Genomic DNA, 459837 nt, shown 5'->3' on the forward strand with positions numbered 1-459837 from the left:
TGATTTTCGTAACGCGATCCCAGGGGACTTCTGCCGCATCAACCGCCCCGGTGGCCAATGCCGACGCCATGTCCGTATCAGACATCTTGATCGACTCGGCGCCCACGCCTGAAAAATCCATCGACTGCCAATCATCGCTGGAAACCGCGAGCCTGGTGCCCTTGAAGTCCGTAGGCGAACGCCGGGGAAGCTGGCTGGCAATAACCCGCGTTCCCCCGTACCAGACCCCGCCCAACGCCTGCAATCCCTGCTCTTTAAGTTGCTCGGCCAGTTGCGGCTGCAACTGCGAGCTCATGAAAAATGAAAAGGGCCTTGTCTCGGAGAATGTAAATGGCAGGCCGTATATTGCGAAGGCAGGGACAAATTCACTCAGGGCAGAAACGGGGACGATGGCTAAATCGGTCTCCCCTTGCATGACACTTTTGATCACGCTATCGGCAGACGCCACATTGAGGTGTCTAACGGTTGCAACGTCTTCCAGGCCCTCCTGGATAGCGCCCGCTGCCTGGTCAAATGTCTGGTTATGGGCAATGGCGATGGCGATCAGAACGGGCCGATCCTGAGCAGGTACGACCTGCGAGGCAACGCACAACAGCAGAGCCAAAAGCAACCTGTGCCAACCTGACCAGGAAGCTGCGCCCTTGCACTCGCAAACCTCCCATTCGCCCATCTCATCACCTCAGGCTCGGCAACGCTTATCGGCTTGCGCAGATGAGGGCGACTGGCTCTCTTATGCACTTTTATGAATAAAGCACCGCGCAAGCGTTATGGCAAAGTCCTGTGATGAACGGAGCTATCCTTAATGGAGCTATCCCTAATGGAGCTATCCCGCCAGCGTCAAGCCATTGGCCGGCAATGGCAACGCAGTCTTGTACCTGACCTGTTTGAGCGCAAAGCTTGAACGGATGTTCGCCACGCCCGGGACCTTGGTCAGAAAGTCCATCATGAAACGCTCCAGCGACTGGATGGTCGGCACCAGTACGCGGATCAGGTAATCCGGATCGCCGGCCATGAGGTAGCACTCCATCACTTCCGGTCGGTCGGAAATCGCTTCTTCGAAGTGCTGCAGGGCTTCTTCGACTTGTTTCTCGAGGCTGACGTGGATGAACACATTGACGTGCAGCCCGAGCAAATCGGCGTCGAGCAGCGTGACTTGCTCGCGAATCAGCCCCAGTTCTTCCATCGCCTTGACCCGGTTGAAGCAAGGCGTCGGCGACAGGTTGACCGAGCGTGCGAGGTCGGCGTTGGTGATGCGGGCGTTCTCCTGGAGGCTGTTGAGAATCCCGATATCGGTACGATCCAGTTTGCGCATGAGAATAAACCACCTGTTTTTTATGTTTATGCAGATTTTTTATCCTCAAATGACTTAAAGCGCAACGAAACACAGAGAAATATTCTTCTTGGCGAGGCCTATGATTGTTGTAGGACAAGATTTCTTTTACCCAAAGAAAGATCGTCAGCTAGCGCGCCCACTACAAGAAATTCACAAGATCGAGCGTAGAAGCCATGAACCAACCGTACGAACCGCTGCGCCTGCACGTTCCCGAACCTTCGGGTCGCCCGGGGTGCAAAACCGACTTCTCCTACTTGCGTCTGACCGACGCAGGCCTGGTGCGCAAACCCCCAATCGACGTTGAACCCGCCGACACGGCCGACCTGGCCCGCGGCCTGATTCGCGTGCTCGACGACCAGGGCAATGCCCTCGGTCCGTGGGCCGAAGGCGTGCCGGTCGAGATCCTGCGCAAAGGCATGCGCGCCATGCTCAAAACGCGGATCTTCGATAACCGCATGGTGGTCGCCCAGCGTCAGAAGAAAATGTCGTTCTACATGCAGAGCCTTGGCGAAGAAGCCATCGGCAGCGCTCAGGCCCTGGCCTTGAACATCGACGACATGTGCTTCCCGACCTACCGCCAGCAAAGCATCCTGATGGCTCGCGAAGTACCGCTGGTGGACCTGATCTGCCAGTTGCTGTCCAACGAGCGCGACCCGCTCAAGGGCCGTCAGTTGCCGATCATGTACTCGGTTAAAGACGCAGGCTTCTTCACCATTTCCGGCAACCTGGCCACCCAATTCGTACAAGGCGTGGGCTGGGGCATGGCTTCGGCGATCAAGGGTGACACCAAGATCGCCTCGGCCTGGATTGGCGACGGCGCCACCGCTGAATCAGACTTCCACACCGCCCTCACCTTCGCCCACGTTTACCGCGCGCCGGTGATCCTCAACGTGGTCAACAACCAGTGGGCAATCTCCACGTTCCAGGCGATTGCCGGTGGTGAAGCCACTACCTTCGCCGGTCGTGGCGTCGGTTGCGGCATCGCCTCCCTGCGGGTCGATGGCAACGATTTCATCGCGGTCTACGCCGCCTCTGCGTGGGCCGCCGAACGCGCCCGCCGCAACCTTGGCCCGACCATGATCGAATGGGTCACCTACCGCGCCGGCCCGCACTCGACGTCCGATGATCCGTCCAAATACCGTCCTGCCGACGACTGGAGCTACTTCCCGTTGGGCGACCCGATTGCGCGCCTCAAGCAGCACCTGGTGAAAATCGGTCAGTGGTCTGAAGAAGAACACACCGCCGTCAGCGCCGAACTCGAAGCCGAAGTCATTGCTGCGCAGAAAGAAGCCGAGCAGTACGGCACCCTCGCCGGTGGCCAGATTCCGAGCGCCGCGACGATGTTCGAAGACGTCTACAAAGAGATGCCGGAGCACTTGAAGCGCCAGCGTCAAGAGTTGGGGATCTGACATGAACGATCACAACAACAATATCCAGTTGGACACCGCCATGACCACAACCACCATGACCATGATCCAGGCCCTGCGCTCGGCCATGGATGTGATGCTTGAGCGCGACAACAACGTCGTGGTCTTCGGCCAGGACGTAGGTTACTTCGGCGGTGTATTCCGCTGCACCGAAGGCTTGCAGAGCAAGTACGGCACCTCGCGGGTGTTCGACGCGCCGATCTCCGAAAGCGGCATCGTCGGCGTCGCCGTGGGCATGGGCGCCTACGGTTTGCGGCCGGTGGCCGAGATTCAGTTCGCCGATTACGTCTACCCGGCGTCGGACCAGATCATTTCCGAAGCGGCGCGTCTGCGCTATCGCTCGGCCGGTGAGTTCACCGCGCCGATGACCCTGCGCATGCCATGCGGCGGCGGCATCTACGGCGGCCAGACCCACAGCCAGAGCATTGAGGCAATGTTCACCCAGGTCTGCGGCCTGCGCACCGTCATGCCATCCAACCCCTACGACGCCAAAGGCCTGCTGATCGCCTCCATCGAAAACGATGACCCGGTGATCTTCCTTGAGCCCAAACGCCTCTACAACGGCCCGTTCGACGGCCACCACGACCGCCCGGTAACCCCTTGGTCGAAACACCCGGCCGCGCAAGTGCCGGACGGTTACTACACCGTGCCGCTGGACGTGGCGGCCATCGCCCGTCCGGGCAAGGATGTCACCATCCTCACCTACGGCACCACGGTCTATGTGTCGCAAGTCGCGGCCGAAGAAACCGGTGTCGATGCTGAAGTAATCGACCTGCGCAGCCTGTGGCCGCTGGATCTGGAAACCATCGTCAAGTCGGTGAAGAAAACCGGACGTTGCGTGATCGTTCACGAAGCGACCCGCACCTGCGGTTTCGGCGCCGAACTGGTCGCCCTGGTGCAAGAGCACTGCTTCCACTACCTGGAAGCGCCTATCGAGCGCGTCACTGGCTGGGATACCCCGTATCCGCATGCTCAGGAATGGGCGTACTTCCCTGGTCCGTCCCGTGTGGGCGCGGCTTTGCATCGGGTTATGGAGGTCTGAATGGGCACGCACGTTATCAAGATGCCGGACATTGGCGAAGGCATTGCAGAAGTTGAATTGTCGGTGTGGCACGTCAAGGTCGGCGACATGGTCGTCGAAGATCAGGTGTTGGCCGATGTGATGACCGACAAGGCGATGGTCGACATTCCTTCGCCGGTTCACGGCAAGGTGATTGCGCTGGGCGGTGTACCGGGCGAAGTCATGGCGGTTGGCAGCATACTGATCAGCATTGAAGTCGAAGGCGCGGGCAACGTTAAAGAGTCGGCTCAGCCTGCGGCAGTGAAAGAAACACCTGCGCCGATCGAAGCACCCAAGGTTGAAGCAGTGGTTGAAAACAAACCGGTTGCGGCCCCGCGCCCAGCCGTGTGCCAAGGCCCGATGGTTGCTCGCGAGGCCGATGAGCGTCCGCTGGCCTCCCCGGCCGTGCGCAAACGTGCACTCGACGCCGGCATTCAGTTGCGTCTGGTTCAGGGCACTGGCCCTGCCGGGCGGATTCTGCATGAAGACCTCGACGCGTATCTCGCCCACGGTCCATCCGTTCAGTCGACCGCTGGCGCTGCTTACACCGCACGCCATGACGAACAGCAGATCCCGGTGATCGGCATGCGGCGCAAGATTGCCCAGCGCATGCAGGAAGCCACCCAGCGCGCTGCACACTTCAGTTATGTCGAAGAAATCGACGTGACCGCCGTGGAAGAACTGCGCGCACATCTGAATGAAAAACACGGCGCCAGCCGCGGCAAGCTGACCCTGCTGCCATTCCTGGTACGGGCCATAGTCGTTGCCCTGCGCGACTTCCCGCAGATCAACGCCCGTTACGACGACGAAGCCCAGGTCATCACCCGCCTCGGCGCGGTGCATGTTGGCGTCGCCACCCAAAGTGCCATCGGCTTGATGGTGCCGGTTGTGCGTCACGCCGAAGCTCGCAGCTTGTGGGACAGCGCCGCAGAAATCTCCCGCCTGGCGACTGCCGCGCGCAATGGCAAGGCCAGCCGCGATGAATTGTCCGGCTCAAGCATTACCCTGACCAGCCTCGGCGCTCTTGGCGGCATCGTCAGCACCCCGGTGTTGAACCTGCCGGAAGTGGCGATCATCGGCGTCAACAAAATCGTCGAACGGCCAATGGTGATCAAAGGCCAGATCGTGATTCGCAAGATGATGAACCTCTCCAGTTCCTTCGACCATCGCGTGGTCGATGGCATGGACGCGGCGCAATTCATCCAGGCCATGCGTGGCTTGCTCGAACAACCCGCCACGCTGTTTGTGGAATAAGCATTTGTGGAGCAAGGCATGCAACAGACTCTAAACACCACGCTGCTGATCATCGGCGGCGGCCCTGGCGGTTATGTGGCGGCAATTCGCGCTGGCCAGCTGGGCATCAACACTATTCTGGTCGAAGGCCAGGCACTGGGCGGCACCTGCCTGAACATCGGCTGCATTCCGTCGAAAGCGCTGATTCATGTAGCCGAGCAGTTCCACCAGACCCAGCATCACAGCCAGCACTCGGCCCTCGGGATCAACGTCTCGGCGCCAACCCTGGACATCGGTAAAAGCGTCGAGTGGAAGGATGGCATCGTCGATCGCCTGACCACCGGCGTCGCGGCGTTGCTGAAGAAGAACAAGGTCCAGGTCATACAGGGCTGGGCCAAGGTCATTGACGGCAAGACCGTCGAAGTTGGCGATACCCGCATCCAGTGCGAGCACCTGTTGCTGGCCACCGGCTCGAAAAGCGTCAACCTGCCGATGCTGCCAATCGGCGGGCCAATCATCTCCTCCACCGAAGCCCTGGCGCCGAAAAGCGTGCCAAAACGGCTGATCGTGGTCGGTGGCGGCTACATCGGGCTGGAACTGGGCATTGCCTATCGCAAGCTCGGCGCTGAGGTCAGTGTGGTCGAGGCACAGGATCGGATTCTGCCGGCCTACGATCAGGAACTGACTCAACCGGTTGCTGACGCGCTGAAACAGCTGGGCGTGAAGCTGCATCTCAAGCACAGCGTCGAAGGCTTCGATGCGCAAGCCAACACCCTGCAAGTGCGCGACGCAAACGGCGAGATCCTTAATCTGGAAACCGATCAGGTGCTGGTCGCCGTGGGCCGTCGCGCCAACACCCAAGGCTGGAACCTCGAAGCCCTGGGCCTGGACATGAACGGTTCGGCGATCAAGATCGACAACCGTTGCCAGACCAGCATGCGCAATGTCTGGGCCATCGGCGACCTGAGCGGCGAACCCATGCTCGCCCACCGCGCCATGGCACAGGGGGAAATGGTCGCCGAGTTGATCTCGGGCAAACACCGCGAGTTCAACCCCACCGCCATTGCTGCCGTGTGCTTTACCGACCCGGAACTGGTAGTGGTAGGCAAGACCCCGGATGAAGCAAAGACCGCAGGTTGGGACTGTATCGTTGCCAACTTCCCGTTTGCCGCCAATGGCCGGGCGATGACCCTGGAGTCGAAAAGCGGCTTCGTACGGGTTGTGGCACGCCGCGACAATCATCTGATCGTCGGCTGGCAAGCGGTCGGGGTCGGTGTTTCGGAGTTGTCCACGGCGTTCGGCCAATCCCTGGAAATGGGCGCACGGCTGGAAGACATCGCCGGCACCATCCACGCCCACCCGACACTGGGTGAAGCGGTGCAGGAAGCGGCGCTGCGCGCTTTGGGCCACGCGCTACACCTGTAACCGCCCCACCATGATCGTTCCCACGCGGAGCATGGGAACGATCAGTAACCGCATTCCGGGCTGCGATTTAGGCCCGGAATGAAGTATTGTTGTCCCCATCCAAAAAAACGTCAGAAGCCTTGAACCGTTCCGACGGTTGTTAAGTGATAGAGGGTGTCATGGGTAACGAAAGCATTAATTGGGACAAGCTGGGTTTTGACTACATCAAGACAGACAAGCGTTTTCTGTCGTACTGGCGTAACGGTGCGTGGGACAAAGGCACCCTGACTGAAGACAACGTGCTGCACATCAGCGAAGGCTCCACTGCCCTTCACTATGGCCAGCAATGCTTCGAAGGCATGAAGGCCTATCGTTGCAAGGACGGCTCGATCAACCTGTTCCGTCCGGACCAGAATGCCCTGCGCATGCAGCGCAGCTGTGCTCGCCTGCTGATGCCGCAGGTCGAAACCGAAGATTTCATCGAAGCCTGTAAGGCCGTAGTTCGTGCCAACGAGCGCTTCATTCCGCCGTACGGCACTGGCGGCGCGCTATACCTGCGTCCGTTCGTGATCGGCGTGGGTGACAACATCGGCGTGCGCACCGCTCCCGAGTTCATCTTCTCGATTTTCTGCATCCCGGTCGGCGCCTACTTCAAGGGCGGCCTGACCCCGCACAACTTCCTGATCTCCAGCTACGACCGCGCCGCACCACAAGGCACCGGCGCAGCCAAGGTCGGCGGCAACTACGCCGCCAGCCTGATGCCCGGTTCCCTGGCCAAGAAGGCGCATTTCGCCGATTGCATCTACCTGGACCCAATGACCCACACGAAAATCGAAGAAGTCGGCTCGGCCAACTTCTTTGGTATCACCCACGACAACAAATTCGTCACGCCCAAATCCCCTTCAGTGTTGCCGGGCATCACCCGCCTGTCGCTGATCGAACTGGCAAAAAGTCGTCTGGGCATGGAAGTCGTTGAAGGCGACGTGTTCATCGACAAAATCAGCGACTTCAAGGAAGCCGGCGCCTGCGGTACTGCCGCCGTGATCACGCCGATTGGCGGCATCGACTACAACGACAGACTGCACGTGTTCTACAGCCAGACGGAAGTCGGCCCGGTCACCCAGAAGCTCTACAAAGAGCTGACCGGTGTGCAGACTGGCGACATCGAAGCGCCAGAGGGTTGGATCGTCAAGGTCTGATCCAGCGCTTGCGGCACTAAAAAGCCCATCCATCGCTTGCGCGGTGGGTGGGCTTTTTGCGGGCGCTCAAGACCTCAATTATCCTGCGATCAACCGACCTACCGCATGGCGTCCTCTTCGATTTTGGCAAACAACCACTCCAGAAACACCTGAGTCTGCGCCGTCATGTCCGGCGAGACACCGTAGTAATAACGCGGCAACGGCATACGCAAGTCAGGCAGCGGACAGATCAGTCGACCGCTCGACAGGTCACTGCCCAGCAAGGAGGCCGGACACAAGGCAATGCCTTGTCCCTCTACAGCGGCCTGAAGCACCGGATGCATGTGATCGAATTGCAGCGCCGACTGAGTCGCTGACTGCGCTTCGCCAAAACGCAGGGCCCAGTTGTGCCAATCCTCGCGGCGTGTCTTGGCGGTCAGCAAGGTATGTCGGCTCAGGGCGTTCAAGTCGTCGAGCGGTAGACGCTTGATCAGCGAAGGCGCCGCGACCAGCAGCAATTCATCTTCGAACAGTACCTGTGCGTGAATGTCGGGGGCCCAGCCGTCGCGGCCACGTCGAATAACAATGTCGAACCCGTCTCGTGCGTGATCGGGCGCCAGTGTGGAAGTGACCACCTCAGGTTTGATGTCCGGGTGCAGCGCCATGAAATCCGCCAGCCTGGGAGTCAGCCAGCGCTGGGCAAAGGTCGGACGGACATTGATTTTCACTGTGCGCAGCGAGGCCTGTTGCTTGAGTGCCGCTGCGGCGTTGGCAATCTGTGACAGTCCAGCGCTGACCTGCTCGAAGAAGCTCTGACCTGCCGGGGTCAGGACCGATTGCCGGATACGCCGCTCGAACAGCAGCACGCCAAGGTGCTCCTCAAGCCGTTTGATGTGACGACTGACAGCACTGTGGCTGACATGCAGCTCCTCGGCCGCGAGGCTGAAGCTCTGATGACGAGCGGCGGCCGCGAAAGCGCGAACAGCATTCAAGGGAGGGAGTTGATTGATCATGCGTCTAATTTAGTCACATATGCCGTGCAATTAAAGCGTTTGTCACGCTCACCTCGTCACGCCAATCTGCGGGCACGCAGCCAGCGCCACCTGATGGAGTGAGAGATGAATAGCTACGGGTTATTTTTACTGTTCGCCGCCTTGACCATTCTGAGTCCTGGGCCTGGCGTGGTCATGACGCTTTCCAACGCGCTGCGCCATGGCTGGCGCGGCGCGCTGCCGGGTATTTTGGGTATCGCCCTGGGGGCCTTTGTCGTTGCCGGTATCAGCGCAACCAGCGTTGGCCTGATACTCGCGACCTCCGCAAGCGCGTTCACCGCGCTGAAATATGCAGGCGCGGCGTACCTCTTGTACCTGGGTTACAAAAGCTGGCGCACCGATCGTTTCATCCCCGAGCGTGAAGTGAGCTCGTCCAGCCCTGGGTATCGCTTCATCGAAGCGGCGTCGATCCAGCTGTTGAACCCCAAAGCCGTGTTCTTCTTTCTTGCGGTGTTTCCACAGTTCATCGACACCTCGGCGCACTACTACAGCCAGTTTTTTACCCTGGTCAGTTCCTACAGCGTGCTGGTGATCGTGATCCATGGCAGCTATGCCCTGCTCGCCAATGCGGCCAAAGGCTGGCTGTCGAGTCAAAAAGGATCCTGGCTGGCCGCGAAGGTGTCAGGCGTCACCTTCGCAGGCTTTGGCGTGCTGATGGCCTCGGCCAGTCGATAGTGAACACCTGGCGCTATGCCTTAAGAAACGACCACTGGGAACGAATCAAGGGCATGCGGCCAAGGCGCCAAGGCCATAATAACGCCACCATCGGGCTCATTTTGTTGCGCTATGCTTTATAGCCAGTTCCCCACTCCCTGATTTTTTTGACATCTCGGTTTGGATTCCCGACGTCACTTGCCGAAATGGAGAAAGGTATGAAGCTCTACTACTCCTCTGGTGCCTGCTCACTTTCGCCACACATCGTCCTCTGCGAACTGGGCCTGGCCCACGAAACGGAGAAGGTTGATCTCAAGTCCCACACCACCGCCAGTGGCGTGGATTTCTATACGATCAACCCCAAGGGCTACGTCCCGGTGTTGCAGCTGGACAACGGTGAACTGCTCACTGAAGGGACGGCCATCGTCCAGTACCTGGCCGACCAGAAGCCGACCGCCGGCCTTCTGCCACCCACCGGGTCCATGGCTCGCATCCGCGTGCAGGAATGGCTGAATTTCATCGCAACCGAGCTGCACAAAAGCTTTGCACCGCTGTTCAACCCCACCAGCCCGGATGAACTCAAAGACAGCGCTCGTGCCTCTATTGCCCGTCGCCTGGGTCTGATCGACAAGGCCCTGACTGGCCAGGACTATCTCGCTGGCGACCAGTTCAGCGTGGCCGACGCTTACCTGTTCACCATCGTCAATTGGGCTGGCTACATGGCCATCGACCTGACACCCTGGCCAGCCATCTCGGCCTTCCAGAAGCGAGTTGGCGCTCGCCCCGCCGTGCAACAGGCACTGAAAGTAGAAGGCTTGATCTGATCATTGTTCGCAAGCTACGGCCGAGGAACCTGGAACAGGGCTTTCAGGTCGATCGCCTCGGCCATTGCCTGATTGCCCAGATCCCCTGGGTGCAGGTGGTCTCCAGAGTCGAATGCCGGCAACAGCCGCGCAGGATGCTGCGGATCACGGACGATGTTATCGAAGTCGATCACTGCATCAAACGCTCCACTGCTACGGATCCACCGGTTGAGCTCTTGACGCAGTTGTTCTTTCTTCGCGCTGTGGTAATGCGCGATGATGCTTCCCTCCAGAGCGCCTTCGAAAGGCAACAACGTCGCCCCGACGATGCGAATCTTGTGTTGTCGGGCTTGCCCGATCAGCTGCTGGTAGCCGGTGACCAGCGTTTCGATTGATGGCAGCGGCGCATTCGGGGCGAAGGTGCTGCCCGGCCAGCTGATGTCATTGATCCCCAGCATCAGCACCACGCTGGATACGCCGGGTTGGCTCAACACATCACGTTCAAAGCGCTTCGACGCACTGACGCCCATGCCATCGTCAAGCAAACGAGCGCCGGAGATCCCGGCGTTGAGCACGGCGACAGGCTGGGCGCTCAAGCGTTGCGCGAGAAAGTCAGTCCAGCGCCGATTGCCGTTCAGCGCCGAGCCACGACCGTCGGTGATCGAATCCCCCAGCACCACCACGCCACGGGTTTCAGGCGCTGCGTCGACCAGTACTTCGCTGAGGAACAGCCGCGCTTCGACCTCACTGTTGCCCTTTAGCTGTATGGCCTGGGTCTGGTTACCCGGGCTGATAACGGCTGTTTGCTTGCCGTCCCAATGGAAGGTGGTCAGCGGCGTGCGTTGCGGCAGGTACAGCGAGACCAGCAATTCCGCGAGGGCCGGGACATGGAGGTCAATCGGGTCGCTGGTGCGTTTTTCGCCGGGGGCGATGCGCAATTGCGTCTGGCCATTGAAGGTCAGCGGTTTCCCAGCATTGCTCTCCTCGACCCGCTTCAGCCGTGCAGCGCCGATCACCAGAGGCTGCTGACCGTACTCGTTGGAAATCACCACGCGCACCCGGTCCCCCGCGCTGCTGATCCGCAACTGCTGATGCACGGTGCTGTCGGTGAGGGTTTCGGGAATGCGTGTGGGCAGTGGCAGTTCATGGCCCCAGATCGGTTGAGGGCTGGCGGTCCAGGTGCTGACCCAATGCTCCTGGGCGTTGACCGGAGCCATGGCGAACAAGGCGCTCAAAGACAGAATCAATGGCAATGCACTGTGAAGGCTTTTCATGCTGAATCTCCCTGAGGAAGCGTTTCGAGGAGGCCAGCGTGTTCCATTCAAAAAAGACGTGGTAGAAGGTTAATTCGAATACAGCCCATTCCAGAATTGAATGTAATGAATGATCTGAAAGCCATGCAGTGCTTTGTCCGTGCACTAGAGCTCGGCAGTTTGTCCGCTGCAGCTCGTGAGCTTGCGACTACTCAACCCAGCGTCAGCAAGCTGATCGCCGCACTGGAAAAACAATTGGGTGCCCGCCTGCTGACCCGTGGCAGCAGTGGATTGACGCCGACCGAGCCGGGCAAGCGTTTCTACGAACGCACGAAACGAATTCTTGAGGAATACGACGAAGCACTCGCCGACGTTAGAGGTCTGACCGAACGCCCCCAAGGATTACTGCGTATCAACGCGCCGGTCAGCCTCGGCGTGTTGCGCCTGAATGCCTTGCTGCTGGAGTTTATGGCGCAGTACCCGGAGATCGAGGTCGAGCTGATCCTCAATGACCGCTTTGTCGACTTGACCGAGGAAAACGTCGACCTGGCACTGCGTCTGGGAGGCGTACTACCGCCGAATGTCATTGCCCGCCGTGTCGCAACATCGCCACGGATTCTGGTGGCTGCGCCTGCGTACCTGAGCAAGCATCCGCCATTGAAGCACCCGACAGATCTGGCCCCACACAACTTCCTGCGCTTCGCCTGGCTGACCACCGGCGATCAACTGGAACTGAGCGGCCCCGAGGGTGAACGCGTAACCGTCATTGCTCAAGGACGCTATCGAGCCAACAGCTCATTGGCGATCCGTGACGGCCTGCTGCTCGGTGCAGGGCTGTGCATCACGCCGGCCTGGCTGGTCAGCGACTTGCTGGAAAACGGCCAACTGGTACGGGTGCTGCCACAGTGGAACGGCCCGGCCAACGAAGCGTTCCTGCTCTACCCGGAACGCCGCTACCGACCGTTGCGCGCACGGTTGCTCACGGAGTTTCTCAGCGCGCGAATCGGCCAGTTACCGGGGTTCGAGGCGTAACAGCGTCAGTCGTCGCGCGTCAGCACTTCCAGTAATTCAATCTCGAAAATCAGATTGGAATTGGGCGTGATGGCGCCCATCGAACGCTCGCCATACGCCAGATGCGCCGGCACCAGCAACTTGCGCTTACCGCCAACCTTCATCCCCATCAAGCCCTGATCCCACCCCTTGATCACTCGACCAGTGCCAATCACGCACTGAAAAGGTTTGCCGCGATCCCAGGAAGAATCGAACTGTGTGCCGTCCTCCAGAAAGCCGCGGTATTGGGTGGTAATCAAGGCGCCTTTGACGGCCGCTTTGCCGTCACCCAATTCAAGGTCGATGACCTGCAATTCTTCGTTCATTACTGCTCTCTCGTTAGCGATGACCCTAAACACGGACCGCGTTTTCTCAGATTTTACGTTGCAGGGCAATCCTGTTGGAGTGATAACCTTGACGCATCAATAGATGCTAAATATGCACTTATCATATCGATCGACCTGCTCCAGTATTGCGCCCTAATAAGATCCATGCGCCACGTTGCGCATGTCATAAAAAGCGCGGGAGACAAAACATGCAAGCTACTACCCATCCGCCAGCGACATCCGCTCGCAGCAAGGCCAGTGCAATTTTCCGGGTCACCTCGGGCAACTTCCTGGAACAGTTCGACTTCTTCCTCTTCGGTTTTTACGCCACCTATATCGCGGCGGCGTTCTTCCCTGCCAGCAGCGAATTCGCCTCTCTGATGATGACCTTCGCGGTGTTTGGCGCAGGTTTTTTGATGCGCCCGTTGGGCGCAGTGATTCTCGGTGCCTACATCGATGATGTCGGCCGCCGCAAAGGTTTGATCGTCACCCTGTCGATCATGGCCAGCGGCACGATTCTGATTGTGCTGGTGCCCGGCTACGAGACCATCGGCCTGTTTGCCCCGGCGCTGGTGTTGATCGGCCGGCTGCTTCAAGGGTTTTCCGCAGGTGCTGAGTTGGGTGGCGTGTCGGTGTACCTGGCGGAAATCGCCACACCGGGCCGCAAGGGCTTTTTCACCAGTTGGCAATCGGCCAGCCAGCAAGTGGCGATCGTCATTGCCGCCGCGCTGGGCTATGGGCTGAACCAATGGATGCCGGCGACGATAATTGCCGACTGGGGCTGGCGCATTCCGTTTTTCGTCGGTTGCATGATTGTGCCGTTCATCTTTTTACTGCGGCGCAATCTCGAAGAAACCGCAGAGTTCACTGCTCGCCGCCACCGCCCTAGCATGCGCCAGGTGTTCGGCACACTGCTGCAGAACTGGCAGATCGTAATCGCCGGGATGCTGATGGTGGCGCTGACCACCACCGCGTTTTACCTGATCACCGTGTACGCACCGACCTTCGGCAAAACCGTGCTGCACCTGAGCACCGCCGATGCGTTGCTGGTGACCTTGCTGGTCGGTGTGTCGAACTTCTGCTGGCTGCCACTGGGTGGCGCGCTGTCTGACCGCATCGGCCGACGTCCGGTGTTGCTCGCCATGACCTTGCTGACCCTGGCCACAGCCTATCCGGCGTTGTCGTACCTGGTGCAGGCACCGAGCTTCATCAACATGTTGCTGGTGCTGTTGTGGCTGTCGTTCATCTACGGTTTGTACAACGGCGCAATGGTTGCAGCACTGACCGAAATCATGCCGGTGGAAGTCCGCGTGGCCGGATTTTCCCTGGCCTACAGCCTGGCAACTGCGGTATTCGGCGGCTTTACCCCGGCAATTTCGACCTTCTTGATCCAGTATTCCGGCGACAAGGCCGCCCCCGGTTACTGGATGAGCTTCGCCGCCCTGTGTGCGTTGTGCGCAACGCTTTACCTGTACCGGCGCTCGACCGGTCGTTTGCAAGCCGCCGTGCAATAAGCCAACCCCTGACAGAGATGTGTCGATGAAAAAATTACTGAACCTCGCGGCGCTGACATTGCTCGGTGCTATGGGCCTGAGCACCGTTGTGCAAGCCGAAGAGCTGCGTGTGATGACCTCCGGTGGTTTTACCGCCGCCTACAAAGTACTTGGCCCGAAGTTCGCCGCCGCCACCAGCAACACCCTCGACACCGCGCTCGGTCCGTCCATGGGCAAGTCGCCTGAGGCAATCCCCAATCGCCTGGCCCGTGGTGAGCACGCAGATGTGGTGATCATGGTTGGCTACGCCCTGGATGAGTTGATCAAACAAGGCAAGGTCTTGCCCGAGTCGCGGGTTGAACTGGCCGATTCGAGGATTGGCCTGGTGGTGCGCGAGGGTGCGGCGAAGCCGGACATCAGCTCGGTCGAGGCGCTGAAGGCGACATTGTTGAACGCCAAGTCCGTAGCCTACTCCGACAGCGCCAGCGGTGTGTACATACAGGACCAGATGTTCAAGCGCCTGGGCATCGAACCGCAGCTCAAAGCCAAATCAACCATGGTGCCCAAAGTCCCGGTGGGCTCCGTGGTTGCCACTGGCGACTACCAACTGGGATTCCAACAGGTCAGTGAATTACTTCCGGTGCCCGGCGTGACATTCGTCGGCAAGATCCCGGAATCCGTGCAGTCGGTGACACGCTTCGCCGCTGGCATTCCGGTCGACGCGCAACACCCGGCGCAAGCCAAGGCGTTGCTCGACTACCTCGCCTCCCCGGCCGCCCAGCCAGATGTCACGGCAACCGGACTGGACTCGGTCAGCCACTAAGCCTGGCGCCGACCTCAGCCGATCTGCGCTGAGGCCGGTGCTGGCGGTTGGCTGACCTTCATTTCGACGATCAATCGCTCCAGCTCCAACGCCGCAGGCGTCAAGGTCCGTCCCCTGCGTTTGAGCAGGCCAACGCTGCGCATCACTTGCGGGTCGGTCAGCGTTACATGAGTCAGAATCGGATGGTCACTGCCGGGCATCGCCATCAACGGCACCGCGGCAATACCCAACCCGGCTTCGACCAGGCCGATCATCGTGGTGACATGACGGGTTTCGCAGATGCTCTGACGCGCCGGTACTATCCCGCTCAGCGCCTGATCCAGCAGAAAACGATTGCCCGAGGTCTTGTCGAGGGAAATGTAATCCTGCTGGTACAGCTCGCTCCAGCTCACGCTTGCGCGACTGGCCAAGGGATGATCGCGTCGACAGGCGACCACATAGCGCTCCTGCACCAGTGGTTCGAACTCGACCTCGGCCTCCAGTGTGCCCATGAAACTCAAGCCGAAATCCGCCTCGCCATTGACTACCGCACTCAGCACGTCATGGGCGCTCGAGTCGAGCACCTTGACCTTGATTCGTGGAAACCGCTGATGGTATTGGGCGACCACCCGTGGCATGAAGTAGTAGGCCGCCGAAGGCACGCAGGCCACGGTGACGTAACCCAAACGGGTCGACGCGACATCGCTGAGCCCCAGCAGTGCCACATCCAGGTCATCCAGCAAACGGTCGACACTGGGCGCAAACGCTCGCCCTGCCTGCGTCAGGCTAACGCGGCGGGTGGTGCGCTCAAACAGCTTGACGCCCAGTGCGTCTTCGAGCTTTTCAATCCGTCGACTCAGCGCCGGTTGGGAGATGCGCACCGTGTCGGCGGCCTTGCGAAAGCTGCCCTGCTCGACCACGGCGCGAAAAGCCTGCAAGTCATTCAGGTCGAAATTGATGGCCATGGCGCCCACTCAGCGACAAACGAATTGATCAGCTTATCCTATGAATGTAACAAATTGATGCAAATTGTAACGAACTAATCGGTCATCTTCACTGAGAGTTAAATTCTTTTCAGATAAGTTGTAATGGGCAAGCCGGATTACACAGCCACCGAATAAGTTGCCCCCCCTTCCTATTGGGCGACTCATCAATTCGCCGCCGCCACTGTAGGCGCAAGGAACCGGTTTTGGGGGCGGTACGTGCAGAGATTTATGCCAAACGATTGAAGCGATAAAACTTGGTTCAGGGGCAGAAATACCAGCGGACTGGCCGAGATTGGGAGGCTAGCCAGCTGCAAAGGACCTACTTCATTCAATATTGACCGGCAGAAATCGGCTGGCAAGCGCCCTTTTAGAGTGGCTTCGGGCCGGCGCAAGCCCCCTGTTGTGGCAGACTGGAGTTGCCTCGAATGCGATGTTTGAGCGTGCATAGACAAGCTTGCAGACTCACGTTTTAGACAGGAAGCCGCCATCCACGTTAAGCGTCACACCCGTGGTGTAGCTGGACGCATCGCTGGCCAGGTACAACACAGTACCGGCCAATTCGCTCGGAGCGGCCACACGTTTGAGTGGGATCCGGGACAGGGCCTGGGTCAGGATCGTGTCGTTTTTCACCAGTGCCGAAGCGAACCTTGTGTCGGTCAGGCCTGGCAACAGAGCGTTGCAGCGGATGCCAAATTGCGCGCATTCCTTGGCGAAAACCTTGGTCATGTTTATCACTGCAGCCTTGGTCACTGAGTAGATGCCCTGGAATGGGCCCGGCGATATACCGCTGATCGAAGCCACGTTGATGATGCTGCCGCCACCGTTTTCGCGCATCAGCTTGCCGGCTTCCACCGAGATGAAGAAGTACCCGCGAATGTTCACATCCACGGTTTTCTGGAAGGCGCTGAGGTCGGTGTCCAGCACGTTACAGAACTGCGGGTTGGTGGGCGCCTTGCTGGGCCAGCAGTTTGGCGATGGCTTCACCGATGCCACGGCTGGCGCCGGAAACGAAAGCGATCTTGCCTTCGAGGTCGAACAACTGAGTCTTGGACATGGTTTACTCTTGTTTTGGGCCGGCCGTTGCGGGCGATCAGAGGCTGGATTTCTGGATGACTTGCAGGCTCATTTGTTCCAGCAGTTTGTTCATGTGAATGAACTGTGCGAAGCGTTTGTCCTGGGTCTGGCGACGGAAGAAGCGGTAGTAGATCTGCTGCACGATACCCGCCAGTCGGAACAGCCCATAGGTGTAGTAGAAGTCGAAGTTGTCGATCTGCAGCCCCGCGCGTTCGGCGTAGTAATCGACGAACTGGCGGCGGGTCAACATGCCGGGCGCATGGCTGGGCTGGCGGCGCATCAGTTGTACCGGCGCAGGGTCGCCCGCTTCGATCCAGTAGGCCAGGGTGTTGCCCAGATCCATCAATGGGTCGCCGAGGGTAGTCAGCTCCCAATCCAGCACGCCGATGATTTGCATCGGGTTGTTCAGGTCCAGAATCACGTTATCGAAGCGATAGTCGTTGTGCACGATGCTGGACGTCGGGTGGTCGGCCGGCATCTTGTCGTTGAGCCAGGCTTTGACTAATTCCCACTGCGGAGCGTCCGGGGTCAGCGCTTTCTCATAGCGGTCGCTCCAACCTTTGATCTGCCGCGCCACATAACCTTCAGGTCTGCCCAGATCGGCCAGGCCGCAAGCGGCGTAGTCTACTTTGTGCAGTTCGACGAACTTGTCGATGAAGCTTTTGCACAGGGCTTCGGTCTTCGTTGCGTTGAAGTTCAATTCACTGGGCAGTTCAGAACGAAGGATGATGCCGTTGACCCGCTCCATCACGTAGAACTCGGCGCCGATCACCGACTCGTCGGTGCAGTGCACGTAGGCTTTCGGGCAATACGGGAAGCCGTCTTTGAGCTGATTGAGAATGCGGTATTCACGGCCCATGTCGTGGGCCGATTTGGCCTTGTGACCAAACGGCGGACGGCGCAGGACGAATTCCTGTTGCGGGTATTTGATCAGGTAGGTCAGGTTCGATGCGCCACCCGGAAACTGGCTGATCTGCGGCAAACCGCTCAAGCCCGGAATGTGGGCCTTGAGGTATGGATCAATCAGGTTGGCATCGAGTTCTTCGCCAGAGCGGATCTTGGTGGATTGGTCAGTAAGCGCCATGTCTATCTCCTCTGCTTATTATGAGGGGCAGATACTATTGACGAACTTAATGCGGAAAATGCCTGCTCACAAGGCAGAGACGGCCTTATAAGTGAGCGTAATGCGGGTATATCTTTTAAAAATATGTCCTTTCTTCACGCCCACGTCCAAACCGGCAGAGGCTTGCCGGTTTGGTGAAACGCCAGGCTTTTAGCCGATTAGAGTGGCGCCTGTCGTCAGGACAATTTTTCCAAAGTGCGTGCCGGAATCGATCAGCTCGTGAGCGCCGCGAGCGTCAGTGAGCGCAAAGGTCCTGTAGATAACCGGCTTGATCTTGCCGCTCTCGATGTGCGGCCAGACCTGCTGTTCGAGTTCACTCATGATGGTCGCCTTTTCCGCGGATGTGCGCGAACGCAAGGTTGAGCCCATATGCGTTAGACGTTTCATCATCATCGGTATGACGTTGAGGTCCTTCGCCGGGCCCTTGATCACACCCACCTGAAGAATCCGGCCGTCCATTGCGGCGACGTCATAGTTTTTCTGCACATAGTCGCCGGCAATGATGTCGAGGATCACATCGACGCCTTTGCCATCGGTGGACTGCTTCGTTTCGGTGACGAAATCGGCCTCGAGGTAATTAACTGCGATGTCCGCACCTAGCGCCAGGCTGGCCTCCTGATGCGCCTGCGATCCGACTGTCGTGATGATTTTCGAAGCGCCAAATGCCTTCGCCAGCATGATCGCGGTGGTACCGATACCTGACGCGCCGCCATGGACCAACACCGACTCACCAGCAACCAGCTTGCCGCGCTGAAAAACGTTCAGCCATACCGTCATAAACGTTTCTGGCATGGCTCCCGCTTCCAACAACGACAGGCCTTTGGGGATATGCATTGTGTTGCAGGCATCCGCGACTGCAAATTCTGCGTAACCACCGCCGGGAATCAGCGCACACACCAGTTCACCGATCTGGAAGTTGGACACGTTGGAGCCAACGGCGACGACCTGACCTGACACTTCCAGGCCTGGAATGTCAGTCACTCCAGCGGGTGGATCGTACAGCCCTTTGCGCTGGAACACGTCTGGGCCGTTCACGGCAGCCGCGTGGATGCGGATCAGCACCTGATCGACGGTTGGCGTCGGTACCGAACGCGTAGTCGGCACCAGGACCTCAGGACCGCCGGGCTGTTGAATTTCAATGGCCGTCATGTGGGACGGTACGCGATAAGTTGGAACAGACATAGCTATCACTCCTTCAAAAGATGATGCTCGATTGATCCGTGCGGATCATTGAGCGTGGGCCCCGAGTCAGCGCAGTATAGGTATCGACTCTGATGCTGGCGTGCAGCATTATTCATGTCGTGAGATGCAAATCTGCATCACCAGGAGGGCACGATGAATTGGGATGATGCGAGAGTGTTTCTAGCGGTGGAGCGTGAAAAAACGCTCCGTGGAGCAGGCAGAGCACTTAATCTCGATCAGGCGACGGTCGGCAGGCGGATTGCGGCACTGGAGCACGCTCTACGTGCAACGCTCTTTCTCCGCACATCTGAGGGTTACGCGTTGACCACCGCTGGCGAGGTCGCGCTGAGATCAGCGGAGAAAATGGAGCACTTCGCACACGAACTCGTCAGGCAAACTCAAGGTACGGATACACGGCTTGCGGGGGACGTACGGGTCACCAGTACCGACTTGATCGCGCTCGAGTTCCTGCTTCCGGCCATCGAACGATTGCATGCCTTGCATCCCGAAGTGCGCGTCCTGCTGGACACTTCGACACGCATGCTAAACCTGGCAAAGCGCGAAGCGGATATCGCGGTCCGGTCAGTCCGACCGGATAATCCCGATCTTGTCGCGCGACGCATTGCTCGGTGGCCCATGGCGCTCTTTGCATCGAGTGCTTATCTTGAGCGAAACGGCAAGCCCGTCGCTGGCTCCGCATTCGCGGGCCACGATCTTGTCCTTTGGGCCGCTAATCGATCACCAACGCTCGCTGGCGAACCGATACACGCGGGGCGCATCGTATCAACCTTCAATTCCAGCCTCATGCTGCGCACTGCGGTAAAGGCCGGCATCGGCATCGGCGAGCTTCCGATACATCTGGCTGAACACGACGGCCTCGTGCAGATATGGCCGGAACCCGCACGTGGGGCGGTCTATGAAGTCTGGCTCGTCACGCATCAGGACCTTCGGCATACCGCGCGCATCGCCGCAATGATTGATGGCATCGTCACCGCGTTCGAAGATCACGCAACTCACACAAAATAGTTAGGCTCACCGGCGCCAGGCCTGCTGCTCATCATCGGGGCGCTTTGCCCGGCCACACGAGGCGGAGCCCATGCGAGGTTGCATGGCCTGCCGCTACCGTTAGGCTTCGTCCATCACCGAATTGACCAGTTTGCCGATACCTTCGATTGAGACCTCAACCACGTCACCGGGCTTGAGGTAGACCTTGGGGTCATGCCGAAGCCGACGCCAGCCGGAGTGCCGCTCACTATTACGTCGCCGGCCTCCAGGGTGAGCGCTTCGCTGAGGGTGGAGATGATGGTCGCTACATCAAAGATCATGTCCTTGGTATTGACCCACTGAACGAGTGTTCCATTAACGCGGGGTTCCAGCCGCAAGCCCTTGCCGCCGGAGGGCGGACACGTAACGACGCGACAACTACCTTGAAAAACGCCGCTGGGCGCGTACATGACGGTGAGCGCACCGCCGTCATGTACTCGCTGATCGTCAGCCCAAGTTCAATGGATATATCCCCACGCCGATCTGCGCCATGTGCTACCGAACATTGCCGACTATCCACGAACTTCGAAGTTTTGCTCTCCCCGAAATGTTGAAACACTCCGCCAAATGGCAATCCGAAATGGCGCTATTAGTACAGTGGGGAAAGTTTCGACATAAAGTCCATCTCCAGCTCACCTTCATAAGTTTCAGCACCAACCTTCAATGCCTCCGCCACACGCGCTTGCGCCACGTCGTGAGCGACACTCAAATCTGACTCATGGGCTTCAACCAGCAGTCCCTCTGCCAAGGAGCCAAATGCTCCAATATCCACGGCCGCCTTGGTATGAGCAATGGCATGCGCAGGGAATGAGGCGATTCGGTGAGCGAGTTCCTCGACAAAAGGTGTCAACTCCTGCGCCGGTAACGCTCGATTGATAAAGCCATAACGTTCAGCCTGCTCCGCCGAAAAATCGTTGCAACCCAAAAGCACCTCCAAGGCGCGTCCCCTCCCGACGAGCCGTGGCAATCTTTGCGTACTGCCACCGCCCGGAACAAGCCCAACGGCGACCTCTGGCTGGGAGAAAACCGCTTTGCCTTGGGCAGCAAAGCACATGTCCATAGCCAGTGCGATCTCACTCCCTCCTCCCCGAGCCCGTCCTTCGATTTTTGCAATGGTTACCTTAGGCATGTTCTTGAACCGTTCGCCAATCATCTGTGTAAGGCGAAAGCTGCGGGTATGGGAAACAGTTTTGGGAGCGGCTCCAACCCTCCCCAATCCAGAGTGAGCTATAAAGAAATCAGGAAGTTCGCTCTGTAGGACCACGACTCGGACACTCTCATCGACCTCGAGTTCTTTGCCAAGTTTGTCGAACTCCAACGACAGCACTTCATCAAGAAGATTTATCGGTGGGTGATTGATGCTGACGAATGCAACTCCAGAATCAAACCTGAACCGGAAGCATTTGTAATCAGAATATCGCATGATACTGGCTCCATTTTGGTGATCGCTTCGGTAAACCATTTCGGCATGGTTTATGTTCTCGTTCTCGTGACATTACGCAGATATGCCAACTCGCCAGATTCGAAATCAATGCCAAAAAACCGTGCGATGCGGAAATCGTCTGCGCACTCGCCAGCGTAAAAAAAGTTGACCGTTTCCAGTACAGACGGCACCCCACCAAACATGAGGGCGTTAAAAGCACTGGGTTCAATTACTCATCCACAATAGGGTTTACCAAGCTACCCAGACCTTCCGAAGTTACGACACAGGTGTCACCTGGCTTCATCCAAAGCGGCGGCGTACGTGCCATACCGATACCGGAGGGGGTACCTGAAACAATCAGGTCGCCTGGGGCTAGTGTCATCACTTCGCTGACAGTTTCGATGAGCGTCGCCACATCAAAAACCATGTCGTTGGTATTACCTTCCTGAACGACCTGGCCGTTCAGCAGTGTTTGCAGTTTCAGCCCCTTCACACCGGCAGGCAGTTCATCTGCCGTCACGATGTAAGGACCAAATGAGCCCGTACCGTCGAAGTTCTTGCCCATTGTCCACTGGGGCGTACGCATCTGATAATCGCGTAAGGTCGCGTCGTTGAACAAAGAGTATCCAAAGACATGTGTTAACGCCGAGGTCTTCGCAATTGCCCGTCCACCCTTACCGATAACGATGACGATCTCCCCCTCGTAGTCGAGTTTTTGGGACACTTTGGGCCGGACGATTGGTTGGCGGTGTCCGATGAGGCTCGATGAGAAACGCGAGAAAATGGTTGGGTAATCTGGTTGTGCCAATCCCGCCTCGCTCGTGTGGTCAAGATAGTTCAATCCGATACACACGATTTTTTCGGGTGAACTGAGCGGGGGAAGTTGGTCGCAGGTTGCGAAGTCCACGGGTTCCCCTTGCAAAAGTCGTGCGCCAAGCGAAGCGACTGCCTCCTCGCCCGCAAGTAGAGCGTTACCAAGGTCGCCAAATTCCGGAATGTCAGCGAGAAAGAATCCATAGAACTCTTCTCCTTTTGCCGCTGCAGCTAGCCCGACACGACCATCTTTGGCAAAGCGCATAAATTTCATGATCGGCCCTTCAATTTAAAGTGAGATCGGTTAACGAGGGAGCGGCGCACTCAGATATCTCGGGTGCATTGCTCCAGACTAAAGACGAAAGACTCATAGGGTTTACCCGTAACATGCCGCAGCCCCATTTCGCATGTACGGTTTGCCGACACGTAGGCGTCTGCTGTCGTCGCATCCACATAGGCATGCTCTTCTCGCGTAGCTGACGCTACCAACTCTGGATGCAAGAGGCCTCGGTCGCCCGCGGTGCCACAGCAAGTCGCGCCAATCGGGACGACGACTTCCTGCGCCATGTGCTGAGCCACCTGCTTGAGTTGGCCCGACAGATTGAGGTGCAACATCGCGCAGGTAGGATGCAAGATAATGCACTTCAATGGCGTGCTTACCTTGAGGTTGGGTAGGAGGCTGGCACACCAGGTTACTGAATCGATAATGCTCAGGCGCGAATAGCGCTCGCGCAGTTCAGGGGTAAGATGCTCAGCTATCCCGCTCACCAGGCCGTGAGTACAAGATGCCGCGTCGACCACAACTGGCAAGCGAGCTTCATCGGTCCACCGCAAAAGTGCCTGCGCAATCGCATTGGCCATGAAGTCATGCGCAGCAACGAAACCCTTTGAACTGAACGGCGTCGCACAGCAGAGTCCACCGATGTCCGGCGGAATCCACAGCTTTTTCCCGCCACGATGCGAGACCCGAACGAGGGCCTCCTGAATCGATATCGCGTCGCGAGCGGTGTCGGGGTCACGGCCAAACATTCGATTGACGCACGCGGTGAAGTAGACCGCATCAGCGCCTTCGCGGACGGTCTCTGGCATACGGCTTGCGGCCGGCTTCGGCATCGGTCCCGGCACGGTAGGGAGGATATCGGCGCTAACAAATATTCGCGCCGTGTCTGCAATCGCTTTCACTGGCCACCAACCAAAAGTATTGCCCAGAATTTTCACACCAGTGAGTGCGACGGTGCTAACGCGCTCGACAGCGCTCCATTTTTTGGCAACGGACAGGGCCACGTTCTCGGAGGTCTCGCTCTGTGAACGCCGGCGAAACTCGCGCATCAATTCGCCCGTGTTGATTCCAATGGGACAAGGCACCGAACAAGACCCGTCACCGGCGCAGGTTTGAATGGCGTCGTATTGATATTGTTCCTGGAGCCGTCGCAAGATCGGAGAATCCTCCCTCTGTCGGGCCATTTCCCGGCGCACAACGATACGCTGTCGCGGTGTCATGGAAACGTTTCGGCTCGGGCACACTGGCTCGCAAAAACCGCATTCGATGCACTGATTGGCATTGGAAACGCCTTCTATCGGCGGGAGCGACTTGAAGGATTTCAGATGAATATCCTGGTCCCGGGAGAGGATGACGTTGGGTGCGAGAGTGCCATGCGGGTCAGCTAGGCTCTTGACTCGCCACATGATGTTTGTCGCCCGCTCCCCCCATTCGTGGGTGATAAACGGTGCCATATTTAACCCGGTTCCATGCTCTGCTTTCAGGGAACCGTCGTATTTGCGCACCACGAGGTCGACAAGTTCCTCCATAAACTTTGCATAGGTAGCTCTGCCCTCTTCCTCATCAAATCGCGCGATCAGGGTGAAGTGAAGATTGCCATGGGCCGCGTGCCCTGCAACTCCAGGCATAAACCCGTGTTTGCGCAATAGGTCTTGCAGGTCATGGGCTGCGCTAGCCAGTAGTAGCGGGGGGAAACACACGTCTTCGGTGATAAGCAAGGAACCCAGTGGTCGCTGCTTGCCAATCAGGCCCAGCAGCCCCTCCCTTACATGCCAAGCGAGCTCGATTGCCTCCGCGTGACTGGTAAAGGTTAAATCTCCCAGCAGCGTGACTTGGTCAGTCAGGTGCATGACGAGAGCTTGCTTTTCGGTCAGGCTGTCCTCGTCGCTGGCCCCGATCTCGATCAGCAGGGCAGCTGCCTCCAAGTCGAGCGATTTCCAGTATTCAGGCGTGCCGGGGAACGCTGCAGCCGCAGCCCGTAAGGCCGGTGCGATCATCAATTCGACTGCGCTGGCCCCGAGCGCAACCAGTTCCGGCACGAGCGCAATTGCGTCATTAATGGAAGGAACGGCAATCCATGCGACGCTGGTGACCGCCGGAAGCTCAACAGTACTAAATGTCACATCCGAGATGAATCCAAGCGTCCCTTCCGAGCCCACCAGGAGGCGACGGAATATCTCCAGGGGAGAGCGACCATCCAGGAATGCGTCAAGGCGGTAGCCATGGGTATTTCTGATGGAGTATTTCCGACGAATTCGTCCGACAAGTTCGTCGTCCGCAAGGATCTCCGCTTGTAGCGCCATCAGCCCATTCGCCAGCTCGGGCTCGCTTGCCAGGAAGCGTTGCTCCGCATCTGGGTCCGACGTGTCGATTTTCGTTCCGGATACCAGCACGAACGTTAGCGCGCTAACGGTTTGATAGGCATTTTGAGCAATGGTGCAGCGCATGCCGCCTGAATTGTTTGAAACCACGCCACCAAGCGTACACGCTGCGGAACTTGCCGGGTCCGGCCCAATCTTGCGACCGTACGGTGCAAGATGCGCGTTTGCATGCGATAGGATGGTTCCGACACCAGCCTTTACGCTGAGCCCCCCCTCTCCGATGCCCTTGATGCCGCCGAAAAACTTCCGCACGTCGATGAGGATTTCATCTGACAATGCTTGCCCGTTCAGACTGGTTCCCGCAGCGCGAAAAGTGGCGTGTCGACCTGTTTCTGAACAGAATCGAAGGACTTTCGCTACATCGTCCTCATCGTGCGCGACGACCACGACTTGCGGCACTAGCCGATATGGGCTGGCATCTGAGGCATAGCGGACCAGATCAACCAGTCGATGCAGTACGCGGTCGGGTCCAAGTAGCTGCTCCAGAGCTTGCCTCAACGGCGCGGGCGTTCCATCACACAGCTCGTCCGGAACAGCATCCGGCGAGCCCGAACCCGGCGGCCTGCCAATTTTCGCAGGGTCTACGGAAAGAAGCTTTTTCATTTTTGAGCTCATGAATGATGATGTGGGAACTAAATGATGGGGAGGTCAGATGGCCTCTCCGTCAAACCCGCAGCTATTCAACTCGAATTTGTAGCAAGTTTTAGCCTAGCCATAATTGTTACGTCATGTTACGAGGGCCTACCTCCTTCGACGAAGGGTATAGGCCACCTTCTGAGCACACAAAACACATACCAATGAGTGTTGATCGGCAAACGTTCTACCGTTGAGACACCGAGGCCGGGACGCCTACCTTGATTGCCAGTTCCTTGGCATGGGTCACATTGACCCACCAGCCGAAGGTTGCAGCGGTGAAGAACATTAGGACGCTGTAAATGGCTGCCGGAATGGCCATGGTCGGGTTGTTCAGCAACGTAGGGCTGAGCGCCAGGGCGATAGCCAGAGCGCCATTGTGAATACCAATTTCCATGCCTATGGCCACTGCCTGGCGCTGCGGCAACTGGAACAGGCGTGGCACCCAGTAGCCGATGCCGAGGCTGAGCAAATTGAACAGCAATGCGGCCATACCTACTACAGGGGCGTAGTCCAATACCGTCTGCCAATCTTTGACTAAGGCGAGCACTACGGTGACTACAAGGAACAGCGCGGAAATGATCTTCATCGGGCGCTCCATGAGTACGGCAAAGCGTACCGCCAGTTTGCGTACCAGCATGCCCACCGCTACCGGCACCAAGACGACGGCGAATACCTGCACGACTTTTGTAAATTGCAATGGAATGGCCTGACCATCTGCCATGAAATACATCAGTGACCAATTGACGAGCAATGGCATGGTCAGAATCGCGACCACCGAGTTCACTGCCGTCAGGGTGACATTCAGTGCCACATCACCGTGCGCCAAGTGGCTGTAGAGGTTGGCAGAGGTACCGCCTGGGGAGGCAGCCAGAAGCATCAGGCCCACGGCCAGTACCGGTGCCAGAGCAAAACACTCAGCAATGAGGAAGCAGAAAAACGGAAGCAGGATTAACTGGCAGACCAAACCGATCAGGACAGGCTTGGGAAACTTCACGACTCGGACAAAATCCGCCGGGGTGAGCGACAACCCCAGTCCAAGCATGATGAAGCCTAGGGCAATGGGGAGGAATGTAGTCAGCAAGGGCGATGCCATCATTATTGTTGTACTCGCAGCAAGGCAAGCCCGGCGGTTAACCGGGATGCAAAGGGCCTGGTGGGCTGGCCGGACAAACCGAAGCTTGTACCTTGGCCGGTACGTTACTGGTTGTAACCTTTGCGTTGATTGGGCTGCCAAGGAGTCTAGTGATGGGCGGAGACGGACGAAATTCTCCTTGCCAGCCAGACCGATTGCCTTGCCGGCCAAATAAAGACCTTATGAAGCATCAATATCATTGGAGGGCCGGTACTTCGGCGTTCCTGGATACCGCAAAGGTCCCGCCTATGTACCCTTGTGGCGCTAGCGCGCGGTGCTGAACGACCGCCGGGGGGCGAGACAGGTCAACCCCTTCAGGCGCTGTTGCCCCCGCGTCACAAGCTGTTGTCTCGAGTGTTGGTGCTGGTGTAAAACTGCTGCGCCTGAATCGAGTAGGAGCCTGCAGATGAGTCAGCGTACTACTTCCTCCAGTTGGGCTAGCGCCATTGTCCGATCCCTGGAAATCGGCGGTGTCGACTGCCGCAGTCTGTTCGAACGTCTTGGGATGGATTATTCCGCTCTGAGCGACTCCGAAGCACGCTTCCCACAGGATTGCATGACGGGCCTATGGCATCTGGCGGTAGAAACTTCTGGAAATCCGGTCATTGCCCTGAACATGGCCCAGGTGGTGCGACCATCCTCCTTCCATGTGGTCGGCTATGCATTGATGTCCAGCCGCAACTTGCATGAGGGCATTTCTAGTCTGGTCCGCTATCAGCGCATCATTGGCGAGAGTGCAGATCTCAGCTTTCACCCTACGTCGGACGGCTATGAGTTGACTCTGGCAATTCATGGCGATCGCTTGCCTTCTGCCAGGGAAAGCGCGGAGGGGTCGCTGGCCTATATTCTGGCCTTTTGCCGCTGGCTAGCGTGTCGCCCATTGACTCCTCGCCTTGTCAGCTTTAGCGGACCTGCGCCGGCTAATCTGAAGCCATATTGCGAGGTGTTTCAAGCACCACTGAAGTTCAATGCCGAGCACTATGCATTGTTGTTCGACCGCACCGATCTGGATGCCCCGCTGCATTCTGCTAACGAGGCCTTGGCGCAATTGCACGAACGCTTCGCTGGCGAGTATCTGGCGCGCTTTTCGGACGGTCAGATCACCCACCAGGTGCGTCAGTTGCTCTGTCGTTTGCTACCCCAAGGTGAGCCCAAACGTGAAGTGGTGGCCCAGACAATATTAATGTCTGAGCGTACCTTGCAGCGCCGCCTGCTAGCGGAGGGAACCGGTTTTCATCAACTGCTCGATGGTACTCGCCGAGAGCTGGCCAGCCAGTACCTGGTCCAGCCCAATCTAACCCTGCAGGAAATTTCCTATCTGCTGGGCTTCGCCGCTCCAAGCAATTTCTTCCGCGCCTTCCGCCGCTGGTTCAATACCACACCTAATGAGTACCGGGCAGGTCTGTAGAGAGTTGAGCGATACGCTCGTTAAGCGCCTGAGCAGCGGACAGCGACTCCCCCTGATGGAATGCCGGAGCGAGGTGCCGGACGCTTGGGGCGAAGCCTTTTGCTTACTTTTCGGCGTCTGGAAAAGTGAGGCGCCGTAAGGGCAAAACCCTAAGTGGCCGTTACCGCAGCAACGGATATGTACACCTGCGAGAGCCAGGCCGGCTGTCAGGCCGCCATCGCGAGCAATCGAGCGTCGACCGGCTGCTCCCACAATGGATTGGTGTACATCTGTGAGAGACAGGCCGGCTGTCAGGCCGCCTTCGCGAGCAAGCTCGGCTCCTACAAAAACGGCAGAAAGGTAGAGCGGCATACACCGCCCCACCACTCAACAGGCCGAGCGTTGCAACAGATACACCTGCAACAGATTGGTTGGCTGTCAGGCCTATATCGCGGGCAAGCCTTGCTCCTACGGTTGAGAGATAGGTCCCAGCAACAACCCCTGCTCCCGATCGCACAACTGCACCACGTAATCCCACAACACCCGTAGCCGCACCGATTTGTGCAATTCGCGCCGGGTGCTGATCCAGTAGCTGCGCTGGATACTTTCGGCCGGCAGCAGCGGCACCAGCTCCGGGTCGTTGCTGGCCATGTAGCACGGCAACACGGCAATCCCCAGGCCGGCGCGTGCAGCCTGTTGCTGGGCGATCACGCTGGTGCTGTGGAAGACCACCTGCGGGCTGCGGCAGAAGCTGTTGAGGAACATCAGTTCCTGGCTGAACAACAGATCATCGACGTAGCCGATCCAGGCGTGCTGCGCCAGGTCTTCGCGGCTACGCAGCGGCGGCGAACGGTCCAGGTAGGCGCGACTGGCATACAGTGCCAGGCGGTAGTCGGTCAGTTTGCGGGTGACCAGCATGTCGGCGGCCGGACGCTCCAGGTGGATGCTGATCTCCGCTTCGCGGTTGAGGATGCTGACGAAGCGTGGCACGGCCACCAGTTCCACTTCCAATCCCGGATAGCGTTCGAACAAACCATTCATGCGGCTGGCAAGGAACATGATGCCCAGGCCTTCGGTTACTCCCACGCGGATCTTGCCCAGCGGCGCACTGGACTGGGTGATTTCTTCCTGGGCCAGCAAGGCGACGTTTTCCATGGCTTCAGCATGCTTGAGCAACGCTTCACCGGCCGGCGTCAGTTGGTAGCCCTGGGCGTGCTGGACGAACAGCGCGGTGCCGAGGCTTTTCTCGATGGCCTCGATATGCCGGGCCACGGTGGCGTGGGTGGTTTTCAGCCGCCGCGCCGCCGTCAGCAAACGGCCGCTACGCTGTAACTCGAGAAAAAACCGCAGGTCATTCCAATCGAACATGAGTCTTCCTTGAATGTGCCAGAGAATGCAGCTGTCTGAAAACGCACAGCTACTGAGCAAAAACTAACATTCTTTCAACGAAAGCTAACAACTAGGATGACTGGCAAAGAACAACAACAGCAGAGGTCATGGATGCAGCCTGACGTTGATGAATACGACTACGTGGTAGTGGGCGCCGGGCCGGCCGGCTGTTTACTGGCCAATCGACTTTCCGCCAACCCGGAACACCGTGTGCTGCTGCTCGAAGCCGGCGGCCGCGACAACTACCCATGGATTCATATCCCCGTGGGTTATCTGTTCTGCATCGGCAACCCGCGCACCGACTGGTGCTACAAGACACAAGCGCAACCTGGCCTGCAAGGTCGCAGCCTGAGTTACCCACGCGGCAAGGTACTGGGCGGCTCTTCGTCGATCAACGGCATGATCTACATGCGCGGCCAGGCCAGTGACTACGACGGTTGGGCCGCCGACGGCAATCCGGGCTGGGCCTGGAAAGATGTACTGCCACTGTTCAAACAGAGCGAAAACCATTTTGCCGGCGACTCGGAATTCCACAGTGCTGCCGGGCAATGGCGGGTCGAGCGTCAGCGGCTGTCGTGGCCGATCCTCGATGCCTTCCGCGAGGCCGCCGAACAACGTGGCATTGCCAGCATCGATGACTTCAACCGTGGCGACAACGAAGGCTGCGGTTACTTCCAGGTCAACCAGAAGGCCGGGGTACGCTGGAACGCCGCCAAGGCCTTTCTCAAACCGATCCGCAACCGACCTAACCTGACCGTGCTGACGGATGTCGAAGTAGACCGCGTGCTCCTGAAAAACGCCCGCGCTTCGGCTGTCAGCGCCCACTGGCAGGGGCAGCAGAAAACCTGGAAAGCACGGCGGGAAATCGTCCTCTGCGCCGGCTCCGTCGGCTCGCCGAGCATCCTGCAACGTTCCGGGATTGGCCCGGGCAGCGTGTTGCAACGCTTGGGTATTGGCGTCGCCCATGAACTGGCTGGCGTGGGCGGCAACCTGCAGGATCACTTACAGCTGCGGTTGATCTACAAGCTGCAAAACGCCCGTACCCTGAACCAGATCGCCGGCAGCGTGTGGGGCAAGATGGGTATGGGCCTGCGTTACCTGTATGACCGCAGCGGCCCGCTGTCCATGGCCCCGAGCCAACTCGGTGCTTTCGCCCGTTCGGGGCCGGAACAGACGTCGGCCAACCTTCAATACCATGTGCAGCCGCTGTCGCTGGAGCGTTTCGGCGAGCCGTTACATACGTTCCCGGCGTTCACCGCATCAGTCTGTGACCTGCGTCCGCAGAGCCGTGGCCGAGTAGAAATCCGCTCCGCCGATCCGCAGCAGGCGCCGCTCATTGAACCCAACTACCTGAGCCATCCTGAAGACCTGCGAGTGGCCGCCGACGCCATTCGCCTGACCCGACGCATCGTCGCGGCGCCGGCCTTGCAACCATTCAACCCCACCGAATACCTGCCCGGCGACGCCTTGCAGACTGACGAGCAACTGTACGAAGCGGCGGCGCGGATCGGCACGACGATTTTCCATCCGGTCGGCACCTGCCGCATGGGCAACGACTCAGACGCCGTGGTCGACGCACAGTTGCGGGTCCACGGCATTCCCGGGCTGCGCATCGCCGACGCCTCGATCATGCCGCGTATCACCTCGGGCAATACCTGTTCACCGACCCTGATGATCGCCGAGAAAGCCGCCCAGCTGATACTCGCCCCCAACTCAAGGAGCCTCACCCCGGAAACAGAACTGGTCACCGAACCGCACTTGTAACCTGTAGGAGCCGAGCTTGCTCGCGATGGACGTTAACGATAACGCGTGTTTTCTGAGTAAACGCGTCGCCCTTGAGACCATCGTCAGAGCGCCGCCCGGACCAATCGAGCGTCGACCGGCGGCTCCTGCAAGGACCGCGCTGCACCGACATCGCGCCAAACATGGCGGCGACAGTGGAACAACAAAAACAATCACTGTGAGGGAAAACGATATGTCAGAACATGCTCAGACCCTGGACGCGACGCTTAGCGCGAGCACCAGCAAAGACACCCAGAAAGTCATCTTCGCCTCGTCCCTGGGGACGGTGTTCGAGTGGTATGACTTTTTCCTCTATGGCGCCCTTGCGGCGGTGATCAGCAAGCAGTTTTTCGCCGGGGTCAACGACACCACCGCGTTTATCTTTGCCTTGATGGCGTTCGCCGCCGGATTTATCGTGCGGCCGTTCGGCGCGCTGGTGTTCGGCCGTCTGGGCGACATGATCGGACGCAAATACACCTTCCTCGCAACCATCATCCTTATGGGCCTGGCGACCTTTTGCGTCGGCCTGCTGCCGACCTATTCGAGCATCGGCATCGCCGCACCAATCATCCTGGTGATGCTGCGCATGCTTCAGGGCCTGGCCTTGGGCGGTGAATACGGTGGCGCCGCTACCTATGTCGCGGAGCACGCTCCGCTCGGTAAACGCGGTTTCCATACCAGCTGGATTCAATCCACCGCCACCCTCGGTTTGCTGCTGTCGCTGCTGGTGGTACTCGGTTGCCGTTACTTCACCGGCGATCAATTTGAAGTCTGGGGCTGGCGTCTGCCGTTCCTGCTGTCAATCGTGCTGCTGGGGATTTCCACCTGGATTCGCCTGAGCCTGCACGAGTCTCCGGCCTTCGTGAAAATGAAGGAGGAAGGCAAGGTCTGCAAGGCGCCGATCCGCGAGTCCTTCGGCAAATGGGAAAATCTCAAAGTGGTGCTGATCGCGCTGTTCAGCATCAACGCAGGGCAAGCGGTGACCTTCTATGCCGCGCAGTTTTATGTGTTGTTCTTCCTCACTCAGTTCCTGAAAATGGACCCGGCCCTGGCCAACGGTCTGCTGATCGTCAGCGTGGTGATTGGAGCACCGTTCTTCATCTTCTTTGGCTGGCTGTCGGACAAGGTCGGACGTAAACCGATCCTGATGCTCGGCCTGTTGCTGGCGACGCTGCTGTACTTTCCAATCTTCAAAACCCTGGCCCACTATGCCAATCCGGCAATCGACCAGGCCAGCCAACAGGCACCGATCACCGTGCTGGCCGACCCGGCCACCTGCACCTTCCAGTTCGACCCGGTGGGCAAGGCGCGTTTCGACAGCCCGTGCGACAAGGTCAAGACCTTCCTGGTCAAACAGGGCTTGCCGTATAGCAGCGCAGCAGCGCCTGCCGGCAGCGAAGTGCAAGTGAGCATCGGTGAGGTGCGCATCGACGGTTACAACGAAGCAGCGCTGCGTGGCGCAGTGACGTTGGCTGGCTACCCGCAACAGGCGGACACCCAGCACATCAACAAACCGATGATCGTCGCATTGATCGTCGCGCTGATCCTGATCTCTGCCATGTGCTACGGCCCGCTGGCGGCGCTGATGGTCGAGCTGTTCCCGACGCGCATCCGCTACACCTCCATGTCCCTGCCCTACCACATCGGCAACGGCTGGTTCGGTGGTTTCCTGCCAACCGTGTCCTTTGCGTTGGTGGTGTACACCGGCGATATCTTCTACGGGCTGTGGTACCCCGTAGTGATCACTGGCGTGAGTCTGATCGTGGGCATGATTTGTCTGCGCGAGACCAAAAACGTGAACATCGATAAGAACTGAGGGTTGAAGGTCCGCCCGCTCGCCATGTTGCTGGTGGTGGGCGGATCCTGTTGGCCCCCGTGGCGCGAGGTGCCGGCTCTTGGCCCGGACAAAGTCCGGATTGATCCAGCTCCCGGATCCCTCTATTGGGCGGCTTGGCGGGCGGATCTGCTCACAGGCGAGATTTATGTAGTGTTAAAAAATATTCACTACAAATCTATTGACGGCTCCATTGCCTGCTTGCATTATCCATCTCGTCTCCCCGATCGGGAGAGTTGGCTTGAGTATTCTGAATACGCTCGACAGACCGCCGAGCTGTTCCCCTGATGTGTACTGCCCACAAGGCAGATTGATGAAGCGAACTGGCTGGACCGTCCGGTACAAGGACGAGAAGCGCTGGCGAAACGTCCTCATGATGCTTGTGGCTGAGCGCTTTATTGTCAGCATCGGCATCCTGGTTTGCACTGTTTCTCCTCGTTGAGCCCCAGCTGCGTAGTCGCTTTTCATCAATGCTACATACATCAAACTCAGGGCCCGTTCTGCACCTGACGGACGCCCGTGTCGTCCCGATTGTGCTTCAGGAAACGATTGGCTGATTCGGCTACATGTTTCAGCTAACCAACTAAACAGTGGTCAAGGGGCTTGCACATGAATTTGAACAATCAACCAACTATTGATGAACTGGCTCGACTGTTCGCATCGCACAAGGACAGCCACGACAGCCACGTATTGTGGATATGCAAGTCGGGCGAAGTCCGTATCGATTGCCTCGCGCCCCACTCGCACGAAAGTGAATTCGAGCAGGCTCATCACAGCATGCGTGCCAGGCTCAGAATGTATCGCCGAGGCCAAGGGTATGTCGGAAAGAAAGCGGCAGCTGACAAAGACTTCATGGGCCGCGTCCTTCAAACCCTGAGCCATGAATGGAAGCAGATGCAAAATCAGTCCGGGATTTGTCGGGTAGACAAATACTGCTGAGTTCGGCTGCGGTGTCGCTGGTAACTTGAACCTCAGGCTTGCCAGCGACACCAATGCTTCAAGACTTTTCCCATCCAGCAACAATCTGTGCACTGATGCTGACGCCACCACAGACAACGATCACCACATCATGGGCATCGGCAATCGCCGGATGATCCAGATACGCGACGGCAAGAGAAACGCCGCAAGCGGGCTCCACCAACTGACGCATATCATCGGCATACCGAACGACGCCCATGATTGCCTCGGCATCCGACAACACCACACTCTCGTGCGGAAAGTTCCGGATATGCTCGACCGGCCACAGCGCAACTTGCGAAGCACCCAGTGAACTGGCAACGGTCTTGATCTCGGGAAGCTTGACGGGATGTCCGGCCTTGAGGGCTGCCGCGAACGAAGCGGCGCCAAGGGTTTCACAGGCGATGATCCGGCAGTCCATCCTTGCATGACGCTCCAGCCCCGTGAGCACACCAGCCAGCAAGCCACCGCCCCCGACCGAGGTCACAATCGTGTCGACCTGAGGGCAATCCTCCAGAATTTCATCCACCATCGTGCTGTGCCCCTCCCACAACGTCGGATGGTCGAAAGCAGGTACGTACTCGGTATCCGCATCTTGCGCGAGTTCAAGCGCCCGCTGATTGGCTTCGTCCCACACCTTGCCGTGCACAATCACCTCTGCACCCGTTTTGGCAATGCGTGCGCGGGTGATTTCAGGGGTGGTTTGCGGCACGACGATGCGCGCCTTCAGACCCAGCGCGGTCGCCGCCACCGCCGTAGCCAATCCAGCATTGCCTCCGGAAGGACAGACGACTGTCTTCTTGCCCTGCCCGGCTGCGAACGTGCAGAGCAGGCCCATGCCGCGCAACTTGAACGACCCGCTCGGCTGCAGGTTCTCCAGCTTGAGCCAGATACGCCGCTCTGGCGTCGATAGCCCGGGATGCAAGACCAACGGTGTTCTTATATGAAGCATCACAGCCCCCCTTATAAAAACCGGATAAACAGAAATTCAGGCGCCGGCCGCCAGGACAAGGATCTGAACGCCTGAATGGTTGAGCAATCATCCTGTTGGAGGTGGTTCATTTGTTGATCCCCAGTATTCGCAGCCAATCGGTGGGGAAGCGAACATTCAACGGCAGTTGATCGATTCTCCAGCGCGCCGGTAGTGGTTGATCAAATCTGGCCACGACCTGCAATCCCATTTCGCTTGCGGCAAACGGTCCACGCAGAACTGTTGGCGTGCGACCGGCGCTGTCGACAGCCTGCACAACGTGAGCAGCCAGCCATTCGCCATCCGGCATGCGCACTCGCAGTGATTGACCTACGGCAGCGTAGTTGATGTTCATAGGCTCCAGATAAATCCACAACAACGGATCCTCCTGCTGCTCCAAACGCATCAGCAGAGTGCCCGGGCCGACGTTTTCGCCCGGCGTAACAAGCACCTCGGCTATTCGACCGCCCTGCGACGCCGTCACTGACAACGCTGCCAAACGCGTCTTCAGCCATTGCTGCTCAGCGTTTTGCTGGATGATCTCTCGATCGACTCCTTGAGGTGACTGACGAGCTATCTGCTCACGACGCTCGAAAGCCAGCAAATCCGATCGAAATCCATCAAGTTCGCTTTGCGCGGCCAGCACTTCCCCTCGGGTGGCAGCACCTTGTTGCACGAGCCCCTCCAACTGCCGGACTCGTTGTTCTGCACGACCTGCCCTGGCGCTGAGCAATTCACGCTCTCTTACGCCCAAATCGGAATCGCTGAGGCGCGGGATCTCAGCGGGCATCGCTGCAAGTTGCAATAAACGGGCGTGCCATTCCGGGTTATCGAGGGTGACCAATAGTTGGCCAGCACGCACCTGCTCACCAGTCGTGACGAAGAGTTGCTCGACCCGACCGGCATCTCGTGCACGCACTTCCTGAATAGGCAGGCGTAACTGTGCCGGCGCATCAATCAGCAGCACGCCGTACAGCAACTTTGCGACCAGCCAGAGTAACGGGCTGGCGACCAGGAACAGGATCAGGTACCAGCGCAGGCGAAATGCCATGCGTTTGCCCGGGGCGTAGAGCACATTCAGACCCTGCTCCTGTGTGGGATTGTGCTCTTTGTGACTGTCGAAACGAATCTTCATGAGCGGCTCACCGTTTTGGGAAGTCTCGCCAGGCTTGCCAATCAATGCCGGCAATACCCTGAGGTTGCAATTGCTCGCGCCACACAGCGACCTGGCGTTGCAATTGTTCAGCGGATACTCCCGCCCAGCTTTCGGTGGAAGGCAACTGCGGCTCTGCGCTCTGGGCCAGGCGAAATTGCAGATCGGGCCAACGCTTTGCGATCTGCCCGGCCAGTTGCGCACTGCGCTGCGGGTTACGGATGTAAATCATCAGGCTGACCTGACGCACGCCGATTGCCGGAAGTGCACAAGGCACGCAAGGATGTCCGGCCGTGGCCGCAACGAACCAGCGATGGTGGCTGGATATTTCCACCGGCCAACGGCTGACTGCTGACACCGCCCGCAACGTGTCGAGCCAGTCTTGCAAACGTTGATCGGGTACCGGCCAACCGAGTTGTTCAACTTCAAGATCCAGATGAAGACTGGAAAACGACAACCCCTGAAGTTTGATGAGCAAATCGGTCAGTTGCCCGCGCTGCTGCGGTTCGATCCAGCCGGGGTCGCCGAGCAACAGGCTCACTTGCAGACCGCTGCGCGCGGCGTCTTGAAGCAATTGCTCAAGCGCCTGGCGGGTCGCGGACAGGTTGCTCACCTGGACGGCGTTGAGTCCGAGGTAGATTTTCTCCATACCGGCCTTTCGCAATGCTTGCAGTTCCGCCGGACGACGCCTGGGGTCCAACAAGGCTTCGCTGTTCCAGACATAACTGGCCTGGAGCCATTTTGCCGGCTCGAGCGGTACATTGCTGCGCGGTGCCGCTGGAGTTGAGGCGGAAATTATCGAAGAGGCTTGCGGCTTGATCAAAGGTGACCATTCCTGACGCTCGCCACCCAGCAGTGCAGCAAATTGCGGAGCATCTTCAGTGAACAGATTCAAGTCGGCCTGGCGCAACCAGGCGGCATGCCACGCCGCGATCAAGTCAAAACCCGATTGAAAATAAGCCCGCTCGGTGGCCAGCTGGGCTAGCAGGTTGCTGTCCCCGCCAAGGTTGCCTCGAGCCTTTTCCTCATCGCGTGCCAACGCCGCATGACGCCATTGTTGGCTACGCTGTTTGATCGTCGCTTGCGCCGTGTTTTGCGCGCGCAATGCCCTGCTCAGCTCCAGCCCCAAAGAACGTTGTTCGGCTGCTACACGGTCGGCTGCCGCTTCGTAGTGTGCTTCGGCGACTTGCTGTCGAGCACGAGTATTGCCGACCAGGTCGAAAGGCACAGAGAACACGAGGCTGGCCACCAGGCCGCTACCCGCTTTATCTGTACCGCTGCGGTATTCCCGGGTGCCGGTCAGGATGACGTCGGAGTCAATGGCTGAATACCAGGGATTATCGCGCTCTCTGTCGGCCTGATCGCGCAGGTTTTGCTTTTCTGTCACCCGTGGATGCTGATTCAACAGAGTCTGCCATTGAACCAGTGGTTGCGGTTGTTGCGCCAGAGGCTCGGCAACCGCCTGAGCCCCTATGGGTAACTCACTCATATTGATGCTGGCCAGATCTTCGCGGACGTCGGCTTCTATTTGGGTGAGCGCCTCGCAACGCGTTGAAAGCCCCTTCCACTCATCCAGCTGCAACTGAGCTTCGGAAGTGCGCAACCAGCCTTTTTGCAAACGCAGGCGAATCACCTGATCGGCCTTGCGGGCAACAGGCAGGAGCGCACCGCAAAAAGAGACTTCCTGTTGCGCGCGCCACCAATCAGCGTACGCACTGCGTAGTGCCAGGCGCTGGCTTGCCCTCTGTAAAGCCAGGCGCAACTGCTGTCGTTGGCGCTCGTACTGATTGGTTTGCAGAAGATCCAGTTGGCGCTTGAGGCTGCCCAACAGAGGATGACGTATACCAAGATCAAAATTGTGACCGTAATAATCATTGCGAATGTCTTGGGTGACCAACTCTCGGAAGCGCCCGGCACCGGCGCCAGCGAACACTTGCCATCCAGCCCGGTCTTCATGAAGCTTCGCTTCTGCCTCGAGGGCTCGAAGGTCGGCCTGACCTGCACGAAACAGAGGATCGGAGGATTGCTTGTCGAACAACTCTTGAAGTGTCAGCGGCTGAGCCAGCAATGTAGTGGATGACAGCGATAGAGTTAGAGCCAGAAGCACCGATCGCATGTCAAAACCTCGTGGCCTTTTTCAGGACCCACCATGGCGCCATGCTGCTTTCCTCATGGCCACGACGGAAAACCTCGTTGAGCATGGCTACAGCACTCCAGCAACGCATGATCAACATGAACAGCGGGAAAATCGGCACCAGAAAAACCAGGCGCAGGTCCTGTCGTGGTCGATCGGAAACCATCAGCAACATAGCCCCGAACATCATCACAGTGATCATCAGATAAAGCAGATAGATCATCAAAAACAGTATCAACAAGGTCGACCCTGGCAGGATGAATAACGCCAGCAAGGTGTAGCCAAAAATGATGAAGGGCAGCACCAACTGAAAAAAGAATCCGCTGACGAGGATCATCAAGAAATTCGACCAGCCCAGCAGGCTCGGGTTGATGCTGTGGCTATGCTTGCGTACGTAGAGGAAAAACAGGTCACCGTCCCAGCGCAACCGCTGCATGAGAAACTGCTTGAAGGTCACCGGAGCATCGGTATGGCCGATGGCTTGCGGTTCGAATGGAATCCGTAAATTGTGGCGCCCGAAGTAACTTTTTATGCGCAGAGTCAAATCAAGGTCTTCTGCCGTGTGGGTATTCCAGCCACCAATTTTCACCAGAAAACTACGGCGGAACGCGCCAAAGGCGCCGGAGACGTTATTCACCAGATTCCACTCGGCCAGTCCGATCTTCGACATATGGATCGATAGCAGGTACTCCAGCGCCTGTATCGCAGTGGTCACGGAACTCCAGACATTACGGACCCGCAAGCTACCGGCCACTGCCGGCACCGTCGGATCCACAAAATGACGCACGATGGCGCTGACCATGTTGTTGTCAAAAGACGTGTCACCATCCAGGGCCATCACGATCTCACCGCTGGCATGCGCCAGACCGGCATTCAACGACGACACTCGGCCACCACGTTGCCATTTGGCAATCGGACGCAGATGTCGGCGTGGATACAAACCCGGATCGACCAGAAAGCCTCGAACGGCATTCAGCGTCGTCTGATTCAGCGTAGCGCCGTCCACCACCGGAATCATCTCGATGTGTCCGGGGTAGATCTGTTCGCACAGGCTTAGCAACGTCTTTTGCACATCCATTCCTTCGCTGTAGCAGGTGATGATGCAAGACACTTTGGGTCGATAAAGACTGATTTGCGGGATGCTGGTTCGCCTGCGCACGAACCAGCGCAAGACGCCCAGCAACACCATGACATTGAGCGGCAGCTCAAAAAGCAGGAATAACGGAAAGAGCATGTAAAACAATCGACTCAAGCCATCCTGGCTCGCCAGCGAGTTGAGCACGTTATAGAGTTGTTCGAGCAATGGGCTCATGACAGCCTCAAGTCAGTTCGCTGGCTAAACGGGCCAGCAACAATTCGCCGTCCTCCTGGTCAAGCAAATCCTGCGGCGCGGTGAAGCTGACGACACGAAGAGAGATGTCACTGACCTCAGGTGCCGAGAACAGTTCGGCGACCTGCCCCAGACGCCGTACAACGCTGAGCAGCCCCTCGGGACCTGTATGCGGGAGCATGAGCCAAAGGAACTCCTCTGTGCTTCGTGAACAACGGTCCGTTTCCCTGACCGTTTCCTGCAAGCGATCGACCAGACTGTCGACGAAGGCATGCCCGCGGTGCTCGCCAAGGCGAAGCATGGTCTCGGTCAAGTTGACGAAGCGCAGACCAATCAGTGAAAAAGGCGGCAGTTGATAGCGGCGTACGATCTGGATCTGCCAAGTGAGCAGGTCGAAAAAATCCTTGCCTCCCAGCAAGTTGAGTCGGCCGAAGTGATCGACCCCGCCCGGCTCGGTGTTAAAACCCTGGCGGCAGCGCAAACGTCCTGATTCAGCCAGTCGGAAGTCTCTGATTTCGCGCACCCGCAGCTTGTCAGTCGCATGCGCCAGGCCACAGTCCAGGCATCGAGCCTGAACATCGGCGTCGACGAAAAATGCCTGACACGACCGGCAGCGGTAGTTCTCCAGTGGTCGGTCATAGTCGCTGCCGATATGCCGCAACCGGTTCAGGCAGTTGGGGCAAAGCAACATTCCATCTTTAAGAAAACTCTCCTGGGCGCCAACATGACCACAGGTAAAGCAGTGCAGCGAAGGCTGGCGTGAAATGTCCAGGGCCTGGCATTCCGGGCACACATCAACGTAGTTCAAACGGCCCGAACCGCAATCTGAACACAGTCGGATTCGATCGACCAGTACGCCCTCTTCCAACCAGCCCTGCTGGGCCATCAATTTAAGCCAGACAAAGGTATTGACCTGCTCATCCTCGGCCAAAACCTCCAGCAATGGATAGCGGTAATGCTGGGGGACCTCTGGATCGCGCAGGGCATGCACTTCTACGCTGGATCGTAGCCACAACCATGAAAGCACCCTGCTCTCAAATCTGTCAGGCGGGGCTCCACGATTAAAAAGGCTGAACCGTGCTTTCCACAATCGCCAGAGCGGCGTTATCTCCTTGAGCTCAACAGGAGGTGCGCCATCGCCCAGCGCTTCACACCAACCGTCCAGATCGCGACAACAGTAAATCAGCTTGAACCGGTAAGAAGGTTCCGTGCGCAGCTTGCGAAGCATTTGCCCGGCAGGTGTACCTGGCAAGTCAAGCAACAACACATCAAACGCGGGAACAGCCAGCAGGCTGCTCAGATCGGTAAAGCGATCCAGTTCCGGGTGGCCAACGTTCGCAACAATGTTGCCCAGCACAGCAATCCGCGGATTTGAAGTCGGCATGACGTATTTCTCTGAGAGTCAGACAGATAGCTGGGGCCAGCAGAACTTCAGAACAGAGCAGATCGTCAAAAATCCGGCTGATTTTTTAAAGCTATTAATCGACACTGTCCTGGACAACAAATTGACGAACACCGCGTATACGACCTTTGTCAGCATTGCGTATACGTCCGTAATGCTTGCCGCTGACACCTCTATCCCTAACAGTTTTTTTGAGTATGGTCGCTACTTGGCCCGTTGCCCACTTCATTGGCGCCCGATCCACCGCCATTACCGGCGCCCCTGCCCCTTTTGACCACAAATGCGCCTTTCACCGCTGACGAAGCAATCAACGGCAACCTTTATCTGTATATCCATACAGATAAAGGTTGCCCAAATGCGCGGTACTGCGCATTCTGTGCACCTTCCAGACCCGTACGAAATGATGGTGGTTATGCGGTTGTTCCTGTGTGAAAAGCCATCCCAGGCCAAAGATATCGCCGCGGTGCTCGGTGCCAACCGCCGTGGCGACGGCTGCTGGCTGGGGCCGAATGTCACAGTGACCTGGTGCATCGGCCACCTGCTGGAAACCGCACCGCCGGATGCCTACGACCCCCGCTACAAGCGCTGGGTGCTGGCCGATCTGCCAATCGTCCCCGAGAAGTGGAAGATGCTGGTAAAGCCCAAGACTGCCAGCCAGTTCAAAGCGGTCAAACGCTTGCTCGGTGAGGCCCATGAGTTGGTCATCGCCACCGATGCCGACCGTGAGGGCGAGATGATTGCCCGCGAGTTGGTCGAGCACTGTCGCTATCGTGGACCGATTCAACGGCTTTGGCTGTCGGCCCTGGACGACGCGTCGATCCGCAAGGCATTGGCAGTGCTCAAGCCCGGAGCCGAGACCTTCAGCCTCTACCATTCGGCGCTGGGACGCTCGCGTGCCGACTGGTTGATCGGTATGAACATGAGCCGGCTGTTCACCCTGCTTGGTCGCCAGTCCGGCTATCAGGGTGTCCTTCCTGTGGGCCGCGTACAAACGCCGACGCTTCGGCTGGTGGTCGATCGCGACCGCAGCATTGCCGACTTCGTACCGGTCCCGTATTGGGCCATCGAGGTGCAGCTGTTACAGGACGACACCTCTTTCACCGCCCATTGGCGCGCAGCGCAAGACGTTTGCGACGAGCACGATCGTTGCTTGAACCAGGCGCTGGCCCAGGAAGCTGCAACAGCCATGCGCAATGCCACCAGCGCCCGGGTGATAAAGCTGCGTACCGAGCGCGTGCGCGAAGCAGCGCCACTGCCCTTCGACCTGGGCACGCTGCAGGAAGTGTGTTCAAAGAAGCTGGGGCTGGGTGCTCAAGAGACCCTGGATATCGCTCAGGCGCTGTACGAAACCCATAAAGTCATCACCTACCCACGCAGCGATTGCGGTTACCTGCCGCTTAGTCAGCACAGCGAAGCACCGACCATTCTGGCGGCCCTGGGGCGGGCCGATCCAGGGCTTGGCGAGCTGTTCAAGTACATCGAACCGCAGCGCCGCTCGCGCGCCTGGAACGACGCGAAGGTCAGTGCCCACCACGGTATTATTCCGACTGGCGCAGCCAAGGACCTCGACCGCCTGGTGGGCAAACAACGCGCCGTCTACACCTTGATTCGAGCGCGTTATCTGGCGCAGTTTCTGCCCAATCACGAATACGATAGGACCCAGGCCGATTTCGACTGCGCCGGGCAGGCCTTGCGTGCCGTGGGCAAGCTGATTGTCGAACCTGGCTGGAAGCGTGCACTTCCCGAAGCCCTCGCGCCCGCCAAAGGGCGCGAAGCGCCGGCCCCGCAAACACTGCCGGCGCTGGTCGAAGGCCGCGATTGCGCAGTTGCCAACGTGACGTTGAAAGACCTCTGGACCCAACCGCCCAAACCCTTTACCGAGGGCGATCTGATCAAGGCGATGAAAAACGTCGCCAAACTGGTGGAGGATCCCCTGCTCAAGCAGAAACTCAAGGACACCACCGGAATCGGCACCGAGGCAACGCGCGCCGGAATCATCCAGGGATTACTGGATCGCGGCTATCTGATCAAACACGGCAAGGCATTGGCTGCCACCCCGGCGGCCTTTAGCCTGATCGATGCGGTTCCCCGAGCCATCGCCGATCCCGGCACCACGGCCATTTGGGAACAAGCGCTGGATATGGTGCAGAGCGGCGAAATGAGCCTTGAAGAGTTCGTTGCCAAGCAGGCCGCCTGGATGAGTAAACAGGTAGGCCGTTGCGTCGGCCTGCACCTGACCATCAGCGGACCGGCGAGCCCGGCCGGTCGTGGCGGCGTTCCCTGGAAAAACAAGCGCAAGCCCACCAAACGCAAAGCCTCGACCCCGGTCAAGCGCGCCGCAAAACCAGGCCGCGGTCCTTAGGGGCTTGTTTGAAATCAATCCTGGCAAATGGCGGGTGCGAAAGCCGGAACCTCAGCGAGTGAACGGTAGATTTGCAGGCCAAGCCGCTCTCCAATGGAGACCATTGCGTCGGCGCCATCAGATGGGCCACCGATTCGCAAAACTGCGTCGCAGCGCTCAAGAAGGCGTTGCGCGTGTGCATGAAACAGCGCGTCGTATACCGCGTCACCGACTTTTGTCGAACCTGACAGGCGCACCATAGGTAGCGCGACCCATTCACCGAGTACGGGGAAATGGCCCACCTCAAGCAAAGCAGAGGCGCAGCTTTCCATGGCTGCCACGTTCCGGGCGAGCAGCGCCGGGTCGTCTGCGGTACCCGAACGGTAAGGACCGGCCACTAGGATCATGAGGCTGCGCGGCGTCATCAGCCGCAGCTCCAGATACTGCAACAGCATAATGGTCTTGCCATCGACAATCTCGCCGCTGCCGACCATCGCGATGGCCTGTTCGAAGCCGAGTTCCATCACCTCGATGTCTTCACCCTCTTCGATCAGGCCACCTCCCTCGCTGATGCGATCACCTGGCTCATATTCCCCGATAAAGAAATGGATGCACTCGGTGACCGAGCCTGGGCTCATGAACGCCTCATAAATCTTCTCGACCGACTCGACGCGGTAGCCGGTTTCCTCCTCGGCTTCTTTACGAACACGCTGCTCGGGACTGGCATTGTCCAGCAGGCCGGCTGCGGACTCGATGAGAAAGCCGCTATGGCCGTTGACGAACGCGGGCATGCGGAACTGGCGTGTGAGCAACACCGTGCGACGCACACGATTGTAGAGAAGGATGGTCGCCCCGTTGCCGCGGTCGTAGACCTCGCGCGTCTGCGCCTGCCATGTACCATCGCGTCGACGCAGGTCAAAGCTGAATTTCTTTAACAGATACCAATTATCAGACAGGGTTTCCTGCGCGGTGATGCGTACGGGTCCGGATTCCATTGCATATCCTTTTTCAGGCTTGTGTTATTGAGCTTCTCGTGCAAAATCGCGCACAGTCAAGAAAATTCGTGCAAAAGAGTCCTCCATGCTGACCAGCAAACGCAAGCAATATCTGATGGACTTACTGCGCCGCGATGGCCAGCTCGTCGCCAAGGCTCTTTGCAAGGAGTTGGCGGTTTCCGAGGACACCATCCGGCGCGACCTGCGCGAGATGGCCAGGGACGGCCTCCTGCTCCGGGTGCATGGCGGAGCTCTGCCGGCATCGCCGGCGATGGGCGATGTTGCGGCGCGCGAGCAGATTGCACCGATGGAAAAAATGGCGATCGGGCGCGCCGCCGCTCAGTTGGTGCAAACAGGCCAGGTGGTCTTCATCGATGGCGGCACCACGTCCACACAGCTGGTGCGCCATCTTGCGCCCTCCTTGAAGGCGACGGTCATCACACACAGCCCGTCGATCGCCATAGAACTGGCCGCCCATCCCGGCATTGAAGTCATCATGCTGGGCGGGCGTCTGTTCAGGCATTCGCTGGTTGGTGTGGGCACGGCCACCCTTGAGGCGATAAGCAGGGTGCGCGCGGATCTGTATTTCATGGGTGTGTGTAGCGTGCACCCGAGCGCAGGTCTGTCGACCGGTGACTTCGAGGAAGCCGGCGTAAAACGAGCACTGTGCCACGCTGCGGCCGAGACGATAGTCCTGGCCTCTTCGGAAAAACTGGCAACCGCTTCTCCCTACAAAATTGTCGAGTTGGCAGAAATCAGCGCAATCGTAGCGCTGGGCTCCACCCCTCGCGCCGTGCTCTCGCCATACAAAAAACTGGGCATCACGCTCTACACTGCATGAACGACGCCGGCGATTAATAGCGCCTCACGAACAAAATGGTTGGCATGCCCGACTTGCCGAGGAGGCCCATGTGTACCGCTGTCGCGCCAATCCATAAAACGCCGGAATAAGATGAGGGCACTGTTCATTGATCTTCAGCTGCCGCATCCTGCGTCCTGGTTGAAACGTTCGCCCCCGGGGGGATCTCACCGCAGTGTTGCTTTCCCGCCCGGGCGCCTGAAAAAATACCCGCTGCGCGTGACTGCGTTCGGTGCTCACCATTTTGATGCAACCGAGCCGCTCTGGCTCGTTGGTATCGCTCACAGGGAACCTAGAATGGGCCAAAGACAAGTAATTAACGCATCGATAAGCCCCAAGGGCAGCCTGGAAACGCTGTCCCAACGTGAAGTGCAGCAACTCAGCGAAGCCGGTTCAGGCAGCCTCTACACGCTGTTCCGCCAGTGCGCCTTGGCCATCCTCAACACTGGCGCCCAAATTGACAACGCCAAGACCATTCTTGAGGCCTACCAGGACTTCGAGGTTCGCATCCACCAGCAGGATCGTGGCGTTCGCCTGGAACTGCTCAATGCGCCAGCAGACGCCTTCGTCGACGGCGAGATGATCGCCAGCACCCGTGAGATGCTGTTCAGCGCCCTGCGCGACATCGTCTATACCCAGAACGAGCTGGACAGTCCACACATCGACCTGAGCAGCTCCCAGGGGATCACCGATTACGTCTTCCACCTGCTGCGCAACGCGCGCACCCTGCGCCCCGGGGTGGAACCGAAAATAGTGGTGTGTTGGGGCGGCCATTCGATCAACACCGAGGAGTACAAGTACACCAAGAAGGTCGGGCACGAACTCGGCTTGCGCCGCCTGGATGTCTGCACCGGTTGCGGGCCTGGCGTGATGAAAGGGCCGATGAAGGGTGCCACTATCGCCCACGCCAAGCAGCGGATGATCGGCGGCCGTTACCTGGGCCTGACGGAACCTGGAATCATCGCTGCCGAAGCGCCTAACCCGATCGTCAACGAACTGGTGATCCTCCCGGACATAGAGAAGCGCCTTGAGGCCTTTGTACGCGTCGGCCACGGCATCATCATTTTCCCCGGTGGCGCCGGCACGGCCGAGGAGTTCCTCTACCTGCTCGGCATCCTGATGCACCCGGACAACCAGGATCTGCCGTTCCCCGTCATCCTGACCGGACCAAAGAGTGCGGCGCCCTACCTGCAGCAGTTGCACGCTTTCGTCGGCGCTACGCTGGGGGAAGCCGCACAGCGCCACTACCAGGTCATCATCGACGATCCGGCTGAAGTGGCAAGGCAAATGACCGAAGGGCTCAAGGCGGTCAAGCTGTTCCGCCGAGAGCGCAATGACGCCTTCCATTTCAACTGGCTGCTAAAGATCGAGGAAGGCTTTCAGCGCCCGTTCGATCCCACCCACGCCAACATGGCCAGCCTGCAGCTCAACTGCGACCTGCCTCCTCACGAGCTGGCGGTTAATCTGCGGCGTGCCTTTTCCGGTATCGTTGCCGGCAACGTGAAAGACAAGGGCATCCGCCTGATCGAAAAGCATGGCCCCTACGAGATCCATGGGGATGCGGCCGTCACGCAGCCTCTGCACCACTTGCTCAAAGCATTCGTCGAGCAGCACCGCATGAAGCTGCCAGGCGGCGCGGCCTATGTCCCCTGCTATCGGGTAGTCACCTGATAACAAGGTCGTGACCTGTTCCATCGCGCTGCCCCAGGCGTTGAGAACAGGTCGCTTTGCTATGGCCGCATTGTGCCAATGCCGCAATCAGGGGCTTATCCGTTTCTGCGGTAACGGCCAATTGGCGGTGTTGCACGGTCCCTGTAGGAGCGAGGCTTGCCCGCGATGGCGGCGGTGCGTTCACTGTTGATTTTTACCGGGTACATATCCGTTCCTGCCGTAACGGCTGCTGGCGGTTTCGCTCTTGCAGCGGTCTTGCACCGGCCCTGTAGGAGCGAGGCTTGCCCGCGATGGCGGCGGCAGATTCACCATTGATTTTGACTGGGTACATATCCGTTCCTGCGGTAACGGCTGCTGGCGGTTTCGCTCTTACAGCGGTCTTGCACCGGCCCTGTAGGAGCGAGGCTTGCCCGCGATGGCGGCGGCAGATTCACCACTGATTTTGACCGGGTACATATCCGTTCCTGCGGTAATGGCTGCTGGCGGTTTCGCTCTTGCAGCGGTCTTGCACCGGCCCTGTAGGAGCGAGGCTTGCCCGCGATGGCGGCGGTGCGTTCACTGTTGATTTTTACCGGGTACATATCCGTTCCTGCGGTAACGGCTGCTGGCGGTTTCGCTCTTACAGCGCTCTTGCACCGGCCCTGTAGGAGCGAGGCTTGCCCGCGATGGCGGCGGTGCGTTTACTGTTGATTTTTACCGGGTACATATCCGTTCCTGCGGTAACGGCTGCTGGCGGTTTCGCTCTTACAGCGGTCTTGCACCGACCCTGTAGGAGCGAGGCTTGCCCGCGATGGCGGCGGTGCGTTCACTGTTGATTTTGACTGGGTACATATCCGTTCCTGCGGTAACGGCTGCTGGCGGTTTCGCTCTTACAGCGCCTCACTTTTCCAGACGCCGAAAAGTAAGCAAAAGGCTTCGCCCCAAGCGTACGGCACCTCGCCTAGGCTCGGTGTTCCCTCGCTCCGGCCTCCCGAAGGGGCGGGCAGATCAAAGGCACGCCGAGGCGGCCTACCGGCCGGCCTGTTTGTTTGCTCGGGGGTACGCTGATCTAGTGTGGGAAGGGGCCAGGCGACGTTCGCTTGCTCGCGAAGGCGGCCTGACAGCCGACCAGTTTCTTGTGGATGTACACGATGTAGATGGGCTCTGCAGAATGCTTTGGCTTTGGCTTTGGCTTTGATCTTGATCTTGATCTACCCGCCCCTTCGGCAGGCCGAGCGTAGGTGTCCATCAGGGGGTAGGCGCGTAGCGCCGTTCGGCGAAGCCGAACACATCGAGAGGAGGTCGAAGCGAAGCCGACCGGAGGCGATGCCCCCTGATGGGCACCGTAGCGAGGGAACGCCGAGCCCCAGCGAGGTGCCGTACGCCGGGGCGAAGCCTTTTGCTTACTTTTCGGCGTCTGGAAAAGTGAGGCGCTGTAAGAGCGAAACCGCCAGCAGCCGTTACCGCAGGAACGGATATGTACACCAGCAAGAGACAGGCCGGCTGTCAGGCCGCCATCGCGGGCAAGCCTCGCTCCTACAGAGACCGTACAAGACCGCTGTAAGAGCGAAACCGCCAGCAGCCATTACCGCAGGAACGGATATGTACACCAGCAAGAGACAGGCCGGCTGTCAGGCCGCCATCGCGGGCAAGCCTCGCTCCCTACAGAATGCGGGAAACCTGACATGAACTTAAACGCATTTTACCGCGTCGCCAGCTTTCCACACGCGCGACCTAACCTTGAATCAGGTTGGAAATCTTCACGTCCGGATCAACGTCAGCCTCATAGTCCACCCCGTCGATCTCGAATCCGAAGAGACGCAAGAACTCCGCCTTGTAGCCGGCAAAGTCGGTGAGCTCGTATAGATTATCGTTGGTGACCTGATCCCAGAGCTGCTTGACGCGATCCTGGACTTCAGGAGCCAGCTCCTTGTAATCGGCGCGCAGACGGCCCTCTGGATCCATGCAAGGAGACTGGCCGTAAAGGCTGTCTTTGTAGAGCCCGTGGACCTGCTCGATGCAACCCTCGTGGGTGCCCTGCTCCTTCATGACCTTGAACAACAGGGACAGGTACAGCGGCATGATCGGGATGGCGGAGCTGGCCTGAGTGACGACCGCTTTCAACACTGAAACCCGCGCATCGCCTCCCAGGTCAGCCAACCGCTCGCGAATACCGAGAACCTTCTGATCCAGGTCTTTCTTGGCCGCGCCAATGGAACCATTCCAGTAGATGTCATGGGTCAGTTTTTCGCCCAGATAGGTGAACGCAGTCGTTTTGGCACCCTCGGACAGGACACCCGCCTCGTGCAAGGCGTCCATCCACATCTGCCAGTCTTCCCCGCCCATCACGGCCACTGTGCCGTCGATCTCGCTTTGTGTGGCCGGCTGCAGGGTGGTGTCTTTGACAACCTCCTTGTCGGTATCAAGGCCTCGCAGGCTGACCGGCTTGTCGAGAGGTTTGAGTGTCGAGCTGAAAACCTCGCCGGTTTTAGGGTGGGTCCGTCTCGGCGCAGCGAGGCTATAGACAACCAGGTCGACCTTGCCGAGATCCCGCTTGATGATTTCGATGGTCTTTTGTTTGATCTCGTCAGAGAAAGCGTCACCGTTGATGCTCTTCGCGTAGAGACCATCCGACTCGGCAAACTTGTGAAAGGCAGCGGTGTTGTACCAGCCGGGCGTGCCGAGTTTGCCGTCGACACTCTCACGTTCGAAAAACACACCCAGCGTATTGGCGCCGCAACCAAAAGCCGCAGTAATCCGTGCAGCAAGCCCGTATCCGGTCGATGCACCGATCACCAGTACGTTCTTTGGCCCTGCGCTGATCGGTCCTTTGTCGGTGACATAGTCGATCTGCTGCTTGACGTTGGCTTCGCAGCCAACTGGGTGGGTCGTCACGCAAATAAAGCCACGAACGCGCGGTTTGATAATCATAAAAGATCCCCCTCTTCCAATATGCCGAGAACCGACATTGACTGTAGTTCTGTCAGCCGTCCAAGTCATAGACGCCCGCAAACCTGAAGCGTCACCGAGCCGCCCTGAATTTCACACCGCCCCCGTGATATCCGCCAGCAATTCAATAGATCTGCCCCCCTCCCCCCGGATTAAAGGTCGAACCACACAAAAAAGGGTGGTAGCCAGCGACAGATGCTGGAGTACCACCCGGGATCAGGGCGAATAGCGAGGTGACAACCCGAACGATCGTCTACGTCGCAGCGCAAAAAACTCCCTTTTATTGAGTAGCACTGACGGTAATCTTTCCAATCATTTGTGGATGCAGAGCACAAAAATACTCAAACGCCCCAGGCGTATTGAACACATAGGAAAAGCTGTCATTGGTGTCGAGCGCGCCCGAGCGAAACACCTTATTGGTTTCCACGACCGTGTGCGGTACTTGATCGTCGTTGACCCATGTCACTTTTGTGCCAACGGCTATCGTCAGATCCTTGGGTCCATACATGAACTCTTTGATGTCGATTTTTACATCTTGTGCCCAAACGGGTATCGAGACCAACAGACAGCCCAGGGTCAGCACCTGCAAGAGCTTTTTCATGTGAGCGCCTCCCTTAAGTGAGTGTTGAGTCGATCAGCGCCAGTGGGTGATCACCTTGTGTCGCCTTGACGTCGGTAATCCCCAGGAAGTTGCGCAGTTGATCGGCGGCCACCGTCATCGGACCCGGTGCAGGCGCGGCTCCAGGAGCCGGTTGCGGGTAGGCGGTGCCGCGCGCGGTGTGAAAGGTGATATTGCCCTCGACCTTTTGGATGACCTGATGGATGTGGCCGTTCAAGATCGTCACCGAGCCATAGTTGCGAAGCATGGCGATGGCCTGATCGCCGTCCTCCGTACCCCAGCCCCACGGCTGATAGATCGTCCACAAGGGAATATGAGTGAAGACGACGACAGGCGTGCTCGTAGACACTGCGCGCAAATCATCGGCCAGCCACGTGAGTTGGTCGGCACCGAGGGTGGCCTCGTGGCCCGCCTGCCAGTTGAAGACATTCACCAGCGCAATGAAATGCACGCCATGATCGTCGAAGCTGTACCAGCCATTGCCTTTCGTGCCTTTGCCGTAACGCTCCAGATAGAGTTTTCCGCCGCCTTCATCGAGGGTGTCGTGCTCGCCCGGCACATAGTGCACGGTTGATGGCAGACCTTTGAGGAGCTGCGCGGCGGTATCGAACTCTTCCGGTTTGGAGAGGTGGGTGATGTCACCTGTGTGGAGAATGAGTGACGGTTTTTTAGGCAGCGCTATGACCTTATCGATGGCCACCTGCAATGTCTTGCGCGTATCAGGGTTGGCCTCCTTGTTGAAGCCGATGTGCGAGTCGCTGATTTGCACGAAGTGGAAATTGCTGGCCAGTGCTGTCGGGTCCGATAACTTACCGGTGTCATCCAGCGCAAAAGCCCGTGGAATACCGCCGCTCAGCGCCCATATGACGCCGGCTCCGGCCCATGCCGAGCACAGGAGCAGGTTTCTGCGGTCAGGGTCCAGCGGGCCGTCGGTGCGCTTATCGTGTGTTGTTGAGTGAATGTCCATGGGAACTCCCTCGGTAGCGGATTACATTGATGAGCTGACACGATGTAAAACCGACCGGGGTGGAGTTTTATTCCAGGCAAAAATACGTTTTATTTCGGGAATAAAACAGGACGTATCCCCGTTATAGGGGTTGGAAGGGGCTGGAGCCACTATGAAGCGATTTGAGGAGCTGTTTGCCCCGCATATGGATGCGGCTTATAACCTCGCGCGCTGGCTCACCGGCAATGAGAGCGCGGCCCAGGATGTCGTGCAGGAAAGTGCATTCAGGGCATTTAAATTTATGCATCGCTACGCAGACGGAAATGCCAAAGCCTGGTTCCTGACGATCGTGCGCAACGAGAGTTATAACTGGCTCAAGGCATCGGCCGGCAATCGATGGGTCGCCATAGGCGATGAGATATCAGCAGACGATCTCGCGTTGGGCCACACCCAGACCCCGGAGCTGTTTGCCATGTATGCCGAGGATGCCGCGCTGGTTCAGCAAGCGCTGCGAGCCCTGGCCCCGGCTTTTCGTGAGGTGATCGTCCTGAAGGAGTTGGAAGGCATGCCCTACAAGGACATAGCAAAGGTGGTCGACATACCTTTAGGAACCGTCATGTCGAGACTGGCCCGGGCGCGCGCGATGCTCAAGCTGGAACTATTGAAGTTGCAAAACCATGAATGACCTGAACTGCACCCACTGCCACGAATTGATTCATGGCTACCTGGACAATGAACTGGATACTGCAACGGCAGCGAATGTTGCCGAACACCTATCGAGTTGCGCCGATTGCCAGCGCCTGCATGACCAAACGAAATTACTGATCGCCAGCGTGAAGGCACAGGCGCCGTATTACGTTGCGCCTGACTCCCTGACTCACAGTGTATTCGCCAACATTCAATCACAGACCTCTTCGGCCAGGAGCGTTTGGGAAGTATTGCGAAACGCATCGCGGAGGTGGCTCGCACCTGTTTTTTCAGCCATAGCGCTGGCCATGGCACTGGTGCTGTATGTGGCAACCCCTTCAAGCGAGCAACCCTGGATGGATGAGGCGGTGTCCAGCCATGTTCGGTCGCTGATGGCCGAGCACCTGAATGATGTGGCCTCCTCCGACAGACACACTGTCAAGCCATGGTTTACCGGCAAGCTCGACTTCTCACCGCCGGTGTATGACTACTCGGCACAAGGCTACCCGCTGCTCGGCGGGCGACTGGACTACCTGCAACACCAGACCACCGCGGCCCTGTCCTATGGCCACGCAAAACACATCATCAACGTGTTCATCCTGCCAACCACCGAAACGGATAAACCCCGACAGAGTCTGTCCATCCGCGGCTATAACATCGTCGCCTGGCAACAGAATCACATGCGCTTTATCGTCGTATCCGACCTCGAAAAAAGTGAGCTCGAAGCCTTTAGCCAGCTGGTTGAAAAAGGGGCTTGAGGGTCAATGCCAGTCAGTTAAGACATTACGCGAACCGTAGCAGCTGGCGAAGCCTGCGTCCGGCTGCGCAGCAGTCGTAAAACAGTCACTGCGGTATTCCAGACAAATCGTGGAAGCAGGATTTGCGACGGCTTCGCCGCCGGACGCAGCCTTCGGCAGCTGCTACGGGGGACAGTGCTGAACCTGAAATTCCTTAACTGACCGGCATTGGGCTTGAGGGTGGTCTGTCATCTCTTCTCATAACGAGAAATGGGCGACCCGTGAGGTCGCCCATCTTCATTACGAGGCCAGAACCTGCGCCTGCAAACGTCGCCCGATGACGTCCAGCAAATCACAGCCGTCGCGCAACGGGATAGCCAACACCCGTGCGAAGTCATGCAGGATGACGGTGTCGCTGCCGACCTCCTCGCGCATGGCGAGGTTCTCCAGCAATTGGGTCACGGCGCTGATGCGGTAAGCGGCGGTATCGTGCAGCACGTCGAGGGGGGCTTCGGTGTCGATCAGCAGCGAGTGGAAATCGTTGTCGATGCCGGTGACAGGCATGTATCTGTCCATGGGGAAAACTCCATTTGATGAAAGAACGTGACCACTTAGTGGCCGGATACCGGAGTGACCGCAGACGCCGTCGAATCGGACGTGTCGAGGTTATCCAGCGCTCTGTTCACCAATAACTCGCCCAGAACGATCAGTTGCTGAATCGCCAGTGCCTTGTTGCGGCGTGAGCCTTCGAGCTCGAAGGCCAGGTCAGTGGTCATCGCACTGAGGGAGGCTAACGTTTCGGAAGCGTGGACCAATAGGGTCTCCGTGTCGACGTGGGGAGCTATGACGAAGATAGTGCTCGGACTCGTGTTGAGCTTCGTTTTATCGAGGGGCGACGCCGGATGGAAATCGAGAGCGCGCTCGGCGGCTTCGCGGAGTTTGGCGGAATCGAGGGAAGCGTCAGCTGAAAGGCTTGGGTTTTCGGGGGGATCGGGGGTGATCTTTTTCATGAGTGCAACTCCTTGATTGGTGGAGTCACCAGACATCGCTGCTAAACGAAAAGGGTGGCGACTGTACGCGGGTTAGCAGACCAGGAATCAAGGAACCCGGCGCACCCGAAGGTGCCCCCCGCACAGCCGCCATAACACAGAACAGCGGACACAAAAAAGTGCCAACTGATCGAATAGCGGCACCTGCGTGCCTTGATATTAACCGAGCTGCTAAACCCGGTCGCTGATTTTGCAGCGACGGATGGAATTTACTTCCGCAGTTCATGACATACAAGTCGGCCTGAGACGGTACGGATTGCAGGAAATATCCGAAGCTTGTGTGCAGAGACGACAGGACGGACTGCGATTTACCCCGCCCTCAATAAAAGCAATCGCCCCCAAAGCCAAGCCCCGTTGATGCCAATGTACTCGTAAGCCAGATACTCAGGGCCAGGCCTGTCTGCAGCCTGATCACACTCAGATTGTGCTGAGGGATTAAACGCAAGTAGCTACGAGCCCACCTATCGGGGCTTGAGGTCTTATCAAGATCTCGAGGTTTTCATCACCCCCATTTCTTTCCGAGCTCCTCCAGACCAGCCTTTTTCAGATCCTGCGGGCTCATCGTGAGGCGGAACTTGCAGTTGGCATTGAAGTTGAGAAAAAAGGGTTCCGCAAAAGCGGGAATGTCGGATGAATTTTGCACGTCGATCACAAGGATCCCGCCACGCATTCCGTCGTTCTCAGTAAAGTACACCGCCTCCGGTTTGATGCTGTCCAGGATACGCTCAATAATCTCGCCCACCTTTGCGGATCTGACGAGGGAATTGAAGGGTTCATGAGGGAACTCGACCGTCAGTAGCATCTTCATAATTCAATCCTCCTTCCAGCTTGCTGCCCTGTAGCCAGAACTTTGCCTCTGGCTCCCATGCCGCCCAAGCCTTCAACAGCCCTGGCGGTCCGTATCCTTAAGCGTAGCGAAGCGTGAGCTAACGCTTATGCAGGGTTACGAGCGGTCATGGGGTCCACCAGAGTGGCATTGCCTCGAATGCACTCATAACGCGGGGAACTCCAAGTGGAAAGCGGTATCAGTTTGTGAAGGTCGAACCAGCCACCCATGCCATTGTTACTTCAGGGGCTTGATCGACACGATGGTGGCCGCCATGCCCTCAGCACGAAATTCAAACGCTACTTTGTCCCCTGCCTGGGCAGAAAGAGACAGTACAACAACAGTGCTTGCAACGGCGATCAGGGCCAGTTTCATACGACTTTTCCTTGAGGGTTGGTGGGTACAACGCAGAGGTGCCGGCGGCGCATCAAGCGGTAGGCTGCCGGAATGACAAACAGGGACAACAAGGGGGCGGTGACCATGCCGCCGACCATGGGCGCTGCGATGCGACTCATCACTTCGCTACCGGTGCCGCTGCCCAAGAGAATCGGCAACAGACCAGCGATGATCACCGCCACGGTCATGGCCTTGGGCCGAACCCGCTGCACTGCACCTTCACGAATCGCGGCGACCAGCCCGCGCTCGGTGCTGTCACCGGTGTCTTCGCGCTCGGCCCAGGCGTTCTTCAGGTAGAGCAGCATGATCACGCCGAATTCGGCCGATACGCCGGCCAGCGCGATAAAGCCGACCCCGGTGGCCACCGACAAGTTGTACCCCAACAGATACAGAAACCATGCGCCACCGGTGAGAGCGAATGGCAGCGTGGCCATGATCAGCAAGGCCTCATCGAAACGGGCGAAGGTCAGGTAGAGCAGCACGAAGATGATCAGCAACGTGGCCGGTACCACCAGTTTGAGCCGGGCGTTGGCCCGTTCGAGAAATTCGAACTGCCCCGAGTAGCTCAAACTCATGCCTGGCTGCAACTTGACCTGCTCACTGACGACCCGGCGCAGGTCGGCGACCACCGAGGCAATATCCCGGCCACGCACGTCGATATACACCCACCCGGAAGGCCGGGCGTTCTCGCTCTTGAGCATCGGCGGACCGTCACTGACCTTGACCTTCGCCACCATGCCGAGGGTGATCTGACTCCCTGGTGGGGTGTAGATCGGTAATTGCTCCAGGGCGCCGAGCGAATCACGCCACTCACGCGGATATCGCACATTGATTGGGAAGCGGGCGAGCCCTTCAATGGTCTCCCCGATGTTTTCACCGCCGATAGCACCGGCGACGATCGACTGCACATCGGTGATATTCAACCCATAGCGAGCAGCGGCCTTGCGGTCGATATCGACGTCGATATAGCGGCCACCGGTCAGGCGCTCGGCCAGGGCCGAACTGACCCCAGGCACGTCCTTGGCTACACGCTCGACGGCCTGAGTGGCGGCATCGATCTCTGTCAGGTTGCTACCGGCAATTTTCACCCCGATCGGGCTCTTGATGCCAGTGGCAAGCATGTCGATGCGATTGCGGATCGGCGGGATCCAGATATTGGTCAGTCCTGGTACACGGACCACCCGATCCAGTTCCTCCACCAACTTCTCCTGGGTCAGGCCGGGTCGCCATTGCTCGTGCGGTTTGAACTGAATGGTGGTTTCGAACATCTCCAGTGGTGCCGGGTCAGTAGCAGTTTCAGCGCGGCCGGCTTTACCAAAGACATGTTCGACCTCTGGCACGGTCTTGATCAGCCGGTCGGTCTGTTGCAGAAGTTGCGCGGCCTTCTGCGCCGATAAACCTGGCAAAGCTGATGGCATATAGAGCAGGTCCCCTTCATCCAGTGGGGGAAGAAATTCACCACCCAACTGTGACATCGGCCATACCGCGCTGAGAAACACCAGCAGTGCGACCAGCATGGTGATTTTTGGCCGACGCAGCACCGCGTCCAAGGCTGGCTGGTAGAGCCTGATCAACCAACGGTTCAGCGGATTCTGTTCCTCATTGGGAATCCGCCCACGAATCCAGTAACCCATCAATACCGGCACCAGGGTCACCGACAGTCCGGCCGCCGCCGCCATGGCATAGGTCTTGGTGAACGCCAGCGGGCCGAACAGCCGGCCCTCTTGCGCCTCCAGAGTGAACACCGGGATGAACGACAGGGTGATGATCAACAGGCAGAAGAACAGTGCCGGACCTACCTCGGCTGCGGCTTCGGTCATCACGTGCCAGTGATGTTCACCCTTGAGCTCCTCCCCTGGATGGGCTGCGTGCCAGGCCTCGATCTTCTTGTGAGCGTTCTCGATCATCACCACCGCGGCGTCGACCATGGCACCGATGGCAATGGCAATCCCGCCCAAGGACATGATGTTGGCGTTGATTCCCTGGTAGCGCATGACGATGAAGGCCATCAGCACCCCGACCGGTAGCGAGATAATGGCCACCAGGGAGGAGCGCAGATGCCAAAGAAATATCCCGCAGACCAGGGCGACGACGATGAACTCTTCGAGCAGCTTGTGGCTGAGGTTTTCCACGGCACGGTCGATCAGCTTGCTGCGATCGTAGGTGGTGACGATTTCCACTCCGGCCGGCAGGCTTTTCTTCAACTCGTCGAGCTTGGTTTTGACTGCTGCGATGGTCTCACGGGCGTTTTTGCCGCTGCGCAGAATCACCACGCCGCCGACGCTTTCACCCTCACCGTCGAGTTCGCTGATGCCACGACGCATCTCCGGCCCCAGTTGGATCGTGGCCACATCTCCCAGGGTGACCGGCACGCCACCCGCACCGAGCCTGAGTGGAATCGCGCGAAAGTCATTCAGGGTCTTCAGGTAACCGGAAGCGCGCACCATGAACTCGGTCTCTGCCATCTCCAGCACCGCACCACCGGTTTCCTGATTGGCCTTGCCAATCGCCTCGGTCACCTGCGCCTGAGTGATACCCAGGCTGGCGAGTTTGAGTGGGTCGAGCTGCACCTGGTACTGCTTGACCATCCCGCCCACGGTGGCCACTTCCGCCACATTGGGCAGAGTCTTGAGTTCAAACTTGAGAAACCAGTCCTGAAGAGCACGCAATTGCGCCAGATCATGCCCACCGGTGCGATCCACCAGGGCGTACTGATAGATCCAGCCCACCCCGGTGGCATCCGGCCCCAAGGCCGGTTTGGCGCCCGCGGGCAGGCGGCTTTGTATCTGGCTCAGGTATTCCAACACCCGCGAGCGAGCCCAATACATATCGGTACCGTTTTCGAACAGCACGTACACGAAACTGTCGCCGAAGAAAGAATAACCGCGCACGGTCTTGGCGCCAGGCACCGACAGCATGGTGGTCGCCAACGGATAGGTCACCTGGTTCTCGACGATTTGCGGCGCTTGACCTGGATACGGCGTGCGGATGATCACCTGCACATCAGAGAGGTCTGGCAGCGCGTCGATGGGCGTGCTCTGCACCGACCAGACGCCCCAGCCGGTGACGAACAGTGTGGCCAGCAATACCAGGAATCGGTTGGCCACTGACCAGCGAATCAGGGACGCGATCATGGCTGGTCCCCTAGTTTTTCCAGACGCTCAACGCGCAAACCATCATCGGTTTGACTGACGGAGATACGAACCTTGTCGCCCGCCTTGAGTCCCTGCATGAGCGCAGGGGCCGCCAATGGGAAAGTCATGGTCATGCCAGGCATGCCCAATGTTTTGAAGGGACCGTGGGCAAGCGTCACATCTTTGCTATTGATCTGCAGGACTTGTCCCTGCGACTCATGAAGGGCGGAGGCGGTGCCTGGAAGTGCTGGCATTTCCAGCGCGCTTGCGACGATGCCCTTGAGGCTGGCCTCGGAGTCGAGCAGGAACTGACCTGAGCTGACCACCTGTTGACCTTCTTGCAAGCCTTTCAATACCGCCGTCTTACCGTCGTTTTCCTGCCCGAGTTGCACCTCCACCGGACGGTAGCGACCCGCGTCTTCGGTGAGCATTACCAGCGTGCGCCGGCCAGTGCGGATGACCGCTTCGCTCGGCACCCATAACACACTTTGCCCGGTCTTCTGGTTCAGGCGCACCTGCGCCGATAATCCGGGTCTGAGACGCCCATCAGGGTTGGGCAGTTCGACGCGTACGCGAACGGTGCGGCTGTCCATATTCGTTTCGGGCAGAATCGCACTGACGGTGCCGTTGAGTACTGTCCCCGGGAAGGCTGGAAGGCGTGCTTCTACCGTCTGGCCGACGACGATCGATCCAGTCTCCGACTCTGGAACGGCCACCGCTAGCCAGACACTGCTCAAGCCATTGACGCGAGCCAGCGTCTCGCCGGCCGACACGGTCATGCCCGTACGGACATCCAACTCTTGCAGCACACCACTGATGGGGTTGGTGAGGGTCAGGTTCGGCTGAATCTTGCCACTGCGTTCTACCTGGGTAATCAGCGCTGCCGGCATCCCCGTCAGGCGCAGCCGTTGGCGGGCCGCTGCCATCAAGTCGGCATCGCCATTACGTTTAAGTGCGAGGAATTCCTCCTGGGCTGCGGCCCATTCCGGTACCAGGATATCCGCCAATGGTGCATTGGCTTTGAGCACATCGCCGGGAGCACGGGCATAAACCCGCTCGACAAAACCGGCAGTGCGCGCCTGGATCACGGCGACATCCCGCTCGTTGAACGTCAGCACGCCGACAACATCCAGGCTGGAAGCGAGGGCTCCACGAGTGACTGTGGCCAGACGCAGGCCGAGGTTCTGGGTCAGACTGGGGTCAATGCTAATAGCCGCGCTGTTTGTTGCCGCGTCGGCGTATTGCGGCACCAGCTGCATATCCATGAAGGGCGACTTGCCCGGTTTGTCGAACTTCTGCTGCGGGTACATCGGGTCGTACCAATACAGCACCTTGCGTTCGCCTTGCATTGTGGAACCTTGTTCGGCTGCTGCCCCGGGCATTGTGCTCATGCGCTGCTGAGCAAACCAGTAACCGCCGGCAACACCCAGGGCCATCGACAAGCCAGTCAACAAAGCCCCTTTCCAGATTCGAGCGCTCATTGGCTGGTTTCCTCGTAATTGAAATACAAACGTGCGTTGGTCAGGGCTCGCTGTTCTTCGACATCGATCTGTTTGAGGCGGGCCTCTATGAGTTCACGTCGGGCAGCAATGACCGGCGCCAGATCACCTTTACCGGCGCGGTAGCTGGCCATGGTCAGCCCTACCTTTTCCTTGGCCAAAGGCACCAGACTTTCCTGACTGCGGCGCACGGCACGATTCAGGCGTTCGTATTCGGCCAGATCCTCCTCCAGTTGTTGGGTATGCTCACGCACCATGGCTTCACGCTCAGCCTCCAATTGATTCAATTCAGCGTGTTTGGCGGCGATTTTGGGATTTTGTCGGGAGCCGGGAAACAGTGGCAGGTCGAACGAGAACTGCACGCTGACCATGTCCCCGAACTGACGGTCACGGTGTTGGTAATCGAGTTCCCAACTCCAGTCGGATTGTTTTTCCGCCTCGGCTTCACGGACTTTGGCTTGCGCCTCGCGGGTCATCGGTTCGAAGGCCGCCAGTGCGGGGTGATGTTGCAGCTTATGGGAGTAGCCTGTGGTCTCGACGGGCCATTGCGGCAAACTGCCGGTTGGCGGGTCGTTGGCCGCCGGGCCAATCCAGCGTTTGAGTGCAGCTCGAGCTTGCGCACGCATACGGATCAGGTCGTCCTGTTGATCCGCTAACTGCGCAGCCTCCTGTTTCGGCGTGACCGCATCCGCAGGCTGAGCCCGACCACCGGCAATCTGTGCCCGAACGGTATCGGTCAACAGACGATTTTCTTTGTAAAAGTCCTGGAACAGCGCCTCTTTACGCTCGACGGAATAGCTGCTGATCCAGGCCAATGCCGTGGCCTGTCGGACATTCAGACGCTCGACTCGACCTTCGGCCGCAGCTCGGTCAACGGCCGCATCGGCCACTTCAATACGTGCTTTGCGTTTGTCGCGGTTGGGCACTTCCTGCATGACCCCAACCATCTGCATGGTCATGGAGTCCTGGTCAATGCTCCAGCGGTCGGGGCCGCCAATGGGATAGTTCTGCACGCCGAGCTTTAACTTCGGGTCAGGCAGTTCGCCAGCTGGAATGGCAGCACTGCTGGCAGCTTGCAGTTTGGCGGCTTGGGCCGTCAGCGACGGCGCATTGTTTTCGGCCAGCCGCAATGCTTCATCGAGTGTCAGTGGGGCTGCGAGGCTCGGCAATGCCAGTACGCTTGCCGCCAGGCCGGCCACGAGGGACCAACCTGTGCAATAGCACTTGGAGTTCATGTTCACGATTCCTGTGATGATCCACTGCGCGCGTCATGAGAGATGCGCACAGATATGCCATCCCGCTAAAGCGGAATGAGGCTCAGTGAGGTACAGGAATCAAGCGCGGGGCGGTCGCCATACCCCTGAAGGGGTTTGCACTGGCAGGAAATCGCTGGAGAAGGAAAGTACGACAGGGCTGGTTAATGTGACCGGGGGCTTGATGATCGAGACTTGCAACATGCCGCCAGTCTTGCACTCCTGGCCTGGCTTGCAGGGCTTGCCGTGATCGGTGGGGCTTTTCATGTCGTGACAGCAGTCCATCCCCATATCGTCCATCATCGCCATGCCCATCGTCTTCATTGGGCAAGGTTCTGTCGGTGCCTGAACGCCCGCCATCCCGCTGAGGGGAAGCGCCAGGCTAATCAGGAATATGAGGCAAAACCGCAGGTAGCGTTTCATGGGCTGGAGTGTAGTCGTTGAGAATGGCTCTTACAATTGGACACGTGTCATCAGCAGCCTGCCGCAAGCCCCTGACCCGGGCGATAACACCGAACCTGAATTAAGCCAGCATTATCAGTACGAAGTAGAAGTTCATAGCGATGGAGGCTTGTTTTGTGTGGAGCAGGACGCTGGACTGGTTTCGGCGGAACCTGGCTTAGGGTTCAAAGCGCCACGCAAAACGCGAACATGCGGCGGTCAATGAGTAGCGGCACCCAGCAGGAACATCTCTACCGCTCGATTGACCCATTCCCTGATCTGCTCGATCTCCAGAGGCTGCGAGGCGGGTTGATAAAGCCGTACTTGTACCTCAGCCGTCAGCAGCGCCAGGAACTGCGCTGCTTTTTACCTCAGGGGCAGACTGGCGTAGCTCACCACGGGCCATGGCGTCGCGCATCCAGCTCGACAATACCGCATTACAATCGCTTGGCCCGGCCTCGTAGAACAGCATGCCGATGATGGAGCGCCCTGCCTCGGCCATGACCATCCGGTAAACCGCCAGTGCGCTGCTCTCGTTGGTCAACACCCATAACATGCGCTCGCCAAAGCGCGTCAGCGCCTGCTTGAGCGTGACGTTATCCCGGTCATGGGCGGACAGTTGCGCCACCGCCTCTGATGAATGCACTGTGGCGACTGATCGAACGACTTCTACAAACAACTCTTCTATCACACCCTGGTTACGCCCCCCCCGTTGGGCCCTCTCGCGGAGTACGGATTGTGCGGAGTAGTCAGTGCCGGGGATTTATTTCAAGAACCTCCCTCAGTCAACCTTATTCGAGGTTCTTTAGCTCAGGTGTGAACGGGTGAAAAGAGTGCAGACATGTCAATCACCAAATAACAAAGACAGCGTGGAGGGGTCAGGACGGCAGCACGAGGCCGTTGCCCGGTTCACCACCAGCGATGTCGGGCTTTGGCCAGATGACGTCCAGGCGAGTGCGGCTGATCAGCCATTGACCATCGACCCGGCGGTACTCGTCGGCATAGATGCCCATGAGTATCAGTGGGTTTACCTCGACGGCTCGTTCGGTCGCCAAGAACTGCATGTGACAGCGTCCCTCGGCGTGGTTTTCGTCCAGTAGTTCAACCCACTGGTTGGAAACCAGGTGAACGAACGGGTAGGCGCCGCGCTGTTCGACGTCGTACTCGGCGAAGGCTATGGACAGGCCGGCGTGGATCTCTTCACGACCTCTCCAGCAGCCTCGATCCACTTGGAGAATGCCATCTTCGGTGAACAGCTTGGTGAGCGAGTCGATCCGGCCACTGTCCAGATGGTGGCAGTAGAGGACTCGTAGATTTCTGATGGCTTCCAGCGAAATCAGTTGGTTCAGTTCGGTGTTCATGGGCGCCTCTGGGAGATAACTCAAGGTGTAGCGCCAGCCTCATGATTGAGTAGGCGCTGCCGCGTCGTTTGCACATCTTTACTGGCGGGTGATCCGTAATCGGCTAAACGCGCATCACCACAGCACCGGTCGTGCGTCGTTCTTCAAGATCCTGGTGCGCTTGCACGACCTGTTCGAACGCATAGACGTGGCTCGGATCGACTTTGAGGATGCCCGATTGAATGGCCCCCAGCAGGTCGGCGGCAGCCATTTTGAAATCCTCCACTGACGAGGTGTAGTGCGGCAGGATCGCCCACGTCAGGTACAGTGCTTTTGGCATCAGCAAGAAAGGGTCGAACGGTTCCGGGAAACCAGACGCCTTGCCAAACTGCACCAGCGTACCGCGTGGTTTGAGTACGGCCAGTGAGCCGAGAAAGGTGTCCTTGCCCACGGAATCGAATACCGCGTTCACACCTACGCCGCCAGTCAGCTCGAGAACACGGGCAACGAAGTCTTCCTTGGTGTAGTTGATGACCTCATCGCAACCCGCATCGCGCGCGACTTGAGCCTTGCTGTCAGTGGACACCGTGCCGAACACGCGCAGCCCCAATGACTTGGCCCACTGCACGAAGATCTGCCCAACGCCGCCAGCGGCCGCGTGGTAAAGAATGGCATCGCCCGGCTTGAGTGCCACGACTTCTTTCACCAGATAACGCGCGGTCAGGCCCTTGAGAAAACTGGCTGCAGCCTGCTCGTCGGTGACGCCTTCGGGGATGAGCATCACCCGATCGGCCAGGTGCAGCTTTTTGCTGGCATAGGCGCCGAAGTTGACATGGCTATCGCCATAAATCACTCGGTCTCCGACCTTGACCGAGGTGACATTGCGGCCAACGGCTTCGACGATCCCAGCGGCCTCGTCACCGACAATCATAGGGAACTGCGGTACAGGCAGCGTGCCACGACGGAAGTAGACGTCAACGAAATTCACGCCGATTACGGTGTTGCGCACCAGTACTTGATCGTCGCCCGGATCGGCAATCTCGATCTCTTCAAACTTCAGGGCTTCTGGAGCACCGTATCCGTGGATAACGGCGGCTTTGGCGGTAACTGGCATGATCATGTTCCTCAGTAGGGTTACGAGCTAACCCGATTTAAAGAGGTACAGTTTCAGCTGTTTTTGGAGGGACGATAAGCCGGTGAAAATCGATATCACCTTTCGCGATTTGCGAGAAATAAAACCAGTTTTGATGGTGAGAAAAAGTACCGAGTAAATGGAAATGGAATCCACGGACTGGAATGAGCCGGGCTACGCAAACCCTGCCAATTCCCGCGCGAGAAAGTCGAGGAACGCGGTGACCCGACGACTCGCCACACCTTCAGCGGTAACGGCATACAGGTTAGCCTCATCGGGAAGAAACCCCTCCAGGGCAGTCGACAGCACACCGGCTTGCAGGTCTTTGCGGATAGTCCATAACGGACTAATGACAATGCCGTAGCCTTTGATGGCCCACTGTCGGAGCACTCCGCCATTGTTGGCCATCCGATTCCCCGACACCTTCACCCTGAGCCGTTTACCGCCCTCGGTAAATGACCAGGTTGAAAATGAGCGGTCTGGCCACGAGATCACCAAGCAGTTGTGATGCGCCAAATCCTGAGGGCAAGTCGGTTTGCCATGAGCGGCCCAATAGGCCGGAGCCGCAGAAATCACTCGACGTCCTGAAACCAGTAGTCGAGCCCTGAGCGAAGAATCGGACAATGGGCCGTGACGTAGCGCAAAGTCCAGATGGTTCTGAACCAGATCAAGCACGCCTTCGGCCAATAGCAGGTCGAAACGAATGCCGGGATGCAACTCCAAAAACCTGTCGATCAAGGGAGCAACCACTTCGCTGCCAAAATCCTGAGTGGTCGTGAAGCGGATGAGTCCTGTCAACGGCCCCTCTTTGACGCCCTCAAGTGTGGAGTCCCACACGGCCAATATCTTTCTTGCCTCAGACAGGAATTGTCGGCCCTCGTGAGTGAAGCTCAGTCGCCGAGTGGACCTCGTGATCAGCCGCACCCCTGCGCTCTGCTCCAACTGCTGCAAGGCAACACTGACTGTCGAGGTTGCCAGCGAATATTGGCGTGCTGCACCACTCAGACTGCCGGCTTCATCGATACTGACAAAGATTCGCAGCGCGTCGATCGTGTCCATATTTCGCGAATCCAGAATAATGGGTGGCCGGAGCGGTTCGCTCTGTTTCGTCGGTGTCGAAAAGTATTTCATCACACGTGGCATCGCGAACGCGACCACTCTCGGCTATGCACGCCGTGGATGAACCTTCATTCAGGGATAAAAACGATGAATCAGAAAGACTCATCGCGGCTCGCCAACTTGCGGGCGCCGCCGCAAGACTCTATCACCACCGTGCAAGCCGGTAATTGAGCCAATGTGCAGAGCAATTGGCCGCGGCTGGTTTTCTTGCGCAATACCTGGTGGCCTTTAGCGTCCTGGCCATGCAGGTGGAAACTGTGTTTGCCGATGTCGATACCGAGAAACGTCACCGCGTTCATGGGAGATCCTCCGTCCGAAAACGAGAAAAGCCCTGCAAGCGTAAACCTGCAGGGCTTCTCAGTCAGGCTGATCATCTCATTTAACCCGGACGGTGCCGGGTTTTATGTGGGCATGGGGACTCAACACTCCCGTTAGGAAAGTGGACGCTCGAAGATCAAGAGCGAACCACTGAACCGGAGACCGGTAGATTTTCCAGCAGCTTGAGTCCCGTGGTCTTCACGAACGTCTCATAGTCCATCGGCTTCTCAATGCGGGTTTCCGCGTTCGGTAGCACATAGGCCCAGGCCCGCTTGGACGAAACGTCGTAGACCAGCTTGAACAGGCGGGTAGGTACCCAGACCTTGTTGTCACCAACAGTGGTATGGCCAGCGTCAAAGAGCGGGCCGGTAAAGACATAGACATCGCCATCGGCTCGCATCGCGAACTTTCTGACATCAGACTCGACCTTGCTCCAGATCTTCCGGTTATTGGTTGGGTCTTGCGGCACCATGTTCGAAAGCGCAAAGGTCTGGGCCATTGCATGCGGATTCGGTGCATCTGCCGCCGGGGACTGATGGCCACGATCCACTGCCGGATGTTGGCCGCGGTAATCGCTCAACTCTGCCCGCCCGCTCTTGGGAATGCGTGGGTCCGGATAGAACTGATTGGTGCGTTCCTCACCCTTGGCATCCTGTAGCTGGGCTGAATTGAGGCGCTCCACCACAACCAGCGGAGTCTTGCTGGTTTGCGAGTACAGCACCGCAAAGTCGTCGGAACACAGCGCCAAGGGCTTCATCGTTGCAGGCACGCTAGCCATGTTGATCGGCCTGGCTGCCGGGAACAGGTCTGCACACCCATCAAACGATGCCTGTTTCTGTTTACTTGAATAGAGGTCAATCGCCGCGTTCTGGCTGATTGAGCCAGAGCGGTACCCTTGCTCCTCATGCTGGCTGGACGGTTTGATGAAGTCCAGCAGGTTGCGAGCTTCAGCCGCACCCGTCGAGAACAAAACAAGGGCCGACAGCCCCACTGCAATTTTGCGTAGGTTCATGCTTAAAATCTTTGAATTGGATTGAGGGGGGATACTTACGGTAAAGCCCCGTATCACGGAGCTTTAGTTGGAGCGGTTTCTGGTTATGCTGCGGCGAGCATGTTTTCAATATCCTTGATCACACCACCGATGCGGGTTCGGTCAGCCCCGAACACGAAGCGCTGTACGTTGATCCCGACCATTCTAAAAATCCGCGCCAGGGTTTCAACTTTAATGATGCTGATGATGGCATGAGCGGGTTTCTACCGTCTGCGAATGGATAATGGCAGAAGAACAACCTATTGCCGTATCCGGAGTTTGTTGACCGCTACACTGAATCAAGGTTCCCCCGCCTCCGCCTCCAGACGCGACCAAACCTGGCCAGCCACTCCATCATCGCAAGCAGCGGGTCAGCTAACTGCGTTATTACATCCCATCTGACCACCTGTTTGCATTCGCGCTGACTAGCCAATTGCATTAGTGCTGACCATCGATTGCGTCCGACTTGACCAATGCATGTCGAAGAGGCGATTGGCAGAAAACGGCCCAATGCCGAACCAAACACAAATACGCCACTTGAACGAATCACGTCAGCCAACGACGAACGGCATGAGATCACGAGATTCATAACCTGCGAAGTGAGATTACTGGAAGGCCGCGCGGGTCAGGATCCAGGCTTATCTATATCGATTCATCAACTTTACGAGGATTTGTCACGTCGATACACATCCAATAGCGCCTCAAGGGGGTGCCTCAAGGTTCGATCAGCCAGACGCTTGCTCTGACTGCGACACGAGTAACCGGTAGCCAGCGGTTCGCCTTCCCCCAGAACAGCCAGCTGTTGCGCCCATGATTGATCAAAGATCATCCGTGAAGTCTGCTGGTTGCGTGATTCATGGCCGTAAGTACCGGACATCCCGCAACATCCGCTGGCCTCGGTGATCAACGTCAGGCCGGCGCGCTGAAAAACCTGCTCCCATTGTTGACTACTGGCGGGCACATTGGTCTTCTCGGTGCAATGCGCCAACAATCGATAAGGCTTACCCCGGATTGCGGGCTTGTCTCTCGAACTGAGCGCGTCGAGTAACCACTCCTGTGGTAACGCTACATCCGGGCATTGCCCCATGCCTGGGACTTTCAGGTACTCCTGACGGTAAACCAGCGTCATTGCAGGATCCAGACCCACCAGTTGCACACCACACTCGCTGAGGGCCCGCAGCGTTGAGGCGTTACGCAACGCAGCCTTGTTGAAGGCCCCGAGAAAGCCCTGAACATGCAAGGGTTTGCCATTGGCGCTGAAAGGCGCGAGGAACACCTGGTAGCCAAGGGTGGATGCCAGCTCGATAAAGCTGGCCAGCAAAGGTGTTTCAAAATAGCGAGTGAAAGCATCCTGCACTAACACCACGCTAAGACGGCGCTGATCGGCGCTTAAGGCGGCCAAACGCCCCGGTGTTGCCAGTCGCACATTAAAGCGTGTGAGCATCTGGTGAAAACCGAAACGACTGATCAAGGGACTGTCGACCATGCCGATGGAGTGAGCCAACCAGCTGCGGACCAACGAAGCCTGCATCAGAGCGTTATAGAGCCCGGGAACCCGCGCAAAATAAGGAATGGTGAACTCGAGCGAACCGATCAGGTAATCACGCAGCGGCCGAAGATAGCGCCCGTGATATAGCTCGAGAAACCGCGAGCGGAACTCCGGCACATTGACCTTGACGGGGCATTGCCCCGCACAGGACTTGCACGCCAGACAACCGGCCATGGCCTCGTAGACTTCGTGGGAAAAATCCGAGGTTCCCCGGCGCTGCGCGCGACTGTTGCGCCAGCGCTGTGGCAACCGGGTAAAGAAGTTGGGCCGACGCAGCTGGGGCGATAGCAAGTCCACCCCAGCGGCGCCCTGCAGGCGCAACCACTCGCGGATCAACGATGCGCGCCCCTTGGGCGAATGCTCGCGCTGACGGGTCGCCTTCCATGACGGACACATGGCGTCGTCCGGGTCGTAGTTGTAACAGGCACCGTTGCCATTGCAATGCACCGCGGTGCCGTAGCTCTGCCACACGCGCTCATCAATCTGCCGATCCAGCTCACCGCGTAACGTGACTTCGTCGATGCGCAGCAACGACTCTGTGCTATCCAGCGGCGTAGCAATCTTGCCGGGGTTAAGCTGATTGTGAGGATCGAACGCCGATTTCAAGGCCTGTAACGAGGGATACAACTCGCCGAAAAACGCCGGCGCATACTCGGATCGAACACCCTTGCCATGCTCGCCCCAGAGCAAGCCGCCGTAACGTTGAGTCAGTTTCGCTACACCATCGGATATCGGTCGTACCAGCGCAGCCTGGACCGGATCCTTCATGTCCAGAGCCGGGCGTACATGCAGGACCCCTGCGTCGACATGACCGAACATCCCGTATTGCAACCCATAACCGTCCAGCAGCGCACGGAACTCAGCGATATAGTCGGCCAAGTGTTCCGGCGGCACCGCCGTATCTTCCACGAACGGTTGTGGTCGCACTTCACCTTGCACATTGCCAAGCAAACCCACCGCGCGCTTGCGCATGGTGTATACCCGCGTGACGGCTTCACGTCCCGCCGCCAGCGTATGCCCCAAGCGTTCGACACTCTTGTCGGCGCGCATATGCTCGACGAAGCCCGCAACACGATTCTCCACATCCTCAACGCTGTCACCGCTGAACTCCACCAGGTTGATTCCCAGGGTCGGGCGCCCGGGACTCTCGGGAAAGTACTCAGCTACGTTGTGCCAGACGATGTCCTTCATCGCCAGCATCAACACCCTGGAGTCGACCGTTTCGATGGACAAAGGCTTGAGTGCGAGCAAGGCACGAGCATCGCGCAGCGCCTGCATGAAACTGGCGTAACGCACATTGACCAGCACCGAGTACTTCGGGACAGGCAGCACATTGAGCCGCGCCTCGACCACAAATCCTAACGAGCCTTCGGCGCCGCACAGGACACTGTTGAGGTTGAAGCGGCCGTCAGGCTCGCGCAAATGAGCCAGGTCATAGCCCGTCAAACACCGATTGAGTTTGGGGAACACTGCCTTAATCAGTTCGGCCTTTTGCACACTGATGTCCCGAGCCACGCGGTAAACCTCTCCCACGCGATCCTGGCGTGAACAGTGGCGCTGCAAGTCCTCTTGCGTCATCGGATGCGTGCGCAAGCGCTCACCCCCTAGAAGAATGCTGTCCAGCTCCAGCACATGATCGCGGGTCTTGCCGTAGGTACAACTGCCCTGACCGCTGGCGTCGGTGTTGATCATCCCGCCAATGGTGGCGCGATTGGAGGTGGAAAGCTCCGGGGCAAAAAACAGCCCATACGGTTTGAGAGCAGCGTTGAGCTGATCCTTGACCACCCCGGCCTGGACGCGAACCCAGCGTCCCTGAACATCGATCTCCAGGATCGTGTTCATGTGCCGCGAAAGGTCAACCACGATGCCGTCAGTCAGCGATTGGCCATTGGTGCCCGTGCCACCGCCACGGGCGGTGAGTTTGATCTGCCGATTACGCGGCTCGGCGATCAGCCGGGCAACACGGACCACGTCATCGGCATCTTTGGGAAACACCACGGCTTGGGGCAATCGCTGATAAATCGAGTTGTCCGTGGCCAGTACCATGCGACTGGCATAGTCCGCACTGATTTCGCCCTTGAAACCGTAGCCCTTGAGTGCTGTGAGAAAGTCCCGATAGTCGTTCTGGGCCTGAGCTGGTTGCAGCGGGGCGATCATGGCGGGTCACTCTCCCAGGTAAGCTTTCTGGACTTGTTCGTTGTGCAGCAACTCTTGTGCCTGGCCTTCCAGAGCAATACGCCCGCCGTCGATCACATAGGCACGCTGGCAGGTCTGCAAGGCCAGCCTGGCGTTCTGCTCTACCAACAACAGGGTCACGCCGCCCTTGACCACCTCGCGGATGGTCTCGAAGATTTTCTGCACGATGATCGGGGCCAGCCCCATGGACGGCTCATCGAGCAGCAGCAGCTTGGGCTTGCCCATCAGCGCGCGCGAGATGGCCAGCATTTGCTGCTCACCGCCGGACATGGTCCCGGCCAACTGGAACGCCCGCTCCTTGAGTCGCGGAAAAATGCCGAACATGCGTTCGATGTCGGCATGGATCGCCGTTTTACCGTCGTTGCGCGAGAACGCCCCCATCTCAAGGTTTTCATAGACCGTCAACTTGGGAAAAATACCCCGCCCTTCCGGCACCAGCGCCAGGCCTTCGCGAATCAGGTCGTAGCTTTTGATCTTCCCGTGAGCCTTGCCATCGAAAGTGATCTGACCGCCCACCGGGGTGAGCAGTCCCGCCAGGGTCTTCAGGGTGGTGGTCTTGCCTGCGCCGTTGGCACCGATCAAGGCAACCATCTCCCCTTCATTTACATGAAAATCCAGGCCCTTGATCGCCTGAATGGCACCATAGGAAACCTTCAGGTCGCTCACTTCAAGAATACGTTTCATGCTCAAGCCACCGTCTCCGTACCCAAATAGGCCTCGATCACTCGAGGGTCTTTCTGCACTTGCGCCGGCAAGCCATCGGCAATTTTTTTGCCAAACTCCAGGACTGTAACGTGGTCACACAAACCCATGACCAGCTTCACATCGTGCTCGATCAACAGCACGGTTTTGCCGTCCGCCTTCATCTTGCACATCAGCTGTCGCAGCCCTTCGGTCTCCGAAGCGTTCATACCGGCAGCCGGCTCGTCGAGTGCCACCAACAAAGGTTCGGTCGCCAATGCACGGGCGATTTCCAAACGGCGCTGATCGCCGTAGGACAGGTTCTTCGCCAGCTCACCGGCAAACCGGCCTATGCCCACATAGTTCAACCAGTAGCGGGCCGCCTCGTGTATCTCGCGTTCTTCCTGAACACAGCGAGAGGTGCGCAAAATCGCACCAAACACGCCACTGCGGGTACGTACATGACGGCCGATCATGACGTTCTCCAACGCCGTCATATTGTGGAACAAGCGAATGTTCTGGAAGGTTCGCGAGATCCCCGCCTCCACCACTTTGTGGGGCTTGCTGATACGCAAAGGCTTGCCGTTGAACTCCACCTTGCCCTCTTCAGCTCGATACAAGCCGGTGAGCACGTTGAACAAGGTGGTCTTGCCAGCACCGTTGGGCCCGAGCAGGCCACGGATTTCGCCGCGTCTGATACTCAAGTCAATGTTGTGCAGGGCCTGCAGGCCGCCGAAGAATTTGCTGACCGAACGCAACTCCAGCAATACGTCGCTCATACCTTGTTCGCCTCTTTTAACTTGAAATCCTGCGGGGCTGTTGTCAGGTGCGTCGCCGTGCTGTCCAGCGCGGTGTCCATCGCCTGCGGCTCAGGGTCGGCATCATGCAGCTCGGCACGACGACGCTGTGAAGGCCACAGCCCCTCGGGACGGAAGCGCATCACCAGAATCAGCGCCAGGCCGAACACCAACATGCGCAGGGTCGAGGCATCGAGAATGTTGCGCAACACGTCACGGCTGATGAAGGTAACGTTGTCCAGGACGAACGGCTGAACCCAGTTGACCAGGTCGCGGAAGACCTCGGGCATGATCGACAGGATCAAAGCCCCCAGCACCACCCCTCGAATCGAGCCCATTCCGCCCAAAACCACCATGGCCAACACCATGATCGATTCCATCAACGTGAAGGATTCGGGACTGACAAACCCCTGGTAGGCGGAAAACAACGCGCCGGAAACGCCGCCGAACGTGGCGCCCATGGCAAATGCGAGCAACTTGAGGTTACGCTTGTTCAGTCCCATGGCCTCGGCGGCCACTTCGTCTTCGCGCAGTGCCATCCAGGCTCGGCCAATCCGCGAAACTTCGAGACGCTTGGACAAAATGATGGACAGGATCACTACCGCCAGGAAGAACAGGTAATAGCTGATCACCGGCGAGACTTGCAGGCCAAAGACGCTCCATTTGGTTTGCAGCGACAGCAGCGTTTGTGGCGTTTCACCTACTGCGTGGGACCAGGTAGCGCCGTCGATATGCAGCGGCGCGATCCCACTGATGCCCTGGGGGCCGTTGGTGATATTCACCGGTTGATCCAGGTTGTTCATGAAGATGCGGATGATCTCGCCGAACCCCAGGGTCACGATCGCCAGGTAGTCTCCGCGCAGCTTGAGCACCGGCGCGCCGATCAACACCCCGCAGATGGCCGCGAGCACCGCGGCCAACGGAATGATGATCCAGATCGGCCAGTTGAGCACGCCCTCGGTCAAGCCCACCAGGTTCAGGTGCGGCGAGGACAGCAACGCGTACAAATAGGCGCCTATGGCATAGAAACCGATGTAGCCCATATCCAGCAGGCCGGCATACCCGATCACGATATTGAGCCCAAGTGCCAGCAGCACATAGAGCATGGCAAAACCCAGGATGCGTACCCAGGTGGGTCCCAGGAACGGCACCGCATCCACCAGAAAGGGCAAGGCGATGAAAGCCAGAATCAGCAAGGCATATTGTGCGTAGTTGTTTTTCATGTTGGCAGCCTCCTAGGCGCGGTCGGCCTGACGCTCGCCCATTAACCCGTTGGGACGGAACAGCAGCACCAGGATGAGCACCATGAAGGCGAAGATGTCTTGATAGTTGGCACCGAGAAAACCGCCAGTCATTTGCCCGGTGTAGCCCGCCGCAAGGGATTCGATCAGTCCCAGCAGGATGCCACCGGCCATGGCGCCGAACAGGTTTCCGATACCTCCCAGCACCGCAGCGGAAAAAGCCTTGAGCCCCAGCAACAAGCCCATGTAGGCATCTGCCTGACCATAGTTGACCGCACGCATGACACCGGCGACAGCTCCCAGGGACGCACCGATCACGAATGTCGCGGAAATAACCCGGTTGATGTTGATCCCCATCAGCCCGGCGACTTCCTGATTCTGGGCCGTGGCGCGCATCGCCTTGCCCAGCCTGGTCTTGTCCACCAACAACCAGAGCGCAAGCATGATCACCACCGAGATAATCATGATGCTCATTTGCACGTTGGTGATGGTGGCGCCGAACACTTCGATGGGCCGGGTTTCGACTACCTCGGGAAAGGTCTTGTAGCCGCGCCCCCAGATCATCATTGCCAGGTTCTGCAGGAAAATCGAAATACCGATGGCCAGGATCAGCGGCGTCAAACGGGGTGCCTTGCGCAGCGGGCGATAGGCAAACTTTTCCATACCCTGGGCCATGAGCATGCACACCAGCGCCGCGATCATGATGGCGAACAACAGCGTCAGCACTCCCGGTGCGAAGCCGAAACCCGCGAGCATGGTCAACACCGAGATGGTCACCATGGCACCCACCATCACGACCTCGCCATGGGCGAAGTTGATCAGGCCGATAATGCCGTAGACCATGGTGTAGCCCAGGGCGACCAAGGCGTAGATACTGCCCAGCACCAGACCGTTGAGGATCTGCTGCAACAAAATATTGAGATTGGCTTCCACTTGCTGAATCCTCAAAGCTGCGTCGTATCCACCAGCGCGCGCCGGGAACAGCGACGCGGTGACATTCATGGCAGATCAGAAAGAGCTTCTTTTTGTAGTCGCGGGCCTTGGCGGCCCGCTTATTGTTTTGGCTGACGCAGTGGCTTAGTCGCGTGCAACAGAAAGGGTTTTCCACTGACCGCCGGTAAACTGGAAGATGGTCGCAGCGGCGTTCTTCAGGTTGCCGTAATCGTCGAAGGCGATGGTGCCGGTCACACCGTCATAGCTGGAACTCTTGAGTACCGGCAGGTACACCGCCGGTTCGACGGACTGGGCCTTGACCATGGCGCTGATCGCCGCCCAGGTAGCGTCGTAAGCGGCCGGCGAAGACTGCACGACGCCCATACCGAACTTGTCCTTGAGTTTTTGCTCGAACGCCGCGCCCTTGGGCATTTCCTGCAACGGCATGCCGTAGTTCCAGGCGTAGGTGCCTTCGGCGGCGCTGCCGGCCATTTTCTTGAACTCGTCGTTAGGCAGATTGCCGATGTTCATGAATTTGGCTTTCAGGCCCAGGTTCTTCATCTGCTTGGCCATGGGCGCCGCTTGATAGTCCAGCGCCGCGAAGAACACCGCATCGGCCTGCTGGGCTTTGGCGGTGGTGAGGATGGCGTTGAAATCCGTAGCTTTGTCATTGGTGTATTCACGCACCACCACATTACCGCCGGCAGCCTTGACGGCCTTGTTCACTTCATCGGCCAGACCCTGACCATAGGCCGTGCGATCGTCGAAGATCGCAATGCGCTTGGCACCTAGCTGATTGACCAGGTAGTTGCCGGCGTAGCGGCCCAGAGTGGCGTCGTCGTTGACCACGCGGAAAACCGACTTGATGCCCTGACGGGTCAAAGCCGGGTTGGTGGCTGACGGCGAGATTTGCGGGATACCGGCATCACCATAGATTTTCGAAGCCGGAATACTGGTGCCGGAGTTGTAGTGACCGATGACCACTGCCACTTTCGCGTCTACCAGACGCTGAGCGACAGCCGTGCCGGTACGGGGGTCGGCCACATCATCTTCCGACACCAGCTTGAACTCCACCACCTTGTCGCCAATCTTCAGCTTTTGCTGATTGGCCTCTTCTATGGCGATGCTGACGCCATGCTCGACATCAAGACCCTGGTGACCGGACGGACCTGTCAACGGACCGGCGAAGCCGATCTTGACCTGCTCAGTATCGGCAGCCGCGGCGGACCCAACACTCAGGATGGCAGCCATAGCTACGGTGAGCGCTGTAAAGCCCAGGTTATGTTTACGCATATTCCCCTCCCAGAAATCATCGGACAAACGAATTAAGCACGTTGGCGTGCAAGTCTTCTTTTCCACATCCGGGCCCTTTCACGGCAACCAGACCTTATTCGGGACATCTCACTGCAAGTGCGTAGGCCATTCGCCGGCGCACTTGTAAGATAACAGTCAGCAGGCAACTGTCAATAGGTGTATGCTTGGGTCGAGTGAAAATGGCGATGACGGCGCAAACAGCGTTGAACAACCCACTGATGCGATGCCGACTCGGCCCGAATTCCTGACCATTCGCACCATCACAGGTCAGTTATTTGATAACCTATAAGAAGTCAGTCTTTGCCTGAATCAAGGCGTATTCAAAACGGCCACGGCCGTGTTTGACTGAACCCCGTGACCTGTTCAACCATCCACGCTTGGGTGAACACCCCCCGTTTTCAGGAGCAACACATATGAACGCGACCCTCGGTACGCGAAGGGCCAATCTGGCGGAGACAGTGATCAAGGAACTGTCCAACCGCATTGATGTAGGCACCTATGGACCGGGCCAGAAGCTGCCGTCCGAACAGGAGCTGTGCAAGGAATTCAACGTCAGCCGCCCGGTAATCCGCGAAGCAGTAGCCTCCCTCCGCTTGGGCGGACGCCTGCTCGCCCGCCAGGGCGTCGGAGTGTTCGTGGTCGAGCAGGATGTGAAGCGCATCGGCTATGCCTTGAGCAGCGCTGTCGATGATGTGCGCGCAGCCGCCCACGTGCTGGAACTGCGCCTGGGCGTCGAAACCGAATCGGTGGCTCGCGCAGCCGAACGCCGCAGTCCGACCAGCATGGCGCAGATCACCGAAGCATTTGACCGATTCAACGCGCTGGACGGAAGCGACCTGGAAGAGGAAGCCAAGGCCGACTTCGAGTTTCACCTGGCGATTGCCCGAGCCACCAACAACCCGCACTTCTCGCAACTGCTCGAAGCCCTGGGGCCGGACATCATTTTCGATTTGCACCTCAAGCACGGCCAATCCACCGGCAAGAGCCGCCTGGCCCACATCAAGAAAATCGGCCGCGAACACGGCGCGATTCTCTCGGCCATTACCATGGGTGATGTCAGCGGCGCGCGCTCGGCACTGCGCAAGCACCTCGAAGAAAGCCTGTCTCGCTACCAGCGATTGGTCGACAGCGGAGAGTAATCTCCGCTTCCTTCCTGCATTAGCCCAGGCCCAGGCAGACGTATTTGATCTCCAGATAGTCCTCGATCCCGTAACGCGACCCTTCGCGCCCCAGACCCGAGGACTTCACACCACCGAACGGAGCGACCTCGGTCGCCAGCACGCCGACATTGACGCCGACCATGCCGTACTCCAGTGCCTCGGACACACGCCAGACCCGCCCCAGATCGCGAGCATAGAGATAGCACGCCAGGCCAAATTCGGTGGCATTGGCCAGGGCGATTACCTCCTCCTCGGTGCTGAAGCGGAAAAGCGGCGCCACCGGGCCAAAAATCTCTTCCTGTGCCACACGCATGTCCGCCGTCACATCCGCCAACAAGGTCGGTTCGAAGAAGGAGCCACCCAAGGCATGGCGCTTGCCGCCCGCCACCACACGCGCTCCGGACTCCCGAGCCTGGGCCACCATGGCCTCAACACCCGCAACAGCCTTGCCATCGATCATCGGGCCGACGGTCGTTTCCGCTTGCGTCCCCTCGCCCACCACCAGCCCGGCGACCTTGGCCGCGAACTTCTCCACAAAGCGATCGTAGACACCCTCCTGGATGTAAAAGCGGTTGGCACACACGCAGGTCTGTCCCGAGTTACGGAACTTGGCGATCAATGCACCTTCGACGGCTGCGTCCAGGTCGGCATCATCGAACACAATGAACGGTGCATTGCCACCCAATTCCAGAGTGACTTTCTTGACCGTGGCTGCGCATTGCTCCAGCAGCTGAATACCTACGGGAGTGGACCCGGTGAAGGACAGCTTGCGCACCACCGCACTGGACGTCAGCTCGCCGCCGATGGCGGCTGAATCGCCGGTCACCACGCTCAGCACACCACGGGGAATCCCCGCCCGCTCGGCCAGCACGCACAACGCCAGGGCACTGTAAGGCGTTTGCGACGCGGGCTTGAGCACCAGCGTGCAACCAGCCGCCAAGGCCGGCGCGGCCTTACGCGTGATCATGGCCGCCGGGAAGTTCCAAGGCGTAATGGCTGCGCATACACCAATCGGCTCCTTGGTCACCAGCAATCGGCGATCGGCATTGGGCGAAGGAATGATGTCTCCGTAAATGCGCTTTCCCTCTTCGGCGTACCACTCCACGTAGGCCGCGGCAAACGCGACTTCGCCGCGCGATTCTGCCAAGGGCTTGCCTTGTTCGGCGGTCATGATCTGCGCCAGGTCCTCCTGGTGCAGCATGATTTCGCGAAACCAGGCCTGCAGGCGTGCCGCCCGCTCTTTCGCCGTCAGTGCACGCCAGGCAGGCAGGGCCGCCTCGGCGGCAGCGATGGCGCGGCGGGTTTCATTCACGCCCATGCGCGGAATACTGCCCAAGCGCTCACCCGTCGCAGGATTGGTGACATCGATTGTCTGGCCGCTATCGGCCGCAATCCAGCTTCCATCGATATAGCAACGTTCACGCAACAGTTGAGGGTCGGCAAGTTTCATGCTGATGGACTCACATAAATCAGGGGCGAAAAAAGACGGGGGGACGGCTGTCCACCCCGCCCGAGGGAAATCAGAGAGAAGCGAGGGCCTTTTCGCGGATCTGGCTCAAGGTCATGCGCGGCGTCAGGGCTTCGGGGTCCACCTGCACCTCGATCAGTGCAGGTTTGCCCGAGGCCACGCAGCGCTCGAAGGCTGCGGCGAACTCTTCGGTCGCCACCACCGTCTCGCCATGAAACCCATAGGAACGGGCCAGAGCGGCGAAATCCGGGTTGTGCAGCTCAGTACCACTGACGCGACCCGGGTAACTGCGCTCCTGGTGCATGCGGATGGTGCCGTACATACCGTTGTTGACCACAATCACGATCAGCCGGGCATCGTAGTTCGCCGCTGTCGCCAACTCCTGCCCGTTCATCAGGAAGCAGCCGTCACCCGCGAAGGCCACCACCATACGATCCGGCGCAGTGATTTTCGCTGCCACCGCAGCCGGCACCCCATAGCCCATAGAACCGTTGGTAGGCCCCAGCAGAGTGCGGAAGGTGCGGTGTTGATAGCCACGATGCAGCCATCCGGTGTAGTTGCCGGCACCACAGGTAAGCACGCTGTCATGAGGCAGACGCTTGTTCAGCCAGGCGATAACCTCGCTCATCTGCACGGGCCCCGGCGACGGCGGACAGTCGAAATTGGCACGATAACCGCGATTGAGCCTGGCCACCCAATCACTGAAAGCCTGGGGTTTGACTGCCGAGAGGCCGGCGGCTTGGGCGGCGAAGATTTTCATCCCGGCATTGATCGCCAGCACCGGCTGATAAACCCGCCCCAGCTCCTCGATACCGGCATGTATATGCACCAGCTTCTGCTTCGGAACCGGAATATCCACCAAGGAGTAGCCGCCGGTGCTCATCTCGCCCAGACGCGCTCCCACCACCAGCAACAGGTCGGCGTTCTTTACCGCCTCCACCAGTTCTGGCCCAGCGGCCAGGCCCAGATCACCGGCGTAGTTAGGCAAGGTGTTGTTGAACAGATCCTGGCAACGGAACGACGCCGCCACCGGCAGATTCTGCGTCTCGATAAAGCTGCGGATATCCTCCACAGCTTCAGCACTCCACCCCCCGCCACCCAGCACCACCAGTGGACGCTGAGCTTCGCCGATCAGGCTTTGCAGTTGCGTCAGCGCTGCGGGCGATGCCGCAGGTTCGATAGACTGGGCAGGCCCGGCATCCGCCACGTCAACCAGATCGGTTAGCATATCTTCGGGCAAGGCCACCACCACCGGCCCCGGCCGGCCGTTGGTGGCGCGATGGAATGCCTGGCTGAGCAGCTCCGGCAGGCGGGCCGCGTCATCCACTTCCACGACCCACTTGGCCATTTGACCGAACATGCGCCGGTAGTCGATTTCCTGGAACGCCTCGCGTTCGACCTGATCGCGAGCCACCTGACCGATAAAAAGGATCATCGGCGTCGAGTCCTGGAACGCGGTGTGCACGCCAACCGAAGCGTTGGTCGCTCCAGGCCCACGAGTCACGAAGCAGATACCCGGCTTGCCGGTCAGCTTGCCATAGGCTTCGGCCATATAGGCCGCGCCACCTTCCTGGCGACACACGATCAGCTCGATATCGTCCTTGGCGTCATGCAACGCATCGAGCACTGCCAGATAACTTTCACCCGGGACACAAAAAGCACGCTCGACACCATTGATCCGCAAGGCATCGACCAACACTTGCCCACCACTGCGCAGCGCCGTGGATGTTTTGTTCATGATCTTATTCTCCATCAGGCTGATCGGTCAGATGACCGAGTCTTCCAAAAAGGGCCGGTTTTCCACGACGCGTTCGTAGGACAAGGCGCTCAGGTCAAGGCTGCGGTAGGCACCGTAGGTGATCAGCTCACTGAGGCCACGCCCGATGGCGGGCGCCTGTTGCAAGCCGTGACCGCTGAAGCCGTTGCAGAATAGAAAGTTGCGCACCTCGCTGTGGGGGCCGACGATGGCGTTGTGGTCCAGCACGCAGAAGTCGTAATGCCCGGCCCAGGAGTTGACGACCTTGATCGCCTCGAACGTCGGCACCCGCTCGGCGAGAATCGGCCACACTTCTTCGTCGAACTCGTCGTGCAGCACGTCGAAGTCGTTGACGTCCACTTCCGGGTCGACTTTCGGATAGGTACCCCCCAGATAAAGATGCCCTTCGGGGCGAAAGAACACGCCCGTCGGGTCGATGGTCAGCGGCACCACACCGGTCAGCGGTGTATGGCAGTCGAAGACGAACAGCGAACGGCGGCGAGCCTCCACCGGAATTTGCAGACCGGCCATACGCGCAACCTTGGGCCCACGGGTGCCCGCCGTGTTGACCAGCGTCTGGCAACCGATGCGCTCACCACTGGCCAGACGCACGCCAGTAATCAGATCGCCCGTACGCAACACTTCGACCACTTCGTTCTCGATGTACTCGATCCCCAGGGAGCGCGCCTTCTTGCGAAAGCCGTTGAGCATGCCGTAGCTGTCGAACCAGCCTTCGCCGGTTTGACCGAAACTGGCGCCGGCCAGACTGTCCGGGTTGATCCAGGGAAAGCGCTCAATCAATTGCTGCGGATCAAGCATGAGCACATCGGCGCCATGCTCCACCTGCGTACCGTGCAAGCGCTCCAGCACTTCGTAGCCGCGCTGGTCCGCCAGGAACAGGTAGCCGTTCTCCCGGAATGCCAGGTCCGGCTTGTCGCCATTGACCTCCATGGTCTCGGGGAAGGCCCGCACAAACTCGGCACCGAATTTGGAAATCTGAATGTTGATCGGGTTGGAAAACTGCTGCCGAATCGAGCTGCTGGACAACGCCGTCGCCGATTGGGCGTAGGTCCAGTCACGCTCGATCACCAATACAGAACCGGTGAAATCCGGGTTAGTAGCGAGAAAATACGCGGTGGCGCTGCCGTTGACGGCGCCGCCCACGATAACCACATCGTAGTGTTGCTGGGTTGCTGTCGAAGCCATGGCTCGGACCTCTGAAAAGGTGGTAAGTAAGCGTTATTTCGGATCTTCAAAATGACCGGCACCGGCGAAGTTACCGCCGTGATAGCGAGCAGCCGGTTCATAGGCGTCCAATGGCGGATGGTTGGCCAGGACCTTCTCGCGGAAGTCGTCGGCGCTGTCCTTCGCCACATAACCCAGGGACGACGCCATACGGTTGTCCCACAGACACTCACGGTTGGCGGACATGCCGTACACGATCATGTGGCCGACTCGCGGCGCATTCAGCGAACGCTCGACCAGTTGGGCGAAGTCGCCAAAGGACAACCAGGTCGCCAGCATGCGGCGGTCCAGTGGCTCCTCGAAGGAGGAACCGATACGCAGGTTCACCGACTCCACGCCAAACTTGTCCCAGTAATAGCGCCCCAGATCCTCGGCAAAGCACTTGCTGACTCCATACAGGCTGTCCGGACGATGGGGAACGCTGGCATCAATGGTTTCGGTGCGGTCGTAGAAACCGATGGCGTGATTGGAGCTGGTGTAGATCACCCGCTTCACGCCATGCTGACGCGCGGCCTCATAAATGTTGTAGGTACCGACGATGTTGCCGTTGAGGATCGACTCGAAGGTGTTCTCCAGCGGCACGCCACCGGCATGAATGATGGCGTCCACGCCTTCGGCCAGCGGCAGGACATCGCAGAAGTTAGCCAGATCGCAACGCACCAGTTCTTCGTGAGCTGCGGCCTCACCCATATCGGCAATATCGGTCAGGCGCAGGACATCGGCGTACTCGCCCAGATGAGCACGCAAGACGCGCCCCAGGCGGCCGGCGGCGCCGGTAATCAACAGTCGTTTGAAGGGCTTGCTCATGATGAAAGTCTCAAATGAGTAAAGGGAGCGGCGCTTACTTCAGCGCCGCCAGTGCCTCGCGCAACTGCACAATGGCCTGCTCAAGTTGTTCACGTGATGTAGCGAAAGACAGACGGATATAGGGCTCCAAACCAAAGGCCGAGCCCGGCACGGTCGCCACCTTGCCCACCCGTAGCAGGTAGCTGGCCAGGTCGGTATCTGTTTCGATCACTTGCCCCTGCGGTGTACGCTTGCCGATAAAGGCGGCACATTTGGGGAACGCGTAGAACGCCCCTTCCGGCATCTGCAGCTCAAGACCTTCGATCGCGGACAGCCCTTTGACTACCAGCGCACCCCGCGCCTGGTACTCACGGTTGGCATCACGCACAAAATCCTGAGGCCCGTCCAACGCAGCGGCCGCCGCCAGTTGCGAGATCGCCGACGGACAGGTCGTGGTCTGCGACTGGGTCTTGTTCATGGCCACGATCAGTTCCTTGGGACCTGCCGCGTAACCCAGGCGGTAGCCGGTCATGGCATAGGCCTTGGATACCCCATTGATCAGCAGCGTGCGCTCACGCAGGCCGGGACAGGCGATAACAAAGGGCACGAAAGGCTTGTCGCCGAGAATAATGTGCTCATAAATTTCGTCGGAAATGACCAGCACCCGCGGGTGCTTTTCCAGTACCGCGCCCAGGGCCGCGAATTCTTCCCGGGTGTAGATCGCGCCGCACGGATTGTTCGGCGAGTTAAGCATCAGCCAGCGGGTTTTAGGGGTAATGGCCGCTTCGAGGCGCGCCGCATCCAGCTTGAAACCGTACTCGGAACCGCAAGGAATAACTTTGGGCACGCCGCCGTTGAGCAACACCATATCGGTGTAAGACACCCAATACGGCGCTGGCGTAATCACTTCGTCGCCGGGTTCCAGTGTCGCGAGAAAGGCATTGAACAGTAGCTGCTTGGCGCCATTGGCCACGCAGATCTCGTCCAGGCCATAAATCAGGTCGTTTTCCCGGGCGAACTTGCCTACGATGGCCTGGCGCAGCTCGTCAAAGCCATTCGGCGCGGTGTAATGGTTGTGCCCGCTGAGCATGGCCTGGTGAGCGGCTTCAATCACGTGGGCCGGGGTATTGAAATCCGGTTCTCCGAGACTGAGGTTGATCACCGGCTCGCCTTGGGCAAGCATTTTCTTGGCAAGGACCGACACCGCCATACTGGGCGAACTTTTGACTGTCCTGACCCGTGAACTCTGAAATTCCATGCCTCAGTTCCCCTGCCCTGGCTCGTAGCCATAATCTTCGCGCGCCTGCTCGGCGCTGATGTAACCGAACCGCAAATCGCGCGCGACCTCTTCACGAGGACGCTGGCGCGGATCGCCGTACCCCCCGCCACCCGGCAAGCTCAGCAGCAATCGGCGTTCAGACGGCACAAATTGCTGGCCTTTGCCTCGCAGCAGAGTGCCATCGTCCAACCCGACATAACCTTTGGCGCCCTCCTTGCCCCCCTCAAGACCGCGGGCCGGATACTGGATACGGTCGAACATGGCGCTGAACCGGAAGGCATAACCCTCGGCTGCCGAGACTTCGATTTCCTGACCAAGCCCACCTCGCAGCAAACCTGCACCGCCCGATCCGTTACGCAGCTCCTTGCGCCAGACAATCACCGGCCCCGCATGCTCAGTCGCCTCCACCGGCATGGTATGCACACCACTGGGGAACGCCGTGGCACTCAGCCCATCTTTCGCGGCCCGAGCGCCCATGCCTCCGCTGTTGAACATCAGCATTTCGGCGTTGCGGCCATCCGGGTTGCTTTCCAGAGGGCGCACGCTCAAGTGCAGGTTCCACAGGGCGCTGGCACCCTCGGCAGGTACCTGGCCTGGCAGGCATTTATGCAGCGCACCCAGCACCAGGTCGGGCACGAAATGCCCTAGAACGTGACGCACCGACACCGGAGCCGGGTGCTTGGCATTGAGAATGCAGCCCTCAGGAGCGACCACATCGAACGGTGCCAGGGAGGCGCTGTTGTTGGGAATTTCCGGAGCCACGATGCACTTGAGGCCGTAGCAGGCGTAGGCCTTGGCATAACCCAAAGGCACGTTGATACCGAACTGGCTCATACCGGAGGTTCCGGTGAAGTCCGTAAGGATGCCGTCCGGCCCCACCGTCAGCGTCACCGCCAGGGTCACCGGCACATCGTAGCCATCCAGCGTCATGCTGTTCTGGTAGGTGCCATGGGGTAACGACTTGAAGCATTCCAGAGTGGCGCGGCGGCTGTGCTCAAGGATAAAGCCGCCGATATGCTCGAGGTTATCGAGTTTGAACTCCTCAAGCATGCTCAACAGCCGCTTGTGACCGGTCTCGTTGCAGGCCGACAAGGCGTAGAAGTCACCAACGACACGGTCGTTCTCACGCACGTTGTTACGCAGGATATTGATGAAATCGCGATTGACCTGGCCGCGCTCGAACAACTTCAGCACCGGAATGAACAGGCCTTCTTCATAGACTTCACGGGCATCGGGACCAAAGCCACGGCCACCGATATCGACCACGTGGGCGGTGCTGGCGAAGTAGCCAATCAACTGACCTTTGTAGAACGACGGCGTGACAATGGTGATGTCGTGCAGGTGCCCGGTGCCCTTCCAGGGATCGTTGGTCACGTACACATCACCCTCGAAGATGTTCTCCGGGCCGATGTCGTTAATGAAATGCACCACTGCCTCAGCCATGGTGTTGACGTGACCGGGGGTGCCCGTCACTGCCTGGGCCAGCATGTTGCCGGCGCGGTCGAACACACCGGCGGACAAGTCGCCAGCCTCACGCACGCTGGTAGAGAATGCCGTGCGGATCAGGGTCAGTGCCTGCTCCTCGACCACGGAGATCAGGCGATTCCACATCACCTGCATCTGAATATCGATCAATGTTTCGCTCATGGGAAATCGCCTTCTTATGCAAGTGACGCTTAGCGTCGAACGACCAGCAGACAGCCGTCAGGCTGGACCGTGGCGGTGAACGAGGACGACACAAAAGTCGAGGTTTCGCGTTCTGCGATGATGGCCGGACCGTCGATCCGCGCACCCGGCTGCAACTCTTCGCGCTGGTAAATACCCGCATCGACAAAGCCGCCGCCAAGCACATCGAACACCTCGCGCCGGGACACTTCATGGGCACGATGAGAGGCTTTGATCTGCTCCACCGGCAAGACATCCATCAGTGGCGAGCTGGCCTTGACCGACCAGCTGACTATTTCCACGTCTGGCCCCTCGATCGGGCGACCGAAAAACATGGTGTAGGCCGCTTCGAAAAGGACTTTGAACTGTGCCGTGTCCTCTTTGCTGAATGCCTTGAATGGCAGGCTCACCGGAATCTCCCAGCCCTGACCGACGTAACGCATGAAGGCAGTGCATTCCAATTCGGGCTCACCCTCGGGCATGCCCTGGCGCAAGAAACCGATGGACTCGGCTTTCATGTCGTCGATCAGCCCATTGACCTGGGCCGCATCGAACTCCGACAGCCGCACAAAGGCGCTGCGAACCGCTTCATAGCCGAACGGCGCGCGCAGGAAGCCGATGGCCGACCCCACACCGGCACCCGCCGGTACCAGGAATCGCGACACCCCCATTTTTTCGCAGAGCCGCGCCGCATGCAGCGGGCCACCGCCACCAAACGTGATCATGGTGTAGTCGGCAATGTCCTTGCCGCTTTCCACTGCATGCACACGCCCGGCGTTTGCCATGTTTTCATCGACCACTTCACAGATGCCGTAAGCGGCAGTGAAGGCATCCATATTCAGCGGAGCACCAATAACCCGATCGACAGCCGATGCGGCATTCTTGGTCGACAGGCGCAACGCACCGCCGGCAAAATTATCCGCATCCAGCCGACCCAGCAGCAGGTTGGCATCGGTAATGGTCGGCTCCAGGCCACCTCGCCCATAACACGCAGGCCCTGGCTCGGATGCCGCGCTGTGCGGGCCAACGCGAATCTGGCGCATGCTGTCGATGCTGGCAATCGAACCGCCGCCGGCACCGATTTCAACCATCTCCACCACCGGAATTGAAATGGGCATGCCACTGCCCTTTTTGAAGCGGTACGTGCGCGCCACTTCGAAGGTCTTGGCGGTTTTCGGGACCTGGTTTTCGATCAGGCAGATCTTTGCAGTGGTGCCGCCCATATCGAAGGAAACAACCGAGTTCAGCGAGTATTTGCGGGCAATATCGGCGGCAAAGATCGCGCCACCTGCCGGTCCCGACTCCACCAGTCGCACTGGAAACTCGGCGGCGCTCTGCACGGAAATGATGCCGCCACCGGAGTGGATCATGAACACAGGGCAATCGGCACCCGCCTGCTTGAGCGTGACCACCAGGCGATCAAGATAGGATTTGATCAGCGGCTTGACATAGGCATTGGCACAGACCGTGTTGAAGCGCTCGAACTCACGCATCTGCGGCGAAACTTCGCTGGAAATCGAGATCAACACCTTAGGCAAGCGGACCTGCAGGGCATCGCGCAACAACCGCTCATGGGCGTCGTTGACATAGCTGTGAATCAAGCCAATCGCCACGCTCTCGTAATCACCTTCTGCGATTCGCTCAACCAGGCAATCAATGTCTTCCCGGGTCGGCGCAATCAGCACCTGCCCATGCACGTCAAGGCGTTCGCGCAAGGTGTAGCGATGCTCACGTTCAATCAACGGCGGCGGCAAGGCGATATTGATGTCGTATTGCTCGAAGCGGTTTTCGGTACGCATTTCCAGCGTGTCGCGAAAACCCTCGGTGGTGATGAACGCGGTCTTGGCGCCCCGCCGCTCGATCAGCGCGTTGGTCGCCAGCGTCGTACCGTGGATCAGCTGATCGATATCGGAAAGCTTCAGGCCCGCCGCTTCAATGACGGCGTGAACACCGCTCAGGATCGCCCGCTCCGGGAGCTCATAGTCAGTCAGAATTTTGGTTGAATGCAGCACACCACCGACATCCAACGCGATATCGGTAAAGGTTCCACCTATGTCCACGCCGACCCGGCATGAAGTAGCAGTCATCGTCGTATCCCCTGAAGTTCTTGAGCTCATGGCAAGAGGCAATCAAGCCGCTTAAATGTAAGTTATATGTTGTCTTACAGGCAGTCAAGGACTAACGCCCTGGTTTACGCCATCTCCGACAAAGATCGAAAAGACCAGCGCCGTTCCAATCCCGGCCAGATCAGTCGAGCGTCTTGACCATCCGCGAACCGCCTACGGCCTGCGCCGTGGGAAATACCTCAAGGCGCGTCACATCCACCTGTTCAGGCAGGCGCAGGGCCGCCAACAGCAGCTGAGCAATGTCTTGTGGCATGATCGATTCATACCCCTCATACAGCTCACTACCCGCCGCCTGCATACCCATGGCCGTGCGATACAGCTGAGTCTGTACCCGCCCCGGTGCAATCTCGGTCACCCGTACGCCACTGCCCAGCAAATCGCAACGCAAGGCGTCACAGAACAGACTGATACCCGCCTTGGACGCACCATAGACAGCCGCCCCTGGATGAGGCGCACGGCCAGCGCTGGAGCCGAGAAAGAACAGATGCCCATGGCCACGTTCGATCATGCCTGGCAACACTTGACGAGTCAGGTTCAGGGGCGCCTTGAGGTTGATATCGAGCATATTGTCGATTTCTGCCGGATCAATTTCCTGGAACGCCGCCCGCGTGGACAAGATACCGGCGTTGTTCACCAGCACATCCACGGGGTACTGCTTCAGGATTTCAACGAAAGCATCGGCTTGACGCACGTCCGCCTGCAACGCCACAACCCCCTCCTCGACCCGCAGTTCATCAAGCGCTTCGCGACTGCGCCCCACTGCAATCACTTGCATACCCGCATCACGCAACGCCAGGACAATCGCCTTGCCGATGCCGCTGGTGGCACCGGTGACCAACGCACAGCGATAGGCCGCCGGCAACGCTGCTGAGTCAGGCATAGATGTAGCCTCCGCTGACGATCACGTTTTCGCCTGTGGCATAGCTGTTGCGACTGCTGCCCATCATCACAATCCACTCGGCGATTTCAGCGGGCTCAGCAGCGCGCCCCAGCGGGTTCGCCGCCGCCAACTCGCCCAAAAAGCCCAGTTGCCGGGCACGCTCGGTCGCGAAACCGGCGGGCGCCACCGAGTTGACCAGGATCTGATCCTTGGCGCAGGCCTGGGCAAAAGACTTGGTCAGGCTGACCACCGCGGCCTTGGTCGCTGCGTAATGGGCATTTTGCGGGTGCGCCTTGAAGGCATCCACAGAGGTCACGTTGACGATGCGACCGGTCACCGCCGGTGCCGCGACATAAGCCTGCATATGGCGAACCGCTGCAACCATCATGTGATAGGTGCCCTTGATATTGACTGCGTTCTCCAGATCCCATTCGTCATCGCTGATCTCGAAAATATCCTGGCGTGGATAAATCGCAGCGCTGTTGACCAGGCAATCCACACGACCGAGCGCATTAACGATCTGCTGGAAAGCGCCGTGAGCGCTTTCCTTGCGGGATATATCACCCGCCGCCGTGGCGACTTCGCAACCCTCTGCACGCAGAATACTTGCGGCCTCGGCCATCAGTTGCTCATTGCGGTCTATCAGACCGATTTTCTGCGCTCCGCGCCTGCGCATCAACTTGGCTGTTTCCAGCCCCAAACCCGATGCCCCACCTACGATTACGACCGTCTGACCATCCATAAGCACCTCCGCGATTTAGTCTTTACGTAAGATGCCTGTTGTCTTACATTTGGTCAAACCAAAATTGTGCGAAAACGGCCCGGCCATCGCCTCGCCACACGCACACAGGACACCAGCATGCCTGCGGCCACTTTCCCCTCCAGCCCTCATTCCGCCATACGTGATCGCCTGCTCGACGCCGCGACCCAGCTGTTTGCCACCCGCGGCTACCAGGCCATTGGCCTGCGTGATCTGGCCGGCCACCTGGGCTTGCATGCTGGCTCGCTGTATCACCACATCGAAAACAAGCAGTGCCTGTTGTTCGAGCTGATCGAATCCACCCTGGCCGATCTATTGTTCGACACAAAACGCCGCATGAAAGGCGCAAAAAATCCCGATGATCGCGTGCGCCGCTTCGTGCAGGCCTTCGTCAGCTTCAGCCTGGCGCAAACACATCGCTTGCAACTGGTGACTCGAGAGTTCGTCAACCTGTCCCAAGAACAACAGCAGCAGATCAATGCCCTGAAAAATAATTATGCCTCGATTCTGAGTAGCATCATTGCCGCCGAATGTGCAAACCAAAGCCGGCAAGAAAGTCAGATCAGCCTGGCAACCCATGCCGTCATCGGCATGCTGTACGGGCACGTGCAATGGCACGGAGTCGAGGTCACCGAACAGCGCCTGACACAAGCGTTGATCACCTTCGTCATGGGCATTATCGAAAGCGCCAAGAACAATTCAAACATGGCCTGAATAGCATGCACCCACAACGACTGGCACTGCACAACGAGCTGCACGCGCGCCCTTCCCTGTATTTCGACGAACCCGCTGACGTCTTTCATATGGCGTTTATCGCTGACGAAGCGCTATGCGACACCTTGCTGAGTCGATGCTGCCCCGACCCCGTCGACCCACAAGCGGTCCAGGGCATCACCGAACTGGACGGCCACGCCTTGAAGTGGGAGCGGCACGCGGAGTTCCTGACCCTGACGCTGGTAATGACCTCCTCCAACCAGGAGCCTTGCTGGAGTCCGCCACCCAAGACATTGATGGACAGGGTCGAACCCTATTTGAAGCACATGATCAATGCCGTGCAGATTATGGTACGTACCGACGCATCCTTTACCGGCGATCTAGCGACTTACGGATTCAAAGACCCTTGTGGCTCTTGCATAGGTGGGGGCGATGCGGTGGCCTGGAGCGATTTTCGTCTGAGCGAGGACGGCACCAACCACTTTCTATTCGTTAACAAGCGCCTGAATGCCTATCGCCAGGGACGGATGATCCGTCGCCTGCTGGAGATCGAAACCTACCGAATGATGGCTTCGCTTTCACTGCCCACCGCGAAAGCGTTGAGCGCTCAACTCAATGCCTTCGACAAGACACTGGTCAATCTCTCGGAGCGCAACGCCGGGTCCGATACTGAAAATGCGAAAGTGTTGCTGACTGACATTGCCAACCTTTCGGCGCAAGTGGTCAGCATCACCGCGAAAACCCGACACCGCTTCAGCGCGACCCAAGCCTACGCTCAGCTGGTGTTCGAACGCCTGGGCGAACTACGGGAAAGTCACGTGGGTGATTGTCAGCGGCTCGGTATTTTTATTGAAAGGCGCTTCAAACCCACAGTCAGGTATTGCTCCGTGACCGAACAGCGCCTGGAGCAGCTAGCCAAAAGCGTCGCTAACCTTGGGGATCTTCTGCAGGCACGCGTTCAGGTCGAGATGGAGGAACAGAACTCGGAAATTCTGAATAGCCTGAACACTCGCGCAGACACCCAAATCAAAATCCAGCGCGCAGTAGAAGGCTTGTCGATTATCGCCATCACTTACTACCTGCTGAACCTGCTCAAGCTGCTCTATTCGGGATTGAACCTGCTGGGAGCGGACGTTTCCGCAAAAGACGCCATGCTGGCCATGACTCCGCTCGCCATCAGCATGCTTGCGCTGGTTTTGATCAGGATCAAAAAAGCCAAAGAGCATTGATACGACAGGGTCCACAGGATCTGAACGCTAGTGGCCTGTACGGTTAGTTCGTCAGTTCAAATTCGGATGCCAGAAGCCCCTGGCCAAGGCGCTGTGACGAGTCATAGCCCGCTATGGCGAGGAACAGCAACGCAGGATAGGGGCTTGTGGCGCCGAAGTTGACTAACAGAACCAACCACACAGGCCACTAGATGCTGGCCTTCAACTCACTCAGCAATGCCCATCGTCCACAGTCTTGTCCGCAGTGATGAGCGGCTCGATGCCCCAGTCACCATGCAGATACCAATCGTCGCCGATCATCTCGGCGGGATGCATCGTCCGATCGGCAAGCACCCTCCCCACAAGGGGGTCACCCATCCGGGGTAAAAATAACCATTAAGTGGGTGTTTTCACCCTAAACCTCATGGTCTTTTTCACCTCACACTCTGACAGCCCCAATAAATAAGGACCTCCGGGCCTGGCCCGGGTTTTGCTCAAGTCTGAGCACCCCCACAGAAACCTTTGATCCCTCCTCGATTACCCGGAGTCGTCATGAGAAAAGTCATCCAGCCACTGGCATGGTTTGTCGTGCTGACCTCAATCGTGGCTTTGGCCAGCGGTGTCTCTCTAAGTCTCGTTTGACTTGCTAGCCATCTCCCTCCCCAGCCATCAGGACGATTTTTTATGGTTGATCGTCTGCGCCTGGAACAGTTCGAGTGAGTGACATGCCCATCTGTCTGTATTGCCAACACGCAAACCCCTCGCATGAATCCCAATGCCACCAATGCGGCATGCCCCTGCTTACGCATTTCGACGCTGGTCTGCCCGACGAACGTGCAACGGACGGCAATGCACACGGCATTGTTACGCCTCGTCCCTCTGATCGACCTTGACGCGGATCAACATCAACGGATTCCTTGAGGTGATAAAGCATCAATTTGCCATCATCCACAAAGCAAAAGTCATGCTTGTGCAAGTGCAATGGCACAATATGCCAATGATCGAACATTCCTGTTTGTCCTGATCCGAAGCAAACCGTGACGATTCGAAACGTTGTAAACAACGAGGTCTGCCGTGTGGTAGTCGGCATCGCTCGTTAATTTCATTGGCTCGGCGCAATGCAGGCTTAAAAATCGAAGAACACCGTTTCACCCTCCCCCTGAATGCGTATATCGAAACGATAAGCCACCTTGCCGTCCACCTCGCAACGCTGCGCTATCAGCGTTTCCCGACGCTGCGGTTGCTCGATCAGATTCAGCACCGGGCACGTCGCGTTGGCGTGTGGCTCATCGGCGAAATACAGCCGGGTCTGCAGGTGAATATTGATCCCGCGAGCAAACAGCGACACATTGATGTGCGGCGCCATCGGCACACCGGCGGCGTTCTTCACCACCCCGGGTTTGATGGTGTTCAGCGTCCACTCACCGGCATCGAAGGTGGTGGCGGTCCGGCCGAAGCTGTTGAAGGCTTTTTCCGAGTCGAAGACCGGGTCATAAACCCCTTCATGGTTGGCCTGCCAGAACTCCAGGAACGAGTCGCGCACCAGGTGGCCATTGCCGTCATAGACATGACCGATCAGCAGAATCTGTTCACCTGGCGCGCCGGGCCTGGCCATCTGGTTCCAGATTTCCTCAGGCCGGGTCGGGTTGCCGGCAGCTTCCAGAGCCAGGCCGATATGCACGTAAGGGCCGGCCGTTTGCGAAGGGGTTTCGGGTAGCAGTTCGATAGGCATGAGCGTCACTCCTCAGCAGTTTTCGAAGTGGGTCTTGCGCTGGCCGCGCAACACGATGTCGAAGCGATAAGCCAGGCAATCCATTGGATTGGCGCTGCCCATATCGAGCCGGGCGATCAGGCTCTGTACCGCCTCTGGGTTGGCGATCGACTTGACGATCGGGCACATCGGGATCAACGGATCGCCTTCGAAATACAGCTGAGTGATCAGCCGCGTGGCAATCGATGGCCCGCTGATGGAAAAGTGAATATGCGCCGGTCGCCAGTCATTCGGGCCATTGCGCCATGGATACGGGCCGGGCTTCACGGTGCGGAAACTGTAATAGCCATCGCGGTCGGTCAGGGCCCGGCCGACACCGCCGAAATTCGGGTCCAGAGGCGCCAGATAGCGATCATTCTTGTGCCGGTAGCGACCGCCGGCGTTGGCCTGCCACATCTCCACCAGGGTATGCGGGATTGGCTTGCCATATTGATCACAGACCCGGCCGGAAACGATGATCCGCTCCCCCACCGGCAAACCACCGTTGTTGAAGTTGAGCAGCAGATCGTTATCGAACCGACCCATTTTCAGGTGGGAGAAATCCGGGCCGCTGGTTTCGCTGGTCGACTGGGGAATGCTCACCAAGGCTTGGCGTGGAGAACGGGCGACAGAGGTTTTGTAATCAGGGGTCAGGGCTTTGGGGTGCCAGTTTCGGTCACGGATGACGAAGCGACTGCTGTCTGCATCAGACATGTCGATCTCCTGTTGTTTGATTGATGGAGGGGGTGCCTCGCAGTTTCAAACAACAGACCCACCGTGAATATTGAAAAACAGCCACTTAAACATAACCATACGGTTATGGATAAAACCCTTCGCGATACGCCTGCCCTACCTCGCGCAGCACCTCGACACACCACTGGGCCGCCAGTGATAACGGCAGACTGGCATTACTGGAAATCCCCACTGAACCACCCGGTTCGCGCTGCCCCGGATTGATCTCGACCAGTTCGCCGCTTGCCAGATCCAGGCGCACTGCATCCAGCGGCGCGATCCAGATCGCCTCGCTGGACAACACATAACGGCGGCTCAGGGTCACGGACAAGGTTTCCAGACGCTGCCGCGACTGGCTGATGCCACATTGCACGAACAGGCTGTCGGCAAACTTGCGAATCGTCGTCCCTGCCAGTGGCAGCACCAGCGGGAAATCTTCCAGGGCGCCACGCTCCAGTGGCCCGGCCAGCAAGGGATGATCGGGGCGCACCACCAGGGTCATGGATTCGCTGTACAGATGCTCGAAAGTCAGCCCCTGAATCTCCGGACTGTCGGTCATACGACCGACCACCAGGTCGACATCACCCACTCGCAACTGCGACAACAAATACGCGCTCGGCCCGGTCACCACACTGACCACCAGCGCCGAATGGCGCTCGTGCAAACGCCGCACAACCTCAGGCACCAGCAAGCTTTCCACCGTCGACAACACCCCAAGTCGCACCCTGCCCGCCGCATATTCGCCACCGCGCAAGGTATTCACCCCATCACGCAGCGCCTGCACCGAAGGTCCGGCATAACGCAAAAAGGCGACCCCGGCCTCGGTCAGGCTCACGCCACTTTTACTGCGCATAAACAGGCTTGTCGCCAGCAGTTCCTCCAGCTCCTTGAGCGTCTTCGACATCGCCGGCTGACTCACTGCCAACACATCCGCCGCCCGCGCCAGGCTGCCCTGACGAGCCATTTCAAGAAAGCATACGAGGTGACGGAATTTGACGCGGGTGTCGATGTTCACTACAGAGCCCTGTGAAGTTGCCTCGACTGCGTCGAAACGTTTGCAGGCGATATTACAGTGCCCTCAATTGCCTGACGACCGGACTGCAAGTCGCCAGTCTTACCGTGCCCCAATCAACGAGCGAAAAGAGTACGTTGCGTTGACCAGCTGAGCGTGTACCGTCATTTTTATGGCGCCATTTGGTTGTTTTTAATGACAATTCTCGAAGTAACGCTTGGACAATTCAAAAAATTGGCGGTATCATTTTGATATCAACCCTGCTGTCGACTTGCTTAGCCGACACGACAAGCAGCGGATAAGCTTCGAAACCTTGGTTGCACCTGCCTGTACGTTGCGCTACTTGCGGCAATCATTGCGTACCGGACCCGGATCAAAATGCACGGACCAGCAGCTTGATTTGCCGTGCACCCGGTTGAACACAGAAGTATTCAGACAAGACACTCGACTGAGTGATTGGAGACGACAGGGCTGGTTCGAGTTGCATGGGACTTGCGCCCCACCAGCGAGGCGCCGCGTTGACAGCGCCCTCGGCCCTGAGCCGCGAAGTTCACCGATAACTGCCGTAAAGCCTTGATAGCCAAGGAAGAATTCGCCGAAAGATGACAAGGACGTTATTCATTACTCGAAACAAACACTTGATGATTGCACGCCGCGAGTCCCGGCTTTACGGGACCCCGAGGCTCTGCCGTGGATGGTTCAAGAAGTCACACGAGCCAGACACCGAGTGCCGGCGAGCGCCGAGGATGGTTGTCGCATCCGATATGGCAACAGGCACATGAACGGGTCTGCCCGTCCAGCAGCAAGGATGATTCAGGTCATGTCAGGCGCCGGGTTCATCCCTGAACGTCCGTGGTTTTTCGAGGTTTCCGGCCAGATGACAGCTCCTTTGCAGCGGCCGTTGCACACCCGGTTCACGGTAAGAAGGCGGTAGAGGATCGATTGTTGCATAGGGCTCTCGGCCCGGTTGGTTTAAGGCATTTTTCGGGTACGGAGAGGTCAGTTTGAGTCATGTCAGCTTAGGCATCCGGCATTTGCAGGATGAGCAAGTGTTATTGCGTCAAGGAGGCCTGTACTGGGTCTCCGTCGACCTGAACAGCGATGCCCAGACGCTTGCGCTTCAGTTCCTGAGCGCCTTGCCGCAAGCCCAGCCAACCACACTGGTGTGCGGCGGATGCGATCCCCGGGCCCTGCTGGAAAACCTCGACGGCGAGTCTGGCCCGGAGCGTCTGCGGCTCTTCGAAGTAGCCGACGATGATCTCGGGATGGCCCTGAAATCCTTGGCGTCCGAGTTGCATCGCGGCGTCAGGACCCCAGGCAGTCAAATCCTCCTGCTATTACCGGCCCTGGCCTGGCGGCGCTTTGACGCCCGGCATCTGCAGCAATGGTGTGAAGAAGTACGCCAGTGGTTGCGCCAGCGTCGCTGTACCCTGGTGGTCCTGTGCCACGGCCAGGAACCGGCGCTGCATGCCGAACTGGTGGGCCTCAACGAAGAGTTGTCGGGGTTGGCGCAGTTGTATCGGCGTGATGGCAGCATCCGCTATCAGCAGCACTTCTGGCACAACGAGCTGGGCGTGTGCACCGCCCGAGAGTTCGAACTGGAGCAGGCCGACGGCGTTCTTGGCCTGAGCCAGGCGCAACGTGGCAGCCCGCAAGCCATCCGCACCGATGACCAGCGCGTCTACCTGACCCAGCGCAGCGTACTCGAAGGCGCACCGCCGCTGTCCCAGCAATGGCGACTGTTCGAGGGGCGCGACGAGCTGCTGCTGCACGCCCTCAAGGCGCGAGCCGCTAGCGTGATCGTGGCCATCGAAGGCAACGACCAGGTCGAAGACCTTGCCCGTCAGTTGCACAAATTGCGCAATCAGTGCGGAACGGCACTGAAAATCATCGTTCGCGAAATGGAGCCCTGCCTGCGCTACCGCGACGAGCGTCTACTGCTGGCCTGCGGCGCCAATCTGATCGTGCCGCTGAAGGCCTCGCTGGCGCACTTTCTAAGCCTGACCGATAGCGTGCAGGGGCAACTCTGGCATTACCGCAGCGACATTGATTTCCAGACTCTGTACGACCGCATGCGCCCCCCTCATGTTCGCGGGCTGCTGACGCCGAGCACGTTCATCGCAACCCTGGACCAGGTGTACCGCGGCGCCTCGGGCGAGATCAGCCACCAGTTGCTGAAACTGCAGTCACGTGGCGGACTCGAGATCGAGCAATACCTGAGTCAGATCAGCCTGCGCCGCTATGGCGACATCGCTTGTGTGCTGGACGGCACCTTCTATCTGTTTCTGTTCGCCTGCCGCGCCGATGGCCTGGAGCCGGCCCTGGGCAATATATGCCGCCTGCCATGGGCCGATATTTTCAGCGCCTGCGAGTCGCTGCCGTCGGTGGATCACTTGCCGCGCAAGGCCTTTATCGAGGCGACCGAATTGCCCGAGACCTTCCGGCTGGCGGATGAGCGGGTCATCGACAATCTGTCGCAGTCCGTCGGGTTGACCGGCTTTACGCCACACCGCATCACCCTTTCGCTCACGGAACCTTGCGCATGATGTATTCCGAGTTGCTGCAGGTGATTGCCGCCAGCAGCCTGCTGACGCTGGCGCTGGCGATGCTGCTGAGCCGTTTCAGTCAGCGTATCAGGCACGGGCTTGAGCGTTACTTGCGCCCGCGTTACCTGAAATCCCGTGGCGTACGTCGGCGTACGCCCCCGCAACCTACCCAGAGTAAGCCCCATGAGCCGTCCTGAAATCCCCGTCATCGCGCAACCTGCGTGGATCTGGCCGGGTCTGGGCCTGTGGAACCTGTACTTTCTGATCAAGTTGCTGTTGTTCTGGGGCGGTTACCTCAATCTGCAGATCCTGCCTAATCTGGTGTTCGCTGCCGTCTTGCTGGTGCCGTTGCGCAATCGCTATGCGAGCCTTCTGCGTTGGCTGATCGCCGTGCCGCTGGGGGTGGCGCTGTTCTATCAGGACTCCTGGCTGCCGCCGTTCAGCCGCCTGCTGGACCAACCCGGCGTACTGAACTTCACCGGTGCATACCTACTGGAGCTGGCCGGTCGCTTCATCGACTGGAACCTTTGCGGGCTGCTGCTGATCGTGGTGGTGGCCTACCTGTTCGTCAGCCAGTGGCTGCGCCTGACCACCCTGACCCTGGGCTGGCTGGCGTTGCTGGGCAGCGCCAACCTGCTGGCGTTGCAAGCGCCCGCGCAACAGGCTGCGAACCCCGGCACGGCTTCTGCCAGCGCCGTGGTCAGCAACGCCGAGCCCGACAGCGCGACGCTGGACGACTACCTGCAGAAGTTCTATGAAACCGAGGCCGGCCGGCGCGTCGAGTTCAAACCCTCGACCTCGGCAGCCCAGCCGTTCGATCTGCTGTTGATCAACATCTGCTCCATGGCCTGGGACGACCTGGACGCCGTGGGCCTGCGGGACAACCCGCTGTTGCAGCAGATGGATGTGGTGTTCGACAACTTCAACTCGGCCACCGCCTACAGCGGCCCGGCGGCGATACGCCTATTGCGCGCCAGCTGTGGCCAGCAACCGCACAACAAGCTCTACGGCGTGGCGCCGGAGCAATGCCTGCTGATGGACGATCTGCGCAAGCTCGGGTTTGCCAGCGAAGTGATGCTCAACCACACCGGTCAGTTCGAAGGTTTCCTCGATGAAGTCCGCAGCCAGGGGGCTCTGCCCAATCCGGCGGTGAACGCCTCAAACCTGTCGCGGGCGCTGGTGGGCTTCGACGGCTCGCCGATCTGGCGCGACCGGGAAGTCCTGGACAAGTGGTGGCAGCACCGCGAGAACAACCAGGATTCACGCGTGGCGCTGTTCTACAACACCACCACGCTGCACGACGGCAACCGAGCGCTGACCGCCGACGGCGGCACCAAGAGCGCCGAGTACAAGCCTCGCGCCCAGGCCCTGATCGACGACCTGACGGCCTTTATCAAGGAACTCGAGCGCAGCGGTCGGCGCGTGGCCGTGGTGATAGTGCCCGAGCACGGCGCGGCGCTGCATGGCGACCGCATGCAGATCTCCGGCATGCGCGAGATTCCGAGCGCCTCGATCACTCACGTGCCAGTGGGCATCAAGCTGATCGGCATGGGTTCCGCGGCGAATTCAGCGCCGCTGCATGTCAGCGCACCCAGCAGTTACCTGGCCTTGTCCGAAATCATCGCCCGCTTGTATGCCGCCGCTCCCCAGGCCGAGGGCCGGGGGCTGGACTGGCAGGCGCTGTTGAGCGATCTGCCGCAGACCCCTGCGGTGTCCGAGAACTCCGGCACCGTGGTGCTCGACTACGCCGGCAAGCCCTATGTCCGGATCAAGGAGAAAGGTGCATGGCTACCTTACCCTCAGCGCTTCAAATGAGTGCCTTGGCGCATGCCCGTAACGGGCGCGCCGATGACATCGCCCGACTGAAGCTTGAGCTGAAGCTGCCGGACCTCGAGTACGTGGACATTTCCGCCGAACTGGAACTGCGCCGCGCCTTGCAGCGCTGGCCGCTATTGGCCGAGCTCGAAGAGGCACTGCCGCTGGAAACACAACTGAAGGCCCCACAGGAGGTGAGGACGTGAGATCGCTGAGTCTGCGCGGGTTGCGTGGAGGCGTCGGCAGCAGTTCCCTGCTGGCGGGGATAGGCTACGCCCTGCACAGCCTGGGCGAGCGGGTGCTGATGGTCGACATGTGCCCGGAAAACCTGCTGCGCCTGTACTTCAACCTGGCGACCGTGGAAAGTTGCGGCTGGGCCCGCGGCATGCTCGATGGCGAGAATTGGTACAACCAGGCCTGGAGCCTGGCGCCAAATTTGAGTTTGCTGCCCTATGGCCGCCTCGACCGTGAAGAACAACTTGAAATGGAACGCCGCCTGGCGAAGGACCACACCCTGTGGGCCAGACGTCAGGCCAGCCTGGCCGAGCACTACGACTGGGTACTGTTCGATGTGCCGCAGCGCCTGGTCGGGCACGGCAACACCGGCCCCTGTCATTTCCCTATCCAGGTCGCCGAAGCAGACGCGGCCTGCCATGTGCTGCTGCAACAGCAAGAGACGGTGAGCGGTCCGCTGCTGGTCAATCGTTTCGATCCCGGTAGCCAGTTGCAGCGCGATCTGATGCTGATCTGGCGCAAGAACCACGCCGATCGGTTGCTGTCCCTGACCGTGCACAACGATGAGGCGATGCGCGAGTCGCTCGCGTTCAAGACCCCGGTCGGGCTGTATGCGCCGGGCAGTCTGGCGGCCCAGGACGTACTGAGCCTGGCGACCTGGTGCCTGGCCCGTCGCCTGGAGGTGGCATGATTGCCCGCTGGTTTCCCTACACCTACCTGCGTCGCGAGTACGATACCCCCCCTCTGACCGGGCTTTGGCTGGCCTCGCTCAATGCTCTGGCCTGGCTGTTCCTGCGCCTGGAGGCGCCGGGCTGGCAGCAGTTGCGCGAGCAGCGCCAGCGCTGGTATCCGCAGTTGGCGAACAAGCCGCCGAGCCTGGGTGATCCGCTGCGTTTGCTGGTGCAAAGCATCTGGTTGCTGCTGGTGCAGCCGCTGCGGCCACGCCGCCCGCTGAGCTGGCGGCGCTGGACGCGCCCCGCGCGACTGCGGCAACGCCTGCTCGGCGTGCGCTTGGGCCACTTGCTTGAAGCCTTGCCGCGCCATGTCCAGCAAAGCCGGCGAGTGCGGCAGAGCCGGATCTGGTGGAAAGGCCTTGAGCCTCGCCGTCAGCGCTGGCTGAACATCGGTGTGGGCGTGGTAGCGGTGGTGCTGATGCTGCTGTGCATCACCGAACCCTTCGGCTACATCGCCCAACTGGTGTTCGTGATTCTGCTCTGGGCGCTGGCCATGCTGGTGCGGCGCATCCCGGGGCGCGTCCCGACGCTGTTGATGATCGTCCTGTCGACCATCGTGTCCTGCCGCTACCTGTGGTGGCGCTATACCTCGACCCTGAACTGGAACAACCCGCTGGACCTGACCGTCGGCCTGTTGCTGCTGGCGGCCGAAACCTATGCCTGGGTGGTGTTGATCCTGGGCTATATCCAGACCTGCTGGCCGCTGGGGCGCCAGCCGGCGCAGATGCCTCGCGATACCCGGCTGTGGCCCACCGTCGATCTGCTGATACCGACCTACAACGAGGACCTCTCGGTGGTCCGCGGTACGGTCTACGCCGCCCTGGGCATCGACTGGCCGCAGGACAAGTTACGCATCTACATTCTCGATGACGGCAAGCGCGAGAACTTCCGCCAGTTCGCTGCCGAAGTCGGCGTCGGCTACATCACTCGCACCGATAACCGGCATGCCAAGGCCGGCAACCTCAACCATGCGTTGGGCCGTATCGATGGCGAGCTGGTGGCGATTTTCGACTGCGACCACATCCCTGTGCGCTCCTTCTTGCAGCTCACTGTGGGCTGGTTCCTGCGCGATCCGAAGCTGGCCCTGGTGCAGACCCCGCACCACTTCCTGTCTCCCGACCCGTTTGAGCGCAACCTGAACATGTTCCGTCGCCGGCCCAACGAGGGCGAACTGTTCTACGGCCTGGTGCAGGACGGCAACGATATGTGGAACGCGGCGTTCTTCTGCGGTTCCTGTGCGGTATTGCGCCGCGCCGCGCTGGAGGACATCGGCGGCTTCGCGGTCGAAACCGTGACAGAGGACGCCCATACCGCGCTGCGCCTGCACCGGCGCGGCTGGAACTCGTCCTACGTGCGCATTCCCCAGGCTGCCGGGCTGGCGACCGAAAGCCTGTCGGCGCATATCGGCCAGCGGATTCGCTGGGCCCGCGGCATGGCGCAGATTTTCCGCACCGACAACCCCTTGCTGGGCAAGGGCCTGACGATCTTCCAGCGAATCTGTTATGCCAACGCGATGCTGCACTTCCTGGCCGGGCTGCCGCGGTTGTTGTTTCTCACCGCGCCGCTGGCCTTCCTGTTTCTGCACGCCTACATCATCTACGCCCCGGCGTTGATGATCCTGTTGTACGTGCTGCCGCACATGATCCATGCCAGCCTGACCAACTCGCGGATGCAGGGCAATTATCGCCAGACGTTCTGGGGTGAGGTCTACGAAACGGTACTGGCCTGGTACATCGCCCGACCCACCACCGTGGCGCTGTTCAACCCCAGGAAAGGCAAGTTCAACGTCACCGCCAAAGGCGGCCTGATGGAGCACAACCAGTTCGACTGGAAGATCGCCCAGCCCTATCTGGTGCTCTCGGCCCTGAACCTGGCGGGCCTGGGATTCGCCTTCTGGCGCTTGCTCACTGGCCCGGCGACCGAGATCGGCACGGTGCTGGTGAGCACTCTCTGGGTGATCTACAACCTGCTGATCACCGGTGCGGCGGTGGCGATTGCCGCTGAAGTGCGACAGGTGCGCCAGACCCACAGGGTGCAGTCCAAGCTGCCAGCGGCCGTGCGTCTGGATAACGGTCGCTTCTACTCCGGCATGCTGGTGGACTACTCCGACGGCGGCGCCGGGTTCCAGGTGGATGTGCCGCTGTCGCTGCCGGTGGGCAGTCGCGTTTCTCTGCTGATGCAGCGTGGGCAGCGCGAGTTCCTGTTTCCCGGCGAGGTCTGCCGTAGCCACAAGAACTTCGTGGGCATCAGCTTCACCAGGCTCACGGAGCAACAAAAGATCGATTTCGTGCAGTGCACCTTCGCCCGGGCCGACGCCTGGATTAACTGGGGCGAAGACTTCGCCCAGGACCGGCCGCTGCACAGCTTCCTGGACATTCTCAAGCTGGGCGCCAAGGGTTACTACCGGCTCTACGAATACCTGCCGGCCTGGACCCAAGTGGTGATCGGTCCGTTCCTTCGCCTGCTGGCCTGGCTGGGCAGTTACCTGCCGCGTATGCCCCTGGCGTCTTCCCCCTCCTCTTCTTCTATAACGGTGAACGCATCATGAGCCGCTATTTCAGCAAATCTCTATTTGCCAGCCTGGCGCTCCTGGCCGTTGCCTGCGCACAGGCCGCCCCGGCGCCTGTCACTCCCCCTCTGGCGCAGGAGCAGAAAGCCCCGAGCTGGGCCACCGCGCGCACCTTCGAACAGCTGGGGCGTTCGGCCGACAGCCTGTTGCTGGGGATCCACAACAGCGATCAAATCGAGTTCACCCTGCGGCGCGACCGTATCGCCAGCGATGCCAGGCTTAAGCTGGAATACACCCCGTCTCCGGCGCTGCTGCCGACGCTCTCGCATATGCGGGTCTACCTCAATGACACCCTGATGAGCGTGGTGCCCATCGAGAAAGAACAACTGGGGCGCAAGACCACGCAGCAGATCGCCCTGGATCCCCGGCTGGTCACCGATTTCAACCGCGTGCGTCTGGAATTCATCGGCCATTACACCGACATGTGCGAAGACCCGGCCAACAGCGCCTTGTGGGTCAACGTCAGCCGCGCCAGCCAGGTTTCCCTGCAGGAACAGGCACTGGCGACCAGGAACGATCTGGCGTACTTCCCGAGGCCATTCTTCGACGCACTGGGCGATGGCAAGCCGGTCATCAACCTGCTGTTTGCCGCCTCCCCGACCATAGGCGAACAGCGCGCCGCCGGCATCCTGGCCTCTTACTTCGGCAGCCTGGCGGGTTGGCGCGGCGCTCAGTTCCCGGTGCTGTTCGATCAGCTGCCGGCGAGCCAGGACCAGGACAACCTCAACCCTTCGGTGGTGTTCGCCACCAACGATCATCGGCCACAGTTCCTCGCAGACCTGGAGAAGTTCCCGCTGGTGCAAGCGCCGGTGGTGCAGCTGATCGACAACCCCAACGACCGCTACAGCAAAGTGCTGCTGGTGATGGGGCGCAATGACGCCGACCTGGCGGTGGCCGCCCGAGCCCTGGCCCTGGGCGGCGACCTGTTCCGCAGCTCGCGGGTGACGGTGGAAAACGTCCAGCAGTTGCAGCCGCGCAAACCCTACGACGCCCCCAACTGGATGCGTACCGATCGCCCGGTGCGCTTCGCCGAACTGCTCAAGTACCCTGAGCAGTTGCAGGTCAGCGGCCTTCTGCCGCGGCCGATCATCCTCGACATCAACCTGCCGCCCGACCTGTTCGTCTGGCGTAACCAGGGCATCCCGCTACAGACCAAGTACCGCTACACGCCGCCGTCGACCAACGACGAGTCGCGCCTGAACATCAGCCTCAACAACCAGTTCATCACCAGCCTGCCGCTGCTGCGTAACACCAACAGCCGTCTGGAAGAACTGCGCCTGGCGGTGCTGTCCAACGAGTCGGCGAACACCAGCGACCACCTCTTGGTACCGGCGCTGAAAATCGGCGATCGCAACAGCATCCGCTTCGATTTCAGTTTCGCCAGCACCTTCGGTAGCTCCCAGCGCGACCGTTGCCAGACCTCCCTGCCGGTGGACACCCGGGCTCTGATCGACGATGAGTCGACCATCGACCTGTCGGGCTATCACCATTACATCGCCATGCCGGACCTGCGCGCTTTCGCCCGCAGCGGCTTCCCGTTCAGCCGCATGGCCGACCTGTCGGAGACCCTGGTGGTGGTGCCGGCCAATCCGACCGCCACCCAGCTCAGCACCTTGTTCGAGGCGGTTGCCAAGATCTCCTCGCAAACCGGCTTCCCGGCGCTGGCGCTGAACCTGAGCGACAACTGGGATGACGCCAGGAAAGCCGACGTCGACCTGCTGGTGCTGGGCGCCCTGCCCGCGGACCTGCGCAATCAGCCGGACCTCAACCTGTGGCTCGACCACACCCTCGACTCCCTGATACAGGCATCGAATGCCGCCGCCGGTCAGGCTTCGGCCCGGGCCGGGCAGATCAACGATGAGCGCAACCTGGGAGCCAACCGGGTCGAAGTGTCGGCCAAGGCCCCGATGGCGGCGATCGTCGGTATGCAGTCGCCCTTCCATAGCCAGCGCAGCATTGTCGCGCTGCTGGCCACCAATACCCCCGACTACCAGATGCTGCGCGAAACCCTGAGCGATAACGGGAAAATCGACGCCGTGTCCGGTTCCGTGGCCATGATCCGGAGCAGCGGCGTGAACAGCCAGCTGGTCGGCGAGCAGTACTTTGTCGGCTACTTGCCATGGTGGCTGATGCTCTGGTTCCAGCTCTCGGAACATCCGGTACTGCTGGCTGGCATGGCGGTCTTGAGTGTACTGCTGGCCGCCTTCCTGCTGTGGCGCGCCTTGCGCTGGGCCGCGCGTCGTCGACTGGCGAACGAGGAGTAAGGGATGAAAGCCGCCATCGCATGGGCGTTGGCCCTGAGCCTGCCGGGTCTGGCGGCTGCCGCCGAGTGCACCTGGCCGGCCTGGGAGAGCTACAAGAAGGCGATGGTGAGCCCCGATGGACGGGTGATCGATCACTCGATGCAGCAGATCACCACCTCGGAAGGCCAGAGCTACGGAATGTTCTTTGCCCTGCTGGGCAACGACCGTGACAGCTTCGCCAAGCTGCTGAAATGGACCCGGGACAACCTCGCCGGCGGCGACCTGAACCGCCAACTGCCCGCCTGGCAGTGGGGCCTGAGCAAGGAGGGTCGCTGGCAGGTGCTGGATCCGAACAACGCCAGCGATGCCGACTTGTGGATGGCCTACAGCCTGCTGGAGGCCGGCCGCCTCTGGAAGCGGCCGGATTATGAAACCCTTGGCCGCAACATGCTCTGGCGCAGCGCCGCGCAAACCCTGCGCCCGCTGCCCGGGCTGGGCCTGATGCTGTTGCCGGGGGATGCCGGCTTCGAATCCGCCGACGGCTGGCGGCTCAACCCCAGCTACCTGCCGCCACAACTGCTGGCGCGTTTTGCCCTGGTCGCACCCGTGTGGCACGACGTGGCGAACAGTACCCGGCGCCTGCTGCTGGAAAGCTCGCCCAAGGGCCAGCCCGCCGACTGGGTGGTCTGGAAAACCGGGCAAGGCTGGGCAGCGGACGCCAAGGGCGCGCTCGGCAGCTATGACGCGATCCGCGTCTACCTCTGGCTGGGCATGCTCGATCCTCAAGTCCCGGGCAGGGCCGAGTTGCTCGCGCAGGTGCAACCCATGGTGGCGCTGACGGCGCGGCTCGGCCATCCGCCGGAGCGTGTGGATGTCGCCCAGGGCACTGCAGAGGGCGTCGGCCCGGTTGGCTTCTCGGCGGCGCTGTTGCCGCTGCTGGCCAGCACAGCCGAAGGCGGTGCGGCGTTGGCGGCCCAACGCGAACGCCTACGCCAGAACCCGCCCCCGGCGGACGCCTATTACAACCAATCACTGCTGATGTTCGGCCAAGGCTGGGACCAACAGCGTTATCGTTTCGACAAGGACGGCCGGCTGCTGCCGGCGTGGACTTCATCATGCAAGTAGTGCTCATGCGCAAAGTCGTGTCGCAATGGACGTTGGTGTTGAGCTGCTTGTCGGGCACCGCGCTGGCTCAGCCGGTTACACCCCAGGAACAGCAACAGTGGCTGCTCGAACAGGTACGCCTGGGCGAAGCGATGTATCGCGAGGACCTGGTGCGCGACTCGCTGGCGCGCCTGGAGTCGATTGCTCCGCAACATCCGCAGGTCTTGGTCGGCGGGATTCGCCAGGCCCTGCTGCAACATAACCAGCCGCTGGTCGAGCAACGCCTGGAGCAATTGCGCCGCCAGGCCCCGGGTTCGCCGGCGCTGCGCCAGGCCCAGGCCCTGATCAAGCTGCAGAGCAAGGACGGTCAGCATCTGTTGCAACAAGCCCGGCTGCTGACAGCTGCCGGACGGGCCGAAGAAGCGGTGGCACAATACCAGGAGTTGTTCGGCAGCGAGCCGCCGGACTTCTCCAGCGCACTGGAATACTGGGGCGTGCGCAGTGGCATCAGCGGCCAGCGCCCCGCGGTGATCCAGCAATTGCAGAGCCTCGACAGCCAGTACCCGGGTAACGCGGGGCTGCGCCAGATGCTCGCCGGCCTGCTGTTCGCCGAACAGCGCGATGCCGAAGCCCTGGCGATTCTGCACCAGCTGGCTGGCGATCCCCAGACCAGCAACCTCGCCTCCGAGCGCGAATACAACTACCTGAGCAAGCTGCCGGTCAGCGGCGAAACCGCTCGCGCCTGGGAAGACTTCCAGCGGTATTACCCCTATTCGACCTTCAAGAACCAGGCAAACAAGCAGCTGCAGCACCAGCGCCAGTTGCTCGGCGATCCGGCCTGGCAGGCCGGCGTCAAAGGCAAGGAGCTGCTGGAGGCCAACGACAATGTCGGCGCCGAAAAGCTCCTGCGCCGCGCTTCACGCAGCTACCCGGACGATGCCAGCCTGATCGGCTTCCTGGGCACCGCATTGATGCACCAGAACAAGCATGACCAGGCCTATGCGGCGTTCACCGAGGCCTTGGGCAAGGAACAGGACACTTCCTGGATCAGCAAGTGGAAAGACCTGCAACTGGCCAACCGCAACTGGATGTTGCTGCAACAGGGCGACGAAGCCCTGGAGCGCAAGGACCTGGCAGCGGCCCGCAAGGCCTATCAACAGGCGCGCCAGGTCAAACCCGACGAAGCCGACTGGCTGGTGGGCCTGGCCAATATCGCCCTGGCCGAAGGCGAAGACATTCAGGCCGAGGCCCTGCTGTTGCAGGCGCGCAAGCTGCAGCCCGACAACGGCAAGGCGGTGCGCGCCCTGGTGCGTCTGTACCAGGCGCAAGCGCCGGAAAAAGCCCAGGCCTACCTCGACACCTTGCCGGCGGCCACCCAGCGCGAATTTGCGGCCTTGCGCCGGAGCCTGGAGCTCGACCGTCTTAACCTCCAGGCCGATGCCGCGACCCGGCGCGCCGACTGGCCGACGGTTTCGCGGGTGCTGCTCAAGGCCCGGCCACTGGCGCCGGACGATCCCTGGCTGACCTATCGCCTGGCCAATGCCCAGCACGCACAGGGGCAAAACAGCGCGGCCGAAGACAGCTTCCGCCAGTTGATCCAGCGCCAGGGCAGCAATGCCCCGGCCCGTTACGCCCACGGCTTGTACCTGGCCTCGATCGGGCGCGACAGCGAGACTCTCGCCACCCTGGCCGCCATTCCCGCGGCGCAGTGGGACGACAATATGCGCGACCTGTCCAGCCGGGTCGAACGCCGCCAACTGTTGGCCCGGGCCCGGGCCCTGCGTGATGCCGGTCACGAGCCGCAGGCGATCGCCCTGCTGCTGCGCGCGCCGAGCACCGACGATCTGGCGACCCTGGCGGACTGGGCCTACCAGCGCGGCGATCAGCTGCAAGCCGAGACCTACTATCGGCAAGTCCTGCAGCGCGAGCCGAGCAACGCCGAGGCGCAGCTGGGCCTGATCGAAACCCTGATTGCCCGCGGCCAGCCTGCGCCGGCGCAGCGCGCCCTGGAAGAACTGGCGGTGCCAGCGAATGCGCCGGCGGCCTACCAGCGACGCCTGGCCAATGCCTGGACCGGGGTGAACCAGCCGGACAAGGCGCGCGCGCTGTACGCCCGCCTGCTCGAGACGCCACAGAGCGATCCGCTGCTGTATCGAGACGCGGCGCGGCTGATGTCCCGCCAGCAGCCCCAGCAGGCGCTGGACAACTATGCCCGCAGCATGGCCGCCGCCGGCTTGATCGATCCCGTACAGGCCACCCCCCGCGACGATCGCGCCATGACCCTGGCCAGCCGGGCGAAGGACGCCGACGAGTGGCTGCCGCGCAGCCTGCGCAGTGACGTGGACACCCTGTACCAGGCGCAGAACCCGACGGTGCACCTCTACCATGACTTCGCCTGGCGTACGGACAACTCGTCGTCGGGGATTTCCGACCTGACCACACAGACCACCATCCTGCGCCTGGATGCGCCGATTGCCGAAGGCCAGGGTTTTCTACAGGCAGAACAGGTCGAGCTGGATGTCGGCAGTTTCGCCACCGAGGCGAACGGCCTGCACCGCCAGCAGTTCGGTACCTGCGCACTGGTCACCAGCGGTTGCCCGGATACCTCCGAAAGCACCAGCGGCACAGGCCTGGCGATGGGCTGGAAAAATGAGCGCTGGGCGCTGGATCTGGGGCACTCGCCAGAAGGCTTCAAGGTGCCGAACTGGCTCGGCGGGGTCACCTACAGCAGTGACTGGCGGTCCCTCGGCTGGTCCCTTACGGCCTCGCGACGGCCGCTGAGCAACTCTCTGGTGTCCTATGCCGGCGCGGTTGACCCGATCACCGGAATTACCTGGGGGGGCGTCACCGCCAATGGCGTCACCCTGGGACTCAGTCATGACGAAGGGGGTGTCGACGGCGTCTGGGCCAGCCTCGGCGCCCACTGGTTGCGGGGCAAGAACGTCGCCGACAACCAGCGCCGGTCGGCCATGGCCGGCTATTACTACCGCCTGATCGACCGCGCCGACGAGCGTCTTCGCACCGGTCTGACCCTCATGTACTGGGGCTATGACAAGGATCTGAGCGAGTACAGCCTGGGCCAGGGCGGTTACTACAGCCCGCAGCAGTACTATTCCATCGGCGTACCGCTCAACTATGCCTGGCGAAATGCCGACTGGTCAGTGCTGCTGGAAAGCTCGGTGGGCTGGTCCTATGCCAAGACCCGCGATAGCGATCTTTACCCCGTTCACGGGGCGGACAAGTTGCGCGAGTTGATCAAGCAAGCCGGCGATGTATTCGCCGAGGATGCCAGCCAGGTCAACGCCGGCAGCAGTAGCAGCGGGGTCAACGTCCGCCTGCAAGGCCTGTTCGAACGCAGGCTATCGGATAACCTGGTCCTGGGCTCCGGCATCACCTGGCAGCACAGCGAGGGCTACGCGCCGAGTCGGGCCTTGCTCTACCTGCGTTACACCTTCGACCCGTGGCAAGGCAACCTGCCGTTGCCGGTCGAACCCATAGCGCCTTACGCCGACAGGCGCTGAGGGTCAGGCCGATGGGTGGCGAGCCGATAACGGAAGGTCCGAGGCCGTTGCAGATTTTCGAGCCCCTGGTTCCTGGGTTCGAAAACGCCGCAGCGGCCCTTGCGGACATCGCTATGAGATTATCCAGCCCCAATAGTGCTCGTGCAGCCAAGCCCCTATGCAGGGGACAATCGCTGCATGATCGATGCGCTCAAGCAATTGGGCAGTGACCGGGCGCGGGCGGTCGCTGTGCTCGATTTACCCGTCTCACCCGAGCGATTGAAAGAAATGCATAAGCTGGGCGTGCGCGGGCTGCGCATCAATTTGGAGGTCTATGGCAAGGCCAGGCCTGAAGAAGTCGCAGTGCATCTCAAAGATGCTTGCCAGGCTGATTGCACCATTGGACGTAGAGTTCGTCTCCCTGCGCCAATTCAGGGTTGCCCGGATTGATTGCAACCCGCAGACAACCGTTTGGTGCTGACTCGCCCCGTACAGCGAAAATATTCTGTCCCATTGCTACTCACTCCTTCCGGATTCGGAAGACTCTACTGAGTGCGATGTATTGCGCTTGGCCACCAGCCTTCCTGCAATCAGAACCAGGATCGCGCCCGTCAACCCGGCTGCGTAATACCGCGCGGAAGATGACGAGGGTAAGCCGATATCGGTGATGGCCATGGTGCCGGCAATCCATCCCACTAATGCGGCGCCAAGCTTGATGACTATCGGGAATCGATCCATGAAATGCAGGACAAGCTTGCTGCCCCAGATGATGATTGGAATGCTGATCACGATCCCAAAGATGACAAGCTCAAGCTTCCCACCCGAAGCTCCCGCCACCGCCACCACGTTATCCAGACTCATGACGGCATCCGCCACAATGATTGTCTTTATGGCGCCGAGCAGCTGCGCACTGGCCGTAAATTTGCTGTGAGCATCTTGCTCTTCGGGAACCAGGAGCTTGATACCAATCCATACCAGCAGTGCTGCTCCAACCAGTTTGAGATAAGGCAGCTCAAGCAGTTGCAGTGCAAAGAAGATCATCGCTATGCGCAGCAAAATCGCACCCAAGGCACCGCCAATGATGGCCCGATTGCGCTGCGCTTCAGGTAGCTTTCGACAAGCCAAAGCGATGACAACCGCATTGTCGCCACCCAAAAGGATGTCGATTGCGATGATCTGAGCGATGGCAAGCCATATGCCTGGCGAGTTAAGAAGCTCTAACAAAATGGCGGCTCCCGAGATAATGTTAGCTGATGGTCAGGTGGTTTTGAAGATCATGCAGACTGGACTGGCGGTCTTGATCGACTGCCCATTGGGAGTGAGTACACCCGACTGCTGATCCACATCGAACGCAACGATGTTGTCGCTCTCCTCGTTAGCCACAAAGAGGCGTTTGCCATCGGGTGTGATGTTCATGAAGCCAGGTGTGCGGCCTTGTGTCGACGTATGTCCTACTGCTTTGAAGGAACCGCTTTGCTCAAGGCTGAAGGTGGCGACCCTGTCGTGCCCCGGTTGGACGCGTACAAATGCCTACCGGAGGGGGCCATCACAATAGCTGCTGCGCGGCTGTTACCAGTGAACTGCGCAGCGGCAAACGTGCAGCCGCGATCATGAGTTTGATCCAATCGGCACGGCTCAACGGGCATGATCCGTATGCTTATTTGAAGGACGTCCTCACACGCCTGCCAACGCAGCGTGCGAGTGCGATTGCCGAACTGCTGCCACATAGATGGCAACTGGCTTAATTTTGTAAGGAATGATTAATTCCTCTGTTTATCACGATATAGCAGCTATAAAACCTGTAATAAGCTATCCGTGATTGTTCCCGAAAAAGTTGTCTCTACCGGCCCGATGAGAAAGACAGGTCCTACGCCATCCCATTGAACCGTTACGGTTCCGCCATCACATTCAACCTCAACGGAATTGTCTAACAAGCCACGACGAATTCCGCTAACAGCGGCGCCACAAGAGCAGGAACCTGAACCGAGCGGAATACCACCCCAGCGCTCCCAAATGCGCAACCGAATGTGCTTTCGGTTAATGATCTGGACGAAATGCACGTTCGTCCTGAGGGGAAATAGTGGGTTGGTTTCAATTGTCGGTCCGATTGTCGCTATATCAACGACTGTTAGATCATCCACAAAATAGGTGCAGTGCGGATTTCCCATGCTGCACGCTGTTGGGCCACCAGCAAGTGGCAAAACAGCAGTATCCAGTTCCAGAGCCAGGGGAATATCCGACCAGCCGAAAAGCGGCTCCCCCATGTTGACAGAAATTGCGCCGGTTGAGGTTCGTTCGCAAGTTAGTAGACCACGGTTGGTTCGGAGCGCTACCGAAGTAATATTTGATTCGCGCATCAGCATATCCGCGGCACCCCGCGTTGCGCTGCCACAAGCATCCAGCGTGGAGCCATCGGCATTCCAAAACATCAAGCGCGCAACTGCATCATCGCAATCGAGCACCACCGCGAGTTGATTGAATCCGACTCCTCGGTTCCGATCACCCATTCGCCGAGCCATGGTACTTGTCATCGGATTGGCGGAGTTTCGCGAGTCTACAATAACGAAGTCATCGCCATTTGCGTGCATTTTATGAAAACTCAGCGACATAAATAGATCCTGGCGACGAGGCATGTGGTGAATTGACGTTTAAAGGCGATCTAGCCCCATTCGCATAACATTTGCAAGCCGTGTGAAAGCTCGAGAGGCCGATGTGTTTGGCAGACACTTACCTTAAGCGGCGGTGTCAATAAGGTGTGTTGGCCGGACGCATACCGAAGGAGTTCGCCGAACAGTACCTGTCGCCCCCCAACAGACACGCCAGGAGTGCTTCAGATGTAAGGAATAGTTTTGGCCATGCCCGATCCCCTTGCAACGTATGGGTGTTCCTCTACCTACAGAGCCAGCACGCCAACGAAGTTGATGTCGATCAAGAACCATCGATTACCAGTATGCACCCACTGAATCGTAACGCTGGTGCTCATGGCATCTCCTGGTGGGCCTCACTTCAAGGCTTGGAGGTGCCTACAAAACCAGGGGCGATTCAAACGTCTATGCAGAGCTCATTTCCATCTCCGGGCTCAAAGTCCCCAGCCATGCAACAAGGCACACTATGACCACAGCCATTGAAAATTCAAAGGTCATGCTACGCCGCAAAGCGTTGACCGCGACTGAATACTCTCCATTTCGAACTGATCGTTCTAATAGCGGACTTAGATGAAAACGGTTGAGAATGGCCAGTACGATCATTCCGGAAAATAGTAGAATTTTCAAAAACAGCAATATGCCATAAGTGGTCAGCATCACCTCATCGAGGGCTGGACCTACGATAAAAAGGTAATTCACTACACCGGTGATGCTTAGGATCACTACGATCACCGCGCCAGCCGATTCAAATCCTGTCAGTACCCGAGCAAGAATTCGTGCCTCTTGCTCGCCCTTCAGTGATTTCAAACGCAGCAGCAGAGCGAACGCCGCGAGAGCCCCCAACCAGCCACCTGCGGCTAAAAGATGGAAGATATCGCTAATGAAATGCCAATAGCGACGGCTACCTTCATCCATGGCACCGTGTCCTGTCCATGCTAGGGTGGCCAGTGCAATGGCTCCACATGCGGTGACCATCCAGAGACTGAGTGTCGGAAAGCGCTTATTCAATGTGACGGCGATAATTGCCCATAGCAGAGCAGCTATTCGGACCATCCAGGTCAAACCGACATCAGTCCCCATAAGGACCATTTGAAAGATATGGTGATGAAGCTCCATAAACCCTGAAACGCCGCTCATTGCTTTTGCCAGCAGCAACATAGCAGCAAGGGATAGAAGTACGCCGATAATGGATGTACCAAAAAGGAGCGACTCGAAGTTCAAGACCGTGCCAGATACTCGCTCTTTTCCCCTGAGGCTGTACACACCAAAAATTGCCAATCCGAACAGCAGCATCAGGTCCAAATAAAGAGCAAAGCGAATCACGATGTTAATTGAGTCGCTCATGAATCATTTCACTTTGAAAGAGAAGTTGCCGGTGATGGGATGAGTGTCCGAAGAGACAGCACGCCATTCAACCTTGTAGGTACCAGTGGTCAGCGGAGAAGCAGGCGTGATAACCATCATTTTTGGATCGGCGCCGCCGGAAACACCGGCTTTAACACCCATTGGAGAGTTCGGCATGCCTGGCATATCGGTCATGATCAGTTTTGCACCAGAGAACTGAGTCGTGAGATTCTCAGAAAAGTGCAGTTCAATTTTTGAAGGTGCCGCAGAGTCCGAACCTTCAGCAGGCGTGGAAGAAAGGAGTTTGGGATGTGCTTGAGCGACTGCACTAATCAGCAAACCAGCGGTAAGCGCAACGGCTACGGTGGTAGTTTTAAAGAATGACATGCAAGACTCCTCACAGCATGAGCTGTTGATTCGAGGTTTGGTTGGGGGGAGATCTGGTTTTTACTTTCCGATTCTTGTTATAACCACAGACGAATACCCGGCGTATTCCGCGTCCTGGTACATACTGAACATGGGGGCGTTGGCCAAGACTCCAGCGTCACAGTGCAGATACACGATGCCACATGAACGCGGACCGTTCGATTACATTTCAGTCAGCTTGGGACTGGCTCTATGCCCAGAATAAGGGGCCTCACGGGGCATAACGCGCTGCCCCATCCGCCCCGACTTCAAGACTTTCTGGACACTTCAAAGCGCTCAGTCCATCTGAGAGCAAGGTCGCAAACCATGGTTATCAATTCGGTGCTTGATCACTCATGAGGAGCGAATTGCGACTCCGAGTCTGGTGCGTCGAGCATGTACCCCATGCCCCGCGAGGTATGGATCAGCTTGACCTCAAAGTCGTCGTCGATCTTCGCTCTCAGCCTCCTCACCGCGACCTCGATAACATTGGTATCGCTGTCGAAGTTCATGTCCCAGACCTGGGAGGCGATAAGTGACTTTGGCAGCACCTCGCCCCGGCGGCGCAGCAACAGCTCGAGCAACGCAAATTCCTTCGCCGTGAGGTCTATGCGTTTGCCTCCACGAATGGCCCTGCGCTTGAGCAGGTCCACCTCCAGATCGGCCAGTTTCATATGGGTTTGCGAAGGCGCACTGTTACCCCGACGCAGTAGCGTTCGAACGCGGGCCAACAATTCAGAAAACGCGAAGGGTTTGATCAGGTAATCATCGGCTCCAAGCTCAAGCCCCTTTACTCGATCTTCAACGCGGTCTCGCGCAGTCAGGAAGAGGACGGGAACATCGTTCCCGGATGCACGCACCTTCTGAAGTACTTCCCAGCCATCCAGGCCGGGCATCATGACATCGAGAATCAGCAGGTCATACGCCTCGCTCAAGGCGTGCTGAAGCGCCTGCGTACCATCGGTAAAGCGATCGACATTGAACCCCGACTCTGTGAGGCCCTGCTGCAAATAGATACCTGTTTTTGGTTCGTCTTCAGCAACCAGAAGTCTCATGAGGGTGGATCTCAAAGTGATGACGGACTGAGTTTGCAATGAATGGGTCCAGCCAAGCAGAAACTGACAGAAAAGTAATCCTGGCCTCAGATAGATGTCAGCAAGCGCTACTCAAATATGGCCATGTGCGCACTCATTATGGGTATGGGCATCATGTCTTGAACCTGCGCTGCGCTTACGCATCTGTTCAAGAAGGAAGTCGCAACCTGACACAACGGTAATGCTCACTTAAGGCTTCTGACAGGGAACGGGTTTTAAAGTTGTATCGAGCCTGAAGCTCAGCCCCAAGAATCATCATCCTGATGTGGATTCAAAGGGGAAAACAAAACTCATCCGAGGATACCCAAATGAAATCCGTCAAAACCCTGCTTGTCATCGCTGCCTTGACCGTCTCTTCTCTCGCTATGGCCGAAGGTGGTGGTGACCGGACATTCGCACGGATGGACGCGGCCAGGAAGGATTCAATGGAATCGTACCGAGTAGCCCAAACCCAAGGCACTCAACCTCCCGTCGCAGAAAGTAAAACCAAAGCACTCGAGCACACTGATTGCTGAATAGCTGAGCGCACTCTCAAGCTGACAGAAATGTAATCACTGTGGTGGTTCAAATGTGGCAATTTCTGAGCTCGCTTGCCGTATCAATTCGTCTTTAGTGACGGCGGGCGAAGCTCATCCGGGACCAATACGAACTCCTGAGAGAGTGCCTTCAACCTGTATGGGCAACTCACTGGTTGTTTCGCACAGCTCCCCTTTTGATTGATTGGACATATACGGCATGCATTCCAAAACCTCTAGGCGGACCTTCGTCAAAGGCCTGGCCGCTGGTGGCATTCTTGGCGGCCTTGGTCTGTGGCGCACCCCTGTATGGGCAGTGACCAGTGCTGGTCTGCCGAGCGTACTGACTGGCAACGAGTTTGATCTGTTTATTGGTGAAACCCCGGTAAACATCACCGGTTCGCCGCGCACAGCCATGACCATCAATGGCACTCTGCCGGGGCCTCTGCTGCGCTGGCGCGAAGGAGAAACGGTCACACTGCGTGTGAAAAACCGTCTGGACCAGGACACCTCGATCCATTGGCACGGGATCATCCTGCCGGCCAATATGGACGGTGTACCTGGTTTGAGTTTCCATGGCATCGCACCCGATGGCATGTACGAGTACAAGTTCAAAGTTCACCAGAACGGTACGTACTGGTACCACAGCCACTCTGGTTTACAGGAACAGGTAGGCGTCTACGGTCCAATCGTGATCGACTCAAAAGAGCCTGAACCTTTTCAATACAACCGCGATTACGTGGTGATGCTGACCGACTGGACCGATGAAGATCCTGGTCGCGTCATGGCCAAGTTGAAGAAACAATCGGACTACTACAACCACCACAAACGTACTGTTGGCGACTTCATCGACGATGTCAGCAAGCAAGGCTGGTCCGCAGCCGTGGCCGATCGGAAGATGTGGGCCGAAATGAAAATGAACCCCACCGATCTCGCAGACGTCAGTGGCGATACCTACACCTACCTCATGAATGGCCAGGCCCCCAATGGCAACTGGACCGGCATTTTCAAACCGGGTGAGAAGCTGCGCCTGCGCTTTATCAACGGCTCGGCCATGAGCTACTTCGACGTTCGTATCCCTGGTTTGAAAATGACTGTTGTGGCCGCCGATGGCCAGCACGTCAACCCGGTCAGCGTCGACGAATTCCGAATCGCCGTAGCAGAAACCTATGACGTGATCGTGGAGCCTGTCAGCGAAGAGGCTTACACCATCTTCGCCCAATCCATGGATCGAACCGGTTATGCACGCGGAACCCTGGCGGTACGCGAAGGGTTGAAGGCGCCGGTACCGGCGATTGATCCCCGCCCTCTTTTGACCATGGATGACATGGGGATGGGCGGTATGGCCGGGATGGACCATGGCAGCATGGCGGGCATGGGCGGCGGCGATATGAAGCAAGGTGACATGTCCGGCATGGCCGGGATGGATCACAGCAAGATGACTGGCATGGATCAAGGCGATATGACCGGCATGGACCAAGGCGACATGTCCAACATGGCCGGCATGGATCACAGCAAGATGGCTGGGATGGACCATGGCGATATGTCGGGAATGGCTGGCATGAGTGGTATGGGGGGAGAAATGCAGACTCACCCCGCTTCCGAAACCAACAACCCCTTGGTTGACATGCAGGCCATGAGCCCAACGCCAAAGCTAAACGATCCCGGCATTGGCTTACGAAACAATGGTCGTCGCGTGCTCACCTACTCTGACCTGAAAAGTACTTTCCAGGATCCTGATGGCCGCGAACCCAATCGCACCATCGAGCTGCACCTGACCGGTCACATGGAGAAGTTCTCGTGGTCGTTCAACGGCATCAAGTTCTCTGACGCCGAACCGTTGCGCCTCAAATATGGCGAGCGCCTGCGCATCACGCTGGTGAACGACACCATGATGACCCACCCCATCCACCTCCACGGCATGTGGAGCGACCTTGAAGATGAGAACGGCAAATTCATGGTGCGCAAACACACGATTGACATGCCGCCCGGAACCAAACGCAGCTATAGAGTCACCGCCGATGCTCTGGGTCGCTGGGCCTATCACTGTCACCTGCTGTTCCATATGGAAATGGGCATGTTCCGTGAAGTACGGGTTGATGAGTAAATGAGACGGGTTATGAGCACTTACCTAAATCGTCAATCGCTGATGGGCGAGTCCAAACCTGAACACGGGGCAGTGGACCACAACACGATGAGCCATGAGTCGATGGATCATGACCCAAAAACCAAACAGGCAGATTGAGATCATGACCAGTATGCTTTTACGCCCAGCCTTGATTGCACTGGCAGTCTCCGTCAGTCCTGCTTTCTCTGCCTTGGCCAACGCCGCTGAAGAGATGGATCACGGTTCGATGGGAACCATGGACCATAGCAAGATGGGGGCCATGGATCACGGCAAGATGAACATGGACCAAGGCCAATTGGACGGCATGGAGAGCATGGACCACAGCAACATGAGTATGGATTCAGGAGCGACCACCACCAGTCGTACCCCCATTCCCGTACTGACCGACGCTGATCGTGCCGCCGCCTTTCCATCCGTGGCTGGTCATGGCGTGCACGACAAAAAACTCAACGCCTTCATCCTGCTTGATAAGTTCGAGTACCAGGATGCTGACAACGGCAGCGCACTGAGCTGGGATGCAAAGGGATGGATTGGTGGAGACATTGATCGCCTGTGGTTGCGCTCGGAAGGTGAACGTACCAACGGCGTAACCGAGAGCGCCGAACTCCAGGCGCTTTGGGGGCATTCGATCGGTCCGTGGTGGGATGTCGTCACCGGTGTACGCCAAGACTTCAAACCCGGCTCACCACAGACTTGGGGGGCTCTTGGTATTCAGGGGATGGCCCTCTACAACTTCGAAACCGAAGCGACTGCTTACATCGGCGAGAACGGCCAGAGCGCCGCTCGGTTCGAGGGTGACTACGACATTCTGCTCACCAATCGCCTGATCTTGCAGCCCACCGCCGAGATGAACCTTTACGGGAAAAACGATCCTCAGCGCGGCATTGGCTCGGGCTTGGCAAATACCGAAGTGGGCTTGCGTTTGCGCTATGAAATTGTCCGCGAATTTGCGCCCTATATCGGGGTGACCTGGAATCGCTCCTACGGCAAAACCGCCGACCTGGCCGAAGACGAAGGACAAAAGACCAACGAGGCTCGATTTGTGGCTGGTATTCGGATGTGGTTCTGAGTCATTTGCCTGAGCAACACCATCAAGCACTTTGAGTGATCGGGGAGACTTCTCCCCCGCTCAAGGTAGAAACATCAAGCACACCCATGCAGCGGGTGTCGAAACTTCAAAGGTTCACGCCGCTGCCAAGGCAAGGATATTACCCATGCACAATAACTTTCGTCTGCGAGCATTACGCATCGCGACATTCGCGGCACTGTTCATTGGTTCAACTGCTCACGCGGCACAGGCCCTGACAATCGATGTTCATCGAGATGCAAACTGCGGGTGCTGCAAGAAGTGGATTCAGCACCTTGAGGCCAACGGCTTCACCGTCATTGACCATGTAGAAACCAACATGAGTGCGGTTAAACAGGACTTCGGTGTCGTTCCACGACTCTCGTCGTGCCACACCGCGGTGATCAACGGGAAGTTCGTTGAGGGCCACGTACCCGCTGAGCAAATAATTGCGATGAGCGAACGCGATGACCTGGTCGGGATCGCTGCGCCCGGTATGCCGGCAGGCTCGCCAGGGATGGAAGTCGATGGAAAGCACGACGCTTATCAGATTGTCGGCCTGACTAAAGCAGGCACCGATCAGATCATCGCGCAATATCCTGGAACCTGATCTGGATTCAGGTACTGGGGGGCTGCAACCGGTTCGATGCGGTCGATCTCATCCGTCAGCAAAACCAGGGGCGATTTATCCGCCCCTGTTCGATTGGAATTCGAGATCCAATACTGCTGGCTACACGCAGGAGTAGCCAAGCGTATAGATGTCCAGTAGCAGAGTGAGCGTAGCCAGTCATCCAGCACTCCTCCGCCCACAGGTCGCCTCTGGCCGTCCCCGGTTGGATCTCCCGCTCCCTCTGGATTCAGGGGGCAATAATGATGCTCAGCAGAGTTCAACGGTCTTATCGAGTTCATCTGCTGCTGACGCTTTACCTCTCATACGGGAAATCATATATTCGATAACCCGCAGCGCAATGCCTGTCTCTACCTGGTGCCGGCGAGGCATTGGCCTGGAGCTTTGAGAATCCGGCCACCAACACCAAACCCGACGCATTCCGTCACACCCATCACGAAATTCATGAGCGCATCAAATGGGTGACCGTCCTGAACGGGCAGCCGCTTGCTGCGAAAGCAAAATCGCCTGATTGCGCCCTCGACTATGAGATCGCTCGATGAAAATCCTGTTTCTCTGCACCGCTAATAGCTGCCACGCCATTCAGCATCCAGCCCATATCGAACACATCGGCCAGTTCGACGCCCAGTCGAACTCCCACTGACAACAGATACAGAGCACAACAACATGACTATCAAAGTTGGCATCAATGGTTTTGGCCGGATCGGTCGCCTCGCTCTGCGAGCAGCCTGGAGCTGGCCAGAGTTTGAGTTCGTGCAGATCAACGATCCAGCAGGTGACGCGGCGACTCACGCGCACCTGCTGAACTTCGACTCGGTGCATGGCCGCTGGAATTACCAGGCCGACTCCGAGGGCGACAGCATTGTCATCGATGGCAAACGAATCAAGGTAACTGCCAACAAGGCGATTGCCGACACCGATTGGTCTGGCTGCGACCTGGTGATTGAAGCCAGCGGCAAGATGAAGACCGTCGCTGTGCTTCAGGCTTACCTCGAGCAAGGTGTGAAGCGCGTGGTGGTCAGCGCCCCAGTGAAGGAAAAAGGTGCGTTGAACATCGTCATGGGCGTCAATCATCAGCTGTTCAATGCCGCCGAACATCGCATCGTCACGGCGGCCTCATGCACCACCAACTGCCTGGCTCCAGTGGTCAAAGTGATCCACGAGAAACTGGGCATTCGCCACGGTTCGATCACCACCATCCACGACCTGACCAACACCCAAAGCATCCTCGACCAACCCCACAAGGATCTGCGTCGGGCACGTGCTTCGGGCATGAGCCTGATCCCGACCAGCACCGGCTCGGCAACCGCCATCGCCGAGATTTTCCCGGAGCTGCGCGGACGTCTGAATGGTCACGCGGTACGTGTGCCGCTGGCCAACGCTTCGCTGACCGACTGTGTCTTCGAAGTCGAGCGCGCCACGACCATCGAGGAAGTGAACCAGTTCCTCAAGGATGCTTCGGAAAACGAGCTGAAGGACATCCTCGGTTTCGAGGAACGCCCGCTGGTGTCCATCGACTACCGCACCGACCCTCGTTCGTCGATCATTGATGCACTGTCGACCATGGTCATCAATGGCACCCAGGTCAAACTCTACGCTTGGTACGACAATGAATGGGGCTATGCCAACCGCACCGTCGAACTGGCCAGAATGGTCGGGCTGGCAGTCTAAGGAGCGGTCATGAAAGCGTTGTCAGCCCTCGCTCCAGAAGTGCGGCAGTACCTGCTCGTCACCGGTAATTACTGGGCCTTCACCCTCACCGACGGTGCCTTGCGCATGTTGGTGGTGCTGCACTTTCACGCGTTGGGCTACAGCCCGCTGCAAATCGCGGCGTTGTTTCTTTTCTACGAATTCTTTGGTGTGATCACCAACCTTGTGGGCGGCTATCTCGGCGCCCGGCTGGGTCTGAACCGGACCATGAACATCGGGCTGGGCATCCAGGTCGCGGCGCTGTTGATGCTGACGGTGCCCTTAGCCTTGTTGACCATCCCCTGGGTGATGGGCGCTCAGGCGTTGTCCGGGATCGCCAAAGACCTGAACAAGATGAGTGCCAAAAGCTCCATCAAACTTCTGGTGCCCGATGGGCAACAGGGCAAGCTTTACCAATGGATAGCCATCCTCACCGGCTCGAAGAATGCACTCAAGGGCGTCGGTTTCTTTCTCGGTGGGGCATTGCTCGCCCTGATGGGTTTCAAGGGTGCGTTGTTGGCCATGGCGAGCGTCCTGGCGCTGATCTGGATCAGCAGCCTGATTCTGCTGAAGAAGGACCTGGGCAAAGCCAAGGCCAAGCCCAGGTTTCGTGAAGTCCTTTCCAAGAGCCGGGCGATCAACATTCTCTCAGCAGCGCGGATGTTTCTATTCGGTGCTCGTGATGTCTGGTTCGTGGTGGCCTTGCCGGTTTACCTGAGCAGCGTCTTTGGTTGGGATTTCTGGAAGGTCGGCGGATTCCTCGCGGCCTGGGTGATTGGCTACGGCATCGTGCAATCGTTCGCCCCGCGCATCACTGGCAAGAAACGTGGACATGTCCCTGATGGCCGCGCCGCATTCCTTTGGGCGCTGGCTCTGGCGGGGCTTCCTGTGGCAATCGCCCTCGGGTTGAACACCGGGCTGTCGCAACAGGTGGTGCTGTTAGGGGGATTGATGGTCTTTGGTGCGCTGTTCGCGGTGAACTCCTCACTTCACAGCTACCTGATCGTGTCCTATGCCAAGGAAGACGGCGTGTCGCTGGATGTGGGTTTTTATTACATGTCGAACGCCATGGGACGGCTGATAGGCACTGTGCTCTCCGGCTGGGTTTATCAGGCGCATGGACTGGGTGCGTGCTTATGGATATCGAGCGCATTCGTGCTGCTCGCAGCCTTAATTTCCATAGGCCTGCCCAGGCATTCTGCGTCGCTACTTAACGACGTCGGGAAGAAAGGCCCATGCGCATGACCGCATCGGAAAAACCTTCCCCGCAAATGAGATCTCAAACTGCAGATGGCTTTCATGGAAAGACGTGGTCGACCGCGAGCTGACCGAACGTGAAGATGAGCGTGGAACGGGTGTCCGGATGTTGGTGGGCTGAGTGTCCGGATGGCGTGGAATCCGCACCTAAACGGTGACAAATAATGCCTCGACCATTACAATTTGATTATCATCGACCGTTTTAGGGTACTGGCAACTCCATGGAAAACAAGACCGCACGACTGACTGTGCTCATTGATCCCGTCAAGAAAAAAGCCCTTGAGGAGCTCTGTGCATCTCAGGATCTGACCCCTTCACAGGTCGTCCGTCAGCTTATTCGAGACTACCTGGAGACACATGGCGTGTCCTACTCGACCAAGAGCAAAATTGTGGCTAATGGTAAGTGATTCACTTGCCAATGGGCTGGCACGATGGGAGCCAGATCATCGCTCTGCCTGTAACGCCCACTCAGCTGTCACCTGGCAACTTGTCAAACTCGAAACGGCCCAATGCACCATTGAAGTCAGCATGATAATGCTCTGAGCCAAGCGCTTGGAGTATCCCTGCCCTGTCCAGCTTGCCAAGGACTTTCTCGTTGGCTTCGCACAGTTTTACGACAATGCTGCGCTTACGTAAGTGCTCAATGACTTCGAGCAGCGTTTGTAAGCCCGTTATATCCATGAATGGCACTCGCTTTAGACGAATAATCAATGTCCCTGGATCCGTGTGCGTTTGAGCCAGAACGCGCTCAAAGGTTTCTGCTGCGCCAAAGAAAAGCGGTCCCTCAATGGTATAAACCAAAACACCAGGCGGAAGATGAACATGGCCATTGATCCGTAACTCAACCTCAAGCTCTTTTTCGACCATTTGCTGCACCTTGACTGAAGACGCCATCCGACGCATGAATTGCAGCATGGCGAGAATGACACCGATGTTCACGGCGATCGTCAAGTCACTGAAAACGGTCAGACTGAAGGTTATGAGAAGTATAGCGACGTCGGCTTTTGGGGCACGCTCGACCATACGTTTGAAGTGCTTCAACTCACTCATGTTGTAAGCAACGATAAATAAGATCGCAGCCAAGGTACACAGCGGAATATCCGAGGCCAGAGGCGCCAGGAAAGAGATCAATAAAACCAATGTGAGAGCGTGGGTAAAACCCGCAATTGGACTGGTCCCGCCATTGCGGATGTTGGTAGCTGTTCGAGCGATCGCGCCTGTCGCAGCAAAGCCACCAAACAAGGGAGTGACCAGGTTAGCGATGCCTTGGCCGATTAACTCCTGATTGGAGTCATGCTTGGTACCCGCCATACCGTCGGCGACAACAGCAGACAGTAATGACTCGATGGCCCCCAGCATCGCGATCGCGAACGCCGGGCCGATCAACTCAATCACCTGCGTTATGGTTATATCAGGCAGGCCAATCGCAGGCAGTCCTTGGGGAATTCCCCCAAAAGCACTGCCAATCGTTGCAACACCTGCAAACTGAAAATAAGACTGTATTACCGTCACAACAACCATGGCGACCAAGGGACCCGGTACACGTCTTATGCCAGGTATTTTGGGAGCTGTAATTACCAGCACCAGACTCAAAAGCGCTAACAGTGTCGTGGCCACATGAAGGTTGGGCAGCACCTGGAGCAGATGCCAGAACCGATCATGGAAATGCTCACCGCCGATTTTCGGCAAGCCGAAAAAGTCTTTCCATTGCCCCACCCAAATGATCACACCAATGCCGGCAGTGAATCCGACAATCACAGGGTCGGGAATGAACTTGATGATGACCCCAAGCTTGGTGATACCAAGCAATAACAAAATCACCCCGGCCATCATCGTTGCTACCTGCAGGCCGTCAACGCCGTACTTAGCGGTCACGCCAGCCAGAATGACGATAAATGCCCCTGTCGGGCCAGCGATCTGAAGACGGCTCCCTCCGAAGAGAGAAACCAGGATGCCACCGATAATGGCCGTGTAAATCCCTTGCTCAGGCTTGACGCCTGAGGCGATGGCAAACGCCATGGCCAAGGGCAGCGCCACGACGCCGACGATGACCCCAGAGACGATATTTCGAAGCCAGTGCTCAGGCCTTAACAGGCCTGCTTTCCAAGCTTCTCGTATCGCAATCATGACTAGCCTCTCTCTGTTGGCATGTGCATAATATTCACATGCAGTGATAATAGTAAAGCCATTGAGCTACCCTTGGCACAGCACCCGAGCGCACTGAAAATCCAGTGCTGAAAGGTCCAAAATCATGCTCGTGGACACAATGAGTCCACGCTCGGAGATCCGCATGAAACGCGAAGACGTCAAAACCAAACACGGGGAAGGCATGCACTTCGACACGCATGTGATAGCCAACCCGGCCAACACGAACGAGTGGATCATCCTTTTCAAGAAAGAGGCGGGAAGAAGTTACTTTCTGGTCAATGACAACGAAGAAATCGAGTCATTCGGGCACCTGGATGACCTGATCCATGAGCTTCGGGACATTGGCATCAAGTCCGCCGAAGTTCACTTCTGATTGTTCCTCTCCTGGAGTTTGATCATGTCAGTAAAGGTTGAGCGTCTGTCTAACCAAAGCGAAGAGCTTTGGTCTGTTTGCTTCGGTGACCGGAGTGTTGAGTTTTGCAATGAGCAGGGGGCCAGGGATTATGCGGCCACACTCAAAGAAAGAATCGAAGCGCCACATGTCTTCCCGCGAAATCTCGAGAAATCCGCTCCGGTACGGTAAGCTCTGGTGGCCACGCCTCGGCGCAGGCTGTGGTTACTCATTTCTGAGACATACAACAGTCCCGCGGCTTCGGCACATGCCGCCAGGATGGTATTGACGCTACGTAACGAGTCGGGTGGGCAGCGACCTCTTGATAGGCTCTTCAAGGCCGCCAAGAAGAGGGTATAGATGACTCACATATTGGCCTGTATCGATAGCTCAAATACTTCTCCGGCCGTCTGCGACTACGCCGCGTGGGCCAGCCTCAACTTCGTCCTTCCGTTGACCCTCCTGAATGTTGTAGATCGTCCCCCTTGCGTGGAGACTCGACCCGGTAGCCTGGCGCACGTGTTAGAGGCTATGACGCTGGACGAACAGCGTCACGAAAGAGCCCTGAAACAAGGCTACCTGATGCTTCAAAACGCTCGGGAACGAGCGATCGCTGATGGCGTGATGAAACCAGAACTCCGTCAAAGAAGCGGAGAACTGTTGGGTCGATTCCGGAACATCCAAGAACCTGGGGCGACTCGATGCGGCGGGAGCCATTCTGGAGATGACCGGGTGCGATGTCCGGACCGCTATCCGCGGCGGAAAAGTGGAACTCGCCTTACAGGCTTATCAAGCCGAGCACGACAGGCTCGGCACTTCCCCGCCGTCGTCAGCGCACCACCTCCAGCGCGTCTTCAGACTCAGTGCCTTATGAAACCCCACACAAGACGCCTTCGTGGCTGAGCCAGGCCAACTTCCCGTTAACCTGGCGCAGGCGATACGCTAGGTTGGATCAAACCCTGACGTTGCGTCCCGGCAGCGATGTTCGTTGGCTGGTTTCCCAATCTTTGGCGAGACCGACGGCTGCATCGGACGCAGGCAGCATCTTGCGCCCGCGAACCAGATCAGATGCCCGCTCGGCAAGCATAATGGTCGGCGCATTGAGGTTGCCATTGGGCTCCGTTGGAAACACCGATGAGTCGATCACACGCAATCCCGCGATACCCCGCACACGGAGTTCGGAATCGACCACCGCCATGTCGTCCTCGCCCATGCGACACGAACCGCAAGGGTGGTAGGTGCTCTCCAGATTCTCGCGCACGAAGGCGTCGATCTCTTCATCACTGTTCACCTGCGGCCCAGGCGCGATCTCAACATCGCGGAAACGGTCCATCGCAGGCTGACCGATGATCTCCCGAGTCAGGCGTATGCAGCGGCGGAAACCTTCCCGGTCCTGCTCGCTTTGCAGGTAGTTGAATTGAATCTGCGGATGCTCGTAAGGGTCAGCGGAACGGACTCGCACATAGCCGCGGCTTTTGGGTTTGTTCGGCCCGGTGAGCACCATGAAGCCATGGCCCTTGATCGGTTTATTGCCGTCGTAACGCATTGCCGCGGGCAGAAAGTGAAACTGGATGTCCGGCCAGCGCAGGCCCTTCTCGGAGCGGATGAAACCACCGGCCTCGAAATGATTGGTGGCGCCAAGCCCGTCCTTGAACAACAGCCAGCGCAGGCCGATCAACAGCTTGCTCAGGGGATCCATTTTGCTATTGAGCGTCACCGGTTCCTTGCACCCGAACTGGATGTAGACCTCTGCGTGATCCTGCAGATTCTCCCCTACCCCCGGCAGGTCATGCCGGACCTCGACCCCGGCTTTGCGCAGAACTTCAGCCGGACCGATACCGGAACGTTGCAGCAGGTGCGGCGAACCGATGGGACCTGCCGACACGAGGATTTCCCGATTGCAATAGACCTGGTGGGTCTGGCCTTGGTGGTCATAGCTGATCCCGACGGCTTTTTTGCCTTCAAGGATGATCTGCCGCGTCATCGCGTGAGTGACCACGGTCAGGTTCGGGCGCCCCATGGCCGGCCGCAGATAAGCGTTGGCCGTGGAACAGCGCACACCATTTTTCACTGTCATGTGCATGGCACCGAAACCTTCCTGCATGAAGCCGTTGCAGTCGTCGGTCTTGATGTAGCCCGCTTCGGCACCGGCTTCAACCCAGGCGCCGTACAGCGGGTTTTTCATGTTATTGCCGTTGGTGGTGTGCAACGGCCCGGTTTGCCCACGGTAGCTGTCGCCACCTGCCTCGTAGCTTTCTGCCCGCTTGAAGTAAGGCAGGCAATTGCGGTAACCCCAGCCCTGAGCTCCAAGCGATGCCCATTCGTCAAAGTCATAAGCGTGGCCACGGATGTAGACCAGGCCATTGATCGACGATGAACCGCCCAGAACCTTGCCTCTTGGACAGTGGATGCGACGTCCATTGAGGTAAGGCTCCGGCTCGGTCTCGTAGCGCCAATTGTACTTCTTGGTGTTCATCGGGATCGAAAACGCGCTTGGCATCTGGATCACCACACTGCGGTCACTGCCGCCGAACTCCAGCACCAGCACTGAGGTGTCGGGGTCTTCGCTCAGACGGTTCGCCAGTACACAACCTGCCGAGCCTGCACCGATGATGATGTAATCGTATTTTTGGATAGTCATGGTTATCTCCCGACTGTCGATCCGTTGAAAACCGGCAATGCCTGCTTGGTCAGCTTGTCGCCAGTGGTGTATTGCGGAGATGTTTTTTCGATGTGCTGGATGACGGCTTCTTCACGCGCAAGGTCAATCGAGCGGCTGAGCCAGTAGTACGCCAACCCCGACACGATCAACCCGACGAGCCAGGCGATATCGATGCTGCCGAGTGCTTTTGCGAGTGGGCCGACATAGACCTCACGCTGTTCAACGCCGTCGAAGATGTAAAAGAACGGGATCATGGATATGAAGCCGATCGCGTACGCGGCGATGCCGCGCAGGCCCCAACTGCCGTAGATGTTGCCGTGCGGCATGAAGAAGTGCGGAATGGCGTAGCGGCCCTTGCGGACGAAGAAATAGTCGGTGAGGTTGACCGAGGTCCACGGCACCAGGAAGTACAGCATCACCACCAGGTAGATACCCAGCACCGACAGTCCTTTACCCGAACTCTGGATGCTCAGGGCCACGCCCAGTTGCAGCAGGATCACGAAACCGATGGCCAGAACACGCGCCTTGCGTGTCGGCTCGATGTGCTTGATCGAATCGACACAGGTCAGTGTGGTCAGCTTCGCGCTGTAAATGTTCATCGCGATGACCGGCAGGAAGGCCAGGATCGTGACGACCACCACTGCGGTACCGATGAGCGGCGACACCGTGTTGCCCACTTGCCCGAGGGCTACCAGCACGTCAGTGGAATGCAGGTGATCGGCCAGCCAGCCACCCACGGATATCATCCACGCGCCGGACAACGAGGCCCCGAGAAACACCACCGCAATCAGTTTCCCGCTCGAGGTGTTCTTGGGCAGGTAGCGTGAATAGTCGGAAACATAAGGCGCGTAAGCGATGTTGTAACTCGCCGCCGCCGCGAACTGGGCGATGAAACCGGTCCAGTTGAAGCCCAACGGTGGCGAAGCAATTTCACCGGCTGCAAGCACCGGTATCGGCGCATCGGGAACCCAGCCCATCAGCACTGCCAGCGTCACCAGACCGTAAAGTGGAATCGACAGATACAACGCCCATTTGAAACTGCGGTGCATCCAGTCATGGCCGAGGATGGCCAATATGGCGGCCGGCACCGTCACGGCCACCGCCACCACTGCGGGGTTGAAGCCGAATAGCGTGTGCAGGCCTTGCATCATCAACACGAGATTGACGATGTTGAAACCGGCAAACACAAACAGCGTCGCCAGCAGCACGAGAATAACGCCACGATAGCCGAACTGCGCACGCGACTGGATCATCTGTGGCAGCCCCAGGTGCGGCCCCTGCGAGCCATGAAAGGCCATGAACAGCGTGCCGAACATGATGCCCAGCGTACCGGCCAGCGTGGTCCATAAGGCGGTCAGTCCGACACTGGGACCGACGAAGCCGATGGTCATGGTAAAGAACGTGAAGTTGCCGAGGAACCAGAACGGACCCTGACTCGACAGTTTGTCGGTGCGCTCGTTCTCGGGGATGAAGTCAATCGAATGCCCCTCGACGACGGACTTGTCGTCAAGGCTGGACACGCTCGGGGCGGACTTGGCGTTAGTGTTCATGACGTACTCTTATTGTTGGAAGATCATGACGAGATAACCGCATTCTTTCGGGTGAACGAAGCCCGGGCGCGTCCTTGCCGTTCCCGATTTCTGAAGGCGCCACTGGCGCCGGGTAAAGATGAGCGTCAGCCGAGACTCAGGGCAGCGTGATCCAGACCGCCTTGGTCTCCAGCAAGTAATCGAGCTGTTCCGGCCCCAGATCCTTGCCGAATCCAGATTGCTTGTAACCACCGAACGGCATAGACGGGTCGATGGTGCTGTGGGCATTGACGTAGACCGAACCCGCCCGCAACCGTGGAATCAGACTGTGCACACGTCCAAGGTCATTGGAATAGAGTGCGGCCGCCAACCCGTAAGGTGAGTCATTGGCCAGCGCCAACGCCTCCTCTTCATCGTCGAAAGGCGCGGTCACCAGAACCGGACCAAAAATCTCCTCCTGGACGATGCGCATATCATTGCGGCAATGGGCAAAAATCGTCGGCTCGACGAAAAACCCCGGGCCGTCGACAGGCTGACCGCCGTAGACCAGTTCGGCGCCCTCGCGCTTGCCGGTTTCGATGTAATCGGTCACTCGCTCCTTCTGCAACGCTGATACCAACGGGCTGATGAAGCAGTCTGGATCCAGACCCGGTGCAGTCTTCAACGTCCGTGTGTAGGCGATCAGCTCGCGCAGGAATTCGTCGTAGATGCTGCGATGAATATAAGCGCGTGTGCCGGCATCGCATACCTGCCCCGAGTTGAAGAACACCCCGTTGGCGATGGCTTGGGCGGTGGCCTTAAGGTCCGCATCGGCCAGCACGATTACCGGTGATTTTCCTCCGAGTTCGAGGGTGAGTCGCTTCATTTCGTCCAGCGCAGCGCGTCCGACGGTGCGGCCTACTGGCGTCGAGCCGGTAAAGGTGAGCTTGTCGATGCCTGGGTGCGTGGCCATGGCCGCACCGACCACGCTACCGCGTCCGGTCACGATGTTGATCACCCCATCTGGTATCCCGGCTTCCTGAACCAGTTCGGCGAAACGCAAGGCCGACAGCGAGGTCAGCTCGGCGGGTTTGACCACCACGGTGCAACCGGTTGCCAGGGCGGCACCGAGCTTCCAGGCCATGGTTTGCAGCGGGAAGTTCCAGGGCACGATGGCACCGACGACACCCACTGGTTCCTTACGCGTATAAGCCAGATAGTTGCCGGGTAACGACGGCTCGACGGTACGCCCATGGAGCTTCGTCGCCCAGCCGGCGAAATAACGCAGGGTATCGACCGTACCCTGAATATCGACATCCCGTGCCTGGACAGCGGACTTACCCATGTCGATCGATTCGATTTCGGCCAGTTCAGCGGCGTTGTTTTCAATCAGGTCAGCCAAGCGGTGCATCATCCGCTCGCGTTCCGCCGGCTTGGCCTGACGCCAGGCGCCACCATCAAACTGTGCACGGGCGGCTTGCACGGCGCGATCCAGATCCTGCGTGGTACCCATCGGAATACGGGTGATCAGCCCCTCGGTCGACGGCTCGATGACATCGCTAGTCTGCCCGTCGCTGGCCTCGACCCAGGCGCCACCGATGAACATCTTCTGAGCCTTGCCGAGGAAGGTTTGGGTGGCTTCGGATACTCCGAATTTTTGCAGGTAGTGCTTGACGATCGTGTCCATTTTTATTCTCTCTGCCCGGCGGCCAGGTCACGCCGGGTCACTGTGGTTCGATGATCGATCCGGACAATCAGGCCGGGGTGGTTTCGCTCATTAAGTGCCGCGCTTGAGCCCGCTCGTGGAAGATGAAGCCGATGCTGTTGAGCAACAGTTGCGCAGCCAGAATCGAGGTAATGCCGGAAGGGTCATAGACCGGTGCCACCTCGACCAGATCCATACCAACGATGTTGCCTTTACTGCGCTTGGCCAAGGCCTGGATGATTTCCAGCACTTCGTAATACAGGAAGCCGCCATGGCTGGGCGTGCCTGTACCGGGGGCGATGGACGGGTCGAAACCATCGATGTCGATGGTGATGTAGTAGTTGATGTTTTGCGGGATCAACTCCAGCACGCCCTCAGTGCCAAGGCGGCGGACATCGCGTACCGAGAGAATCTTCGAGCCGGCGGCATGGGCCGCTTCATAGTCATCGCGATTGGAAGAAGACACGTTACGGATGCCCATCTGGGTCATGCCGACGATGTGGTTCATTTCCGAAGCACGACGCAGCGGGTTGCCATGTCCATAGCGCACGCCATGGCGCTCGTCGACGAAGTCCAGGTGCGCATCGAAATGGATGATGTGGATCGGACCGCGGCCCTCGAACGCCTTGATCACCGGAGCGTGAACTGAATGATCGCCACCGAGCACAACGGGCATGACACCGGCATCAAGAATTTTGCGGACGGCATACTCGGTGTTCTCGTTGCTCGTAACCATGTCGGTATGCACGATATCGGCGTCCCCCACATCCACCATGCGCACGTCCGATGCGGTCAGGTACATGACGTCATCTTCGTGGTCATAGGCACCGGCGTGGCCGAAGGAGAACAGCGTCGATGCCTCGCGAATCCCGCGTGGTCCGAAGCGTGCGCCGGAACGCCACTGAGTCCCCATATCGTTAGGGACGCCAAGGACCGCCACGTCGGCATCGAGCGCATCCCAATCGGTGCACACCGCGGATTTTGCAAAGGTGCAGTGCCCCACGAACGGTAAGTTCAGGCGACCGGATTCATAACCATTCTTCGACATTTCAGGTATCTCCAATTCTTGTTATTGGCTAAGCGGGCTTGCTGGACGACCGCCGTTGGAATGACTATGAGCGCAGGTTTTCGTGGTAAAAATGCTAAACATCAGATACTCATATCGGTATTTCCGATGCATCCACAGATGGGAGGTCCAAGGTGATTCAGCTGCACGATGTCGATCTGAAGCTGCTCAGGGTGTTTGCCGCGATTGTCAGGTGCGGGGGTTTTTCTGCCGCGCAGGCGGCGTTGAACGCCGGCCAGTCGACCATCAGCGAACAGATGACCCATCTGGAAACCCGACTTGGGGTCAAACTCTGCCAACGCGGTCGCAGCGGCTTTCGCCTGACCGAGCAAGGCGTGGCAATCCATGAGGCCACTCAGCGCCTGCTCTCGGCGGTGGAAAATTTCTGCATGGACGCCGACGTGCTCAAGCAGCACATCAGTGGCAAGCTCAACCTGGGGATCATCGACACGACCATTACCGACCCCGGTTCACCGATACCGCGAACCACCCAGCGCTTCGTGTCCAGGGGGCATGATGTGCATCTGAACGTGTATGTGGGCACCCCCGCAGAACTGGAGGAACGCGTACTGGACGGCCGACTGCACCTGGCCATCGGGCACTTCCCGATCCACGTTCCAGGCCTGCTGCACTCACCGCTGTATCAGGAAGCATTGGGGCTGTATTGCGGGCGGCGTCACCCGCTCTATGGCAGCAAGGCCGAGGGTAGCGAACTGCTCGAAGAAATTGGCGCCAGCCGAATTGTCGCCAGGGGCTACATGCAGCAATACGACCTGGAGCATCTGGGCGTCAACAAGGCTGCGGCTACCGTGGATAACATCGAAGCCCTGGCCATTTTGCTGATCTCAGGAGCCTACCTGGGCTTTCTGCCCATGCACTTTGCCGCCCAGTGGATCAAGACCGGCGAAATGCACCAACTGGCACCCACCAGCTTGCAGCTAATGTCACCCTTCGATGTGATCACCCGGCGTGGCATTGCCCCGCCGCCGATACTTCAGGCCTTCCTCGAGGATCTGGCAGCCTGTTCGAGCAAGGCACGCAGCACCTGATACGAGCGTCACGCTCGCCACAAACGAACGGAGCCCGGCATACTCATTGACGCAGCGATCCCGTTCGCAACCCTTGCAGGCCACCTATGCGTATCCACGTCACATTCATCGACCGCGTCGGCATCACCCAGGAAGTGCTCGCGCTGCTGGGTCGACGCAGTTTCAATCTGGATGCCGTCGAGATGGCGCCCCCAAACGTCTACATCGATGCCCCGACCCTTGAAGCCGATGTCCTGGAGGAGCTGCGCGAAGCCTTTCTCGGTGTGCAAGGCGTGCAATCGGTGACGATGGTCGACATCCTCCCGGGACAACGCCGACGCCTGCAACTGGATGCCTTGCTGGCGGCCAGCACCGACCCGGTCCTGGCGGTGGATGGTCGCGGCCATGTGCTGCTGGCCAACCCGGCGCTGATCGCACTGTGTGGCCGTGAACCGGCGGGTGAGCAGCTGACCGCGCTATTCGATGACCCTAGTTTGCAACTCACATTGATCGAGCACGGTTACCGCCTGTCCATGCGTGAGGTCACGCTCGGCGGCCATACCCTGCTGCTCGATGCCCTGCCGATCACCGACGCTGGCGCCCTGCTGACCCTGTATCAACCGAACCGTATCGGCGAACGACTGTCGGCCTTGCACCACGACCACGCCGAAGGTTTCGATGCACTGCTCGGTGAGTCCCCGGCGATTCGCACCCTCAAGGCCCGTGCACAACGGGTGGCGGCGCTCGACGCACCGCTGCTGATTCAGGGTGAAACCGGGACTGGTAAAGAACTGGTGGCCCGCGCCTGCCACGCGATCAGCGCAAGACATAACTCGCCATTTCTGGCCCTGAACTGCGCAGCGCTGCCCGAGAGCCTCGCCGAAAGCGAGCTGTTCGGTTACGCCTCTGGTGCCTTCACCGGTGCCCAGCGTGGCGGCAAACTCGGCCTCCTTGAACTGGCCGACCAGGGCACGGTGTTCCTCGACGAAGTCGGTGAAATGTCGCCCTACCTTCAGGCCAAACTGCTGCGTTTTTTAAGCGATGGCTGCTTCCGCCGGGTCGGTGGCGATCGTGAGGTCAAGGTCAATGTACGGGTCCTCAGCGCGACCCATCGCGATCTGGAAAAGATGGTCAGCGAAGGCAGTTTTCGCGAAGACCTGTTCTACCGCCTGAATGTGCTCAATCTGCAAGTGCCACCATTGCGTGAACGCGGCCATGACATCCTGTTGATGGCTAAACACTTCATGCAACAAGCCTGCGCACAGATTCAGCGCCCGGTCTGCCGCCTGGCGCCCGGCACCTATCCGGCGCTGCTCGGCAATCGCTGGCCGGGCAATGTGCGGCAACTGCAGAACGTGATCTTTCGCGCCGCCGCCATTTGCGAGAGCCCGTTGGTGGACATCGAAGACCTGGATATCGCCAGGACGGCCGTGGCGCGGCAGAACGATGGCGAGGTTGGAAGTCTGGAGGATGCCGTCGAAGGTTTTGAAAAGAACCTGCTGGAACAGCTCTACAGCAGTTATCCCTCCAGCCGTTTACTGGCCGCACGCTTGCAATCTTCGCACAGCGCCATCGCCATCCGTCTGCGCAAATACGGTATTGCGGGCAAGGCCTGAACCCACCGTTGTCTGAAAATCGATACAGCGTATCGAATACAAGACATAACGCCGCAACTCCCGCGTTTCCCCCGCCAGGCCTCCCCTTCGTCCACTCACCCCCCGCCACCTGTATTGATTTCAATACGAAAGGGCCCTTCGCAGAACACCAAAAACACATTAAGCAATTGATTTATAAAGAATAAATAATATTGGCACCACACTTGCTCTCAACCCTCAGGCAACGCTCGCTGCCCGTCACGAGCCTGCAAACATCGTCATCCGCCACAGCAGCGGGTACGCCTGACCTTTGAGGAGTTGATATGAGCGAATTGCGTTTTACCGTCGATCACGAATGGCTACGTCTTGAGAGTAATGGCCTGGTCACCGTTGGCATCACCCCTTATGCCCAGGCGGCGCTGGGTGACGTGGTCTTCGTTCAGGTGCCCGAGTTGCGTACCTACCGCGCCGGCGATGAAGTGGCAGTTCTGGAATCGGTGAAAGCGGCCAGCAACATCAGCATGCCGCTGGACGGTGAAGTAGTCGACGTGAATTCGACGCTGGAAGACTCCCCTGAGCGGGTCAACGAAGACCCACTGGGTACGGGTTGGTTCTTCCGCTTGCGCCCCAGCGACACCGGTGCAATGGACAACCTGCTCGACCAGAACGCTTACGACCTGCTGATCAAAGACCACGCCGACGCTTGAGGAACATGTATGACTACCCTCCTCGACACCCACAACGAATTCATCGCGCGCCACATCGGCCCGCGTTCGGGCGATGAGCAAGCCATGCTCAACAGCCTGGGCTTCGACTCCCTGGAAGCCCTGAGCGCCAGCGTCATCCCCGACAGCATCAAGGGCACCAGCGTGCTCGACCTGGGCGCCGGCCTCAGCGAAGCCGACGCCCTGGCCTCGATCAAGGCCATCGCCGCCAAAAACCAGCTGTTCAAGACCTACATCGGCCAGGGCTACTACAACTGCCATACGCCATCGCCGATCCTGCGCAACCTGCTGGAAAACCCGGCCTGGTACACCGCCTACACCCCGTATCAACCAGAGATTTCCCAGGGTCGCCTGGAAGCGCTGCTGAACTTCCAGACGCTGATCAGCGACCTCAGCGGCCTGCCGATCGCCAACGCCTCGCTGCTCGATGAAGCCACCGCCGCTGCCGAAGCCATGACCTTCTGCAAACGCTTGAGCAAGAACAAAGGCAGCCACGCCTTCTTCGCCTCCCGCCACTGCCACCCGCAGACCCTCGACGTCTTGCGCACCCGCGCCGAGCCGTTGGGCATCGAGGTGGTGGTCGGCGACGAACGCGAGCTGACCGACGTCAGTGCGTTCTTTGGCGCCCTGCTGCAATACCCGGCCAGCAACGGCGACCTGTTCGACTACCGCGAACTGACCGAACGCTTCCACGCGGCCAACGCCCTGGTCGCGGTGGCCGCTGACCTGCTGGCCCTGACCGTACTGACGCCGCCAGGCGAATTCGGCGCCGACGTGGCCATCGGCAGCGCCCAACGCTTCGGCGTGCCGCTGGGCTTCGGCGGCCCGCACGCGGCGTACTTTTCTACCCGCGATGCGTTCAAACGCGACATGCCCGGCCGTCTGGTCGGCGTGTCCGTAGACCGTTTCGGCAAGCCAGCCCTGCGCCTGGCCATGCAGACCCGCGAGCAACACATCCGCCGCGAGAAAGCCACCAGCAACATCTGCACCGCCCAGGTGCTGCTGGCCAACATCGCCAGCATGTACGCCGTGTACCATGGCCCTAAAGGCCTGACACAGATCGCCCAGCGCATCCATCAGCTGACCGCGATCCTTGCCCAAGGCTTGAGCGATCTGGGACTGAGCGTCGAGCAGGAACACTTCTTCGACACCCTGACCCTGGCCACCGGCGCCAACACCGCCGCCCTGCACGACCAGGCCCGCGCCCAGCGCATCAACCTGCGGGTGGTGGATGGCGAGCGTCTGGGTCTGTCGCTGGACGAAACCACCAGCCAGGCTGACGTTGAAACCCTGTGGAGCGTGCTGGCCGACGGCAAGGCCCTGCCGGACTTCGCCGCCCTCGCCGCCTCGGTCGAAAGCCGCATCCCGGCTGCACTGGTGCGCCAATCGCCGATCCTCAGCCACCCGGTGTTCAACCGTTATCACTCGGAAACCGAGCTGATGCGCTACCTGCGCAAACTCGCCGACAAGGACCTGGCCCTGGATCGCACCATGATCCCGCTGGGTTCCTGCACCATGAAACTCAACGCCGCCAGCGAAATGATCCCGGTGACCTGGGCCGAATTCGGTGCCCTGCACCCGTTCGCCCCGGCCGAGCAAAGCGCCGGCTATCAGCAGCTGACCGATGAACTGGAAGCGATGCTCTGCGCCGCCACCGGTTACGACGCCATCTCCCTGCAACCCAACGCCGGTTCCCAGGGTGAATACGCCGGTCTGCTGGCGATCCGCGCCTATCACCAGAGCCGTGGTGAAGACCGTCGCGACATCTGCCTGATCCCCTCGTCCGCCCACGGCACCAACCCGGCCACCGCCAACATGGCCGGTATGCGCGTGGTGGTCACCGCGTGCGACGCCCGCGGCAACGTCGACATCGAAGACCTGCGCGCCAAGGCCATCGAGCACCGCGAACACCTCGCCGCGCTGATGATCACCTACCCCTCGACCCACGGCGTGTTCGAAGAAGGCATCCGCGAAATCTGCGGGATCATCCATGACCACGGCGGCCAGGTGTACATCGACGGCGCCAACATGAACGCCATGGTTGGCCTCTGCGCACCGGGCAAGTTCGGCGGCGACGTGTCCCACCTGAACCTGCACAAGACTTTCTGCATCCCCCACGGCGGTGGCGGCCCGGGCGTCGGCCCGATTGGCGTGAAATCCCACCTGACGCCGTTCCTGCCGGGTCACGCGGCCATGGAGCGCAAGGAAGGCGCGGTCTGCGCGGCACCGTTCGGCAGCGCGAGTATTCTGCCGATCACCTGGATGTACATTCGGATGATGGGTGGCGCGGGCCTCAAGCGTGCCTCGCAGCTGGCGATCCTCAACGCCAACTACATTTCCCGGCGCCTCGAAGAGCACTACCCGGTGCTGTACACCGGCAGCAACGGCCTGGTGGCCCACGAATGCATCCTCGACCTGCGCCCATTGAAAGACAGCAGCGGCATCAGCGTCGATGACGTCGCCAAACGCCTGATCGACTTCGGCTTCCACGCCCCGACCATGTCCTTCCCGGTGGCCGGCACGCTGATGATCGAGCCGACCGAAAGCGAATCCAAGGAAGAACTGGACCGCTTCTGCGACGCCATGATCCGCATCCGCGAAGAAATCCGCGCGGTGGAAAACGGCACCCTGGACCAGGACGACAACCCGCTGAAAAACGCCCCGCACACCGCGGCGGAAATCGTCGGTGAGTGGACGCATCCGTACAGCCGTGAACAGGCGGTGTACCCGGTTGCATCGTTGATCGAAGGCAAGTACTGGCCACCGGTCGGTCGGGTCGACAACGTGTTCGGCGATCGCAACCTGATCTGCGCTTGCCCGTCGATTGCAGATTATCAAGACGCCTGACCGTCAGCCCCCAACACTCATCAAGAACAACAGAGGATTTCACTATGTTCAGCAAGCAGGACCAGATCAAAGGCTACGACGACGAACTGCTGGCAGCGATGAATGCCGAAGATGCACGGCAAGAGCACCACATCGAGTTGATCGCCTCGGAAAACTACACCAGCCAACGGGTGATGGAGGCGCAAGGCAGCGGCCTGACCAACAAGTACGCCGAAGGCTATCCAGGCAAGCGCTATTACGGCGGCTGCGAACACGTCGACGTGGTCGAGCAACTGGCCATTGATCGAGCCAAACAGTTGTTCGGCGCCGATTACGCCAACGTCCAGCCGCACTCCGGTAGCCAGGCCAACGCAGCGGTCTATCTGGCCCTGCTGCAGGCCGGTGACACCGTGCTGGGCATGAGCCTGGCCCACGGCGGCCACCTGACCCACGGCGCCAAAGTCAGCTTTTCCGGAAAACTGTATAACGCGGTGCAGTACGGCATCGACACCACGACCGGGCTGATCGACTACGACGAAGTCGAACGCCTGGCCGTCGAGCACAAACCGAAGATGATCATTGCCGGCTTCTCCGCCTACTCGAAAACCCTGGATTTCCCACGCTTCCGTCAGATCGCGGACAAAGTCGGCGCTTATCTGTTCGTCGACATGGCTCACGTCGCCGGTCTGGTCGCTGCCGGTCTGTACCCGAACCCGCTGCCGTACGCTGACGTGGTCACCACCACCACTCACAAAACCCTGCGCGGTCCACGTGGCGGACTGATCCTGGCCAAGGCCAATCCGGAACTGGAGAAAAAGCTCAACGCCGCGGTGTTCCCCGGAGGGCAAGGCGGCCCGCTGATGCATGTGATCGCCGCCAAGGCCGTGTGCTTTAAAGAAGCGCTGGAACCAGGCTTCAAGGCCTATCAGGCACAAGTGATCCGCAACGCCCAGGCGATGGCTGAAGTCTTTATCCAGCGTGGCTACGATGTAGTGTCCGGCGGCACCGACAACCACTTGTTCCTGGTCAGCCTGATTCGTCAGGGCCTGACCGGCAAAGACGCCGACGCCGCCCTCGGTCGTGCCGGCATCACCGTCAACAAGAATGCCGTACCGAACGACCCACAATCGCCGTTCGTGACATCAGGCCTGCGCATTGGCACGCCAGCGATCACCAGCCGTGGTTTCAAGGAAGCTCAGAGCATTGAGCTGGCTGGCTGGATTTGCGACATCCTCGATCATCTCGGCGATGCCGATGTCGAGGCCCATATCGCCAGACAGGCCGCCGCCATGTGCAGTGATTTCCCTGTTTACCGCGACTGATTCGCCTCGCGCTACAAGGTGATCAGGAGCGAGCTTGCTCGCTCTTGCGGATCGTACTTTTCAGTTTGGAGTTTGTTGCATGACCACCGAAACCCTCGCGAAAACATCCTTGCACGCACTGCACCTTGAACTTGGCGCCCGCATGGTGCCGTTCGCAGGCTACCAAATGCCGGTGCAGTACCCCTTGGGCGTTATGAAAGAACATCAGCACACCCGCGAACAGGCTGGCCTGTTCGATGTTTCACACATGGGCCAGATCCGACTTCACGGTGCCGGTGCGGCCAAGGCCCTGGAGGCGCTGGTGCCAGTGGATATCATCGATCTACCAGTAGGCATGCAACGGTATGCGCTGTTCACCAATGAAGATGGTGGCATCCTCGATGACCTGATGGTGGCCAATGCCGGGGATCATTTGTTTCTGGTGGTCAACGCCGCCTGCAAGGACCAGGATCTGGCTCATTTGACCCAGCACCTGGGAGGGCACTGCGAGGTTGAATCGCTATTCGACAGCCGCGCCTTGCTCGCTCTCCAGGGGCCGCGTGCGGCCGAGGTCTTGGGTCGTCTGGCACCCGAGGTGAAGGCCATGACGTTCATGCAGTTCGCTCGCGTGCGCTTGCTCGGGGTCGATTGTTATGTCAGCCGTTCCGGCTACACCGGCGAGGATGGTTACGAAATTTCTGTTCCTGTGGAGCAGGCGATGGTCCTGGCCCGCTCGCTGTTGGCCGAGCCAGAGGTCAAGGCCATCGGCCTGGGAGCCCGCGACTCGTTGCGCCTGGAAGCCGGTCTTTGCCTGTACGGGCACGATATGGAACAGCGTACTACGCCGATTGAAGCCAGCCTGGCCTGGGCCATTTCCAAGTCTCGCCGGGCAGACGGTGTACGTGCCGGTGGCTTCCCGGGCGCCGAGCAAATCCTGGCTCAGCAGCGTGATGGAGTCGTCAGCAAGCGCGTCGGCCTGCTACCCAAGGAGCGTACGCCGGTGCGTGAAGGCACGCAGATCGTCAATGCGAATCAGCAAGTGATCGGTCGGGTCACCAGCGGCGGCTTCGGTCCCAGTCTGGGCGGGCCTCTCGCCATGGGGTATGTGGAGAATGCATACAGCCAGCAGGAGACTGAGGTGTACGCCCTGGTGCGAGGCAAGGTCGTGCCTATGCAAGTGGTCAGAACACCATTCATTGAGCAGCGTTACTACCGTGGTTGAACAGGTGCGCGCTCCATAGCAGAGCGCGACCTTTTGGAGCAGGGATATGACACAAATCCAGATAAGCGACAGGCGCCCCCAACCACTACAGTCCGGCGTAAAACTGCGCGGTGCCGATAAAGTGGCACGCATTCCGGTAAAAATTCTCCCCACTGAAGAGGTCCCGCGCAAACCCGATTGGATACGCGTACCGCTATCGACGTCACCCGAAGTGGCGCGGATCAAGGCGTTGCTGCGCAAGCACAAGCTGCACAGTGTCTGCGAGGAAGCTTCCTGTCCAAACCTGGGTGAGTGTTTTTCCGGCGGCACCGCGACCTTCATGATCATGGGCGATATCTGCACCCGTCGTTGCCCTTTTTGCGACGTCGGTCACGGTCGACCCAAGCCATTGGACGCAGAGGAGCCCGGCAATCTGGCGACCGCCATTGCCGATCTGCGTCTGAACTATGTGGTGATCACTTCGGTAGACCGCGATGACCTGCGCGACGGCGGTGCCCAGCACTTTGCTGACTGTCTACGTGAGATTCGCAAGTTGTCGCCGGACGTCATGCTGGAAACGCTGGTCCCGGATTATCGCGGGCGCATGGATGTGGCTCTGGCGATCACCGGGCAGGAGCCACCCGACGTGTTCAACCATAACCTGGAAACGGTGCCGCGCCTGTACAAGGCTGCGCGCCCGGGCTCGGATTTCCAGTGGTCGCTGGCGTTGCTGCAGAACTTCAAAGAGCGCGTACCCAAAGTGCCGACCAAGTCCGGCCTGATGCTCGGGTTGGGCGAAACGGACGACGAGGTGATTGAGGTGATGCAGCGTATGCGTGAACATCAAGTCGACATGCTGACACTTGGTCAGTACCTGCAACCCTCTCGCAGCCACTTGCCGGTGCAGCGCTTCGTGCATCCGGACACCTTCGCCTGGTTCGCCGAAATGGGGTTGGGAATGGGATTCAGGAATGTCGCCTCCGGGCCATTAGTGAGATCGTCCTACCATGCCGATCAGCAAGTACACGACAGCCGCAGTCGCTAACCTTGAGTGGGCTCGAATCTGAATGTCTTCAGCGGGCGCTGGCCAGTCATTGGGTTGTCGATTTGCTCATTTGCTTACTTCGGCAACTCAGATACAAGCATCTGTGATTGTGGATGTTAGGTATTTTTGGCCCGTTCTTATAATGCCCCACTCCCGCTCAGCGTCTAGACGATGCCAGCACATTCGGGTGGTTGCCAGGGAGCAGGCAAAAACAAGAATAATGTAGCCAGTATCGATAGGTAGACCATGAATAACTCTGTGAACGCGACCCCGGCTGTCCCAGGTGTCCAGCTCCCCCGATCCAGAATGAACGATTGTCATTTTACTTGCTCAGTCCAAAATTCAACTGTTTGCAGACATGGCGCACGTTGCGCGCATTGATGTGGGCAACTGAAAGTAAACCTGAATAAAATTTATTCCTGGCCGAAGATTTTTTCGGGACAACGAGATAAACGAACACAAAAAACAACACAAACCAAGTCGGGGTAAACCGCCATAATTAGACCTGTTCGGACTTTCAATATCTGCATTCTGCTTAGCTGGATAATAAAAGCGACGCCCAAGTAACTAACCACTATTTGGCGTTATAACACCTTCTATAGCTATTAATCAGAGCCTGAAAAATGAACCTCTATGAAATAATCGGGTATGACCGTAACGGCACTGTCCGTGAGCTGGATACGGCGCTTAACAAAGCAACGCTCAATACCAGGGATGTCACTTTTTCGGCGCTTGGCTTCAATGCGCCAGGCTGGATCGCTGCCTCTTCGATGTCGATACTTTACTCAATATCAGGCCACCATGCGCCGCTGGCCATTTTGATTGCGTACTTCTTTCCGATGTTGGTGATGGCGTTCTGCATGATCTCGCTCACTCGACAGGCGCCGTCAGCAGGTGGAATTTTCACATTCACTACGCGATTTCTGCATCCCAGTATAGGGACGGTGCTCGGCTGGGCGTATGCGGTTGCATGCACTGCGGTGATGGCCATGTGCGCAATCATCGGTACTGAATACATACAGGCGCTGATCCCGGCAGTGGCTGGACTGCTGAGCGCTAAAGTGATCGGGACGAGCCTGATCCTGATCTTCCTGGTCATTTCCTGCAATGGAGTCAATGCCACAGCCAAAGTCGCCAGCGTCTTTCTGATTTTCGAAATCAGCGTTGTCGCTGGACTCGGGTTGCTGGGGCTGATCAATCCTCAGGTCAAAGACTTGTCGATCACCTCCATGTATTCATTGCAGGGCGCTGGTGGTTGGTCCGCGATTGGACCGGGTGTGCTGTTCGGCGTCTGGATGCTCGCCAACTTCGACTCAGCGATCAACTATATAGAAGAGTCGCGAATTCCGGTTCGGACGGTTCAACGCTCAATGCTGCTCGTGCTGACTTCAGCCTTTCTCATTTACAGCCTCGCGGCTATCGGCTGGCAGTTCGCGGTGCCGGTAGAGAAATTGGCGGCAATCATTGAAGACGGTAATGGTGGACCTATCGCTGCTGTCGCTAACGTCTACTTGCCACCCGCCATGGCCTGGATCGCATTGTTCGTGGTGATCACATCAGCCTGCGCCGGACTGCAAATTTCCTCTAGCGCGGCGGCTCGTACGCTCTACCGGATGAGTGAAGAAGGGCATCTGCCAGTAGCGTTGCGCTCAGTCAACAAAACGAAGTCCCCCTGGCTGGCCAGCGTCCTCGTTTCGGCCGTCGCCATCGCGCTGCTCTGGTGGAAACCGCTGGATAAGATCTCGTGGTACTACGACGTAGTGACCATCACGCTGGTCATGTCTTACATGGCCGCTATCGCAGCGTTCATTGCGATGAGCTGGCGCCGTCACAGTTTCTGGATGTGGTCGGCACTGTCGATCCCGGCGTCTCTGGCAATCCTTGTGCTGGGATACATCGGCTATACCGCTGGGGCAAATCCGGTTTCTCCGGAAGACATGTACACCGCCTGGTACTTGGGAGTGCTGACAATAGTGTCCGGGGTAATGATCTTGGTATGGCGCTCGTATACCTCCAAGCGAACTGTGCTTTCTAAAGTATCCGTTCAATCATGATGCCGAGGGTAAGGCAGAACTTCACGATGAAGGCCTGCTTTAGCCGAATCTATTGCCGAGCCTGAATATCACTCTAATTAAAACTATAGGTGAACGTATGAAGCGCGTTGTCGTTATCACTGGGGCTGGAAAGGGTATTGGGCTGGCGACCGCCAAGCGCTTTGCTGCCAATGGCGATCATTTGGTACTGAACTACTTCGACTGCAGCGATGAACTGGAAGCGGTGATAGGTCTCGCCGAAGAAAACGGTGGCGATGGCATCACAGTTCAAGCGGATGTCAGTGATCCTGAAGCGGCAGCCGGAATCATCCGGGAGGCAGAGCGTCGCTATGGGCGGGTCGACATCCTTGTCAATAATGCCGGACGGCTGGTTTCTGCCACCGTTGCACAGACGACCTGGGCTCAGTGGGAGCAGATGATCAGCACCAATCTCGGGGGGACGTGGGCCTGTATGCAGGCCGTATTGCCGGGCATGCTGGCTCGCGGTCAAGGGAGGATCATCAATATCAGCTCCGAGTTGGGGCTGATTGGATTTGCGACCTACGCGGCGTACTGCGCCTCCAAGGGTGGGGTGATCGCGCTGACAAAAGCGGTTGCAAAGGAGGTTGCCTCGTCAGGTGTCCTGGTGAACACGGTGGCACCGGGCCCGATCGAGACGGACATGCTGATCAAGGACACCATCGAATACAACGATGAGACGCGCGAGACGATTCCATTGAAGCGCTTCGGCAAGCCGGATGAGATTGCGTCCATGGTCGAAGCCCTGGCCGGCCCCGCGGGAGATTACATGGTTGGCCAGGTAATCAGCCCTAATGGCGGAACCGCAATCTGATTGGCTGGTTGAACTTGAATTTCAGTGAGCCCGGATTTCTCCATATTAAATAAGTGGCTCGAGCGTAATTATAATAAGAGGAATACAAAATGAGCGCTGTAATGATTACCGGTGGTCTGGGTTATGTGGGTCGATACCTAACCAAGAAGCTCAGTGAGCAAGGTGTTCACGTGGTGAGTTACAATCGTGACTACTCAGAGGCCAAGTCCGAATTCATGACTGCCGTACAGGGTGAGTTGTTCGATATTCCGAAAATTGTCAGGACCCTCCAGGAGTTTGGGGTTGATCGCGTCATTCATACAGCGGCCATGTCGCACCCTGACTTGTCCATAGAGCTCCCGATTACCACGGTGGCGGCCAATATCGATGGCACCATTCATTTACTTGAAGCCATGCGCATGGCAGGCGTTAAAAAGCTCGTCAATTTCTCTTCCGAGGCGGTCTATGGGCATGTCGAGGGCGTGGTTAATGAACAAGCGCCGGTCAACCCAACCACGCCTTACGGTGTAACCAAGCTGGCCACTGAACACTTTGGTCGGGTCTATAACGAACTCTATGGCATGGAAGTCATCTCGCTGAGAATTGCGGAAGTCTATGGCCCTGAAAATAAAATGCCACAAATTCTCAGGGATATACTTAAAGCCGTTCATCGTGGTGAAAAGTTCACACTGCCTTCCGGTGGCGACCATCGATTCCATTATATTCATGTGCAAGACGTTGTCCGTGCGGTGCTGATAGCGACGGAAGCTAAAGACATCAAAGGCAGTGTGTTTAATATTGCGGGCGATCGTCCCTGGAGGCTGCATGAGGCCGTCGATATCATCAGGAAGCTGATGCCTGCTGCCCAGATCGAAATCGGTGGTGGTTACTGGCATCTGGATCGACAGGGAGAGTGGGATCTTAGTGCTGCGGAGCGGGAATTGGGGTATCGAGCGCAGTGGAGCCTTGAACAAGGCATAGCACATTATTCTGACTGGCTAATTGATCACGAATATTGATATCAGTTCTCGGCAGCTGTTACAGACGTATTTTTGGTAATTATTGCAGTCAGGAGCAAGCATGATTAACAACCCTATTATTTGGCCAAATGGCGCACGCTGTGCCGTAGCCTTTACCTTTGATATGGATGCAGACAGCATTCTGCATGTGGCACACCCCAAAGACTCAGCGACACGGGTTGCCAGTATTTCAATGCTGCAATACGGTCCTGATGTGGCGGTGCCAAGGATTCTGGAGACGTATCGACGTTTCCAGATCAAACAGACATTTTTTATCCCGGCCTGGTGCATCGAGCACTATCCCAAAGCCATTGAGGCGATTGTCGAAGGTGGTCACGAGATTGCCCATCATGGCTACATACATGAGCATCCAAACGAGCTGAGTCGAGACGAGGAAGCTTACTGGCTCGATCGCGGCTGCGACACTATCAAGCGCTTTACCGGCCAGGCACCGCGCGGATGGCGGGCACCGCTCTACAACATGTCAGAGCACTCTGCTGACTTGTTGATCGAGCGCGGCTTCAGTTATGACGCATCATTGATGGGAGATGATATTCCTTATTTATTACGGACCTCTGCTGGCGAACTGGTGGAGCTGCCTTCAAGCTGGGCCCTGGATGACTGGCCTCAGTATATGCACAGTATCGACCTTGATTTTCAGATGCCGATTCAATCGCCTCAAAGAGCAGTTGAGGTGTTCAAGGCCGAGTTTGATGCCGCGTGGGAATACGGAGGTCTGTTCATACCGGTTTGGCACCCGTTCCTTTCTGGTCGTCTGGCGCGGTGGCATGAGGTCACCAAACTGATCGACTATATGATGTCTAAAGGCGATGTCTGGTTCGCTCGTATGGACGAGATCGCGGCGCATGTTCAGAACAGCGTGGCGAGTGGCGCCTACACGCCACGGATTGATAACCTGCCTTACTATCAAGGGCCAGTGAAAGCCAATAAATAGTCTGCTCTGGTGGAAGGCTGATTGAGAGCGGCCATCTGTGGATGGCCGCTTTTTTACTGCTTGTAGTCATCAAACGGTATTGAGTATGGACCGCGACCCAAGTATGAGTTTTACGATTTTGAAGGAATGATGGATGAACTCTTTCCTCCTGGCAGGGACCCCTCCCGCTGAAGCGCAAGTTCTGCCAGCAATCTGAACTCTTGCAGCAGACCGCGGACATAAGCAATCTGGTTGATTGCCCAACGCTCCTCCTCGGCCATCATCTGCTCCAGCGTAAAACCTTCGGGCAATGAGGTTTGACTCATCTCTCGGTAAGGAATAATGGGGTCTTCGCCCTCGTCCACTTGACGGTATGCGGGGGCGATATAGTGGTTTTCCTGCTCCAGGATAAAAGCGATGACCTGGGATCCATTCTCTCCGAGCATCAACAGCTCGAACAACATACGGGCATTGGGCAGGTCATCCTCGGCACTGCCCTGTAGTACGCCATAGTGACCGACTCCATTTTCCTCGGGAACGACACGCACACCTTTCATGTGCACTTGCCGGATATGCGAAGCCAGGGGTTTCAGCGCCGCTAACGGTTGTTCGGCGGCATTGATCATATTGCCGAAATCGAACAGCGCGTGCAGCCGTGGATGATTGATGCGCTCAAGCAGTGTGACAATCTCGCTACTTTTCAGCTCTTCATGCTGTTCAAAGTCAATGTAGAGGTCATACCGTTCGGCTTGTCTGGCGAGGTAGTGCAAGTCCGATTCGATGGTGTTTAAAACCTCGGAAAGCCGTCCTCCATAGCGCGAATAGACGCGGATGTTCTGCACCCCCATAACACGCGCCACCTCAACCACCCGATCCACGTCCGCCTTTTGGGTACTACTGATTTCCAGGTGGATGTCCAACCCCAGCGCCTCGGCCCTTTGGCTGACAATGCGCAGTTGATCGTCGCTCATCTGCTGAAGACTGCGCTCTTCGCCATCCAGCAGATGAATGCTGATGCCGTCGAGTGCATGACGATAGGCGAAATCCAGCAGGTCAATCGGCCGGTATGTTCCATAGGTCAGCTTCATCAGCTGGGGGTAAGCATGGGCGAACAAGCGCATGCCATCGAGTCGTTCAAGCAGCTTGGTCGCCAGCGCCGGGGTTAGCTGAGGTACCGGCAGGCCCGCTGCTTTGTGGCGCAATAATGCATCGAAACGCAACTGGATCAACGGCATGCTACCCCTTGGGTCTGACCCGTAACGCTGGGCTCATGTGGCGCCAACTGCCAGTCATACTGTCGCCATTGATGCTGGTCGGATACCTGTTTGAGCGCTGGCGCGGGGTTGACGACGCACGCGTGCTGGACCGCGTGCAATAGCGGCAAATCATTCACCGAGTCACTGTAGCCATAGCTGCCCTGCAAACTGTTGCCATGGTTCTGCAGCCACGCCTGCAAGCGCTCTACCTTGCCTTCCCGAAAACTGAGCACCCCTTTAGTCGCACCGGTAAAGTTGCCAGCTACCTGTTCAAGCTCGATGGCGATCACCTCGCTCACGTCCAGCATGGCCGCGATACGGCGGACGATAAAGTCAGCCGTAGCCGAGATGATTAATAGCGTGTTTCCCTGTTGGCGATGCCACTCAATTTGCCGACGCGCGGCTGGAAATATGCGCGTGGAAATCATGCTGGAGACAAAGTCATCAGCCCATCGTTCCACTTCGCTGACGGCCACTCCGGACAACGGTTGGAGCGTAAAGTCCATGTACTGAGCCATGGATAGTTCGCCCAGATGATAGGCTTGCATCATCGCCTGCTCGGTGACCAGCATGTCGGCTGCTGCCACACCGCGCTGCACCAGATAGCGCAGCCAGAGACTGGAACTATCGCAATCGATAATGGTGTCGTCCATGTCAAAAATAGCCAAAATCGTCATGCGACCTCCTGCAGTTCTTCACGATTGAACAGCAGGTCGAGCCGCGCGCCTGCCGGCAGCAAGGATTGCGAACTGCGATTGAGCATATCGACCATCAACGAGCAGCCTTGCGCATCGACGTGGTAACGAATGACATTACCAAGCAGTTGATGGTGACGTACCGTGGCGCGGCACGGCGCGCCCAGATGTGGGCCATAGCTGCGGCCGGCTTGCGCCACATGGATCGCTTCCGGCCGGATTGCCAGTTGCCCTTGTATGTGCAGGCCAAGCAGTTGTTCCGCCTGGCTGGCATCCAGCAGGTTGTAGCTGCCCATGAAGCGCGCTACAAAACCATTGGCTGGACGGGTGTAGATGGTCTCCGCGCTCCCTTCCTGCACGATGCGACCGCCATCCATGACAATGATGCGGTCGGACAGCATCAGCGCTTCTTCCTGATCGTGGGTCACGAAAATGGTCGTCAGTTTCAGCTGCGACTGGATCCGTCTGATCTCTTCCTGCAAGTTCTTGCGGATGCGCGCATCCAGTGCCGACAGTGGTTCATCCAGCAACAGGATGCGCGGCCGCACCACCAATGCCCGCGCCAGGGCGACACGCTGACGCTGGCCGCCGGAGAGCTGACTCACGAATTTATTCTCGTGCCCCTGCAATTCAACCAGACGTACCGCGTCGGTCACTCGTTGGAAGGTTTCATCGACACAGACGCCCTGCATTTTCAGGCCGAAGGCAATATTGCCCATCACCGTCAGATTCGGAAACAACGCATAACTCTGGAATACCATGCCTATGCCGCGTTTTTGCGGAGCAACATGGGTAATGTTATTTCCCGCCACATGAATCTGGCCGCTATCGACTTCAGTTAAACCGGCGACGCAGCGCAATAAGGTCGACTTGCCGCAGCCACTGGGGCCGAGCAGGGTCACCAGTTCGCCTTCCTTGATATTGAAATTGATGTCGTCAAACACGCGGGTCTTGCCCGAGCCTTTGCCGAAGTATTTCGACAAGTTGGATACTTCAAGATAATTCATCGCACAGTCCTATCGACTCAAGCGGGTGGCAATCCAGGTCACGCCCAGCGTAAATATGAAATAGCTCATCACCACGGCACTCATAAAATGGCCGCTGGTGGAGCGCACGGAATAGAGATAGACGTTCAAGGTTTCGTAACGGCTGCCAACCAGTATGTTGGCAAATACAAACTCGCCCAGCAGGAAGGAGAACGAGAGAAACAACGATGCCATCAGGCCCTTGCGGATATTGGGCAAGATCACCCGCAAAAAAGCCGCGGAAGTGCTTGCCCCTAGCAGATGCGCCGCATCCATCAGGTCACGCACGTTCAGCCCTTGCAGACCGTTGGCGAGTGCCCGGTACATGAACGGCAGGACAATCGTGAAATAGCACCCTATCAGTACCCACGGCGTACCGATCAGCGGTAACGGGCCGTCGGCATAAATCTGCAACAAGCCCACTGACGAGACCACAGGCGGCACCGCGAACTGGATCAAAATCAGGATGTTCATCCAACGATCCAAGTGCGGAAAATAATAGAACACAACAAATGCGGCAGGCACGATGACCACTGTGCTGAAAACCAATGTGCCCAGTGCAATCAACAGGGAGTGGCTAAATGCGGTCAAGAAGCGCGGCTCTTGCCACAACTTTAGATACCAGTCGAACGTCAGCCCCTCGGGTAATATCGTTGCACTCCAGTGCTGGGAAAATGAATAAACCAGGGTCGCCAGAACAGGGATACTGAGTAGAGCCATCAAGCCAAACAGCACCAACTGGTGATAACGGTTAGTGTGCATGGTAGCTTCTCTTCATTAAGAACTGGTTGACCATCGCCACGAACACCAGCATCGCCACCAGAAGCACGGACAGTGCTGCCGCCAGATTCGGTTCCAGAGAAATGTCCCCAGCTACCAGGCTGGAAATGCGGATGGTGACCAGGTTGTAGTTAGAGGTCATCAGTGCGTATGCACTGGCATACGCCCCCATGGCATTAGCCAACAACAATATGAAAGTGCCGAATATCGCTGGCAGCAGCACCGGTAACGCAACCAGGCGCCAGTAACTGGCACGGCTGGCACCCAGCAAGGAGGCGGCCTCTTGCCAATCGTCTTGCAGCGCATCAAAGGCTGGGTAGAGCAACAGTACCGCTAGTGGTATCTGGAAATAGCTGTAAATCAGCGTCAGCCCAGTCTGCGTGTATAGATTAAAGTCAGCCAGCCAACCCCATCGCCGCAAGAGCAATGTCACGGCGCCATTGGTTCCCATCACGATAATGAAGGCGAATGCCAATGACACGCCACTCAGATTGCTGGCCATATTGGTGAATGCCACCGTCATGTCGCGGACAACGCAATCCACCCGTTTCAACGAAGCGGCGGCCACCAGCGCGATGGCTAATCCAATCAGGCTGGAGCAGACGCAAACCCAAAGGCTGTTGCCAAAGGCCTGCCGGTAAAACGGCGAATGCAGGATCTCGCTGAAGTTGGCCAGCGACCATGCGCCATCAACCTGCACGCTGTTGATCAGCAGCCATGCTGTCGGTGCCAGTGAAAACAGCACCAATACACATAACAAGGGCAGCAGAACCAACGCCGCCCGCCAGTGGCGAAAGCGCGGGTAATGCGGGGTGTCGATAGTCGCTGGGATTGCCAGCGGATTCGATGCAGATGTCATACAGCTAGCAATTCCGTATTACATGGTTTTTGATAAGTGAGCGCGAGATACGGCCGCAGCAAAACCTTAGTGCGACCATTGCCCTGCTCTCTGTTCTAATGCTCGCCTCTAAAAACCATAGCGAACGACCCAAGTCGCGCAGCAGGTTTTTAGAAGCGAACTAACGCGGGTGGAATTACTTGTTATAAATCATGACTTGTTCTTGCCACTGTCGTGGTATGGCCTTGGTGGTCGTCTCCCAAGCTGCAAAATCCTGGATCGGTTTGGCGTTACGATATTGCTCAGCCGACAGCATCTTGTCTGTTACGTCCTGTGGCAGGACGACGTTGCTGCGAATCGGGCGCGCATAACCACGCGCCAGGTTAATCTGGCCGGCATCGCTGAAGATGTATTCACGCGCCAGTTTGGCGGCGTTCGGATGCTGTGCGTATTTGTTGATGAGGGTTGAATAGCCGGCACTCACGCTACCGTCCACGGGAATGGATACCGTGAACTGCGATGGATCGATCTTGTCGCGGTAGCTTAATGATGTGAAGTCCCATAACAGCGCAACTTCCACCTCACCTTTTTCCATGTTGGCGATATTCGCATCGGTCATGGAAAGCCGCCCTTGTTTAGCCAGCTCGGCAAATAACTTATACGCAGGTTGCAGATTCTTTTCGTTGCCGCCATTGGCAATCGCCGCTGCCAGCAGAGCGCTATTGGCTTGCGCCGAGACGCCCACTTCGCCTACGGTGACCTTATAGTTGCCTTTGAGCAAATCGCCCCAGGTCTTGGGCGGATCCTTGACCAGCTTGTTGTTGCTGATGAAGGAAATGGTCCCGCTGTAGGCCACCATCCAATGACCGTCTGCGTCCTTGGCCCAAGCCGGAATATCGTCCCAGGTGGTCGGCTTGTAGGCCTGGGTAACGCCCTTTCTGACTGCAATCGGGCCGAAAGATTGGCCAACGTCGCCGATATCGCCTGACGCGTTTGATTTTTCAGCTTCGAATTTTGCGACTTCCTGTCCCGAACTCATGTCGGTGTCCTGATGTACCAGGCCGTATTTTTGCGTGATCTGGGCCCACGTATCTTTCCAGTTCGCCCAGTTATCCGGCATGCCCAAGCTATTGACCGCGCCTTCTTTTTTGGCGGCGGCGACTAAAACATCCAGGTCCGGCTGCGCGTACGCACTAGAAACTGCAATCGACAAGGCACTTGCAAGCAAACTCGTAATCAGCATTTTTTTCATGGGGTAGCCGTGTGGTATAGACCAGATTGAGGCGGAAACTGGATGCTACCCATAAAAAATGACCGAAATGTGACAGTTGGGACGCGTTAAGCACCTGATCGAGATGGAACAGGTGCTGCCCTGGAACAACCTGCTGGCGTTGATCGAGGCGCACTGAGGGCAGTCGTTGCAGCACATTCACGTGTCGGGCTCGACCAGGAACAAGGAAGGTAAACGCGATCCCAAGATGCACCTGAGCGCAAACGCGGACGAAGGTCGAGCACCCGCTTCGGGTGATCAAACGTCAGAGGGGTAGTGGGCGAGGTGTGCCCGAAGAGAGTCAGTTGAATGTCATAAAGGTAATGAAATCATGAACTGGGATAATATCAGCGCTCTAAAATCATCCAGACCAACACCGTGACAGAAAAAATCACTACCCAAGCTGCCACCATCTATCACGCATTGGCAACGCAAATCATCAATGGCACGCTGGCGTCCGGTAGCAAGCTTCCTTCCGAGCGAGAGCTGAGCGACCTGTTTTCCACAACCCGCATCACGCTCAGAGAAGCCCTGCAAAGAATGGAGGCGGAAGGATCGATCTATCGGGAAAGCAGGCGCGGCTGGTTTGTTACCCCACCTCGACTGGTGTACAACCCCTTCACAAATTCGCTGTTCCACCAGATGGTCGAAAGTCAGGGGCGCAAGGCGCTCACACAGGTCATTTCGACCAGTACGGAATTGGCGAGCCCGGAGTTATGCCTGAAGTTGGCGCTGCCACCGTCAAGCATGCTGCACTGCATACGTCGCCTACGTTATGTCGATGGGCGCGTCGTCATGTTTGTAGAACATTATCTGAAACCAGAATTTGTCCCGGATATATTGAAGCTTGATCTGACTCAGTCGCTGACATCCATTTACCGAAAGCATTATGACATCCAATGCGGCCGCGCCACTTTTGATATCTATCCCACTGCGGCGCAGGCTAGCGTGGCGAATTATCTCAACCTGCCAGAAGGTAGCCCGCTGTTAATGATCATTCGCGTCAACTATGACCAACATGGACAGATTCTTGATTGCGATCGCGAGTTTTGGCGTCATGACGCAGTCCGAATTTCTATGGATAGCCAAACACTGCATTCTGACAAGATAGCTTAACCATCTTCATGGTTGAGCGGATGATACACGGCCTCTGCTGACTTCTCGCTCCGGCTAGCGCCGTCGCCCTTTCAGGCACAAGGCGAGATCTCCCCAGGTAAGAACGCAATCCTTCACCACACAACCGCCGGATTTACGCCGCCTGACCCTTGACCACAAGAGCTTCGCGATTTTGTGCCCGCTCGCCCTGGTCGGCTTCGCCTTGTATCCGGTTCTTGTACATCGGCTCATGGCTTCGATTCACGCTTCCTCCCCACACTCGGTCGCCCTCATGCAGTTGCGCTTCACTTCGTTCGCTGTGGTCAGCTTACGGCGGGACTTTCACCCACAAGATTGCGCCCATGCTGGGCGCACACAAAAACGCCACTCTATTGAGTGGCGTTTTTGTAAATCCTGGAGTGGGAAACGAGACTCGCATCTGGCGTCCGACCTATTGAAATATAAAGGTTTTTTAATATCCCCTCAGTGGGAATGGACTCATTTTTGGACTTGTTCGGAGGGCATGTCAAGAACGAGAAGAACATAAGTCCGAGTCGCGCTACCGAGTGCTTTCTACAGCCACGTGGAGAAGCAGCTATCAGGCCGTGGGTATCATTTTCCACAGGATTGCCGCGATGGTCGGAGGTGCGTCGATCAGATGTGTTCTCTCGCTTATCGTGGCGACTCAAAAACGACATCGCCCGATCGAACACCACTCCAAATATCGAACGCGGCAAAAGCGGCCTCGCCGTCGATGGACTCTTGATGACCATGGTATCGGAGCTCCCCGCACCTAACTGACAGTCAATAACTGAAATCATGCCCCAACTCTTTCTGCATCCATTCCAGGAATCGTCTGACCCGAGGAAAGTTTGAGTGGGCCCTTGGGAAAACCAAATGGTGTGCAGTAATCGAAGCGCTCAGCTCCGGTGCTACCTCTACCAAAGCACCGCGTGCGAGATAATCCTGTGCCAGCAACGTGCTTTCCAAAGCAAAGCCAAGCCCGTGGCTGGCAGCCTCGAGCGTCATGTAAGACCGGTCGAAACTCAGAGAATACGGCTTTTCAGGACGTGACAAGCCATGTTGTGCAAACAACTGTGGCCATTTGATCAGCGTGGCTTCCGACAGGATCAGATTGCTGTCCAGCAAATCCGCAACAACTCGGATGGGGCGCTTTTCCAATAGCTTCGGGGAAGCCATCACCGCAATCTTTTCATTGCGCATCGTCCGCACTTCGTAGCTGGGCCAATTGGGCATCCCATGGCGGATGTCGACATCGATCTTGTCTCGACTGAAGTGCAGTGATTCGTAGGAACACGAGAGGTTGAGCTGAATATCGGGATGGCTCTGGCGAAACTGCTCCAGACGCGGCATCAGCCATAACAGGCCAAAACTGGGCGACGAGTGCAATCGCAGACAATCAAGGCTGACATCACTGGCGGCGCGCTCGGTCGCCACGGCGAGACTGTGCAGGATGCCGGAAACCTCAGTGAGGTATTGCTCGCCGATCGGGGTCAGCGTCACGCCTCTGGCCGTTCTGAAAAATAACTGTCGACCGATCATCGCCTCCAGTTTGGCCAACTGGTGGCTGACCGCCGAGGGTGTCAGGTCGAGCAGCTCAGCCGCGCGCGCTACATTGCCAAAGCGGGCGGTCTGTTCAAAGGCCTGAATGGCTTTCAGGGGTGGCAGTATCGCAGGTGCATCGCCGGGTGAACGCATGATTATTGTTATTCCGCTGCAAGTGGCATAGGCCGGGCGTTCACCTATTCAACCATCCGATCATTTCATTGGCGAGTGCTGAATTTTTTTCAGCATCCAGTGAAGTTCACGTTATTGCTCAAGGCGGGCCTGGGGAACAAGCTGAGTCATCGATTCGATTCGGATCGACCCAATAACAACAATCAGAGGTACCCTCCCATGCTTCTTCAAGGCAAGGTCGCGATCATCACCGGTGCAGCTTCAGCACGTGGCATTGGCCGGGCAACAGCGATCACTTTCGCGCAACAAGGCGCCCACGTCGTGATACTGGATCTGGATGAATCCGCCGCACGTGATGCCGCAACTTCCCTGGGCGAAGGCCATCTCGGGCTCGCAGCCAACGTCGCTGACGAATCGCAAGTTCAACAGGCAGTCGCCAAAATCATCGAGCATTTCGGCCGCATCGATATTCTCGTCAACAACGCCGGCATCACCCAACCACTCAAGACCCTGGACATCCGCCCTGCCGATTACGACAAGGTGCTGGACGTCAGCCTGCGCGGCACCCTGCTCATGTCACAGGCAGTGATTCCAACCATGCGTCAACAGTCCTCCGGCAGCATCGTGTGCATGTCGTCCGTTTCCGCTCAACGGGGCGGTGGCATTTTCGGTGGCCCTCATTACAGTGCCGCCAAAGCGGGCGTGCTGGGTCTGGCCAAAGCCATGGCGCGCGAACTCGGGCCGGACAAGGTACGCGTCAACTCGATTGCTCCCGGGTTGATTCACACCGACATCACCGGCGGCCTCATGCAGGACGAGCGCCGGCACGCGATCATCGACGGCATCCCCCTGGGACGTTTGGGTGAAGCTCAGGATGTCGCCAACGCGGCGCTGTTTCTGGCCAGCGACCTGTCCTCCTACCTGACCGGCATCACTCTGGATGTGAACGGCGGAATGCTGATTCACTGAGCACACCTGGCGGGCCTCGCGGCCCGTGCGGTTCTGGATCGACGATGCAGCCGGGCCTTATGGCTTGGCGATCAATAAAAACAAGAGATCAGACCTCATGACAACCCTGTCGCTCGAAGCGGTTTCGACCGTGCGCTCCAACGCCTACCGTAAAACCGCGTGGCGCTTGATGCCTTTTCTGATGCTGTGCTACCTGTGCGCTTACCTTGATCGGGTCAACGTCGGCTTTGCGAAGTTGCAGATGATGAACGATCTGTCGCTCAGCGAAACGGTCTACGGACTGGGCGCGGGCATGTTCTTCATTGGGTATTTCCTGTGCGAAGTGCCGAGCAACATCATTCTGCATCGGGTGGGTGCGCGCATCTGGATTGCGCGGATCATGATCACCTGGGGCATCGTGTCTGCCCTGTTCGCCTTCGTCGAAACCGCCTGGCAATTCTATGCACTGCGCTTTCTGCTCGGCATTGCCGAAGCTGGTCTGGCGCCTGGACTGTTGCTGTATTTGACCTACTGGTTTCCGTCCTACCGTCGCGCCCGTATGACCGTGCTGTGGTTTATCGCCATTCCGCTCTCCGGGATGGTGGGCGGGCCCCTCTCCGGCTGGATCATGAACCATTTCGCCGGTATGCATGGCTGGGCTGGATGGCAGTGGATGTTTGCCCTGGAAGCCGTTCCCACTGTCGTGGTCGGATTGCTGGTGCTGAGCTACCTCAAAGACGGCGTGCATCAAGCCACCTGGCTCGACGACGAAGAGAAAGCACTCATCAGCCGGGAGCTGGCCGAGGATGAGGGCAAGAAGGTTACCCACGCCTCCCCTGGTGCATTCATCCGTGATCGGCGTCTCTGGTTGCTCGCCGCCATCTACTTCTGCGTGGTGATGGGGCAATACGCAATCACCTTCTGGCTGCCGACCCTGGTGCGTAACGCAGGGGTTTCCGATCCGCTGAAAATCGGCCTGCTGACCAGCCTGCCCTACCTCTGCGCGATTGTGGCCATGCTGTATGCCGGACGCAGTGGTGACAAACATCGCGAGCGCCGTTGGCATCTCATTGTACCGATGATCGTAGGTGCTATCGGGCTGAGCCTGGCGGCTCTAATGGGGGGAAATGTGACGCTCTCCATTCTCAGCCTTTGCCTGGCCGCTTCCGGAATTCTGTCCGCCACGTCGCTGTTCTGGATGCTACCCACCACGTTGCTGGGTGGCGTATCCGCTGCCGCGGGCATCGCGGCCGTCAACAGCTTTGCCAACCTCGCGGGCTTCTGTTCGCCCTATCTGATTGGCTGGATCACCACACTGACCGGCTCCAGCGCCATTGGCATGTATCTGATCACCGGCGTACTGGTCGGCGGCGCCTTGTTGGTGCTGCGCGTTCCCGCCGCCCTGGTCAATCGTTGAGTTAACGGAGTTTTCACCATGACGACTAATCCTTCATACGTTTCATCCAAAACCCTGGTGGAGCGCGCCCACAATATTCGCCGCCACGCGCTGCGAATGGGTCAAGTCCAGGGACAAGGCTATGTCGGCCAAGCCCTGGGGGCCGCTGACCTGCTGGCAGTGTCCTACTTCCACGCGCTGAGCTATCGGCCCGAAGACCCCGAATGGGAAGAGCGCGATCGCTTCTACCTCTCGATCGGCCACTACGCGATTGCCCTGTATGCGGCCTTGATCGAAGCGCAAATCATCCCGCTCGACGAGCTTGAAACCTACGGATCGGACGACAGCCGCCTACCCATGTCGGGCATGGCCACCTACACCCCGGGAATGGAAATCACCGGAGGCTCACTCGGCCAGGGCTTGGGCATCGCGGTAGGTGCCTGCCTGGGCCTGAAGCGGAAAGGATCGCCCTCCTTCGTCTACAACCTGCTATCGGACGGCGAACTGAATGAAGGTTCGACCTGGGAAGCGGTGATGTCGGCGTCTCACTGGAAGCTCGACAACCTGATCGCGATTGTCGACGTCAACAACCAGCAAGCCGATGGTTACTCAAGTGAAATCCTGTCGTTCGAGCCGATCGTGGATCGCTGGCAGGCATTCGGTTGGTTCACCCAGCGCGTCGATGGCAATGACCTTGATGCATTGGTCAGCGCATTCGACGCCGCCCGCAGCCACCCTGGAACCCAACCACGCGTCATCATCTGCGATACCCGCATGGGCAAGGGCGTGCCGTTTCTGGAAACCCGCGAAAAGACACATTTCATCCGCGTGGAAGAACACGAATGGGATCTGGCGCTGAACAACCTTGAAGAAGGAAAAAACCAATGAGTAACGCAGCCAACACTCCGACCTCGACGGGCGAACCGGCAAAAAAACGCCTCACCACCTCGGCGATGATCGCCTCGATCGCCTCCGAAGGCCAAGCCACCAAGTCGGCACCTTTCGGGTATGCGTTAGCCGCGCTGGCGGATCAGCGTCCGGATATCGTCGGCATGTCCGCCGACTTGTCCAAGTACACCGACCTGCACATCTTCGCCAAGGCGCATCCAGATCGCTTCTATCAAATGGGCATGGCTGAGCAACTGCTGATGAGTGCGGCGGCGGGGATGGCTCGGGAGGGCTTCGTTCCCTTCGCCACAACCTACGCGGTTTTCGCCTCCCGTCGCGCCTACGACTTCATCTGCATGGCGATTGCCGAGGAAAACCTCAACGTCAAAATCGTCTGTGGATTGCCTGGCCTCACGACCGGCTACGGCCCAAGCCACCAAGCCACAGACGACTTGGCGATCTTCCGTGCCATGCCCAACCTGATGATCGTCGATCCGTGCGATGCACTGGAAATCGAACAGGCAGTGCCCGCCATTGCAGCGCATCAAGGGCCCGTCTACATGCGTTTGTTACGCGGGAATGTGCCGCTGGTGCTGGATGAATACGGCTACAAATTCGAGATCGGCAAGGCCAAGACCCTTCGCACCGGCAACGATGTTTTGATCATATCCACGGGCTTGATGACGATGCGCGCACTGGAAGCTGCCAAGCAGCTGCAGGCCGACGGAATTGATGTCGCCGTGTTGCACGTGCCGACAATCAAACCACTGGATGAACAGACCATTCTTGCCGAAGCGAGAAAAACCGGTCGATTGGTAGTGACCGCAGAGAACCACTCCATTATCGGTGGGCTAGGTGAAGCCGTTGCCGGGGTATTACTGCGCAATGGGGTGACACCAACCTTCAGGCAAATCGCCTTGCCCGATGCGTTTCTGGATGCGGGTGCATTACCGACGCTGCATGATCGCTACGGCATTTCGACTCAGGCTGTCAGCGCCCAAATCAAAGCCTGGCTTTGACCGCAGACACCGGCAGCACCCACAACATAAGACTCAATCGAACAGTTTGAAAACCTGAATCTGCCCCCAGATAGCGGCCTATGGAGACAGCGGTCGCTATTCATATACGTGCAAGTCCCCTGCCCCGCGAGCATCGACACCGCAGCATCGGTTCCGAGGCCAAGCCTTTAACGGCTGGTAGCGCCATGCAGAAAAAACTGCATAACCTGCGTCGCCATACCCACCCGGGCAACCCGCCCACGCCGTTCTGCATCGACAAATCCGTAAATGATCGAGGCAAACATCTCCGTCAGCACCTGGGCACTGATGTCGATGCGAAACACCCCTTCGTGCTGACCGCGCAGGAAGAAATTGTCCAGCGCGTCCGAATAAGGCTTCCAGCGACTGCCGCCTGCGCATTCATCCAGCGAATCAGGCCGCCACTGGAAGGCCAGGAAAGTCAGTAGTTCACGATGGGTCAAATGATTTTCGATAAGGCGCTGGAGGGCCTCAAGAGGCGGTGCCTCCTGCAGGTTCGCGTTATCCATGACCTGATTGATCACAATAGAGCCGTAATTGAACAGCATCTCAATGAGATTGTTACGCGTGCCACAGAAGCGATTCAACGTGGCCTTGCTCACGCCTGCGGCTTCGGCGATGTCTTTGAACGTCCCTGCCGGGTGATCGACCATGGCAATCGCCAGGGCCTTCAACAGTTTCTCGTTCGCTGCGGATAAATCCATTAGGTGTTTCTTCGATTATCAGAATGACGTGCGGGCCATTGTCCAGAAATAGCCCAGCTTCTCAAGCACAACGACGAATCCGCTCACAAAAGAACCAAATGAGTCAATATTGACTCATTTGACAAAACAAACAATCATTTGCATCTTTAGCAGCTAACGGGCCTGGCCCAGGTGAAAGATGAGTACGTCGCGCAGATGGCAAGTGGTTCCGGTACTCCCTTTATTGGCCGCATTGAGCCTGGCAGGTTGTGAACAGCCGCCGCAGGGTTGGGGCGGACCCGGGGGGCCGCGTGAAGTCGAAGCCATGACAGTTAGCAGCGAACCACTGACCCTGATCGCACAATTGCCGGGACGTGTAGAGCCGGTGCGCGTTGCTGAAGTGCGCGCACGGGTAGCGGGCATCGTGCTGGCTCGGCATTTCGAGGAAGGCGCGGATGTAAAAGCCGGTGATCTGCTGTTTCAGATCGACCCGGCGCCGTTCAAGGCAGCGCTTTCGCGGGCTCAGGGCGAGCTGGCCAAGACCGATGCAGCGCTGTTCCAAGCCCAGACGACCGTCAAGCGTTACGAACCGCTGGTCAAGATCGAGGCCGTAAGCCAGCAGGACTTCGATACCGCCAAAGCGGCCCTGCAAAGCGCCCTGGCAGCCAAGCGCTCGGCCCAGGCCGATATCGAAACAGCCAGGCTGAATCTGAGCTACTCCACAGTCAAAGCCCCGATCGCCGGGCGCATCGGCCGAGCCCTGGTCACCGAGGGTGCATTGGTCGGTCAAGGCGACGCGACCATGATGGCGCGCATCCAGCAGCTGGACCCGATCTACGTCGACTTCACCCAACCCGTGGCCGATGCCTTGCGCATGCGCGCCGCCATCGAACAGGGACGCCTTACCGGCAACGCTGAAACCCCGCTGACCCTGAGTGTCGAAGGCTCAGAGCACCAGAGCCAGGGCGAACTGTTGTTCTCCGATGTCGCCGTGGACCGCACCACCGGCCAGATCTCCCTGCGCGGGCGCTTCGCCAACCCGGGAACGGTGCTGCTGCCAGGCATGTACGTGCGCGTCAGTGCGCCACAAGGCCTGGACAAGGCCGCCATCCTGATACCGCAACGCGCCGTGCAGCGCTCCGCGGATGGTCAGGCACGGGTGCTGGTCATCGGCCAAGACCAGACAGTCGAAGCCAAACCGGTGAGCACCGGCGCCATGCAGGGCTCCCGCTGGCAGATCACAGAGGGATTGGCCGTGGGCGACCAGATCATCACCGGCGCAATGACCGGCATCAATCCTGGCGACAAAGTCATTGCCAAATCGCTGACCACCCAACAGGCCAAGATCCAGTAAGGGCCCGGCACTCGAGGAAACGACATGTCTCAGTTTTTTATCCGACGCCCGAATTTTGCCTGGGTCGTCGCGTTGTTCATCATGCTCGCCGGTCTGCTGGTCATCCCTTTGCTTCCGGTGGCCCAGTACCCGGTCGTCGCGCCACCGCAGATCACCATTACCGCCAACTACCCGGGCGCCTCGGCGAAAGTCCTGGTGGATTCGGTCACCAGCGTCATCGAGGAAGAACTCAATGGCGCCAAGGGCCTGCTCTACTACGAGTCCACCAGCAACTCCAACGGTACCGGCGAGATCGTCGTGACCTTCGAGCCCGGAACCAGCCCACCTCTGGCGCAGGTCGACGTCCAGAACCGAATCAAGAAAGCCGAGGCGCGCCTGCCCAAGGCCGTGCTTGATCTGGGCCTGCAAGTCGAGCAGGCCAGTTCCGGCTTCCTGATGATTTACACTCTGAGCTACAAGGGCGACAGTGCAGGCAAAGATACCGTCGCCCTGGCTGACTATGCCGCGCGCAACGTCAACAATGAAATCAGTCGAGTCAAGGGTGTCGGCCGACTGCAGTTTTTCGCCGCGGAAGCCGCCATGCGGGTCTGGATCGATCCGCAGAAACTGATCGGTTATGGGCTGTCCATCGACGATGTGAATGCAGCGATCCGCACGCAGAACGTGCAGGTACCGGCTGGCAGTTTCGGCAGCACTCCCGGCTCATCGCAGCAGGAACTGACCGCGACCCTGGCAGTCAAGGGTACGCTGGACAATCCGGAGGAGTTCGGCCATATCGTCCTGCGCGCCAAACAGGACGGCTCGACTGTGCGCCTGGCCGATGTGGCACGCATCGCCGTGGGCAGTCAAAGCTACAACTTCGAGTCGCGCCTCAACGGCAAGCCTGCCGTTGCCGCCGCGGTGCAACTCGCCCCCGGCGCCAATGCCATTGCAACCGTGGCGGCAGTCAAACAACGCCTGAACGAACTGTCAGTCAACCTGCCCAGCGATGCCGAGTTCTCCGTTCCCTACGACACCTCGCGCTTCGTCGACGTGGCCATCGAAAAAGTGATCTACACCCTGATCGAAGCCATGGTCCTGGTGTTTCTGGTGATGTTCCTGTTTCTGCAGAACATCCGCTACACGTTGATCCCGGGCATCGTGGTGCCGGTCTGTCTGCTGGGCACGCTGACCTTCATGTACTTGCTGGGTTTCTCGGTGAACATGATGACCATGTTCGGCATGGTGCTGGCCATCGGCATCCTGGTGGACGACGCCATAGTGGTCGTAGAGAACGTCGAGCGGATCATGGCCGAGGAAGGACTCAGCCCCGCTGCGGCGACAGTCAAGGCGATGGGCCAGGTGTCGGGCGCAATCATCGGTATCACCCTGGTCCTGTCGGCGGTGTTCATGCCGCTGGCCTTCATGTCCGGCTCGGTGGGCGTGATCTACCAGCAGTTTTCATTGTCGCTGGCGGTGTCCATTCTGTTTTCAGGCTTCCTGGCCCTCACCTTCACCCCTGCGCTGTGCGCCACTTTGCTCAAACCCGTTCCGACTGGTCATCACGAAAAGCGCGGTTTCTTCGGCGCGTTCAACCGTGGCTTCAATCGCCTCACGCAGCGCTATGAGCGGCTCAACACCACGCTGGTCAAACGCACCGGGCGCTACATGTTGATCTATGCGGGCATCGTCGCCCTGCTGGGCTTTTTCTACCTGCGCCTGCCGGAATCCTTCGTTCCGGTGGAGGATCAGGGCTACCTGATCATTGATGTCCAGCTCCCTCCTGGCGCCACTCGAAACCGCACCGACCTGACGGCCCGAGAACTGGAACGCTACACGATGTCCCGGGACACCACAGCCTCGATGACCATGTTGCTGGGTTTCAGCTTTTCCGGTCAGGGCGAAAACGCCGGCATCGCCTTCCCGACGTTGAAGGATTGGTCGGAACGCGGAAAGGGGCAGTCAGCAGCGGATGAGGCGGCAGCCTTCAACCAACGGTTTGCCAGCCTGAATGACGGCACCGTCATGGCCGTGAGCCCGCCGCCGATCGAGGGTATGGGCACTTCCGGCGGATTCGCCCTGCGCCTGCAGGATCGCGCCGGACTCGGCCGAGAAGCCCTGCTGGCAGCGCGTGACCAGTTGCTGGGCAAGGCCAACGGCAATCCGAAGATTCTCTACACGATTATGGAAGGCCTGGCAGAAGCACCGCAGTTGCGCCTGGATATCGATCGGGAGAAGGCCCGAGCGCTAGGAGTGAGTTTCGATTCGATCAACAACGCTCTGTCAACGGCATTCGGCTCCACGGTGATCAATGACTTCGCCAATGCCGGCCGCCTGCAGCGCGTTGTGGTGCAAGCCAAACAGGCCGCCCGCATGACACCCGAAAGCGTGCTCAAGCTGCATGTCCCCAACGACAGCAACGCCTTGGTGCCGCTGAGCTCGTTTGTTTCTACCCGTTGGGAGGAAGGCGCGGTACAGATCGCCCGCTACAACGGCTACCCGGCCATCAAAATCGCCGGAGATGCGGCGCACGGCGTCAGCACCGGCGAAGCCATGGTCGAGCTGGAACGCCTGGCCGCCGAACTTCCACCGGGTATAGGTTACGAATGGACCGGCCTGTCCTATCAGGAGAAGGTCGCCAGCGGCCAGGCCTTGACGGTCTTCGCCTTGGCCTTTCTGGTGGTGTTTCTGTTACTGGTCGCGCTCTATGAGAGTTGGGCCATCCCGTTGACGGTGATGCTGATCGTACCGGTAGGCGCTCTGGGCGCCGTGCTGGCCGTCACTGCCGCCGGCATGCCCAATGACGTCTACTTCAAGGTCGGCCTGATCACCATCATCGGCCTGGCGGCGAAAAACGCGATCTTGATTGTCGAGTTTGCCAAAGAACTGTGGGAGCAAGGCATGCCCGTACGCGAGGCGGCGATTCAGGCCGCGCGCCTGCGCTTTCGCCCCATCGTGATGACCTCCATGGCCTTTATCCTCGGCGTCGTGCCGCTGACCCTGGCCACCGGAGCCGGCGCTGCCAGTCAGCGGGCCATTGGCACCGGGGTGATTGGCGGCATGCTCAGCGCCACCTTGCTGGGGGTGATTTTCGTGCCGGTGTTTTTCGTCTGGGTGCTGTCCTGGCTGCAACGCAAACCCCAACCATCAGTCTCTGGCGAAACCCGGACCACGGAGTAACCCCATGCAGTCGAATAACTTCCGCTGGTCCACCGTAGCGACACTGAGCGTCGTACTGGGGGGCTGCTCGCTGGCCCCTGATTACCAACGGCCCGAATCACCGGTTGCGGTGCAATGGAGCGACGCCGCGGCGCAAACGCCCGGCACCGCCGCCGTCGATGCCGACACCCTGAACTGGCAAGCCTTTATCGTCGACCCACAGCTGCGCCGGGCCGTGACGGCCGCCCTGGATAACAATCGCAGCCTGCGCCAGGCGCTGCTGGACATCGACGCGGCGCGCGCCCAGTACCGGATCCAGCGCGCCGACCGAGTACCGTCGCTCAACGCGATCGCCAGCGGCAATCGCCAGCGCCTGCCCGGTGACCTTTCAACCACAGGCAACCCGCAGGTCAACAGCACTTATCAGGTCGGCCTTGGGCTGAGCGAGTTCGAGCTCGATCTGTTCGGTCGAGTGCGCAACCTGTCCGACGCGGCGCTGGAACAGTACCTCGCGACCGCAGAAGCAACACGTGGCACACAGATCGCCCTGGTGGCCGAAGTCACCCAGGCCTACTTGACCCGTGACGGCGCACAACGGCGCCTGGCACTTACCCGACAGACCCTGGAGACGCGCATGGCCTCGCTGGAACTGGTGACCCAGCGACGCAAGGCCGGCACCGCCACTGCACTGGATTATCAAGAGGCCCTGGGGCTGACCGAACAGGCCCGGGCCGAACTGGAGAGCACCGATCGAGAGCTGCGCCAGGCCGGGCATGCCCTGCAACTGTTGATCGGGACCCAGGATGCAGCGAGTTACCTTCCCGCCAGACCGCAGGATGAGCTGTTGGTGGTGCAGGACATTGAACCCGGCACCTCGTCGACGCTGATCGAACGGCGCCCGGATATCCTCGCCAGCGAACACCAACTCAGGGCGCGCAATGCCGATATCGGTGCCGCCAGGGCAGCCTTCTTCCCGCGCCTGTCACTGACTGGCTCGGTCGGCAGTTCCAGCAAGGAGTTGTCCGGCCTGTTCGACGGCGGCTCGAACGCCTGGACCTTTGCCCCGAGCCTGTCGCTGCCGATTTTCGTCGGTGGGCGTAACCGCGCCAGTCTGGACCTGGCCAAGGTGCGCAAGGATTCGGCAGTGGCCAACTACGAAGGCACTATCCAGAACGCTTTCCGCGAGGTCGCCGACAGCCTCGCCGCCACCGACACGCTGCGCCGCGAGGAAGTCGCCCGCCGGGCCTTGGCCGACTCCAGCCAGGAAGCGCTGAAACTGGCCAGGGCCCGTTACGAAGGTGGCCTGGACACCCACCTGCGTTACCTGGATGCCCAGCGCAGCGCCTTCAGCGATCAGTCCACGCTGATTCAGGTCAGCACCGAACGGCAGATCGCACTGACTAACCTGTTCAAAAGCCTGGGCGGTGGATGGCGCGTCGATGCAGCCGAAAATCGCAATAACTGAGCCCAGCCGCTTATCGTCGACCACCCCAGGAGGGTCAATGCACACTGAAAGTGATTATCTGAAGATCGGTCCCAGCGAGCTCGACGCAACTTCTCTAGCGGCGTTGGTCCAGGGGCAGCCCCTGCCCCTCTGGTTCAGCGGTGTCGACTTCAATGGACAGGAGCTGTCTCGGGTCAACCTGCAAGGTGCACGCTTCGAACGCTGCTTCTTCCCGGGCAGCAATCTGACCGCTGCGAAACTTGATAATACCGAGTGGTTGAATTGCCGAGCAGCACACGCGATATTTCGTTCGGCAACCTTGGTCGATGCAAAATTCGTTAGCTCCGATCTGAACAATACCCAGTGGCAGCGCAGCAAGCTGGCTCACGCATCCTTTGACGGCTGCAAGCTGACAGGCGCCAATTTCATTGATACCTCTACCCTGGGTTTGAGTTTTTCCGATTCAGTGCTGCGCAGCGCCTGCCTGTCTGGCCTTTCATTCTACAAATCGCAGTTGCGTGGCCTCGACTTTGCCGACGCCGACCTGAGTGACTGCGACTTTCGTCATGCCGTCTTTCTTGAGGGGGGAAGCTTGTCGTTGGCTCGGGTCAATAATGCTCGCTTTGACCAGGCTGATTTGCGGGAGGCGAGTCTGGATGGACTGCGCCTTGTCGATGCGAAGATGTTCAAGGGCGCGATTATCTCGAAAAGCCAGGCGGCGATGCTGCTATCAGGGTTAGGCCTGACAGTGTTGTAGCGCGGCTCTGTCGTTTACATTACTCATGGGAATTGAGCCGCTGGCAACCCACAGTCAAGCGGCGATCGAATTGTTCGAGCGTCAGGGTTTCCAAAACACCAAAGAACGGATCGCCAACCAGACTGGGGTCTTGGTGTCCGAGGTCTTCAAGTACTTCGGCAACAAGCAGGAAATCATGCTGGACATCCTGCGCGATGCCGACAAACTTGCACTCCAAGACCTTCGAAACCCTATCCAGTCAATGGACAATTCTAGTTATTAGTTAGCCGTTGAAATTCCGCAACATTCTCGGCTGTGATAAGGCGATAGGGAATAAACAAACTCTGTTCAACTGTTTTTTTATCAATCATTTTTATGGCGGCCTCCAGAGCACCTTCTGATTGACCTCTAGCATCCTGGAATACGGATACCGTCATAAGGCCTCGTTGAATCGCGGCCAACCCGTCGGGAGTACCGTCAACCCCTCCAACAAAAACTTCCTTTATGCCTGATTGACGTAGTGCCATAGCCGCCCCAATCGCCATTTCATCGTTATTTGATAAAATCGCGTCAATTTTTTTACCGGCCACCAACCAATTATTTGTAATATCCATACCCTTTTCACGGAGCCAGGAACCACTCTGCTCCTCGACTAAATTAATATTCGGATACTTGGCCAGGACCTCCTTAAAACCAGCCGTACGACTGTGAGTCGCATTGTTGGCCAAGTCCCCCAACAAAATGGCCACTCGACCTTTGCCATCCAGCTTCTGAGCCAAGAATTGCGCTTGCATTCTCCCAGACTCCTTGTCATCAGAGGTCACTGTTACTACGCCGTCAGGCAGCTGAGGCTTATCGGGTCTCCGGTTAAGGTAAACCAACGGAATTCCTGCTTTGACGGCCGATTCAGTAATGGCGTCCGTGGCACCGGTATCCACCGGATTGACTATGACGGCATCGACTTTCTGGCTAATGAAGCTCTGAACCTGGTTTAATTGTTTGACTACGTCATTCCGTGCATCTTCAAACTGTAGATCCACCCCTTCCTTTTTGGCCCGACTGCTTAAATAATTTCGCAAGGCCGTTAGATAAGTATCATCAAATGTCGGCATACTGACACCGATTCTGAGCTCAGCCAGCACAGAAGTACTCATCAGCAGCAACATCGCAGAAGCCAGCACGCGAGACTTGATATGCATATTTACAACTCCTATTTTTATTGTTGGTGTTTGTACGTTATCAAAACAATTAGAGCGCAATAAAAAAGAGGCTATCGGGGGTATTTATCAGATCGCAGTGTCGCGCAAACCCGGGCCATCACGGCGCCGCATCAGTTCCTTGAGGCGTTTGCGCAGTAGCGCCGATTGATACCAGTGGGCCGATACCAGGCTTTTTTCCGCCGCTCGGGCGGCTTCGGGACCGGTCAATCGGTAGTCACGGGATAAAGGCTGGATGACATGTACAAAAGCCAGACCGGGTTCGGACATGTTCTTATTCTCCGCAAGCTTGATGGTTTCAGGCGCTTGCATGGATGTGGAATCACATCGCTGGAGAAAATATAGGGGACCGGGAAATTGCACTCAATCCCTTGCACCGATTCCCTATCAAGCTTTCATCCGGCCCCTATAGAGCTTGATAGTTTTCTATCAAGGCACTCCTGGGGCTCGCCATGAACAGGCGCACACGTCCCACCATCACGACCGTCGCCGAGCAGGCCGGCCTGAGTGTCGCGACCGTCGACCGGGTGTTCAACACCCGTGCCCCGGTCAATCCGCAAACCGCCGAGCGAGTGTTCCAGGCAACCAAGGCAGTTGCGAGAGCGTGCTCCGGCGGCCTTCCTTCAGGCTCAGCCTGCGGAACTCGACCCACTGATTGAACACCGCTTCGAAGGTATGCTCTGCCGCGCTACGAACAGCACGGCGTTGCTGTTTACGGTGCTCATAGGGATTGATGCCTTGGGCAACCAAGGCACGTGCCTCATCACGACGGATACGCGCTTCTTTGAGGCTGATTTGGGGCTTGCAGGTGTCTTGTAGCCGCTGCCGAAGGCTGCGCCAAGGTCCGAAGGACCTTCTTGCGAGAGCTCCGAAGGATCTTTCGCAGCCAAAAGCACGACCGCTTCGCGCTCGAGCGCAGCCTGTCGGCAGCGGCTACAGGATTTGCGCAGTCATCTGGTTTTCATGACTGACTAGTATTAGGCCAAAGCCTCTTTTCTCAATGCCAGACACAAATCATGCGCACACAAAAACGCCACTCTATTGAGTGGCGTTTTTGTAAATCCTGGAGTGGGAAACGAGACTCGCATCTGGCGTCCGGCCCATTGAAATCCAAGGGGTTTCTGTTATTCCTGAAGCAGGAAAAGACTCAATTCTGGACTTGTTTTTTGGGTGTATCAAGAACAAAAAAGGAGTGATCCCAAGCCACGCTATTGGATTCTACCCATAGCCACCCGGACGCCCGATTATCAACCTGGCGGTGTCAATTGCACAGAATCAACAGGAGATGAGTCCTCACCAAAAATACATTTCACGTCCACCGCAAGGGTCTTACGTCATTTAAAACACGATAACGACACGGGCTCCTGGACAAATATCCAAACAAAACTCAATAGAAACCCTAGGCGTCGGCAAAGCATTCGGTCCGGCTGACAAGCAAACTTCCGGTAATGAGTAGCGCCACATTGTCGCCTGCGGACCTCCCTGCTACCGGAGCGCCCTTGGCCAGGCCCTCGAAACGCCCCATGGCAGGTCTCGCTGGCATTTTCCTCGCGGCCATGATGGCGGGGTTGAACAGCCGCGTCGGCGCATTAGCGCTGGCAGATGTGCGCGGTGCACTCGGTTTTGGCCTCGACGACGCCTCCTGGCTGACCACGGTGTACAGCGCCGGGGAATTGATTGCCATGCCATTTTCGGCGTGGTTTGCCATTACGCTCTCGGTCCGTCGCTTCGAACTGTGGATGCTCGGTACTTGCACGCTGCTGGCGGTGATCCTGCCCTTCATCGTGGAATATGGGTTGGCCCTTGTAGGAAAAGCGGCTGGTACCGTCAGGCATCAGCCCTTTGCCCTGAGTCGCACGAATTTTCTGGCAGAGATTGGTCTTCCCGGACATGCAGGATTTGCACTTGCCGCATTCCGGGGTGTAGAGCGGGATCACGTGATCGCCCACCGCTACGGAGGTAACGTCCTCGCCAATGGCCTCGACGACACCGCCGCCCTCGTGACCGAGGATAGCCGGAAAGATACCATCCGGATCGGCGCCGGACAGGGTAAAGGCGTCGGTATGGCAGACACCGGTTGCGATAATGCGGACCAGCACCTCACCGGCTTGCGGAGGCGCCAAATTGACTTCAACGATTTGCAGAGGCTGGTTGGCCGCGAAGGCTACGGCGGCTCGCGATTTGATTATTATCTTTATTCCTGGGTGCCAAGGGGCACTTCGCAATTGGGCGAAGAAAGAACATGAATGGGATTGTGCTGACGGGGATCACGCAAAGTGATGCTGCAACGATGGTAAGAGACAGGGCATCCATGCCCCTATAGCGAGCTAGAGCGTTGCGTCGATTTTTTTCGCAGCAGCTTCACTTACCCAGGTGTGCCAGATTTCCGGGTGCTCTTTGAAGAAAATTTTGGCCAGCTTGGGAGAATCAATGTGCTCCTTGGTCATCCGAGCCAAGTTCTGATTTAACAGGTCGATCGGCAGATTGACCTTCTCCAGCACCGTAACCAGTTCTGGCGCCTGCTGATGGAAGACGCTGGACAGACCCACTTTGATGCTGATCTTTTTGTCGATGCCTGGCTTCTCTTCCAGCTTGACCAGATCAACTTGCCCCATCAGCGGCGTCGGCGACCAGTAGTAGAACAGAATAGGCTCGCCACGCTTGTAGCTCGACAGGACTGCGGCATCCAGGGCCGGGCCGGTACCTGGGCGGAAGTTGGTGTAGCTCGCTTCGAGGCCGTAACTTTTAAGCATTTCACTGTTTTCCAGTTCGCAGGTCCAGCCGGCCGGGCAGTTGTAAAAACGGCCCTTGTTCGGCTCTTCCTGATCCTTGAAGAGTCCAGCGTATTGGGTCAAATCGGCGATTTTTTTCAGGTCGGGTGCCTTGGGCTTGAGGTTGCGTTTAACATCACCCTCGACCACATAACGCGGCACATACCAGCCTTCGGCTGCACCGATAATCGGTGCGCCGACACCCACTACCTTTCCGGTATTGGCTGCCTTGTTCCAGACCTCACTTCGACCGACCCACTCTTCAGCTAACACTTGAATGTCGTTGCTGCTCAAGGCGTTCTCCATGGTGATGGAATTGCCCGGCAACGTATCGATATCACAGCCGTAGCCATCCTTGAGCACTATCTGCAACACGTCGGTGAGCAACATGCCGCTTTCCCAATTGAGCCCGGCGAATTTCACCGGTTTACCCGACTCGCACCAACTGGCGGCCTGGCTCGCAGCACTACCAGCCAACAGACCAACGGAAAGCAAAGGGACTACCAGACTTTTTTTGATTTTCACAATCGCACGCTCCAACACAGTGAACAGGGTTATGGCAGTGCAAGTGTTCGCCACGTCAGTGGCAAACATCTGTCATCAACGTGAAACTCAAGCTCCTTGATGTATCGTCGGGAACCAATCTTCGCGCAGTCTCTGACCGGTCTGCATCGCATGCCCTGGATACGGTGGAGAGGTCCGTCCTGGACGCTCGATGTAACGTATATCGTCGCCCAGCCAGCGAAGCGACAACACACGTCGACGCTGCGCTGACGCATTGCCTCTGGCGCCATGTACCGTCCGAAAATCGAACAGCACCGCATCGCCAGGTTGCATCTCCCACTCCAGTACGTGCATGCCCTCTTCCGTGTCGGGATTGGGCGCGTCCCGGAATCCGTCTGCGTCCCTGTAAAAATCGCTTTGATCGGCCCAGTGGACGGGTTTTATCCCTTTCTCCCACCGATGTGAGCCTGCAAGAAGTCGCAGCGTCGACTCGCGTACCGGGTCCACAGGTATCCAGAAACTGACGTTCTGGTTGCCTTCGACGAAGTAGTAGGGGATGTCTTGATGCCAAGGCGTGGCTTTCTGCGCACCCGGCTCCTTAACCAACACATGATCATGGAAGAACTGCGCCGAACGCGAACGCATGACCGCCGCAGCGACGGAGGCGGCAGGTGACTGCTCCACCATTGCACGAAACTCTGGAACACGCTGCCAGTTGCAATAGTCATCGAAAAAGCCGCCCGGCTTGTCATCCTTCTCGACGTATTTACTGGCATAAACGCCCGGCTCGGCGAGGTTACGTTCAATACCGGCGGCGATGGTCTCGATCCAGCCACTGAAAATGCCGCGCAGGCAGACCGCTCCATCGCGCTGAAAGGCCTCGATGTCTTTTTCATTAATGGTGTATGAGCTGTGTGTCATGACCTGAAACTCCCAGAAGCAAAAAATAAAGGTGGGCGCGGGACAAATATTTCATGACACTCAACAATGATAAAATAATATGTATTGATTTATCACCCAAGAAAATCTTATGAAGTTCAGCCTGCGACAACTCCGTTACGCACTCGCTGCAGCCAAACACAGCAATCTCACGCTGGCTGCCGAAGAGTTGCACGTTTCCCAGCCATCGATATCCACGGCCATTACCGAATTGGAGACCCTTTTCGGCCAACCACTCTTTGTTCGCCAGCGCGGGCTTGGCGTGTCCCTGACGCCCTTCGGCCGCACGGTGATGGCTCAGGCAAAACGCGTCTTGGCCGAGGCTCGGACCTTTTCGGATATCGGGAGCAATAGCAGCGAGTTTGCCGGGGAACTGGTACTGGGGTGCTACGAGGACCTGGCTCCATATTGCCTGCCGCAGATTCTGAGACGCCTCCAACAAGACTATCCTCAGGTCACTGTCGATATGCGCGAAGGCGGGTTCGAATATCTGGGCAAGCGTCTCGCTGAGGGCACTTTGGAGCTGGCGTTGACGTACGATCTGGGGTTGCCGGCAAATATGGAATGCATAGAGCTATGCCAGCTGACCGCCCATGCCCTACTGTCTGCTGATCACCCGCTGGCAAACGAGACCCGTGTCAGTCTGGCAGCGCTAAGCGAATGCAATCTGGTGGTGACTGATCAAATTCATAGCTGGCAGCACGTGCTGGACCTGTTCAACTTCTATGGACTCGCGCCCGACAGAGTCCAGCGCACACACAGCTTCGAGTTTCAACGCAGCCTTGTTGCAAACGGATTCGGTGTGGCGCTGACCTATACCAGACCCTTCGGCGACCATAGCTACGATGGTCAGCCTCTGGTCTGTCGCCCCATACGGGAAGAGCTGCCCGCTCAGCGCATCGTCTTAGCCTATGATCAGCGCTACCCTTTAACGCCACCTGCTGAAGCGTTCAAAATGCAAGCCGTGACCTGGTTCAAGGAACGACTGCCGTTTGCGTCAAATTGAATATTCCGCAGGGGCCATCCGCATCCAGCACTGCTCGTCCGGATGAAAACCGGACGAGCCATTGGTTCAATGCCTCGTCTTGCGCTCCAGTAAACGCACGCCGAGTGACAGCGGATAACACAGCGCAAAGTAGATCGCGCCCACGAGGATGTAGATCTCCAGCGGCATGAAGTACACGCTACTCAAGTCCTGAGCCCGCAGCATTAAATCCGGCGCCGCGATCAGCGAGGCAACCGAGGTATCTTTCAACAGCGAGATCGCCACATTGCCAATCGGCGCCAGCACAATACGAATGGCTTGGGGCAACACAACCCAGCGCAACACCTTGAGATGAGGCATACCAATCGCTTTCGCCGCCTCCACCTGCCCCTTGGGCACCGCCTCCAGACCCGAACGGTAAATCTCCGACAGGTAGGCGGCAGCATTCAGCCCCAACCCGATCATCGCTGCCTGGAACGAGCTGAACTGAACGCCGATTTCGGTCAGGCTGAAGTAGACGATGAACAACTGCACCAGCGCCGGAGTACCGCGAAACACTTCGATGTAGATCAGCGCCGCGCGCCGCAATGCCCGATTGCTCGAGAGTCGCGCCAGCGCCACCAGCAGACCGACGATCAAGCCAATGACCAGCGCACCGAATGCCAATTGAAGAGTGGCCCAGGCCGCTGCAAGAAGTTCGACATGGGTTGCTTCCCACAGGTCGCCATAGCCCATATCAATTCTCCTTGACGACTTTGAGCCGCCGTTCGGTCCGCGCTGCCCAGTGGGAAAGTACCAGGCTTAACACCAGGTAGATGATCGCCAACAGGAAGTAGATCAGGTTGGTCTGGTAGGTTTCGCTGACCAGCATCCGCGCCTTGAAGGTCAGCTCCGGCACCGCCGCCGCTGACGCCAGAGACGTGTCCTTGAGCAGACCAATGGCGAAATTGGCCATCCCTGGAATGGCGACCTTGAACGCTTGGGGCAGCACGATGATGCGCATCGCCAGGGAGCGGGTCATGCCGATGGAAAACGCCGCTTCGCTTTGCCCACGATCGATGGTGCGGATGCTCGAACGGAACACTTCCGAAAGAATCGCCGCACCGTTGAGACCAAAACCAATGATCGCCGCACCAATCGCCGGCAACGTGATTCCGATGTAGGTGAGCCCGAAGTACAGAATGAACAGCTGGGTCAGGATCGGTACGTTGCGAAACACCTCCAGGTACACGCTGGCGATCAAGCTCAGCACCCGGCTGCGCGAGAGCCGCATCAGCGCCAGGCAAAACCCCAACAGCGCAGCCACAACGAACGCAGCGGCAGTCAGACCGACGGTGGTCAGCGCCCCGATGCCCAGCACATTCAAAAAGTACGGCAGCATCTCGATGGCTTTGTTCAGTGCGGTGGAATCGAACATCAATCAGTGCTCCTGCACGGCGCGGATGAAGGAGCGGGTACGTTCGATCTGGCTCTCACGGAAAATCTGCCGGGGCGGGCCTTGCTCGACAATGTTGCCGTCGGCCATAAAGATCACCTGATCGGAGACGCTTTCGGCGAAATGCATTTCATGGGTCACGATAATCATCGTCATGCCCTCCTCCGCCAGCTTGCGCATGACGGTCAGCACTTCGCCCACCAGTTCCGGATCCAGCGCCGAAGTGGCCTCGTCGAACAACATCAGCTTGGGTCGCATCGCCAGCGCCCGGGCGATGGCGATGCGCTGCTGTTGCCCACCCGAGAGCTGTTCCGGGTACACGTCACGCTTGGCGAACATGCCCACCTTGTTCAGCAGATCCTCGGCAAGTTCCACCGCTTCGGCGCGACTGCGTTGTTGCACCTTGAGCGGGCCGAGGATGATGTTTTCCAGTACCGAGAGGTGAGGAAACAGGTTGAAACGCTGGAACACCATGCCGATCTCGGTGCGCATCCGCGCCAGCTCCTTATCGCTCATGGGCACTTTTCGTGTGCCCACCAAACGCTGGCCGATCAGTTCGTTATCGATGTAAATGTCACCTTTGGTCGGCTCTTCGAGGTAGTTGACGCAGCGCAGCAAGGTGGTCTTGCCCGACCCGCTGGGCCCGATGAGCGAGATCTTCTGGCCCTGCTGTACGTTGAGGTCGATGCCTTTGAGAACGTCCAGGCTACCGAAGGACTTGTAGAGCCCCTCGATCCGCACCAGTGGAGTTGATTCAGCCATGAGCAATGTCCGTAAGTGGATGACGCAAACTATGATCGCGACGTCGACTCAGGCGAAGGCCTGACTGAAATCTCGCGGCGTATGCTCGAACGGCCCGATGAGGTTGCCCTTCTCGTCCCGATCCACGCCGATGCGCGGGTCCTTGGCTGGAGGCACGAGGTAGTCGGGGTTCTTGATCCCGTACTTGGCGAGGATCGGTTTGATCTGATCGGTACTCTTGAGCCAGCGCAGGCCCTGGTTCACGCCATCGAACAAGTCCTGGTTCTGCGGATGAACGCCCCAGATCGCCTCGAACTTGGCGGTCAGGCTGGGGAATTTTTCATCGTAGGACATGGGGATTTGTTTGAGCTTGAGGCTGGGGTCCTGAAGGATCATGTAGTCGATGGTCGGGGCATCCAGCACGGCAAAATCCAGCCGTCCGGCGCGCACGTCTCGAAGGCAGGAGTCGGTATTGTCGTAGAGTTTGACCTCCTTCACGCCCTCGATTTTCTTCATGTCCGGGATGGTGAAATAGCCGGTAATGGCGCCGATGGTGCGACCCTTCACATCGTTCACGGTGATCGAGGTTTCGAACGGCTCGCTGTCGCGCATGATCACGTAGGCACCGGTGTAGAACACCGGGTCGGTCAACAGCAGGATCTTCGAACGCATCGGGTTCCAGGCGAAGTTGCCGCCGAACCAGTCGGCGCGTCCCGACCTCACCGCTTCCACCACCGCTGGAAAACCCATGGTCAGGACATCGAGCTTGAGTTCGAGGCGGTCGGCGATGAGCTTGATAAGTTCCAGATCGGTGCCCACGGGTGTACCTTCGCGCAGCGCCCCCAGAGGCATGTCGCCCAGGCAGGCCGCGGTCAGATAGCCGGGGCGCACGGTTTTGATCGGTTGCCCGGCAGCGAATGCGAGCGGCATCGGGCCTATCACGCTACCCAACAGGGCCGCCAATGAACCATAGCCAGCGGCTTTGAGGAGCCCGCGTCGGGAGAAACCTTGAGTATCAAACTTGAAATCGGACATAGATCACCTATTGGCAAATTATTGTTTTGGACCATTACAAGCCATACAACTCAACCGCCGTCCGTGGCTCGATCTCCCTGGGTTTCATGATCGTGTCGGCAAGCCCGCCAGAATGTCGATGGCATTGACGTGGGGCTTGCCAGCTTGCTGCCGGCGACGCTTGAGCAGCAGGTAAGCCGCGGATACCACGCCAAGACTGACCAGGCTGGCGAGGAACTGCGTACGCAAGGATTCTTGAAAAGCCATGGCTACCAAAACCCCCGCAATCACTGCCACCACAGCATAGGACAACCACGGAAACAGCCACATCTTGAGGGTCAGTCGCGCGGGCGCCGTGGCTTCTACCTGGCGTCGAACCTTGATCTGCGCCAGCGCCACTGCCAGATAAACGAACAACATCACCGCACCGGAAGCGTTGACCAGAAACAGGAACACACCCTCTGGAGAAATGATCGCGGCCATGATTGCGATGTAGCCGATCACACTGCTCAGCAGCACCGCCGCTCTTGGTACTTTGCGACCGGTGAGGGTCGACAGTTTCGCCGGTGCATCACCGCGCTGACTGAGGCCGAAGAGAATCCGCGAAGACACGTACAACCCGGAGTTCAGCGCCGAGAGCACGGCTACCAGCACCACCGCTTGCATGATCATCGCGGCGCCGGGAATGCGCATGACCTCCAGCGCCGCCACGAACGGCGAATGGCCGGCGACGATCTGCCCCCAGGGCACCACGCAGACAATCAGGAAGATCGAACCGACATAAAAGGTGATGACCCGGAAGATTACCGAACGGGTCATGTTCGCCACGTTCTTCGATGGATCGTCCGACTCAGCGGCGGCAATGGTCGCGATCTCGGCGCCGCCTACCGCAAAAATAACTGTGGGTACACCGGCCAGAATCGCACTCACGCCGTAAGGCATGAAGCCGCGGTCATTCACCAGATTGCCCAGCAGCGCGCTGGTGCTTGGGGCGAAACCGAAGAGGTAAGCGCCAACCACAAAGATGAAGACGATGATCGCGAAGACTTTCAATGAAGCGAACCAGTACTCGAATTCACCATAGGACTTCACCGACAGACAGTTGATGGCGGTCATGATCGCCAACAGACTCAGACCGATCATCCACGCCGGCAGCGGTATCCATTGCTGGAGGATATTGGCACCGACCACCGCTTCAACCGCCACCACGATCACCCAGAAGTACCAGTACAACCAGCCACTGGTGAACCCGACCCAATTGCCCAGGCCGATTCGGGCGTATTCGGTAAAGGAGCCGACACCGGGCAAGGCCACGGCCATTTCACCGAGCATGCGCATGACCAGCATCACCACGATGCCGGCAGCGAGATAACTGAGAAATGCCGCCGGGCCAATGGCCTGAATCGTTGCGCTACTGCCGACAAACAGGCCTGCGCCGATGATCCCGCCGAGCGAAATCATCGTGATATGGCGTTGGCGCAGAGCCCCGCTCAGCCGCTGTTCGCCTGATTTTTTAACGGATTGCCGGGCGTTGTTCATTGGATGACCTCCGCGTTGTTGGGTGAGGTCGATCGACCGGATAAATTCATCGAAGACTTTGCGCGAGGGGGACAACACACCGGATACTCTGTGCCGCCCGCTGACGGGCTGCAGAGTAGGTGGTGCCGGAGCGCGAAGGGCGAACCCGGCTGGAACGTTTTGATAGTCATGTGCGTACCCATTGGGCTGAGCATGGCAGCCATTTTCTTATTGTGTTGCATGACAAGCATTACAACTCACACACTAATCACGGTTTTTTAGCTTGTCAATGGGCTTTGTATCAGATAAAAAGCAATACAAATTTGCTTATTGTCTTGCTACAAGCATGACAAGCAGGGATAAAGCACCATGAGTCAATTCGAACAACTGCTGGACGAGCTGAAAGCCAATGCGGCTTTGCAGCGCGACAAAGCCGAAACCCTTTACGCCCAATTGGCCGACTCACTGGCTGAGGCGATCGGCAACGGCAAGCTCAAGCCGGGCGAGCGTTTGCCGCCCCATCGCGAGTTCGCCAGCGCACTGGGGGTGAACATCACCACAGTGACCAAGGCCATGGCCGTGTTGCAGCAGAAAGGATTGGTCGAAAGCCGTCCGGGTCGCGGTACGCAAGTCGCCCTGCCTCGGCATCCAGCCGCGCAGTTCCAGTCGGCGCCGAGCAATGACCCGGGCACTGTCGACCTGAGCGTCAATCGTCCGGCAACCGATGGTTTTAATCGGGTGCTGGCGCAGTTGCTGCCGCGTCTTTCCAGCGACCCGCGCTTTGGTGACATGAAGGACTATCACCCGTCCGAAGGTCCGCTTTGGGCTCGTGAAGCCGCAGCGCAGTGGTTGCGCCACACCGGCGTACAGGCCGAAGCCTCGCAGATGCTGATCGTCGAAGGCGCCCAGCATGGCATCGCCAATACCCTGCGCAGCCTGACCAATAGCGGCGATACCGTGCTGGCCGACAGTGTGACCTATCAGGGCATCAACGCTTTGTGTCGCTCGCTGGGTCTGATCCTGATCGGGGTCGACGCCGATGCCCGCGGCATTTCACCCGAAGCCTTGCGCCTGGCCTGCGCCGAACATCAGCCACGACTGTTGTTTCTGGTGCCCTCGATCCATAACCCGACCGCCATCACTCTGGACGCCGAGCGCCGCGAAGAACTGGCAGCAGTGATTCGGAAAACCAACCTGCTGGTCATTGAAGACGATGTGTATCGGCCGCTACTGGATCAATCGCCCCCGGCCTTCGCGGCGTTGATGCCGGAGCGGACGATTTACATTTCGGCACTGTCCAAATGCATCGCCCCGGGGTTGCGCATGGGCTTCGTCATGGCTCCTCAGCCGCTGGTGCAAGACATCGCCGCCATGCAGCGCATCGACTGCTGGAGTACTTCGCCGCTGACAGCGCTGATTGCCACCCGGCTGATCGAGGACGGTCATGCCGACCACCTGGTCTCGGAACAACGCGAAGAACTGCGCATCCGCCAGGCGCTGCTCGCCACTCACCTTGAAGGTCTGGAATTCCAGCACAGCGCCACCGGCACCCATGCCTGGCTGGTCCTGCCGGAACCCTGGACCGGTTCGCGCTTCGCACGCCTGTGCCAGGACCACGGCGTGGTGCTGCTCGCTGGTGGGGCCTTCACCTTGCGCCCGGAGCTCTCGCCACAAGCAGTGCGGATCAACATTTCAGCTGCCCTGTCACGCGAGCAGCTGATCAAAGCCTTGAGCGTCATCAGCCAACTGGCACGCCAGGGTCATCTCCATATGCACAACCGGATCTGAGGACATGACACAGCCAGTTCATTGTGAAATTGCCGTTATCGGCGCAGGCGTTATCGGGGTTGCCACCGCACTCTGGCTGCGCCGCCAGGGTTATCAGGTGCTGTTGCTCGAGCGCGACGCAATTGCCTGCGGCGCGTCTTACGGCAATGCCGGTACCCTCGCGCCTTACGGCGTGATGCCTATTGCCCAGCCATCGCTGCTGAAGGCGATTCCGTCCCTGCTGTTTTCACCGGACTCGCCCTTCGTCATTAACTGGGCACGCCTGCCCCGGCTGATGCCCTGGCTGTTACGGTTTCTCAATGAATGTCGCGCTTCGCGTTGCGAAGCCAATACCCTGGCCCTGACAAAAATACTCCAGCACACCTACAGCGGTTATGCGCCGTTGCTGGCCGACTGCCCGCAGGCTGATCAGCATTTACGTCACAACGGTTGCATTTATGCCTACGGCACCGAGCAAAGTTTCGCCGGCGCGCAGTCAGCCATCGAGCTGCGCCGTTCTCTGGGTATTGCGCAGCAGGTATTGAGCGCGGCCGATGTCGAACAACTGGAGCCAGCCCTTGCTGGCAAATCGGTGGCCGGCATTCTGTTTCCCGAGTCGTCCCATATGGATGATCCGCAAGCCTTCATTGAAGCGCTGGCGGCGCCGCTGATCGCCGAGGGGGCGCTGCATCAGGCGACGATCACTGACGTGCAACGGCAGAGTAACGCCCTGCATCTGCTCAGTGCCGAAGGCCAGACCTACCGCGCCGACCGGGTGGTGCTGTGCGGCGGCGCCTGGTCCGCGGCGCTGGCACGCCAGGTCGGGGATCGCATCCCGCTAGATACCGAGCGCGGCTATCACATCGAATTCGACCTGCAAGACACCCTGCTCAACCGCCCCTGCTGCCCAGTGGAAAGTGCGTTCTACATGACGCCCATGGCCGGCCGCCTGAGGGTGGCGGGCACAGTGGAGCTCGGCTCGATCAATGACCCGGCCAATCCCAAGCGTTTCGATTACCTGGAGCGACACGTGCGCCGAGTTATGGGTCTGACCGAACCGGTGGCCCGCAAGTGGCTCGGGTTCCGCCCGTCCCTGCCCGACTCGTTGCCAGTGATCGGCCCATCGCCGAACGAACCACGACTGATCTATGCCTTCGGCCATCAACACCTGGGCCTGACCCTCGCCGGGGCGACCGGCCAGTTGGTCGCGGACTGCATCGCCGGCAAGGCACCTGGCTGGCTGGACAGTTTTTCCGTGCAACGCTTCTAAACCGCGCCATTCCACAGGAGAGCAATTGATGCCAACCATCGAACGCAAACACACCAATCAGCGCATGAGCCAAATTGTCATTCACGGCAACACCGTGTTCCTCGCCGGTCAGGTCGGCGAAACCCACCACAACGTCGCCGACCAGACCCGCGATGCCTTGGCACAGGTTGATGCCTTGCTCAAAGAGGCTGGCTCGACGCGGGAGCATTTGCTGCAAACCACCATCTGGCTGGCCGACATGGCGGACTTCGACGCAATGAACGCAGTATGGGACGCCTGGGTACCGAAGGGGCATGCCCCGGCTCGTGCCTGTGGCGAGGCGAAACTGGCTGACCCACGGTTGTTGGTGGAAGTCATCGTCTGCGCGTCGAGGAAGTGAACTCTCAGGACGTTCTCATACGTTTCAAATGTCAAGTACAGCCGATAGATGCCTTTAGTGACGGGCAGCAACCGGCCCAGGTTGTCAAAAGCTCGAAACCTGGTAGCACTCTGTGGTTGCGAATCACTTCTTGCTAGTGGGCTGCGCAGCTATCAAGGAGTCAGTAATTTCCTCTTGTGCTCTCCCTCGGCCAATCAGCCAGCGTTGAAATGCCCGACATTGCGCTTTCTGCAGAGTGTTAGGGTGCCAACTCAGGTAATACGGAGAGGGAAGAGGCATGGCTCGCTGCCAGGGAATGATCAAGCGCCCTTCATCGATGTCACGGGCAATCATCGAAAACTGCGCCAGCACTATTCCTTGGTGATCGATGGCGGCTTGAATAGCCATGCTGGACGAAGAAAAGCTACGACGTATGGCAATCGTCTGCTCGACGGCAGCGCCTCCCAGCTCAAACCATTCGGCCCATGAGGGGGGTGAGTCAAATTTCGGCCGCGAATCGATACGGATAAGTGGGTATTGGAGCAGGTCACCGGCATGCTCCACATTGCCTGGATGGCCTAAAAGCGTCGGTGAGCATGCCGGTACCACACAATCGCGGAACAGTACGACGCTATGCCCGGCATATTGGCCGGGTTCGCCATAGCCGATACGAAAATCTGCGTTTTCCTCCTCCGAAGTATCCGCCAGCGTGCCATCCAGATAGATGTCGAGATCACCATCCTCATGCTGCCATTCGTAGGTGAGAGGCGCCAGCCACTTGGTCATGAGAGAAGGCAGGCCACTGACATACAAATTGTTGGGGTTTTTCGAACGCTCTACTTCGGAAACAGCGGCTCTCAATTCTTCAAATGCTATAGAACACCGCGCATGAAAACGCTGGCCAATGGCGTTCAGCCGCAAGCGCTGTCCCTCCTTGACCGTCAAGCTCATGCCCAGCGCTTCATCAAGCAACTTCATCTGCTGACTCACCGCGCCCACGGAGATGTTCAAACGCTTTGCGGCTTGGGATATACCGCCGCAGTGACCGACGGTTTCAAATATTTGAAGTGCTCGTAAGGGAGGTAAGCGACTCATGGCGATGCGAAAGTCTCGAAAGCATTTTATGTTTAGAAATTCTATTAAAACTGACAGAAATTACCATATTTTCTTCATATCAAAACCGCTTTAGCCTTCTCCCACGCTCAATCGAGCGATGGCCTGGCCGGTCCAGCCCCCCCTCAATCATTTCGTTTCTCGGGAGTTCGCAATGAAAGCTCATCCTCAACAGATCACTCAGGTAGTCCTCGGCGATAGGGAGCCCTCCATCGAAGAGTTTGTCGCGGTAGCCCGTTATTCGGCCAAAGTGTCGTTTTCCGAGACCTACAAGAACCGCGTGAAAAAGTCCCGTGGCCTGGTGGAGCGTTTCCTCGATGAAAATCGCCTGGTCTATGGGGTGACCACCGGGTTCGGCGATAACGTTCGGCATGTGATTTCTCCGCAGAATGCCAAGGAGCTCCAGGTCAATATCGTGCGCTCCCATGCCGTCGCCGTGGGCGAGCCGCTCAAGCGTGAGCAGGTTCGTGCGATCCAGTTGATGGTTCTGATCAGCCTTGGCAAAGGTTTTTCGGGGGTGCGCCTGGAGTTGCTGGAGCTGATTGCCGCTCTGCTCAACAACGAAGTCGTGCCGTTTGCGCCTGGCGAGGGTTCGGTGGGCTATCTGGCCGTCGAGGGGCACCTGGCCTTGGTCCTGCTGGGCGAAGGCAAAGCCAGGGTCAATGGCGGCGAATGGGTGGATGGCGCCACCGCGCTTGAACAGGTCGGCCTGCAACCGACAGACCTGCAGTGCAAAGAAGGATTAGCCCTGCTCAATGGCACCACGTCAGTTACCGCCATCGCTATTCTGGCGCTCTACAATGCCATGCAGACAGCATCTCTTGCCGATGTCGCCGCAGCACTTTCACTTGAAGCGTTGAAGGGCACGATTCGCGCATTCGACCCTCGCTATCATTCGGTCAAAGCACACAAAGAACAGGCGCAAACCGCCAGGGATATAAAGGCGATGCTGCATGATAGCCAACTGGTCGCCGAAAACATCGATTACCGGCTTCAGGATGCCTACAGCCTGCGTGCCATTCCCCAGGTGCATGGCGCTTCGAAAAAATTCATTGATCACGCACGCGAAAATATCGAGAACGAAATTCACTCCTCGGGCGACAACCCGGTCATCTACCCTCTTGACGACGGCGACGGCATTGCCATTTCAGGCGCCAACTTCGACGGCACCTACATCGGCATGTCAGCGGATACGTTGTGCGTGGCGCTGGCCAACCTGGCGAAGATTTCCGAGCGCCGTATCGACCGGATGGTCAATTCACACTTCAGTGAAATGCCGGCGTTCCTGGTGCGCAACCCGGGCCTTAACAGCGGGTACATGATCCTTCAATACACGGCGGCTGGCCTGTACGCGGAAATGAAGACGCTGTCGTTCCCCTCCTCTGTCGACAGTTTCTCGACCTGCGGCAACCAGGAGGATCTGGTCAGCCTCGCCTACAACGCCGTCATCAAGGCTTACAAGGTTTCCGAAAAACTGGAGTCGGTGCTGGCGATTGAACTGCTGGTGGGTTGCCAGGCCTTGGACTTCCATGATGTGCACAAGGCCTCCAGCGTCACCAAGGCAGTTTATGATCTGGTGCGTAGCCGAGTACCGGTCGCCGACAATGATCGTGCATTCTATTCGGACATGATGAGTGTCACCGAACAGGTACGTAGCGGTGAAGTACTTGCCACGGTGCTGAAAAACCTGAAGTAAATTTGTTGTACTCCAAGGCTGTCCATTGGTTGTCAAGGGTATGCGTTTCTCTGCATTTCGACGACTGATGGATTGCCTTGGGGCCGAGCCTGGATCTGTATCAGCGTTTTCGGAAGCGATGTGGGGCACCTCCTCAACATGGTCATCAATCAGCAAATCCGGGAAGTCGATAACCTCACCTGCTTTGCCCCCATCTGATAAACATAGCTACGGTGTCCGTGCCAATCCTGGACATGATGACCGCCTCGAACCGCTCACTGGCCATAAACCAAAGTACTCGCGATTGCTGAATGTGAGCGGCCCGGAAATCCAGTCTGAAAGAGCTGATTCGGCCCTGGCTTGAAGCCGTTTCCAAAGCGCACCAACTTGTTACCGAACGCCCCAACGTAGCGCAAAACCATATTCAAGTTACAACCACCACGCCTTCGCAAAAACCCTCTGAAAAAATTCGATACCCGGCAAACCTTTGCCCCAAGGGCTTTTCAGCCAGATCCAACACTTTATTGAACGACTATCCAATAAGTTGGCCGCTTGATTGCATAGTCTTGTATGTACAAGTAAAGACGTATGAGTATGAGTCACGAAGACTCGACCATCGTCCATTGATTCGCTTGTGGCGCAACGATGCGCACAGGCTGGCTTACCCACTGCCTGGGTTAGTTTGGATTGATCGCTGAGGAGTTTTTTTCGTGACCGAGAATAAGCCTACTAAATACCGTGACGTCGAAATCCGCGCTGCTCGCGGCAACAAGTTGACCGCCAAGAGCTGGTTGACCGAAGCGCCGCTGCGGATGCTGATGAACAACCTCGACCCGGAAGTGGCCGAGAACCCCAAGGAGCTGGTGGTTTACGGTGGTATCGGTCGTGCGGCACGTAACTGGGAGTGCTACGACAAGATCGTCGAAAGCCTGACCAATCTGAATGACGACGAAACCCTGCTGGTGCAATCCGGCAAGCCGGTCGGCGTATTCAAGACCCACAGCAACGCCCCGCGCGTACTGATCGCCAACTCCAACCTGGTGCCGCACTGGGCGAACTGGGAACACTTCAACGAACTGGACGCCAAAGGCCTGGCCATGTACGGCCAGATGACTGCCGGCAGCTGGATCTACATCGGCAGCCAGGGCATCGTTCAGGGCACCTACGAAACTTTCGTCGAAGCCGGTCGCCAACACTACAACGACAACCTCACCGGTCGTTGGGTCCTGACCGCAGGTCTGGGCGGCATGGGCGGCGCTCAACCGCTGGCCGCTACCCTGGCCGGCGCGTGCTCGCTGAACATCGAATGCCAACAAGTGAGCATCGATTTCCGTTTGAACAGCCGTTATGTCGACGAGCAAGCCACCGACCTCGACGACGCGCTGGCCCGCATCGCCAAATACACCAGGGAAGGCAAGGCGATTTCCATCGCCCTGCTGGGTAACGCGGCTGAAATTCTGCCGGAACTGGTCAAGCGCGGCGTGCGCCCGGACATGGTCACCGACCAGACCAGCGCCCACGACCCGCTCAATGGCTACCTGCCGGCTGGCTGGACCTGGGACGAATACCGCGCTCGCGCCAAGACCGAGCCGGCTGCCGTGGTCAAAGCCGCCAAGCAATCGATGGCCGTGCACGTCAAAGCGATGCTCGACTTCCAGAAAATGGGCATTCCGACCTTCGACTACGGCAACAACATCCGTCAGATGGCGCAAGAAGAAGGCGTCGAGAACGCCTTCGACTTCCCGGGCTTCGTACCGGCTTACATCCGTCCGCTGTTCTGCCGCGGTATCGGCCCGTTCCGTTGGGCGGCACTGTCGGGCAATGCTGAAGACATCTACAAAACCGACGCCAAGGTCAAAGAGCTGATCCCGGACGACGCCCACCTGCACAACTGGCTGGACATGGCGCGCGAGCGCATCAGCTTCCAGGGTCTGCCGGCACGTATCTGCTGGGTGGGCCTGGGTCTGCGCGCCAAGCTCGGTCTGGCGTTCAACGAAATGGTTCGCAGCGGCGAGCTGTCGGCACCGATCGTGATCGGCCGCGACCACCTGGACTCCGGTTCGGTGGCCAGCCCGAACCGCGAAACCGAATCGATGCAGGATGGCTCCGACGCCGTGTCCGACTGGCCACTGCTCAACGCCCTGCTCAACACCGCGAGCGGCGCGACCTGGGTGTCCCTGCACCACGGCGGCGGCGTCGGCATGGGCTTCTCCCAGCACTCGGGCATGGTGATTGTCTGCGACGGTACGGACGAAGCGGCCGAGCGTATCGCTCGCGTGCTGCACAACGACCCGGCCACCGGGGTCATGCGTCACGCCGATGCCGGTTACCAGATCGCGATCGACTGCGCCAACGAGCAGGGCCTGAACCTGCCGATGATCACCGGTTGATCTGTCGGTCAGGGGCACATGGAGATGGGGAAGCTGTCCAGGCTGAAACCATTATGGGTGCGAATTAACCGGCTTAACTGACGGTGGCTTTTATGGTTTTGTCTTGTGTGCACAAAAATAGTTGTGCGCACAGACATTGGAGATTCGGCCTGAGCCGGATCAGTTCGCAACACTCCATTGATTAGGCAGGAAGTATCAAGATGTCGAAGAAATCAAGCTGGTTGGGTTCTGTAGCGCTCAGTGCAATGGTTCTGGCCTGTGCTCCGGCACTGCAGGCCAAAGAGTGGACCTCGGTGAATATTGCAACAGAGGGCGCCTATGAGCCCTGGAACCTGACGCTGCCGGGTGGAAAAATCGGCGGCTTCGAACCGGAGCTGATGGATGTCATCTGTCCGCGCATGAAGCTCAAGTGCAACATCGTCGTACAAAACTGGGACGGCATGATCGCCAGCCTCAACGCCGGTAAATTCGACGTGCTGATGGACGCCATTGTCATCAACGACGAACGCCAGAAGGTCATGGCCTTCTCGACGCCTTACGCCCAGACACCGGCCAGTTTCGTCGCGCTCAAAGCCGATCTGTTGCCGGGCAAAACCGGCGCCGACGCCGCCATCACGCTGGGTACTGATGCCAAGGAAGTACGTGCCGGCGTTGAAGAGCAGCGCAAGGCGCTCAAGGGCAAGACCATTGGCATCGCCTCTGGCACCATTTACACGTCATTCATTGATCAGAACTTCAAGGATGTGGCGACCATTCGTGAGTACGGCAGCTCGGCCGAAGCCATTCTCGATCTGCTGGCCGGCCGTATCGACGTAGCGTTCGATGACGTGACCTTCTTCAATTCGGTCATGGACAAGCCTGAGAACAAACCACTGGTCTTTACCGGTCCGGTCATCAAAGGCCCGATCTGGGGTGCAGGCGAAGCGCTGGGCTTCCGTCAGAAAGACCCGGAACTCAAAGCCCAGTTCGACGCAGCCCTCAAGGAAGCCATGGCTGACGGCACAATCAAGAAACTGAGCGAGAAGTGGTTCAAGGCAGACCTCACCCCTCAGCATTGATTCTGAATGGCCCGACACCGTGAAGGTTGCCGGGCTGCTTAAACCTTCTCATAAGTAGGACCCTCTATGAACCTCTTGCAGCTACTCAGTTTCGGTGACTCAGGCTGGGGAATGGCGCTGCTCAAGGCAGCGGGCATGACCGTGATATTGACCCTGGCAGCCCTGCTGGTGGGTGCGGTATTTGGCAGCCTGGTCGCTGCTGCCAAGCTATCCCGTCGACGCAGCTTGCGCTGGCTGGGGGATCTGTATTCGATACTGTTCAGGGGGATCCCTGAGTTGCTGGTGATCTACCTGTTCTACTTCGGCGGTGCCAGTGTGGTTACGGCGGTTGGCCACTGGTTCGGTGGTGAAGGCTATATCGACGTACCGCCTTTTCTGGTCGGCGCGTTGGCGGTCGGGCTGATTTCCGGCTCCTATCAGGCTGAAGTCTACCGTGGCGCTTTTCTTGCGGTATCGCGCGGCGAACTGGAAGCAGGACTGGCCATCGGTATGACCCGCGCGATGCGCTTCAAACGTATTCTGGTCCCCCAGGTGCTGCGATTTGCGCTGCCCGGGCTGGGAAATGTCTGGCAAATGAGTCTGAAAGACTCCGCGCTGATTTCAGTCATCGGCTTGGTGGAATTGATGCGTGCCAGCCAGGTCGCGGCCGGTTCCACTCGTCAATATTTCACGTTCTACATCATCGGGGGCATCGTGTACCTCATTCTCACTGGCCTGTCTGGTCGGCTTTTCCACATGGCTGAGGCTCGCGTGCGTCGCACGCGGCAACGCAGCCCAGTCTAGTTCGAGTCGGGAGCGCCACTTATGATCGATTTTCCGTTTCTCGCTGACACCATGCTCAAGCTTTTGGCAGCGTTACCCACAACGCTGACGCTATTTTTCAGCTCATTGGTGATCGGCCTTACCCTGTCCGTAGGCATTGTCAGCCTGCGGGTCAGCCGCTGGTGGTTTTTCAGCTATCCGGCGCGGTTCTACATCATGTTGTTTCGCGGTACGCCGCTGCTGATTCAAATGTTCCTGATTTACTACGGATTGGGCCAGTTCCCGGCCATTCGCGACAGCTTCGCCTGGGTACTGCTCAAATCGCCCTATGGCTGCGCGGTGGTTTCACTGGCCTTGTGTACCGCCGGTTACACCGCCGAAATCATTCGCGGCGGGCTGCTTAGCGTGCCACAGGGGCAGATCGAGGCGGGCAAGGCCGTGGGCATGTCGCCCTGGGAACTGCTACGCCGGATCATTGCGCCGGTTACCCTGCGCCAGGCCCTGCCGGCCTACTCCACCGAAGCCATTTTGCTGGTCAAGTCCACGGCGCTGGCCAGCCTGGTGACTGTCTGGGACGTCACTGGCGTCGCGCAACAGATCATCCAGCGCACCTATCGCACGATGGAAGTGTTCATTTGCGCGGCCTTGATCTACCTGGTGCTGAATTTCCTGGTCGTCCGTGCTGTCGCCTGGCTCGAGCATCGCCTCTCGCCGCACTTGCGTGAGCGGCCAGTTGACACCATCAAAAAAGCCAGCCCTCCGCTGACTACCCATTCCTGATTTGATACGGAGCATGCCATGAGCACTCAGCCCGCTTCAGCCTTGTCGGTAACCAATATCCAGAAGTCCTTCGGCAGCGCACATGTCCTCAAGGGCATTTCCCTGGAAGCCCACAAGGGCGACGTGATCTCGATCCTCGGTGCCAGTGGATCCGGTAAAAGTACCTTCCTGCGTTGCATCAACCTTCTGGAAACGCCCGATCAAGGCATCATCAGCGTCAATGGTGAAGTGATCGAAATGAAGCAGCATGCCGACGGCCGCCAGACCCCGAGCAACAGCCGCCAGGTCGAGCGCATGCGCAGTTGCCTGGGTATGGTGTTCCAAAGCTTCAACCTCTGGTCGCACATGACGGTGCTGCAAAACATCATTGAGGGCCCGATGCGGGTGCTCAAACGCTCCCGTGCCGAATGTATCGAGGAAGCTGAGGCCCTGTTGCACAAGGTCGGCCTGTACGATCGCCGCGACTATTACCCCGCGCATCTGTCCGGCGGACAGCAGCAGCGGGTAGCGATAGCGCGCGCGCTGGCGATGAATCCACAAGTCATGTTGTTCGACGAACCGACCTCGGCACTTGACCCTGAACTCGTTGGAGAGGTGTTGCGGGTGATGCGCTCTCTGGCCGAGGAAGGCCGCACCATGCTTGTAGTCACGCACGAGATGGGCTTTGCCCGGCACGTGTCAAACCGGGTGGTGTTCATGCACGGTGGCCTGATCGATGCCCAGGGCACGCCAGCAGAACTATTCGAAGGTTTGCCCACCGAACGCTTTCGGCAATTCGTCTCAAGCCATCATGAGAGAAGTACCGAATAAGCATCACCCAGGGTGCGCGCCTTGGCGCGCACCCTGCCAGTCCGCTTCAGACTGGGTGAGAAGCGAAAGAGCACAGCCGGCAAAAGCAACTCACTTACTCATACGTTCCAATGAAGCGATCACGTTGGATTTCGCGGATACATCCGCGCCTACGGGCCCGCCTCAACTTTCGAAAGCTGCAACAACCCAATCAGCCTCTGCACATCCACCCGCCCCCGCTTGGCCGCTGGCACAAACGCACAATAAGCATGCCCCAACTTCAACGACGCAGTAGAAAGCGCAATCAAACGCCCCGCCTCCAAATCCCGCTTCGCAATTACCTTCTGCCCCAAAGCAATCCCCATCCCCAGCTTCGCAAGGGTCACCGACAGGCTCGACAACCCCGAGCGGCGGCCATGTGCGGGGTCCGGTGAGTCCCCTACTTCGCTGGTGAACCAATCACTCCACGTAGGATGCGACGCATAGTTGGGCCCCCATTGGGTATGGATAAACAAACTTTCGTGAATCTGTGTGAGATCGAAGTCCTTGTTACCGTGCCGATACCAAAGCTCCGGCGCGCAAACCGGCAGCACTTCGTCATGGAACAAGGGGATGGCCTCAAACGAGGGGTAGTGATAATCCCCATAGCTGACGCGAAGATCCACGTCATGCCGGGCGAGGTCGACCGGGTCATCTTCCACGCGAACATCCACCGACAGTTGTGGGTAGATCTCCAGCAGCTCTGACAACTTCGGGGCCAGCCAGCATTCGGCCAGGGAAAACGGCACGCTGACAATAAGCCGTGTGCGCATTTCACCTTCGAGTATGCGCACGGTCATCGCGGCAATGTCACCCAGCGCCCGAGAGGTTTGCGGATAGATCGCCAGGCCGGCGTCGGTGAGGGCCAGGCGGTTGCCGTTGCGTACGAAGAGTTTCTTGCCGAAGTAGTCTTCCAAATGGCGAATCTGCTGGCTGACGGCCGCCGATGACACGCCCAGTTCTGCCCCCGCCAGCACAAAGCTGCCCAGCCGTGCTGCGACTTCGAAGGTCCGAACGGCATTGAGGGGTGGTAACCGTTGCATGAGCGCGTCTCCCATAAGTTTTACTAGGGGGATCCTAACAATTTATGCCGTTGTTACGAAGATTTTCATGGGGTACGTTGGAGCCATCTACAACGAGAGGGGCATCATGAACAACGTCATAGATCTTGAGCGCTATCCACTCGACCGTGAAGGCAGCGAAGAGTGGAACCGCCTGGTTGAGAAGTCCCGCAACGAGCTGAACCTGAACGGCATGTTCAATCTGGAAGGCTTTATCGCAGAGGACAAAGTGCGCCTGGCGACCAAGCAAATTCAGCCGACCATGAACAGCGAATCCCATACCCACAGCCGCACGCACAATATTTACTTCAAACCGCAGATCGAGGGCTTGGCGGCGGATCATCCGGCATTACGCAACGTCGAGACGGTCAGCCATACCCTGTGCGCAGACCAACTCAAGGGCAGCCTTGTCAGTGACGTCTACGAGTACCCGCCCCTGGTGGCCTTTCTGGCCGCCGTCATGGAGAAGCCGCACTTGCACGTGATGGCCGACCCCTTGGCGCGCGTCAACGTGATGAGCTATCGCCAGGGCGAGACCTTGAATTGGCACTTCGATCGCTCCGAATTCACCACCACACTGATGCTGCAGGCCCCCGAAGAAGGTGGCGAATTCCAGTACCGCAGCGACTTGCGCACCAGTGATGATCCCAACTACGCCGGCGTGGCCGAACTGCTTGAGGGGCGTGATCCCCAGGTGCAGACACTCAAGCTGCGCGCCGGCACGCTCAATGTGTTTCGCGGTAAAAACACGGCGCACCGCGTCACCCCGGTCAAGGGTAACCGCGAACGGATGGTGGCAGTTTTCTCGTACTACGAAAAACCCGGTGTGCTGTTCAGCGCTGAGGAACAACTGGGCTTTTACGGCCGAACTGCCTGACTCGTACGCAACACTCTAATAAAAAGGCCCTAGCCTCGCCTTATGGCGGTCATTGCTTGCCCCTGCCGATCCTTTTCGAACTCTTTGGGGAAACACATGCATTCCATCACTCGCTTTACCCGAAAGCTGCTCGCCTGTACCGCCCTGGGCAGCAGCCTGCTGTTTACTGGCATGGCCGCTGCGAAGGACTGGACAACGGTTCGTGTGGCCACCGAAGGGGCTTACGAACCCTGGAACACCACACTACCCAACGGCGAGATTGCCGGTTTCGAACCTGAACTGCTGAAGGACCTATGCGCGAGGATCCAGCTTGAGTGCAAGCTTCAAGCCCAGGACTGGGACGGGATGATCGCGGGGCTTAACGCCAACAAATTCGACATGCTGATGGATGCCATCGTGATTACCCCGGAGCGTGAGGCCATCGTCGCTTTCTCACAGCCGTATGCGGCCACGCAGGGTGTGTTTGTCAGCTCAACACCAGCGGCGACTTCAAGCGCCCCGAGCGATGAAGTGGTCAAGCTCAGCGGTGATCAGAACAACGACCAGGCCACCATCGATCAACTGCGCTCGCTGGTCAAAGGTAAGGTCATTGGTATTCAGTCCGGCACGGCTTACACGGACTTTGTGGAGAAAAACTTTAAAAGTGTCGCGACCATCCGGGTCTACAAAAAGTCCGGCGAGCACATGATGGACCTGAACGCAGGCCGCATTGATTTTGCTTTCGATGACGTGACGTTTTTCTCCTCCGTGCTGCAAAACCCGGAAAACCAGGCGGTGCACATGGTCGGCCCCAAGATAGGTGGGCCCATCTGGGGCCCGGGCGAGGCCCTGGCGTTCAGGAAGGGTGATACTGACTTGAAGGAAGAATTCAACCATGCCCTGAGCGCAGCCCTGGCGGATGGGACTGTCAAACAGCTTTCGCAGAAGTGGTTCAAGGCTGACATAGCGCCTTAGGGAAGGCTGTTCGCCACGGCCTGACGAGCCGTGGCGCGCTAATGGTCACCGCGACCTCAGGGCGTCAAGATGATAGTCAGGCGCCTGGCATTTCGCTCCAGCCGCCGAAGGGTACGCGGATCGATCCCCCTGGCAATCAGAGCCCTGGCAGCATCACGCAACGCGCGCGTCCCGTAAACCAATTTCAGGATAGGTACCGAGGGAAATACGGGGTAGCTTAGGCGCAGCGACCGAAGATTGCCTTCGGCCGCCGCGCCAGCAGTGGGCAAAGCCCGCTGTGGATCAGTAGGTTTCCAGCTTAAACGGCGCGTCCGCAGTGGCGGCGTTGCCGGTGCTGAGCAGACTTGCCGCATTTGGCCGCTTCAGGACCGTGTCACGGGTCTGTATTTCCACCTCGATACTGTCATCGTCAATCGCCGAGTTATCGGCGTTGAGCGGCAGCTTGAAGGTGGCCTTGGCTTCCAGGTGCGTCTGGCAGTTCATGCAACCTTCGACGTGCCAACGGCTGAGGATCGGCCGGGTACCCAGGTACTCGCGCTTGCCGTCGACCTTGGCGTAGGCCGAGATCAGGAACGAACCACGGATTTTCGCTCGGTTGATACGGCTGACCCGCAGGGTCTTGCCGGTTGGCTGCGGTGCCTCGGCCTTGAACAACAACTGCTTGGCGGGTTGGGCATAGGCATCCAGGGAACCGGCGCCATAGATGTAGCCCAGTTGCTTCTCGATGTTGATGCAGTCACGGGTGGTGAAGGGGTTGCCGTCGGCCTTGACGAAGGGGTCCAGGGTGGTGTCCAGGCTCAGTATGGCGTTCGGGTCCAGGCCCGCGCCGCCCGCAGGGGGCTGCACGCCGTCGGGTTTATAGTAAGTGGCTCCGGGATCCCTGGAGTCGATGCTGAATTCATCGGTGGCCCCTTGCCGGCGCTGCCAAGTCCAGAAAACATAGTCGATAAAGCAGTGGTGGAAGAAGAAAACCGGGTCCAGGCCGGCGGTTTCATTCTCGCCCATATCGCCATTGGCCCCGGGAATCGCCGAACTGTCGCCCTGGCCCGGGTAGTCGAAACCGCCGACCGCCAGGTGCATGAAGTTGTGGGGCTCCTCCAGCGGCACATGGTGAGGGCCCTCCGGGACGGCGTCGTTCTTCGCGCCGGCGGAGGTGGTATTGGAGAACAGCGTGTAGCTCGGAGAGTCGAGGCAGGCTTCGAAGCGACTGAACACCTCGCCGCGCCACTTGCCACCGATCTTGATCTTGCCGCTCAGCCAGGTGCTGACGTTCTCATTGAGGTAGGTGATGTTCTTCGCCGGGTCCTTGAACTGCGCGTTGTGTGCCGCCGTGGCTACGCGGTCCGGTTCGGTGCCCAACAACCCGGACAGCGGATAGCGCACGGTCTCGTAGCCTTCGGGCTTGCTGTAGATGATCGGTGTGCCCGTGACCTCATCGGCGATGGCTTGCGGGAACACGAAAGAGCGCAGCGGGTTTTCGATCTTCTGACCGTCGATCACGAAGGATTCCTGGGTCAGGGCTGAAGGCAGGCCATTTTCTCGTGACTCGTCGCTACATTCATCCCAGAACGGCAGGGTGACGTTTTCACATTTGGGAATGCTGCGCAGCGCCTCTTCCAGGCGCCAGAGATAGGCGCGGTGCCAGCTCGGAAAGAGCACCGTGCCGTGCTGGCAGTAGCCGCCCCACCAGTTGGGGTCGGTCTTGCCTTCACCACGGAACGGCTCGCCATGCAGGCCACCGATGGAGAAGAAGGAGTTGGGGTGGCTGGCGGGAAGATCCTTGATGCCTTTCCAGGCACGGATCAGTGCTTCAAGTTCATCTTTCTTGCCGTGGTCATAGTCGTACTGAACATCACTGAGAGAACGGCGTACACGAGGGGCGGATGACATGGTGACCTCCTTGTTGCCAGAAGTCCCGAAAGGCTCGGGGGGGTACTGCGCCATCGTCAGCATATATGGGATCTAGCAACGTGCCAGTACGAACGCCAATACAGCACAGACCAGCGGCTCATATTGGTCGAAAACAGATGAGCGGCACCTGACGATTTCAGCCTTCGGGTCGGAAACCTCCGGTTACCCGTATAGGTTTTCGGCCTGAAACGGTCCTGCCGCGACCGCGAAAAACACCGCCCGAAATCCCCTCCTCGCTAATCACTACCTCCCCCCCATAGATACCGCCAGCGTCGATCAGTACCACTCAGCACATGCCAACGAAAACGCCTTGCAGGTGGGCTGGCGTCAACTACGCTCCCCAGAAGCTGCCCTTGGGCATTGGTTTCAGGCAGCAGGACCTCCGGTTTTTCCGTCCGGGCATCGCAACGCTGATTAGCAGGACGCTATACACCTGACGACGCAAGCGCGTTCGCCGCGGTGTTCTCCAGGAGGGAGCCATGCCCGCACCAGGACAGTACTTGATTGCAATCCCGGTCTACGATGGCGTGGACTTGCTCGACGTCAGTGCCCCGTACGAGCTGTTCAACTGGATGGCCCGGATCGAACCGCAGCACAACCCCGCAGCACCACCCCGGGCAGTTCGGCTGATATCCCTTGATGGGCCGTCCATCACCACCCGGGACGGCCTGACGCTCGGCGGCGATTTACCGATTTTCGATCAACACTCTGAATACATCAGCCTGCTGTGGATTCCCGGCGGCGAACCTGACGACTTACAACGCCTGATGGGCGATCCCCTGCGTATGAACTGGCTGTTGCGACAAGGCGAGGCCGCGAAATTTTCCGCCTCCGTCTGCGAGGGTGCATTGCTGGCTGCCGCGGCCGGCTTGCTGGACGGTTACAATGCGACGACTCATTGGGCCTTCATCGCCTGCCTGAAACTCTTCAGCCGCGTCAATGTGGTGGAAGGCTATCCGCGCTTCATCGTCGACAAACAACGCATCACCGGTGGCGGCATTTCGTCAGGGCTGGATGAGGCATTGGAAATTATCGCCATGATCTCCAGCGATATCGTTGCCCAAAAGGTGCAGTTGACCATCCAGTACAATCCCGACCCTCCTTTCACCAGCGGTGATCCTTCCGTCGCCCAGCCTCCGGTCTACACCCCTGGCGCCGGCAGCACCTGCGACTTTTCCGGCATGGCCGCGACCATCGCCAATGTGCTCAAGCGCAAAGGTTCTTCCTAGGAGTCGCGCAGCCACCGGAAGGTCGATGCCGGTTCCCATGTAAGTCAGTTGATCAAAGGACACACAGCCGTCGAGGCTGTCGCTCACATTCGCGCAATGGCGCAGGGAGAACAACATGACTTCGCTTCGTATAGTCCTGGCCGGGTTGATGGCCTGTACAACCTCCTCGGCAGCGCTCGCCGAACTCGCGGCCCAGCCTTTCCTCGCACCGCCCAGACTCCTTGAAAAGGGACCACCGGGCACACTGAAGGCGACCGAACTGGCCCTTCCGGAAACAGGTTGCAACCCGGCGGGCGACATCACCCGCGACGGTCAAACCGTCGAACTCAACCTGCAAGTGCAGAAACGCGAAAATTATATCTACAACCCGGGCAATCCCGACGGCGCCAAGGACAAGGTCAAGCTGCGTTCCTATGGCGGTTGCCTGTCGGGGCCGCTCATTGATGTGCAGCCAGGCAACACCCTGCGGGTGCACCTGGACAACCAGCTGGATAAAAACGATCCCAGTTGTCCGGGGGGAAGCGATCCGGCGAATGGTGGGGCGGGTTGCTTCAATACAATCAATCTGCATTACCACGGGATGCACGTCTCACCGTCGGGCAACAGCGACAACGTGCTGTTGAACATCGCCCCGCAAACCAAATTCGAATACGAAATCAACATCCCCACCGACCATCCTTCGGGCACCTTCTGGTACCACGCGCACCGGCATGGTTCCACGGCTCTGCAGGTCGCCAGCGGCGCCGCAGGCGCACTGATTGTGCGCGGCAGCCGCCCCTACGCCGGTGGCAAGCCAGGAGACATCGACACCATTCTCAAGGACGCTGCCGGGAAGCCCATTACCGAACAAGTCTTTCTGTTCCAGCAAATCCCGTATGCCTGTTTCGACGACAAGGGCGCCATCATTACGCAAAAGGATGGCACCTGGACGTGTCCCAGCGGCAAAACAGGTGTTGTAGAAAACTTCGATGCGCAACTCTCCTCGGCCACTGTCTGGGACGAGAGCGGTCGGTTCACCAGCATCAATGGCGTGGTGCAACCGACCCTCCAAGGCATTGCCGCGGGAGAAATCCAACGCTGGCGCTTCATTCACGGGGGTATCCACGACACCGTGAACCTGCAAATCGTGCCCATGAACACAACCAGCCCCAAAGCCAGTCTCGCGCTCAAAGGCGTGCTCAGCGGTACACCGAAGGAACAGGCTGCACTGATCGCCGACCTGTGCCCGGTGACCGTGCCCGATTCCAGCAAACCGGTCGAGCTTGTCCCTCAATTCGAGATCGCCGCCGACGGACTCACGCGCACCACTATTCGCCCCATCGGAGTGAACAAAAAGAGCGTCAGCGGTGGCATCGGCAGCAACTTCCTGCAACCCGGTTATCGCAGTGATGTGTTGCTGATGTTCCCCCGCGACGGCACCTACTGTGTGCTGAACCAGGCGGCCACGCCCGCAGAACGCGCCAATGCCGGCCCCAATGGAGGCCCGGGCGGCCAGGGCCCGAACGAAACCCAATTGTTGGCGACGGTGATCGTCTCGGGCGGCAAGGTCGTGACCGACGATCCACAACGCTATATCCAGCAGGCGCTCTACGACGCCAACAAAACGGACCCATCGCTGCCCGCCGCCGCCCTCGAAGGATTGCGCAGCGGCAATCTGAACCCTTGGCGCGGGATGGACAACCTCAAGGATGCGGTGGTCAACAACGACATCCAGAAGGTTGACTTCTTCATCGGCAACCCGCCATTCCCGCCCTCACCTCCTGCCACCCCGCCGACAAAACCGGGAGATCCGTGGACAGGCGCGTTCGGCTTTTACATCAACTACAAGTCCTATGACCCGGACCGCATCGACTTCACTCGCCAGGTCAACACCACCGACGACTGGGTGCTGAGCTCGCAGGGCGAACCCCACATCTTTCACATTCACGTCAACCCGTTCCAAGTGATGGACGTGCTCTACGCCAAGCCCGGCGAGAAACCCAAAAGTATCTTCGGCCCCAATGGCGAGTGCCTGGTTCCGGCCGACGAACTGGGCCTGCAAAACCAATACTGCGGGATGTGGCACGAATTCAAGGACACGATCTTTGTGCAGAACGATTACCAGGTACTGGTGCGCACGCACTACGACCGTTACATCGGCGAGTTCGTCATCCACTGCCACATCCTCGACCACGAAGACGGCGGCATGATGACCAATATCCAGATCGTTCCAGACCTCAATGCCGCTGGCGGCGGCATTGGTATGGCAGGTATGAAGCACGCATCGAATCAACACTCAGATTCCAAGCAACACTGATAAGGAGATGTCAGTAATGAACAATCCCTTTGCAGGAAAATGGACTTATAGGAGCTTTCTCAACAACCCTGCGTTGACAGACGGTGACCCGGAAAAACTGGCGAACCTGTTGTTCGCGGAAGGCGTGTGGACAGTGGAGGACACCTTCAACGGGACATTCATCGGCGAACTCGGTTTCGGGTCGAACGCCGTCATGGACTTGAAGGGGGTCATCACCCCCGCCCACAACGGTGTTCCAGACCACGTACACATTGAGGGCAGCGGACGGCCCGGGACCTCGACACAAGACTACTTCTACGATTATGACGGATCGCTGACGGAGCGCTGGCCGAACGGCGTGAATCAGGTTCCGGCCATCACCGGATCGGTCATCCGCATGAAGCCTCACAACGGCGCGCCAGCTGGACTGGTCGCCTCGTTCATCGCCATCAAGGCAACCTAGGCGCTGCTGGTCGGGATACTACCGAGTCGCCAGGGCCTTTCGAGCAAGGTGCATGCGTTGAGCACGAGCATGCTGGCGACCAGGATCCGGTCCACTGGAACTTTTGTTTGTTATTGACGACAAGGAGTCGGGCATGACAATGACCTCCACCACAGCGCCTATCACCAACCCTGCCTGGTATGGGCAGATCCGCGATATGTTCACTTCCGAAGACCGGGAGCACATGGCCAGGCAAGGCCTCGACCTGGCCAGCTACGACGCAGTGATGAACCTCGCCGGCAACATCTACCAACAAGTGGCGGCGGGCAACATGCCGCTGCGACCCTGGTCCCCTGACTGGGTGGGTAAACGTTCTCACGCGAAGTGGTGTCGTGAGTTGAGAGCGACATCATGCGGCTAAGCCCAGTTCTACGCAGTTTTACTTACGACCCCTGGCCGTTGCTTTTAGCCACGGCCGGACTCGGCCTGGCCCTTTGCGCTTACAACGAGGTGAACACAGAAGGTCCCGCGTTTTGCGTGGCCGCGAATGGGCTATCGATCATCACGAGTTGGCCCGCGGCGCTGCAAGCGGAGCTCGCACTCAACCCGCTCCATCGAATTCTGGCGGGTTGGGCCTTGATGCTTTTGGCCATGATGCCACCCCTTCTGGCGATGCCACTCATGCATGTCTGGCGCTCTAGCCTGCCAAGCAGGCGAATACGAGCGTCAGTCGGGTTCCTGCTCGGTTACTGTGCGCTATGGATGGCTGTTGGCCCCATTCTGACAGCCCTAGCGTTGTTGCTACAGATTGCTGTCATAAAAAACGCCCTGGCCGTGGCACTGCTGATCGCGATGCTATGGAGCGCAAGCCCGTGGCACCGTGCAGCACTCAATCGGGGCCATCTACTGCGCCGAATAGGTATGTTCGGCTGGGTTGCCGACAGGGATTGTCTGATATTCGGCATGACGCATGGCGTCTTTTGTATCGTTTCGTGCTGGGCCTGGATGTTCGTGCCGCTTGTTAGCGGGGCATGGCACATTCCGATGATGCTGTTCGCAGGCGCCACCATGCTGGCTGAACGACTCACGCCTCCTGGGCCGCCGCGTTGGTGCTGGCACCCGTTTTTTTTACCGGTTCACCTTTACACCCTCCTCACTAAGCGCAATGCGGAGGGTCCCCATGGTTAGGCGTGCTTGTCTGGCAATCGGAGTGAGCTCGGTGACTTCTGTCCTAAACCAGGCCATGCGCTTCGCGTATCTGGACGAAGCCATTTTCGCGGCCCGTTCAATGGGTGAATGGGCGCTACGCAAGGGTTTCGGCGCCGACAACATAAGAGTCGTCGACGACGGTCCCACCGGCGGCATCGAGAATCCAGTCACACGCGAACGGGTGCAGGTGGCGGTCGATGAGTTGTTTCCGGTGGGCGCCGAGGTCGTTGACCAATTGATCCTGGCATTTTGCGGTCATGGACTCACCGATACGAATATCGGCTCAACCTCATGGCTGTTCAGCGATGGACTTGCCCCTACAAACTCCGTCTCGTATGGATTGAGGAGATTTGTACAGCTTTCAATGACGCAGGCACCACGAAAAAACCGATCTGCCAAGCACCGGATTGATGTACTGGAAAATGTACCCATTGGGGCCAATGCCAGTCAGTTAAGACATTACGCGAACCGTAGCAGCTGGCGAAGCCTGCGTCCGGCTGCGCAGCAGTCGTAAAACAGTCACTGCGGTATTCCAGACAAATCGTGGAAGCAGGATTTGCGACGGCTTCGCCGCCGGACGCAGGCTTCGCCAGCTGCTACGGGGGACAGTGCTGAACCTGAAACTCTTTAACTGACTGGCATTACCCATTGGGGCTGGATTTGAGTGTTTTCAGAGGATGTAGCGGGAAAATCAAAGAAAGACTTTTCTTTGGACAAAAAAATGGACCTCTTTTCAGAGATCCATTTTTTAATGCTTGGAGCGGGAAACGAGACTCGCATCTAGCGTCCTACCCATTGAAATCTAAAGATTATTTAACATTCCCTCAGCAGGAATAGACTCATTTTTGGACTTGTTCAGATGACCTGTCAAGAACAGGAAGAACATAATTCCAAGCCGTGCTAACAAGTGCTCTCTACAGCTAGTCGGCGTAGCAGCCATCAGACTGCCGTTATCACTCCCCCTCTTCGATGACCACATTCGGCTGACTGTCAGCACTGTCGAGACGTTGAAAGCAATCAGGCATTTTGCAAAAAATAGTTGTCGATCCGTCAACAAGGCGCAGATGAAGGCAGCAAGGGACTGCTCTCAGTGCCTCGGATCGAGAACCGGCTTCGGTTCCACCTCCATGATCCCACCATGTTCAGTTTCGATCAGGTAGTTAAATCCATTCGATTCCGATACTGGCAACTTCGTTCCATGGCAAGGAAAAGACGGAAAACACTGGGAGTGTGATGTTGATTTACGCTATGTCGCGCAAATCGGACCGGCCAAGGATCTTTTAGTACATCTGACCCAGCTCTCCTACCGTGGCAATGATGCTCAAGGTGGCCCCGATATTGATCCGATCTATGCGGTTATCGAGTATCTATTGCATCTGAGCGGGACTAACCCGTCAGCCTTTGAGCAGGTGCCGAATACGTACAGGCTTTCCAGCGATTTGAAAGCGCCGAGCGGCTGATTCGATTTTTAACTCGGCGCGAGTGACTCTACTGTGATGGCGTAGATGATCGTGCCAGGACTCGTCAAAAAACAGCTCTATCCACAGTTGCGGATTTTCGGTGTCCTGCATCAATTGCCAGGAAAAAGAACCATTGCGCTGCCGCATTCTGCGCACTTCTTCCATGGCCTCTTTGAAGGCATCGGCATCCGCCGTGTCAATCTCATACTCGACCGTGATCATGACTGGCCCACGTTCACCATCAGCGTCGACACTCAGCAACGGTTGAGGCCAATGCAGCGAAGGGGCCAGGTCTTCTGCGCTCAGCGCGGGCAGTTTGACCCACCAGCCCACCGCGACTCCCGCTACCATGATGACGGCGGCAAAACTCAGCGATATCGAGATCGACAGCCAGCTGGCGATCAGCCCCCACACCACACCGCCGATGGCCATGCTGCCAAAGAACGTCAGTATGTAGACCGCCAACGCCCTGGCCCTTACCCACGCCGGTACCGATGTTTGCGCAGACACCTGAAGGCTGGACAATACCGCGATCCAGGCAGCACCACTGATGAGCATCACCGGGATAAGCAGATAGAAATCCCGAACCCATGCCAAAGCCAGCAAGACTGCCGCATAGATAAGGCTGGCCGATGCCACCAGCTGATTGACCGCAATATGACGACGAATTACGGGCAGAAACATTGCGCCCGCGACCGCCCCGATCCCGACGCAACCGAGCAAGATCCCGAATTGCTCAGCGCTGCCCTTCAACTCACCTCGCACAATCAGTGGAAGCAACGACATGCCGGCGCTAGCGCCCAGAAAAAAAGCCAGGGCACGCACCATGACTCGCTGTAGTTCGCGTGAACTACGGGCATAGCGCCAACCCACACGGATAGCGCCAAACAGCCGTTCTGCCGGCAATACGGACGGTTGTGGCGTACGACGCCACAAAGCGAGTACCGCGATAACGCCAAAGAAAGACAAGGCGTTGACCGCAAATGTCGCCCATGGCCCTACCAGGCTGATGATGATGCCAGCGATGGCCGGTCCGAGTGCTCGGGCAACGTTGACCCCCACGCTGCTAAGCGATATCGCGGCGGGAAGATCACTGGCTGGAACCAACTCAGGTGTCAACGCTGACCACGCTGGCATGGTCAGCGCTGTTCCAACCCCCATGGCCAGCGTAAACAGGAGTAAAAGCGTAGCGCTCATCAGGTTCGCAAAGGTGATCAAGGCGAGCGCAAGTGCAATGGCGGCCATCCCTGCCTGGACAGCCAACAGGTAACGTCGTTTGTCGATGATGTCGGCCAGCGCGCCAGCGGGTAGCGCTAGAAGGAACATAGGAGCGGCACCCGCTACTTGTACCAGAGACACCATAAAAGGACTGGCCGACAAAGAAGTCATCAGCCAGCCAGCACCGACTTCATGCATCCACGTCCCTATGCTGGACGCAATGCTGGCGAGCCACAGACTGCGAAACAATCCATGACGAAGCGGTTGCCAGGCCGAAGTTGTCGGTGTCTGCTCATTAGTCATTGTGCTCACTGTTCTCTCCCTACAGTTTGCTCAGGAGTGGCCAGCGATGCGACAGACTCGTACCCACTGCCAATCTTCCAGACCCGCCGAAAAGAATCGTCGAGAAGATGATCAGCAGCAGCCAGGCGAACTGGCCCTCGGCCAGGCTCCACTCGGGATGAACCCAGAGAACCGATACAACCAGCAAAAAGAGAACAGGCAGTGTCGCAAGGCGCGTCAGAAGTCCCACGGCGATGAATATCGGACAAAACACTTCCGCGAAAATTGCCAGAGACAAGGTCAACCGAGCCCCCATGCCAAACGGGTCTTCGATCAACGTCAGTTCGTGCTCAAAATTGAAAAGCTTGGGCAATCCGTGCACCAGCAACAGCATCAGTACACCGGTGATGCGTAGCCAAAACAGCGCCGCATCCGGTGCAGTCGTCGTATTCATATCAGATGTGGACATGTTCCATTGCTCCCCACCGCTCGCCTGAGTACGCCTCTTCCCCTATCAAGGAAGAGGCGCAATACAGATCAGTGACCTTCCGATGCGTTAAACATGGTTTTGGCATAAATCAAACCAAGACCATAAGCGCCGCCGTGAGCGATAGAGGTTTTCACCGTCTCGTTATAGGTGTCGCTGCGAGCCCAGTCACGTTGCAGTTCCAGGAGGTACTGGAGTGAGGTCATCGGACACGCACCGGCTTGAATCATGCGCTCGATAGCGCGCTCGTGAGCCTCATCCGAAACGTCACCGCACGCATCGCAAATGATGTAGACCTCGAAGCCTTGTTCAAGCGCCGAGATCGCAGGGCCGACAATGCAGACCGAAGTCCAGAGACCGGCAAGAACGATTCGGTCGCGACCAATCTTGTTCACGGCAACGGCTATGCGCTCGTCTTCCCAGGTATTCATGCTGGTCCGGTCAATCAGTTCCTGACCGGCGAAGACCGAGGTAATTTCTTCAAACATCGGGCCCGAAAAGCTTTTTTCGGCGACGGTGGTAAGAATGGAAGGAACGCCAAACTCCTTCGCTGCCTTCGAGATCAGTGCAGCGTTATTGCGGAGTGAAACAGCGTCGATGGATTTGGTCGCAAATGACATCTGCGACTGAAAGTCGATCAGGATCAGAGCGTGGTTGCTCGGATTAATCAGACCTTTACCTGGTGCTGCTTTTGCGGTTGCCATAACACTTCTCCGGATTCGTTTGAGAGGGGCTATTTTCGGCGTCGGTGGAGCAGAGCGATTGTATGGATGTGCGAATCTGGAAAAGTTTGTGCTGAGAACATTCTTTCGCCAAGCATCTGGAGGCTGCTGTATTTACAGCCCGTCCTCGGTCCGATCCAGCCGTTCACGCAAGAATTCGATCAGCGCCTGCACCGGTCGCGAGCCCTGGCGATGCTGCGGATAGACCGCCGATAACGTCAACGGCTCGGGGCGGAAGCTGTCCAGCACCGGCACCAGCCGCCCGTCCTTCAAGGCCGAGCCGACAATGAAGGTCGGCAAATAAGTAATGCCCATGCCGGCGATGGCCGCATCCTTGAGCAACTCACCGTTGTTGACCCGCATCCTTCCGGTGACGTTCACGGTCAATGGTTTGCCCTGTCCTTCGAACCGCCATTGCACCTGGCGACCGTGGCCGTAAGGCAGGCAGTCATGGCTGTGCAAGTCTTCGGGGTGAATCGGCGTACCGCGCTCGGCCAGGTAGGCCGGGCTGGCGCAGTACACCCGCTGGATGGCGGCGAGGCGTCGGGCGATCAGCGTCGAGTCTTCCAGCACGCCGATGCGCAATGCCAGGTCGTAGCCTTCACTGAGCAAATCCACCGGACGATCACTCAAGTCCACTTCCACCGTGACGTCGCGATAGCGCTGCAAAAACACCGGCAGCAGGCACCCCAAGTGCGCCACCGCGAACGACAGCGGCGCGCTCAAGCGAATTGTGCCGCGTGGCTCGGCGGTCTGCCCGGCGATGCCCTGCTCCACGTGTTCAACTTCGCTCAGTAGACGTAGCGCCGATTCGTAATAGCTCTGCCCCAGCGGCGTGACGTCCAGCCGCCGGGTCGAGCGGTTGAGCAGGCGCACGCCGAGGCGCTCCTCCAGTTGCATCAGCCGGCGGCTGACGAACTGCTTGGACAGGCCCAACTGATCGGCCGCCGCCGTGAAGCTGCCAGAGTCCATGACCTGGCAAAAAATACGCATGTCTTCGAACGGGTTCATTGTCACTCTCTGGTTGACAGTTAAACGCTTTATAGCCGCTTTTTCACTTTCAGGCACCTCATTAATCTGTGCTCACGGTGTTGCTGAGGCCTGAACCCCAGCGCCACAGCAGCCCGATCCCAAGGCATAAAAAACTCAAACGATCGAAAAAGGAATTGACCATGAGCCTCAAGAAAACCCTCACCGCTTCCCTCCTCGCCCTGTCCATCGGCAACGCTTTCGCCGCCGGCAGCCCCGGTGTCGAACACAACACCCAGGCCTTCCTCGATGCCCTCGCCGCCGGCGGTGGCAAACCGCTGGAACAACTGAGCCCGAAAGACGCCCGCGCGGTGCTGACCGGCGCCCAGGCCTCGGTGAAAGTCGATCTGTCCGGTGTTGAAGTCAGCGACAAGGCGATCAAGGTCGACGGCCAGACGATCAACCTGAAAGTGCTGCGCCCGGCCAAGGTCAAGGGCGAGTTGCCGGTGTTCATGTTCTTCCACGGTGGCGGTTGGGTGCTGGGCGACTTCCCGACCCACCAACGCTTGATTCGCGATCTGGTGGTGGGCTCCGGGGCAGTTGCCGTGTACGTCGATTACACCCCGTCGCCGGAAGCGCACTACCCGACCGCGATCAACCAGGCCTACGCCGCCACCAAATGGGTGGCCGAGCACGGCAAGGACATCGGTGTCGATGGCAAGCGTCTGGCGGTGGCCGGCAACAGTGTCGGCGGCAACATGGCGGCGGTGGTGGCGTTGATGGCCAAGGAACAGAACACCCCGGCCCTGCGCTTCCAGTTGCTGATGTGGCCGGTGACCAACGCCGGGTTCGATAACGGCTCGTACCAGCAGTTTGCCGAAGGCCACTTCCTGACCAAAGGCATGATGCAGTGGTTCTGGGACAACTACACCACCAACCCGGCCGAGCGCGCGCAGATCCATGCCTCGCCATTGAATGCCAGCGCCGAACAGCTCAAGGGCCTGCCTGCCGCGCTGGTGCAGACCGCCGAATTCGACGTGCTGCGTGACGAAGGCGAAGGCTACGCCCGCCACCTCGATGCAGCCGGCGTACCGGTGACCTCGGTGCGCTACAACGGGATGATTCATGACTTCGGCCTGCTCAATCCGCTGAGTCAGATACCTGAAGTGAAGGCAGCAGTGCGACAAGCGGCGGCTGAGCTCAAGACCCATCTGAACTAAGTCAGGGCCCTTCCCCCACAGCGATGTGGGGCGAAGGGCTTTTTTTCCACCATCCGGTGCGAGCCATTCACTCTTTTCCGGCGGAGCTATTCCATGACTTTCATGTTTGCCCACCTGCTGTCCTGGAGCGCCCTGCTTCTGGTGCTCGACACACTGCTCTGGCACCTCGCCCCGTTCAAGCACCGCGCCCCGCGGGTCGGCGTGCGTCTGGTGTTGTTTCTGGCGTTCAGTGCGCTGGTCATCAACGCCGGCGTCAGCCCGTTGCAGGCGCCGTTGTTCGCCGATGACCATGTTGCGCAACTGGGCGCCACGGCACTGGGGATTCTCTGGTGGCTGTACGCCGCGCGGGTGCTGACCGAAGTGATCGGTCTGGCCCTGATGCGCCGCATCGGTCACAGCGGTCGGTTGTTGCAGGACGTGATCGGTGCGCTGGTGTTCCTGGCCGCTATAGTCGCTGCCGCCGGGTGTGTGCTGGAGCTGCCGGTCAAAGGTTTGCTCGCGACCTCCGGGGTGGTTGCCATCGTGGTCGGTCTGGCGTTGCAGAGTACGTTGAGCGACGTCTTCTCCGGCATCGTGCTCAACACCACCAAGCCCTATCAGGTGGACGATTTCGTGATGATCGACGGCGTCGAAGGCAAGGTGCTCGATATCGACTGGCGCGCCACCCATCTGCTGACCAGCGCTGGCACCCTGGCCGTGGTGCCAAACTCGGTGGCGGCCAAGGCCAAGATCGTCAACCTCAGCCGCCCGACCAACCTGCACGGCGTGTCGATCAGCATCATGGTGCCGAACCACGTCCGTCCGCGCCGGGTGCTCGATGCCCTCGAGCGTACTCTGCAAGGCAGCAGCAGTCTGTTGCTCGATCCGGCGCCGAAAGCGCTGCTCAAAGAGGCCGGTGAAGAAATGTCCGAATACGTGGCCAGTGGTTTCATCGCCGAACTGGGCAAGAAAGGCGACGTGCGCAATCAACTGTTCGACCTCGCCCATCGGCACCTTGAAGCGGCGGGCATCTCGCGGCATCCGGACGGTGTGATCGAACCCTCGAGCCGCGCCCGCGCGTTGCTCGATGAAGTGAAGATTTTTCGCTCGCTTAGCCATGAGGAGCGTGACCGCCTCGCTGAATCGATGGTGCCGCAGCAGTACAGCGCCGGCCAGGTGGTGCTGGATCTGGACGAAGTGCCGGACAGCCTGTTTGTGATTGCCACCGGTGTCGTCAGCGCCAGCGTGTCCGACGGCAATGGCCTGGCCGAGGCAGGCCGCATGGGGCCGAGCGAAGTCATGGGCGAACAGAGCATCCTTGCCGATACACCGTCCCAGGCGACGTTCACCGCGCTGACATCCTCCATCATCTACCGTCTCGACAAGAACCTGACCCGCCAGTGCATGGAGCAGCGCAGCGAAGTGGGCCAGGCGTTGAACAAATTGCAGGCGGTACGGCAACAGAACAGTCGGCTGGCGTTGATGGCCAAGCCTGTGCCGATCAGGAAAGGTGGGTTTCTGGGGTGGTTGCAAAAACGTTGAACACAAAAATGCCCGCACATCGGCGGGCATTTTTTTCAGCGGATTACTTGGCAGTGAACTTGGTATAGCTATTGATCAAATTGCGATAGTTCGGCAGGCGCTGAGACAGCAGGTTCGCCAGACCTTCCATGTCATTGCGCCAGTCAACTTGCAGCTCGCAAGCCACCGCGAACCAGTTCAACAGATGCGCACCGGCGGCCGACATCCGCGCCCACGCTGCTTGTTGCACAGTGGTGTTGAAGGTGCCGGAAGCATCGGTAACCACGAACACTTCAAAACCTTCAGCAATCGCCGACAGGGTCGGGAACGCCACGCACACGTCAGTCACCACACCGGCGATGATCAGTTGCTTGCGACCGGTAGCCTTGATGGCTTTGACGAAGTCTTCGTTGTCCCAGGCGTTGATCTGGCCAGGGCGGGCAATGAACGGCGCGTCAGGGAATTGCTCTTTGAGTTCCGGCACGATCGGGCCGTTTGGGCCGCTGTCGAAACTGGTGGTAAGGATGGTCGGCAGGTTGAAGAACTTGGCGATGTCGCCCAGCGCCAGGACGTTGTTCTTGAACTCGTTCGGGCTGAAATCCTGCACCAGCGAGATCAGACCGGTCTGGTGGTCGACCAACAGCACTACGGCATCGTCTTTGTTCAAACGCGAGTAAGGAACGTTGCTCATGTGAAACTCCTCGATGGATGGTTGTTGCGCGGGAGCGCCGGTCACGAAGACCGGTGCTTTGTTTCTGAATCAGAAGGCGAAGCAGGAACAGCCGAACGCGCCCCAGAAACCGGCGAAATCGCTGACCGGCGCATTCGAATAGCGCGCCTTTTCATGGCTGTGCGTATGCACCGCGCACGGGCCGCTGCAATGGTGGACCTGAGCCTGCATCGGCGAATTCGGGCGCCAGTGGCCGGGGACTTTCATCACCGGCGACCAGTCCGGCAGCACCGGCACGCTGGCCGGCCCGAGTTTTTCGAAGTCGCCGGCGGCGTACACAACCTTGCCGCCGACCACTGTCAGTACCGACTCGATCCACTTGATCGCTTCTTCCTCGACGCTGAAAAAGTCTGCGGTCAGGGCCACGACGTCCGCCAGTTGGCCGACCTTGATCATGCCTTTCTTGCCCTGCTCGGACGAAAACCAGGCGCTGCCGTGGGTGAACAGTTCCAGCGCAGTGGTGCGCGGCAAGCCCTCCTCGTACAACGCCAGACCACCGACGGTGCGGCCGCTGACCATCCAGTACAGCGAGGTCCACGGGTTGTAGCTGGAAACCCGTGTGGCGTCGGTGCCCGCGCCGACCGGCACGCCCTCGGCGAGCATGCGTTTGATCGGCGGGGTGTGCTCGGCGGCTTTGCTGCCGTAACGGTCGACGAAGTATTCACCCTGGAACGCCATGCGGTCCTGAATCGCGATGCCGCCACCCAGCGCCTTCACCCGCTCGATATTTTGTGGAGTGATGGTTTCGGCGTGGTCGAAGAACCACGGCAAACCATTGAACGGAATGTCGCGATTGACCTTCTCGAACACATCGAGCATGCGGCTGATGGATTCGTTGTAGGTGGCGTGCAGGCGGAACGGCCAGCGTTGCTCGACCAAGTGGCGAACCACCGGCTCCAGTTCCTGTTCCATGGTCTGCGGCAAGTCCGGACGCGGTTCGAGGAAGTCCTCGAAATCCGCCGCCGAAAACACCAGCATTTCACCGGCACCGTTGTGGCGCAGGTAATCATCGCCCTGATGCAGGGTGACGCTGCTGGTCCAGTTCTTGAAGTCGGTCAGCTCTTCCTTGGGCTTCTGGGTAAACAGGTTATAAGCGATGCGAATCGTCAGTTGCTGGTCCTTGGCCAACTGCTCGATCACTGCGTAATCGTCCGGGTAATTCTGGAAACCACCACCCGCATCGATGGCGCTGGTCAGGCCCAGACGATTGAGTTCACGCATGAACTGACGGGTCGAGTTGACCTGATATTCCAGCGGCAACTTCGGCCCTTTGGCCAAGGTCGAGTAAAGAATCATCGCGTTCGGACGGGCCACCAACATGCCGGTCGGATCGCCGTTGGCGTCGCGCACAATCTCGCCACCCGGAGGGTTCGGCGTGTTGCGCGTGTAACCGACAACCTTGAGCGCTGCGCGGTTGAGCAAGGCGCGGTCGTACAAGTGCAAAACGAACACCGGCGTATCCGGCGCAGCCTGGTTGAGTTCTTCAATCGTCGGCATGCGCTTTTCGGCGAACTGGAATTCGTTCCAGCCACCGACCACCCGCACCCATTGCGGCGTCGGCGTGCGATCGGCCTGGTCCTTGAGCATGCGCAGGGCATCGGCCAGGGACGGCACGCCTTCCCAGCGCAGTTCGAGGTTGTAGTTCAAACCACCCCGGATCAGGTGCAAGTGCGAGTCGTTGAGCCCAGGGATGACGCAGCGGCCCTTGAGGTCAATGACCTGAGTGCCCGAACCGCGCAGGGCCATGGCCTCGGCATCGGTACCCACCGTGACGAAGCGGCCATTGGTGATCGCGACCGCACTGGCGAGGGGTTTTTCACGGTCAACGGTATGAAACTGGCCATTGAATAGAATCAGATCGGCGTTCATTGGTTTTCCTCAGGCAGAGTGGAATGAGGTTGTCCGGCTTTCAGCCACGGCGCGAACAGACGCGTCGCCCTGGGCATGAACAGGTACACCACCGAAACCACAATGGTCACGGTGATCAGAAAAGTGGCAACCACGTAATTGGACAGAAAGGCGTTGAGCTTGAGCAGCGGGCCCCAGATCAGCGGCACCAGCAAGGTATGCGGCAGGATCACCAGCAGCGTCACCACGGCCTGCTTCCAGCGCGGCGGTGGCGAATCGGCATCGGCCTGTGGCGCGAACCAGAATTCCTTGACCGGGTTGACCTCGGTCTGGTCCCCATCCGCCAGCATCGGCTCGGCTTCGTTGACCAGCTCCAGCCGTTGCGGCGAATCGAGCCAGCGCTGCATCGCCTCGGTAGAGCAAAAACGCAGCACGCAGGTAAACATGTCCAGGCCGGCGCTCTTGCCGCGAATCACATCCACCCCCAAATGCCCCTCGCTCTGCCCGGCAATACCGACAATCCGCCGCAGCCAGGCTTCATAGGGCACTTCAAAACCGGCCTTGACCCGGTGTTTGACGACCAGGGTCACGACTTCTTCGAAGCCGCGCACCGGGTGGGTGGTTGCAGGGTCGAATCGATTGGATTCAGGCATAACGAAAGGCTCCGGCGAAACGGAAATTGTGCGCAAGCACAAGTGAAAACCAGCGGCGTCGATGCGCCAGGACTTGATTCGATAATGCCGGTGTGAGGGAGGGGAAAATTGAACGTATGTGCTCTCTTTGCGAGCGGACTTGAGCCCGACACTTTCCTGTGGCGAGCGGGGTTGCTCGCGCCGGCCGGTCCGCGCTCGGGCGCGGCTGTCGTAGAACCGGCTGATGTGTTCTACCTGATGAATCCCGGTGGTTGGTTTTGGGGCCGCTACGCGACCCGGCGGGAGCAAGCTCCCTCGCCACAAAAGCGGTTTCTGGCAGGAGTTTTTCCCGCTATGAAGCTGGAATATTCAGAGGCTCGGACATGAACTGAGTAATCCGCGACCGCAACCATCGCTCCGCCGGATCATTGTCGTGCACCCCGCTCCAGGCCATCGACAACTGTGCCTCATCGATGGGAAACGGCGGATCTTCGGCCCTCAAGGCACAGCCTTCGACCAGCGCGCAGGCGGCGTAGTCGGGAACCGTAGCGATCATTTCAGTCCCGGCGAGCAACGCCCGCAACCCACTGAATTGCGGCACCCCCAATACCACCCGTCGGGTGCGACCCACCTTGGCCAGATCAAGATCAATGTTGCCGCTCAAATCCCCCGAAAACGACACCATCGCATGGGGCCGCTCACAGTACTCATCCAGCGTCAGTGCTCCAGGCCGGTTGTCTGCGCGCAGCACTTTGCACGGGATATCCCGCAGTTTCTTGCGTTTGGCATTGGCCGGCAGTTCGGTGGTGTAACTGACCCCGACTGAAATTTCCCCGGACGCCAGCAACGCCGGCATCAGCAAATAATTGGCGCGGCGCACCACCACAATGATCCCCGGCGCCTCCTCCCGCAGATGGCTCAACAGCGACGGAAACAAGCCAAACTCGGCGTCATCCGACAGACCAATGCGAAACACATCACAACTGGTAGCCGGATCAAACTCCTTGGCCCGGCTGACCGCCCCGCAGATGGTGTCCATCGCCGGTTGCAGCTCCTTGAGAATCGCCAGCGCCCGTGCCGTCGGCTCCATGCCGCGACCGTTGCGCAGCAACAGCGGATCGTCGAACAGATCACGCAACCGCCCCAACGCGGCGCTCACGGCTGGCTGCCCCATAAAGAGTTTTTCGGCGACCCGGGTCAGATTCTTTTCGAACATCAGAGCCTCGAAAATCACCAACAGGTTCATATCGACGCGGCGCAGATCGTTACGGTTCATAGGTACGGTTCCATGGTGTTTTTCCAGCCTGGCAAAGTCTTTTGGACTTTACTCAATCATAGGTTTGCGCGCGCTGTTAACCGGAGGAATTAACAACGTTTAACTCGCAAGCCAAAGCCCTGCGACCAACAATCAAGCCTTCTACGCATACCTGTTATTCCAAAAGGGATGGTGCTGACCCACCGTGCAGTGCGCCAGCGCATTCCCACCGACCCGGACATTTGCCATGGCCCACGTTCAGCACAACGCCGCCCACGCATCAGCCACGCAAACGCGAAAATCCACCACTGGCGGCCTCAGCCCCTGGCGGGAAAGCCTGGTCAAGCAATTGATCCTCGAGCGCCTCAGCGAAACCCTGGAAGTCACCGAGCTGGCCCGGGCCTGCGCGATGTCGCGCAGTCATTTCTCCCGTACCTTCAAGTGCAGCACGGGCCTGTCACCCCAGGACTGGATTCGTTGCCAGCGCATCGCCCGGGCCAAGCAACTGATCCAGAACACCGACCTGACCCTGACGCAAATCAGTCTGGAATGCGGCTTCTGCGATCAGGCGCACTTCTGCCACATTTTCACCCGCTGCGAAGGCATCACGCCTTTCGCCTGGCGCTGTCAGGTGGTGCGATCTGCGCCTCCCACCGCAGCAATCTGCGCCCCCTCATATACCGCTCAAATTCACCTCCCATGAAGAAGCCAAGCGGTATGACCACTCGGCTTTCAGGGATGACGACCGAGAATCACCCCAGCAGTGGAATGCCACTCAAGCAAGGAGCGAAAACCGGCGCGGGCCGAACGCCCGCGCCGTGGCCAATCAGGCCTTGAGGAACGCCAGCAGGTCGGCGTTGAGCTGATCCTTGTGGGTATCGGTCAGCCCATGGGGCGCGCCAGGATAGACGAGCAGTTTCGAGTCCTTGATCAATTTGGCCGAGGCGATGCCGGCGGCTTCGATTGGCACGATCTGGTCAGCGTCGCCATGTACCACCAGGGTCGGCACGTCGAACTTTTTCAGGTCTTCGGTAAAGTCGGTTTCGGAGAACGCCTTGATGCAGTCATAGGTGCTCTTGTGACCGGCGGTCATGCCCTGCATCCAGAACCAGTCGATCATCCCCTGAGAAGGCTTGACGCCAGGCTGGTTGAAGCCAAAGAACGGCCCGCTGGCGATGTCTTTGTACAGCTGCGAACGGTCCGCCAGGGACGCCTGACGCATACCGTCGAACACTTGCATTGGCAGGCCGCCAGGATTGGCTTCGGTCTTGAGCATCTGCGGCGGTACCGCGGAGATCAGCCCGGCCTTGGCCACGCGACCGGTGCCGTGTCGACCGATGTAGCGCGCCACTTCGCCGCCGCCGGTGGAGAAACCGAACAGCACCGCATTTTGTAGATCCAGCAGCTCGATCAACTGCGCGAGGTCGTCGGCGTAGGTGTCCATTTCATTGCCAGACCAGGGCTGGCTGGAGCGGCCGTGGCCACGGCGGTCATGGGCAATGACCCGGTAGCCCTTGGACGCCAGGAAGATCATCTGTGATTCCCAGCTGTCGGCATTCAACGGCCAGCCGTGGCTGAAAACGATGGGCTGACCGGTGCCCCAGTCCTTGTAGTAAATCTCTGTACCGTCGTGGGTAGTGAATGTACTCATGGCGATTGCTCCTTAACTAAGGGGTCGGGGTGTTTGGGTGAATCAAACCGATAGATGGCCCATTCGTTCGGCCAGGCGCGCTACCCGCTCGCCCAGGTGCGCGGCGGTGCAGCGATCTTCGGGAGGTGGCGCATGGTCCGGGGATTGTTCGACATTCGACTGGGCCATGGCCCCCAGCGAACTGCCCAGGCGATTCAATTGCCCATCGAACGCGCCGGCGCTGGAGCGTGCTGGCAGCAGGTCGAGGCCAACCCAGATCATCGAGTGCTGGGCGGCGAAGACCGCCATCTGCAGCAAGGTGTTGAGTTTGTCGCCGCACAGGTAACCGGAATTGGTGAACCCGGCGGCGAGTTTGTCGCGCCAGGGCCGGGCCAGGAAGAACGACGCGGTGACCTCCATGAACTGTTTAAAAGGTGCCGAGGCGCTGCCCATGTAGGTCGGGGCACCGAAGATGATCGCGTCGGCCTGGTGCAAGCGCTCCCAGTGGTCGTCTACTTCCTCGACCGGTATCAGCCGGCAGGTGCTACCCAGGTGCCGTTCCACACCCTGGGCCACGGCTTCGGCCATGACCCGCGTGTGACCATAGCCACTGTGATAGACCACTACCACGTTACTCATTGCAACATCCTCCTGAAGTGTTGATTCCTGTTGCTGCACGAAGCACGAAGAGCAGTGCCTGCGGTTGATGGATTGAAGTATTGGATTTATGGGCGTAGACCGGGCGCAGGACGAGTTAAATGTTGTTAATTTTCAACGATGCGCCAAAAGACCCGACTCCCCCCTTCACCACCGCCCCGCCCAGTAAATACGGCGCTTGCGAACGGTGCCGGAAACGCTGCAGCCGATATGCATACCGGACAGTCGCTCGGCCGCCGCGTTGCGCTAACGAAAAAAACTGAGGAAAATCCTCGGATACCACGTGACAGGCAGATGCAAGCAGGAGTCCCCCGTTGATCCTTTCCCCCAACCAGGCTGTGCATTTCGGCCCCTACCGGATCTACCCCGGACAGCGTCTGGTAATGGAGGCCGACCAGCCCCTGCGCCTGGGTCGACGTGCCATGGACATTCTGTTGATCCTGCTGGAGCACGCCGGGAATGTGGTCAGCAAGCAGCAATTGATCGCACGGGTCTGGCCCAAAAGCGTCGTCGAAGACATCAATTTGCGAGTGCACATCGCGGCGCTGCGCAAAGCCCTCGGCGACGGTCAAGCCGGCCAGCGCTACATCGTCACCGTGGCCCAACGTGGTTACAGCTTTGTCGCGCCATACTCGGTGGAACACTTCGACCAACGTCCCGTGAGCGGCGGGCACGAGCAAAGCGGCCATAACCTGCCCATTCGTCGGACTCGCATGATTGGTCGCCAGGCCTTGGTCGACAGTCTGGTAATGCACTTGCCACACCAACGCTTCATCACCCTCGTCGGCCCAGGCGGTATCGGCAAGACCACGGTGGCACTGCGCGTCGCCGAACAACTGATCGGTCGCTACCGGGACGGTATTCGCCTGCTGGACCTGGCCCCGGTCAGCGACCCGTTGATGATCGCCCCCCACCTGGCGACGCTGCTGGACCTGTCGTTGCATGACGCGGATCCGATGACCGGTCTCGCGACCTTCCTGCGCGAGCGGCAGATGCTGCTGGTGATCGACAACTGCGAGCATCTGATCGACGCCATTGCGTTGCTCAGCGAAAGCATCCTGCGTGGCGCGCCCGATGTGAACATTCTGGCCACCAGTCGCGAGAGCCTGCGGGTCGAAGGCGAATTCGTTCAGCGCCTGGAGTCTCTGGACTGCCCACCGCCCATCACCGCACTGGACCGCATCCAGGCCTTGAGCTTTTCGGCTGTGCAATTGTTCGTCGAACGGGCGATGGCCAGTCATGACAGTTTCGAACTGACCGATAACGAGCTGCCTCTGGCGATCGAGATTTGCCGCCGCCTGGACGGCATTCCTTTAGCGATCGAACTGGCTGCGGCGCAAGTGGGCAACCTTGGCCTGAGTGGATTGCTGACGCAACTGCAAGGCAGTTTTCGTCTGCTCACACAGGGCTGTCAGACGACGCTGGGACGGCATCAGACCCTGCGCGCAACACTCGACTGGAGCTTCGAGCTGCTGAGTACCTGCGAACAAACCTGCCTGCGCCGACTGGGTGTGTTCCGGGGCGGTTTCACGCTGGAGTCGGCGGCCGCGGTGATTGTCGGCGAACACATCGAGCCCAGCGAGGTGTTTGGCTCGATCACGCAACTGGTGGCCAAGTCACTGCTGAACGTTGAGGTCGGCGACGAGCAGGTGTTCTACCGCCTGCTCGACACCACCCGCAGCTATGCCCTGGAAAAACTCGACCAGGCCAATGATTTGCCAGACACCCTGGAGCGCCACGCCGAATGCTGCCTGGCCTTGATGCATCAGGCCCAGAACGACTGGGAGCACATCCAGACCGATGTATGGATCGAGCGTTACGCCCGCAGTCTGGAAGACATCCGCTCGGCCCTCGACTGGGGCTTGAACGCTCATGGGCCGCAGGCTGTGGCGATCCGACTGGCTTCGGTTTCGACGCCACTCTGGCAGGAACTGTCGCTGCTCAAGGAACACGGCGTGTACGTGCGCAAGGCCTTGGCGCTGCTCGAATTGACGCACGAGCCCTGCCCTCGTCTGAAAATGGCCCTCAAGCTCGCCCTCGGCAGCTCCTGCTACCACACCCAGGGCGGCACCGCCGAAACCGTCGAAGCCTTTGTGAGCGCCAGAACCCTGGCCGAACGCTGCAACGACGTGGCCGGTCAGCTCAGAGCCGTGTCCGGGCACATGGCGGTCAATCTCAGTTGCGGCAACTACCAAACGGCCCTGGAACAGAGCCTGCAATTCGATCGGCTGGGTTTGCAAGGCGACGCCGTTGTGTCCCTGAGTACTCACCGTTTGCGGGTGCTGGCGCTGCACTTTGTCGGGGATCAGCAACTGGCACGGGAGAATGCTGAACAGGTCATTCAGCGCATGGCCCAGAGCGGGCACCTCAATCGCTTCACCCACGGCTTTGGCGTCCAGTACGACCAGAGCGTCGCCGCCCTGACCATTCTGGCGCGGATCCTCTGGTTGCAGGGCCATCCCGAAAAGGCCTGGCGCACCGCCCGTCAGGCGCTGGACATTGCGATCCAGATCAACCACTGCACGTCCATCTGCTACACCCTGGCACTGTCCGGTTGCCTGATCGCCCACTACAACGGCGACACTCAAACTGCCCGCGAACTCTTGCGCCTGCTGTTCGAGCAAGCACAAAAACATTCAGTGCTGCTGTTCTACAACTGGGCCCGGAACTATGCGCAGGTGATCGATGGCGATGATGCACATTCGAACCCGCAACCCGGCGCCGGGCTGATCAAGGAAATCATGGTCACCCTGGATATTGGTTTCGTCGATGACGCCTTGCTGGCACGGGCCGAAAACGGTGCGGCGGGCTGGAGCACGGCGGAAATCCTTCGGGCCAGAGCGGATGCTCTACTTGCAGAAAACTGCCAGAGCGCAGCCGAGACCGTTCTGCTCAAGGCGCTGGCGGTGGCAAAAGCTCAGGGTGCTCTGGCCTGGGAACTGCGCACTGCCACGTCACTGGCCCAGCTTTGGCAGCGTCAAGGTCGCTTCCAACAAGCCCATGACCTGCTGGCGCCGATCTACAACCGGTTCACCGAAGGCTTTGCCACGCCAGACCTAACCAAAGTACGTCATCTGCTCGACGAGCTGCAACGACACCGGCCCGCCTGAAACCCAGCGTGCCCGGCTGACGTAGCGGGTGTAACGCATTTCGAAGGCCCGCAAGTCACCACTGTGTTCGAGCTTCTCCAGCGCGTAAGTGCGGGTGGTGTTGAGAAAGCGGTAACGCGCCACGCCACTGCCCTGCTCCACCGACAGCAGTGATTTCGCCGCCAGTCGCTCCACCACTTCCACTACGCTGGTGGGCCGCAGCACGGCACAACTGATCACGCTAATGGCCGCGTCCAGGGTGAAAGCCATTTTGAACACCGCCAAACGCTGCAACACGGTTTGCTCCAGCAGGCTCAGCCGCTCATAGCTCCAGTCCAGCGCGGCCTTGAGCGTCTGATGCCGTGGCACGGCTGTGCGCCGACCTTGAGTCAGCAGCTGAAAACAGTTGTCCAGTTGTGCTTGCAGTCCCACCAGCGCCAGCGCATCGATCTGCGCCGCCGCCAGTTCGATGGCCAGGGGCAAACCGTCCAGGCGCCGACAGATTTCACGCACGGCCTTGAGGTCCTGTTCGCGCAGAGCAAACCCTTGTTGACGGGCGCGGGCACAGCTGACAAACAGCTGCACCGCCGAATAGCCCATAGCCTCGGTAACACAATACAGCGCTGACATCGGCGGCACCGCCAGGGCTGGCAAACGCTGGACCGTTTCTCCCGCCACCTGCAGCGGTTCGCGGCTGGTGACCAGGATCGATAACCGTGGTGCCGAAACCAATAGGCCCTCCACCAGCGAACGGCAACGTTCGAGCAGGTGCTCGCAATTGTCGAGCACCAGCAATGCATGCCGTGGCGCCAGTGCATCCACGCCAACATCCAGTTCCAGGGTCTGGCTCAGATAATCGACGAGTTGCACGGGGTCATCGATTGCCGCCAGATCAACGATCCAGACGCCATCGCGATAGTGCTGCAACAGCAGTTCGGCCACGCGCAAGGCCACCGTGGTCTTGCCGATGCCGGCCGGGCCGACCAGGGTGATGAAACGGCGAGCCGGCAACTGCCGGACCAGACTGCCAACGATCGAATCTCGGCCGGTCACTGGCGTGATCCGTGTCGGCAGGTTGTGCCGGGGCTGCTGAACGGTCTCGATCGAAACCTGCATCCCGTCCGACTCGCGCTGCACTGGGGCGATGAAGCTATAACCGCGCTGGGGAATATTAACGATGTAGCACCGCCCGTTCTGGCCGTCGCCGAGGGCCCGACGCAGTGCAGCGATGTGCACGCGCAGGTTGATTTCCTCGACCACCGAAGTTGGCCAGACATGGGCGATCAGTTCGTCCTTGCTGACCACGTTGCCGGCGCGCTCGACCAGCACCTGGAGGATATCCAGTGCCCGCCCACCCATGCGCAGCGCCCGATCACCTTCCAGAATCAGCCGTTGACGCGGGTGGAACGCATAGGGGCCGAACCGCAGCGCCGCATCGCTGTTTAAATCTCTGAGGCTGTTCATACATGTTCACGTGCTCAAAACCTGACCCGACTCAAGGCACGGAATCATCCGTTGCACATGTTCGCCCAGGCTCCCGCACCTCCGCTGCCAAGAGTTCACGAGTATCTTGGCAGGCATGAGTGACGGTACAACGGCGATGGAGGGAGCGTCACGGCCATTGCGGTGCGCAGGACGGACAAGAACGCTTTAACTGAACTGTTCGCGGTACTGGGCGGGGGTCAAACCCAGTTTTTCACTGAACAGAAAGCGCATGTGCCGCACGCTGCCGAAGCCGCTCTTGTAGGCGACGGTCTTGAGCGGCAGGTCACTGGTTTCCAGCAGGTTCCTGGCGCAGTCGATACGCGCGCTTTGCAGAAACTCCATGGGCGTAATGTTCACTTCCCGGGCAAACACCCGAGCGAAATGCCGCGCACTCATGTTCACCAGGCTGGCCATGCGTTCGACGCTGAAAGCTTCATCAAGGTGTTCGAGCACATGGTTCTGCACCCGGGTCACCGGCGTTTCCTGGGGTGCCACCGCAGCCATCAACGGGCTGAACTGCGCCTGTCCGCCCTGGCGTTTCATCACCACCAGCAGCACCTTGGCCACGTCCTGGGCGATTTTCTTGCCGTGATCCTGAGCGACCACCGCCAGTGCCAGGTCGATACCGGCGGTGACCCCGCCAGAGCTGATCAGGTTGCGATCCTCGACGTAAATCTGATCGGTCTTCACCGTCGCCTTGGGGAAGGCTCGAATCAACCGCTCCGTGTAATGCCAGTGAGTCGTCACCCGATAACCGTCCAGCAAACCGGCATGCCCCAATATGAACGCCCCCGTGCAGATCGAGCCATAACCGGCCGACCGACTGACGGCGCCCCGTAGCCAGTCGAGCAACGGTGGATGTTTTTCGTTGTAGGCCCCCGGACCGCCCGGCACCAGCAGCAAGTCATAGCTGTCGCAGGCCTGGTCTATATGCACATCGGCCTGAACGCTGACGCCGTTGGATGCGCGCAACGCGCCATGCTCGGTGCCGATCGTCGACAGCTGATAACGGTCGCCCGGCTCCAGATAACGGTTGGCGATAGAAAACACCTCCATGGGCCCGGCCATATCAAGCAGGAGAAAGTCTGGAAACAGCACCATTGCCACGGTTTTCATGGGTTGGAAATCACTGATATCAAAGAAATAGGAAACGTAGCGTCAGCACTGAACATTATGGCCATTTGTAACAATAAGAATACATGAACCCGCCCACATAACTGTCAACCTGATCGAGACAGTATTTCAATTTTCATCTACTTATTGCACTCGCCGGTAAACATTAACCTTCTCCTCACTCGGACGAACTCTCGTCCCAAACAGGAGATTTCATCATGCTGACCCTTCGCAAAGCCTCTGATCGCGGCGCGGCCAATCACGGTTGGTTGAAGTCGTTCCATACCTTTTCCTTTGCCAACTACCGCAATCCGCGGGAGCAGGGTTTTTCCGACCTGCTGGTGATCAACGATGACCGCGTGGCGGCAGGTAAAGGCTTCGGCCAACACCCGCACCGGGACATGGAGATTTTCTCCTATGTGCTCGAAGGTGCCCTGGAACACAAGGACACTTTAGGCACAGGTTCGGTGATCCGCCCCGGCGACGTGCAATTGATGAGCGCCGGCAGCGGCGTGGCCCACAGTGAATACAATCACTCGGCGACCCGGCCGGTACACTTCCTGCAAATCTGGATCGTACCGGACGTCAGCGGCGCCAAACCGCGTTATCAACAAGAGCACTTCAGCACTCAGAAGAAACGCGGTCGCCTGCAACTGATCATCTCCCCCGATGGGGCCAATGGTTCGCTACGGGTGCGTCAGGATGCCCGAGTCTATGCCGGCCTGATCGACGGCAAGGAAACCGCCACCCTCACGCTTGCCGCCAATCGCTACGCTTATGTGCATGTGGCTCGGGGCAATGTCGAACTCAACGGCGTGCAATTGCAGGAAGGCGATGGTGTGCGTGTTCGGGATGAACAGGCGCTGACCTTGAGCAACGGCGTGGATGCCGAAGTGCTGGTGTTCGATCTGCGTCCTCAAGAGCTGCCGGAAATGCCATGACCGTAACTTGCCCGGGGGCGCTGTGCCCCCCGGGCTTCACTCATTGGAATGTGAAAACACTTCGACAGGGACAGCCAAAGAAAGACTTTTCTCTGGACGAAAAAAAATGGACCTCTTTTCAGAGATCCATTTTTTAATGCTTGGAGCAGGAAACGAGACTCACATCTGGCGTCCGACCCATTGAAATCCAAGGGGTTTCTTTTATTCCCGAAGCAAGAAAAGACTCAATTCCGGACTTGTTTTTGGGGGTGTTTCAAGAGCGAAAAAAGGGGTAATTCTAAGCAAGGCTATTGGATTTTACCCATAGCCAATGGACGAACGATCATCAAGCTGGCGGTGTCATTTTCACAGGATCAACAGGGCATGAGTCCCCTCCGAAAAGACGTCCCAACGTCCCCCGCTCGCCAGTCAACTCACAACCGTCAAATATCGGCCACCGCAGGCAACTCTTCGGGCTGGTAGACCATGAGCAGGTACTCTCCAGCCCTCTCCCGCTCGGGATCGATGGCTGCTCGGATACAACCCACATAAGGAGGTTTCAGCCTTCCTCGTTCAAACCAACCTACGTCGCCATAACCGACACACGCGCAGACGGCTACCAAGACTACACGACCAGCGGGAGCCAGGGCGTCATCGCCAACTTCGGTTATCGCCTCAACCTAACCTGGAAACGCGTTTCTACCTACGCTTCCGCCAGACTGACAATGATCTCGCCGGGGGGTGACCAAACGCTGCTCGAGCACGACCCACACGCAGCCAACCCCACTTACGTGGCACGGAATGAGAGCCGTGAGAAACAGATACGACGCCGATCTTTACGCCCTGTTCGGCGCGACCCTGCGCTACAACGCACACAAGCGCGACTGGCAGACCGGGCTACGACAACAAAGGCCAGGACGCGGTTCGGTAAACGCAGGGGACGGCCTGGCGATGGATGGGGTATCGTGGAGTCTGCGCTGAGGCCTGCTGGCGATCGGTCAATTGATCCCCCCTACCTTGCCAGCACTGCTGTCCCAGCCACCTCCCAAGGCTTTATAGATCGCGACGATTCCACGGTACTGATCTGTTTCACCCAAGGCCTGGGCATCTTCGGCGTTGAGCCGCTCGCGCTGCGCATCCAGCAACACCAGATAATCCACCGTCCCTTCCTTGTACTGGATGGCCGCAAGGTCGGCGGCGGCGCGGCTCGACTCACTCTGCTTGATCAACGACAACAGCCGTTGCTGACGCTTGCCATAGTCGCTGAAGGCGTTTTCAGATTCTTCCAGCGCCAGCAGCACTTGCTGCTCGTAGGTGGCCAGGGCGCCTTCGGCATTGGCGTCGGCACCACGGATTCGCGCCCGCACGCTGCCCAGGTCAAATGCCGCCCAGGTAATGCTCGGACCCAAGCTCCAGGCCCGGGCGGCGCTGGAGCCAATCTGTGAACCACGGCCGGCGGTGAAGCCGAGGAAGCCGCTCAGGCTCACCCGCGGGAACAAGTCGGCAGTGGCCACGCCGATTTCAGCCGTGGCAGACGCCAGCCTGCGCTCGGCGGCGAGCACATCGGGGCGCCGGCGCAGCAGTTCGGCGGGATCACCGATCGGCAGCGCCTTGGCGATGGCCGGCAACTCGGCGGGACTCAACGACACGCTCAAGGCATTCGGGCGCTCGCCCAGCAGCGTGGCGATGCGGTTTTTCTGCCGCACCTGCTCCGCTTGCAGTTGCGGCACCGTAGCCTCGACCGCCGCCAGACGCGCATCGGCACGCACCACATCGAGTTCATTGCCCACACCGGCGTCCCGCAGGCTGACCGTCACGGCACGGGAATCCCGCTGGTTCTTCAGGTTGGCCAGGGCGATTTTTTCCCGCAGTTGCGAGCCCCGTAGTTGGCCATAAGCGTCCACCAGTTCGGCAATCATGGTCACGCGCAGCTGATACAAGTCCGCTGCGGCGGCGTCTTCCTGGGCATCGCTGGATTCCAGTTGACGCTGGATCCGCCCAAACAGGTCGACTTCCCAGACCATGTCCAGGCCCAGGTCGTAGCGTTCCTGATTGACGCGGCTTTCGGTCTGGCCGGGCACTTGCCCCTTGCCCTGCTGGCTGCTGACGCGGCTGGTGACAACCGGCAAATTGTCGTTGCTGACGTCATCCCGAATCGCCCGGGCCGCTTTCCAGCGGGCAAAGGCGACGCGCAGATCGCGGTTGCCTTCCAGGGACTTGCTCACCAACTGGTTGAGCGTGGGGTCATCGAACTGCTGCCACCAGACCGTTTCGAACCGCGATTGATCGTAGTGCCCGCCCTGGATCGACACGACAGTGGCCGGCGCGGTGTCAGGGGTTTTGTAGTCGGGGCCCACCGTACACGCGGCGAGCGCGACGACCAGAAGGCTGGGTAAAAAAAGCTTCAAGGTGTTCATTAATGAGCCTCCGGATTCACTGCGTTTGCCTGGTGAGCCTTGGTAACTTTTCGCGCGTTTTTGCGCTCGATGGCGCGACGAATCAGCACGAAGAACACTGGCGTCAGCAGCAACCCGAAGAAGGTCACGCCGAGCATCCCGGAGAACACCGCCACCCCCATCGCCCGGCGCATTTCCGAACCGGCACCTGTAGAGGTCACCAGCGGAATCACCCCCATGATGAAGGCGAAGGACGTCATCAGGATCGGCCGCAGCCGCATGCGGCAGGCGTCCAGCACTGCATCCAGCGGGGACATGCCCTGCTCCTGTTTGTCCTTGGCGAACTCGACGATCAGGATCGCGTTCTTGCAAGCCAGGCCGACCAGCACGATCAGGCCGATCTGGGTGAAGATGTTGTTATCGCCCTTGGAAATGATCACCCCGGCAATCGCCGACAGCAGGGTCATTGGCACAATCAGGATCACCGCCAATGGCAGGCTCCAGCTCTCGTACAGCGCCGCCAGGACCAGGAACGCCAACAGCACGCAGAGTGGGAACACCAGCAACGCGGTGTTGCCGGACAGGATCTGCTGGTAGGTCAGGTCGGTCCATTCGTAGGTCATGCCGTTGGGCAGCTCTTCTTTGAGCAGCTTTTCAATCGCCGCCTGGGCCTGACCGGAGCTGTAGCCCGGCGCGGCGCCGCCGTTGATTTCCGCGGTGATGAAGCCGTTGTAGTGCATGACCCGATCAGGCCCCGACGTCGGGCTGACCTTGACGAACGTGGCCAGCGGGATCATTTCTCCTTTGTTGTTACGCACTTTCAACTGACCGATCTGCTCCGGTTCCTGGCGGAACTGCTGTTCGGCCTGCACGTTGACCTGATAGGTCCGCCCGAAACGGTTGAAGTCGTTGGCATACAGTGAGCCCAGGTACACCTGTAATGTGTCGAAGATGTCGTTGATGGCCACGCCATGGATCTTGGCTTTTTCCCGATCAATCGCAGCGTCGACCTGCGGCACGTTGACGGTGTAGCTGGTGAACAAATTGGCGAGCTCCGGAACACTGCGGCTCTTGCCGATGATGTTCATGGTCTCTTTGTACAGCTCTTCGTAACCCAGGTTGCCTCGGTCTTCAATCTGCAAACGGAAACCGCCGATGGTACCCAACCCTTGAACCGGAGGCGGCGGGAACACCGCGATGTAGGCGTCCTGGATGCCACCGAACTTGGCGTTCAGCGAAGCGGAAATCGCGCCGGCGGACAGGCTCGGGGCTTTGCGCTCGTCGAAGGGCCGCAAGCCGATGAAGGCGATGCCGGCGTTCGGGCTATTGGTGAAGCCATTGATCGACAGGCCCGGGAACGCCACGGCGCTGTCGAAGCCCGGCTCGTTCATGGCGATGGTGCTCATGCGCCGGATCACCGACTCGGTGCGATCCAGGCTGGCCGCATCCGGCAGTTGCGCAAAGGTCACAAGGTACTTCTTGTCCTGGGTCGGTACGAAACCGGTTGGCGTGGTGCTGAACCCCATGTAGGTCATCGCGATCAGGCCGGCATAGACCAGCAACGCCACGCTGCTGCCCCGAATGATCTTGGCCACGGCAATCACATAACCATGGCTGGCCTTATCGAAGAAGCGGTTGAAGGGCTTGAACAGCCAGCCACCGAGCAGGCGATCCAGCACTTTGGAGAAGCGGTCCTTCGGCGCGCCGTGGGCCTTGAGCAACACTGCGGCCAACGCCGGCGACAAGGTCAGGGAATTGAACGCCGAAATCACGGTAGAGATAGCGATCGTCAACGCAAACTGCTTGTAGAACTGCCCGGTCAAGCCCGAGATAAAGGCAGCGGGTACGAACACCGCACACAGCACCAGCGCCGTGGCGATGATCGGACCGGTCACCTCGCCCATGGCTTTGTTGGTCGCCTCGACCGGTTCCAGCCCCGACTCGATGTTCCGTTCGACGTTCTCCACCACCACGATCGCATCGTCGACCACGATCCCGATCGCCAGGACCAGGCCGAACAGCGACAGCGCATTTAATGAGAAGCCGAAAAGATGCATCACGGCAAACGTACCGATCAGCGACACCGGCACCGCGACCAGCGGAATGATCGAGGCACGCCAGGTTTGCAGGAACAGGATGACCACCAGCACAACAAGGATCAGTGCTTCGAACAGCGTGTGAACCACCGCCTCGATCGAACTGCGCACGAAGATCGTCGGGTCATAGACGATCTCGTAGTCCATGCCTTCCGGGAAGCTCTTCTTCAGCTCCGCCATCTTCGCCCGCACCTGGTTGGAGATGTCGATCGCATTCGAGCCCGGACGCTGGAAGATCGGCATCGCCACCGCTTCCTCGTTGTTGAGCAAGGCACGCAAGGCGTACTGGTTGGAACCCAGCTCGACCCGGGCGATGTCTTTCAGGCGAGTGATCTCGCCGTCCGGACCGCTGCGGATAATGACGTTCTCGAACTCTTCTTCGCTGACCAACCGCCCTTGGGAGTTGATCGACATCTGAAAGCTCGTGGCATTCGGCGCAGGCGGCGAACCCAGTTGCCCGGCAGCGACCTGGCGGTTCTGCTCGCGCACCGCGTTGACCACATCGGTTGCGGTCAGATTGCGTGAAGCGGTCTTGTTCGGATCGAGCCAGATACGTAGCGAGTAATCACCGATACCGAACATCTTCACATCGCCGATACCGTCCAGGCGCGACAGCTCATCCTTGACGTTGAGGATCGCGTAGTTCGACAGGTAGAGCATGTCGTAACGCTTGTCCGGCGACACCAGATGCACCAGCAAGGTCAGCTCGGGAGAGGCCTTGTCGACGGTGATGCCGATACGCGTCACTTCCTCGGGCAGCTTGGGTTCAGTGCGAGTCACACGGTTCTGCACCTGGACCTGGGCGTTGTCCAGATCAGTGCCCAGGGCGAACGTCACGGTGAGGGTGAGCCGGCCATCCGCCGTGGATTGTGAGGACATGTACAACATGTTCTCGACGCCGGTGATCGCCTGCTCCAGTGGCGCAGCTACAGTTTCTCCGATAACTTTCGGGTTGGCGCCGGGGTAGTTGGCGTGAACCACCACGGTCGGTGGCACCACTTCCGGGTATTCGCTGATCGGCAACTGGAACAGCGAGATCGCGCCGGCAATCAGGATCAGCAGCGACAGCACCGCCGCGAAGATCGGTCGCGTGATAAAGAACTGAGAAAACTTCATGTCGGTGCTCCTTATCCGCGAGGTGCGGCGGCTGATTCCGCTTTCACCAGGGCCGGTGCCTGGGCGGAAACCGGCTGGTTGGAAGCTTCAATCGCCTGACGCTGGCGAGCCAGTGTGGCGACTGTTTCCGGGCTGGCCATCGGGGCATCCTGCGGATCGATCACCGCGCCGGGCCGCACACGCTGCAAGCCGTTGATGACGATGCGATCCTCTTTTTGCAGACCACTGCGCACGATGCGCAAGCCTTCAAGTTTCGGTCCCAGATCGACGCTGCGATAAACCGCTTTGTTGTCCTGATCGACCACCAGCACGAATTTTTTGCCCAGGTCCGTGCCCACCGCTTCGTCTTTGATCAGCAGGCCGGGATAGGCGGCGCTGCCCACCAGTTTCAGGCGCGCATACAGACCGGGGGTGTACTGGCCGTCAGCGTTATCGAACACCGCGCGACCGCGAATGGTGCCGGTTTTCGGGTTGACCTGGTTGTCGACAAAGTTCATCTGCCCGAGGTGACTGTTGCCCTCCTCGTTCGACAAACCCATGTACACCGGCGTGGCTTGACCGCGCTGCCCGTGGCGGGAAAGCAGGCTGTATTTGAGGAACATGCGTTCGTCCGCGTCGAAGTAGGCGTAGACCTTGTCGGTGGAGACCACGCTGGTCAGCGGTGTGGTGTCGGCGGTCACGATGTTGCCGGCGGTGATTTCTGCCCGGCTGACCCGACCGCTGATCGGTGCAGTGACCCGGGTGAAACTAAGATTCAAACGTGCAAGATCGAGCTGCGCCTGAATCGCATCGACACCGGCCCGGGCTTCCTGGGCGGTGGTGGTACGGGTGTCGGCCAGCTCGGCAGAGATCGCGTTGCTGCTCAACAAGCGCTGGCCGCGCTGCGCTTCGTTGCTGGTGCGGACCAGGGTGGCGCGTGCCTGTTGCAGTTGCGCCTCGATGCGATGCACTTCGTGTTCGAACGGCCGTGGATCAATCTGGAACAGCAAATCGCCCTTCTTCACCAGCGCGCCGTCAGTAAAGGCTACGCGATCAATCTGCCCGGTTACCCGTGGACGAACCTCGACGGTTTCCGGTGCTTCCAGGCGAGCGGTGACTTCGTCCCATTCGGTGATGGGCTGCTCTAGCACCTTGGCCACAGTAACGTGCGGCGCACCCGGCGCCTGAGCGGCAGAGGGTGCGCGTTCACACGCGGCGAGCGCCAGCAGCGCCAACGCAGCAAGGGGATAACGCAAAGGTTTAAGTGACTGTTCCATGGGTAGTGTCCGCCAGACGGTTTGGGAATTTCCGGATTCTCGGCGTCGCGCGAGGTCGCGACGAATTGAACGGAGTGAAGTTGGCCATCACCAATAATGATGACCATCATGTTTAATGGCAAAAAAATGGATCGATCCCGCTTAAACCTTGGTATTGGTGAGCACGGTACAAACGGAATCCAGCGCCGGCCCCAACGCCTGCGCAGCATTCAACGCTCGCTCGGTGGGCACCATCCGGCGACCGATGCGCTCGAACAAAGGGTCGTTGAACAACTTGCGCAAACGCACCAGCGCCGCGCTGACCGCAGGCTGGCCCAGGGATAATTGCTTGGCGGCGCGGGTGAGATTGCGTTCCTGGATGAGCGCCTCGAACACCACCAACAGGTTCAGATCGATACTGCGCAGATCATTACGATTCATGAGTCCGGTCCACGTAGAGATTTTCAACTTGAGCCACAGGCTCGGGATCCGCCAGACTTGCGTCGATTCGGGCAAAGCCATTGCAGCGACCTTATATGACGACCATAATAAATACCAGCCTCTCAGCGAAGCTTTTCCCAAGTGCAACCGACCGGGCTACAGGAGCAGTCTCATGAAAGTCACAAAAGACCAGGCCGCCGCGAACAAAGAGGCGATCCTCACGGCTGCGTCCCGGCTGTATCGAGAAAAGGGCATCGATGGCATCGGCATTGGTGAACTGTCGCGCTCGGTGGGCCTGACCCATGGCGGCTTTTACGGACAGTTCCCCGGCGGCAAGGAACAACTGGCCTCAGAGGCCGTCAGTCGGACGTTCGAATCCAATATCCACGACTGGCAAAACGCCAAATCCATTCCCGAACTGATCAAGGGTTACCTGACGCAAGCGCATCGTGATAACTGGACCGAGGGCTGCCCCATCCCCGCGCTGGCCGCCGACGTGGGCCGCACGGGGGGAGCCGTCAGCAGCTCCTTCACCCAAGGCGTCGAGCGTTTGATCGGAACGCTGATGGCACTGGTCGAGGGTGAAACCCATGACGCGAAGCACCAGGAATCGCTGCGCATCCTGTCATCAATCGCAGGGGCTATGCTGATTGCCAGGGCGTTGAACAAGCCTGAGTTATCCGAGCAGTTTCTGCAGTCGGTGATCAGTGCTTGGCCTACTGCTCCCGCACCAAAAGAGCGGGCTGCATAGCGCCATTCAAATTTTTCATATGGGGACAAGCTAAATCCATCCTCAGCCCTGATCGAAGATTCTCGCGAAACACCTCTGAAACGTGGGCGTCTGATCGACTAGCGGCAGATCAAGTTAGATGGCTCGGCAACTACTTGGGTGAGCTGGATTGCAGTATCACCTGCTGGACTGCACTGCCGAACAATCCAATGACGACGCTGAATCCATTGGCATAAACGGCAATGGGAAACTGGTAGAGATACAAGCCCCTAAAGCTCTGACTATTTACTACGCTCAGATCAACTCGCCATTTCGGGAGAAACGTTGTGCGTATTCCGTTGGGCATCAGACAGAGCTTGGCCAAGCTGACGGCCCAAGGCCCAGTTCGTCAGATACAGCTCTCAAGCTATGTGTTCCTGGGCAAAATGGCATAATATGCCAACGATCGAAAATACCTGTTTGCCCTGAGCTGGAGCCAATTATGGCGACGCGAAACGTTGTGCTCACCCCTCACCAGGAACAGGTTATCCATGACCTGGTTCAGTCCGGCCGCTATCAGAATGCCAGCGAAGTGATGCGAGAAGGTTTGCGTTTATTGGAACAGCGTGTCGCCGAAGACACCGCCAAAATTGAGGCCCTGCGTCAGGCGACCTCGATCGGCATCATGGACCTTGAGCACGGGCGCTTCACGCAGTTGAACGAAGGGGATCTGGAGCACTACCTCGAGGGCTTGAGCCTGGAGGCCACCTTCCCCGCGAGAGAGAAACACTGAGCATGCCGCCGTATCGGATTTCCAACGCGGCGCGCGCCGACATTGTCGACATCCTCAGGCTCTCCCAGGCGCAGTTCGGCGATCAAGCACGCCAGCGCTATCAGGCGCTGATCCTCGCGGCGCTGCAAGCTAATGCCGGCACGCCTTATCGCATTGGCAGCCTCGACCGCGATGAGCTTGCACCGGGCCTTCGCAGCTATCACCTTATCTACTCACGCCAGCAAGCGAGACAGCCCCATGGAACGGTCAAAAGCCCCCGTCATATCGTGTTCTATCGTGTGGCAAACGACGATGTGATCGAGGTCGTCAGACTCCTTCATGACGCCATGGAAGTGCAGTTGCACTTGCCTAATGACTGATCACCGACCTGGCCTAAAGGCTTAACTGGCCATGAACAGCGAAGGTAAGGCGCCCCCTCTACATCTCAACCTGAGCGCCCTAGCTGTCAGCCGACTCGGCGGCCAATTGAAGCAGGAGGTTCTAGGTCAGACCGGACTATCGAGACCCACCACCAGAAACACAATGTTCAACTTTGCGTACCACTTTCAATGCTGAACAACCGTTGCTTAGGCGTTTACCGTGGCCAGGCGCCCAGCATTACGCTCCAGCTGCCGATGGACACGCGGATCGATGCCCCTGGCGACCAGTGCCCTCGCAACATCACGCAGAGCACGAGCATCCTGCAAACCAATTTCAGGATAGGTGTCGCGAGAAATACGGGGGGCTTATCCGCCCAGGAAAAGCGGAAGTGCCAGCCCTTGGCACCTTTCGTATTGAATAAAAAGAGTGAGACCGCCGTAGTCAGGGAGGATGTAGTCCTTCGCACTGGATTTGGCGTGTCAGACCCCGGTATCGGTGAGCCACTGCGGGAAGAACCAAAGAAAGACTTTTCTTTGGACGAAAAAAAATGGACCTCTTTTCAGAGATCCATTTTTTAATGCTTGGAGCGGGAAACGAGACTCGAACTCGCGACCCCGACCTTGGCAAGGTCGTGCTCTACCAACTGAGCTATTCCCGCGTCTTGGTGTGGCGCATTCTATACGATCCAGATGCCCCGTCAACCCCTTGATTCAAAAAAGTTTTATTTCTTTTCCGAAGTGGTCTTGAGGTGCGGCCAGGCGGCGCGCAAGTATTGCAGCATGGACCACAATGTCAGTCCCGCAGCAATCAGCAGCAGCGCATAGCCCACCAGGACCCAGAAGCTGAAATCCGAGGGGTTGGCCAGCAAGATAACCAGCGCCAGCATCTGCGCGGCGGTTTTCCATTTGCCCATGTTCGATACGGCAACATGCGCGCGAGCCCCGATTTCCGCCATCCACTCTCGCAAGGCAGAGACTACGATTTCACGACCGATGATCACCGCTGCCGGTAACGTGAGCCACAAGTTGGCATGTTCTTGCACCAGCAGCACCAAAGCCACTGCCACCATCAGTTTGTCAGCCACCGGATCGAGAAATGCCCCGAACGGCGTGCTTTGCTCCAGACGACGAGCCAGATACCCATCCAGCCAGTCCGTTGCCGCGGCGAACGCGAAGACTGAACTGGCCGCCATGTAGCTCCACTGGTAAGGCAAATAAAACAGCAAAATGAAAATCGGAATGAGCAGGACGCGTAAGACGGTGATCAGATTAGGGATATTCATCGGCACAACTGGCTACGAGGTGAGTTGGCATTCTACTCGCTGTGCAGGTTTGCATAAATCAACTCAGCGAGCTTTTTACTGATCCCCGGTGCTTTGGCGATCTCTTCGATGCTTGCACGAGACAGCTCCTGCAATCCACCAAAATGTTTCAGAAGCTCGCGCCGACGTTTCGGCCCAACGCCTGCGACCCCCTCAAGCGTTGACGTACGACGAGTTTTGCCCCGCCGCGCGCGGTGCCCGGTAATAGCAAAACGGTGAGCCTCATCACGTATCTGCTGAATCAAATGCAGTGCTGGAGAGTCGCCACGCAAGGTGAACTCATGAGCGGCGTCATTGAGGTAAAGCGTTTCGAAACCGGCCTTGCGCGTCGCCCCTTTGGCGACACCCAGCAAAATCAGATCAGGCACGGCCAGCTCATTGAGTACGTCTCGAGCCATGGACAACTGGCCTTTACCGCCGTCCACCAGAAGAATATCCGGCAGCTTGCCCTCGCCGTCCTTTAGCTTGCTGAAACGCCGAGTCAGCGCCTGATGCATCGCCGCGTAGTCATCACCCGGCGTCACGCCTTCGATGTTATAGCGACGATAGTCGGATTTGAGCGGGCCTTCAGGGCCAAAGACTACGCAGGAGGCCACCGTAGCCTCACCACTGGAGTGACTGATGTCATAGCACTCCAGACGCTGCGGTGGCTCGTCCAGACTCAGTACTTCAGCCAGCGCCTCGAACCGCGCAGCAACATGTTGGCGGTTGGCCAAACGGGCGCTCAATGCCTGTTCGGCGTTAGTCACGGCCAGTTGCTGCCAGCGTGCCCGCGTACCACGAACCCGATGACTGATGGTCAGCTCGCGACCGCGCAGCTCTTCGATGGCCGCAATCAAGGCCGGGAAGTCTTCATGGACGACGTTGACAATCAACTCGCTCGGCAAGTCCCGTTCAGGGCTGCTGATGTAGTACTGGCCGAGGAAAGCGGCCATGACCTCGGACACCTCCTCTTCAATACCGACTTGCGGAAAGAAGTTCTTGCTGCCGAGAACCCGCCCGCCACGCACGCTGATCAGGTGAACGCACGCGCCTCCCGGATTGACGAACGCGGCAACCACGTCCACATCACCGGTCCCGCCTTCCATGCTCTGCTGATCCTGGACCCGTCGCAGCAGGGAAATCTGGTCACGCAGTTCAGCGGCGCGCTCAAAGTCGAGCGTGCTCGCCGCCGCCTCCATACCGCCAGACAATTCGTCAGTCAGGGCATTGCTGCGGCCTTCGAGGAACATGACCGAATGGCGTACGTCTTCGGCATAAACTTCAGGTTCGACCAGACCGACACACGGCGCCTTGCACCGCTTGATCTGGTATTGCAGGCACGGTCGTGTACGGTTTTTGTAAAAACTGTCTTCACACTGACGAACCAGAAACGCTTTCTGCAGCAGGCTCAGGCTCTCACGGATAGCGCCTGCGCTCGGGTACGGGCCGAAGTATTTGCCTTTCTGCTTTTTGGCACCACGATGGATGCTCAAACGCGGGAAATCACCATCCGAAAGAAAAACGTATGGATAGGACTTATCGTCTCGCAACAAAATGTTGTAGGGCGGCCGCCACTCTTTGATCAGCGTCTGTTCAAGCAGCAGTGCTTCGGTTTCATTAGAGGTGATCGTTGTTTCGATCTGAGCGATGCGCCCTACCAGAGCGGCAGTTTTAGGCGCCAGGCCGGTCTTGCGAAAATAACTCGCCAGGCGTTTTTTCAGGTTTTTGGCTTTACCGACATAGAGCAGGCGCGCATCGCTGTCGAACATGCGATACACACCGGGGTGCCCACTACAGGTAGATAGAAAGGCACTTGGATCAAACAGGTCTGTCATTGTCAGAGGCTGGCATCAACCATGCCGTGGCGGACCGCCAACAGCGTCAATTCGACATCGCTGCTGATCGAGAGCTTCTCGAAAATGCGGTAACGGTAGGTATTCACGGTTTTCGGAGACAGGCACAACTTGTCGGAAATGATCTGAACTTTCTGACAGCCAACGATCATTAACGCGATCTGGATTTCCCGCTCTGAAAGTGCATCGAACGGTGTATCACTGGTTGGCTGGAAAGACTTGATCGCCAGTTGCTGCGCAATTTGCGGACTGATGTAGCGTTGCCCGGCGAACACCTGGCGAATCGCCTGAACCATTTCCGCCAGGGCAGCCCCCTTGGTCAGATAACCTGCAGCCCCCGCCTGCAACAGTCGTGTGGGGAACGGATCCTCTTCACACACCGTGACGGCGACGACTTTGATATCCGGATGACTGCGCAGCATCTTGCGCGTGGCTTCAAGACCACCGATCCCGGGCATCTTGACATCCATCAGTACCACATCAGGCTTCAACTCCCGCGCCTTGAGCAGGGATTCCTCCCCTGACTCGGCCTGGCCGACTACTTGCAGCCCATCGATGTCAGCCAGCATCCGTGTAATGCCTGTACGAACGAGATCATGGTCATCGACCACTAGCACCCTAATCAAGCAGACACCTCGCGATATGGTCTTATTGGTTGCCGGACACCTTAGCAAAAAACCGGCGGACAGACCTAGCTGCAAGCGTCATATAAAGAGTATCAATACGCTATGAGCGCCTGCCGAGCGACAGGCGCATACAACTTACCTTGGTTGATCAGGACTCATATGACCCTGGTTTACTTTTCGCACTGCTGGCAACGGAATACTCTGCCAACGTCGTCGTCAATCTGCGAATCGCGTCCTGATCTTCCTTGAAGAGCACCCGATAGCTACCCAGTACCTTCTCTTCCATCATGCTGAGATTCTCGATCAGCGTCGGGGTCGGATTTCCCGTCAACACGTACAGGATATCCACGCCCTTCTCGGCCACTCGAGACAAATAATCTGCCTTGGGCGCGCGTCCGCCATTTTCGTATTTGCCTTGCGCGTTAGCTTCAACGCCTCCGATTTCGCCAAAAACTTTCTGCGACAACCCAAGCCGTTCTCTTTCCTGTCTCAACCGCGAACCGATTCCACTCATTTGGATGTATGATCCCATTTTGTACACCCCTAGGGGTGCCACACTCATTGCTTATCGAACACATTTGAACGGTTTTGAACTATGCCCGGTATCCGCACCGCCGCACAAGCCAAGGCTTGGCTGGAACATCAAGGTAAATCCGTTCAACAATTTGCTCGCGAGCATGGAGTTGATCCGGCCACCACTTATCAAGTGCTCGCCGGGCGCAAGAAAGGACGGCGTGGAGAGGCCCACAAGGTGGCGGTACTGCTGGGCATGAAAGACGGTGTCATCCTGACGGACACCGGGCAGCAGAGTCAGGAGCAGACCTGAAAGATCAGTATGCACTTAATTGGCGACGGCATTCGATTTACTCAATGATGCCGTCTAGAGCGTTACAACAGCTCATCCCACACAAACTGGATACCCCACGACATCAAGCTGCTATGGCGCGGCGGAGCACATTCGCTCCATCCGTAGAAAGCAATCGTCCTCACCCACAACGACCAGCCCCATCCGCTGATAAAGTGCCTGCGCAGGATTCTCCTTGAAGACCGTAAGGCGCAGCGAAGACCGCCGCTCTTCGCGCGCCATCGAGAACACCCGCTCGAGCGCCCAGCTTCCAGCACCCTTGCAGCGCTCGGCCTCGATCACATGCAACTCACGAATGTACAACGCCTTCGCGTCGCGACTCAGGCTGAGAAAACCCAGCACCGACTCGCCTCGGCAAATCAGCCAGTTCTCTCTCCCGGCCCACGCCACATCAAACGCTTCGTCCTGCCACCGTAGATCGTGCCGAATGTAATAGCGAAGCATCGTTTCGCAGGTCAGTTTCCGAGCAAAACGCAGGTCTGCTGATGAGGCAGAACGTAATTCAAAGTCCACATTTACCCCTTAGACATCCGATGCAGCCACAACCTGACCCATCCATCCATTGGCGTCTCGGCGAGCAACCACCAGCACATCGCCGGTACCTGATGCTGCGACAATCAGTTCGCCGTTCGGCGCCCAGATGGCGCTACGCCCTGCCGAACCCCAGCCACCAGTCGCACCGCCATGGTTGGCCATCAACACAGTCATCGAGTGCCTGGCAGCGTAGCCTTGCAACAGGGCTGTATCAGGGGCATAACCGTTTTCCGTGATCAATACGCTGGCTGCGTAGAGGTCTGCATCTGAATCCGCAGCCTGCTGCGCATGACTGGCGTGGGAAAAGTCTGCACAGACCGCCAGAGAGACCTTATCGTTACCGACCGTCAACATCGACCCACCCGAACCCGGGGCAAACGCCACCTCCTCTCCCGGGTGCAGATGCTGTTTGCTGTAAACCCCAAGTGAGCCATCGGCGGCCAGGACCAAGGCGCCGATCAACACTTCAGAGCCGGCTGACAGCCGAATCGGCATACCGACGACCGTGGTCACACCAAGCTCCCGGGCAAAGTCGCGCAGCGGTTGCAGAACCGCGTCGTCCGGCAGCACCGCCAGTTCAGCGGCCAGGCCGCGTTCGTAGCCGGTCAGCGACAACTCGGGAAACACCAACAGCTGCACGCCGTGTTCGGCTGCGATTTCGATGAAGCGCATATGGCGGGCGATGTTGGCTTGAAGATCACCGGCAATGGAGATCGATTGGGCGGCGGCGATGGTCAATGTCGTCATGTTCCGTCCTTGCTGACAGTTTTTTGGAAAGAGCAATGAGTGTGTCACAAAGCATCACGCCACTTAAGCCATAGAAACCACCCCACTCCCCTAATAGAATTTTCTGATTGAACCCCTGCACCCGCCTCTAGTAAGCTCGGTGCATTCATCGGAGACACATCATGTTGCATACCCTCTCACAGCTTCGTCATACCGCCAGCGCCCTGCGCTCGGTTGCGGCTGCCCGGGTGAGCAACGGCTGTGCACCGGTCAGCTTTTATTTTGGGTATTGGTTTAGCCACTGGCGCGCCTGATACCCACACGGCGCCCACTACCACGGGTCGCCACTTGAGAGTTCTCAACCCCCGGTCGGCTTCCCGACCGGGGGTTTTGTTTTTTCAGGCCCCACACATTTTTAGCGTCACCAAAAACGCATAGAGGAATCACGACATGAACTACGCCACCTATTACCGCTACGACACCTTCACCGCCTGGCGATTTACCAGCCTCCGCTCGGGACAGCCTGCCGCCTCCGATCGGTCACCCACAGGTGGCAAGCACACACACGTAGCCAATCCGGCCAATTGTCGAACACCCCTATAGGGCCGAGCGTGCGGGAACGAACCCGCCGCCAGCCCAGGAAGCCCGAATATGAACTCGTCCGTCTCTGCTCTGCCGCTGTCCACCTTGACCTCTGCCAATGAAGCGCTGACTCTGCGCCTGCCCAATTCATTGGAGCTCAAGCATCAATTGCCGCTCAACACGCCCCTGATCCAGCAAGTCGCCAATCATCGTCAAGCGGTACGCGCGATCCTCAACGGTGAAGACTCCCGTCTGTTGGTCATCGTCGGCCCCTGCTCTATCCATGACCCGCAGTCGGCACTCGAATACGCCAGTAATCTCGCCAGCCTGGCTGCCGACGTCAGCGATGAAATGCTGCTGGTAATGCGCGCCTATGTCGAAAAACCCCGCACCACGGTCGGTTGGAAAGGCCTGGCCTACGACCCACACCTGGATGGCAGCGATGACATGGCAGGCGGCCTGAGCTTGTCTCGCGAGTTGATGCGCGAAATGCTGCGCCTGGGATTGCCGATCGCGACCGAATTGCTGCAGCCGATGGCCGCTGGCTACTTCGATGACTTGCTGAGTTGGGTCGCCATCGGTGCGCGCACCACCGAGTCGCAGATCCACCGTGAAATGGCCAGTGGCCTGAGCATGCCGGTCGGCTTCAAGAACGGTACCGATGGAGGCGTCGCCATTGCCTGCGATGCCATGCGTTCGGCGGCTCATCCCCATCGTCACTTTGGTGTCGACAGCCAGGGGCACCCGGCGATCATTCAGACACCGGGAAACCCGGACACTCACCTGGTGCTGCGCGGCGGCCATCGCGGACCGAACTACGATCCTCAGAGCATCAGCCATGTGCACGCAGATCTGAAAAAACTGGCCATCCCGACGCGGATCATGGTCGATTGCAGCCACGCCAACAGCGCTAAAGACCCCTTGCGTCAGCCGGCGGTTTTCGCTGATGTGCTTGAGCAACGCTTGCAAGGTGACCATTCCCTGATCGGCATGATGCTTGAAAGCCACCTGTTCGAAGGCTGCCAGCCATTGAGCCAGTCTTTGCGTTATGGGGTTTCAGTGACCGACGGTTGCCTTGGCTGGGATGCAACGGAGCAACTGTTACGCCAGGCAGCCCGGCGGTTGCGCTCATCCGAAAGGACCCGCCAAGCGAGCATTTGAAACAAAGACCGCTGCTGCCTGTTACGACCCAGGCCCGGGGCCTGAAATCCCATCAGACCCCGTCGCTCTTCGCCTTGCCCGATGTTCCTCGATCATGAGCGCTGACTACCAACGAAGCGTGAATGTCAGATCCTGACGTCCGAATCACCCCCACAACTTTTACTCTATGATCTTCAGCGCTCAACGGACATGCCCTACACATTCGGTCCAGCCGCCTGCACTAGAGTGAGGAGACAAATCAGTAACACCTCACTCACTGAAGATAAGGAATCAACATGCAACGGAATGCGACGACTCAATACCCAATCCTCCTGGTCCACGGACTTTTCGGCTTTGAGAGCATTGCCAACATCGACATTTTTCATGGCATCAAGCAAGCCCTGAGACACGCCGGAGCCCGGGTATTTATCCCCTATCTGTCCGCCACCCATAGCAACGAGCTTCGCGGCGAACAACTACTGGCGCAGATCGATCGGGTGCTGGCTGGAACAGGCGCCGCCAAAGTCAATCTTATCGGTCATAGCCAAGGCGCGTTGGCCGCCCGTTATGCCGCCGCGATACAGCCGAAAAAGGTGGCGTCGGTCACCTCCGTCAGCGGGCCGAATCATGGTTCAGAAATCGCCGATTACCTACGCAAGGCATTGATCCCTGATCGTTTGCCGGAGCATGTGGCGGGCGCGGTGGCCCATCTTTTTGCCGAGTTTGTGTCACTGCTCGGCGGCAACCCACCGCTTGCGCAAAACGCTGTGGCAGCGCTCAATGCGCTGACCACCGAGAGCGTCGGCGCGTTCAACGACAAGTACCCGCAAGGCCTGCCCAACACCTGGGGCGGCACAGGCAAGGAATTGGTCAATGGTGTGCGCTATTTCTCCTGGAGCGGCATCCTCAAAGGCAGCCTGGTCGACGAAGGGCCCAACCTGCTCGATCCGCTGCACAGCATATGCCGGGCTTTTTCCGGGTACTTCACCACTGAGGCTGAGGAAAACGACGGTCTGGTCGGCCGCTACAGCTCGCACCTGGGCACGGTAATCCGCTCAGATTACCCACTGGACCATATGGACACCATCCATCAGACGGCCGGCCTGGTGCGCAAAGGTGTCGATCCGGTTGACCTCTATGTCGAACACGCCGAACGCCTGAGAAACCTTGGCTTATAATGCCCTGATGCTCACGTCCAGCCGCCCGGCTCAGAGATGGCGCACTGACAGCACGTCCGGTCACCGAACTTTGGCGAGAAATAGCCCGCGGAATCCGGTAGGCTCAGCACTTTATTGCAAGTTGAATGGAGTATTTCCCCATGGCCAAAGCCACTGCCCGCCACATCCTGGTTGCCACCGAAGCCAAGTGCAACGAACTGAAAGCTCAAATCGAAGGCGGCGCTGACTTCGCTGAAATCGCCAAAGCCAACTCCACCTGCCCGTCCAGCCGTGATGGCGGCAACCTGGGTTCCTTCGGTCCAGGCCAGATGGTCAAGGAATTCGACACCGTGGTCTTCAGCGCACCGGTCAACACTGTGCAAGGCCCGGTGAAAACCCAGTTCGGTTTTCACCTGCTGGAAGTGACCAGCCGTCAGGACTGATCAATCCGCGATTTTGTTTAAACAACGGCCCGCCTTTTGGTGGGCCGTTGCGTTTGAGTTACGTGATTGTGGTTGGCGAGCGATACGCCGGTAGCGTACAAATTGTACTCATCGTTCACCCGGCTCTTAAGGCTGACAATGCGACTGGTTTTCCCCTCATTGATGTTCACCGCGCTGGCCCTGCTGCTGGGCGCCACGGCTGCGAATGCCGCACCGCAACATGCGTTGACGGTCTATGGCGAGCCAGCCAGATACCCCGCCGGCTTCAGTCACTTTGCCTATGCCAACCCACAAGCCCCCAAGGGCGGCAGCATGCGTCGCTCGGCGATCGAGATCGGCCGCTTCGATCATGTGCTGCCCTATATCGACAAGGGCATCGGCGTGTCGCAACTCGATGGTTTGATCTACTCGCCGCTGGCCCAGCGCTCGCTGGACGAACCCTACACGGTGTACGGTCTGGTAGCGCAAAAGATGGAACGGGCCGACGACGGTTTGTCGCTGCGCTTTTATCTGAACCCCAAAGCCCGCTTCGCCGACGGCACACCGATTACCGCCGACGATGTGCGCTACACCTACGACTTGCTGATGACCCAGGGCAGCCTGCGCTATCGCACCCAGTTCGCCGACGTCAAAGGCGTCGAAGTGGAGTCACCAAGCACGGTCCGTTTCGACTTCAAAAGCAATGAGAACCACACCCTGCCCCTGGACGTGGCGACCTTGCCGGTGCTTCCCGAGCATTGGTGGAAGACTCGCGACTTCGCCAATGGCGGTGGCTATGAGGCACCGTTGGGCAGCGGCCCGTATCGCGTCAGCAAGATCGATTCCGGGCGCAGCATCACCTTTGCCCGCAACGCCGACTGGTGGGGTAAAGACTTACCCGTCAGCCGCGGACTCTATAACTTCGATCATTTCAGCATCGAGTACTTCGGCGACACCGACGTCGCTCGCCAGGTACTGCGTGGCGGCGCTTACGATTACAACCGAGAGTTCTCTGCCACCGCCTTCTCCATCGGTTACGACAGCCCTGCCCTGAGCGACGGGCGCCTGCAAAAAGCACATCTGGCCAAAGACGCACCACAGTCGGCCCAAGGCTTTGTGTTCAACCTGCAAAACCCGATGTTCCAGGACCGCCGGGTGCGGCAGGCGCTGGCCATGCTTTGGGACTTCGAGTGGAGCAACCGGCAACTGATGCGCGATCTTTATGTCCGCCAGCAGAGCTTCTTTTCCAACACCTCACTGGCTGCTCGAGCACTGCCCGATGCCGGCGAACTGGCGATTCTCGAACCGCTGCGCGGGCAGATTCCCGATGAGGTTTTCACCCAGGTATTCGAAGCGCCGAAGACCGACGGCAGCGGCGTGATCCGCGATAAACAACTGCAGGCGCTGGCTTTGCTCGAGCAGGCTGGCTGGAAGCCGGACGGCGACCAACTGGTCAATGCTGCGGGGGAATCTCTGAGCTTCACCTTCCTTAACGGCCAGGGCGGCTTCGAGCGTCTGCTGTTGCCCTATAAGCGCACCCTGGCGCAAATCGGCATCACCATGAACATTCGGCGCATCGACTCCTCGCAATACGTCAACCGTTTGATGGCCCGCGACTACGACATGATCGTCACCGGCTATCCGGTCACCACCTCGCCGGGCATGGAACTGTATAACTACTTCGGCTCGGCCTCGGCCAATGACGCCGGCTCCAATAACTACATGGTCCTGAAGGATCCGGCGGTCGACACGCTGATTACCGGACTGGTCAAAGCCACTACTCAGCCAGAGATGCTGCGTTATGCCCATGCACTGGACCGCGTCCTGCAGTGGAACTACTACTGGATTCCCAACTACTACCCACCGGGCTCCGCCACCGTGTGGTGGAACCGCTTCGGCATTCCGGCCGTGCAAGCCAGCAATGACGAAGCCATCGAGAGCTGGTGGGAGATGAGTCCTGTACCGCTGACCAACGAGCAGATGGCCGCCGAGCGCATCAGCCGTGGCAAACCCGGAGGACCGCATTGATGCTTGCTTACGTACTGCGGCGCCTGCTGCTGGTCATCCCGACACTGGTGATGATTCTGCTGGTCAACTTCGTCATCGTCCAGGCGGCGCCCGGCGGCCCGGTGGAACAGGCCATCGCCAAACTGCAAGGCATCGGCGGCGGTGGCATCGGCGCGTCCAGCGATACTACGGCCCGCGGCTCGCGAGCCAGCCGCGGCCTCGACCCGCAGCTGATCAAGGACATCGAAAAACAATACGGCTTCGACAAACCGGCACCGGAACGCCTGTGGCTGATGCTCAAGAGCTATGCCCGGCTGGACTTCGGCAAGAGCTTCTTTCGCGGCTCCACGGTCACCGATCTGATTCTGGACAAGATGCCGGTGACCATTTCCCTCGGGCTCTGGGCGACGCTTATCACCTATCTGGTGTCGATCCCGCTGGGGATTCGCAAAGCGGTCCATCACGGCAGCCACTTCGATATCTGGAGCAGCACCGCGATCATTCTCGGCTATGCCATGCCGGCGTTTCTGTTCGCGATGTTTCTGATCGTAGTGTTCGCCGGCGGCACCTCGTTGAACTGGTTCCCCGTGCGCGGCCTGGTTTCGGAGAACTTTGAACAGCTATCGACCATCGGCAAAATCGCTGACTACTTCTGGCACCTGGTGCTGCCCGTCACGGCTCTGGTGATCGGCGGCTTCGCCACGCTGACCATCCTCACCAAAAACTCGTTCCTCAATGAAATCACCCGTCAGTACGTGGTCACCGCCCGCGCCAAAGGGCTGAGCGAACGCCGGGTGCTCTACGGCCATGTGTTCCGCAATGCGATGCTGCTGGTGGTCTCGGGGATTCCTCAGGCGTTCATCAGTGTGTTTTTCGCCGGTTCCTTGTTGATCGAAGTGATCTTCTCCCTCGACGGCCTTGGCCGCATGAGTTACGAAGCAGCCGTCTCGCGGGATTATCCGGTGGTGTTCGGCTCGCTATTCATCTTCACCCTGTTCGGCCTGCTGATAAAACTCGTCGGTGACCTCTGTTACACCCTGGTGGACCCGCGTATCGACTTTGCCGCGAGGAATGCCTGATGATCTCGCCATTGAGCCGTCGACGCTTCGAACGTTTCAAGAAAAACCGCCGTGGCTGGTGGTCGCTGTGGCTGTTTATCGGCCTGTTCATCCTGACACTGGGCGGTGAACTGATCGCCAATGACAAACCGCTGATGCTCAGTTACCAGGGCTCGCTGTATTTCCCGGTATTCAAGCGCTACACCGAGCAGGAGTTTGGTGGTCAGCTGCCGTTCCAGGCCGATTACCGCAGCGATTACGTGCAACAACTGATTCGCAAGGATGGCGGCTGGCTGCTGTTCCCGCCGATCCCGTTCAGTGACGACACGCCCAACTACGACCTCAACCAGCCAGCTCCCAGCCCGCCGACGAAAGTGAACTGGCTCGGTACCGATGATCAGGCCCGCGATGTGTTGGCCCGGGTGATTTTTGGTGCTCGGGTGTCGATTCTGTTTGCGTTGGCGCTGACCTTTATCAGCGCACTGATCGGCATCGCCGCCGGCGCCTTGCAGGGCTACTACGGTGGCTGGGTCGACCTGATCGGCCAGCGACTGCTGGAAGTCTGGTCGGGGCTGCCGGTACTGTATTTGCTGATCATCCTGTCGGGCTTTGTCGAGCCGAATTTCTGGTGGTTGCTGGGGATCATGGCGCTGTTTTCCTGGTTGGCGCTGGTAGATGTGGTGCGTGCCGAGTTCCTTCGCGGGCGTAACCTGGAGTACGTCAAAGCCGCCCGCGCGCTCGGTTTGAGCGACCGCAAGGTCATCGTGCGGCATATCCTGCCCAACGCCATGAACGCCACGTTGAGCTACTTGCCATTCATCCTCACCGGGGCGATTTCCACCCTCACCGCACTGGACTTCCTGGGCTTCGGCATGCCCGCCGGCAGCGCCTCGCTGGGTGAACTGATCGGTCAGGGCAAACAAAACCTGCAAGCACCGTGGCTCGGCCTGACGGCGTTTTTCACCCTGGCCCTGATTCTTTCTTTACTGGTGTTTATCGGCGAGGCGTTGCGTGATGCCTTTGATCCGCGATCTTGATCCTCGATCTTGATCCGCGATAATGAAACGGACCGTTGATATGAATGACAACCTGATCGAAATCCGCGACCTCAGCGTCGCCTTCAGCGGCCAGACCGTGGTGCGCGATCTGTGCCTGGATATCCGCCCCGGAGAATGCCTGGCGCTGGTGGGTGAATCAGGCTCAGGCAAATCGGTGACCGCTCACTCGATCCTGCAACTGCTACCCGAAAGCGACGCGCAAACATCAGGCAGCATTCGCTATCGCGGCCAGGAACTGTTGGGTGCAGATTCCAGCACACTGCGACAGCTTCGCGGCAATCGCATTGCGATGATTTTTCAGGAGCCGATGACCTCCCTCAACCCGCTGCACAGCATCGAAAAGCAGATCGGCGAAACCCTGCTGGTGCACAAAGGCCTGGGGGGCAACGCCGCACAACGACGCATCATCGAATTGCTGGAACTGGTGGGCATTCACAAACCCCTGGAGCGGCTCAAGGCCTACCCGCATCAGCTCTCCGGCGGCCAGCGGCAACGGGTGATGATCGCCATGGCCCTGGCCTGCGAACCGGAACTGCTGATCGCCGATGAACCGACCACCGCGCTGGATGTGACGGTGCAGCGCAAAATACTGCTGCTGCTGAAGTCCCTGCAAAAACGTCTCGGCATGTCATTGCTGTTGATCAGCCACGACCTCAATCTGGTGCGCAGCATTGCTCAACGGGTCTGCGTGATGCGCGCTGGAGAAATCGTCGAACAGGCGGACTCCGAGACGCTGTTCACCCAGCCCAAACACCCCTATAGCTGCCTCTTGCTCAATGCCGAGCCGGAAGGCGAAGCCCTGCCTCGGGACGAGCGTGAAGCAGTGTTGCAGGTCGATGATCTCAGCGTGGTATTCCCGTTGGGCGGCGGGCTGTTTCAGCGCAAGACCTGGCTGCGCGCGGTCGATGGCATCAGCCTTAGCCTGCAGCGCGGCAAGACCCTGGGCATCGTCGGTGAGTCCGGCTCCGGCAAGTCCACTCTCGGCCAGGCGATCCTCAGGCTGCTCGACTCCAAAGGCAGCATCCGCTTTCAGGGGCAAGCGCTCGATGGCCTGACACAAAAACAACTGCGGCCCTGGCGCAAACAGATGCAAGTGGTGTTTCAGGATCCGTTCGGCAGCCTCAGCCCACGGATGTCAGTCGCCCAGATCATCAGCGAAGGTCTGGAAGTTCACAGCCAGTCGACCCCGGCCGAATGCGAAGCCCAGGTCATTCGGGTGCTCGAAGAAGTCGGCCTCGATCCGCAAAGCCGCCATCGCTACCCCCACGAGTTTTCCGGTGGCCAGCGCCAACGCATCGCCATCGCCCGTGCGCTGGTGCTCAAACCGGCATTGATTCTGCTGGACGAACCGACCTCGGCGCTGGACCGCACGGTGCAGAAACAAGTGGTCGCCCTGCTCCGTCAGCTTCAGGAAAAACATGGCCTGACCTACCTGTTCATCAGCCACGACTTGGCGGTGATACGCGCCCTGGCCCACGACATGATCGTGATCAAGGACGGCAAAGTGGTGGAAAGCGGTGCCAGTCATGACGTATTCGATGCGCCGCAGCATCCCTATACCAAAGAACTCCTGGCCGCCGCGCTCCCGCATCTGCCGCCGACCCTGTAACCTTGAGCGCATCGCAGCCTAATTTCTTATCTGGACGTCCCATGACCCCTAACGCAGAGTTCTATAACCCCTCCACCGACTATGCCGACAAGCTGATCACGCGCATCGGGCAAACACCCAGCTGGATCGCAAAACGCATCGGCGTCACCGACAAGCGCATTCGCTACATCCTTGATGGTTCGCGAACCGTCAAAGGCGAAACCAGCCCGATCCATATGACCTATACCGAGCAGTTCGCCCTCGAATGTCTTGCGGCCGAGGCCAGTGCCAAAAAGAAATAGCGTTTAAGCGCTGACTTCCATTGAGACCGCCCATGAACGACACCGACAGCCTCAAGGATTACCAGCGCGTTCGCCTGTTGGCGATCCGCTCGTTGTTCGAGATCATCGAACAGTCCAGCGAAGGCACGGTGATCGTTGACCGCGATGCCAACATCGTCTGGATGAACGAACGCTACGCCCGACGTTTTGGCCTTGAGTCCGCCGAGGTGGCCATCGGCAGGCCCTGCGAAAGCGTAATCCCCGGCAGCCTGTTGCGCGAAGTGGTGCGTACTGGCCGGCCGATCCTGCTGGACATGCAAGACACTCCAAAAGAACCGCTGGTGGTGATGCGCCTGCCCATCCATGACGATGCCGGCACCGTCATCGGTGCCATCGGTTTTGCCTTGTTCGATGAACTGCGCAGCCTGTCGCCAATGCTCAAACGCTACATGAGCATGCAGCAGGAGCTGGCCTCGACCCGTTCGCTGCTGCGGGCGCGGCAGTCCAAATACAACTTTGCGCACTTTATCGGCACCAGCGCCGCCAGCCTGGAAGTCAAACGTCGCGCCCGGCGCAGTGCAAGCGCCGATTCGCCGGTGTTGCTTCTGGGTGAAACCGGAACCGGCAAGGAGCTGCTGGCCCAGGCCATTCACGGCGCGTCCCCGCGGGCGCACAAAGCCTTTGTCAGCATCAACAGCGCAGCGATCCCGGAAGCGCTGCTGGAAGCCGAGTTTTTCGGCACCGCACCCGGCGCCTTCACCGGCGCGGATCGCAGGGGACGCACCGGCAAATTGCAGATCGCCCAGGGCGGCACCTTGTTTCTCGACGAGATCGGCGACATGCCGCTGCCGCTGCAAAGCAAGTTACTGCGGGTGTTGCAGGAAAAAGAGTTCGAACCGGTTGGGTCCAACGAAATGATCCAGAGCGATGTGCGGGTGATTGCCGCGACCTCGACCGACCTTCAGGCCGCGATCAAACGCGGCGAGTTTCGCGCCGATTTGTATTACCGCCTCAACGTCTTGCCAATTCAGGTACCGCCGTTGCGTGAACGGCTCGACGATTTGCCAGCGCTGAGCGAAGCGATCCTGGAAGAACTGCGCAGCCAGCATGAGCTCGACAGTGAAGCCTTGGCGCTGCTCGGCCAGCATGCCTGGCCGGGCAATATCCGCGAATTGCGCAATGTACTGGAACACGCGGCGTTGCTCAGCGATGACCTGATGCTCAATGCGGCGGATATCCGGGCGGCGATCGGCACCTTCAGTCCAGTGGAGCGTGTTGCTTCTCTTGCGCTGGAACCCGTCCCCCATGAAACCTTCAGCGCGGCGCGGGAACGGTTTGACCGGCAGTTGATTGAAACCACCCTCGCGCAATGCGCTGGGAAAGTGATTGAAGCAGCAGCGCGCCTGGGGCTGGGGCGCTCTACGCTGTACAAGAAGATGGTGGCGTTGGGAATTGCCGAGTCTCAATAAAGAGACACAAATCTCCAAAAAGAGACCTCCGATCATTCCCACGCCCTGCGTGGGAATGCAGCCCCGGACGCTCTGCGTCCCGAGCCAATTCGAAGCGTGACGCAGAGCGTCACCTGATGCATTCCCACGCAGAGCGTGGGAACGATCGGGTTATTCGTCTCTAATTAGAGACACCTACTCCTCCCTCTGGAAAACCACGGGTAAAAAAACCAGTTATTTCAACCAGTTAGATCGATGGCACGAAACTGGCTATACCTACAGCCACAAAAGCTTCGCCCTACAAAAATAACAATCCAGGAGACACACCATGAGTGTGATCATTGCCTTGGCAGCCCTCGCGTTGCTAATGCTCGCGGCGTACCGTGGCTACAGCGTTATCCTCTTTGCTCCAATTGCCGCCCTCGGCGCGGTACTCCTGACTGATCCTTCCGCCGTCGCCCCCGCGTTTACCGGGGTGTTCATGGAGAAAATGGTCGGTTTCATCAAACTGTATTTCCCGGTGTTCCTGCTCGGCGCGGTGTTCGGCAAGCTGATCGAGCTGTCCGGTTTCTCGCGATCAATCGTCGCCGCCGCCATTCGCTTGCTCGGTACTCGTCAGGCGATGCTGGTCATTGTGCTGGTCTGTGCCCTGCTGACCTACGGCGGCGTGTCGCTGTTCGTGGTGGTGTTCGCGGTCTATCCGTTTGCCGCCGAGATGTTCCGACAGAGCAATATCCCGAAACGGCTGATCCCGGCGACCATCGCCCTCGGCGCGTTTTCTTTCACCATGGATGCCCTGCCCGGCACCCCGCAAATCCAGAACATCATCCCCAGCACCTTCTTCAACACCACCGCCTGGGCCGCCCCCTGGCTCGGCGTGATCGGAGCGATCTTCGTTTTCTGCGCCGGCATGCTGTTTCTGCAACGCCAGCGCAACAAGGCCCAACACACTGGCGAAGGCTACGGCACAGAGCTGCTCAATGAGCCGCAAACCGCTGAAGACCTCAAGCTGCCCAACCCATGGATCGCCCTCTCGCCGCTGTTGCTGGTGGGCCTGATGAACCTGCTGTTCACTCGCTGGATTCCGCTGTGGTATGGCAAGACCCACAGCCTCAGCCTGCCGGGCATGTCCGCACCAGTGCAAACCGACATCGCCAAGCTCACGGCGATCTGGGCAGTCCAGGCCGCACTGCTGGTGGGCATCATCATGGTGCTGATCTTCGGCTTCCAGGCGATCCGCGGAAAACTCGCCGAAGGCAGCCGAAGTGCAGTCAGCGGCGCGCTGCTGGCCGCGATGAATACCGCATCGGAATACGGCTTCGGCGCCGTGATCGCCTCGCTGCCAGGCTTCCTGGTGCTGGCGGACTGGCTCAAGAGCATTCCCAATCCGCTGGTCAATGAAGCCATCACGGTCACACTGCTGGCGGGCATCACCGGCTCGGCATCGGGCGGTATGAGCATTGCCCTGGCGGCGATGTCCGAAAGTTTCATCAGCGCCGCCCATGCGGCCAATATTCCGCTGGAAGTTCTGCACCGGGTCGCGGCCATGGCCAGCGGCGGAATGGACACCCTGCCGCACAACGGCGCGGTGATTACTTTGCTGGCGGTCACCGGACTGACCCACCGTGAGGCCTATAAAGATATTTTCTGCATTACGATTATCAAGACCCTGGCAGTTTTCATGGTAATCGGAACCTTCTACGCCACTGGCATTGTGTGAGGCATCTATGACGAATCTTACGGGCAAGACCGCGCTAGTCACCGGTTCCACCAGCGGCATTGGCTTAGGGCTGGCCCTGAGCCTGGCCAAGGCCGGTGCCGACCTGATCCTCAACGGCTTCGGCGACGCCAGTGCGGTGATTGCCGAGGTCAGGCAGTTCGGGGGCAAGGTCGGCCATCATCCGGCCGACGTTAGCGACCCGGCACAGATCGCCGAGATGATCGCCTATGCCGAGCGCGAATTCGGCGGCGTCGACATCCTGGTGAACAACGCCGGCATCCAGCATGTGGCCGCCGTAGAGGACTTCCCGGTGGAACGCTGGGACTCGATCATCGCCATCAACCTTTCATCCGTATTCCACAGCACCCGCCTGAGCCTGCCGGGTATGCGCGCCAAAGGCTGGGGGCGGATCGTCAATATCGCCTCGGTGCACGGCCAGGTTGGCTCGGTGGGCAAGGCCGCTTATGTCGCCGCCAAGCACGGGGTGATCGGTCTGACCAAGGTGGTCGGCCTGGAAACCGCCACCAGCAACGTTACCTGCAACGCCATTTGCCCGGGCTGGGTGCTGACCCCGCTGGTGCAGAAGCAGATCGATGATCGCGCAGCCAGAGGTGTCGATCCGCAGCAGGCGCAACATGATCTGCTGGCCGAGAAGCAGCCCTCATTGGAGTTCGTCACGCCACCGCAGCTGGGTGAGCTGGTGCTATTTTTATGCAGTGACGCCGGCAGCCAGGTGCGTGGCGCAGCGTGGAATGTCGATGGCGGGTGGTTGGCGCAGTAAGACCTTAATTTGATTCAACTATATGATCGTTCCCACGCTCCGCGTGGGAACGATCTGTTAGGCACATTCTAAAAAACAAGAGGCGATCTATGTCCGAAATCTTGTGGCAACCCAGCGCCGAGCGAATCAGCAAGACCCGGATGGAGACCTTTCGGCGCTTCATCAATCACCGACACGATCTTGAAATCGCCGACTACCCGGCCTTGCACCAATGGAGCATCGATCGGCGCGAAGACTTCTGGCAGGCCATCGTCGATTTCTTCGACATCGAATTTCACGCAGCGCCTACCGCAGTGCTGGTCGAAGGCCCACAGATGCCCAGCGCCCATTGGTTCCCCGGCGCCACGCTGAACTTCGCCGAGCATCTGCTGCGTCGCCGTGACAAGTACCCGGCGGTGATCGCCATCCGCGAGAATGGTCAGCGCGAACAGCTCACCTACGCCGACCTGGCCAGCCATGTCGCCGGTCTGCAAAAGAGCCTGCAAGCGGCCGGCGTCGGCCTTGGCGACCGGGTTGCCGCCTGCATGCCCAACACCTGGCAAACCCTGGTCGGCATGCTCGCCACCACCAGCCTGGGGGCGATCTGGTCCTGCTCTTCGCCGGACTTCGGCACCCAGGGAGTGATCGATCGCTTTGGTCAGATCGAACCCAAGGTGCTGATCACCTGCGCCGGCTATCGCTATGCGGGCAAAGAGATCGACCAGACGGCGAAGGTCAACGAGATTCTCGAACGCCTGCCGTCGCTGCAGCAATTGATCATCGTGCCTTACGCGCGAGGTCAGGCGCGCGTCGAGGACTTCCGGACCACGGCCAATGTGGCGATCTGGAGTGACTTCTATCAGGCGGGCGGCGAGCCCGAATTCGTTGCCGTACCCTTTGAACATCCGCTGTACATCCTCTACTCCAGCGGCACCACCGGTGTACCGAAATGCATCATCCACAGCACCGGCGGCGTACTGCTGCAACACGTCAAGGAGCACGGGCTGCACGTTGACCTGGGTCACGACGACAGGCTGTTCTACTACACCACCTGCGGCTGGATGATGTGGAACTGGCTGGTCTCGGCACTGGCCGTTGGCGCCAGCGTGGTGCTGTACGACGGCTCACCGTTTCATCCGGGACCGGAACATCTGATCGACCTGATCGACAGTGAACAGATCAGCGTATTCGGCACCAGCCCCAAGTACCTTGCGGCCCTGGAAAGCGCCGGCGTTCAACCGCGTCGCAGCCACGATCTGAGCAGTCTCAAAAGCCTGCTGTCCACCGGCTCGCCGCTGTCACCGCACAGTTACGACTATGTCTACCGCGAGATCAAAAGCGAACTGTGTCTGTCGTCGATGTCTGGCGGCACCGATATCGTTTCGTGTTTTGTGGCCGGCAATCCGCTGCAACCGGTACGCCGTGGAGAGATGCAGGGCAAGAGCCTGGGCATGGCCATCGAAGTATGGAACGACGCCGGCCAGCCGATTGTCGGAGAGAAAGGTGAACTGGTCTGCACCCGCCACTTCCCGGCCATGCCAATCGGCTTTTGGAACGACCCGCAGCAGGAAAAACTGCGCGCCTCGTATTTCAGCCAGTTCCCGGGAGTGTGGGCGCAGGGCGACTATGCCGAACAGTTGCCCCACGGTAGTGTAATGATCCACGGCCGTTCCGACGCGGTGCTCAACCCCGGCGGCGTGCGCATCGGCACCGCGGAAATCTACCGGCAAGTGGAGAAAATCGAGCAGGTCGTGGAAAGCGTCGCCATTGGCCAGAGCTGGCAGGACGATGTGCGAGTGGTGCTGTTTGTACGACTGCGTGAAGGCGTTGAACTCAATGAAGCGCTTGAGCAAGCCATTCGCGAGGTCATCCGCGCCAACACCACGCCGCGGCACGTGCCGGCGAAAATCCTCGCCGTCACCGATATTCCGCGCACCATCAGCGGCAAGATTGTTGAACTGGCAGTGAAGAATGTGGTGCACGGGTTGGCGGTGAAAAACACCGATGCTCTGGCCAATCCAGAGGCATTGGAGCAGTTTCGGGATCGGGTGGAGTTGAAGGTGTAGAATCCGGGCTTCCCGTCGCCTGAAAAATGGCTTTCGCGGGCTTGCCCGCGAAATATCCGATTGAATAGAAGTCACCCATTAATGCGACTTTTTGAGGTATTAAACGTCTATTGCGTGGAAGCAGCAAAAAGATCAGGCCCCCATTCAGGACCCCTCAGATGAATGAATCGTCCACCGACAGTGAAGCCCAGGCACTGATTGCGCGGCTGGACTGGGCGCACAGCCCCCTGGGCTTTCCCTCCAACTGGCCGCAAAGCCTGCGCACGGCCGTGGATATCGTGATTCATTCGCCCATGCCAATGTTGCTGCTGTGGGGGCCGCAGCTCACGCAAATCTACAACGACGGCTTCGCCCTATTGGCCGGCCACAAGCATCCGCAGGCTTTCGGACAGCCGACGCACTTGATATGGCCGGAACTCGAAGACTTCACAGCCCCCATTTACAACGCCGTCCTGCAAGGCCAGGTGCGAACCTACAGCGAACAGCGCTTTAACCTGCAACACCTTGGTCGCAAGTCCGAGCTCTGGCTCGACCTGACCTACAGCCCAATCCGCGACGAACAAGGACTGGTCGCCGGGATTCTGGTCACCGCCATCCAGACCAATGAACGTCGCCGGGTCGCGCTGGAACTGAAAATGCGCTCCGAAGCCAGCATCAAGGCCCAGCACGAGTCCGAAGAACGGCTGCAGCTGGCACTGGCTGCCGCAGGTGCCGTGGGCACTTGGGACTGGAATATCCGTGAAGACCGCTTCATTGCCGACGCCCACTTTGCCCAGTTGCACAGCGTCAATCCGGTGCTGGCCGATCAACTGCCCATTAGCGAATACCTGGCCGGTGTGCACCCGGAAGATCGCGCCATGCTCGCCCGCAGCATCAAACATTGCATCACCCACGGTACCGAATATTCCGAGGAATACCGCCTGCTGCAACCCGACGGCCAGCTGCGCTGGGTGTTTGCCCGGGGACGCTGCTACAAGGATCACCATGGCCGGCCGACCCGCTTCCTCGGTGCCGCGCTGGACCTGACGGATCGCAAACAGATCGAGCAAGCGCTACGCCAAAGCCAGACCGAGCTGCAATTAATCATCAACGCCATGCCGGTGCTGATCGGCTATGTCGATCGCGAAGAGCGCTTTCGGCTGAACAACGCCGCGTACCTGGACTGGTACGGCATGACCCCACAAGAGCTGTATGGCAAAACCATTCGCGAAGTGATCGGCGACGAGCTCTACGCCGACCGCGCCGAGCAGATCGCTGCTGCCCTGGCCGGTAAACCTTGCAGCTTCGAGGCCGAGTCCTTTCACCGTGACGGTCGCCCGCGCCATGCGTTGATGAAGTATCTGCCACGCTACGCTGCCGACGGCGCGATCAATGGCTTCTACATTTTTGTGATCGATGAAACCGAGCGCAAACGGACCGAAGCAGCCCTGCGTAACCTCAACGAAACACTGGAGGAGCGTGTCGCCGCCCGGACCCGGGAACTGGCCGAAACCAACCAGCGACTGCAAAACGAAATGATCGAACGCGAGCGCGCCGAAGACGCGTTGCGTCATGCGCAGAAAATGGAAGCCGTCGGCCAGCTCACCGGCGGCATTGCCCATGACTTCAACAACATGCTTACCGGGATCATCAGTAGCCTTGATCTGATGCAGCGCTATATCGCTGATGGGCGCAGCGCCGAGATTGGCCGTTTCACCGACGCCGCCGTGTCCTCCGCCAACCGCGCAGCGGCCCTGACCCATCGGCTGCTGGCGTTCTCCCGACGGCAATCGCTGGACCGCAAACCCATCGACCCCAATCAGTTGGTGCACTCGCTGGAAGACCTGCTCAGCCGGACCAAAGGCGATCACATCGAACTCAAGCTACAGATGGCGGCCGAAGTCTGGCCGGTCAGCACCGACGTCAGCCAACTGGAAAATGCCCTGCTCAACCTGGTGATCAACGCCCGCGATGCCATGCCCAATGGCGGCGAACTGCTGATCGAAACCTCCAACAGCTACCTGGACGGGACTGACATCAGCACCCTGGAACCGGTCAAGGCCGGCGACTACGTGATGATTGGCGTCAGCGACAACGGCAGCGGCATGAGCCCTTCGGTGCTGGCCAAAGCGTTCGAGCCGTTTTTCACCACCAAACCCATCGGTCAGGGCACCGGCCTGGGCTTGTCGATGATCTATGGTTTTGCCCAGCAATCCGGTGGCCATGTCAGCCTTACCAGCCTCCCGGGCCAAGGCACCAGCGTGCGCCTGTATCTGCCCCGGCTTTACCTTGCGCCAGTGGAGCAGATCCAGGCAATCGCCCCCCAGGAAACGCCACCAGCCATTGCTGGTGAAACAGTGGTATTGGTGGAGGACGACCCGGCGGTGCGTATGTTGGTACTCAATGTGCTCGATGAACTGGGGTATAGCACCCATGAAGCTCAAGACGCCAAAGCTGCACTGCCACTGCTGGAGTCCGACCTGCGGGTCGACCTGCTGGTGACCGACGTCGGCCTGCCGGGCATGAATGGCCGACAACTGGCAGAAATCGCCCGCCAGTATCGACCCGAACTGAAGGTGCTGTTCATGACCGGTTACGCCGAAAAAGCCCTCGAACGCCAAGGGTTTCTTGAGAACGGCATGGACATGGTCGCCAAACCGTTTTCCATCGACCTGCTGGCCAACAAGATTCGCACGATGATCAGCCAGAAAACCTGAGTTTCGGGCATAATCGCGCGCCCCGCTGACAGCACCGCTTCAAGGTAATGCCCCATGAAAGCTCAAGCCCGCCATATTCTGGTGAAAACGGCCGAAGAGGCCGAACAACTCAAGCAACGCATCGCCAAAGGCGAAGCGTTCGACGTGTTGGCCAAGAAGTACTCCACCTGCCCCTCCGGTAAACGCGGCGGCGACCTGGGTGAAGTGCGGCCAGGACAGATGGTCGGGGCCATTGATCAAGTGATCTTCAAAAAACCGCTGCGCACCGTGCATGGGCCGATCAAGAGCAAATTTGGCTATCACCTGGTGCAGGTGTTTTATCGGGATTGATCAGGTGTCTTCAAGGGCCTCATCGCGAGCAAGCCCGCTCCCACATTAGACCTGCGTCGACCATGGATCTGGCAGTTGAATGCGATCCAGTGTGGGAGCGGGCTTGCTCGCGATCCGAATGCGCAGCAGGCGGCCATTCCCAGCCTAATCTCTAGGGATCAACGCCCCCGGTACTTGAATCACCCGGCTCGCCAACCGATGCCCAGCCTCTGCCGCCTGCACCGGGCTACCACCGCCGAGCCGGCTGGCCAGATACGCTGCACTGAACGAGTCCCCCGCCGCCGTAGTGTCCACCACCCGCTCGACCACCTGCGCCGGCACTTCAAAATACTCGCCTTCACAACGGATCAAACACGCCTCGGCGCCGCGCTTGAGCACCACTTCCGGGATGCCGATCTGCTCATAGGCGGCAAACACGGCTGCACTATCGGAAAACCGGAACAGCGCCTGCTCGTCATCGAGCGTCAGCAACGCCAGATCGACATACGGCAATACCCTGCGATACGCCGTCTGCGCATCCTCGACCGATGCCCACAAGCGCGGCCGGTAATTGTTGTCGAAGACTATTCGCGCATCCTGTTGCCGGGCTTCAATCAGGGTCTCCAGTAACTTCTCTCGTCCTTGCACGCCGAGCACCGCCAAGGTGATACCGCTGAAATACAGCACGTCGTAGTCCGGCAATGCCGCCAGAATCGGCGTGGCCGCAGGCGTGGTGAAGCAGTCACGCACCGCCGCTTCGTTACGCCAATAGAGAAAGCGCCGCTCGCCCTGGGCATCGGTCTGGATGCAATACAAACCGGGCAAGCGCCCCGGCAGGCGCTGGACCATGCTCAGGCCAATACCTTCGCTAGCCCAGTTTTGGCACATCGCCTCGCTGAAGCTGTCATCCCCCAGGGCCGTGACGTAATCCACCGTCGCCGCATCGCCCAATTCGCGAGACAGATAGACCGCAGTATTCAGCGTGTCACCACCAAAGCTTTGCTGCAGACTGCCGTCAGCGCGCTGCTGTAACTCGATCATGCATTCGCCGATCAGTGCAATGCGCGGAGGGTTGGGGCCGAGATTGCTGATGGTATTCATGTTTGGAGAGCTCCGATGATTCTGCGGCGTCTGGCAGGCCGCCTTCGCGAGCAAGCTCGCTCCTGCAGGGGTAGGTGATCTCCTGTAGGAGCGAGCTTGCTCGCGATGGCTGCGACTCGGTGTTGAACCTTAGAAACAGGTTTCCATGCTTTCGATGACATTCAACTGCTCATCCACCAAACAGCCGGTGCGCCACTTGTCGAAGGTCAGGCACGGGTGCGAGGTGCCGAAGGAAATGATGTCGCCCACGCGCAATTCGCAACCGGGAGCCACAGTCATAAACGCATGCTGATCCATCACCGCGGTCACCTTGCAGGCACTGACGTCGTCGCCCCTGGCGGGTACCACACCCGCCCGATATCGCAATAGCGGTACCGGCAAACCGGCGTCGTACGCCACATCGCGTTTGCCCAGAGCGATCACCGCAAAACCCGGCTCCGGCAATGATTGCACGTGGGCCCAGACTTCCAGCGCCGGGCGCAAGCCTTCGTGCAAGTCGCTTCGACGGTCCAGCACGCAGCATTGCGCTTCTTTGTAGATGCCATGGTCGTGGGCCACATAACTGCCGGGGCGCAACACGCTGAGGAAACGTCCGCTGGCGTTCTGCGCCTCAAAGGATTCGGCGATCAAGTCATACCACGCAGAACCGGAAGCGGTGATGATCGGCTTGGCAATATCGAAGGCGCCACTGTCTTGCAGGTCAACCGCCAGGCGGACCAAAGAGGCCGCAAACTCACGAATCCCGCTCACGGCCTGATCGCCGTGGATCACCCCTTCGTAACCTTCGATGCCGGTCAGGGCCAGCGCCGGTTGCGCCTTGATGGCCTTCGCCAGATCGAGCACTTCCTGCTCGCTGCGGCAACCGCAACGGCCGCCAACCACGCCGTATTCAATCATCACGTTCAGACGCACACCGCGCTCGGCGAAATACGCCCCGAGGTCGGCGACGTTGTCCGGGTGATCGACCATGCAGTGAAATTCGAACTGCGGATCGGCCAGCAACTCGGCGATCAACGCCATGTTGGGTGCGCCGACCAATTGATTGGCCATCAGCACCCGACGCACGCCATGGGCGTAGGCCGCACGGGTCTGCACGGCGGTGGCCAGGGTGATGCCCCAGGCGCCCTGCGCCAACTGACGACGGAACAGCGCCGGGGTCATGCTGGTTTTGCCGTGGGGTGCCAGCTCTGCGCCGCTGTTGCTGACAAAGTCCTGCATCCAGCGAATGTTGTGCTCAAGCGCATCACGGTGCAGCACCAGAGCCGGCAGGCTGACGTCGCGCACCAGGTTGACACCGGGCTGGGCGGCGCCCTTCTCCACGGCAGCGATATTCAAGGTAGAAGGCATGATCTAACTCCTCACAATCGCGGCCGCGAGCAACCGCTGCTATTCGTTGATGCGACGGGCCAGGTTGTTCGCGCTGTCGATCAGCACCCGGCGGTAGTCGTTGTAATTGTTCTTGGCATCGGCCCGCGGGGCGACGATGCACAGGGTTGCAATGCAAATGCCGCGCTCGTCCTTCACCGGTGCGGCGAAGCAATGGGTAAAGGTGTCGGCCACACTGTCGAAGGAAAAGAACCCATCGATGCCGGCCTGACGAATTTCCTTGAGGAAGTTTTCCAGCGGCAAGCGCTCACCGTCGGGCAGGATGAAGTCGTCGTGATCGATCAGGTCGACAATCTCTTGATCGCTCAAATGGCTGAGCAGCAAACGCCCGGAGGCGGTCCAGGGGATCGGCGCGTTCTCGCCGATGTCCGAGGAAATCCGAAAATGCCGCTCACCTTCTTTCATCAGCGCGACCGTGTATTTGCGCCCGTTGAGCAGGCACATTTGTGCGGTCTCACGGGTCTGGCTGACGATTTCCTGCAAGGCGTGGTCAGCCTCGCGGGTCAGGTCGAAATGACGTAAGTGCGCCTGACCGAGGAAGTACAGCTGGCGGCCCAGATAGACATGACCGTCCTTGCCCACCGGCTCGAGAATCCGTCGTTCGAGCAGGGATGCAACCAGTTCATAGACGGTGGACTTCGGGCTGCCGATGCCGCTGGCGATATCGTTGGGGCGCAGTGGCTGGCCGATTTCCTTGAGGAAATCGAGGATATCGAACGCCCGGTCCAACCCGCGAGCCCGGCGCTTGATGGTGTCTTCGGTCATGTCAGTGGATTCCCATTCAAATTCACCGGGGAGTTTACCGCTAATGATCGTTCCCACGCTCCCGCGTGGGAACGCCGCCATGGACGCTCTGCGTCCGCTTTGGATGTGACGCGGAGCGTCACGGGATGCATTCCCACGCAGAGCGTGGGAACGATCATCAGTGTTCAGGCCTTCTTCTTGTACGCAACGCAATCAATCTCAACCTTGCAATCGACCATCATGTTCGCCTGCACGCAGGCCCGCGCCGGGGCGTGTTCGCTGGCGAAGTACTCGGAAAACACCTTGTTGAAACTCCAGAAATCCCGTGGATCTTCCAGCCATACGCCGGTACGCACCACGTCTTCCAGGCCATAACCGGCCTCTTTGAGGATGGCGATCAAGTTGCGCATGGTCTGGTGAGTCTGCTCGATGATCCCGCCAATGATGATCTCGCCATCCACCGCCGGGACCTGGCCAGACACATACAACCAGCCATCGGCTTCGACTGCGCGGGCGAAAGGACGTGGCTGGCCGCCACCGGCGGTGCTACCGGTGCCGTAACGAGTGATGCTCATGGATGTTTCTCCTGCTAAAAAACCAAGTTGAATATAAAAACTAGAATCGAGTGTTCTTGAGGAATTCCGCCAGTCGCGGCGATTGCGGGTGCTCGAACAACTCTTTGGGTGGCCCCTGCTCTTCGATGCGACCCTGATTCATGAAAACGATCTTGTCCGAGACTTCAAAGGCAAAGCGCATTTCGTGGGTGACCAGCAACATGGTCATGCCGTCCTCGGCCAGGCCCTTGATCACACTCAGCACTTCACCCACCAACTCCGGGTCCAGGGCCGAGGTCACTTCGTCGAACAGCATCAGGCTCGGGTTCATGGCAATCGCCCGGGCAATCGCCACGCGCTGTTGCTGACCTCCGGACAATTGGCCCGGATAGTGGTCGCGCCGATCCAGCAAGCCAACGCGCTCCAGCCACTTTTCAGCCAGCGCGACCGCTTGATCCTTCGGCAGCTTTTTGACCTTCAGCAGCCCAAGCGTGACGTTCTGCAATGCGCTCAGGTGCGGGAACAGATTGAATTGCTGGAACGCCATGCCGGTCATGGCCCGATGCTGGGCAATGACCCTTTCCGGATGCCGTACACGCTTGCCATTGACCTCGTCGTAACCGATGGACTCGCCATCGAGCATGATCTGCCCGCCCTGAAACTCTTCGAGCATGTTCACGCAACGCAGCAGCGTGGTCTTGCCCGAGCCGCTGGAGCCGATCAGCGTAACCACGTTGCCGCGCTGCATTTCCAGGTCAACACCCTTGAGTACCTCGAGCTGGCCATATTGTTTGTGCAGCCCGCGAATGCTCAGCAGGGCCTGGGCTTCTTTTGGGCTCGACAGGGTTTGAATCGAAACTTGAGCTTGAGTCATGGCAAAGCCACCCGCTTTTCAATATGCCGGCCGAGTAATTCGATGGCGTAGTTGATGATGAAAAAGAGAAAACCGGCGAACAGGTAAAACTCCAGGGTCATGAAGGTCCGGGCGATTATCTGCTGGGTACTGAGCAGCATCTCGGCCACACCAATCACCGACAGCAAGGTCGAAGCCTTGACGATCTCGGTCGATGAATTGACCCAGGTCGGCAGGATCTGCCGCAGTGCCTGAGGCAACAGCACGTAGCCAAGAGACTGGTAAAACGTCAGGCCAATAGCCTTGCTCGCCTCCATCTGACCGCGCGGCAACGCTTGCAATGAGCCGCGCACAATTTCGGCGACATGGGAACCGCAGAACAGCGTCAGGCCCAGAACACCGGCCTGAAACGCACCGATCTGCCAACCCAGCGCCGGCGCCATATAGAAGCAAGCCAGCACCAGGACAAACACCGGTGTGCCGCGGATCAGGTCGACGTAAAAGCGAAATGGCGCACGCATCCAGAACTTGCCGTAGGTCAGCACCAGCCCGGCGACGATGCCGACCAAGGTGCCGAGCAGAATCGCCAGCACTGAACACTCAACGCTGGTCAAAAATCCCGACCACAAGGTATCGCGAGCGACCCACAACTCGTGCAACCAACTTGGAGATTCGTACATGAGCCCTCCTAACGACGAATCGCCAGACGCTGCTCCAGGTAACGCAGCAGCATGGCAATGAGGTAACAGGCAGCGACATAGAGCGCAGTGGTCACCAGCCAGGTTTCGATGACCCGGTAGCTCTCGACATTGATCTTGCGCGCGTAATAGGTCAGCTCCGGCACGGCAATCGCTGCCGCCAGCGAGGTGTCCTTGAACAGCGAAATGAAGTTGTTCGACAGCGCCGGCAGTACATTGCGCAGCATCACCGGCACCGTGACGTAGGCCCGTACTTGCCACTCACCCAAACCGATCGCCAACCCGGCTTCGCGCTGGCCCTTGGGAATACTCAGCAATCCGGCGCGGAACACTTCGGTCAGATACGCCCCGGCGTACAGCGACAGGGTGATGATGAACGAGGGGACCTTGTCCAGCCGAATACCCAGACCTGGCAAGGCAAAGTAGATAAACAGAATCAACACAAGAATCGGCGTGTTGCGGATGACCGTCACATACACCGACGCCATGGCCCGTAGCGAGCGATGCCTGGATAACAAAGCAAACGCCATCATCAGGCCGATCACACAACCGATGGCGATCGACACCAGCGCCAGCTCCAGGCCCAGTCCGAGCCCCGCCAGCAAGGTGTCGAAATCACGCCATACGGCGGCAAAGTTCAACTGATAGTTCATGGTCAGCAGTACCTTGAGCGGGGCGCGACCAGCGCCACCCCGCTGCGCATTAAAACAATTGGAAACGTAGCGAGCGAAGGAAAGACAAGGCGAGAACAGGCGAGAAACGGCTGGGGTCGCACCCGACTTGACTAGTCAATGAGCATTTCGAGTCTGTTTTCAACGCAGTATTTTGCGCGAAGCCCGCAGTAGTTTTCATTTGAATTCGACGGGGAAACCGATTTCCGGGGTAGGCAGATCGACACCGAACCACTGCTTGAAGGACGCCGCGTACGTCGGGAACTCAACGCCGGTCATGGCTTCATGCAAAGTCGTGTTGACGAAGTTCAGCCAGTCCTGATCGCCGCGTTTGACTGCGCAGGCATAGGTCTGAGGGCTCCAGGCGTAAGCCGGGCTGCGATAGCGGCCGGGGTTCTGCACCATCAGGTATTTGACCGACGACTGATCGGTGGCTGCCGTGTCGGCGCGGCCAGAGTTCACTGCCTGATACATCAAATCGACGCTGTCGTACTGATCGACCTTGGCCTTGGGCAGCGCCTGATGCACCAGCTCTTCGGCGTACACGTTTTGCAGCACCGCAACGGTTACGCCGTCGCCAGCCGCTTTCAGGTCCTGGATCTCTTTGTACTTGCTGTTGGCCGGCAGCAACAGACCGACGCCTTCGCGGTAGTACGGCAAGGTGAATGCCACTTGCTGCGCACGGCTGGCGGTTACGGTGATGAATTGGCAACTCATGTCGACCTTGTCGGTCAGCAGGTTCGGAATCCGCGCATCGGAGGACTGCACCACGAACTCGACCTTGCTCGGGTCATTGAACAAACCCTTGGCGACCATCCGCGCGATATCGATATCAAAACCCTGCAACTTGCCGTCCGCACCCTGGAAATGCCACGGCGCGTTAGTGCTGCCCGTGCCCACAATCAAATGCCCGCGCTTCAACACGCTATCGAGCTTGCTATCCGCCGCTTGCGCGACACCCACAGCAGACGTCACAGCAGCGAAGAGAAAAACACACGCTTTAAACAAGGAAGGTCGGTGATGCATGACAAGCACTCCAGGGTGATGTGTATTCCGTTATACCGGAACTTAGTATGTAACAACGGAATAGACAGCAGAAAGTGTGCCATAGCCTGTGCCAGAAATCCTGGAGGGATTGAAAAGTGTTTTGAATCAACGGGATGAGGGAACGTGCCCGGAACGTGTCACGAAAGGCACACAGAATGAACGCTACCGTTGGCTACAGCTCGCGGGTAGTGGGGCCACAAATGAGGGCGAGGCAGGTCAAAAGCGGGCAGTGGTCCGAAGACGTCAGCGCACGACAACCCTCTTCGAGTTGCGCTATCGTCCCTGAAGCAAGCGGATTCTCGACCACCACCGCAAAGCCTGGGCCAGCAATGCTCAAGACCATTGAAGCGCAAGTCCTCAAACAATCTACACCCGCGGCCCTCAAGGCTGAATTCGCCCAGGATGATTTCGAACGGTTGCACGGCTTTTGCGTGTTGATTTACATGGCGAGCATTTCCATCTGGCTGCTCTTCGACCTGATCGTCAGCGTGCGCGGCGGTCAGGGGTTCAGTGTCTACTCGATGATGTTCCTCATCGCTCTGGTGGTCATCTCTATCACCCTGGGCTTCACCCGTAACGCCCGACACTTCCAGTGGATCAACCTGGTCTTTGTGCTGGTGATAACCCTCGGCGTTCGCCTGGTGATCGAGGGCCTGCCCATGGACCTGCACCCCGGCTGGCTGATCCTGGCGGCATCGAGCATTCTCTACAGTGCTTCGGTGCTGCCATTGAATCGATGGTCGTTCTTCGGCGCCACCCTGCTCACCTGGGTCGTCCTCAACCCGTTCTTCATGACCAACACCTCGGTATTCGAACTCAAGGGCACCATGGTGTTCTTCTATGGGGTGTTTCTCACCGCGCTGACGCTTTATACCTTCCTCAAACTGCGTCAGGCCAAGCTGCACAACTACATCATGTCGAAGCTTCTGCTCGACCAGGCTTACGTCGATGCCCTGACCGACATCCCCAATCGTCGCTCGTTCATGGCCGCCGCCAACAATCAACTGGAACATGGACCGCGCCAGCGCGATCACTACCTGGCCATGATTGATGTCGACAACTTCAAGAAGGTCAATGACCTGTACGGCCACGACATCGGTGACGAAGTGCTCAAGCGCGTCGCCGCCGCCATCAAGACCGTGATGGCCGACTTCGAGTACGCCCGTCTGGGGGGTGAAGAGTTTGGAGTCTACCTGTCCGGTGTACGTCGCGAAGACGTCGAAACACTGGCGGCGAACCTTTGCCGCGTGGTGCGCGATGAACCGACCGGCCACCCGGTGACCATCAGCATGGGCCTTGCGCGGGTCGAAGAGCACGACACCTTGAATCTGGCACTGATCAAGGCCGATCGGGCGCTGTATGAGTCAAAGCATACGGGCAAGGATCGGTATACGTTTTATCAGTGAATGCCGCCTGTACTTTGGGTCCCTCAGCCACCGGGACTGCCTTTGACCCGCTCGATATAACGCGCCACCGCCGGGGCCTTTTCGAAGCGGCGATGGATCAGCGACAACCAGGAGCCAGCCTCGCTGCCTTTGATTGGCCGGTACACCACGTTCGGCAAGCTGATGTGCCCGACTACCGACTCGGGCACCACTGCCACGCCCTGCCCCAACGACACCAGCGCAATCACCGCCACCAGCCCGCCCGGTTGCGGCCCCAATTGCGGCGCGTAACCGCCTTGCGCCGCGACCTGCAAGGTCCCGCTGATTTGCTCGGGGAGGATAAACGTCTGGTTCTGCAAATGCTCAGGCGTGATGTCCTGCAAACGGCACAACCAGGACTCGGCCGTCAGCGCCAGAACAAAGCCCTCGGCATTCAGGTGAATCGCTTCCAGCTCCTGGGGCAAGGTCATGGGCGAGCGGATGTAGCCTATGTCGAAACGCCCGTCAGCGACTAACCCCGGCAACGCCGCCATCGGACTTTCCCGCACACTCAGGCTGACATCCGGGTATTCACGGCTAAAGCCCAGTACCTGTTTTTGCAGCAAGCCTGAGTACACCGCCGACGCCACATAACCCAATTCGATATGACCGATTTCACCGCGCCCGGCCCGCTGGGCACTGTGCTGGGCCAACTCGAACTGACGCACCGTCGCCTCGGCCTCGATCACCAGGACAGCGCCGGCTTCGGTGAGACTGACCTCGCGCTGCTGACGCAGGAACAATCGAGTCCCCAGCGCGCTTTCCATGTCCTGAATCTGTCGAGTCAAGGTCGGCGGCGCGATGCCCAATTGCTCTGCGGCACGGGTGAAATTGCGCTGCCGGGCAACGGCTAGAAAGTAGCGAAAATGGCGTATATCCATAACTTGATTAGCTCAAAGGTAATGAAAAGCTCATCTTCAGCTAATAGAGCACCGTAGAACGCGGGATAAGCTGGCCAAACCTCCACAGTAGAGAGCTCAAGCCATGCGCGTCAAACCTCTTGCGTTGGTGCTGACCACCTGTTTCAGCCTGAAAACAGCGCTCGCCGCCGAGCAGTCGCAAAGCATTGCCCGAAAAGCAATCCTGAATAATGACAAGATCGCGGTACCAGGGCTGGTGACGCCATGAGCCGAGTCAGCCCGCGCCTTACGCTGTTGACCGCTTCCGGGGTCTGCTCGCTGATCGTGCTCGACACCAATATCGTCGCTGTCACCTTGCCGAGTATCGCCCGGGATCTGGGCGCGAATTTTGTCGACATCGAATGGGTGGTCAGTGCTTACATGCTGGCCTTCGCCGCGTTGCTGTTGCCCGCCGGAAGTATCGCCGATCGCTTTGGGCGCAAGAAAACCCTGCTCTGTGGCTTGGGAATTTTCATCCTCGCCTCCATCGGTTGCGGCGCGGCGCCCACTGCGCTGTTCCTCGACATCGCCCGCGCAGTCAAAGGCGTCGGTGCGGCACTGCTGCTGACCTCAGCCCTGGCCTCCATTGGCCACACCTTTCACGACGAGGTGGAACGGGCCAACGCCTGGGCGTTCTGGGGAATGTGTATGGGGGTCGCGATGACTGCAGCGCCGACCATCGGCGGCTTGATCACCGGGCTCATCGGCTGGCGCTGGATTTTTTACCTCAACCTGCCGGTGGGTTTGCTGTTGATAACCATGGTCTGGCGCGCCGTGCCGGAGTCTCGAGATACCGGGGCTGCACGCCTCGATCCCTGGGGCAGTCTGGCTTTCAGCGCCAGCCTGCTGTGTCTGATCTGGGGGTTGATTGAAGCCAACCGGGTCGGCTGGAGCAACCCGATGACCTATGCCCGATTGCTCGGTGGCGCACTGTTGCTCGGCATGTTCGTGGTAATCGAACGGCTGCAACAACGGCCCATGGTTGATCTGCAACTGTTCAGGCATCCGCGTTTTATCGGTGCGCTGCTGGGGATGTTCGCCTATGCCGGTTGCGCGCAAGTGATGATGACCCTACTGCCGTTTTACCTGCAGAACGGTTTGGGCTTCTCGGCGATCGCTTCCGGGCTGGGCATGTTGCCGTTCGCGTTGACGATGCTGATTTGCCCGCGCATTGGCGCACGCCTGGCGACCCGCTTCGCCCCTGCCACGCTGATGGCTGCCGGCTTGACCCTGGTAGGTAGCGGCAACCTGCTCAGCGCCTGGGCAGTCAACCACGGTGGCTACCTGAGCTTTGCCCTGGCGATTGCCGTGACCGGTGCCGGTGCCGGCCTGCTCAACGGTGATACGCAGAAAAACATCATGGCCTGTGTGCCTCGGGATCGCGCCGGCATGGCTTCGGGCATGAGCACCACCATGCGCTTCAGCGCGATCATGCTGGCCATCGGGGTATTCGGTGCACTGCTGACCAGCCATACCCAACAGTTGCTGCAAGGCAGCCTGACGATTGAAGCGTCGCAGTGGCTCGGGCAAGCGCAGAGCATCGCCTCACGAGTGGTGGCCGGCGACATGCCTGCGGCATTGAGCCAACTGCCGGAGTCGGCACGTCCGGCCGTCGAGCCACTGGCCCGCCAGGCCTTTGTCGGCGGCTTCAGCGTGGTGCTGTGGGTCGCGGGTTTGCTGGCGCTGCTGGCGGCGCTGATGGTCGGCACGCTGATGCGTAATCCGATTCCAAAGCCTCGGTCTTTTTCCCTGGGTGTTGAGTAAACCGAAGCGGGGGTGGCGATGGAGCTTGCTCCCTTGCCACAGGTTACTGAGGGCCCTTGAGCGATGCCAACACCCGCTCGGCATTTTCATCACAGGGCATGCCGTCTGGCCGCACCCTGATGGTATCGATGACGCCCAACAGCTTGGCCTTGCTCTGGGCCAGGTGCCGTTGCATCTCTTCAATCTGCTCGACCTTGCTTTCCAGACTGGCGAGCAACTCATCACGATTCCAATCACCCTGCACGCCGCCCGGCAATAACTGCTTGAGCTCCTGCAAGGTGAAGCCTGCCTGTTGCGCGCACTGGATGATTTTCAGCGTCTGCAACACCTGAGGTGGATATTCGCGATAACCATTGGTTCGACGGTGGACCTGACGGATCAGTCCCTGAGCCTCATAAAACCTGATGCGCGAAGCGGCGAACCCGCTCAGTAGCGCCAACTCACCGATTTTCATAAAGGCCTCATTTGCACGCTTGACATTAAAGTTAACTTTAAGCTTAGCCTCTACTCTCCACCGATGAGGAGTCAAGCATGTCACCCTTCCAAGCGTTGAATTTGCCCAACGGTCAGACGATCGGCAATCGCATCGCCAAAGCCGCGATGGAGGAGAACCTCGCCGATACCGAGCAGGCGCCCTCCCCAGCCTTGATACGGCTGTATCAGGCGTGGGCCGACGGTGAGCCTGGCCTGCTACTCACCGGCAATGTGATGATCGACCGTCGCGCGATGACCGGCCCCGGCGGCGTGGCGCTGGAAGATGATCGTCACCTGGAAAAATTCCGCCAATGGGCCGCTATCGGCCGGGCCAGGGGCGCGCACTTCTGGGTACAGCTCAACCACCCCGGTCGACAGACCATGGCCAATCTCGGTCAAGAAGCCTGGGCACCATCCGCTGTCGCCCTGGAGCTGGGCCAGTTCTCGAAAATGTTCGCCCGGCCCAAGCCGATGACCGAAGACGATATTGAAGAAGTGATCCAGCGTTTCGCCACCAGCGCCTGGCTTGCGGAGCAAGCCGGTTTTACCGGCGTCCAGATTCACGCCGCGCATGGCTACCTGATCAGCCAGTTTCTCTCGCCGCTGAGCAATCAGCGGACCGACCGCTGGGGCGGCTCGCTGGAGAACCGCGCACGTCTGCTGGTGGCGGTAATCAACGCCGTTCGCCAACGGGTTTCGCCGGGGTTTTGTGTGGCGGTCAAGCTGAACTCCGCCGACTTCCAGCGAGGTGGCTTCGATGCTGACGATGCCCGCCAGGTCATCGAGTTGCTCAACCCGCTTGCGGTGGATTTGCTCGAATTGTCCGGCGGCAGTTATGAGGCGCCTGCCATGCAAGGCGAAGCCCGAGACGGTCGCACACTCGCTCGCGAGGCGTACTTCATGGAGATGGCCAGTGAATTGGCGACGCAGGCAAAAATGCCGGTGATGGTCACCGGCGGCATCCGCCGTTTACCGATCGTTCAGCAGGTCCTGGACAGCGGCATCGCCATGGCCGGGATTGCCACTGCCCTGGCGCTGGAACCGCAATTGCCAAAACAATGGCGCAACGGCCAGCACAGTCATCCCCAATTGCCACCCGTGCTCTGGAAACGCAAACCCATGGCTTCCCTCGCGACTATGGCGATGGTGCGTTTTCAGATGCACCGCCTGAGCCGCGGCCGCGCACCAAAACCGAAGGTTTCAGCGCTGTTCGCGTTGATTCTGGATCAGTTGTATATCTCCAGACGCACCCGCCAATACCGTAAGGCTATGGGCAAGTAATGGTTTTGCTGCGATCTTTTACGGCACACGCCATTAGCGTCCAGAGAAACGCAACCGCGAGAGCATCCGCAAATCGCCCTCCAGATAATAAGGATCACTCCAGCTATCATCGACCGCCAAAGGCTGGACCTGTTTGAGCGCCAGTTGTTTGGCAAAGTACCGAAAACGGTAATGCTCGTAGAAACGCAGCAGTTCCAGCCCATAGCGATCGGCCAGGTCGGTATCGCCGCGCATGATCAGGAAGTTTTCGTCATTGCCGTCACTGGCGGCGACGCTGAGGTTGTGGCTGCCGCTGATGATCACCGGGGCATCGCTGGTGAAGTCGCTGATGATCGCTTTAGTGTGCACCAGCAGGTTGCCCTTCTGGCCTTTCAAACCCTCCTTGAGCCAACCTTCAAGACCGGTGTTCAGCAGCGCCGTGGCGGCAAACTCTGCGGTGCGGTCGGCATGGAAACCGGTGATCCGGCTGGCAGTGTTCTGCAGACCGAAGCGCAACACGTCATCGTGCGGTTGACCGAGCAAGGCATTGAGGATCTCGTCCGGCAGCGCGAATGCGGTGACGAACAATACGTCCTTCTTTGCGGCGTTGATGATGTCGACGAACTCATGCAGATCGCCCTCGCCAGAGCGCGGCGAAAACCCGGCGAACAATGGCTGTGCCGGATCCATAGGGTTGTTTTGCGTCAGCCATTGGCGGGTGGCGCCGACATCCGCCGGTGCCGCCCATATCTGCTCGAACACTTGCAGGTAGCTGGCTGCCACACGAGCGTCGTCCAGTACATGCACCACGTTAGCCTGACGATAAACACCATTGGAGGTAAAGTTGGTGCTGCCGCAGAGCACCGCTTCAGGCTTGTATTCTCCAGCCGGGTCGAGCTGGCTGAGCACAATGAATTTGTCATGGAAGATATTGTGAGTGACGCGACCACGTTTATTCGCCGAAGGGATTTTTTCCAGGCTCGCTTCGTTCATCGTGGTGTCGTTATCACCCGGCTGCGCATGATACAGCACTCGAACCTTCACCCCACGGCTGAACGCGGCGTTGACCGCATCGATGATCGACTGCAACTGGTATTCGTAGATGGCGATGTCCATCGCCCATTGACCGTCCACGGCGCGTTCGATAAAGCCAAGGAGCTCTTCCAGCAACCCGTTTTCCAGCCATTGGCGCGGCGCGTCGGGCCAGGCTTCGATGGGCAGGTTCTTGTTGGCACTGAGCAGCGCGTCGAGATCGGCGAATTTGCGTGAAAACGCCTGACTGGCCGCCACGGCGCGGTTGAAGATAACCCTCTGACCCAACGGCTGGCCGTTGTCGGCGGTGACCGTCACTTCCAGTGACTCACCCAGTTGCGGCGCATCGACGCTGCCGTAGGCCAGATGAACGCGGTAGTGGATGGTTGCACCTGGATTGACGGCGTAATCGGCCCAGCGAAATTTTTGCAGAGGCGCGATATCACTTGGTGTGGCCTGGTACTCAGGGAGCGTGTGGGCCTTGCCGGGGAAGGTCAGGCTATTGAACAGAAACAGCCAGGGTTTGTTGTCCTGCTGTTTCTCGATGGCAAAGCCCAGTAATCCTTTGCGCCTGGATTCGGCGAGGTCCATCGCCAGTAACACCCCGTTGGTGCCGGCATAGGCTTTGACGCGGAAATCATCCTGACTGTTGGTGGCAAGTACACGCATGGTTCACTCCTGTGATTGGTTTGCCCCACAGCATAGCGGACCTCGCGCGCGCGCCCACACGCTGGGTGCACGTCAACGCAACCTGCCCCTTTAGCCGGACGTTCGTTGGCTTCTTTTTACGGAGACTGAGAACCCACCAATTGTTAGCTCACTACTTAATAATCGGTTAATCCTGCAGTCCAAAAGTAGACAGGACCGCGTTAGCGCAGAAATTTCTGACGCTCTGCGCGGCGTGTTCGACATCGCATTAACGTCGGACTGGCGATTCAGAGCATTCAGGAGAACTCTCATGAACAGTCGTACGTTGTTGGTTGCAGGCGCCCTCGCCCTTTTTGCGTCTGCCGGTGCGGTACAGGCCGACACAACCGACACTGCCGTCCAAGCCGTGCCTTATCACTACGGAATGTCATTGGATATTGCCAAGGTGGTTTCCATGACTGAGCCGTCAACACTGGAGTGTAAAGTAGTGACCGCGGACATGAAGTTCATCGATACGGCGGGCAAACTGGAGGAAATCACCTACCTCAAGCTGTCGGATGCCTGTCAATATCAGAGCTAAGTGGTGCCACTCCGTACAGCGCTGGTTTGTCCTGAGCTGAGAGATGGCCATTGAGCGATGTTCCTGGCAGCGGTCAGGCGGTATTCTTGCGCTCATCCCTTACTGCCGCAAGGTCCGCCATGCAGTTCACCTTTCGCACTCTCGCTACTTTCACCGCTGTGCTGAGTTTCGTCTTGGCGTTTGTGTGGGGCTTTTGGCCGGATGAGCTGCTGTCGATATGGAGTGTCGAGTACTCCAGCGCGACCGGTCTGGTGTCCAGGCGTACCGCGGTGTTGTTTCTGGCATTGGGCGTGATGCTTTATCGGGCTCGACGGGCGCCACCTTCGAGTACGCGCAGAGCATTGAGTACAGGTTTTGTGGTGGGATGTTTCGGCTTGGCAACGCTGGGGCTTGGCGAATGGCTCAACGGTCATGCCGGGCCCGGGATCTTGCTGCCGGTGGTGGTCGAACTCGCGCTTGGTCTGGGGTTCATCCAGACCAAGCGCTTGTCGGTCGAGCGCGAAGAAACTATCGGTTAATGCGTTTTCACTCTTGAATCAACGACAGGTTGGTGAGCGGGGTTGTGCTCAAGGTCATAGCGCAGCTCAGCGAGCAAATCGCTGATCTCGCGGCATCCATTAAGGCGCTCCGCTTTTATGCCTGTGACTACCAATTCCACGCGGTCGGTTTCGTGGTCGCCGTAGACCTTCACCGTCATCGACAAATCCGGGGACAAGGTGCATTGGCAACGTTTGGGTAGAAAACTGCTTTCAATGATATTTCGTAGTTCCAAGGCAGAAAGAAACATAACGACCTTCTCCTTTATGTGGGACTGCCAATCAGCGTTAGTCAGTACTTTGCGTACTCGCAAGCCACCTCATTTGAATGGCTTCCTGCATCGCTCCACCGACCCTGAAGAGCAATGCCACCCCCTAGACTAGGCCGCTTTTCCGATCCCGGTAAGCTCTTTTTTCATCTGTAATTGAAACGCCTCCATTTGGCCTCCGGGCACTTGCAGTTTGGTCTAGCCGAGGAGTTTTTAGTCTGAAGAAGCATATCGCTTGCTCTTCGTCGAAATGCTCCTCATACCGACCCGCCAATCAGTGCTGCGCGCTCGGCAACATGCCGCAGGCTGTCGAAGTTGATGTTGGCCCCCGAGTCGATCGCCACCAGGGTCTGGCCGCGTACGCCGGTTTGCGCCACGTACTTCTTGATTCCCGCCACGGCCAAGGCTCCGGAAGGTTCGGTGATTGAACGGGTGTCGTCGTAGATGTCCTTGATCGCCCCGCAGAGCTCATCATTGCTGACAGTGAGCACCTCATCCACATGCAGTCGACAGATCTCATAGCCATAGGCACCGATCTGTGCGACCGCTACACCATCGGCAAAGGTCCCGACTTGCGGTAGCACGACCCGCTCCCCGGCTTGCAGGGCGGCCTGCAAGCAATTGGAGTGTTCCGACTCGATGCCAATGATCTTGATCTGCGGCCGCAGGTATTTGACGTAGGCCGCGATGCCGGCGATCAGACCGCCACCGCCCACCGGAACAAAGATGGCATCCAGCGGCCCGGGGTGTTGGCGCAAAATCTCCATGGCCACCGTTCCTTGGCCGGCGATCACGTCGGGGTCGTCAAAGGGTGAGACGAAGGTGCAACCCATTTCCTCAGCCAGGTGCAATGCATGGGCCAAGGCGAACGGAAAGCTTTCTCCGTGCAACAGCGCTTGAGCGCCGCGCGTGCGAACGCCGAGAACTTTCAGTTCAGGCGTGGAACACGGCATCACGATGGTCGCCTTGATCCCCAGCTCCCGAGCCGCCAGCGCCACACCCTGTGCGTGATTGCCTGCCGAGGCGGTGATGACTCCCAAAGCCTTTTGCCTATCGCTTAGCTGCACCAGCTTGTTGTAGGCGCCGCGAATCTTGAAGGAAAAGGTCGGCTGCAAATCTTCGCGTTTGAGCAGGATCTGGTTGCCCAGCGATTCGGACAGCGCCGGGGCCGGTTGCAAAGGCGTACGCACCGCCAGGTCGTAGACCGGCGCGGCGAGGATCTTTTTCACGTAGTGCTCTAGCAACGACTGCTCGGCGGGGCTGCTCTGGCGGGTGCTCATGGACGTCTCCTGGCTTTATTCGAGGCCCCGGAGACAGATAGAGAAAACCCGCCTCTAGGGCGGGTTGGGTGCAGCCGTCAGCTAACCCGCCAAATAAGGAATGGCGGTAATAATGCTTGGCTGGGAACGCAATACGGTTGAAGTCATGGCTCGAAAGTAGCCGGGCGTTAATGGCAAGTCAATGGCCAATTCGGTTGAGCGTATAGATGGATCCTGTCATCTTCGAATCCTGTTCATCTACCCAAGGAAGGAAAACATGAAGTCTGTCGCACTGCCTTTGATTGCCCTTATCGCCTTCGCCGGCTACACCGTATCGGTCATGCTGCAGGCCGAACAGTCACTGATCGACTTTGGCATCAGCCTGATGTCCCGCCCGGATACCGCGCAAGTGGTGATCGACCTCTATCTGCTGGCCATACTGGCTTGTGTCTGGATGTACAAGGATGCGCGAAGTCGCGGTCAGTCGGCGCTTTCGGTGCTTCCTTATCTGCTGATCACCGCAGTCTTTGTTTCCGTCGGGCCATTGCTGTACCTGGTGGTGCAGGGGCTTCGGCGATTCACCAGCTCTGCCCGCGGCGCTTGAGTTCAAGGCGCCGGCCGAACGCTTCAAGCACTAATGAATACAGATCGTCCTGCAAGTAGGCGTCTTCAATGCCGGCGTCCATGTTCGGGTTGTCGTTGACCTCGATCACCAGCACTTTTCGGCAATCTTCAGCACCAGTGCAGGGCCCAGGCGTTACGCCTGCACAAGCGCATCTTCCAGCATCGCGACACTCGGCTCAACGATTGCTGTCGTTCGAGTCTCTGGGGGGCGTGTTGGGCTGGATCGACGGTTTTACCGAGCCCGGCGCAGGGTCCTTGCGTGGATAACCGTTGCCGATTCCGCCATTTTCCAGGGTCGGCGAGCGTGGCACCGGCACAGTGTTCGGTCCACGAAAGGCTGGGGCGCTCGGCTGCGTGCCTTGCATGCTGTTGGGATTGGCTCGGCGGATCGGGTTGTTGTAAGGATTGTCGTTGCTACTGCCTGGCAGGTTCTGGGCAAGGAGTATCGCCTGGGGCGAGGCGTTGTGAGACGCGGATGCTTCAGGCCGAGCCTGGGCCAGGCTGCTCAGCAAGCCACTCAATGCCAGCGCAGTGAAGCCAAGCACTAGCCTGTTCATCGGGCACCTCTATCTATGTGTACAGAGACATTACCTTCAATAACACGCTACGCGCTGGATTCGGATTTGTTAACAAAATAGTCCTGCGGGATATACAACACGCGTTATCCGGAGCGCTGATCTGCCGAACGGCCCGCGCCAGTAACCGACGGGGCTTTTGCCGCGCCCCACAGGCCACCTGAACACGAGACACTTCAGATCAATACGAAAATCGCCAACAACCCGCCGAAAATCGCCCACTTTTCCAGGTAGTAACGCGTGCGGTTGCGCTTTTTCAGTTCCTTGCCGCGCAGGCGGATTTTGTACAGCCTGTTAAAGGCACGGTTCAAACCACCGGTCTTGTCCCCGGCATCGTTCGGCGAGCCGGCGGCTGACATCACGGTGTAGCTGAACCAGCGGTTAAAGGCAGCAGCCCAGCGGTACTTCATCGGACGCTCCACATCACAGAACAAAATAATACGGTTCTGTTGCGTGGTGTTCTCGGCGTAGTGAATGTACGTCTCATCGAACATCACCGCTTCACCGTCGCGCCAGTGATAGCGTTCACCGTCTACCTCGATGTAGCAGCCCGGATCGTTCGGTGTTTCCAGGCCCAGGTGGTAGCGGTAGGAACCCGCATACGGGTCGCGGTGGCGTACCAGCCTGGAGCCAGGTGGTAACTCGGCAAACATGGCGGCTTTGACCGAGCCGATGCCTTGCAGCAGCTCAGTGGTGCGTGGGCAAAGCTTCATTGCCGAAGGATGGCTGTCGCCGTACCACTTCAGGTAGAAGCGCTTCCAGCCCGTTTTGAAGAAGGAGTTGAAACCCACGTCGTTGTATTGGTCCGAACGCTTGATCTCCCCCGCTCTGAGCAGGTTCTGGCCTTCGGTGCGGATTTCTTCCCAGTGCGCTTGCAAAGGGCTCAAGTCAGGAAAGTCGGCAGGATCGAGGTAGGGACGATTGGGTTTCTTCGAGAACAGGTAGAGAAAACAATTCACCGGCGCCAGAAACGTCGAGTGATCACTCAACTGACGGCTCAATGTGTGGCGTACACGACCACGCAGATGCACATACGCAATGGATACAACGTAAATAGCGGCAATGATGAGTTTCACGGAAGTGGTCACATGTCAGAAAAAAACATACTGCGTCCCGCACAAGCCGGATGGGCCAAAGGACAAATGCGCAGCGTCTGATAATCGAAACAGCGGGTCCTGGCGGCGTATCCCTGAGCTCAATGCCGGTGATTTGCATCTGGCCGCACGATGGCATTTTAGCCTCTGTTTGTAACCTTAGGCTAACCGCAATTGTGAAAATATGCCTGCCGCTGAGCCAAAAAGCCATTATCTTGATTCAGCGCAATCCGCTCATCGATGCCATCAATCTGACATGACGTTCGGCGGCGTCATCCGCAAGCGCGCCGACACCAGCATTTTCATCTCGGCGACAAACCTTTCACGCCCCCATCACATTCAGCGCCATAAACTTCACTCATCCATTTCAAGCATTCCCTTGGCCCGCCCGCATGCGGGCTTTTTTTCGTCCGATGACCCGTCCTGCTTAGCCTGGATCCGTTTTGGCACCTTGGCTGGGTTGATCCATGGGTTGATCCATAAGATCACCATCACCCCAATTCAAATTCTGCTTGAAGGGCGCTGACAGCAGGGTCGGCATTTTGTAGGTCAGTGCATGCTGAAATTATTGTTTGTCATATTCTTTTTTTATCCACCAACCCAATTGAAACACCATCAGCACGCACGCTATTACACTCCTTGCCGTACTTTGGATACGTAACGCAGATAACATCTCCGGCAATTTTCCAATAACCGTTTTGCGGATCCTGAGCTGAAATCTTTATGATCGCCGTACCCTCCTGATGGAGAGTTTCCGAAAACGGATAGCCTGTACTCGTAACGCCAGAATGTTCGCAACCTATCAAAACTCCACCCATCTCACTTCCCTTTAACTGTTTCGCATTGGGAGGTGCAGCAGCATGGGCTTCATTTGCAGCTTTCGGATGCATTGACCATGTTTAATTTCGGGCTAAAACCGAGGTTTGTTCGTCACATTCACCCCATTGATCAAGACCCCTGCTCCTTGAGGAGAGATTTCAACCCGGCTCATACCCAGACGTTGTCCACCACTGCACAAACCGCTCACAACGAATATTTCCCCACTCTTGAATTACTTGTTTTCTGCTTTCTTCAACCCCAGTCCTACATTTGAAATAGCGATTAGCTTACAAAAAAAATCCACAATATCGCGCCATTAAAAAACAAATATTGATCGACGCCTTTAACGCTAACTTCCCAGGCTTTATCCGGGGACGAGTCAATACAACTTTTGAGTGTCTTAGCGGAATCCACGATGTAGGATTCATGGGCAGCACCCGCGACAGTTTTCAACTAATCGAACGGAATCGAGCCATGCCTGACAATTACCCCCTCCCAAGCGTCCTTGAAAAAATGTACGAAAACCAGCTCGCACTCGAGGCCGCGCTCATGGAGCTCGCCCTATGGGTAGAGCAGCGCGGGTCGACAGTGGTAGGCGAAAATATTCGAGGCTCACTTGAAACCATTGGCGCAAATGTGGGCTACATCAGACAGGGACTGGCCAGGATGAACGCCGAGTGAGCGCCGAAAATCAGACTCGCGCTGGTAGCTGGCGACAAACAGGTTTCTCTACTAGGGTTTCCGCGACATGGAACCGTGCCGTTTCATTAGCTGTCACTTGGTCAGGAGGAGATATATGAGCTCAATTCGCACTGCCGAGCAGACCTATCGCACTTGGTCTAGCCCAATCTTGCTGGAGCTGAAGGAGAGAGAACATCAGCTGGATCCTTCCGCCCGCCAAGCACTTCAAAATGTGTTGCTGGAGAGAAGGCTTCTGGACACCGGGAACTCTTCTGGCAGAGACCGGCGTAACGCCGGACCGGTTAATGACGGCAAACCTTGACAGCCGCCACTAATGGCTGCACAGCAGAACGGAATTTACCCGTTCTGCTGGAGTAGTTTTCAAACGCTAGTCCTGCTCTCCGCCATCATGGTCACGATCATGATCGCGGTGACGATCATATTCCTCATTATCGCCGTGACGATAATATCCTCGGTCTTCCCCCTGATCATCGCCGCGACCCCGATCATAGCCACGGTCATGTTCACGACCATAATCACGACCTCGGTCATGCTCTCGACCGTACCCTCCTCCATCCTCCCAGTACGGCCAGCATCCTCCCAACAGGAGGGAACCTGATATGGCCAAGATCATTATCGCTGTTCGTTTCATTTGAACGTCCTAAAAAGCAAGGGTCAGAGCTATGGAGAAAAGTTATCGCTGCCCATCAGTTTTAATCAAACGAGCAATCAACAAGAGATACGACCACGAAGTAGATCAATGATTCACCGGCGAGGCACACCCATGACGGCAGAAAATCAAATCACCAGGGTCATGCTCCACTCAATTACCGAAAACAGGGATAAAGCATGAACGACTCATTACAGACGAAGCATTTGTCCAGGCGCACACGGTGTGGGTCGCCTGCGAACAGAAAAAAATCAGCATACTCAGCCCTCTGTAATGCGGCAGTCTGGAAGCTGACAATTTTCAGCTGCATCCGGCCCGAAGCGCCGGGTCGCCAAGAGAGTCGATAACAACAATTCACACACTAGCCTAAGCTTCGAAGGATGAAGCGCTTCAGGTTCTTGAATGCAATTGATTCCAATAGAGAACTATTACTATCTAATCGTTCTGAGGGCATAAGACTATGTGTGAGTCATGTGAGCCAACCCAAATACCGGGCACTACTGATCGTCGTCGATTTCTTCGGCTCGTAGGGGCCGGGGCAGGTGCTCTACTCCTTGCTGGCGCCCTGCCGGGCAAGGTTGCACTGGCGGCCGAACAAACCATTCCAAAGCCACAAAACGCAATCAACCCAACGATGGCGCTGCAGAGGCTTATGGATGGGAATCAACGATATATGACTGGAACTTCCAAGACGCATGACTTCCAGGCAGAACGCGAGGCCTTGGTCGCCGGCCAGAACCCATTCGCTGCGGTACTGAGTTGCGCAGACTCTCGTATTGCTCCTGAATACGCATTTGATACTGCCCGGGGGGACCTTTTCGCTGTGCGCGTCGCGGGTAACTTCGTCACGAACGAAGGTTTGGCCAGCCTTGAATACGCTGTCGTATCACTCGGCGCGCCATTCATTATGGTGTTGGGGCATGAGGGCTGTGGAGCCATTGATGCGGGTGTAAAGGCAATAAAGGATAAAGTTAAATTCCCTGGTCACATCCAGGGGCTGGCCGATTCACTTAGACCCTCTATTGAAAAGGTACTCAACGAGCCGGGCGCGCTTCTCGACAACGCCATCGTGCAAAATGTCAAAGACTCGGTCAATAAGCTCAAGACTACTTCGCCACTGCTCAGTGTTGCACTCAAGCAGGGCAAGTTGAAAATCGTAGGGGCCGTCTACCGCCTTGCTACCGGCAAAGTAGAGCTTATCGCCTGACGTGAGTAGATGCGTCTCACCAAGAGACGCATCATCCAATGCTCGCGATACCCACGAACCGCAGCTCCTTGACGCGCTATTGAACGACACCGCCTTCAGCGTGACGCCGGACCAGGCCGCAGCCGCGATGAGGCTGGCTAGGAAATATTTATTATCCGTAGCAAACGGCGAACATCATCAACGGACCGCAACTTGATGGTCCATTCCCCATCAACTTTGTCATTGACCTCGCCAAACTCTGCGCAAAGTGTTTTTACGGAACAGTGCCCAGCCTTGAAAGCTGGCAGCCGGAAATAAAATAGAAGCCAATTATGATAGGCCACAAAGCTGAAGGGGCAGTCGCCATCAGCGACCGAAAAAATTCCAATGGACCTCGTTGAGTCGCTCTGCGGCTTGGGGGCGCAGTCATGCCCTTTCATTGCGCAAATCGCGCCAACCAGCATGCAAAACGCTTCCCGCGCTTGCGGGCTTTCGATAGACGAATAGCACTCAACGTACTTCGCGGCATCCCGAGCGTCAGTGATCATCTTGTTTCCCCTAGGTTTGTGCCCTCTCTTCCAATCTAGCACCATCCATACCCGCCGGAGGCCATCGCAGTGCCCAGAGGCATCAGACGCTGCGCCAGGAAGAGCAGCAGGTGGCCGCCTGAAGCCTGACACCTGGATACTTGAATCAGGCTATTCGATGCTTGATGCAAATCCTGTCCCACACAACTCACTACGCCTCTGAACACTGGAGTAATTTTCTGAGTTGCGCGGGGACTTCGATAACTTTTCTTGTACCCGGCGAGATACAAACTTGAGTAAGGTTCGCAGTAAACGCCAGCACATCTGGCGCAATACGCCCCTCAACTGAAAATGAGAAAGAGTGCAACCCGACATTCGAAACACTTACCGTCATAGTCAGCTCGTCATCCCAAGTAACCGGATGCAAAAACTCTAAAGACAATGCCCTCGCAGGAGGTAGCAAATTAAACCCTAAAAGAGTTTTTAATCCCGGCCCCTCAAGCCAGACACCCAGTGCGTCGTGAACGGCTTCCACAACAAAATATGAAAACCTTGGAGTAAACACTACTCCCTCAGGGTCACAATCCCCGAACAATACCTTTCTTTTAACAAGCACCGGATTCGGCATAGATCAATCCTTGATAATGAGGGGCTGCCCCTAATGCCAGTCAGTTAAGACATTACGCGAACCGTAGCAGCTGCCGAAGGCTGCGTCCGGCGGCGAAGCCGTCGCAAATCCTGCTTCCACGATTTGTCTGGAATACCGCAGTGACTGTTTTACGACTGCTGCGCAGCCGGACGCAGCCTTCGGCAGCTGCTACGGGGGACAGTGCTGAACCTGAAATTCCTTAACTGACTGGCATTGGGGGCTGCCCCTGCGCATTGAGTATGTTTCAGCTATTGGTCCACGCAGCCCCCCGTATGTGGCTGCCTGGCCGACTCGGGGGCTCTTGTCAGCCGCAAACGTAAAATTCTAGCGCCGGGCTTCCGTCAACAGAACCTGCATCGTCAATCAATCGCCACAAAACCTTCAGCGACCTTTGTCGCCCGCCACGAATGGCTCGAAAGCCGGCGTCGACCGGCTGACAAAGGCCTTGTCGGCACGAATCACAAAAAACGCTGCAATTTTATGCTGCAAAGCATAGTCCCACCCCTGTTGCGGGCCGAGAGCCAGCAACATAGTCGATAGCCCATTGGCGATCATGACTGAGGGAGCGATTACCGTGACCGCTGTCAGGTCATGCTCAATGGGCCTGCCAGTGCGCGCATCGAAGGTGTGCGAATAGCGTCGGCCGTTTTCCTCGAAATAATTGCGATAGTCGCCCGAAGTGGAAATGCCATAGCCATCGAACGACAGCACCTGTTGCGCCTCCTGTCGGTCGTCCCGCGGAACCTCCAGCGCCACTCGCCAAGGCGTTCCATCGGGCTTGCGCCCGACTACCTTGATCTCGCTGGTGACGTCGGCCAGGAAGCTGTTGATACCCAGTTCCTGCAGACGCTCGGCAATGCGATCGACCGCATAGCCCGGCGCAATGCTGTTGAAATCGAGCTCGACCGCCGCGTCCTTGCACAGCTGCTCGCCTTCGATACGCAGGTGCTGATAACCCACCTTTTGCCGAGCACTCGCCAATGCCTGCGCCTGGGGGACCTTTTCCTCACGCGCCTGCGGACCGAAACCCCAGAGATTGACCAAGGGTTCAACGGTCAGGTCGTAGGCGCCGTCGCTTTGCTGCGAAAGCTGCTCGCCATAGCGGACCAGCTTCAATAACGGCGGCGGCATGGGCTGACAGCTGTTAGCTGGCAGCTCGTTGAAGCGCTCGGTATCCGAATCACCACGATAGGTCGAAAAAGTGCGATCGATCTCGGCCAGAATTGCCTCGACCTGCACCCGAACCTGCTCGGGCGAGTTTTCCCCCGAGGCTCGACGCCGCACGTATTGAACCGTGTAAGTGCTGCCCATGGTCGGGCCGCTGATTCGCTCCAGCGAGTCACCAATGTCGCAACCCGTTTGACCGACAAGCGCAATGATCAGACTCCATTTCCTGACATGATGACTCAATGGGCTACACATCAATATTCCTGAATTAACCTGTAGGAAAGCACTCGATTGAGCTGAGCATTCTTCACGCTTTGTATTGATGCTGGGTCGAGCTTATCAGGGGGTGGCTATGAGGCAATCACAACCGCATTGCTGCGAGACGTTGAAACAGGTTCGCGATTTCTCCCACCATCTACAGCAAACGAAACATCCCGGCACGATAGCGAGGCGACAGACGGTGTGTTGATTTCCGACCAAGCCAGCTCGGCGATTTGCTTAGCCGCCCCCAGGCAGCGACAATTGGCGCCCAATTTTTTTCGAGGTTTGCAACATGCGTAAAGCACTTTCCGTCTTGGCCCTGAGCGTCCTGTTTGCCCAAGGCGCTATGGCCGCAGGCGGCACCCAGGCTGCGGTCGGCGGTGGTTTGGGCGGCGCCCTGGGTAACGTTCTTGGTCAGAAGCTGGGTGGCAGCACAGGCGCAGCCGTCGGTGCAGGCCTGGGCGGCGCGGCAGGTGGTGCCGTTGCAGCCAAAAAAGGCAAGAAAACCAAGGCAGCTATTGGTGGCGGCCTGGGTGCAGCAGGTGGCTCACTCATCGGCAACAAGCTGGGTGGTAGCACCGGCGCCACCATTGGCGCAGGGCTTGGTGGTGCTGCTGGCGGCGCTATTGGCGGTCAGAGAAACTGATTCTATCGCTAACAAAAAACCCGGCTTTATAGCCGGGTTTTATGATTCAGGTGATCCCACACCTCTTGCCCGTCGCGCGCCCGGTGGCCCGGATCTGTGGTCACACCGTGCAAGGTTTATCTCCTCGGCAAAGGTTACACCTCTTCCACCTCAAAGCGGCCGTCATCAAGCTGGCCGACAGCAATCAGGCCACGTTCAAGAAACTGAATGAAGATGGTGGACGTCGCTTTCTGAAGCCGCTTACCCTATTGAGATGTATGCGGAAAACGACCGGATAGTCGGCGTAGTCGTCAGGGCGCTACAGAAGCTGTAGCCAGCCGGCGCGGCGGGGATTTTAAGAAATTGAGACGTATATCAGGTTTTGCGATCACAGCCTTGTTGGCTCTAGGTGGGATTGCGACGTTGTTCCTTGCTAAATATTGCATTGAATATTTTAAAGGCCCAATAGCCGAAACATGGGTTGAACTCGCACTCGGTCTTGCAGGTTATCTATTTTTCTTTTCAGTTAAACCCCTTGAGAGATGGATAACAAAAAGGCTGAACAGATCGAGCCGAAAAAGACAGGACAACAAGTATTTGTAGGAGGCGATCGTGGGATTCAACTGGCCCGGGGGCGCCGCCGAACCATCCCCTTTAGCGCCCTTGTCATACTCTCGTCACACCGGGCTGGCACATTGAAGTCAGCCACAGGGATGTGGCAGCTCACTACCTGGAGCTCGCCACGTACGGACTTTTTCATTCCAGCGACATGCCCCATTACGTCCGTTTCACTGCGGCTCACCTGGATTGAGCCTGCGCACTTCAAGAATCCCTTTTTAAGCCCCCCGCGCGCGGGCTTTTTGTTGGTGGCTTAACTGCCAGCTCGCCCCGAAGGCGGCCCTCATGGAACTCACTCTGTAGCTAGTGGCCTGTGTGGCTAGTTCTGTTAGTCAACTTCGGCGCCAGCAGCCCATATCCTGCGTTGCTGTTCCTCGCCATAGCGGGCTATGACTCGTCACAGCGCCTTGGCTCTGGGCCGCCGGCATCCGAATTTGAGCTAACGAACTAGCCACACAGGCCACTAGACCTGCGCTTCGTCGCCCCGTCGTTGATTAGGCTGAAGTTGCAGAGCACACTCTGGCGAGCTGAAGGATCAGCGCCCCCTTCGACAGAGAGCCCGCCATGTGCGGGTTTTTTGTTGTCTGCCCTCCCCAAACTCGCCAACACCTCCGGCCTCGGCCCTGAGGATATTTGGTGCACCCCGCATAACTCGACTTTAATTGAATTGATGCACCCAGGAGTCTCTTCACAACGCTCACCATCGGGAGCCCTAACATGAACAAACCTCTATTCGCGCTGGTCGCCGTGCTATCAGCGGTAGGTGGTTGCGCCACTAATTCACAGGTCTATCGTGACCAGCCGCTGGTCGCAAAGGTCGAGACGGGCATGAGCAAAGATCAAGTCCAGAATATCGGCGGGAAGCCATTATCAGTAACGAACCGCACAGTGGAGCCCGGCACCTGCTTTGACTACATGCTCACTCATGCCGGCCATCAGCAGTCTTTCAATGTCAGCTTTGATAGATCAGGCAAAGTGGACCATAAGAGCTTTATGACCTGCGCTGAATGGAGTCGCGTACAGAAGAAAGCCAGAGAACCAGCCAGCGGTATGGGCGGTATGGGAGGCGGAGGTTATTAGCGTATGACACGCCCTCACCTTCCCCGTTTTCCGGTTCACTGACTACAGTCGCTCGGATCGCCGGCGTGACAAGGTAGCAGATAGCCACCAAGATCAATTTGGGCGAACGGCTTTTGCCATTGAAAAAGTCGTGATGACGGTCGATCACTGCTCCGGCCAGCGGCAAATTTCAGGCAAAAAAAATCCCAAGCAGCTGATGGACACTTGGGACTCAAAATGCATAAACCGTGGTGGTGAACGCAGGGGCATATTATCTCAATTCGGGCAGTTGTAACAGGATATTTGCACCCGTCCGTCCGATTAAAATCACCTAACCCCTTCAATAACCACACTTTTTTTCAGGCTGAGCCTCAGTGCGGCGTATCGAGATGACGCTGCTCGATAGCTGGTAGAGAGCAATGAACTGTCGGGATTCAATCGTGTCTACAAAACCGGTGATGACTCAGTAACGACCTGGCTGGTGCTGGTCAAGACAACCGGCCAGCCTTTAAAGCACTCAGTAGGAATCAAACATGTCTAAAAAGCTTGCTGCTATTTTGTTGTCCGCATTTGTTGGCGTGGTTGCTGGCAATGTAGTTGCTGCTGATGCTCAATGGGGAAAAGATCACCCACGTAGGGCCGAGGTAAATGGTCGTCTGGCCAACCAGAACAAGCGAATCCATAACGAAGTCAAAGAGGGCGAAATGACCAAGGGACAGGCAGCCAGACTTCATAAGGAAGATCGTCAGATTCGTCAGGAAGAACGGAGCATGGCTAGCCAAAATCGCGGTCATATCACCAAGCAGGAGCAAAGGACCCTTAACCAACAAGAAAATGCTGTAAGCCACCGGATTGGTGGCTAAGCCTTACCTGTGATTTTCGGTTAATGCCCGGCTTAGTGTGCCTTTTTGAAAATGACTTACCCGCTAGCCCGCGAGGTCTTCACCTCACGGGCTGGTTGTATTGATCAGTGTTTGCCATCAATGGCGCATTAATTTTCATTCCAGCGAGAATTCGCCGAACGATTTCGATCAATGAAGCGTAAACACCTGCCTGATGTCCAGTGGCAGCAGCCCCGGCACTATCCAGTTCGCCGGCAAGTTCTTCTCAAAACGCGGCGTTGCGTGAAGTTGACAGCATCCCTGCGCATTACCCAAATACTACTGACAGAAATTGACGGTCGTGTTTGTTACGCTTTGGGTTCATGTGGGGAAGGCGATTCCTCAGACATTTATCAACGCCATAAGAGAAGGACTCTCTAATGACACGTGCCATTACTATTATCACCGAGAACTTTTCAGATTGGGAAACCGCCCTGATCAACTCCGCTGGTCGTGCTTATTACGGCTTCGATACACGCTTCGCCACCCCCAAAGGTACCCCAGTCACCTCTTCCGGAGGCATGATCGTCACCCCGCATTTGGCGCTCGAAGCCATCCAGCTCGATGAACTCGACCTGCTAATCATATGTGGAGGCACCATCTGGCAGACCGAACAGGCCCCTAATATCGCTTCCCTGGTTACCGCTGCCCATGAAAGAAACATCATCGTCGCTGGCATTTGCGACGGTACCCGTGTGTTAGCGCAATCGGGCGTTCTCGATACCCTCCGTCACACTTCCAATACGGCAGAGAACCTGTCGGAACTGAATTATGGTGGAGCGGCTTACTATCAGGATGTCCCTTATGCAGTAGCTGATAAGCGCGTCGTTACAGCTCCAGGTACCGCTCCGGTCAGCTTCATGGCCGAAATCTTGTGCACCTTGGGTATAGGCGACGAAAACCTCAAAGCCTACCTGGCAATGCACGCTGCTGAGCACCGCAAGTCCGCCTAGACCGCCATCTCCTGCGTCCGACATGGAACCTGCACCGGCACCTCTAGACACCGAAGCTGATGCACAATCCGGGAAGCCCGTGGTCGCGAAACTGGCTGACAGCGACCAGGCCACGTTCAAGAAACTGGTTGATGACGGCGGTCGGCGCTGCTTGAAGCCGCTCAATCCCGTCTACCCTATTGAGATGTGTGCGGAAAATTGCCGGATCGTCGGCGTTGTCGTCAGGGCGCTGCAGAAACTCTAGCCATCTGGCGCGACGGGATTTGCAGGAGGTCACCATGTCACTCAACAAACCCAACCAAGAGTTGCACCGCGACTTGAAAGCCGCCGCGTTCGCTCTCGAAGAAGCCGCCCTGGAAATGTTCAGGTTGGCAAAACAACGGGGGGATACAGAGCTTCTGGAGGCAATGGAGACGATCGAAAAGCTGCATGAGCGAGCTAATCGGCTGACTGCTTACGCTGATGAGGTGAAGGCGGGAGCTATCAGCCGCGCCAAGCCTGAGTAGGTGGCGCAGCGGGGATTTGTAGGTATATAAGGGCTTCCATTCCGACTTACACAATCAAAGATCAAGGATCGGCAGATGTTTACAGTGCTTGGTAGCGACTGATGAGTGGACGGAGAACAGTGATCGTCACTTGGGCAACCTGCCTGGAAGCGCCGAAGGCTCTTTAGTGCTGATTGATCACGGCAGGCTATTCAGGCATCCTTCATGGGATCCAAGCAAGCTGACTACAAGCCCGCTGGAGTTGCGTAACTGTAGGCGGCTCGATATTCCGATGCACGGCACACATACTTCATGTGTTTCACTCCGTGTGACGGCGTAGGATTGTTTGAAGGGGCACACGCGCCAAAGCGCTGGTCAGGAGATGCTGAAAATGAAGTTAAGCTGCGTCAAAGTTTTCTTGATGGCCGCAACATTGCTTTTGAGTGCATGCTCAGGAACGACACCACGCTCTTGCTTTTCAGATGCTTGCAAGCTCGGAGGCAGTAACACCCAGCTAAATATCGGTGGTGGCGCCTCGCTGGGTAATAGCTACAACGAATACGGATCTACGCTCTTGCACGATTAAAGGGACGCTACAAAACCTGAGCATCTTGAAGGTTGAGCCCTATCAAGCGACTCCTGAGGCAATTACGGGGCGCATTGCGCAACTGTCTCTCACCGCATCCCGGCCCAGCGCCGGGCTTTTCGGATCTGACCTGTCATGCCTTCGTCACATCCACCAAGCACAATGCGGTCAGCCAAAAGGATTTGGCCCATCTACAAAGAGCCGGGCCCGATGCCGGGCTTTTTCGTTCTGGCGCCTCGCCGCCGGAAACTCAGTCCAATACGTTATGCAGGACCTCGTAAATTAGTCCGGTCGCGATGGTCACCAAAATCAGGTCCGTACCGACTTGCTGCCATTCGTAACCATCGTAATGCGGCAGCCTGCCCTGTATCCGGCCGTCCAGTTTCCTGGCGATTCCCGGTGGCAGCGGCTTTCCTCGAGCAAGCTTCTTTTGAATGCCTGGCGGTAGCGCTGGACCAGGCGACCAATAGTCACGACTGTCACCGATAATCACTCGAACGCCGTCCACGTCGACCTGTGGGCCGCTGTATCCGCCCCCTTGTTCGTAGTTCTGGAATTTGTTGCCTTTGTTCCCGTGATCGCCGTGCGGGTTCCCCTTCCCATTGCCTGGATCTGCGTACAGAGCAGTTGAGCCACACAAAAGCGCGATACTTGTTAAAAAAGCCACAACTGAACGAGTAGTCATATCCATGATCCTCTGCGTGAACCCATGCCATAGCGCCTTTTGTCGGAGGCCTGAGAACTATAGACAACGCTATGCATCCTAATTCATGCAAACCCATCCTGATCGATGGAAGCAATCATGCTTTAAAGAAGACGAATCTCGTAGCTGTTATGACATGCGTGATGATGCATTGCAGCACTAGACTGGGCTTTCGGCTCTGAGCAAGGCGACAGACTGGTTAACGACCAGTGACAACCGTTCGTCCAGGCCGAGGAGCTGTAGCCCATTCCTCGTCTACACCTTTAAACATGGGATCTCTGGTCGCATTTCAATGCACCCCCAAATATATCCGGGGTGCCATGTTCCCATTCCTTTCTATTGGGCGTTACGCCTCGAGCTCGATGGCATACGAAGCGCCATACGGAACGGCAGTATTTCAAGCTTCGAGCTTCATTTCTCAAGGAATAGGAAAATGACTTTTAACTCAAAAAACTGGCATGCATGGCTAAACACGATGCCACCGAAACCGGACGACTTTCATGTTGTAGGAGATGTTGAGGTTGCCAATCCAGGGGTCGAGGCCTACCTCACCATGCGATCCACTCAAGGTACCGTCCCGCAAGCACTCATGCTGGATCTGCACTTGGTCCAGCGGCCAGGGAACTGGATTCAGCAAACTAGCTGCGCACAAGGCAGATTCTCCAGAGTAATGGCTCCAAACTCGACTCCCTACACAACGGTTGAAATTTTCTACAATAGTGAGCGAATAGCCTTTATCGACAAGATTCCAACCATCTCCTGACTGATTCGCACGGGATCAGTTAGGACGTAATGCCCGTGGTACACAAGCTGAACACGGGACTCTGGGAGATCAGAATCGATCTCGGAGATACCATCACACGCGCTCTGTTCACCGTAGTGGGCTCAGACATGATTCTGCTCCACGGTTTCATCAAGAAAAGCAAAAAAACACCAGCGTCTGACATGGCTACTGCCAAGCTGCGGATTCCACGCGCACTTGGACAGCGATTCCACGCTGACTTGGACACTCATTCCACGGCCACTTGGACAGTGATTCCACGAGCACTTGGCCAGCGTAGAGATTCGCCTCGTCCCTGGGCACGAAGTGGCTCGCGCATAACCCCAGTCCTTTGCCTGCAAGCCCAAAGACTGGGATTGCGCCAATTTCGGCGCGGACAGGACTCAGGATGCAGCATCATGTGGTTGGTTGCGCATCTTTGTGCCTGAGAATCAGGCGCGTCCGATCATGCCAAGGCCCGCCGAAGACGATCACTTCAGATGGCCGCCCGTACAGGTGATGCAGCAGGAAAGGACCCGGGCCGAACACCTCCGACTCTTCACCGGGCAGCGCTGGATCGGTGCCAAGGTAGATCCCTGCATGGTTGGGGTGAGCCGTTCGGCCGACCGCCATAACGATCATGTCGCCGCGCTGTGGCCGGTCGACGCGGTAGAAGCCGGCGGCTTCATAACCGGCCTTGTGTAAGCGGGTGTTTTCGGCACTCTCCCACCAGCCATCAGTGCGCTGGAAGGCTTCAAATTCAAGGCCCCATTCACGCTTGTACCAGTCTGCGCAAACCTGCCAGCAGTCCCACGCACCCTGCACAAACGGACGCTTCAACAGCGGCATGTTGCCGGTCGGGGTGATGCTGCGCAGGTCCGCCTCGGGCCAGCTCAAGATATGCCAGGGCAAGGCTGTGGCCTCGCACATGGCCAGGTCGTGCGATGACGGTCGGCTAGTGGCGTCCGGATGCGAATGAACGATGCCGATCACCTCGCCTAGATCCTCCGCCGCGGCATAGTCCTCAGGCTCAAGCTGGAACTCTTTGTTCGGCTTGGTTGCGATGTTCCGACAAGGAAAGTACTGCTGCTTTCGGCCGATCGCCAGCAAAAGGCCGCAGCACTCCTTCGGGTACTCGGTGGCCGCATGCGTCTTTATTGCGCTCAGGATGTGCTTGCGCATGAGTCAGCTCCGGGCAATCAGGGAAACGGCCGGGAAACCGCCGTGGTTGAGTTCGTTGTTCCGACCAAAACGCAACTTGCAGGACTTCAGGCCGCCCTTGCACTGATCCTTGCCCGGATCGTGCGTAGGATTATCGTCGTCATCGAACATCGCCGCGCGGGTGTCCCTCGGCGCTTCAGTTCGGGCGGGCGGCGCAGGCAGAGCAGTGATTGTCGGAACGCTCATCAGCGCCTCCCTTGAATTTCGAATATCAGCGGCGCACCGGCGGGGTTCGTGTTTCGCAGCAGAAGGGGCTGGCCGAACTCTGCGATCATCTCCAGAGCCATCACGGCCATTTCGTCGTAGAAGGCCATGGTGGCTCCAGATGTGAAAAGCCCAGCGCGATGGCTGGGCTCCGGTTATTTTCTGCTTTCCATCATCTTGTCGGCGAGAGCGTTGGCCCTTTCAACTAACAGGTTCTGCCTGTCATCGTGATTAGACCCTCCTACAACCGGTGCCGTCAGATTGCTTTCCGCAATCAACGCAGCACAAAAATACTGATCCCAAACGACTCTTTCCCCAGCCGTCCGTTTGTTCATTTGGTCGGCGTTCATATGCGGCTCCTTTTAGTGAGGTAGCCCTGCTATTTTACGCCCGAACCGCAAACAACCCGCGTCGTAACAGATAATCAGCAAACTGCGTTGCGTTTGGCCGATATGGCGCTGCGGGTAACGAAGCTGGTCATCTCCGGCGCAAAGCGGCTCGACCCAGTGACGGTGTCCGCCGAGGACCTGAGCTCTCGATCAATCCCGCAGCCGGACAATTCGGAGTACGTGACTCGCCAAGGCAAGATCCCCCTCGAACGTTACGGCGAGTCATGGTCGGCCTACTGGGGAGGCATGGGGTCTCGCACTGTCGCCGAGTTTTTCTGCGGCTGCGATGAGCAGTATCTGGCTGGTTGCCTGGTGCGAGGCACCGAGCTGCACGCAACGCAGTTCAGCGGTCAGGCACTGCAAAAGATGGTTCGCAAGATCGTCATTGAACGCCGGCGTGGCCGGAGCCTCGATTACGACAACCTGGACAAGGACGAAGCCCGGGAACTGCAGATGTTTTGAGCAATGTCGGGAGTCTCGCAGGCTGCCCAGACAGCTTGATGTCCTCGATCTTCGGTGAAGAGTGGTGGTACGCCGCTGACCGGGCCCTAACCCACGTTATCAGTATCTGTACCGGATCATCGCCGCGGTGCAGCAGGCACTGCGCCAAATCGAAGTGAAAAACGCCTCAATAAGCGGAGATGGTTAGGGCTCTGACGCCCAGATAACGTTCGAGCTATTTATAACAGGACACCGGTCAGGGTTGATCTCACGCTCGCGATGAAGCCAGAGCTTAGTTTGCTCAACATCAAATTTTCGCTCGCTTCTCTCCTTCATTACGATGCCAGATACGCCAAAATGCCCGCACTCTGGGCAGATTAGTTCAACGCCATCCATTCCGGATTCAATCCTTCGCGCATCTTCCGAGCAGTTCAAGCACAACATGAGCCACTCCTAAGCGCCTGTCAGTTCCCACGGCCAAGTAATCTGGATGCCAACTCAATACCGCACTGTCGAGCATCACCAAATGTACTCCAGGCGCCTGACTCTAAGCCAACCCTCACGTAGCTTGCGCATTCATTGAGCCAGATGATAATGACCCTCGGCGTCGAACTGTTTGCCTCCCCCAAATGAAGTCGATCGTTGCTTTCCCCCCATTCGGATGAACGTAATTCACGGGATACGGCCTTTCGGATGCTAAGCCCATTTCGGTCTCCGGCCGGGTGCAAGTGATCAACTAATAGCCCACTTCCAACAGTCACGCCAATCAGCGAAGTATCCCCATACCCACAGCCCCCCCGAAGCAGCAGCGCGCGGCATCGAGATAGATCATGTTCAGAGTTAAACAAGAAACCGAGGTGGATTATGGCGAGTGAGCAGAAACAGGCCGTTGCCCTCGAAGCGGACAAGGTGTCGGAGGCGAGAATGGCTGAGCTTTTAGGGACGACAAGCCAGAACACTACAGTCACCGTAGAGCTGAAGGTGGCGCCGGAAGCCGCCTAACCCACCCTCACCTATTTTTAAACAGCCTTAAATGGCATCTTGTAAGTAAAGAATCCTTTCAGGTCATCGCGCAGGCGTTCTGAAATGAGAGGGTCATCAAATATACCGGGGTCAAAGTAGATGAGCCACGTACCATCAGGCCTTAGCTCCGAGTCGGCAAAGTAGGCTCCTACTTCATTCTCTGTAAGTCCAGTGGCTTCAGCAATTTCCTTGATCGTAGGCTTGCTTTTCATCCGCGGCCTCCTTGGTTCGGCGGCATGCCGAATCCTCAACAAATAGCCCAAAAACTCGAATCTTGCCAGCGTATAGCTGCCGAGAGGCCTATAACAGGAACGCGACCACCGTCGTAGGCTCTGCCAATGAGGTATCCCCATGCCCACAGAAAACCAAATCACCTAGCCGCTGAGCGTCGAACGCTCGATGGCAACGAAATCACTTATCGAGGTGTCTGGTATTAGTTGACCACTGCACAGTACGCCGGGCGTCGGAAAAAGGGGGTTGGAAAGATCCAGGAATTTGCTTACGTGTTCCCTCCGTCCAGGAATAGCGAGCACGTGAAATAGACCTCAGACCTGCATAAACGACAGGAGCCGGCGCTGGAGGTGTTGAAAATCCGTCAACGGCCGCCGTACAACTGCCCTCACACATATGCGACAATGCGCCCCAAATTCCAACATGAACCCCGCATTTATTGCTCAGCAACCTGGCCACCGCGTCCAAATGTTGCTGTTGACGTATGCCTGCTGGCTCAAATCAAGCTATGACTGAACCGGACTGGGAAGACTCCAGATGGGTACAAATCGGTTTCAGCAGACATAAGCCAGCTCTAAACCACTGATAGGTAAGGTAATTGATCTCCACAGCTAACATCACGATGCAGTTCGGCGCCAAGCCGTTATTCGAGAACGTTTCGGTCAAATTTGGCGCCGGTAACCGTTACGGCCTGATCGGCGCCAACGGTTGCGGCAAATCGACCTTCATGAAAATCCTCGGTGGCGACCTGGAGTCTTCCGGTGGCCAGGTGATGCTGGAGCCGAACGTACGTCTGGGTAAGCTGCGCCAGGACCAGTTCGCCTACGAAGAATTTACCGTGATCGACACCGTGATCATGGGTCACGAAGAGTTGTGGAAGGTCAAGGCCGAGCGCGATCGCATCTACTCGCTGCCGGAAATGACCGAAGAAGACGGCATGGCCGTGGCCGAGCTGGAAACCGAGTTCGCCGAGATGGACGGCTACACCGCTGAATCCCGTGCCGGTGAGCTGCTGTTGGGCCTGGGCATTGGCATCGAGCAGCACAATGGCCCGATGAGCGAAGTATCGCCGGGCTGGAAACTGCGGGTGTTGCTGGCTCAGGCTCTGTTCTCCGACCCTGAAGTGCTGTTGCTCGACGAACCGACCAACCACCTGGACATCAACACCATCCGCTGGCTGGAAAACGTTCTGACCCAGCGTAACAGCCTCATGATCATCATTTCCCACGATAGACACTTCCTTAACAGTGTCTGCACCCACATGGCTGACCTGGATTACGGCGAGCTGCGCCTGTTCCCGGGCAACTATGACGAGTACATGACCGTGGCCACCCAGTCCCGCGAGCAACTGCTCTCGGACAACGCCAAGAAGAAGGCGCAGATCTCGGAACTGCAATCGTTCGTCAGCCGCTTCTCGGCCAACGCCTCGAAAGCCAAGCAGGCCACTTCCCGCGCCAAGCAGATCGACAAGATCCAGCTGGCCGAAGTCAAGCCGTCGAGCCGGGTCAGCCCGTTCATTCGTTTCGAGCAGACCAAGAAGCTCCATCGCCAGGCGGTCATCGTCGAGCGTATGGCCAAAGGCTTTGATGGCAAGACACTGTTCAAGGACTTCAGCTTCACCGTTGAGGCCGGCGAGCGCGTGGCGATCATCGGCCCGAACGGGATCGGTAAAACCACCCTGCTGCGTACCCTGGTCAACGACCTGAGCCCGGATGCCGGTAGCGTGAAATGGACCGACGCCGCGGAAATCGGCTACTACGCACAGGACCACGCTTCGGACTTCGAAGACGAATCCAGCCTGTTCGACTGGATGGGTCGCTGGACTCAAGGCGGCGAGCAGCTGGTACGTGGCACCCTGGGCCGCATGCTGTTTTCCAACGACGAGATCCTCAAGTCGGTCAAGGTAATTTCCGGTGGTGAGCAAGGCCGCATGCTGTTCGGCAAGCTGATCCTGCAGAAGCCGAACGTACTGGTGATGGACGAACCGACCAACCACCTGGACATGGAATCCATCGAAGCGCTGAACCTGGCGCTGGAAAACTACCCGGGCACGCTGATCTTCGTCAGCCACGACCGTGAGTTCGTGTCGTCCCTGGCGACCCGCATCATCGAGCTGAGCCCGAGCGGTGTGATCGACTTCAGCGGCACCTACGACGACTACCTGCGCAGCCAGGGCGTGGTGTTCTGATTTAGTTTGCCGCTTTAAGCAAAAGCCCCGTCCTTGTGACGGGGCTTTTGTGTTTCAGGGCATGGAGATTTCAACCCGGCAGCAAATCATCAATATGCCGATAATCCGCTTGCAACTGCGTCGCCAGCTCCCTGGCCCGCCCAAGCCGAATAGGACCTCTCTCGATGTCCACCAACAATCCTGAACAATTGAGCATCGGCAGCGCCGGCCAGTTCTTCAAGCGGCCGTCAGTCAACAACAACAGCCGCTGCTGCTCCGCCGCAAAGCGCTTTTGCCGGAGTGCCAGCCACTCGCTCGCTTGCTCCAGAGCCGCCAGCAACGGCGTGCCACCACCCGCCCCCAACGCCTCAAGCCAGCCTCGCAGACCGCGCGAAGCTTTCAGGCCTTGCACCTGCCATTTCGGCGAGTGGCCACTGGCAGTCAGCAACGCCAGGCGCGCCCGGTGCCGGTAAGCGTCATCGAACAGCTGCGCCAACAATCCTTTGGCGTCGCTCAGGGCCTGATGACGGCGAGTCGAGGCCGAGGCGTCGACGATCACCAGCCACAGCTCATGGGGCGAACGGCTGCGCAGACGGTAAAGCAAATCCTCACGCTGGTTCGGACGGCCATTGAGCAAGGTGCCGGGCCAATTGATTGAACCGTTGCGCGCCGCACGACTCTTGCCCTGCCTGCCATTGTCCAGCCGTCCCGCACGGGGCCTGGCATCCGCCCCCGCATCAGATCGAGGGCGAATGCCTAGGGCTTTTTTGGCCAGCTCGGGACTTCTCGTCGAGCGCCGACCGGCAACGCAGGTGCAGGCATTTCGCCCCATTGGCCCTGGCCTTCGGTCGGGTTGGGATTCTGTGCAGATTGAGACTGTGGGGCGTTGGCCTGGCTTGGCGCAGGCGGCGAATGCTCGCGGCGACGATGGCGCAAGGCAAACTCGGCCACCGCGTCGATATCTTCTTCGGTAATCGCCTGCACGCCTCGCCAAGCGGCATGGGCGCGAGCCGCGCGCAGCCAGACCAGATCGGCACGCAGCCCATCGACACCGGCGGCAAAGCAGCGTTCGGTAATGTGTGCCAAGGCCTGATCATCGAGGGGAATGCTGGCCAAGGCCGAGCGCGCCTGCTGGCAGCGTTCGCGCAGCGCATGCTGCTGGGTTTCCCACTGCGCACAAAACGCCTGCGGGTCGCTGTCGAAGTCCAGCCGACGACGGATGATCTGGCCGCGCTCAGTCGGCGGCGTCTGCCCGCTCAAGGCGACGTTCAAGCCAAAACGGTCGAGCAACTGCGGGCGCAATTCGCCTTCTTCCGGGTTCATGGTGCCAATCAGCACGAACCGCGCCGAATGCCGATGGGAAATCCCGTCACGCTCAATCAGGTTGATGCCGCTGGCGGCCACGTCCAGCAGCAAGTCCACCAGATGGTCGGGCAACAGATTCACTTCATCGACATACAACACCCCGCCGTCGGCCTTGGCCAGCACGCCGGGAGAAAACTGCGCCCGACCTTCGCCAAGGGCGGCGTCCAGATCCAGCGTACCCACCAAGCGCTCTTCAGTGGCACCCAACGGCAAGGTGACAAATTGCCCGCTGGCCAACAGGTCCGCCAGACCACGGGCCAGGGTCGACTTGGCCATGCCACGCGGGCCTTCGATCAGTACGCCGCCAATCTTCGGATCGATAGCCGTCAAGCACAGCGCCAGCTTCAAGGCATCAGCACCGACCACGGCGCAGAGTGGAAAATGTGGGGTGTCACTCATGTTGGGGTCTCAATTGGGTCGGGTCATGTGTCGTCTGTGTGATCGTTCCCACGCTCTGCGTGGGAATGCAGCCCGTGACGCTCTGCGTCACATCAAGCGCCGAACGCGGAGCGTCCGTTGAGGCATTCCCACGCAGAGCGTGGGAACAATCGGTGCTCACTCCAGGTCAGGTGTCTTCTTCTATATCCAGCAGCAAGTTCTCCAGCGCCTCACGATACTCACCCGGGTCGCTCCACATTCCACGCTGCTGGGCTTCGAGCATGCGTTCGGTCATGTCGCGCAGGGCATGCGGGTTGTGCTGCCGGACAAAATCACGGGTCGCGGGATCGAGCAAATAGGCATCGGCCAGCAAGGCGTACTGATGATCGTCGATCAACTGCGTGGTGGCGTCGAACGCGAACAGATTATCCACGGTCGCCGCCAGTTCGAAAGCCCCTTTATAGCCGTGACGCTTGACCCCTTCGATCCACTTCGGGTTCGCCGCCCGGGAACGGATCACCCGGTTCAGCTCTTCCTTCAAGGTGCGGATCTTCGGCAGATCGGGCTGGCTATGGTCGCCATGGTAGCTTGCGACCGGCTCACCGCCGAGGCTTTCCACGGCGGCGAGCATGCCGCCCTGAAATTGGTAATAGTCATTGGAATCGAGCAAGTCATGCTCGCGGTTGTCCTGGTTTTGCAGCACTGCCTGCACCTGACTCAAACGTTGAGCGAATTGCTCGCGCGCCGCGGTGCCTTCATCGGAACCGCCATAGGCGTAGCCGCCCCAATTCAGATAGACCTCAGCCAGGTCTTCGCGGCTTTGCCACAAGCGACCGTCGATGGCGCCCTGTACGCCCGCGCCATAGGCGCCGGGTTTGGCGCCGAATATTCGCCAGCCGGCCTGACGCGTTGCGGCGTCCTCATCCAGCCCGGATTGCAACAGCGCTTCACGCTCACTGCGGACCTTGGCCGCCAGCGGATTCATGTCATCCGGCTCCTCCAGCGTGGCAACGGCCTGCACCGCCGCATCGAACAAACGGATCAGGTTGGCGAAGGCGTCACGGAAGAACCCGGAAACCCGCAAGGTGACATCAACCCGCGGCCGGTCCAGCAGGCTCAGAGGCAGGATTTCGAAATCGTCGACCCGCTGACTGCCAGTGGCCCACACCGGACGCACACCCATCAACGCCATGGCCTGGGCGATATCGTCACCGCCGGTACGCATGGTCGCCGTGCCCCAGACCGAAAGCCCAAGCTGACGCAGGTGGTCGCCGTGATCCTGCAAATGTCGCTCAAGAATCAGGTTCGCCGACTGAAAGCCGATACGCCAGGCAGTGGTGGTCGGCAGGTTACGTACGTCCACCGAGAAAAAGTTACGCCCGGTGGGCAATACATCCAGCCGCCCGCGGCTCGGCGCACCGCTGGGGCCCGCCGGAACGAAACGTCCGCTCAGGGCATCCAGCAGACCGCGCATTTCTGCCGGGCCACAGGCGTCCAGACGCGGCGCAACGACTTCGCGCAGGCTATCGATGATTGCCTTCACCTCGGCCCAGCCCGGTTCGTTCAACCTGTCGACATCAGCGCTTAGCACCCGCTCGATCAACTGCGCGGCAAACAGCTCGAGGCGCTCACGGCTATCTCCGGTGGTGCGCCAAAGCTCATTGCTCAGCGTTTGCAGTTCAACCGGTCGCGGTCCGGTCCAGGGATCAGCCAACACACAGTCCAGCGGATCGAAACCCAGTTCGAAGGCCTTGGCCAAGGCTCGCAGCAAACTCGACTGCGCACCGCGTCCATCGCCACGGGGAATACGCAGTAACGCCAACAGGGTATCGATGCGCAAGCGGCCGGTTGGCGACTCGCCGAACACATGTAAGCCATCGCGGATCTGCGACTCCTTCAAGTCGCACAAATAGGTGTCCAGACGCGGCAGCCAGATCGCCGCGTCAGCGTCGCTGTCGAGCTTTTCGTCCAGTTGCAGTTCGCGGTCGATCCGGGTTTCGCGCACCAGTTTCAGAATGTCGCGCTGCAACTCCCGGGCTCGGCGCGGATCAAGCAACTGCGCTTCGTAATACTCGTCGGCCAGCAACTCGAGATCGCGCAGCGGGCCGTAGGTTTCAGCGCGGGTCAACGGCGGCATCAGGTGATCGATGATTACCGCCTGGGTGCGACGCTTGGCCTGGGCGCCCTCACCCGGGTCATTGACGATAAACGGATAGATGTTCGGCAATGGCCCCAGCAGCGCATCCGGCCAGCAGTTTTCCGAAAGACCGACGCCCTTGCCCGGCAACCACTCGAGGTTGCCGTGCTTGCCGACGTGGATTACCCCATGGGTGCCGTAGGTTTGTCGCAACCAGAAATAGAACGCCAGATAGCCATGAGGCGGCACCAGGTCCGGGTCGTGATAGACCGCGCTCGGGTCGACCTGATAGCCCCGCGCCGGTTGAATGCCAACGAAAGTCAGGCCAAAACGCAGACCTGCGATCATCATCCGCCCGCCGCGGAACATCGGATCGCTTTCAGGCGCGCCCCAGCGCTCAAGCACCGCGTTGCGATTGGCTTCGGGCAAGGCGTTGAACATCGAAAAATAGTCGTCCAGTGCCAGGCTTTGCTGGCATGGCCGCTGGTCGATGCTCTCCAGATCATTGCTGACCCCGCCAAGCAATTGCTGAATTAGCGCTGTGCCATTTTCAGGTAGATGCGCCGGCAGCGGATAGCCCTCATCGCGTAGTGCCCGCAGGATATTCAGCGCTGCGGCCGGGGTGTCGAGGCCCACTCCATTGCCGATCCGACCGTCGCGAGTCGGGTAGTTGGCAAGAATCAGCGCGATACGCTTTTCGCCATTCGGTACCCGCGCCAGATCAATCCAGCGCCGCGCCAGTTCGGCGACGAAGTCCATACGCGCAGGCGCAGGTCGGTAGCAGACCACATCGGACTGACTGCGCTCGCTGCGCCAGGCCAGGTCCTTGAAGCTGATGGGCCGACTGATGATGCGCCCGTCCAGCTCCGGCAAAGCGATATGCATGGCCAGGTCTCGCGGCCCGAGGCCCTGCTCGCTGGCGCGCCAGCCGGGCTCGTTGTCCTGGGCGCAGATCGCCTGGATCACCGGGATATTACGCCGGAAAGGCCGCAAATGCGGTGCTTCAGGACTGGACTGGGCAAAACCGGTGGTGTTCAGAATCACCCCAGCCTCGACCTCGTCCAGCCAATCCTCGACCATCGCCAGGCAGCCAGGCTCTTTCAAACTGGCCAGCGCAATCGGCAACGGGTTAAGCCCCGCCGCCTGCAAGCGCTGGCAGAAAACATCGATAAAAGCGGTGTTCGCCGCCTGCAGGTGCGAGCGATAGAACAACACCGCCGCCACGGGTTGATCAGCGTACCAGTCGGCTTGCCAATCGCTGAGCGTGGCGCTGCTTTTGCGCGGATGGTAAATCGCCGTACGCGGCAGGATTTGTGGTTCGGCCCATGGGTAATCGCGATCCAGCCAGCGACTGGCCAGGCAGCGATACAGGTCCAGCGCGTTGCCCAAACCACCTTGACGCAGGAAGTGCCAAAGCCGATCGCGGTCTTCGGCGACCACCGTGCTCAGGTCGCTCAGTTCCGGGTCGGGACGATCGTCGCCGGGCACCAGAATCAGTTGCACGCCCTTCTCGGCCAGCTGCACCAGACGCTCGATGCCGTAACGCCAATAACCGATCCCGCCGTGCAGCGAGATCAGAATGACTTTGGCGTGACGCAAGACTTCGTCGACGTACAGGTCGACCGAGGCGTGGTTCTGTACTTGCATCGGGTTGGCCAGACGCAGGCTCGGGTAGTCGTCCGGTAATTGCTGCGCGGCTTCGGCGAGCAGCGCCAGGCTGGAATCGCCGCTGCACAGGATCACCAGCTCGGCGGGGGTTTGTCCAAGGTCGGCAATGTTGTCATCCGACACGAAACCGCCGGGCTGGGTCCTGAGCAGGTGCATGGCTCAGGCGCCGAGTGCGGCGCGCAATTGCGCTTCGATCAGCGCGGCATCCAGTTCCTGGCCAATTAGTACCAGGCGTGTTGCACGCGGCTCATCGGCGCGCCAGGCACGGTCGAAATGTCTGTCGAAGCGCGTGCCCACGCCCTGGATCAGCAAGCGCATCGGCTTGTTCGCAACCGCCGCGAAACCTTTGACCCGCAGAATGCCGTGCTGAACCACCAGCTGGGTCAGGGCATCCAGCAGCAGGCTTTCGTCGGCCTGGGGCAGTTCGATGGAAATGGAATCGAAGGCGTCGTGGTCATGGTCATCATGCCCTTCACTATCGGCATCACCGTCATGGTGATGGTCGTGGTGGCTGTGACGGCTGTCGATGTGCTCTTCGGAACCGGCGCCCAGACCAATCAAAACCTCCAGAGGCAAGCGGCCGCTGCTGGCTTCGATGATTTTTACTGCTGGCGGCAGTTCTTCGGCGACTTCCAGGCGCACTTTGGCCAGGTCTTCAGGGCTGATCAGGTCGGCTTTGTTGAGGATCACCAGGTCGGCGCTGGCCAGCTGGTCGGCGAACAGTTCGTGCAGCGGTGATTCGTGGTCCAGGTTCGGGTCAAGCTTGCGCTGGGCGTCGACTTGATCCGGGAACGCAGCGAAGGTGCCGGCGGCCACGGCCGGGCTGTCGACCACCGTGATCACTGCATCGACAGTGCAGGCACTGCGGATTTCCGGCCACTGGAAGGCTTGCACCAGCGGTTTGGGCAGCGCCAGGCCAGAGGTTTCGATGAGGATGTGATCCAGGTCGGCGCGACGGGCAACCAGCTCGCGCATCACCGGGAAGAACTCTTCCTGGACGGTGCAGCACAGGCAACCGTTGGCCAGTTCATAGACCCGGCCGCTGGCCTCTTCTTCAGTGCAACCGATGGAACATTGCTTGAGAATTTCGCCGTCGATGCCCAGCTCGCCAAATTCGTTGACGATCACCGCGATGCGGCGGCCCTGGGCGTTATCAAGCATATGCCGCAGCAAGGTGGTTTTGCCCGAGCCGAGGAAGCCGGTGACGATGGTGACGGGAAGTTTGGCCAGTGTTTTCATCGGATGCCCTTTGGCAAGGTGGCGGGCATACGGGACGACAACCACACCGATGGGCGCGGAAGATTTCGCCACCGGATCACCCCGCCCGGTTGTAGTGAGAATCTGGTACGAGGCAGGTCTCCTGGCTGACGGCCTGCCGGTCTTTCGACTGGCGATTTCTACGCCTTCCCGCTCGCTCTATGGATAGAGGGTGCAGTGGCATGGCAGAAACGGAACCGTTCACAGTTGCGGGGGCAGCCGCGGCATTGACCGCGTTCCCTTCTTAGCTTCGGCGAGAGTGCCGAAGAACCTCGAAAGCGCAAGGCTACGCATCGCTTGGGGGCGGGTCAATGTCCGGACAGAGATCTATGTTGACTGTGACGACGCCATCGCGAGCAAGCTCGCTCCTACATTCAATCGCGGTCCCCTTGTAGGAGCGAGCTTGCTCGCGATGGAAGCGCCTCAGTCCAACAAGTGAGAAACCTTGCCAATTGACTCTCATCCCCCGCCCATGCTCTCCTACGCAACTTGTTACGGGTGCCCTTCACAGGGTGAAACGGGAAACCGGTGAGTCATGTGCTTTACTCAAAGCCTTGATCAGTCCGGTGCTGCCCCCGCAACGGTAAGCGAGTGAAGAGTCAGATCCACTGTGCCAGCAGTTCGGCATGGGAAGGCGACTCTTGCAGGTGAAGGCGCTGGCCCAAACCCCTCGTGAGCCCGGAGACCGGCCCGCAATACTGAAATAACAAACCCGCGGTGGGCGGGCGCTGTTTGAACCGCTGCGAGCCTGTCTCGCAGGGGGTTTCATGCGCTCGATTCACCCGCTGACACATCAGAGGGAAGCGCCATGTCGATCATCAGCAGCACCCGCCACGCAGGCACCGCCAGCACCACGTCCACCCTGAGCCAACGTCTGATTGCCGCCATCGGCGCATCGATTCTGGGCGCGTGCCTGGTGTATTTCGCCGGTTTCTCGCATATCGAAGCGGTGCACAACGCCGCCCACGACACCCGTCACAGCTCCGCTTTTCCGTGCCATTGAGACCTGCTGACATGATCAAGCGTATTGCGCAAACCGCAGGTTTCACAGGGCTGCTCGCGGCCTTGTTGCTGACCTTGCTGCAAAGCTTCTGGGTCGCGCCGCTGATTCTCCAGGCGGAAACCTATGAAAAGGCCCCGGCCGCCGAAGTTCACGAACACGCTGAAGGCGCCATGGCCGGTCATACCCATGATGCCGAAGCCTGGGAGCCGGAGGACGGCTGGCAGCGCGTACTCTCGACCACCGGTGGCAATCTGGTGGTGGCCGTCGGTTTCGCCCTGATGCTTGCGGGTCTCTATACCCTGCGCGCTCCGGGTCGCACGTCCGAAGGTTTGCTCTGGGGCCTGGCCGGTTACGCGACCTTCTGCCTGGCACCGACCATGGGCCTGCCGCCGGAGCTGCCCGGCACTGCCGCCGCTGACCTGCTGCAACGGCAGACCTGGTGGGCCGGGACCGCGGCGTCCACCGCTGTCGGCATTGCGCTGATCGTGTTTGGCAAACACTGGCTATTGAAGATTCTCGGCGTGGCAATTCTGGCGGTACCGCACATCATTGGCGCGCCGCAACCGCAGGTGCATTCCAGCCTGGCGCCGGAAGCGCTCGAAGCACAATTCAAAATCGCTTCGCAATTGACCAACGCCGCGTTCTGGCTGGCCCTGGGCCTGATCAGCGCCTGGTTGTTCCGTCGCAAAAGCGAAGGCCAATACCGCGCATGACTGACATCAGCACAGCGCCGACCCTGGTGGTCGGCCTGGGCTGCCAGCGTGGCTGCCCCGCCGCCACGCTACAGGCGTTGCTCGATCAGGCGTTGCAGGCTCACCACATCGATCTGCAAGCGATCCAGGCCCTGGCCAGTATCGACCTGAAACGAGAGGAGCCTGGCCTGCTTGAGCTGGCTGCGCAATTGGCATTGCCGCTGACATTCTTCAGCAGTGCACAGCTCGCTGCCTATGAGCCACAATTGAGTCATCGCTCAGAGATCGCCTTTGAACGCACCGGTTGCTATGGCGTGGCCGAAAGCGCTGCGCTGGCACTGGCCGAGCATCTGACGCAAAGCCCGGCCAAACTGCTGATCTCGCGACAGAAATACGCCCAGGCCACCTTTGCATTGGCATCTGCGCCGTAAAATCCCCGATAATCCCCGCCCTTGATCATGAGCAATCTTCATCTGAAGCATTGCCGACACGACTTTGCACAGGAAACAGCCATGACCGTCTACTTTATCGGCGCAGGTCCCGGCGACCCGGAACTGATCACCGTCAAAGGCCAGCGGCTGATCCGCAGTTGCCCGGTCATCATCTATGCCGGCTCGCTGGTGCCCGCTGCCGTGCTGGAAGGCCACCAGGCCGAACAGGTGATCAACAGTGCAGAATTGCACCTGGAGCAGATCATTGAATTGATCAAGACCGCCCATGGCAAAGGTCAGGACGTGGCCCGGGTGCATTCCGGCGATCCGAGCCTGTACGGCGCAATTGGCGAGCAGATTCGCTATTTGCGCGAGTTGAATATTCCCTTTGAAATCATCCCTGGCGTGACGGCAACCGCAGCCTGCGCGGCCCTGCTGGGCGCGGAGCTGACGCTACCGGATGTGTCCCAGAGCGTGATTCTGACCCGCTATGCCGACAAAACGGCGATGCCGGCCGGGGAAGAACTCGGCAGCCTGGCACAGCATGGAGCGACCATGGCGATTCATCTGGGGGTCAATCATCTGGAGAAAATCATCGCCGAACTGGTCCCGCACTATGGCCTGGACTGCCCGATTGCAGTGATTCATCGCGCCACCTGGCCGGATCAGGATTGGGTGGTGGGCACATTGGCTGATATTACTGAAAAGGTTCAGGCAAAGGGATTTCGTCGTACCGCGCTCATCCTGGTGGGTCGGGTGCTGGCCAGCGACAATTTCAGTGAATCGTCGCTGTATCGTGCCGGGCATGCGCATTTGTACAGACCCTGAACATGATCGTCCCCACGCTCGCGCGTGGGAACACCTCAACGGACGCTCTGCGTCAGCTCCTGGGACGCGGAGCGTCCCGGGCTGCATTCCCACGCGGAGCATGGGAACGATCAATACGAGGGCTATTTAATGACCACCTCAAATCCCAGGCATAAAAAAACGGCGCTCACGGGGCGCCGTTTTTTCTGTTTGCAGCGAACACCTTAGTAGTAGGCGTTTTCTTTCTGCGTATGGTCGGTGACGTCGCGTACACCTTTAAGCTCCGGAATACGCTCAAGCAGTGTGCGCTCGATGCCTTCCTTCAAGGTGACATCAGCCTGGCCGCAGCCCTGGCAACCACCGCCGAATTTCAGCACGGCGATACCGTCTTCAACCACATCGATCAGGCTGACCTGACCGCCGTGGCTGGCCAGCCCCGGGTTGATTTCGGTTTGCAGGTAATAGTTGATGCGCTCGTTCACCGGGCTGTCAGCGTTGACCATCGGAACTTTGGCGTTTGGCGCCTTGATGGTCAGTTGGCCGCCCATACGATCGGTGGCGTAATCAACCACGGCATCGTCCAGGAAGGCTTCGCTGAAGGAATCGATATAAGCGGTGAAGCTTTTGAGCCCCAGCGCGGTATCTTCCGGTTTTTCTTCGCCCGGCTTGCAATAGGCAATACAGGTTTCGGCGTATTGGGTGCCAGGCTGGGTAATAAAGACTCGGATGCCGATTCCCGGGGTGTTCTGCTTGGAAAGCAGATCAGCCAGATAATCGTGGGCAGCATCGGTAATGGTAATAGCGGTCATGGAAACTCCTCGCAGGCTTGGACGCAGTTTACGCCAATCATCGCTCCGGACAAAGTCCTAGTATTTTTGTCGGGAAAGAACCGGCCATCCTCACCATCGACTACAGGTTCTCGTAGCGGTTCATGTCCAGCACGCCCGCTTCCACCGGCTCGGTTGCGCGAATGTACTCGGTCAGGTCATGGAAGTACTGCCAGAACTGTGGATGGCTGCGACGAATTCCCCAGCGATCAACGATTTTCTCGAAGTGATCAGCATCCTTGGCGCTCTCCATTCGCGCAACAAACTCGGGAACCTGCTCGGCCGGGATGTTGAAGATGAAGTTCGGATAGCTGCTGAGTACGCCTGGATAAATCGTCAACGTATCCAATCCGGGTTGATAACGCAGCGCCTCGCCGAGCAGGAACGCCACGTTACTGTGGGCGCGGTTGCGCAGCAGGCTGTAGACCTCACGCTTGCCGCTTTTGGTCTCGATGCGCAGCATCGTGGCCTCTGGCAACTGATCGATGACCCGAAGCCCCGCAGCCGGGCGCGAGACCAGGCGACTCAAGGCCTGTTCGGCGTCTTGCAGGGCCGGATCGATATTCGGCCGTGAGCAATACGCGCCGTCACAGCGATTGATCGGGTCAGGCCTGGCGTTCAAGTCACCGTAGCGCGCCAGCAGTTGGTTGGCGAAATCGCGCTTCGGGTCCTTTTCATCCAGCTTCAGTGCGGTGCGTTTGTCGTTGTCGATGCTTTCATAGTCCAGCCACATCTTGAACTTGCCGCTGCTCTGGTACCAATCGTCGAGATAATCGTTCCGGGAATCAGCCGGCATCAGGCGCAGGAAGTTCTGCTCGGCGCCGTTGCGGATCAGGTCGAAATACAGACGGGTCTGGGCCTGGTGGGAAACGTTTCCGAATACATCGAAATTGACCGCCAACTGATAATACGTGCGTTCCAGCAACGGATAGTCGAACAGCCACATCGTTTGCGGTACGTCACCGATCAAGCCTTTGTTCACCGAGGCGCTGTCGAAGTGGCGGAAAATGCTCAGCAAGGCGTTGTCGTTGCCGGCCCACAGGCTCGACCAGCTTGGTGCTGGCGCATCGGCGTAGGTGTCCCGGCGCAAGGCTTCATATTCGTTGCGCTTGTCGCGATAGTTGTGCCACAGGGTCAAGACACTGCCGACATCATCATTTTGTCCCGGCATCGCCAGCAACGGCGTTGCCTTAGTGCGGTAGTTGCGGTTGGTGATGTACAGGTCATGTTCCGGCGCCTGGAACAACGCCCAGAAGTTGTCGCGAATCACGTCAGTAGCAATCTGCCCTCGGCAGACCGGACCACGGATAAAGGTCCGCACAAAGTATTCGGCATTATCGAGCATGAACTGATAACGCGCCTGCGCCGGAATCGCCTCGAACGTTTCGAACGGATTGGCCCGCCGCTCCGGCCCGTAACCGGGCAACGCATTGACGTGCCAGTTACCGCTGTAGAACAGGGTTTTGACCCGCGCCATTTTTGCCGGGCCCAGGCCAAAAGTGATGTGGGTCTTGTGCACGATCACACCCTGCACCGGCCACAAGCGGTAATAGATCTGAGTACCGGGGTCGTCATTTGGACGACGGGTGGCGATCAGGTCGATCGGCTTCCCCGGCGGCGTACGCGAACGCACCCATTGGAAGAAATGCCCCGGCTCACCGCCCTTGAAATAGATGTGTGCCAGGAACAAATGCTCAAACAGCCATCGAGCGACCAGGCTTTCCCGAGCGCCCGGGGCATTGAGCAGGCTTTCCCACTGAACAATCTGCAACGCCTCCTGGGCACTGGGCGCCAGGCCTTGATCATCGATCGGCGCCCCTGACGCCAACCAGCGTTGCAGGGTCTGGTACTGCTGATCGGTCAGGCCCGTCACCGCCAGCGGCATGCCCTCTTTGGGATGTGCACCGGCATAGCTGTCAAACTCGCCCGGCATTGGGCACATGTTCTCGCGCTCGAGGCCCAAAACGATCTCCTCGGGCAACTTCGCGTTGGGCCGAAGTGGCGTTTTGTGGCCCAGTTCAAGCATTCGCGCCATCAGCGCCGCCTGGCTGCCCTGAGCATCGAGCACTGAATAGAAATCCTCACGCTGCCAGGCCGCCTTGCCAAAGGCGTCGTAGAACAGCCGCGTCGGCCTTGAGGCTTGACTGCGCTGGCCGTTATAGACCGGCATTTTCGTAGCGCCCCGTGCCGCACCCTCCCCACTGCCCAGATTGAGCTGACAGGCGGAGTCATAGCAGGCATGGCAGGCCACGCACTTATCGGTAAAGATCGGTTGAATATCACGGGTATAGGAAATCGCTGGCGCCGGACCTTGCGCTGTGGCGGCGAAACTTAACAGCAGCAAAATACTGCCGATGACAACGCGATAAGACATGTCCCTGGTTCCGGCGATAGAAAAACGTCGCGATTCTACCGGTCTAACCCGGCCACCAACATGAGCGATATTCATGCAAAAGCCTGTCATGCTCTAAAAGCACACAGGTTTGCTATCATCGCCCTTCTTTGTATTGGCCTTTCCAGGTAGTCCTATGTCCGATCGCAGCGCTCGCCTTCAAGCTCTCCATCAAGCCCTCAAAGAGCGCATCCTGATTCTCGATGGCGGCATGGGCACGATGATCCAGAGCTACAAGCTCGAGGAACAGGACTACCGTGGCAAACGCTTCGCTGACTGGCCGAGCGACGTCAAAGGCAACAACGACCTGTTGATTCTTAGCCGCCCGGACGTGATCGGGGCGATCGAGAAGGCGTATCTGGATGCTGGCGCCGACATTCTCGAAACCAACACCTTTAACGCCACCCAAGTGTCCCAGGCCGATTACGGCATGGAAGCACTGGTCTACGAGCTAAACGTAGAAGGTGCGCGCCTGGCGCGCAAGGTGGCCGACGCCAAGACACTGGAAACCCCGGACAAGCCGCGCTTCGTCGCTGGCGTGCTCGGCCCGACCAGCCGCACCTGCTCGCTGTCACCGGATGTTAACAATCCGGGCTACCGCAACGTGACCTTCGATGAGCTGGTGGAAAACTACACCGAAGCCACCAAAGGCCTGATCGAAGGCGGTGCCGACCTGATCCTGATCGAAACCATCTTCGATACCTTGAACGCCAAGGCAGCGATCTTCGCCGTGCAAGGTGTGTATGAAGAATTGGGCGTCGAACTGCCAATCATGATTTCCGGCACCATCACCGACGCCTCCGGCCGTACCCTGTCCGGTCAGACTACCGAAGCCTTCTGGAACTCCATCAGCCACGCCAAGCCGATCTCTGTCGGTCTGAACTGCGCCCTTGGCGCCCGTGAACTGCGGCCGTACCTGGAAGAACTGTCGGACAAGGCCAACACCTACGTTTCAGCGCACCCGAACGCCGGCCTGCCGAACGAATTCGGTGAATACGACGAACTGCCGGCAGACACTGCCAAAGTCATCGAAGAGTTCGCCCAAAGTGGCTTCCTGAACATCGTCGGCGGCTGCTGCGGCACCACCCCCGGGCACATCGAGGCGATCGCCAAAGCGGTGGCCAACTACGCACCGCGGCCGATTCCGGAGATCGCGAAGGCCTGCCGCCTGTCGGGCCTGGAACCGTTCACCATCAATCGCGAGTCGCTGTTCGTCAACGTCGGCGAGCGGACCAACATCACCGGTTCCGCCAGGTTCGCCCGCCTGATCCGTGAAGACAACTACACCGAAGCCCTGGAAGTCGCCCTGCAGCAGGTCGAAGCCGGCGCGCAAGTGATCGACATCAACATGGACGAAGGGATGCTCGATTCGAAGAAGGCCATGGTGACCTTCCTCAATCTGATCGCCGGTGAGCCGGACATCTCCCGCGTGCCGATCATGATCGACTCCTCCAAGTGGGAAGTCATCGAAGCTGGCCTCAAGTGCATCCAGGGCAAAGGCATCGTCAACTCCATCAGCATGAAGGAAGGTGTCGAACAGTTCATTCATCACGCCAAACTGTGCAAGCGCTACGGCGCTGCAGTGGTGGTGATGGCTTTCGACGAAGCCGGTCAGGCCGACACCGAAGCGCGCAAAAAGGAAATCTGCAAACGTTCCTATGACATCCTGGTCAACGAAGTGGGCTTCCCGCCGGAAGACATCATCTTCGACCCGAACATCTTTGCCATCGCCACCGGCATCGAAGAACACAACAACTACGCGGTCGACTTCATCAACGCCTGCGCCTATATCCGCGACCACCTGCCCCATGCGCTGACCAGCGGTGGCGTGTCCAACGTGTCGTTCTCGTTCCGTGGCAACAACCCGGTGCGCGAGGCGATCCACTCGGTGTTCCTGCTACATGCGATCCGCAACGGCCTGAGCATGGGCATCGTCAACGCCGGCCAATTGGAGATCTACGACCAGATCCCGGCCGAGTTGCGCGATGCCGTCGAGGACGTGGTGCTCAACCGCACGCCGGAAGGCACCGACGCCTTGCTGGCCATCGCCGACAAGTACAAGGGCGACGGCAGCGTCAAGGAAGCCGAAACGGGCGAGTGGCGCAGCTGGGACGTCAACAAGCGTCTGGAGCATGCGCTGGTCAAAGGCATTACTACGCACATTGTCGAAGACACCGAAGAATCCCGGCTGTCGTTCGCGCGCCCGATCGAAGTGATCGAGGGCCCGCTGATGTCCGGCATGAACATCGTCGGTGATCTGTTCGGCTCCGGCAAAATGTTCCTGCCACAGGTGGTGAAATCCGCCCGTGTCATGAAGCAGGCCGTGGCCCACTTGATCCCGTTCATCGAGCTGGAAAAAGGCGACAAACCGGAAGCCAAGGGCAAGATCCTCATGGCCACGGTCAAGGGTGACGTGCACGACATCGGTAAGAACATCGTCGGTGTGGTGTTGGGCTGTAACGGCTACGACATCGTCGACCTCGGCGTGATGGTGCCGGCAGAGAAAATCCTCCAGGTGGCCAAAGAACAGAAGTGCGACATCATCGGTCTCTCCGGCCTGATCACCCCGTCGCTGGACGAAATGGTCCACGTCGCCCGCGAAATGCAGCGCCAGGATTTCTATCTGCCGCTGATGATCGGCGGTGCGACCACCTCCAAAGCCCACACCGCGGTGAAGATCGAGCCCAAGTACAGCAACGACGCGGTGGTCTACGTCACCGACGCCTCACGCGCCGTGGGCGTGGCGACCCAGTTGCTATCCAAAGAATTGAAACCCGGCTTCGTCGAAAAGACCCGCCTGGAATACATCGAAGTCCGCGAGCGCACCGCCAACCGCAGCGCCCGTACCGAACGCTTGAGCTACCCGGTGGCGATCGCCAAGAAGCCGCAGTTCGACTGGAGCAGCTACCAGCCGGTCAAGCCGACCTTCACCGGCGCCAAGGTACTGGACAACATCGACCTCAAGGTTCTGGCCGAATACATCGACTGGACGCCGTTCTTCATTTCCTGGGACCTGGCCGGCAAGTACCCGCGCATCCTCACCGATGAAGTCGTGGGCGAAGCAGCCACCTCGTTATTTGCCGATGCTCAGGAAATGCTCGCCAAGCTGATCGACGAAAAACTCATTAGCGCCCGTGCAGTGTTCGGCTTCTGGCCGGCCAATCAAGTGCAGGACGATGACCTGGAAGTCTACGGCGACGACGGCCAACCATTGGCCAAGCTGCATCATCTGCGCCAGCAGACCATCAAGACCGACGGTAAGCCGAACTTCTCGCTGGCCGACTTCGTCGCACCGAAAGACAGCGGCATCACCGACTATGTCGGCGGTTTTATCACCACCGCCGGGATCGGTGCCGAAGAAGTGGCCAAGGCCTATCAGGACAAGGGCGACGACTACAACTCGATCATGGTCAAGGCCCTGGCTGACCGTCTGGCGGAGGCCTGCGCCGAGTGGTTGCACCAGCAGGTGCGCAAAGACTACTGGGGTTATGCCAAGGACGAACAGCTCGATAACGAAGCGCTGATCAAAGAGCAATACAGCGGTATCCGCCCTGCCCCCGGCTACCCGGCCTGCCCGGACCACACCGAAAAAGGCACGTTGTTCAAGCTGCTGGACCCTGCTGCGACAGAACTCAAAGCCGGCCGCAGCGGCGTATTCCTCACCGAGCACTACGCAATGTTCCCGGCAGCGGCCGTCAGTGGCTGGTACTTCGCCCACCCGCAAGCGCAGTACTTTGCCGTGGGCAAGATCGACAAGGACCAGGTGCAAAGCTACAGCGCGCGCAAGGGTCAGGACTTGAGTGTGAGTGAGCGTTGGTTGGCGCCTAACCTGGGTTACGACAACTGACCACACCCTGTGGCGAGGGAGCAAGCTCTCTCGCCACACCATCCCTGGACGTCTATGCTCTCTTCACGCAACCCGTGTCGAGGGATTTATGGACGATCCAGCCAAGAACAAGCCACCGACCTTCTGGCAGATGCTGCAAAGTGTGATGGCCGCTGCGTTCGGCGTGCAAAGCGGGAAGAATCGCGCCCGGGATTTCACTCGCGGCAAACCCAGTCACTTCGTGATACTGGGTATCCTGTTCACGGCGGTCTTCGCGCTGACGCTGTTCGGTATCGTGAAACTGGTCTTGCATTTGGCGGGTGTTTGAAGCGCTGGTCAGCGCATCAATAGTTGCAGGCTGAACGGATAGCGGTATGAGGACGGTTTGCCTTGTGCCGAGAGTGCGCGAAAGTCGACTTTGTAATCCCCGGTTTGCTTGAGTCCCAATAAACGCTGCGCCTGCTGCCGGTCGATCAGCTGCAGCAAAGGCACTTGTCGGGTCCGACCACCGTGGCGGGCGATATCGATCCCCTGGGCGTGGTCATGCAACAGCACCATGGCCCAGCCACCGAGGGTGAAATGCCCGGCGACCAGTGCACTCAGACGACCATCGACACGCGCCTGCAACACCTCTGGCGAACTGTTGACCGCGCTGAACAACACATCTTTCCCAGGCAGGCCTCCCACCTCCTCCAACGCCTTCATCGCCCCCATGGCCATTTGGTCGTTCGCCGACCATATCAATGCAGTCTGCGGATAGCGCTTGAGCAGTTGCCTGGCCTGTTCATAGGCTCGCTCACGACTCCACTCGCCATACACCAACTGACGCAATCGCACTTCAGGATGCTCAGCCAGGGCCCGCCGCAGGCCCTGCTCACGCAACTGTGCAGCCGGGGTGATTTTTATCCCGGAGAACGCCAACAGATCGATGGTCTGGCCTGACGCCACAGGGCCGTGCTGACGGATCAACTCCTTGAGCATCAGGTAACCGGCGTCATCATCATTGTTCACCATGCTGCCAATCCAGTCGGGATACTTGCTGCCGTGCTCACCCAACAGCTTGAGCTGGTCGGGCGTCAGGCCACTATTGACGATAAACAGCTTCACGCCGCTACTCTGGGACAGGCGCAGGATTTCCGGAGCGACATATTGCTCGTTGACGAACACCAGATAATCCGGACGATTGGGCCCTTGAAGGGCTTCACGAGCCTGCTTGAGATTGGTCTCGGGCACTCGCTCGGCATAGAGAATTTGCAGGTCCATGCCAAGATCCTTGGCCGCAGCCTGCATGAATTGCGAATAGCTGACCCAGAACGTTTCCGTGCTGATTCCCGGATTCAGGAACAACACTGACTCCGCCTGCGCAGCAGGCCCGAAAACCGTGCCAAACGCCAGCAACGCACCACAGAGGAACTTCAACATGGTCATCCGAGCCCCGGGAATTAGCCGCGCATTATAGCTGGCAAAATGCTGGCAAACTGCGCTTCATTGCCGTTTTTGTCCGACAATCGTCGGTTCAGGGCCCGGACAGGTCGCTTATTGATGGCTGACCCAGAACACTGCGGTCGATACCACCAGGATGATCAGAAAAAAAATCGCCCACGCGTCGACACTGCTGTCGCTTTTCCTTGCTTTGGTTGGGTTGCTCATTGCATCGCCTCTTGTCGGTTTTATCGGTGATTGCATAAAGACTCGAGCACAGTTAAGTCCAGTATTGCCCGCACCACAAATGGGGGTAAGACAATACTCAATCTCATTAGTCGTTTTGGTTCTTTGCATATACTCAAACATCACTTTTGCGCATAACTGCAAACTGGTATCGTGCCTCGGCTCCGTTGGGAGTGCGCGGCCGTGCGCGCAGATTTGCAGCCTGAGAACAGGACACCTATGTACGTATATGACGAGTACGATCAGCGGATCATCGAGGACCGCGTCAAGCAGTTCCGTGATCAGACCCGACGCTATCTGGCAGGCGAGCTGAGCGAAGAAGAATTCCGCCCCCTGCGCCTGCAAAATGGTCTTTATATCCAACGCTTTGCCCCGATGCTGCGGGTTGCCGTGCCCTATGGCCAACTGACTTCGCGCCAGGCGCGAATGATGGCCAGGATCGCTCGCGACTATGACAAGGGCTATGCCCACATCAGCACCCGGCAGAACGTGCAGTTCAACTGGCCGGCGCTGGAAGACATCCCGGATATCCTGGCTGAATTGGCAACCGTGCAGATGCACGCCATTCAAACCAGCGGTAACTGCCTGCGCAACGTCACCACCGACCAGTTCGCCGGTGTCGCTGCCGATGAATTGATCGATCCGCGCCCATGGTGCGAGATCGTTCGCCAGTGGACGACGTTCCACCCTGAATTCGCCTACCTGCCGCGCAAGTTCAAGATTGCCATCAACGGTTCGACCTCGGACCGCGCGGCCATTGAAGTCCACGATATCGGCCTTGAGCCGGTGCACAACGCCGCTGGCGAGCTGGGCTTCCGGGTGTTGGTGGGTGGCGGTCTGGGCCGGACGCCGGTGGTCGGCGCCTTCATCAATGAGTTCCTGCCGTGGCAAGACCTGTTGAGCTACCTCGACGCCATTTTGCGTGTTTACAACCGCTACGGCCGTCGTGACAACAAGTACAAGGCCCGGATCAAGATTCTGGTCAAGGCACTGACACCTGAAGTGTTCGCCGAAAAAGTCGACGCGGAAATGGCCCACCTTCGCGGCGGCCAAACCACGTTGACCGACGCCGAAGTGCATCGTGTCGCCAAGCACTTCGTCGACCCGGACTACAAAGCCCTGGTCGACCAGACCGAAGAGCTGGCCGAACTCGACAAACAGCATCCAGGTTTCGCCCGCTGGCGTACCCGCAACACCCTGGCGCACAAAAAGCCGGGTTATGTTGCCGTGACCCTGTCGCTGAAACCGACCGGCGTTGCCCCTGGCGATGTGACGGACAAGCAGCTGGACGCGATTGCAGATCTGGCCGACCGCTACAGCTTCGGTCAACTGCGCACCTCCCACGAGCAGAACATCATTCTCGCCGACGTCGAACAGAGCCAGTTGTTCGCCATGTGGGGCGAGTTGCGCGAGCACGGTTTCGCCACGCCGAACATCGGCCTGTTGACCGACATCATCTGCTGCCCGGGCGGTGACTTCTGCTCCCTGGCCAACGCCAAGTCGATCCCTATCGCCGAATCGATCCAGCGTCGTTTCGACGATCTGGACTACCTGTTCGATATCGGTGAGCTGGACCTGAACATTTCCGGCTGCATGAACGCCTGCGGTCACCACCACGTCGGCCATATCGGCATTCTCGGGGTGGACAAGAAAGGCGAAGAGTTCTACCAGGTCTCCCTCGGTGGCAGCGCCAGCCGCGATGCCAGCCTGGGCAAGATCCTCGGCCCATCCTTCGCCCAGGATGCAATGCCTGACGTGATCGAGAAGTTGATCGACGTGTACGTCGAACAACGTACTCCAGACGAGCGCTTCATCGACACTTACCAACGTATCGGCATTGACCTCTTCAAGGAGCGCGTCTATGCAACGAATAATTAAGAACAACGAGGTCGTCGACGAAACCTGGCACTTGCTGCCCAAGGACGCGACCCTCGACGGCATTTCCAACTGCGACGACCTGATCGTCCCGCTGGCCCTGTGGCGTGACCACGCTCACGCCCTCAAGGCCCGTGACGGCGGTCTGGGTGTCTGGCTGGACGCGGATGAAGAAGCCGAGGAAATCGGCGACGACATCGCAGACTTCCAGGTAATTGCCCTGAACTTTCCGGCCTTCACCGACGGCCGCAACTACTCCAACGCTCGCCTGCTGCGTGATCGTTTTGGCTACAAGGGTGAACTGCGGGCCATCGGCGACGTGCTGCGTGACCAGCTGTTCTACCTGCACCGTTGCGGCTTCGATGCCTACGCCTTGCGCGCAGACAAAGACCCGTACGAAGCCCTGGAAAGCCTCAAGGACTTCTCGGTGACCTATCAGGCCGCCACCGACGAACCGCTGCCGCTGTTCCGTCGACGCTAAACGACAGGCAAAAACAAAAAGCCCTGAAACCGGACATCCAGGTTTCAGGGCTTTTTTGTGTCTGCCAGATTAGTCCAATCCTACAGGGGAAGCAGCAAAGCGATTTACCAGAACCGCTGCTGCGTCAAACGACTCCACCAGCTCAACAACACACGATCGATCGAACCGCTCGCCGCCAGCCCCACGCGCTCTTGCAGGCTTTTGCGTTCGGCGTAGTGCAGGTGGTACAGCTCGGCGCCCTTGGCGCGTTCGGAGAGGTATTCGTCGCTGGTCTTCAGTTCGTCAACCAGTTGTTTGTCCAGTGCTGCAACACCCAGCCAGACTTCGCCAGTCGCCACTTCGTCGATGGCCAGTTGCGGGCGGTAGCGCGAGACGAAGTTCTTGAACAGTTGATGGGTGATGTCCAGTTCCTCCTGGAATTTCTCCCGGCCCTTCTCGGTGTTTTCGCCAAACACAGTCAGGGTGCGCTTGTACTCACCGGCGGTCAGTACCTCAAAGTCGATATCGTGCTTTTTCAGCAGGCGATTGACGTTGGGCAGCTGGGCCACCACACCGATCGAACCGAGGATGGCGAACGGCGCGCTGATGATCTTCTCGCCGATGCAGGCCATCATGTAGCCGCCGCTGGCTGCGACCTTGTCGATGCAGATGGTCAGCGGCACGCCAGCCTGACGGATTCGCGCCAGTTGCGAAGAAGCCAGACCGTAGCTGTGGACCATGCCGCCACCACTCTCAAGGCGCAGCACCACTTCATCCTTGGGCGTGGCGAGGGCCAACAGCGCGGTGATTTCGTGGCGCAAGCTTTCAGTGGCGGAGGCTCTGATGTCGCCGTCGAAATCTAGCACGAATACCCGTGGCTTGGCCTCCGGTTGTTTCTTCTGCTTTTTCTCGAGCTTGCCTTGGGATTTGCGCAAGGCCTTGAGTTGATCCTTGCTCAGCAAGGCCTGCTCGAGGCGCTCACGCAGCTCTTTATAAAAATCGTTGAGTTTGTTGACATGCAACTGGCCCCCAGCCTTGCGCCGGCCTTTGCTGCGCAGGGCCGCGAAACTGGCCAGGACCACCAGAATAGCGATGACCAAGGTGACGGTTTTAGCCAAAAAACTTGCGTACTCGGCAAGAAACTCCACAGGGACTCCTTAATACTGTGCGCCGCTGAACAATCGGGCGCGGGATACCTCAAGCATACCCATGCGCCCGCCTTACGGCCAGCCGTGAAACCTGCTGTAACGGGCCTCCAACGGACATTTCAAACAAGCGTATGTTTTTTCATTGACAGCCCACCGGCATCCTCATAACCTCGCAAAACTTACAACGCACCGGGACGACGCGGACGTGGGCAGCATCTACTTGATTCGACATGGCCAGGCCTCATTCGGTGCAGACGACTATGACGTGCTGTCACCGACCGGTATACGCCAGGCGCAAGTGCTCGGCAGCCACCTGGCTGAACTTGGCCTGAACTTCGATCGCTGTTTGTCGGGCGACTTGCGCCGGCAACAGCACACCGCCAGCTCGGCGCTTGAACAGTTCAGGGCCGTCGGCATGCCGGTTCCGCCCCTTGAAATCGACTCGGCCTTCAACGAGTTCGATGCCGACGCCATCATCCGCGCCCTGCTTCCAGGCCTGCTGCCGGATGAACCCGAAGCGCTGGATATCCTGCGCAATGCCACGCAAAACCGTGCAGAGTTCCAGCGGATCTTCGCCTTGATCATCGAACGCTGGCTCAGCGGCGCCTATGACACTCCGGGGCTGGAAAGCTGGCTGGGTTTTGTCGGGCGTGTCCAGGCAGGTTTGCAGCGCATCCTCGAACAAGCGGACAACACTCAGAAGATCGCCGTGTTTACTTCCGGCGGTACTATCACCGCCCTGCTCCACCTGATTACCCGAATGCCTGCCGCGCAGGCCTTTGAACTGAATTGGCAAATCGTCAACACCTCGCTCAACCTGATCAAGTTTCGTGATCGCGAGGTGACCCTGGCTTCCTTCAACAGTCATGCACATTTGCAACTGCTGAAGGCCCCGGAACTCATCACCTTCCGCTGAGTACCGGCTAACTGTGACCCTTGTTGTAATCACCCATAAAAGGATCGAACCATGACCTCCGTAGCTGACGCCGTACAAGCAATGAAAGCCAAGTTCAACCCAGCCGCCGCTGCGGGCCTGGACCTGGTATTCGGTTTTCGCATCGATGACACCAAAAACTTCTCGCTGGTCGTAAAAGACAGCACCTGCGAGCTGAAAGAAGGCGAAAACCCTGACGCCCAGGTTACTCTGGTGATGGACGGCGAAACCCTGGAAGGCATCGTCGACGGTTCGACCGACGGCATGCAGGCCTTCATGGGCGGCAAACTGCGCGCCGAAGGCGACATGATGCTGGCGATGAAGCTGAGCGAACTGTTCCCGTCCTGAGCACACGGCTCCCGGCCATCGGGAGCACATCCGGCTGCAAACGAATCCCGCCTTTATGGCGGGATTCGTGTATCCAAGGCCCGGACTTTTGCCTCATGAGTCGCTCAACTGCTCCACCAGAAAATCGGTAAGAGTCCGAATCTTTTTCGGCACATGTCGGGCACTCAGGTACACCGCATTGATCGTGATCGGCGGCGCACTCCAGTCCTCCAGCACCGTCACCAGCCTGCCTGCGGCCAACGCCTCGTCAACGATGAAGTTCGGCAACAAGGCAATCCCCATCCCCGCCTCTGCTGCCTGGGCCAGCAGATCGCCGTTGTTGGCGCTCATCGGTCCGTTCATTTGCACACGCTGAGATTCCTGGCCTCTACTTAACGCCAGGCTCACGCCGCTTTGCAGGTAGCAGTAACCCAGACATTGGTGTGCACTCAATTGCTGCGGCGTTTGCGGCGTACCCGATCGCGCCAGATAAGCTGGTGAGGCCACCAGCACCCGCGGGGCCGGAGCCAAAGGTCGAGTCAATAAAGACGAGTCCGGCAGGCTGGCAATCCGGATCGTGACATCAAAACCACCGCGCACCGGATCGACCTGCTGATCGCTGAGCACCAGTTGCAGTTCGACTTTCGGGTGCAACTCATGAAACACCGGGATCAGCGGCCCCAACCGCCGCAGACCGAACGACATCGGCGCATTGATCCGCAACACCCCACGCAACTCACCGATGCCGTCACGGGCGCCCTGGCTCAGGTTTGCTTTTGCAACAGTAATGCCACCAACGCGCTCCACCCGGTCTGATGACAAGCCCCCAAGCCGCGCCCGGTCTCGCCATGAAAGTACTCATGGAACAACAGCAGATCGCGACTGGCCGGATCGGCCTGCAATTGCGGATACCCGGACATCGACGGCCGGCAGCCGTTTTCGTCCAGTAGAAACAGCTTCGTCAGACGCTGACTCAAGCGGTCGGCGACCTCAGCCAGTGACGCAAAATAGCCCGACCCACTGGGGTATTCGACCGAAAAACTGTTGTCGTAGTAACGATGAAACTCACGCAATGAATCGATCAGCATGTAATTGATCGGCATCCACAGCGGCCCGCGCCAATTGGAGTTCCCGCCGTACAGCCGCGAGCCGGATTCCGCCGGTTCATAGCGGGCGCACAACGTATTACTGTTCATTTGCATGGCAAAAGGTTGGTCGGCGAAGGCTTTGGAGAGCGAGCGAATACCGAACTCGGAGAGAAATTCGGTTTCCTCGAGCATGCGTTTGAGCAAATCTTTGGTGCGCTCGCCACGCAGCAGCGCCAGCAGGAAGCGATTGCCTTCACCCGGCTCGGTCCAGCGTGAAACCAGATTGGCAAGGTCCGGGCGATGCCGTATGAATGCGAACAGACGCTCGCGCAAACCCGGCAATCCCTCGTGCTCATGCTGTTCCAGTACCTGCACCGCAAACAGCGGCATCAACCCGACAATGGAACGCAACCGCAGCGGTTCGCTCTGGCCGTCTGGACGGTGCAGAACGTCGTAGAAAAACCGGTCCTGTTCATCCCACAGCCCTTCAGAGGTGCTATCAACGCGGTTGATCGCCCCGGCGATGTACAGGAAGTGCTCGAAGAACTTCACTGCGATGTCGACATACACCGCGTTGCGCCTGGCCAGTTCAAGGGCGATGCGCATCAGGTCCAGGGAGTAGGCAGCAACCCACCCCGTACCGTCAGCCTGATCGAGCTGGTAGCCCGGTGGCAGCGCGGCTGAGCGGTCGAACAGCGCAATGTTGTCGAGCCCCAGAAAACCGCCCTGAAACAAGTTACGGCCCTCGGCATCCTTGCGGTTTACCCACCAGGAAAAATTCAACAGCAGTTTGTGGAAAATCCGCTCGAGGAAGTCCATGTCAGCGGTGCCGGTCAGGGCCTTATCGCGCTGATAAACCCGCCAGCAAGCCCAGGCATGGACCGGTGGATTGGCGTCGTCGAAGCGCCATTCGTAAGCCGGCAATTGGCCGTTGGGGTGCATGAAGCGGTCTTTGACCAATAGCAGCAACTGCTGCTTGGCGAAACCCGGATCAATCAACGCAAAGGCCACCGCCTGAAAGCCCAGGTCCCATGAGGCATACCACGGGTATTCCCAGGTATCCGGCATGGAGACGATGTCGAAATTGGAGAGATGCCGCCAATGGGTGTTGCGGATGTGGACACGCTGCGGGGGTGGCGACGGTTGGGTGGGATCACCGTCCAGCCATTGATTGACGTCGAAATAATACAGTTGCTTGGACCACAACAACCCGGCCAGTGCCTGGCGCTGAACATTGCGCGCGTCTGCATCGTCGAGGTCAGCTTGCAGCGCAGCGTAATAGTCGTCGGCCTCGGCACGCCGCTGCTCGAACAAGGTTCTGGCATTGACCCGCTCGGCGCCCGCCGGAGCCAGGCGCAGGAAGACATTTTTGCTTTCCCGTCCCGCGAGTTCCAGCGTGAAATGCGCCGCCATCCGTGTACCTGCATCGCGTCGTATGGCGCTGCCGGCGCCGTTGGCTATGTAGTCGTTGATTCCGTCCTTGAACGGTCCGGTTGCCATCAGGCCATTGAGTTTCGGAAAGTTGGTTTCGTTGTCGCAGAACAACCACTCGCAGCCTGGCTGCCCCCAGGCAGTGGCCTGCATGTCGGCTCGATGTGCGAGCCGCGCGATGACGTGCTCGCCGCTCAGGGCAAGACCTGGCTTGTGCCCATCAGCATCCCAGCTCCAGGTATTGCGCGCCCAGAGCTGCGGCAACACGCGCAAGCGCGCCGGTTGATCGGAACGGTTCTCTACTGTGACCCGCATGAAAATGTCATCCGGCGTGTGCTTGGCATACTCAACCGTTATATCGAAATAACGATCGTCCTCGAAGACCCCGGTGTCGAGGACTTCGTACTCGGTATCCGCAAGGCCGCGACGGGCGTTTTCGGTGACCAGATCATCATAGGGAAACGCCGCCTGAGGGTATTTGTAGAGCATGCGCATATAGGCATGACTCGGCACCCCGTCGAGGTAAAAATAGAGTTCTTTGACATCTTCGCCGTGGTTGCCCTCGGCATTGTTCAGACCGAACAACCGCTCCTTGATAATCGGGTCGCGTTCGTTCCATAACGCCAGCCCCAGGCACCAGTGCTGCGCCTTGTCCGAGAACCCCGCCAACCCGTCCTCGCCCCAGCGGTAGGCACGACTGCGGGCATGATCATGGGGGAAGTAGCGCCAGGCATCGCCATCGGCACTGTAGTCCTCGCGTACCGTGCCCCACTGCCGTTCACTCAAGTACGGCCCCCACTCACGCCAGCGATCGGCATCAACACCCGCCAGGCGTTGACCCTCAACCGTCTCGAGAATATTCGCTGCCGTCATGGGGACTTCCATGGGTTCGGGGTGATTTGCAGTGTAGTGCGTGCTGATCCTGTAGGAGCCGAGCTCGCTCGCGATAGCATCACCGCGGTGAAACAGACAGACCGCGCTGCCTGCGTAGCGAGCAATCGAGCGTCGACCGGCTGCTCCTACAGCACATACCGCGCTGTTGGTGTGCGGCAACGGCGGCTGTTGCTCTACACTGCAAAGCCTTTTGAATACCGGGATGCCCATGGACATCGATCTAGCCCGCACTTTCCTGGAGATCGTGCGCCACGGAAGTCTTGCCTCGGCAGCCGAGAAGCTGCATGTCACTCAGACCGCCATTACCGCACGCGTGCAAAAGCTCGAGAGTCAGCTCTCCTGCACTTTGTTCGTACGCAATCGCGCCGGTGCCCGGTTGACCCCGGATGGCGAAGCCTTTGTGGTCTATGCCAATCAATTGGTGCAGACCTGGGAAGCGGCCCGTCGCGATCTGCCGTTGCCTGACGGTTACCGTAACGTGCTGCATATCGGGGGTGAGGTCAGCCTGTGCAACCCGTTGATGCTCAGTTGGGCTCGCAAGTTGCGCGAAAAGATTCCAAGCCATGCGTTGCGCACGGAAATTCGCGATGGCGAAAACCTGTTGCGCCAGCTTGAGCTGGGAGTGCTGGACGCAGCCCTGGTCTATCAACCCGAATATTGGCCACGCCTGCAAGTCGAGCAGTTACTGGAAGAAAAGCTCATTCAGGTTCGGTTGGCGGCCAATCCGCAGCCGTATGTCTATATCGATTGGGGCAAAGACTTTCGGCGGCAACACGACGCTGCGCTGCCGGACAATGCAAAAGCCGCCATCAGCTTCAACCTCGGGCCATTGGCGTTGCAGTACATCCTCGAAAATGGCGGTTGCGGCTATTTCCGGACCCGAGTGGTGCAAAGCTATCTCGACAGCGGCGTACTGGAGCGGGTGCCCAAGGCACCGGAATTCAGTTACCCGACTTACCTGGTCTACTCACGGGATCGTGACTCGGCAACCTTGCAGCTGGCGTTCGAGCTGCTCAGAGAAGTGGTCAAGGCTGACGGTGACTGGTCTCAACGCTGGGATCCGCTGATTTGATAAGGATTAAGGCGAAATCTACGCCGATATCCAGGTTAACACCGGCCTTGCAGGAGCCGAGCTTGCTCGCGATGACATCACCACGGTGAAACAGACAGACCGCGCTGCCTGCATCGCGAGCAAGCTCGGCTCCTACAGCCCCCGCCTCGATCAACTTCGTCTTCCAGCCACTCGGCCAGCATCCGGTAACCATCGTGGGTGTCTGCGGGGCTGTAGGTGCGTTTGCATTGAATCATTGCGTTGCCTCGCTTGAACACCCATTCCGAATATCCATTCGCTGGATAATTCGGCTGGGGCTAATCTTCTTTCAATAACACTTAAAACAGGAGACCGCGGTGGGCCAGACCACTCAAGCATTGCGCATGCGTTATCGCGCCAGCATTCATCCACTCTACAACCCGTGGCTGCACGGTGGTTTTGTGCTGGTTTTTGGTCTGCTGTGCATCGGTTTTTTCTGGCACACCCTGGACCGGGTGCAGCCGCTGGAATGGTTGGCGGTACCCCTGACCTTGCTGTTTTTCAACGTTTGCATCTACACCGTGCATCGGCATCTGGGGCATCACAAAAAGTCATTTGCGCGAATGTTTTATGCGCGGCATACCGGTGACCACCACAGTTTTTTCGTGCCAGGCTACATGACCTATGACAGTGCCCGCGACTGGCGGGTGATTCTGTTCCCGGCCTGGCTGATCGTGTTGCACAGCCTGGTGATTACCCTGCCCGCCTGGTGGTTGCTCAAGCAGCTCAATGCCAACGTCGCCGGGCTGTTTGCCGGCTGCATGATTCTTGGTTATCTGGCCTATGAAGTGTTCCACGCCTGCGAGCATCTGCCGCACAGCAACCCACTCGCGCGCCTGCCGTGGATTCGCCAGATGCGCCGTCTGCATGAGCTGCATCACCGTCCCGAGCTGATGCAGGAATGCAATTTCAATATCGTTTTCCCACTGACGGACTATCTTTTCGGCACCCTGTATTGGGAGCCCGAACGCTCCCAATCAATCCCCCCGCCTCTGGCCCACTAACAACGGGATCGCCCATGCTGGCAATGTGTGAGATGACACAGTGGACTATCCCGGCCCAGACAGGAGTTATCATTTGATGAATCATTCCCCCCGTCGAGTCAAAATTCGCCACATTGTTCTGTTGCTGGTGATTGCCATCGCAGCATTCCTGCTGCTGGTACCGACCAAGGTGCAGCCGGTCAGTTGGACACCGTCAACTGCGTCATCACCGAGTAGCGGTGGGTAGAGAAACGGGCAAACGCAAAATAAGCCAGATATGAAAAGCCCGACTCAGGGGCCGGGCTTGTGCTAATGCCAGTCAGTCAGGTAACGCGCTCAAGCGTCGGACACCTCAGTTGTCAGTTTTTTCACGCACCTGCTCCGCATCATTCGCCGCTTCATCGTCCTCATCCAGCGAACGCAGTGCTTCGTTGTCCGGCAGTTCATCAGTACCCGGCGCGTTCTCTGGATGAACCGTCATACGTCCTGGACTCAAGGGTTGAGGGGACCTCTGCATCGGGTCATAACCGCCCTGCTCTTCACTGGGAAATCTTGGATGACTCATGGTCACCTCCCATGGAGCCTGAAAAATCAGTCCCTGATAGTTCGAGGCGTTAGCATTTATGGCCGTTCCATTTACTTGTTCATCGGTCATCGAGCCAATCTGGCGGGGTGCACAGGAGTCTGCGCAGCCTCGCTCAGGATTTCACAGATTCAGGATTGATTCTTCAACTGGTTGGATATCTGTTTTTTGATGTCCACACGCTTCTCTTTGAGCTTCTTCAGTTGATCATCAGCGAGCGCCGCAGCCTCAGCCTTCTGCACGTCGGCATCGATGCGTGTGTATTTCTCAAGCAACGAGTGGAGATGGGGATCGTTGGCGCTCTTTTCTTTAATGACGTCCTTCGTGCAGCCCAAATCCTGATAAAGGTCATGGTTCACCGGCATGGAACACCTCCGTTTGTTGATCGGTGGCAACCGCGTTTTATCGCAATTACCAGATATCAGCATGGCCTCGCCTATGCCCTTCTGTCGACCGTCAATCAGACCAGTGGTGCCCGTTCGTCAGTCCGCCGCACTTTGATGATCGGCTTGACCGAGAGATACCCAGCGGCTTCAAACCTCGATCAGATGCTTGAGCGGGTGATACTCAGACTTCAGCGTCGCAGCGACATCCAGAATCGCCTTCTCGATGCCCGCGAGATCAGCTTGCGAAATCAGTCGAGCAATACCGGATTGTTCAGGGTTTGCGCGAAGTAGATCAACTTGATCTGGATGGTCATCCCCTGATGATCGTTCCCACGCTCCGCGTGGGAATGCCGCCATGGACGCTCCGCGTCCGCCTTCGGCTGTGACGCAGAGCGTCACGGGATGCGTTACCACGCAGAGCGTGGGAACGATCATCCGTGCTCAACGGAAATCCCGGCTACGCACGCTGATCCCCGTCAGCAGCGAGCTCAAATCGCTCAACCGCCCGGCAATCAGATGCCGCACTTCACCCTCGGTCTCCAGCGTGCCGTCAACCTTCAGCAATTGCGAACCCACCAATACCTGCCGCTGACGTTCAGCCAGGTCGCGCCAGACCACCACGTTGACGTTGCCGAACTCGTCTTCCAGGGTGACGAACGTCACGCCGCTGGCGGTCCCGGGTCTTTGCCGGCCGGTGACCAGCCCGGCGACGCTGACATTACGCCCATGCTCGACCTCGAGTAATTCCCGCGAGCTGCGGCAGCGCCGGGCTTTGAGTTCGTCACGTAGCAAGGCCAGCGGATGCGGGCCCAGGGTCGTGCCGACGCTGGCGTAGTCGGCTTGCAGGTCCTCACCCACCGTCGGTTTGGGTAAGGACACCCCGGGTTCCTCCTGACTCGGCAAACCGGCGAACAATCCAAGCTGTTTCTGCACGCCGGCAACGATCCAGCGCGCCCGATGCCGATCCCCGGCCAGCCCGCGCAAGGCACCCGCGTCGGCCAGTTGCTCCCGGGCCCGGGAGTCGAGCTGCGCCCGTTCACCCAGATCGGCGATATCGACAAATTCTCCGGCCAAGCGTGCCGCTTCAATGCGCCGGGCATCGTCCTCGCGAAAACCACGGATCATCCGCAACCCCATGCGAATCGCCGGCTGCTCACCGTGGACAGGTTCCAGACTGCAGTCCCAATCGCTGGCGCGCACGTCCACCGCACGGATCTGCAAATGATGCCTGCGAGCGTCCTGAAGAATCTGGTCCGGGCTGTAGAAACCCATCGGCCAGCTGTTGATCAGCGCACAGGCAAAGGCCGCCGGTTCGTGGCATTTCAACCAGCAACTGGCATAGGTCAGCAAGGCAAAACTGGCGGCATGAGACTCGGGAAAACCATAACTGCCGAAGCCCTTGATCTGCTCGAAAATCTGCGAGGCGAACTCGGCGGTGTAGCCATTTTTCAGCATGCCTTCCTTGAGCCGTACCTGATGCGGTTCCAGACCGCCGTGACGTTTCCAGGCAGCCATGGAGCGGCGTAGCTGGTCGGCTTCACCCGGGCTGTAATCGGCGGCAACAATCGCGATCTGCATGACCTGTTCTTGAAACAGCGGCACCCCCAGAGTGCGCTCCAGGACTGTCTTCAATTTTTCGGACGGATAGGTTGCAGGCTCCTCTTTGTTACGCCGCCGCAAGTACGGATGCACCATCCCGCCCTGAATCGGGCCGGGCCGCACGATAGCCACCTCGATCACCAGGTCGTAAAACTCCTTCGGCTTGAGCCTTGGCAGCATTGACATCTGCGCCCGGGACTCGATCTGGAATACCCCGATGGTGTCGGCACGACCGATCATTTCGTAGGTTTTCGGGTCCTCTTTCGGCACCTGCGCCAGACTCAAATCCAGACCGCGATGACGGCGCAGCAGGTCGAAACAGCGGCGGATGGCACTGAGCATGCCGAGGGCGAGAATATCGACCTTGAGCAGGCCGACCATGTCCAGATCATCCTTGTCCCACTGGATGATCGTACGCTCGGCCATGGCCGCGTTTTCTACCGGCACCAGAGTGTCCAGCGGTTGCTCGGAAATCACGAAACCACCCGGATGCTGGGACAGATGCCGGGGAAATCCGATCAGTTGCCCTGTCAGGCTCAGCACCCGGCGCAGCACCGGGCTGTCCGGGTCGAAACCGCCTTCACGCAGGCGCTCCACGGAAGGCGGTTCATCACTCCAATGGCCGCAGCAATCGGCCAGCGCATTGACCTGATCCGGTGGCAAACCGAGGGCCTTGGCCACATCCCGCACCGCGCCGGCACCATGGTAGGTGCTGACCACGGCCGTGAGCGCCGCGCGGGTCCGGCCATAGCGCTGAAACACATACTGCAAAACCTCTTCACGCCGTTCATGCTCGAAATCCACATCGATGTCCGGCGGCTCGTTGCGCTCTTTGGAGAGGAAACGCTCGAACAGCATGTTCATCAGGCTGGGATTGATTTCAGTGATGCCCAAGGCATAACACACCGCCGAGTTGGCCGCCGAACCGCGTCCCTGGCAGAGAATGTTGCGATCACGAGCAAAGCGAACGATGTCGTGGACGGTGAGGAAGTAACTCTCGTAACCCATCTCGCTGATCAGCTTCAGTTCTTTTTCGATCAGCGCCAGCACCTTGTCTTCCACACCTTCAGGCCAGCGCCAGCGCATACCCCGTTCGGTCAGTTCGCGCAGCCAGGATTTCGACGTCTTCCCTTCAGGCACCAGTTCACGCGGGTACTGATAGCGCAATTGGCCGAGCTCGAAGGTACAGCGTCGGGCAATGCGCGTTGACTCTTCAAGCAGTTGCGGCGGATAGAGTGCCTGCAATGCATCAAGGCTGCGCAAGTGCCGTTCGCCGTTGGGGTGCAAGCGTTGCCCGGCCTCGGCGACGCGCACGTGATGACGGATCGCGGTCATGGTGTCCTGCAAGGCGCGGCGCCCGCGCGCGTGCATATGCACATCGCCGCTGGCCACCGCCGGAATTTCCAGGGCAGCGGCCAGATCCAGCAAACCCGCAAGCCGTCGGGCATCGTTCTGACCGCAGTGCAACTCGACGGCCAGCCACAATCGATCGCCGAAGAGCTTGCGCAGCCAGCGCCCTTCCCCGCCAACCTCGAGGGTATCGGGCATCCACAACGCCAGCAGTCCCGGCAACGGTTCGTTGAAGTCCTCGCGCAGCACTTGGTACTGCCCCTTTGCCACACGACGCCGGGCTCGGGTGATGAGTCGGCAAAGCGTTTGGTAGCCCTCCAGGTTCTCCACCAGGAGCACCAGTTTCGGGCCATTTTCGATGCGCATTTCGCTGCCGATGATCAGCGGCAACTCCACCTCTTTAGCGGCTTGCCAGGCGCGGACGATGCCGGCCAGGGTGCACTCGTCGGTGATCGCCAAAGCCTGATAACCCTGACGCCTGGCCCGTTCGAACAGCTCGCGGGCACTGGAGGCTCCGCGCTGGAAACTGAAGTTCGACAGGCAGTGCAGTTCGGCATACTCGACACTCATGCAAACCAGCCTTGCAGCCACAAAGGCCCGCTCTCACCCACCGTGCGCCAGGCCCAGGCCTGCTGGCCGGAGCGGGTTTCGATCAGGTAGTAGTCGCGACGCACATCGCCGCCATCCCACCAGCCGGACTCGATACGCTCCGGCCCCATGAGAATCCGCGCCGCGCCTTCGTGCACCTGCAGCGGTTCTGTGAGCAGCCAGCCCGGACGTTGCACGCCAAGGCTCGGCGGGCACGTCTGGCTATCGGCATTCGGCTGCCAACTGTGCTCCGGCCGGTGATCGGCCTGCCAGCGCAGACCCTGCACCGCGTCATCGCCCAGCCGCGCACGCAGGCGTTCGCGCAATTGCTCCCAGGGCAAGGATTGCTGCGGGCGCTCCTCGAACAGTTCCCGATGTTGCGGGACGAACCTGGGCAAGTCATGGGCCACCAGGCGAAAGCCCCGAACCGCAGACTCCACTTGCACCTGTTCCAGTCGACCGCGAGCCAGTTCGAAGAGCATCGCCGGGTCGCGCTCGGCGCTGAGCAAGCCGACCTTGACCTGCGTGTCCGGCAACCCGGCATGTTCCAGATGCAGATCAAAACGCTGCACGCCGCTGTCCCGCCCACAGAGAAAAGCCGACAGATCGCCGGTGAGCCGACGCAACGGGAACAGCAGCGCCTGATGGGACAGGACATCGAAATTCAGCTCGATGCGCACGTCAAAGCGGTCCGGCGGCTGGTAAAACGCCAGGACCAGCGGCCGATCTCCCATTAACGTGTCGAGGTGCTTGAGCACCTGGGCTTCAAAGCGTCGCGCCAGGGTATGGCGTGGCAGCGCCTGAACCTGACTCAAGGTCCGCAAGCCCATGCGCGACAAGGCAGTGGCGACGTCCTGCTCCAGCCCGACGCGATCAATGGGCATCTGCCCCAGGATCCGGCGCAAGGTTTCATTGTCCGGCACTGCCAGGCCGTCGTAAGCGTTAGCCAACACCCGCGCGGCCGCCGGATTGGGGGCTGCGACGATGCGATGGCGAAAGCCCAGTTCCGTGAGTTCCGCCCGCAGCCGCGCCTCGAACTGTGGCCAGGGTCCGAACAGGCCCAGACTCGATTCGATTTCAAACAACAAGGACCGGGGATAAAACACGCTGACCTGGGAGCTGAAGCGGTAGGCCCAGGCCGCGAGAAATTGCTGCCACTGCTCGATATCAGCAACGTCGTATTCGGCGCTGGCAAAGGCTTTGGTCAAGGCATGAGCGGCGGTCAGCGATTGCCCGGGTCGCAGGCCGAGCGCCCGAGCGGAGGCGTTCACCGCTTGCACCACCCGGCGTTGCGCAGTGCCCGTCAGCAGCGCCAGCGGTTCATCGGGATCGGGCCGCTGACGCAGCACAGCATCCAGAGCAAGCTGCGGGAAAAGAATACAGACCCAGCGCATACCAACCTCAATGCCCTGTCGCAAAGGAGATCGGCGCCGAGCGGGCCAGACCACCACGGCACTTGAGTACCCGCAGTTGCGCGGGCCGGGTATCGATGGCGATACGCAAGGCGGCTGGTGAAGGATTGATGGCTTCATTGATCGAGCGATAGGCGAACGCCAGGGTCTGACCGGTTTCGGCCGCCACCTGCAAGCGGCGCAAGGCACGGTCATCAGCCTTCTGCGGCCAACACAGGACCGCGCCGCAACTGCCCGAGCGCAGGCATTGTTCCGCCGCCCACAGGGCATCGCGCTCACTGGCCTGAATCACCGACAGCTGACGCAGGTCCACGCCAGCGTTCTGCCAGGCCTGCGGATATGGCACATGGGGCGGCGCCACGAGGACAATTCGTTCGCCCACGGCGGATAACCGCGCCAGGGTCGGCCACACCAGTTGCAACTCACCGACACCCTGCCCGGCAATCAGGATTTCCGTCAGGGCCGCTTCTGGCCAGCCACCCGTGGGCAACGCCGCATCCAGCGCCCAATGGCCTGTCGGTTGAGGGCTGGCCGGTGGCGCGGCGGGCCGGCCTTTCCAGACCTGGCCAGCATTGAACAGAGTATCCAGAGCAATGACGGCACCCATCATCCTCGCCTCACCAACCCACAGAACACCCCTTCGATGGCCAGGTCCTGATCGGCGTGCACAACGATGGGCGCATAGGCCGGGTTGCGCGGCAGCAAACGCACGCCCCCTGCGACCCGTTCAAAGCGTTTGATCGTGACTTCACCATCGAGCCGCGCCACCACGATCTGACCGTTTTCAGCCTCGGCACTGCGCCGTACGCCCACCAGATCGCCGTCGAGAATGCCGTCTTCGATCATCGAATCACCCTGCACCCGCAGCAGGTAATCCGGAATCCGCGAAAACATCGCCGGGTCCAGCATCAGCCGACTGTGCACCTGGGCATCGACACCGATCGGTGCACCGGCGGCCACCCGCCCCAGCACCGGAATATCCAGCAGTTCGGGCCTGGGTGGCTGATTCAACAAACGAATACCTCGCGCCTGATTGGCGTTGACCTCAATGAAACCGGCTTCGGTGAGGGCCACCACATGCTTGCGCGCCACACTGCGCGAGGCAAAACCAAAAGCCTCGGCGATCTCGGCGAGGCTCGGTGGCTGACCTTGTTGCGCGATGCGGTCGCGGATAAAGGTCAGGATGGCAGTACGGCGGGGAGTTAAAGTCGTCATGGAGTACATTTGTACTCCTGTCGGATTTCTCTGACAAGAGCCGACAGTCGTCAACAACGTCGGCGCAAGTGAGATCGCAGCCTATCAGCAGCTCCAGGAACGCGTACCCCCACACAAACAGGCCGGCCGGCAGGCCGCCTCGCTTTGGCTTTTGATCTTGATCTTGATCTACCCGCCCCTTCGGTAGGCCGAGTGGAGGTGTTCATCAGGGGGTAGGCGCGCAGCGCCGTTCGACGAAGTCGAACACATCGAGAGGAGGTCGAAGCGAAGCCGACCGGAGGCGATGCCCCCTGATGAATGCCGGAGCGAAGGAACACCGAGCCTAAGCGAGGTGCCGGACGCTTGGGGCGAAGCCTTTTGCTTACTTTTCGGCGTCTGGAAAAGTGAGGCGCCGTAAGGGCGAAACCCTAAGTGGCCGTTACCGCAGGAATGGATATGTACACCTGCGAGAGCCAGGCCGGCTGTCAGGCCGCCATCGCGAGCAATCGAGCGTCGACCGGCTGCTCCCACAATGGATTGGTGTACATCTGTGAGAGCCAGGCCGGCTGTCAGGCCGCCATATCGCGGGCAAGCCATGCTCCCACAGTTTTGATTCGCATACGTCTGCGAGAGATAGGTCGACTGTCAGGTCGCCATCGCGAGCAAGCTCGGCTCCTACAAAAACGGCAGAAAGGTAGAGCGGCATACACCGCCCCACCACTCAACAGGCCGAGCGTTAGCTCGCCTGCCGCTTTTGATCTTGATCCACCCGCCCCTTCGGGAGGCTGAGTGGAGGTGTTCATCAGGGGGTTGGCGCGCAGCGCCGTTCGACGCAGTCGAACACATCGAGAGGAGGTCGAAGCGAAGCCGACCGGAGGCGATGCCCCCTGATGAATGCCGGAGCGAAGGAACACCGAGCCTAGGCGAGGTGCCGTACGCTCGGGGCAAGCCCTTTTGGGTCCTTTTGGGGCGTTTGCCAAAAGGGCCTCGCCGTAAGGGCGAAACCCTAAGCGGCCGTTACCGCAGGAATGGATATGTACACCTGCGAGAGCCAGGCCGGCTGTCAGGCCGCCTTCGCGAGCAAGCTCGGCTCCTACCTCCTACCTCCTACCTCCTACATGCCCGCCAAATACGCCCACTGCGTCACTCAGCCGATCCGCAGCGCCCGCAAATCGAGCCGGCCATCCTTGAGCGGCGGGCACCAGTAATAGCCACCGGTAATCGGCCGACTCATCCGATAGAGGCCATCGACGATGCCGTCTTCCAGACCGCTCATGCGCCGCAGTTGTACTTCGAAGGCGTCAAGGGAATACCCGAATGCCAGGAACATCAAGCCGGCTCGATCGCCTTCCACCCAAGGCATGGAGCGGCGCACGACAAAGGCTTCAGGGGCGAAGCTTTCCTGAGCAGTACGTTTGACGTGGGCGGATTCTGGCGCGTCCTCGAGCTCTTCGTTGTCACTCTTGCGCCGACCAATGATGTGATCCTGCTCCCGGGCAGGCAGCGCGGCGAAGCCCTCCAGATCGTGTTGCCACTGCTGAATCGCAGCGAAACTGCCGCCGTGCAGGCCATCTGTGCCCTCGCCCACCAGCGCTGCCGCCACGGCCGCTTCGTCGTGGGGGTTTTCGGTGCCGTCTTCATAACCGGTCAAATCGTGCCCGGTCTTGTAGCGGAAGGCTTCAGTCATCTGTACCAAACGCAACGCCGGAGCCAACGCGGCTTCAACGGCGCGGCTGCGATGCAGCAACTCGCCGCGGTCCTCGCCGTGCAGCCAGCACCAGAGTGCGTGCTGGGTCGAAGGGTTATCAACGCCAACGCCCGCCAACGCAGGGAACGCCCGCAAGCCATCGATCCGACCGCCCAGCGCCAGTACCAGCGATTCACCGAAACCGACCACCGCCGTTTTACCATCCACCAGCTGCCTCAACTGCTCGATCGCAGTCGGCAATGCATCGACGGATTCGAGAGCGAAAAACATATGGCGTGCCTGAGACGGTACTGGGGTGGCAAGGATGCCCGGCTGGTAGTAACTCATGAGAACTCCTTTAGAAAGCACAAAGTTTAACCGCCGCGCAGCGGCATATGCTTGCGGTTTCAATGAGAAACAATTGAGCAAGTCGAACAAATCTGCACGGATAGGGCATGACAACCCTTGTCACGATCAGGTAAAACGATTCAGCTATGCTGATCCTGGCGCGCGGCCTGAAGAACTTGACCCTTTGGCCGCGCTCCGTGATAACACACCTTATCTGCATCACCCAATCCATACGGGGTAGCGCCATGACCACAGATAACATTCTCGACAACCTGTTCCCCAGCGCCGCGGACATCCCGGAAAAGTACCGCATCAACGGCCAGATCGAACAACGCGAATACCTCGTCGATGGCGTATTAAAGATTTGGTCCGGCCCACTCGCGCTGGTGCGCAGTCCGGTCTATCTGGCCAGTGAAAACGCGGATGAACAAGTCATCCTCGGCAGCACGCCTCTGCTGGATGCCGACACCGCATTGACTGCGCTGGATGCCGCCGTCCGCGCCTACGACAGAGGTCAGGGCAACTGGCCGACGATGCGCGTCGCCGAACGTATTCAGCATGTCGAAGCCTTTCTCGGCCGCATGCGCGAACAGCGTGAAGCAGTGGTCAAGCTGCTGATGTGGGAGATCGGCAAAAACCTCAAGGACTCGGAGAAAGAGTTCGATCGCACCTGCGACTACATCGTCGACACCATCAATGCCCTCAAGGAACTGGACCGCCGCTCAAGCCGTTTCGAGCTCGAACAGGACACCCTCGGCCAGATCCGCCGCGTACCGATGGGCGTGGCGTTATGCATGGGCCCCTATAACTACCCGCTGAACGAGACCTTCACCACGCTGATTCCTGCCTTGATCATGGGCAACACCGTCGTGTTCAAGCCGGCCAAGCTGGGTGTGCTGTTGATTCGTCCATTGCTGGAGGCCTTTCGCGACAGCTTCCCGGCCGGTGTGATCAATGTGATCTACGGCAGCGGCCGGGAAACCGTCAGCGCTCTGATGGCCAGCGGCAAGGTCGATATCTTTGCTTTCATCGGCACCAACAAAGCCGCCAGTGACCTGAAAAAGCTGCATCCAAAACCACACCGCTTGCGCGCGGCGCTGGGGCTTGATGCCAAGAACCCCGGCATCGTGTTGCCCGAGGTCGACCTGGACAACGCCGTCAACGAAGCCGTTACCGGCTCACTGTCGTTCAACGGCCAACGTTGCACCGCACTGAAAATCCTCTTCGTCCACGAACAGGTGGTCGACAGCTTCATCGAGAAATTCAACCGCAAACTGCAGTCCCTCAAACCGGGCATGCCCTGGGAAAGCGGCGTAGCACTGACCCCACTTCCGGAGTCGGGCAAGGTCGACTACCTGCACTCGTTGGTGGAGGATGCCGTCAACAAGGGCGCGAAGGTGGTGAATGCCCACGGCGGTGAATCGCGCGGGTCATTCTTCTATCCCGCAGTGCTCTACCCGGTCACCGCCCAGATGCGTGTGTATCAGGAGGAGCAATTCGGCCCGGTGGTGCCCATCGTTCCCTACCGTGATCTGGAAACCGTGATCGATTACGTGCTGGAATCAGACTTCGGCCAACAGCTGAGTATTTTCGGTAAAAACTCCACCGAAGTCGGACGCCTGGTCGATACCTTCGCCAATCAGGTCGGACGGATCAACATCAACGCCCAGTGCCAACGCGGCCCGGACACCTATCCGTTCAATGGCCGGAAAAACTCGGCCGAAGGCACCCTGTCGGTTCACGACGCGCTCAGGGTGTTTTCGATCCGCACCCTGGTCGCGAGCAAATTCCAGGAGAGCAACAAAGAGCTCATCAGCGACATTATCCGTAATCGTGAGTCGAGCTTTCTGACCACCGATTACATATTCTGATGACAGAGCCCAGGAACTGACACTCGAGGAAAACAGCCAGGCCCGATGAATGACTTGCGATCGTCTCGACTGCCACCGTTGCTGCGCCGTTTCTTGCGTCCGCTGCTGGACCCCTATCGGCGCTATCGGCATGCCAAACTGATCCACGCCGTGCGGGTGTCACTGGGGCTGCTGGCCACCATCCTGCTCACCACCGGGATCAAGCTGCCCCATGGCGAATGGGCCTCGGTGACCATGTTGGTGGTCATCGGCGGGCTGCAACATCACGGTAATATCGGCAAGAAAGCCGCCGAACGGGCTATCGGCACCTTGATCGGCGCCGGCGTTGGCTTGTTGCTGGTGGCTCAGCAGGCCTGGCTGGGGATGCCATGGCTGACCTACCTGGGCATGTCGGTGGTTTGCGGATTCTTTTCGTACCATGCGATCGGCAAGGGTGGGTATACGGCGTTGTTGTCGGCGATCACCGTGTTCATCGTCGCCGGTCATGGCGACAACCCGGTGACCGACGGTCTCTGGCGGGCGGTCGACATCCTCATCGGTATCGCCCTGGCTCTCGCCTTTTCCTTCGCACTGCCGCTGTACGCGGTCTATTCCTGGCGCTACAACCTGGCGAGCGCGCTGCGCGATTGTGCGACGATCTACGGCCGCATCGTCAGTGGCCAATCGGTCACCGACGACGAACATCTCAAACTGATGAACCGCCTGAACGGCGCGATGGTGCAACTGCGTTCGTTGATGCCGTCGGTGTCCAAGGAAGTGCGGATCTCCATGACCGAACTGGACGCTCTTCAGCGCAACCTGCGGATGTGTGTCAGCACCCTCGAAATCCTCGCCAACACACGACCGGCCCCCAGCGACGAACAGGCCATGGCCTTGATGCAATCAGCCCTGAAAACCGAGCACCGACAGATCCGCGTGCAATTGATCGGCATGGCCCGCGCCCTCAAGTCCGGTGCCTCGCAGCGGCTAGACCGTTCTATTGCGGGTTCGCCGGACAACTCCACATTCAGCGTTCCGGTCTACACGGCGCTGGACGGCTATCGCCTATTGACCCGGCAATTGGCCGCCAATCTCGACAATATGCGTCAACGCCTGGCGAAGACCGCCGTGCATTGGAAAATCTGAAAACCAGTCACTGCACCGCCGCCCGCCGAAAGCCAAGGCTCCAGCCCTGCTGCATGCCTGCCGCAGCGAGCAGAATCGCGATCACGCCCAGCCATTGCATCAGCTCAAGGCGATGACCGAAGGCGAACCAATCGACGAAAATCGCCGCAATCGGGTAGATAAACGACAGCGCACCGGTCAATGCTGTCGGCAGCTTTTGAATCGCGCCGTACAGCAATACATACATCACGCCGGTGTGCACCACACCCAATGTCAGCAGACTGGCCCAGGCGCCAGACTCCTGCGGCAACGCGGCGATATTCGCCCACGGCGCCAACAACAGAACACCGGTGCAGACCTGAATCAGGGCGATCAAATGCGGTGGAGTACCGGTCAGACGCTTGATAATCAGTGCAGCGAAGGCATAGAGCAGCGCGGCGCCCAGTGCCAGTCCGATTCCGAGCAGGTAGTCGCCACCTGCTGAGCCCTGCTCACCATGAGCGCTGACGATCGCCAACATCCCGAGAAACGACACACCAAGCCAGAACAATTTCTGTGCGGTGATCTTTTCTCCGAGAAACAACGCCGCCAGCCCCACCAACATAAAGGGTTGAACGTTGTAGACCGCGGTACCGATGGCAATCGATGCCCGGGAATAAGAGGCAAACAACAACACCCAGTTACCGACAATCGCCACACCGCTGAGCACCGCCAGGATGAATGTGGTGCGAGTCAAAATACCGGGACGCAGAAAGCCCAGCACCGCGCAGATCACCAGCAAGGTCGCAGCGCCAAACACACAGCGCCAGAACACCACATCCAGCACCGGCTGCCCGGAAACCAGCACGAACCATCCAATGGTTCCCGAAATCAGCATGGCAGCGGTCATTTCAAACGACCCACGACGTATCGACTTGTCCATCATCAGCCTCCTCGGTAAGAGCCTGAATTATGACAATCCACAGTGAGGCAGCTCCAGAGCCAATAGCAGGCTAAAATCCATTTCTACCTTTCTTATCAAGGCAGATTGAACCCTTTGCCTAACGAGGTTTGTATGACTGATGACATTGACCAGGTGTTGATCGCCGCGCTGATGGCTGACTCGCGACGTTCACTTAAAGCATTGGCGCAAATCAGCGGCCTGTCGTCACCGAGCGTCGCCGAACGGCTGCGGCGTCTTGAAGAGCGCGGCGTACTCAAGGGCTACACAGTCGAAATAGACCCGAAATGTTTCGGCTACCAGCTCCAGGCCATCGTCCGCATCCGCCCGCTTCCGGGCCAGCTGCAGGAAGTCGAACGGCAGATCCTGGCCATCCCCGAATTCACCGAGTGCGACAAGGTCACTGGCGATGACTGCTTCATCGCTCGTCTGCATGTGCGCTCGATGGAGCAACTGGACACCCTGCTCGACCGGCTCAACACCCACGCCGAAACCAACACCGCGATCGTCAAGAAAACTCCGGTCAAGCGCCGCTTGCCACCGATGGCCTGAGTGCGGTTTTGCTCCGAACAACGTAGATTGCTCATTTTTCCGGCGAAGGATTGGCGGCATGAAAACTCAGGCAGTGTTATTGGCGGCGCTAATGCTCGCCGGGTGCGGCACCATCAACACGGTTGTGCGCCCTGATGAGGTGGCTGCGCAGAATCTCAAGCAGCAGAAGAGTTACTGCGGCGCGATCCCGCGAATCTACAGCGGAGTCACCTATGATTTCTGCTCACTGCATGCGCCGCTGGGTGAGGGAATCGATGAGCAGCAATACGATAACGCCACGCCCATTGTGCTGATCGACCTGGTCATATCCGGAGCGCTCGATACCTTGCTGTTGCCTTACACCATCTACCGTCAGCAGGCCGACGGCAGCATTGTCATTTCCAAATAGGGTCAACCCTATCCGCACCCAACAAAAAGCCCGCCGAAGCGGGCTTTTTGCTCAAGGCTTGCGATCAATCATCGCGGCTCATGATGCCGAACAGCTGCAACAAGCTGATGAACAGGTTGTAGATCGATACATACAGGCTGATCGTCGCCATGATGTAGTTACGCTCGCCGCCATGGATGATGGCGCTGGTCTGGAACAGGATGCAGACCGAGGAGAACAACACGAAGCCCGCGCTGATCGCCAGTTGCAGACCGCTGATCTTGAAGAACATACCCGCCAGCGTCGCACCCAGCAGGACAAAGAAACCGGCAGTGATGAAGCCGCCGAGAAAGCTCATGTCCTTGCGGGTGATCAGTACGTAGGCGGAGAGACCACCAAACACCAATGCCGTCATCGCAAAGGCCGAGCTGACCACTTCAGCGCCGCCTTGCATGCCCAGGTAGCGATTGAGGATCGGGCCCAGCAGGAAACCCATGAAACCGGTCAGGGCGAAAGCCGAAACCAGTCCCCAGGCCGAGTCACGGAGTTTGTTGGTGAGAAAGAAAAGGCCGTAGAAGCCGATCAGCACGACAAAGACGTTCGGGTAGCCGACGCGCATCTGCTGCGCCACGAACGCCATCACGCCGCTAAACGCGAGGGTGAGTGCGAGTAAGCCGTAAGTGTTGCGCAGGACGCGGCTAACCTCTAGCTGCTCAGCCTGCACGCTGTTATTAACTGCGTATTCCTGTTCGCGCATGGCGACACTCCTGTAGGTTTGAAACGTTCAGTCGCAAAGATCATAACAGACGCTCTGTAACAAGCTACGCAGAGAGTTTGACAGTGTGTTTCATTCAGGTATTATGGCGCCCGCAACGCAATACGGAGGTGTGGCCGAGTGGTTTAAGGCAACGGTCTTGAAAACCGTCGACTGTAACAGGTCCATGAGTTCGAATCCCATCGCCTCCGCCATATTTGTACGACAAAGCCCTGATTATTCAGGGCTTTGTCGTTTCTGGGGTTTGAGATTTCTGCGTCGACCTTTCCGGATCGTTTCCGCATCTTTTTGGTCATTTCCGCAACCCTCTCATTTCGCAACACAACCCATCCCGCTCGAAACAAACGAGTCAAAAAGTTTGTAGCGTGTTTTTATTGCACAGATAGCCAGCTCGCGCTTTGCATTAATCTCCGCTCAACATAGGTTCAACTTAATCGACCGGCAACGAAGCCAACATTTCCGCGCGGCACACCTCAAGAATTTCGTCCGCCAGGGCGGAATCATCCGGGCAGGCACGCGACAGGATAATCGCGCCGACGGCCCGCGACAGCAGGTCGATCATCTTCTTTCGCCCCTCACCCGCCTCGGCATCAGGCCCTGTAGGGTATTTCTCGCCCAGAGTTTGCAGGGTGTGTTCAATGCCCTCGGCAAACGTTGCTTTCACCTCATCCGACTGGCGCGCCGCGTCGCCGCCCAACGCGGCCATGGTGCAACCGTCGCCACGCCCGTCGCGATGCTCTCTGTTCACATAGACGTTGATGAAGCCCGCAACATCCAGCGCTTGGGCGCCTGTCAGCGATTTGGCCAGACTGCACGCCGAAGCTTCGGCCATCAGATCGGCCTTAGACCCGAAGTGCTTGTAGAAGCCGCCATGGGTGAAACCGGCAGCCGCCATGAGGTCCGCCACACCGACGCCGTCAAAACCGCGCTCACGGAACAGCTCTGAGGCTGTTTCAACAATGTGCTCTCGATTGGCCTGCGCCTGGGCCTTGGTCACTCTCACGTGCAATACCTCGTGTTCAGCGGGAAATCCTGCGTCCAATGATACATAGATGTTACCCATAATCAAAACCGTTGACAGTTTAGATTTCGATCATCATCCTAATTGCAGGCACCACCGATCACCATCAACGGGCACGGAAGATTCATCAGATGACCAAGCAGACTCTGTTCACCCCTTACATGCTAGGCAGCCTCACGCTGTCGAACCGCGTCGTTCTCGCGCCGCTGACACGCAACCGCGCCGGCCAAGGTTTCGTCCCCAGCGAATTGGCGGCGACCTACTACAGCCAACGCGCCAGCGCCGGTCTGCTGATCAGCGAAGCCACGCAGATTTCCCGACAGGGCCAGGGTTATCAGAACACTCCCGGGATCTATACCCAGGCGCAGATCGACGGCTGGCGTGCAGTCACCGATGCTGTGCATGCCAAGGGCGGAAAAATCTTCCTGCAACTGTGGCATGTCGGCCGCGTCTCCCACGTTGATCTGCAAGAAAACGGCGCAGCACCGGTGGCACCTTCCGCACTGCGCGCCGCCACCAAAGTGTTCGTCAACAACCGCTTTGAAGACGTCTCCGAGCCGCGGGCACTGGACATCAGCGAACTGCCGGGGATCGTTGCCGACTTCCGCCAGGCGGCGGCTAACGCTATCGCCGCCGGGTTCGATGGCGTCGAAATTCACGGTGCCAACGGCTATTTGCTCGATCAATTCCTCAAGGACAACGCCAATCTGCGCACCGATGTTTACGGCGGATCGATTGAAAATCGTGCACGTCTGTTGCTCGAAGTGACGGCAGCGGTGATAGATGAAATCGGTGCGGACCGCACCGGCGTGCGTCTGTCGCCGGTGTCACCAGCCAATGGCGTATCCAGCAGCGATCCGCAGGCGCAATTCGACTACGTCGCCGAGCAACTCGACGCCCTCGGCGTGGTTTATCTGCATGTCGTCGAAGGCGCGACCGGTGGCCCGCGTGACGTGGCGCCCTTCGATTTCGCTGCCCTGCGCCAGCGCTTCAAAAACACCTACATCGCCAATAACGGCTATGACCTGGACCTGGCGACTTCGAAGCTCGCTGAAGACCAGGCCGACTTGATCGCCTTCGGTCGCCCGTTCATTGGCAACCCGGATCTGGTGGAACGCCTGAAACGTGGCGCGCCGTTGTCCGCGTTCAATCCCGCCACCCTCTATGGCGGCGGTGCGGCAGGCTACATCGACTACCCGACACTGGCTGAATCGAGCGTCAGCGCAAGCTGAGCGCGTTCTGTTTCTCACATTCTGAAAGAGAGATAACCCATGAGCACTCGCCCTACTGTTCTGATCACTGGCGCCTCCACCGGCATTGGCGCGGTCTACGCCGAGCGCTTCGCGCAACGCGGTCACGATCTGGTCCTGGTCGCCCGCGATCAGGCGCGCCTCGACGCACTGGCTGTGCGCTTGCGCAACGAACACGACGTCGCCGTCGATGTGATCCCGGCGGACCTGACCCAACCCGGCGATTTAACCACCGTTGAAAACCGCCTGCGCGACGACGCCCGCATCGGCATCCTCGTCAATAACGCCGGCGCCGCGTTGTCCGGCAACTTCGTCGATCAAAGTACCGACAATGTGGCGCAACTGGTCGCCCTCAACACCACCGCGCTGGTGCGCCTCGCCAGCGCCATCGCTCCACGCCTGGCCAAGGCCGGCAACGGTGCGATTATCAACATCGGTTCGGTGGTGGGCCTGGCGCCGGAGTTCGGCATGACGGTCTACGGTGCGACCAAGGCCTTTGTCCTGTTCCTGTCCCAGGGCCTGAGCCTGGAACTGTCGCCTCAGGGCGTCTACGTGCAAGCGGTGCTGCCCGCCGCCACCCGCACGGAAATCTGGGATCGCTCCGGCGTCGACATCAACACCTTGAGCGAAATCATGGAGGTAGGCGATCTGGTGGATGCCGCCCTCGTCGGTTTCGATCGTCGTGAACCGGTGACCATCCCGCCGTTGCACGAGGCGCAGCGCTGGCATGACCTGCAGGGCGCACGTCAGGGCCTGCTGGGGCAAATCCGTCAGTCTGCGGTTGCCCAGCGCTACCAGACCCCACAGTGATCTTTAGGTAGCGAGCACTCGCGGCAGATTCGATGCAGGCCCAAGTCACTGCATCGAATCCGACCCGCTGTCCGGAGCAGCAATGAATTCAATTCAGACAAATCCCCTTTCCGCTTCGCCAACTTTGTTCATCAATGCGGCGAACCAGTCGATCACGGTCAACGGCACTCCCTTCGCCTATCGCGACATCGGCCCGCGCGTCGGCGTGCCCCTCGTACTGTTCAACCACTGGGGCGCGGTGTTGGACAACTTTGACCCAGCGATCATCGATGGTCTGGCGCAAACCCGTCGCGTCATTACCACCGACTATCGCGGCATCGGCGGCTCGGGTGGAACCGCGCCACTGACCGTCGGCGAGATGGCTGACGACGCCATCCAGCTGATCCAGGCGCTGGGGCTGGAAACCGTTGATGTGCTGGGTTTCTCCCTCGGCGGCTTCGTCGCTCAGGACCTCGCCCTGAAGGCGCCTGATCGGGTGCGGCGGCTGATTCTGACCGGCACCGGACCGGCCGGTGGCGAGGGTATCGACAAGGTCGGCGCAGTGTCGTGGCCATTGATCCTCAAAGGTTTGCTGACCCTGCGCGATCCCAAGTTCTACCTGTTCTTCACCTCGACAGCCAATGGCCGTCGATCCGCCTCGCAGTATTTGCAGCGCCTGCGAGCACGCAAACACAATCGCGATAAGGGCCCGACGCCCCGCGCTTTCCTGCGGCAGTTGAAAGCCATCACCGCGTGGGGCCAACAGGCGCTGCAAGACCTCGAACGATTGCGCATGCCGACGCTGATCGTCAACGGCGACACCGACATCATGGTGCCCAGCGTCAACTCGCTTGAGCTGGCCAAGCGAATCCCCAGCGCAGAACTGGTGATGTATGAGGATGCCGGTCACGGCGGCATTTTCCAGCACCACGCTGATTTTGTGGCCAAAGCTCAGGCGTTCCTCGATGCCTGACCACGCGCCGACTACCCTCCTGATAACCGACAAGAGCCGCACCCCGATGAAAGCCTTTCTGATTGACCGCTATGGCAAGCAACCCGGACGCCTCGGCGAAGTGCCCGCGCCCGCAGTGGGTGCTCACGATGTGTTGATCGAGGTCCATGCCAGCAGCGTCAACGTGCTGGACTCGAAGATCAGCAGCGGCGAATTCAAGCTGATCCTGCCCTACGCGTTTCCGCTGGTATTGGGCAATGACCTGGCGGGCGTGGTGAGAGAAGTCGGTTCGAAGGTGACACGCTTCCAACCGGGTGACGAGGTGTACGCCCGCCCGCCGGAAACGCGGATCGGCACCTTCGCTGAGTTGATCGCGGTGGACGAAAACGCGATCGCCCTGAAACCGGCCACTACCAGCATGGCGCAAGCCGCGTCCCTGCCCTTGGTAGCACTCACCGCCTGGCAGGTTCTGGTGAAAACCGCTCGTCTGCAAAAGGGCCAGAAGGTGCTGATTCACGCCGGCTCCGGTGGCGTCGGCACGGTGGCCATCCAGCTCGCCAAACACCTCGGTGCCTTTGTCGCGACCACCACCAGCACCGCAAATGTCGAATGGGTCAAGGCGCTGGGGGCTGACGTGGTCATCGACTACAAAAAGCAGTACTTCGAGAGTGTCCTGCACAGCTACGACGTGGTGTTGAATAGCCTCGGCGCCGATGTTCTGAAGAAATCACTCAAAGTGCTCAAGCCCGGTGGCCAACTGATTTCCATCTCTGGGCCACCCACCGCACAATTCGCAAAGGAGCAAGGTTTGTCCTGGCCGTTGCAGCAGGTCATGTGCCTTTTGAGCCTGGGTATTCGGCACAAGGCACGCAAGCAGGACGTCAGCTACACGTTTGTGTTCATGCGTGCCAACGGCGCGCAGTTGCAGCACATCACCGCGCTGGTCGAGGCCGGCATTATCAAACCGGTGCTTGACCGTGTCTTCACCTTTGATTCAACGGCAGAGGCACTGAAATACGTCGAACAGGGACGCGCCAAGGGCAAAGTCGTTATTTCGATCAAATGACTACGCTGCCTTTCGATGAGTCGATTGACGAGCCTGAGCAACGTTCAGCGAACACGCATTCTTCATCCGCGCTGCCCGAAGTGAATGCATCAGCGTTTCAGAAACAGGAAGCGCAGCAAACAGACGCGCTGCCTGTTACGCCACCAGTGATCCTCTGGCGTCGTTTGATGCTTGAGCAGTAGAGACTGGTTGCATAAAAGTAGCCCAAGCGTGGATAGCTTCGAATATCGCTAACGCCACTTAGTTGTTTGTGATGGGAAGGAGTGGAGTGAATGATTCTAGCCGGAAGGGGAAAGTCGGAAACTGCTGCTTTCGGCCAGAAGCGGTCGGTGATCCAAATAAATAAATCTGCCCCCGTTTTCTTAACCGCATGAGATGAGCGTTGCACCTTTGATTTAGAGATGTATCGAATCGGCGTTGGCAATAAATCAGGACACTTTTGAGAGGCAAGCCCTGCAGTCCGGTGTGACTACTTAAAGCCCCGTTGACGAGCAAGAATGGTGAGTGTGCAGCGATTTTCGCCCAAGGGGCCGCCATGCTGATGGTTCTCCGTTCGCACCCTGGCCGTGGGCTAGGAGGCTATTTAGGGCGCTCATGGAATGCAGCAAAAACATCCGCCATAAAATCCATGAAAACGATGGCTCGCTGGGGCAGCAGCCGATTCGCTAAGTATACGACTTGGATCGGGACGGGTGGCGCCACGTATTCGTTAAGCAGCAATTGAAGATTGCCACTTCTCAGCCCTTCCTCATAAAGCCATTGAGGCCCCTGCGCGATTCCCAATCCTGCATTGACGTACTCACGTATCGCCTCAGGCGAGTTGACACGCAGTCGTCCGGAGATCGGGACATCAGTATCCTTAAACCGCCAGTTGGTTCCAGTGGATAGGAGGGTATAAATGAGGCAGTCGTGTTCCTTCAGGTCATCAGGCGAAGAGGGAGAGCCACGTTTCTCTAGGTACGCACGGCTGGCAACGCACACACGCTCGAACCACGCTAGTGGCCGGGCTCGCATTGTACTGTCCTCCAGGTGCCCAATACGAATCGCGAGTTCTGCCCCCTCGTCGACTAAATTGACGTAGCGATCATTGATTTGAAGATCGAGCGACAGTTCGGGATAGCGCCCTAGAAAGCTCGCGACGTGCGGTACGATGAAGGTGTGAGCCAATGCGGTCGGGCAAGCGACGCGCAGTAACCCAGACGGCGCTACGTTCCCTCTCAGTGAGGACTCTGACTGTTCCACTGAGTCCAGAATACGCCGCGCATCTGCGTAGTACCGTTCACCCTCGGGCGTGAGCATCAGCTTTCGTGTGGATCGGTGAAGCAGCCTGGTTTGCAAATGGTCTTCAAGAGCAGCGACGTAACGACTGACGTTCGGTTGCCCTAGTCCTAGATCACGTCCCGCAGCAGAAAAACTACCTGTCTCGACAGCGCGTACAAAACAGCTCATCAGTAACAACCGGTCCATCACGCCCCTTTTCATGCAGATTTTGCATGAGATCTATTCTATTTGCCCATCTTATCAGCGCGCTGGCATGAATACATAGTTGCTCTCAGAAGGTCAGTCGTCCGGCTGGCCGCCCCAAAAGAGAGGAAATTTACATGTCCCGTTTACAAGGCAAGCGTACCCTCATCACTGGCGGTACAAGCGGCATCGGTCTGGAGACCGCCAAGCAATTTCTCGCCGAAGGCGCACGCGTGATCGTCACAGGTGTTAATCCTGAGTCCATGGCAAATGCTCAAGCTATTTTAGGTAGCGAAGTCCTGGTGCTGCGAGCCGACTCAGCTAGTGTCGCAGCCCAGAAGGAGCTGGCGCAGGCTGTTCAGTCTCATTACGGGCAGCTCGACGTTGCCTTCCTCAATGCTGGCGTATCCGTCTGGATGCCAATCGAAGACTGGAACGAGGAGATGTTTGATCGCTCCTTCGACATCAATGTCAAAGGCCCTTACTTCCTCCTGCAAGCACTGCTGCCGGCCTTCTCTAATCCTGCATCGGTGGTTCTTAACACCTCGGTAAGTGCGCACCTGGGCGACGCGCGTTCATCCGTTTATGCGGCAACGAAGGCGGCGTTTCTGAACATGTCGAAAACGCTCTCTAGCGAGCTTCTCCCGCGTGGTGTTCGTGTAAACGCGATCAGCCCTGGCCCGATCGATACTCCGCTGTACGACAAGCTGGGTATCCCCGATGCCTATCGCGAGCAGGTCAACAAAGATATCGCCGCGACTATACCCTTTGGCCGTTTCGGTACGCCTGAAGAAGTAGCTAAGGCGGTTCTGTATCTGGCGTCGGACGAGTCTCGTTGGACGGTCGGAACGGAAATTATTGTTGATGGTGGGCGCTCGCTTTAATGGGCTAGTCACAACTTCGCTTCTATACAGCCCGCTTCCCGCTCGGAAGCGGGTGTTGTCGAAATAACAGTGGGTATTCAAATGTCGCAATCACGGCTCACGCTTGTTAGCCACGGGCTTTGTCCGTTTGTTCAGCGAGTAGCAATTTTACTCCTCGAAAAAGAGGCTCCATTTCAACGGGTTGATGTGGATTTGAAGGACAGGCCCAACTGGTTTCTGGTCATGTCGCCAACGGGCAAAGTCCCGCTTCTAATGGTGCAAAAAGGCGATGAGGAAGCGACCGTACTTTTCGAGAGCGTGGCTATCTGTGAATACATCGAACAGGTGTATCCGGAGCCCGCTTTGCACCCGAAAGATGCAATTTCCCGTGCTCAACACCGTGCTTGGATCGAATTCGCCACTGGTATGCTTACTGATGCATGGGGATATTTGAACGCAACGGATCAGCAGACAGCGCTTGGTAAGTCTTCAGCGCTGAGGGGAAAGCTGGAGAGACTTGGCGGTGAAAAGATGGAGGGGCCGTACTTCGCTGGCGAGACGTTCAGTATGGTGGATATTGCTGTAGCCCCAGTTTTTCGCTACTTCGACATACTGGGATTCGAACCAAGTCATTCATTGTTTGATGGACTTGGTCGCATTGCCGAGTGGCGTCATGCACTGGCCAATCGCGCTAGCGTTCAGGCTGCTGTCGCCGAGGATTATGCAGACCGGTTACGCAAACATCTGCTGGAGGTGAAGGCCATTTTAGTCAGATGAGTCATAAATATCAGTCCAGTGTCTCGTATAGCGGGACTTAGCCTGGTGCGACCGTGGAGCTGGGTCTCCTTTGCGAATTTGCAGGAGGCCCGCTTTCCTATTCTTCAGGAAAGTGCCTATACAACGGCTAGCGATACTGAGCTTTCGTTGGCGCTCCATGTCCGCTTTTGGCCGTTTTCTGCCCGTCACGACTGACCAGGGCTGACTCCAAATCCCCACTTCAGATGAAGGCCGCTTTCCACCGAGCGCAGTCTCTCGGTTGCAGCTATGAAATTTAGGGCGATCATGAGCCCCCCAGAAAGCCAAAATACCGGCCAAATTCGTTTCCGCAAATAAACTTCCACCCCTTGATTTCAGAGGCCTCCAGAGCATAAATGAATACTGCTTAGCGGAAACGAATACAACCTAAAATATTGAAATATAAGGATTAATCTTCGGACTTGAAAACCGTCGACTGTAACAGGTCCATGAGTTCGAATCCCATCGCCTCCGCCATATTTGTACGTCAAAGCCCTGATTATTCAGGGCTTTTTCGTTTCTGGGGTTTGGCCAAAACCCCTCCACCCCCGAAGCGTTACAAAACTATCCCGCTTTTCCCGCCTTCCGGCATCCTGCCACCCCACGATCACCATCCAAAAAATCCTGCTGCTACGCTGAAACTGCTCACCGGCTGCACCGCTCAACAGCACCCAGCGCCGACCCATGTAGCACCCGCAACGATTCTCTATCGTTACCCAATGCCGGAAAACGCCATGCTGTTAGCCCACACATTTGTTAGTCACGACATGAAAGACCCGGACAGTGCAAAATTCAGAGACACATTCTTCATTACGGCAGATGCAAGGGGGTGAGAGCCGCGACAAGACCAAGGACTCTTGGTGCGTTGAAGTTAATAGCAAAAATAGTTACGGGAGTTACATTGGCTACACATGGGCACTGGTACCTGCTGGTGGAAAATCAGTAATCATCGGAGGTAACTCTCTTGGGCAAATGGCAACGCAGATCTGTGCGTCTGCGGTATACCCTCCGGCTTGACCCGGGCGCATCCTGTCCATGCGCCAATTGCGCTGGAGTATTAACGCAAAAAAACCTACCCCCCCTGAAATATGGGCTGTAGGTTTTTTTTGACAAGTCGGTTAATTAAGCGCTTGGCACTGATTGACATTGAATGGCGAACGGCTTACCCCATTTTTGCCTCGTATCGCACGTCATTCACGCACGGGTATAAAAGCAAAAAAACGCGTTGATGACCGAGGGATTTCGAATCCCTTCCGCCTACCTCCTGCGACAGACTCACGTGACATCGCAAAGCCTTTACCGTCAGGCGCGAGTGAGTTGTCGCATAACTCAGGAGTAAGGCGACAAGCGTGGCTACTTTGGGCCTTGCGCAGCGGTTCTCAGCGGCACGCCGGTTGGCCGTAAACCCAGTAATGGTGCTGGCTGCGCCATCAAAACTGGCAATATGCCACCATCCATTTCACTGCCGTTTGTCGGGACAATTGATCAAAAAATGAACGGACTCGGACTTTTTCGTTCAGAATACGCAGCAGGTGACACAGGCTCTGATCCTCACCTAGCCCCAGAAGCGGAAGTTAAACCTCATATGCACTAAGTGCGAATGGGGATTTTTATTACCTGAAAATGGAGATAATCGAATGATTAGAAGTTCATTCGCGAAGCTCACTTTTATCTCGACAGCGTAATACCGCAAGACTAATTAATAGAAATTGCTGGATCTTAATTGCAGTCAGTAACTGTAAGTTCCAGTTAAGTCCAACTGAGAGTCATGTATTGATTCACTACTAGAACAAAGAGGCAACCGGTAACCATGGAGCTTAATATGCTTTCTTCGTCGACCGTGGAATTTTTGCGTTTGGGCGTTGTATATGTCCACCTTATTGCCTGCTGTGTGGCAATCGGGCTTGTTTTGACCAGCGATATTGCAATGGTCAAGCAACTCCTGAAGGGGGATGCGTCAGGTCACCATGATGACGCGCACATGGAAAGTCTTCAAAAAACCGTAGTGCTTGCCCTTGTAGCTCTTTGGATTACGGGCATTGGTATTGTCGGGATAGATTATGCCGGCAAGGGGATGGAGTATTTCCTCAATCCAAAGTTGCAAGCCAAGATCGGCATAGTTGTACTGCTGACCATTAATGGCGTCGTGTTGCATAGCGCGGTATTGCCTGCTCTGAAAAAAGCCGGTTCGTTACTGAAACTCTCCTTCAGCCTGCGCATGCTGGCGCTGTTCTCGGGGGCGTTCTCTGGCGTGTCGTGGTTCTATGCCGCAATGCTCGGTGTTGGCCGTCCGTTGGCCTGGAAATACTCGCTGGTGGAGTTGCTGGCAGCCTATCCGGTCCTCATCGTCGGTGGATTCGGGATGATGGTGATGCTCACCATCTGGGCCAAAAACAAGAGCACGGCAGAATCTACGGAGCAAGGCACCTGGACAGTAGGAAACGCCGCCCTGGCTGGATGGTGAAGCCAGGTTGAACAAGGACGTTCAGCTTTAGCCAATAAATCCCGCTGTTAGCTGTTAACCCAATCTCACTTGAGGATACCCAAATGAAATCCATGAAAGCTCTCTTCGTCGTCGCCGCTCTGACCGTTTCCTCTCTGGCTATGGCCACAGGTGGCGGTGGTGACCGGACCATCGCACGCATGGAGAAAGCCCGGAAAGTCTCGATGGAAGCCTACCAGGTTGCACAGAAACAGAAGGCTGAAGCCGCTGTAGCTCAAAGCAAAGCCAAGGCGGCCGATCACTCCAACTCCTGATCTGTCTGGCGCGTCCCCGATCTGACAGAGGTGCTGCTAGAAGTTTGAGGTCGTCATGTTTGCTTTTGGAACGAGGCTGGCGATTACCAGAGGTCAGATTTGGCTTACAGTAGTGTTCTGCGCTTGATCGTGTCCGTGTCCAGGATGGATCCAGGGATTTACCATAAACGCCGTTATCAGCAGTCTCGTTCGCTTACCTTGACTCGGCTTCGCAGTCGGACAGCATCGGCTGCGGGATCGAATCAATGGGACATAAAACCCTTAATAAATCCCTTAGCTGTTCGCTTGGTGAATATCTGCCGGCTACAACCGGCCGAAAGCAGACTTTAAGTCTGGCGCGCGGGTATGATCCGGATTAACCAGGCCCCCATTGGATCCACGCTTATGCCAGCCTCCCAAATTCGCCCCTCACCCGCACCATTGCTCAAGCAAGGCGAGACGGTGGTCTTGTTCGACGGCGTATGTAAGCTGTGCAATGGCTGGGTGAGGTTCTTGATCCGCCATGACCGCCACCGACGCATTCGGTTGGCGACAGTACAGTCGCCCGAGGGGCAGGCACTGCTTGCTTGGGCAGGTTTGCCCATGGATCAATTCGACACCATGGCCGTGATCCGCGACCAACACTACTGGGTGCGCTCGGATGCATTTTTCGAAGTCATCGCGCAACTGCCCGCGAGTTGGCTGCCAGTGAGACTTCTACGCATCTTCCCACGCAAGCTTCGGGATTGGGCATACGATCGCATTGCGCTGAATCGCTATAGGCTCTTCGGAAAATACGATACCTGCCTTTTGCCTGATCCTGATCATGAACAACGTTTTTTGAAGGCGCCAATGTGAACGCCTTGGTACGCATTAACGGGATCGCCCGAGGCGGCCTCGCGTTCATGTTTGGCTACCATGGTCTGGTTCCCAAGTTGCTATGGTCGAGTCCAGGTGAGCGGACACTGATCCAGTCTCATGGGATCAACCAGGTGGAGCTAGTGGCCTGAGCGCTGCTATTTCGGACCGGTTTGAGTCCCGGTTTCGCAGGTTGGCGGAGCAGCGCCCGTATTGCAGGCGGATTGATCCCGTGGCTTCGCACTAGCGACGATAGTAGCGGTGATCGTCCTCGTAGCGGTGCCGCATGGCCCAATCATGGTGGCGCTCCCAATCACGATGGCGTTCGGCTTCTCGGCGGGCTTGCTCTCTACGCCAGTCGTCTCGGCGCCAATCGTCTCGGCGCCAATCGTCTCTACGATCGTGCCAACGGCCGTCATGCCAGTATCGGTCGTCATGGGCAAGCAACGGCCCTGGCTGCTTGCCGGCCATACTGGCCAAGGTCGGCCAAGGGTTGCCGGCAGCCTGGACCGGAGCCTGAACGGCTGCGGCTTCAGTTGCAAAAACAGGGGTTGAGGTCTTCATCTGTGTTGCTGATGCCGAGCCCACTGCCGCGAATGCGAACAGGCCAAAGAGCACCATCCGTGGGTCATGGAATTTCATGAGCGAAGACAACCTCTGATTGACAATTGGACGTGTGGCCATCTGGCTGCGGGAAATCTGCGGGTTCGCGCTTACCGAGCTGATGTGCTTATCCACATAGACCGATAAATAGGGAAAAGTTCTAGGGAGCCGCTACTTAAATAGCCAACGGCCTCAGCGTTCGGCCCCTTTGAGGCTTGCTATCTCGATGTCCGCTTGGATCCAGGCAGTGTGAAAACGCATGCACCGTGTTGAAGTCCGCGTTGCTACATAAAATCTGCCAGTGTTTGGTTGGTCAGCAGACCTGAAATTTGCGTAGGGACGCGATTTTCGTACCGGTTCTGACCATCAAACCTGCTCTAAAACGTTTTCACACAGCCTGGATCGTCAGGGTACTCATGGCGAACCCTCCGATGCGGATCTATTCCCGCCCTGCTACAGCGATGTCACCGGCTATACATTTGCCCCCTCTGCTCCCCACCGTAGTAACGCCCGTGATCACGTCCGTGCCCATCATGGTCATGCCAGTACGGCCAGCACCCGCCGAGCAACAGCGCTGCTGACATCACCAAAATCAAAGTAGCTGTACGTTTCATTTGATCATCTCCTCGCAGGTGAAGCCTGACACTATGATCGTTCGATCCCCTCCCATTAAGGAGGTTCAAAACACCCGATCACCTGGCCCCACCAGGCGTCCTTAACCTCAGGCAGCACTGGCAGCAGGAGGGCCAAGGGAGGTCAGTGCAATTTGACAGGCAAGATAACCAATGGAATGCCATTTAGATGCAGCCTGCACTGCAACCAGTAGCAGGATCTGCACGCCAATGCCGACCAACCCCACGCCGCGCGATCCAGCGCTTCGGGCATGGTGGTCGCGTAGTTATGCTTTCTCTCCTGACGAGCAGACGCCGGCTTTGTAATAACCATGAAATATCAAAGGTTATTATTTGGCGCTTTCTAACAGAGGCAAATTGCTATTGTCCGCTGTAGAACATGCAGCCAGAGGCTCTTGAATGGAAATGACACCTGCTGAAAACACCAAATCCAGGGGATGGGTGTGGGGGTATAAAAAGATCAGGAGCTTTGGATGCTCTCGAAGGACGGCCTTCTACAGGGCAAGCCTCTATGCCCTTCGAGGTGACTCGGGAGTTTTCTCCGGCAAGCGGGGTTTGCAAAGATTTCGACTAAGACGTTAGGTAATAACCAGCCCGCCCCTGAATGGTTATTGGCAAACCTTGGGGGTAGCGTCCGCCCAGCACGTATCGCCTCGCCATCCATGGACTGGTAAAGAGAAATACGGCTGTGCGAACAACTGAAACGATACACCAACCGATTTAGAGCTGCCAACTTTTACATTCACGACTGCCAGTGAGCGGCGGGCGAGGAGCACTCATGCCTCACGCACTCGACGACCGGCTTCTACTGAACCGGCTCCAGTAACAGGTCCATAAATTCGAAGCCCCTTGCCTTCGCCATATTTGTACGTGAAAGCCCCGATTATTCGGGGCTTTTCGTTTATGGAGTTTGCCCCTTAGAGAGCCTGAGCGCGAATCATCTCGCCATTTGCGCAACTACCCAAAAATGTCGACAGCAATCGGCAGTCAATCCGCCGCCCTCCTCCCGCGCTCTGCCGAACGAGCACAATTGATCTTTTCAAACTGAACAAAGCGCTTTACCTTCCTTGAGTTGGCTATAACTAGAAGATCGCCAAGGAGGTGTTCGCAATGCAGTTTTTCCGGTCTCTATTCGCCCTGCGCCATAAATATCGAAATTTTGCCTTGGTCGATCACAAAGGAGTGTGTGTGGCCTTCAAGCAATGCCGCCTGCCACCGCAGAACGGTCGCTGGGTGGAAGTCGAAGAATTTCGCCTGAACTGGCTTCAACACCCGCTTCCTTCCAGTGCGCGCATCCCCCCGAAGCCCGTCGCGCACAAACTCACGGAAAACTAGTCCGCCCCTACAGCTCGTCGCCTCAAATCACACTCTGCGCAGCCGTCGATTACTGTCTATGCAAGCGATATCAGCAAAAGGCAACACCGTGAACAGCGACCAGGCCCCGACTGAAAAGCTCAGGATCCTTTTTGTTCACTTAGTACCGGGAGTGGGGTCAGGCGCGGCATTGATATTCAGGAGGTCATCATGTGGCTCAACGAATCCGAGCAGGACCTACGGCGCGATCTTCAGGGCATTGCGTCTGATTTCAGATGGTCAATCGTTGATCTGACGCAAATTGCCAAACGATTGAGCGACGCAGGAAATGAAGCCGATGCTCAGGCAGTGCTGAGGATGTGCCGGGTGTTCCAGGCGGGTGAAGAGCGGTTGATTGCGTACGCCGATGAGGTGAAGGCCCGGGCAATCCATCGGACTAAAGCCGAGTAGATCGCTCGGCAGTCAGGCCTTCAGTTTGAGGTGAGCGCAAGAGCAAATCCCTCATGCGGCGTCACCCTTGCTGCGCTCAATCAACAATGAACAATCTGGCGCCCGGGCCACTGCAGGATTGATGCGCCTGTGCGTTGTCGCCGACCTGATAGCTCATTCCCGCGGTCAATACGAACTTTCGCCCGTCTTCGAGGGTGGTTTCCAGCTCACCCTCCATACAAAACAAAACATGCCCTTTGTGACACCAATGGTCTGCAAGGTAGCCAGGGCTGTACTCCACCATGCGCACCCGAATCCGATTCGACTCGTCGCCGAAAACCCGGGTTCGCCAATAGGCCATCCCTGTCTCTCCCGGATGCTCTGTCCTTTCGATCTCAGCCCAGTTGGTGACGCCAAAAGCGAACGCATCCATCTTCATACTTCTTTTCCTTAAGTGTTTTTGGCCAATAGCTGCGGCCATCAGCCTACCACTTATGCCTTCGAGGTCACCATTGCACACAAGCGAATGAACGACTGAGCCGGCAATACCGGCTCAGCCTCTCGTGTCATTAGTTTTTTTGAGCGTGCTCAATGTCCTTTAAAGCCCTATTGGTCAGGTCTATGCACTTTTGTTTGTCGCCAGCTTTCTGCGCTTTTTCCGCGGCTATTCGCGCATCTCGAATTTGATCCAGTTGAGGCTGGCCCATCACGGGGGTCGCCTTTTCGTTTCTGATTTTTTTCAGATTAATGGTGCATAGATCGTCCGCCGCAAAGAGCGGCGTAGCGACCAATGCGGCAACCATAAACAGAATGGATCGTTTCATAGGACTCTCTCTTCTATTAAGTGGCGGGAGTATCACTATAGATCGTGGCAGACAGTCATGCCTGGCTACGCTTGACAATCTCAGCACTGCTGGCCGCGAACATCGCCCTGGGAATGCTTGATGCTGCAGTCGAAGAGGTTAATGGTCTGCCCGTCGGGGTTACCTGCGTGACGGGCGCTCTTTCGCGCTTTGGAAACATCCGCGCCAGGCAGGCTGAAACGGATTTCGCCGACCCGGCGATAAAGCTTTATCATTGCGCAAGGTTTGCTGACAGAGTCCGTCATGAAGTTCGCCATTGCCCTTTTCTCCGCTGCCCATGCGCCCTCCTCGCGCCGCGCTCTGCTGTTCGCTCAGGCGGCACTGGCCGGTGGCCATGAGATTGTGCGGCTGTTTTTCTATCAGGACGGTGTTCACAGCGCGTCAGGCAATATCGTCACCCCGCAAGATGAGCAAGATTTGCCGTTGCAATGGCGCTCGTTCGTCAGTGAGCATCAGCTCGACGGCGTGGTGTGTATTGCTGCCGCCTTGCGCCGCGGCGTGCTGAATGAAGAAGAAGCCCTGCGTTATCAGCGTCCGGCCGTCAATTTGAGCGCGCCTTGGGAGTTGTCCGGGCTGGGTCAATTGCATGACGCCGTGCAATCGGCCGACCGATTGATTTGTTTCGGAGGGCCATGAAATGCCTAAATCGTTGCTGATTATCAGTCGGCAGGCGCCTTGGTCAGGCCCCAGCGCTCGCGAAGCATTGGACATCGTGCTGGCCGGCGGCGCTTTTGATTTGCCGATTGGCCTGCTGTTTCTGGATGACGGTGTATTCCAGCTTGCACCTACCCAGGATGCCAGGGCCGTTCAGCAAAAAGACCTCAGCGCCAATCTGCAGGCGCTGTCGCTGTTTGGTGTTGAAGATGTTTTTGCTTGCGCCAACAGCGTAATGGAGCGTGGGTTTGCGCCACTCGGCCGGAACATGGACGCAGTGCAATTGCTGAACCCGGAGCAAATCTCCTCGATTATTGATCGTTACGACCAGGTTATAACTCTCTGATGTCGACTTTGCATGTGTTGTCCCACTCGCCGTTTACCGATAACCGGCTGACCAGTTGCCTGCGTCTGCTCGGCGCGCAAGACGCGATTCTGCTCTGCGGCGACGCGGTGTATGCCCTGCAACCCGATAGCGTACCGCTCAGCGCACTGGAGGCTCGAATCGATACGCTGCGCTTGTTCGTTCTGTCGGAAGATATCCAGGCCCGTGGGCTGGATATCCCTGGCTGGGTCAAACGCGTCGATTACCCAGGGTTTGTCGAGCTGTCGATTCACTATGACAAGGTCAACACCTGGCTATGAAGTCGCTCACTGTCGGTATTCATAGCATTGGCCTCGATAAAGACGGGTACCTGGTAGACCTGAACGATTGGTCCGCAGAGGTGGCAAGTGCACTGGCCGCCGCCGAAGACCTCGAGCTTAGCCCGGAACACTGGGAGATCCTCGAGTTACTGCGCGGGTTTTATCAGGAGTTCCAGCTGTCTCCGGCGACCCGCCCGCTGATCAAATACACAGCGCTGAAGCTGGGTCCGGACAAGGGCAACAGCCTGCACCTGAACCGACTGTTCAAAGGCACTCCCGCCAAACTTGCCGCCAAGCTGGCGGGCCTGCCCAAACCGACGAATTGCTTATGACTGATTTTGCGCCGCTGACGACCGAAACACCGACCGAACACCCTTTCGCGCCATTCGTGCGAATCCTGGGCAAGGGCAAGCGCGGTGCCCGCAGCCTGACCCGCGAAGAGGCACGCGAAGCCATGGGCATGTTGCTCGACGAGAAAGTCGAGGACACGCAACTGGGCGCATTCCTGATGCTGCTGCGGCACAAGGAAGAAAGCCCTGAGGAACTGGCCGGTTTTACCGAAGCGGTTCGTGAACGATTGACAGCGCCGGCCTTGAAGGTTGATCTGGATTGGCCGACCTATGCCGGCAAGAAACGTCATCTGCCGTGGTATCTGCTGGCAGCCAAATGCCTGGCTCAGAACGGTGTGCGTATTCTGCTGCACGGCGGCGGCGCCCATACCGCAGGTCGCCTGTACAGCGAGCAGCTTCTCGATCAATTACAGATCCCGCTGTGCCGCAATTGGCAGCAAGTCGGTACGGCGCTCGATCAAAGCAACCTGGCGTTTATCCCGCTCGGTGACTGGGCGCCCCAGTTGCAACGGATGATCGATCTGCGCAATACCCTGGGCCTGCGCTCACCCATCCACTCTCTGGCACGCATCCTCAATCCACTGGGCGCTCGCTGTGGCCTGCAAAGTATTTTCCATCCCGGCTACCAGGGCGTGCACCGCGACGCCAGCGGCTTGCTGGGCGACAACACCATCGTCATCAAAGGCGATGGCGGTGAGATCGAAATCAACCCGGACACCATCAGCCATCTGTATGGCACCACAGGTGGCGAAAGCTGGGATGAGGAATGGCCTGCGCTGTCGGCCCAGCGTCATGTCAAACCCGCGACCCTGGACCCCGAGCAACTGAGCGCGCTCTGGCGCGGCGACGTGCAGGACAGCTACCCGCAACTGGCGCTGATCTCGACCATGGCGCTGGCCCTGCGCGGCCTCGGCACGCCGCGGGAGCAGGCGTTCAATTTGGCTCAGCAGTACTGGGACGCTCGGGACAAATCGATTTAACCGATCATTAACGCCCAACCTTTGCGCTTTTTGTTCGAAGCCATCGGCATAGACTCAACTCCAACGTTTAACGACCGAGGAGTTCGAGATGGGTTTGCTTATTGAAGGGCACTGGCGTGACCAGTGGTACGAGAGCAGCAAAGACGGCGCATTCCAGCGCGAACAAGCGCAACGCCGTAACTGGCTGACCGCTGATGGCAGACCTGGCCCTAGCGGTGAAGGTGGTTTTCCCGCCGAGGCCGGTCGCTATCACCTCTATGTGTCTCTCGCTTGCCCCTGGGCCCAGCGCACGCTGATCCTGCGCAAGCTCAAAGGCCTTGAAAGCCTCGTCGACGTCTCTGTCGTCAGCTGGTTGATGCTGGAAAACGGCTGGACCTTCGATAAAGCGTTCGGCTCCAGCGGCGACCGCCTCGATAACCTGTCCTACATGCATCAACGCTACACCGCAGACGCCGTCGACTACACCGGCCGTGTCACGGTGCCTGTGCTCTGGGACAAGCAGCACAAGCGCATCGTCAGCAATGAATCAGCGGAAATTATCCGCATGTTCAATAGTGCATTCGATGGCTTGACCGGAAATGACCTGGACTTCTACCCGCAACCTCTACGGGCAGAGATTGATGAGCTGAACGCGCGGATCTATCCGGCGGTAAACAACGGCGTTTATCGGGCTGGCTTCGCCACCTCGCAGCCGGCGTATGAAGAAGCCTTCGATGAGCTGTTCGCCGAACTCGACTGGCTGGAAAAGAGACTGGGCGAGAAGCGCTATCTGGTCGGCGAACACCTGACCGAAGCCGATATCCGACTGTTCACCACGCTGATTCGCTTCGACGCAGTGTATTACAGCCACTTCAAATGCAACCTGCGGCGAATTGCCGATTACCCGAATCTTTCGAACTGGTTACGTGAGTTGTATCAGTGGCCGGGGATTGCCGAGACCGTGGACTTCACGCACATCAAGGGGCATTACTTCGCGAGCCACCGCACCATCAATCCGACCGGGATCGTGCCGAAAGGGCCTGCGCTGGACTTCAATGCCAGTCATGATCGGGGACGGTTGAGCGGGAAAGGGATTTGGCGCAAGGCCGAGGTCTGAGAAGGGATTTGTGTGCAATTGATGGCCTCTTCGCGGGCAAGCCTCGCTCCTACGGGATTGGTGTCGATCACATTATTGTGGCCTGACACAAATCCCGTAGGAGCGAGGCTTGCCCGCGAAGCTTTTTCAAACCTGCGACTGCGCCCCTTCAAACCACTTCAGTTTCTCGCGAAGCTGTACCACTTCCCCAACAATCACCAGCGTCGGCGCATGCACTTCATGCTCGGCAACCAGCTGTGGAAGATTGGCCAGCGTGCCGGTAAAGACCCGTTGATTCGAGGTGGTGCCCTGCTGGATCAAGGCTGCCGGAGTATCCGCCGAACGACCGTGTTTGATCAGTTGCTCACAGATGATCGGCAAGCCAATCAAGCCCATGTAGAACACCAGAGTCTGCGCTGGAGCTACCAAATCGCTCCACGGCAAATCCGTGGTGCCATCCTTCAGATGCCCGGTCACGAAACGCACCGATTGCGCATAATCACGATGTGTCAGTGGAATCCCGGCATACGCCGCACAACCACTCGCCGCGGTGATACCTGGCACAACCTGAAATGGAATGCCATGGGCCGCCAGCTCTTCGATCTCTTCGCCGCCACGACCAAAGATAAACGGATCGCCGCCTTTCAAGCGCAATACCCGCTTGCCCTGCTTGGCCAGATCAACCAGATGCTGATTGATCTGCTCCTGCGGTAACGCGTGATCAGCCCGACGCTTGCCGACGTAGACCCGCTCGGCATCACGACGACACAGCTCAAGAATCGCCGGAGCTACCAAACGGTCATACAACACCACGTCCGCTTGCTGCATCAGCCGCAGGGCACGGAAAGTCAGCAGATCCGGATCGCCCGGCCCGGCTCCAACCAGATAGACCTCGCCCGGCGCGACAGGCGCGGCGCCATTGATTTTAGCCAGCAACAAGCGCTCGGCTTCCGCGCCCTGCCCAGCCATTTGGCGGTCGGCAATCGGTCCCTGGAAAACATCTTCCCAGAATGCTCGCCGCTGCTGCACATCAGGGAACAGACTTTTGACCTGGTTGCGAAAGCGCGCCGCCAAACCGGCCAACTGGCCATAAGTCGAGGGAATCCAGGTCTCCAGCCTGGCCCGAATCAACCTTGCCAGAACAGGTGCATCGCCGCCGCTGGAGACAGCAATAATCAGTGGCGAACGGTCGACGATCGCCGGAAAAATCACGCTGCACAATGCCGGAGCATCGACCACGTTGACTGGCACGCACCGCTGATGCGCATCGTTGGAAACCTGCGCGTTGAGCGATTCATCGTCAGTGGCCGCGATAATCAGCACGCAACCATCGAGATCGGCCGCGGCATAACCGCGCAAGACCAATTCACCGCCACTGCTCTGTACCAGTTCGCGCAGCTGGGTTTCTATTTCAGGTGCAACCACCCGCAGTAGCGCACCGGCATCGGCCAGCAGGCGGGATTTGCGCAAGGCAATCTCCCCCCCACCGACGACCAACACACGACTGCCGCGCAGGTTGTGGAACAGCGGCAGAAATTCCATTTAGCCGATGACCTCAATGCCGCCCATGTACGGTTTGAGCACGGCCGGTACACGGATCGAACCGTCGGCCTGCTGATAGTTCTCCAGCACTGCCACCAGGGTACGACCGACCGCCAGACCGGAACCGTTCAGGGTGTGAACCAGCTCAGGCTTGCCGGTTTCCGGGTTACGGAAACGCGCTTGCATGCGACGGGCCTGGAAATCGCCGCAGTTGGAGCACGACGAAATTTCACGGTATTTGTCCTGGCTCGGAATCCACACTTCCAGGTCGTAGGTCTTGACCGCGCTGAAGCCCATGTCGCCGGTACACAGCGCCAGCGTACGGTACGGCAGTTCCAGCAGTTGCAGGACTTTCTCGGCGTTGGCGGTCAGGCCTTCCAGCGCTTGCATCGAAGTCGATGGCTCGACGATCTGGACCATTTCGACCTTGTCGAACTGGTGCTGACGAATCATCCCGCGCGTGTCACGACCCGACGCACCGGCTTCGCTACGGAAGCACGGGGTGTGAGCCACGAATTTGATCGGCAGCAGTTTCGGGTCAATGATTTCGCCCGAAACGATGTTGGTCAGCGACACTTCAGCGGTCGGAATCAGGTACAGATCGGCTTCGCCTTCGCGACTGATCTTGAACAGGTCTTCCTCGAACTTCGGCAGTTGACCGGTGCCCTGCAAGGCCGGCGCCTGAACCAGATACGGCGTGTAAGCCTCTTCGTAGCCATGCTCGCTGGTGTGCAGGTTGATCATGAACTGCGCGAGGGCGCGGTGCAGACGAGCGATCGGCCCGCGCAGCAAGGCGAAACGGGCGCCGGACAGCTTGGCGGCGGTTTCAAAATCCAGCCAGCCGAACTTCTCGCCCAGCGCAACGTGATCCTTGACCTCGAAGTCGAAGGTGGTCGGCGTGCCCCAGCGGCGAACTTCGACGTTGCCGTCTTCGTCATCACCAATCGGCACCGACTCGTGTGGCAGGTTCGGGATACCCAGCACAATCGAGTCCAGCTCGGTCTGGATCGCGTCCAGCTCGAACTTGCCGACACCAAGCTCGTTCGCCATGCGCTCGACGTCAGCCATCAACGGCGCGATGTCTTCGCCGCGTTGCTTGGCCTGACCGATGGATTTGGAGCGCGCGTTACGTTCAGCCTGCAGCGCTTCGGTGCGGGTCTGGACGGTCTTGCGCTGTTCTTCCAGCGCTTCGATGCGCGCAACGTCCAGGGCATAGCCACGGGATGCCAAGCGGTCCGCTACGTCCTGAAGGTTGCTACGTAACAGTTTGGAATCGAGCATGTCGGTCTCTCGTTTATCAAAGTTTGGTCAAGGACAGGCCAGCCCAGGTCGCGAGCAGCCCGCCGAATACGCTGATGGCCGCATAGCCCAAGGCCAGCGGTACCTGTCCGCTTTCCAGCAGACGCACCGTATCCAGTGAAAAGGATGAAAAAGTCGTCAGGCCGCCAAGAAAACCCACCATCAATCCGGCCCGCACCTCAATCGGCACCTCCGGACGCAGCATGAACAGGCCATACAAAAAGCCGATCAACAGGCAGCCCACGATATTAACGGCCAGCGTCGCGGTATAGAAGTGCCGAGGCCAATTAGCGTTGATCCAGTTGCCGGCAGCAAAGCGCAACAGCGTCCCGGCGATGCCCCCCACGGAGACCGCGACAATCAATGGAATCAAGGCTTTCTCCGCTGTTTTGGGCTGAGCCTGTCCAGTTCTGCGAGGTGATTGAGCTTCTCGCCGATTTTCAGTTCAAGGCCACGGGGCACTGGCTGATAGAAGTGCTGTGGTTCGAGATCGTCCGGAAAGTAGTCCTCGCCGGCAGCATAAGCATCGGGTTCATCGTGGGCGTAACGGTATTCGTCGCCATAACCCAGCTGTTTCATCAGCTTGGTCGGCGCATTGCGCAAATGCAGCGGTACTTCCAGGGAACCATGTTCGGCGGCACTGCGCATGGCGGCCTTGAAGCCCATATACACCGCATTGCTTTTCGGTGCGCAGGCCAGATAGGTGATGGCCTGAGCCACCGCCAACTCGCCCTCGGGACTGCCCAGACGCTCCTGAACATCCCAGGCCGCGAGGCACAGGCTCAGGGCCCGCGGATCGGCATTACCGATGTCTTCACTGGCCATGCGCACCACACGCCGCGCCAGATACAGCGGATCACAACCACCGTCGAGCATGCGTGCGAACCAATACAGCGCGCCGTCCGGATTGGAACCGCGCACCGATTTGTGCAGCGCAGATATCTGATCGTAAAAGGCTTCGCCACCCTTGTCGAAACGCCGACGGGTATCGCCCAGCAGGCTTTGCAGCAGTTCGACACCGATTTCAGTGCCGTCCTCGGCCAGATCGGAAGCGTTCTCCAACAGGTTGAGCAAACGCCGGCCGTCGCCATCGGCTGCCGCCAGCAGCATCTTGAAACCTTCATCACCGAGGCTCAGTTGCCGCTTGCCGAGGCCGCGCTCTTCGGTCAGCGCGCGTTGCACCAGTTTGTGCAGTGCCACCTCATCAAGGCTTTTGAGGACGTAGACGCGAGCACGGGACAACAGTGCGTTGTTCAACTCGAAGGACGGGTTTTCTGTCGTTGCGCCGATAAAGATCAACGTGCCGTCTTCGACATAGGGTAGAAACGCGTCCTGCTGCGACTTGTTGAAACGGTGCACTTCGTCGACGAACAGAATGGTTCGCTTGCCGTATTGCCCAGCCTGTTGCTTGGCAACTTCTACCGCCTGACGAATCTCTTTGACCCCGGCCAGCACAGCCGAGACCGTTTCGAAATGCGCATCCGAGACTTTCGCCAGCAAGCGCGCCAACGTGGTTTTACCCACCCCTGGCGGCCCCCAGAAAATCATTGAATGCAAGGCTCCCTGCTCCAGGGCTTCGCGCAAAGGCTTGCCGCGAGCGAGCAGGTGCTCCTGACCGACGTACTCGTCCAGGTTGGTCGAGCGCAAGCGCGCGGCCAGGGGTTGAGCAATCGGATCACTTCGAAACAGGTCCATGGCAGCGTTTGAAACCTCTTGGCTCTTTATTCCTGAATCACATCGGCACCCTTGGGGATGTCGAACTTGAACCTGGAAGCCGGGATTGGCTCGTTGGCCTTGACGCCAGTGAACAGGATATTGGTACGCTGGCCGACGCTGTCGATCAACTGCATGTCATTGACCATACCGTTGCGAAACGACAGACGCAGGCTGTCGAACAGGGTGTCTTTGGTCTTGGGCTTCAGGGTGAAGTCGATCACACCGCCAGCTTCCTTGGCACTGATGTCGAAACTCTCGCTGATCTTGGACACGTCACCGGACAGCAGCAAGGCCGGAGTCTGGGTCAGGCGTTGATCAAGCTTCTTGATGGTGACCTGCTCCAGGTCCGGATCCCACAGCGAAACCTTCTTGCCATCGGAGACCATCAACTGCTCTTGTGGCGCATCGGTATGCCAGAAGAACAGGCCCGGGCGCTGCAGCGACATTTCACCGGCCGTTTCCTGCAACTGAGTGCCGCTGCCGTCGAGGGTCAACTGTGAGAAACGCGCCGTCAGAGTCTGCGATTTTTCGAGCAGTTGGGTCAGACGCGCCACAGCTTTGTCATCGGCATGGGCCGAGAGCGTGGTTAAAGCCAGTACCGGCAGCAACAGCATGCGGATAAGACGCATGGGAGTCCTCTTTGATATTCGTTTGAATGGTATGCCGCGTGATCTCACGCGGCACCGGTCAGTCGCGCATTGGGCCTGGGGCGAGTACTTCACGCGAACCGTTGGTATTCATGGACGTCACGACCCCGGCCATCTCCATGGCTTCGATCATGCGCGCAGCGCGGTTGTAGCCGATCTTGAGTTTGCGTTGAACCGCCGAGATAGAGGCGCGGCGGCTTTCCAGCACAAACTGCACTGCTTCGTCGTAAAGCGCATCGGTTTCGCTGTCATCGTCGCCACCGCCGCTGCCGCCGTCAAAGCCGCTACCGGCCTCTTCGACACCGGCGAGGATGTCGTCGTTGTACTCCGGTGCACCGCGCAGTTTCCAGGCTTCAACCACCCGGTGAACTTCATCATCGGAAACGAACGCGCCGTGCACCCGAATCGGCAGGCTGGTGCCCGGCGGCATGTAGAGCATGTCACCGTGACCCAGCAATTGCTCGGCGCCACCCTGATCGATGATGGTTCGCGAGTCGATCTTGCTCGATACCTGGAACGCCATACGGGTCGGAATGTTGGCCTTGATCAGACCGGTGATCACGTCCACCGATGGACGCTGGGTCGCCAGAATCAAGTGAATACCGGCGGCACGGGCTTTCTGGGCGATCCGCGCGATCAGCTCTTCAACCTTCTTGCCGACGATCATCATCATGTCGGCGAATTCGTCGACCACCACCACGATGGTCGGCAACTTGGTCAGCAGCGGCGCTTCGTCGTGAATGCTTTCGCGGTTGTACAGCGGATCCGTCAGCGGTGTACCCGCCTCCTGCGCCTCTCTCACCTTCTGGTTGAAGCCGGACAGGTTACGCACGCCCATCTTCGCCATCAGCTTGTAGCGACGCTCCATCTCGGCCACGCTCCAACGCAGTGCGTTGGCGGCGTCCTTCATGTCGGTAACCACCGGGCACAGCAAGTGCGGAATGCCTTCGTAGATCGACAATTCAAGCATTTTCGGGTCGATCATGATCAGTTTGGCGTCTTCCGGGCCCGACTTGAACAGAATCGACAGAATCATCGCGTTCACGCCCACCGACTTACCGGAACCGGTGGTACCGGCCACCAGCAAGTGAGGCATTTTTGCCAGGTCAGTGATAACCGGCTTGCCACCGATGTCATGGCCCAGGGCCAGGGTGACCGGGGATTTGGCGTCATCGTATTCCGGGGTCGACAACACTTCGGAGAAGCGCACGATCTGCCGGTCTTCGTTAGGAATCTCGATGCCGACGGTGGTCTTGCCGGGAATCACTTCCACGACCCGCACACTGGTCACTGCCAGCGAACGCGCCAGGTCTTTGGCCAGGTTGGAAATACGGCTGACCTTTACCCCGGCCGCCGGTTGAATCTCATAACGGGTAATCACCGGGCCTGGGTGAATCGAATCCACCGAGACCTCGACACCGAATTCCTTGAGTTTGATTTCCAGCAGATGGCCAACGGCGGCCAGCGACTCAGGCGAATAGTTGAGCTGTTTCTTTTCTGCCGGATCGAGAATCGAGATCGGCGGCAAGGTGCCTTCCACCGCACTGTCGACGAACAGCGGCGCCTGTTTCTCTTTCTCAACGCGCTTGCTCGGTTCCGGCGCCTTGGGCGGTGCCGGGGCAATGACCGGCGGAACCTGTTTCTCGCGATCGGACATGTGCTTGCTCAGGGCTTGCTCACGCTCGATCAAGCGTTCTTTGACTTTGGCCTGTTCACGTTTGTCGGTCACCGTCGGGGCCACCACTTCGTTGACCCGGGTATCGACTTCACGCAATTGCGCAACCAGCTGCTTGCGTTCATTGCGCGCCGCCCACCAGCGATTGGCCGCCCCCTGGAACAGCTCGAACAGATCGAGGGTGATCTTGCCGGTCACATCCATGACCTTGAACCACGAGAGGTCGGTGAACACCGTCAGGCCGAACAGAAACAACGCAATGAACATCAGGGTGCTGCCCTGGATGTTGAGCGCGTTCTTCGCCAGGTCACCGAGGCTTTCGCCCAATGCACCGCCTGCGCCCGCCGGCAAGCCGGTCGGCGCATGGAAGTGGATGTGTGCCAGGGCCGCGCCCGACAACACCAGAAACACCAGGCCGATCAGGCGCCAGGAAAACAACCAGCCGCTCCACAGCCAAGGCTCGTGGCGCTGACGGAAAATCTGATAAGCCTTGATCGCCAATAGCAACGGAAAGATATAAGCGAAATAGCCCAGCACCATGAACAGAATATCGGCGCTGTAGGAGCCCGCAGGCCCGCCGAAGTTCTGCACATTTTCAATTTTGCTGTTGTGACTCCAGCCCGGATCATCCTTGCCATATGTCAACAATGCCATCATCAGGAACAGGCATAAGGCTCCAATGGCAATCAGCGCACCTTCCTTTAACCGGTAGTGCAGTTGCTGACGCCAGAGCGGAACTACTGTTTTAGGTGTAGCGGTGGATTTCTTCAAAACGCGTCTTTTCCTGCGCCTGTAGCGCGACCAACTGTTGATTGACTATAAAAACTGCTCAATCCGAGCAGGTAACAAAGTTAACGAGCGTAACTGGAGCTACTTTTAACACTCTGGCCTTCGATTCTGAAACTGTAGAAGTTGCCGAAGGCTGCGATCTTTATAGTGCTTGCTCCTGCCAGCACAGGTTGGTGATCAGTGAACATTCTGTTACAGACCCGCATTGTACGGGTTTGTCCGCCCGATGCCACGCCAGAGCGGCTTCGGTGTAGCATAGCCAACAGCACTTTACGCGCGGTTCAATTTGAGCATGCATTCTCTTTTGTGACAAAGGCTTATGAGGTGTTTTTATGAGCGAAGCGAAGCATTCACGCCTGATTATCCTGGGCTCGGGCCCGGCAGGTTACAGCGCCGCCGTATATGCCGCTCGCGCCAACCTCAAGCCGATGGTTATTACCGGCCTGCAGGCCGGCGGTCAACTGACCACCACCATCGAAGTCGACAACTGGCCCGGCGACGTGGAAGGCCTGACCGGACCCGTGCTGATGGAGCGCATGCACAAACATGCCGAGCGCTTCGACACCGAGATCGTCTACGACCACATCCATACTGCAGAGTTGCAGCAGCGTCCGTTTATCCTCACCGGCGATAGCGGCACTTATACCTGCGACGCGCTGATCATTGCTACCGGCGCCTCTGCGCAATACCTGGGCCTGCCATCCGAAGAAACCTTTGCCGGTAAAGGTGTCTCTGCCTGCGCAACCTGCGACGGTTTCTTCTACCGCAATCAAGTGGTCGCGGTGGTCGGTGGCGGCAACACCGCCGTGGAAGAAGCACTTTATCTGTCCAACATTGCCAAGGAAGTCCACCTGATTCACCGTCGCGACAAACTGCGCTCGGAGAAAATCCTTCAGGACAAACTCTTCGAAAAGGCCGCCAACGGTAATATCCATCTGCACTGGAACCAGAACCTCGACGAGGTGCTGGGCGATGCCAGCGGCGTAACCGGCGCCCGTCTGCGGGACAGCAATACGGGTGAGACCAGGGATCTGGCGTTGACCGGCGTATTCATCGCTATCGGCCACAAGCCCAATACCGACCTGTTCCAGGGCCAACTGGAAATGCGCAACGGCTACCTGCTGATCAAGGGCGGCAGCGAAGGCGATGCCACCGCAACCGGCATTGAAGGCGTGTTCGCGGCCGGCGACGTCGCCGATCATGTCTACCGCCAGGCCGTCACCTCAGCCGGCGCCGGCTGCATGGCGGCACTGGACGCCGAGAAGTACCTCGACGACAACTGATCATCCAGCGCCTCACGGCGGGCCATACGACCCGCCATCGCCCTCCCCTTCTGCAAGTCGGAATGCCATGCTGACCTGGTTACAACGCAACACCCTGACCTTTCCGCCGCTGGAAAAAGCCATGCGCGACCCCAACGGTTTGCTCGCAGCCGGTGGCGATCTGTCCGCCGATCGCTTGATCCAGGCCTACCGCCATGGCTGCTTCCCATGGTTCTCGGAAGGCCAGCCGATTCTCTGGTGGTCGCCCGATCCGCGTACAGTGCTGTTTCCAGAGGAGCTGCACGTCTCGCGCAGCCTGAACAAGCTGCTGCGTCAGCAGCGCTATGAGGTGACCTTCGATCGCGATTTCAGCTCGGTGATCCGGGCATGCGCCGCACCTCGCGACTACGCCGACGGAACCTGGATCACCGACGCCATGCAGGCTGCCTACTTGCATTTGCATCAGCGAGGTTATGCACACTCGGTCGAAGTCTGGGATCAAGGCGTTCTGGTCGGAGGGCTCTACGGACTGGCGATGGGGCAACTGTTTTTCGGCGAATCCATGTTTAGCCGCGCCGACAACGCCTCAAAATTCGGCTTCGCTACACTGGTCAAACACCTCCAGCAATGGGGTTTCGTGCTGATTGACTGCCAGATGCCAACCGACCATCTGCACAGCCTGGGCGCTCGCGCCATACCTCGCAGCAGTTTTTCCGGCTATTTGCAGCAGCATCTCGACCAACCCAATACTGCCACCTGGGTTTGCTAGGCGACTTCTCCCAGGCTGGCTTACACTTAATTCAAAAGCTTATACCGAGGGTTGATCATGACCGAGTTGGCGCGCCTGAAGTTTTATGCCACTCAGCCCCACTCTTGCAGCTATCTGCCCGAAGAGCAGGCCACCACGCTGTTCCTCGACCCTAGTCAGCCAATGGATGTGCACGTCTACGCAGATCTGTCCGAAATGGGTTTTCGTCGCAGTGGCGACCACCTTTACCGGCCGCATTGCCAAAATTGCAATGCCTGTGTTCCGGCACGAATTCCCGTGATGCAGTTTCTGCCTAATCGTCAGCAGAAACGCATCTTCAAGCGCAATGCCGATCTTCAGGTCCGGCCTGCGAAACCCGACTTCAGCGAAGAGTATTTCAATCTTTACCAGCGCTATATCGAGCAGCGTCACGCTGATGGCGATATGTATCCGCCCAGTCGCGATCAGTTTTCAACCTTTCTGGTCCGCGACCTGCCGTTCTCCAGATTCTATGAGTTCCGTCTTGAGGGACGCCTGCTGGCGGTAGCCGTCACGGATCTGCTGCCCAACGGCTTATCGGCGGTCTACACCTTCTATGAACCCGAGGAAGAACGCCGCAGCCTGGGCCGCTATGCGATTCTCTGGCAGATCGGCGAGGCCCGGCGCCTGGGGCTGGACGCCGTCTACCTCGGGTACTGGATCAAGAACTGCAAAAAGATGAACTACAAGACCCAATATCGCCCCATCGAGCTGCTCATTAACCAGAGATGGGTCACCCTGAACTAGAAGCCCTTGGCTTAAACCCCACTTTTCGGGCACAATGCACGCCGCTTTTGCCTGGCGCAGTTGCACCGGGCCATTCATTGGACACCGAGGGCTTTACTGCATGTCGAAAGAAGACAGCTTCGAAATGGAAGGCACTGTCGTCGACACCCTGCCCAACACCATGTTTCGTGTGGAGTTGGAAAATGGGCACGTCGTAACCGCGCATATTTCCGGCAAGATGCGCAAGAACTACATTCGTATTCTTACCGGTGACAAAGTGCGCGTCGAGCTGACGCCCTATGACTTGAGCAAAGGGCGCATCACTTACCGCGCTCGTTAAGCAAGTCAATACAAAACGCCCGGCTTATGCCGGGCGTTTTTGTTTGTGGATCGTTCCCACGCTCTGCGTGGGAATGCAGCCCGGGACGCTCTGCGTCCCAAGAGCCGAACGCGGAGCGTCCGTTGAGGCATTCCCACGCGGAGCGTGGGAACGATCCCCAGACAGCAAAAAGGCGCCTTTCGGCGCCTTTCGCTTTACAGCAACAACTATCAGGCCATTTCTGCAGTGGTCTCGAACTCGAAGGTCAACTCGCCGTCCTTGAGGTCGATGTGTACCACGCCACCATGCTCGGCCAGTTCGCCAAAGAGAATTTCCTCAGCGAGCGGACGCTTGATCTTGTCCTGAATCAAGCGAGCCATTGGTCGCGCGCCCATCAGCACATCGTAACCACCCGCCGCCAGCCAACCGCGTGCAGCATCGGTCACTTCGAGCAGTACACGCTTGTCTTCCAGTTGCGCCTGAAGCTCGGTAAGGAACTTGTCCACCACGCTTTTGATGACCTCATGACTGAGGCGACCAAACTGGATAATGGTGTCCAGACGGTTACGGAATTCCGGTGTAAAGCTCTTCTTGATCGCTTCCATGGCATCGGAAGAGTGATCTTGATAAGTGAAGCCGATTGACGCACGCGCTGCGGTTTCGGCACCGGCGTTGGTCGTCATGATGACGATCACGTTACGGAAATCTGCCTTGCGCCCGTTGTTATCCGTCAGCGTACCGTGATCCATGACCTGCAACAGCAGGTTGAAGACTTCCGGATGCGCCTTCTCGATCTCATCGAGCAACAGCACGCAGTGAGGCTGCTTGGTGATCGCTTCGGTCAGCAAACCGCCCTGATCGAAGCCCACGTAGCCTGGAGGTGCACCGATCAAGCGGGAAACGGTGTGGCGCTCCATGTACTCGGACATATCGAAGCGAACCAGTTCAATCCCCAACGCCTTGGCCAGCTGCCGCGCGGCCTCGGTTTTACCGACACCCGTAGGACCTGCGAACAGGAACGAACCCACAGGTTTGTCGGGCGACTTCAAGCCGGCACGGGACAGCTTGATCGCAGTCGACAAGGAGTCGATCGCCGCATCCTGCCCGAATACTGTCAGTTTCAAGTCACGCTCAAGGTTACGCAGCAGCTCTTTGTCCGAACTGGTGACGTGCTTGGGCGGAATCCGCGCGATCTTCGCCACGATGTCCTCGACCTGAGCCACCTCGATGCGTTTCACACGCTTCTCGATCGGCTGCAGGCGCTGGTAGGCACCCGCCTCGTCGATAACGTCGATAGCCTTGTCCGGCATGTGTCGGTCATTGATATAACGCGATGCCAGCTCAGCTGCGGCACGCAACGCCTCATCACTGTATTCGATACCGTGATGCAGCTCGAAGCGCCCCTTGAGTCCCCTGAGAATGCCAATGGTGTCTTCTACCGAAGGTTCAGACACATCGACCTTCTGGAAGCGACGAGCCAGGGCACGATCCTTCTCGAAGATGCCACGGAATTCCTGGAAGGTGGTCGAGCCGATGCACCGGATATCACCCGAAGACAGCAACGGCTTGAGCAGGTTCGAGGCATCCATGACACCACCGGACGCTGCACCGGCGCCAATGATGGTGTGGATTTCGTCGATAAACAGAATCGCCTGCGGACGTTTCTTCAGCTCGTTGAGCAACGCCTTGAAGCGCTTCTCGAAATCGCCGCGGTATTTGGTCCCGGCCAACAGCGCTCCCAGATCGAGGGAATAGACGACACTGTGAGCCAACAGATCAGGCACCTGATTGTCGACAATGCGCTTGGCCAGACCTTCGGCGATCGCGGTTTTACCCACGCCCGCCTCACCCACCAACAGCGGATTGTTTTTACGCCGACGCGCCAGAATCTGCGCAACGCGCTCGACCTCCAGCTCCCGGCCTACCAACGGGTCTATTCGACCCTGGCGCGCGAGCTCGTTGAGGTTGCTGGCATAAGCATCCAGAGGATTGCCTGAAGAAGAAGACTCACCGCCCTCGTCGTCCTGCATATCTTGCTCACCTTCAGAGTGTTCGCCATGCCCTGGCACTTTCGAGATGCCATGAGCGATGTAGTTGACGACATCGATGCGCGCAACGCTCTGCTGCTTCAGCAGAAACACCGCCTGACTCTCTTGCTCACTGAAGATTGCGACCAGCACGTTGGCACCAGTCACCTCGCGTTTACCCGAGCTCTGTACGTGAAAGACAGCACGTTGCAGTACACGCTGGAAGCCCAGGGTTGGCTGGGTTTCGCGATCCTCGTCATGAAGAGGGATCAATGGCGTGGTGGAGTCGATAAACTCCTGCAGGTCATGCTTGAGTTTGTCGAGGTTTGCGCCGCAGGCACGTAGAACGGTAGCGGCTGCCTCATTATCCAAAAGAGCCAACAAAAGGTGCTCGACCGTCATGAACTCATGACGTTTTGAGCGGGCCTCCTTGAAGGCGAGATTGAGGGTGACTTCGAGCTCGCGGTTTAACATAGCTTCACCTCATACCCAAGTGGTCGGCGTTAACCGTCCTTCTCGATTTCACAGAGTAGCGGATGCTGGCTTTCCCTGGCGTACTGGTTGACCTGCATGGCCTTGGTCTCGGCGATGTCGCGGGTAAACACTCCACATACTGCCCGTCCTTCTGTATGAACGGCCAGCATTACCTTGGTCGCCAACTCTCGATTCAGGTTAAAAAACACCTCGAGCACTTCGACGACGAAATCCATCGGTGTGTAGTCATCGTTAAACAAAACCACCTTGTACATCGGCGGCGCCTGCAACGCGGGCTTAGCCTCCTGTACAGCCAAGCCAGCGGAATCGTCGTCGTGTAAATCCGGGCGATCCTGATTGAATGTTAGTCGAATCTGGCTGATTGCATGCATGGAAAGAAAGGTTCGTTAGTTGAACAAATACTGTGGTGGGGGCGCCCAGGCAGGATTTCAACTCTGACCGCCCGGTCACCTTGACTATCGGCAAAACGGTGTTACAACCAATAGGGCCCACAGTGGGTAATAAACGTCCGCACAGTCAACCCGATTTCCGGGTTTGAGTGCTGATGAACTGGATGATACTCCAGTGATGGAGTCTGTTGCAGAGGGATATGAGCATGGCAAGCGGCAAGGTCAAGTGGTTCAACAATGCCAAAGGGTATGGATTCATCAACGAGGACGGCAAGGACGAAGATCTGTTTGCCCATTACTCGGCCATTAAAATGGATGGCTACAAAACCCTGAAAGCAGGACAAGCCGTTTGTTTCGATATCATCCAGGGGCCAAAAGGCTTGCATGCGATTGAAATCAGGTCAGCCACTGCACAGGCAGCCCAGACGAACCCTCCAACCCACCACGAAACCATATCAAGCTGACAACACCAAACATCCAGTCATAAAAAAACCGGCCGACTCATTCACTTGAGTCGGCCGGTTCTGCTTGGCGCGGATCAGCTTACATGTGAGAGATCAGAGCATCGCCGAACGCAGAAGACGACAGCAGCTTGGCGCCCTCCATCAGACGTTCGAAGTCATAGGTCACTGTCTTGGCCGAGATTGCGCCGTTGGTGCCTTTGATGATCAGGTCAGCCGCTTCGGTCCAGCCCATGTGGCGTAGCATCATTTCAGCAGACAGGATCAGCGAACCCGGGTTCACCTGGTCTTTGCCTGCGTACTTTGGAGCCGTACCGTGGGTGGCTTCGAACATCGCGACGGTGTCGGACAGGTTGGCGCCTGGTGCGATACCGATACCACCCACTTCGGCCGCCAGGGCGTCGGACAGGTAGTCACCGTTCAGGTTCAGGGTCGCGATCACATCGTATTCAGCCGGGCGCAGCAGAATTTGCTGCAGCATGGCATCGGCGATGGCATCTTTGACGATGACATTCTTGCCGGTTCTAGGGTTCTTGAACTGCATCCAGGGACCGCCATCGAGCAAGGTAGCGCCGAATTCTTCAGCAGCCACTTCGTAGGCCCACTCTTTGAAGGCACCTTCGGTGAACTTCATGATGTTGCCTTTGTGCACGATAGTCAGCGAGTCGCGGTCATTGTCGACTACATACTGCAGGGCCTTGCGCGCCAGACGCTTGGTGCCTTCCAGGGAAACCGGCTTGACGCCGATACCGCAGTTCTGGTCGAAACGGATTTTAGTGACACCCATTTCGTCTTTCAGGAATTTGATGACCTTGATCGCTTCTGGCGAGCCGGCCTTCCACTCGATACCGGCATAAATGTCTTCCGAGTTTTCACGGAAGATCGTCATGTCGACGTCGCCAGGCTTCTTGACCGGGCTAGGCACGCCTTCGAACCAACGCACTGGACGCAGGCAAACATAAAGGTCCAGCTGCTGACGCAGGGCGACGTTCAGGGAACGGATGCCGCCACCGACCGGAGTGGTCAGCGGGCCTTTGATGGAAACGACGTAGTCTTTGACAGCATCCAGAGTTTCCTGAGGCAACCAGGTGTCCTGGTCGTAGACCTGGGTAGCCTTCTCGCCGGCGTAGACTTCCATCCAGGAGATTTTACGATCGCCACCGTAAGCTTTCTTAACAGCAGCATCGACAACCTTGATCATGACCGGGCTGATGTCGACGCCAATACCATCACCTTCGATGAAAGGGATGATCGGGTTATTAGGAACATTGAGAGAATGGTCTGCATTGACGGTGATTTTGTCGCCGACTGCTGGAACCTGAATCTTCTTGTATCCCATGCTGAACTCCGTTACGTGGATTGAACATCTGGCTGCTCTGGAGCGTACCCCAGTTGAATCTGGACGGGAACCTTATGTTCCATACATCCAGGGCCAAACCTATACTCTTTGCGGCCTACAAGCCTGAAAGCAAAGGTAAAAACGACAAAATCGAGGACCAGGGCGATCAGTGTACGGCGACCCTGCGAGCCGATCCTTTAGACCAATGGACGTCACCTCGAATACGCGACCTATCGTCGCAACACCAAAGACCTATGTATAATGCGCCGGTGACCACAGAGTCACACCGGCTGACCTGTCTGGAATGAGACTTTCAAGCCCGAAAAGACTGGGTTGTTACCGCGACCCGGTCGCCTGACGCTCGACTGATGCACCCAACATCACCGCGAAGAAACCTCGACTTTCGGCTCATGGACGACTTTGAACGAAAGCGCTCACCCCCGCGCAACTCGAGATTCCGAGCACGCCTAGCAAAGAAGAGAGTTAATCCGAATATGCCCACCCGCTCGAAGATCATCTACACCTTCACCGACGAAGCCCCAGCCCTCGCCACCTATTCACTGCTGCCTATCGTAGAGGCCTTCACCGCCTCCGCTGATATCGCCGTGGAAACCCGCGATATCTCTCTTGCAGGGCGCATCCTGGCCAGCTTCCCCGAGCAATTGGGCGACAAAGCCGTAGCCGACCACCTCGCCGAACTGGGCGCCCTGGCCGTCACGCCTGAAGCCAACATCATCAAACTGCCGAACATCAGCGCCTCGGTTCCGCAACTGCAGGCCGCGATCAAAGAATTGCAAGCCCAGGGCTTTGAACTGCCGGACTATCCGGAAACCGTGACCAGCGATGCCGACAAGAGCGCCAGAGCGGCTTACGACAAGGTCAAGGGTAGCGCCGTAAATCCGGTTCTGCGCGAAGGCAACTCTGACCGCCGCGCCCCGCTGTCGGTCAAGAACTACGCCCGCAAGCACCCGCACAAAATGGGCGCCTGGAGCTCGGACTCCAAGTCCCACGTCGCTCACATGAGCGCTGGCGATTTCTACGGCAGCGAAAAAGCCGCCCTGATCGACGCCAAAGACAGCGTTAAAATCGAACTGATCGCTCGGGATGGCAGTACCACCGTCCTGAAAGAAAAAACCACCGTACAAGCCGGTGAGATCCTCGATTGCGCCGTGCTGAGCAAAAACGCCCTGCGCAGCTTCATCGCCGCTGAAATCGAAGACGCCAGGCAAAAAGGCGTGCTGCTGTCGGTTCACCTGAAAGCGACCATGATGAAGGTCTCCGACCCGATCATGTTCGGCCAGATCGTTGCCGAGTTCTATAAAGACGCCCTGAGCAAGCACGCTGACGTGCTGGCACAGATCGGCTTCAACCTGAACAACGGCATCGGCGACCTGTACGCCCGCATCAAGGCCCTGCCGGCCGAGCAGCAAGCACAGATCGAAGCCGACATTCAGGCGGTCTACGCCGTTCGTCCGTCGCTGGCCATGGTCAACTCCGACAAAGGCATCACCAACCTGCACGTGCCGAGCGACGTGATCGTCGACGCCTCGATGCCAGCCATGATCCGTGACTCCGGCAAGATGTGGGGCACCGATGGCCAACTGCACGACACCAAGGCCGTGATCCCGGATCGTTGCTACGCCACCATCTACCAGGCGGTGATCGAAGACTGCAAGCAACACGGCGCCTTCGACCCAACCACCATGGGCAGCGTGCCAAACGTTGGCCTGATGGCGAAAAAAGCCGAAGAGTACGGTTCCCACGACAAGACCTTCCAGATCAAGGCTGACGGTGTTGTTCGCGTTTCCGACAGCGCTGGCCGCACTCTGCTGGAACAGTCGGTTGAAGCCGGCGACATCTTCCGCATGTGCCAGACCAAAGACGCGCCGATCCAGGACTGGGTCAAACTGGCCGTCAACCGTGCTCGCGCCAGCAGCACTCCAGCGATCTTCTGGCTGGACCCAATGCGCGCCCACGACGGCGTGGTGATCGAGAAAGTTCAGGCCTACCTGAAGGATCACGACACATCCGGCCTGGACATCCGCATCATGTCGCCAGTCGACGCCATGGCGTTCACGCTGACGCGCATCCGCGCCGGTCAGGACACCATCTCGGTGACCGGTAACGTACTGCGCGACTACCTGACCGACCTGTTCCCGATCATGGAGCTGGGCACCAGCGCCAAGATGCTGTCGATCGTTCCGCTGATGAACGGCGGCGGTCTGTTCGAAACCGGCGCTGGCGGTTCAGCACCGAAGCACGTTCAGCAGTTGCTGGAAGAAAACTTCCTGCGCTGGGATTCGCTGGGTGAGTTCCTGGCTCTGGCCGCCTCCCTTGAGCATTTGGGTGTGACTTACAACAACCCGAAAGCCCTGGTACTGGCCAAGACTCTGGATCAGGCCACCGGTCAGTTCCTGGACAACAACAAGTCGCCTGCACGCAAAGTCGGCAACATCGACAACCGCGGCAGCCACTTCTACCTGGCGCTGTACTGGGCCCAGGCCCTGGCCGCCCAGACTGAAGATGCCGCCCTCCAGGCGCAATTTGGCCAACTGGCGAAAACCCTGACCGAAAACGAGGCGGCCATCGTTGCCGAGCTCAACGCCGTTCAGGGCAAACCAGTGGAAATCGGTGGCTACTACTACGCCACGCCAGCACTGATCAGCAAGGCCATGCGCCCTAGCGAAATCTTCAACGCGGCAATCGCTGCGCTGGCTTCCGACAGCCTGGCTGCCTGATAGCGCTGCACTGTAATACCAGAGCCCCGGCCCCGCGCCGGGGTTTCTGTTTATGGCTTGCGCTCTTTGCTCTTTGTAGGAGCCGAGCTTGCTCGCGATGCAGGCGACGCGATGTGTCTGTTGCACCGAGGTGATGCCATCGCGAGCAAGCTCGGCTCCTACAGGGACCGCGCTCGTTTTATGATGACCTTCTCCCCCAACCCCAAGGCAGAATATTTTTATGGATTGGCAGCCCCACATTACCGTCGCGACCATCGTCGAAGACAATGGCCGCTTCCTGATGGTCGAGGAACTCGCAGGCGGACGAGCGGTGCTCAATCAGCCCGCCGGGCACCTGGATCCCGACGAAACACTGATCGACGCCGCGATTCGTGAAACCCTCGAAGAAACCGGCTGGGACATCGAACTGACCGGCGTTATCGGCATCTACCTCTATACTGCTCCAAGCAACGGCGTGACCTACCAACGCGTGTGCTTCGCTGGCAAACCGCTACAGCATCATCCCGATTATCAGCTGGATGACGGCATTATCGGCCCGCGCTGGCTAACCCGCACCGAGCTGCTGGAACGACGCCCGGACTGGCGCAGCGAGCTAATCCTCCAGTGCATCGACGATTATTTGAGCGGCAAGCTGCACAGTCTCGAGCTGATCCGCCCTTCTCTTTAGCCTTGCAGGCTCCGGCCTGTTAGAATCGCGTCCTTTTTCAAGACACCCTTTGAATCCCTATGCGTGATCCAGCCCCTTCTGACACACAAAAGAAGCGCGTTATCGTCGGCATGTCCGGCGGCGTGGACTCTTCCGTTTCCGCCCTACTGCTGATCGAGCAGGGTTATCAGGTGGAAGGCCTGTTCATGAAGAACTGGGAGGAGGACGACGGAACGGACTATTGCACCGCCATGGACGACCTGGCCGACGCTCAAGCCGTTTGCGACAAGATTGGCATCAAGCTGCACACCGCCAACTTCGCCGCTGAGTACTGGGACAACGTGTTCGAGCATTTCCTGGCCGAATACAAAGCCGGGCGCACACCGAACCCGGACATCCTCTGCAACCGCGAAATCAAGTTCAAGGCGTTCCTCGACTACGCCCTGATGCTCGGTGCCGACCTGATCGCCACCGGCCACTACGTGCGCCGCCGCGACATCGATGGCCGTACCGAACTGCTCAAAGGCCTGGACCCCAACAAGGATCAGAGCTACTTCCTGCACGCCGTCGGCGGCGAGCAGATCGCCAAGACCCTGTTCCCGGTCGGCGAGCTGGAAAAACCTGCGGTTCGAGCGATTGCCGAGAAACACCAGCTGGCTACGGCGAAGAAAAAGGACTCCACCGGGATCTGCTTTATCGGCGAACGCCGTTTCAGCGACTTCCTCAAGCAATACCTGCCGGCACAGCCTGGCGAGATCAAAACCACCGAAGGTGAAGTGATCGGTCGCCACCACGGCCTGATGTACCACACCATCGGCCAGCGCCAGGGTCTGGGCATCGGCGGCCTGAAAGACGCCGGCGAAGAGCCGTGGTACGTGCTGATCAAGGACCTGGAGCACAACGAGCTGATCGTTGGCCAGGGCAATGATCACCCATGGCTGTTCTCCCGCGCGCTGCTCGCCTCGGACATCTACTGGGTCAACCCGGTCGACCTGAGCACGCCGCGCAAGCTCACTGCGAAAGTCCGCTATCGCCAGAGCGACCAGCCCTGCACCCTGGAAAAAACCGCCAATGGCTATCGCGCTATTTTCGACGACCCGCAGCGCGCAGTAACCCCCGGCCAGTCCGTGGTGTTCTACGACGGCGAAATCTGCCTTGGCGGCGGCGTCATTGAAGTGGCCGAACCCTGGAGCAGCAAGGATTCGCGCGCATGAGCCCGACTCAGGAGCAACTGACAGCCCTGGGCGGTGTTTTTCTCGCCGCAGTCCTGGTCGACAAGATCGCCAAGACCGGCCAGGTCACGGAAGCCGGTCTGAGCTGCATGCTTGGCAGCCTGCTGATCCGTGATCCGAAGGACACCCTGGAAGTCTACGGTGGCGACGACATCAATCTGCGCGAAGGTTATCGCGCACTGATCGGCGCCCTGGAGCGCGACCCGAACACCTTGCAACGCGAACCCTTGCGCTATGCGCTGTCGATGCTCGGCCTCGAGCGACAACTGGCCAAGCGTGACGACATGCTCGAAGTGATCGGCAAACGCTTGCCGCAGATTCAGTCCCAGGTCGAGCATTTCGGCCCGGCCCACGAAAACGTGATCGCCGCTTGTGGAGCGCTGTATCAGGACACCTTGAGCACCCTGCGCCAACGGATTCAGGTGCACGGCGACATGCGCAACCTGCAGCAACCGAGCAACTCGTCGAAGATCCGCGCCCTGTTGCTGGCCGGCATCCGCTCGGCGCGCTTGTGGCGCCAGCTGGGTGGTCATCGCTGGCAGCTGGTATTCAGCCGCCGCAAACTGCTCAAAGAGCTTTATCCGCTGATGCGCAGCAGCTGAACCGCGCCCGCAATATTGTTTTGTAGTCTGTAACGCGTAAACGCTGGTCAGTTGGCAACGGACCAGCGGTTTTTTTCATGTATGATACGCGCCCCATTTCGTTGCCCGACTGTCCGAGAACACCCCATGCAGCTCTCTTCGCTCACTGCGGTTTCCCCTGTTGACGGCCGCTACGCCGGCAAAACCCAGGCCCTGCGCCCAATTTTCAGCGAATACGGTCTGATCCGTGCTCGCGTCCTGGTTGAAGTGCGCTGGCTCCAGCGCCTGGCCGCTCACGCTAGCATCTGCGAAGTCCCGGCGTTTTCCGCCGAAGCCAACGCGGCTCTGAATGAACTGGCGGAAAACTTCTCGCTGGAACACGCCGAGCGCGTCAAAGAGATCGAGCGCACCACCAACCACGATGTTAAAGCCATTGAGTACCTGCTCAAGGAACAGGCCGCCAAACTGCCTGAACTGGCCAACGTCAGTGAATTCATCCACTTTGCCTGCACCAGCGAGGACATCAACAACCTGTCCCACGCCCTGATGCTGCGCGAAGGCCGTGATGAGGTGATGCTGCCGCTGATGCGCCAGACTGCTGAAGCCATTCGCGAGCTGGCGATCCGCTTCGCCGACGTGCCGATGCTCTCGCGCACCCACGGTCAACCGGCTTCGCCGACCACCCTGGGCAAAGAACTGGCCAACGTGGTTTACCGCCTGGAACGCCAGATCGCCCAAGTCGCCGCCGTTCCGCTGCTGGGCAAGATCAACGGCGCTGTCGGCAACTACAACGCACACCTCTCGGCCTACCCTGAGATCGACTGGGAAGCCAACGCTCGCGCGTTTATCGAAGATGAACTGGGCCTGGGCTTCAACCCGTATACCACGCAGATCGAACCGCACGACTACATCGCCGAGCTGTTCGACGCGATCGCCCGCTTCAACACCATCCTGATCGACTTCGATCGCGATATCTGGGGTTACATCTCCCTGGGCTACTTCAAGCAGCGCACCATTGCCGGCGAAATCGGCTCCTCGACCATGCCGCACAAGGTCAACCCGATCGACTTCGAAAACTCCGAAGGCAACCTGGGTATCGCCAATGCACTGTTCCAGCACCTGGCGAGCAAGCTGCCAATCTCCCGCTGGCAGCGTGACCTGACCGACTCCACCGTGCTGCGCAACCTCGGCGTCGGCTTCGCTCACAGCGTTATCGCTTACGAAGCCAGCCTCAAAGGCATCAGCAAACTGGAGCTCAACGCCCAGAAAATCGCTGCTGACCTGGATGCGTGCTGGGAAGTCCTGGCCGAACCGATCCAGACCGTGATGCGTCGCTACAACATCGAAAACCCGTACGAAAAGCTGAAAGAGCTGACTCGCGGCAAGGGCATCAGCCCTGAAGCGCTGCAGACTTTCATCGATGCACTGGACATGCCTGCCGAGGCCAAGGCCGAGCTGAAAAAGCTCACTCCGGCCAATTACATCGGCAACGCCGTGGCTCAAGCCAAGCGCATCTGACCGCTCGTAATACATTTAGACGCCCGGCAGCGCCGGGCGTTTTTATTCCCGTCTGAAAAGTACTTTTTTTCAATAGGTTACACATGAATCCTGATATTCCTCTTCAACTTCTGGGCGGCATCACTGCACGGGAATTCCTGCGCGACTACTGGCAGAAAAAGCCGCTGCTGATTCGCCAGGCGATCCCTGATTTCGAAAGCCCGATCGACGCCGACGAACTGGCCGGCCTGGCACTGGAAGAGGAAGTCGAATCGCGACTGGTCATCGAGCACGGCGAGCGCCCATGGGAATTGCGTCGCGGCCCGTTCGCCGAAGACGAATTCAGCAAACTGCCCGAGCGCGAGTGGACCTTGCTGGTGCAAGCCGTCGACCAGTTCGTGCCGGAAGTCAGCGAGCTGCTGGAGCACTTCCGCTTCCTGCCGAGCTGGCGCATCGACGACGTGATGATCAGCTTCGCTGCGCCTGGCGGCAGCGTAGGCCCGCACTTCGACAACTACGACGTGTTCCTGCTGCAAGGCCATGGCAAGCGCAACTGGAAGATCGGCCAGATGTGCGATTCCGAGAGCCCTCTGCTCGAGCACGCCGACCTGCGCATCCTTGCCGACTTCCAGGGGACCGACGAGTGGACCCTGGAACCGGGCGACATGCTCTACCTGCCGCCGCGCCTGGCCCACTGCGGCGTGGCTGTCGACGACTGCATGACCTACTCGGTGGGCTTCCGCGCCCCGAGCGCCGCTGAAGTGCTGACCCACTTCACTGACTTCCTCAGCCAGTTCCTGCCTGACGAAGAGCGTTACACCGACGCCGACGCACAACCAGCGATCGACCCGCACCAGATCCAGCATGACGCCCTCGACCGCTTGAAAAGCCTGCTGGCCGAACACATGAGCGACGAGCGCCTGCTGCTGACCTGGTTCGGCCAGTTCATGACCGAACCACGCTACCCGGAACTGGTGGTCGGCCCGGAACTGGAAGAAGACGACCTGCTCAGCAGTCTCGAGCAAGGCGCCGTGCTGATCCGCAACCCAAGCGCGCGCCTGGCCTGGTCGGAAGTCGACGACGACCTGCTGCTGTTCGCCAGCGGCCAGAGCCGTTATCTGCCGGGCAAGTTGCGCGAGCTGCTGAAAATGATTTGCGCCGCCGATGCGCTACACGTCGACAACCTTGGCCATTGGCTGAGCGATGAAGACGGTCGGGGCCTGCTGTGTGAACTGGTCAAGCAAGGAAGCCTGGGGTTTGCCGATGAATAAGATTCACGTACGTGTCGCAGACTGGCAAAAGGACAACGCCGAGATCCGGCGCATTCGTGAAGCGGTGTTCATCGCCGAGCAATCCGTTCCAGCCGAACTGGAATGGGATGCCGACGACGCAAGCGCCGTGCATTTCCTCGCCTTCGAAGGTGATTTTCCGATTGGTACTGCGCGCCTGTTGCCTGATGGGCACGTCGGCCGCGTATCAGTCCTCAAGGACTGGCGCGGCCTGAAGGTCGGCGATGCGCTGATGCAGGCGGTGATCGGTGAAGCCGAGAAGCGCGGGCTCAAGCAGCAGATGCTCAGTGCACAGGTTCAGGCGACAGCGTTCTATGAGCGCCTGGGCTTCAGCATTGTCAGTGAGGAGTTCCTGGAAGCAGGGATTCCGCACGTCGACATGGTGCGAGGCCACCACTGATCGTTCCCAGGCTCCGCGTGGGAATGCAGCCGGTGACGCTCCGCGTCACCACCGCGAAAGGACGCGGAGCGTCCTGAGAGGCATTCCCACGCAGAGCGTGGGAACGATCATCCCACGCGGAGCATGGGAACGATCAGCAAAACGCCCTGCTATCTTCAGATACCGGGGCGTTTTGCCGTCCAGGATTCAACTTGCCCCTTCGCAGGCCGACAAACTGGCAAACTCGAGCCTTTGATCGCGGAGATAACGGACATGTCCCTACGCACCCTGTTCACCACACTGCTGCTGACCTGCAGTTTTTCGGTCATCGCCGCTACCGAGGTGGTGCAACTCAACAATCGCACCAGCGCCGACCTGCTGCCGGTCGCGCAGAATTTTATCGGCGGGGACGGCAAGGTCAGCGCCTACGGCAACCAGCTGATCGTCAACGCCGAACCCGACAAGATCAACGAATTCAAGGCCCTGATCGCACAGCTCGACACCGCGCCCAAACGCCTGCTGATCACTGTCGACACCAATGAAAACAACCAGCAAGACAACACCGATCAGCGGACGCGGATCATCACCTACAGCACCGACAGCCGCGAAGGCGGCATTCAGCAAGTCCAGACCAGCGAAGGTACACCGGCCCTGATCCAGATCGGCCAGATCGTGCCGCTGACCAGCACCCAGACCGATGCCTACGCCAGCCTGCCAAACCAGACCAACACCTCCAGCCCGCCGCAAAACCCGAGCAACAGCTCCAGCCCACCGCAAAACCCGAGCAACAACTACGCCCACCTGCAAAGCCAGACCCAGTACCGCAACGTCACCCAGGGTTTCTACGTCACAGCCAGCGTCACCGGCGACATCGTTCACCTCAATATCAGAACCAATCGTGACCGAATGAGCCAGGAACGTCCCGATGTAGTGAACGTGCAAAGTACCAACACCACGGTCAGCGGCCGTCTTGGCGAATGGATCACCCTGGCCGGGGTCAATCGCCAGACCCAGGCCGATAAACAGGGGCTGGCCCGCAGCTATTCGACTCAGGGCCGGGATGACATGACCTTGCGGGTAAAAGTCGATACCTTGGACTAACACACCAAAAACTGACTGATTAGTCGTATTAGACCAAAGATGTAGTGCTTAAAAAAAAGCACTACAAAACGTTTGACGAGCCAAAAAAGCAAAGGCATGATGGCCTCGCTCCCGCTAATCAGGGGCCCTGGCAAGGGCCTTCGAATCGCCGCTCTAACCTACCTACCTGAGCCGATTCGTGTCTGTACCGCCCACAAGGTGTGTTTGACGAGGTTGCGACTGGAACGAAGTTGTCCCGAGGGACGGAAGCGTAATTAGGTAGACCGGCAACACACTGATGATCGTATAAAGGCCCACGACGCCCGAATGCGCCCACCAGCTCGCCCTTACCTGCTCAGCGTCCATCCTCGAGCCCATCGTTCATCCCGTCGCCCTCCCCGCCAGACCCGACTTGACCACCTAAGCTTCTGGTCAGCGAGCAGCCATCTACGCAATCTTTCAAACCTGCGTACCTGGTGGAGCTGGAATTTTCCACCCAAGAACCACTTTCCACACAAGACGCGACGAGGTTTATCTCCATGGCACTGACACGCGAACAGCAAATTGCAGCCCTCGAAAAAGACTGGGCTGAAAACCCACGCTGGAAAGGCGTGACTCGCGCTTACTCCGCTGCTGACGTCGTCCGTCTGCGTGGCTCGGTTCAACCTGAGCACACCTTTGCAAAAATGGGCGCCGAGAAGCTCTGGAACCTGGTCACCCAGGGTGCCAAGCCGTCCTTCCGTCCCGAGAAAGATTTCGTCAACTGCATGGGCGCCCTGACCGGCGGCCAGGCCGTACAGCAAGTTAAAGCCGGTATCCAGGCGATCTACCTGTCGGGTTGGCAAGTCGCTGCAGACAACAACTCTGCAGAATCGATGTACCCGGACCAGTCGCTGTACCCGGTCGACTCCGTACCGACTGTGGTCAAGCGCATCAACAACTCGTTCCGTCGCGCCGACCAGATCCAGTGGAAAGCCGGCAAGAACCCGGGTGACGACGGCTACATCGACTACTTCGCACCGATCGTCGCCGATGCTGAAGCCGGTTTCGGTGGTGTGCTGAACGCCTACGAGCTGATGAAAAGCATGATCGAAGCAGGCGCTGCCGGCGTTCACTTCGAAGACCAACTGGCGTCCGTGAAAAAATGCGGCCACATGGGCGGCAAGGTACTGGTTCCTACCCAGGAAGCCGTACAGAAGCTGACCGCCGCCCGCCTGGCGGCTGACGTTGCCGGTACACCGACCATCATCCTGGCCCGTACCGACGCCAACGCCGCTGACCTGCTGACCTCGGACTGCGACCCGTACGACCAACCGTTCGTCACTGGCGAACGCACTCAGGAAGGCTTCTACAAAGTGCGCGCCGGCCTCGACCAGGCTATCGCTCGCGGCCTTGCCTATGCGCCATACGCCGACCTGATCTGGTGCGAAACCGCCAAGCCGGACCTGGACGAAGCTCGTCGTTTCGCTGAAGCGATCAAAAAGGAATACCCGGACCAGCTGCTGTCATACAACTGCTCGCCTTCCTTCAACTGGAAGAAAAACCTGGACGACGCGACCATCGCCAAGTTCCAGCGCGAACTGTCCGCCATGGGTTACAAGCACCAGTTCATCACCCTGGCCGGCATTCACAACATGTGGCACAGCATGTTCAACCTGGCGCACGACTACGCCCGCAACGACATGACCGCTTACGTGAAACTGCAAGAACAAGAATTCGCTGACGCCGCCAAGGGTTACACCTTCGTGGCTCACCAACAGGAAGTCGGCACCGGCTACTTCGACGACATGACCACCGTGATTCAAGGCGGCACGTCTTCGGTTACCGCGCTGACCGGCTCCACCGAAGAAGAACAGTTCCACTGATCGACTTCGCTTCTTGAGCAAACGGCCATTTCAGACCGTACAGAAAACTAACTGGAATGCCGCATATCTAACGCCCCGACCGGTTCGGGGCGTTTTTTTTGGGGATTTCCCAGACAGCGTTTGATCCCCCGTGGCAGCTGGCGAAGCCTGCGTTCGGCTCGGTCCGCGTTCGGGCGGAGCAGTCGTAAAACCAGGTAGCGCGGTTTTGCAGGCTCACCGTGCTTACCAAATTGCGACCGCTTCGCCCGAACGCGGACCGAGCCGAACGCAGGCCCGCGAGCTCGCCGGCTGCTACGGATCGCGTCTTGACTCAAAGCTTGCGCCCGCAGCCGATAAAAAAAATTGATCCCAAGCAGTATCAGATCTCGAAAAAAAGGTTAAAACGGCTGAGCTCGCAACTTGCAGTAGAGGGTATGTATGCGCAACTTCCCGCTTACCACCCCAAGTAGCAGTTTAAAAACCGCGTTAAACAATATTGATTATCATTTAAACTGTACATTGTTCGTTACATCACCCACAAAAGATAATTGACAAAACAGCGCCTAATGCCCGCAACGTCTGGGCTGCGAGGGTCCGGAGGCATGCCATGTCCTCATTTCACTAAATAATTTCGCCATAGAAAATTTACTTGCCCGGTGTTTAGCCATAAAATCACCGGGATTGATTGCGCTGCGACATATCGTCACTGCTTTATTTCTATTCAAGCTCAGAGACCTTTGCTCTCTGCCAAGGATTACCAGCATGCCCGAAGCGACAGGACTCATGGCCCACAACTGGGGCTTTGCCATTTTCCTTCTGGGTGTTGGCGGCCTTTGTGCCTTCATGCTCGGTGTTTCCAGCCTGCTGGGCTCCAAAGCCTGGGGCCGCAGTAAAAACGAACCGTTCGAGTCCGGCATGCTGCCTACCGGTAGCGCCCGCTTGCGGCTCTCAGCCAAATTCTATCTGGTCGCGATGCTCTTCGTGATCTTCGATATCGAAGCCCTTTTTCTCTTTGCCTGGTCTGTGTCCGTCCGCGAAAGCGGCTGGACCGGATTTGTCGAAGCTCTCGTTTTCATAGCAATTCTGTTGGCAGGTCTTGTCTACCTTTGGCGAGTGGGGGCACTTGATTGGGCTCCGGAAGGTCGTCGTAAGCGGCAAGCGAAGCTAAAACAATGAGGCTTTGGCGATGCAATACAATCTCACCAGGATCGACCCGGATGCTCCTAACGAGCAGTACCCGATCGGCGAACGGGATACCGTTTCCGATCCGTTAGAAGATCAAGTCCACAAAAATATCTTCATGGGCAAGCTCGAAGACGTGCTGAACAGTACGGTCAACTGGGGGCGTAAAAACTCCCTGTGGCCATACAACTTCGGTCTGTCGTGCTGCTACGTGGAAATGACTACCGCCTTCACGGCGCCCCATGACATCGCACGCTTTGGCGCCGAAGTTATCCGGGCATCACCGCGCCAGGCGGATTTCATGGTTATTGCCGGTACCTGCTTCATCAAGATGGCGCCGATCATTCAGCGTCTCTACGAGCAAATGCTGGAACCCAAGTGGGTTATCTCCATGGGTTCGTGCGCCAACTCCGGTGGCATGTACGACATCTATTCCGTCGTTCAAGGGGTGGACAAGTTCCTGCCCGTGGACGTCTATGTGCCCGGCTGCCCGCCCCGCCCTGAAGCTTTTCTGCAAGGCTTGATGCTCTTGCAGGAGTCGATTGGCCAGGAGCGTCGCCCACTTTCCTGGGTCGTTGGTGATCAAGGCGTTTACCGCGCCGAAATGCCGTCGCAAAAGGAACAGCGCCGTGAACAGCGTATTCAGGTAACCAACCTGCGCAGCCCCGACGAAGTCTGATCCAGCTCAGCTCTTACAAAGAAACGAGAACCTGGTTTCATTCTTTACGTTGACCGAAAGCGATAAAAAGCCATGACTACAGGCAGTGCTCTGTACATCCCGCCTTATAAGGCAGACGACCAAGATGTGGTCGTCGAACTGAACAACCGTTTTGGCCCGGAGGCGTTCTCCGTCCAGGCCACCCGCACCGGCATGCCGGTGCTTTGGGTTACCCGCGCCAAACTCATCGAAGTCCTGACTTTCCTGCGTAACCTGCCCAAGCCGTACGTCATGCTGTATGACCTGCACGGCGTGGACGAGCGTCTGCGCACCAAGCGTCAGGGTTTGCCGAACGGCGTCGAATTCACCGTGTTCTATCACCTGCTGTCGATCGAACGTAATAGTGACGTAATGATCAAGGTCGCCTTGTCCGAGAGCGACCTCAGCTTGCCGACCGTCACCTCGATCTGGCCGAACGCCAACTGGTACGAGCGTGAAGTGTGGGACATGTACGGCATCGACTTTGCCGGCCATCCTCATTTGACCCGGATCATGATGCCGCCGACCTGGGAAGGTCACCCGCTGCGCAAGGATTTCCCGGCCCGCGCCACCGAGTTCGACCCGTTCAGCCTGACCCTGGCCAAGCAACAGCTGGAAGAAGAAGCCGCGCGCTTCAAACCGGAAGACTGGGGCATGAAGCGTTCCGGCGCCAACGAGGACTACATGTTCCTCAACCTTGGCCCGAACCACCCTTCGGCTCACGGTGCGTTCCGTATCATCCTGCAACTTGACGGTGAAGAAATCGTCGACTGTGTTCCGGACGTCGGTTACCACCACCGTGGCGCCGAGAAAATGGCCGAGCGTCAGTCCTGGCACAGCTTCATCCCGTACACCGACCGGATCGACTACCTCGGCGGCGTGATGAACAACCTGCCGTACGTGCTCTCGGTCGAGAAACTGGCCGGCATCAAGGTGCCGGAGAAGGTCGACGTCATCCGCATCATGATGGCCGAGTTCTTCCGGATCACCAGCCACCTGTTGTTCCTGGGTACTTATATCCAGGACGTCGGCGCCATGACCCCGGTGTTCTTCACCTTCACCGACCGGCAAAAAGCCTACACCGTGATCGAAGCCATCACCGGCTTCCGTCTGCACCCGGCCTGGTACCGCATCGGCGGCGTCGCGCACGATCTGCCACGCGGCTGGGACAAGCTGGTCAAGGACTTCGTCGAATGGCTGCCAAAGCGCCTCGACGAGTACGAGAAAGCCGCGCTGCAGAACAGCATCCTGCGTGGCCGGACCATCGGCGTCGCGGCCTACAACACCAAAGAAGCCCTGGAATGGGGCGTCACCGGTTCTGGCTTGCGTTCCACCGGCTGTGATTTCGACCTGCGTAAAGCCCGCCCGTATTCGGGCTACGAGAACTTCGAATTCGAAGTTCCGCTGGCGGCCAATGGCGATGCCTACGACCGCTGCATGGTTCGCGTCGAAGAAATGCGCCAGAGCGTCAAGATCATCGACCAGTGCCTGCGCAACATGCCGGAAGGCCCGTACAAAGCGGATCACCCGCTGACCACGCCGCCGCCTAAAGAGCGCACGCTGCAGCACATCGAAACCCTGATCACGCACTTCCTGCAAGTTTCGTGGGGCCCGGTCATGCCGGCCAACGAATCCTTCCAGATGATTGAAGCGACCAAGGGTATCAACAGTTATTACCTGACGAGCGATGGCGGCACCATGAGCTACCGCACCCGGATTCGTACCCCAAGCTTCCCGCACTTGCAGCAGATCCCTTCGGTGATCAAAGGCAGCATGGTCGCGGACTTGATCGCGTACCTGGGTAGTATCGATTTCGTTATGGCCGACGTGGACCGCTAAGCATGAACAGCACGCTTATCCAGACAGACCGTTTCGCCCTGAGCGAAACCGAGCGCTCGGCCATCGAGCACGAGCTGCATCACTACGAAGACCCGCGCGCGGCGTCGATCGAAGCCCTGAAGATTGTCCAGAAGGAACGTGGCTGGGTGCCCGATGGCGCGCTCTACGCCATCGGCGAGATCCTCGGCATTCCGGCCAGTGACGTTGAGGGCGTGGCGACGTTCTACAGCCAGATCTTCCGTCAGCCAGTGGGCCGTCACATCATTCGCGTCTGCGACAGCATGGTCTGCTTTATCGGCGGTCACGAGTCGGTGGTCAGCGAGATCCAGAGCAATCTCGGCATCGGCCTGGGTCAAACCACCGCCGACGGTCGTTTCACACTGCTACCGGTCTGCTGCCTCGGCAACTGCGACAAGGCACCTGCGCTGATGATCGACGACGACACTTTCGGTAATGTACAGCCTGCTGGCGTTGCCAAACTGTTGGAGGGCTACGTATGACCCTGACTTCCTTCGGCCCTGCCAACCGCATCAAGCGCAGTGCACAAACCCATCCGCTGACCTGGCGCCTGCGTGACGACGGCGAAGCCGTCTGGCTCGACGAGTACCAGGCCAAGAATGGCTACGCCGCTGCGCGCAAGGCATTCGCCGATATGTCTCAAGACGATATCGTCCAGACCGTCAAAGACTCCGGCCTCAAGGGTCGCGGTGGCGCAGGCTTCCCCACGGGTGTGAAGTGGGGCCTGATGCCCAAGGACGAATCCATCAACATCCGCTACTTGCTGTGCAACGCGGATGAAATGGAACCCAACACCTGGAAAGACCGCATGCTGATGGAGCAACTGCCCCATCTGCTGATCGAAGGCATGCTGATCAGTGCTCGCGCGCTGAAAACCTACCGTGGCTACATCTTCCTGCGTGGCGAATACACCACCGCCGCCAAGCACCTGAACCGTGCTGTGGAAGAAGCAAAAGCCGCGGGCCTGCTGGGCAAGAATATTCTGGGCAGCGGCTTCGATTTCGAACTGTTCGTCCACACCGGCGCCGGGCGTTACATCTGCGGTGAAGAAACCGCACTGATCAACTCCCTCGAAGGCCGCCGCGCCAACCCGCGCTCCAAGCCGCCCTTCCCTGCCGCCGTTGGCGTGTGGGGCAAGCCGACTTGCGTGAACAACGTCGAAACCCTGTGCAACGTGCCGGCGATCATCGCCGACGGTGTTGACTGGTACAAATCGCTGGCCCGTGAAGGCAGCGAAGACCACGGCACCAAGCTGATGGGCTTCTCCGGCAAAGTGAAGAACCCCGGCCTGTGGGAACTGCCGTTCGGCGTGACCGCTCGCGAGCTGTTCGAAGACTACGCCGGCGGCATGCGCGACGGCTTCAAGCTCAAGTGCTGGCAGCCAGGTGGCGCCGGTACCGGCTTCCTCTTGCCTGAGCACCTGGACGCACAAATGTACGCCGGTGGCATCGCCAAAGTCGGCACCCGTATGGGTACCGGCCTGGCAATGGCCGTGGACGACAGCGTCAACATGGTCTCCCTGCTGCGCAACATGGAAGAGTTCTTCTCCCGCGAATCCTGCGGCTTCTGCACCCCGTGCCGTGACGGTCTGCCGTGGAGCGTCAAGCTGCTGCGTGCGATCGAGAACGGTGAAGGGCAAGCCGGCGATATCGAGACCCTGCTGGGTCTGGTCGGTTTCCTCGGCCCAGGCAAGACTTTCTGTGCTCACGCACCGGGCGCCGTGGAGCCATTGGGCAGCGCAATCAAATATTTCCGTCCAGAGTTCGAGGCCGGCATTGCACCCACCAGTGCTGTCGTCCCGCCTCTGGCTCGCCCGATCCCGATTCCGGTCGGCGCGTAAACGTATCGAACGAGGGTGGTCCGTGCCGCCCTCCTATCGTCTGAAGACGCTTCAGGCCTGTTGAAAACACAGTTTTCAACAGGCCTGTTCCAGCGCCAGGCGAGTACACAGATTCCATTAGCCACGCCCGCTGACACCGGGCCAACGAAGAACTTTGAACCATGGCCACTATCCACGTAGACGGCAAATCGCTCGAAGTCGATGGGGCAGACAACCTGTTACAGGCGTGTCTGTCGCTAGGCCTCGACATCCCGTATTTCTGCTGGCACCCCGCCCTTGGCAGCGTTGGCGCTTGTCGCCAGTGCGCCGTCAAGCAGTACACCGACGAGAACGACAAGCGTGGTCGTATCGTCATGTCGTGCATGACACCTGCCACCGACGGCAGCTGGATTTCCATCGATGACGAAGAAGCCAAAGTGTTTCGCGCCAGCGTCGTCGAATGGCTGATGACCAACCACCCGCACGACTGCCCGGTCTGCGAGGAAGGCGGTCACTGCCACCTGCAAGACATGACGGTGATGACCGGCCACAACGAGCGCCGTTACCGCTTCACCAAACGTACCCACCAGAACCAGCAACTGGGCCCGTTCATCTCTCACGAAATGAACCGCTGCATCGCCTGCTATCGCTGCGTACGTTTCTATAAAGACTACGCCGGCGGCACCGACCTCGGTGTATTCGGCGCCCACGACAACGTGTACTTCGGTCGCGTTGAAGACGGCACCCTGGAAAGCGAGTTCTCCGGCAACCTCACCGAGGTCTGCCCGACTGGCGTGTTCACCGACAAGACTCACTCCGAGCGCTACAACCGCAAGTGGGACATGCAGTTCTCGCCGAGCATCTGCCATGGCTGCTCCAGCGGTTGCAACATCAGCCCGGGTGAACGTTACGGCGAACTGCGTCGTATCGAAAACCGTTTCAACGGTTCGGTGAACCAGTACTTCCTCTGCGACCGTGGCCGTTTCGGTTATGGCTACGTCAACCGCGAAGATCGTCCGCGCCAGCCACTGCTGGCTGACGGTCAGGTCAAACTCGGTCTCGACGCTGCACTGGATAAAGCTGCCGATCTGCTGCGCGGTCGCAATATCGTCGGTATCGGCTCGCCACGCGCCAGCCTCGAAAGCAACTTCGCCCTGCGCGAACTGGTCGGTGCCGAGCACTTCTACTCGGGTATCGAAGCGTCCGAGCTGGAGCGTATTCGCCTGGTTGCCCAGGTGCTCAAAGACAGCCCGCTGCCGATCCCGAACATGCGCGAGGTCGAAGACCACGACGCGATCTTCGTCCTCGGCGAAGACCTGACCCAGACCGCTGCCCGCATGGCCCTGGCACTGCGTCAATCGGTCAAAGGCAAAGCCGAAGACATGGCCGACGCCATGCGCGTTCAGCCTTGGCTGGATGCTGCGGTGAAGAACATCGGTCAGCACGAACTGAACCCGCTGTTCATCGCCAGCCTGGCTGAAACCAAGCTTGATGACGTGGCTGAAGAGTGCGTTCACGCCGCTCCAGACGACCTGGCTCGTATCGGTTTCGCCGTGGCTCACGCCCTCGACGCCAGCGCTCCTGCCGTTGAAGGCCTGGACAGCGACGCGGCTGAACTGGCGCAGCGCATCGCCAACGCCCTGTTGGCAGCCAAGCGTCCGCTGATCATTGCGGGTACTTCTCTGGGCTCCAAAGCGCTGATCGAAGCCGCGGCGAACATCGCCAAAGCTCTCAAGCTGCGCGAAAAAGCCGGCTCCATCAGCCTGATCGTGCCAGAGGCCAACAGCCTCGGCCTGGCCATGCTCGGTGGTGGATCGGCAGACGCTGCGCTGCAAGCGGTGATCGACGGCAAAGCCGACGCCATCGTCGTACTGGAAAATGATCTGTACACCCGCGTCGACGCAGCCAAAGTCGATGCCGCACTGAACGCTGCAAAAGTCGTGATTGTCACCGACCATCAGAAGACTGCCACCAGCGATCGTGCACATCTGGTTCTGCCAGCCGCCAGCTTCGCTGAAGGCGACGGTACGCTGGTCAGCCAGGAAGGCCGCGCCCAGCGCTTCTTCCAGGTCTTCGACCCGACTTACCTGGATGCGAGCATCCTGGTTCACGAAGGCTGGCGCTGGCTGCATGCCCTGCGCAGCACCTTGCTGAACAAGCCGGTGGACTGGACCCAACTGGACCACGTCACCGCAGCCTGCGCCGAAAGCAACCCGCAACTCGCTGGCATTGTCAGCGCCGCACCGTCGGCCTCGTTCCGCATCAAAGGTCTGAAACTGGCTCGCGAGCCGCTACGTTACAGTGGCCGGACCGCCATGCGCGCCGACATCAGCGTGCACGAACCGCGCACTTCCCAGGACAACGACACTGCGTTCTCGTTCTCCATGGAAGGTTACTCGGGCTCCGCCGAACCACGTCAGCAAGTACCATTTGCCTGGTCTCCGGGCTGGAACTCGCCGCAAGCCTGGAACAAGTTCCAGGACGAAGTCGGTGGTCACCTGCGTGCCGGCGACCCAGGTACTCGCCTGATCGAAACCCAAGGTGATGGCCTGAGCTGGTTCGCCAGCATTCCGGGCGCGTTCTCCCCTGCTCGCGGAACCTGGCAAGCGGTGCCGTTCTATCACCTGTTCGGCAGTGAAGAGAACTCTTCGAAAGCCGCTCCGGTTCAGGAACGCATCCCGGCCGCCTACGTCTGTGTGGCCAAATCCGAAGCGGATCGTCTGGGCGTCAACGACGGTGCCCTGCTCAGCTTGAATGTTGCCGGCCAGACCCTGCGTCTGCCGCTGCGTATCAATGAAGAGCTGGGTGCTGGCCTGGTTGCTTTGCCTGCCGGTCTGGCGGGTATTCCACCGGCCATCGCCGGCCTTACCGTTGACGGTCTGCAGGAGGCAGCTCAATGACCTGGTTCACACCTGAAGTGATCGACGTGATCATCGCGGTGCTCAAGGCCATCGTGATTCTGCTCGCCGTGGTGGTTTGCGGCGCGCTGCTGAGCTGGGTCGAGCGTCGTTTGCTCGCCCTCTGGCAGGACCGTTACGGTCCGAACCGGGTTGGCCCGTTCGGCGCCTTCCAGATCGCCGCCGACATGATCAAGATGTTCTTCAAGGAAGACTGGACGCCACCGTTCGCCGACAAAGTGATCTTCACTTTGGCGCCGGTGGTGGCCATGAGCGCCTTGCTGATTGCCTTCGCAATCATCCCGATCACCCCGACCTGGGGTGTCGCGGACCTGAACATCGGCGTGCTGTTCTTCTTCGCCATGGCCGGTCTGTCGGTCTACGCGGTGCTGTTCGCCGGCTGGTCGAGCAACAACAAGTTCGCCCTGTTGGGCAGCTTGCGCGCCTCGGCACAAACCGTGTCCTATGAAGTGTTCATGGGTCTGTCGTTGATGGGCATCGTGGCGCAGGCTGGTTCGTTCAACATGCGCGACATCGTCGATTACCAGGCCCAGCACCTGTGGTTCATCATTCCGCAGATCCTCGGTTTCCTCACCTTCTTCATCGCTGGCGTGGCCGTGACTCACCGTCACCCCTTCGACCAGCCGGAAGCGGAGCAGGAACTGGCCGACGGTTACCACATTGAATACGCTGGCATGAAATGGGGCATGTTCTTCGTCGGTGAGTACATCGGCATCGTGTTGATCTCGGCGCTGCTGGTGACTTTGTTCTTCGGTGGCTGGCACGGACCTTTCGACATTTTGCCGCAGATCCCGTTCATCTGGTTTGCTCTGAAGACCGCGTTTTTCATCATGATCTTCATCCTGCTGCGCGCATCGATTCCGCGCCCACGGTATGACCAAGTGATGGATTTCGGCTGGAAATTCTGCCTGCCGCTGACCCTGATCAATCTGCTGGTGACCGCTGCGATCGTGTTGTTGAACACGCCCGCCGTCGCGGCTCAGTGAGGATAGAGAATCATGTTCAAGTATACTTTTGACATCGTGCATGGATTCTTCACCCAGCTTCGCAGCCTGGTGATGATTTTCGGCCACGCCTTCCGCAAGCGCGACACGCTGCAGTACCCGGAAGAGGCGGTGTACCTGCCGCCGCGCTTCCGTGGGCGCATCGTCCTGACCCGCGACCCCGACGGCGAAGAGCGCTGTGTAGCCTGCAACCTGTGCGCCGTAGCGTGTCCGGTGGGTTGCATCTCGCTGCAGAAAGCTGAAACCGAGGACGGTCGCTGGTACCCGGACTTCTTCCGCATCAACTTCTCGCGTTGCATTTTCTGCGGCCTCTGCGAGGAAGCCTGCCCGACCACTGCGATCCAGCTGACACCGGATTTCGAGATGGCCGAGTTCAAACGTCAGGACCTGGTTTACGAGAAAGAAGATCTGCTGATCTCCGGTCCCGGTAAGAACCCTGATTACAACTTCTATCGTGTTGCAGGTATGGCCATTGCCGGTAAGCCAAAAGGCTCCGCGCAAAATGAAGCCGAACCGATCAACGTGAAGAGCTTGCTGCCTTAAGGAAGAAAGATGGAATTCGCTTTCTATTTCGCATCAGGTGTTGCCGTTGTGTCCACGCTTCGCGTGATCACCAACACCAACCCTGTGCACGCCCTGCTCTACCTGATTATTTCGCTGCTCGCGGTGGCGATGACCTTTTTCAGTCTCGGTGCTCCATTCGCCGGTGTACTGGAAGTGATCGCCTACGCCGGCGCCATCCTGGTGCTGTTCGTGTTCGTGGTGATGATGCTGAACCTGGGCCCGGCCTCGGTTCAGCAAGAGCGCGTCTGGCTCAAACCCGGTATCTGGGGTGGTCCGGTCGTACTCGCTGCACTGCTGCTGGCTGAACTGCTGTATGTACTGTTCAGCCATTCCGCCGGCACCGGCATCGGTCAAACCACCGTAGACTCCAAGGCCGTGGGCATCAGCCTGTTCGGTCCTTATCTACTAGTGGTCGAACTCGCCTCGATGCTGCTGCTCGCTGCAGCCGTCACGGCGTTCCACCTGGGCCGCAACGAGGCGAAGGAGTAAGACCATGCCTGCTATCACTCTTGGTTCTATCCCGTTGGAGCATGGCCTGGCTGTCGCCGGCGTCCTGTTCTGCCTCGGTCTGGTCGGCCTGATGGTCCGCCGCAACATTCTCTTTGTGCTGATGAGCCTGGAGATCATGATGAACGCCTCTGGTCTGGCCTTCATCGTTGCAGGTGCAAGATGGGCGCAGCCGGATGGACAGATCATGTTCATCCTGGTGCTCAGCCTGGCAGCCGCCGAGGCCAGTATTGGCCTGGCGATTCTGTTGCAGCTGTATCGCCGCTTCCACACTCTCGATATCGACGCTGCCAGCGAGATGCGCGGATGAACCTTCTCTATCTGACTTTCCTGTTCCCTCTGATCGGTTTTGTGCTGCTGGCGTTCTCTCGGGGACGCCTCTCGGAAAACCTCTCGGCATTGATCGGCGTCGGCTCCGTTGGCCTCTCGGCCATTGTCGCCACCTATGTGATCTGGCAATTCAACGTCGCACCGCCTGAAGGCGGCCACTACACCCAGGTGTTGTGGCAGTGGATAGCGGTGGAAGGCTTTACGCCGAACTTCGCCCTGTACCTGGATGGTCTGTCCGTGACCATGCTCGGTGTGGTGGTGGGCGTGGGCTTTCTGATCCACCTGTTCGCTTCCTGGTACATGCGCGGTGAAGCCGGTTACTCGCGCTTCTTCGCCTACACCAACCTGTTTATCGCCAGCATGCTGTTCCTGGTCCTGGGCGATAACCTGCTGTTCCTGTACTTCGGTTGGGAAGGCGTGGGCCTGTGCAGCTACCTGTTGATCGGTTTCTACTACAGCAACCGCAACAACGGTAACGCCGCACTCAAGGCCTTTATCGTCACCCGTGTCGGCGACGTGTTCTTGGCCATCGGCCTGTTCATCCTGTTCCAGCAACTGGGCACGCTGAACATTCAAGAGCTGATGGTTCGTGCTCCGGAACACTTCAAGGTCGGCGACTTCTGGATCGTTCTGGCGACCCTGATGTTGCTCGGTGGTGCCGTCGGTAAATCCGCGCAACTGCCGCTGCAAACCTGGCTGGCAGACGCGATGGCCGGCCCTACCCCGGTCTCGGCACTGATCCACGCCGCGACCATGGTGACCGCCGGTGTCTACCTGATCGCTCGTACCCACGGTCTGTTTGCTTTGGCGCCGGATATCCTGCATCTAGTAGGGATCGTCGGTGGCGTGACTCTGGTACTGGCCGGCTTCGCCGCGCTGGTGCAGACCGACATCAAACGCGTCCTCGCCTACTCGACCATGAGCCAGATCGGCTATATGTTCCTGGCCCTGGGTGTCGGTGCCTGGGAAGGCGCGATCTTCCACCTGATGACCCACGCCTTCTTCAAGGCGCTGCTGTTCCTCGCATCCGGTTCGGTGATCGTTGCCTGCCACCACGAGCAGAACATCTTCAAGATGGGCGGCCTGTGGAAGAAACTGCCTTTGGCCTACGTCAGCTTCATCGTCGGCGGTGCCGCGCTGGCGGCCCTGCCACTGGTGACCGCAGGTTTCTACTCCAAGGACGAAATCCTCTGGGAAGCCTTCGCCAGCGGTAACCACGGCCTGCTGTACGCCGGTCTGGTGGGTGCCTTCATGACCTCGCTGTACACCTTCCGCCTGATCTTCATCACGTTCCACGGTGAAGTGAAGACCGAAGCCCACGCCGGTCACGGTATTGCCCACTGGCTGCCACTGTCGGTGCTGATCATCCTGTCGACCTTCATCGGCGCCATGATCGTTCCACCGCTGCACGGTGTACTGCCGGAAAGCGTCGGCCACGCCGGCGGCGAAGCCAAGCACAGCCTGGAAATCGCCTCAGGTGCTATCGCCCTGTCCGGTATCCTGCTGGCAGCACTGCTGTTCCTCGGCAAGCGTCGCTTCGTCACCGCCATCGCCAACAGCGGCATCGGTCGTCTGCTCTCGGCCTGGTGGTTCGCCGCGTGGGGCTTCGACTGGATCTACGACAAGCTGTTCGTCAAGCCGTACCTGATGATCAACCATGTACTGCGCAAAGACCCGCTCGACCAGACCATTGGTTTGATCCCGCGTATGGCCAAGGGTGGACATCACTCCCTGAGCCGTACCGAGACTGGCCAGCTGCGTTGGTATGCAGCTTCCATGGCCGCAGGTGCCGTGCTGGTAATCGGTGCCATTGTGTTGGTAGCGGTCTGATATGAACCTTGCGAAATTGCGAAAGGAATTGAGCCCGTCATGATTCTGCTTTGGCTAATCCTGATCCCCTTTATCGGCGGCCTGCTGTGCTGGATGGGTGAGCGCTTCGGCGCTACCCTGCCACGCTGGATTGCGTTGCTGACCATGTCCCTGGAACTCGCTCTTGGCCTCTGGCTGTGGGCCCATGGTGACTATTCATTTGCACCGGCGCCTGGCGCCGATCCGACCTGGGTGATTGAGTTCAAGCACGTCTGGATCGAGCGCTTCGGCATCAACGTGCACCTGGCCCTCGACGGCCTGTCGCTGTTGATGATCCTGCTGACCGGTCTGCTGGGTGTCCTCTCGGTACTCTGCTCCTGGAAAGAGATCCAGCGTCACGTGGGCTTCTTCCACCTGAACCTGATGTGGATCCTGGGCGGTGTCGTCGGTGTGTTCCTCGCCCTCGACCTGTTCATGTTCTTCTTCTTCTGGGAAATGATGCTGGTGCCGATGTACTTCCTCATCGCGCTCTGGGGTCACAGTTCATCGGATGGCAAGAAAACCCGGATCTACGCGGCGACCAAGTTCTTCATCTTCACCCAGGCCAGCGGCCTGATCATGTTGGTGGCGATCCTGGGTCTGGTGCTGGTCAACTTCAACAGCACCGGGGTGATCACGTTCGATTACTCCCAGCTGCTGAAAACCAAGATGTCGCAGACCACCGAATACATCCTGATGCTCGGCTTCTTCATCGCCTTCGCGGTGAAGCTGCCCGTGGTGCCGTTCCACTCCTGGCTACCGGATGCGCACGCCCAGGCGCCGACCGCCGGTTCCGTCGACCTGGCCGGTATCTTGTTGAAGACCGCTGCTTATGGGATGTTGCGTTTCGCCCTGCCGCTGTTCCCGAATGCTTCGGCCGAGTTCGCGCCGATCGCCATGACCCTGGGTCTGGTCGGGATCTTCTACGGTGCGTTCCTGGCGTTCGCCCAAACCGACATCAAGCGTCTGATCGCCTTCTCCAGCGTTGCGCACATGGGCTTCGTGCTGATCGGGATCTACTCCGGCAGCCAGCTGGCGCTGCAAGGCGCGGTGATGCAGATGCTGGCGCACGGTGTTTCGGCAGCCGCACTCTTTATCATCAGCGGCCAGTTGTACGAGCGCATGCACACTCGCGACATGCGCGAGATGGGTGGCCTGTGGTCACGCATTGCGTATCTGCCGGCGGTCAGCCTGTTCTTTGCAGCCGCTTCGCTGGGTTTGCCGGGTACCGGTAACTTCGTCGGCGAATTCCTGATCCTGCTGGGCAACTTTGCCAGAGCGCCATGGATCACCGCGATTGCCACTTCCGGCCTGGTGTTCGGTTCGGTCTATTCGCTGATCATGATCCACCGTGCCTACTTCGGCCCGTCCAGGTCGGACGAAATACTGCACGGCATGGATGCTCGCGAACTGATCATGGTGGTTGGACTTGCAGGGCTGCTGGTCTACATCGGCATTTACCCGCAACCGTTCCTCGATACCTCTGCCGCGACGATGCATGGCGTGCAGCAATGGTTCGGCACCGCCTCCACTCAACTCGCTTCGGCCCGGTAAGAGCGCTATGGACCTGACGACTCAACACTTTATCGCGCTTGCGCCGCTGCTGATTACCAGCGCCACGATTATCGTGGTGATGATGGCGATCGCCTGGCGTCGCAACCACTCACAGACCTTCCTGCTTTCAGTAGCCGGTCTCAACCTGGCCCTGCTGTCGATCCTCCCGGCCCTGAAAGTCGCGCCTCTGGCCGTGACCCCGCTGCTGCAGATCGATAGCTTCGCCTGCCTCTACATGGCGTTGATCCTGGTCGCTACCCTGGCCTGTGTGACCCTCGCCCACGCCTACCTCGGCGATGGCAGTACGGGTTACCCGGGCAACCGCGAAGAGCTGTACCTGCTGATCCTGATGGCTGCGGCCGGCGGTTTGGTTCTGGTCAGCGCGCAGCACCTGGCCGGCTTGTTCGTCGGCCTGGAACTGCTCTCGGTTCCAGTCTACGGCCTGGTGGCGTATGCCTTCTTCAACAAGCGCTCCCTGGAAGCCGGCATCAAGTACATGGTGCTGTCGGCCGCCGGTTCCGCGTTCCTGTTGTTCGGCATGGCGCTGCTTTACGCAGAGGCCGGTACCCTGAGCTTCAGCGGCATCGGTCACGCACTGGCCGCTACCGGTCTGCCAAGCCCGATCGCGCAACTGGGCCTGGCCATGATGCTGATCGGCCTGGCGTTCAAGTTGTCGCTGGTGCCCTTCCACCTCTGGACCCCCGACGTGTACGAAGGCGCTCCTGCTCCGGTCGCAGCCTTCCTCGCCACCGCGAGCAAGGTTGCGGTATTCGCGGTGATGCTGCGTCTGTTCCAGATCTCGCCGGTGGCCAGCAGTGGCATACTGAGCAACGTTCTGACCATCATTGCGATCGCCTCGATCCTGTTTGGTAACCTGCTGGCACTGACCCAGAGCAACCTCAAGCGTCTGCTGGGTTACTCCTCCATCGCGCACTTCGGTTACCTGCTGATCGCCCTGGTGGCGAGCAAAGGTCTGGCAGTGGAAGCCATCGGCGTTTACCTGGTCACCTACGTGATCACCAGCCTCGGCGCATTCGGCGTAATCACCCTGATGTCCTCGCCGTACAAAGGCCGCGACGCAGATGCCCTGTACGAATACCGCGGCCTGTTCTGGCGCCGTCCGTACCTGACCGCCGTGCTGACCGTAATGATGCTGTCGCTGGCCGGCATTCCGCTGACCGCAGGCTTCATCGGCAAGTTCTACATCATCGCCACCGGTGTCGAATCCCACCAGTGGTGGCTGGTCGGCTCTCTGGTACTGGGTAGTGCCATCGGCGTCTTCTACTACCTGCGTGTGATGGTCACTCTGTATCTGATCGAACCGAACCTGCGTCGCGTTGACGCCCAGCTGCACTGGGAACAACGTGCCGGTGGCGTCATGCTGCTGGCCATCGCTGTTCTGGCGTTCTTCCTCGGCCTGTACCCACAGCCGTTGCTGACGCTGGTTCAGCAGACAGGCCTGGCCGGTTGATCGCTTAAGCGACAGGCAGCAGAAAACAGAAACGGCACCTTCGGGTGCCGTTTTTGCGTTTGGGGGGCTGCTCTCCCCTTTCCCGGAAAGTGCCTGCAAAGAGACCGGTAGCGGCTGAAATGATCGTTCCCACGCTCTGCCTGGGAACGCCTCAATGGACGCTCTGCGTCCGCTGTTGGGACGCGGAGCGTCCCGGGCTGCATTCCCACGCGGAGCGTGGGAACGATCAATCAAACGATCAAACAATCAACCCGACCTTTGCATAAACAAAAACCCGCACAAGGCGGGTTTTTGTTTGCAGCAAACGCCGGCCTTAGTCAGCCAGGCGCCACGTCGTGCCGCCCTTGCCGTCCTCCAGCACCACGCCCATGGCGGTGAGCTGGTCGCGGATGCGGTCCGACTCGGCCCAGTCCTTGTTGGCACGGGCTGTCAGGCGCGCCTGAATCAGCGCATCGACTTCTGCTGCATCGACCCGACCTTCGGCACCTGCTTGCAGGAAGTCGTCGGCTTGCAGTTGCAACACACCGAGCACGCTGGCCAGTTCTTTCAAGCGTGCCGCCAGACCGGCCGCTGCGTTCAGATCGCTCTCACGCAGACGATTGATCTCACGGACCATCTCGAACAGCACCGCGCAGGCTTCCGGCGTGCCGAAGTCGTCGTTCATCACTTGGGTAAAACGCTCGACGAAGGCTTCGCCACCGGCGGCCGGAACCGTCGGCAGGCCTTTCAACGCGTGGTAGAAACGCTCCAGAGCGCCTTTGGCGTCCTTGAGGTTGTCTTCCGAGTAGTTGATCGCGCTGCGGTAGTGGCTCGACACCAACAGGTAACGCACGACTTCCGGGTGGTACTTGTCGAGGACGTCGCGAATGGTGAAGAAGTTGTTCAAGGACTTGGACATCTTCTCGCCATTGATGCGAATCATCCCGCAATGCATCCACGCGTTGGCGTAGGTCTTGCCAGTGGCCGCTTCGCTCTGGGCGATTTCGTTTTCATGGTGCGGGAACTCGAGGTCGCTGCCACCGCCATGAATGTCGAAGGTCTCGCCCAGGCAGCAGGTCGACATCACCGAGCACTCGATGTGCCAGCCCGGACGCCCGGCGCCCCACGGCGATTCCCAGCTCGGCTCGCCCGGCTTGGCGGCTTTCCACAGGACGAAGTCCAGCGGGTCCTGTTTCGACTCGTCGACTTCGATGCGGGCGCCGATGCGCAGGTCTTCGATCTTCTTGCGCGACAGCTTGCCGTAACCCATGAACTTGCCGACGCGGTAGTACACGTCGCCGTTGCCCGGCGCGTAGGCATAGCCCTTGTCGATCAAGGTCTGGATCATCGCCTGCATGCCGGGGATGTAATCGGTAGCCCGTGGCTCCATGTCCGGCTTGAGGATGTTCAAGCGCGACTCGTCTTCATGCATCGCCGCGATCATGCGCTCGGTCAACACGTCGTACGGCTCGCCGTTTTCACGGGCGCGATTGATGATCTTGTCTTCGATGTCGGTGATGTTACGCACGTAGGTCAGGTCATAACCGCTGAACCGCAACCAGCGGGTCACCAGGTCAAACGCAACCATGCTGCGCCCGTGGCCCAGGTGGCAGTAGTCGTACACGGTCATCCCGCAGACGTACATGCGCACCTTGTTGCCATCCAGCGGCTTGAAGACTTCTTTGCTCTTGGTGAGCGTGTTGTAGATCGTAAGCACGATTGTTCCTTGGCTCTAAATCACTGGCCCCACGAATCACGCAGGGTCACGGTGCGGTTGAATACCGGGTGACCGGGTTTCGAGTCCTTGATATCCGCGACGAAGTAACCTTCGCGCTCGAACTGGAAACGGTCTTCCGGCTGTGCATTGCCCAACGAAGGCTCAGCACGACAACCGGTAAGCACCTGCAGCGAATCAGGGTTGATGTTGTCCAGGAAACCGGCGCTGTCTTCGGCCTTCTCAGGGTTCGGCGAACGGAACAGGCGATCGTACAGACGAACTTCACACTCGACGCTGGCCGCTGCCGGCACCCAGTGAATCACGCCTTTGACCTTGCGGCCTTCAGGGTTCTTGCCCAGGGTGTCCGGATCGTACGAGCAACGCAGTTCGACGATGTTGCCATCGGCGTCCTTGATCGCTTCTTCGGCACGGATCACGTAGCTGCCGCGCAGACGCACTTCGCCATTCGGTTCCAGGCGTTTGTAGCCTTTTGGCGGCTCTTCCATGAAGTCTTCACGGTCGATGTAGATCTCACGGGCGAACGGCAGAGCCCGTACGCCCATGTCTTCTTTCGGGTGGCACGGCAGTTCGAGGTTCTCGACCTGGCCTTCCGGGTAGTTGCTGATCACGACTTTCAGCGGACGCAGCACGCACATGGCACGCGGGGCGCTGTGGTCGAGGTCGTCGCGGATGCTGAATTCCAGCATGCCGAAGTCGACCACGCCTTCGGAACGGTTGGTGCCGACCATGTCGCAGAAGTTGCGGATCGATTTCGGGGTGTAGCCACGGCGCCGGAAACCCGACAGTGTGGACATGCGCGGGTCGTCCCAGCCGTTAACGTGTTTCTCGTCGACCAACTGCTTGAGCTTGCGCTTGCTGGTGATGGTGTAGTTCAGGTTCAACCGCGAGAACTCGTACTGACGCGGGTGCGCCGGAACTGGCAGGTTGTCGAGGAACCAGTCGTACAGCGGGCGGTGGCCTTCGAACTCCAGGGTGCAGATCGAGTGGGTGATGCCTTCGATGGCGTCCGACTGACCGTGGGTGAAGTCGTAGTTCGGGTAGATGCACCACTTGTCACCGGTCTGGTGGTGGTGCTCGTGACGGATGCGATACAGGATCGGGTCGCGCAGATTCATGTTCGGCGAGGCCATGTCGATCTTCGCTCGCAGTACGCGCGCGCCATCCTTGAATTCGCCAGCCTTCATGCGGGCGAACAGGTCGAGGTTCTCTTCGACGCTGCGCTCACGGAACGGACTGTTCTTGCCCGGCTCGGTCAGGCTGCCACGGTATTCCCTGGCTTGCTCCGGGGTCAGGTCGCAAACGTAGGCCTTGCCAGCCTTGATCAGCTCCACCGCCCAATCGTGCAACTGGTCGAAATACTGCGAGGCATAGCGCACTTCACCGGACCATTGGAAGCCCAGCCATTTGATGTCGCTTTCAATGGCGTCGATGTATTCCTGGTCTTCCTTGGCCGGGTTGGTGTCGTCAAAACGCAGGTGCGTGACGCCACCGAACTCTTCGGCCAGGCCGAAGTTCACACAGATCGACTTGGCGTGACCGATGTGCAGGTAGCCGTTGGGCTCTGGCGGGAAGCGGGTCACGATCTGCGTGTGCTTACCCGAGTCCAGGTCCGCCTGGATGATCGGGCGCAGGAAGTTGACTGGAACGGCAGGTCCGGTCTTGGAATTCGAGGTAGGGTCGACAGTGGGCTTGCTCATAGGATCCTTGACGTACAAGTGCGTGGCCAGGTAGCGGGCCTGATAAATCAAAGCGCCTATCATAGCCGATGCTGTCAAGCACCTGACAGAGCAGGCCCTAAAACTGCTGCTTTTAATGTGCCTGAAGTGAAAAACAGCCTCGAAATTCGCCGCCGTCACGCTAAACTGCGCACCTTGGTGAGTTTTTGCCAAACAGGTGTGGGCTCGCACGCGTCATGCTGCGCCCCGAAAGCCACGAATTCCTTGAAAGAGTAACGAATATGAGCAAAGTCAAACTGAGCACCAACTTCGGCGACATCGTCCTGGAGCTGAACGCCGAGAAAGCCCCGATCACCGTTGCCAACTTCCTCGAATACGTTAAAGCCGGCCATTACGAAAACACCGTTTTCCACCGTGTCATCGGCAACTTCATGATCCAGGGCGGCGGTTTCGAGCCAGGCATGAAAGAAAAGAAAGACAAGCGTCCTAGCATCCAGAACGAAGCCGACAACGGTCTTTCCAACGACAAGTACACTGTCGCCATGGCGCGTACCATGGAGCCGCATTCGGCCTCCGCGCAGTTCTTCATCAACGTTGCCGACAACAGCTTCCTCAACCACAGCGGCAAGAACGTTCAGGGCTGGGGTTATGCCGTGTTCGGTAAAGTGACCGCCGGCACCGACGTCGTCGACAAGATCAAAGGTGTTTCGACCACCATGAAGGCCGGCCACCAGGACGTTCCAGCAGACGACGTGATCATCGAGAAAGCCGAGATCATTGAGTGATATTGCTGATTTCAGATTTACATCTGGAAGAGGAGCGCCCGGACATTACCCGGGCGTTTCTGGATTTGCTCGCCACCCGCGCCCGCTCGGCGACCGCGCTGTACATTCTGGGCGACTTTTTCGAGGTGTGGATTGGCGACGACGCCATGACCTCCTTCCAACGCTCCATTTGCCAGGCTCTTCGCGAACTCAGCGAGAGCGGCACACAGATTTTTCTGATGCACGGCAATCGCGACTTCCTGCTCGGCAAGGCCTTCTGCAAAGCAGCCGGCTGCACCCTGCTCAAGGACCCGAGTGTCGTGCAGCTCGCAGGTGAGCCAGTGCTGTTGATGCACGGCGACAGCCTCTGCACCCGCGATGAAAGCTACATGAAATTGCGCCGTTACCTGCGCAATCCCGTCACCTTGTTCGTGCTGCGCCATCTGCCGCTGCGCACCCGGCACAAACTGGCGCGCAAGCTGCGCAGCGAAAGCCGCGCGCAAAACCGGATGAAAGCCAACGACATCGTCGACGTCACCCCCGAGGAAATCCCGCGGATCATGCAGCAGTACGGCGTGAAAACCCTGGTCCACGGCCACACCCACCGCCCTGCCATCCACAAACTGCAGATTGGCGAGCAGGCGGCCAGGCGCATTGTGCTGGGCGATTGGGATCGTCAGGGCTGGGCGTTGCAGGTCGATGAGCAAGGGTTTCAGCTGGCAGCGTTTGATTTTGTGCCACCCTCGGTAGCCGCACTACCCCATCTGTAGGAGCCTGGCTAATCACCATCTGATCCAGCTGCGTGTAAGCCTTGACCCCTGCCCCGCCCAGATGCGTCAACGCCTCGCGGGTCGCCGGCTCAAAGGTATTGATGCTTTCAGTCAGGTAGGCGTGATGCTGATCGGCCCGGCGAATCCAGATCCAGGTGGTCAGTGACGCCGCGAAGCTGCCGCCCAGGGTCCGAAGGAACGTCGCCAGACCCGAGCCGTCGGCGATCTGGCTCGGTGGCAGGTCCGATAGCAGGATGGTCAGGGTCGGCATGAAGAACAGCGCCACGCCGATCCCCATGAACAGCTGCACCAGGGCGATATGCTGGAAGTCCACTTCATTGGTGAACCCGGCGCGCATGAAACAGCTTATGCCGATGGCCAGGAACGCGCCGCCCGCCAGCACCCGCATGTCGAATTTCGGTGCGTATTTACCGACGAAGGGCGACAGCAACACCGGCAAGATACCCAACGGTGCTACGGCAAAACCGGCCCAGGTCGCGGTGTAGCCCAGCCGCGTCTGCAACCATTGAGGCAGAATCAGGTTGATCCCGAAGAACCCGGCGTAACCCAATACCAGCACAATGGTGCCATAGCGGAAGTTGCGGTGGGCGAACAGCCGCAGGTTGACCACCGGATGTTCATCGGTCATTTCCCAGATCACGAAGAATGCCAGGGCGATCACCGAAATCACCGTGCCGACAATGATGAAGCTGGATTCGAACCAGTCAGCATCGTTGCCTTTATCGAGGACGATCTGCAAAGCCCCGACACCGATGATCAACGCGATCAGACCGACGTAGTCCATCGGCTGGCGACTGGTGACCACCGGGCGTTTTTTCATCTGTTGGGTAACCACGAACGCGGCAAACAGGCCTATGGGCACGTTGATGAAGAAGATCCACGGCCAGCTGTAACTGTCGGTGATCCAGCCGCCGAGGATGGGACCGGCAATCGGTGCGACCACCGTGACCATCGCCAGCAGTGCCAGTGCCATCCCCCGCTTCGCCGGCGGATAGACCGCAATCAGAAGGGTCTGGGTCATTGGATACAACGGCCCCGCCACCACCCCTTGCAGGACCCGAAAGCCCACCAGTTCAGGCATGGAGGTAGAGATTCCACACAGAAACGATGCCAGGACGAACAGCAGCGTTGCCCAGATAAACAGCTTCACTTCACCGAAGCGCCGACTGAGCCAACCGGTCAACGGCAGCGCGATGGCGTTACTCACGGCAAACGAAGTGATAACCCAGGTGCCCTGCTCCGAACTCACGCCGAGGTTGCCGGAAATCGTCGGCAAGGCCACGTTGGCGATGGTGGTGTCGAGCACCTGCATGAATGTCGCCAGCGACAGACCGATGGTACTGAACAGCAGGCTGGGTGGAGTGAAAGAAGCGTTATTGCTCATCGCGAATCCTTTGAAACGAAGCTGACGCTGCGACCACAGGGCTTTGGGCCGCAGCTGACGGACTGGCGAATCAGCGTTGGGCCGTTTTGCTCACGGCCGCGCTGTTGTCGTGGATTAACTGCGTAATCATCGCATCGGCTTCAGCCAACTGACGGTCATAGACGCTGGTGCTGAAAGAAGCCTTTTGCGGCGGTTGTTGCGCCAGCACCGGACCGCTCTGGTCGTGCAGATTGACCTCAACCTGAGTCGACAGACCGACCCGCAGCGGGTGCCTGGCGAGTTCTTCGGCGTTGATATGAATGCGCACCGGTACCCGTTGGACGATCTTGATCCAGTTGCCGGTGGCGTTCTGTGCCGGCAATAAGGCAAAGGCACTGCCGGTGCCCGCACCGAGGCTGTCGATGGTGCCTCTGTATTTCACGTCGCTGCCGTAGACATCCGTCTCAATGTCCACCGGCTGACCAATGCGCATGTCCCGCAGCTGGGTTTCCTTGAAGTTGGCGTCGATCCACAACTGATCCAGCGGGATCACCGCCATCAACGCCGTGCCTGGTTGAACCCGCTGACCGAGTTGCACGGTGCGTTTGGCGACATAGCCGGTGACGGGTGCGATCAAGGTGCTGCGGGCATCGCTCAGGTAGGCCTGACGCAATTGCGCAGCGGCGGCCTGCACGTCCGGGTGGGACGAAACCACGGTGTCGTCCACCAACGCGCTGGTGGTATTGAGTTGCTGTTGCGCATTGGCCAAGGCGTTTTGCGCCGAGGTCAGGTCATCGCGAGCGTGGGACAGCTCCTCTTGGGAAATCGCCCCGCCGGCCGCCAGATTTTTTCGGCGATTGAAGTTGTCCTGGGCTTTTTGCACCGCGGCTTTCTGCGCGCCAACTTGCGCTTTCATGCCATCGACGTTGCTGTACAGGCCGCGGACCTGACGCACAGTGCGGGCCAGGTTGGCCTGAGCGCTCTGCAAACCGACTTCGGCGTCATTCGGGTCGAAGTTGACCAGCACCTGGCCTTCATGCACCAGGTCGCCGTCATCGGCGCCGATGCTCACGACCGTGCCGGTGACCAACGGGGTGATTTCCACCACGTTGCCATTCACGTAGGCGTCGTCAGTGCTTTCACTCCAGCGACCGTAGAACTGGTGCCAGCTCCAGACGCCCAGCCCGCTGAGGACGACGATGACGGCCAACATCAGCAGCATGACTTTGCGCTTGCGCGAATTGCCGTCGTCCTGGGCGTTTTGAGCAGTGTTGATTGTTTCTTCAGTGGCCATGACAAGTACCTTGAATTATTCAGTCCGCGTGGCTGGGGTTGGGTTGGCCGCGGCCATGGTGTCGGCCTGAAACCCGCCGCCCAGAGCCTGCATCAGTTGAATCGAGAGATCGATTTGCTCGGCATTCAGGTTTGCCAGTTGACGCTGGGCCTGCAGCAGTTGCTGCTCGATGCTGAGCACGTCCAGGTAGTTACCGATACCGGAACCGAAGCGCTGGACCACGGTGTTGTAAGAATCCTGAGCGATGTCGGTGGCGTGTTGCTGCGCACCGATCTGCCGGCCGATGTCACGCAACTGGGAAATCGTGTCGCTGACATCCCCCAACGCTTTCACCAGAGTCTTGTTGTACTGCGCGACGGCGAGGTCGTAGTCGGCGTCGCGAGCATCGAGGTTGGCGCGCAAGCGGCCGCCATCGAAGATCGGCAACGACACGGTTGGCACAATATTGAAGAAGCGGCTCGCCGAGCCAAACATCGCGTCACCCAACAACGATTCGGCGCCGGCGGCCGCGCTCAAGTTGAGATTCGGGTAGAACTTTGTTTTACCTGCGTCGATGTTTTTGCTCGCCGCCTCGACCCGCCAACGCGCGGCGATCAGGTCCGGGCGACGACCGAGCAACTCGGCCGGCAGTGTCGATGGCAACGCCACGGCGCTGGCCTGAAGGATTTTCGGCCGGGCAATGTCGTTGCCACGATCCGGGCCTTTACCGAGCAGCACGGCCAGGGCGATTTTCGCGCTCTGAAGGGTCTTTTCGGCGTCGATCAACGTGGCTTCGGAGCCGGCTTCCAGGCTTTCGGTTTGTTGATACTGGTATTGGCTGTCGATACCGGAACTCAGCCGACGCTTGCTCAGATCAAGCATTTGCCGAGTGCGCTTGAGGTCATCGTTGGCCAGGTCATAGACGATGTGGGCCTGGCCCAGGTTGCTGTAGGCGCGAGCAACGTCGGCCGACAAGGTCAGTTGCGCGGCTTGCTGATCGACTTCGGCAGCACGGGCCTGGCCCAGCGCCGCTTCCCAGGTGGCACGCTGGCCGCCCCAGAGGTCGAAGGTGTAATTGAAACTGGCGCCAATACTGCGCACTGTGGAGTAAGTGCCACCCACTCTGGTCGGGTCCTTGTCACGAGCCAACCGCGAGCGGCTGACACTGGCACTGGCATCGAGGGTCGGCATCCGCGCGGCATCGGCAGCATAAGCGGCGGCGCTGGCCTGGTGGGCACGGGCGTCGGCGATCTGCATGTCCGGGCTGTCGTGCAGGGCTTCACGGATCAGACCATCGAGCTGTGGGTCGCCGAGGCTTTTCCACCAGTCGCTCTTTGGCCACGCTGCCGGCGACAGGGTTACACCGCTGAGGGATTGCCCAGCCTTCAAGGTTTTCGCATCGAGGCTCACGCCTTGGGTGTTCAGGCCACTGTAGCTGGCGCACCCGGCCAGGCTCATGGCCAACAGCACCAGGCTGAGGCCGGTACGCAAGGTTTTACTGCTCATTTGTCACCTACCCGCAGCAAGGTGATCGAGTCACCGGCCGCCAGCAAAATTTTCTTCAGGATCTGTTCCAGGGTTTTCAATTCATCTGGAGTGATGGCGCCTGCCAGTTCGTTCATCGCCTCGGCACCGATGTGTGGCAAACGGTCGGCCAGCTGCTGGCCTTCCTCGGTCAGCACCAGTTGCACCTGACGGCGGTCGCCTTCGGAGCGCTGGCGGACAAGAAACCCCTTCTGTTCCAGACGATCGAGCATGCGGGTCATCGAACCGCTGTCCAGGGACAGATGCCGGCACAACTCGGCCGGTGTATCGACGCCGAACTGGGCCATGATGATCAGCACCTTGAACTGCGCGGCGGTGATGCCGTGGGGTTCCATGTGCGTGTCGATGATCCGGTCCTTGAGCAGCGCAGCGCGCCCCAGCAGCAGACCGAGATGGCAATTTTTAAAATCGTCCGGCGTGAAATGTTTCATCTGACCACCAATTAGCTGCCTAGGCAGAGAGTCTGTTTCGAGATATTACTGCCTAGGCAGCGAATGTCAACGAAATAGTTAGGAGGCTTTGTAATCAGGTGATAAATGGCGGGTTTTAGGGCGAAGGGGTTATGAGCGATTGATGCTTAGAAGGGAGAGTGCTGAGTCACTGAAACCACGACTTGCGCGGTCATTGTGGCGAGGGGGCTTGCCCTAATGCCGGTAAGTTAAAGAATTATTGGTTCAACGCATTTCCCCGTATTAGAAATCCCGCTTGTAGAAGATATCCAGTGAACTGGCGATGCCGCTGGCGGCCTCCAGATAGACCTTCTTGCTCAGCTTGTAACGCAGCGCGATGGTATTGGCGGGCTCAAACACCCCAACCCCGTAGCGTAAACTGAGCTGCTCGGAGATGTTGCCGCTGGCGACCACGCTGGTGGTGTTGCCGCTGCCCTGAGTGTCGAGCTGGAAGTCCTGAATTCCCAGGTCCTTGGCCAGACCACCGGTAATACTCGAACTGCTCATCAGCCCCAGACCCAACGCCGCCTGGGCCAGCATGTTGTTGTCTTCTCCGGTGGTGCTCAGCGGACGCCCCAGAACCAGATAGGACAACGCCTGCTCCTGGCTCATGGCCGGCTCGGAGAAGATCTGCGTGGTTGGCTGCTCGGCGTTGCCGCTCAGGCGAATGCCGGCGATCACGTCGTCGGTCTGACGAATCGCTTCGATGTCCAGATACGGTTGATCGATGGGACCTGCGAACAACAACCGTGCACGACGAACGGTCAGGCGCTGGCCGTAGGCGCGATAACGGCCATCGTTGAGCCAGAGCTCGCCTCGGGTATCCAGGTTGTCGCCGATATGCACCTGACCTTGTAGATTGGCGGTCAAGCCAAAGCCACTGAAGCTGAGCTTGTCCTTACCCACCTCGACGTCGATGTCCATCGCCATGACCATCGGCGGCTTGCCCTCTTCGGTCTGATGGCCAACGATCACTGTGTCACCCGAGACTTTGACCGTCGACGGCGGCAACTCACGGATGGTGATTTCGCCTTTAGGCACCTGCACCTTGCCGGCAATCGCCAGCTTGTCGTTCTTCATCGAAATTTTCAGGTCCGGTGCCACTTCCAGCACCGCATAGGGCTCGACCGTGACCGGCAGCTGCGAGCCTTTGAGGCTCAAATCAACCACCAGCGCTTCGCCCCAGGCTACATTTCCATTCAATGTGCCCTGCCCGGTTTTGCCGCTTTTCCAGCCACCGTTCAGTTGCACGCTTTCACCGACGATCAGCGCCTGAATCTGCAGCGCCTCGAAACTGGTGGGCAATTCAGGCCCTGAGATTTCGCCATCGCTAAGGGTCAGGCTGCCATTGACCTGGGGCGCGAATAAACCGCCGGACAAACTGCCATTGCCGTTCAAATGCCCGGACAGCTTCTTGACCATCGGCACAAACGGCCGCGCCACCGATAGATCCAGACCGTTGAGCCGGAAAGAGCCGGTCAGCGGCTTGTTCTTCGGAAACGGGTTGACCTGCGCCTGCACCATCAGTTCGCCGAGCCTGGCACCGACGAAGTCGAGCTGGGTATCGATGCGTTTGGGGCCCAGGGTGCTATTGAGCTTGAGTGTCTGGTAAGGGAAATCCAGCCACTGGCCTTTTTCGCGCATACGCAGCGTACCGCCGCTCGCGTCGACCATGATCTGACCTTTCGGGCCGCTGGCCGGCAGATCGAGTTGCAGGTCGGCATTGAGCTTTCCCTGCCAGGCGAAATCCTTCGGCAACCATTGCGCCAGGCTTTCAATCGGGAACTGCTTGAGGTGGTAGCGCAACTTGGGCTCAGGCATCAGCCGCTGGTCTTCACCGCACAGGCTGGCTTGCCCGGACATCCAGCAATGAGCGGCAAAGGTCACTTTGCCGTCGGCCAGGCGTTCGAGTTTCGCCGGGTTCTGCAACTTCCAGTCCTGGCCGCCAGCCTGTATGTCACCACTGGCCAAACGTCCGCGCCAGTTGCCTTTATCCAGATTGCCGTCCAGCCCCAGCGCCAGCTTGAGCATCGGCCCCTGGAGGTCCAGTTGCAATTTCTGGTTTTTGACATCGCCCTGGCCGCTGGCCGTCAGCGTGCCCAATTGCGTATTTGCGGTCTGGATACCGCTGCCTTTGAGGTCGATACGCGCGCGTTGGGCGCTGTCGAGGCTGGCGTCCAGGTTCAGGCTTTGCAGGCGATTGTCGGCCATCACCAATTGCAGACCGTGCAGGCTCAGCTTGCCTTGCGGCGCTTTCAAGGTGCCGGTGAGATCAAGACGCCCATTGAGCTGACCGCGCAATTGCGGCCAGAGTTGGCCAAGGCGCGGCATCTGGATATCGAGCTGCCCGGCCAGTTGGTTGTGCAGGCTGCCCTTGCCGTTAATGCGGTTGTCACCCAGGCGAATATCCAGCGCACTCAGGCTCCATTGCTCACCGCCACCATCGGCCTTGGCCTGAAACACGGCAGGTTGACCGCGCAGTTTGCCCTTGAGGTCCAGGTCAGCATTCAGGCTCAGTTGCCGGTTTTTCATTTCGCCTTTGCTGCGCAACGGTCCAGCGAGATTGCCCGGCAACTCCGCCAGCCAATACGCCGGGTTGATCGCCGACAGGTCCAGCGCCGTGTCCCAGGCGATGCCATCGGCAAACTGCAGATTCAAATGCCCTTCGGCCTTACCCTGCCCGGCTGCAAGCTTGAACTGCGGCAAGAAGATTTTTGTCAGGTCGCCACTGAACGGGCTGCTCAGGCTGAACGCCCCCGCCGGGCCATCGAGCGCGGCCTTGAAATTGCCCAGATAGTTGCCATCGCGATAGGACACTTCAGCGTTGAAGGTGCGCAGCGCCACTGCCGGTTCGTCGATCAGCGGATAGAGCCGATGCCAAGGGAAGTTCAGCCAGTCGATCCTGGCTTCAACGCTGAAGCCCTCGCTCCAGTCCAGTTGCCCGGTAAGCTTGAGACTTTGCTCGGCGCTGGCACTGAGGTCCAGCGCGGCAATTTGCGCGCCCTTGGCGTCGACCTTACCTTGCAGCAGCAGGTCGACCGGCCCCTGCTCGGCAGGCAAGGTGGCTTTGCCCAACAGTTGATAACCGTCTTTCAGATCGCCTTTGCCGGTCAATTCGAGTTGATTGAGTTGCAGCGTGTCCGGCAAGTCGGCGCTGGCCTTGAAGCCATTCGCAGTGATGCGCACTTGAGCGGGCAGATTCTCCACCAGCGGTTGCAGCTCACCGGTCAATTGGCCTTGCAGGTAGCCGCTGCTGTCGGCTTTGAGGTTAAGGGTCTTGAGCAAATCGCCGTCGACTTTCAACGCCAGCGCCCACGGTGCGGTGCCCGGCGCCGGCAAGGTCAACGTGCCTTCAGCCGTCAGCGGCCAGTTACCGCTTGGTTGCAACAGGCCCGACAGGTCCAGGCTCAGGCCATCGCGTTGCAGGTGCAAGGCGTCGATCTGCAAGCCCTTGACCGTCCACCGGGCCGCCAGTTGCAAGCCCTTGAGTTGTTCGCTGCCGTTGAACAGCAGGCGGCCGATCTGCACTTCACCCAACTCGATAGCCAGTGGCAGTTTCAGTTCGGGCAGGCTGACGGGGCCGCTGCTCTCATTTGTACTCGATGGAAATTGCAGGCTGACCTGCTCGACGCGCAGTTGCTCGATGCACAAGGTCACGCGCGCAAGACACAACGGCGACCAGGCAAAAACCGGCTTGATCAGTTCGACCCGGCCGCTGTCCTGCTGCCAGAGCAGGTGGTCGGCGCTCCATTGGCCGCCCAGACGGCCCTGGAAATTGTCTACCGTCAAACCCGGTACCCGCCCAAGGGCCCACTGGCTGCCAGCCTGGGTTCCAAGCAACGTAGCCAGCGCCAGCAAAACGACCATCACCAGCGTAAGTATCGCCAGCAGCGCTATTTTCAAACCACGATTCAAAGCTCAGGCCCCATGGAAAAGTGCAACCGAATGCCGCCTTGGTCATCCATCGCATGGGCGAGGTCCAGACGCAGCGGTCCGACCGGCGAGACCCAGCGTACGCCGATGCCGACGCCGGTCTTGAGGTTCGGCAGTTCGAGTGTGTTGAACGAGTTGCCCTGGTCGATGAAGGTCGCGACCCGCCATTTCTCGGCGATGGAGTATTGATACTCGACGCTACCAGCGACCATGTAGCGACCACCGATGCGATCACCATTGGAGTTTTCCGGAGACAGGCTCTGATAGTCGTACCCGCGCACGCTTTGATCACCACCGGCGAAGAAACGCAGTGATGGCGGAACCGATTTATAGCCATTGGTGGCGCTGCCGCCGAACTGCACGCGCCCCAGGAAGCGGTGCTTGTCCCAGACGGTGGTCAGGCCTTTGAGCAGTGCAGTGCCATAGAGCAAGTTGGTGTCCGACGCCAACCCTTCCTTGGCCACCTTGGCGTCGAATTGCAGACGATAGCCATTGTGCGGGTCGACGCGGTTGTCGCTGCGCAAGTAGGAATAGCTGACACCCGGCATCAGCAAGTTGCTCAACCCCGAATCGTCGCCGAGGCGAAACTCTTCCCGTTGCCATTTCAGCGAGATCACTCGTTGCCAGCCGCCGGGCAGTTTGCTGTGCCACTCGGGACCGACCGTGAGCAGCTTGCTCAGGCTATCGGTATGGGCGATTTCTTCATATTGATAGCCCCCGGCAAAGCGCAGTTTATCGGTGAGCGGCGGGTCCAGCGGCACGTCATACCACACGCCGACGTTCTGCCGCGGTGCGGACACTTCGGTCTCCCAGCCGTAACTGTCACCCTGGGGGTTGACCCAATGCCGGGTCCAGTTAGCCTTGGCGCGCGGACCGACATCGGTGGAGAAACCCAGGCCCAGGCCCATGGTCCGTGGCTTGCGGGTTTCCAGCCGCACCGCCACCGGGATCACATCGTTGGCAGCGGCGGCGGGCGCGGCATCGACCCGTATGCCTTCAAAATAGCCGCTCGACTGCAACGACTGATTGAGTTCGGCGATCAGTTCGGAATCGTAGGGGGCGCCGGCCTTGAACGGCACCATGCGTTGCAGCAAATCTTCATCGAACGGTGTGTCACCGGCGAAGCTGACCTTGCCCAAGGCATAGCGCGGGCCGCTGTCATAGATCAGTTCGATGTCGGCGACACCGGCCTGGGGATCGACTGATAATTTCTGGCTGGTAAAGCGTCCGCTGAAAAAGCCATAGCGCGATGCCTGATTCTGGATCAGCCGCTTGGCCTCTTCATAATGGCCGTGATTGAGCACGGCGCCGGATTTCAGCTGATCGCTTTTCGGTACGCGGAAGGCTTTGAGGGAAGCTGCGGGGCCATCGATACGCAGGGTGACATTGCGCAGGTGCACAGGCTCACCGGGGTCAATGTTCAACACCAACCGTGGCGACTTGCCGCCGCTGACTTCGCTATTGATCTGCGGCTGATAGAAACCCAAGGCCTGGGCGGCCTTTCTCGCTTGCTCTTCGGCGCCACGACTGAAGCGCAACAAGGCTTCTTCGTCGCGATCGCCAAGGCCACCGATATAGCCCTCTACGTTGGCCTTCAGTTCATCGTTTGACGGTTTGATCCGCACATCCAATTCACTTTGTGCCAACGCCACACAGCTTGTGACCAGCATGAGCAAGCCGCTGGTGAATCTTCCTGGATACTTCATAGGGCACGGATGCTATCACGAGCTTGGGAGCGTGATAGAGCCCGGCAGTGACTGCAAAGCTCTACATTAAGCAGTTGCTGTTTGTAACACCTGCGGATTGGGGTGAAAAAACACATGCTCGCGGACAGGTCCTATAGCAACCTCACCAATCTCCTCGTAACCCTGACGCTTATAGAACTCCAGATAACGAGAGTCTCCGGTATCGAGCACCACGCCCTCAGAGTGCTCGTCTTCTGCGCACCAGTTATGCACCGCTGCCAGAAGTTGTTCGCCGAAGTGCTTGCCCTGGAATTGCGGGTGAATTCCCAGCAGCGGCAGGACGTGAACCGCATCGGACGGCAGGCAGGCCGCCACCGCCGCGTGATATTCCAGATAACGGCGCGTGCAACGAAACCCGGCGCTCAGCACCATACGCAGGCGCCAGGCCCAACTTTCGGTGATGCCCAGGCGGCGTTGCGGTGGTGCGATCAGGGCAATGCCGATCAGTCGGTCGTTGACCAGCAGGCCGATGGCTGGCAAATCCTGAAAGAAATGCTGTTTGACCAGTTCACGCACCGTTGCCCGGACCCGTTGCTCATAACCGGGTCGCTCTGCCTCGAACAGAAAGCCAAAGGTCGGCTCATGCCGGTAGGCCTGATACAGCAAGGAACGCGCTTCGCGGGAATAGCCGCTGTCGAGCATATGGATGTCGGCGATGGCTGTTGAGGTTTCAGGCATAACGAATGATCTCCCCTGGACGCGACTCAAAAGGCCCTCTCCCACAAGGTATAGACCAGACTTGGAGATTGTGGTCAACCCGCCGCGCAGGCGCGACACCTCCCCGCAACCGGTTAGCGCCCCATCTTGCGAACCGCCACGCTGGCCGCCGTCGGACTTGTCGGCTAGCATCGCAGTTTTGCCAGGACTGTCGACCATGAAGATCGTCTCGTTCAACATCAACGGCCTGCGCGCCCGGCCCCATCAGCTGGCCGCGCTGATCGAGAAGCACCAGCCGGACGTGATCGGCCTGCAGGAAACCAAGGTCCATGACGACCAGTTCCCCCTGGCCGAAGTTCAGGCCCTGGGTTACCACGTGCATTACCACGGGCAAAAGGGCCATTACGGCGTCGCCCTGCTCTCGCGCCTGGCACCGATCGCACTGCATAAAGGCTTTGCCAGTGATGAAGAAGACGCTCAGCGACGCTTTATCTGGGGCACTTTCGCCGATGCCAACGGCGTACCGGTGACCATCATGAACGGCTATTTCCCACAGGGTGAAAACCGTGACCACCCGACCAAATTCCCGGCCAAGCAACGTTTTTACAACGATTTGCAGCAGCTGCTGGAAACGCAGTTCAGCAGCGACCAGCCGCTGATCGTGATGGGTGACGTGAACATTTCCCCGGAAGACTGCGACATTGGTATCGGTGCGGACAACGCCAAGCGCTGGCTGAAAACCGGCAAGTGCAGCTTCCTGCCGGAAGAGCGCGTGTGGATGGCCCGCCTGAAAAACTGGGGCCTGGTGGACAGTTTTCGTCACCTGAACCCGGATGTCTCGGATCGCTTCAGCTGGTTCGACTACCGCAGTCGCGGCTTCGAAGACGAGCCCAAACGCGGTCTGCGCATCGACCTGATCATGGCCTCTCAAGGTCTGTTGCCGCGAATCAAGGCTGCCGGTGTCGACTACGATTTGCGCGCCATGGAAAAACCTTCCGATCATGCGCCGATCTGGCTCGAATTGAGCTGATCGCGCTTGATCGTTCCCACGCGCCGCGTGGGAACGATCTCACAGCTGCTGGCAAGCTGTCATATTGCAGCAACCTTACTGACTTATTCTCCCGGCACTTCCTTTGACCTTAGAAGGTGCCGGCCTGATGCTGCGCGCGCTGTTTGTGACGATGCTTTGCGGCTTGCTGTCTTTTCCGGTCTTCGCCAGCGAGCTAGCGACCCCGGACCATGGCCCTGCCCTGCGTATTCAGGGCTCCAACACTATCGGTGCCGCGCTGGGTCCGGCGCTGGTCAGGGGGCTGATGGAAGCGCAAGGCTTGCGCGAGGTTCACAACGTCATCCAGGGTAAAGACAACGAGCAGCGCATCGTCGGCAAAACCGAGCAAGGACGCCGGGTCGTGGTGGATATCGCCGCCCACGGTTCCAGCACCGGCTTTAGTGCACTTAAAACGGCGAACGCCGACCTGGCTGCTTCATCGCGGCCGATCAAGGACAGTGAGCTGGTCGACCTGAAAGCCCTTGGCGACTTGAAAAGCCCCGGTGCCGAGCAAGTGATCGCCATTGATGGGCTGGCGATTATCCTTCACCCGCACAACCCCTTGAACCAATTAAACACCGAGCAACTGGCACGGATTTTCAGTGGCGAGGTGAAAGACTGGGAAGAACTTGGCGGTACTGGCGGGCCGATCCACCTGTATGCACGGGATGATCATTCGGGCACCTACGACACCTTCAAGGAGCTGGTGTTGAGTCATCATGGCAAAACCCTGGACAGCGCGGCTCAACGCTTCGAATCCAGCGAACAGCTTTCCGACGCGGTCAGCCAGGATCCTCAAGGCATTGGCTTTATCGGCCTGCCGTATGTGCGGCAGGCCAAAGCCGTGGCGATTGTCGACGGCGACTCGCAGCCGATGTTGCCCCGCGCCAGCCTGATCGCCACCGAAGACTATCCGCTGTCGCGGCGCCTGTTCTTTTACCTGCCGCCCAACGGGCAAAACCCGTGGGCCAACGCGTTGGTGGCATTCGCCCAAAGCAGCAAAGGCCAGTCAATTGTTGCGGCCAATGGTTTTATCGCTCAGACAGTACAAGCGATGACGGTAGCGCCCAGCCCACAGATGCCTGAAGGCTATCAAGCCATCGCCCGCCTGGCACAACGGCTGACGGTGAATTTTCGCTTCGCCGAAGGCAGCGCCACCCTGGACAACAAGGCCCGGCAGGATCTGTCGCGGGTGCTCGACTATTTAAGGCTCCACGACAAACTCAATAAACACGTCACGCTGGTGGGTTTTGGCGATGCCAAGAGCGATACCGCGCGGGCGGCTTTGTTGTCGAAGCTACGGGCCATGGCGGTGCGACGCGAACTGGTCAAAAACGGTGTGGTGTTTCGCGAAATCCGCGGCTTTGGCGCCGAAATGCCAGTGGCGGCCAATAGCGCGGATGAAGGCCGGATCAAAAACCGGCGGGTGGAGGTTTGGGTGTATTGAGTTCTGGAAGTGCTGCATTGACTGGGCTGATGCTATCGCGAGCAAGCCCGCTCCCACATTAGATCAGCGTCGAGCACAGATTGTGCACACGCCGAAAATCCAATGTGGGAGCGGGCTTGCTCGCGATGAAAGCGACGCGGTCTTAATGCCCGCTACGCATCATCTCTTGGGGCACATATTTACCGATCTCGAACTTTCCGATCGCCGCGCGGTGAACCTCGTCCGGGCCGTCGGCCAGGCGCAGGGTACGCTGCATGGCATACATATAGGCCAGCGGAAAATCATTGGAAACCCCGGCCCCGCCATGGATCTGGATTGCCCGGTCGATGACCTTCAAGGCCACATTGGGGGCGACAACCTTGATCTGGGCGATTTCGCTTTTCGCCACCTTGTTGCCGACAGTGTCCATCATGTACGCCGCTTTGAGTGTCAGCAGCCGCGCCATGTCGATTTCCATCCGCGAGTCGGCGATCTTGTCGATATTGCCGCCCAGACGAGCCAGGGGTTTACCAAACGCGGTGCGATTCACCGAACGTTTACACATCAACTCCAATGCCCGTTCAGCCATGCCGATGGAGCGCATGCAGTGGTGAATCCGTCCCGGGCCAAGGCGACCTTGGGCGATTTCAAAACCGCGGCCCTCACCCAGCAGCACGTTCTCGTAGGGAACGCGGACGTTTTCGAACAGCACTTCTGCGTGGCCGTGAGGCGCATCGTCGTAACCGAACACCGGTAGTGGGCGGACAATCTTTACACCCGGGGCATCCGCCGGCACCAGAATCATCGAGTGCTGTTGATGACGCGGTGCATCCGGATTGCTCAGGCCCATGAAAATCAGGATCTTGCAGCGCGGATCGCAAGCACCCGAGGTCCACCATTTCTTGCCATTGATCACCCACTCGTCACCATCGCGCACTGCACGGGCGGCCATGTTAGTGGCGTCGGAGGAAGCGACATCCGGCTCGGTCATGGCGAAGGCCGAACGGATTTCGCCGCGCAAGAGTGGCTCCAGCCAGCGTTGTTTCTGATCTTCGTTGGCGTAGCGCACCAGGACTTCCATGTTGCCGGTATCCGGTGCCGAGCAATTGAACGGCTCCGGCCCCAGCAAGGAGCGGCCCATGATTTCCGCCAGCGGCGCGTATTCCAGATTGGTCAAGCCGGCGCCCAGTTCGGATTCGGGCAGGAACAGGTTCCACAAACCTTCAGCCTTGGCCTTGAGTTTGAGTTCTTCCATGATCGCGGTCGGCTGCCAGCGATCACCTTCGGCGACCTGGCGTTCAAACACCGCTTCAGCCGGATAAACGTAAGCGTCCATGAACGCGGCCACGCGCTCACGCAGTTCCTGAACCTTCGGGGAATAAGCGAAATCCATGAGCAGCTACCTTCTTCTAGGAGGTTGTTGAGGTCATGCAATCGATGCTAGAACAGCTACGAAAATTTACCTAACCTATTCTCGGCGTGTATTAACATTCATCACCGATATATGATCGGTTGATCGAAACCTAAAAGTAAGAGTGCCGCGCCATGAATCTGAGCAAGGTCGACCTGAATCTCTTCATCGTCTTCGACGCGATCTACACCGAAGCCAATCTGACCCGCGCCGGGCAAATCGTCGGCATCACTCAGCCAGCCGTCTCGAATGCTCTGGCCCGCCTGCGCGAGACCTTCAACGACCCGTTATTCGTGCGCACCGCCCAGGGCATGGTGCCCACGCCCATGGCGCAGAACATCATCGGTCCGGTGCGCAATGCACTGTCGCTGTTGCGCGTGTCGGTGCAGGAAAGCCGGATTTTCAACCCGGCGCAGGCGGTCAAGACCTACCGCATCAGCATGACCGACCTCACGGAAGCGGTGATCCTGCCGCCGCTGTTCCAGCGCCTTCGGCGTCTGGCGCCGACGGTGATCATTGAGAGCTTTTTGTCCAAACGCCGGGAAACCACCAAGGAGCTGGCCGCCGGTCGCCTTGACTTCGCCGTCGATGCGCCCCTCAACACCGACCCCCAAGTGCGCCACGTCAAGCTGATGGAAGACCGCTACGTCTGCGCCATGCGCAAGGGGCATCCTCTGGCGGGCAAAGAGAAACTCACCCTCGATGACTACCTGTCGTTGACCCATATCCATATTTCCAGCCGCCGCAGCGGGCTGGGGTATGTCGACCTGGCGCTGGGCAAAATGGGCATCCAGCGCAAAATCGCCCTGCGCTCGCAGCATTACCTGATGGCTTCGCAAGTACTGCAGCAGACCGACATGGTCATGACCGTACCGGAGCGTTTTGCCCGTCGACATGACCTGTATTCGGTCAACCTTCCGGTCAACGACGTACCACCGGTTGAAACCCACCTCTACTGGCACGAAAGCACCGACCAGGACCCGGCCAACCGCTGGATGCGCGAACAAATGATCGAGCTGTGCCAGCAGGTAACAGCGCATGAGAAGAAACTCGATAAAGCCTGAAAATCACGCAAACCGTGTAGGAGCGAGCGGTGCGGCGATCCGACTTGCCCGCGAAGAACGATGACGCGGTCATTCTGTTGCACCGTGTTGCTTTCATCGCGGGCAAGTCGGATCGCCGCACCGCTCGCTCCTACAAGAGACAGGTGCTTGACGTATACGTCAAGCAGCCATTAGCTTAGTGCCAGGACCTTTCTTGAGCGCTTCCATGAGCAGCCAGACTTACAGCATTTCCGACCTCGCCCGCGAGCTCGACATCACCACCCGCGCCATTCGCTTCTATGAGGAGCAAGGTCTGCTCGCCCCCGAGCGGCGTGGCCAGGAACGTATCTACTCGCCCCGCGACAAAGTCAGCCTGAAGTTGATTCTGCGGGGCAAACGCATTGGCTTTTCGCTGGCCGAATGCCGCGAGCTGATCGAACTCTACGACCCCACCAGCGGCAACCAGAAACAGTTGCACAGCATGCTGGCGAAAATCGCCGAACGTCGCGAGCAGCTTGAACAGCAAATGCTCGATATCGAACAGATGAAGCTGGAACTGGACACGGCTGAAGAGCGCTGTACCCAGGCGCTGGAACAAACCATCGAGAATCAGAAAGCCATTCAATGATCGTTCCCACGCTCTGCGTGGGAATGCATCCCGTGACGCTCTGCGTCACATCCAACAGCGGACGCGGAGCGTCCAGGGCGGCGTTACCACGCGGAGCGTGGGAACGATCACATTACAAAAACCAGGTGACCTCCTTATGTCTATCCCAACCCATGTGCGCCTCATCGAAGTTGGCCCTCGCGACGGTCTGCAAAACGAAGCCCAACCCATCAGCGTGGCGGACAAAGTGCAACTGGTCGACGCGCTGACCGCCGCCGGTCTTGGCTATATAGAAGTCGGCAGTTTCGTTTCGCCCAAATGGGTGCCGCAGATGGCCGGTTCCGCCGAGGTCTTCGCACAGATCCAGCGCAAGCCGGGCGTGACCTACGGTGCGCTGGCACCGAACCTGCGCGGTTTCGAAGACGCGCTGGCGGCCGGGGTCAAGGAAGTCGCGGTGTTTGCCGCCGCGTCCGAAGCGTTTTCCCAACGCAATATCAATTGCTCGATCAGCGAAAGCCTGGAGCGTTTTGTACCGATCATGGACGCCGCCAAACAGCACGGCGTCAGTGTGCGCGGTTACGTCTCCTGCGTCTTGGGTTGCCCATATGAAGGTCATGTGGCGCCCGAACAAGTCGCCTACGTGGCCCGCGAGCTTTACGCCATGGGCTGCTATGAGGTTTCTCTGGGTGACACCATCGGCACCGGTACCGCCGGCGCTACGCGCACAATGTTCGACGTCGTTGGTGCACAGGTGCCGCGGGAAAAACTGGCCGGACATTTCCACGACACCTACGGCCAGGCGCTGGCCAATATCTACGCCAGCCTTTTGGAAGGCATCGCGGTGTTCGACAGCTCCATCGCCGGTCTGGGTGGCTGCCCATACGCAAAAGGCGCCAGCGGTAACGTCGCCACCGAAGACGTGCTGTACCTGCTCAACGGGCTGGGGATCACAACCGGGATCGACATGGATCGCCTGATCCTCGCCGGCCAGCAGATTTGCGCGGTATTGGGACGCCCTACGGGTTCTCGCGTGGCCAAAGCCCGGAGCGCAGTGTGAGGGGGACGGGTGTGTCTGGGTGTTACCGACAGCTCTAGCCCGTATCAAAAACGAGTAACACGGAAACAGATGACCGGGTTCTGGCAGATTGGATTTTCTTACAAAACTACCAAACCATTGATTTTAAAGGACTTTATAAAGTTGGCATGGCTTCTGCTATCTCTATGGCATAACAAGAATAAAAAAATTGCAGCAACCCCAATAAAAACAAGACGTAACGACTCTGGCATAACAAAAACAACACGGCAGAGACGCAGCTAACAGATTTTTTTGGAGAAGGTGTGCTTTTCAGGGTGCTTTTTGAAGTAACCCGCAACCGGGCAGAGAACAATAAAACTACCTTCAGGTAGCTCCCGAACTGGTTGGATCGCTCAGCGAAAAAGCAGATCAGCGCTCAAAAAAATACGTTTGCTCTTGATCCCGGATGGGGATCGACAATAACAGCGGTAAAGGGCCACGGTTGCCAAAAACAACAACAGACCGCCCCTCAATAATAAAAAAAGAGCACGTAACAACAAATTAAAGGGGAGCTTCGGCTCCCCTTTGTGCTTTCTGGCTTCTGACGAAATCCCCCAGTGACCTGCAGGAGCGAGGCTTGCCCGCGATGGGAACACCGCGATCCAACGGCCTCCCCATCATCGTTCATCGCGGGCAAGCCTTGCTCCTACCGTTACTCGGCCTTGCCTCGCAGCTCCTCGATGCTGATCTCCCTCATCCGAAACTTCTGAATCTTGCCGGTCACGGTCATCGGAAACTCTTCGACGAACTTGAAGTAACGCGGCGTCTTGAAGTGCGCGATGCGTTCCTTGCACCAGGTTTGCAGTTCCTGTTCGCTGGCGCTGTGGCCGGGATGGAGCTTGATCCAGGCCACGATTTCTTCGCCATACCTGGCATCCGGGATGCCGATGATCTGCACATCAGCCACCGCCGGGTGAGTGAAGAAGAACTCTTCCAGCTCACGGGGGTAAACGTTTTCGCCGCCGCGAATGATCATGTCTTTGTTGCGCCCGGCGATGCACACGTAGCCTTGCTCGTTCATGCTTCCCAGATCACCGGTGTGCATCCAGCCGGCCTGATCGATGGCCTCGGCAGTGCCTTGCGGATTGTTCCAGTAACCGAGCATCACACTGTAACCACGGGTGCACAGCTCACCCACCTGACCGCGCGCAACCGTGTTGCCAGCCTCATCGATGATCTTGCTTTCCAGCTGCGGCTGGGTTCGACCGACCGTGGTGACACGTAACTCAAGATCGTCCGCAGGACCTGTCTGCAATGACACCGGACTGGTTTCAGTCATGCCATAGGCGATCTGCACTTCACTCATGTGCATTTCGCTGATGACCCGGCGCATCACCTCGATAGGACAGGTCGCTCCAGCCATGATCCCGGTGCGCAGGCTCGACAGATCGAACTCGGCGCGCCGTGGTTGATCGAGCATGGCGATGAACATGGTGGGCACGCCGTACAACCCCGTGGCCTGCTCTTCAGCGACGGTGGTCAAGGTCAGTAACGGATCGAAGGCATCACCGGGGTAGATCATGGTACTGCCATGGGTCACACACCCCAGGTTGCCCATCACCATGCCGAAGCAGTGATACAGCGGCACCGGAATCACCAGACGATCCGCGGCAGTCAGCCCGAGGCTTTCGCCGACCATATAGCCGTTGTTGAGAATGTTGTAGTGACTGAGGGTCGCGCCTTTGGGAAATCCGGTGGTGCCCGAGGTGTACTGGATGTTCACCGCCTGATCGAAATGCAGACTGTTTTGCCGGGCATGCAATCGTTCGGTCTGCACCCCGGCGCCCAACGCAGACAACTGTGACCACGGCAGGAAACCCGATGGCGGCTGCGCATCAAGGCTGATGACGCCGCGCAAGCCCGGCAAGCGTTCGCTCTGCAGCTGGCCGATGGAGTGTTCTGCCATTTCCGGGACCAGGCTCTGCAGCATGGCGTGGTAATCAGAGGTCTTGAAGGACCCGGCACAGATCAGCCATTGGCAGCCGGATTGCTTGAGCACATATTCCAGCTCGGAACTGCGGTAGGCCGGGTTGATATTGACCAGAATCACACCGATCTTCGCGCTGGCGAATTGACTGATACACCACTGGGCGCAGTTCGGTGCCCAGATTCCGAGGCGCTCGCCAGCCTGCATACCCAGCGCCAGGAACGCTCTGGCATGCAGATCGACAACCTCGGCCAATTGTTTCCAGCTGTAGCGCAGTTGCTGATGGCGAACCACCAACGCTTCTCCTTCTGGATACCGCGCTACAGTGTTATCGAACGCCTGACCAATGGTCTGCGCCAGTAAGGCTTTGTCCTGCGAGCCACGGGTGTAGCTCTGACTTGGGTAAGAACCTGGTTGATCCATAACGACCCCTATTGTCTTTATTGGCGGGTGTGTATGTGGGAGTCGGGCCTGCCCCAGTGCCATGTAGGAGCGAGCTTGCTCGCGATGGACGTTAACGATAACGCGTGTTTTCTGAATAAACGCGTCGCCCTTGAGTCCATCGCGAGCAAGCTCGCTCCTACACATCCCCTTACTGACCGCCTCGCTCCTACAGAAAGCCTCTCTACTCTCGCTCAAGTTGACGTTAACGTAAAGGGTGATTGACAGCCGCCCATCGCAGGCTTACGTTAACGTAAAGGTGAGAGCTGATCAGGCGCCCTCCACTCCTGACAAAAAGACCAAAGGTGACCCATGAACTACCCGACCCTGAACTTCGCCCTGGGCGAAACCATCGACATGCTGCGCGATCAGGTTCAGTCCTTCGTCGCCAAAGAGATCGCGCCTCGCGCCGCACAAATCGACATCGACAACCTGTTCCCCGCTGACCTGTGGCGCAAGTTCGGTGACATGGGGTTGCTCGGGATCACCGTGCCGGAAGAGTACGGCGGCGCCGGCCTGGGCTACCTGGCCCACGTGGTAGCCATGGAAGAAATCAGCCGCGGCTCGGCCTCGGTCGCCCTCTCCTACGGCGCGCACTCCAACCTGTGCGTCAATCAGATCAACCGTAACGGCAACCATGAACAGAAAACCAAATACCTGCCGAAACTGATCAGCGGCGAACACGTCGGCGCCTTGGCCATGAGTGAGCCGAATGCCGGCTCGGACGTGGTTTCGATGAAATTGCGCGCCGACAAACGCGGCGACCATTTTGTCCTCAACGGCAGCAAGACCTGGATCACCAACGGCCCGGATGCCAACACCTATGTGATCTACGCCAAGACCGCCCTGGAAAAAGGCCCCCACGGCATCAGCGCCTTCATCGTCGAGCGTGACTGGAAAGGCTTCAGCCGCAGCAACAAGTTCGACAAACTCGGCATGCGCGGTTCGAACACCTGCGAGCTGTTCTTCGACGACGTCGAAGTCCCGGAAGAGAACCTGCTGGGCGCCCTCAACGGCGGCGTCAAAGTCCTGATGAGTGGCCTCGATTACGAGCGCGTGGTGCTCTCCGGTGGCCCGACCGGGATCATGCAAGCCTGTATGGACCTGGTGGTGCCCTACATCCATGACCGCAAACAGTTCGGCCAGAGCATCGGTGAGTTCCAGCTGATCCAGGGCAAAGTCGCCGACATGTATACCCAACTCAACGCCAGCCGAGCCTATCTCTATGCCGTGGCCCAAGCCTGTGAGCGTGGCGAAACCGCCCGCAAGGACGCCGCCGGGGTGATCCTCTACAGCGCCGAATGCGCGACCCGAATGGCCCTCGACGCGATCCAGATCCTCGGTGGTAACGGCTACATCAACGAATTCCCGGCAGGCCGTCTGCTGCGCGACGCCAAGCTGTATGAAATCGGTGCCGGCACCAGTGAGATCCGTCGCATGCTGATCGGTCGTGAACTGTTCAACGAAACCCGCTAACGGAGCGAGCGCCCCATGGCAATTTTGCATACCCAGCTCAACCCGCGGTCGGCGGAGTTCGCGACCAATAGCGCGGCCATGCTCGAACAGGTCGACGCGCTGCACACCCTGCTCGCCCAGGTCCAGCAAGGCGGCGGCCTCAAGGCGCAGGAGCGCCACACCTCGCGGGGCAAACTGCTGCCGCGCGAGCGAATCAATCGCCTGCTCGATCCGGGTTCAGCGTTTCTGGAAATCAGCCAATTGGCGGCCTATGGGGTGTACGGCGAAGATGTGCCGGCCGCCGGAGTGATTGCCGGGATCGGCCGGGTCGAAGGCGTCGAATGCATGATCGTCGCCAACGACGCCACGGTAAAAGGTGGTTCCTACTACCCGTTGACCGTAAAAAAACACCTGCGCGCGCAAACCATCGCCCAGCAGAACCGCCTGCCGTGCATCTATCTGGTGGACTCCGGCGGCGCCAACCTGCCGCGTCAGGATGAAGTGTTCCCGGACCGCGAGCACTTCGGCCGAATCTTCTTCAACCAGGCCAACATGAGCGCCATGGGCATTCCGCAGATCGCCGTCGTCATGGGCTCCTGCACCGCCGGTGGCGCCTACGTGCCGGCCATGGCCGACGAAGCGATCATGGTCCGCCAGCAGGCCACCATCTTCCTCGCTGGCCCACCGCTGGTGAAAGCGGCCACCGGTGAAGTGGTCAGCGCCGAAGACCTCGGTGGTGCCGATGTGCACTGCAAGATTTCCGGTGTCGCCGACCATTACGCCGACAGCGATGAACACGCGCTGGCACTCGCTCGACGCAGCGTGGCCAACCTCAACTGGCGCAAGCTCGGTGAGCTACAACAGCGCGCACCGATTGCCCCGCTGTTCGCCAGCGATGAGCTGTACGGCGTAGTGCCGGCCGACGCCAAGCAACCGTTCGATGTGCGTGAAGTCATCGCCCGGCTGGTAGACGGCTCGGTGTTCGATGAATTCAAAGCGCTGTTCGGTACCACGCTGGTCTGCGGTTTTGCCCATCTGCACGGCTATCCGATTGCGATTCTCGCCAACAACGGCATCCTCTTCGCCGAAGCCGCGCAGAAAGGTGCGCACTTCATCGAACTGGCCTGTCAGCGCGGCATTCCCCTGCTGTTTCTGCAGAACATCACCGGCTTCATGGTCGGTCAGAAATACGAGGCCGGTGGCATCGCCAAGCACGGCGCAAAACTGGTGACCGCTGTGGCCTGCGCCAAGGTGCCGAAGTTCACCGTGATCATCGGCGGCAGCTTCGGTGCCGGTAACTACGGCATGTGTGGCCGCGCCTACGATCCACGCTTTTTGTGGATGTGGCCCAATGCACGAATTGGCGTGATGGGGGCAGAACAGGCCGCCGGCGTACTGGTGCAGGTCAAGCGTGAACAGGCGGAACGCGGCGGTCATCCCTTCTCCGACGCTCAGGAAGCCGAGATCAAGCAACCGATCCTCGACCAGTACGAACGGCAAGGCCATCCCTACTACTCCAGTGCACGGTTGTGGGACGACGGCGTCATCGACCCGGCGCAGACCCGCGATGTCTTGGCCCTGGCCTTGTCGGCCTCGTTGAATGCCCCTATCGAACCGAGCCGCTTCGGTGTGTTCCGCATGTGACTTGGAGCGAAAAAACATGAACGACTTCAACACCCTCGAACTGCTGACCGACTCCCGTGGTTTCGCCACGTTGTGGCTCAGCCGCGAACAAAAGAACAACGCCTTCAACGCCGAGATGATCCGCGAACTGATCATCGCCCTGGATCAGGTCCAGAGTGACACGAGCCTGCGTTTTCTGCTGGTGCGCGGGCGCGGCAAGCATTTCAGCGCCGGCGCCGATCTGGCCTGGATGCAGCAGTCGGCCGAACTCGACTATCACACCAACCTCGACGACGCCCGCGAGCTCGCAGAGCTGATGTACAACCTGGCCAAGCTGAAGATCCCGACCCTGGCGGTAGTGCAAGGCGCGGCCTTTGGCGGTGCGCTCGGCTTGATCAGTTGCTGCGACATGGCTATCGGTACTGACGATGCGCAGTTCTGTCTCTCGGAAGTGCGCATCGGCCTGGCGCCGGCGGTGATCAGTCCGTTCGTGGTCCAGGCCATCGGCGAGCGCGCGGCGCGGCGCTATGCCCTGACCGCCGAACGTTTCGGTGGGCAACGGGCACGGGAAATAGGCTTGCTTGCCGAAAGCTATCCGGCCGCCGAGCTTGAGCAACAGGTCGAGCTCTGGGTCAACAACCTGCTGCTCAATAGCCCCTGCGCCATGCGCGCCAGCAAAGACTTGCTGCGCGAAGTCGGCCACGGTGCTCTGACCCCGGCACTGCGTCGCTACACCGAAAACGCCATTGCGCGGATCCGCGTCAGCCCCGAAGGTCAGGAAGGCCTGCGCGCCTTCCTGCAAAAACGTCCGCCAAGCTGGCAGCCCGACACGACCACCAAGGAGCCGCGTTGATGAGCGCCCCTCTTCTTACCACCCTGCTGGTGGCCAACCGCGGCGAAATCGCCTGCCGCGTGATGCGCACCGCCAAGGCCCTGGGCCTGACCACCGTTGCGGTGCACAGCGCCACCGACCGCGATGCACGGCACAGTCGCGAAGCCGATATCCGCGTCGACCTGGGCGGCAGCAAAGCCGCTGACAGCTACCTGCAGATCGACAAACTGATCGCCGCTGCCAACGCCAGCGGCGCCCAGGCCATTCACCCCGGTTACGGTTTCCTCTCGGAAAACGCCGGGTTCGCCCGCGCCATCGAAGCCGCGGGTTTGATCTTCCTCGGCCCGCCCGCGTCGGCCATCGACGCCATGGGCAGCAAGTCCGCCGCCAAGGCCCTGATGGAAGCCGCTGGCGTGCCGTTGGTACCCGGTTACCACGGCGAAGCCCAGGATCTGGAAACCTTCCGTGACGCCTGCGAGCGCATCGGCTATCCAGTGCTGCTCAAGGCCACGGCCGGTGGCGGCGGTAAAGGCATGAAAGTGGTCGAGGATGTCAGCCAGCTGGCCGAAGCCCTGGCCTCGGCTCAGCGTGAAGCGCAATCCTCGTTCGGCAATTCGCAGATGCTGGTGGAGAAATACCTGCTCAAGCCTCGCCATGTGGAAATCCAGGTGTTCGCCGATCAGCATGGCAACTGCCTGTACCTCAACGAACGCGACTGCTCGATCCAGCGCCGCCACCAGAAAGTCGTCGAGGAAGCGCCGGCGCCGGGTCTGAGTCCCGAACTGCGCCAGGCCATGGGTGAGTCTGCCGTGCGCGCGGCTCAGGCGATTGGTTATGTCGGCGCGGGCACCGTGGAGTTTTTGCTGGATTCGCGCGGCGAGTTCTTCTTCATGGAGATGAACACGCGCTTGCAGGTCGAGCATCCGGTCACCGAAGCCATTACTGGCCTCGACCTGGTGGCCTGGCAGATTCGCGTCGCTCAAGGCGAAGCGCTGCCAATGACTCAGGAACAGGTCCCGTTACGGGGCCACGCCATCGAAGTGCGGTTGTATGCCGAAGATCCGGGCAATGATTTTTTGCCGGCCACTGGCCGTCTTGATCTGTATCGCGAATCGGCAGCAGGCCCGGGACGTCGCGTCGACAGCGGCGTGGAAGAAGGTGACATTGTTTCGCCGTTTTACGACCCGATGCTCGGCAAGCTGATCGCCTGGGGCGAGAACCGTGAGCAGGCGCGTTTAAGGTTACTGAGCATGCTCGATGAGTTCGCCATCGGCGGGCTGAAAACCAACATCAGCTTCCTGCGACGTATCGTTGGCCACCCGGCCTTCGCGGCGGCGGAACTCGATACCGGGTTTATTCCGCGCTATCAGGAACAACTGCTGCCCGCACCGAACGAGCTGAACGATGAGTTCTGGCAAGCCGCGGCTCAAGCCTTTGCTCAAAGCCTGCCGGACACCGTGCGTGAAGATGACCGCAGTTCGCCGTGGGCGATTGCCAGCGGTTTGCGTTTCGGGTTGCCGGCACAAACCACCTTGCATTTGACTTGTGAGGGGCAGGACAAAGCGGTCACCCTGGACATTGCCGGCACTCGCTCTGCCGAGCTTTCGGGCGAGCAGTTACTGATCGAGCGCGACGGCCTGCGTCGCCAACATCGGGCAATACGCCACAGCGATACGCTCTATCTGCACTGGGAAGGCGATCTGCGCAGCATCAAGCCTTACGATCCGATTGTCGAGGTCGAGGCCAGCCACAGCCATCACGCAGGCCTCACGGCACCGATGAACGGCAGTATCGTGCGAGTGCTGGTGGAGGCCGGCCAAACCGTCGAAGCCGGCGCGCAATTGGTGGTACTGGAAGCCATGAAGATGGAACACAGCATTCGCGCACCCCATGCCGGAGTGATCAAAGCGCTGTATTGCCTGGAAGGCGAGATGGTCAGCGAAGGCAGTGCGTTGGTGGAATTGGAGGAGTAAGCGCGGTGAAGCGATCGGTCCGACGCGTTGCGCAGGACCGATCAGGCTAGAACTTCATCGTGGCTTGCATCACCACCCCGATGATTCGGCATTCATCGGTGTAGAGGGTTTTCGGATAAGTCGGGTTGAGCGGGACGAGATAACGTTGTCCGCTCTCCTCGATCAACTTGCGAAAGGTCGCTTCAGCGCTGCCCGGCCAGCGAGCAATAACCAGTTTGCCTGGCACCGCTTCAACAGCCGGATCGACCAGAATCAGCATATCTTGCGCAATACTGATGCCGCTCGGGGCGGTCATCGCGTCCCCGACCACTACCAGCCAGAACGCCGCGCCCCGAGCATGATAATCGGACAGCTCGTAGCGCCCGCTGGAATAGCCCGCAGGCTCAGTCTCGCGCGCTTCGCACGCACCTTGCCAATCACTGACCGGATAGCGGAAATACGGGTTGTACTTATCTGCCAGTGAAAGTTCGTAGCCCTCGTGCCCGCCCTCCTCATTATTCGAGACTGAGGGTTCCTTGATTACCAGCGCCACTTCCAGAAACCCCAACCCCAGCTCCTGAAGAACACGGTTCATGTCTTCAATCTTGGGTTGGCGACGTTTGCTCAGCCAGTGGCCGACGCCGCCCTGGGACATTCCGAGGCGCTCTGCGAGTTTCTCTTGAGTGATCTTCAGATCACTCATTTTGGCCTTGACCAATTCGATCCATTTATCCATGGCCGGAACAATACTTTGTGTACTCGGGCTCTCAATACACATATTGTAGTATTTAAATTATCGTCACAAATACACTATGTACTAGTCTTGGATCTACTGACTTGACCCATCATTAGAGCACCCGCAATCATGATCAAACCCAGCAATGACTCGTCGGAAATGGAAACAGACGTCGCCCTCACCTCGTTCAAGGGCAACGCCGCAGCGCAGCGCGCCCTGGACTATTACTTGAAACCAGCTGTTTCAGAATCCGAAGTCGAGGAAAAACTCTTTGATGTCAAACGCGGTATCAGCAGCGAAGAAGCCATGGTCCACGCCTCGGGCCTGTTGCGTTGCGCAGCGGCAACCGCTTATGAATCCGCGGAAAACCTCTGTGGCACACACCGCGATCTGGCGTTCTCTGTGGTGCATATGATTGATTTGGCCAAAGCCATGGTGGACAGATCGCTGGATGGAAACCTCGCCGATTGAATAGCGTAGCCGGCACGGTCAACGAAATGACGACGTGATGGATTCAATGCGCAGGCGTATTGGAGCGGACAGGAAAAAGATTTCCAATAAGGAGAGGGAAAACATTTGACTTGCAAATGATAATGATTATTATTGCATGCAGCTGGTCGCGAGATCAGTCGATAGCCCAAGAGACCTTAGGTCGGACTCCTGGAATATCTCCTCATCAGGCTAATCACGGTTTTTGACCCGGCTTTTTGCCGGGTCTTTTTTTGCCAGTTTTTCTGGCTTGGCTTCAGGTTAATGAAGTCTGGGTACTGCGCTGTTCGAAGGCGGCGATGATATCAAAAGAATATCGCTTTGCAAGAGAGCCTTCCCCCGGCAACGCCGGGAAAATCCGCCAAAAATTAACACTTGAGAACCCACCACACAGTCACTAAGCTGCTGCTGCGTCAAGGACGACGCCCCCCCTTCTTTTTCCCGAAATTGCCCCCTGTTTCCTCCCCCCTTGCGTGTAAAGTAGCCGTCATAAAAATCATACCCAGGTATCCAGACTATGGCCGCGGTTCAAGGCTCATTTCAAATTACTGCCAACTTCGACAGCGGCAATATCCAGGTGCTGGACACCAGCAATCCGCTGCAAGTGCTGCTGGCTATCAAGCCAGACACTCGCAGCCCGCACTTCCAATGGTTCCACTTCAAAGCCAGCGGCCTGCATGTGGGTCAGGAGCATTGGTTCCGTCTGAGCAACGCGAGCAAATCGTCCTATAACAAAGCATGGGACGGTTACCAGGCCGTCGCCTCCTACGATCACGTCAACTGGTTTCGTGTGCCGACGATTTTCGAGGGCGACACCTTGCGCTTCAGCCTCGAAGCCAGCGCAACGCATGCCTGGTTCGCGTATTTCGAGCCCTATAGCCGTGGGCGCCACGACTGGTTGATCGAGCAGGCGCTGACCAAGGCCGGCACCGAACTGCTTGCTACCGGCAAAAGCGTCGAAGGCCGCGACATTCAACTGTTGCGCAAAGGCTCCGGCGCCGAAGGTCAACGCAAGGTCTGGATCATCGCCCAACAACACCCCGGCGAGCATATGGCCGAGTGGTTCATGGAAGGCGTGATCGAGCGCCTGCAGTTGCGTGAAGATCGCGCGATGAAAAAACTCCTGGCCAGCGCCGACCTCTATCTGGTGCCCAACATGAACCCGGATGGCGCTTTCCATGGCCATCTGCGGACCAACGCCATGGGCCAGGATCTCAATCGAGCCTGGCAGAGTGCAAGCCAGGAAATCAGCCCTGAAGTGTTCTTCGTTCAGCAGCAAATGGAAAAGTACGGTGTCGACCTGTTCCTCGATATCCACGGCGACGAAGAAATCCCCTATGTCTTTACCGCCGGCTGCGAAGGCAATCCTGGCTACACGCCACGGATCGAGAATCTCGAAAACCATTTCCGCAGCCACCTGAAACACCTGACCCGCGATTTTCAGACCACCCACGGTTACGCCCGTGACAAACCGGGCAAAGCCAATATGACTCTGGCCTGCAACAGCGTCGGCGAGAAATTCGATTGCCTGTCGTTGACCCTGGAAATGCCGTTCAAGGACAACAATGATGCGCCGAATGCGCTGACCGGTTGGTCGGGCAAGCGTTCAATGGACTTGGGTAAGGATGTATTGAGTACGATTGCGGATATGGTCGAAATATTGCGCTAAGCCTGCTTTTGGACTGCATGCCATCAACAGAGGGCTCGCAGTCCACTCACTCCACCGCCACCCGCCGACAATCCTCAGGCCCCAACAACCGCCCATCTTCAGCGCGCAACTCCAGGCGCCGCACCGGTTGCCCATTCTCTCGGTCGACCATTAGCGAATGCGGCTCCCCCGCCTCATAGAAAAACGCCTCGCCCCACTGCCGCAAACCGATGATCAGGTTGAACAGGCCTTTGCCCTTCTCCGTCAGCACGTACTCCTGATAAGCACTGCCGTCGGATGCCGGTACCACTTCGAAAATCCCGTGGGCCACGAGCGTACGCAAGCGCGCCGAGAGGATGTTCCTGGCCATGCCGAGGCTGCGCTGGAACTCTCCGAAGCGGCGAATGCCATCGAAGGCATCACGAATGATCAGTAACGACCACCAGTCGCCAATGGCGTCCAGTGAGCGGGCGACCGGGCACTCGGCGCCCGCAAGACTTGTGCGTTGGACCATGGTTGAACTCGCAGATCGAAGAACAGGAAAGTGGTTGCAATATAAAACCAGCCTCACTACCGTACAACTGGTTTTATTACGAAACTACTTTCCAGGAGTCAGGCATGGAGCTTGAATCACCGATCCGTCACCCTTCTACGCAGCCACGCCTGAACAGTGGCGTGGTGTTGCTGTTCGCCGTTGCCTGCGGGCTAGCGGTCGGCAATGTCTATTACGCGCAGCCTTTGCTTGATGCCATGGCTCAGGCCTTCGCCATGGACCCGGCAACCATTGGCATCGTCGTGACCCTGACCCAGGTCGGTTACGGGTTGGGCTTGCTGCTGTTGGTACCCCTGGGAGACTTGCTCAACCGCAGGCGTTTGATTGTCGGTCAGACGCTACTGTCGACACTCGCACTGGTAATGATCGCCCTCGCACCGAACAGTCTCTGGCTGCTGATCGGCATGGCGCTGACCGGCCTGTTGGCGGTGGTGACTCAAGTGCTGGTGGCCTATGCGGCGACCCTGGCGCTGCCGACTGAACGTGGCCGGGTGGTGGGCGTAGTCACCAGCGGCATCGTTATCGGCATCCTGCTGGCGCGCACGGTAGCGGGGAGCATGGCCGACCTTGCTGGTTGGCGTTCGGTCTATCTGCTTTCAGCGGGACTGACATTACTGATGGCCCTGTTGCTGTTTCGTGTGCTTCCGGGGAGCGAACAAGCGAAGCCAGCCAGTTCCTATGTTCAGTTGATTGGCTCGGTATTTACCCTGTTCAAGGAAGAGAAAATCCTGCGTGATCGAGCGGTCATCGCGATGCTGATTTTCGCTGCGGGCACGGTGCTGTGGACCCCCATGGTCCTGCCCCTGAGCGCACCACCGCTGTCGCTGTCACACACCGAGATCGGCTTGTTCGGCCTCGCCGGTGCCTTTGGCGCGCTCGGCGCAGCACGCGCCGGACATCTGGCAGACCGCGGTCTGGCCCAATGGACCAGCGGCCTGGCACTTTCGCTGATGCTGGTCTCCTGGCTGGCCATCGCCTTCACTCAGTCATCATTGTGGGCACTGTTGCTCGGTGTGATTACGTTCGACCTGGGCTTGCAAGCGGTACACGTCACCAGCCAGAGCATGATCTACAGCGTGCGCCCCGAGGCCCAAAGCCGGTTGGCCGCGGGCTACATGCTGTTCTATTCGATCGGTAGCGCGTTGGGTTCGATCAGCTCAACAGCAATCTATGCCTGGTCAGGCTGGATCGGTGTTTGCCTGCTGGGTGCAGGGATCAACGCCGTGGCCTTGGGGTATTGGCTGTTGACCCTGAAAGGCGGCGTGTTCCAACAATGCGCCGCAGAGACCTGATGCGAGGAACAGCACACCTGCGTAGCAGCTGGCGTAGCCTGCTCGCGTCAGGGTTCAGCTGTGATCCTTGCCGAATAACATGCTCTGCAATACCCCATCACGACGCACCCAACCATGGAACAGCGCCGCCGCCAGATGCAGCAGCACGGTCAAGAACAGCAGGTACGCCAGATAACCGTGGGCTTTGCGCAGGAAGGCAAAGGTCTGCGCATTGGCCGGCACTATCGACGGCAGTTGCAGCGAACTGCTAAGCATCACCGGATCACCGGCCGCCGAGATCATCGTCCAGCCTAACAGCGGCAGTATCAGCATCAAGGCGTACAGCAACACATGGGACGCCTTGGCCGCCAGCGCCTGCCATCCTGGCAGGTCAGCCGGCAGCGGTGGTTGCCGGGTCGAGAAGCGCACGGCCAGACGCACGATGACCAGCAGCAGAATCGCCACACCCAAAGGTTTGTGGATATGGATCAGCCATTCGTGACGCTCGGACACCGAGGCCACCATGCCCGCGCCGATAAACAGCATGGCGATGACCATCAGCGCCATCAGCCAGTGCAGCAGCCGCGCCAGGGGAGCGAAATGATTCGGTTGGGCGCTCATGGGTGCGACTCCTGTGTAGCGGCGGGCAATTGGCTGACTTCACTGGTGCGACGCAGATAGGACTTGGCGTACGCCGCAGAGCGGGCGGCCAGCAATGGGTCGTCGGAACCTTCGATGCCACTCGGCAAAATCAGCGGGTCGTAGTTGATGTCGCGGCACTCGCCGTTGCTTTGCGGCTGGGTGCTCTCAAGCACCAGCGTGCCGGCATTCAGTACTTTTCTATCGTTAGGCCAGGCTTTGCTGGCGTCATTGGCGGGATCACCGGGATTGGCCAGGGTGATGTTCAGCTGCCAACGCAACGGTCCGGCGGCCAGTCGCTGGACCAGATCTTTCTCTAGAAAATCACCGCCTTCAGGTGCGCTGGCTCCGGCCGCATCCTGACTCAGCGGTACCACGCCCCAACGCACGGCCTGACGCTGACCGGCAGCATTCACCAGATAAAACGCGTTGATACTGTTGTAGGTTTCGGTGGCATAGCTGGCCGACGGTTTAGCGGTCTTGACCCACTGCAGGAACGGCGCGGTTTCCGGATGCGCGGCAAAGAACGCCGCAGGGCCCGCAGGATTCGGCTTGCCGGTGGCCGGGTCCGGAGAACTGGCCTGTTGCAGTTGATAGAAGGCTTCGGGCGTGCCCACCGGGAACACCGGCATGCTGTTCATACCCGTGCGCCACTGTTGACCATTGGCCTGAGTGAAACGCAGCGCCAGGCTACGGATCGGTACGCTACTGTCCGGCGCATAAGGATTGCCGCCGGGCAACGCAAACCGCCCCACCACTGGCGTACGCGCCTCGCTGAACACCTGTGCGCTGGAAAACTCACGGACCTGGCCGCTGCTCTCGAAGTAACCGGCCACGCACACGCCTTTGGCGTGATTGCGCCGGAACCCCGGATGCGCCCCATTGTTTTTCTCCAGCACATCGACCAGCGCGTTGGGCGTCAGGCGCTGTGGGTCGAAGGTACCGTGAACATAGGCAAACGCCCCGGCAATCGCCGCGACCACCACGGCAATACCCGCCAGGCGTACGGTCAGGCTCATGGCACTCAGCCCAGGCCTGATTGGCCGCGCAGGCGGCGGTGAGCGATCAACCATGAAAAACTCCAGGGCCGTGGGCCGCAGGTGAGAAGGATCAATCAGACGAAGCCCGGAAAGGTTTATTCCATCGCTCGGTATTTATTTTTACAGGCGTGGAATACCCTTCAATGCCGGGCGTCTTCCTAGTCCCAAGCGTAGTGACTAGCCAGCATTTCATGAACGATCTCGACGAACAGTTACGCGAACTCATCCCAAGGCTTCGGCGGTTTGCCGTGTCATTGACCCGTAACCCGAGCAGCGCTGACGATCTGCTGCAATCGTGCCTTGAGCGGGCGCTGTCGAGTTGGGCCGATAAACGTCCCGAGGGCGATCTGCGTGCCTGGCTGTTCTCGATTCTCTATCGGCAGTTTCTCGACGCCCATCGGCGCTCGCGGCGCTATGCGCGAATGCTGGAATTCTTCACCGGCCGCGATGATGCGCAGCCCTCGGTTGAACGCACGGTGATCGCCCAGTCGACCCTCCAGGCGTTCGATCAACTGACCGCCGAGCAGCGCGCGCTGCTGCTATGGGTCTCGGTGGAAGGCTTGAGTTACAAGGAAGTCGCCGAGATTCTCGACGTTCCCACCGGCACCGTGATGTCTCGCCTGTCCCGCGCCCGCCAGGCCTTGCGCCAGTTCAGCGACGGCGAAATCACCAGCCCTTCTCTGCGGATACTCAAATGATCAGCATGCCCCCAAGCGTCAGCGACCTGCACGCCTACGTCGACCATCAGCTCAGCGATGCCGATCGGCGCCTGGTCGAGACTTATCTGGCGGCTCAGCCTGAAGTCGCGGCGCAAGTCGAAGCCTGGCAGCAGGATGCACAACAATTGCGCGCGGCATTGAGCGGCGCCTTGCAGCAACCGGCCAACCCGGGTCTCGACCCGACCGTTATTCGCCAGCGCCTCAAGCGTCAGTCGCGACGCAATCTGACCAGCGCCGCCGTGCTGTTGATCGCCGTCAGTGTGGGTGGGTTGAGCGGCTGGCAAGCACGGGAAATGACCATGGTCGGCGCACCACCGCCGATGACCGACGCCATGCAGGCGTACCGGATGTTCGCCCAGCAAGGCATCCTTCCAGCCGATTTTAAAGTGCAGAGCAACGGCGACATGCAATCCTGGCTAGACCGCTATTTCACCCAGGCCAACCGTATGCCCGATCTGCAGAACGCCGGATTCAAAGCGGTCAGCGGACGCTTGTTAAGCACCGAACAAGGGCCAGCGGCGATGGTGCTATATGAGGATCAGAATGGGCGGAAGGTCAGCTTCTACATTCGCCCACCGGGACCGAAAAACAACCTGCTGCCGCGAGGCAGTCGACGGGACGGCGAGTTGCAGGCCGAGTATTGGTCAGGTGCCGGATACAACTACGCGATGGTCAGCCCGGCGGATTCATCGGTCGCGCAGATGTTGCAGCAGACGATAAGGTTTTAAAGCCGCGATCTTTTGGGGCACCCAATGCTTCATTGACGGACACCAGCCTCCATCACTCCACCTGTCCAAATACCTGCGAAGGCCGGCGCAGCAGCGGGTCGAACGGGTTGATCCGCGGGCCGATCGCGGCGGCTTCGCGCTTGAGCATTTCCACCACTGTAGGCAGGCGGTCCGGCCCCAGTCGATCACTGATGGTCGCCACGCTCAAGGCCGCCACTGCCCGGCCTTCACGGTCGAGAATCGGCACCGCGACTCCGGCCATGCCCTGCAGTACGCCGGTGTTGCGCCCGGCATACCCGAGGCTGCGGACATTCTCGACTTCCGAGCGTAAAAACACCTCGTCATACAGATGGAAGTCCTTGAGGCGCGGCAGGTTGTAGCGGATCACCGTTTCGCGCTCGTCTTCGGGCAGGAAGGCGAGGATCGCCAGGCTGCCCTGACCTACGCCCAGCGCCACCCTTCCGCCGATATCCCCGGTAAAGGTCCGGATCGGAAATGGCCCTTCGCTGCGGTCCAGACAGATCGCGTCGAACCCGCTGCGCGCCAGCAAAAATAGCGAGTCGCCCAACGACGCCGACAGCCGCAACAGCGCCGGGCGCACCAGTTCACGCAGATTGCCGGTGTTCCCGGCGCGGGCCGCCAGGGCGAAGAACTCCAGGCTCAGGCGATAGCGTTTGCTGCGCGCGTCCTGCTCGACCATGCCCTCCTCCATCAGGCTGCGCAGTAAACGGTGGGTGGTCGGCTGCGACAGGCCGATACGCTGGGCCAATTGCGTGACCCGCTCACCACCCTGCTCAGTGTCACCCAGGCTGCGGAGCACGGCGAACAGTCTTGAGACCGCACCTACACCGACTTCATTTTTATTTTCGTTCCGTTCAGTGGAATTCATAACGATTTTTCTCGACGATAAATTTACTCACTGAATTAAATTGAAAATAGTCGTTCTTTCAGTGAAATAGGCCATTGAGCCCATCCTAGTCTTCGTCCTAATCTGCGTCCATACAGGGGCGATTCGAACAACAGCGGCAGCCGACTCAAATCGAGCGCCAACGCACCTGGTGGGCTGTGTGGCTAGTTCTGTTAGCCGTACAGGCCACTGACCTCTTTTCGTATCTGCCCATTACAAAAAGCGCGCCTCGGTGCGCATAACAATCACAGGTGGAACGCAGTTATGGCCTTTGTGCAACTTGAAGGACTATGCAAACGCTATGGCGAGATCGATGCGGTCGTCGCCACACATCTCTCGGTGGAAAAAGGCGAATTCGTCTCGCTGCTCGGTCCCTCCGGTTGCGGCAAGACCACTACCCTGCAAATGATCGCCGGCTTCGTCGAAGTCACCCGCGGGCGGATCCTGCTCGACGGTCGCGACATCACCCACGCCAAACCCAGCAGCCGCGGCCTGGGCGTAGTGTTCCAGAGTTACGCGCTGTTCCCGCACATGAGCGTGCAGGACAACGTCGCCTTCGGCCTGCGCATGCGCAAGGTGCCGAGCGCCGAGGTGCAAAAACGTGTGGCCACCGTGCTGCAACTGGTGCGCCTGACCCAGCATGCCGAACGCTACCCACGGGAGCTGTCCGGTGGCCAGCGTCAGCGCGTCGCCTTGGCCCGGGCGCTGGTGATCGAGCCGCCGGTATTGCTGCTCGACGAACCGCTGTCCAACCTCGACGCCAACCTGCGCGAGGAGATGCAGTTCGAGATCCGTCGTATTCAGCGCGAAGTCGGCATCACTACGCTGATGGTCACCCACGATCAGGCCGAAGCGCTATCCATCAGCGACCGCGTGGTGGTGATGCAGGCCGGGCGCATCACGCAGATCGACGAGCCCTACAAACTCTACGAACACCCGCGCACCGAGTTCATTTCCGGTTTTGTCGGCAAGGCCAATCTGCTGCCGGGCGAACGTGACAGCGCCGGTATCGCCCAGGTTCGAGGCAGTCGTGGCCAGGGCGAACTGACCTTGAGCCTGCGCCCGGAAAAAATCGATGTGTTGTCAGCAGGTGAAGGTCGTCTGCAAGGCAAACTCCTCAGCCGGTTCTTCCTCGGCAGCCAGTGGCTGTACCGCGTTGACACCGCCCTCGGCGAGATCACGGTAGTACGGCGCAACGACGGCTCGGCGCCCTTGGCCGAGGGCACTGCGGTCGGCCTGGACTGGTCGCCGGGACTGTTGCGGGTGCTCAGCGTCGACGAGGTGCCGGCATGATCCTGCTCGCGGCCATGAAACAAGGGCGCCATGGCTATCTGCTGTCCGCGCCGGCCCTGGCCTTGTTCCTCGGTTTGCTGATCCTGCCGCTGGGTCTGAACCTGGTGCTGTCGTTCAACGTCTTCGACTACGGCAGCGGGATAAAAAACGACGCCTACACCCTCAAGCACTACAGCAGCCTGCTCAGTGACTCGTACTTCTACGAGATCTTCTTGCGGACCTTCTGGATCAGCGGCCTGACCACCCTGCTCTGCGTGCTGATCGGTGTACCCGAGGCCTACATCCTCAGCCGGATGGGCACGCCCTGGCGCTCGATTTTCCTGATTCTGATCCTCACTCCGCTGCTGATTTCGGTGGTGGTCCGGGCCTTCGGCTGGAGCTTGCTGCTGGGCGCCGACGGGCTGGTCAACCAGACCCTGCAAGCCCTCGGCGCCGCGCCGATGAAACTGCTCTACACGCCGTTCGCCGTGGTGATCGCACTGGTGCATGTGATGTTGCCGTTCATGATCATTCCGGTCTGGACCTCGCTGCAGAAACTTGACCCCGCCGCCGAGCAGGCCGCTCTTTCGCTGGGTGCCAGCCACGCCAAGGTCATGCGTCTGGTGGTATTGCCGCAGATCATGCCCGGCGTGCTGTCCGGCACCTTGATTGTCTTCGGCTTATCGGCCAGTTCCTTCGCCATCCCCGGTCTACTCGGCGGCCGGCGCCTGAAAATGGTCGCCACGCTGATCTATGACCAGTACCTCTCGGAACTCAACTGGCCCATGGGCGCGGCGATTGCCATGACGCTGCTGCTGATCAATCTGGCGATCATGCTCTCGTGGAACCGGATGATCGAAGGCCGCTACAAGAAGTCATTGGGATAATTCGACATGTCTAGAAACGGTCCTTTCGCCCTGTTGTTCCATGCCCTGGTAGTGCTGTTCATGCTCGCGCCGCTGGCGGTGGTCTGCCTCGTCGCCTTCACCCCGGAAAACACCCTGAGCCTGCCGACCACGGACTTTTCCCTGCGCTGGTTTCGCGCGGTGTTCGAGCGCGCGGATTTTGTCGACGCGTTCTACAACAGCCTGATTCTGGCGTTTTCGGCGGCGAGCCTGGCCACGCTGATCGCGGTGCCCGCCGCCCTGGCCATGACCCGTCATCAGTTTCCGGGACGGGACTTTCTCAACGGTTTGTTCCTCTCGCCGATCATCATTCCGCACCTGGTGCTGGGGGTGGCGCTGCTGCGGTTGTTCGCCTTGATGGGGGTCAATGGCAGTTTCAGCTGGCTGATCTTCGCCCACGTGCTGGTGATCACCCCCTATGTACTGCGTCTGGTGCTGGCGGCGGCCATCGGCCTGGACCGCAGCGCCGAACAGGCCGCCGAGTCCCTCGGTGCCGGGCGTTTCACGCTGTTTCGCCAGATCACCCTGCCGATGATCCTGCCCGGCGTCGCTGGCGGTTGGCTGCTGGCGTTCATCAACAGTTTCGACGAGGTCACGCTGTCGATCTTCGTCACCTCGCCGGCCACCCAGACCTTGCCGGTGCGGATGTACGTGTACGCCACCGAATCCATCGATCCGATGATGGCGGCGGTGTCGGCACTGGTGATTACGCTGACCGCGCTGACCATGATTCTGCTCGACCGGGTCTACGGCCTGGATCGGGTTCTGGTGGGTAAACAATGAGGCTGCCATGGCTCTGCTGAAACGACTGGCCGAAGGCGACCGCCCGGCCCTGAACTTTACCCTCGATGGCCAACCGGCCAGCGGCTTGCTCGGCGACACCTTGCTGACCGCCGTCCTGACGAGCGGCGAACACCTGCGCGGCAGCGACTTCAGCGCCGAACCCCGCGCCGGGTTCTGCCTGATGGGCGCCTGTCAGGATTGCTGGGTTCGCTTGGGCGACGGCCGCCGGGTGCGCGCCTGCTCGACGCTGCTCGAAGCCGGGCAAAGCGTCAGCCGTGAACCGGGGCGCAGGTCATGAAGACGCCTGCTGTGGTCATCGTCGGTGCCGGTCCGGCGGGCATTCGTGCCGCGCAAACCCTGGTCGCCCATGGCCTGCGTCCTTGTCTGCTGGATGAGGCAACACGCGGCGGCGGGCAGATCTATCGGCGTCAACCGGAAAACTTCAAACGCTCGGCGGCCATGCTCTATGGCTTTGAAGCGCGCAAGGCGATCGCCCTGCATGACACCCTCGACGGGCTGCGCGAACAGCTCGACTATCGCCCCGACACACTGGTCTGGAATGCCGAAGCCGGCGCCCTCGATACTCTGCGTCAGGGCCGCGCCGGACACATCGAATATTCCCGGGTGATCGTCGCCACCGGCGCCACCGACCGCATTCTGCCGGTGCCCGGCTGGACGCTGCCCGGGGTCTACAGCCTTGGTGCAGCGCAGATCGCGCTGAAGTTCCAGGGCTGCGCCATTGGTGAGCGTGTAGTGTTCGCTGGCAGCGGACCCTTGCTGTACCTGGTCGCCTACCAGTACGCCAAGGCTGGCGCCAAAGTGCTCGCGGTACTCGACAGTTCGCCCTTCAGCGCTCAGGTTCGGGCCCTGCCCGGCTTGCTCGGGCAACCGACGACCCTGGCCAAAGGCATCTATTACCGATCCTGGCTGACCGCTCACGGCATTGCGGTTCATCAAGGTGCAACCCTCGAACGAATCGACGGCGAGCGAGGGGTGCACTCCCTGACCTGGCGCAACGCCCAGGGTGAACAGCGTCTGGACTGTGACGCCGTGGCATTTGCCCATGGCCTGCGCAGCGAAACCCAGCTCGCCGATCTGCTGGGTTGCGAGTTCAGCTGGAACCCGTTGAACCGCGCCTGGCTACCGCAGCGCGACGCCAGCGGACGCAGCAGCATCGCCGAGGTCTACCTGGCCGGCGACGGTGCCGCAATCATGGGCGCCGAGGCAGCGGAAATGGCCGGCGAACGGGCCGCCCTGGCGGTACTGGAAGACATTGGTTACCCCATCGATCCGGAGCGCTCTGCCGACCTGGAAAAATCCCTGAAACGCATCGGCCGGTTCCGCGAAGGTCTGGAGCAGGCCTTCGAGTTTCCCGAACACTGGGCCAAGGGAGCCACGGATGAGCTGATGGTCTGCCGCTGCGAGGAGGTGCGCGCCGGTGAGTTGCGCAGCGTGGTCCGCGAAGGTCATTGGGAAATCAATCGGGTCAAGGCCCATTGCCGGGTTGGCATGGGCCGCTGTCAGGGCCGGATGTGCGGCGCGGCGGCGGCGGAAATCATCGCCCGGGAAAGCGGTCGCGAGTTGCACGCCATCGGCCGCTTGCGCGCGCAGGCGCCGATCAAGCCGCTGCCTTTCGGTCTGGAGGCAGAGCAATGAACGAAGTCGATGCGGTGATTATTGGCGGCGGTATCGTCGGCACCTCGGCAGCCCTGGCGCTTTGTCGCTCCGGGCGTAGCGTGGTGCTGCTGGAACGGGATTTCTGCGGCTCGCATTCCAGTGGCGTGAATTACGGCGGCGTACGCCGTCAGGGCCGCCCGCTCTCGCAATTGCCGCTGTCGCAACGGGCCCATGAAATCTGGGCCAGGCTACCGGAGTTGATCGGAATCGATGGCGAGTATCAGCGCAGCGGCCATCTCAAACTGGCCAGAAGCTTTCGCGACATGGTCGCCTTGCAGGATTACGCCGACAGCAGCCGCGGCTTTGGCCTTGGGTTGCAGGTACTCGATCGCGGGCAATTGCGCGCGCGTTTCCCTTGGGTCGGCGATGTCGCGGTGGGCGCCTCGTTGTGCCCGGACGACGGCCAAGCCAATCCGCGTCTGGTATCGCCAGCCTTTGCCCGTGCGGCACGGCAACTGGGCACACAGATTCATGAACAGAGTGCCGTCACTGACGTGTCTCATGACGGACAACGGTTTGAGGTCCGGACTGCAGGCGGGTTAAAAGTCCGCGCACCCTGGCTGCTCAATTGCGCCGGAGCTTGGGCCGACAGCCTCGCGGCGCAATTCGGCGAGCCAGTGCCAATGCATTCCGGCCACCCGGCAATGTTGGTCACCGAACCGCTACCAATGGTGATGGACGTCAGCACCGGGGTCGAAGGCGGCGGCATTTACGCCCGACAAGTTGCCCGGGGTAACTGCGTACTCGGTGGCGGCCAAGGCTTTGCGCTCGACACCGCACGGGCGCGGCCAGGACAAAGCGCGGTACTGGAGATTCTGCGTCAGGCCGTCGAGCTCTACCCGTTTCTCGAAGGTGCCCAGGCCATCCGAACCTGGAGCGGCACCGAAGGCTACTTGCCGGATCGCCAGCCGGTGATCGGCCCCAGTTCCACCCAGCCTGGTCTGTTGCACGCCTTCGGCTTTGCCGGGGCGGGCTTTCAGATCGGTCCTGCGGTCGGCGAGGTGCTGGCCGAAATGGTCTGCACCGGCGCTTCGTCAACACCGCTCGAAGCGTTTTCCATCACCCGGTTTCACTCCATCCCAGTTGTTTGATAGAGGAAGGTCGCGCCAATGAACCACGCCAAACGCAAAGCACTGATCGGATTGTCCTGCCTGCCCCTGACCGCTCTGCTCGCCGCCGCCCCGGCTCAGGCCGAGCCGACACTTTATCTGGGCATGAACGGCGGGACTATGGAGCGCCTGTATGCTGACAAGGTGCTGCCGCCCTTTGAGAAGGCCAACAACGTCAAAGTGGTGATCGTCCCGGGCACCTCGGCTGACATTCTGGCCAAGGTCCAGGCCAGCAAGGACAACCCGCAGATGCACGTGATCTTCCTCGACGACGGCATCATGTACCGCGCCATCTCCATGGGCCTGTGCGACAAACTCCAGGACAGCGCGCCACTGGCGCAGATCCCGGCCAAGGGGCGGATCAAGGACCAGGCGGTGGCTGTCAGCCTGGGCGTCACCGGTCTTGCCTACAACACGCGAATGTTCAAGGAAAAGGGCTGGAACGCACCGACCTCGTGGATGGACATGGCCGACTCGCGGTTCAAGGACAAAGTGGTGTTCCAGTCTATGGCCTCATCGACCTTCGGCCTGCATGGATTCTTGATGTTCAACCGCATTCAGGGCGGCAGCGAGACCGATGTCGAACCCGGTTTCAAGGCTTGGCCAAATACGGTCGGGCGCAACGTGCTGGAGTACATTCCCAGCTCGGCAAAAATTTCCGAGATGCTGCAGACCGACGAAGCCGCGCTGTTCCCGTTGACCCCGACCCAGGTCACAGCGTTGAAACTGCGCGGTATGCCGGTGGAATATGCGCAACCCAAGGAAGGCGCGGTGGTGCTCAACGTCGCCGAATGCGCCATTGCCAATAACACTCAACCGGAACTGGCACAGAAACTCGCGGCCTTCCTGCTGACACCCGAAGCGCAAGCCGCGGCCCTTGAAGACGGCGACCAGATCCCGTCCAACCCCAACACCCCGACCACCGACAAGACCCGTGGTCAGGTCGAGGCGATGAAGCAGTATCTGCAAACGGCCATCGCCGTCGACTGGGATCAAGTCAACGAACGGCGCCCGGCGTGGAATGCCCGGTGGAACCGGAGTATCGAGCGCTAGGGGGCTCGGATACCAACAAAATCTAATGTGGGAGCGGGCTTGCTCGCGATGGACTCAAGGGCGGCGCGTTTATCCAGCAAACACGCGTTATCGTTAACGTCCATCGCGAGCAAGCTCGCTCCTACACCAATCTCAACGCCAACGCCTTGGCCTGACTGGCCACATCCGTCACCGCAGTACTTTCCCACCACATCCCGCGCAATGGCGGGCCCATGGTGAACAAGCGGTCGGCGACCTGCCCATTGGCATTGACCAGCGCGCCGCCCGCATCGGCGGCAATCCCCAGCGCCAGCGGTCCCGGCTGAATCAGACCGCGAGCCAGCAGTTGCTGCGGCAAGGGCCGGGCCACGCGGCGCCAGTCGTATTCGATCCCGCTGGAGTTGATCAGCGCCGCACCACTGACCAAGGTGGTGTGCACCTCTCCACGTCGACGAATGCGAATACTCACCTGGCCGTCAGCCGATGGCTCGAGGCCCTTGAATGACGCTGCCTGAATCCGCAAGCGCCCCTCGGCGTGCAAACGCTCCACCAGCTCGGCACTCAACGGCGGCGAACGGTGATGGTGACTCTCCCACCACGGCCGTACATGCCGCACGAACTGCCGGCGTTGCACATCGGTCGCCTGGCTCCACAAACGGCCGATATGCGCCCGCACGGTGTCCAGCGGCGCTTGCCAGTCGATACCGGTCGCCAGTGCCGCCTGGCAATGACGACGCACTTCGCGCAGCAACTGTTTCGGGCTGCGGATGCTGTGATCCTCGGCAAGAAAATCCACCCAGCCCGGGGGTTGGCGGCGGATATGGGGCAACAGTCCGTGCCGGGAAAACACCTCGATCGGCCCGCGATGTCCGGCCTGTTCCAGCGACACCACGGCATCGACCATGGTCAGCCCGGAGCCGATGATCAGCACCGTAGACTGCGGATCTAGTCGGGTCATGGCCGAAACATCCCAAGGGTCCACCGCTGCAGCATTCAAACCGCTGGATTCGGTTTGCGGCGTGCGTGCGGCCGGGAACATGCCCGTGGCCAGTACCGCGAACGCACCGCGCAGTTGCGTGCCGTCGCCGAGGGTCAACAGCGCCCCGGTTTCGTCCGTTTGCAGATCGACCACTTCCCCACGGACATGCTCGACGCTGGAGCCATTGCGCGCGCCAACAGCCTGCGCTTCGGCCAGTCGTTGCTGCACATACAGTCCAAAGATCCCCCGTGGCGGGAACAACTCACTGACCGGCACCTGCTGCTGATCCGACTCCGGCCAGCCACCGGCGGCGATGAACTCGCTCAGCCATTGGGTCAGGTCATCGGCATTGTCCGGGTCGACGCTCATGCGCGCGGCATTGCCGTTCAAGGTATGTCCCAACTCGACCGCGCTGTAGGCCTCGCCCCGACCCAATTCAGCACGGGGCTCGATCACCAGTACCTGACGCCTGCCTGGCAGACGCAACAGCTGCGCCGTCAGCAACGCGCCACTCAAGCCACCGCCGACGATCAGAATGTCAGCGTTGCGGATGGCGTGGGTGGCCTGTCTTTTGGTTTCGCTCATGCCGTTCTCACTTGTCATTCGTCCCAAAATGGTAGTGGTTCCCGCTGCCCGAATCAGATCACCACATTGCGCACGAAACGCGCTGCCACCGGCCCATCGTTGCGGTAGGAGTGAGGCTGGTTACTGGCGAACATGAAGAACTCCCCGGCTTCAAGCGTGCGCGCCTGATCGCCGAGCATCAGCGTCAGACAGCCATCGAACACATAAAGCTGCTCGCTCCAGCCCTCGGCATCCGGTTCGGACAGATACTGCTCGCCCGGTTCCAGCCGCCATTCCCACAACTCGACTTCACGGCTGGCCGTGGCCTTGGCCAGCAACACCGCTTTGCTGCCGGGGATTACCCCGGCCCAGGCCAGCTCATTGATGCGGCTCGAATCCCGGGCATCGGGGGCCTGGATCAGGTCGCTGAAAGCAACATCCAGGGCTTCGGCGACCCGATCCAGTGTCGTCAGGCTGACGTTCTTCTCGCCAGCTTCGATGGCCACCAGCATTCGTCGACTGACGCCGGATTTTTCCGCCAGCGCCGTCTGGCTCAACTGCGCGACATGTCGCAGGCGACGTACGTTCTGACTGACGTGTTGAAGGACGGAGGCGCGCTGCGCAGGATCTTTGTGCACTATATTGCTCACTTGACTGGATTGCGCAGTATACTGCCCAAATTCAGGCGCATTGTGCGTCCCACTCAGGTAGCGCGCAAGGCCATGACGTCGGTGAAATCCCCCCAATCATCTCCCCTGTTCTCGCGATTCAGCAAAGCTGAATGTGCGCTGGTACTGATTACCATGGTCTGGGGCGGGACATTTCTGCTGGTGCAAAATGCGATGACCGTCAGCGGCCCGATGTTTTTCGTCGGTTTGCGGTTCGCTGCGGCCGCAAGCATCGTGGCGCTGTTCTCGTACCGTAGCCTGCGCCATTTGACCCTGTTCGAGTTCAAGGCCGGCGCCTTCATCGGGATGGCGATCATGCTGGGTTACGGTCTGCAGACCGTGGGTTTACAGACCATTCCCAGCAGTCAGTCGGCCTTCATTACTGCGCTCTACGTCCCTTTTGTACCGTTGCTGCAATGGTTGGTGTTCGGGCGTCGACCGGGATTGATGCCGAGCATTGGCATCATGCTGGCGTTCACCGGTCTGATGCTGCTTTCCGGCCCAAGTGGCACATCGCTGAATTTCAGCCCGGGGGAAATTGCCACGTTGATCAGCACCATCGCGATCGCTGCCGAAATCATTTTGATCAGCACCTACGCCGGGCAGGTCGATGTTCGCCGGGTCACGGTTGTGCAACTGGCCATTACGTCGGTGCTGGCATTTCTGATGGTGGTGCCGACGCAGGAAGCCATTCCTGAATTTTCCTGGCTGCTGCTGATTAGCGCTTTGGGCCTGGGCGCGGCCAGTGCGGCGATTCAGCTGGCGATGAACTGGGCGCAAAAAAGCGTTTCACCGACCCGCGCGACATTGATCTATGCCGGTGAGCCGGTATGGGCCGGGATCGTCGGGCGCCTGGCGGGTGAACGGTTACCGGCGATTGCCTTGCTGGGTGCAGGGTTGATCGTGGCGGCGGTGATCGTCAGCGAGTTGAAGACCAAGGGCAATGGTGCGGCTGAGGCTGAGGAAGCATTGGAGCGAGAAACCCTGAGGTAACCTGGACCGCCAAAGATGATCGTTCCTACGCTGCGCGTGGGAACGATCGCAGACGGGGCGTCAACACGAGGAAAATCAGCGCTTTTGCACCTACCTTGTAGGATCCTGCCACAGCTTGGCAGTTGGTGATCCGGGGTACGGCACGTATGATCCTTCACAAACCTCCGCAGATTAGAAGCCTATGTCCCTGATAGTTCTACTGCTTTTGCCTTTTATCGGCAGCTTTCTGGCGGCCCTGCTGCCGCACAACGCGCGTAACACTGAATCCCTGCTGGCCGGTCTGGTTGCACTGATCGGCACGATACAAGTCGCCATGCTCTACCCGCAGATCGCCCACGGCGGCGTCATTCGCGAAGAATTCTTCTGGCTGCCCAGCCTGGGCTTGAATTTCGTCCTGCGCATGGATGGCTTTGCCTGGCTGTTTTCGATGCTGGTGCTCGGCATCGGCACACTGGTATCGCTGTACGCGCGCTATTACATGTCACCGGAAGATCCGGTGCCGCGCTTCTTTGCATTTTTCCTGGCGTTTATGGGCGCCATGCTCGGCCTGGTGATCTCCGGCAATCTGATTCAAATCGTATTTTTCTGGGAACTGACCAGCCTGTTCTCGTTCCTGTTGATCGGCTATTGGCACCACCGTGCCGATGCCCGCCGTGGCGCCTATATGGCGTTGATGGTGACCGGCGCGGGTGGCCTGTGCCTGCTGGCGGGAGTCATGTTGCTCGGCCATGTCGTCGGCAGCTACGACCTGGACAAGGTGCTCGCTGCCGGTGACCTGATACGCGCCCATGCCCTTTACCCGATTCTACTGCCCCTGATCCTGATCGGCGCCTTGAGCAAAAGCGCACAATTTCCCTTCCACTTCTGGCTTCCCCACGCCATGGCCGCACCGACACCGGTCTCGGCCTATCTGCACTCGGCAACCATGGTCAAAGCCGGGGTGTTTCTTCTCGCGCGGCTTTGGCCGTCACTTTCCGGCAGCGAAGAATGGTTCTATATCGTCGGCGGTGCCGGTGCCTGCACCCTGTTGCTGGGCGCCTACTGCGCAATGTTCCAGAACGATCTCAAAGGTCTGCTCGCCTACTCGACCATCAGCCACCTGGGTCTGATTACGCTGTTGCTGGGACTCAACAGCCCGCTGGCCGCCGTCGCGGCGGTGTTCCACATTCTCAACCACGCTACCTTCAAGGCCTCGCTGTTCATGGCCGCCGGTATCATCGACCATGAAAGCGGCACCCGCGACATCCGCAAGCTCAGCGGCTTGATCCGGCTGATTCCGTTCACTGCGACCCTGGCCATGGTCGCCAGCGCCTCGATGGCCGGCGTGCCGTTGCTCAACGGTTTCCTGTCAAAAGAGATGTTCTTCGCCGAGACCGTGTTCATTTCCGCCACTGCCTGGGTCGAAATGACTCTGCCGGTGATCGCCACCATCGCTGGCACGTTCAGCGTCGCCTATTCCCTGCGCTTCACCGTCGACGTGTTCTTCGGCCCAGCGGCCACTGACCTTCCCCACACCCCCCACGAACCGCCACGCTGGATGCGCGCGCCGGTCGAGTTGCTGGTATTCACTTGCCTGGTGGTGGGGATCTTCCCGGCTCAGGTGGTCGGCTCGCTGCTGGCAGCGGCCGCTCTGCCGGTGGTCGGCGGCACACTGCCCGAGTACAGCCTGGCCATCTGGCACGGCTGGAACGCGCCGATGATCATGAGCCTGATCGCCATGTCCGGCGGCATCGTGCTCTATCTGCTGTTGCGCAATCAGCTCAAGCGCGGGCGTTTCAACTACCCGCCGATCATCAATTACTTCAACGGCAAGCGGATGTTCGAGCGCAGCCTGGTGTTCATGATGCGCACGGCCCGGCGCATCGAGCGGCGGGTCAGCACCAAGCGCCTGCAAACCCAATTGTTCCTGCTGGTACTGATGGCGGTACTCGCCGGGTTGATCCCGATGCTCCACTACAGCCTGAACTGGGGTGACCGGCCGAAGATTGAGGGTTCGATCGTGTTCGTTGCCCTCTGGCTGTTGGCGATGGCCTGCGCCCTCGGCGCCGCCTGGCAAGCCAAGTATCACCGGCTCGCGGCCCTGACCATGGTCAGCGTCTGCGGCTTGATGACGTGCGTGACCTTCGTCTGGTTCTCGGCACCGGACCTGGCCTTGACCCAGCTGGTGGTCGAAGTGGTAACAACGGTGTTGATCCTTCTCGGTCTGCGCTGGTTGCCACGGCGGATCGAAGACGTCTCGCCATTGCCAAGCAGCCTGCCCAAGGCACGCATTCGCCGTCTGCGCGACTTGCTGCTGTCGACGGTGGTCGGTGGCGGCATGGCGTTGTTGTCCTACGCCATGCTGACCCGTCAGACGCCCAACGATATCTCCTCGTTCTACCTCAGCCGCGCACTGCCGCAAGGTGGTGGCAGCAACGTGGTCAACGTAATGCTGGTGGACTTCCGCGGCTTCGACACCCTCGGCGAAATCACTGTGCTTGCGGCTGTATCCCTGACCGTATTCGCCCTGCTGCGACGCTTCCGCCCGCCCAAGGAGAGCATGCAGTTGCCGGCTCAGCAGCGTTTGCTGGCACCCGACGTGGTGACCGATCTGGTCAACCCGCGCCACGCCAGCGACACCGCACTGGGCTTCATGATGGTTCCGGCGGCGCTGGTGCGGTTGTTGCTGCCGATTGCCGTGGTGGTGTCGTTCTACCTGTTCATGCGCGGGCATAACCAACCGGGCGGCGGTTTCGTTGCCGGGCTGGTGATGTCGGTGGCGTTCATCCTGCAATACATGGTCGCCGGCACCCAATGGGTCGAGGCGCAGATGAGTCTACGGCCGGTGCGCTGGATGGGCACCGGACTGCTGTTCGCCACCGTCACCGGGCTGGGCGCGATGGCCGTCGGCTATCCGTTCCTGACCACCCACACCTGGCACCTCGGGCTGCCGATAGTGGGCGACATCCATATCGCCAGCGCGCTGTTCTTCGATATCGGCGTATACGCCGTGGTAGTCGGTTCGACGCTGCTGATCCTCACCGCCCTGGCTCACCAATCGGTGCGCGGCCATAAACCGGGCATCCAGGTCAAACCCATTGCCACGCCAGGAGCCATCTGATGGAAGCAGTCATCGCAATTGCCATTGGGGTTCTGGCAGCTTCCGGGGTCTGGCTGCTGCTACGCCCCCGGACCTTTCAGGTAGTGATGGGTCTGTGCCTGTTGTCCTACGGAGTCAATCTGTTCATTTTCAGCATGGGAAGCCTGTTTATCGGCAAGGAACCGATCATCAAGGACGGCGTGCCGCAGGACCTGCTGCACTACACCGATCCGCTGCCGCAAGCCCTGGTGCTGACCGCTATCGTCATCAGCTTCGCCATGACCGCACTGTTTCTGGTGGTGCTGTTGGCATCCCGGGGCCTGACCGGTACCGACCATGTGGATGGCCGGGAGCCTAAAGAATGAGCGGGATGCCCCATCTGATTGCTGCACCGATTCTGCTGCCGTTGCTGACAGCCGCCCTGATGCTGATGCTCGGTGAAAAACATCGACCACTCAAAGCCCGGATCAACCTGTTCTCGAGCATGCTTGGTCTGGGGATTTCGGTACTGCTGATGCAGTGGACCGAGCAAACAGGCGTGCCCGGTTCCATCGGTGTGTACCTGCCGGGCAACTGGCAGGTACCGTTTGGCATTGTGCTGGTGGTCGATCGCCTGTCAGCGCTGATGCTGGTGCTGACAGGAATCATCGGCGTCTGCGCCCTGTTGTTCGCCATGGCCCGCTGGGACAGTGCCGGGGCGAGTTTCCACGCGCTGTTCCAGATCCAGTTGATGGGCCTTTACGGCGCCTTCCTGACCGCTGACCTGTTCAACCTGTTCGTGTTCTTCGAAGTGCTGCTGGCAGCCTCCTACGGGTTGATGCTGCATGGTTCGGGTCGGGCACGAGTGTCGTCGGGCCTGCATTACATTTCGATCAACCTGCTTGCCTCCTCGCTGTTCCTGATTGGCGCGGCGCTGATCTACGGCGTCACCGGCACGCTGAACATGGCTGACCTGGCGCTGAAAATCCCGCTGGTGCCGCAGGCTGATCGCGGCCTGCTGCATGCCGGTGCGGCGATCCTCGCGGTAGCGTTCCTGGCCAAGGCTGGCATGTGGCCGCTGAATTTCTGGCTGGTGCCGGCCTACTCCTCGGCCAGCGCGCCGGTAGCGGCGATGTTCGCGATCATGACCAAGGTCGGCGTGTATACCTTGCTGCGCTTGTGGACCCTGCTGTTCTCCGGGCAAGCCGGTGCTTCGGCATACTTTGGCGGTGACTGGCTGGTCTACGGCGGTATGGCGACGATCGTCTGCGCAGCGCTGGCGATCCTCGCGGCGCAACGGCTGGAACGCATGGCGAGCCTGAGCATCTTGGTCTCGGCGGGGATTCTGCTGTCAGCCGTCGGTTTCGCCCAACCGAACCTCACCGCCGGCGCGCTGTTCTATCTGGTCAGCTCGACCCTGGCGTTGAGCGCACTGTTCCTGCTGGCGGAACTGATCGAACGTTCGCGCTCAGCCCATGAAATGCCGCTGGACGATGAGATCGAAGCCTTGCCAAGACCGCTGGAGTCCTTGCAGCCGCCCAAAGGCACCAACCTCGATGACGATCAAAAAGCCGTGGTCGGTCAGGTGATTCCGTGGACCATGGCCTTTCTCGGCTTGAGCTTCATTGCCTGCGCCCTGCTGATCATCGGCATGCCGCCGCTGTCGGGGTTCATCGGCAAGCTCGGTTTACTCAGCGCCCTGCTCAACCCACTGGGACTGGGCAACGCTGCCGACCAGCCAGTTTCGAATGCCGCCTGGGGTTTGCTGGCGCTGTTGATCCTTTCCGGACTGGCTTCACTGATCGCCTTCTCGCGGATGGGCATCCAACGCTTCTGGACACCCAAGGAGCGCCCGTCGCCACTGCTGCGACGCCTGGAATGCGTGCCGATCATTGCCTTGTTGGGCCTGAGCATCCTGCTGACGTTCAAGGCCGAACCGCTGCTGCGTTATACCCAGGCCGCTGCCGACACCCTGAATGACCCGCAGCAATACGTCATGGCGGTGCGAGGCACGCGCACAGTGCCGAGTCCCGAAGCCAAAGCTGCGCTGCCGGAGGTGCAACCATGAAGCGTCTGTTCCCTGCTCCATGGCTGTCGCTGGCGCTCTGGCTGTTGTGGCTGGTGCTGAACCTGTCTGTCAGCCCCGGCAACCTGCTGCTCGGTGCCGTGCTTGGCTTTGCCGCGCCGCTGATGATGAAACCCTTGCGGCCACTGCCGATCCGCGTTCGCCGGCCCGGGGTCATTGTGCGGTTGTTTTTCCTGGTCGGTCGCGATGTGCTGGTGTCCAACATCGCTGTCGCCTGGGGCGTGTTGAACGCCGGGCGCCGGGCGCCGCGCTCCAGGTTCATCAAGGTGCCACTGGAGCTGCGTGACGCCAATGGCCTGGCCGCGCTGTCGATGATTACCACGGTGATTCCCGGCACCGTTTGGTCGGAGCTGGCGCTGGACCGCAGCATTTTGCTGCTGCATGTATTCGATCTGGATAACGACGCGCAATTCATCCAGCACTTCAAGACGACTTATGAGCGTCCATTGATGGAGATCTTCGAATGAGTGCCCTGCTCTCGAATGCGGTTCTGCTGAGTCTGTTGCTTTTTTCCGTGGCCATGGCCCTGACCCTGATCCGTCTGTTCAAAGGCCCGTCGGCCCAGGACCGGGTTCTGGCACTGGACTATCTGTACATCCTCGCGATGCTGATGATGCTGGTGCTGGGTATCCGCTATGCCAGTGACACCTACTTCGAAGCGGCACTGCTGATTGCCCTGTTTGGCTTTGTCGGCTCGTTTGCGCTGGCGAAATTCCTGCTGCGTGGCGAGGTGATCGAATGAATCCTTTCAGCCAATTGCCACTCTGGGTCGAGATTCCAGTGGCCATCCTCCTGGTGCTCGGCAGCCTGTTTGCCCTGATTGGCGCATTCGGTCTGCTACGGATGAAGGACTACTTCCAGCGCATGCACCCACCCGCCCTGGCGTCGACATTGGGTGCCTGGTGCGTGGCGCTGGCTTCGATCATCTATTTCTCGGCACTCAAGTCCGGTCCGGTACTGCACGCCTGGCTCATCCCGATTCTGCTGTCGATCACCATGCCGGTGACCACCTTGCTGCTGGCTCGGGCGGCGTTGTTCCGCAAGCGTATGGCTGGAGATGATGTGCCGGCGGAAGTGAGCAGTCGCAGAACCGAGGGTGGGAGCTGAGCGAAGTTGTGTCGCCTGACAGGCCGTCATCGCGGGCAAGTCGGATCGCCGCACCGCTCGCTCCTACAAGGGCCGCATAAAACCTGTAGGAGCGAGGCTTGCCCGCGAAAAATTTTGAAGCCGCCCATCAACCCCAGGCCACCGCCAGCAACCCAAAGCCCAACACCACGCACAGCGGTGAAAACGCCCAAGTGTCCAGCCGGGCAAACTTCGAACCACCGACTTGTTTGAAGAACCCCACCAGGTTGGAGTCGCCGATTGCACGAGCGAACATCACCAGCGCAATCGCGGTGATCGCCCATTGCAGCGACCAATGGGAAACCACTGACACAAACAACCCGACTCGCAGACAGACCAGCACCGCAATCACCGCCAACCCTGCGGCCACCAACAGTGTGCCGAGCGCAGAGGGTTTGAACGCCGGTATCAACTCCCCGCCAGACGTGCCCGGCACCTGCGGCACTGCCGCATCACTGCCGGTCCTGCCGCCTAGCGCCCAATACAGATGGATCAGGCTGATCAACGCAAAAATACCGGCAATCCCTTGAGCAACCAAAAGCATCATGACCAGCCATCCTTTTCCAATCCCTTCACTTTAAAGCCGATGACACCTTGTCAGCCACATCCTTGGGCACCCACACCTGCCACACATCTGGATGCGCCTTCATAAACGCTTCGGCGGCCTGACGTGGCGCCGTGTGTTTTTCGCTCATGCCGGCCAACGCCTTGTTCAAGGGATCGATAGGCAAATCGACCTTGGTGAAGAACTCGGTGAGTTGCGGGTATTGCTTGCGAAACGGCGTGGAGACGCCAATGGACAGCTTCGACGCCAGGGAGCGTGTTGGCTTGGGATTCGGGTTGTCGGCGTCGGTCAGGGTTTTCCACGCCTCGGCGTCGAACGGCGGCTCTTGCAGTTGAATCAGCTTGAAACGCCCCAGTAACGGCGTGGGTGACCAGTAATAAAACAGCACCGGTTTGCCACGACGAATCGAGGAACTGATTTCTGCATCCAGCGCCGCGCCGGAGCCACTGCGAAAATTCACATAGCTGTCGGTCAGGCCATAGGCCTTGAGCTTCTGCTGGTTGACCACTTCCGAGGTCCAGCCGATCGGACTGTTGAGGAAGCGCCCTTTACCCGGACTTTCCGGATCACTGAAGACCTCCTTGTAACGCGGCAGATCGGACACGCTGCGCAAGTCCGGCGCCAGGGGTTTGATCCCTTTGGCCGGATCCCCCTTGACTACATACTCCGGAACCCACCAGCCTTCGGTCGCACCCTTGACCGTGTCGCCAAGGCTCGCCACCTTGCCCTCGGCCTCGGCCTTGACCCATACCGGGCTGCGTCCGGCCCACTCTTCGCCGATGACCTGAATGTCATTGTTGGCCAACGCAGTTTCCAGCGTGATGGTCGTGCCGGGAAGCATATCGGTAGGCAGTCCATACCCCTTCTCGACAATAATGCGCAGGATCTCGGTGATCAGGCTGCCGCTTTCCCAGTTCAGGTCAGCAAAATGAATGGGTGCCGGGGCAGCAGCTACCGGGACGGACGCAGTCAACAAACCGAGAGTGGTCAATGTGCTGGCCAGCAGCACCCTAAATCCTTTCATGCTTTTGCACCTCGTGCTTTTCACAGCAACAGCAGGATGATCTTCCACAGGAAGACCGCAAGCGTCTCTTAGTCAATCAACTGACTGTAGTAGAGGTTCCTGCATTCGAGGCATGACGGTTACTTTTCGCAGGATTCCTGCAAACGTTTTAACTCCCGTCGAACCATGCTGGCGTACTCCGCCGGGCGCAAGCTGTAGATCTCTGAGGCCACCCAACCCAACCAGGCACCTTGCAGAACGGCCTTCTGTGTGAACAGACGAAGGGCCTGCGCGCGAGCACTCTCAAGGTTCTGCCCATGAAAGTCGGCACGGGTCAGCGTCATTACTCGCTGGCCTTGAACGTAAGCTCGCCCTTGCGCCATTTCGCCGCTTTGCCCGTCACCGCTTTCAAGGTCTTGGTCAATCCGCCTTCCAACTGCGCGTTGGCGGCAAACACCGTCACGACGGTTTGCCCCTCCTTGAACAGGATTGCGTGCCCATCGGCCGTGGTGACAAACGCATATTCGCCCAGACCATAGACCGTGAGCTTGATCTCGCGAAACTTGATTTCAAACTTGCCACCTTCACGGCTGGGCAATACCGCAGCCCTGAAATGGTCACCCACTTTGAGTTCCAGACGCGGTTTGTCATCGACGACCAATGCCGTTTCGGTATCGATCTCGGCGATGTAGATGCCTTCAGCGCTCTGTTCGGTGATATAGACGAAACGTGATTGAAACTGTTTGACCAGCTTTGCGCGCAAATCACCCAGCACGAACAAAGCGTGCATATCGAGATTACTTACTGCCAAGGAAACGTCCCCGAATCTAAAAATGACTCTGCCCGCACGAAAAGCAGACAGCACAAAAAGCCGCCACGTCGGTATTGTCACGACAATGACTAGCGCTCAAATCCCTGAACAACGTTAAACATCCCTTCAACACAAGGCAGGCGAAGCCCGGCACAGCGACGCTGACGCTGTCTCGCCATGCCGTCGTCAGACCTTGAAGAAAATCGCCCTTCCAGGCGCCAGAGAATACTGAACTATCAACTTCAGGGAGAAAACTCTTTAAAAAAGCACTCTTGCGGCCTATTGCCAGAAAAAATGCTTCAGATACACCTGAACCTCAAGCGTCGAAGACAATTCTAGAGCAGCTTCGGCACGCCGACCAGCGTTTGCCGGTGGTAGTCGTTTCGTCACACCGATGACTTAACTCAGCCGCCGGCAGGCAACAACTGCCATACTGGCCCAACCATTGAAAACCGGCCTGCGCGGCTGTACTTCAAAAACACAATAATTTCCAAGGGAAAGCGTTACGTGACGGAATTTGATATAGGCGAGTTTTTCATCCATGGCGAGGCCAGGGAAGTAGAAGGCGAGTTTCAGGCAGTGATCGTGATGCGCGCCAAACCGCCACTAACCACCGTTACCGTCCATCAGGTGGAAAAGGACCGCTGGTTCAAGACTTCAGACGTTGCCGAAACGGCCGCCAGACAGGCCGCCAAGTCTCTTAAAGCGGCCGTCGATGAAGGAGCGCTGAAGGCCTGATGCCTCCCTGACGTGCTCTGCCCTTGCACAGGCAAAGCACGACCACGTTCAAACAGGCGTCAGATCAGCTTGCGCTTGATCGCTTCGTCCAGCGTGCTTTGGGTCAGTTGTTTGATGACCGCATCGCCACGTTCATTGAAAGGCAATCCGACGATCAGCAGCAATTGCATCCAGGTCCTGGTGTTTTCCCGTTTGACGACTTTGCCAAGCACATTGCCGTCTTTGTCCTTGAAGACCGTTTCCAGCGTAAATGTATTGCTGAACGTCGTAGGGATGACGAAAAACGTAAACCCGGTCAAGTAAGCGCTGACCAGACTTCCTTGCTCGTTATTGGTCAAGTTGGCGGTCACGTACAGGTTAGAGTCGACCTGCTGTGTTGTTACCGCCTGAAACTTGCCGGACTCCTTGAAGGTTTCCAGCAGGTTTTTTTCCACTGCGATTTGATTGACACCACCCCCCGACAGCTCGCCATTGAACTGATTCTGGGTGGTAACGCGCAGATAAACGTCTGGTTTTGTCTGAGTCGTCCGGGCGGGTGGCCATTGATCGACCGGTGCCAGATCATGCTGAGAATAAGAGATGCAACCGGTCAGCGAGCTGCTGGCCAGCAGCATTACGGCCAGGAAAAATCTGTTCATGAGAGGCTCAGTTCGTCGAAGGATTGCGCAGTTGAGGAGTGGCACTTGCGAGCAACTGAGCGATCAGATCGCGCAGCTGAGTGGCGCCCAGGCGGGTATTGAAATAGTCGGAGTTCCACAGGCCGATGTTCTTGTCGAGCTTGAGCTGCTCGACGGACCTGGCCAGTTGCTTGCCATGACGGTCTTCAATGATCAGCTCACCGGCCAGGTCGTATTTATCGACGTAAATCGGACCATTGGCCCAGATCCAGAGGGTCAGCGTAATCACAGATCCCGGGATGTAGGCCGGGTGCATGGTGCGTTTGCCTGCCAGGGACGTCAGATTGAATTTAAGGATGACGTCATCTTCTCCAGCCTTCACCGGAAACACGACGATCTTTTTGAAGTAGTCACTTTTCTCGACATACGCGCTGATCTGATCGGTCAACTGCTTGCTGCCAGCGGCACGCACGTTGTCGTCCAGGCGTGGGGCGGAAATCACCACATCGCTGACCTGCGCACCACGATCCAGCGTGGTGGTGGCGCGATTGGCGGGTTCGCCGATCGGCCCCAATGGGGTGAAAGAGACACAGCCGGTCAACGATAGACCGAGAACTACGGCCATCGCATAGAAAATACGCTTCACTGCTTACATCCTTTTTGGTTCTAAAGAGGATCAGGGGAGCGAAAAAGGCTTCACAGCGAGAGCGGCCGGAATCGATGCGCCGGCAATCATCGCCTCACCCACTGCGGGGTCGTTCGAGCGGATCAGGCCGGGGACGAGAATGAAACAGGCGAAGGGAGAACCCTCCATGGCGTGTAACAACTACATCCATGTGTACGCGACGACATTGGCAGCTCTATGACGCCAAAAACGCGGCGGCAGGTTAAAGCTTGCAGGAGGGATAAGCAATAGCCAATTGCCACTACTTACTTCGAAAGCACTGGCGCGAACAATTCAATGCAGGCTGCCGGTTTTTTCAACATTCAGTTGAGCCAGCCAGGCAGCCTTGCACTCCTCGGCCTCATCACGACTGGAAAACGCCGTGCCGCGCTGCTCGCCATTGAGCAGCACGACCCAGCAGACACTCTGCCCCAATGCTCGCAGGGTGGCCGGCACCCCACTGCCAATCATCACCGCGACATCGACTTTGCTCTGCATGAGGGCTCTCCGTTTTTTTCATTAGCTGCCTAACAGTATCGGCATGTTAATGACTTAACACGGAGGGAAATAGCTATCGCCCTGCACAGGTTTTTTGCATGCCGAGTAACAATCGCTTCATCAGACCTGTGGCGCGTTCTCGGGTTTGTAACCCAAGCGCAGTCCACCCCAATGCCGGCCCTTGACCATGATCGGCACCGACAGGTCATGCATCAACTCGCCGGTGTCGCGGGTATAGGTCTGCAGTAAAACCTCCTGCTGATGGCTGCCACAGCGGATCCCGGTTCTGTCCGCAAACTTTCGTTTGGTGCGGTTTTGCAGCGTATCGGCCTGCGCATCGCCGGTCAGCGGCTGGCTGAATAGCCTATTGTGGGTCGGCACGTAGCCCTGCTGGGTGCAGGCAATGGCAAACACCAGGCCTTCATGACGAGGCAGCAGTGGCTCCTGAATCGCCGGCAATACCTGATCGGTGTAGCGGTCAAAACGGGTCTGGTACTTGGTTGGCGTGGTATTGGGAATAGCCTGATAGCTGCGGTCGAACAGGTCATCCAGACTGACGCGCCGCTGTTCGATATCGGCTTCGAATTGCGCCGTGATCTGTCTCGCACCTTCCCGGGCGAGGTCATAGATCCGCTGGTGATAGTCGTCCAGCCCCACTTCAGCAAGACGTTCGCTGATGGTCTCGGCCTGACCTTCCATCTGCACCGCCGCTTCAGCCAGACGCCGGGTCTGTTGATCGCTGGCAGCCAGGTCGCTGCGCATCTGTTCTACCGCGTGAAACAAGCTGTCGAGCTGTTCGCGATTGGTTTGCGTACCTTTGGCGATGTCGCTCACCTGGCTCTCGACGCCCGCCGCCAGCCGGGCGATGTTCTGCAGAGACTGGCCGGTGTGTTCCACCTGCTCGACCCCGGTGTTCAGATCGCTGGACAACTGGCGAATCTGCTCTACCACTTGCGCCGTGCGCAGTTGAATATCGGCGACCATCACTCCGACCTCGTCGGTAGCGGTCGCGGTGCGCCCTGCCAGACCGCGAACTTCGTCGGCAACCACAGCAAAGCCTCGTCCGTGCTCACCCGCGCGCGCCGCTTCAATGGCCGCGTTCAGCGCCAACAGGTTGGTCTGGCTGGCGATCGACTGAATCACCAGCGTCACCCGCTGGATTTCTTCGCTGCGCACGCTCAGGGCTTCCATCAGTAGACGGCTGTCATTGGCACGCTGGCTGAGCTGATGCATGCGGGTAATGGATTCAGCGAGCACCAAACTTCCCTCGGCACTGCTCTGATGGGCCTCACTGGCCGCGTTCAGAGCTTGTCGACTGAGTTGTGAAGTGGCTTTCTCGGTGTCGATCATCACCTCGGCGCTGCTGACAATCCGCGCAGCAGCATCCAGCTGCGACTGCAGCTTGCCAGCCAGTTGCTTGACCGAAAAGGCCACGCCGGCGGCGGACAGTGCATTGTGACTGGTGGTATAGGAAAGATCGCGAGTCAACTCAGCGATCGCACTGCCGGTGTCCACACGGGTTGCATCGATGCCGGGTTGCGAACGCAGCCGGGGAAGCCAGATGCTCAGCACCACCAGCGGCAGGCAAAGGTAGAGCGACCAGCCGTCGAGTGCCATGCCACTGAGCACCAGCATCAGGACGATGCTTTGCACAGTGGGTGTCAGCCAGCGCAACCCGGCCTTGGGCATTGCCACAGATTGCGGCACTGCGCCAGCCAGAGATCCGTCTCTCGTCATGTTCGTCACCCCCACCGCTTCTATTTATTGTGTCTGCATTAAACGCCGGCACAAGGCCATTATCTATGGTCCCTTAGTCGGGGGGTGCAGCAGATCAATAGAAGTGCACAATGGGTGTCGAGCATCCAACCTGTGGCCAGGGAGCAAGCCCCCTCGCCACAAAGGCCTGTCAGGCCTGGCGCTGGTGCTTGTCGATTTGCTCGTGACGTTCTTGAGCTTCGATGCAGTATTTGGTGGTCGGGCTGATCAGCAGGCGCTTGAGGCCGATTGCCTCGCCGCTGTCGTCGCACCAGCCGAAGGTGTCTTCAGCGATACGGCCCAGAGCCATTTCCAGCTGCGGCAGCATACGCTGGTCGCGATCGATGACGTTGACCAGCCAGTGGCGCTCTTCTTCGACGGACGCTGCGTCGGCAGGATCGGCAGGGGTGTCCAGGCTTTCAATGGCAATACGGCTCTGCTCGATACGCGCGTGGGTTTCGACCTTCATGGCCTGCAACAGCTCAGTGAAGAAAGCCAGTTGCTCGGCATTCATGTAGTCATCCGCCGGCATGGCCAGCAACTTTTCCTTTGTCATTGATTTCTCTATAAAAAATACGTGCATTAAGGCGAATAAGGGAGCGTTCCGGCCGACCTGTTCAGATCTTCGGAAAGGCGCCATACATTCCAAGCGCCACCCGGCACTCAATTTACGAGGGGCGGCAGTCTAAGGCCGGTTTGAGGGCTCAGCAACTGAAATGACAGCGAATTTGTCCAACAAAGCTTGAAAGTGCTCTATGGCAGGCTTTGCGGACGGTAATCGGAGTGTGTTTATAGCAAGAAATTCAATCGGACGGCTCTATATAGAAGACAAACGGCTATGCCACGCGGTCAGGC

Annotated in this window: 407 protein-coding genes, 2 tRNA genes, 23 pseudogenes and 2 riboswitches (1 of these 434 cut by a window edge); of the genes and pseudogenes, 227 read left to right on the forward strand and 205 right to left on the reverse strand. The window is 58.7% G+C overall.

The window, feature by feature from the left end:
• Both AC07W5_RS12110 and bkdR read right to left on the reverse strand, forming a co-directional pair.
• Positions 1 to 670, reverse strand: the 5' portion of a protein-coding gene (locus AC07W5_RS12110; protein ID WP_495023450.1) for a TRAP transporter substrate-binding protein. It extends 2180 nt beyond the left edge of the window; the window shows 670 of its 2850 coding nt (coding positions 1-670); the start codon lies at positions 668 to 670; the stop codon falls past the left edge of the window.
• 153 nt (positions 671 to 823) lie between these two features.
• Entirely contained in the window at positions 824 to 1312 is a 489-nt protein-coding gene (gene bkdR / locus AC07W5_RS12115; RefSeq protein ID WP_018929722.1) for a Bkd operon transcriptional regulator BkdR, read from the reverse strand.
• Between the two features lie 194 nt (positions 1313 to 1506).
• On the opposite strand from bkdR, the gene AC07W5_RS12120 reads away from it, so the two are divergent.
• The 5 genes from AC07W5_RS12120 (at position 1507) to AC07W5_RS12140 (ending at position 7656) form a co-directional block, all read left to right on the forward strand.
• On the forward strand, positions 1507 to 2742 hold the full coding sequence (locus AC07W5_RS12120; protein WP_495010905.1) for a 3-methyl-2-oxobutanoate dehydrogenase (2-methylpropanoyl-transferring) subunit alpha: 1236 nt from the start codon (positions 1507 to 1509) through the stop codon (positions 2740 to 2742).
• A 1-nt stretch (position 2743) separates the two neighbouring features.
• Positions 2744 to 3802 carry an alpha-ketoacid dehydrogenase subunit beta gene (locus tag AC07W5_RS12125; protein WP_494995254.1) on the forward strand — a complete coding sequence of 353 codons (1059 nt, stop codon included), beginning with the start codon at positions 2744 to 2746 and terminating at the stop codon, positions 3800 to 3802.
• A complete protein-coding gene (locus AC07W5_RS12130) occupies positions 3803 to 5074 on the forward strand; it encodes a dihydrolipoamide acetyltransferase family protein (RefSeq protein ID WP_495023451.1) in 1272 nt (423 codons plus the stop codon).
• Between the two features lie 18 nt (positions 5075 to 5092).
• A complete protein-coding gene (gene lpdA, locus AC07W5_RS12135; protein ID WP_495023452.1) occupies positions 5093 to 6478 on the forward strand; it encodes a dihydrolipoyl dehydrogenase in 1386 nt (461 codons plus the stop codon).
• A 158-nt stretch (positions 6479 to 6636) separates the two neighbouring features.
• Positions 6637 to 7656: a branched-chain amino acid aminotransferase gene (locus AC07W5_RS12140; protein ID WP_494995251.1), complete on the forward strand. Its 1020-nt coding sequence runs from the start codon at positions 6637 to 6639 to the stop codon at positions 7654 to 7656.
• A gap of 98 nt (positions 7657 to 7754) precedes the next feature.
• Here the strand turns inward: AC07W5_RS12140 and AC07W5_RS12145 are convergent, their stop codons facing one another.
• Entirely contained in the window at positions 7755 to 8648 is an 894-nt protein-coding gene (locus AC07W5_RS12145) for a LysR substrate-binding domain-containing protein (protein ID WP_495023453.1), read from the reverse strand.
• A gap of 105 nt (positions 8649 to 8753) precedes the next feature.
• On the opposite strand from AC07W5_RS12145, the gene AC07W5_RS12150 reads away from it, so the two are divergent.
• Positions 8754 to 9362, forward strand: coding sequence for a LysE family translocator (locus AC07W5_RS12150; protein WP_494995249.1), 609 nt, complete (start codon positions 8754 to 8756; stop codon positions 9360 to 9362).
• Positions 9363 to 9559: 197 nt separating this feature from the next.
• Positions 9560 to 10165, forward strand: a complete 606-nt coding sequence (gene gstA / locus AC07W5_RS12155; RefSeq protein WP_494995244.1) for a glutathione transferase GstA — start codon at positions 9560 to 9562, stop codon at positions 10163 to 10165.
• Between the two features lie 14 nt (positions 10166 to 10179).
• Here the strand turns inward: gstA and AC07W5_RS12160 are convergent, their stop codons facing one another.
• Entirely contained in the window at positions 10180 to 11418 is a 1239-nt protein-coding gene (locus tag AC07W5_RS12160) for an SGNH/GDSL hydrolase family protein (protein WP_495023454.1), read from the reverse strand.
• A 105-nt stretch (positions 11419 to 11523) separates the two neighbouring features.
• On the opposite strand from AC07W5_RS12160, the gene AC07W5_RS12165 reads away from it, so the two are divergent.
• Positions 11524 to 12429: a LysR family transcriptional regulator gene (locus AC07W5_RS12165; RefSeq protein WP_495023455.1), complete on the forward strand. Its 906-nt coding sequence runs from the start codon at positions 11524 to 11526 to the stop codon at positions 12427 to 12429.
• A gap of 5 nt (positions 12430 to 12434) precedes the next feature.
• Here the strand turns inward: AC07W5_RS12165 and AC07W5_RS12170 are convergent, their stop codons facing one another.
• The gene (locus tag AC07W5_RS12170; RefSeq protein WP_494995241.1) at positions 12435 to 12773 is read right to left on the reverse strand and encodes an FKBP-type peptidyl-prolyl cis-trans isomerase; all 339 of its coding nucleotides are present in this window, start codon (positions 12771 to 12773) and stop codon (positions 12435 to 12437) included.
• A gap of 209 nt (positions 12774 to 12982) precedes the next feature.
• Between AC07W5_RS12170 and AC07W5_RS12175 the strand changes: the two genes are divergently transcribed.
• Positions 12983 to 14287 (forward strand): MFS transporter, encoded by a 1305-nt coding sequence (locus AC07W5_RS12175; protein ID WP_495023456.1) that lies wholly within the window; start codon positions 12983 to 12985, stop codon positions 14285 to 14287.
• A 25-nt stretch (positions 14288 to 14312) separates the two neighbouring features.
• Entirely contained in the window at positions 14313 to 15089 is a 777-nt protein-coding gene (locus AC07W5_RS12180) for a substrate-binding domain-containing protein (protein WP_495010917.1), read from the forward strand.
• Positions 15090 to 15103: 14 nt separating this feature from the next.
• Here the strand turns inward: AC07W5_RS12180 and AC07W5_RS12185 are convergent, their stop codons facing one another.
• The 4 genes and pseudogenes from AC07W5_RS12185 to AC07W5_RS12200 all read right to left on the reverse strand — a co-directional run bounded on the left by AC07W5_RS12185 (position 15104) and on the right by AC07W5_RS12200 (position 19400).
• Complete coding sequence (locus tag AC07W5_RS12185; RefSeq protein ID WP_495010918.1) at positions 15104 to 16033, reverse strand: LysR family transcriptional regulator; 930 nt, start codon at positions 16031 to 16033, stop codon at positions 15104 to 15106.
• Positions 16034 to 16516: 483 nt separating this feature from the next.
• Positions 16517 to 17108, reverse strand: a pseudogene (locus tag AC07W5_RS12190) (SDR family oxidoreductase).
• Positions 17109 to 17144: 36 nt separating this feature from the next.
• The gene (locus tag AC07W5_RS12195) at positions 17145 to 18212 is read right to left on the reverse strand and encodes a phosphotransferase family protein (RefSeq protein ID WP_495023457.1); all 1068 of its coding nucleotides are present in this window, start codon (positions 18210 to 18212) and stop codon (positions 17145 to 17147) included.
• Between the two features lie 189 nt (positions 18213 to 18401).
• Positions 18402 to 19400, reverse strand: a complete 999-nt coding sequence (locus AC07W5_RS12200) for an NAD(P)H-quinone oxidoreductase (RefSeq protein WP_495023629.1) — start codon at positions 19398 to 19400, stop codon at positions 18402 to 18404.
• Positions 19401 to 19586: 186 nt separating this feature from the next.
• On the opposite strand from AC07W5_RS12200, the gene AC07W5_RS12205 reads away from it, so the two are divergent.
• The gene (locus AC07W5_RS12205) at positions 19587 to 20459 is read left to right on the forward strand and encodes a LysR family transcriptional regulator (RefSeq protein WP_495023458.1); all 873 of its coding nucleotides are present in this window, start codon (positions 19587 to 19589) and stop codon (positions 20457 to 20459) included.
• 99 nt (positions 20460 to 20558) lie between these two features.
• Here the strand turns inward: AC07W5_RS12205 and AC07W5_RS12210 are convergent, their stop codons facing one another.
• From AC07W5_RS12210 to AC07W5_RS12235, 6 genes and pseudogenes are all read right to left on the reverse strand, one after another.
• The gene (locus AC07W5_RS12210; protein WP_495023630.1) at positions 20559 to 20621 is read right to left on the reverse strand and encodes a hypothetical protein; all 63 of its coding nucleotides are present in this window, start codon (positions 20619 to 20621) and stop codon (positions 20559 to 20561) included.
• Between the two features lie 32 nt (positions 20622 to 20653).
• A pseudogene (locus AC07W5_RS12215) lies at positions 20654 to 20887 on the reverse strand (fumarylacetoacetate hydrolase family protein); the annotation flags it as partial.
• A gap of 179 nt (positions 20888 to 21066) precedes the next feature.
• Positions 21067 to 21900 (reverse strand): enoyl-CoA hydratase/isomerase family protein, encoded by an 834-nt coding sequence (locus AC07W5_RS12220; protein WP_495023459.1) that lies wholly within the window; start codon positions 21898 to 21900, stop codon positions 21067 to 21069.
• Positions 21901 to 22129: 229 nt separating this feature from the next.
• The gene (locus tag AC07W5_RS12225) at positions 22130 to 22987 is read right to left on the reverse strand and encodes a fumarylacetoacetate hydrolase family protein (RefSeq protein WP_495023460.1); all 858 of its coding nucleotides are present in this window, start codon (positions 22985 to 22987) and stop codon (positions 22130 to 22132) included.
• A 50-nt stretch (positions 22988 to 23037) separates the two neighbouring features.
• Positions 23038 to 25977: an FAD-binding and (Fe-S)-binding domain-containing protein gene (locus AC07W5_RS12230; RefSeq protein ID WP_495023461.1), complete on the reverse strand. Its 2940-nt coding sequence runs from the start codon at positions 25975 to 25977 to the stop codon at positions 23038 to 23040.
• A 217-nt stretch (positions 25978 to 26194) separates the two neighbouring features.
• On the reverse strand, positions 26195 to 27106 hold the full coding sequence (locus tag AC07W5_RS12235; RefSeq protein ID WP_495023462.1) for a bile acid:sodium symporter family protein: 912 nt from the start codon (positions 27104 to 27106) through the stop codon (positions 26195 to 26197).
• A 442-nt stretch (positions 27107 to 27548) separates the two neighbouring features.
• Here AC07W5_RS12235 and AC07W5_RS12240 point away from each other — a divergent pair, with 442 nt between their 5' ends.
• The gene (locus AC07W5_RS12240) at positions 27549 to 28550 is read left to right on the forward strand and encodes an AraC family transcriptional regulator (RefSeq protein ID WP_495023463.1); all 1002 of its coding nucleotides are present in this window, start codon (positions 27549 to 27551) and stop codon (positions 28548 to 28550) included.
• Positions 28551 to 28997: 447 nt separating this feature from the next.
• Here AC07W5_RS12240 and AC07W5_RS12245 read toward each other — a convergent pair whose 3' ends face one another.
• A complete protein-coding gene (locus AC07W5_RS12245) occupies positions 28998 to 29897 on the reverse strand; it encodes a LysR family transcriptional regulator (RefSeq protein ID WP_495023464.1) in 900 nt (299 codons plus the stop codon).
• 132 nt (positions 29898 to 30029) lie between these two features.
• Here AC07W5_RS12245 and AC07W5_RS12250 point away from each other — a divergent pair, with 132 nt between their 5' ends.
• From AC07W5_RS12250 to AC07W5_RS12260, 3 genes are all read left to right on the forward strand, one after another.
• On the forward strand, positions 30030 to 31682 hold the full coding sequence (locus AC07W5_RS12250) for a GMC family oxidoreductase (RefSeq protein WP_495023465.1): 1653 nt from the start codon (positions 30030 to 30032) through the stop codon (positions 31680 to 31682).
• A gap of 211 nt (positions 31683 to 31893) precedes the next feature.
• A complete protein-coding gene (locus AC07W5_RS12255) occupies positions 31894 to 33516 on the forward strand; it encodes an MFS transporter (protein ID WP_495023466.1) in 1623 nt (540 codons plus the stop codon).
• Positions 33517 to 34143: 627 nt separating this feature from the next.
• Positions 34144 to 34473 (forward strand): hypothetical protein, encoded by a 330-nt coding sequence (locus tag AC07W5_RS12260; protein WP_495023467.1) that lies wholly within the window; start codon positions 34144 to 34146, stop codon positions 34471 to 34473.
• Positions 34474 to 34531: 58 nt separating this feature from the next.
• On the opposite strand, the gene AC07W5_RS12265 is transcribed toward AC07W5_RS12260, so the two are convergent.
• The 5 genes from AC07W5_RS12265 to AC07W5_RS12285 all read right to left on the reverse strand — a co-directional run bounded on the left by AC07W5_RS12265 (position 34532) and on the right by AC07W5_RS12285 (position 41306).
• Positions 34532 to 35443: a pyridoxal-phosphate dependent enzyme gene (locus tag AC07W5_RS12265; RefSeq protein WP_495023468.1), complete on the reverse strand. Its 912-nt coding sequence runs from the start codon at positions 35441 to 35443 to the stop codon at positions 34532 to 34534.
• A 106-nt stretch (positions 35444 to 35549) separates the two neighbouring features.
• A complete protein-coding gene (locus AC07W5_RS12270) occupies positions 35550 to 36596 on the reverse strand; it encodes an HlyD family secretion protein (RefSeq protein ID WP_495023469.1) in 1047 nt (348 codons plus the stop codon).
• A 7-nt stretch (positions 36597 to 36603) separates the two neighbouring features.
• Entirely contained in the window at positions 36604 to 38730 is a 2127-nt protein-coding gene (locus AC07W5_RS12275; protein ID WP_495013256.1) for a TolC family protein, read from the reverse strand.
• Position 38731: 1 nt separating this feature from the next.
• Positions 38732 to 40060, reverse strand: coding sequence for a glycosyltransferase family 2 protein (locus tag AC07W5_RS12280; RefSeq protein ID WP_494995222.1), 1329 nt, complete (start codon positions 40058 to 40060; stop codon positions 38732 to 38734).
• Positions 40061 to 40067: 7 nt separating this feature from the next.
• Positions 40068 to 41306 carry a TackOD1 domain-containing metal-binding protein gene (locus AC07W5_RS12285; RefSeq protein WP_495023470.1) on the reverse strand — a complete coding sequence of 413 codons (1239 nt, stop codon included), beginning with the start codon at positions 41304 to 41306 and terminating at the stop codon, positions 40068 to 40070.
• A 586-nt stretch (positions 41307 to 41892) separates the two neighbouring features.
• On the opposite strand from AC07W5_RS12285, the gene AC07W5_RS12290 reads away from it, so the two are divergent.
• On the forward strand, positions 41893 to 43842 hold the full coding sequence (locus AC07W5_RS12290) for a DNA topoisomerase III (RefSeq protein WP_495023631.1): 1950 nt from the start codon (positions 41893 to 41895) through the stop codon (positions 43840 to 43842).
• Between the two features lie 14 nt (positions 43843 to 43856).
• Here the strand turns inward: AC07W5_RS12290 and AC07W5_RS12295 are convergent, their stop codons facing one another.
• Positions 43857 to 44816, reverse strand: a complete 960-nt coding sequence (locus tag AC07W5_RS12295; RefSeq protein WP_495023471.1) for an NUDIX domain-containing protein — start codon at positions 44814 to 44816, stop codon at positions 43857 to 43859.
• A gap of 85 nt (positions 44817 to 44901) precedes the next feature.
• Here AC07W5_RS12295 and AC07W5_RS12300 point away from each other — a divergent pair, with 85 nt between their 5' ends.
• Positions 44902 to 45657 (forward strand): DeoR/GlpR family DNA-binding transcription regulator, encoded by a 756-nt coding sequence (locus AC07W5_RS12300; RefSeq protein ID WP_495023472.1) that lies wholly within the window; start codon positions 44902 to 44904, stop codon positions 45655 to 45657.
• Between the two features lie 315 nt (positions 45658 to 45972).
• Positions 45973 to 47346: a nucleotide 5'-monophosphate nucleosidase PpnN gene (ppnN, locus tag AC07W5_RS12305; protein ID WP_495013260.1), complete on the forward strand. Its 1374-nt coding sequence runs from the start codon at positions 45973 to 45975 to the stop codon at positions 47344 to 47346.
• Between the two features lie 1713 nt (positions 47347 to 49059).
• Here ppnN and fabV read toward each other — a convergent pair.
• The 3 genes from fabV to AC07W5_RS12320 form a co-directional block, all read right to left on the reverse strand.
• Complete coding sequence (gene fabV, locus AC07W5_RS12310; RefSeq protein WP_495023473.1) at positions 49060 to 50256, reverse strand: enoyl-ACP reductase FabV; 1197 nt, start codon at positions 50254 to 50256, stop codon at positions 49060 to 49062.
• A 298-nt stretch (positions 50257 to 50554) separates the two neighbouring features.
• Positions 50555 to 50875, reverse strand: a complete 321-nt coding sequence (locus tag AC07W5_RS12315; protein WP_494993104.1) for a cupredoxin domain-containing protein — start codon at positions 50873 to 50875, stop codon at positions 50555 to 50557.
• Positions 50876 to 50888: 13 nt separating this feature from the next.
• Positions 50889 to 51860, reverse strand: coding sequence for a metallophosphoesterase family protein (locus AC07W5_RS12320; protein WP_494993105.1), 972 nt, complete (start codon positions 51858 to 51860; stop codon positions 50889 to 50891).
• Between the two features lie 151 nt (positions 51861 to 52011).
• On the opposite strand from AC07W5_RS12320, the gene AC07W5_RS12325 reads away from it, so the two are divergent.
• Entirely contained in the window at positions 52012 to 52524 is a 513-nt protein-coding gene (locus AC07W5_RS12325; protein WP_495023474.1) for a sigma-70 family RNA polymerase sigma factor, read from the forward strand.
• Positions 52517 to 53284, forward strand: a complete 768-nt coding sequence (locus tag AC07W5_RS12330; protein WP_495023475.1) for an anti-sigma factor family protein — start codon at positions 52517 to 52519, stop codon at positions 53282 to 53284. The genes AC07W5_RS12325 and AC07W5_RS12330 overlap by 8 nt, the downstream gene beginning before the upstream one ends.
• A 279-nt stretch (positions 53285 to 53563) precedes the next feature.
• Here the strand turns inward: AC07W5_RS12330 and AC07W5_RS12335 are convergent, their stop codons facing one another.
• From AC07W5_RS12335 to AC07W5_RS12435, 21 genes and pseudogenes are all read right to left on the reverse strand, one after another.
• Positions 53564 to 53839, reverse strand: coding sequence for a hypothetical protein (locus tag AC07W5_RS12335; RefSeq protein WP_495023476.1), 276 nt, complete (start codon positions 53837 to 53839; stop codon positions 53564 to 53566).
• 35 nt (positions 53840 to 53874) lie between these two features.
• On the reverse strand, positions 53875 to 54273 hold the full coding sequence (locus AC07W5_RS12340; RefSeq protein WP_495023477.1) for a DUF6124 family protein: 399 nt from the start codon (positions 54271 to 54273) through the stop codon (positions 53875 to 53877).
• Positions 54274 to 54814: 541 nt separating this feature from the next.
• Positions 54815 to 55120: a panthothenate synthetase gene (locus AC07W5_RS12345; RefSeq protein ID WP_494993110.1), complete on the reverse strand. Its 306-nt coding sequence runs from the start codon at positions 55118 to 55120 to the stop codon at positions 54815 to 54817.
• 255 nt (positions 55121 to 55375) lie between these two features.
• The gene (locus tag AC07W5_RS12350; RefSeq protein WP_494993111.1) at positions 55376 to 55513 is read right to left on the reverse strand and encodes a hypothetical protein; all 138 of its coding nucleotides are present in this window, start codon (positions 55511 to 55513) and stop codon (positions 55376 to 55378) included.
• Positions 55510 to 58668 (reverse strand): efflux RND transporter permease subunit, encoded by a 3159-nt coding sequence (locus AC07W5_RS12355; protein ID WP_495023478.1) that lies wholly within the window; start codon positions 58666 to 58668, stop codon positions 55510 to 55512. The genes AC07W5_RS12350 and AC07W5_RS12355 overlap by 4 nt, the downstream gene beginning before the upstream one ends.
• Complete coding sequence (locus tag AC07W5_RS12360) at positions 58665 to 60149, reverse strand: efflux RND transporter periplasmic adaptor subunit (RefSeq protein ID WP_495023479.1); 1485 nt, start codon at positions 60147 to 60149, stop codon at positions 58665 to 58667. The genes AC07W5_RS12355 and AC07W5_RS12360 overlap by 4 nt, the downstream gene beginning before the upstream one ends.
• The gene (locus tag AC07W5_RS12365; protein WP_494993114.1) at positions 60146 to 61402 is read right to left on the reverse strand and encodes a TolC family protein; all 1257 of its coding nucleotides are present in this window, start codon (positions 61400 to 61402) and stop codon (positions 60146 to 60148) included. The genes AC07W5_RS12360 and AC07W5_RS12365 overlap by 4 nt, the downstream gene beginning before the upstream one ends.
• Before the next feature lie 99 nt (positions 61403 to 61501).
• Entirely contained in the window at positions 61502 to 61843 is a 342-nt protein-coding gene (locus AC07W5_RS12370; protein ID WP_494993115.1) for a hypothetical protein, read from the reverse strand.
• Between the two features lie 237 nt (positions 61844 to 62080).
• Positions 62081 to 62212: a hypothetical protein gene (locus AC07W5_RS12375; RefSeq protein ID WP_495023632.1), complete on the reverse strand. Its 132-nt coding sequence runs from the start codon at positions 62210 to 62212 to the stop codon at positions 62081 to 62083.
• Positions 62193 to 62507 (reverse strand): TetR/AcrR family transcriptional regulator C-terminal domain-containing protein, encoded by a 315-nt coding sequence (locus AC07W5_RS12380; RefSeq protein WP_495023480.1) that lies wholly within the window; start codon positions 62505 to 62507, stop codon positions 62193 to 62195. The genes AC07W5_RS12375 and AC07W5_RS12380 overlap by 20 nt, the downstream gene beginning before the upstream one ends.
• 232 nt (positions 62508 to 62739) lie before the next feature.
• The gene (locus AC07W5_RS12385; RefSeq protein WP_495023481.1) at positions 62740 to 63222 is read right to left on the reverse strand and encodes a nuclear transport factor 2 family protein; all 483 of its coding nucleotides are present in this window, start codon (positions 63220 to 63222) and stop codon (positions 62740 to 62742) included.
• Between the two features lie 103 nt (positions 63223 to 63325).
• Complete coding sequence (locus AC07W5_RS12390; protein ID WP_495023482.1) at positions 63326 to 64315, reverse strand: quinone oxidoreductase family protein; 990 nt, start codon at positions 64313 to 64315, stop codon at positions 63326 to 63328.
• Between the two features lie 192 nt (positions 64316 to 64507).
• Positions 64508 to 65392 carry a LysR family transcriptional regulator gene (locus AC07W5_RS12395; RefSeq protein ID WP_494993118.1) on the reverse strand — a complete coding sequence of 295 codons (885 nt, stop codon included), beginning with the start codon at positions 65390 to 65392 and terminating at the stop codon, positions 64508 to 64510.
• Positions 65393 to 65562: 170 nt separating this feature from the next.
• Positions 65563 to 65751 (reverse strand): annotated as a pseudogene (locus tag AC07W5_RS12400) (IS110 family transposase); the annotation flags it as partial.
• Positions 65752 to 65906: 155 nt separating this feature from the next.
• Entirely contained in the window at positions 65907 to 66782 is an 876-nt protein-coding gene (locus AC07W5_RS12405; RefSeq protein ID WP_495023483.1) for a DNA/RNA non-specific endonuclease, read from the reverse strand.
• A 679-nt stretch (positions 66783 to 67461) separates the two neighbouring features.
• A complete protein-coding gene (gene ydiJ / locus AC07W5_RS12410; RefSeq protein ID WP_495023484.1) occupies positions 67462 to 70506 on the reverse strand; it encodes a D-2-hydroxyglutarate dehydrogenase YdiJ in 3045 nt (1014 codons plus the stop codon).
• A 6-nt stretch (positions 70507 to 70512) separates the two neighbouring features.
• Complete coding sequence (locus AC07W5_RS12415) at positions 70513 to 71229, reverse strand: ABC transporter ATP-binding protein (RefSeq protein WP_494993122.1); 717 nt, start codon at positions 71227 to 71229, stop codon at positions 70513 to 70515.
• Between the two features lie 2 nt (positions 71230 to 71231).
• A complete protein-coding gene (locus AC07W5_RS12420; protein ID WP_494993123.1) occupies positions 71232 to 72005 on the reverse strand; it encodes an ABC transporter ATP-binding protein in 774 nt (257 codons plus the stop codon).
• Positions 72002 to 73246, reverse strand: a complete 1245-nt coding sequence (locus AC07W5_RS12425; RefSeq protein ID WP_494993124.1) for an ABC transporter permease subunit — start codon at positions 73244 to 73246, stop codon at positions 72002 to 72004. The genes AC07W5_RS12420 and AC07W5_RS12425 overlap by 4 nt, the downstream gene beginning before the upstream one ends.
• A gap of 12 nt (positions 73247 to 73258) precedes the next feature.
• Complete coding sequence (locus tag AC07W5_RS12430; protein WP_494993125.1) at positions 73259 to 74197, reverse strand: branched-chain amino acid ABC transporter permease; 939 nt, start codon at positions 74195 to 74197, stop codon at positions 73259 to 73261.
• A 144-nt stretch (positions 74198 to 74341) separates the two neighbouring features.
• Positions 74342 to 75490, reverse strand: a complete 1149-nt coding sequence (locus AC07W5_RS12435) for a branched-chain amino acid ABC transporter substrate-binding protein (RefSeq protein WP_495023485.1) — start codon at positions 75488 to 75490, stop codon at positions 74342 to 74344.
• A 434-nt stretch (positions 75491 to 75924) separates the two neighbouring features.
• Between AC07W5_RS12435 and AC07W5_RS12440 the strand changes: the two genes are divergently transcribed.
• On the forward strand, positions 75925 to 76650 hold the full coding sequence (locus tag AC07W5_RS12440; protein ID WP_494993127.1) for a FadR/GntR family transcriptional regulator: 726 nt from the start codon (positions 75925 to 75927) through the stop codon (positions 76648 to 76650).
• A 19-nt stretch (positions 76651 to 76669) separates the two neighbouring features.
• On the opposite strand, the gene gabD is transcribed toward AC07W5_RS12440, so the two are convergent.
• From gabD to AC07W5_RS12485, 9 genes are all read right to left on the reverse strand, one after another.
• On the reverse strand, positions 76670 to 78121 hold the full coding sequence (gabD, locus tag AC07W5_RS12445) for an NADP-dependent succinate-semialdehyde dehydrogenase (protein ID WP_495023486.1): 1452 nt from the start codon (positions 78119 to 78121) through the stop codon (positions 76670 to 76672).
• Positions 78122 to 78191: 70 nt separating this feature from the next.
• Positions 78192 to 79877 (reverse strand): thiamine pyrophosphate-binding protein, encoded by a 1686-nt coding sequence (locus tag AC07W5_RS12450; RefSeq protein WP_494993129.1) that lies wholly within the window; start codon positions 79875 to 79877, stop codon positions 78192 to 78194.
• A gap of 27 nt (positions 79878 to 79904) precedes the next feature.
• A complete protein-coding gene (locus AC07W5_RS12455) occupies positions 79905 to 81101 on the reverse strand; it encodes an NAD(P)/FAD-dependent oxidoreductase (RefSeq protein ID WP_495023487.1) in 1197 nt (398 codons plus the stop codon).
• 33 nt (positions 81102 to 81134) lie between these two features.
• Positions 81135 to 81947: an NAD-dependent epimerase/dehydratase family protein gene (locus AC07W5_RS12460; protein ID WP_495023488.1), complete on the reverse strand. Its 813-nt coding sequence runs from the start codon at positions 81945 to 81947 to the stop codon at positions 81135 to 81137.
• 34 nt (positions 81948 to 81981) lie between these two features.
• Positions 81982 to 83184: a pyridoxal phosphate-dependent aminotransferase gene (locus tag AC07W5_RS12465; protein ID WP_494993132.1), complete on the reverse strand. Its 1203-nt coding sequence runs from the start codon at positions 83182 to 83184 to the stop codon at positions 81982 to 81984.
• Between the two features lie 3 nt (positions 83185 to 83187).
• On the reverse strand, positions 83188 to 84852 hold the full coding sequence (locus tag AC07W5_RS12470; RefSeq protein ID WP_494993133.1) for a hydantoinase B/oxoprolinase family protein: 1665 nt from the start codon (positions 84850 to 84852) through the stop codon (positions 83188 to 83190).
• Between the two features lie 29 nt (positions 84853 to 84881).
• Entirely contained in the window at positions 84882 to 86957 is a 2076-nt protein-coding gene (locus tag AC07W5_RS12475; RefSeq protein WP_494993134.1) for a hydantoinase/oxoprolinase family protein, read from the reverse strand.
• Between the two features lie 160 nt (positions 86958 to 87117).
• The gene (locus AC07W5_RS12480) at positions 87118 to 87876 is read right to left on the reverse strand and encodes an SDR family oxidoreductase (RefSeq protein ID WP_495023489.1); all 759 of its coding nucleotides are present in this window, start codon (positions 87874 to 87876) and stop codon (positions 87118 to 87120) included.
• Entirely contained in the window at positions 87869 to 88618 is a 750-nt protein-coding gene (locus AC07W5_RS12485; protein WP_494993136.1) for an SDR family NAD(P)-dependent oxidoreductase, read from the reverse strand. Before AC07W5_RS12485 ends, AC07W5_RS12480 begins: the two co-directional genes overlap by 8 nt.
• A 117-nt stretch (positions 88619 to 88735) precedes the next feature.
• Between AC07W5_RS12485 and AC07W5_RS12490 the strand changes: the two genes are divergently transcribed.
• Both AC07W5_RS12490 and AC07W5_RS12495 read left to right on the forward strand, forming a co-directional pair.
• On the forward strand, positions 88736 to 89350 hold the full coding sequence (locus AC07W5_RS12490; RefSeq protein ID WP_494993137.1) for a TetR/AcrR family transcriptional regulator: 615 nt from the start codon (positions 88736 to 88738) through the stop codon (positions 89348 to 89350).
• Positions 89351 to 89355: 5 nt separating this feature from the next.
• The gene (locus tag AC07W5_RS12495) at positions 89356 to 90579 is read left to right on the forward strand and encodes a DUF3422 domain-containing protein (RefSeq protein ID WP_494993138.1); all 1224 of its coding nucleotides are present in this window, start codon (positions 89356 to 89358) and stop codon (positions 90577 to 90579) included.
• Positions 90580 to 90789: 210 nt separating this feature from the next.
• Here AC07W5_RS12495 and AC07W5_RS12500 read toward each other — a convergent pair.
• The 4 genes and pseudogenes from AC07W5_RS12500 to pcaQ all read right to left on the reverse strand — a co-directional run.
• Positions 90790 to 90906 (reverse strand): annotated as a pseudogene (locus AC07W5_RS12500) (DUF3079 domain-containing protein); the annotation flags it as partial.
• 778 nt (positions 90907 to 91684) lie between these two features.
• Complete coding sequence (pcaG, locus tag AC07W5_RS12505; protein ID WP_494993139.1) at positions 91685 to 92290, reverse strand: protocatechuate 3,4-dioxygenase subunit alpha; 606 nt, start codon at positions 92288 to 92290, stop codon at positions 91685 to 91687.
• Positions 92291 to 92302: 12 nt separating this feature from the next.
• Positions 92303 to 93022, reverse strand: a complete 720-nt coding sequence (gene pcaH, locus AC07W5_RS12510) for a protocatechuate 3,4-dioxygenase subunit beta (RefSeq protein ID WP_494993140.1) — start codon at positions 93020 to 93022, stop codon at positions 92303 to 92305.
• Between the two features lie 103 nt (positions 93023 to 93125).
• Entirely contained in the window at positions 93126 to 94055 is a 930-nt protein-coding gene (gene pcaQ, locus AC07W5_RS12515; protein ID WP_495023490.1) for a pca operon transcription factor PcaQ, read from the reverse strand.
• A gap of 1001 nt (positions 94056 to 95056) precedes the next feature.
• On the opposite strand from pcaQ, the gene bcsE reads away from it, so the two are divergent.
• The 10 genes from bcsE to AC07W5_RS12565 all read left to right on the forward strand — a co-directional run bounded on the left by bcsE (position 95057) and on the right by AC07W5_RS12565 (position 109247).
• A complete protein-coding gene (gene bcsE, locus AC07W5_RS12520; protein ID WP_494993142.1) occupies positions 95057 to 96598 on the forward strand; it encodes a cellulose biosynthesis protein BcsE in 1542 nt (513 codons plus the stop codon).
• Positions 96595 to 96795, forward strand: a complete 201-nt coding sequence (bcsF, locus tag AC07W5_RS12525) for a cellulose biosynthesis protein BcsF (RefSeq protein WP_494993143.1) — start codon at positions 96595 to 96597, stop codon at positions 96793 to 96795. Before bcsE ends, bcsF begins: the two co-directional genes overlap by 4 nt.
• Complete coding sequence (bcsG, locus tag AC07W5_RS12530) at positions 96782 to 98413, forward strand: cellulose biosynthesis protein BcsG (protein WP_494993144.1); 1632 nt, start codon at positions 96782 to 96784, stop codon at positions 98411 to 98413. The genes bcsF and bcsG overlap by 14 nt, the downstream gene beginning before the upstream one ends.
• The gene (bcsR, locus tag AC07W5_RS12535; RefSeq protein WP_494993145.1) at positions 98383 to 98619 is read left to right on the forward strand and encodes a cellulose biosynthesis protein BcsR; all 237 of its coding nucleotides are present in this window, start codon (positions 98383 to 98385) and stop codon (positions 98617 to 98619) included. The genes bcsG and bcsR overlap by 31 nt, the downstream gene beginning before the upstream one ends.
• Positions 98616 to 99338 carry a cellulose biosynthesis protein BcsQ gene (bcsQ, locus tag AC07W5_RS12540; RefSeq protein ID WP_495023491.1) on the forward strand — a complete coding sequence of 241 codons (723 nt, stop codon included), beginning with the start codon at positions 98616 to 98618 and terminating at the stop codon, positions 99336 to 99338. The genes bcsR and bcsQ overlap by 4 nt, the downstream gene beginning before the upstream one ends.
• Positions 99335 to 101929 (forward strand): UDP-forming cellulose synthase catalytic subunit, encoded by a 2595-nt coding sequence (gene bcsA / locus AC07W5_RS12545; RefSeq protein WP_495023492.1) that lies wholly within the window; start codon positions 99335 to 99337, stop codon positions 101927 to 101929. Before bcsQ ends, bcsA begins: the two co-directional genes overlap by 4 nt.
• Positions 101926 to 104214, forward strand: coding sequence for a cellulose biosynthesis cyclic di-GMP-binding regulatory protein BcsB (gene bcsB, locus AC07W5_RS12550; RefSeq protein ID WP_494993148.1), 2289 nt, complete (start codon positions 101926 to 101928; stop codon positions 104212 to 104214). The genes bcsA and bcsB overlap by 4 nt, the downstream gene beginning before the upstream one ends.
• Before the next feature lie 3 nt (positions 104215 to 104217).
• Entirely contained in the window at positions 104218 to 105318 is a 1101-nt protein-coding gene (gene bcsZ / locus AC07W5_RS12555; RefSeq protein ID WP_494993149.1) for a cellulose synthase complex periplasmic endoglucanase BcsZ, read from the forward strand.
• A gap of 5 nt (positions 105319 to 105323) precedes the next feature.
• A complete protein-coding gene (bcsC, locus tag AC07W5_RS12560; RefSeq protein WP_495023633.1) occupies positions 105324 to 108818 on the forward strand; it encodes a cellulose synthase complex outer membrane protein BcsC in 3495 nt (1164 codons plus the stop codon).
• A gap of 177 nt (positions 108819 to 108995) precedes the next feature.
• Entirely contained in the window at positions 108996 to 109247 is a 252-nt protein-coding gene (locus tag AC07W5_RS12565) for a hypothetical protein (RefSeq protein WP_495023493.1), read from the forward strand.
• A gap of 66 nt (positions 109248 to 109313) precedes the next feature.
• Here AC07W5_RS12565 and AC07W5_RS12570 read toward each other — a convergent pair whose 3' ends face one another.
• Together AC07W5_RS12570 and AC07W5_RS12575 are read right to left on the reverse strand one after the other, a co-directional pair.
• Positions 109314 to 110021 carry a TerC family protein gene (locus tag AC07W5_RS12570; protein WP_495023494.1) on the reverse strand — a complete coding sequence of 236 codons (708 nt, stop codon included), beginning with the start codon at positions 110019 to 110021 and terminating at the stop codon, positions 109314 to 109316.
• A 33-nt stretch (positions 110022 to 110054) separates the two neighbouring features.
• Positions 110055 to 110443: pseudogene (locus AC07W5_RS12575) on the reverse strand (lactonase family protein).
• Between AC07W5_RS12575 and AC07W5_RS12580 the strand changes: the two are divergent.
• Positions 110378 to 110542 (forward strand): annotated as a pseudogene (locus tag AC07W5_RS12580) (transposase domain-containing protein); the annotation flags it as partial. The pseudogenes AC07W5_RS12575 and AC07W5_RS12580 sit on opposite strands and share 66 nt — an antisense overlap.
• 45 nt (positions 110543 to 110587) lie before the next feature.
• On the opposite strand, the gene dapF reads toward AC07W5_RS12580, so the two are convergent.
• The 4 genes from dapF to AC07W5_RS12600 form a co-directional block, all read right to left on the reverse strand.
• Entirely contained in the window at positions 110588 to 111406 is an 819-nt protein-coding gene (gene dapF / locus AC07W5_RS12585) for a diaminopimelate epimerase (RefSeq protein ID WP_495023495.1), read from the reverse strand.
• 441 nt (positions 111407 to 111847) lie between these two features.
• Positions 111848 to 112786: a copper homeostasis membrane protein CopD gene (gene copD / locus AC07W5_RS12590; protein WP_495023496.1), complete on the reverse strand. Its 939-nt coding sequence runs from the start codon at positions 112784 to 112786 to the stop codon at positions 111848 to 111850.
• 3 nt (positions 112787 to 112789) lie between these two features.
• Positions 112790 to 113173, reverse strand: a complete 384-nt coding sequence (gene copC, locus AC07W5_RS12595) for a copper homeostasis periplasmic binding protein CopC (protein WP_495023497.1) — start codon at positions 113171 to 113173, stop codon at positions 112790 to 112792.
• A 368-nt stretch (positions 113174 to 113541) separates the two neighbouring features.
• On the reverse strand, positions 113542 to 114246 hold the full coding sequence (locus tag AC07W5_RS12600) for a heavy metal response regulator transcription factor (protein ID WP_495013298.1): 705 nt from the start codon (positions 114244 to 114246) through the stop codon (positions 113542 to 113544).
• 347 nt (positions 114247 to 114593) lie between these two features.
• On the opposite strand from AC07W5_RS12600, the gene AC07W5_RS12605 reads away from it, so the two are divergent.
• The 8 genes from AC07W5_RS12605 (at position 114594) to AC07W5_RS12640 (ending at position 121975) form a co-directional block, all read left to right on the forward strand.
• Positions 114594 to 114800 (forward strand): co-regulatory protein PtrA N-terminal domain-containing protein, encoded by a 207-nt coding sequence (locus AC07W5_RS12605; protein WP_494993155.1) that lies wholly within the window; start codon positions 114594 to 114596, stop codon positions 114798 to 114800.
• A gap of 220 nt (positions 114801 to 115020) precedes the next feature.
• A complete protein-coding gene (locus AC07W5_RS12610; protein ID WP_495023498.1) occupies positions 115021 to 116907 on the forward strand; it encodes a copper resistance system multicopper oxidase in 1887 nt (628 codons plus the stop codon).
• Between the two features lie 12 nt (positions 116908 to 116919).
• Positions 116920 to 117045 (forward strand): hypothetical protein, encoded by a 126-nt coding sequence (locus AC07W5_RS12615; protein ID WP_495023499.1) that lies wholly within the window; start codon positions 116920 to 116922, stop codon positions 117043 to 117045.
• A complete protein-coding gene (locus AC07W5_RS12620) occupies positions 117017 to 117997 on the forward strand; it encodes a copper resistance protein B (protein WP_495023500.1) in 981 nt (326 codons plus the stop codon). Before AC07W5_RS12615 ends, AC07W5_RS12620 begins: the two co-directional genes overlap by 29 nt.
• Positions 117998 to 118142: 145 nt before the next feature.
• Positions 118143 to 118604 carry a DUF411 domain-containing protein gene (locus tag AC07W5_RS12625; protein WP_495023501.1) on the forward strand — a complete coding sequence of 154 codons (462 nt, stop codon included), beginning with the start codon at positions 118143 to 118145 and terminating at the stop codon, positions 118602 to 118604.
• A gap of 684 nt (positions 118605 to 119288) precedes the next feature.
• Entirely contained in the window at positions 119289 to 120293 is a 1005-nt protein-coding gene (locus AC07W5_RS12630) for an ArsJ-associated glyceraldehyde-3-phosphate dehydrogenase (protein ID WP_495023502.1), read from the forward strand.
• A 9-nt stretch (positions 120294 to 120302) separates the two neighbouring features.
• Positions 120303 to 121556, forward strand: coding sequence for an organoarsenical effux MFS transporter ArsJ (gene arsJ / locus AC07W5_RS12635; protein WP_495023503.1), 1254 nt, complete (start codon positions 120303 to 120305; stop codon positions 121554 to 121556).
• 233 nt (positions 121557 to 121789) lie between these two features.
• The gene (locus AC07W5_RS12640; protein WP_495013290.1) at positions 121790 to 121975 is read left to right on the forward strand and encodes a CopG family transcriptional regulator; all 186 of its coding nucleotides are present in this window, start codon (positions 121790 to 121792) and stop codon (positions 121973 to 121975) included.
• A gap of 61 nt (positions 121976 to 122036) precedes the next feature.
• Here AC07W5_RS12640 and AC07W5_RS12645 read toward each other — a convergent pair whose 3' ends face one another.
• Positions 122037 to 123695, reverse strand: a complete 1659-nt coding sequence (locus AC07W5_RS12645) for a SulP family inorganic anion transporter (protein WP_495023504.1) — start codon at positions 123693 to 123695, stop codon at positions 122037 to 122039.
• 163 nt (positions 123696 to 123858) lie between these two features.
• Here AC07W5_RS12645 and AC07W5_RS12650 point away from each other — a divergent pair, with 163 nt between their 5' ends.
• Both AC07W5_RS12650 and AC07W5_RS12655 read left to right on the forward strand, forming a co-directional pair.
• Positions 123859 to 124089, forward strand: coding sequence for a hypothetical protein (locus AC07W5_RS12650; protein WP_494993162.1), 231 nt, complete (start codon positions 123859 to 123861; stop codon positions 124087 to 124089).
• A 378-nt stretch (positions 124090 to 124467) separates the two neighbouring features.
• Positions 124468 to 125010 carry a universal stress protein gene (locus AC07W5_RS12655; RefSeq protein WP_495023505.1) on the forward strand — a complete coding sequence of 181 codons (543 nt, stop codon included), beginning with the start codon at positions 124468 to 124470 and terminating at the stop codon, positions 125008 to 125010.
• Positions 125011 to 125059: 49 nt separating this feature from the next.
• Here AC07W5_RS12655 and betA read toward each other — a convergent pair whose 3' ends face one another.
• The 4 genes from betA to speB form a co-directional block, all read right to left on the reverse strand.
• Complete coding sequence (betA, locus tag AC07W5_RS12660; RefSeq protein ID WP_494993164.1) at positions 125060 to 126748, reverse strand: choline dehydrogenase; 1689 nt, start codon at positions 126746 to 126748, stop codon at positions 125060 to 125062.
• 2 nt (positions 126749 to 126750) lie between these two features.
• Positions 126751 to 128319: a purine-cytosine permease family protein gene (locus tag AC07W5_RS12665; protein ID WP_495023506.1), complete on the reverse strand. Its 1569-nt coding sequence runs from the start codon at positions 128317 to 128319 to the stop codon at positions 126751 to 126753.
• A 136-nt stretch (positions 128320 to 128455) separates the two neighbouring features.
• Positions 128456 to 129964: an aldehyde dehydrogenase family protein gene (locus AC07W5_RS12670; RefSeq protein WP_495023507.1), complete on the reverse strand. Its 1509-nt coding sequence runs from the start codon at positions 129962 to 129964 to the stop codon at positions 128456 to 128458.
• A gap of 67 nt (positions 129965 to 130031) precedes the next feature.
• Positions 130032 to 131030: an agmatinase gene (gene speB, locus AC07W5_RS12675; RefSeq protein ID WP_495023508.1), complete on the reverse strand. Its 999-nt coding sequence runs from the start codon at positions 131028 to 131030 to the stop codon at positions 130032 to 130034.
• Positions 131031 to 131182: 152 nt separating this feature from the next.
• On the opposite strand from speB, the gene AC07W5_RS12680 reads away from it, so the two are divergent.
• From AC07W5_RS12680 to AC07W5_RS12730, 11 genes are all read left to right on the forward strand, one after another.
• Positions 131183 to 132097, forward strand: coding sequence for a LysR family transcriptional regulator (locus tag AC07W5_RS12680; RefSeq protein WP_495013294.1), 915 nt, complete (start codon positions 131183 to 131185; stop codon positions 132095 to 132097).
• A gap of 86 nt (positions 132098 to 132183) precedes the next feature.
• Positions 132184 to 133692: a transcriptional regulator GcsR gene (gene gcsR / locus AC07W5_RS12685; protein WP_495023509.1), complete on the forward strand. Its 1509-nt coding sequence runs from the start codon at positions 132184 to 132186 to the stop codon at positions 133690 to 133692.
• Between the two features lie 302 nt (positions 133693 to 133994).
• Complete coding sequence (gcvH, locus tag AC07W5_RS12690; protein ID WP_495013296.1) at positions 133995 to 134378, forward strand: glycine cleavage system protein GcvH; 384 nt, start codon at positions 133995 to 133997, stop codon at positions 134376 to 134378.
• A gap of 9 nt (positions 134379 to 134387) precedes the next feature.
• Positions 134388 to 137243, forward strand: coding sequence for an aminomethyl-transferring glycine dehydrogenase (gcvP, locus tag AC07W5_RS12695; protein ID WP_495023510.1), 2856 nt, complete (start codon positions 134388 to 134390; stop codon positions 137241 to 137243).
• 44 nt (positions 137244 to 137287) lie between these two features.
• Positions 137288 to 138544, forward strand: coding sequence for a serine hydroxymethyltransferase (gene glyA, locus AC07W5_RS12700; protein WP_495023511.1), 1257 nt, complete (start codon positions 137288 to 137290; stop codon positions 138542 to 138544).
• Between the two features lie 79 nt (positions 138545 to 138623).
• Positions 138624 to 139745: a glycine cleavage system aminomethyltransferase GcvT gene (gene gcvT / locus AC07W5_RS12705; protein ID WP_495012165.1), complete on the forward strand. Its 1122-nt coding sequence runs from the start codon at positions 138624 to 138626 to the stop codon at positions 139743 to 139745.
• Between the two features lie 46 nt (positions 139746 to 139791).
• Positions 139792 to 140769 (forward strand): lipoyl synthase, encoded by a 978-nt coding sequence (gene lipA / locus AC07W5_RS12710; RefSeq protein ID WP_495023512.1) that lies wholly within the window; start codon positions 139792 to 139794, stop codon positions 140767 to 140769.
• Positions 140770 to 141392: 623 nt separating this feature from the next.
• Complete coding sequence (locus tag AC07W5_RS12715) at positions 141393 to 142823, forward strand: APC family permease (protein ID WP_494993175.1); 1431 nt, start codon at positions 141393 to 141395, stop codon at positions 142821 to 142823.
• Positions 142824 to 142920: 97 nt separating this feature from the next.
• Positions 142921 to 143655: an SDR family NAD(P)-dependent oxidoreductase gene (locus AC07W5_RS12720; protein ID WP_495012163.1), complete on the forward strand. Its 735-nt coding sequence runs from the start codon at positions 142921 to 142923 to the stop codon at positions 143653 to 143655.
• A gap of 89 nt (positions 143656 to 143744) precedes the next feature.
• The gene (locus AC07W5_RS12725; protein WP_495012162.1) at positions 143745 to 144653 is read left to right on the forward strand and encodes an NAD-dependent epimerase/dehydratase family protein; all 909 of its coding nucleotides are present in this window, start codon (positions 143745 to 143747) and stop codon (positions 144651 to 144653) included.
• A 61-nt stretch (positions 144654 to 144714) separates the two neighbouring features.
• Complete coding sequence (locus AC07W5_RS12730; RefSeq protein ID WP_494993178.1) at positions 144715 to 145608, forward strand: polysaccharide deacetylase family protein; 894 nt, start codon at positions 144715 to 144717, stop codon at positions 145606 to 145608.
• A 110-nt stretch (positions 145609 to 145718) separates the two neighbouring features.
• Here the strand turns inward: AC07W5_RS12730 and AC07W5_RS12735 are convergent, their stop codons facing one another.
• The 6 genes from AC07W5_RS12735 to AC07W5_RS12760 all read right to left on the reverse strand — a co-directional run bounded on the left by AC07W5_RS12735 (position 145719) and on the right by AC07W5_RS12760 (position 151433).
• Positions 145719 to 146822 carry a sugar phosphate isomerase/epimerase family protein gene (locus tag AC07W5_RS12735; protein WP_495023513.1) on the reverse strand — a complete coding sequence of 368 codons (1104 nt, stop codon included), beginning with the start codon at positions 146820 to 146822 and terminating at the stop codon, positions 145719 to 145721.
• Complete coding sequence (locus tag AC07W5_RS12740) at positions 146813 to 147520, reverse strand: HAD family hydrolase (RefSeq protein ID WP_495012160.1); 708 nt, start codon at positions 147518 to 147520, stop codon at positions 146813 to 146815. The genes AC07W5_RS12735 and AC07W5_RS12740 overlap by 10 nt, the downstream gene beginning before the upstream one ends.
• Positions 147517 to 148545, reverse strand: a complete 1029-nt coding sequence (locus tag AC07W5_RS12745; RefSeq protein WP_494993181.1) for an ABC transporter ATP-binding protein — start codon at positions 148543 to 148545, stop codon at positions 147517 to 147519. The genes AC07W5_RS12740 and AC07W5_RS12745 overlap by 4 nt, the downstream gene beginning before the upstream one ends.
• Positions 148546 to 148554: 9 nt before the next feature.
• Positions 148555 to 149325 carry an ABC transporter permease gene (locus AC07W5_RS12750; RefSeq protein ID WP_495023514.1) on the reverse strand — a complete coding sequence of 257 codons (771 nt, stop codon included), beginning with the start codon at positions 149323 to 149325 and terminating at the stop codon, positions 148555 to 148557.
• Positions 149315 to 150202, reverse strand: a complete 888-nt coding sequence (locus AC07W5_RS12755; protein ID WP_495023515.1) for an ABC transporter permease — start codon at positions 150200 to 150202, stop codon at positions 149315 to 149317. The genes AC07W5_RS12750 and AC07W5_RS12755 overlap by 11 nt, the downstream gene beginning before the upstream one ends.
• A gap of 175 nt (positions 150203 to 150377) precedes the next feature.
• Complete coding sequence (locus AC07W5_RS12760; RefSeq protein WP_495012159.1) at positions 150378 to 151433, reverse strand: ABC transporter substrate-binding protein; 1056 nt, start codon at positions 151431 to 151433, stop codon at positions 150378 to 150380.
• A gap of 396 nt (positions 151434 to 151829) precedes the next feature.
• On the opposite strand from AC07W5_RS12760, the gene AC07W5_RS12765 reads away from it, so the two are divergent.
• Positions 151830 to 152567, forward strand: a complete 738-nt coding sequence (locus AC07W5_RS12765; protein ID WP_495023516.1) for a UTRA domain-containing protein — start codon at positions 151830 to 151832, stop codon at positions 152565 to 152567.
• 783 nt (positions 152568 to 153350) lie between these two features.
• Here the strand turns inward: AC07W5_RS12765 and AC07W5_RS12770 are convergent.
• Positions 153351 to 154265, reverse strand: a complete 915-nt coding sequence (locus AC07W5_RS12770) for a LysR substrate-binding domain-containing protein (RefSeq protein ID WP_495023517.1) — start codon at positions 154263 to 154265, stop codon at positions 153351 to 153353.
• Positions 154266 to 154463: 198 nt separating this feature from the next.
• Between AC07W5_RS12770 and AC07W5_RS12775 the strand changes: the two genes are divergently transcribed.
• From AC07W5_RS12775 to AC07W5_RS12790, 4 genes are all read left to right on the forward strand, one after another.
• Complete coding sequence (locus tag AC07W5_RS12775; protein WP_495023518.1) at positions 154464 to 155213, forward strand: SDR family NAD(P)-dependent oxidoreductase; 750 nt, start codon at positions 154464 to 154466, stop codon at positions 155211 to 155213.
• A 97-nt stretch (positions 155214 to 155310) separates the two neighbouring features.
• On the forward strand, positions 155311 to 156609 hold the full coding sequence (locus AC07W5_RS12780; protein ID WP_495023519.1) for an MFS transporter: 1299 nt from the start codon (positions 155311 to 155313) through the stop codon (positions 156607 to 156609).
• An 18-nt stretch (positions 156610 to 156627) separates the two neighbouring features.
• Entirely contained in the window at positions 156628 to 157476 is an 849-nt protein-coding gene (locus AC07W5_RS12785; protein ID WP_495023520.1) for a transketolase, read from the forward strand.
• Positions 157473 to 158495 carry a transketolase family protein gene (locus tag AC07W5_RS12790; RefSeq protein ID WP_495023521.1) on the forward strand — a complete coding sequence of 341 codons (1023 nt, stop codon included), beginning with the start codon at positions 157473 to 157475 and terminating at the stop codon, positions 158493 to 158495. Before AC07W5_RS12785 ends, AC07W5_RS12790 begins: the two co-directional genes overlap by 4 nt.
• 167 nt (positions 158496 to 158662) lie before the next feature.
• Here the strand turns inward: AC07W5_RS12790 and AC07W5_RS12795 are convergent, their stop codons facing one another.
• Positions 158663 to 159217 (reverse strand): TetR/AcrR family transcriptional regulator, encoded by a 555-nt coding sequence (locus AC07W5_RS12795; RefSeq protein ID WP_495023522.1) that lies wholly within the window; start codon positions 159215 to 159217, stop codon positions 158663 to 158665.
• Between the two features lie 178 nt (positions 159218 to 159395).
• On the opposite strand from AC07W5_RS12795, the gene AC07W5_RS12800 reads away from it, so the two are divergent.
• From AC07W5_RS12800 to AC07W5_RS12820, 5 genes are read left to right on the forward strand one after another with little or no spacing between them, the layout of a single operon-like run.
• A complete protein-coding gene (locus tag AC07W5_RS12800; protein ID WP_495023523.1) occupies positions 159396 to 160550 on the forward strand; it encodes an efflux RND transporter periplasmic adaptor subunit in 1155 nt (384 codons plus the stop codon).
• A 24-nt stretch (positions 160551 to 160574) separates the two neighbouring features.
• A complete protein-coding gene (locus tag AC07W5_RS12805; RefSeq protein WP_495023524.1) occupies positions 160575 to 163709 on the forward strand; it encodes a multidrug efflux RND transporter permease subunit in 3135 nt (1044 codons plus the stop codon).
• A 4-nt stretch (positions 163710 to 163713) separates the two neighbouring features.
• Positions 163714 to 165153 carry an efflux transporter outer membrane subunit gene (locus AC07W5_RS12810; RefSeq protein ID WP_495023525.1) on the forward strand — a complete coding sequence of 480 codons (1440 nt, stop codon included), beginning with the start codon at positions 163714 to 163716 and terminating at the stop codon, positions 165151 to 165153.
• Positions 165128 to 165889: a pentapeptide repeat-containing protein gene (locus AC07W5_RS12815; protein ID WP_495023526.1), complete on the forward strand. Its 762-nt coding sequence runs from the start codon at positions 165128 to 165130 to the stop codon at positions 165887 to 165889. The genes AC07W5_RS12810 and AC07W5_RS12815 overlap by 26 nt, the downstream gene beginning before the upstream one ends.
• 25 nt (positions 165890 to 165914) lie before the next feature.
• Entirely contained in the window at positions 165915 to 166151 is a 237-nt protein-coding gene (locus AC07W5_RS12820) for a TetR/AcrR family transcriptional regulator (RefSeq protein WP_495023527.1), read from the forward strand.
• Here the strand turns inward: AC07W5_RS12820 and AC07W5_RS12825 are convergent.
• Positions 166141 to 167067: a sugar ABC transporter substrate-binding protein gene (locus AC07W5_RS12825; protein WP_495023528.1), complete on the reverse strand. Its 927-nt coding sequence runs from the start codon at positions 167065 to 167067 to the stop codon at positions 166141 to 166143. The two genes, AC07W5_RS12820 and AC07W5_RS12825, sit on opposite strands and share 11 nt — an antisense overlap.
• A gap of 90 nt (positions 167068 to 167157) precedes the next feature.
• A pseudogene (locus AC07W5_RS12830) lies at positions 167158 to 167355 on the reverse strand (fatty acid desaturase); the annotation flags it as partial.
• A gap of 182 nt (positions 167356 to 167537) precedes the next feature.
• On the opposite strand from AC07W5_RS12830, the pseudogene AC07W5_RS12835 reads away from it, so the two are divergent.
• Positions 167538 to 167681 (forward strand): annotated as a pseudogene (locus AC07W5_RS12835) (LacI family DNA-binding transcriptional regulator); the annotation flags it as partial.
• Here the strand turns inward: AC07W5_RS12835 and AC07W5_RS12840 are convergent.
• From AC07W5_RS12840 to AC07W5_RS12855, 4 genes and pseudogenes are all read right to left on the reverse strand, one after another.
• Positions 167677 to 167889: pseudogene (locus tag AC07W5_RS12840) on the reverse strand (integrase arm-type DNA-binding domain-containing protein); the annotation flags it as partial. The pseudogenes AC07W5_RS12835 and AC07W5_RS12840 overlap by 5 nt on opposite strands.
• 971 nt (positions 167890 to 168860) lie before the next feature.
• Positions 168861 to 169274 (reverse strand): annotated as a pseudogene (locus AC07W5_RS12845) (alcohol dehydrogenase catalytic domain-containing protein); the annotation flags it as partial.
• 138 nt (positions 169275 to 169412) lie between these two features.
• On the reverse strand, positions 169413 to 170381 hold the full coding sequence (locus tag AC07W5_RS12850) for an ABC transporter substrate-binding protein (RefSeq protein ID WP_494993185.1): 969 nt from the start codon (positions 170379 to 170381) through the stop codon (positions 169413 to 169415).
• A gap of 87 nt (positions 170382 to 170468) precedes the next feature.
• On the reverse strand, positions 170469 to 171281 hold the full coding sequence (locus AC07W5_RS12855; protein WP_495023529.1) for a phytanoyl-CoA dioxygenase family protein: 813 nt from the start codon (positions 171279 to 171281) through the stop codon (positions 170469 to 170471).
• A 109-nt stretch (positions 171282 to 171390) separates the two neighbouring features.
• Between AC07W5_RS12855 and AC07W5_RS12860 the strand changes: the two genes are divergently transcribed.
• A complete protein-coding gene (locus AC07W5_RS12860; RefSeq protein WP_495023530.1) occupies positions 171391 to 172305 on the forward strand; it encodes a LysR substrate-binding domain-containing protein in 915 nt (304 codons plus the stop codon).
• Positions 172306 to 172371: 66 nt separating this feature from the next.
• On the opposite strand, the gene AC07W5_RS12865 is transcribed toward AC07W5_RS12860, so the two are convergent.
• From AC07W5_RS12865 to AC07W5_RS12885, 5 genes are all read right to left on the reverse strand, one after another.
• A complete protein-coding gene (locus AC07W5_RS12865) occupies positions 172372 to 173019 on the reverse strand; it encodes an amino acid ABC transporter permease (RefSeq protein ID WP_495023531.1) in 648 nt (215 codons plus the stop codon).
• A 1-nt stretch (position 173020) separates the two neighbouring features.
• Positions 173021 to 173701, reverse strand: coding sequence for an amino acid ABC transporter permease (locus AC07W5_RS12870; protein ID WP_493136927.1), 681 nt, complete (start codon positions 173699 to 173701; stop codon positions 173021 to 173023).
• Positions 173702 to 173704: 3 nt separating this feature from the next.
• Positions 173705 to 174481 (reverse strand): amino acid ABC transporter ATP-binding protein, encoded by a 777-nt coding sequence (locus tag AC07W5_RS12875; protein ID WP_493136926.1) that lies wholly within the window; start codon positions 174479 to 174481, stop codon positions 173705 to 173707.
• A 48-nt stretch (positions 174482 to 174529) separates the two neighbouring features.
• Positions 174530 to 175495, reverse strand: a complete 966-nt coding sequence (locus tag AC07W5_RS12880) for an ABC transporter substrate-binding protein (RefSeq protein WP_494993189.1) — start codon at positions 175493 to 175495, stop codon at positions 174530 to 174532.
• Between the two features lie 84 nt (positions 175496 to 175579).
• Positions 175580 to 177013, reverse strand: coding sequence for an amino acid permease (locus AC07W5_RS12885; protein WP_494993190.1), 1434 nt, complete (start codon positions 177011 to 177013; stop codon positions 175580 to 175582).
• Between the two features lie 348 nt (positions 177014 to 177361).
• On the opposite strand from AC07W5_RS12885, the gene AC07W5_RS12890 reads away from it, so the two are divergent.
• The 3 genes from AC07W5_RS12890 to AC07W5_RS12900 are packed head-to-tail and all read left to right on the forward strand — an operon-like array spanning position 177362 to position 180408.
• Positions 177362 to 178780 (forward strand): aminotransferase-like domain-containing protein, encoded by a 1419-nt coding sequence (locus AC07W5_RS12890; RefSeq protein ID WP_494993191.1) that lies wholly within the window; start codon positions 177362 to 177364, stop codon positions 178778 to 178780.
• 4 nt (positions 178781 to 178784) lie between these two features.
• The gene (locus AC07W5_RS12895) at positions 178785 to 180029 is read left to right on the forward strand and encodes an NAD(P)/FAD-dependent oxidoreductase (protein ID WP_494993192.1); all 1245 of its coding nucleotides are present in this window, start codon (positions 178785 to 178787) and stop codon (positions 180027 to 180029) included.
• A 28-nt stretch (positions 180030 to 180057) separates the two neighbouring features.
• A complete protein-coding gene (locus AC07W5_RS12900; RefSeq protein ID WP_494993193.1) occupies positions 180058 to 180408 on the forward strand; it encodes a RidA family protein in 351 nt (116 codons plus the stop codon).
• Between the two features lie 123 nt (positions 180409 to 180531).
• Here the strand turns inward: AC07W5_RS12900 and AC07W5_RS12905 are convergent, their stop codons facing one another.
• Positions 180532 to 181482, reverse strand: a complete 951-nt coding sequence (locus AC07W5_RS12905; RefSeq protein ID WP_495023532.1) for a LysR substrate-binding domain-containing protein — start codon at positions 181480 to 181482, stop codon at positions 180532 to 180534.
• A gap of 172 nt (positions 181483 to 181654) precedes the next feature.
• Here AC07W5_RS12905 and AC07W5_RS12910 point away from each other — a divergent pair, with 172 nt between their 5' ends.
• The 6 genes from AC07W5_RS12910 to AC07W5_RS12935 all read left to right on the forward strand — a co-directional run bounded on the left by AC07W5_RS12910 (position 181655) and on the right by AC07W5_RS12935 (position 188975).
• Positions 181655 to 183196 (forward strand): HAL/PAL/TAL family ammonia-lyase, encoded by a 1542-nt coding sequence (locus AC07W5_RS12910; protein ID WP_495023533.1) that lies wholly within the window; start codon positions 181655 to 181657, stop codon positions 183194 to 183196.
• A gap of 689 nt (positions 183197 to 183885) precedes the next feature.
• Entirely contained in the window at positions 183886 to 185565 is a 1680-nt protein-coding gene (gene hutU / locus AC07W5_RS12915) for a urocanate hydratase (protein ID WP_495011039.1), read from the forward strand.
• Between the two features lie 293 nt (positions 185566 to 185858).
• Positions 185859 to 186623, forward strand: a complete 765-nt coding sequence (locus AC07W5_RS12920; RefSeq protein ID WP_495023634.1) for a transporter substrate-binding domain-containing protein — start codon at positions 185859 to 185861, stop codon at positions 186621 to 186623.
• 66 nt (positions 186624 to 186689) lie between these two features.
• Complete coding sequence (locus AC07W5_RS12925) at positions 186690 to 187406, forward strand: ABC transporter permease (protein ID WP_493063474.1); 717 nt, start codon at positions 186690 to 186692, stop codon at positions 187404 to 187406.
• 21 nt (positions 187407 to 187427) lie between these two features.
• Positions 187428 to 188165, forward strand: a complete 738-nt coding sequence (locus tag AC07W5_RS12930; RefSeq protein WP_494993197.1) for an ABC transporter permease — start codon at positions 187428 to 187430, stop codon at positions 188163 to 188165.
• Between the two features lie 18 nt (positions 188166 to 188183).
• On the forward strand, positions 188184 to 188975 hold the full coding sequence (locus AC07W5_RS12935) for an ABC transporter ATP-binding protein (RefSeq protein WP_494993198.1): 792 nt from the start codon (positions 188184 to 188186) through the stop codon (positions 188973 to 188975).
• Between the two features lie 149 nt (positions 188976 to 189124).
• Here the strand turns inward: AC07W5_RS12935 and AC07W5_RS12940 are convergent, their stop codons facing one another.
• A complete protein-coding gene (locus AC07W5_RS12940) occupies positions 189125 to 190036 on the reverse strand; it encodes a LysR substrate-binding domain-containing protein (protein WP_495012149.1) in 912 nt (303 codons plus the stop codon).
• A gap of 106 nt (positions 190037 to 190142) precedes the next feature.
• Between AC07W5_RS12940 and AC07W5_RS12945 the strand changes: the two genes are divergently transcribed.
• Together AC07W5_RS12945 and AC07W5_RS12950 are read left to right on the forward strand one after the other, a co-directional pair.
• Positions 190143 to 190931 (forward strand): HalD/BesD family halogenase, encoded by a 789-nt coding sequence (locus AC07W5_RS12945; RefSeq protein WP_495023534.1) that lies wholly within the window; start codon positions 190143 to 190145, stop codon positions 190929 to 190931.
• 96 nt (positions 190932 to 191027) lie between these two features.
• Entirely contained in the window at positions 191028 to 191885 is an 858-nt protein-coding gene (locus tag AC07W5_RS12950; protein ID WP_495012147.1) for a transporter substrate-binding domain-containing protein, read from the forward strand.
• A 282-nt stretch (positions 191886 to 192167) separates the two neighbouring features.
• On the opposite strand, the gene AC07W5_RS12955 is transcribed toward AC07W5_RS12950, so the two are convergent.
• Complete coding sequence (locus AC07W5_RS12955; protein ID WP_495023535.1) at positions 192168 to 193775, reverse strand: tyrosinase family protein; 1608 nt, start codon at positions 193773 to 193775, stop codon at positions 192168 to 192170.
• Between the two features lie 500 nt (positions 193776 to 194275).
• On the opposite strand from AC07W5_RS12955, the gene AC07W5_RS12960 reads away from it, so the two are divergent.
• The 7 genes and pseudogenes from AC07W5_RS12960 to AC07W5_RS12990 all read left to right on the forward strand — a co-directional run.
• The gene (locus AC07W5_RS12960; RefSeq protein ID WP_495023536.1) at positions 194276 to 195025 is read left to right on the forward strand and encodes a DJ-1/PfpI family protein; all 750 of its coding nucleotides are present in this window, start codon (positions 194276 to 194278) and stop codon (positions 195023 to 195025) included.
• 115 nt (positions 195026 to 195140) lie between these two features.
• The gene (locus AC07W5_RS12965; protein ID WP_495023537.1) at positions 195141 to 197321 is read left to right on the forward strand and encodes a multicopper oxidase family protein; all 2181 of its coding nucleotides are present in this window, start codon (positions 195141 to 195143) and stop codon (positions 197319 to 197321) included.
• Between the two features lie 16 nt (positions 197322 to 197337).
• Positions 197338 to 197763 (forward strand): hypothetical protein, encoded by a 426-nt coding sequence (locus AC07W5_RS12970; RefSeq protein ID WP_495012143.1) that lies wholly within the window; start codon positions 197338 to 197340, stop codon positions 197761 to 197763.
• 133 nt (positions 197764 to 197896) lie between these two features.
• The gene (locus AC07W5_RS12975) at positions 197897 to 198163 is read left to right on the forward strand and encodes a hypothetical protein (protein ID WP_495023538.1); all 267 of its coding nucleotides are present in this window, start codon (positions 197897 to 197899) and stop codon (positions 198161 to 198163) included.
• Positions 198154 to 198930, forward strand: a complete 777-nt coding sequence (locus AC07W5_RS12980; RefSeq protein ID WP_495023539.1) for a copper chaperone — start codon at positions 198154 to 198156, stop codon at positions 198928 to 198930. The genes AC07W5_RS12975 and AC07W5_RS12980 overlap by 10 nt, the downstream gene beginning before the upstream one ends.
• Positions 198931 to 198961: 31 nt before the next feature.
• Positions 198962 to 199465, forward strand: coding sequence for a hypothetical protein (locus AC07W5_RS12985; RefSeq protein WP_495023540.1), 504 nt, complete (start codon positions 198962 to 198964; stop codon positions 199463 to 199465).
• A gap of 703 nt (positions 199466 to 200168) precedes the next feature.
• Positions 200169 to 200411, forward strand: a pseudogene (locus AC07W5_RS12990) (OprD family outer membrane porin); the annotation flags it as partial.
• Here the strand turns inward: AC07W5_RS12990 and AC07W5_RS12995 are convergent.
• The 4 genes from AC07W5_RS12995 to AC07W5_RS13010 form a co-directional block, all read right to left on the reverse strand.
• Positions 200346 to 201932, reverse strand: a complete 1587-nt coding sequence (locus tag AC07W5_RS12995) for an MFS transporter (protein WP_495023635.1) — start codon at positions 201930 to 201932, stop codon at positions 200346 to 200348. The pseudogene AC07W5_RS12990 and the gene AC07W5_RS12995 sit on opposite strands and share 66 nt — an antisense overlap.
• Positions 201933 to 201951: 19 nt before the next feature.
• Positions 201952 to 202380, reverse strand: coding sequence for a DoxX family protein (locus tag AC07W5_RS13000; protein WP_495023541.1), 429 nt, complete (start codon positions 202378 to 202380; stop codon positions 201952 to 201954).
• A gap of 68 nt (positions 202381 to 202448) precedes the next feature.
• Positions 202449 to 203102 (reverse strand): hydrolase, encoded by a 654-nt coding sequence (locus tag AC07W5_RS13005; protein ID WP_495023542.1) that lies wholly within the window; start codon positions 203100 to 203102, stop codon positions 202449 to 202451.
• A 132-nt stretch (positions 203103 to 203234) separates the two neighbouring features.
• Positions 203235 to 204131, reverse strand: coding sequence for a LysR family transcriptional regulator (locus AC07W5_RS13010; RefSeq protein ID WP_494993201.1), 897 nt, complete (start codon positions 204129 to 204131; stop codon positions 203235 to 203237).
• Between the two features lie 161 nt (positions 204132 to 204292).
• On the opposite strand from AC07W5_RS13010, the gene AC07W5_RS13015 reads away from it, so the two are divergent.
• Both AC07W5_RS13015 and AC07W5_RS13020 read left to right on the forward strand, forming a co-directional pair.
• A complete protein-coding gene (locus AC07W5_RS13015) occupies positions 204293 to 205309 on the forward strand; it encodes an alpha/beta hydrolase (protein ID WP_495023543.1) in 1017 nt (338 codons plus the stop codon).
• Positions 205310 to 205402: 93 nt separating this feature from the next.
• The gene (locus tag AC07W5_RS13020) at positions 205403 to 206830 is read left to right on the forward strand and encodes a mechanosensitive ion channel domain-containing protein (protein ID WP_495023544.1); all 1428 of its coding nucleotides are present in this window, start codon (positions 205403 to 205405) and stop codon (positions 206828 to 206830) included.
• A gap of 43 nt (positions 206831 to 206873) precedes the next feature.
• Here the strand turns inward: AC07W5_RS13020 and ycaC are convergent, their stop codons facing one another.
• From ycaC to AC07W5_RS13040, 4 genes are all read right to left on the reverse strand, one after another.
• Complete coding sequence (ycaC, locus tag AC07W5_RS13025; RefSeq protein ID WP_085612768.1) at positions 206874 to 207500, reverse strand: isochorismate family cysteine hydrolase YcaC; 627 nt, start codon at positions 207498 to 207500, stop codon at positions 206874 to 206876.
• A gap of 69 nt (positions 207501 to 207569) precedes the next feature.
• Positions 207570 to 209408: an amidohydrolase gene (locus tag AC07W5_RS13030; protein ID WP_495023545.1), complete on the reverse strand. Its 1839-nt coding sequence runs from the start codon at positions 209406 to 209408 to the stop codon at positions 207570 to 207572.
• On the reverse strand, positions 209405 to 210040 hold the full coding sequence (locus tag AC07W5_RS13035) for an antibiotic biosynthesis monooxygenase (RefSeq protein WP_495023546.1): 636 nt from the start codon (positions 210038 to 210040) through the stop codon (positions 209405 to 209407). Before AC07W5_RS13035 ends, AC07W5_RS13030 begins: the two co-directional genes overlap by 4 nt.
• Positions 210041 to 210371: 331 nt before the next feature.
• Positions 210372 to 211295, reverse strand: a complete 924-nt coding sequence (locus AC07W5_RS13040) for a LysR substrate-binding domain-containing protein (protein WP_495023547.1) — start codon at positions 211293 to 211295, stop codon at positions 210372 to 210374.
• Between the two features lie 226 nt (positions 211296 to 211521).
• Here AC07W5_RS13040 and AC07W5_RS13045 point away from each other — a divergent pair, with 226 nt between their 5' ends.
• Positions 211522 to 211977 carry a helix-turn-helix domain-containing protein gene (locus AC07W5_RS13045; protein WP_495023548.1) on the forward strand — a complete coding sequence of 152 codons (456 nt, stop codon included), beginning with the start codon at positions 211522 to 211524 and terminating at the stop codon, positions 211975 to 211977.
• A gap of 123 nt (positions 211978 to 212100) precedes the next feature.
• Here AC07W5_RS13045 and AC07W5_RS13050 read toward each other — a convergent pair whose 3' ends face one another.
• A complete protein-coding gene (locus AC07W5_RS13050) occupies positions 212101 to 212925 on the reverse strand; it encodes an alpha/beta fold hydrolase (protein WP_495023549.1) in 825 nt (274 codons plus the stop codon).
• Between the two features lie 42 nt (positions 212926 to 212967).
• A complete protein-coding gene (locus AC07W5_RS13055) occupies positions 212968 to 213543 on the reverse strand; it encodes a flavodoxin family protein (protein ID WP_495023550.1) in 576 nt (191 codons plus the stop codon).
• A gap of 332 nt (positions 213544 to 213875) precedes the next feature.
• Here AC07W5_RS13055 and AC07W5_RS13060 point away from each other — a divergent pair, with 332 nt between their 5' ends.
• Positions 213876 to 216671 (forward strand): ATP-binding protein, encoded by a 2796-nt coding sequence (locus AC07W5_RS13060; RefSeq protein WP_495023551.1) that lies wholly within the window; start codon positions 213876 to 213878, stop codon positions 216669 to 216671.
• Here AC07W5_RS13060 and AC07W5_RS13065 read toward each other — a convergent pair.
• On the reverse strand, positions 216618 to 218114 hold the full coding sequence (locus AC07W5_RS13065) for an ATP-binding protein (RefSeq protein WP_495023552.1): 1497 nt from the start codon (positions 218112 to 218114) through the stop codon (positions 216618 to 216620). The genes AC07W5_RS13060 and AC07W5_RS13065 overlap by 54 nt on opposite strands.
• Before the next feature lie 186 nt (positions 218115 to 218300).
• Positions 218301 to 219251 carry a GlxA family transcriptional regulator gene (locus AC07W5_RS13070; RefSeq protein ID WP_495023553.1) on the reverse strand — a complete coding sequence of 317 codons (951 nt, stop codon included), beginning with the start codon at positions 219249 to 219251 and terminating at the stop codon, positions 218301 to 218303.
• A gap of 215 nt (positions 219252 to 219466) precedes the next feature.
• Here AC07W5_RS13070 and AC07W5_RS13075 point away from each other — a divergent pair, with 215 nt between their 5' ends.
• From AC07W5_RS13075 to AC07W5_RS13085, 3 genes and pseudogenes are all read left to right on the forward strand, one after another.
• The gene (locus AC07W5_RS13075) at positions 219467 to 220189 is read left to right on the forward strand and encodes a pirin family protein (protein ID WP_495023554.1); all 723 of its coding nucleotides are present in this window, start codon (positions 219467 to 219469) and stop codon (positions 220187 to 220189) included.
• Between the two features lie 563 nt (positions 220190 to 220752).
• Positions 220753 to 220986 (forward strand): annotated as a pseudogene (locus AC07W5_RS13080) (TonB-dependent receptor); the annotation flags it as partial.
• Complete coding sequence (locus AC07W5_RS13085; RefSeq protein WP_495023555.1) at positions 220979 to 221149, forward strand: hypothetical protein; 171 nt, start codon at positions 220979 to 220981, stop codon at positions 221147 to 221149. The pseudogene AC07W5_RS13080 and the gene AC07W5_RS13085, both read left to right, overlap by 8 nt.
• Positions 221150 to 221166: 17 nt before the next feature.
• Here the strand turns inward: AC07W5_RS13085 and AC07W5_RS13090 are convergent, their stop codons facing one another.
• From AC07W5_RS13090 to AC07W5_RS13105, 4 genes are all read right to left on the reverse strand, one after another.
• Complete coding sequence (locus AC07W5_RS13090; protein ID WP_495023556.1) at positions 221167 to 222585, reverse strand: efflux transporter outer membrane subunit; 1419 nt, start codon at positions 222583 to 222585, stop codon at positions 221167 to 221169.
• Positions 222585 to 225776 carry an efflux RND transporter permease subunit gene (locus AC07W5_RS13095; RefSeq protein WP_495023557.1) on the reverse strand — a complete coding sequence of 1064 codons (3192 nt, stop codon included), beginning with the start codon at positions 225774 to 225776 and terminating at the stop codon, positions 222585 to 222587. Before AC07W5_RS13095 ends, AC07W5_RS13090 begins: the two co-directional genes overlap by 1 nt.
• An 11-nt stretch (positions 225777 to 225787) precedes the next feature.
• Positions 225788 to 227032 carry a multidrug efflux RND transporter periplasmic adaptor subunit MexE gene (gene mexE / locus AC07W5_RS13100; protein WP_495023558.1) on the reverse strand — a complete coding sequence of 415 codons (1245 nt, stop codon included), beginning with the start codon at positions 227030 to 227032 and terminating at the stop codon, positions 225788 to 225790.
• Between the two features lie 141 nt (positions 227033 to 227173).
• Positions 227174 to 227452, reverse strand: a complete 279-nt coding sequence (locus AC07W5_RS13105) for a LysR family transcriptional regulator (RefSeq protein ID WP_008075261.1) — start codon at positions 227450 to 227452, stop codon at positions 227174 to 227176.
• A 172-nt stretch (positions 227453 to 227624) separates the two neighbouring features.
• On the opposite strand from AC07W5_RS13105, the gene AC07W5_RS13110 reads away from it, so the two are divergent.
• From AC07W5_RS13110 to AC07W5_RS13120, 3 genes are all read left to right on the forward strand, one after another.
• Positions 227625 to 228203 (forward strand): TetR/AcrR family transcriptional regulator, encoded by a 579-nt coding sequence (locus AC07W5_RS13110; protein ID WP_495023559.1) that lies wholly within the window; start codon positions 227625 to 227627, stop codon positions 228201 to 228203.
• Positions 228204 to 228663: 460 nt separating this feature from the next.
• On the forward strand, positions 228664 to 228954 hold the full coding sequence (locus tag AC07W5_RS13115) for a type II toxin-antitoxin system ParD family antitoxin (RefSeq protein ID WP_495023560.1): 291 nt from the start codon (positions 228664 to 228666) through the stop codon (positions 228952 to 228954).
• Between the two features lie 2 nt (positions 228955 to 228956).
• Positions 228957 to 229313, forward strand: coding sequence for a type II toxin-antitoxin system RelE/ParE family toxin (locus AC07W5_RS13120; protein WP_495023561.1), 357 nt, complete (start codon positions 228957 to 228959; stop codon positions 229311 to 229313).
• 207 nt (positions 229314 to 229520) lie between these two features.
• Here AC07W5_RS13120 and AC07W5_RS13125 read toward each other — a convergent pair whose 3' ends face one another.
• From AC07W5_RS13125 to AC07W5_RS13150, 6 genes are all read right to left on the reverse strand, one after another.
• The gene (locus tag AC07W5_RS13125; RefSeq protein WP_495023636.1) at positions 229521 to 229670 is read right to left on the reverse strand and encodes an integrase arm-type DNA-binding domain-containing protein; all 150 of its coding nucleotides are present in this window, start codon (positions 229668 to 229670) and stop codon (positions 229521 to 229523) included.
• A gap of 226 nt (positions 229671 to 229896) precedes the next feature.
• Positions 229897 to 229972: transfer RNA gene (locus AC07W5_RS13130), tRNA-Gly, on the reverse strand.
• A gap of 63 nt (positions 229973 to 230035) precedes the next feature.
• Positions 230036 to 230596, reverse strand: a complete 561-nt coding sequence (pgsA, locus tag AC07W5_RS13135) for a CDP-diacylglycerol--glycerol-3-phosphate 3-phosphatidyltransferase (protein WP_494993220.1) — start codon at positions 230594 to 230596, stop codon at positions 230036 to 230038.
• A gap of 32 nt (positions 230597 to 230628) precedes the next feature.
• Positions 230629 to 232452 carry an excinuclease ABC subunit UvrC gene (gene uvrC, locus AC07W5_RS13140; protein ID WP_494993221.1) on the reverse strand — a complete coding sequence of 608 codons (1824 nt, stop codon included), beginning with the start codon at positions 232450 to 232452 and terminating at the stop codon, positions 230629 to 230631.
• Between the two features lie 2 nt (positions 232453 to 232454).
• Entirely contained in the window at positions 232455 to 233096 is a 642-nt protein-coding gene (gene gacA / locus AC07W5_RS13145) for a response regulator transcription factor GacA (RefSeq protein WP_494993222.1), read from the reverse strand.
• A gap of 148 nt (positions 233097 to 233244) precedes the next feature.
• Positions 233245 to 233610, reverse strand: a complete 366-nt coding sequence (locus AC07W5_RS13150) for a helix-turn-helix domain-containing protein (RefSeq protein ID WP_494993223.1) — start codon at positions 233608 to 233610, stop codon at positions 233245 to 233247.
• 81 nt (positions 233611 to 233691) lie between these two features.
• Between AC07W5_RS13150 and AC07W5_RS13155 the strand changes: the two genes are divergently transcribed.
• A complete protein-coding gene (locus tag AC07W5_RS13155) occupies positions 233692 to 233922 on the forward strand; it encodes a DNA-binding protein (protein ID WP_495011440.1) in 231 nt (76 codons plus the stop codon).
• A gap of 111 nt (positions 233923 to 234033) precedes the next feature.
• On the opposite strand, the gene AC07W5_RS13160 is transcribed toward AC07W5_RS13155, so the two are convergent.
• Both AC07W5_RS13160 and AC07W5_RS13165 read right to left on the reverse strand, forming a co-directional pair.
• The gene (locus tag AC07W5_RS13160) at positions 234034 to 234474 is read right to left on the reverse strand and encodes a GNAT family N-acetyltransferase (RefSeq protein ID WP_495011441.1); all 441 of its coding nucleotides are present in this window, start codon (positions 234472 to 234474) and stop codon (positions 234034 to 234036) included.
• Positions 234475 to 234483: 9 nt separating this feature from the next.
• Positions 234484 to 235242 (reverse strand): carbon-nitrogen hydrolase family protein, encoded by a 759-nt coding sequence (locus AC07W5_RS13165; RefSeq protein ID WP_494993225.1) that lies wholly within the window; start codon positions 235240 to 235242, stop codon positions 234484 to 234486.
• A gap of 630 nt (positions 235243 to 235872) precedes the next feature.
• On the opposite strand from AC07W5_RS13165, the gene AC07W5_RS13170 reads away from it, so the two are divergent.
• The 14 genes from AC07W5_RS13170 (at position 235873) to AC07W5_RS13235 (ending at position 253534) form a co-directional block, all read left to right on the forward strand.
• On the forward strand, positions 235873 to 236964 hold the full coding sequence (locus tag AC07W5_RS13170; protein WP_495011442.1) for a 3-deoxy-7-phosphoheptulonate synthase: 1092 nt from the start codon (positions 235873 to 235875) through the stop codon (positions 236962 to 236964).
• Between the two features lie 275 nt (positions 236965 to 237239).
• Complete coding sequence (locus AC07W5_RS13175; RefSeq protein WP_495011443.1) at positions 237240 to 238121, forward strand: esterase/lipase family protein; 882 nt, start codon at positions 237240 to 237242, stop codon at positions 238119 to 238121.
• 140 nt (positions 238122 to 238261) lie between these two features.
• Positions 238262 to 238543, forward strand: a complete 282-nt coding sequence (locus AC07W5_RS13180) for a peptidylprolyl isomerase (protein ID WP_494993228.1) — start codon at positions 238262 to 238264, stop codon at positions 238541 to 238543.
• A 138-nt stretch (positions 238544 to 238681) separates the two neighbouring features.
• Entirely contained in the window at positions 238682 to 240550 is a 1869-nt protein-coding gene (locus AC07W5_RS13185; protein ID WP_495011444.1) for an extracellular solute-binding protein, read from the forward strand.
• Positions 240550 to 241608 carry a microcin C ABC transporter permease YejB gene (locus AC07W5_RS13190; protein WP_494993230.1) on the forward strand — a complete coding sequence of 353 codons (1059 nt, stop codon included), beginning with the start codon at positions 240550 to 240552 and terminating at the stop codon, positions 241606 to 241608. Before AC07W5_RS13185 ends, AC07W5_RS13190 begins: the two co-directional genes overlap by 1 nt.
• Positions 241608 to 242624 (forward strand): ABC transporter permease, encoded by a 1017-nt coding sequence (locus AC07W5_RS13195; protein ID WP_494993231.1) that lies wholly within the window; start codon positions 241608 to 241610, stop codon positions 242622 to 242624. The genes AC07W5_RS13190 and AC07W5_RS13195 overlap by 1 nt, the downstream gene beginning before the upstream one ends.
• Before the next feature lie 40 nt (positions 242625 to 242664).
• Positions 242665 to 244254, forward strand: a complete 1590-nt coding sequence (locus AC07W5_RS13200; RefSeq protein ID WP_494993232.1) for an ABC transporter ATP-binding protein — start codon at positions 242665 to 242667, stop codon at positions 244252 to 244254.
• 41 nt (positions 244255 to 244295) lie between these two features.
• Entirely contained in the window at positions 244296 to 244535 is a 240-nt protein-coding gene (locus AC07W5_RS13205; RefSeq protein ID WP_494993233.1) for a hypothetical protein, read from the forward strand.
• Positions 244536 to 244567: 32 nt separating this feature from the next.
• A complete protein-coding gene (locus AC07W5_RS13210) occupies positions 244568 to 245983 on the forward strand; it encodes a sigma-54 interaction domain-containing protein (protein WP_495023562.1) in 1416 nt (471 codons plus the stop codon).
• Positions 245984 to 246290: 307 nt separating this feature from the next.
• On the forward strand, positions 246291 to 247682 hold the full coding sequence (locus AC07W5_RS13215) for a GntP family permease (protein ID WP_494993235.1): 1392 nt from the start codon (positions 246291 to 246293) through the stop codon (positions 247680 to 247682).
• Positions 247683 to 247689: 7 nt separating this feature from the next.
• Positions 247690 to 248463 carry a 3-hydroxybutyrate dehydrogenase gene (locus AC07W5_RS13220; RefSeq protein ID WP_494993236.1) on the forward strand — a complete coding sequence of 258 codons (774 nt, stop codon included), beginning with the start codon at positions 247690 to 247692 and terminating at the stop codon, positions 248461 to 248463.
• A gap of 89 nt (positions 248464 to 248552) precedes the next feature.
• The gene (locus AC07W5_RS13225; protein ID WP_495011446.1) at positions 248553 to 250508 is read left to right on the forward strand and encodes an acetoacetate--CoA ligase; all 1956 of its coding nucleotides are present in this window, start codon (positions 248553 to 248555) and stop codon (positions 250506 to 250508) included.
• Positions 250509 to 250666: 158 nt separating this feature from the next.
• Complete coding sequence (locus AC07W5_RS13230; RefSeq protein ID WP_495023563.1) at positions 250667 to 253204, forward strand: hybrid sensor histidine kinase/response regulator; 2538 nt, start codon at positions 250667 to 250669, stop codon at positions 253202 to 253204.
• 54 nt (positions 253205 to 253258) lie between these two features.
• Positions 253259 to 253534 carry a peptidylprolyl isomerase gene (locus AC07W5_RS13235; protein WP_007932676.1) on the forward strand — a complete coding sequence of 92 codons (276 nt, stop codon included), beginning with the start codon at positions 253259 to 253261 and terminating at the stop codon, positions 253532 to 253534.
• A gap of 144 nt (positions 253535 to 253678) precedes the next feature.
• Here the strand turns inward: AC07W5_RS13235 and AC07W5_RS13240 are convergent, their stop codons facing one another.
• From AC07W5_RS13240 to AC07W5_RS13275, 8 genes are all read right to left on the reverse strand, one after another.
• A complete protein-coding gene (locus AC07W5_RS13240) occupies positions 253679 to 254614 on the reverse strand; it encodes a sugar kinase (RefSeq protein WP_495023564.1) in 936 nt (311 codons plus the stop codon).
• A 129-nt stretch (positions 254615 to 254743) separates the two neighbouring features.
• Positions 254744 to 255961 carry an amino acid deaminase gene (locus AC07W5_RS13245; RefSeq protein WP_494993240.1) on the reverse strand — a complete coding sequence of 406 codons (1218 nt, stop codon included), beginning with the start codon at positions 255959 to 255961 and terminating at the stop codon, positions 254744 to 254746.
• 39 nt (positions 255962 to 256000) lie between these two features.
• Complete coding sequence (locus AC07W5_RS13250) at positions 256001 to 256765, reverse strand: IclR family transcriptional regulator (RefSeq protein ID WP_494993368.1); 765 nt, start codon at positions 256763 to 256765, stop codon at positions 256001 to 256003.
• A 164-nt stretch (positions 256766 to 256929) separates the two neighbouring features.
• Positions 256930 to 257319, reverse strand: coding sequence for a RidA family protein (locus tag AC07W5_RS13255; protein WP_495023565.1), 390 nt, complete (start codon positions 257317 to 257319; stop codon positions 256930 to 256932).
• Positions 257320 to 257359: 40 nt separating this feature from the next.
• The gene (locus AC07W5_RS13260; protein ID WP_495023566.1) at positions 257360 to 258172 is read right to left on the reverse strand and encodes an amino acid ABC transporter ATP-binding protein; all 813 of its coding nucleotides are present in this window, start codon (positions 258170 to 258172) and stop codon (positions 257360 to 257362) included.
• On the reverse strand, positions 258169 to 258831 hold the full coding sequence (locus tag AC07W5_RS13265; protein ID WP_494993243.1) for an amino acid ABC transporter permease: 663 nt from the start codon (positions 258829 to 258831) through the stop codon (positions 258169 to 258171). Before AC07W5_RS13265 ends, AC07W5_RS13260 begins: the two co-directional genes overlap by 4 nt.
• Before the next feature lie 8 nt (positions 258832 to 258839).
• Positions 258840 to 259502 carry an amino acid ABC transporter permease gene (locus AC07W5_RS13270; protein WP_494993244.1) on the reverse strand — a complete coding sequence of 221 codons (663 nt, stop codon included), beginning with the start codon at positions 259500 to 259502 and terminating at the stop codon, positions 258840 to 258842.
• 195 nt (positions 259503 to 259697) lie between these two features.
• Positions 259698 to 260546, reverse strand: coding sequence for a transporter substrate-binding protein (locus AC07W5_RS13275; RefSeq protein ID WP_494993245.1), 849 nt, complete (start codon positions 260544 to 260546; stop codon positions 259698 to 259700).
• Between the two features lie 350 nt (positions 260547 to 260896).
• Between AC07W5_RS13275 and AC07W5_RS13280 the strand changes: the two genes are divergently transcribed.
• On the forward strand, positions 260897 to 261973 hold the full coding sequence (locus AC07W5_RS13280) for a GGDEF domain-containing protein (RefSeq protein WP_495023637.1): 1077 nt from the start codon (positions 260897 to 260899) through the stop codon (positions 261971 to 261973).
• Positions 261974 to 261996: 23 nt separating this feature from the next.
• On the opposite strand, the gene AC07W5_RS13285 is transcribed toward AC07W5_RS13280, so the two are convergent.
• On the reverse strand, positions 261997 to 262872 hold the full coding sequence (locus AC07W5_RS13285; protein WP_494993246.1) for a LysR family transcriptional regulator: 876 nt from the start codon (positions 262870 to 262872) through the stop codon (positions 261997 to 261999).
• Positions 262873 to 262975: 103 nt separating this feature from the next.
• Here AC07W5_RS13285 and AC07W5_RS13290 point away from each other — a divergent pair, with 103 nt between their 5' ends.
• Together AC07W5_RS13290 and AC07W5_RS13295 are read left to right on the forward strand one after the other, a co-directional pair.
• On the forward strand, positions 262976 to 263119 hold the full coding sequence (locus AC07W5_RS13290; RefSeq protein ID WP_495011450.1) for a hypothetical protein: 144 nt from the start codon (positions 262976 to 262978) through the stop codon (positions 263117 to 263119).
• Positions 263116 to 264654 carry an MFS transporter gene (locus tag AC07W5_RS13295; protein WP_495023567.1) on the forward strand — a complete coding sequence of 513 codons (1539 nt, stop codon included), beginning with the start codon at positions 263116 to 263118 and terminating at the stop codon, positions 264652 to 264654. The genes AC07W5_RS13290 and AC07W5_RS13295 overlap by 4 nt, the downstream gene beginning before the upstream one ends.
• A 43-nt stretch (positions 264655 to 264697) precedes the next feature.
• Here the strand turns inward: AC07W5_RS13295 and AC07W5_RS13300 are convergent, their stop codons facing one another.
• A complete protein-coding gene (locus AC07W5_RS13300) occupies positions 264698 to 265108 on the reverse strand; it encodes a MerR family transcriptional regulator (RefSeq protein ID WP_494993249.1) in 411 nt (136 codons plus the stop codon).
• 77 nt (positions 265109 to 265185) lie between these two features.
• On the opposite strand from AC07W5_RS13300, the gene AC07W5_RS13305 reads away from it, so the two are divergent.
• Positions 265186 to 266409, forward strand: coding sequence for an NADH:flavin oxidoreductase/NADH oxidase family protein (locus AC07W5_RS13305; protein ID WP_494993250.1), 1224 nt, complete (start codon positions 265186 to 265188; stop codon positions 266407 to 266409).
• A 33-nt stretch (positions 266410 to 266442) separates the two neighbouring features.
• Here the strand turns inward: AC07W5_RS13305 and AC07W5_RS13310 are convergent, their stop codons facing one another.
• Positions 266443 to 268089: a phospholipase D-like domain-containing protein gene (locus AC07W5_RS13310; protein WP_495023568.1), complete on the reverse strand. Its 1647-nt coding sequence runs from the start codon at positions 268087 to 268089 to the stop codon at positions 266443 to 266445.
• 289 nt (positions 268090 to 268378) lie between these two features.
• Here AC07W5_RS13310 and AC07W5_RS13315 point away from each other — a divergent pair, with 289 nt between their 5' ends.
• On the forward strand, positions 268379 to 268648 hold the full coding sequence (locus AC07W5_RS13315) for a DUF2790 domain-containing protein (protein WP_495023569.1): 270 nt from the start codon (positions 268379 to 268381) through the stop codon (positions 268646 to 268648).
• A gap of 119 nt (positions 268649 to 268767) precedes the next feature.
• Entirely contained in the window at positions 268768 to 269166 is a 399-nt protein-coding gene (locus tag AC07W5_RS13320) for a hypothetical protein (RefSeq protein WP_494993253.1), read from the forward strand.
• Here the strand turns inward: AC07W5_RS13320 and AC07W5_RS13325 are convergent.
• Together AC07W5_RS13325 and ilvA are read right to left on the reverse strand one after the other, a co-directional pair.
• Positions 269163 to 269435, reverse strand: a complete 273-nt coding sequence (locus tag AC07W5_RS13325; protein ID WP_494993254.1) for a DUF1652 domain-containing protein — start codon at positions 269433 to 269435, stop codon at positions 269163 to 269165. The genes AC07W5_RS13320 and AC07W5_RS13325 overlap by 4 nt on opposite strands.
• A 293-nt stretch (positions 269436 to 269728) precedes the next feature.
• A pseudogene (gene ilvA / locus AC07W5_RS13330) lies at positions 269729 to 270697 on the reverse strand (threonine ammonia-lyase, biosynthetic); the annotation flags it as partial.
• Positions 270698 to 270989: 292 nt separating this feature from the next.
• Here ilvA and AC07W5_RS13335 point away from each other — a divergent pair.
• On the forward strand, positions 270990 to 271316 hold the full coding sequence (locus AC07W5_RS13335) for a DUF2834 domain-containing protein (RefSeq protein WP_494993255.1): 327 nt from the start codon (positions 270990 to 270992) through the stop codon (positions 271314 to 271316).
• On the opposite strand, the pseudogene AC07W5_RS13340 reads toward AC07W5_RS13335, so the two are convergent.
• From AC07W5_RS13340 to lpxO, 3 genes and pseudogenes are all read right to left on the reverse strand, one after another.
• Positions 271291 to 271434 (reverse strand): annotated as a pseudogene (locus AC07W5_RS13340) (hypothetical protein); the annotation flags it as partial. The gene AC07W5_RS13335 and the pseudogene AC07W5_RS13340 sit on opposite strands and share 26 nt — an antisense overlap.
• Before the next feature lie 78 nt (positions 271435 to 271512).
• The gene (locus AC07W5_RS13345; RefSeq protein ID WP_495011454.1) at positions 271513 to 271893 is read right to left on the reverse strand and encodes a hypothetical protein; all 381 of its coding nucleotides are present in this window, start codon (positions 271891 to 271893) and stop codon (positions 271513 to 271515) included.
• 194 nt (positions 271894 to 272087) lie between these two features.
• Positions 272088 to 272987 (reverse strand): lipid A hydroxylase LpxO, encoded by a 900-nt coding sequence (gene lpxO, locus AC07W5_RS13350; RefSeq protein WP_494993257.1) that lies wholly within the window; start codon positions 272985 to 272987, stop codon positions 272088 to 272090.
• A 202-nt stretch (positions 272988 to 273189) separates the two neighbouring features.
• On the opposite strand from lpxO, the gene AC07W5_RS13355 reads away from it, so the two are divergent.
• Positions 273190 to 273531, forward strand: a complete 342-nt coding sequence (locus AC07W5_RS13355) for a hypothetical protein (RefSeq protein WP_495023570.1) — start codon at positions 273190 to 273192, stop codon at positions 273529 to 273531.
• A gap of 49 nt (positions 273532 to 273580) precedes the next feature.
• On the opposite strand, the gene AC07W5_RS13360 is transcribed toward AC07W5_RS13355, so the two are convergent.
• Entirely contained in the window at positions 273581 to 273895 is a 315-nt protein-coding gene (locus tag AC07W5_RS13360) for a hypothetical protein (protein WP_495023571.1), read from the reverse strand.
• A 403-nt stretch (positions 273896 to 274298) separates the two neighbouring features.
• Here AC07W5_RS13360 and AC07W5_RS13365 point away from each other — a divergent pair, with 403 nt between their 5' ends.
• On the forward strand, positions 274299 to 274505 hold the full coding sequence (locus AC07W5_RS13365; RefSeq protein WP_494993259.1) for a hypothetical protein: 207 nt from the start codon (positions 274299 to 274301) through the stop codon (positions 274503 to 274505).
• A 115-nt stretch (positions 274506 to 274620) separates the two neighbouring features.
• A complete protein-coding gene (locus tag AC07W5_RS13370) occupies positions 274621 to 274827 on the forward strand; it encodes a hypothetical protein (RefSeq protein WP_494993260.1) in 207 nt (68 codons plus the stop codon).
• A 59-nt stretch (positions 274828 to 274886) separates the two neighbouring features.
• On the opposite strand, the gene AC07W5_RS13375 is transcribed toward AC07W5_RS13370, so the two are convergent.
• Entirely contained in the window at positions 274887 to 275057 is a 171-nt protein-coding gene (locus tag AC07W5_RS13375) for a hypothetical protein (protein ID WP_495023572.1), read from the reverse strand.
• A 578-nt stretch (positions 275058 to 275635) separates the two neighbouring features.
• Between AC07W5_RS13375 and AC07W5_RS13380 the strand changes: the two genes are divergently transcribed.
• The gene (locus AC07W5_RS13380) at positions 275636 to 276382 is read left to right on the forward strand and encodes a carbonic anhydrase (protein ID WP_495023573.1); all 747 of its coding nucleotides are present in this window, start codon (positions 275636 to 275638) and stop codon (positions 276380 to 276382) included.
• Positions 276383 to 276519: 137 nt separating this feature from the next.
• On the opposite strand, the gene AC07W5_RS13385 is transcribed toward AC07W5_RS13380, so the two are convergent.
• The 3 genes from AC07W5_RS13385 to AC07W5_RS13395 all read right to left on the reverse strand — a co-directional run bounded on the left by AC07W5_RS13385 (position 276520) and on the right by AC07W5_RS13395 (position 278848).
• Positions 276520 to 276909 (reverse strand): hypothetical protein, encoded by a 390-nt coding sequence (locus AC07W5_RS13385; protein WP_494993263.1) that lies wholly within the window; start codon positions 276907 to 276909, stop codon positions 276520 to 276522.
• Between the two features lie 190 nt (positions 276910 to 277099).
• A complete protein-coding gene (locus AC07W5_RS13390; protein ID WP_494993264.1) occupies positions 277100 to 277516 on the reverse strand; it encodes an acyl-CoA thioesterase in 417 nt (138 codons plus the stop codon).
• Between the two features lie 402 nt (positions 277517 to 277918).
• Positions 277919 to 278848 (reverse strand): FAD:protein FMN transferase, encoded by a 930-nt coding sequence (locus tag AC07W5_RS13395; protein ID WP_495011531.1) that lies wholly within the window; start codon positions 278846 to 278848, stop codon positions 277919 to 277921.
• Positions 278849 to 279257: 409 nt separating this feature from the next.
• Here AC07W5_RS13395 and AC07W5_RS13400 point away from each other — a divergent pair, with 409 nt between their 5' ends.
• The 7 genes and pseudogenes from AC07W5_RS13400 (at position 279258) to AC07W5_RS13430 (ending at position 283607) form a co-directional block, all read left to right on the forward strand.
• On the forward strand, positions 279258 to 279611 hold the full coding sequence (locus tag AC07W5_RS13400) for a bacteriocin (protein WP_494993266.1): 354 nt from the start codon (positions 279258 to 279260) through the stop codon (positions 279609 to 279611).
• Between the two features lie 152 nt (positions 279612 to 279763).
• A pseudogene (locus AC07W5_RS13405) lies at positions 279764 to 279924 on the forward strand (XRE family transcriptional regulator); the annotation flags it as partial.
• A gap of 1001 nt (positions 279925 to 280925) precedes the next feature.
• The gene (gene osmE / locus AC07W5_RS13410) at positions 280926 to 281288 is read left to right on the forward strand and encodes an osmotically-inducible lipoprotein OsmE (RefSeq protein ID WP_495023574.1); all 363 of its coding nucleotides are present in this window, start codon (positions 280926 to 280928) and stop codon (positions 281286 to 281288) included.
• 512 nt (positions 281289 to 281800) lie between these two features.
• Positions 281801 to 282130 carry a hypothetical protein gene (locus tag AC07W5_RS13415; RefSeq protein WP_495023575.1) on the forward strand — a complete coding sequence of 110 codons (330 nt, stop codon included), beginning with the start codon at positions 281801 to 281803 and terminating at the stop codon, positions 282128 to 282130.
• A gap of 398 nt (positions 282131 to 282528) precedes the next feature.
• Entirely contained in the window at positions 282529 to 283101 is a 573-nt protein-coding gene (locus AC07W5_RS13420) for a type 1 glutamine amidotransferase family protein (protein WP_495023576.1), read from the forward strand.
• Positions 283102 to 283144: 43 nt separating this feature from the next.
• Positions 283145 to 283345, forward strand: a pseudogene (locus tag AC07W5_RS13425) (LexA family protein); the annotation flags it as partial.
• A 34-nt stretch (positions 283346 to 283379) separates the two neighbouring features.
• Positions 283380 to 283607 (forward strand): hypothetical protein, encoded by a 228-nt coding sequence (locus AC07W5_RS13430; protein ID WP_494993270.1) that lies wholly within the window; start codon positions 283380 to 283382, stop codon positions 283605 to 283607.
• A gap of 815 nt (positions 283608 to 284422) precedes the next feature.
• Here AC07W5_RS13430 and AC07W5_RS13435 read toward each other — a convergent pair.
• On the reverse strand, positions 284423 to 284857 hold the full coding sequence (locus AC07W5_RS13435; RefSeq protein ID WP_495011462.1) for an anti-virulence regulator CigR family protein: 435 nt from the start codon (positions 284855 to 284857) through the stop codon (positions 284423 to 284425).
• 451 nt (positions 284858 to 285308) lie between these two features.
• Between AC07W5_RS13435 and AC07W5_RS13440 the strand changes: the two genes are divergently transcribed.
• Together AC07W5_RS13440 and AC07W5_RS13445 are read left to right on the forward strand one after the other, a co-directional pair.
• Complete coding sequence (locus AC07W5_RS13440; protein WP_494993273.1) at positions 285309 to 285638, forward strand: hypothetical protein; 330 nt, start codon at positions 285309 to 285311, stop codon at positions 285636 to 285638.
• Between the two features lie 29 nt (positions 285639 to 285667).
• Positions 285668 to 285841 (forward strand): annotated as a pseudogene (locus AC07W5_RS13445) (type II toxin-antitoxin system RelE/ParE family toxin); the annotation flags it as partial.
• 211 nt (positions 285842 to 286052) lie between these two features.
• On the opposite strand, the gene AC07W5_RS13450 reads toward AC07W5_RS13445, so the two are convergent.
• From AC07W5_RS13450 to AC07W5_RS13470, 5 genes and pseudogenes are all read right to left on the reverse strand, one after another.
• On the reverse strand, positions 286053 to 286817 hold the full coding sequence (locus AC07W5_RS13450) for a C40 family peptidase (protein WP_495023577.1): 765 nt from the start codon (positions 286815 to 286817) through the stop codon (positions 286053 to 286055).
• Positions 286818 to 286820: 3 nt separating this feature from the next.
• Positions 286821 to 286979: pseudogene (locus tag AC07W5_RS13455) on the reverse strand (phage minor tail protein L); the annotation flags it as partial.
• 62 nt (positions 286980 to 287041) lie between these two features.
• A complete protein-coding gene (locus AC07W5_RS13460) occupies positions 287042 to 287170 on the reverse strand; it encodes a hypothetical protein (RefSeq protein ID WP_494993374.1) in 129 nt (42 codons plus the stop codon).
• A gap of 45 nt (positions 287171 to 287215) precedes the next feature.
• Positions 287216 to 287410, reverse strand: coding sequence for a hypothetical protein (locus AC07W5_RS13465; RefSeq protein WP_494993275.1), 195 nt, complete (start codon positions 287408 to 287410; stop codon positions 287216 to 287218).
• 34 nt (positions 287411 to 287444) lie between these two features.
• A pseudogene (locus AC07W5_RS13470) lies at positions 287445 to 287528 on the reverse strand (DnaT-like ssDNA-binding protein); the annotation flags it as partial.
• Here AC07W5_RS13470 and AC07W5_RS13475 point away from each other — a divergent pair.
• Positions 287513 to 287911, forward strand: a complete 399-nt coding sequence (locus AC07W5_RS13475) for a phiTE_072 family protein (protein ID WP_494993370.1) — start codon at positions 287513 to 287515, stop codon at positions 287909 to 287911. The pseudogene AC07W5_RS13470 and the gene AC07W5_RS13475 sit on opposite strands and share 16 nt — an antisense overlap.
• 998 nt (positions 287912 to 288909) lie before the next feature.
• Here the strand turns inward: AC07W5_RS13475 and AC07W5_RS13480 are convergent.
• A complete protein-coding gene (locus tag AC07W5_RS13480; RefSeq protein ID WP_494993276.1) occupies positions 288910 to 289125 on the reverse strand; it encodes a hypothetical protein in 216 nt (71 codons plus the stop codon).
• Between the two features lie 617 nt (positions 289126 to 289742).
• On the opposite strand from AC07W5_RS13480, the gene AC07W5_RS13485 reads away from it, so the two are divergent.
• Positions 289743 to 291332 carry an ABC-F family ATPase gene (locus AC07W5_RS13485; RefSeq protein WP_494993278.1) on the forward strand — a complete coding sequence of 530 codons (1590 nt, stop codon included), beginning with the start codon at positions 289743 to 289745 and terminating at the stop codon, positions 291330 to 291332.
• A gap of 70 nt (positions 291333 to 291402) precedes the next feature.
• Here the strand turns inward: AC07W5_RS13485 and AC07W5_RS13490 are convergent, their stop codons facing one another.
• From AC07W5_RS13490 to cobW, 4 genes are all read right to left on the reverse strand, one after another.
• On the reverse strand, positions 291403 to 292143 hold the full coding sequence (locus AC07W5_RS13490; RefSeq protein WP_495023578.1) for a vWA domain-containing protein: 741 nt from the start codon (positions 292141 to 292143) through the stop codon (positions 291403 to 291405).
• On the reverse strand, positions 292068 to 293075 hold the full coding sequence (locus AC07W5_RS13495) for a magnesium chelatase ATPase subunit I (protein WP_495011467.1): 1008 nt from the start codon (positions 293073 to 293075) through the stop codon (positions 292068 to 292070). The genes AC07W5_RS13490 and AC07W5_RS13495 overlap by 76 nt, the downstream gene beginning before the upstream one ends.
• Before the next feature lie 166 nt (positions 293076 to 293241).
• Complete coding sequence (cobN, locus tag AC07W5_RS13500) at positions 293242 to 297015, reverse strand: cobaltochelatase subunit CobN (RefSeq protein ID WP_495023579.1); 3774 nt, start codon at positions 297013 to 297015, stop codon at positions 293242 to 293244.
• Between the two features lie 3 nt (positions 297016 to 297018).
• Positions 297019 to 298098: a cobalamin biosynthesis protein CobW gene (cobW, locus tag AC07W5_RS13505; protein ID WP_495011533.1), complete on the reverse strand. Its 1080-nt coding sequence runs from the start codon at positions 298096 to 298098 to the stop codon at positions 297019 to 297021.
• Positions 298099 to 298192: 94 nt separating this feature from the next.
• Positions 298193 to 298406: riboswitch (cobalamin riboswitch) on the reverse strand.
• Positions 298407 to 298595: 189 nt separating this feature from the next.
• Positions 298596 to 298824: riboswitch (cobalamin riboswitch) on the forward strand.
• A gap of 100 nt (positions 298825 to 298924) precedes the next feature.
• On the opposite strand from cobW, the gene AC07W5_RS13510 reads away from it, so the two are divergent.
• The 4 genes from AC07W5_RS13510 to cobM all read left to right on the forward strand — a co-directional run bounded on the left by AC07W5_RS13510 (position 298925) and on the right by cobM (position 301070).
• Entirely contained in the window at positions 298925 to 299119 is a 195-nt protein-coding gene (locus tag AC07W5_RS13510) for a CbtB domain-containing protein (protein WP_494993282.1), read from the forward strand.
• An 11-nt stretch (positions 299120 to 299130) separates the two neighbouring features.
• A complete protein-coding gene (locus AC07W5_RS13515; protein WP_494993283.1) occupies positions 299131 to 299832 on the forward strand; it encodes a CbtA family protein in 702 nt (233 codons plus the stop codon).
• Positions 299829 to 300242, forward strand: a complete 414-nt coding sequence (locus AC07W5_RS13520; RefSeq protein WP_494993284.1) for a cobalamin biosynthesis protein — start codon at positions 299829 to 299831, stop codon at positions 300240 to 300242. Before AC07W5_RS13515 ends, AC07W5_RS13520 begins: the two co-directional genes overlap by 4 nt.
• 81 nt (positions 300243 to 300323) lie before the next feature.
• The gene (cobM, locus tag AC07W5_RS13525; RefSeq protein WP_494993285.1) at positions 300324 to 301070 is read left to right on the forward strand and encodes a precorrin-4 C(11)-methyltransferase; all 747 of its coding nucleotides are present in this window, start codon (positions 300324 to 300326) and stop codon (positions 301068 to 301070) included.
• Positions 301071 to 301273: 203 nt separating this feature from the next.
• Here the strand turns inward: cobM and nfuA are convergent, their stop codons facing one another.
• Both nfuA and AC07W5_RS13535 read right to left on the reverse strand, forming a co-directional pair.
• On the reverse strand, positions 301274 to 301858 hold the full coding sequence (gene nfuA, locus AC07W5_RS13530; protein ID WP_007946504.1) for a Fe-S biogenesis protein NfuA: 585 nt from the start codon (positions 301856 to 301858) through the stop codon (positions 301274 to 301276).
• Positions 301859 to 301958: 100 nt separating this feature from the next.
• The gene (locus AC07W5_RS13535) at positions 301959 to 304250 is read right to left on the reverse strand and encodes a fatty acid cis/trans isomerase (RefSeq protein WP_495023580.1); all 2292 of its coding nucleotides are present in this window, start codon (positions 304248 to 304250) and stop codon (positions 301959 to 301961) included.
• 154 nt (positions 304251 to 304404) lie between these two features.
• Here AC07W5_RS13535 and metH point away from each other — a divergent pair, with 154 nt between their 5' ends.
• Both metH and AC07W5_RS13545 read left to right on the forward strand, forming a co-directional pair.
• Positions 304405 to 308115 (forward strand): methionine synthase, encoded by a 3711-nt coding sequence (gene metH / locus AC07W5_RS13540; RefSeq protein WP_495023581.1) that lies wholly within the window; start codon positions 304405 to 304407, stop codon positions 308113 to 308115.
• An 88-nt stretch (positions 308116 to 308203) separates the two neighbouring features.
• Positions 308204 to 308422 (forward strand): DUF2970 domain-containing protein, encoded by a 219-nt coding sequence (locus AC07W5_RS13545; protein ID WP_495011471.1) that lies wholly within the window; start codon positions 308204 to 308206, stop codon positions 308420 to 308422.
• A gap of 8 nt (positions 308423 to 308430) precedes the next feature.
• Here the strand turns inward: AC07W5_RS13545 and AC07W5_RS13550 are convergent, their stop codons facing one another.
• On the reverse strand, positions 308431 to 309516 hold the full coding sequence (locus tag AC07W5_RS13550; RefSeq protein WP_495011534.1) for an ABC transporter substrate-binding protein: 1086 nt from the start codon (positions 309514 to 309516) through the stop codon (positions 308431 to 308433).
• Between the two features lie 465 nt (positions 309517 to 309981).
• On the opposite strand from AC07W5_RS13550, the gene AC07W5_RS13555 reads away from it, so the two are divergent.
• The gene (locus AC07W5_RS13555; RefSeq protein WP_495011472.1) at positions 309982 to 311640 is read left to right on the forward strand and encodes a nitrite/sulfite reductase; all 1659 of its coding nucleotides are present in this window, start codon (positions 309982 to 309984) and stop codon (positions 311638 to 311640) included.
• A complete protein-coding gene (locus tag AC07W5_RS13560; RefSeq protein WP_494993290.1) occupies positions 311624 to 312118 on the forward strand; it encodes a DUF934 domain-containing protein in 495 nt (164 codons plus the stop codon). The genes AC07W5_RS13555 and AC07W5_RS13560 overlap by 17 nt, the downstream gene beginning before the upstream one ends.
• A gap of 104 nt (positions 312119 to 312222) precedes the next feature.
• Here the strand turns inward: AC07W5_RS13560 and sohB are convergent, their stop codons facing one another.
• Positions 312223 to 313245 (reverse strand): protease SohB, encoded by a 1023-nt coding sequence (gene sohB / locus AC07W5_RS13565; protein WP_494993291.1) that lies wholly within the window; start codon positions 313243 to 313245, stop codon positions 312223 to 312225.
• A 205-nt stretch (positions 313246 to 313450) separates the two neighbouring features.
• Between sohB and AC07W5_RS13570 the strand changes: the two genes are divergently transcribed.
• Together AC07W5_RS13570 and AC07W5_RS13575 are read left to right on the forward strand one after the other, a co-directional pair.
• Positions 313451 to 314161 (forward strand): histidine phosphatase family protein, encoded by a 711-nt coding sequence (locus AC07W5_RS13570; RefSeq protein WP_494993292.1) that lies wholly within the window; start codon positions 313451 to 313453, stop codon positions 314159 to 314161.
• A gap of 51 nt (positions 314162 to 314212) precedes the next feature.
• A complete protein-coding gene (locus tag AC07W5_RS13575) occupies positions 314213 to 314527 on the forward strand; it encodes an SCP2 sterol-binding domain-containing protein (RefSeq protein WP_494993293.1) in 315 nt (104 codons plus the stop codon).
• Between the two features lie 93 nt (positions 314528 to 314620).
• Here the strand turns inward: AC07W5_RS13575 and AC07W5_RS13580 are convergent, their stop codons facing one another.
• Both AC07W5_RS13580 and AC07W5_RS13585 read right to left on the reverse strand, forming a co-directional pair.
• Positions 314621 to 315328, reverse strand: a complete 708-nt coding sequence (locus tag AC07W5_RS13580; protein WP_495023582.1) for a substrate binding domain-containing protein — start codon at positions 315326 to 315328, stop codon at positions 314621 to 314623.
• Positions 315271 to 317898: an MGH1-like glycoside hydrolase domain-containing protein gene (locus tag AC07W5_RS13585; protein ID WP_495023583.1), complete on the reverse strand. Its 2628-nt coding sequence runs from the start codon at positions 317896 to 317898 to the stop codon at positions 315271 to 315273. Before AC07W5_RS13585 ends, AC07W5_RS13580 begins: the two co-directional genes overlap by 58 nt.
• Positions 317899 to 318127: 229 nt before the next feature.
• Between AC07W5_RS13585 and AC07W5_RS13590 the strand changes: the two genes are divergently transcribed.
• From AC07W5_RS13590 to AC07W5_RS13600, 3 genes and pseudogenes are all read left to right on the forward strand, one after another.
• On the forward strand, positions 318128 to 318991 hold the full coding sequence (locus tag AC07W5_RS13590; RefSeq protein ID WP_494993296.1) for a LysR family transcriptional regulator: 864 nt from the start codon (positions 318128 to 318130) through the stop codon (positions 318989 to 318991).
• 335 nt (positions 318992 to 319326) lie between these two features.
• Positions 319327 to 319989: pseudogene (locus tag AC07W5_RS13595) on the forward strand (sterol desaturase family protein); the annotation flags it as partial.
• Between the two features lie 100 nt (positions 319990 to 320089).
• A complete protein-coding gene (locus AC07W5_RS13600; protein ID WP_495011476.1) occupies positions 320090 to 320239 on the forward strand; it encodes a hypothetical protein in 150 nt (49 codons plus the stop codon).
• A gap of 105 nt (positions 320240 to 320344) precedes the next feature.
• Here AC07W5_RS13600 and AC07W5_RS13605 read toward each other — a convergent pair whose 3' ends face one another.
• The 8 genes and pseudogenes from AC07W5_RS13605 to AC07W5_RS13640 form a co-directional block, all read right to left on the reverse strand.
• Positions 320345 to 320647: a hypothetical protein gene (locus AC07W5_RS13605; RefSeq protein ID WP_494993298.1), complete on the reverse strand. Its 303-nt coding sequence runs from the start codon at positions 320645 to 320647 to the stop codon at positions 320345 to 320347.
• 59 nt (positions 320648 to 320706) lie between these two features.
• Positions 320707 to 320940, reverse strand: a complete 234-nt coding sequence (locus tag AC07W5_RS13610; protein WP_494993299.1) for a hypothetical protein — start codon at positions 320938 to 320940, stop codon at positions 320707 to 320709.
• A gap of 168 nt (positions 320941 to 321108) precedes the next feature.
• A pseudogene (locus tag AC07W5_RS13615) lies at positions 321109 to 321195 on the reverse strand (GntR family transcriptional regulator); the annotation flags it as partial.
• 207 nt (positions 321196 to 321402) lie between these two features.
• Complete coding sequence (locus AC07W5_RS13620; RefSeq protein ID WP_495023584.1) at positions 321403 to 324501, reverse strand: error-prone DNA polymerase; 3099 nt, start codon at positions 324499 to 324501, stop codon at positions 321403 to 321405.
• Positions 324477 to 325892 (reverse strand): Y-family DNA polymerase, encoded by a 1416-nt coding sequence (locus AC07W5_RS13625; RefSeq protein WP_494993301.1) that lies wholly within the window; start codon positions 325890 to 325892, stop codon positions 324477 to 324479. Before AC07W5_RS13625 ends, AC07W5_RS13620 begins: the two co-directional genes overlap by 25 nt.
• Positions 325893 to 325899: 7 nt before the next feature.
• The gene (imuA, locus tag AC07W5_RS13630) at positions 325900 to 326517 is read right to left on the reverse strand and encodes a translesion DNA synthesis-associated protein ImuA (protein ID WP_495023585.1); all 618 of its coding nucleotides are present in this window, start codon (positions 326515 to 326517) and stop codon (positions 325900 to 325902) included.
• Positions 326517 to 327134, reverse strand: a complete 618-nt coding sequence (gene lexA / locus AC07W5_RS13635) for a transcriptional repressor LexA (protein ID WP_494993303.1) — start codon at positions 327132 to 327134, stop codon at positions 326517 to 326519. Before lexA ends, imuA begins: the two co-directional genes overlap by 1 nt.
• Positions 327135 to 328251: 1117 nt before the next feature.
• Complete coding sequence (locus AC07W5_RS13640) at positions 328252 to 329139, reverse strand: Dyp-type peroxidase (protein ID WP_495023586.1); 888 nt, start codon at positions 329137 to 329139, stop codon at positions 328252 to 328254.
• A 245-nt stretch (positions 329140 to 329384) separates the two neighbouring features.
• Here AC07W5_RS13640 and AC07W5_RS13645 point away from each other — a divergent pair, with 245 nt between their 5' ends.
• Positions 329385 to 331010: an NADP-dependent glyceraldehyde-3-phosphate dehydrogenase gene (locus tag AC07W5_RS13645; RefSeq protein WP_494993305.1), complete on the forward strand. Its 1626-nt coding sequence runs from the start codon at positions 329385 to 329387 to the stop codon at positions 331008 to 331010.
• Positions 331011 to 331055: 45 nt separating this feature from the next.
• Positions 331056 to 332135, forward strand: a complete 1080-nt coding sequence (locus AC07W5_RS13650) for an FUSC family protein (protein WP_495023587.1) — start codon at positions 331056 to 331058, stop codon at positions 332133 to 332135.
• 7 nt (positions 332136 to 332142) lie between these two features.
• Here the strand turns inward: AC07W5_RS13650 and AC07W5_RS13655 are convergent, their stop codons facing one another.
• A complete protein-coding gene (locus tag AC07W5_RS13655) occupies positions 332143 to 333036 on the reverse strand; it encodes a DMT family transporter (RefSeq protein WP_494993307.1) in 894 nt (297 codons plus the stop codon).
• A 132-nt stretch (positions 333037 to 333168) separates the two neighbouring features.
• On the opposite strand from AC07W5_RS13655, the gene AC07W5_RS13660 reads away from it, so the two are divergent.
• Together AC07W5_RS13660 and AC07W5_RS13665 are read left to right on the forward strand one after the other, a co-directional pair.
• Positions 333169 to 333606 (forward strand): Lrp/AsnC family transcriptional regulator, encoded by a 438-nt coding sequence (locus AC07W5_RS13660; protein WP_495011482.1) that lies wholly within the window; start codon positions 333169 to 333171, stop codon positions 333604 to 333606.
• Between the two features lie 58 nt (positions 333607 to 333664).
• Positions 333665 to 333994 carry a YceK/YidQ family lipoprotein gene (locus tag AC07W5_RS13665; protein WP_494993309.1) on the forward strand — a complete coding sequence of 110 codons (330 nt, stop codon included), beginning with the start codon at positions 333665 to 333667 and terminating at the stop codon, positions 333992 to 333994.
• Positions 333995 to 334058: 64 nt separating this feature from the next.
• On the opposite strand, the gene AC07W5_RS13670 is transcribed toward AC07W5_RS13665, so the two are convergent.
• Positions 334059 to 334730 (reverse strand): Bax inhibitor-1/YccA family protein, encoded by a 672-nt coding sequence (locus AC07W5_RS13670; protein ID WP_494993310.1) that lies wholly within the window; start codon positions 334728 to 334730, stop codon positions 334059 to 334061.
• Between the two features lie 124 nt (positions 334731 to 334854).
• Here AC07W5_RS13670 and AC07W5_RS13675 point away from each other — a divergent pair.
• Positions 334855 to 334942: transfer RNA gene (locus AC07W5_RS13675), tRNA-Ser, on the forward strand.
• 236 nt (positions 334943 to 335178) lie between these two features.
• Here AC07W5_RS13675 and AC07W5_RS13680 read toward each other — a convergent pair.
• Positions 335179 to 335751 (reverse strand): TetR/AcrR family transcriptional regulator, encoded by a 573-nt coding sequence (locus AC07W5_RS13680; protein WP_185015398.1) that lies wholly within the window; start codon positions 335749 to 335751, stop codon positions 335179 to 335181.
• Between the two features lie 149 nt (positions 335752 to 335900).
• Between AC07W5_RS13680 and AC07W5_RS13685 the strand changes: the two genes are divergently transcribed.
• The 4 genes from AC07W5_RS13685 (at position 335901) to AC07W5_RS13700 (ending at position 339826) form a co-directional block, all read left to right on the forward strand.
• The gene (locus tag AC07W5_RS13685) at positions 335901 to 337001 is read left to right on the forward strand and encodes an alkene reductase (protein ID WP_123425922.1); all 1101 of its coding nucleotides are present in this window, start codon (positions 335901 to 335903) and stop codon (positions 336999 to 337001) included.
• A 39-nt stretch (positions 337002 to 337040) separates the two neighbouring features.
• Positions 337041 to 337829: an SDR family NAD(P)-dependent oxidoreductase gene (locus AC07W5_RS13690; RefSeq protein WP_123425921.1), complete on the forward strand. Its 789-nt coding sequence runs from the start codon at positions 337041 to 337043 to the stop codon at positions 337827 to 337829.
• A gap of 82 nt (positions 337830 to 337911) precedes the next feature.
• Entirely contained in the window at positions 337912 to 338781 is an 870-nt protein-coding gene (locus AC07W5_RS13695; protein ID WP_123425920.1) for an alpha/beta fold hydrolase, read from the forward strand.
• A gap of 46 nt (positions 338782 to 338827) precedes the next feature.
• On the forward strand, positions 338828 to 339826 hold the full coding sequence (locus tag AC07W5_RS13700) for an NADP-dependent oxidoreductase (protein ID WP_495023638.1): 999 nt from the start codon (positions 338828 to 338830) through the stop codon (positions 339824 to 339826).
• A gap of 579 nt (positions 339827 to 340405) precedes the next feature.
• Here the strand turns inward: AC07W5_RS13700 and AC07W5_RS13705 are convergent.
• A complete protein-coding gene (locus AC07W5_RS13705) occupies positions 340406 to 341293 on the reverse strand; it encodes a LysR family transcriptional regulator (protein WP_495023588.1) in 888 nt (295 codons plus the stop codon).
• Positions 341294 to 341427: 134 nt separating this feature from the next.
• Here AC07W5_RS13705 and AC07W5_RS13710 point away from each other — a divergent pair, with 134 nt between their 5' ends.
• From AC07W5_RS13710 to AC07W5_RS13735, 6 genes are all read left to right on the forward strand, one after another.
• Positions 341428 to 342174: an SDR family oxidoreductase gene (locus AC07W5_RS13710; RefSeq protein WP_495011483.1), complete on the forward strand. Its 747-nt coding sequence runs from the start codon at positions 341428 to 341430 to the stop codon at positions 342172 to 342174.
• 69 nt (positions 342175 to 342243) lie between these two features.
• Positions 342244 to 342930 (forward strand): glutathione S-transferase family protein, encoded by a 687-nt coding sequence (locus tag AC07W5_RS13715; protein WP_495011484.1) that lies wholly within the window; start codon positions 342244 to 342246, stop codon positions 342928 to 342930.
• Positions 342931 to 343397: 467 nt separating this feature from the next.
• Positions 343398 to 343781 carry a hypothetical protein gene (locus AC07W5_RS13720; RefSeq protein ID WP_495023589.1) on the forward strand — a complete coding sequence of 128 codons (384 nt, stop codon included), beginning with the start codon at positions 343398 to 343400 and terminating at the stop codon, positions 343779 to 343781.
• Positions 343782 to 344758: 977 nt separating this feature from the next.
• On the forward strand, positions 344759 to 345412 hold the full coding sequence (locus AC07W5_RS13725; RefSeq protein ID WP_495023590.1) for a hypothetical protein: 654 nt from the start codon (positions 344759 to 344761) through the stop codon (positions 345410 to 345412).
• Between the two features lie 83 nt (positions 345413 to 345495).
• Positions 345496 to 345705 carry a co-regulatory protein PtrA N-terminal domain-containing protein gene (locus tag AC07W5_RS13730; RefSeq protein WP_494991706.1) on the forward strand — a complete coding sequence of 70 codons (210 nt, stop codon included), beginning with the start codon at positions 345496 to 345498 and terminating at the stop codon, positions 345703 to 345705.
• Between the two features lie 384 nt (positions 345706 to 346089).
• Positions 346090 to 346542 (forward strand): thiol-disulfide oxidoreductase DCC family protein, encoded by a 453-nt coding sequence (locus AC07W5_RS13735; RefSeq protein ID WP_495011505.1) that lies wholly within the window; start codon positions 346090 to 346092, stop codon positions 346540 to 346542.
• A gap of 243 nt (positions 346543 to 346785) precedes the next feature.
• Here the strand turns inward: AC07W5_RS13735 and AC07W5_RS13740 are convergent, their stop codons facing one another.
• Complete coding sequence (locus tag AC07W5_RS13740) at positions 346786 to 347184, reverse strand: hypothetical protein (RefSeq protein ID WP_495011506.1); 399 nt, start codon at positions 347182 to 347184, stop codon at positions 346786 to 346788.
• A gap of 1703 nt (positions 347185 to 348887) precedes the next feature.
• Here AC07W5_RS13740 and AC07W5_RS13745 point away from each other — a divergent pair.
• On the forward strand, positions 348888 to 349112 hold the full coding sequence (locus AC07W5_RS13745) for a hypothetical protein (protein WP_495011507.1): 225 nt from the start codon (positions 348888 to 348890) through the stop codon (positions 349110 to 349112).
• Positions 349113 to 349301: 189 nt separating this feature from the next.
• Entirely contained in the window at positions 349302 to 349541 is a 240-nt protein-coding gene (locus AC07W5_RS13750; protein WP_494993314.1) for a hypothetical protein, read from the forward strand.
• A gap of 76 nt (positions 349542 to 349617) precedes the next feature.
• Here the strand turns inward: AC07W5_RS13750 and AC07W5_RS13755 are convergent, their stop codons facing one another.
• Together AC07W5_RS13755 and AC07W5_RS13760 are read right to left on the reverse strand one after the other, a co-directional pair.
• Positions 349618 to 349959, reverse strand: a complete 342-nt coding sequence (locus tag AC07W5_RS13755) for a DHCW motif cupin fold protein (protein WP_495011508.1) — start codon at positions 349957 to 349959, stop codon at positions 349618 to 349620.
• A 130-nt stretch (positions 349960 to 350089) separates the two neighbouring features.
• Positions 350090 to 350344 carry a PA2433 domain-containing protein gene (locus AC07W5_RS13760; protein ID WP_495011509.1) on the reverse strand — a complete coding sequence of 85 codons (255 nt, stop codon included), beginning with the start codon at positions 350342 to 350344 and terminating at the stop codon, positions 350090 to 350092.
• 77 nt (positions 350345 to 350421) lie between these two features.
• Here AC07W5_RS13760 and AC07W5_RS13765 point away from each other — a divergent pair.
• The 7 genes and pseudogenes from AC07W5_RS13765 to AC07W5_RS13795 form a co-directional block, all read left to right on the forward strand.
• Positions 350422 to 350538 (forward strand): annotated as a pseudogene (locus AC07W5_RS13765) (DUF1275 domain-containing protein); the annotation flags it as partial.
• A gap of 88 nt (positions 350539 to 350626) precedes the next feature.
• Entirely contained in the window at positions 350627 to 351019 is a 393-nt protein-coding gene (gene tusD, locus AC07W5_RS13770; RefSeq protein WP_494993317.1) for a sulfurtransferase complex subunit TusD, read from the forward strand.
• 1 nt (position 351020) lies between these two features.
• Complete coding sequence (gene tusC, locus AC07W5_RS13775; RefSeq protein WP_494993318.1) at positions 351021 to 351383, forward strand: sulfurtransferase complex subunit TusC; 363 nt, start codon at positions 351021 to 351023, stop codon at positions 351381 to 351383.
• Entirely contained in the window at positions 351383 to 351682 is a 300-nt protein-coding gene (tusB, locus tag AC07W5_RS13780; RefSeq protein WP_494993319.1) for a sulfurtransferase complex subunit TusB, read from the forward strand. The genes tusC and tusB overlap by 1 nt, the downstream gene beginning before the upstream one ends.
• A complete protein-coding gene (locus tag AC07W5_RS13785) occupies positions 351679 to 352014 on the forward strand; it encodes a TusE/DsrC/DsvC family sulfur relay protein (RefSeq protein ID WP_495011510.1) in 336 nt (111 codons plus the stop codon). The genes tusB and AC07W5_RS13785 overlap by 4 nt, the downstream gene beginning before the upstream one ends.
• Entirely contained in the window at positions 352011 to 353012 is a 1002-nt protein-coding gene (locus AC07W5_RS13790) for a glycosyl transferase family protein (protein WP_495023591.1), read from the forward strand. The genes AC07W5_RS13785 and AC07W5_RS13790 overlap by 4 nt, the downstream gene beginning before the upstream one ends.
• Positions 353013 to 353100: 88 nt before the next feature.
• Positions 353101 to 354108 carry a glutathione S-transferase family protein gene (locus AC07W5_RS13795; protein WP_495023592.1) on the forward strand — a complete coding sequence of 336 codons (1008 nt, stop codon included), beginning with the start codon at positions 353101 to 353103 and terminating at the stop codon, positions 354106 to 354108.
• 126 nt (positions 354109 to 354234) lie between these two features.
• On the opposite strand, the gene cysG is transcribed toward AC07W5_RS13795, so the two are convergent.
• From cysG to ftsK, 6 genes are read right to left on the reverse strand one after another with little or no spacing between them, the layout of a single operon-like run.
• A complete protein-coding gene (gene cysG, locus AC07W5_RS13800; protein WP_495011513.1) occupies positions 354235 to 355629 on the reverse strand; it encodes a siroheme synthase CysG in 1395 nt (464 codons plus the stop codon).
• Positions 355630 to 356910, reverse strand: a complete 1281-nt coding sequence (gene serS, locus AC07W5_RS13805) for a serine--tRNA ligase (RefSeq protein WP_494993324.1) — start codon at positions 356908 to 356910, stop codon at positions 355630 to 355632.
• Between the two features lie 16 nt (positions 356911 to 356926).
• A complete protein-coding gene (crcB, locus tag AC07W5_RS13810) occupies positions 356927 to 357301 on the reverse strand; it encodes a fluoride efflux transporter CrcB (RefSeq protein ID WP_494993325.1) in 375 nt (124 codons plus the stop codon).
• The gene (locus tag AC07W5_RS13815) at positions 357298 to 358623 is read right to left on the reverse strand and encodes a replication-associated recombination protein A (RefSeq protein ID WP_495011514.1); all 1326 of its coding nucleotides are present in this window, start codon (positions 358621 to 358623) and stop codon (positions 357298 to 357300) included. The genes crcB and AC07W5_RS13815 overlap by 4 nt, the downstream gene beginning before the upstream one ends.
• A gap of 26 nt (positions 358624 to 358649) precedes the next feature.
• On the reverse strand, positions 358650 to 359273 hold the full coding sequence (gene lolA, locus AC07W5_RS13820; RefSeq protein WP_495011515.1) for an outer membrane lipoprotein periplasmic chaperone LolA: 624 nt from the start codon (positions 359271 to 359273) through the stop codon (positions 358650 to 358652).
• A gap of 58 nt (positions 359274 to 359331) precedes the next feature.
• The gene (gene ftsK, locus AC07W5_RS13825) at positions 359332 to 361737 is read right to left on the reverse strand and encodes a DNA translocase FtsK (protein WP_494993328.1); all 2406 of its coding nucleotides are present in this window, start codon (positions 361735 to 361737) and stop codon (positions 359332 to 359334) included.
• A 350-nt stretch (positions 361738 to 362087) separates the two neighbouring features.
• Between ftsK and trxB the strand changes: the two genes are divergently transcribed.
• The 4 genes from trxB (at position 362088) to infA (ending at position 364870) form a co-directional block, all read left to right on the forward strand.
• The gene (gene trxB, locus AC07W5_RS13830) at positions 362088 to 363038 is read left to right on the forward strand and encodes a thioredoxin-disulfide reductase (protein WP_494993329.1); all 951 of its coding nucleotides are present in this window, start codon (positions 362088 to 362090) and stop codon (positions 363036 to 363038) included.
• 67 nt (positions 363039 to 363105) lie between these two features.
• Positions 363106 to 363786, forward strand: coding sequence for a leucyl/phenylalanyl-tRNA--protein transferase (gene aat / locus AC07W5_RS13835; protein WP_494993330.1), 681 nt, complete (start codon positions 363106 to 363108; stop codon positions 363784 to 363786).
• Between the two features lie 57 nt (positions 363787 to 363843).
• On the forward strand, positions 363844 to 364551 hold the full coding sequence (locus tag AC07W5_RS13840; RefSeq protein WP_495023593.1) for an arginyltransferase: 708 nt from the start codon (positions 363844 to 363846) through the stop codon (positions 364549 to 364551).
• A 100-nt stretch (positions 364552 to 364651) separates the two neighbouring features.
• Entirely contained in the window at positions 364652 to 364870 is a 219-nt protein-coding gene (infA, locus tag AC07W5_RS13845; RefSeq protein WP_002553999.1) for a translation initiation factor IF-1, read from the forward strand.
• A 209-nt stretch (positions 364871 to 365079) separates the two neighbouring features.
• Here the strand turns inward: infA and clpA are convergent, their stop codons facing one another.
• Positions 365080 to 367350, reverse strand: a complete 2271-nt coding sequence (clpA, locus tag AC07W5_RS13850; RefSeq protein WP_494993332.1) for an ATP-dependent Clp protease ATP-binding subunit ClpA — start codon at positions 367348 to 367350, stop codon at positions 365080 to 365082.
• Between the two features lie 29 nt (positions 367351 to 367379).
• Positions 367380 to 367742 carry an ATP-dependent Clp protease adapter ClpS gene (clpS, locus tag AC07W5_RS13855; protein ID WP_150806949.1) on the reverse strand — a complete coding sequence of 121 codons (363 nt, stop codon included), beginning with the start codon at positions 367740 to 367742 and terminating at the stop codon, positions 367380 to 367382.
• A gap of 224 nt (positions 367743 to 367966) precedes the next feature.
• On the opposite strand from clpS, the gene cspD reads away from it, so the two are divergent.
• On the forward strand, positions 367967 to 368224 hold the full coding sequence (gene cspD / locus AC07W5_RS13860; protein ID WP_494993333.1) for a cold shock domain-containing protein CspD: 258 nt from the start codon (positions 367967 to 367969) through the stop codon (positions 368222 to 368224).
• Between the two features lie 79 nt (positions 368225 to 368303).
• Here the strand turns inward: cspD and icd are convergent, their stop codons facing one another.
• Complete coding sequence (icd, locus tag AC07W5_RS13865) at positions 368304 to 369560, reverse strand: NADP-dependent isocitrate dehydrogenase (RefSeq protein ID WP_495023594.1); 1257 nt, start codon at positions 369558 to 369560, stop codon at positions 368304 to 368306.
• Between the two features lie 494 nt (positions 369561 to 370054).
• Here icd and AC07W5_RS13870 point away from each other — a divergent pair, with 494 nt between their 5' ends.
• From AC07W5_RS13870 to nuoN, 22 genes are all read left to right on the forward strand, one after another.
• Positions 370055 to 372298 carry an NADP-dependent isocitrate dehydrogenase gene (locus AC07W5_RS13870; protein WP_495011516.1) on the forward strand — a complete coding sequence of 748 codons (2244 nt, stop codon included), beginning with the start codon at positions 370055 to 370057 and terminating at the stop codon, positions 372296 to 372298.
• A gap of 220 nt (positions 372299 to 372518) precedes the next feature.
• On the forward strand, positions 372519 to 372965 hold the full coding sequence (locus AC07W5_RS13875; RefSeq protein WP_494993336.1) for an NUDIX hydrolase: 447 nt from the start codon (positions 372519 to 372521) through the stop codon (positions 372963 to 372965).
• 59 nt (positions 372966 to 373024) lie between these two features.
• Complete coding sequence (gene mnmA / locus AC07W5_RS13880) at positions 373025 to 374158, forward strand: tRNA 2-thiouridine(34) synthase MnmA (RefSeq protein WP_494993337.1); 1134 nt, start codon at positions 373025 to 373027, stop codon at positions 374156 to 374158.
• Positions 374155 to 374778: a high frequency lysogenization protein HflD gene (gene hflD / locus AC07W5_RS13885; protein ID WP_494993338.1), complete on the forward strand. Its 624-nt coding sequence runs from the start codon at positions 374155 to 374157 to the stop codon at positions 374776 to 374778. Before mnmA ends, hflD begins: the two co-directional genes overlap by 4 nt.
• A 126-nt stretch (positions 374779 to 374904) precedes the next feature.
• Positions 374905 to 376275, forward strand: coding sequence for an adenylosuccinate lyase (gene purB, locus AC07W5_RS13890; RefSeq protein WP_494993339.1), 1371 nt, complete (start codon positions 374905 to 374907; stop codon positions 376273 to 376275).
• A gap of 83 nt (positions 376276 to 376358) precedes the next feature.
• A complete protein-coding gene (locus AC07W5_RS13895) occupies positions 376359 to 377525 on the forward strand; it encodes a ribosomal protein uL16 3-hydroxylase (RefSeq protein ID WP_494993340.1) in 1167 nt (388 codons plus the stop codon).
• On the forward strand, positions 377518 to 377943 hold the full coding sequence (locus tag AC07W5_RS13900) for a GNAT family N-acetyltransferase (protein ID WP_495011518.1): 426 nt from the start codon (positions 377518 to 377520) through the stop codon (positions 377941 to 377943). Before AC07W5_RS13895 ends, AC07W5_RS13900 begins: the two co-directional genes overlap by 8 nt.
• A 252-nt stretch (positions 377944 to 378195) precedes the next feature.
• Complete coding sequence (locus AC07W5_RS13905) at positions 378196 to 379023, forward strand: secretin N-terminal domain-containing protein (protein ID WP_495011519.1); 828 nt, start codon at positions 378196 to 378198, stop codon at positions 379021 to 379023.
• 518 nt (positions 379024 to 379541) lie between these two features.
• Complete coding sequence (gene aceA / locus AC07W5_RS13910; protein WP_494993343.1) at positions 379542 to 380867, forward strand: isocitrate lyase; 1326 nt, start codon at positions 379542 to 379544, stop codon at positions 380865 to 380867.
• A 741-nt stretch (positions 380868 to 381608) separates the two neighbouring features.
• The gene (locus AC07W5_RS13915) at positions 381609 to 382022 is read left to right on the forward strand and encodes an NADH-quinone oxidoreductase subunit A (protein ID WP_494993344.1); all 414 of its coding nucleotides are present in this window, start codon (positions 381609 to 381611) and stop codon (positions 382020 to 382022) included.
• Between the two features lie 10 nt (positions 382023 to 382032).
• Positions 382033 to 382707, forward strand: a complete 675-nt coding sequence (locus tag AC07W5_RS13920) for a NuoB/complex I 20 kDa subunit family protein (protein ID WP_489360825.1) — start codon at positions 382033 to 382035, stop codon at positions 382705 to 382707.
• A 72-nt stretch (positions 382708 to 382779) separates the two neighbouring features.
• Positions 382780 to 384564, forward strand: a complete 1785-nt coding sequence (gene nuoC / locus AC07W5_RS13925; protein WP_495011520.1) for an NADH-quinone oxidoreductase subunit C/D — start codon at positions 382780 to 382782, stop codon at positions 384562 to 384564.
• A gap of 2 nt (positions 384565 to 384566) precedes the next feature.
• Positions 384567 to 385064 carry an NADH-quinone oxidoreductase subunit NuoE gene (gene nuoE / locus AC07W5_RS13930; RefSeq protein WP_494993346.1) on the forward strand — a complete coding sequence of 166 codons (498 nt, stop codon included), beginning with the start codon at positions 384567 to 384569 and terminating at the stop codon, positions 385062 to 385064.
• Positions 385061 to 386422, forward strand: coding sequence for an NADH-quinone oxidoreductase subunit NuoF (nuoF, locus tag AC07W5_RS13935; protein ID WP_495011521.1), 1362 nt, complete (start codon positions 385061 to 385063; stop codon positions 386420 to 386422). The genes nuoE and nuoF overlap by 4 nt, the downstream gene beginning before the upstream one ends.
• A gap of 161 nt (positions 386423 to 386583) precedes the next feature.
• Positions 386584 to 389301 (forward strand): NADH-quinone oxidoreductase subunit NuoG, encoded by a 2718-nt coding sequence (nuoG, locus tag AC07W5_RS13940; RefSeq protein ID WP_494993348.1) that lies wholly within the window; start codon positions 386584 to 386586, stop codon positions 389299 to 389301.
• Positions 389298 to 390305, forward strand: a complete 1008-nt coding sequence (gene nuoH, locus AC07W5_RS13945) for an NADH-quinone oxidoreductase subunit NuoH (RefSeq protein WP_494993349.1) — start codon at positions 389298 to 389300, stop codon at positions 390303 to 390305. Before nuoG ends, nuoH begins: the two co-directional genes overlap by 4 nt.
• Before the next feature lie 12 nt (positions 390306 to 390317).
• Positions 390318 to 390866: an NADH-quinone oxidoreductase subunit NuoI gene (gene nuoI / locus AC07W5_RS13950; protein ID WP_494993350.1), complete on the forward strand. Its 549-nt coding sequence runs from the start codon at positions 390318 to 390320 to the stop codon at positions 390864 to 390866.
• A 9-nt stretch (positions 390867 to 390875) separates the two neighbouring features.
• Complete coding sequence (gene nuoJ / locus AC07W5_RS13955; RefSeq protein WP_495011523.1) at positions 390876 to 391376, forward strand: NADH-quinone oxidoreductase subunit J; 501 nt, start codon at positions 390876 to 390878, stop codon at positions 391374 to 391376.
• 4 nt (positions 391377 to 391380) lie between these two features.
• On the forward strand, positions 391381 to 391704 hold the full coding sequence (nuoK, locus tag AC07W5_RS13960) for an NADH-quinone oxidoreductase subunit NuoK (protein WP_495011524.1): 324 nt from the start codon (positions 391381 to 391383) through the stop codon (positions 391702 to 391704).
• Entirely contained in the window at positions 391701 to 393554 is a 1854-nt protein-coding gene (gene nuoL / locus AC07W5_RS13965) for an NADH-quinone oxidoreductase subunit L (RefSeq protein ID WP_494993353.1), read from the forward strand. The genes nuoK and nuoL overlap by 4 nt, the downstream gene beginning before the upstream one ends.
• 39 nt (positions 393555 to 393593) lie before the next feature.
• A complete protein-coding gene (nuoM, locus tag AC07W5_RS13970; protein ID WP_495023595.1) occupies positions 393594 to 395126 on the forward strand; it encodes an NADH-quinone oxidoreductase subunit M in 1533 nt (510 codons plus the stop codon).
• A gap of 7 nt (positions 395127 to 395133) precedes the next feature.
• A complete protein-coding gene (gene nuoN / locus AC07W5_RS13975; RefSeq protein ID WP_495011526.1) occupies positions 395134 to 396597 on the forward strand; it encodes an NADH-quinone oxidoreductase subunit NuoN in 1464 nt (487 codons plus the stop codon).
• A gap of 313 nt (positions 396598 to 396910) precedes the next feature.
• Here the strand turns inward: nuoN and cysS are convergent, their stop codons facing one another.
• Together cysS and AC07W5_RS13985 are read right to left on the reverse strand one after the other, a co-directional pair.
• A complete protein-coding gene (gene cysS / locus AC07W5_RS13980) occupies positions 396911 to 398293 on the reverse strand; it encodes a cysteine--tRNA ligase (RefSeq protein ID WP_494993356.1) in 1383 nt (460 codons plus the stop codon).
• A 20-nt stretch (positions 398294 to 398313) separates the two neighbouring features.
• Positions 398314 to 400011, reverse strand: coding sequence for a glutamine--tRNA ligase/YqeY domain fusion protein (locus AC07W5_RS13985; RefSeq protein ID WP_495023596.1), 1698 nt, complete (start codon positions 400009 to 400011; stop codon positions 398314 to 398316).
• A 260-nt stretch (positions 400012 to 400271) separates the two neighbouring features.
• On the opposite strand from AC07W5_RS13985, the gene AC07W5_RS13990 reads away from it, so the two are divergent.
• Entirely contained in the window at positions 400272 to 400775 is a 504-nt protein-coding gene (locus AC07W5_RS13990; protein ID WP_495011527.1) for a peptidylprolyl isomerase, read from the forward strand.
• Positions 400772 to 401524, forward strand: a complete 753-nt coding sequence (gene lpxH, locus AC07W5_RS13995) for a UDP-2,3-diacylglucosamine diphosphatase (protein WP_495011528.1) — start codon at positions 400772 to 400774, stop codon at positions 401522 to 401524. Before AC07W5_RS13990 ends, lpxH begins: the two co-directional genes overlap by 4 nt.
• Position 401525: 1 nt before the next feature.
• On the opposite strand, the pseudogene AC07W5_RS14000 reads toward lpxH, so the two are convergent.
• The 7 genes and pseudogenes from AC07W5_RS14000 to AC07W5_RS14030 all read right to left on the reverse strand — a co-directional run.
• Positions 401526 to 402929 (reverse strand): annotated as a pseudogene (locus AC07W5_RS14000) (DHA2 family efflux MFS transporter permease subunit); the annotation flags it as partial.
• 70 nt (positions 402930 to 402999) lie between these two features.
• On the reverse strand, positions 403000 to 404202 hold the full coding sequence (locus tag AC07W5_RS14005; RefSeq protein WP_494995736.1) for an HlyD family secretion protein: 1203 nt from the start codon (positions 404200 to 404202) through the stop codon (positions 403000 to 403002).
• Positions 404203 to 404217: 15 nt separating this feature from the next.
• The gene (locus tag AC07W5_RS14010; RefSeq protein WP_495023597.1) at positions 404218 to 405687 is read right to left on the reverse strand and encodes an efflux transporter outer membrane subunit; all 1470 of its coding nucleotides are present in this window, start codon (positions 405685 to 405687) and stop codon (positions 404218 to 404220) included.
• Positions 405684 to 406157, reverse strand: a complete 474-nt coding sequence (locus AC07W5_RS14015) for a MarR family winged helix-turn-helix transcriptional regulator (RefSeq protein ID WP_495013617.1) — start codon at positions 406155 to 406157, stop codon at positions 405684 to 405686. The genes AC07W5_RS14010 and AC07W5_RS14015 overlap by 4 nt, the downstream gene beginning before the upstream one ends.
• A gap of 261 nt (positions 406158 to 406418) precedes the next feature.
• Positions 406419 to 410090 carry a translocation/assembly module TamB domain-containing protein gene (locus tag AC07W5_RS14020; RefSeq protein WP_495023598.1) on the reverse strand — a complete coding sequence of 1224 codons (3672 nt, stop codon included), beginning with the start codon at positions 410088 to 410090 and terminating at the stop codon, positions 406419 to 406421.
• Positions 410087 to 411814 carry an autotransporter assembly complex protein TamA gene (locus AC07W5_RS14025; protein WP_495023599.1) on the reverse strand — a complete coding sequence of 576 codons (1728 nt, stop codon included), beginning with the start codon at positions 411812 to 411814 and terminating at the stop codon, positions 410087 to 410089. Before AC07W5_RS14025 ends, AC07W5_RS14020 begins: the two co-directional genes overlap by 4 nt.
• Before the next feature lie 66 nt (positions 411815 to 411880).
• A complete protein-coding gene (locus tag AC07W5_RS14030) occupies positions 411881 to 412531 on the reverse strand; it encodes a GNAT family N-acetyltransferase (RefSeq protein ID WP_494995741.1) in 651 nt (216 codons plus the stop codon).
• Positions 412532 to 412727: 196 nt separating this feature from the next.
• Between AC07W5_RS14030 and xthA the strand changes: the two genes are divergently transcribed.
• Both xthA and AC07W5_RS14040 read left to right on the forward strand, forming a co-directional pair.
• Entirely contained in the window at positions 412728 to 413540 is an 813-nt protein-coding gene (xthA, locus tag AC07W5_RS14035; protein WP_495023600.1) for an exodeoxyribonuclease III, read from the forward strand.
• A gap of 124 nt (positions 413541 to 413664) precedes the next feature.
• Positions 413665 to 415005 carry a substrate-binding domain-containing protein gene (locus tag AC07W5_RS14040; RefSeq protein ID WP_495023639.1) on the forward strand — a complete coding sequence of 447 codons (1341 nt, stop codon included), beginning with the start codon at positions 413665 to 413667 and terminating at the stop codon, positions 415003 to 415005.
• 142 nt (positions 415006 to 415147) lie between these two features.
• Here the strand turns inward: AC07W5_RS14040 and AC07W5_RS14045 are convergent, their stop codons facing one another.
• On the reverse strand, positions 415148 to 416377 hold the full coding sequence (locus AC07W5_RS14045; protein ID WP_494995743.1) for an acyl-CoA dehydrogenase: 1230 nt from the start codon (positions 416375 to 416377) through the stop codon (positions 415148 to 415150).
• A gap of 152 nt (positions 416378 to 416529) precedes the next feature.
• On the opposite strand from AC07W5_RS14045, the gene AC07W5_RS14050 reads away from it, so the two are divergent.
• The 3 genes from AC07W5_RS14050 to AC07W5_RS14060 all read left to right on the forward strand — a co-directional run bounded on the left by AC07W5_RS14050 (position 416530) and on the right by AC07W5_RS14060 (position 419102).
• Positions 416530 to 417459: a LysR family transcriptional regulator gene (locus AC07W5_RS14050; protein WP_494995744.1), complete on the forward strand. Its 930-nt coding sequence runs from the start codon at positions 416530 to 416532 to the stop codon at positions 417457 to 417459.
• A 205-nt stretch (positions 417460 to 417664) separates the two neighbouring features.
• Entirely contained in the window at positions 417665 to 418066 is a 402-nt protein-coding gene (locus tag AC07W5_RS14055; RefSeq protein WP_494995745.1) for a MerR family transcriptional regulator, read from the forward strand.
• Positions 418067 to 418202: 136 nt separating this feature from the next.
• Positions 418203 to 419102 (forward strand): hydroxymethylglutaryl-CoA lyase, encoded by a 900-nt coding sequence (locus AC07W5_RS14060; protein ID WP_495023601.1) that lies wholly within the window; start codon positions 418203 to 418205, stop codon positions 419100 to 419102.
• A gap of 670 nt (positions 419103 to 419772) precedes the next feature.
• Here AC07W5_RS14060 and AC07W5_RS14065 read toward each other — a convergent pair.
• Positions 419773 to 421470, reverse strand: coding sequence for an AMP-binding protein (locus AC07W5_RS14065; protein ID WP_495023602.1), 1698 nt, complete (start codon positions 421468 to 421470; stop codon positions 419773 to 419775).
• Between the two features lie 330 nt (positions 421471 to 421800).
• Here AC07W5_RS14065 and AC07W5_RS14070 point away from each other — a divergent pair, with 330 nt between their 5' ends.
• From AC07W5_RS14070 to AC07W5_RS14085, 4 genes are read left to right on the forward strand one after another with little or no spacing between them, the layout of a single operon-like run.
• On the forward strand, positions 421801 to 422964 hold the full coding sequence (locus AC07W5_RS14070) for an isovaleryl-CoA dehydrogenase (protein ID WP_495023603.1): 1164 nt from the start codon (positions 421801 to 421803) through the stop codon (positions 422962 to 422964).
• A gap of 15 nt (positions 422965 to 422979) precedes the next feature.
• The gene (locus tag AC07W5_RS14075; protein WP_494995641.1) at positions 422980 to 424587 is read left to right on the forward strand and encodes a carboxyl transferase domain-containing protein; all 1608 of its coding nucleotides are present in this window, start codon (positions 422980 to 422982) and stop codon (positions 424585 to 424587) included.
• A 16-nt stretch (positions 424588 to 424603) separates the two neighbouring features.
• Positions 424604 to 425419 carry a gamma-carboxygeranoyl-CoA hydratase gene (locus tag AC07W5_RS14080; protein ID WP_495013303.1) on the forward strand — a complete coding sequence of 272 codons (816 nt, stop codon included), beginning with the start codon at positions 424604 to 424606 and terminating at the stop codon, positions 425417 to 425419.
• Positions 425419 to 427371, forward strand: a complete 1953-nt coding sequence (locus AC07W5_RS14085) for an acetyl-CoA carboxylase biotin carboxylase subunit (RefSeq protein ID WP_494995639.1) — start codon at positions 425419 to 425421, stop codon at positions 427369 to 427371. Before AC07W5_RS14080 ends, AC07W5_RS14085 begins: the two co-directional genes overlap by 1 nt.
• A 46-nt stretch (positions 427372 to 427417) precedes the next feature.
• Here AC07W5_RS14085 and AC07W5_RS14090 read toward each other — a convergent pair whose 3' ends face one another.
• Positions 427418 to 428086, reverse strand: a complete 669-nt coding sequence (locus AC07W5_RS14090; protein ID WP_495013305.1) for a LexA family protein — start codon at positions 428084 to 428086, stop codon at positions 427418 to 427420.
• Between the two features lie 129 nt (positions 428087 to 428215).
• Between AC07W5_RS14090 and AC07W5_RS14095 the strand changes: the two genes are divergently transcribed.
• Both AC07W5_RS14095 and AC07W5_RS14100 read left to right on the forward strand, forming a co-directional pair.
• Complete coding sequence (locus AC07W5_RS14095; protein WP_495013306.1) at positions 428216 to 428557, forward strand: DUF6124 family protein; 342 nt, start codon at positions 428216 to 428218, stop codon at positions 428555 to 428557.
• Between the two features lie 535 nt (positions 428558 to 429092).
• The gene (locus AC07W5_RS14100) at positions 429093 to 430244 is read left to right on the forward strand and encodes a M14 family metallopeptidase (RefSeq protein WP_494995636.1); all 1152 of its coding nucleotides are present in this window, start codon (positions 429093 to 429095) and stop codon (positions 430242 to 430244) included.
• 46 nt (positions 430245 to 430290) lie between these two features.
• Here AC07W5_RS14100 and AC07W5_RS14105 read toward each other — a convergent pair whose 3' ends face one another.
• The gene (locus AC07W5_RS14105; RefSeq protein ID WP_495013308.1) at positions 430291 to 430737 is read right to left on the reverse strand and encodes a winged helix-turn-helix transcriptional regulator; all 447 of its coding nucleotides are present in this window, start codon (positions 430735 to 430737) and stop codon (positions 430291 to 430293) included.
• A gap of 104 nt (positions 430738 to 430841) precedes the next feature.
• Here AC07W5_RS14105 and AC07W5_RS14110 point away from each other — a divergent pair, with 104 nt between their 5' ends.
• Positions 430842 to 432068 carry an MFS transporter gene (locus AC07W5_RS14110; RefSeq protein ID WP_495023604.1) on the forward strand — a complete coding sequence of 409 codons (1227 nt, stop codon included), beginning with the start codon at positions 430842 to 430844 and terminating at the stop codon, positions 432066 to 432068.
• A gap of 54 nt (positions 432069 to 432122) precedes the next feature.
• On the opposite strand, the gene AC07W5_RS14115 is transcribed toward AC07W5_RS14110, so the two are convergent.
• Both AC07W5_RS14115 and AC07W5_RS14120 read right to left on the reverse strand, forming a co-directional pair.
• Complete coding sequence (locus AC07W5_RS14115; RefSeq protein WP_494995633.1) at positions 432123 to 432668, reverse strand: cytochrome b; 546 nt, start codon at positions 432666 to 432668, stop codon at positions 432123 to 432125.
• Positions 432665 to 433759, reverse strand: a complete 1095-nt coding sequence (locus tag AC07W5_RS14120) for a catalase family peroxidase (RefSeq protein ID WP_495023605.1) — start codon at positions 433757 to 433759, stop codon at positions 432665 to 432667. The genes AC07W5_RS14115 and AC07W5_RS14120 overlap by 4 nt, the downstream gene beginning before the upstream one ends.
• Positions 433760 to 433917: 158 nt before the next feature.
• On the opposite strand from AC07W5_RS14120, the gene AC07W5_RS14125 reads away from it, so the two are divergent.
• Together AC07W5_RS14125 and AC07W5_RS14130 are read left to right on the forward strand one after the other, a co-directional pair.
• On the forward strand, positions 433918 to 434424 hold the full coding sequence (locus AC07W5_RS14125; RefSeq protein ID WP_495023606.1) for an RNA polymerase sigma factor: 507 nt from the start codon (positions 433918 to 433920) through the stop codon (positions 434422 to 434424).
• Positions 434421 to 435173: an anti-sigma factor family protein gene (locus AC07W5_RS14130; protein WP_495023607.1), complete on the forward strand. Its 753-nt coding sequence runs from the start codon at positions 434421 to 434423 to the stop codon at positions 435171 to 435173. Before AC07W5_RS14125 ends, AC07W5_RS14130 begins: the two co-directional genes overlap by 4 nt.
• A 52-nt stretch (positions 435174 to 435225) precedes the next feature.
• On the opposite strand, the gene AC07W5_RS14135 is transcribed toward AC07W5_RS14130, so the two are convergent.
• Complete coding sequence (locus AC07W5_RS14135; RefSeq protein ID WP_495023608.1) at positions 435226 to 436062, reverse strand: IclR family transcriptional regulator; 837 nt, start codon at positions 436060 to 436062, stop codon at positions 435226 to 435228.
• A gap of 282 nt (positions 436063 to 436344) precedes the next feature.
• Here AC07W5_RS14135 and AC07W5_RS14140 point away from each other — a divergent pair, with 282 nt between their 5' ends.
• Genes AC07W5_RS14140 through AC07W5_RS14170 form a run of 7 tightly spaced genes read left to right on the forward strand, consistent with a single transcriptional unit; the run spans position 436345 to position 442879 of the window.
• The gene (locus AC07W5_RS14140) at positions 436345 to 437373 is read left to right on the forward strand and encodes an ABC transporter ATP-binding protein (RefSeq protein WP_495013313.1); all 1029 of its coding nucleotides are present in this window, start codon (positions 436345 to 436347) and stop codon (positions 437371 to 437373) included.
• Positions 437370 to 438239, forward strand: coding sequence for an ABC transporter permease (locus tag AC07W5_RS14145; protein WP_495023609.1), 870 nt, complete (start codon positions 437370 to 437372; stop codon positions 438237 to 438239). Before AC07W5_RS14140 ends, AC07W5_RS14145 begins: the two co-directional genes overlap by 4 nt.
• Positions 438240 to 438245: 6 nt before the next feature.
• Positions 438246 to 439040: an ABC transporter permease gene (locus tag AC07W5_RS14150; protein ID WP_494995626.1), complete on the forward strand. Its 795-nt coding sequence runs from the start codon at positions 438246 to 438248 to the stop codon at positions 439038 to 439040.
• A 7-nt stretch (positions 439041 to 439047) separates the two neighbouring features.
• A complete protein-coding gene (locus AC07W5_RS14155) occupies positions 439048 to 439338 on the forward strand; it encodes a (2Fe-2S)-binding protein (RefSeq protein ID WP_494995625.1) in 291 nt (96 codons plus the stop codon).
• Complete coding sequence (locus AC07W5_RS14160; RefSeq protein WP_495023610.1) at positions 439335 to 440696, forward strand: FAD/NAD(P)-dependent oxidoreductase; 1362 nt, start codon at positions 439335 to 439337, stop codon at positions 440694 to 440696. The genes AC07W5_RS14155 and AC07W5_RS14160 overlap by 4 nt, the downstream gene beginning before the upstream one ends.
• Positions 440693 to 441808, forward strand: a complete 1116-nt coding sequence (locus tag AC07W5_RS14165) for an NAD(P)/FAD-dependent oxidoreductase (RefSeq protein WP_495023611.1) — start codon at positions 440693 to 440695, stop codon at positions 441806 to 441808. The genes AC07W5_RS14160 and AC07W5_RS14165 overlap by 4 nt, the downstream gene beginning before the upstream one ends.
• An 18-nt stretch (positions 441809 to 441826) precedes the next feature.
• A complete protein-coding gene (locus tag AC07W5_RS14170; protein ID WP_495023612.1) occupies positions 441827 to 442879 on the forward strand; it encodes an ABC transporter substrate-binding protein in 1053 nt (350 codons plus the stop codon).
• Between the two features lie 121 nt (positions 442880 to 443000).
• Here AC07W5_RS14170 and AC07W5_RS14175 read toward each other — a convergent pair whose 3' ends face one another.
• Together AC07W5_RS14175 and AC07W5_RS14180 are read right to left on the reverse strand one after the other, a co-directional pair.
• On the reverse strand, positions 443001 to 444422 hold the full coding sequence (locus AC07W5_RS14175) for an FAD/NAD(P)-binding protein (protein ID WP_495023613.1): 1422 nt from the start codon (positions 444420 to 444422) through the stop codon (positions 443001 to 443003).
• A gap of 53 nt (positions 444423 to 444475) precedes the next feature.
• Positions 444476 to 445039 (reverse strand): helix-turn-helix domain-containing protein, encoded by a 564-nt coding sequence (locus AC07W5_RS14180; RefSeq protein WP_494995620.1) that lies wholly within the window; start codon positions 445037 to 445039, stop codon positions 444476 to 444478.
• On the opposite strand from AC07W5_RS14180, the gene AC07W5_RS14185 reads away from it, so the two are divergent.
• The 7 genes from AC07W5_RS14185 (at position 445034) to AC07W5_RS14215 (ending at position 452313) form a co-directional block, all read left to right on the forward strand.
• Positions 445034 to 446062 (forward strand): DMT family transporter, encoded by a 1029-nt coding sequence (locus AC07W5_RS14185; protein WP_495023614.1) that lies wholly within the window; start codon positions 445034 to 445036, stop codon positions 446060 to 446062. The two genes, AC07W5_RS14180 and AC07W5_RS14185, sit on opposite strands and share 6 nt — an antisense overlap.
• A 181-nt stretch (positions 446063 to 446243) precedes the next feature.
• Entirely contained in the window at positions 446244 to 449162 is a 2919-nt protein-coding gene (locus AC07W5_RS14190) for a monovalent cation/H+ antiporter subunit A (RefSeq protein ID WP_495023615.1), read from the forward strand.
• A complete protein-coding gene (locus tag AC07W5_RS14195; RefSeq protein ID WP_494995617.1) occupies positions 449162 to 449506 on the forward strand; it encodes a Na+/H+ antiporter subunit C in 345 nt (114 codons plus the stop codon). Before AC07W5_RS14190 ends, AC07W5_RS14195 begins: the two co-directional genes overlap by 1 nt.
• Entirely contained in the window at positions 449503 to 451188 is a 1686-nt protein-coding gene (locus tag AC07W5_RS14200; protein ID WP_494995616.1) for a monovalent cation/H+ antiporter subunit D, read from the forward strand. The genes AC07W5_RS14195 and AC07W5_RS14200 overlap by 4 nt, the downstream gene beginning before the upstream one ends.
• Complete coding sequence (locus AC07W5_RS14205; protein ID WP_494995615.1) at positions 451185 to 451673, forward strand: Na+/H+ antiporter subunit E; 489 nt, start codon at positions 451185 to 451187, stop codon at positions 451671 to 451673. Before AC07W5_RS14200 ends, AC07W5_RS14205 begins: the two co-directional genes overlap by 4 nt.
• The gene (locus AC07W5_RS14210; RefSeq protein ID WP_494995614.1) at positions 451670 to 451948 is read left to right on the forward strand and encodes a K+/H+ antiporter subunit F; all 279 of its coding nucleotides are present in this window, start codon (positions 451670 to 451672) and stop codon (positions 451946 to 451948) included. Before AC07W5_RS14205 ends, AC07W5_RS14210 begins: the two co-directional genes overlap by 4 nt.
• A complete protein-coding gene (locus AC07W5_RS14215; RefSeq protein WP_495013323.1) occupies positions 451945 to 452313 on the forward strand; it encodes a Na+/H+ antiporter subunit G in 369 nt (122 codons plus the stop codon). The genes AC07W5_RS14210 and AC07W5_RS14215 overlap by 4 nt, the downstream gene beginning before the upstream one ends.
• Before the next feature lie 127 nt (positions 452314 to 452440).
• On the opposite strand, the gene AC07W5_RS14220 is transcribed toward AC07W5_RS14215, so the two are convergent.
• From AC07W5_RS14220 to AC07W5_RS14235, 4 genes are all read right to left on the reverse strand, one after another.
• The gene (locus tag AC07W5_RS14220; protein ID WP_495013324.1) at positions 452441 to 452878 is read right to left on the reverse strand and encodes a DUF3995 domain-containing protein; all 438 of its coding nucleotides are present in this window, start codon (positions 452876 to 452878) and stop codon (positions 452441 to 452443) included.
• 25 nt (positions 452879 to 452903) lie between these two features.
• Positions 452904 to 453920, reverse strand: a complete 1017-nt coding sequence (locus AC07W5_RS14225) for an ABC transporter substrate-binding protein (protein ID WP_495023616.1) — start codon at positions 453918 to 453920, stop codon at positions 452904 to 452906.
• A gap of 119 nt (positions 453921 to 454039) precedes the next feature.
• Positions 454040 to 454243 carry a hypothetical protein gene (locus AC07W5_RS14230; RefSeq protein WP_495013326.1) on the reverse strand — a complete coding sequence of 68 codons (204 nt, stop codon included), beginning with the start codon at positions 454241 to 454243 and terminating at the stop codon, positions 454040 to 454042.
• On the reverse strand, positions 454243 to 454710 hold the full coding sequence (locus AC07W5_RS14235; protein ID WP_494995609.1) for a hypothetical protein: 468 nt from the start codon (positions 454708 to 454710) through the stop codon (positions 454243 to 454245). The genes AC07W5_RS14230 and AC07W5_RS14235 overlap by 1 nt, the downstream gene beginning before the upstream one ends.
• 507 nt (positions 454711 to 455217) lie before the next feature.
• On the opposite strand from AC07W5_RS14235, the gene AC07W5_RS14240 reads away from it, so the two are divergent.
• A complete protein-coding gene (locus tag AC07W5_RS14240) occupies positions 455218 to 455448 on the forward strand; it encodes a hypothetical protein (protein WP_494995608.1) in 231 nt (76 codons plus the stop codon).
• Positions 455449 to 455507: 59 nt separating this feature from the next.
• On the opposite strand, the gene AC07W5_RS14245 is transcribed toward AC07W5_RS14240, so the two are convergent.
• The 5 genes from AC07W5_RS14245 to AC07W5_RS14265 all read right to left on the reverse strand — a co-directional run bounded on the left by AC07W5_RS14245 (position 455508) and on the right by AC07W5_RS14265 (position 459538).
• Positions 455508 to 456086 carry a hypothetical protein gene (locus AC07W5_RS14245; protein ID WP_495013327.1) on the reverse strand — a complete coding sequence of 193 codons (579 nt, stop codon included), beginning with the start codon at positions 456084 to 456086 and terminating at the stop codon, positions 455508 to 455510.
• Between the two features lie 7 nt (positions 456087 to 456093).
• On the reverse strand, positions 456094 to 456711 hold the full coding sequence (locus AC07W5_RS14250) for a hypothetical protein (RefSeq protein WP_494995606.1): 618 nt from the start codon (positions 456709 to 456711) through the stop codon (positions 456094 to 456096).
• 312 nt (positions 456712 to 457023) lie between these two features.
• Positions 457024 to 457227, reverse strand: a complete 204-nt coding sequence (locus tag AC07W5_RS14255; protein ID WP_494995605.1) for a hypothetical protein — start codon at positions 457225 to 457227, stop codon at positions 457024 to 457026.
• A 120-nt stretch (positions 457228 to 457347) separates the two neighbouring features.
• On the reverse strand, positions 457348 to 458964 hold the full coding sequence (locus AC07W5_RS14260; RefSeq protein ID WP_495023617.1) for a methyl-accepting chemotaxis protein: 1617 nt from the start codon (positions 458962 to 458964) through the stop codon (positions 457348 to 457350).
• 169 nt (positions 458965 to 459133) lie between these two features.
• Positions 459134 to 459538, reverse strand: coding sequence for a TraR/DksA family transcriptional regulator (locus tag AC07W5_RS14265; RefSeq protein WP_150644317.1), 405 nt, complete (start codon positions 459536 to 459538; stop codon positions 459134 to 459136).
• Positions 459539 to 459837 lie beyond the last annotated feature (299 nt).

This window comes from Pseudomonas sp. GW821-FHT01E05 (assembly GCF_059422425.1).

Bases quoted from the DNA above. Each gene is read 5' to 3' on its own strand.
- nuoC (WP_495011520.1), top strand. From the start codon at position 382,780: ATGACTACAGGCAGTGCTCTGTACATCCCGCCTTATAAGGCAGACGAC.
- clpS (WP_150806949.1), bottom strand. From the start codon at position 367,742: ATGCATGCAATCAGCCAGATTCGACTAACATTCAATCAGGATCGCCCG.
- AC07W5_RS13215 (WP_494993235.1), top strand. From the start codon at position 246,291: ATGAGTGTGATCATTGCCTTGGCAGCCCTCGCGTTGCTAATGCTCGCG.
- AC07W5_RS13550 (WP_495011534.1), bottom strand. From the start codon at position 309,516: ATGTTGAAGTTCCTCTGTGGTGCGTTGCTGGCGTTTGGCACGGTTTTC.
- AC07W5_RS14030 (WP_494995741.1), bottom strand. From the start codon at position 412,531: ATGCCTGAAACCTCAACAGCCATCGCCGACATCCATATGCTCGACAGC.
- AC07W5_RS13985 (WP_495023596.1), bottom strand. From the start codon at position 400,011: ATGAGCAAGCCCACTGTCGACCCTACCTCGAATTCCAAGACCGGACCT.
- AC07W5_RS13295 (WP_495023567.1), top strand. From the start codon at position 263,116: ATGAGCCGAGTCAGCCCGCGCCTTACGCTGTTGACCGCTTCCGGGGTC.
- AC07W5_RS12600 (WP_495013298.1), bottom strand. From the start codon at position 114,246: ATGAGACTTCTGGTTGCTGAAGACGAACCAAAAACAGGTATCTATTTG.
- AC07W5_RS12645 (WP_495023504.1), bottom strand. From the start codon at position 123,695: ATGATTGCGATACGAGAAGCTTGGAAAGCAGGCCTGTTAAGGCCTGAG.
- AC07W5_RS12825 (WP_495023528.1), bottom strand. From the start codon at position 167,067: ATGCATATCAAGTCTCGCGTGCTGGCTTCTGCGATGTTGCTGCTGATG.
- AC07W5_RS12890 (WP_494993191.1), top strand. From the start codon at position 177,362: ATGAGTCAATTCGAACAACTGCTGGACGAGCTGAAAGCCAATGCGGCT.
- AC07W5_RS13220 (WP_494993236.1), top strand. From the start codon at position 247,690: ATGACGAATCTTACGGGCAAGACCGCGCTAGTCACCGGTTCCACCAGC.
- AC07W5_RS13900 (WP_495011518.1), top strand. From the start codon at position 377,518: ATGAATAAGATTCACGTACGTGTCGCAGACTGGCAAAAGGACAACGCC.
- AC07W5_RS13280 (WP_495023637.1), top strand. From the start codon at position 260,897: ATGCTCAAGACCATTGAAGCGCAAGTCCTCAAACAATCTACACCCGCG.
- AC07W5_RS12725 (WP_495012162.1), top strand. From the start codon at position 143,745: ATGAGCGCTGTAATGATTACCGGTGGTCTGGGTTATGTGGGTCGATAC.
- infA (WP_002553999.1), top strand. From the start codon at position 364,652: ATGTCGAAAGAAGACAGCTTCGAAATGGAAGGCACTGTCGTCGACACC.
- AC07W5_RS13590 (WP_494993296.1), top strand. From the start codon at position 318,128: ATGGACATCGATCTAGCCCGCACTTTCCTGGAGATCGTGCGCCACGGA.
- bcsF (WP_494993143.1), top strand. From the start codon at position 96,595: ATGATGTATTCCGAGTTGCTGCAGGTGATTGCCGCCAGCAGCCTGCTG.
- AC07W5_RS12205 (WP_495023458.1), top strand. From the start codon at position 19,587: ATGAATTGGGATGATGCGAGAGTGTTTCTAGCGGTGGAGCGTGAAAAA.
- AC07W5_RS13430 (WP_494993270.1), top strand. From the start codon at position 283,380: ATGTCACTCAACAAACCCAACCAAGAGTTGCACCGCGACTTGAAAGCC.
- AC07W5_RS14115 (WP_494995633.1), bottom strand. From the start codon at position 432,668: ATGAGCGCCCAACCGAATCATTTCGCTCCCCTGGCGCGGCTGCTGCAC.
- AC07W5_RS14210 (WP_494995614.1), top strand. From the start codon at position 451,670: ATGAGTGCCCTGCTCTCGAATGCGGTTCTGCTGAGTCTGTTGCTTTTT.
- bkdR (WP_018929722.1), bottom strand. From the start codon at position 1,312: ATGCGCAAACTGGATCGTACCGATATCGGGATTCTCAACAGCCTCCAG.
- AC07W5_RS13490 (WP_495023578.1), bottom strand. From the start codon at position 292,143: ATGGGGCGAAATGCCTGCACCTGCGTTGCCGGTCGGCGCTCGACGAGA.
- serS (WP_494993324.1), bottom strand. From the start codon at position 356,910: ATGCTCGATTCCAAACTGTTACGTAGCAACCTTCAGGACGTAGCGGAC.
- AC07W5_RS12495 (WP_494993138.1), top strand. From the start codon at position 89,356: ATGCACCCACAACGACTGGCACTGCACAACGAGCTGCACGCGCGCCCT.
- AC07W5_RS12245 (WP_495023464.1), bottom strand. From the start codon at position 29,897: ATGTTCGATTGGAATGACCTGCGGTTTTTTCTCGAGTTACAGCGTAGC.
- AC07W5_RS12605 (WP_494993155.1), top strand. From the start codon at position 114,594: ATGAAATCCGTCAAAACCCTGCTTGTCATCGCTGCCTTGACCGTCTCT.
- AC07W5_RS12275 (WP_495013256.1), bottom strand. From the start codon at position 38,730: ATGCGATCGGTGCTTCTGGCTCTAACTCTATCGCTGTCATCCACTACA.
- AC07W5_RS13495 (WP_495011467.1), bottom strand. From the start codon at position 293,075: ATGAGTGACACCCCACATTTTCCACTCTGCGCCGTGGTCGGTGCTGAT.
- ydiJ (WP_495023484.1), bottom strand. From the start codon at position 70,506: ATGATCGCCCCGCTGCAACCAGCTCAGGCCCAGAACGACTATCGGGAC.
- icd (WP_495023594.1), bottom strand. From the start codon at position 369,560: ATGGGATACAAGAAGATTCAGGTTCCAGCAGTCGGCGACAAAATCACC.
- AC07W5_RS12910 (WP_495023533.1), top strand. From the start codon at position 181,655: ATGAAAGCTCATCCTCAACAGATCACTCAGGTAGTCCTCGGCGATAGG.
- AC07W5_RS12475 (WP_494993134.1), bottom strand. From the start codon at position 86,957: ATGACTGCTACTTCATGCCGGGTCGGCGTGGACATAGGTGGAACCTTT.
- AC07W5_RS12940 (WP_495012149.1), bottom strand. From the start codon at position 190,036: ATGCAACGGTTACCACCCCTCAATGCCGTTCGGACCTTCGAAGTCGCA.
- AC07W5_RS12200 (WP_495023629.1), bottom strand. From the start codon at position 19,400: ATGACGGCCATTGAAATTCAACAGCCCGGCGGTCCTGAGGTCCTGGTG.
- AC07W5_RS13225 (WP_495011446.1), top strand. From the start codon at position 248,553: ATGTCCGAAATCTTGTGGCAACCCAGCGCCGAGCGAATCAGCAAGACC.
- AC07W5_RS14230 (WP_495013326.1), bottom strand. From the start codon at position 454,243: ATGACGCTGACCCGTGCCGACTTTCATGGGCAGAACCTTGAGAGTGCT.
- AC07W5_RS14155 (WP_494995625.1), top strand. From the start codon at position 439,048: ATGGCTCTGCTGAAACGACTGGCCGAAGGCGACCGCCCGGCCCTGAAC.
- AC07W5_RS13165 (WP_494993225.1), bottom strand. From the start codon at position 235,242: ATGACGACATTGACCATCGCCGCCGCCCAATCGATCTCCATTGCCGGT.
- AC07W5_RS14025 (WP_495023599.1), bottom strand. From the start codon at position 411,814: ATGAAGTATCCAGGAAGATTCACCAGCGGCTTGCTCATGCTGGTCACA.
- AC07W5_RS14140 (WP_495013313.1), top strand. From the start codon at position 436,345: ATGGCCTTTGTGCAACTTGAAGGACTATGCAAACGCTATGGCGAGATC.
- AC07W5_RS12960 (WP_495023536.1), top strand. From the start codon at position 194,276: ATGCCCGCACCAGGACAGTACTTGATTGCAATCCCGGTCTACGATGGC.
- cobN (WP_495023579.1), bottom strand. From the start codon at position 297,015: ATGCACCTGCTCAGGACCCAGCCCGGCGGTTTCGTGTCGGATGACAAC.
- AC07W5_RS12880 (WP_494993189.1), bottom strand. From the start codon at position 175,495: ATGTCCGATTTCAAGTTTGATACTCAAGGTTTCTCCCGACGCGGGCTC.
- lexA (WP_494993303.1), bottom strand. From the start codon at position 327,134: ATGTACTCCATGACGACTTTAACTCCCCGCCGTACTGCCATCCTGACC.
- copD (WP_495023496.1), bottom strand. From the start codon at position 112,786: ATGAGCGACTCAATTAACATCGTGATTCGCTTTGCTCTTTATTTGGAC.
- AC07W5_RS14195 (WP_494995617.1), top strand. From the start codon at position 449,162: ATGGAAGCAGTCATCGCAATTGCCATTGGGGTTCTGGCAGCTTCCGGG.
- AC07W5_RS14190 (WP_495023615.1), top strand. From the start codon at position 446,244: ATGTCCCTGATAGTTCTACTGCTTTTGCCTTTTATCGGCAGCTTTCTG.
- AC07W5_RS12385 (WP_495023481.1), bottom strand. From the start codon at position 63,222: ATGAACACCGAACTGAACCAACTGATTTCGCTGGAAGCCATCAGAAAT.
- AC07W5_RS14050 (WP_494995744.1), top strand. From the start codon at position 416,530: ATGAATCTGAGCAAGGTCGACCTGAATCTCTTCATCGTCTTCGACGCG.
- nuoI (WP_494993350.1), top strand. From the start codon at position 390,318: ATGTTCAAGTATACTTTTGACATCGTGCATGGATTCTTCACCCAGCTT.
- AC07W5_RS12365 (WP_494993114.1), bottom strand. From the start codon at position 61,402: ATGAACTCCAAGTGCTATTGCACAGGTTGGTCCCTCGTGGCCGGCCTG.
- AC07W5_RS13475 (WP_494993370.1), top strand. From the start codon at position 287,513: ATGGCGCTGCGGGTAACGAAGCTGGTCATCTCCGGCGCAAAGCGGCTC.
- AC07W5_RS14175 (WP_495023613.1), bottom strand. From the start codon at position 444,422: ATGAGCGAAACCAAAAGACAGGCCACCCACGCCATCCGCAACGCTGAC.
- AC07W5_RS12630 (WP_495023502.1), top strand. From the start codon at position 119,289: ATGACTATCAAAGTTGGCATCAATGGTTTTGGCCGGATCGGTCGCCTC.
- AC07W5_RS14260 (WP_495023617.1), bottom strand. From the start codon at position 458,964: ATGACGAGAGACGGATCTCTGGCTGGCGCAGTGCCGCAATCTGTGGCA.
- AC07W5_RS14125 (WP_495023606.1), top strand. From the start codon at position 433,918: ATGAACGATCTCGACGAACAGTTACGCGAACTCATCCCAAGGCTTCGG.
- AC07W5_RS12965 (WP_495023537.1), top strand. From the start codon at position 195,141: ATGACTTCGCTTCGTATAGTCCTGGCCGGGTTGATGGCCTGTACAACC.
- AC07W5_RS12795 (WP_495023522.1), bottom strand. From the start codon at position 159,217: ATGGATTTATCCGCAGCGAACGAGAAACTGTTGAAGGCCCTGGCGATT.
- AC07W5_RS12185 (WP_495010918.1), bottom strand. From the start codon at position 16,033: ATGGCCATCAATTTCGACCTGAATGACTTGCAGGCTTTTCGCGCCGTG.
- gabD (WP_495023486.1), bottom strand. From the start codon at position 78,121: ATGAAACTTGCCGACCCTCAACTGTTGCGTGAACGTTGCTATATCGAT.
- AC07W5_RS12300 (WP_495023472.1), top strand. From the start codon at position 44,902: ATGCTGACCAGCAAACGCAAGCAATATCTGATGGACTTACTGCGCCGC.
- AC07W5_RS12395 (WP_494993118.1), bottom strand. From the start codon at position 65,392: ATGGACACGATCGACGCGCTGCGAATCTTTGTCAGTATCGATGAAGCC.
- AC07W5_RS14225 (WP_495023616.1), bottom strand. From the start codon at position 453,920: ATGAAAGGATTTAGGGTGCTGCTGGCCAGCACATTGACCACTCTCGGT.
- nuoN (WP_495011526.1), top strand. From the start codon at position 395,134: ATGGACCTGACGACTCAACACTTTATCGCGCTTGCGCCGCTGCTGATT.
- AC07W5_RS14110 (WP_495023604.1), top strand. From the start codon at position 430,842: ATGGAGCTTGAATCACCGATCCGTCACCCTTCTACGCAGCCACGCCTG.
- AC07W5_RS13240 (WP_495023564.1), bottom strand. From the start codon at position 254,614: ATGAATACCATCAGCAATCTCGGCCCCAACCCTCCGCGCATTGCACTG.
- AC07W5_RS12945 (WP_495023534.1), top strand. From the start codon at position 190,143: ATGAACAACGTCATAGATCTTGAGCGCTATCCACTCGACCGTGAAGGC.
- copC (WP_495023497.1), bottom strand. From the start codon at position 113,173: ATGTCATTCTTTAAAACTACCACCGTAGCCGTTGCGCTTACCGCTGGT.
- aat (WP_494993330.1), top strand. From the start codon at position 363,106: ATGCTGACCTGGTTACAACGCAACACCCTGACCTTTCCGCCGCTGGAA.
- AC07W5_RS12170 (WP_494995241.1), bottom strand. From the start codon at position 12,773: ATGAACGAAGAATTGCAGGTCATCGACCTTGAATTGGGTGACGGCAAA.
- AC07W5_RS13265 (WP_494993243.1), bottom strand. From the start codon at position 258,831: ATGTACGAATCTCCAAGTTGGTTGCACGAGTTGTGGGTCGCTCGCGAT.
- AC07W5_RS14045 (WP_494995743.1), bottom strand. From the start codon at position 416,377: ATGGATTTCGCTTATTCCCCGAAGGTTCAGGAACTGCGTGAGCGCGTG.
- AC07W5_RS14205 (WP_494995615.1), top strand. From the start codon at position 451,185: ATGAAGCGTCTGTTCCCTGCTCCATGGCTGTCGCTGGCGCTCTGGCTG.
- AC07W5_RS13270 (WP_494993244.1), bottom strand. From the start codon at position 259,502: ATGAACTATCAGTTGAACTTTGCCGCCGTATGGCGTGATTTCGACACC.
- AC07W5_RS12620 (WP_495023500.1), top strand. From the start codon at position 117,017: ATGACCCAAAAACCAAACAGGCAGATTGAGATCATGACCAGTATGCTT.
- betA (WP_494993164.1), bottom strand. From the start codon at position 126,748: ATGACTATCCAAAAATACGATTACATCATCATCGGTGCAGGCTCGGCA.
- tusB (WP_494993319.1), top strand. From the start codon at position 351,383: ATGTCGACTTTGCATGTGTTGTCCCACTCGCCGTTTACCGATAACCGG.
- AC07W5_RS14165 (WP_495023611.1), top strand. From the start codon at position 440,693: ATGAACGAAGTCGATGCGGTGATTATTGGCGGCGGTATCGTCGGCACC.
- AC07W5_RS14010 (WP_495023597.1), bottom strand. From the start codon at position 405,687: ATGAGCAGTAAAACCTTGCGTACCGGCCTCAGCCTGGTGCTGTTGGCC.
- AC07W5_RS12905 (WP_495023532.1), bottom strand. From the start codon at position 181,482: ATGAGTCGCTTACCTCCCTTACGAGCACTTCAAATATTTGAAACCGTC.
- AC07W5_RS12415 (WP_494993122.1), bottom strand. From the start codon at position 71,229: ATGAAACGTATTCTTGAAGTGAGCGACCTGAAGGTTTCCTATGGTGCC.
- AC07W5_RS12670 (WP_495023507.1), bottom strand. From the start codon at position 129,964: ATGGACACGATCGTCAAGCACTACCTGCAAAAATTCGGAGTATCCGAA.
- AC07W5_RS12120 (WP_495010905.1), top strand. From the start codon at position 1,507: ATGAACCAACCGTACGAACCGCTGCGCCTGCACGTTCCCGAACCTTCG.
- nfuA (WP_007946504.1), bottom strand. From the start codon at position 301,858: ATGACCGCTATTACCATTACCGATGCTGCCCACGATTATCTGGCTGAT.
- AC07W5_RS12745 (WP_494993181.1), bottom strand. From the start codon at position 148,545: ATGAATTATCTTGAAGTATCCAACTTGTCGAAATACTTCGGCAAAGGC.
- tusC (WP_494993318.1), top strand. From the start codon at position 351,021: ATGCCTAAATCGTTGCTGATTATCAGTCGGCAGGCGCCTTGGTCAGGC.
- AC07W5_RS14055 (WP_494995745.1), top strand. From the start codon at position 417,665: ATGAGCAGCCAGACTTACAGCATTTCCGACCTCGCCCGCGAGCTCGAC.
- AC07W5_RS13690 (WP_123425921.1), top strand. From the start codon at position 337,041: ATGAGCACTCGCCCTACTGTTCTGATCACTGGCGCCTCCACCGGCATT.
- AC07W5_RS12610 (WP_495023498.1), top strand. From the start codon at position 115,021: ATGCATTCCAAAACCTCTAGGCGGACCTTCGTCAAAGGCCTGGCCGCT.
- AC07W5_RS13290 (WP_495011450.1), top strand. From the start codon at position 262,976: ATGCGCGTCAAACCTCTTGCGTTGGTGCTGACCACCTGTTTCAGCCTG.
- AC07W5_RS12730 (WP_494993178.1), top strand. From the start codon at position 144,715: ATGATTAACAACCCTATTATTTGGCCAAATGGCGCACGCTGTGCCGTA.
- AC07W5_RS13905 (WP_495011519.1), top strand. From the start codon at position 378,196: ATGTCCCTACGCACCCTGTTCACCACACTGCTGCTGACCTGCAGTTTT.
- AC07W5_RS12390 (WP_495023482.1), bottom strand. From the start codon at position 64,315: ATGCCAGTTACCGCCAAAGCCGCCGTTATCCACGGATACGGTGCTCCA.
- AC07W5_RS13745 (WP_495011507.1), top strand. From the start codon at position 348,888: ATGCAGTTTTTCCGGTCTCTATTCGCCCTGCGCCATAAATATCGAAAT.
- AC07W5_RS12335 (WP_495023476.1), bottom strand. From the start codon at position 53,839: ATGGACAGATACATGCCTGTCACCGGCATCGACAACGATTTCCACTCG.
- AC07W5_RS13545 (WP_495011471.1), top strand. From the start codon at position 308,204: ATGGACGATCCAGCCAAGAACAAGCCACCGACCTTCTGGCAGATGCTG.
- tusD (WP_494993317.1), top strand. From the start codon at position 350,627: ATGAAGTTCGCCATTGCCCTTTTCTCCGCTGCCCATGCGCCCTCCTCG.
- AC07W5_RS12855 (WP_495023529.1), bottom strand. From the start codon at position 171,281: ATGACACACAGCTCATACACCATTAATGAAAAAGACATCGAGGCCTTT.
- AC07W5_RS12490 (WP_494993137.1), top strand. From the start codon at position 88,736: ATGCCTGCGGCCACTTTCCCCTCCAGCCCTCATTCCGCCATACGTGAT.
- AC07W5_RS12295 (WP_495023471.1), bottom strand. From the start codon at position 44,816: ATGGAATCCGGACCCGTACGCATCACCGCGCAGGAAACCCTGTCTGAT.
- AC07W5_RS12370 (WP_494993115.1), bottom strand. From the start codon at position 61,843: ATGAAACGCTACCTGCGGTTTTGCCTCATATTCCTGATTAGCCTGGCG.
- AC07W5_RS13440 (WP_494993273.1), top strand. From the start codon at position 285,309: ATGACTTTTAACTCAAAAAACTGGCATGCATGGCTAAACACGATGCCA.
- AC07W5_RS13555 (WP_495011472.1), top strand. From the start codon at position 309,982: ATGTACGTATATGACGAGTACGATCAGCGGATCATCGAGGACCGCGTC.
- AC07W5_RS13520 (WP_494993284.1), top strand. From the start codon at position 299,829: ATGACTGACATCAGCACAGCGCCGACCCTGGTGGTCGGCCTGGGCTGC.
- AC07W5_RS13320 (WP_494993253.1), top strand. From the start codon at position 268,768: ATGCAGTTCACCTTTCGCACTCTCGCTACTTTCACCGCTGTGCTGAGT.
- AC07W5_RS13990 (WP_495011527.1), top strand. From the start codon at position 400,272: ATGAGCAAAGTCAAACTGAGCACCAACTTCGGCGACATCGTCCTGGAG.
- AC07W5_RS12140 (WP_494995251.1), top strand. From the start codon at position 6,637: ATGGGTAACGAAAGCATTAATTGGGACAAGCTGGGTTTTGACTACATC.
- AC07W5_RS13205 (WP_494993233.1), top strand. From the start codon at position 244,296: ATGACCCCTAACGCAGAGTTCTATAACCCCTCCACCGACTATGCCGAC.
- bcsR (WP_494993145.1), top strand. From the start codon at position 98,383: ATGGCTACCTTACCCTCAGCGCTTCAAATGAGTGCCTTGGCGCATGCC.
- AC07W5_RS14130 (WP_495023607.1), top strand. From the start codon at position 434,421: ATGATCAGCATGCCCCCAAGCGTCAGCGACCTGCACGCCTACGTCGAC.
- AC07W5_RS13535 (WP_495023580.1), bottom strand. From the start codon at position 304,250: ATGTCTTATCGCGTTGTCATCGGCAGTATTTTGCTGCTGTTAAGTTTC.
- AC07W5_RS12250 (WP_495023465.1), top strand. From the start codon at position 30,030: ATGCAGCCTGACGTTGATGAATACGACTACGTGGTAGTGGGCGCCGGG.
- AC07W5_RS13695 (WP_123425920.1), top strand. From the start codon at position 337,912: ATGAATTCAATTCAGACAAATCCCCTTTCCGCTTCGCCAACTTTGTTC.
- AC07W5_RS13230 (WP_495023563.1), top strand. From the start codon at position 250,667: ATGAATGAATCGTCCACCGACAGTGAAGCCCAGGCACTGATTGCGCGG.
- AC07W5_RS13670 (WP_494993310.1), bottom strand. From the start codon at position 334,730: ATGCGCGAACAGGAATACGCAGTTAATAACAGCGTGCAGGCTGAGCAG.
- AC07W5_RS13600 (WP_495011476.1), top strand. From the start codon at position 320,090: ATGAATCATTCCCCCCGTCGAGTCAAAATTCGCCACATTGTTCTGTTG.
- AC07W5_RS12175 (WP_495023456.1), top strand. From the start codon at position 12,983: ATGCAAGCTACTACCCATCCGCCAGCGACATCCGCTCGCAGCAAGGCC.
- AC07W5_RS12485 (WP_494993136.1), bottom strand. From the start codon at position 88,618: ATGGATGGTCAGACGGTCGTAATCGTAGGTGGGGCATCGGGTTTGGGG.
- AC07W5_RS13275 (WP_494993245.1), bottom strand. From the start codon at position 260,546: ATGCATCACCGACCTTCCTTGTTTAAAGCGTGTGTTTTTCTCTTCGCT.
- AC07W5_RS13375 (WP_495023572.1), bottom strand. From the start codon at position 275,057: ATGACCGAGGTCGTGATTATGGTCGTGAACATGACCGTGGCTATGATC.
- AC07W5_RS12265 (WP_495023468.1), bottom strand. From the start codon at position 35,443: ATGCTTCATATAAGAACACCGTTGGTCTTGCATCCCGGGCTATCGACG.
- AC07W5_RS12435 (WP_495023485.1), bottom strand. From the start codon at position 75,490: ATGCGTAAACATAACCTGGGCTTTACAGCGCTCACCGTAGCTATGGCT.
- AC07W5_RS12980 (WP_495023539.1), top strand. From the start codon at position 198,154: ATGCGGCTAAGCCCAGTTCTACGCAGTTTTACTTACGACCCCTGGCCG.
- AC07W5_RS12355 (WP_495023478.1), bottom strand. From the start codon at position 58,668: ATGATCGCGTCCCTGATTCGCTGGTCAGTGGCCAACCGATTCCTGGTA.
- AC07W5_RS12655 (WP_495023505.1), top strand. From the start codon at position 124,468: ATGACTCACATATTGGCCTGTATCGATAGCTCAAATACTTCTCCGGCC.
- AC07W5_RS12285 (WP_495023470.1), bottom strand. From the start codon at position 41,306: ATGCTTCGCAAGCTGCGCACGGAACCTTCTTACCGGTTCAAGCTGATT.
- AC07W5_RS13385 (WP_494993263.1), bottom strand. From the start codon at position 276,909: ATGATCACTGACGCTCGGGATGCCGCGAAGTACGTTGAGTGCTATTCG.
- AC07W5_RS12180 (WP_495010917.1), top strand. From the start codon at position 14,313: ATGAAAAAATTACTGAACCTCGCGGCGCTGACATTGCTCGGTGCTATG.
- AC07W5_RS12350 (WP_494993111.1), bottom strand. From the start codon at position 55,513: ATGAAACTGGCCCTGATCGCCGTTGCAAGCACTGTTGTTGTACTGTCT.
- AC07W5_RS12665 (WP_495023506.1), bottom strand. From the start codon at position 128,319: ATGAACACTAACGCCAAGTCCGCCCCGAGCGTGTCCAGCCTTGACGAC.
- bcsG (WP_494993144.1), top strand. From the start codon at position 96,782: ATGAGCCGTCCTGAAATCCCCGTCATCGCGCAACCTGCGTGGATCTGG.
- AC07W5_RS13180 (WP_494993228.1), top strand. From the start codon at position 238,262: ATGGCCAAAGCCACTGCCCGCCACATCCTGGTTGCCACCGAAGCCAAG.
- AC07W5_RS12230 (WP_495023461.1), bottom strand. From the start codon at position 25,977: ATGAAAAAGCTTCTTTCCGTAGACCCTGCGAAAATTGGCAGGCCGCCG.
- bcsC (WP_495023633.1), top strand. From the start codon at position 105,324: ATGCGCAAAGTCGTGTCGCAATGGACGTTGGTGTTGAGCTGCTTGTCG.
- AC07W5_RS13370 (WP_494993260.1), top strand. From the start codon at position 274,621: ATGAGCTCAATTCGCACTGCCGAGCAGACCTATCGCACTTGGTCTAGC.
- AC07W5_RS13010 (WP_494993201.1), bottom strand. From the start codon at position 204,131: ATGAACCCGTTCGAAGACATGCGTATTTTTTGCCAGGTCATGGACTCT.
- AC07W5_RS13480 (WP_494993276.1), bottom strand. From the start codon at position 289,125: ATGAAAAGCAAGCCTACGATCAAGGAAATTGCTGAAGCCACTGGACTT.
- AC07W5_RS13515 (WP_494993283.1), top strand. From the start codon at position 299,131: ATGATCAAGCGTATTGCGCAAACCGCAGGTTTCACAGGGCTGCTCGCG.
- ppnN (WP_495013260.1), top strand. From the start codon at position 45,973: ATGGGCCAAAGACAAGTAATTAACGCATCGATAAGCCCCAAGGGCAGC.
- AC07W5_RS12130 (WP_495023451.1), top strand. From the start codon at position 3,803: ATGGGCACGCACGTTATCAAGATGCCGGACATTGGCGAAGGCATTGCA.
- AC07W5_RS13560 (WP_494993290.1), top strand. From the start codon at position 311,624: ATGCAACGAATAATTAAGAACAACGAGGTCGTCGACGAAACCTGGCAC.
- AC07W5_RS14150 (WP_494995626.1), top strand. From the start codon at position 438,246: ATGTCTAGAAACGGTCCTTTCGCCCTGTTGTTCCATGCCCTGGTAGTG.
- gcvH (WP_495013296.1), top strand. From the start codon at position 133,995: ATGAGCGAATTGCGTTTTACCGTCGATCACGAATGGCTACGTCTTGAG.
- AC07W5_RS12785 (WP_495023520.1), top strand. From the start codon at position 156,628: ATGACGACTAATCCTTCATACGTTTCATCCAAAACCCTGGTGGAGCGC.
- AC07W5_RS12805 (WP_495023524.1), top strand. From the start codon at position 160,575: ATGTCTCAGTTTTTTATCCGACGCCCGAATTTTGCCTGGGTCGTCGCG.
- AC07W5_RS13300 (WP_494993249.1), bottom strand. From the start codon at position 265,108: ATGAAAATCGGTGAGTTGGCGCTACTGAGCGGGTTCGCCGCTTCGCGC.
- AC07W5_RS13070 (WP_495023553.1), bottom strand. From the start codon at position 219,251: ATGAAAACCGTGGCAATGGTGCTGTTTCCAGACTTTCTCCTGCTTGAT.
- hflD (WP_494993338.1), top strand. From the start codon at position 374,155: ATGAGCCCGACTCAGGAGCAACTGACAGCCCTGGGCGGTGTTTTTCTC.
- AC07W5_RS12975 (WP_495023538.1), top strand. From the start codon at position 197,897: ATGACAATGACCTCCACCACAGCGCCTATCACCAACCCTGCCTGGTAT.
- AC07W5_RS13400 (WP_494993266.1), top strand. From the start codon at position 279,258: ATGCGTAAAGCACTTTCCGTCTTGGCCCTGAGCGTCCTGTTTGCCCAA.
- AC07W5_RS13150 (WP_494993223.1), bottom strand. From the start codon at position 233,610: ATGAGTGGAATCGGTTCGCGGTTGAGACAGGAAAGAGAACGGCTTGGG.
- AC07W5_RS12330 (WP_495023475.1), top strand. From the start codon at position 52,517: ATGAATGACCTGAACTGCACCCACTGCCACGAATTGATTCATGGCTAC.
- AC07W5_RS13420 (WP_495023576.1), top strand. From the start codon at position 282,529: ATGACACGTGCCATTACTATTATCACCGAGAACTTTTCAGATTGGGAA.
- AC07W5_RS12420 (WP_494993123.1), bottom strand. From the start codon at position 72,005: ATGAGCGACGTATTGCTGGAGTTGCGTTCGGTCAGCAAATTCTTCGGC.
- purB (WP_494993339.1), top strand. From the start codon at position 374,905: ATGCAGCTCTCTTCGCTCACTGCGGTTTCCCCTGTTGACGGCCGCTAC.
- ycaC (WP_085612768.1), bottom strand. From the start codon at position 207,500: ATGAGCAACGTTCCTTACTCGCGTTTGAACAAAGACGATGCCGTAGTG.
- AC07W5_RS14200 (WP_494995616.1), top strand. From the start codon at position 449,503: ATGAGCGGGATGCCCCATCTGATTGCTGCACCGATTCTGCTGCCGTTG.
- AC07W5_RS13190 (WP_494993230.1), top strand. From the start codon at position 240,550: ATGCTTGCTTACGTACTGCGGCGCCTGCTGCTGGTCATCCCGACACTG.
- AC07W5_RS14015 (WP_495013617.1), bottom strand. From the start codon at position 406,157: ATGAAACATTTCACGCCGGACGATTTTAAAAATTGCCATCTCGGTCTG.
- AC07W5_RS14215 (WP_495013323.1), top strand. From the start codon at position 451,945: ATGAATCCTTTCAGCCAATTGCCACTCTGGGTCGAGATTCCAGTGGCC.
- lpdA (WP_495023452.1), top strand. From the start codon at position 5,093: ATGCAACAGACTCTAAACACCACGCTGCTGATCATCGGCGGCGGCCCT.
- AC07W5_RS13185 (WP_495011444.1), top strand. From the start codon at position 238,682: ATGCGACTGGTTTTCCCCTCATTGATGTTCACCGCGCTGGCCCTGCTG.
- AC07W5_RS12865 (WP_495023531.1), bottom strand. From the start codon at position 173,019: ATGGGCTATGGCGACCTGTGGGAAGCAACCCATGTCGAACTTCTTGCA.
- AC07W5_RS12360 (WP_495023479.1), bottom strand. From the start codon at position 60,149: ATGAGCGCTCGAATCTGGAAAGGGGCTTTGTTGACTGGCTTGTCGATG.
- xthA (WP_495023600.1), top strand. From the start codon at position 412,728: ATGAAGATCGTCTCGTTCAACATCAACGGCCTGCGCGCCCGGCCCCAT.
- AC07W5_RS13120 (WP_495023561.1), top strand. From the start codon at position 228,957: ATGCCGCCGTATCGGATTTCCAACGCGGCGCGCGCCGACATTGTCGAC.
- AC07W5_RS12780 (WP_495023519.1), top strand. From the start codon at position 155,311: ATGACAACCCTGTCGCTCGAAGCGGTTTCGACCGTGCGCTCCAACGCC.
- AC07W5_RS14170 (WP_495023612.1), top strand. From the start codon at position 441,827: ATGAACCACGCCAAACGCAAAGCACTGATCGGATTGTCCTGCCTGCCC.
- nuoE (WP_494993346.1), top strand. From the start codon at position 384,567: ATGAACAGCACGCTTATCCAGACAGACCGTTTCGCCCTGAGCGAAACC.
- pcaG (WP_494993139.1), bottom strand. From the start codon at position 92,290: ATGCCTATCGAACTGCTACCCGAAACCCCTTCGCAAACGGCCGGCCCT.
- AC07W5_RS13045 (WP_495023548.1), top strand. From the start codon at position 211,522: ATGGCCCACGTTCAGCACAACGCCGCCCACGCATCAGCCACGCAAACG.
- AC07W5_RS14245 (WP_495013327.1), bottom strand. From the start codon at position 456,086: ATGAACAGATTTTTCCTGGCCGTAATGCTGCTGGCCAGCAGCTCGCTG.
- uvrC (WP_494993221.1), bottom strand. From the start codon at position 232,452: ATGACAGACCTGTTTGATCCAAGTGCCTTTCTATCTACCTGTAGTGGG.
- cysG (WP_495011513.1), bottom strand. From the start codon at position 355,629: ATGGAATTTCTGCCGCTGTTCCACAACCTGCGCGGCAGTCGTGTGTTG.
- nuoL (WP_494993353.1), top strand. From the start codon at position 391,701: ATGAACCTTCTCTATCTGACTTTCCTGTTCCCTCTGATCGGTTTTGTG.
- AC07W5_RS13415 (WP_495023575.1), top strand. From the start codon at position 281,801: ATGTCTAAAAAGCTTGCTGCTATTTTGTTGTCCGCATTTGTTGGCGTG.
- AC07W5_RS13585 (WP_495023583.1), bottom strand. From the start codon at position 317,898: ATGACGGCAGCGAATATTCTCGAGACGGTTGAGGGTCAACGCCTGGCG.
- AC07W5_RS14075 (WP_494995641.1), top strand. From the start codon at position 422,980: ATGGCAATTTTGCATACCCAGCTCAACCCGCGGTCGGCGGAGTTCGCG.
- AC07W5_RS13395 (WP_495011531.1), bottom strand. From the start codon at position 278,848: ATGGGCAGCACTTACACGGTTCAATACGTGCGGCGTCGAGCCTCGGGG.
- AC07W5_RS12790 (WP_495023521.1), top strand. From the start codon at position 157,473: ATGAGTAACGCAGCCAACACTCCGACCTCGACGGGCGAACCGGCAAAA.
- AC07W5_RS12235 (WP_495023462.1), bottom strand. From the start codon at position 27,106: ATGATGGCATCGCCCTTGCTGACTACATTCCTCCCCATTGCCCTAGGC.
- AC07W5_RS14080 (WP_495013303.1), top strand. From the start codon at position 424,604: ATGAACGACTTCAACACCCTCGAACTGCTGACCGACTCCCGTGGTTTC.
- AC07W5_RS13090 (WP_495023556.1), bottom strand. From the start codon at position 222,585: ATGAACACCTTGAAGCTTTTTTTACCCAGCCTTCTGGTCGTCGCGCTC.
- AC07W5_RS13450 (WP_495023577.1), bottom strand. From the start codon at position 286,817: ATGCGCAAGCACATCCTGAGCGCAATAAAGACGCATGCGGCCACCGAG.
- bcsB (WP_494993148.1), top strand. From the start codon at position 101,926: ATGAGCCGCTATTTCAGCAAATCTCTATTTGCCAGCCTGGCGCTCCTG.
- bcsZ (WP_494993149.1), top strand. From the start codon at position 104,218: ATGAAAGCCGCCATCGCATGGGCGTTGGCCCTGAGCCTGCCGGGTCTG.
- AC07W5_RS12650 (WP_494993162.1), top strand. From the start codon at position 123,859: ATGAAACGCGAAGACGTCAAAACCAAACACGGGGAAGGCATGCACTTC.
- AC07W5_RS13740 (WP_495011506.1), bottom strand. From the start codon at position 347,184: ATGAAATTCCATGACCCACGGATGGTGCTCTTTGGCCTGTTCGCATTC.
- AC07W5_RS13660 (WP_495011482.1), top strand. From the start codon at position 333,169: ATGACTGATGACATTGACCAGGTGTTGATCGCCGCGCTGATGGCTGAC.
- nuoJ (WP_495011523.1), top strand. From the start codon at position 390,876: ATGGAATTCGCTTTCTATTTCGCATCAGGTGTTGCCGTTGTGTCCACG.
- AC07W5_RS13310 (WP_495023568.1), bottom strand. From the start codon at position 268,089: ATGCGTGTACTTGCCACCAACAGTCAGGATGATTTCCGCGTCAAAGCC.
- cobM (WP_494993285.1), top strand. From the start codon at position 300,324: ATGACCGTCTACTTTATCGGCGCAGGTCCCGGCGACCCGGAACTGATC.
- AC07W5_RS13790 (WP_495023591.1), top strand. From the start codon at position 352,011: ATGACTGATTTTGCGCCGCTGACGACCGAAACACCGACCGAACACCCT.
- AC07W5_RS13435 (WP_495011462.1), bottom strand. From the start codon at position 284,857: ATGACTACTCGTTCAGTTGTGGCTTTTTTAACAAGTATCGCGCTTTTG.
- AC07W5_RS12150 (WP_494995249.1), top strand. From the start codon at position 8,754: ATGAATAGCTACGGGTTATTTTTACTGTTCGCCGCCTTGACCATTCTG.
- AC07W5_RS13195 (WP_494993231.1), top strand. From the start codon at position 241,608: ATGATCTCGCCATTGAGCCGTCGACGCTTCGAACGTTTCAAGAAAAAC.
- AC07W5_RS12800 (WP_495023523.1), top strand. From the start codon at position 159,396: ATGAGTACGTCGCGCAGATGGCAAGTGGTTCCGGTACTCCCTTTATTG.
- AC07W5_RS13255 (WP_495023565.1), bottom strand. From the start codon at position 257,319: ATGAGCATCACTCGTTACGGCACCGGTAGCACCGCCGGTGGCGGCCAG.
- AC07W5_RS13575 (WP_494993293.1), top strand. From the start codon at position 314,213: ATGACCTCCGTAGCTGACGCCGTACAAGCAATGAAAGCCAAGTTCAAC.
- AC07W5_RS12470 (WP_494993133.1), bottom strand. From the start codon at position 84,852: ATGAGCGAAACATTGATCGATATTCAGATGCAGGTGATGTGGAATCGC.
- AC07W5_RS13115 (WP_495023560.1), top strand. From the start codon at position 228,664: ATGGCGACGCGAAACGTTGTGCTCACCCCTCACCAGGAACAGGTTATC.
- AC07W5_RS12145 (WP_495023453.1), bottom strand. From the start codon at position 8,648: ATGATCAATCAACTCCCTCCCTTGAATGCTGTTCGCGCTTTCGCGGCC.
- AC07W5_RS13465 (WP_494993275.1), bottom strand. From the start codon at position 287,410: ATGAACGCCGACCAAATGAACAAACGGACGGCTGGGGAAAGAGTCGTT.
- AC07W5_RS12440 (WP_494993127.1), top strand. From the start codon at position 75,925: ATGAACGCGACCCTCGGTACGCGAAGGGCCAATCTGGCGGAGACAGTG.
- nuoK (WP_495011524.1), top strand. From the start codon at position 391,381: ATGCCTGCTATCACTCTTGGTTCTATCCCGTTGGAGCATGGCCTGGCT.
- AC07W5_RS13710 (WP_495011483.1), top strand. From the start codon at position 341,428: ATGTCCCGTTTACAAGGCAAGCGTACCCTCATCACTGGCGGTACAAGC.
- AC07W5_RS13315 (WP_495023569.1), top strand. From the start codon at position 268,379: ATGAACAGTCGTACGTTGTTGGTTGCAGGCGCCCTCGCCCTTTTTGCG.
- arsJ (WP_495023503.1), top strand. From the start codon at position 120,303: ATGAAAGCGTTGTCAGCCCTCGCTCCAGAAGTGCGGCAGTACCTGCTC.
- AC07W5_RS13075 (WP_495023554.1), top strand. From the start codon at position 219,467: ATGCTGACCCTTCGCAAAGCCTCTGATCGCGGCGCGGCCAATCACGGT.
- AC07W5_RS13030 (WP_495023545.1), bottom strand. From the start codon at position 209,408: ATGAACGCCGATCTGATTCTATTCAATGGCCAGTTTCATACCGTTGAC.
- AC07W5_RS12900 (WP_494993193.1), top strand. From the start codon at position 180,058: ATGCCAACCATCGAACGCAAACACACCAATCAGCGCATGAGCCAAATT.
- AC07W5_RS13390 (WP_494993264.1), bottom strand. From the start codon at position 277,516: ATGCCGAATCCGGTGCTTGTTAAAAGAAAGGTATTGTTCGGGGATTGT.
- AC07W5_RS13055 (WP_495023550.1), bottom strand. From the start codon at position 213,543: ATGAGTAACGTGGTAGTGGTCTATCACAGTGGCTATGGTCACACGCGG.
- AC07W5_RS12290 (WP_495023631.1), top strand. From the start codon at position 41,893: ATGCGGTTGTTCCTGTGTGAAAAGCCATCCCAGGCCAAAGATATCGCC.
- AC07W5_RS13915 (WP_494993344.1), top strand. From the start codon at position 381,609: ATGCCCGAAGCGACAGGACTCATGGCCCACAACTGGGGCTTTGCCATT.
- AC07W5_RS13335 (WP_494993255.1), top strand. From the start codon at position 270,990: ATGAAGTCTGTCGCACTGCCTTTGATTGCCCTTATCGCCTTCGCCGGC.
- AC07W5_RS13750 (WP_494993314.1), top strand. From the start codon at position 349,302: ATGTGGCTCAACGAATCCGAGCAGGACCTACGGCGCGATCTTCAGGGC.
- nuoF (WP_495011521.1), top strand. From the start codon at position 385,061: ATGACCCTGACTTCCTTCGGCCCTGCCAACCGCATCAAGCGCAGTGCA.
- AC07W5_RS12955 (WP_495023535.1), bottom strand. From the start codon at position 193,775: ATGTCATCCGCCCCTCGTGTACGCCGTTCTCTCAGTGATGTTCAGTAC.
- AC07W5_RS12925 (WP_493063474.1), top strand. From the start codon at position 186,690: ATGAACCTCTTGCAGCTACTCAGTTTCGGTGACTCAGGCTGGGGAATG.
- AC07W5_RS12750 (WP_495023514.1), bottom strand. From the start codon at position 149,325: ATGCACACTAACCGTTATCACCAGTTGGTGCTGTTTGGCTTGATGGCT.
- AC07W5_RS13005 (WP_495023542.1), bottom strand. From the start codon at position 203,102: ATGGCAACCGCAAAAGCAGCACCAGGTAAAGGTCTGATTAATCCGAGC.
- AC07W5_RS13920 (WP_489360825.1), top strand. From the start codon at position 382,033: ATGCAATACAATCTCACCAGGATCGACCCGGATGCTCCTAACGAGCAG.
- AC07W5_RS13105 (WP_008075261.1), bottom strand. From the start codon at position 227,452: ATGAATCGTAATGATCTGCGCAGTATCGATCTGAACCTGTTGGTGGTG.
- mnmA (WP_494993337.1), top strand. From the start codon at position 373,025: ATGCGTGATCCAGCCCCTTCTGACACACAAAAGAAGCGCGTTATCGTC.
- AC07W5_RS12405 (WP_495023483.1), bottom strand. From the start codon at position 66,782: ATGAACCTACGCAAAATTGCAGTGGGGCTGTCGGCCCTTGTTTTGTTC.
- AC07W5_RS13235 (WP_007932676.1), top strand. From the start codon at position 253,259: ATGAAAGCTCAAGCCCGCCATATTCTGGTGAAAACGGCCGAAGAGGCC.
- AC07W5_RS13755 (WP_495011508.1), bottom strand. From the start codon at position 349,959: ATGAAGATGGATGCGTTCGCTTTTGGCGTCACCAACTGGGCTGAGATC.
- AC07W5_RS12770 (WP_495023517.1), bottom strand. From the start codon at position 154,265: ATGCGTTCACCCGGCGATGCACCTGCGATACTGCCACCCCTGAAAGCC.
- AC07W5_RS14220 (WP_495013324.1), bottom strand. From the start codon at position 452,878: ATGATGCTTTTGGTTGCTCAAGGGATTGCCGGTATTTTTGCGTTGATC.
- AC07W5_RS14005 (WP_494995736.1), bottom strand. From the start codon at position 404,202: ATGGCCACTGAAGAAACAATCAACACTGCTCAAAACGCCCAGGACGAC.
- AC07W5_RS14145 (WP_495023609.1), top strand. From the start codon at position 437,370: ATGATCCTGCTCGCGGCCATGAAACAAGGGCGCCATGGCTATCTGCTG.
- AC07W5_RS12125 (WP_494995254.1), top strand. From the start codon at position 2,744: ATGAACGATCACAACAACAATATCCAGTTGGACACCGCCATGACCACA.
- AC07W5_RS12810 (WP_495023525.1), top strand. From the start codon at position 163,714: ATGCAGTCGAATAACTTCCGCTGGTCCACCGTAGCGACACTGAGCGTC.
- AC07W5_RS12930 (WP_494993197.1), top strand. From the start codon at position 187,428: ATGATCGATTTTCCGTTTCTCGCTGACACCATGCTCAAGCTTTTGGCA.
- AC07W5_RS12775 (WP_495023518.1), top strand. From the start codon at position 154,464: ATGCTTCTTCAAGGCAAGGTCGCGATCATCACCGGTGCAGCTTCAGCA.
- AC07W5_RS12820 (WP_495023527.1), top strand. From the start codon at position 165,915: ATGGGAATTGAGCCGCTGGCAACCCACAGTCAAGCGGCGATCGAATTG.
- AC07W5_RS13735 (WP_495011505.1), top strand. From the start codon at position 346,090: ATGCCAGCCTCCCAAATTCGCCCCTCACCCGCACCATTGCTCAAGCAA.
- AC07W5_RS12640 (WP_495013290.1), top strand. From the start codon at position 121,790: ATGGAAAACAAGACCGCACGACTGACTGTGCTCATTGATCCCGTCAAG.
- osmE (WP_495023574.1), top strand. From the start codon at position 280,926: ATGAACAAACCTCTATTCGCGCTGGTCGCCGTGCTATCAGCGGTAGGT.
- AC07W5_RS12260 (WP_495023467.1), top strand. From the start codon at position 34,144: ATGAATTTGAACAATCAACCAACTATTGATGAACTGGCTCGACTGTTC.
- AC07W5_RS12480 (WP_495023489.1), bottom strand. From the start codon at position 87,876: ATGCCTGACTCAGCAGCGTTGCCGGCGGCCTATCGCTGTGCGTTGGTC.
- clpA (WP_494993332.1), bottom strand. From the start codon at position 367,350: ATGTTAAACCGCGAGCTCGAAGTCACCCTCAATCTCGCCTTCAAGGAG.
- AC07W5_RS14105 (WP_495013308.1), bottom strand. From the start codon at position 430,737: ATGGTCCAACGCACAAGTCTTGCGGGCGCCGAGTGCCCGGTCGCCCGC.
- AC07W5_RS12280 (WP_494995222.1), bottom strand. From the start codon at position 40,060: ATGAGCCCATTGCTCGAACAACTCTATAACGTGCTCAACTCGCTGGCG.
- AC07W5_RS14255 (WP_494995605.1), bottom strand. From the start codon at position 457,227: ATGCAGAGCAAAGTCGATGTCGCGGTGATGATTGGCAGTGGGGTGCCG.
- mexE (WP_495023558.1), bottom strand. From the start codon at position 227,032: ATGGAACAGTCACTTAAACCTTTGCGTTATCCCCTTGCTGCGTTGGCG.
- AC07W5_RS13170 (WP_495011442.1), top strand. From the start codon at position 235,873: ATGAACTCGTCCGTCTCTGCTCTGCCGCTGTCCACCTTGACCTCTGCC.
- AC07W5_RS14135 (WP_495023608.1), bottom strand. From the start codon at position 436,062: ATGAATTCCACTGAACGGAACGAAAATAAAAATGAAGTCGGTGTAGGT.
- AC07W5_RS12465 (WP_494993132.1), bottom strand. From the start codon at position 83,184: ATGGAATTTCAGAGTTCACGGGTCAGGACAGTCAAAAGTTCGCCCAGT.
- AC07W5_RS13795 (WP_495023592.1), top strand. From the start codon at position 353,101: ATGGGTTTGCTTATTGAAGGGCACTGGCGTGACCAGTGGTACGAGAGC.
- AC07W5_RS12255 (WP_495023466.1), top strand. From the start codon at position 31,894: ATGTCAGAACATGCTCAGACCCTGGACGCGACGCTTAGCGCGAGCACC.
- AC07W5_RS12875 (WP_493136926.1), bottom strand. From the start codon at position 174,481: ATGGCTGAATCAACTCCACTGGTGCGGATCGAGGGGCTCTACAAGTCC.
- AC07W5_RS14070 (WP_495023603.1), top strand. From the start codon at position 421,801: ATGAACTACCCGACCCTGAACTTCGCCCTGGGCGAAACCATCGACATG.
- AC07W5_RS13625 (WP_494993301.1), bottom strand. From the start codon at position 325,892: ATGCGCTGGGTCTGTATTCTTTTCCCGCAGCTTGCTCTGGATGCTGTG.
- bcsA (WP_495023492.1), top strand. From the start codon at position 99,335: ATGATTGCCCGCTGGTTTCCCTACACCTACCTGCGTCGCGAGTACGAT.
- AC07W5_RS12735 (WP_495023513.1), bottom strand. From the start codon at position 146,822: ATGCCGTTGATCCAGTTGCGTTTCGATGCATTATTGCGCCACAAAGCA.
- AC07W5_RS13665 (WP_494993309.1), top strand. From the start codon at position 333,665: ATGAAAACTCAGGCAGTGTTATTGGCGGCGCTAATGCTCGCCGGGTGC.
- AC07W5_RS13705 (WP_495023588.1), bottom strand. From the start codon at position 341,293: ATGGACCGGTTGTTACTGATGAGCTGTTTTGTACGCGCTGTCGAGACA.
- gcvP (WP_495023510.1), top strand. From the start codon at position 134,388: ATGACTACCCTCCTCGACACCCACAACGAATTCATCGCGCGCCACATC.
- AC07W5_RS12870 (WP_493136927.1), bottom strand. From the start codon at position 173,701: ATGTTCGATTCCACCGCACTGAACAAAGCCATCGAGATGCTGCCGTAC.
- AC07W5_RS12760 (WP_495012159.1), bottom strand. From the start codon at position 151,433: ATGAAAAAAATGCTGATTACGAGTTTGCTTGCAAGTGCCTTGTCGATT.
- AC07W5_RS12315 (WP_494993104.1), bottom strand. From the start codon at position 50,875: ATGAAAAAGCTCTTGCAGGTGCTGACCCTGGGCTGTCTGTTGGTCTCG.
- AC07W5_RS12165 (WP_495023455.1), top strand. From the start codon at position 11,524: ATGAATGATCTGAAAGCCATGCAGTGCTTTGTCCGTGCACTAGAGCTC.
- AC07W5_RS13655 (WP_494993307.1), bottom strand. From the start codon at position 333,036: ATGGACAAGTCGATACGTCGTGGGTCGTTTGAAATGACCGCTGCCATG.
- AC07W5_RS13040 (WP_495023547.1), bottom strand. From the start codon at position 211,295: ATGAACCGTAACGATCTGCGCCGCGTCGATATGAACCTGTTGGTGATT.
- AC07W5_RS13285 (WP_494993246.1), bottom strand. From the start codon at position 262,872: ATGGATATACGCCATTTTCGCTACTTTCTAGCCGTTGCCCGGCAGCGC.
- speB (WP_495023508.1), bottom strand. From the start codon at position 131,030: ATGTCGAAGAATGGTTATGAATCCGGTCGCCTGAACTTACCGTTCGTG.
- AC07W5_RS13700 (WP_495023638.1), top strand. From the start codon at position 338,828: ATGAAAGCCTTTCTGATTGACCGCTATGGCAAGCAACCCGGACGCCTC.
- AC07W5_RS12715 (WP_494993175.1), top strand. From the start codon at position 141,393: ATGAACCTCTATGAAATAATCGGGTATGACCGTAACGGCACTGTCCGT.
- AC07W5_RS13380 (WP_495023573.1), top strand. From the start codon at position 275,636: ATGTGTGAGTCATGTGAGCCAACCCAAATACCGGGCACTACTGATCGT.
- gcsR (WP_495023509.1), top strand. From the start codon at position 132,184: ATGCGTATCCACGTCACATTCATCGACCGCGTCGGCATCACCCAGGAA.
- AC07W5_RS13730 (WP_494991706.1), top strand. From the start codon at position 345,496: ATGAAATCCATGAAAGCTCTCTTCGTCGTCGCCGCTCTGACCGTTTCC.
- AC07W5_RS12815 (WP_495023526.1), top strand. From the start codon at position 165,128: ATGCAGCCGAAAATCGCAATAACTGAGCCCAGCCGCTTATCGTCGACC.
- AC07W5_RS13360 (WP_495023571.1), bottom strand. From the start codon at position 273,895: ATGCATCCGAAAGCTGCAAATGAAGCCCATGCTGCTGCACCTCCCAAT.
- AC07W5_RS14120 (WP_495023605.1), bottom strand. From the start codon at position 433,759: ATGGTTGATCGCTCACCGCCGCCTGCGCGGCCAATCAGGCCTGGGCTG.
- AC07W5_RS13245 (WP_494993240.1), bottom strand. From the start codon at position 255,961: ATGCCTTCTACCTTGAATATCGCTGCCGTGGAGAAGGGCGCCGCCCAG.
- AC07W5_RS14085 (WP_494995639.1), top strand. From the start codon at position 425,419: ATGAGCGCCCCTCTTCTTACCACCCTGCTGGTGGCCAACCGCGGCGAA.
- AC07W5_RS13610 (WP_494993299.1), bottom strand. From the start codon at position 320,940: ATGCCGGTGAACCATGACCTTTATCAGGATTTGGGCTGCACGAAGGAC.
- glyA (WP_495023511.1), top strand. From the start codon at position 137,288: ATGTTCAGCAAGCAGGACCAGATCAAAGGCTACGACGACGAACTGCTG.
- AC07W5_RS12325 (WP_495023474.1), top strand. From the start codon at position 52,012: ATGAAGCGATTTGAGGAGCTGTTTGCCCCGCATATGGATGCGGCTTAT.
- pgsA (WP_494993220.1), bottom strand. From the start codon at position 230,596: ATGAATATCCCTAATCTGATCACCGTCTTACGCGTCCTGCTCATTCCG.
- AC07W5_RS13870 (WP_495011516.1), top strand. From the start codon at position 370,055: ATGCCCACCCGCTCGAAGATCATCTACACCTTCACCGACGAAGCCCCA.
- AC07W5_RS13050 (WP_495023549.1), bottom strand. From the start codon at position 212,925: ATGAGTACATTCACTACCCACGACGGTACAGAGATTTACTACAAGGAC.
- AC07W5_RS13720 (WP_495023589.1), top strand. From the start codon at position 343,398: ATGAGTTCGAATCCCATCGCCTCCGCCATATTTGTACGTCAAAGCCCT.
- AC07W5_RS12755 (WP_495023515.1), bottom strand. From the start codon at position 150,202: ATGACATCTGCATCGAATCCGCTGGCAATCCCAGCGACTATCGACACC.
- AC07W5_RS13355 (WP_495023570.1), top strand. From the start codon at position 273,190: ATGCCTGCCGCTGAGCCAAAAAGCCATTATCTTGATTCAGCGCAATCC.
- AC07W5_RS13785 (WP_495011510.1), top strand. From the start codon at position 351,679: ATGAAGTCGCTCACTGTCGGTATTCATAGCATTGGCCTCGATAAAGAC.
- AC07W5_RS14065 (WP_495023602.1), bottom strand. From the start codon at position 421,470: ATGGATCAACCAGGTTCTTACCCAAGTCAGAGCTACACCCGTGGCTCG.
- AC07W5_RS13650 (WP_495023587.1), top strand. From the start codon at position 331,056: ATGAATGACTTGCGATCGTCTCGACTGCCACCGTTGCTGCGCCGTTTC.
- AC07W5_RS12885 (WP_494993190.1), bottom strand. From the start codon at position 177,013: ATGAACAACGCCCGGCAATCCGTTAAAAAATCAGGCGAACAGCGGCTG.
- AC07W5_RS12720 (WP_495012163.1), top strand. From the start codon at position 142,921: ATGAAGCGCGTTGTCGTTATCACTGGGGCTGGAAAGGGTATTGGGCTG.
- aceA (WP_494993343.1), top strand. From the start codon at position 379,542: ATGGCACTGACACGCGAACAGCAAATTGCAGCCCTCGAAAAAGACTGG.
- AC07W5_RS13645 (WP_494993305.1), top strand. From the start codon at position 329,385: ATGACCACAGATAACATTCTCGACAACCTGTTCCCCAGCGCCGCGGAC.
- AC07W5_RS13175 (WP_495011443.1), top strand. From the start codon at position 237,240: ATGCAACGGAATGCGACGACTCAATACCCAATCCTCCTGGTCCACGGA.
- AC07W5_RS12425 (WP_494993124.1), bottom strand. From the start codon at position 73,246: ATGAAAAACAACTACGCACAATATGCCTTGCTGATTCTGGCTTTCATC.
- AC07W5_RS13895 (WP_494993340.1), top strand. From the start codon at position 376,359: ATGAATCCTGATATTCCTCTTCAACTTCTGGGCGGCATCACTGCACGG.
- AC07W5_RS12450 (WP_494993129.1), bottom strand. From the start codon at position 79,877: ATGAACAAAACATCCACGGCGCTGCGCAGTGGTGGGCAAGTGTTGGTC.
- AC07W5_RS12950 (WP_495012147.1), top strand. From the start codon at position 191,028: ATGCATTCCATCACTCGCTTTACCCGAAAGCTGCTCGCCTGTACCGCC.
- AC07W5_RS13000 (WP_495023541.1), bottom strand. From the start codon at position 202,380: ATGTCCACATCTGATATGAATACGACGACTGCACCGGATGCGGCGCTG.
- AC07W5_RS13510 (WP_494993282.1), top strand. From the start codon at position 298,925: ATGTCGATCATCAGCAGCACCCGCCACGCAGGCACCGCCAGCACCACG.
- AC07W5_RS12460 (WP_495023488.1), bottom strand. From the start codon at position 81,947: ATGAGCAAGCCCTTCAAACGACTGTTGATTACCGGCGCCGCCGGCCGC.
- AC07W5_RS13815 (WP_495011514.1), bottom strand. From the start codon at position 358,623: ATGGACCTGTTTCGAAGTGATCCGATTGCTCAACCCCTGGCCGCGCGC.
- AC07W5_RS14100 (WP_494995636.1), top strand. From the start codon at position 429,093: ATGGCCGCGGTTCAAGGCTCATTTCAAATTACTGCCAACTTCGACAGC.
- AC07W5_RS12160 (WP_495023454.1), bottom strand. From the start codon at position 11,418: ATGAAAAGCCTTCACAGTGCATTGCCATTGATTCTGTCTTTGAGCGCC.
- AC07W5_RS12225 (WP_495023460.1), bottom strand. From the start codon at position 22,987: ATGAAATTTATGCGCTTTGCCAAAGATGGTCGTGTCGGGCTAGCTGCA.
- cspD (WP_494993333.1), top strand. From the start codon at position 367,967: ATGGCAAGCGGCAAGGTCAAGTGGTTCAACAATGCCAAAGGGTATGGA.
- AC07W5_RS12615 (WP_495023499.1), top strand. From the start codon at position 116,920: ATGAGCACTTACCTAAATCGTCAATCGCTGATGGGCGAGTCCAAACCT.
- AC07W5_RS12995 (WP_495023635.1), bottom strand. From the start codon at position 201,932: ATGACTAATGAGCAGACACCGACAACTTCGGCCTGGCAACCGCTTCGT.
- AC07W5_RS12740 (WP_495012160.1), bottom strand. From the start codon at position 147,520: ATGACGATTTTGGCTATTTTTGACATGGACGACACCATTATCGATTGC.
- AC07W5_RS12345 (WP_494993110.1), bottom strand. From the start codon at position 55,120: ATGAAGATGCTACTGACGGTCGAGTTCCCTCATGAACCCTTCAATTCC.
- AC07W5_RS13015 (WP_495023543.1), top strand. From the start codon at position 204,293: ATGAGCCTCAAGAAAACCCTCACCGCTTCCCTCCTCGCCCTGTCCATC.
- AC07W5_RS13250 (WP_494993368.1), bottom strand. From the start codon at position 256,765: ATGACCGAAGACACCATCAAGCGCCGGGCTCGCGGGTTGGACCGGGCG.
- AC07W5_RS12565 (WP_495023493.1), top strand. From the start codon at position 108,996: ATGATCGATGCGCTCAAGCAATTGGGCAGTGACCGGGCGCGGGCGGTC.
- AC07W5_RS13345 (WP_495011454.1), bottom strand. From the start codon at position 271,893: ATGAACAGGCTAGTGCTTGGCTTCACTGCGCTGGCATTGAGTGGCTTG.
- AC07W5_RS13840 (WP_495023593.1), top strand. From the start codon at position 363,844: ATGACCGAGTTGGCGCGCCTGAAGTTTTATGCCACTCAGCCCCACTCT.
- AC07W5_RS13155 (WP_495011440.1), top strand. From the start codon at position 233,692: ATGCCCGGTATCCGCACCGCCGCACAAGCCAAGGCTTGGCTGGAACAT.
- gstA (WP_494995244.1), top strand. From the start codon at position 9,560: ATGAAGCTCTACTACTCCTCTGGTGCCTGCTCACTTTCGCCACACATC.
- dapF (WP_495023495.1), bottom strand. From the start codon at position 111,406: ATGTCGCTGAGTTTTCATAAAATGCACGCAAATGGCGATGACTTCGTT.
- nuoM (WP_495023595.1), top strand. From the start codon at position 393,594: ATGATTCTGCTTTGGCTAATCCTGATCCCCTTTATCGGCGGCCTGCTG.
- AC07W5_RS12195 (WP_495023457.1), bottom strand. From the start codon at position 18,212: ATGGCGCTTACTGACCAATCCACCAAGATCCGCTCTGGCGAAGAACTC.
- lolA (WP_495011515.1), bottom strand. From the start codon at position 359,273: ATGCGTCTTATCCGCATGCTGTTGCTGCCGGTACTGGCTTTAACCACG.
- AC07W5_RS13200 (WP_494993232.1), top strand. From the start codon at position 242,665: ATGAATGACAACCTGATCGAAATCCGCGACCTCAGCGTCGCCTTCAGC.
- AC07W5_RS12970 (WP_495012143.1), top strand. From the start codon at position 197,338: ATGAACAATCCCTTTGCAGGAAAATGGACTTATAGGAGCTTTCTCAAC.
- AC07W5_RS12860 (WP_495023530.1), top strand. From the start codon at position 171,391: ATGAAGTTCAGCCTGCGACAACTCCGTTACGCACTCGCTGCAGCCAAA.
- AC07W5_RS14060 (WP_495023601.1), top strand. From the start codon at position 418,203: ATGTCTATCCCAACCCATGTGCGCCTCATCGAAGTTGGCCCTCGCGAC.
- AC07W5_RS14265 (WP_150644317.1), bottom strand. From the start codon at position 459,538: ATGACAAAGGAAAAGTTGCTGGCCATGCCGGCGGATGACTACATGAAT.
- AC07W5_RS13460 (WP_494993374.1), bottom strand. From the start codon at position 287,170: ATGGCCTTCTACGACGAAATGGCCGTGATGGCTCTGGAGATGATCGCA.
- nuoG (WP_494993348.1), top strand. From the start codon at position 386,584: ATGGCCACTATCCACGTAGACGGCAAATCGCTCGAAGTCGATGGGGCA.
- AC07W5_RS13325 (WP_494993254.1), bottom strand. From the start codon at position 269,435: ATGTTTCTTTCTGCCTTGGAACTACGAAATATCATTGAAAGCAGTTTT.
- AC07W5_RS13095 (WP_495023557.1), bottom strand. From the start codon at position 225,776: ATGAAGTTTTCTCAGTTCTTTATCACGCGACCGATCTTCGCGGCGGTG.
- AC07W5_RS13035 (WP_495023546.1), bottom strand. From the start codon at position 210,040: ATGCCTGAATCCAATCGATTCGACCCTGCAACCACCCACCCGGTGCGC.
- AC07W5_RS13760 (WP_495011509.1), bottom strand. From the start codon at position 350,344: ATGAAACGATCCATTCTGTTTATGGTTGCCGCATTGGTCGCTACGCCG.
- AC07W5_RS12455 (WP_495023487.1), bottom strand. From the start codon at position 81,101: ATGGCTTCGACAGCAACCCAGCAACACTACGATGTGGTTATCGTGGGC.
- AC07W5_RS13210 (WP_495023562.1), top strand. From the start codon at position 244,568: ATGAACGACACCGACAGCCTCAAGGATTACCAGCGCGTTCGCCTGTTG.
- AC07W5_RS12270 (WP_495023469.1), bottom strand. From the start codon at position 36,596: ATGAAGATTCGTTTCGACAGTCACAAAGAGCACAATCCCACACAGGAG.
- AC07W5_RS12240 (WP_495023463.1), top strand. From the start codon at position 27,549: ATGAGTCAGCGTACTACTTCCTCCAGTTGGGCTAGCGCCATTGTCCGA.
- AC07W5_RS13110 (WP_495023559.1), top strand. From the start codon at position 227,625: ATGAAAGTCACAAAAGACCAGGCCGCCGCGAACAAAGAGGCGATCCTC.
- AC07W5_RS14160 (WP_495023610.1), top strand. From the start codon at position 439,335: ATGAAGACGCCTGCTGTGGTCATCGTCGGTGCCGGTCCGGCGGGCATT.
- fabV (WP_495023473.1), bottom strand. From the start codon at position 50,256: ATGATTATCAAACCGCGCGTTCGTGGCTTTATTTGCGTGACGACCCAC.
- AC07W5_RS13365 (WP_494993259.1), top strand. From the start codon at position 274,299: ATGCCTGACAATTACCCCCTCCCAAGCGTCCTTGAAAAAATGTACGAA.
- AC07W5_RS13875 (WP_494993336.1), top strand. From the start codon at position 372,519: ATGGATTGGCAGCCCCACATTACCGTCGCGACCATCGTCGAAGACAAT.
- AC07W5_RS13685 (WP_123425922.1), top strand. From the start codon at position 335,901: ATGACCAAGCAGACTCTGTTCACCCCTTACATGCTAGGCAGCCTCACG.
- AC07W5_RS14095 (WP_495013306.1), top strand. From the start codon at position 428,216: ATGATCAAACCCAGCAATGACTCGTCGGAAATGGAAACAGACGTCGCC.
- AC07W5_RS13725 (WP_495023590.1), top strand. From the start codon at position 344,759: ATGGAGCTTAATATGCTTTCTTCGTCGACCGTGGAATTTTTGCGTTTG.
- nuoH (WP_494993349.1), top strand. From the start codon at position 389,298: ATGACCTGGTTCACACCTGAAGTGATCGACGTGATCATCGCGGTGCTC.
- AC07W5_RS13305 (WP_494993250.1), top strand. From the start codon at position 265,186: ATGTCACCCTTCCAAGCGTTGAATTTGCCCAACGGTCAGACGATCGGC.
- AC07W5_RS12895 (WP_494993192.1), top strand. From the start codon at position 178,785: ATGACACAGCCAGTTCATTGTGAAATTGCCGTTATCGGCGCAGGCGTT.
- AC07W5_RS12320 (WP_494993105.1), bottom strand. From the start codon at position 51,860: ATGGACATTCACTCAACAACACACGATAAGCGCACCGACGGCCCGCTG.
- trxB (WP_494993329.1), top strand. From the start codon at position 362,088: ATGAGCGAAGCGAAGCATTCACGCCTGATTATCCTGGGCTCGGGCCCG.
- imuA (WP_495023585.1), bottom strand. From the start codon at position 326,517: ATGGGTGCCGTCATTGCTCTGGATACTCTGTTCAATGCTGGCCAGGTC.
- AC07W5_RS12625 (WP_495023501.1), top strand. From the start codon at position 118,143: ATGCACAATAACTTTCGTCTGCGAGCATTACGCATCGCGACATTCGCG.
- lipA (WP_495023512.1), top strand. From the start codon at position 139,792: ATGACACAAATCCAGATAAGCGACAGGCGCCCCCAACCACTACAGTCC.
- AC07W5_RS13065 (WP_495023552.1), bottom strand. From the start codon at position 218,114: ATGAACAGCCTCAGAGATTTAAACAGCGATGCGGCGCTGCGGTTCGGC.
- AC07W5_RS12340 (WP_495023477.1), bottom strand. From the start codon at position 54,273: ATGAAAAAGATCACCCCCGATCCCCCCGAAAACCCAAGCCTTTCAGCT.
- cobW (WP_495011533.1), bottom strand. From the start codon at position 298,098: ATGAAAACACTGGCCAAACTTCCCGTCACCATCGTCACCGGCTTCCTC.
- AC07W5_RS13605 (WP_494993298.1), bottom strand. From the start codon at position 320,647: ATGACCGATGAACAAGTAAATGGAACGGCCATAAATGCTAACGCCTCG.
- AC07W5_RS13260 (WP_495023566.1), bottom strand. From the start codon at position 258,172: ATGACTCAAGCTCAAGTTTCGATTCAAACCCTGTCGAGCCCAAAAGAA.
- gcvT (WP_495012165.1), top strand. From the start codon at position 138,624: ATGACCACCGAAACCCTCGCGAAAACATCCTTGCACGCACTGCACCTT.
- AC07W5_RS12220 (WP_495023459.1), bottom strand. From the start codon at position 21,900: ATGCGATATTCTGATTACAAATGCTTCCGGTTCAGGTTTGATTCTGGA.
- AC07W5_RS14090 (WP_495013305.1), bottom strand. From the start codon at position 428,086: ATGGATAAATGGATCGAATTGGTCAAGGCCAAAATGAGTGATCTGAAG.
- AC07W5_RS12935 (WP_494993198.1), top strand. From the start codon at position 188,184: ATGAGCACTCAGCCCGCTTCAGCCTTGTCGGTAACCAATATCCAGAAG.
- metH (WP_495023581.1), top strand. From the start codon at position 304,405: ATGTCCGATCGCAGCGCTCGCCTTCAAGCTCTCCATCAAGCCCTCAAA.
- pcaH (WP_494993140.1), bottom strand. From the start codon at position 93,022: ATGTCTGATGCAGACAGCAGTCGCTTCGTCATCCGTGACCGAAACTGG.
- AC07W5_RS13020 (WP_495023544.1), top strand. From the start codon at position 205,403: ATGACTTTCATGTTTGCCCACCTGCTGTCCTGGAGCGCCCTGCTTCTG.
- AC07W5_RS13640 (WP_495023586.1), bottom strand. From the start codon at position 329,139: ATGAGTTACTACCAGCCGGGCATCCTTGCCACCCCAGTACCGTCTCAG.